A 457570-nucleotide genomic window follows, 5' to 3' on the forward strand; every position below is an offset into this window, starting at 1 on the left:
ATGAAAGAATTCTGGCAGACCTGCGTCAGTCGTCTAGAGCAGGAACTCCCCCCCCAACAGATCAGCGCCTGGATACGGCCGCTGGTGCCGCTTGCGTACGACGAGACGCAGGCCGTGTTACGCGTTGCCGCTCCCAATCGGTTCAAGCTCGACTGGGTGCGCAAGAACTTTTCCCACCAGATAGAGGCCCTGGCGGCGGAATGGTTCCAGCGCCCCGTGCAGGTGGCGTTCGAGCTGCCGGCCGGCGGCGCCGGGCCGCGCATGCCGGCGGTGCCGCGGACCCCCGCGGGGGCTCCGGCCCCGGTTTCCGCCGGCATGGCCGCCACGCCAGCCGGCGCGCCCGCCCAGGCGCCGGTGGCGCCTGCCGCCGTGGCGGCGGCAGTGCAGGCCGATGCCGCTGGGGTGGTGTACGAGCGCTCGCGCCTGAACACCGACCTGACCTTCGACAACTTCGTCACCGGCAAGGCCAACCAGTTGGCCCGCGCGGCGGCGCTGCAGGTGGCCGAGAACCCCGGCATTTCGTACAACCCGCTGTTCCTGTATGGCGGCGTGGGCCTGGGCAAGACGCACCTCATCCACGCCATCGGCAACGCCATGGTGGCGGCCGGCACGGGGGTGCGGGTGCGCTACGTGCACGCCGACCAATACGTGTCCGACGTGGTGAAGGCATACCAGCGCAAGGCGTTCGACGACTTCAAGCGCTACTACCATTCGCTGGACCTGCTGCTGATCGACGACATCCAGTTCTTTTCCGGAAAAAGCCGCACGCAGGAAGAATTCTTCTATGCGTTCGAGGCGATGGTCGCGCAGCGCAAGCAGATCATCATCACCAGCGACACATACCCGAAAGAGCTGGCCGGCATCGACAGCCGCCTGATCTCGCGCTTCGATTCCGGCCTGACCGTCGCCATCGAGCCGCCCGAGCTCGAAATGCGCGTGGCGATCCTGCTGCGCAAGGCCGAGTCCGAAGGCGTGCCCATGCCCGAAGAGGTGGCCTTCTTCATCGCCAAGCACTTGCGCAGCAACGTGCGCGAACTGGAAGGCGCGTTGCGCAAGGTGCTGGCCTATGCGCGTTTCCACGGGCGCGACGTGCTGTCGGTCGATGTCTGCAAAGAAGCGCTGAAAGACCTGCTGTCGGTCTCCAATGGCCAGATCACGGTCGAGAACATCCAGAAGACCGTGGCCGACTTCTACAAGATCAAGGTCGCCGACATGTATTCGAAACGGCGGCCCGCCAATATTGCCTTGCCGCGCCAGGTTGCCATGTACCTGGCCAAGGAGCTCACCCAGAAAAGCCTGCCGGAAATCGGCGACCTGTTCGGTGGCCGCGACCACACCACCGTACTGCATGCCGTACGCAAGATTTCCGACGCCCGCGCCAAGCAGGCCGAGCTGAACCATACCCTGCACGTGTTGGAACAAACTCTAAAAGGATGAACATGCAACTCGTACAAACCACGCGCGATGCATTGCTGAAACCGCTGTCGACCGTGGCGGGAATCGTCGAAAGACGCCATACCCTGCCCATCCTGGCGAACATCCTCATGCGCAAGGAAGGCAACAAGGTCGCCTTCATTGCCACCGACCTCGAAGTCCAGATCACCACCCATGCCGATTTCGGCGTGGGCCAGGACAACGAATCCACCACGGTAGCGGCCCGCAAGCTGCTCGATATCCTGAAGGCGCTACCCGACACCGGCGAGGTCAAGCTGGGCCTGGCCAACAACAAGCTGTCGGTGCAATCGGCAAAGAGCCGCTTCGCGCTGCAAACCCTGGCGGCCAGCGAGTTCCCCACCGTGGCGCAGCCCGAAAAATGGGACGTCTCGCTGTCGCTGCCGCAGCGCACGCTGCGCCACCTGCTCAACATGGTGCACTTCGCCATGGCGCAGCAAGATATCCGCTACTACCTGAACGGCATGCTGCTGGTGTTCGAGGCCGGCTGCGTGCGCGCCGTGGCAACCGATGGCCACCGCCTGGCGCATTGCGCCACGGCGGCCGACGGCATCACCGAACGCCATGAAGTCATCGTGCCGCGCAAGACCGTGCTGGAAATGCAACGCCTGCTCGAAGACTCCGACGAGCCCGTCGCCGTCGACGTGGCGCCGGGCCAGATTCGTTTCCGCTTCGGCGATGTCGAGCTGGTGTCCAAGCTGGTAGAGGGCAAGTTCCCCGATTTCACCCGCGTGATTCCCACCAACTACACCCGCCAGTTCGTGGTCAGCCGCGAGGCCCTGCAGGGCAGCCTGCAGCGCGCCGCCATTCTTACCACCGACAAGTTCAAGGGTGTGCGCCTGCAGCTCGCGCAGAACCAGATGAAGATTTCGTCTTCCAACGCCGAACAAGAAGAGGCGCAGGAAGAACTCGACATCGACTACGGCCACGAGCCCCTCGACGTGGGGTTCAACGTCAGCTATCTGCTCGACGTGCTGGCCAACGTCAAAACCGAGAACATCCAGTGGTCGGTCATGCCCGATGCGAACGCGTCGGCGCTGCTTACCCTGCCCGACGACGACCAGTTCAAGTACGTCGTCATGCCCATGCGGATCTGATCCGCGCCCGTGGGTTTATGCCGCGCGGGCGCATGCCGCCCGCCGCGGTCCGGCCGCCAGGCCGTCTTTTGAAGTCTTAGCGATACCAACATGTCAGATCAGCAGAACAGCAATCCCGAGAACAGCGGCTACGGCGCCGATTCGATCAAGATGCTCAAAGGGCTGGAGGCCGTGCGCAAGCGCCCAGGCATGTACATCGGCGACACTTCCGACGGCACGGGCTTGCACCACATGGTTTTTGAAGTGGTCGACAACGCCATCGACGAGGCGCTGGCCGGTTACTGCGACGACATCGTGGTCACCATCCACACCGACAACTCGATTTCCGTTTCCGACAACGGCCGCGGCATCCCCACCGCCATCCACAAAGACGATGAATTCGGCCGCAGCGCAGCCGAAATCGTCATGACCGAACTGCACGCCGGCGGCAAGTTCGACCAGAACTCGTACAAGGTATCGGGGGGTCTGCACGGGGTGGGCGTGTCGTGCGTGAACGCGCTGTCGGAATGGCTGCGTCTGACCATCCGCCGCAACGGCGAAGTACACCAGATGGAGTTCCGCCAGGGCGAGCGCGTAGCCCCGCTGGCGGTCACCGGCACCACCGACAAGCGCGGCACCGAAGTGCGCTTCCTGGCCGACCCCATCATCTTCAACAACATCGAGTACCACTACGACGTCCTATCCAAGCGGCTGCGCGAGCTGTCGTTCCTGAACAATGGCGTGAAGATCCGCCTGATCGACCAACGCCAGGGCAAGGAAGAGAACTTCGCGTTTTCGGGCGGGGTGCGCGGTTTCGTGGAGTACATCAACCGTTCCAAGACCGTGCTGCACCCCAACGTGTTCGCGGTGTCGGCCGAGTCCAACGCCGGCGGTGTGCCGGTGGGCGTGGAAGTGGCCATGCAATGGAACGACACGTACAGCGAAACGGTGCTGTGCTTCACCAACAACATTCCGCAGCGCGATGGCGGCACCCACATGACCGGCCTGCGCGCGGCCATGACCCGTGTCATCAACAAGTACATCGCCGACAACGAGCTGGCCAAGAAGGCCAAGGTCGAGACTTCGGGCGACGACATGCGCGAAGGCCTGGCCTGCGTGCTGTCGGTGAAGGTGCCCGAGCCCAAGTTCAGCAGCCAGACCAAAGACAAGCTGGTGTCCAGCGAAGTGCGGCCGGCGGTTGAAGAAGCCGTGGCGCGCACGCTGGAAACCTGGCTGCTGGAGCACCCCAACGACGCCAAGGCGCTGTGCGGCAAGATCGTCGAAGCGGCGCGCGCGCGCGAAGCCGCCCGCAAGGCGCGCGAAATGACGCGCCGCAAGAGCGTGCTGGAAGGCGCCGGCCTGCCCGGCAAGCTGGCCGACTGCCAGGAAAAAGACCCGGCGCTGTGCGAGCTGTATATCGTCGAGGGCGATTCCGCCGGCGGCTCGGCCAAGCAAGGCCGCGACCGCAAGTTCCAGGCCATTCTGCCGCTGCGCGGCAAGGTGCTCAACGTCGAGAAGGCGCGCTTCGACCGCCTGATCGCCAGCGAACAGATCGCCACCCTGATCACCGCGCTGGGCACCAGCATCGGGCCCGATTTCAATATCGACAAGCTGCGCTACCACCGCCTGATCATCATGACCGACGCCGACGTGGACGGCGCGCACATCCGCACGCTGTTGCTGACGCTGCTGTACCGCCAGATGCCCGAGCTGATCGAGCGTGGCTACGTATATATTGCGCAGCCGCCGCTGTACAAGGTGAAGGTGGGCCGCGAAGAGCGCTATCTGAAAGACGACCAGGAAGAAGCGCAGTTCATGCTGCAGCTGGCGCTGAAAGATGCCGAGCTGGTGCCCGCGCAGGGCGCGGCGCCCATCACGGGCGAGGCGCTGGCCGAACTGGCGCGCCAGTACGTGCTGGCCGATGCCGTCATCGCCCGCCTGACCCGCTTGTTCGACGTGGATGCCCTGTCGGCCATGGCCGAAGGGGTCGAGATCGACCTGTCCTCGGGCGAGGCCGCCGCGGCTTCGGCCCAGCGCCTGTCCGACGCCATGCATGAAGCGGTGGCGGGCAATGGCGTCGAGGTGGTGGCCGAGTTCGACGAGACCCACGAACAACATCGCCTGCTGGTGCGCCGCATGCACCATGGCAATGTGCGCGTCAGCGTCATCGACGCCGATTTCGTGCAGGGTGCCGACTACGCCGTGCTGGCCAAGTCGGCCAGGACCTTCCTGGGCCTGATCGGCGCCGGCGCGTTCGTGGCGCGCGGCGAAGGCGACAAGCGCAAAGAGCAGTTCGTGGCCGATTTCCGCGAAGCCATGCAATGGCTTCGCAGCGAGGCCGAGCGCGGCATCTCGAAGCAGCGCTACAAGGGCCTGGGCGAAATGAACCCCGAGCAGCTGTGGGAAACCACCATGGACCCCACCGTGCGCCGCCTGCTACGCGTGAAGATCGAAGACGCCATCGCGGCCGACGAGATCTTCACCACCCTGATGGGCGACGACGTCGAACCGCGCCGCGCGTTCATCGAAACGCACGCGCTGTCGGCGTCGAATATCGACGCGTGATGCAACTCAGCGTAGAGCGGGCGGTTAGTTCGCACATATCAGGAATTATGAGATGCCAAACGCTTTGCATTGAATAATTCGCGTATGTAAGGAATAATTGGGGCGACTACGGCATTCGCCCTTTTTATTCCTGAAATGTGAGAATTATGGCGCGGACGCTTACCAAACCCCTCGAGCAAAGTCCGCTGGCTCTGGATCTGCAAGCGCTTGGGCAGTTGATCCGAAACCGGCGCGCGCATTCGCTGCTGCGTATCGACGATGCGGCGGCGCTGCTCGGCGTTTCCAAAGACACGCTGTCGCGCCTGGAAAACGGCCGGGCAGTCGGCACCGACAAGATGATGGCCGTGCTGCAGGGGCTGGGCCTGGCCATCATCATCACGGACAAGGCATTGGCCAGCACCGCCTTGCAGGCGATCGAGGGCGAACCTCGAGTAAAGGACGCTGGCTGATGGCTCGTCACGCATTGAGCGTCATCGCGCCACAAGGGCGCGTTGGAACCTTGGTTTTCGAGTCCACCGAAGACCGGTACGAATTTATCTACGATCCGGCCTGGCCAGGCATCGCGCAGGCGTTTCCGTTGTCGCCACATATTCCGCTAGCCGGGCCGCCCGCCGCTTCCGGCGTGGTTGCCCGATTTTTGCAAAACCTGTTGCCGGAAGGCCGCGCGCTCGATGTGGCGTCGAGTTTTCATCGCGTGTCCAAGGGCAATATTTTCGGGCTGATCAACCTGCTGGGCCGCGAGCCTGTGGGGGCGCTGAGTTTCCTGGCCGAGGACGCCGACGCGAGCCAAGCGGCGGCCGAACCGCGCCGGCCGATTTCCGACGCCGAACTGAGCGAGCGCATCCGCGCGCGCGACAGCGTGCCCTTTCCGGTTTGGGATGGCAAGGTTCGGCTGTCGGTAGCGGGGTTCCAGGACAAGCTTCAGGTGCTGCTGGAAGGCGATCAGGTCAGCCTGGTGGAGGCGCCCCTGGCCTCTACGCATATCCTCAAGCCGGAATCGCCCAACCCCGCCACGCCGTTCATGGTGGCCAACGAACATTTCTGCATGACGCTGGCCTTGCACATGGGCCTGCCGGTGGCACCGGTGCGCATTCGCCGCATTCCGGAACCGGTGCTGCTTATCGAGCGGTTCGACCGGACGGTGGAATGGGCGCAAGACGGGCCAACCGCGGTTGCGGTACACCGCCGGCATGTCATTGACGCCTGCCAGGCGTTGGACATGCCCGTCGCGCTTAAATATGAGCGCAATATGGGCAGCGCCGAGCATGTCCGGCATATCCGGGATGGCGTGAGCTTCGAAAGGCTGTTCGCGCTGGCAGACGATTTCGAAAACCCGGCAGTCGCGCGCCAGTTCTTGCTGCGCTGGGCGATCCTGCAGTTGCTCATCGGCAACAGCGACGCTCATGGGAAGAATGTGTCGTTTTTCTTGAGCGGCGCGGGGCTTGCTCCCGCGAATCTGTATGACTTGGTCTGCGTGCATGCCTATGGCCAAGCCATCGAGCAGGAGATGGCCATGGGGTATGGCGACGAGTTTCGCTGTAACGCCGTCACGGCATTCGACCTGGCCGACTTCGCGCATCGGGCCGGTTTGCCCGCGACACTGGTTGCCCGCGAGCTGGCTTCGATGGCGAAACAGGCTCAAAAACGGGTGGCAGCCCTGGCCCAGCACGAGGTGTACACCCCGAATGAGCGCCAGCATGTGCAGGGCATTGCCGCGTTCGTTCTTGCCCAGGCCGAGCGGCTTCTCCGGATCGCGCCGCAGGTGCCCAAAGTCGACCCGGAATTGTTGTGACCGGCCAGGCCGATCCGGCGGTGTCGAACACCTGAACATCGCGGCGTACGCGGCGCGGCCTTGACCGGCGTGGCCCCGGCAAGGGGAACCGTCCCGGGCCACGCCGCCGCCACTTACTTCTTCTGTGTCAGCGTGGTGTAGCTGGTGATCAGGTTGCGGTAGTCGGGGATGTGGTTGGAGAACAGCGTGCCCAGGCCCTCGATGTCATTGCGCCAGTCGCGATGCAGTTCGCAGGCTGCGCCGAACCAGGTCATGAGCTGGGCGCCGGCCTTGCTCATGCGGTCCCAGGCGGCGTCGCGGGTCAGTTCGTTGAAGGTGCCCGAGGCGTCGGTCACGACGAACACTTCGAAGCCTTCTTCCAGGGCCGACAACGCCGGGAACGCGACGCACACTTCGGTGACCACGCCGGCGATGATCAGCTGCTTCTTGCCGGTGGCCTTGACGGCCTTGACGAAGTCCTCGTTGTCCCAGGCGTTGATCTGGCCGGGACGCGGAATGAAAGGGGCGTCCGGAAACAGGGTTTTCAGTTCGGGCACCAGCGGGCCGTTGGGGCCGTCTTCGAAGCTGGTGGTCAAGATGGTGGGCAGCTTGAAATACTTGGCCAGGTCGGCCAGCGCCAGCACGTTGTTCTTGAACTTGTCCGGATCGATGTCGCGCACCAGCGAAAGGAGGCCCGCCTGGTGGTCTACCAACAGTACAGCGGCGTTGTCTTTGTCCAGGCGGACGTAGGGCTTGCTCATGGAAATCTCCAGGTATATGCAAAGGAAAATGCCCGGGATGGGCGGGTAGGCCGCGCGCGCCGCCGCTGCCGGCGGCGCGCGCGGAATCAGGGAGCCATCTGGCCGAAGCGGCCGTGGTTGAAATCGTCGATGGCCTGGCGGATCTCGGCCTGGCTGTTCATCACGAAGGGGCCGTAGCCGACGATGGGCTCGTCGATCGGCTCGCCGCTCAAGAGCAGCAGCGTGACGTCGTTGTTGGCCTCGATCTGCACCCGGGTGCCCTCGCGGGCCAGATGCGCCAACTGGCCTTCGCGCACGATCTCGTCGCCGTTGATCTGCACCGTGCCATGCAGCACCGCCAGCGCCAGCGTGCGGCCTTCGGGCAAATCGAAGGTGGCCGTGCCTTGCTGGCGCAGCCGCACGTCCCACACGTCCAGCGGCGTGTGCGTGCGCGCTGGGCCGCGCCGGCCATTGAATTTGCCCGCGATGACGCGCACCTGGCCCGCGTTGCCGGGCAGCCCGACGACCGGGATGTCGCGACTCAGCAGGGTCTGGTAACCCGGCTGGGACATCTTGTCGCGAGCCGGCAGATTCACCCACAGCTGCACCATTTCCAGGGCCCCGCCCTGGCGGGTGAAGGCTTCGGAATGGAATTCCTCGTGCAGGATGCCGCCGGCCGCCGTCATCCACTGCACGTCGCCGGGTCCGATGTGGCCGCCCGCGCCGGTGGAGTCGCGATGGTCGACTTCGCCCTGGTACACGATGGTGACGGTTTCAAAGCCGCGGTGCGGATGCTGGCCGACGCCACGGGGCTTGACCGCCGGGGCGAACTGGGCCGGGCCGGCGTGGTCCAGCAAGAGAAACGGGCTGAGGTGCCGGCCATGGCTGTCGTAGCTGAACATTGAGCGCACCGGGAAGCCGTCGCCCACCCAATGGGGGCGAGGAGCGCTGTATACGCCAAGAACCTTTTTCATGAGTTTTCTCCACTGCGGGTTGCGACCCTGCCGCAACCACCATGAAGAAACTATAGATTCAGGACAATGCCGGCGGTAGACCGTAAAATTGGCGCTTACCGTTCTATTTGATGAACGATATTTGAGCCGAATCTGGTGAGCGCTATGCCCGACTTGATGCCCGACTTGAACGACCTGTATTACTTCGTACAGGTGGTGGACCACGGCGGTTTCGCGCCGGCCGGCCGGGCCCTGGGCATACCCAAGTCCAAACTCAGCCGCCGCATCGCCCTGCTGGAGGCGCGCCTGGGAGCTCGCCTGCTGATGCGCACCACGCGCCAGTTCGCGGTAACCGACATCGGCCAGACTTACTACGCGCACTGCAAAGCCATGCTGGTCGAAGCCGACGCCGCCGAAGAGGCTGTGGCGCTAACCCGCGCCGAGCCGCGCGGCACGGTACGGGTGACTTGCCCGGTGGCGCTGCTGGACGCGCGGGTGGCCGACATGCTGGCCGCCTTCATGGTGCAGTACCCGCTGGTGCAACTGCACCTGGAAGAAACCAACCGGCGGGTGGACGTGGTGGCCGAGGGCGTCGATGTGGCGATTCGCGTGCGGCCGCCGCCATTGGAAGACAGCGACCTGGTGATGCGGGTGCTGGCCGATCGCGGCCAGTGCCTGGTGGCCAGCCCGGCCTTGTTGCAGCACACCGGCGTGCCCCGGGCGCCCGCCGACCTGAGCGGTCTGCCCAGCCTGGGGCTGGGCTTGCCGCAAGGCGAGCATGTGTGGAACCTGCTGGGCCCTGACGGCGCTCACGCGGCGGTTCGCCATCAGCCGCGCCTGGTCACGCGCGGCATGCTGGCGTTGCGCGCCGCCGCCGTGGCGGGCGTGGGCATCGTGCAACTGCCCACCATGTTGCTGCGTGAACAGTTCAAGCGCGGCGAGCTGGTAACGGTACTGCCCGACTGGGCGCCGCGCCGCGAGATCATTCATGTGGTGTTCGCGTCGCGTCGTGGCCAATTGCCGTCGGTCAGGGCGCTGATCGATTTCCTGGCAGACCGCTTCGAGGCGCTGGACGAGGACTGAGCGGCACAACCGGATAAAGCACGGACAGGTCCAGATGGCGGGCCGCCGCGGCAGGATCGGCGTGCGCCAGGTAAGGCACGCAGCCGGCCAGGGGCGCTGGCAGGCGTTGCGCCAAGGCCTGCACATTGGCCTGCGCATGCGGCATGGCGGGGTCGACATGGTTGGCCACCCAGCCTGCCAGGCGCAGCCCACGGGCGGCGATCGCTTCGGCGGTCAGCAAGGCATGGCTGATGCACCCCAGCCGGATGCCCACCACCAGGATCACCGGCAACCCCAGCTGTTGCGCGAGGTCGGCGGTGTCGCGGTTGTCGTCGAGCGGCACGCGAAAGCCGCCCACTCCTTCCACGACCACGGCGTCCGCGTGAGCCGCGGCCTGCCGGTAAGCATGGCGGATGGCGGCCAGCTGCAGTGTCACCCCTTCGGCCGCCGCCGCGATGTGCGGCGCCACCGCCTGCCGCAGCACATAAGGGCAGCGCACGGCTTCGGGCAGGGTCACATTGCTGGCCTGACGCAGTTGTTCGACGTCCTGGTTGACCCACCCGCCGTTGACCAGGTCGGCGCCCGCGGCCACCGCCTTCATGCCGGCGGCACGCCACCCCTGGCGTGCGGCGCCATGCAGCAACGCGCACGAGACCAGCGTCTTGCCGATCTCGGTGTCGGTGCCGGTCACGAAATAGTCGGTGTGGCGAGCACTGGCGTGCCCAGGCGTGGGCGCGGGTGCATCAAGCATGGCAGGCCTCGTTGTCGAGCTGGTTCAGGGCGTCGGCCAGCCGGTCCACGTGCGCCGGAATGTGCGAGGCCGACAGCGTCACGCGCAGGCGCGCGGTGCCGGGTGGCACGGTGGGCGGGCGAATGGCGGGCACCCACAGTCCCTGGCTTTCCAGGCCGGCGGCAGCGCGCAGCGCGTGTGCGTTGGCGCCCAGCACGATGGGCTGGATGGCGGTGGGCGTGGGTTGGTGGCGCCACTGGCGCAGGCTGAGCCGCGCTTGCAGCTGTTGCGCCAGCGCCTGCAGGCGCGCGCGCCGCTGCCGGCCTTCGGAGCCTTCGATCAGGTTGAGGCTGGCCATCAGCGCATGCGCCTGTGCGGGCGCGGCGGCGGTGCTGAAGATGTACGGCCGGGCCCGGTTGACCAGCCAGTCGATGACGGTGGCATGGGCGGCCACGAAGGCTCCCGCCACGCCGGCGGCCTTGCCCAGCGTGCCCATCAGCACCAGATGGGGCGAGCGCAGGCCCGCATGTTCGAGCACGCCGCGGCCGTGCTCGCCCAGTACGCCGAAGCCGTGCGCGTCATCGACCACCAGCCACGCGCCATGGCGTTCGGCCAGCGCCAGCAGGTCGCGCAGCGGGGCGATGTCGCCGTCCATGGAAAACACGCCGTCGGACACGATCAGGCGAGTCTGTGCCCGGCTGGCCGCCAGCATATCCGCCAGCGCGTCCAGGTCGGCGTGGGGATAGACCTGGACGCGGGCGCGCGACAGGCGCGCGCCGTCGATCAGCGAGGCGTGGTTCAGGGCCTCGGAGAAGATGTCGGCATCGCGGCCGGCCAGGGCGCCCAGCACTGCCAGGTTGGCCATGTAGCCGGTGCAGAAATACAGTGCGCGGGGCTGTTCCAGGTGCGGCGCCAGCATGTTGGCAAGCCGTTCTTCCAGTTGCGCGTGGGCGTGGCTGTGGCCGCTGATCAGGTGCGAGGCGCCGCTACCCGCGCCGTAGCGCGCCGCGCCTTCGGCCAGCGCGGCCACGATGACGGGATGGGCGGCTAGCCCCAGGTAGTCGTTGCTGCAAAAAGCCAGCATGTCGCGCCCGTCGACGCGCACATGGGGCGCGCACGGCGATTCGGCGGTGCGCCGGCGGCGGCGCAGATGCTGCGCATCGAGCTTGCGCAGGGCGGCATCCAGGTTGTCCAGCAGTTGCATATCAATGTTCCTCCAGCGCGTCGTCCAGCGCGGCCAGGGTTTCGCGGGCCAGCCAGGTGGCAGTGTCGTTGTCCAGTACGTAGGGCGGCATCAGGTAGACCGTATGGCCGATGGGGCGCAGCAGCAGCCCGCGCGCCAGGGCGGCGGCGGCATAGCGCTGCCCGAAGCCGGGGCCGGCCTCGACATCGAAGGCCCAGATCATTCCCGTGCGGCGGAAATGGCGCACGGCGTGGTGCGCCTGCAGCGGCGCCAGCGCCGCGTCCAGCCGCGCGGCGCGCCGGCGGTTGCGCGCCAGCACGTCGTCCGCCTCGAAGATGTCCAGGGTGGCCAGCGCGGCGCGGCAGGCCAGTGGGTTACCGGTGTACGAATGCGAGTGCAGGAAGCCGCGCGCCACGTCGTCGTCATAGAACGTGGCGTGAATGGCGTCGGTGGCGAGCACCAGCGACAGCGGCAAGTAGCCGCCTGTGATGCCCTTGGACAGCGTCAGCAGGTCGGGCCAGATGCCGGCCTGCTCGCTGGCGAAGAAGGTGCCGGTGCGGCCGCAGCCCACCGCGATTTCGTCGGCGATCAAGTGCGCCTGGTAACGGTCGCACAGCTCGCGCACTTGCCGCAGGTACGAGGGCGCGTGCATGGCCATGCCGGCGGCGCATTGCACCAGCGGTTCGATGATCACCGCGGCGATATGGGCGTGGCGCGCGTCGAGCAGGGTCTGCAGTTCGGCCGCGGCGCGGCGCGCGACGGCGTCCGCATCTTCGCCCGGCAGCGCGGCGCGGGCATCGGGCGAAGCCACGACGTGGGCCTGGCGCAGCAGCGGGCCGTAGGCGTCGCGGAACACGGCCACGTCGGTCACCCCCAGCGCGCCCAGGGTCTCGCCATGGTAGCCATGGCGCAGGCAGACGAATTCGCGCTTGGCCGGGTGGCCCTGGTTGCGCCAGGCGTGAAAGCTCATCTTCAGGGCGATTTCCACCGCGGACGCGCCATCGGATGCGTAAAAGCAGTGATCCAGCGCCGCGCCTGTCAGGGCCGACAGGCGTTCGGCCAGCTCGACCGCGGGCGCATGCGTGCAGCCGGCCAGCATGGCGTGCGGCAGCCGGGCCAACTGGTCGTTCAGGGCGGCGTTGATGCGCGCATTGGCGTGGCCGAACAGGTTGACCCACCAGGAGCTGATGCCGTCCAGATAACGGCGGCCATCCATGTCGACCAGCCACGGCCCTTCGCCGTGCGACAGCGCCAGCAGCGGCATCGAGGCCTGCCGCTTCATCTGCGTGCAGGGGTGCCACACGTGGCGCAGGCTGCGGGTCCGCCATTCGGCGGTTTTCGATGTGGGGGCGTGGTGAGGCATCCGCGACTCCTGGGGCGATGGCCGGCCGGCGGCCGCGGTGTCGCGGCATGGGCTCGATGAGCCGGCGGACGGTGGAGCGGCGGATAGTAGGAAAGCCGTGGCGACGCTTGCAATCCCCTGGAATTTGCGGGATTTGAATGGATGAAGCGCGACGATGTGTGAAATTGGCGGTGCGTTGACGAATTCGCGTCGGCAACAGGCGCTTATTCGCCAAGAATTCGCGAGGCGGCTGAAATGAAACGTTTTGTGACTTGGACGGCGAATGCCTGGACGTCGGTGTCTGACACCCTGCGGGAGTCAGACACCTGGCTGTCGTGGCAGGGGTCAGGTTCCGAAGGTGCCTGACAAGGTTGTGTGCGGCGGCGGCTACCGGCACGCGGTGTCCGACACCCTGCGGGAGTTAGACACCTGGCTGTCGTGGCAGGGGTCAGGCTCCGAAGGTGCCTGACAACGTTGTGTGCGGCGGCGGCTACCGGCGAGCGGTGTCTGACACCCTGTGGGAGTCAGACACCTGGGTTTCCCGGGGTTCAGGCGCGCCGTGCCAGCGTCAGGCGCGTGACGTGGCGTTCGGGCAGCGGTGCCGCCGCATGCGCCTGGGCGGCGGCTTGTAGCGACTGCACGAGCGTGTCGGGAAAGGCCTGGCTGCGCCGGGTGTCGAGGTTCACGTGCACCGACAGCTGTTCCATGGTGGCGGCCAGGTAGTTGTCGCGCGTCTGGAAGAGCTCCATCAGGCACAGCAGGCGCTTCTGGTCGGCGCCCAGCACCCGCAGGCGCAGTTCGAGCGGATCGCCGGCCAGCAGTTCACGGCGGTAGTTGACGGCGATGTCGACGGTGTAGATGCCGCAGCGCGTGGCCTGCGTATAGCTTTCGCCTACCCCCAGGGGCTCCAGCAATTGGAAGCCGATATGGTCGAACACGCGCACGTAGCGGGCGGCGTTCATGTGGCCGTACAGGTCGGTCCAGTCGGGCTGGACGATGAGCTGGGTGCGGGGCAGGTCGGGGTGATCAGGCATAGGGGTTTCCATCGTGAAAAACTACAGCTGTTCGAAGCGCGCATAGCGCTTGTCGGTGTATTCGCGCTGGGTGGCGAGGTCGCGCACGACGGCGGCCGGGGGGCCGCGGCGCAGCCATTCCAGCATGTGGTCGACCTGGTCGGGAGTGCCCTGCACCATGGCCTGCACGGTGCCGTCTTCCATGTTCTGCACCCAGCCGGTGACGCCCAGCATGTGGGCGCGCCGCACGGTGGCGTGCCGGTAGCCCACGCCTTGTACGACGCCCTTGACGATGACGTGCACGGTTTCGAGTTGGGAGACTTGCATGCTGCGATTCCTTGTGCGTAGGGCGCGCGTATACTTGCTACGCCCCTTTTGGCCTCTATTTTTCCAACAATAGTGTCCCATGAACAACGCGAACCTTGCCAAGATCACCTGCATTGAAGACCTGCGCATCCTCGCGCAGAAGCGCGTGCCCCGCATGTTCTACGACTACGCCGATTCGGGCGCCTGGACCGAAGGCACGTACCGCGCCAACGAAACGGACTTCCAGGCCATCAAGCTGCGCCAGCGCGTGGCGGTGGACATGGAAGGGCGATCGCTGCGCACCACCATGGCCGGCGCCGACGCGGTCATGCCCGTGGCCATCGCGCCCACCGGGCTGACCGGCATGCAGCATGCCGACGGCGAGATGGTGGCCGCGCAGGCGGCGGCCGAGTTCGGCGTGCCCTTCACGCTGTCCACCATGAGCATCTGCTCGATCGAAGACGTGGCGCGCGCCACCGGCAAGCCGTTCTGGTTCCAGCTGTACGTGATGCGCGACCGCGAATTCGTGGCCAACCTGATCGACCGCGCCAAGGCGGCCGGCTGCTCGGCGCTGGTGCTGACACTCGACCTGCAAATTCTCGGCCAGCGCCACAAAGACATTCGCAACGGCCTGTCGGCGCCGCCCAAGCCCACGCTGGCCAACCTGATCAACCTGGCCACCAAGCCGCGCTGGTGCCTGGGCATGCTGGGCACGCCGCGCCGCACGTTCGGCAATATCGTCGGCCACGCCAAGGGAGTGACCGACCTGTCGTCGCTGTCGTCCTGGACCGCCGAGCAGTTCGACCCGCGCCTGAGCTGGGCCGATGTCGAATGGATCAAGCAGCGCTGGGGCGGCAAACTGATCCTCAAGGGCATCCTGGACGTGGAGGACGCGCGGCTGGCGGCCGATAGCGGCGCCGACGCGCTGATCGTCAGCAACCATGGCGGGCGCCAGCTCGACGGCGCAATGTCGTCGATTGCCGCCCTGCCCGCCATTGCCGACGCCGTGGGCTCGCGCATCGAGGTATGGATGGACGGCGGCATTCGCTCGGGCCAGGACGTGCTGAAGGCGGTGGCTTTGGGCGCGCGCGGCACCATGATCGGCCGCGCGTTCCTGTATGGTTTGGGCGCGTATGGCAAGGCGGGCGTGACCCGCGCGCTCGAGATCCTGTACAAGGAAATGGACGTCACCATGGCGCTGTGCGGACGCAAGTCCCTGACGCCGGGCGATCGCAGCGTGTTGTTGCCGGGCACGTATCCGACCTAGGAGGCCGGCGCCTTGGCCAGCTTCAAGATCCGCGACGCCATCGGCCCGGCGCCGGGTCCGCTGGGCGATTGGGTATACCAGTGCGCGCTCAGCCTGCTGAAGTACCCGATCGACGAGGCAATTTCCCAAGTGCTGGCCCTCATGGGCGAGACAACGGATGTCGACCGGTCCTGGATGCTGGAGTACCGGCCGGACATGCTGCGTTTTCGCAATACCCATGAGTGGTGCCGCGGGCAAACCAGGCCGTACGTGACGGAGCTGCAGGATGTTCCCACCACCTTGATTGCCTGGCTGCACAAATACATGGTGCAAGGCCGGGCGGTGGCGATCTACGATGTTCACAAACTGCCGCGCGTCGCTCGAACCCTGCAGGTGGAGTTCATCCGCCAGGGCGACAAGAGCGTGCTGAGCGTGCCCGTCTTGAACGAGGGCAAGCTGTACGGCGTTATCGGCTTTGACACCACGGTGAAGCACCGGGAATGGCCGGATGCCGAGGTCGAAGCGCTGTTCCAGTGCGCCGGCCTGATCGGCCAGGCCAAGTATGGCAATGGCCGGGGCCAGCAGCAGATGCCGTACGACAGCCCGGCTGCCCTGGTGTATTTGAGAATGCGCGGCGTGGTCCAGGGCGTGCAGCCCGAAACCATCGCGGGCGTGCGGTCGGCGGGCAACTACAGCGAAATCTGGCTGGCGAACGGGTCGATGGTGCTGGACTCGCGCTCGCTGGGCATGTGGCTGACCCTGCTGCCAGAAAAAATCTTCTTCCGGGTGCATCGCACCGCCATCGTGAATGCCCTGCATGTCGTGGACATCGACCGGCGCGCCGAGCGGTGGCAGATTCGCATGCGCGCCGCCGAGCGCGCCTGGCCCGTGTCGCGCTCGTATCGCAAATTGTTGCGCGAGCGGATGGGCATCTGAAAGACGGCCGGCGGCCGGCAGGCAATTCATCAAACCGGCATGTCGTTTCGTCCCGAGACGGTAGCGATTCTTGCGGTTTTTGGGATCATCACGCTTGCAGCGGATTTCCCAATTTCCTGGACTAGAGAGAATCGGCATGTTGGCGTCCCGCATTGTTTCGCGCGCGTGTACTTTGACCCTGGCCATGGCTTGCGCGCTTGGCTTTCACCCGGCCCGGGCGGCCGACCTGGCGCTTACCGACGCCGTGTCGATGGCCGGCATGCAGCTTTACCTGAACGCTGGCGCGCCGGCCTTGCTGATTGCCGTGGTGCGTGGCGATGACACGGTCATCCAGGCCTATGGCGAAACCGCGCCGGGCAGTGGCATTGAGCCCGACGAGCATTCGATTTTCCGGCTGGCGTCGGTGTCCAAGGTGTTCGCCGCGGACGTGCTGGCGGCGCTTGCCGTCAAGGGCAAGCTTGGCCTGACGGACCCCTTGTCCCAGTACGCGCCGGATGGCGTGCAGGTGCAATCCAATGGCCGGCCGATCACCCTGCTGGACCTGGCCACGCATTCGGCCGCGTTGCCGCGCGAGTTGCCGGACCCCGACGCCAAGCCGTCCGAAAATCCGTTCGCCGCGTTCGACCGGGCTTACTACTGGAAGTGGCTTGGCAGCAACACGCCGCCGTATGCGCCGGGTACGACCACGTTGTATTCCAATGCGGGTTATGGCCTGCTGGGCGACGCCCTGGCAAAAGCCGGTGGCGCCGACTATTCCACCGTGCTGGCCAATGAAGTGCTGGCGCCGGCGGGCCTGTCCGACACGACCAACGTGCTTAACGACGAGCAGCAAAAGCGCCTGATGACGGGCCTGGACCCGCTGAACCAGCCCGACCCCAATGCCCTCGTGCCGGACGTCATGTATGCCAGCGCTGGCGTGTATTCGACGGCGGCGGACATGGCGCGCTGGATGAAATGGCATCTGGACGGGGCCCGGCGACAAACGCCGCAAGCCCTGCTGGCACATCAGATGTGGTTGCCCTATGACGGGCTGAAGTCGGTGGTGGGCACCGAGGTGACCGACGCCGACGGCATGGGCCTGGGCTGGGTCGTGAGCTTGCCGCGCAACGGCACCCCCCTGCTGCTGGGCAAGAGCGGCGGCCTGGGCGGCTTCATGAGCTATGTGGCGTTGTCGCCCAACCGGGGCCTGGGAATTCTGGTCGTGGCCAGCCGCGTGAATTTCGCCATGTTCGACGGCATCCATGCGCAGGTGCGCGAACTGGCGGCCGAGCTGGCCCGGTGAACTGATTTCGTGAGCTCGTCCGTGCAAAGCATTGCAATGAGCGGCCTGCGCAGGCTGGCCGCGGCGGGCATGACCGCGCTGGCGATCAGCGCGCCACCCGCCGGCGCTCAGGAGGCAAGGGACGTTTTCAAGACGGAAATCTTCCTCAGCCCCTACAGCGAATTGGGCGATGCCACCGACCAGTACCCCCGGCTCAACGGCCGGATATTGGCGCTGACCGGATATACCAATTACTTCGGCATCCGCGATGACAACGGGCAGATCCCGCGCTCGCACTGGACCAGCACGCAGCCACAGGTAGAAAGCGCCTTCGTGCTTCAACTGACGAACCGTTTTTCAATACGCGCCAAGGCCACACTGGATTCCGCCACGGACGAAACCAAAGACAATGCCTTTTCCGACCTGGGTGCGCAGCTGAACAACTTGTTCGCCGCCTACACGGCCGACCATTATGCGTTGTACGGCGGCAAGATGGACCTGGGGTATGGCGACGCCTGGCACGTGATCGACGGCTTGTATTCCGGTTTCACCGAAGGCTCGGAATACCGCGGCGCGATAGGCGTGGGCGGCCGGTATACGTTGGATACGGCGGCGGCCGGCTCGCACTCGTTTGCCGCCGTGCTATTCAAGCGCGACGATGGCGGCCTGAGCCAGCGTCTGAGTTTCGACGACGGCCTGCTGAAGGCCGATGCGCCGCCCACCTTCAGCGACCGCATGCAGTCTTTCATCGTGTCCTATGACTTCCGCCGGCTGCCGGGGCTGGAAGGCATTTCGGGCGGCGTAGACGCTGGCCGGCTGCATGCCCAGCCCGGATACGGCGACAGCAGCAACATCGTGTCCGCGCGCCTGCGCTACGACGCGCCGTTGGGCCGCCGCTGGAATTTGGGTTGGTACAACGAGGCCACTTACGCCAGCGCGTTTCGCGGCGCCCCGGTGTCCAACGGCAATGGCGTGACGTCGGTGGCGCTATCGCGCGACCGCTGGCAGTTCGTGGTAACTGCCGCGGCGCGCAAGCTGTCGGGCAGCGACGAAAAGCTGGCGCGCTACGGCCTGCGCGGCGGCTGGGACTGGGCCTTTTCCGGCGCGGCCACCTACGTGCTGCCAGCCGGTTTTATCGTCCAGGCGGGGCTGACGCGCCAGCGCGACCAGTCGCTCATCATCAATCAGGGCGTGTTCCGCATCGCCTATCAAGCCGAGTTCTGAGGTGACCATGAACAGCAAGCCAATACGCATTGCCGCTGCCGCCGTGCTGGGCGCGGGTTTGGCCATGGGTGGCGCCATGCCCGCCGCATCGCAGGCGTTGACGATAGAGCGCGGCGCCAGCCCGCCAGCCGACGCCGTGGCGATTCCGAACGGCAGCCGGGAACGGGCCGTTCAGGAATTGCCTCATATCATCGAACGCATCATGCGGCGCAGCCATGTGCCGGGCATGGCCGCCGCCGTGGTCATCGACGGCAAGACCGTGTTTGCCCAGGGATACGGCAAGCGCGAGGCGGGCAAGCCTGGCGCGGTCGATGCGCAGACGGTGTTCCAGATCGCGTCGATTTCCAAGTCGATCTCGGCCACGGTGACGGCGATCCAGGTGACCCGGGGCACGGTGGCATGGACGGACCCAGTATCGCGCTATTTGCCAGGCTTCAAGTTGAGCGATGCCTATGTGGCCTCGCACGGCACGATCGGCGATTTCTTCGCGCACCGCACCGGCTTGCCGGGCACGGCTGGCGACGATCTCGAAGACCTCGGATTCACGCGCGACGAGATCATCGCGCGCCTGAGGCTGCTGCCGCTCGACCCTTTTCGCATTTCTTATCACTACGCCAACTTCAGCACGACGATCGCCGCCGAGGCCGTGGCCGCGGCCGCCCAAGCGCGCTGGGAAGACCTGGCCGATGCATCGCTGTTCAAGCCGCTGGGCATGGCTTCGACCAGCTATCGCTATCGCGACTACGAAGCGCGCGGCAACCGCGCCGCATTGCATGCGTACCGGAACGGATCGTTCCAGGCCCTGGGCCAGCGTAATGCCGACGAGCAGGCGCCGGCGGGCGGCGTTTCGTCCAATGTGGTCGATCTGGCCGAATGGTTGAAACTGCTGCTGGCGAATGGCCAGCGCCAGGGCAAGCCGCTGATTGCGCCGCAGGCCCTGCTGCCGGCGCTGTCACCGCAGTCGTTCAGCGCGCCGCCGCATGCCGTGGATGCGCGGCCGGGGTTTTATGGCTATGGCTTCAACGTGAACACCGAGGTGGGCGGCCGCCCGGCCATGGGACATTCGGGGGCCTTTCTGCTGGGCGCCGGCACGGCGTTCAAGATCGTGCCGTCGGCCGGGATCGGCATTGTGGTGCTGACCAATGGCGCGCCGATCGGCGCGGCGGAGTCGGTCGTGGCGGAGTTCACCGACGTGGCGCTCTACGGCAAGCCAAGCCGGGATTGGTTCGCCGCCTACAACGGGGTCATGCGAGGCTACTTCGTTCCGCAAGCGGACCTTTCATCGCAGAGCCGCCCGGCCCGGCCCCGGGCAAGCCAGCCGCTGGACAGCTATGTCGGCCGCTATGAAAACGCGTACTTCGGCATGGCCGATATACAGGAAGCCAATGGCGCCATGACGCTTACGCTGGGCCCGAAGGCCATGGCGTTCCAGTTGCGCCACTGGGACGGCGACACCTTCGCGTTCAGCCCGGCGGGCGAGGCGGAACTGGTGGATTCGCTGGCGTCGCTGCGGTTCAAGATGGAAAACGGCCGCGCCAGCGGCTTCGCCATCGATTTCTACGACGAAAACGGCCTGGGAACCTGGGTAAGAAAGTAAGATGCGCCAGGGGCGGGCGGCGCTGTTTTGCCCATATCTTTGCCGGTATCTTTGCCCATATCGTTGCCCATATAAAACCGCAATATCTGCAAAGCCTCCATCGCTACAGTGGAAGCCCTGGAGGACGCATGAAAGCCACGACCCGCATCCACTACGCCAACCGGCTGGAACCCGTGCTGCACTGGCTGGCCTCGCATCCCGACGCGGCGCCCGACCTGTATCACCTGGCTGACCTGGCATGCCTGTCGCCCTATCACTTCCATCGCGTGTACCGCGCGCTGATGGGCGAGACGGTCAACGCCACGATGCAGCGCATGCGCATGCACCGGGCGTCGGTGGATTTGGCCGGCAGCCGGCCCATGCCGCAGGTGGCGCGGCGCGCCGGGTATACCTCGCAAGCCGCGTTCAACCGGGCTTTCGGCGCGGCGTTCGGCATGCCGCCGGGCCGCTACCGCCATGCGCGCTCCAGGCCTTTCAACCCTCAGGAGCTTGGCATGTACCCTGTCACCATCGAGCAGTTCGCCGGCGCGTCGCTGGCCACCCTGGCCCATCAGGGCGACTATCAAAACATCGGCGCCACGTTCGACCGCCTGTTCATGCTGGCCGCCGGCCGCGATCTGGTCGGGCCTGCCACGCGCTCGTTCGGCGTGTACTACGACGACCCGGCGCAGGTGCCCGCCGACCGGCTGCGTTCGCGCGCCGGCCTGACGCTGCCCGACGGCGCGTCGGCCGACCCGGTATTCGAGCCGTTCGCGCTGCCGGCCGCGCGCTGCGCCGTGCTGGAATACACCGGTCCGTACAGCGAAATAGAAGCCGCCTATAACTGGCTGTTTGCGCAATGGCTGCCGGCCAGCGGCCACGAGACGCTGGATTTTCCGATGTGGGAAGAATACGTGAACGATCCCAAGACCACGCCCGCGGCCGAGCTGAAGACGCGCATTTACCTGCCGTTGGCCTGACGCGGCGGGCGGCCCGGGCGCATTGCCCGGGCTGCTTCTATGGCGTGCTGGACTGCGGCGGGTTGTCGTTGATCTTGACGCTGAAGCTGCCGTCCAGAATGGCCTTCTGGCGGGCCTCGACGCTGGCGACCAGCCCGCCGGGCAGCTTGCCCTCGAACGCGCCCAGCGGGGCCAGCATCGATCCCTGGTAGCGCATCTGCGAATACTTGCCGTAGTCGTCGGCCTTGAAGGTGCCGCGCTTGACCATGGTGAGCGCCCGTTCGATGGTGGGTTCCATGTTCCAGAGCGCCGAGGTGACGACCGTGTCCGGGTACTGCGGCTGGGTGTCGATGACGTTGCCGATAGCCAGCTTGCCGCGCTGTTGCGCGGCCTCGGCTACGCCGAAGCGTTCGGCATACAGCATGTCGACGCCCTGGTCGATCATGTCGAAGGCGGCCTGCCTGGCCTTGGGCGGGTCGAACCACGATCCGATGAAGGCCACGTAGAACCGCGCGTCGGGGTTGATTTCGCGTACGCCGTCCATGAAGGCGTGCATCAGGCGGTTGACTTCGGGGATGGGGTAGCCGCCCACCAGGCCGATCTTGCCGCTTTCGCTCAGGCCGCCGGCGACCATGCCCGACAGGTAGGCCGCTTCCTGGATGTAGTTGTCGAACACCGAGAAATTGGGCTGCTGGGGGCGCCCCGACGAGCCCATGAGGAAGGCGGTTTGCGGGTAGTCGCGGGCCACCGCGCGCGCGGCGGCCTCGGCCCGGAAGGCTTCGCCCACGATCAGGTGCACGCCTTTTTCGGCGTACTGACGCAGCACGCGTTCGTACGAACCGTGCGAAACGTTTTCGGTGTATGCGTAGTCGATGTCGCCGCGCGTGCGGGCCAGGATAAGGGCCCGGTGCACGCGCGACACCCATTGCTGGCCGATAGGCACGGTGTACACCCCGGCCACCTTGACCGGACCGATTATCTGGCCGTACGCCCTGCCCGCCGCCAGCCAGGCGAGCCCCGCCCCGAGCCGCAGTATGGTGCTGCGCCGCAGCTGTCCGGCGGCCGACAGGGAAGTGCGGAATGGCATGGACGAGGGCTCCTGCGCAACGCGCTGAAGGTTGGGCGATGACGGCGCGGCGCAATGCATGCCGCGCGAAAGGATTATAGGCAAGCTTGTCCCGCGTCGGGCGCATTTGCGGGTGCATAATCTTGCGTAGTGTGCGCCGCCGTGTTGCGTGGCGCGGAATTCGGAGACTTCGATGCGATTGCTGTTTCTTGGCGCCGGCGGCACGGGCGGCTACTTTGGCGGACGGGCGGCCCAGGCGGGCGCCGACGTGACCTTTCTGGTGCGCGAAGCGCGTGCGCAAAAATTGCGCGCGCAGGGCCTGCGCATCGAAAGCCCGCGCGGCGACGCGGTGGTGGCCGCCCAGGTGGTGACCGAAGGCGAGCTGGAAGGCGCCTACGACGTGGTGGTGATCAGCTGCAAGGCCTATGACCTGCCCAGCGCCATCGCGGCCATCCGTCCCGCGGTGGGCCCGGATACGGCGATCCTGCCCATCATGAACGGCGTGCTGCAGTACGACACCCTCGACGCCGAGTTCGGCGCGGCCCGGGTGCTGGGCGGGCTATGCCAGATCAACGCCACGCTTGGCCCCGAGGGGCAGGTGCGGCACCTGGGCCAGCATGCGGTGTTCGTCTACGGCGAGCGGGCCGGCGATCCGCGCAGTGCGCGTTGCGTGGCGCTGGAGGCCGCGCTGGCGGGGGCGGATTTCACCAACCGCCTGAGCAGCGACATCCAGCAGGATGTCTGGGAAAAATACGTGTTCCTGACCACACTGGCCGCCGCGACCTGCCTGATGCGCGGGCCGGTCGGGCAGATCGTGTCTACCGACGACGGCGAAGCCATCGTGCGCGATCTGCTGCGCGAATGCCAGCAGGTGGCGGCGGCTTCGGGCCATGCCGTGCGCAGCGAAGCCGATGCCGCGGCGCTGAAGGTGCTGACCGACCGTCAGTCGCCCATGACCGCATCCATGTTCCGTGACCTGAGCCAGGGCGCGCGGGTCGAGGCCGACCACATTGTGGGCGACATGGTGCACCGTGGGCGTACCCTGGGCCTGGACACGCCGGCCTTGCGCATGGCCTACGCCCACCTGCAGGTGTACCAGGCCCGGCGCGCCATTGGTGCATGATGTGCAATTGACTATCGCGCGCGGCGGTGTTTGCGCGCGCGGTCCGCGGGGCTAGCATGGAGCATCCTCATTGCTTCCGGAGCACTTCATGAACATCGCACTAATTGGCATCACGGGCCGCGCGGGATCGCGTATTGCCGACGAATTGTTGCGCCGCGGACACCAGGTCACCGGCATTGCCCGCAACCCCGCCGAGGTGGTGGCGCGGCCCGGCCTGACCGCCAGACAGGGCGACGTCACCGATCCCGCCGCGCTGGCGCCGTTGCTGGCCGGCCACGACGCGGTAATCAGCGCGGCCCGCTTCGTTTCCACTGACGCCAAGCCGCTGCTCGAAGCAGTACGCAGCGCAGGCGTGCCCCGGCTGCTGGTGGTGGGCGGCGCGGGCAGCCTGCGGGTCGCGCCCGGGGTCATGTTGATCGATACCGCCGATTTTCCCGACGCGTACAAGCCCGAGGCTCGCGCCGGCGTGGTGTTCCTGGACGCCCTGCGCCGCGAGACGGCGCTGGACTGGACCTTCCTGTCGCCGTCGGCGCTGTTCGCGCCGGGCGAGCGCACCGGCACGTTCCGCATCGGCAGCGATGAGCTGCTGGCCGACGACGAGGGCAAGAGCTGGATCTCCATGGAAGACTACGCCATCGCGCTGGTCGATGAGCTTGAATCGCCGCGCCACCCGCGGCGGCGCTTCACGGTCGGCTACTGACGCCGGCCGCCCCGCCATGAAAACCGTCTACCTGGCTGGCTTCGATGTGTTCCGCGCGGACGCGCTGGCGCATGGCGCCTGGTTGAAGCTGCAATGCCGCAACCATGGTTTCGAGGGCCTGTATCCGCTGGATAACCAGGCGCCGGCAGGCTTGCCGGGCCGTGCGCTGGCGCAGTGGATCTATGAAGCCAACACGGCGCTGATTCGCCAGGCCGACGCGGTGATGGCCAACCTGAATGCCTTCCGCGGCGCCGAGCCCGACTCGGGCACGGCGTTCGAGGTGGGTTATGCGGTGGCCCTGGGCAAGCCGGTGTGGGCGTATACCGACCACGCCGACTCGCTGGTGCAGCGCCTGGCCGTGGCCCAGGCCGACGACCCGCCGCGCCACGTCGACGCGCAGGGCTATACGGTGGAAGACTTCGGGCTGAGCCTGAACCTGATGCTGGCCTGCAGCGCCACGGTGATTAGCGGGGACGCCACGCAATGCCTGGCACACATGAAGCAGGCGCTGGGCACCGGCGCACCAGGCGCGCGCGAACCCTGACGCCGGGCCGGCTGGCGGCCGGTGTCTGACACCGAAGTGTGTAGGGGTTTTTCAATAGTGCGGTGTCTGACACCTTCGGAGTCAGACACCTGGTCTGAGACTGCCACGCTCATCCCTCGGGAATCAGGCACCTGAATGCCAGACCAGGACGGGTCTCGCCAGGTGTCTGACTCCCGCAGGGTGTCCGACACCGAAGTGTGTAGCGGTTCTTCAATAGTGCGGTGTCTGACACCTTCGGAGTCAGACACTTGGTCTGAGGCAGCCAGGCTCATCCCTCGGGAATCAGGCACCCGAATGCCGAACCAGGACGGGTCTCGCCAGGTGTCTGACTCCCGCAGGGTGTCTGACACCGAAGTGTGTGGTGGTTTTTCAATAGTGCGGTGTCTGACACCTTCGGAGTCAGACACCTGGTTTGAGGCAGCCAGGCTCATCCCTCGGGAATCAGGCACCCGAATGCCGAACCAGGACGGGTCTCGGCAGGTGTCTGACTCCCGCAGGGTGTCTGACACCGAAGTGTGTGGCGGTTCTTCAATAGTGCGGTGTCTGACACCGAAGCGTGTAGGGGTTTTTCAATAGTGCGGTGTCTGACACCTTCGGAGTCAGACACCTGGTCTGAGACAGCCAAGTTCATCGTTCGGGAAATCAGACACCTGGTCTGAGACAGCCGGACTCAGGCCTCAGCCAGGGCTGGCTGCGCCGGGGCCTGGGCGGCCAGGCGTTGGCGGTGCATGGCGAGTTCGGCGATGGTCAGCGCCACCAGGCCGTGCTCGGCGGCGTAGCGGGCAATGCTGGGCCCGCGCGCCATGGTGCCGTCGGCGTTCATCAGTTCGCACAGCACGGCGGCCGGGCGCAGGCCGGCCAGTACGGCCAGGTCGACCGAGCCTTCGGTGTGGCCGCGCCGCGCCAGGACGCCGCCCGGCTGGGCCCGTAACGGAAACACATGGCCGGGGCTGACAATGTCGGCGGCCTGCGCGCCCGGGGCGATGGCCGCGCGGATGGTGGTGACGCGATCCGCGGCAGACACGCCCGTGGACACGCCGTGGCGGGCTTCGATAGACACCGTGAACGCCGTGCTGTAGCGGCTTTCGTTGCGGGCCACCATGGGCGGCAGCTGCAACTGCTCGAGCGTGTCGTCGGTCAGGCACAGGCAGACGATGCCGCTGCAGTCGCGGATCAGCTGGGCCATGACGGGCACGGTGAGTTTGTCGGCGGCGACGATCAGATCGGCTTCGTTCTCGCGGTCGAAGTCGTCCATCAGGATGACCGGGCGGCCCAGACGCATGTGGTGCAGCGCGCGCGCCAAGCGGGCCTCGAACGGCTGTGCGGTGAGGTCGGGGGGAAGATAAGGTACAGAAGAAATGACGGAGGACATTGAAACGCTCTCGCAAGTGATAGTTGGCGAAAAACGTTTCAGGGCTTGTGACAGCCAGGCCCACGCCCCGCATGCACAGGGGGCGCCCCGGCAGGCCGCCGCGGCGCGCACCCCGCCTGCTGGCGGGAATGGGCAGGCACATCTTCTTTCATCCGGACTATGACCGTCGGCCCTGGCATCGCACCAGATCTGCTGACCCCGGCCAAGGCTGGCCGGGCGCTCGCGGGCTTGCCGCATTGCGGCTTACCGCCGGTGGGGAATTTCGCCCCGCCCTGAAGACGTACTGCTATGGCCGCGCGGATGGCACGGCCATGGCTATTGTACGCCCGGCGCGACGGCGCCCTATTTCTTCTTTTTCTTCAGGGCCAGCATGGTGCCCCGGCAGGACGGCGTGCCGCACAGGCACTGGTAGGCAGCCTTGAGCTTCTTGGTGATCTTGCCGTCGAGCACCAGCCCGTAGTCGTAGAAGAGTTCTTCGCCGCGGGCGATGTCGCGCAGCGCCGTGATGTAGACGCGCTTGCCATGGCGGCCTTCCTGGGCTTCGCAGTTGGGCTCGCAGGAATGGTTGATCCAGCGCGCGTCGTTGCCGTCGTCGCCGCCGTCGATCACGCGGCCCGAACTGAGCGAGAAGAAGAAGGTGTGGAACGGATCGTCGGGGTTGGTGGGGTGGCGGCGGTCGGCTTCCTTGGCGCTGATGCGCTTGCCGCTGTATTCGATGATGCGCGTGCCGGCGGGGATTTTGCGCGCGGCGAACACGCCGTTGCCATGCAGCTTGGAGCGGCGCACGACGTGCCAGGGCTTGGAGGGATCAGCAGCAGTGGTCATGAATGAGGGCTGGAAGGCATATGGCAAGGCAGCGGCGATTATATCGGTGCGGGGCGCGCGCCGTGATGACAGGCGGCGGATTCATTCGGCGGGTGGTGGGCTCAGCGGCAGCTGGGTTTCTTTCAGGCGGCGCAGCACGAAGCAGGACTTGCTGTGGCGGATGCCCGGGATGCGGTAGAGCTGCTCGCGCAGCAGCCGCTCGTAGTCGCGGGTATCGCGCACCGCGATGCGGATGTAGTAGTCGTAATCGCCCGAAACCAGGAAGGCTTCCAGCACTTCGGGAATCTGCGCCAGCGCGCGGCCGAACTCGTACAGCGTTTCTTCGCTGTGGCTTTCCAGCGTGATGTGCACGATGACCGTGTCCATGAAGCCCAGCGAGGCGGGGTCGATGTCGACGGTATAGCCGCGAATGACGCCGGCCGACTCCATGCGCTTGATGCGGTTCCAGCAGGGCGTGGACGACAGCCCGACCTCGGCGCCGATTTCGTTGAGGCTGGCCCGGGAGTTCTGTTGCAGCGCCTTGAGAATGGCCAGGTCGAACTTGTCCAGTTTCATTTTCTTGGTTTCCGGGTAAAGAAAGACAAATTTACTGGAAAACCGGGGAAAACGTAGAAAAGAAGAGAAATCTTCTTTGTAGAAGGGCATACCATATTCAGTATGAATGACCGCCTGCACGCCTCCGCCCTCGCCGCCTTGCGCCACGACACTCCTTCTGCCCGCAATGGCGCCGAGATTCTGCTCGATACGCTGATCGAACGCGGGGTCGACACGGTGTTCGGCTATCCGGGCGGCGCGGTGCTGCCGCTGTACGACGCGCTGTACGCCGAACCGCGCCTGCGCCATGTGCTGGTGCGCCACGAACAGGCAGCGGTGCATGCGGCCGAAGGCTACGCGCGCACGACCGGGCGGCCGGGCGTGGTGTTCGTGACCTCGGGGCCGGGCATGGCCAACACGACCTCGGGCCTGCTCGACGCCATGTGCGACTCGATTCCGGTGCTGTGCATCAGCGGCCAGGTGGCAACCTCGGCCATCGGCACCGATGCATTCCAGGAATGCGACGCCATGGGGATTTCGCGCTCGGTCACCAAGTGGAACACGCAGGTTCGCGCCGCCGAAGACGTGGCTACCGTGGTGGGCCGGGCCTTCGACCTGACCCGCCAGGGCCGGCCCGGGCCGGTGTTGGTGGATTTTCCGAAAGACGTGCAGCTGGCCCGGCCGCTGCAGGCCGAAGCGCCGCAGGCGCTGGAAAACCAGCGGCTGGCGGCGCTGCGCGCGCGCCGGCAGGCCGGCAAGGCGCCGCTGAAATTGCCGCAGACCGCCGTGCGCCGCGCCGCGGCGCTGATCGCGCAGGCGCGCCGGCCGGTGTTCTATGGCGGCGGCGGCCTGGTCAATTCCGGCCCGCAGGCCTGCCAGGCCTTTACTGAACTGGTGCGCCACACGGGCGCGCCCTGCACGCTGACGCTGATGGGCCTGGGCGCCTTCCCGGCTTCGGACCCGCAGTTCGTGGGCATGCTGGGCATGCACGGCACGCTGGAAGCCAACATGGCCATGCACCATGCCGACCTGGTGGTGTGCATCGGCGCGCGCTTCGATGACCGCATCACGGGCAAACTGGCCGAGTTCTGCCCGCATGCGCGCAAGATCCACATCGATATCGATCCGGCTTCCATCAACAAGGTGGTGCGCGTCGACGTGGCGCTGGTGGGCGACTGCCTGCCGCTGATCGAGGCCCTGCGCGGCGCGCTGGAGGCCCTGCCATTGCCCGACGGACGCCTGGCCGGCTGGTGGCGGCGCATCGACGCCTGGCGCGCCAAAGACTGCCTGGCCTGCCCGCCGGCGCAAGACGCCATTCTGCCGCAGCACCTGATGCAGCGTTTGAACGCCGCGCTGGCCGGCCGCGATGCCATCGTGTCCACCGATGTGGGCCAGCACCAGATGTGGGCCGCGCAGTACCTGCGTTTCGATCGCCCCAACCGCTGGCTGACGTCGGGCGGCGCGGGCACCATGGGCTACGGCGTGCCGGCGGCCATCGGCGCCCAGGTGGCGCATCCGGACAAGACCGTGGTGTGCGTCAGCGGCGATGCTTCGGTGCTGATGAACATCCAGGAACTATCGACCGCCATGCAGCACGAAACACCGGTCAAGGTGGTGTTGTGCAACAACGGCTACATGGGCATGGTGCGGCAATGGCAAGAGCTGATCCACGGCGGACGCTACAGCCACAGCTACAACGCGTCGCTGCCCGATTTCGTGGCGCTGGCCAAGGCGTTCGGCTGGGGCGCCGCGCGGGTCGACGATCCGGCGCGGCTGGATGAGGCGCTGGCGCAATGCCTGGCGCACCCGGGGCCGTATTTCCTGGACGTGGCAGTGGCGGCGCAGGAAAACTGCTTCCCCATGATGCCGGCCGGTGAAGGGCATCACCGCATGATGCTGGCCGATGGCGTCTGGTACGAGGACGATACGGCCTGATTTCCCGGCTTAGAGCGTTTCGAACGCTGCCTTAGAACATTTGAACTGGACGCGCCGAGGGGCGCTTCCTAGACTCCCGGTCACGCAATGACGATGACCGAGGAGACAATGTGCTGAGCCGGGCGCTGGACAATATTCGCGTGCTGGATCTGTCGCGCATCCTGGCCGGGCCATGGTGCACGCAGAACCTGGCCGACCTGGGCGCCGACGTAATCAAGGTCGAACGCCCCGGGCAGGGCGACGACACGCGCAAGTGGGGGCCGCCGTATCTGCAGTCTCGCGATGGCCAAGAGGCACTGTCGGCCTATTTCACGTGCTGTAACCGCAACAAGCGCTCGATCTGCCTGGACTTCTCGCAGCCGCAGGGGCAGCGCGCGCTGCTGAAACTGCTGGCCACCTGCGATGTGCTGGTCGAGAACTACAAGAGCGGCACGCTCAAGCGGTATGGGCTGGACTACGACAGCCTGAAGGCGCTGCGGCCCGACCTGGTGTATGTGTCGATCACCGGCTACGGACAAGATGGCCCGCGCGCGGCGCAACCCGGATACGACTACATTTTCCAGGGCATGGGCGGCCTCATGAGCCACACCGGCATCGCTGACGGCGAACCCGGCGCGGGGCCCTTGCGCGCGGGTATTCCCGTGGTGGACATCTCCACGGGCATGTACGCCACGTCGGCCGTGCTGGCCGCGCTGCTGCAGCGCACCCGCACCGGCCAGGGAGCGCACCTGGATATCGCGCTGCTGGACGTCGCGGTGGCCATCAATGCCAACCAGGGGGCGAATTTCCTGGTGTCCGGCCGCAACCCCAAGCGCAGCGGCAACGCGCATCCCAATCTGGCGCCTTACGAGGTGTTTGCGGCGCGCGATGGGTTTTTCATCCTGGCGGTGGGCAACGACAGCCAGTTCGCCAAGTTCTGCGCACTGTGCGACGAGCCCGCCCTGGCGCAAGACCCGCGCTTTGCCACCAATGCGGCGCGCGTGCAGAACATGCCCGCGCTGCGCGAGACGCTCAGCCGGATCATCGCCACGCAAGACCGCGCCTATTGGGCCAGCGGCCTGGAGGCGGCCGGTATTGCATGGGGCCCCGTCAACGGGCTGGACGAAGTTTTCGCCGATGAGCAGGTGCGGCATCGCGCAATGCTCAAGCACGCGTCGCATCCCCGCTTCGGCGATATTCCGCTGGTGCGCAACCCCATGCTGGGCCGCGAAGATACCTCGCCGATGCGCGCTCCGCCCCTGATGGGCGAGCACACGCGCGAGATATTGGGCGAGCCTTGAACCGGCGGCCATGGCAGCCATGGCCGCCGCGGCATCGTTTTTTTTCACAACTCGACTTGCAGCACGATACAGGAGACAAGAAATGAAGATGACCTTCCGCGGGGTCGCCGCTACCGCCGCAGCGCTGGCGCTTTGTGCCGCCGGCGCTACGGCCCGCGCCGCCTATCCGGACCGCCCCGTTACGCTGATCGTGCCGTACGCGCCGGGCGGCACCACCGATCTCATGGCCCGGGTGGTCGCCCCCAAGCTCGGCGAACTGCTGGGGCAGACCGTAGTGGTGGTGAACAAGCCCGGCGCGGGCGGCGCGGTCGGCAGCGGCTACGCGGCGCGCGAGCGGCCGGACGGCTACACCCTGGTCATGGCGGTGGAAAGCTCGCACGCGGTGAACCCCAGCGTGCACGCCAAGCCCCAGTACGATCCGGTCAAGGATTTCGCGCCCATCAGCAACCTGGCCAATGTGCTCGGCGTGCTGGACGTGCCCGGCGATTCTGACATCAAGACTTTTGACCAGCTCATCGCCCGCCTGAAGGCCAACCCCGACCACTATTCGTTCGGCTCGTCGGGCAGCGGCGGCTACAGCCATTTGTTTGGCGAACTGTTCCTGAGCTCGACCGGCACGAAGATGCTGCACGTGCCGTACAAGGGACTGGGCCCCGCGCTGGTGGGTCTGATGGCCGATCAGGTGCAGGTGGTGTTCGACAACCTGCCTTCGTCGGCCGGCTTTCTGGCTTCGGGCAAACTGCGCGCGCTGGCGGTGGCCTCGCCCAAGCGGATCGAGAGCATGCCCGATGTTCCCACTTACGCCGAGGCCGGCTATCCTCAACTCAACACGCCTTCGTGGTTCGGCCTGGCTGCGCCGGCAGGCACCCCCGACGCCGTGCTCGACCAATTGAACCAGGCTGTGAAGCAGACCCTGGCCGACCCGAAAGTGGCCGCCGACATCGAACGCCTGGGCGCCGTGCCCGACTACACCTCGCGCGAGCAGTTTGCCGGCATGATCAAGCGGTCCAACGCCGTGTGGCAGAAAGTCGTGAACGACATCGGTTTCGAAAAACTCTAGGTACACCATGGCCATCGAAATTCCCACTCTTGCCCACGCCGCTTTTTCGCTGCGGGACGACGGCGTCGGCACGCTGGAGATCCGCGACGCGGGCAAACTGAACATTCTGAGCGCTGCCGTCGTGGAAAGCCTGATCGCCATGCTGGCGCACATCGATCAGCGCGACGACGTGAAGGTGCTGGTGCTGCGCGCCGAGCAAGAGAAGGCCTTCGTGGCGGGTTCCGACATCAAGGAGATGGCGTTCTTCGACCACGCCAGCGCCATTGCGTACATCGACCGCCTGCGGCAATTGTGCGACGGGGTGCGGCTGTTGCGCGCGCCGGTGATCGCGCGCATTCCTGGCTGGTGCCTGGGGGGCGGCATGGAGCTGGCGCTGTCGTGCGACCTGCGCATCGCCTCTGACCAGGCCCGCATGGGCATGCCCGAAGTGAAGGTCGGCGTGCCGTCCATCATTCATGCCGCGCTGTTGCCGCGGCTGGTCGGCAAGGCACGCGCGAACTGGATGCTGCTGACCGGGGAAATCGCCGACGCGCGGCAGGCCGAGGCCTGGGGCCTGCTGGACCGCGTGGTGCCGGCGGCCGGGCTGGACGCCGAAGTCGAGCGCGTAGCGAGTATGCTTGCCGGGCTGGGCCAGCGTGCGCTGGCCCAGCAGAAGCGCCTGCTGCGCGAGTGGGAAGACGAGCCGCTGGACGTTTCGTTGCAGAACGGCGTGCTGGAGTTCGGTGCGGCGTTCGACACGGGCGAGCCGGGGCGCTATATGCGTGCATTCCTGGACGAGAAGGCGCGCAAGACGGGCGCCTGATCCGGCATGGCGGGGCCGCCGCGCGGCGGCCCCGGACGGCTGTTCCGCCCTGCCCGCAACCCGGCGCACACGGAGGAATCGATGTCGTATGAGCTGAAAGACCTGCGCCTGTTCAAGGCCATTTTGCAGGCGGGCAATTTGTCCGCCGGCGCGGCCATGATGCACATGACGGCGCCTTCGGCCAGCTACCGCCTGAAGAACCTGGAGTATGCGGCTGGCAGCCCGCTGTTCGTGCGATCCGCCCGGGGCATGAGCCTGACGCCGGCCGGCGAGGCGTTGGCGCGCCATGTCGACATCGTGCTGGACGACTTGCAGGCAATGCAGACCGAAGTCAGCGCCTATGCGCGCAACCTGAAGGGCAGCGTGCGTCTGCTGGCCAACAGTAGTTCGCTCAATGGCTTCATCATTCCCAGCCTGGCGCGCTTCCTGATTTCAAACGCGCATATCGACGTCAACCTGAAAGAGCAGGACAGCCTGTCCATCGCGGGCAAGATCCAGCGCGGCGAGGCTGATATCGGTATCTGCGCGGGCAAGGTCGACGACGCAGACCTGCGTTGCGAGCTCTATGCCATCGACCGCCTCGTCTGCGCGGCTCCCGCCGACCATGCATTGGCGCAGCGCGCCAGCGTCGCCTACGCGGAGGTGCTGGCGCACGGGCAGGTGTGCATGGACCGGGCCAGCAGCAATTTCCATTTCGTGCAGACGCAGGCCGAGCGGCTGGGCAAGTCTGTCAGTGTGCGCGTGCATGCGCACGATTTCAGTTCGGTGCTGTACCTGGTGAGCGCCGGCGTGGGGGTGGCGGTCGTGCCGGCCAGCGTTGCCGAACCGCTGGCGCGCGAGGGCGCGATTATGGCCATTGCCTTGCAGGATGGCTGGGCCTTGCGCGACCTGCACCTGGTCACGCGGCAGGATGCCGAACCTTCGGGCCTGGTGCGCCAGTTCGCCGAAGTGCTGCTGCACGACCCGCAAGTGGTCGCGGCCCGCACCGGGAAGAACTGGCGGGAGTGAGATAACCGTGGGTCCGCATCGGTGCCTGACACCGAGGTTGAGGGCAGTCGTTGCCCACGTCGGTGTCTGACACCCTTCGGGAGTCAGACACCTGATCGGGCGGAGTCAGATGCCTGGTCTGTCAAAGTCAGATGCCTGGTCTCTGGGAGTCGGGCGCTTGGCGTGCGAAGATCAGGGGCTTGGCCAGGGGTCAGGCTCCGCAGGTGCCTGACCCCGAGGTGGTGAGGCAGCCGTTGCCTGCTTCGGTGTCTGACACCCTTCGGGAGTCAGACACCTGATCGGTCAGAGTCAGACACCTGATCGGGCGGAGTCAGATGCCTGGTCTGTGAGAGTCGGGCACTTGGCGTGCGAAGATCAGGTGCTTGGCCAGGGGTCAGGCTCCGCAGGTGCCTGACCCCGTGGTGGTGAGGCAGCCGTTGCCTGCTTCGGTGTCTGACACCCTTCGGGAGTCAGACACCTGATCGGTCAGAGTCAGATGCCTGGTCTGTGGAAATCAGGCACCTGGCGTGGCTGCTCAGTCGTGCTTGATCGAGATGGTCTTGAGCACGGTGAAACCGTACAGCGCTTCGAAGCCCTTCTCGCGGCCGTGGCCGCTGGCCTTGACGCCGCCGAACGGCAGTTCGATGCCGCCGCCCGCGCCGTAGTTGTTGATGAACACCTGGCCGCTGCGCACCTTGCGCGCGATGCGCAGCTGGCGGGCGCCGTCGCGCGTCCAGACGCTGGCGGCCAGGCCGTATTCGGTGGCGTTGGCAATGCGCACCGCGTCGGCTTCGTCGTCGAACGGGATGGCCGCCAGCACCGGACCGAACACTTCTTCCTGGGCCAGGCGGTGGTCGACCGGCACGTTGTCGAGCAGCGTGGGCGCCTGGTAGTAGCCTTCAGCGGGCGCGCCGTCGGCGATCTTGCCTTGCGCGGCGGTGGCGATGCCGTCTTGTGCGGCGGCTTTCAGGAAGTTCTGCACGCGTTCTTGCTGCGTCTTGCGGATCAGCGGCCCGCAGTCCAGGTCCATGGTGGCGGGGCCGGCGCGCAGGGCCGAGAAGGCCTGCGACAGGCGCTCAAGCACGCGGTCGTAGGCGCTGCGTTCGACCAGCAGGCGGCTGCCGGCCGAGCAGGTCTGGCCGGCGTTCTGTACGATGGCGTTGACGGCCACCGGCACCAGCGCGTCCAGGTCGGCGTCGCCGAACACGATCTGCGGCGACTTGCCGCCCAGTTCCAGCGTGACCGGCACGTGGCGCTCGGCCGCCACCTGGGTGACCAGCACACCGATGCGCGGCGAGCCGGTGAACGAGATGTGGTCGATGCCCGGGTGCCGCGTCAGCGCGTCGCCGGCCTCGTGGCCGTAGCCAGTGACGATATTGATGGCGCCCGGTGGGAAACCCACTTCGGCCGCCAATTCGGCCAGCCGCAGCAGCGACAGGCAGGCGTCTTCGGCCGGCTTGACCACGCAGGCGTTGCCGGCGGCCAGCGCGCCGCCCACGCTGCGCCCGAAGATCTGCAGTGGGTAGTTCCAGGGCACGACGTGCCCGGTGACGCCGTGCGGCTCGCGCAGCGTCAGCACGGTGTAGCCATTCTGGTAAGGCAGCGTTTCGCCGTGCAGCTTGTCGGCCGCGCCGCCGTAGTATTCGAAGTACCGCGCCACCGCCGTGACGTCGGCGCGGGCCTGCTTGGTGGGCTTGCCGCAGTCGCGCGATTCGATGTCGGTGAGTTCGTCGGCGCAATCCAGGATCTTGACCGACAGCTTCAGCATCAGGCGGCCGCGCTCGGCCGCGGTCAGCCGGCCCCAGGCGCCTTCGTCGTAGGCGCGCCGCGCGGCTTGCACGGCCAGGTCGATATCGGTCGCGTTGCCGCGCGCAATACTGTCGTACTGCTGTCCGGTGGACGGGTCCAGCACCGGAATGGATTCGCCCGAGGAACCGGGAACTGCGCGATTGTCGATGAAATGCTGCTTCATGCCGATGAACCTCTGGAGTGTCGTTGCATCATGGTAGGCAGGCTGTTCGGCCCGGCGTCTGGGCCCGGCGCTAGAACAGGATGGACAGGCCTCCGTCTACGGCCAGCACCTGGCCATTGACATACGAGGCTGCCGGCGAGGCCAGGAATACGGCGGCGCCGGCGATTTCTTCGGGCCGGCCCCAGCGGCCCATGGGGTTGCGGGCCGCCATCGGGTCGTGCACCGCGGGGTCGGCCACGTAGGCCGCGTTGGTTTCGGTGGCGAAAGTGCCGGGCGCGATGGCATTGCTGGTAATGCCCAAGGGGCCGAATTCGGCCGCCAGCGCGCGCATCATGCCGGTAAGGCCCTGTTTGGCGGCCGGGTAGACGGCGTCGCCCGCCCGCGCCAGCTCGCCGGCCACCGACGTGATGGCGATCAGGCGGCCCGAGCCCTGGCGCACCATGCGCTCGGCGGCCAGCTTGGCCAGCAGCATGCCGGCCACCAGGTCGGTGTCGATGAGCGCGCGGATCTCGGCCGGCGAAATGGCCTGCAGGGTTTTGCGATTGCGCGCCCCGACGTTGTTGACCAGGACGTCCAGGCGGCCGTGCTCGGCGTCAATGCGCGCGTAGGCGCGGCTCATGGCCTCGTCGTCGCTGACGTCGAAGGCCAGGGCCGAGGCCGCCAACCCGTCGTTGCGCAGCATGGCGACGGTGCTCTGCACCGACTCGGCATTGCGGCCATTGATGAGCACATGCGCGCCGCAACCGGCCAGCGCCCGCGCGATGCACAGCCCCAGGCCGCGCGCCGAGCCGGTGACCAGCGCCACCTGGCCCGCCAGCGAGAACTGCTGCAGGTAGGCTTGGGTGGGCGGGACGGCGGTCATGGCGAGCGGCTTCAGGCGCTTTTCTTGGCGGGCGCCTTCTTCGCGGCGGTTTTCCTGGGCGCGGCCTTCTTGGCCGCGGTTTTGGATGCCGCTTTGGTTGCCGTCTTGGTGGCGGTTTTGGTGGCGGTCTTGGATGCTGTCTTGGCGGGCGCGCGGCCCGTCTTGGCGGCGCGCGGCTCGAACTCGAAGCCCACCTTGCCGTCCGGCTGGCGCACCAGGAAGGCCTTGAACTTGCGGTTGGTGCGGCTGGAGACGAAACCGTCGAGCAGGTCGGTGCGGCCGTCGGTGAGCAGCTTGTGCATCTGCTCGCGCGAGATTTCCTGCTGCAGGATGATCTTGCCTGAGCGGAAGTCGCAGGTCTTGTCGGGGCCGACCGATTTTTCGCAGACGTAGCTCAGGCCATGCTCGAACACGCGCGAGCTGCACTTGGGGCAGGCGCCCACCGGCGTGTGGCCGGAAAAATCGACCGGTTCGCTGTCGTCATCGTCGTTCTGGCCGAAATCGAATTCCAGCTTGTATTCGTCGCTGATCCGCAGAATGGCGGCGAACGGCCGGCCCATCTTGCTGATGAAGCCCTGCAGGGGGCCGATTTCGCGCTTGGCCAGCAGTTCTTCGACTTCAGGCAGTTCGAAGGTGCGCCCGCCCGGATGCTTGCCGATGGAGAAGTCGCACTGGGTGCAGGCATAGCGCCGGTAGTTTTCCTTGACCACCCCGCCGCACTTGGGGCAGGGCGTTTGCAGGGTGGCGTAGTCGCCGGGCACCGTGTCGCGCTCGTATTCTTTCGCGCGCTTGACGATGACCTGGGTCATCTGGGCGATCTCGCGCATGAAGGCTTCGCGGTCCAGCCCTCCTTGCTCGATCTGCTTGAGCTTGTGTTCCCATTCGCCGGTGAGTTCGGGCGAAGTGAGTTCGGTGACGTCCAGGCCCGACAGCAGTGTCATGAGCTGGCGCGCCTTGGCGGTGGGCACCAGGTCGCGCCCTTCGCGGCGCAGGTAGCCTTCGCCCAGCAGGCCCTCGATGATGCCGGCGCGGGTGGCCGGCGTGCCCAGGCCGCGCTCGGACATGGCTTCGCGCAGTTCTTCGTCGTCGACCAGCTTGCCGGCGCCTTCCATGGCGGACAGCAGCGTGGCTTCGTTGTAGCGGGCCGGCGGCTTGGTGGACAGGCCCACGGCCTCGACGTCTTCGGTGCGCACGGTTTCGTTGTCGGCCACCGGCACCAGGTTGGCGTCTTCGCCCTGGGCTTCCTTGCCATAAACGGCCAGCCAGCCCGGCGCTACCAGCACCTTGCCGTCGGTCTTGAAGCGGTGCCCCTGCACTTCGGTGATGCGGGTGGTGACGCGGTATTCGGCGGCCGGGAAAAACACCGCCAGGAAGCGCTTGAGCACCAGGTCGTACAGCTTGGCCTCGGCTTCGCTCAGGTCGTGCGGGATCTGCAGGGTGGGAATGATGGCGAAGTGGTCCGACACCTTCTTGTTGTCGAAGATGCGGCGGTTGGGCTTGACCCAGCTCTGCGCCACAATGGTGTCGGCATGGCGCGAGAGCTGTCCCACGGCATTGGAGCCGCCCTTGGCCAGGGCCTGCATGGTGTCGCGCACGGTGCCCAGGTAGTCTTCGGGCAGGTAGCGCGAATCGGTACGCGGATAGGTCAGCGCCTTGTGGCGTTCGTACAGGGTCTGGGCCAGCGCCAGGGTGGTCTTGGCCGAGAAACCGAAGCGGCCGTTGGCGTCGCGCTGCAGCGAGGTGAGGTCGTACAGGGCCGGCGACATCTGGGTCGACGGCTTGGATTCTTCGGTGACGCTGCCCGGCTGTTCGCGGCAGGCGGCCACCACGCTTTGCGCAGCCGCCTGCGACCAAAGGCGCGATTCGCGCTTTTCGGGGTCGCGCTCGTCTTTCTTGAAGTCGGGGTCGATCCAGCGGCCCTGGTACAGGCCCGCGGCGGCCACGAACGTGGCGTGCACTTCCCAGTAGTCGCGCGGCACGAAGGCGCGGATGCGTTCTTCGCGCTCGAACACGATGGCCAGCGTGGGCGTCTGCACGCGGCCCACGGGGGTCTTGAAGAAGCCGCCGTCTTTGCTGTTGAAGGCGGTCATGGCGCGCGTGCCGTTGATGCCCACCAGCCAGTCGGCCTCGGCGCGCGAGCGGGCCGCGGCTTCCAGGGGCTTGAGCTGGGCGTCGTCGCGCAGGTTCGAGAAGGCTTCGCGGATGGCGGCCTGCGTCATGGATTGCAGCCACAGGCGCTTGATGGGTTTCTTCACGCCCGCGTACTGGATGATGTAGCGGAAGATCAGTTCGCCTTCGCGTCCGGCGTCACAGGCATTGATGAGCGCGTCGACGTCTTTGCGCTTGGCCAGCTTGACCAGCAGCTTCAGGCGTTCGGCCGAGCGCTTGTCGGCGGGGCCGAGCGCGAATTCGGGCGGAATGACCGGCAGGTGCGCGAAGCTCCATTTGCCCTTGACGGGATCGTTGGGCGCGACAAGACCGAGCAAATGCCCGATACTGGAAGCGAGCACGTAACGTTCGCTTTCAAAATAGTCGCCCTCGCGCGCGAAGCCTCCGAGGGCGCGTGATATATCAAGGGCTACCGAGGGCTTCTCGGCAATAATCAGCGTTTTGCTCATGGGTATCCAGTGGCGGTAGACCCGCCGGTGTAGCGCGGATGATACGAGGGGAGATTCGCCGCATGCAAGTCGGGCCTACAGGACACGCGGGATCGGAACTGCACGCTTGGCGGCAATTTCTGGCCCGCGGCACCCTATGGTTGGGCGTCTGGCTGCTGGGCAGCGCCGTCATCTGCTGGGTGGCCGCCAACTGGCAAGACATGTCCAAGTTCCAGCGCTTCGCCGGGGCGCAGGCGCTGCTGGCGGTGTGCGTGCTGGCTGCCGCATGGGCCGGCTGGCGCCTGCGCGCGGCCACCGGGGCGCGCCGCCATGCCCCGGGGGCGTTGCTGGCGCTGGCCGGGTTGCTGCTGGGCGCCCTGCTCGCCCTGCTGGGCCAAACATACCAGACCGGCGCCGATACCTGGGAACTGTTCGCCTGGTGGGCAGCGCTGCTGCTGCCGTGGGCGCTGGTGGCGGCCAGCCAGGCGGTGTGGCTGCTGTGGGTGGTGGTTGTCAATGTGGCGGCGCTGCTCTATCTAGGAGCCTTCGGGGGCCTGTTCTGGTGGGCCATCGGCCCCGGCCTGCCCACCTTGCTGCTGGCGGCCCTGAACCTGTTGCTGCTGGCCGCCTGGGAATGCGCCGCCTGGCGCTGGCGGGCCGGCACCCGGGTCGGGCCGCGCGTACTGGCGGCCCTGATCATCGGCACCTTGGTGCTGGCGCTGACGTTCGGCGATTCCGTGTTGCGCGGGCTGGGTTCGATCACCGGCGCGGCCTGGGTGGCGGTAACGCTGGGCCTGGGGTACTACTATCAACGCGCCCGCCGCGACCTGCTCATCCTGGCCATGCTGGCCGCCGGCGCCATTTGCGTGTCGATGCGTCTGGCGGGCGAATGGCTGCTTAACCTTGAGCCCGGCGTGTGGGCCATTTTGCCGCTGGCCGGCCTGCTCATGGCCGAGGCGGTCTGGGCCGCGCGCTGGCTGCGCAGGCTGGCGGCCGAGCTGCCCGCGGGCCGCGCGCTGGCCGATGCCGAGCCGGCCGGCGCGTCGGCCGGCAACGCCGTGGCGCCGGCCGATCCCGGCACGCCCGTGGCCGGCTTGGCCGACCCCGACGCCGAGCCGCAATTGGGCCCGGCCTGGTATGTGCAGGGCCTGCTGGGCCTGAGCGCCTGGCTGGCCACTTTGTTGCTGCTGTTGTTCCTGGCGGTGTCGGGCCTGGTCCAGACCCAGCAGGGGGCCATGGTGATGGGCCTGGTGCTGTGCGCGGCGGCGGTGGCCGTGCTGCGCACCGACGCCGGGCCGTTCTGGCGGCAATGCGCCACGGCCATGGGTTTCGCCGGGCAGATACTGGTGGCGTTCGGCTTGTCGCAGTCGGCGTCGTTGTCCAGCGCCTGCGCCTTTGTGCTGCTGCTGGGCGTGGCGGTGTACGCCCTGGCGCCCGACGCGCTGCTGCGCTTCCTGAGCGCCTGGATGATCGCCCTGGCGCTGGCTGGGCTCATCTGGCTGGGCCTGGTGCCTGGGCTGATGAACGACGGCCTGCTCGACATGTGGCTCGATTTCGACACGGTGCGCGCTACGTTCGTCTGGTTGCCGGTGGCGGTGGCCGGCGCCTGGACGGCCGCCGCGGCGTTCTGCGTGGGCCACCGGCTGGCCCGCACTCGGCCCAATGTGCTGCTGCCCCTGGCCTGGGCCTTCGTGCTGGCCGTGCAGGGCATGGTCTGGATGGCGGGCGGCGTGTCGCTGACGCAGTTGCCGGTGATCTGGCAGCTGAACCCGGTAACGGCCCTGCTGACCGTCGCGGCGGTGCTGTTGCCGGTTGCCTGCGCCCTGGCGGTGTTGTGGCCGCGCCGGCGGCTGCTGACTGCCGGCGTGCTGTGGGGCGTTCCGTTGGGCCTGCTGGCCCTGGCGCTGTGCTGGCTGCCCAGCCCGGGCATCGCTTTTGCGCTGGCCTGGATGCTGCTGGGCTTTGGCCTGAACCGCTCGCGCCTGACGATATTTGGCGGCCTGAGCCTGCTGGCGTACCTGGTGGTTTATTACTATCAATTGCAGGTGCCGCTGCTCGACAAGGCCCTGTGGCTGGGCGGCGCCGCGTTGCTGATGTTCTTCCTGCGCGCCCTGGTGTGGCTGGTGCCGCGCCTGATGCGCACCGCCGAACAGCCATCCGCCGCCATGACGGGCCCGGCGCCGGCGGCGCTGCGCTGGCGCACGGCGGTGGTGCTGGGCGGGCTGGCGCTGGTGCTGGCCGTGGTCAATGGCGCCATCTGGCAGCGCGAGGCGGTGCTGGCCAATGGGCGTATCGCCATCCTGGAGCTGGCGCCGGTCGATCCGCGTTCGCTGATGCAGGGCGATTACATGGCCCTGCGGTTCGCCGCCGGCAACGAGGTCATGCAGCGCCTGGCGGCCGACCCCGAGGCCGCGCCGGTGCCCGATGGCTACGTGGTGCTGGTGCCCGACGGCGACGGCGTGGCGCGGGTTGCGCGCATCCAGGCCAGCGCGCAGCCGCATGCCAGCCAGGAAATTGCCCTGCGCTACCGCATGCGGTCCGGCCAGGTGCGTATTGTCACCAACGCGTATTTCTTCCCGGAGGGGCAGGCGGACCGCTATGCAGCGGCGCGCTATGGCGAAGTGCGGGTCGGCGAAGACGGCACGGGGCTGCTGGTGCGCATGCTGGGTGCTGACCGGCAGCCGTTGTAGCGGGGCGAGCGGCGTCCCTACTAGGGGGGGCGTGTTTTGATTTTGCAGGGGGTGGATACGGCTGTGCCGTTTAGTGCGCGGTCTGGCGGCATCCGGCTGGGCGGGACGGGTGAATGCATATGTCGTTTACGGCCGAAGCGCGTCAAGCCCGAGCAAGTCAGGTGTCTGATTTCGCAGGCGTCAGACACCGTTGCGTGCTGCGGCTGCTGCCCTCGGGCGGTGTCAGGCACCCTGGCGGGAGCCTGACACCTGTGCGAGAGGCTCACTTATGCCAGGTGCCTGACTCCGCAGATACCGTCTTGGCAGTCAAGCGGGTAACGCGTAATCGCTGCGATAAGGGGTGCGGTTTTTAAGCACGCCGAAGCATAAGTGAGCGAGCTTGCGCATGGCGGCGCCGAGAGCAGCCATCTTGCTCTTGCCGGCGGCCAGCAGGCGGGCATAGAGCGCCTGTATGTGGGGGTTATGGCGCACAGCCACGACCGCGGCCATGTACAGGGTGGCCCGCACCCGAGCCGGCCCGGTCTTGGACAGCCGAGGCCGGCCGTTCAGGCTGGTGCCGGACTGGCGCTGTACGGGCACCAGGCCCAGATAGGCCGCCAACGCCTGCGGCGATTCAATGCGCCGGTTATGCATGATCGACAGCAACGCGTTGCCGGTCTGTGGGCCGACCGCCGGGATGCTGGTCAGCAGGTCCCGGTCCTCTTTCAGGTCGGGATGGCGGTCGATATGGTCGTTGATCGCGCGCTCCAGACGCTTGATCTGCTCGGTCAGGAACGCCACGCTTTTGTCGATCGAGCCGGTGACCGGCTCGGGCGACTGGCCGAACTGGGCCTTCTCCTGCCGGTTGAGCTCACGCTGCAGATCCTTGGCCAGCGCCTCGTGCCGGGCCAGCAGCGCGCGCAGTTGCCGCGCGTGCAGCGGCGCCGGCTGCCAGGCCGGCGGGCACAGCGCCTGGCCATAGCGGGCCAGCACGTAGCTGTCGAGCTCATCGTTCTTGGTGCGCACCGCCAGCGCACCGGCAAAATCGCGCGCCTGCGCCGGATTGATCATCGAGACCGTGGCCCCCGCCTCATGCAACGCGGTGCCCGCCTGCTCGTGGTACGGCCCGGTCGGCTCGAGCACCACGTGCAACTGCTCGGGCTGCGCGCCTTGCTTGGCGCACCAGCCTAACAGCGCCTGAATCCCGGCCACCGTATTAGCCACCACCTTGGTCTTGCGCTTATCGCCCTCGGCGCCGACCAGCGCGCAGTTGAGCTTGGCCTTTGAGACGTCAATTCCCAGAAAAAACATCGACTTGGACTCCTAGTAAAATGGCCCCCAAGCCCACTGCGCCCACTTGCCTTGTTCATGCAGGGTCACTATGCCCTAGGCTACCGTCCAGCATCCAGTCGGCTCTCAGAGGCGCGAATCCGGGGCCTAATCTGCGTCACAAAGTCCAGGCTTTCCGTGTCAGAACAAACTCACCGGATCCGCTAGTAGCGATAGCTAATCACTACCGCGCTCAAGATACAAGGGTGTCAGACACCGCGGCGTGGTGCGGCAGGCGAGATCGGAGAGGGTGAATGCAATACGCCGCCTACGGCCCGAAGCGGGTGGCCCAGCGGGCGGTGGCCTGGGTCAGGAAGGCGGCGGGCGTGTCGGCGGGACACGGCGGGAATTCCAGGGCCTGCCAGGCCTGCGCCAGCATGGCCAGGGGCTGGGTGGTGTCCAGCGGCGGCGCGCTGTTCTGCTTCGACAGTTTCAGGCCGGTGGCGGGGTCGGTGATCAGTGGCACGTGCATGACGCGCGGCGCGGGAAAACCCAGCAGCCGCGCCAGCACGCGCTGGCGCGCGGTGGAGCTGAGCAGGTCGGCGCCGCGCACGATGTCGGTGACGCCCTGTTCGGCGTCGTCTACCACGACGGCCAACTGGTACGCCCACAGGCCGTCGGCGCGGCGTAGCGCGAAGTCGCCCACCGCTTGGGCCACGTCTTGCTGCTGGGGGCCCAACCAGCGATCGGTGAAGGTTTCCATGCCGGCCGGCACGCGCAGGCGCCATGCGCGCGCCTGGCGGCCCGGCGGCAGACCATGGCGGCAGGTGCCTGGGTATGGCCGCTCGCCGTCGGCGCCGGGGGCCGCGCCGCGCAACGACGAATCGGCGATCTCGCGCCGGGTACAGCCGCAGCCATATACCAGCCCGCGCGCGGCCAGCGCGTCGAAGGCGCGCTGGTAGGCCGGGCCGCGCTGCGATTGCCACAGGATGTCGCCATCCCAGTGCAGTTGCAGCGCGCGCAGTTGATCCATGATGATGCCGGCCGCGCCGGGCACGGTGCGCGGGGTGTCGACGTCCTCGATGCGCAGCAGCCAGCGTCCGCCATGCGCGCGGGCGTCGAGCCAGCTGGCCAGGGCGGCTACTAATGAGCCCAGGTGCAGTGGCCCGCTAGGGCTGGGGGCAAAACGGCCGACGTAGCTCACGGCTCAGTGGAGCCGGCGCGCACCGTCGTCGTCGAGCAGTTCTTCGAGAACCAGGTTGTCGATCTCGGCTTCCTGGCTCCAGAGGACCATCAGGGCGATGATCTTGGTCTTGGCCAGCGACACCGGGGTTTCGGGGGCGGCCAGGGCACGGTCGATGACGATTTCGCGCAGGGGCGCGGGCAGTACGCCAGCTGATTCGAGGAAGGCGATGAAACCGATGGATTCGGTGCCGAGCTGCTGGTATTCGGAGTCGGTGTAGATGCGGATGCCGGAACTGGGCGCCTGGGCGAGATCGACGCAGCGTTCGGTGGTTTCGGCCAGGCCGTAGAGCCAGCCCAGCGCGTCGTCGATGTCTTCGTGCTCGAAGCCTGCCGCCGCGAGGCGCTTGGCGAGAACGTCAGCCGCGGGACAGGCTTGCGGCGTATAGTAGTTTTCGAACAGATAAACGAGGATGTCGAACATATGGCGCAGTGATTGTGCCAGTTTGCCCAGTCGGCCCGCAGATCGGCAAACCAGCAAACATGCATTTAACTGTACGCTGAATCGTCATCCGGGGCAAACGAGGTTGCCCCGGGTTGGCGATATACAACGGATCGCGCCACGGCTTGCCGGCGTGGCGCGGTGATCCGTCCCCATAGGGGTGAGGCGCCCCCTTTTTCAGGCCGCCGGCAGGGTTTTTTCCGCCTTGAATTGCGTTAGTTGGCGGATGAACACGGGAATGCAGACTGCCAGGCCGACCAGGCCGGAGCCCAGCCCGGGGATGATGGTCAGCAGCGCCCCCACCACGCACACCCACCGTTCCCAGGGTTTCAGCGTGACCAGCAGGTAGCGCGACAGTGCCGCCGACAGCAGCACCAGGCCGATCATGCAGCCCAGCAGGGTGAGGAAGAAGGCGTACCACGAGAAGCCCTGCACCGAGATCAGCAGCGATGGCGAGAACACGAATACAAACGGCACGATCAGCTTGGTGATGCCCAGCCGGAAGGCCGTGTTGCCGGTCTTGAACGGGTCGCTGCCCGCCATGCCGGCGGCGGCATAGGCCGCCAGCGCGACCGGTGGCGTGATGTCGGCCAGGATGCCGAAATAGAACACGAAGAAGTGCGCCGCGATCGGCTGCACGCCCAGCTGCACCAGCGTGGGCGCCGCCACGGCCACCATGATCAGGTAGTTGGCGGTGGTGGGAATGCCGCAGCCCATCAGAATGCACACGATGCCGGTCATGACCAGCGCCGCGATCAGGGTCAGGGTCTGCGTGTTGGCGATGATGTCCGGTATGACGGCGCCCACGCCGCCGGCAATGGCCTGCGCCGCGCTGATGACGATATACGAGACCTTGAAGCCCACGCCGGTCAGCGTGACCACGCCGATCACCAGGCCTACGGTGCCGGCCGCCGCGCCCACGGCCAGCGCATACTTGGCGCCGGTTTCGAACGAGTCGTACAGGTCGCGCAGCTTCAGGCGCTGGTACGGGTTGAGCAGGCCCACCAGGATGCAGCCGGTGATGCCGGTGAACGCCGCCAGGTAGGGGGTGCGGCCGCTGGCCAGCACGGCGATCAGTCCCACCAGCGGCAGCAGCGTGGGCCAGCGGCGCTTGAACGAGTCGCGCAGGTTGGGCATTTCGTCGGCGCGCAGGCCGCGCAGCCCTTCGCGCTTGGCCTCGAAGTGCACCTGCATGAACATGCCGAAGAAATACAGGAAGGCCGGGAAGATGCCCGCCACGATGATCTGCTGGTACGGGATGTCCAGGAATTCGATCATGAGGAAGGCGGCGGCGCCCATGATGGGCGGGGTGATCTGGCCGCCGGTGCTCGATGCGGCTTCGACGCCGGCCGCGAAGTGGCGCGGGTAGCCGATGCGGATCATGGCGGGAATGGTCAGCGATCCGACCGTGACCGCGTTGGCCACCGACGAGCCCGACAGCATGCCGAACATGGCCGAGCCGAACACCGACACCTTGGCGGGGCCGCCCGCGTACCGGCCAGCCAGGGTCGAGGCCACATCCAGGAACAGTTGCCCCAGACCGATGCGGCTGGCCAGCACGCCGAACAGCACGAAGTGGAATACATAGGTGGCCACCACGCCCACGGCCACCCCGTAGATGCCCTGGCTGGTCAGGTACATGTGGTTGACGATCTGCGGCCAGCTGTTGCCTGCGTGCTTGAGCAGGCCCGGGAAGATGGGGCCGAAGGCGGCGTAGGCCAGGAACACCAACGCGATGATGGGCAGCGGCCAGCCCATGGCGCGCCGCGTACCTTCCAGCAGGCCCACGATCAGGATCGTGCCCATGAACACGTCAAGCGGCAGGGGGTTGCCGACACGGAAGGCCAGGTCTTCGAAAATGTACGGGATATACAGCACGCTGAAGGCCAGCGCGATGGCGATGATCCAGTCGTACAGCGGCACGCCGCCCGGCGCCAGGAAGGTGGAGCGCGGCTCGCGCTGGTAATGCGCCTTGCTGAAGCCGAACACCAGGAAGATCAGGCTAAGCACGAATGCCAGGTGCACGCCGCGGTGCGTGGCCTCGCGCAGCAGGCCGAAGCCCGCGGTGTAGTAGTGAAATAGCGACAGCGACACCAGCAGGATCGAAACGATCCAGGTGGCGGTCTTGGCCAGGGGGCGGAAGCGGATTTCGGAATCGAATTTTTCCGCCAGTTTCTGGGTTTGTTCGTGATCGATTTCCATTGCTGGCCTTATCGGAAATACAGTGCGCGGAAATGCAGTGCGCCGGGCAGTGCCCGGCGCGTCGTGCGCATGCGGCGCGTGGTTCGTGTCATTGGTTCATGTCGCGCCGCGGGGAACGCTTCCATGGAACCGCCGCGCCGAATGAAGCAGGTGCTGCTCAATCGGGGACGCCGCGGATCCGGCCTCGCCGGTCCGCCAGCGTCGCCCTCTTGAGGGCCAAGCGCGTGGCGCTTCGGGGGCGGGTCACAGCAACCCGGCTTCTTTGTAGAATTTCTCGGCGCCCGGGTGGAACGGGATGCCGGCGCCCTTGACGGCGTTTTCTTTGGTGATCAGCTTGCCCTTGGCGTGGCCGTTGTCCAGCACCTTGCGGGTGGCGTCGCTGTACAGCGCCTTGGTGATGTCATAGACCGTCTGTTCCGACAGCTTGGTGGATGTGACCATTTGCGCGTTCACCGAGATGGTCTTCACTTCGCCGATGCCTTGGTACATGCCGGCGGCAATGGTGTCGGGCGTGAAGAACTCCTGCTGGCTGCGCAGCTTGTCGATTTCGGGGCCCACGATGGGCACCAGCTCGATGCCCGCGCCGCTGGAAGCCAGTTCGGCAATGGCGCCGGCCGGGGCGCCGCCCACGAAGAAGAAGGCGTCCAGGCCGCCATCTTTGAGCTTGTCGCCAGCCTGGTTGGGCTTCAGGTATTCGGCGTCGATGTCTTTGTCGGTCATGCCGAAGGCGCCCAGGATCAGGCGCACGTCGACCAGGGTGCCCGAACCGGGTTCGTCCATGGACACGCGCTTGCCGCGCAGGTCGGCCACCGACTTGATGCCCGCCCCCTTGCGCGCCACCAGGTGAATGCTTTCCGGGTACAGGGTGGCGATCAGGCGCAGGTTTTCGGCCTTGGGCTTGCCGTCGAAGGTGCCGGTGCCGGTAAAGGCCCAGTACGCCACGTCGGATTGCGTGAAGCCGGCTTCCAGCGAACCGCCCAGAATGCCGTTGATGTTGGCCACCGAGCCGTTCGAGGCGACCGCCGTGGCGATGAGCTTGCCGGGCTGCGAGATGGCGTTGGCGATCATGCCGCCCACCGGGTAATAGGTGCCGGCCGTGCCGCCGGTGCCGATGCGGAAGAATTGCTGTGCGTGGGCGGGGCCGACAGCGCCGGCCACGGCCAGCGCCACGGTCAGGGTCTTGATCCAGTTCTTGAAGGACATGAGAGCTTCTCCAGGTACGGCGCTGTTGGTTTATTTACGCCGCTTGCGAACCCTGAATTTTGTCACGCGCCGACATCGCCGCCTGCCTAGGGTTTGCCTGGGGATACACTACGTTTTTCCGTGTGCCGCCCCGGCCCCTGGCGGCCGGCATGTTCGTACGAAAAGGAAGCGCGCATCCATGGCCAACCCCCCCGCCGCATCGGTTCCGGCCCTGCCTCCCGCAGCCGCGCCCGGCGATCCGCTAGCGCGGGTCGATACACCCAGCCTGGTGCTGGATCTGGACGCGTTCGAATCGAACCTGCGCCAGATGCAGGCCTGGGCCGACCGGCACGGCGTGGCCTTGCGTCCGCACGCCAAGGCGCACAAGTGTCCCGAGATCGCGCGCCGCCAGCTGGCGCTGGGCGCGCGCGGCATCTGCTGCCAGAAAGTCAGCGAGGCGCTGCCGTTCGTGGCGGCCGGCATTGACGACGTGCACATCAGCAACGAAGTGGTCGGCGCCGCCAAGCTGGCGCTGCTGGCGCAACTGGCCCGCGCGGCGCGCGTCAGCGTCTGCGTGGACGACGCCGGTAACCTGGCCGACATCTCGGCCGCCATGGCGCGGGCGCAGGCCCAGGTCGAGGTGCTGGTCGAGCTGGATGTGGGCCAGGGCCGCTGCGGCGTGCCCGATGCGGCGGCGGCCGTGGCCCTGGCGCGCCAGGCGCAGGCGCTGCCCGGCGTGACCTTCGGCGGGCTGCAGGCCTATCACGGGTCGGTGCAGCACGTGCGCGGCCATGCCGAACGCGCCGCGGTGGCGGCCCGCGCGGCGCAGGCGGCGGCCGAGTGCGCGCGCCAGCTGCGCGCCGCGGGCATTCCCTGCGACCGCATTACCGGCGCGGGCACGGGCAGCGCCGAGTTCGATGCCGCCAGCGGCGTGTATACCGAAATGCAGGCCGGTTCGTACGCGTTCATGGACGGCGATTACGGGGCCAACGCCTGGTCCGGTCCGTTGGCTTTCCGCCACAGCCTGTTCTTGCTGGCCACGGTCATGAGCATGCCGGCCCCCGGGCGGGCCGTGGTCGACGCCGGCCTGAAATCCACCACGATCGAATGCGGGCTGCCGCAAGTGGCCGGCGGCGCCGGGCTGCAGTATGCCGCTGCCAACGATGAGCACGGCGTGCTGAAAGTGGCCGCCGACGCGGCGCTGCGCCTGGGCGACACGCTGCTGCTGATTCCCGCGCATGTCGACCCGACCTTCAACCTGCACGACAGCCTGGTGGCCTACCGCGACGGCGTGGTCGAGGGCGTGTGGGATATCTCTGCCCGCGGGCTCAGCCGATGACCGGGCCGGCGCGCCGCGCCGGCCCGCCAGCCGCACCGATACGGTGCTAAATTCTTTGTTTTCCTCCCCTTGTTTTTCCCATTCCGTAGGAACCGCCATGGAATTCAGCCAGTTCAACGTCAACGCCCTGATGGAGATCACCTCCCGCCCGGACCTGGTGTTCGTGCGAGGCCAGGGCTCCTGGCTGGAAGACCATGCCGGCAAGCGATATCTCGACTTCGTGCAAGGCTGGGCCGTGAACACGCTGGGCCATTGCGCGCCCGAAATGAAGCGCGCCTTGGTGGAACAGGCCGACAAGCTGATGAACCCCTCGCCGGCGTTCTATAACCAGCCGTCTATCGACCTGTCGCTGCGCCTGACCGGCGCGTCGTGCTTTGACCGGGTGTTCTTCGCCAATAGCGGGGCCGAGGCCAACGAAGGCGCCATCAAGCTGGCGCGCAAGTGGGGCCGGGTCAAGCGCAACGGCGCCTACAAGATCATCACCATGAACCACGGCTTTCACGGCCGCACCCTGGCCACCATGTCAGCCTCGGGCAAGCCGGGCTGGGACACGATGTACGCGCCGCAGGTCGAGGGCTTTCCCAAGGCCGAGCTCAACGATCTGGATTCGGTGCGCGCGCTCATCGACGCCCAGACCGTGGCCATCATGCTCGAACCCGTGCAAGGCGAATCCGGCGTGATTCCGGCCACCCCGGAATTCATGAAGGGCCTGCGCCAACTGGCCGACGAGCACCAACTGCTGCTGATCGTCGACGAAGTGCAGACCGGCATGGGCCGCACCGGCTCGCTGTTCGCTTACCAGCAGTTCGACGTTGTGCCCGACATCATGACGCTGGCCAAGGGCATCGGCGGCGGCGTGCCGCTGGCCGCGCTGCTGGCGCGCCAGGAAGTCTGCGTGTTCGCCCATGGCGACCAGGGCGGCACCTACAACGGCAACCCCCTGATGACCGCGGTGGGCGTGGCGGTATTCGACACCTTGGCCGCGCCCGGCTTTATGGACACGGTGCGCGCCCGCGCACAGCAGCTGTCCGAAGGCCTGCTGGCGCTGTCGGCCAAATGGGGCATGGGCGGCGAGCGCGGCATGGGCTTGCTGCGCGCGCTGATCCTCGACCGCGAAGACGGTCCGGCCGTCGTCGAGGCCGCCCGCAAGCTCGAGCCTCAGGGCCTGCTGCTGAACGCGCCGCGCGGCAACCTGCTGCGCTTCATGCCGGCGCTGAACGTCAGCGAACAGGAAATCGCACAAATGCTGTCGCAGCTCGACGGCGTGATCGGCGCGCTGCGCAAGAGCTGAGCCACAGGTGGCCGGGTGTCAGGCTCCGAAGGCGCCTGACGTCGAAGAACGCACACACTTGCGCGGGTCGTGCGGTGTCTGACACCCTCCGGGAGTCAGACACCTGGTCAGTTCGTCGCGGGAACCAGGCTCTTGGTCAGATCTTTGCGGGAATCAACGCTTGGTCGGGTGTCAGGCTCCGGCAGGTGCCTGACACCGGAGAGAGCAGACACTCGCTCCGAGCAAGTACGGTGCCTGACACCCTGCGGGAGTCAGGCACCTGACTGCGGGTCCGTATTCGCCCGGCTGCCCAGGGCCGCTGCCTGGCCGCGCAGTACGAATTTCTGGATTTTGCCGGTGGCGGTCTTGGGTAGCGGGCCGAACACCACGGTGCGCGGCACCTTGAAGCGCGCCAGGTGCTCGCGGCAATGCCGCAGCACATCGTCGGCCGTGCAATGCGCGCCGTCTTTCAGCGTAACGAAGGCGCATGGCGTTTCGCCCCAGGTGGGGTCGGGCCGCGCCACCACCGCGGCTTCCAGGATGTCGGGGTGCCGGTACAGCACGCTTTCGACTTCCACCGTGGAAATGTTCTCGCCGCCCGAGATGATGATGTCCTTGGCGCGGTCCTTGATCTCGATGTAGCCGTCGGGGTGTACCACGCCCAGGTCGCCCGAATGGAACCAGCCGCCGGCGAAGGCCTCGGCCGTGGCGCCGGGGTTGTGCAGATAGCCCTTCATCAGCGTATTGCCGCGCAGCACGATCTCGCCCAGGGTGGCGCCGTCGGCCGGCACCGGCTGCAGGCGGTCGTCGACCACCTGCACATGCTCGACGTTGAGTTTGCGCACGCCGATACGCGCCTTCAGCGCCGCGCGCTCGGCCAGGGGCAGCTCATCCCATTCGTCGTGCCAGGCGCAGCTGACCGACGGCCCGTAGGTTTCGGTCAGGCCATACAGGTGCGTGACGCCGACGCCGAGCTGTTCCATGGCCTCGATGACGGCGGCCGGCGGCGCGGCGCCGCCGGTCAGGGCCTGCACGCGATGCGTGGCGCGATGCTGCACCTGGGACGGCGCATTGATCAGCATGTTCAGCACCACCGGCGCCGCGCAGAAGTAGCCGACGCGATAGCGGCGGATGGCGTCGAAGATGGCCGCGGGCTCGACGCGCCGCAGACAGACATTGGTGCCCGCCAGGGCGGCCAGGGTCCAGGGAAAGCACCAGCCGTTGCAGTGGAACATGGGCAGTGTCCACAGGTATACGGCGTGGGGCGGCATGCCGCAGGCCAGTACATTGCCGGTGGCGTTCAGGTAGGCGCCGCGATGGTGGTAGACCACCCCTTTGGGATTGCCGGTGGTGCCCGAGGTGTAGTTCAGGCAGATGCTTTGCCATTCGTCGGCGGGCCAGTCCCATGCGGCGTCGGGCGGCTGCGCGGCCAGCCAGGTTTCGTATTCGGCGTCGCCCAGCGTGCCGTGTTCGCCCGTGTACTCCGCGTCTTCGATGCGCACCGTGCGGGGCGGCGCGGCCAGCCGGCCCAGCACGTCTTGCACCAGGCTGGCGTATTCGCTGTCGAACAGCAGTACCGTGGCGCGGCCGTGTTCCAGGATGAACGCCAGCGTGGCGGCGTCGAGCCGGGTGTTCAAGGCATTGAGCACGGCGCCAGCCATGGGCACGCCGAAATGCGCTTCGTACAGGGCGGGAATATTGGGCGCCAGCACCGCCACCACGTCGCCGCGCTGCACGCCCCAGGCCCGCAGCGCCGCCGCCATCTGCCGGCATCGCTGCTGCGTGGCGCGCCAGCTCTGGCTGCGGTTGCCATGCACCAGCGCCGGCCGTTGCGGATACACCTCGGCCGCCCATTGCAGGAAACCCAGCGGGGTCAGCGGAACATGGTTGGCGGCATTGCGCGGCAGTTCATCATCGAAGGGGGTCGTCATCGGGATGGCTCCGGCCAGGGGGCGGATTCGCGGCGGGCGGCCTGCCAGCCCAGTTCGGCCAGCGGCGCTACCCGCGCGCCCATTTCGCGCGCGTCGGCGGCGGCGGCGTTGCCGGCCTGGGCGCGCGCGTATACGCCTTGCAGAATGGCTGCAATGCGGAAGAAGCTGTAGGCCAGGTAGAAGTCCCAGTTGGCCGGCGCGGCGATGCCGCGCGCGCGACAGTACGCCGCCACGAACGCCGCTTCATCGGGAATGCCCAGCGCCGGCAGGTCCAGGCCGGCGATGCCGCGCCACAGGCTGGGCGGAATGCGCCAGCACATGCAGTGATAGGCCAGGTCGGCCAACGGATGGCCCAGCGTGGACAGCTCCCAGTCCAGCAGCGCAATGGCGCGCGGCGCATCGGCGGCGAACACCAGGTTGTCGATGCGGTAGTCGCCGTGCACCAGGCAGACCTGGCCGTCGTCGGCTGGCAGGTGCCGCGGCAGCCAGTCGATCAACGCGTCCATGGCGGGGATGGCGCCGGTCGAGGTGTCGCGATACTGCCGGGTCCAGCGCGCGACCTGCCGCGCGAAGTAGTCGCCGGCGCGACCGTAGTCGCCCAGCCCGATCTCGCCGGGCGCCACCGCGTGCAGCGCGGCCAGCACCCGTCCGGCCTCGGCGTAGATGGCGCCGCGCTCGGCCGGGGCCAGTCCCGGCAGCGCCGGGTCCATGAACACGCGGCCTTGCGCATAGCTCATCAGGTAGAACGGCGTGCCGATCACGGCGCGGTCTTCGCAGTAATGCAGCATGCGCGGCACCGGCACGGCCGTGTCGGCCAGGGCGGACATCACGCGGTATTCGCGATCGACCGCATGGGCCGAGGGCAGCAGCGTGCCCGGCGGCTGCTTGCGCAGCACGCGCAGCCCGTGGGCATCCTCCAGCAGAAAAGTGGGGTTGGACTGCCCCCCGGCCAGCGGCCGCGCGCGCAGGCCGGTCGAGTCTGCCAGCCCACGCGCCGCCAGGTAGGCCGTCAGCGCGGGCAGCCACTCGGGCTGCGCGCCGGGCTGCGTTTCTGGTCGATGGCCGGGCGCATTCATACCAGGGCCTTGCGCGGCGCGTCGGCGTCGTCCCAGCGCCAGTAGGCGTCGCCCTCGTCCATCAGGTAGCGAGCCAGCACCATCTTGTGCACTTCCGATGCGCCGTCAACCAGGCGCGCCTGGCGCGCGTAGCGGTAAATCCATTCCAGCGGCGTGTCTTTTGAATAGCCGCGCGCGCCGTTGAGCTGCAGCGCGGTATCTACCACTTTGTGCAGGGTTTCCGACACGACGATCTTGGCCATGGAGATTTCTTTGCGCGCGTAGTCGCCCTGGTCCAGCCGCGCCGCGGCGCGCATGGTCAGCAGGCGGCCGATCTCGATCTGCATGGCGGCATCGCCCAGCAGCCACTGCACGCCCTCGCGCTCGGCCAGCTTCAGGCCGAAGCTGCTGCGCTGCCCCACGTAATCGACCGCCACCGCCATGGCGCGGCGCGCCAGCCCCAGCCAGCGCATGCAGTGCGTCAGCCGCGCCGGGCCCAGGCGGATCTGGGTCAGCTTCAGGCCGTCGCCGACTTCCATCAGGCGGTTCTCGTCGGGAATTTCCAGGCCGTCGAAAATGAGTTCGCAGTGCCCGCCGTGTTCTTCCGGCCCCATGATGGGAATGCGCCGCTCGATGCGCCAGCCAGGCTGGGCGGCATCGAACAGGAAGGCGCTGAGGCCTTTGCGCGCGTCGTCCGAGGTGCGGGCGATGAGGATGAAGTGGCGGGCCACGCCGGCCCCGGTAATGAACCATTTGCGGCCGTTGACGATCCACTTGTCGCCCTGGCGGGTCGCCGTCGTGCGCATCATGGACGGGTCGGAGCCGCTGCCCGGGCTGGGTTCGGTCATCACGAACGACGAGCGGACCTTGCCATCGATAATGGGCTGCAGCCAGCGGTCTTTCTGGTCCGGGCGCGCCACCTGGGCCAGCACGCGCATGTTGCCGTCGTCGGGGGCCGCCGCATTGAAGCACACCGGCCCGAATATCGAGCGGTTCATTTCTTCGTAGCAGGCGGCCAGGCCGACCATGGGCAGGCCCTGGCCGCCGCGCTCGCGCGGCATCTGCAGGGCCCACAGGCCCGCTTCGCGCACCTTGGCGCGGGCGCGCGCAAGCACCGGTTCGGCAATGTTCTCGTGGTCATCGAAATTGCCTGGGTCGGCTTCGAGCGGAATCAGTTCTTCATCGACGAAGCGGCGCACGCGGCTCCGGTAGTCCTCCAGTTCGGGGGGCAGAGAAAAGTCCATGCAGCATCTCCATGCAATGTGCCGCCATCGGGCGACTATAAGGCGGTGTTCAAAGCGAGCTGGCCAGGTGGCCGCCGTCGACGTCGATGACCGAGCCCGTCATGAACGCCGATGCGTCCGACGCCAGCAACAGCAGCGGTCCGTCCAGGTCTTGCGGCTGTCCCAGGCGGCGCTGCGGCACGCGCTTGATCAGCGCTTCGCCCGCGGGGGACGCAAAGAACTCGCGATTCAGATCGGTGGCGATATAGCCCGGCGCCAGCGCGTTGACCCGGATGCCGTGGCGCGCCCATTCCAGCGCCAGGGCGCGCGTCAGGTGCAGCAGGCCGGCCTTGGCCGCCGCGTAGGGCGCAACGTGCGAGGCCACGCGCTGGCCCAGGATCGAGGCGATGTTGACGATGCTTCCGGGCCGCCCTTGCGCGCGGAAGTGGCGCGCGCTGGCCTGGGCCACGCGCCACGCGCCGTTGAGATTGACGTCGATAAGCCCGGTCCAGGCCTGCTCGGAAATATCCAGTGCAGGCTCGCTGAGCGCGACGCCGGCATTGTTGATCACGATGTCCAGCGGACCGAGTTCGCTGGCGGCCGCGTCGATGGCGGCCTGCACGCTGTCGGGCCGGGTGACGTCCATGGGTACGACGCAGGCCTGGCCGCCTTGTTGGCGGATGGCCTCGGCCACTTCATGGCCCAGTTCGGTGCGGCGGCCGCACAGCGCCACGCGCGCGCCGGCGCCCGCCAGCAGGCCGGCGAAGTGCCGGCCCAACCCGCTATAGGCGCCGGTGACCAGCGCCGTCTTGGACTTCAGGTCTTCGAACATCCGCTCTCTCCTCGCTGCTCACTGGCCTTGGTCTGTTTTTGGTCCGCGCAAGAGCGGCGCCAGTGTGTCGGGCACTTCGAGTTCTAAACGTAACACAGCGCTGGCCAGGGCCTTGCCATAGTTGTCGATTGCCAGGCTGCGCGAAACGCCGCCGCCCAGCGCGCCTTCCAGCACGAAGTTCAGCACGCCCAGTCCGTCGACTTCGTAGCGCGTGATGGCGCCGCGCACCGCGGTTTCGTTGTAGATCGTGCGCAGGGCGTCGACCGTGACGGCCTGCTTGATGTACGGGTAGAACGCCGGCTCGTAGGCAATCACGGCGATGTTCGACGTATTGCCTTTGTCGCCTGACCGGGTATGCGCAACGCGCCGCAGGCTCACGTGCATGATGTCTCTCCTTTTCTTGCCGGGCCGCCGGGCCTCTAGACGAACTCGATCGTGCAATCGACCGAGGCGCGCGGCACCAGCGTCGACCACAGGCCGATGACTTCGCGCACACGGTCTTGATGGGGCACGCGCTTGCCGGTGCAAGCCAGCCCGCAGACTGCCATGCCATCGACTTCGCGGCCGATTTTCTCGGCCTGGGCACGGGTGGCGCAGCGTGCGGCGATGCGCACGGCAATTTCCACGGGCTCGCAGGCCGGCGCCGCCGACGCCGCCCCATGTACCGCGTTGGCGCCGATGAAATCAATGCGCAGGTCATCGGCCTGCAGCCCGGCCAGGCGAAGGCGTTCCCGCAGTATGGTCTCGGCCAGCCGTGCCTTGTCCAGGCAGCCGGGGCCGGCGAAGAAGAACATGTCTTCGCCGATATAGCCCTCGGTGCAGCCCATGGATACTTTCAGCGTGTCGGTGCGCGGCCGGCCCGATATGCCGCCGACGCGCACCCGGTCGGGCCCTGCCTGCTCCAGGCGCGCGGTAGTGAAGTCCACCACCACGTCGGGCGTGATGTAGCGGGCCGGGTCGTGCACTTCATAGAACATCTGTTCCTTCACTGTGCGCAGGTCGATGCAGCCGCCGGTGCCGTCGACCTTGCCGATCTCGGCCGTGCCGTCCGCCTCGACGTCGGCATACGGGAAGGCCAGGTTCCAGGGATCGGGCACGTCTTTGTAGCCGGGGTCGCCAAAATAGCCGCCGGTAACCTGCGCGCCGCATTCGAGCAAATGACCGATGCCGCTGCCCTGGCCGAGCCGCGCCCAGTCGTCGGCGCGCCAGCCAAAGTGGTGCATCATCGGCGCCAGGAACAGCGACGGGTCGGCCACGCGGCCGGTAATGACGATGTCGGCGCCCTGGTCCAGTGCCCGCACAATGGCTTCGGCGCCGGCGTAGGGTTCAGCCGAGATCAGCGTGTCGGCCACCGACGCCACGGGCGCGCCGCTTTCCATGATGGCCAGCCCGCTCGTGCCGATGCTGCCGCTGAGGTCGGTGGCGCTGACGGCAGCGACCCTGGCGTGTTTCCAGCCGGCTTCGGCGCACAGCTCGGCCACGCGCCGGGCCGCCGCCAGCGGGTGAATCCAGCCCTGGTTCGAGACGATGCGCGTGCCGTTGGCCATGCAGTGCGGCAGCACCGCGCGCATGCGATCGTCCAGCCAGGTGTCGTAGCCCGGAAAGGCCGGATCGCGGCGCTTGCGCACCTGGGCCGCCGATACGGTGGCTTCGGCCATGGTCTCGAAGCACAGGAAGTCGAGCGCGCCGCGTTCGGCGTTCCAGCGCGCCGGGTCGATGCGGTCGCCCCACCACCCGGCGCCCGAGCCGATGCGCAGCGTGCCTGTCTTGTGAGTCATGTCGGTCTCCTTCGCGATGCCATGGCCGCCTATTGCGGTTGGATGCCTGCGCGGCTGATGACCTGCCGCCATTTTTCGGTGTCGGCGCGAATAGTGTCGCTGAAGGCCTGCGGCGTGCCGGCCACCGGAATCGCGCCCAGGTTTTCCACCTGGCGGCGCGTGTCCGGCTCGGCCAGCGCCTCGGCCACGGCCGACTGAGTGCGCGCCACCACGGCCGCCGGCGTGCCGGCCGGCGCCAGCAAGCCGAACCATGCATTGACTTCATAGCCCGGCAGGCCGGCCTCGGCTACGGTCGGCACGTCCGGCAGCAAGGGCACGCGGGTGCTGGTGGTGACCGCCAGCGCGCGCACGGCGCCCGCGCGAATCTGCCCCATGGCCGAGGGCAGGTTGTCGTACATGATCTGTACCTGGCCGCCCAGCAGGCCCGTCATGGCCGGCGCCGACCCCTTGTAGGGCACGTGCCGGATGTCCACCTTGGCCAGGCCGTTGAACAGCTCGCCCGACAGGTGCGGCGAGCCTCCGAGGCTGGTCGAGGCGAAATTCAGCTGGCCGGGCTCGCGGCGCGCCCGCTCGATAAGCTGGGCCACCGTGCCGATGCCCAGTTGGGGATTGGCCAACAGTACATTCGGCGAGTTAGCCACCAGCGTCACCGGCGCGAAATCGCGCGCGGGGTCGTACGGCACCTGCTTATAGATGAACTGGTTGGTGACCTGGGTGCCCAGGGTTCCCATGACGAGCGTATAGCCATCGGGCTGCGCCCGCGCCACCGCGGCCGCGCCGATGCCGCCGCCCGCGCCGGGGCGGTTCTCTACCACCACGTTCTGGCCCAGTCGGCTGCCGGCCGCGTGCGCGACCAGGCGCGCCAGCAGGTCGGTGGTGCCGCCGGGCGGGAACGGCACCACCAGCGTGATGGGGCGGGCGGGCCATGCCGGCGCCGGCTCTGCGTGCGCCATAGAGGCCAGCGGCAGCGCCAGGGCGGTGGCAAGAAGAAGGGGGTATCCACGCATGGGTCTCTCCTGGTGAACGGGGGTATCAGGGGGCGGCGGGCGCGGCCAGTTCCACCAGGGCGTCAACCGCCACGGCGCCCTGCCCCCGCGCGCCTACCAGCACCGGGTTGATGTCTATGGAGGCCAGGCTGCCCCTGGCCGCCAGCGCGCAGCGGCCCAGCAACACCGCCTGTTCGGCCAGCGCCCGCATATCGGCGGGCGGGTCGCCGCGCACGCCGGCCAGCAGCTTGCCGATGCGCAGGTCCTGCAGCTTGCCGATCACCTCGTCCACGCTGAAGGGCGGCAACAGCAGCGCCACGTCTTGCATGGCCTCGACATACTTGCCGCCGCTGCCCACCATGACCACGGGGCCGAACACCGGGTCGTGGCGCACGCCCAGGGCGCACTCGTGCAGGCCGGCGTGCATGCGCGCCACGATCCACTCCGCGTCGTCTATGCGCAGCTTGCCCAGCGTCTGCGCCTGGCGCGCCAGCGCGGCGCGCAGCGCCTGTTCGTCGTCCAGCCCCAGCGCCACCAGGCCGTGCTCGGATTTATGCGGCAGGCGCGCCGAGCACGCTTTCAACGCCACCGGCGCGCCGATGGCGCGCCAGGCGGCCACGGCGGCGTCGGCATCGGTACAGCGGGCATGTTCAGCCACCGCCAGACCCTGGCCGGCCAGCAGCGCCAGGCTTTGCGCTTCAGACAAGAACGGCTGCCGGGCGGACGGCAAGCTGAACGGCGCCGCGTCGGGCCAGCACACGGGCGCGCGGCTGCGCCAGCGATGCAGGCGGTACAAGGCGGCCATTGCGTCGGCCGCCTGCTGTTCGTCGGCATAGACGGCCACGCCGCGCGCGCGAAACGCTGCCGCCACATCGTCCTGCCATGCCACCACCGCGACGGGGCGGGCGGCCGCGGCGGCAAAACCGGCCGTATCGGCCGCGAAGGTGGCTACGTCGTAGCCGCGCCCCGCCACCGGGATATCGATGAGGAACATATCAGCGGCCGGGTCCGACGCGATGACCGGCAGCACCTGGCCGAACAAGCCATTGTTCGAGAGCAGCGCGGCGGTAATGTCCACCGGATTGGCCGTAGAGGCGAAGCCGGGCAGCAGGCCGTCCAGCTGCTGCCGCGTGGTCTCGGCCAGCGGGGCGATCTGCAGGCCACGTTCGACGGCGGCGTCCGAGGCCAGCACGCAGCTGGCGCCCGAATTGCTCACCGCCACCATGCGCGGCCCCCGCGGCAAAGGGCCGCGCAGCGCCAGTTCGGCGAAGCGCACCAGTTCTTGCGGGTCGCGCGCGCGCAAGATGGCATGGCGCTCGAAATAGGCGTCTACCGCCCGGTCTTCGCTGGCCATGGCGCCGGTGTGCGACGCGGCCGCGCGCGCGCCGGCCTCGGAGCGGCCCGACTTCACCGCAATCAGCGGCACGCCGCGCGCGCTGGCCATGGCCGCGGCCTCGGCCAGCGCGCCCGCATCCTGTAGCGACTCGAGGTACAGCAGCACGATGCGTACTTCGGGGTCGCGCAGCACTGCGCAGGCAAGTTCGGCCACGGTGACGTCGGCTTCGTTGCCAGTGGCGTGCACATGGCGCACGCCCAGGCCGCGCTGGCGCAGCAGGCCGTACACCATCGCCCCCATGCCGCCGCTCTGGCTCAGTACCGCTACCGGGCCATCCGCTGGCGCGACTTCCAGGAACATGGTCGAGAAACTGGCGATCGCCCCGTTGCCGAAATTGGCCAGGCCCTGCGAGTTCGGACCCACGATGCGCATGCCGGCCGCACGGGCGCGCGCCATCATGGCGTCCTGCAGCGCCCGGCCCGCATCGCCGGTCTCGGCAAACCCGGCCGAGATCACGATGGCCGCCGCCACGCCCAGCTCGGCGCAGCGGTCCACCGCCTGCACCGCCTGTTCGCCCGCCACGGCCACGATGGCCAGATCGGGCGCCGCGGGCAGCGCGTCCAGGGTGGGCCACGCGCGCTGGCCCTGCACTTCGGCGCGTTGCGGGTTGATGGGGTACAGCGTGCCCGCGTAGCCCTGCTGTCGCATGTAGTAAATGGGCCGCCCGCCGATCTTGTCGGGATTGTCGGACGCGCCCACAATGGCGATCGATGCGGGGTCGAGCAAGCGGTCCAGGCTGTTGCGCCGGGGCTGTGCTAATGCCATGAAAACTCCTGTGGCTTCGGGGGCAGCAAACGCTGCGGATCAGTTGACGGTGGCGCCGGATACCTTGACGACCTCGGCCCACTTGCGGATTTCATCGTCCAGAAACTGTCCGTATTCGGCGGGCGTCATCCAGTCGGCATCGAAGCCCTGTTGCGCGAACTGCTTCTGCAGATCGGGACGGCCCAGCACTTTCTGCAGCGCCGCGCTCAGCTTCTGCACCACGGCGTCGGGCGTGCCGGCCGGGGCCATCAGGCCGTTCCAGGCCGTGGCCTCGTAGCCGTCCAGGCCCGACTCGGCCACGGTGGGCACGTCCGGGGCAGCCGGCGAGCGCGCGGCGCTGGTGACGGCCAGGGCGCGCAGCTTGCCGTCTTTTACATAGGGCATGGACGACAGCATGGTGTTGAACATGATGTCTGCCTGGCCGCCCATGACATCGGTCATCGCCGGCGCGCTGCCGCGGTAGGGCACGTGCACCATGCGAGTGCCGGCCATAGTGTTGAACAATTCGGCCGACAGGTGGGTGGATTGCCCGTTGCCCGACGAGGCGAAGGTCAGTTTGCCGGGCGAGGCCTTGGCCAGCGCGATCAGCTCGCGGACATTCTGCGCGGGCAGGTCCGGGCGCGTCACGATAACCAGCGGGCCCTTGGTCAGCAGCGAGATCGGCGCGAAGCTCTTGCGCGTGTCGTAGCCCAGGTTTTTGAACAGCGACATATTGATGGCGTGCGCCGTGGTGGCCAGCAGCAGCGTGTAGCCATCGGGCGCGCTCTTGGCCACCATGTCGGCGCCGATGTTGCCGCCCGCGCCCGAGCGGTTGTCGACGATGACCGTCTGGCCGAGTTCGTCGCCCAGTCCTTGCGCCACCGTGCGGGCCACGATGTCGGTGGGGCCGCCCGGCGGATAGGGCACGACCAGGGTGACGGGCTTGTCGGGCCACGTCGCGGCGGCGGCCGCGGTATTGGCCGCCAGGACGATGGCGGCCAGGGCGGCGCGCCAGACAGGAATTGCAGGCATGAGTCTCTCCTCCGTCCTCGCGGGACGTTATTGTTGGTGGGGGAAATAAGGCCGCCGTCGCGGCCGCGCATCAAGGCGGGCGGCACGCCTCGAACGTGAGCAGCACGTGGCCGTTCAACTCGGCCGCGCGGCCGCTGACCGCCTGTCCAATGGCGATGCCTGCATCGGCATGCCCCATCAGCGTCACGTTTTCGCGCAGCCGCACCAGCACCAGCACATAGGGCGCCAGCGCGCGCCACCGGGCATCGGGCGCGCGGTGTACTTCGCTGCGGGCGATGACTGTGCCTGCGCCCTCGGCGCGGCGCCAGCGCAATGCCGTGCCGCCGCAAGACGCGCAGGCGTATGGGCGCAAGGCCCACCAGGCGCCGCAGTCGTCACAGCGCTGCAAGTCAAGCGGGTGGCGATCGCGCTCGGGGTGGTTGATCGGGTTCGTGCTCATGCCGCGCCCTCTGCCTGCAGCACCAGGCTGACATGCGCCGACAGCACGCCGCCGTCGGCGTGCACCAGCGCGCGGCGGCGCGGCGCGATCTGGCGTTCGCCGGCGCGGCCCGCCAGCTGGGTGCAGGCCTCGACCACATGAGCCAGGCCGCCCGCCACGCCGGAATGGCCGAACGACAGCAGGCCGCCATGCGTGTTCAGCGGCAGCGGGCCCGTGGCGGCGAAATCGCCGCGCTGCAGGCGCGCCCCCGCGCCGCCGCGCGGCGCATAGCCCAGTTCTTCCAGCAGCATGATCAGGGTGATGGTGAACGAGTCATAGATCGCCAGGTAGTCGATCTGGCTGGCGTCTACCCGCGCTTCGGCCAGGGCGCGGGCGCACGCGCGCGCGGCGCCGGTATCCAGCACGTCGCGCATGGCCGACAGGTGCTGGTGGCGGTGGGCCTGGCCCCCGCCCGTTACCTGCACCGGGCCTTCGTCCACGCTGAGCACCAGGGCCGCCGCGCCATCCGAGATGGGGCAGCAGTCCAGCAAGTGCAGCGGCGTGGCGATGGGGCGCGAGGCCAGCACCTGTTCCACGGTGATGGGTTCGCGCAGGTGCGCATGCGGATGGCCGGCGGCGTTGTGCCGCATCAGCGCGGCGAAGCCCGCCATGGCGTCGCGGCGGGTGCCTGTGTGGTGCATGTAGGCCGACGCCAGCAGGGCGTAATACGCGGGCACCGAGGCGCCGTTGGGCACTTCGGTATCCGCCTCGCCCACCTGCGCCAGCGTCTGGATAGAGGTATCGACGGCCTGGCCGGTCAGGCGGTTTTCGCCGGCCACCACCAGGATGCGCCGGCAGGTGCCGGCGCGCAACAGTTCGCGCGCCAGCATGACCATGGCCGCGCCAGTGGCCCCGCCCATCTGCATGCCGTGCGCATAGCACGGGTCCAGGCCCAGCTTTTCACTGAGCAGCGTGCCCAGCATCAAGTGCGGAAACGTGGTGGCATAGCCGCACAGCACGCCGTCGATATCGGCGCGCGCCAGGCCCGATTGCGCCAGCGCGCGGTTGGCCGCCTCGGCCATCAGGTCCAGCGCGCTCATGCCTTCATGGCGGCCGAAGCGCGTGGTGGCGGCAGCCTGCACATAGGCGCGCCGGCAATCGCCGTTACGCATGGGGCAGCCACGCGCGTTCGATTTCGCGTGCCTCGTGTGACAGTGCCTGCGCCAACTCCTGTTCGCGCGATTCAATGCGTTCGTTCAGCGCGGCCACGCTCAGCGCCGCGATCGCCCGTCCGCTGGGCCCGCGCACCGCCACGCCCAGGCCGCCCATCTTTTCCACTACCACGTCCAGCAGCATGGCGTGCCCCAGCGCGCGGGCGCGCTGCGTGGCCAGATCCAGGTCGCGCTCGGGATAGCGCGGGTACTTGATCGCCAGTCGCTGGCGCACCATGGGCAGCACCGCGCGGGACTCGGATTCGTCCAGCGTCGACAGCAAGGCCAGGCTGCCGGCCCCCACGCCCAGCGGCCGGCGGCTGCCCACCTCGAGGTAGTTGGCGCGGATCGGGTAGTCGCCGAAGCACAGGTCCAGGCAGACGGATTCCCAGCCCATCGGCAGCGACAGGATGACCGTGTCGCCGAAGCGGCGCGCCAGCCGGATCAGGGCGGGCCGCGCCAGCGCCCGCACGTCCAGCCCATCGACCATGGCATGGTGCATGGCGTACACCTGCGGGCCCAGCATGTAATGCTTGCTGACCGGGTCGCGCTCGACAAAGCCCTCGGCTTCCAGGTCTTTCAGGATGCGCCGCGCCGTGGAAATATCCAGCGCGGCGCTCTGCGCGATGTCGGTCAGCCGGTGCACGCGCCGGTCGGACAGGCTGGCCAGCACGCGGCAAGTCTTCTTCGTGGCGGAAACAGTGGTGACGTCTGGCGTTGGCATGGAAGTGGCCGGGCCCGGTTTTGAGAACACGGCCACAAGATAGAAAGGTGGGGCGGCGGCGGTAAAGTTGCAGCGCAACAAATTTTCGCCCAGCGACAATGCGCGGGCGCTGCGGGCCGCGCCAGCCTCGTTTGCCGGGCTGGCGCGCCCTCCGCGAGGGGCGCTAGGCGCCGATCGCCACCAGCTCGGCCCCTTCGGCCACCTGGTCGCCCACCGCGTAGAACACTTCCTGCACCTTGCCGTCGGCGGGCGCGGAAATGGTGTGTTCCATCTTCATGGCTTCCATGACCAGCAGCGGCTGGCCCCGAGAAACGCTGTCGCCGGCCCGCACCGCGATGGAGATGATCTTGCCCGGCATGGGGGCGGTCAGCCCGCCAGCGTGGTCGGCCTGGTCGTCCTGCGCATGGGCCAGCGCGTCGTGCAGGACCAGCACTTGGGTGCGGCCTTCGCGGAACACGTAGGCCTTGTCGTCGTGCAGCACGACGGTGCCGGCGCTTTCGCGGCCGTCCAGCACGATGCGCAGGCCGTAGGCCAGGTTCGGGTTGGCGCTGGCGTTCGACCGCCACGAAAAGGCCTGGGGCGCGCCGGCGCAGGCCAGCGTCCAGGCCTTTCCGTCGCGCGCTACCGTCACGTCGCGCAGGGTGTCGCCATCCTGCCATTGCACGGCCTGCGCATAGCGCTCGCCCAGTCGCCAGCCATCGCGCACGTCCCAGGGATCGGTGGCCGGCTTGGCGGCCTGGCTGCCGGACTGCGCCAGGCCCTGGCGCACCAGCACCGCCGCCGTGGCCAGCGCCAGCGCGGTCGTATCGGCGGCGGCCGGCGGCGGCAGCAGGGTCTGGCGGCGGCGCTCGATCAGCCCGGTATCGAGGTCGGCCGCGGCGAACGCGTCATCTTGCATCAGCCGGGTCAGGAAGGCCACGTTGGTCTGTACGCCCACCGCATGGGTGTGCGCCAATGCCTGGATCATGCGCGCGCGGGCCTGGTCGCGGTCGGCGCCGTGCACGATCAGCTTGGCGATCATGGGGTCGTAGTAGGGCGTGATGGCGTCGCCCATGCGCACGCCGCCGTCGACGCGCACCTCGCCGTTGGCGAAGGCCGCGTGGGGCGGCAGTTCCAGGTAGGCCAGGCGGCCGATCGACGGCAGGAAGCCCTTGTCGGGGTTCTCGGCGTAGATGCGCGCCTCGATGGCATGGCCGTGAATACGCAGGTCTTGCTGGGCGGCCGGCAGCGGCTGCCCGGCCGCCACGCGCAGCTGCCATTCCACCAGGTCGTGGCCGGTGATCATTTCCGTGACCGGGTGTTCGACCTGCAGGCGCGTGTTCATTTCCATGAAATAGAAGCGGCCATCGGGCTCGGCAATGAATTCCACCGTGCCGGCGCCCACGTAGCCGACCGCGCGCGCCGCCGCCACGGCGGCTTCGCCCATGGCCTGGCGCCGTTCGGGGGTCATGCCGGGAGCCGGCGCTTCTTCAATGACCTTCTGGTGGCGCCGCTGCACCGAGCAGTCGCGCTCGAACAGGTACACGCAATTGCCGTGCGTGTCGGCGAATACCTGGATCTCAATGTGGCGCGGCTTTTGCAGATAGCGTTCGATCAGCACGCGGTCGTCGCCGAAACTGGACGCGGCCTCGCGCTGGCACGAGGCCAGCGCTTCCAGGAAAGCATCGGCCGACTCCACCACCCGCATGCCTTTGCCGCCGCCGCCCGCGCTGGCCTTGATGAGCACCGGGTAACCGATGGCATCGGCCTGGGTCTTCAGGAACTGCGGATCCTGGTTGTCGCCGTGGTAGCCCGGCACCAGCGGCACGCCGGCTTTTTCCATCAGCGCCTTGGCCGCCGACTTGCTGCCCATGGCGGCAATGGCCGAGGCCGGCGGCCCCACGAAGGCGATGCCGGCATCGGCGGCGGCCTGCGCGAAGGCTTCGTTTTCGGACAGGAAACCGTAGCCCGGGTGGATCGCCTGCGCACCGGTGTCGCGCGCGGCCTGCAGGATGGCGTCGGCGCGCAGGTAGCTGGCGCGCGGCTCGGGGCCGCCGATGTGCACGGCCACGTCGCAGGCCGCGACATGGCGCGCGCCCGCATCGGCGTCGGAATACACGGCCACCGTACGGATGCCCAGGCGGCGGGCTGTGGCGGCGACGCGGCAGGCGATTTCACCGCGGTTGGCGATCAGCAGAGTATCGAACATGTGTGTCATCCAGAGAGGGGCCGCCGGCCCCTACATGCGGAACACGCCGAAGCGCGTGTCTTCGATGGGCGCATTGAGCGCGGCCGACAGCGCCAGGCCCAGCACGCGGCGCGTGTCGGCCGGCACGATGATGCCGTCGTCCCACAGGCGCGCCGTGGCGTAGTACGGGTGGCCCTCGTGCTCGTACTGGGCGCGGATGGGCGCCTTGAAGGCTTCTTCTTCTTCGGCCGACCACTGCCCGCCCTTGGCCTGGATGCCGTCGCGCCGCACGGTGGCCAGCACGCTGGCGGCCTGTTCGCCGCCCATGACGGAAATGCGGGCGTTGGGCCACATGAACAGCAGGCGCGGCGAGTACGCGCGCCCGCACATGCCGTAGTTGCCGGCGCCGAACGAGCCGCCGATCAGCACGGTGAACTTGGGCACGTTGGCGGTAGCCACCGCGGTCACCATCTTGGCGCCGTGGCGGGCGATGCCTTCGTTTTCGTACTTGCGGCCCACCATGAAGCCGGTAATGTTCTGCAGGAAAACCAGCGGAATCTTGCGCTGCGCGCACAGCTCGATGAAGTGCGCGCCTTTCTGCGCCGATTCCGAAAACAGGATGCCGTTGTTGGCCACGATGCCCACCGGCATGCCGTGGATGTGCGCGAAGCCGGTGACCAGGGTGGTGCCGAAGCGCGCCTTGAATTCATCGAAATCCGAGCCGTCGACGATGCGGGCGATGATCTCGCGCACGTCGTACGGCTTGCGCGTGTCGGCGGGAATGATGCCGTTGAGCTCGGCCGGGTCGTAGCGCGGTTCGCGCACCGGCGCCAGCGCCAGTTGCGCGGGCTTGCGCAGGTTCAGGCGCGCCACCGCGTTGCGCGCCAGCTGCAGCGCGTGCAGGTCATTGGCGGCCAGGTGATCGGCCACGCCGGACAGGCGCGTGTGCACGTCGCCGCCGCCCAGGTCTTCGGCGCTGACTTCCTCGCCGGTGGCGGCCTTCACCAGCGGCGGGCCGCCCAGAAAGATGGTGCCCTGGTTGCGCACGATGATGGACTCATCGCTCATGGCCGGCACATACGCGCCGCCGGCCGTGCACGAACCCATTACCACCGCGATCTGCGCGATGCCTTGCGCCGACATGACGGCCTGGTTGTAGAAGATGCGGCCGAAGTGGTCGCGGTCGGGAAAAACCTCGTCTTGCTGCGGCAGGTTGGCGCCGCCCGAATCCACCAGGTACACGCACGGCAGGCGGTTCTGCGCGGCGATTTCCTGCGCCCGCAAGTGTTTCTTGACGGTCATGGGGTAGTAGGTGCCCCCCTTGACCGTGGCATCGTTGCAGACGATGACGCATTCGGTGCCCGAGATGCGCCCGATGCCGGTGATCACGCCCGCCCCCGGCGCCGCGCCGTCGTACATGCCGTGAGCCGCCATGGGCGACAGTTCCAGGAACGGGCTGCCCGGATCGATCAGCCGCTCGACACGGTCGCGGGGCAGCAGTTTGCCGCGCGCCACATGTTTGGCGCGGGCGGACTCGCTGCCGCCCAGGGCGGTTTGCGCCAGTTGCCGCGCCAGGTCGTCCAGCTGCGCCTGCATGGCGCGTGCATTGTCGGCGTAGTCTTGCGAACGCGGGTTGATGCGGGATTCGATGGTGGGCATGAAGCTTTTCCTATGCGTGTCTGACTCCCGAAGGGGGTCTGACGCCATCTGACTTTGTTGGGTTTTTCTTGCAGGTGTCAGGCTCCCGAAGGGGGCCTGACACCGAAGTGTGCTTAATACCGTACAGATCGGATTCGGTGGGTGTCTGACACCCGCTGCGCGGGAGTCAGACACGCCAGGGGGTTACATCATCTCGATGGCCATCGCCACGGCTTCGCCGCCGCCGATGCACAGGGTGGCCACGCCGCGCTTGCCGCCCTTCTGGCGCAGCGCGCCCACCAGGGTGGCGACCAGGCGGGCGCCGGACGCGCCAATGGGGTGGCCCAGCGCGGTGGCGCCGCCGTGCACGTTGACTTTCTCGTGCGGCAGCTTGAAGTCGTGCATGGCGGCCATGGCCACCACGGCGAAGGCTTCGTTGATTTCGTACAGGTCCACGTCTTCGGCCTTCCAGCCGGTCTTGGTGAACAGGTTCTTCAGCGCGCCGACCGGCGCGGTGGTGAACCAGCCCGGCTCTTGCGAATGCTGGCTGTGGGCCACGATGCGGGCCAGCGGCTTGAGGCCCAGTTCTTCGGCGGTGGACGCGCGCATCAGCACCATGGCGGCCGCGCCGTCGGAAATCGACGAGGAATTGGCGGCGGTGACCGTGCCGTCTTTCTTGAAGGCGGGCTTCAGGGTGGGGATTTTTTCCGGCATGGCCTTGGTGGGCGCTTCGTCGGTGTCCACCACCGTATCGCCCTTGCGGCCGGCCACGGTGACGGGTGTGATTTCCCACTTGAAGCTGCCGTCTTCGGTGGCGGCGCGCGCGCGGCGCAGCGATTCGAGCGAATACTCGTCCTGCTGCTCGCGCGTGAAGCTGTATTTGGCGGCGCAGTCTTCGGCGAACACGCCCATGGCCTTGCCGCGGTCGTAGGCGTCTTCCAGGCCGTCGAGCGCCATGTGGTCGTACACGGTGGCGTGGCCGTAGCGGTAGCCCTGGCGGCCCTTGAGCATCAGGTAGGGCGCATTGCTCATGCTTTCCTGGCCGCCGGCCACCACCACGCGCGCCGAGCCGGCCACCAGCAGGTCATGGCCGAACATGGCGGCCTTCAGGCCCGACCCGCACACTTTGTGAATTGTGGTGCATCCCACGCCCAGCGGCAGGCCCGCGCCCAGCGCCGCCTGGCGGGCCGGCGCCTGGCCCTGGCCCGCCTGCAGCACGTTGCCCATGATGACTTCATCGACCTGCTCCGGCTTCAGGCCGGCGCGTTCGACGGCGGCCTTGATGGCGACCGAGCCCAGTTCGTGAGCGGCCAGGCTGGACAGGCTGCCCAGCATGCCTCCCATGGGGGTGCGGGCAACAGAAACGATGACAACGGGATCAGACATGATTGACTCCTGGAAAGCGAATGGGGACTGGCGTCACGATGCGGCGACGCGATGCGGGGCGCTGCCGGGGCGCAGCCGCCTGTCGGTATCGTACGGGAAAAATTCTTCGATCCGGCCCTGCGCCACATGGGCGCGGCAGGCCTGCCACCACTCGGGTTCAAGCAGGTCGGCGTGGTGCCGCAGGAAGGCCCGCCGCACGCGCGGGTCGCCCAGCAGGAAGCGGTCGAACTCTTCGGGAAATACGTCGTTGGGCCCAACGGCGTACCAAGGCTCGCTGGCCATTTCGGCCTCTTCGTTGGGGGCCGGCGGTATGCGCCGGAACTGCATTTCGGTCATGCGCTGGATTTCGTCGTAGTCGTAGAACACGACACGGCCCAGCCGCGTGACGCCGAAGTTCTTGTACAGCATGTCGCCGGGAAAAATATTGGCCGTGGCCAGTTGCCGGATGGCGTCGCCGTACTCGCGCACCGCCTGGTCCAGCAGCGGCTCGGGCGCGCGTTGCAGATACAGGTTCAGGGGCGTCATGCGGCGTTCGATGTACACGTGACGGATCACCACCGTATCGCCGTTTTCCTCCAGCAGGCTGGGCACGCGCTGGCGCAGTTCGTCGAGCAGCGCCGGGGCGAAGCGCGCGCGCGGCAGCGCCACTTGCGAGTATTCCCAGGTGTCGGCCATGCGGCCCACGCGGTCGTGCAGCTTCACCATCTGGTACTTGCGGCGCACCGTGGCATGGTCGATGCCGTCTTTGTCGATGCGGTCTTTGATCAGCTTGAACACATACGGGTACGACGGCAGGGTGAACACGCACATCACCATGCCCTTGATGCCGGGCGCGATGTCGAAGGCATCGCGCGAATGCGCCAGGTGGTGCAGGAAGTCGCGATAGAACAGCGTCTTGCCCTGTTTCTGCAGCCCGATCATGGTGTACAGCTCGGCCTTGGGCTTGCGCGGCAGCAGGCTTGACAGGAAGCTCACCACCGCCGCCGGGGTTTCCATGTCAACCAGGAAATACGCGCGGGTGAAGCTGAACAGCGTGCTCAGGTCGTCGGCCCCCAGCAATAGCGCATCCAGCTCGATCTGGCCGGCCGCGTTGCGCGCGAGGGCCACCGCGAACGGGTGCACGGTGCTCTGGTTGATCAGGCGGCCGACGATGTACGCGCCCTTGTTGCGAAAGAACAGCGAGCCCAGCACCTGCACCTGGCAGTCGGACGCCACCCGCTGGCCCGGCTGGCGCGGCCATTGGGCGCGCAGCTGGCGCACTGCGGCGCGCGCCAGCAAGCGGGTGTCGCGCGGCAGATCGGCGAACGGCGCAGCCAGCCCGAAGTCGGCCACCATGCGGATCAGGCTTTTGCGCAGGCCTTCGGTCAACGGGTAGTAGACGCGGTACGAGGGAATGCGGCTGTCCAGGTAGTCGGTCGCCACCGCCGGCCGCACGAACAGGAAATCGTTATGGAAGTAGTCGCGGTGCAGAATGCGGCACGACACCGAATTGAAGAAGGTCTCGGCGCATTCGGGCTGGCGGTGGCCCGCCAGCAGGCCCACGAACTGCTGTTTTACGTCTTGCCAGAAAGCGGTCTGGGCCGGCGTCAGGCTGACGGCCGCTTCGGGCGCTGCCGAGTCGCGCAGTACCTGGCGCAACTGCGCCGCGCATTCGCGCACGCGCATGTCGTAGTACTCGATGCGCTCGCGCGACAGCCGCTGTATGCCGTGCCAGTCGCCCGATTCGAACAGCGCCTTGGCGCGCTGCGCGCTATAACGGAACAACGCATAGTGGCGGTCGAAGCCGGCCAGGATCTGGCGCGCGACCTCCTGCGGCTGCGGCGGGGGCGCCGGAGCCTGTTCAATGCGCTGGACGTCGCCGCTGTAGATCATGGCACGGGTCAATAGGTGTGGTCAGGCCGTTTCGGCGAACAGCTCGCGGCCGATCAGCATGCGGCGGATCTCGCTGGTGCCCGCGCCGATTTCATACAGCTTGGCGTCGCGCCACAGGCGGCCGGTGGGGTATTCGTTGATATAGCCGTTGCCGCCCAGGATCTGCACGCCTTCGCCGGCCATCCAGGTGGCTTTCTCGGCCGTGTACAGAATCAGCGCGGCGCAGTCTTTGCGCACCTGGCGCACGTGTTCGGCGCCGAGCTGGTCCAGGTTCTTGCCGACCGCATAGCAGAAGGCGCGGCTGGCCTGCAGGGTGGTGTACAGGTCGGCAACCTTGCCCTGGATGAGCTGGAATTCGCCGATGGCCTGGCCGAACTGCTTGCGGTCGTGAATGTAGGGCACCACCACGTCCATGACGGCCTGCATGATGCCCAGCGGGCCGCCGGACAGCACGGCGCGCTCGTAGTCGAGCCCACTCATCAGCACCCGGACCCCGCCGTTGACCTGGCCCAGCACGTTTTCTTCGGGAATTTCGCAGTCCTGGAACACCAGCTCGCCGGTGTGGCTGCCGCGCATGCCGAGTTTGTCGAGCTTCTGCGCCACCGAGAAGCCCTTGAAGTTCTTTTCCACCAGAAATGCGGTAATACCACGCTGGTGCGCAGCCGGGTCGGTCTTGGCGTACACCACCAGCGTGTCGGCGTCGGGGCCGTTGGTGATCCACATTTTGGTGCCGTTCAGCACGTAGCGGTCGCCTTTCTTGTCGGCGCGCAGCTTCATACTGACCACGTCCGACCCGGCGCCCGGCTCGCTCATGGCCAGCGCGCCCACGTGTTCGCCCGAAATCAGCTTGGGCAGGTAGCGGGCCTTTTGCTCGGCAGTGCCGTTGCGGTGGATCTGGTTGACGCACAGGTTCGAATGGGCGCCGTACGACAGGCCCACCGAGGCGCTGGCGCGCGAGATTTCTTCCATGACCACCATGTGCGCCAGGTAGCCCAGGTTGGCGCCGCCGTACTCTTCGCTGGCAGTCATGCCCAGCACACCCAGCTCGCCGAACTTGCGCCACAAATCCATGGGGAACTGGTCGCTGCGGTCGACTTCGGCGGCCCGGGGCGCGATTTCGGCCTGCGCGAAAGTGCGTACGGCATCGCGCAGCATGTCCAGGTCTTCGCCTAAGTCGAAATTCAAACCGGGAAGATTCATCGAAGTCTCCGTGAGAGTAGGTGCTTACATTCGGGCGCCTGGTACAGGCTGGGCCGGCAGCCGCATCCATGATGCGCTGCAAAAGGGCGCACAGGCAATGCGGGACTTCAATATTACGTTTACGTAAACGTAAAGTAGACTCGGGTTTTCCCCTAATCAAAAATCGTCCGGCCATTTGTTTGACCATGCAAGAATCTGAGGGCTAATTGTCTGACAGGCGCTGCCTAGCGGGCCTGCCGCCCCCGGAGGAAACCATCGTGATCGAGCTCGCCGACCTGGACGAAATTGTTGCACTGCGGCGCGACATCCATGCCCACCCCGAACTGGCCTATGACGAACACCGTACCGCCGGCCTGGTGGCCGAGCGGCTGCGCGCCTGGGGCATAGAAACCCACACGGGCATCGGACGCACGGGCGTGGTGGGTGTGCTCAAGGCAGGCAGCGGCGACCGCGCCATTCTGTTGCGCGCCGACATGGACGCTCTGCCCATCCAGGAAGCCAACGAATTCGGTCACCGCTCGCGCCATGACGGCAAGATGCACGGCTGTGGCCACGACGGCCACACGGCCATGCTGTTGGCGGCCGCGCGGCACCTGCAGCAGGCGGGCGGCTTCAACGGCACGGTTTATGTGGCGTTCCAGCCAGCCGAAGAAAACGGCGGCGCCGGCGCCCGCGCCATGATCGAAGACGGGCTATTCGAACGTTTTCCGTGCGAGGCGGTATTCGGCATGCACAACTGGCCGGGCCTGCCCGCGGGCAGCTTCGGCGTGTGCAGCGGCCCGATGATGTCCGCCGCCAATGCGTTCAAGATCACGGTCACCGGCCGCGGCGGCCATGCGGCGGCGCCCCACGATTGCGACGATCCCGTGCCGGCCGTGCTGGCCATCGGTCAGGCGCTGCAAACTATCCTGACTCGCAGCAAGCGCCCCCTGGATGCCGCCGTGATCTCGATCACGCAGCTGCAGGCGGGCAACGACGTCACCAATATTATTCCGGGCACGGCCTGGCTGGGCGGCTCGGTGCGCGCCTACAGCGACGCGGTCGTCGATCTTATCGAGCGCCGCATGAACGAGCTGGCGGAGCCCATCGCCGCGGCCCATGGCTGCCAGGCCGAGGTGTATTTCGAGCGGCGCTATCCGGCGCTTGTGAACACGCCCGACGAAACCGCGTTCTGCCTGGACGTGATGCGCGACGTGGCGGGCGCCAGCCGGGCCAGCGTCATCGAGCCGGCCATGGCTTCAGAAGACTTCGCTTTCATGCTGCAGGCCAAGCCCGGCTGCTATGTTTTCCTGGGCAATGGCGACGGCGGGCACCGCCTGGCCGGCCACGGCCTGGGGCCGTGTTCGTTGCACAACGCCAGTTATGACTTCAACGACAGCCTGATCCCCGTGGGGGCCTCCTACTGGGTGCGGCTGGCGCAGCGGTACCTGGCTTGATCGGGCGTCCGATACGTCCGGCACCACGCCGTCAGCGTTCGCTTGTCTGTTTACTGCTTTTCCAACCGGAGCTGCCATGACCAGAACCGCCGTGCTGTCGAGATTCGCCCGCGCCTTGGCCTTTGCCGCCATTGCCACGGGCGCCGCCCCCGCCGCCGTCGCCCAGGAACCTGCCTGGCCGGGCAAGACCCTGACCCTGGTGGTGCCCTATACCGCCGGCGGCACCAACGACATGCTGGGCCGCACGCTGGGCGAGGTGCTGCGCGCCCGGCACGGCACCGCCACCATCATCGAGAACAAGCCCGGCGCGGGCGGCAGCGTGGGCGCGGACGCCGTGGCGCGCGCCAAGCCCGACGGCGCGACCCTGCTGCTGGCTTCGACCAGCCCGCTGACCATCTTTCCCAACCTCGTGAAGACGCCGTACGACCCCATGACAGATCTGGTGCCGGTGGCCAGCGTGGCGGTGGGTCCGGTGGCCATCCTGGCAACCAAGGCGTTGCCGGTGCGCAGCTTCGCCGAACTGGTCGACTATGCCAAAAAGCATCCGGGCAAGGTCACTTTCGGCGTGCCGGGCGTGGGCACCGTGGCGCACATCGGCATGGCCGACCTGAACAAGCAAGTGGGTATCGACATGCTGCAGGTACCCTACCGGGGCGGCAGCCAGGCGGTTTCCGACGGGCTGGGCGGGCAGGTCGACCTGCTGGTGGTCAATACCGACATCACGTTGCCGCACGTGCAGGCCGGCAGCCTGACGCCGCTGGCCGTGATGGCGCCGCAGCGGCTGGCGCCGTGGCCGCAGGTGCCCACCATGGCCGAACTGAAGCTGCCCGGCATCCGCTATTTTTCGAACTTCGCGCTGTTCGCGCCGGCCGGCGTGCCGCCGGAGGTCATGCACGCCATGCTCGACGAAATCGGCAAGGCCCTGGCAAGCCCGCAATTCCAGCAGATGCTGGACAAGGCCTTCATGCAGCCCGGCACGGGAATGGGCCAGGATTTCATCGAACAGGTGCGCGCCGACTACGCCAACAACCAGCGCGTCATCCGCGACAACAACATCCGCGTGCAGTAGCGCCGCGTTTTCAGCCGTGGCGCGGGCCGGCCATGATCAGCGCCATGCCGGCCAGGCACAGGCCCACGCCGGCCCAGTCGGTCGTCGCCGGGCGCACGCCGTCCACGGCCCATAGCCACAGCAGCGCCATGCTGACGTACACGCCGCCGTAGGCCGCGTAGACGCGGCCCGAGGCTGTGGGATGCAGGGTGAGCAGCCAGGCGAACACCGCCAGGCTGAGCGCTGCCGGCACCAGCAGCCACGCCGAATGGCCCTGTTTGAGCCACAGGTAGGGCAGATAGCAGCCGACGATCTCGGCCACGGCGGTCAGGGCAAACAGGCCCAGGGTATGCAGCAGGGGCATGGTTCGTCAGGCGGCCGGGCAGCCGGCCGCCGCGTTCAGGGTTTCTGCGCGAGCAGCAATTGGCATTGCCGCTCTTGTTCGGCGATTTCCGCCAGCGTGTCGTCGATGTCGCGGCGCTGCTGTTCCAGGGCGGCGCGATGCTGGGCCAGCACATCGAGATATTGCCGCAGTTGCAGCGTGCTGTCGCCCGGCCCGTCGTACATGTCGATGAGGGCGCGGATTTCGGATAGCTGCAGGCCCAGCCGCTTGCCCCGCAGCGCCAGTTTCAGGCGGGTGCGGTCGCGCGCGCTGTACACGCGGTTGCGCCCATCGCGCCCCGGGCTGACGATGCCCTGGTCTTCGTAGAAGCGGATGGTGCGCGGCGTGATGTCGAACTCGCGCGAGAGCTCGGAGATCGTCCAGGTAGGCGGCATGCGAGGTTTGGCAGTTTACGTAAACGTAAATTATGATGGCCTGGAACAATCGTCAAGCCTATCCGAGAGTATTCATGAATCCCAACGAGCACCAATTGCAGTATCCCTGGGGCGACGAACAGCCCGCGCCCGGCCGCGCCCAGCAGGTGGCCGATGGCGTCAAATGGATCCGCATGCCGCTGCCTTTCGCGCTGGACCACATCAACCTCTGGCTGCTGCGCGACGAGATCGACGGCCGTCAGGGCTGGACGGTGGTCGACTGCGGCATCAGCCGCGACGAGGTCAAGGCGCTCTGGGAAGAGGTTTTCGCCAACGAACTCGAAGGCCTGCCCGTGCTGCGCGTGCTGGTCACCCATATGCACCCCGACCACGTCGGTCTGGCGCATTGGCTGTGCGAACGCTGGAACGCCCCGCTGTGGATGAGCATGACCGACTTCATGGTGGGCTCGCTGTGGTCGTCGCGCCAGGGCGGCTCGGGCCCCAATGGGCACGCGGCGGTCGAGCACTTTGCCCGCCACGGGCTTACCGACCCGGACGCGCAAGACCAGATCCGCCGCCGCGCCGGCTATTACCCCAACCTGGTGCCCGCCATGCCGCCGCGCTACACGCGCCTGCTGCACGGCGACCGGGTCGCCATCGGCGGGCGCGACTGGCGCGTGATCGTCGGCTACGGGCACGCCCCCGAGCATGTGTCGCTGTTCAGTCCCGACCTGTCCACGCTGATTTCCGGCGACATGGTGCTGCCGCGCATTTCCACCAACATCAGCGTGTTCGACTACGAACCGGAATCCAACCCCCTGCCCCTGTACCTGGATTCGCTGGACCGCTATGCCGATTTGCCGGCCGATACGCTGGTGCTGCCCTCGCACGGGCGTCCATTCAAGGGCCTGCACCAACGCATCGCCCAGCAGCACCAGCACCATGCCGAGCGCCTGGCGGAAGTGCTTGAGGCCTGTGCGCAGCCGCAGTCCACGTCCGACATCGTGCCGGTGCTGTTCAAGCGCAAGCTCGACCTGCACCAGCTGACCTTCGCCATGGGCGAGGCGCTGGCGCACCTGCATGCGCTGTACTTTGCCGGCAAGGTCGCGCGCCAGACAGGCGCCGATGGCATCGTGCGCTTTACCGCGCGCTGACCGCGCCGGCGGGCCGGCGCCTTCAGCGGCTGGCGGTGGCCAGCCGCACGGCCAGCCCCAGGAACACCACGCCCGCCACGCGATTGAGCCAGCGCGATGCCGCCGGCGAGCGTTGCAGCAATTGGCCGAAGGTGCCGGAGAAAAAAGCAATGGCGCCGAACACCAGCAAGGTAGCCGCCATGAACACCGCCCCCAGCTCGACGATCTGCAGGCCCACCGGTCCGTGGGCGTGCGAGGTGAACTGCGGCAGGAACGCGAAGAAGAACAGCAACACCTTGGGATTGGTCAGGTTCATGATGATGCCGCGCCGGTACAGCGCGCCGCGCGCCAGGGGCGCGGGCCGCTCGGCCTGGGCGGGTCCGCCGCGCGCGCGCAGCGCCTGCCAGGCCAGGTACGCCAGGTAGGCGGCTCCCGCCAGCTTCAGAGCGATGAACGCGTGGGGCGACGCCGCGAATACCGCCGCCAGGCCGGCTGCCACGGCCGCCGTGTGCCCCAGCAGCCCGGTGCACAGCCCCAGCACCACGAACATGCCGGCCGAACGGCCCCATATGGCTGACTGCATCAGCACGAACAGGTTGTCGGGGCCGGGTGTCAGGGCCAGCAGGACGGCGATGCCGGAGAAGGCAAGCAGCGTGTCGAAAGGCAGCATGGCAAAAAGGCGGCCGCGCGCCGGGCGCATGCCATCCGGGGAAACACAAAGGGCTTCAAGCGTACTGCGCGCGGGCCGCGCGTGGCAATCGGCGCGGCCGGCGTTTCCGCGGATGCGGCGAATCTCCTAATATCGGGGTTCCGATCTTCTAGCCGTTTCCCGTTGCACCCGCCATGGACAAATCCCAAGCCCCGCATATCGACACGCTGCTGCAGCACACCGCCACCGCGCCGTTCAACCCGCAGACCGGCTCGGCGCCGGTCAACCTGCCGTCGATGCGCGCCAGCACCGTGCGCTTCCAAAGCCTGGACGCCCTGGAAGCCACGCAGCGCCGCAAGGCCGGCGGCGAGCGGGCCGCCACATACGGGCGCATGGGCATGGACACGCACGCCGCCCTGGAACAGGTGTTTTGCGAGCTTGAAGGCGGCACTCATGCTTACCTGGCGTCGTCGGGCATGGCCGGCATCACCATGGTGATGACTTCGCTGCTGTCTGCCGGCGACCACGCCCTGGTGGCCGACTGCGTCTACGGGCCGGTGTACGAGCTGGATGCCGCGCTGCTCAAGCGCATGAACATCGAACTCACGTATTTTTCCGCTGGCGACGACCTGGAAACCCTGGTGCGGCCCAATACCCGCCTGGTGTATGTGGAATCGCCTGGATCGCTGCTGTTCCAGATGCTCGACCTGCCGGCCCTGGCCGCCTTTGCGCGCCGCCACGACCTGGTGCTGGCCTGCGACAACACCTGGGGCTCGGGCTATGTGTACCAGCCGCTGCAGCTGGGGGCGCACGTATCAGTCGTGGCCGGCACCAAATATGTGGGCGGGCATTCCGACCTGATGCTGGGCGCGGTGATTACCAATGACGCGGACGTGGCCAAGCGCCTGAACCGCACGCAATATGCCATGGGTTACTCGGTTAGCGCCGACGACGCCTGGCTGGCGCTGCGCGGCGTGCGTACCCTGCCCATCCGCATGGCGCAGCATGCGCGTAATGCTCTGCAAGTGTGCGAGTTCCTGGCCACGCGCCCGGAAGTGGCGCGTATCTACCATCCGGCCTGGCCGGCCGACCCGGGGCATGCCTTGTGGCAGCGCGACTGCACGGGTTCGAACGGCATGCTGGCCGTCGAGCTGCGCCTGTCGCCCGAGGCGTCGCGCCGTTTTGTCGACGCGCTGCGCCTGTTCGGCATCGGTTTTTCGTGGGGAGGCTTTGAAAGCCTGGTGCAGTGGGTAACGCGCGGAGAACTGGCGCGCCACCGGTACTGGACCGGGGGCGACCATGCCCTGGTGCGGCTGCACATCGGGCTGGAAAACCCTCGCGACCTGATCGCCGACCTGGCGCAGGCCCTGCAAGCGGCTGCCTGAACGGGGAGCCGCTTGCTGGCCCCTACGAGGGGCCCGCCGCTACTCGCGGCTGAAGCCGCGCCTTACTGGCGTGCCAGGGGAATGAGCCGGTCGACTTCTTTCAGCGCGCCTTCGTAGCTGTTGCCGGCCAGCGCGGGCGAGGTCAGAAACTTGCCGCCCACGCCGAACGACGGCGTGCCGTCGATGTTGTAGGCCTGGGCCAGCTGGTCGGCGCGCTGCACCTGGGTTTGCACGCTGAAGGAATCGAAGATCGAGTCGAACTTGGCGCGGTCCACGCCCTGCTCGGCCGCCCAGTCGCCCATGGCCTTTTTGTTGAACAGGCGCTTGTGTTCGACGTGCATTGCGGTGAACACCTTGGAGTGCAGGTCGGGGCGGTTCAGCGTTTGCAGCGTGTAGTACAGCTGCTGCAGCGGTTTCATGCTGGCGTTGAAGGCCACCGGCACCTGCTTGACCACCACGTCCGACGGTGCCGTCTTGGCCCAGGCTTCGACCAGGGGTTCCATGGTGGCGCAGTGCGGGCAGGTGTAGGCGAAGAATTCCAGCACCTCGATCTTGCCCGGGGTGTCGGACGGCAACGGCGGATTGATGGCGACGTACTGCTGGGCGCCCTGGGCCTGGCTGGCCGGCGCGAACAGAGTGGATGCGGCCAGCGCCGCGGCGGCTACGAGGCGGGTGAACAGGGAGGACTGCATCGGGCGTGTTCCTGAGTGAAAGTTACGGGTACAGACCAGCGGTGTTGCGCATTAGTTCAATCGGCGGGCGGCGGCCTATTGCCGTACCACCGCCGATTCGATCTTGTTTTCGCCCAGCAGGCTGCGGGCGCGATTCATGTCGTCCAGGCGGGCGAACGGTCCGACGCGCACGCGGTTGACTTGCATGCCGTTGACTTCGGCGCGCTGCACGGCCACGGGCAGCCCCAGCAGCAGGATGCGCGCCTTCAGGCCTTCGGCATCTTCCAGCACCCGGTAGGCGCCAGCCTGCAGGAAATATTTGCCCGAGGCCGGGGCGGGCGCACGGGCCGCCGGCGCCTCGGGGGGCGTGCCCGGCGGCAGCGTGGCGATCAGGGCGCCCAGCTCGTCGGACTGCCCCTTGGACGGCGCAGGCGCGGCGGGCTGCACGCCCGGCAGCGGCGCGGGCGCCGTGGCGGTAGGGCCACTGGGCGGCGTGCCGGCCGCGCCGTCGCGCCCATACAAGCCCTGGTTGGGATCGGGCGCCTGGCGCGGATCGGGCAGCTTGGTGCGATCGGCGTCGCGGGTGGCGCGATCGACGAACGGCATGGGCGCCTTGGTGACATAGAACGCCACGACGGCCGCGATGATCAGGCCGACCAGGAGGCCGGCCAGGGCGCCGTACATGGTGCTGCCGCTTTGCTTGGGTTGTCGGGACGATTTGCGTTTGGTGGCCATGGGGACAGCTTACATCCGTTGCGGGGCAGACACGCCCAGCAGCGCCAGGCCGTTGGCCAGCACCTGCCGCGTCGTGGCGGCCAGGCGCAAGCGGGCCAGCTTCAGGGGCTCGTCGTCGACCAGCACGCGTTCGGCGTTGTACCAGGCGTGGAAGTCGGAGGCGCAGTCGCGCAGCCAGAAAGCGATGTGGTGCGGCGCCAGTTCTTGCGCGGCCTGCGCCACGATCTGCGGGAAGCTGGCCAGCCGCTGCATCAGGGCGAATTCGGTGGGCGCCGTCAGCAGCGCGGTGTCGGCCTGCGCGATGCGGGCGTCGTCGGCGCCCGCGTTGGCGATCATCGAGCAGATGCGGGCATGCGCGTACTGGATGTAGTACACCGGGTTCTCGTCGCTTTTCGACAGCGCGAGGTCGATGTCGAACACGAATTCGGTGTCGGCGCGGCGTTGGATCAGGAAGTAGCGCACCGCGTCGCGGCCCACCCAGTCGATCAGGTCGCGCAGGGTGACGTAGCTGCCGGCGCGCTTGGAGATCTTGACCTCTTCGCCGCCGCGCATCACCTTCACCATCTTGTGCAGCACGTACGCGGGGTAGTCTTTGGGTATGCCTTCTTCCAGCGCCTGCAGGCCGGCGCGCACCCGCGCCACGGTGCCGTGGTGGTCGCTGCCCTGGATGTTCACGGCGTGACGGAAGCCCCGCTCCCATTTGGCCTTGTGGTAGGCCACGTCGGGCACGAAGTACGTGTAGCCGCCTTCGCTCTTGCGCATGACGCGGTCTTTGTCGTCGCCGGTGCCCAGCTCGGTGGTGCGCAGCCACAGCGCGCCGTCTTGTTCGTAAGTGTGGCCCTTGGCCACCAGCGCCTGCACGGTCTGCTCGACCCGGCCCGAGGTGTACAGTGAGCTTTCCAGGTAATAGTTGTCGAACGCCAGGCCGAAGGCCTGCAGGTCCAGGTCTTGCTCGCGGCGCAGGTAAGCCACGGCGAACACCCGGATGTCGTCCAGGTTGTCGACGTCGCCACTGGCCGTGACGGCCGCGCCGTCGGCTGCCTGCAGGGTCTTGCGGGCGATGAAATCTTGCGCAATATCAACGATGTAGTCGCCCTTGTAGCCATCGGCCGGGTAGTCCGGCGAGTCGGGGGCGATGCCGCGCGCGCGCGCCTGCACGCTGACAGCCAGGTTCTGGATCTGGTTGCCGGCGTCGTTGTAATAGAACTCGCGGGTGACGTCACGGCCAGTGGCCGCGTACAGGCGGCAGATGGCGTCGCCCAGCGCCGCCTGGCGGGCATGGCCCACGTGCAGCGGGCCGGTGGGGTTGGCCGACACGAACTCGACCAGTACCTTTTCGCCGGTGGCGGGGGCGTGGCCGTAAGCCTCGCCCTGCTCGGCCACGGCCTGGATGACGGCTTGGCGGGCGGCGGCGGTAATGCGGAAATTGATGAAGCCCGGGCCGGCGATCTCGGCGTTTTCGACCAGGGCGCGCGCCGCGGTTTCGGCCATAAGGGCATCGACGATACCCTGGGCCAGTTCGCGCGGATTGCGGCGCGCCGGCTTGGCCAGCTGCATGGCGATGTTGGTGGCCACGTCGCCGTGGGCGGCGACCTTGGGCCGTTCGAGCAGCACCTGGGCCTGGGCATCGGGAAGGACGCTGGCGACGGCGGCCTGGATCAGCGAAATAAGTTGTTGTTGTTGCTCGGGGAGCATGGAGGAATCAGCAGAAAGTTTCGGGTATCAGCGAGAGCATGCCTGCCAGCACGAAGCCCGTCATCCATTTCGGCCGCACGACATCGGCGGGGACCGCGGTCAGGGCGTCTTGGGTGGCCAGGGGCACTGGCGCGCACCAGGTCATTCTTGGTGATGCGTCTCGAAAACCATGGTATTGGCGGGAATATCCTAGATCATAGCGTGATTTGGCGTGTTTTCCCCTGCCGGCGCGGTATTGGGCGGCGCGCGCCGCGGGGCTGCCCCTGGCGGGGCGCTATGCTCGTAACCTGCCATTGGCGTCTGCGCGTGCATTGCGGTAGTGTATGGAACTGACCACTGAGGGAGCCCGCAACATGCTCATCAAGTTCCATTCCAAGGCAGTCGCCGAAGTCCTGATGCTGTCGCAGAACGCCGCCCCGCTGCTGCGCGCGGCCGGCAAGTCATTTGGCGACGATGTTCCCGAACGCGGCGTGTTCACGTGCGAGCAGCTGCAGGCCGCCATCGACGGCATCGAGGCCGCCGTGGCGGCCGATGACCGCGCCCACGCCGGCCAGGAAGACGACGCCGATCGCCACGACAAGCCGGTACACCCCATGGCGCAGGCCGTCGACCTGCACCAGCGGGCGTTTCCGCTGCTCGACATGATGCGCCGCTCGCTGGCCGAAGGCGCCGACGTCACCTGGGAAGCCACCAAGGGCTGGTAGCCGGCAATGTCGCAAGTGCGACAGTTTGCGGCGCTGCGGCGCGGCATACTGGCGCCGCGTTTTCTTACCTGGTTTTCTTACCTATTACGGAGGCCTGCCATGCGCAGCGACGTGACCGTCATATTCGACGCCCGCCGGACGGTCGACCTGTCCGTGGACGTGGCGCCTTCCCCGCAGGCCGCCAGCGATGCGCGCGACTGGTTCGAGGCCGCCTGGGACACCCTGGGCTGCGAGCCGCTGCGGCCCAGCGGCAAGGTGCTGCTGCTGGACAAGATCATGGGCGTGGCCGACGCGCTGGGCTACGACGTGCTGTCTTCCGACGCCAAAGAAAGCCGCGAGTTTGCCCAGCACGCCGCCCTGGCCCTGGACAAGCCGCGCATCATCGTCGACCTGCCGGGGTTGTCCGTCGGGTATTGAGCCGGCAGGGGCTCGCCCAGGCGGCGCGGTGCCGCCCTAGCGTATGCCCGCGCGCATGAACGACTGCACGAACTGCCGCTGGAACAGCAGGAACCCCACCAGCAGCGGCGCGGCCGACAATAGCGTGGCTGCCGTGATGACCGACCAGTCTATGCCCTGGTCGGTGGCCGCGAACACCTGCAGGCCCACGGTAAGAGGCCGCGACTCCACCGAATTGGTGATGATCAACGGCCACAGGAAGTTGTTCCAGTGGTGGCTGACCGATACCAGCCCGTAGGCCACATAAATGGGCTTGGCCAGCGGCACGTACACTTTCATCAGCACCTGCAGCGGTCCGGCGCCTTCGACGCGCGCGGCCTCTTCCAGTTCGCGCGGCACGGTCTTGAAGGTTTGCCGCAGCAGGAAAATGCCGAAAGCCGACGCAAAGTACGGCAGGCCCACCGCAAACACCGTGTCGCGCACGCCCAGCAGGCTCATCGAGCGGTAGTTTTCCACCAGCAGCACGTCGGGCATGATCATCAGCTGCAGCAGCACCAGCATGAAGACCAGGTCGCGGCCGCGGAACTCGAACCGCGCGAAGGCATAGCCGGCCAGGGTCGACAGCACCAATTGCGCTGCCAGCACCATGGTGACCAGCATGAAGGTGTTCAGGAAATAGCGCGGGAACGGCGCGGCGTGCCAGGCGCGGCTGAAGTTCTCGAGCGTCAGGGGTGCCAGCAGGTCGAAGCGGGTGGCGTACGCGGGCGGGTGGAACGCGGCCCACAGCGCATAGGCCAGCGGCAGTATCCACAGCAGGCCGAGCAGCCAGGCGCCCAGGGTGTCGAGCTTGCGGGTCATTGATAGTGTGTCCTGCGGTCGAGCCAGCGGAACTTCACCAGCGCGGTGATGGCCAGGATCAGCAGCAGCACCACGGTCAGGGTGGCCGCGTATGAGGTGTCCCAGAAACTGAAGCCCACCTGGTAGATGTAGAACAGCAGCAGCGTGCTGGCGTTGTCGGGTCCGCCGCGCGTCATGACCACCACGTGGTCGACCAGCCGGAAGGCATTGATCAGCGCATTGACCAGCACGAACAGCGTGGTGGGCATCAGCAGCGGCCACAGTACGCGCCGGAAATACTGCCAGCGCGACGCGCCCTCGAGCAGCGCCGCTTCGCGCAGCGACGGCGATACGGTCTGCAGCGCGGCCAGGTAGAAAATCATGAAGAAGCCGGCTTCTTTCCAGATGGTGACCACCATCAGCGCCGGCAGCGCGGTGTCGCGGGTGCCCAGCCAGTTCGGGCCGGCCGCGCCGAACCAGTGCATGACTTGCGCGATCAGACCGTACTGCGGCGTATAGAAGAACAGCCAGATGTTGGCCACGGCCACCATGGGCAGCACGGTGGGCGTGAAGTACGCCATGCGCAGGAAGCCGCGTCCGGCCAGGTTGCGGTTGACCCACAGGGCCATGACCAGCGCAATGGCGATAGACAGGGGAATGGTGCCCAGCGCGAACCACAGGTTGTTCCATAGCGCCTGCCAGAACACCGGGTCGTCGCCCATCACGGCATAGTTTTCCAGCCCCACGAAGCGTGCCGGCCGGCTGCCTCGCGGGGTGGAAAAAAAGCTGTGCCACAGCGTGGCCAGCGCCGGATAGTGCGTGAACGCGGCCAGCAGCACCAGGGCTGGCAACAGCAGCAGCCAGCCGTACACCGCTTGCAAGGACCGGTTCATGGGGTTGCGGCCTTAGCGGTAGGAGCGCAGCACGCGGTCGGCCTCGCGCTGCGCGTCGCCCATGGCCTGCTGCGGCGTCTTCGAGCCGGTCAGCATGGCTTGCAGGGCGTCGTTCAGCGTCTTGGTCACGCGCTGGTTCTCATGCGTGGAAAACTCGGCCACGCTTACCGACAGCTGGTCGCGCGCCACGGTGGCGGCGGGCACTTCGGCGGCGTACTTCTTCATCTTGTCGGTTTCCCACGCTGCCGGCGTGACAGCCACGTAACCGGTGGCGATGCTCCAGTCGGCCGCGCGCTCGGGCGTGGTGGCCCATTGCGCGAACTTCAGCGCCGCCGCCTGCTGTTCCGGAGTGCCGCTCTTGAAGATGTAGAAGTTGCCGCCGCCGGTGGGGCTGCCGCCGCGCTTGGCCTTGGGCATCATGGCCACGCCGAACGGGAAATCGGCGTTCTTGCGAATGTTGGTCAGGTTGCCGGTGGTGGTCCAGACAATGGCCGCCTTCTTTTCCAGGAAGTCCTTGGGCGTGGTGCCCCAGTCGACCGTGCCGCGCGGCATGACGCCATGCTTGGCCGACAGGTCGTTCCAGAACTGCGCGGCCTCGATCACGGCGGGCTTGTCCAGGTACACCTGGTTGCCCTCTTCGTTCATCAGGATGGCGTCGTTGGGCGTGGTAAGCGCCTGGAACAGCCAGTATGCGAACGCGCCGCCCGACGGGATCTTCACGCCCCACTGCGTGACATTGCCGGATGCGTCTTTCTTCGTGAGCTTCTTGCCGTAGTCGACCAGTTCATCCCAGGTGGCGGGCGGATGTTCCGGGTCGAGGCCGGCCTCTTTGAACAGGTCTTTGTTGTAGTACATCACGATGGTCGAGCGCTGGAACGGCACGCCCCATACGTGGCCCCCGGTGCGGCTGTTCTGCATGAAGGCGTCATAGAACCCGCCAAGCCATTTTTTGTCAGTCTCGGATTTGGCCAGGCTGTCGATCGGCACGATGGCGTCTTCGTCGATGAGCGTGAACATGTCGGTCGACAGCAGCACGGCCAGCTGCGGCGGCGTGCCGCCCTTCAGCGCGGTCAGGGCCTTGGCGATGGAATCCTGGTACGAGCCGGCGTAGATGGGCTTGATGTCGATGCCGGGGTTGTCTTTCTCGAATGCGGCGACCATGTCGTCGACGATCTTGGTGATGGGGCCGCCGACGGCCACCGGGTAATAAAACTCGACTTCTACGGGTTTGTCCTGCGCATACAGCGGCAGCGAGACAAAGGCGCCGGCCAGGGCGGCTGCCAGGGCTTTGAGGGCGGTGCGTCGCATGATGGCTTTTCCTAGAGGGAGCTGGCGCCGGAGCGCCCGGGGGTGGAGATGACCGCCGTGTCGGCGGCGAAGAAATGCTGGTGCTCGGGTTGCCACGACAGGCCCAGCGCGTCGCCGGCGGCCGCGCGCAGGTGGCCCGCCACGCGCACCGCCACGCCGCTGCTGTTGCCCAGGCGGCACACCACGATGGAATCGGCGCCAAAGTACTCCACGCTTTCCACGGTGGCGGGGCGACCATCGGCATCGATGCGTATGTGCTCGGGGCGCACGCCCAGGCGCGCCGCGCCCGAGGGCGCATGCGCCACAGGCGCGCCCGCTAGGCCGTCGATGACATGCGCGCCATCTTGCGCGGCCAGGCCGATCAGGTTCATGGGGGGCGTGCCGATGAAGCGCGCCGCGAACTCGGTGGCGGGACGCGCATACAGCCCGTCGGGCGTGTCCAGTTGTTCGATGCGGCCATTGCGCAGCAGCACCACCTGGTCGGCCATGCTCATGGCTTCGGTCTGGTCGTGCGTGACATACACCATGGTGATGCCCAGCGCCTGCTGCAGGGCGCGGATCTCGCGCCGCATGTCGTGGCGCAATTGCGCATCCAGGTTGGACAGCGGTTCGTCCATCAGGCATACCGGCGCTTCGGAAATGACCGCGCGGCCCAGCGCCACGCGTTGCTGCTGACCGCCGGACAGTTGCGAAGGCTTGCGGTCCAGCAGCGGCGACAAACCCAGCAGGTCGGCCACCCGTTGCAGGCGGCGCGGGTAATCGGCGGCCGGCTCTTTGCGGACCTTCAGGCCGAACAGGATGTTCTCGCGCACCGACAAATGCGGAAACAGCGCATACGACTGGAACACCATCGAGATGCGGCGCTGCGATGGCGGCAGGTGGGTGACGTCCCGGTCGCCGATGCGGATGCGGCCCGAGGTGGGCGTGTCCAGCCCCGCGATCATGCGTAGCGTGGTCGACTTGCCGCAGCCCGACGGCCCCAGCAGCACGGTGAAGCTGCCAGCGGGCGCGGTGAAGCCGACGCCCTGGATTGCGGCGGCCTCGCCATACTGTTTGGTCAGGTCTTCCAGGATGAGCGTGGACATAGTTGTTGGATGTGTCGTGTCAGGCTGTCATTCTGGCGGCAAATGAAATCCTTTTCATTCTGCGGTGCAAACATGACGCCGCAATGTCAGGGCCGCCGCCTCGTTTATTCGTCGATCAGGGCGCCGCCCTCGTGAAACGGATACGGGCCCGGATAGGCGCCGATATAGGCGTGGTGCGTCACCAGCGCGTGGTCGCGCCATTCATGCAGGTGGAAACCCGGAGGCTCCATGACGAACGCCGACGGCCCCTCGGGCCGCAGGTCCAGCGCCACCTGGTGTGCCGGACTGGGGCATGTCGAGGCCACGGTGCCGCCAAAACGCCGGAAAATGGTGCGGTGCAAATGGCCGCACAGGATTCTTTCGACGTTCGGATGGGCCGCCACGATCTGTTCCAGCTCCGCGGCGCCTTCCAGCAGGCCGATGGCGTCCATGTGCGCGATGCCAGTCAAGAACGGCGGGTGGTGCATGGCGATGACGGTGGGGCGGCCGGGCTGTTCGGCCAGGCGCTCGCGCAGCCATTGCAGCCGCTGCGCGCACAGCGCGCCATGGCTTTGCATGGGCACGACAGTGTCCAGCATCAGCAGGCGCAGCGGATGGTCTTCCACGGTGTACTGCACGTAACCGTCCTCCCCGTGCAGGTATCGGTGTTCCGGGAAGGCCTGCACCAGCGCCTCGCGCGCATCGTGGTTGCCCGGCATCAGGAAGTACGGCGCATTCAGGCCGTCCAGCATGTTTTTCAGATGGGCGTATTCCTGCGGGCGCCCGAAGTCGGTCAGGTCGCCGCTGACGATCGTCAGCGTGGGGGCGGGGTCCAGCCGGTTCAGTGCGTCGACGGCCGGCGGCAGGTAGCGGTCGGTCTCGACCACGCGGTAGGCCTTCTGGCCCGGCATGCGAATGTGCAGGTCAGTGATTTGTGCGATAAGCATGATGAGAGTGGATCCAAATCAACAAGTCGCGTTACGGCATCGTGCCGCGGGCCGGGGCGGGTTCATGCGCGGTTCTCGCGGGCGGCGGCCCCCGGCGCCACCATGACGCTGACGGTGTCGCCGGCCGCGTGGCCGCTGTGGGCGGGCGCTACCACGGGAAAGCGCTGGCCGTCGTCCAGCCCGATTTCATAGCGCACCGAGCCGCCCAGGAAAAAGCGCGCCAGCACGCGCGCGGGCAATGCGCCGGAGCGCGCAGGCTCCAGCCGCGCCTCGTGCGGGCGGAAGGCCAGGCTGTCGGCGCCCGCCACCAGCATGCCGCTTTGCAGGCCGGCGCGCACGCGGCACAGGGTGCCCAGGAACTCGGCCACGAAATCGCTGGCAGGCTCGCGGTAAAGGGTTTCGGCCGTACCCACCTGTTCCAGGTGGCCGGCCGACATGACGGCAATGCGGTCGCCCAGCATCATGGCCTCGTCCTGGTCGTGTGTGACGATGACCGTGGTGACGCGCAACTGGCGCAGCATCTGCGCAAGCTCCACGCGCAGGTGTTCGCGCAGTTTGGCGTCCAGCGCGGTCAGCGGTTCGTCCAGTAGCAGTACGCGCGGCTCGATGGCCAGGGCGCGCGCCAGCGCCACGCGCTGCCGCTGGCCGCCCGACAGCTGGTCGACCCGGCGATCGGCAAAACCGTCGAGCCGCACCAGCGCGAGCAGTTCGCGCGCGCGCCGCTCGCGTTCGGCCGCGGCGATGTCGCGCACGCGCAGGCCATACGCCACGTTCTGCACGACCGACATATTGGGAAACAGCGCATAGCTCTGGAACACCACGCCCACGCCGCGCGCCTCGGGCGGCAGGGTCGTGACCTCGTCCTCGCCAAAGCGGATCGACGCGCCCGCGTCGGCCTGCTCCAGTCCGCAGATCAGCCGCAACAAGGTGGTCTTGCCGCAACCCGAAGGGCCCAGCAGCGCCAGCGTTTCTCCGCCCTGCACGTGCAGGTCGATGGGCTGCAGCGCGCGCGAACCGTCGGGCCAGGTCTTGGCGCAATGCTTCAGGGTGATGGCAACAGGATCGGTCATGGTGACGAGGTCCGGGTAGATGCGATACGAGAAGGCCGGTCGCCGCGCGCGGCCAGCCATTGCAACCCCACCAGCAGTGGCACCAGCATCAGCAGGAACACCAGCGTATAGGCCGAGGCGATCTCCAGCCGCATCGAGGCATAGCTGTCGGCCAGGCCGACTGGCAGGGTCTTGGTCAGCGGCGTGTGCAGCAGCCAGGTCAGGTTGAATTCGCCGATCGACAGCGTCAGCACCGTAAGCGCGCCGGTGACGATGCCGGAGGCGGCGTTGGGCACGACGATCTGCAGAAAGCGCTGCGCGCGCGAAGCGCCCAGCGTGGCGGCGGCTTCGTCCAGCGTGGCCAGGTCGGCGCCGTGCATGCTGGCGCGCGCGGCCCGCACCATGAACGGCAGGGTGAACAGCACGTGGCCGATCACAATGAACCAGATGCTGCCACGCAGGCCGCGCACGGTGCCCCACGACACGATCAACGCCAGCGCCGAGGCCAGGCCGGGCACGGCCACCGGCAGTGTCAGCAATTCTTCGAGCGCGCGCGCGAGCCGGCCGCGGTACAGCGTCAGCACCCAGGCCGCCGGCACGCCCACCACGGTGCAGATGGCCAGCGTCAGCAAGGCCACCGCGAACGAGCGCCAGATGGTGTCGGCGTACAGCGACCACACCTGCTCGATCCAGCGCAGGGTCAACCCGCTGGACAGGCCCACGAAGTAGTTCTTCGTAAGCCCGGCCAGTACTGACAGCACTACCGGCCCGATCAGGAAGGCCGCGACCGCCAGCGTGATGGCCAGGCCCAGGCGGGTGTCGGTCTTGGAAGCGTTCATGCCGGCATCCTCCTCAGCCCGCCGCGCCCAGGCGCGCGCCCGCCAGGCTGTGCGCCACGTACAACACGGCCCAGGTAGCCAGGCCCAGCACAATGGACAGGGCCGCCGCCACCGGGATGTTGGCGTAGTTGGTGAACTCGTTGTAGATGGTGATGGGCAGCACGTCGATCTGAGTGGCCAGGGTGAACGCGGTGCCGAAGGCGCCCATGCTGGTGGCGAAGCTCATCGCGCCCGCGCCGATCAGCGCGGGCGTCAGGGCCGGCAGTTCGATGTCGACGAACCGCCGCCACGGGCTGGCGCCCAGCGTGCGCGCGGCTTCGAGCAGGCTGGCGTCGATCTGTTCGGCCGCGGCCGCCAGCACGCCGATGCAGCGCGGCAGCGAAAAGTACAGATATCCCAGGAACAGCCCGCCCATGCCATACGCGAACACCATGCGCTCGCCCGTCAGCCAGCTGGTGATGTTGCCGATGACGCCCTGTCGCCCCGCCAGCAGGATGATCAGGAACCCCACCACGACGCCGGGAAACGCCAGCGGAAACATCAACAGCGACATCAGCAGCCGCCGCCCCGGGAAATCGCGGTGCCAGGCCAGGAATCGGCCAACGGGCAGCGCCAGCAGCAGCGTGGCCAGCGTGGCGGCCAGCGACAGGGCCACCGTGTTGAACAGGCTGATCCAGTACTGCGGCCGGGTCAGCACTGTCAGGTAGGCCGACTGGCCGTCCTTGATCTCGGCGCCGATCAGCGCCAGGCCCGCCATCGGCAGCAGCCAGAATGCCAGGAACAGCGTCGCCGCCGGCACGGCGAACCAGATCCATCCGCGGCGCGCCATGTCAGCGCTCCGCGGCCTGTGCCGGCGCCATCAGTTCACCTCTTGCGCATAGCGCTGCGAGAACGCGCGCTGGCCGGCCGCCATCTTGGCGTAGTCCACCGTGCCGACGCGGGCGTACTCGGCGGCGGGCAGGAACTTCTTCTGCGCCTCGGCCGACATGGCTTCCGGCCGTACCGGGCGCAGGAAGGCATTGGCCCAGATCGCCTGGCCCTGGTCGGACAGGGTGAAGTCCAGCACCTTCTTGCCGTTGTCGGCGTGCGGCGCCCCGGCCACCAGGCTCATCACGTAAGGCACGGCAATGGTGCCTTCGGAGGGAATAACGAATTCGACATTGCCGCCGTCCTTGTACTTGGCGCGGTAGGCGTTGAAATCGTAGTCGATCAGGATCGGAATCTCGCCCGACAGCACCCGCGCGTAGGCGGTCTGCTTGGGCACGATGGGATCGTTGCCCGACATTTTCTTGAACCAGGCCAGCGCCGGGCCGAAGTCGTCCAGCGTGCCGCCCATGGCGCGATTGATGGCCACCGCGCCAGCGTAGCCCACGAACGCCGAGGCCGGGTCCAGGTAGCCCACCATGCCGCGGTACTCGGGTTTGAGCAAGTCGGCCCACGAGCGCGGCACGGGCTTGCCGCCCAGCGCGTCGACGTTGACCATCAGGCCCAGCGCGCCCGAGTGGATGGCGAACCATTTGCCGTCGGGATCTTTCATGCCGTCGGGAATCTGGTCCCAGTGTTGCGGCCGGTAGGCTTGCACCAGCCCGTCGTTCGCGGCCTGGATGCCGAAGGTGACGCCGTAGTACACCACGTCGGCCACCGGATTGTTCTTCTCGGCGGCGATCGAGGCCAGCGACTGGCCCGAGTTTTTATTGTCGGCCGGCACATTGATGCCGGTGGCCTGTTTGATGGCCTTCAGTTGGGTGCCCCAGTCGGCCCATTCGGGCGGACAGTTGTAGCAGATGGCGTTTTGCGCCTGCGCCGCGGCCCCGGTCAGGGCCATGGCCAGCGCGGCCGCGCGCAGCGCGGTGCGGATGAGCGGTTTCATGATGAGCGTTTCCTTGTCGGGGTGATAGAAGGGGCGACGGTGGCGGCGGTGCCGCCGTCGACGATGCGGTGCGGCAAGCGCACCGATGCGGGGAATTCGCCGCCGTCCAGGCGCGCCAGCAACATGGCGCACGCGGTGGCGCCGATTTCCCGGCTGGGTTGTTGCACGGTGCTCAGGGGCGGCACCATCAGCGCGCCGATGCTGACGCCGTCGAAGCCGCACACGGCGATGTCGTCGGGCACGCGCACGCGCAGCGCGGCCAGTTGCGCGATGACCGAAGCCGCCAGCAAGTCGTTGGAGCAGAACAGGGCGGTGGGTGCGTCGGCGCGCGCCAGCAGCTTGCGCAGCATCGGCGCGCTGGATTCGGTATGGGCCGCCACCGCCAGGTGCGCCACTGCGGGCAGGCCCAGTTCGCGCGCGCATGCGCGCGCGCCCAGCAGGCGCCGGCGCGCCCGGTCGGAGGCGGGTAGCGGCCCGCTGACGAAGGCGATGCGGCGGTGTCCCAGCGCGGCCAGCCGCGCCACCATTTCATGGGCGGCGGCCTTGTTATCGACCGACACGAATGGATGCGAGCCGGACTCGTTGTAGGCCAGGATGTGCGGCATGCCGGCCGCGTCCAGCGCCTGCAGCGTGGTGTTGCGAGCCGGGTTGCCCACGGTGAGGATCAGGCCGTCGATTTGATGGTCGATGAGCGCCTGCACCGATTCGGCTTCGACGGAAGGGTCGTAGCCGGTAATGCCCATCATCACGCTGTAGCCCGCCGTGCGCGCATGCTGCTCGGCGCCTTCGAAGCAATCGGCGAACACCGGGTTGGCCAAGGTGGGCAGCAGCAGCCCGATGGTGCGTGTGCGGCCGGCGCGCAGGCTGCGGCCGACGCGGTTGGGGCGAAAGCCGCTGCGCTGCGCCACGGCCTCGATGCGCGCCCGCGTCTCGGGACGTAGCAGCCCAGGCTGGTTGAAGGCGCGCGACACGGTGGCGGGCGATACGCCGGCCTTGCGGGCGATTTCCAGAATCGACGGTCGATGCGGCGGTTTGTCGGGCACGGCAGGTTCACCCATGAAAACGATTTCATTCTAGGGGTAAAGCATGACAGCCAGATGTCACGAGATACGGTATCGTGATTTTGTCGCTCAGCCAATTAAAACAGGTGGTGCGGCGCCGCAAGCCGCGCCCGCGGCACGCGGCTTGCGGGCGCTGCCAGGCGGCGCGTCGCGCTTGTGGCAACGCAATAACGGTCATGGGCGCGCGCTATACCGTCATAGAACAACGATGCTGTACAAGGGTATGGGGCAATGGCTGTAGAACTGAACTGCTTGAGCGCGACGCGAGCCGCTCAATTGCTGGCGCGCCGTGAACTGAGCGCCGAACAACTGTTGCGCGCGTGCTTTGCGCGCATCGAGCAGCGCGACGGCGTCGTGCATGCCTGGGCCGCGCTCGACAAGGCCCAGGCGCTCGCCCAGGCGCGCGCGCTCGACCAGTCCGCCACGCGCGGCGTCCTGCACGGGCTGCCGTTCGGCGTGAAAGACATGTTCGCCACCTTCGACCTGCCCACGTCTTACGGCTCGCCCATCTACGAAGGCCATCGCCCGCCCATGGACGCAGCCGCCGTGGCGCTGTGCCGCGAGGCCGGCGCGCTGGTGGCGGGCAAGACCGTCACTACCGAATTCGCCACTTACCAGCCGGGGCCCACGCGCAACCCGCACAACCCGGCCTATACGCCGGGCGGCTCGTCCAGCGGCTCGGCGGCGGCCGTGGGCGATTGCATGGTGCCCTTCGCGCTTGGCACCCAGACGGCCGGCTCCATCATCCGGCCGGCGGCGTATTGCGGCGTGGTGGGCTTTAAGCCGTCGTTCGGCCGCGTGGCGCGCGCTGGCCTGAAAAGCCTGGCCGAATCGCTGGACACGATTGGCGGTTTTGCCCGCAGTGTCGACGATGTTGCGCTGTTTGCCTCGGTGCTGATGCGCGATCCGGGCCTGCGCGAGCTCGACTACGACTCCCGCCCGCGCATTGGTATGTACCGCACTCTGCAATGGCGTCACACCCTGCCTGAAACCCGCAAGGCCTATGAGTTCGCCGCTGGCTTGCTGTCGCGCGCCGGCGCGCAGGTCTGCGAGCTGGAGCTGCCGCCCGATCTATGCGCGCTGGTGCAGGTGCATGCCGACATCATGAGCTTCGAGGCCGCGCAGTCACTGGCGTTCGAGCACGTCCACCACGCCGGCAGGCTGAGCAGTTCGCTGCTGGCGTTGCTTGAGGCCGGCAGCCAGATCAGCGCCGACGAGCACCGCGTCAACCTGGAGCGAGCCGCGCAGGGGCGCGCCCAGGCAGAGCCCTGGTTCGAAGACTACGACCTTCTGCTGGCGCCCAGCGCCAGCGGCGAAGCGCCCTTCATCGAGCAAGGCACCGGCGATCCGCAGTTCTGCCGTGTGTGGACGCTGTTCGGCTGTCCTTGCGTGCACCTGCCCTTCGACACCGGCCCGCAAGGCCTGCCGGTAGGCCTGCAGGCCGTGGGCCGGCCCGGCGACGACCGCCGCACCCTGGCGATAGCGCGCTGGGTGCTGAATGTGCTGCGTCCCGAAGGCGACGCCTGAGCGCGAGCGCGGACATTCCGGCGCGGAAAAGCCCCGCAATGTCGTAGAGTGTCAGATGCGGCAAGTCTCGCCCCCCGTACGGTGTCAGGCATCGCCGCGCGCCTCAGCCGTCTCGTCTGTGCGGCGCCAGGCACCTGCGCAGCCCGACACCATCCATACCCTTCGCCGCGTGCAACCAGGTGTCTGACTCCGCAGGTGTCGGACACCGCCGTGTGCCTCAGCCGTCTCGTCTGTGCGGCGCCAGGCACTTGCGCAGCCCAGCCCCATCCACTGCGCGCGGCCTGCGCCGCAAAAAGAAAAGCCCGCCGGGTAAGGCGGGCTTTTCGTGCCTGGGAACGCGGATCACGCGGCCTGGGCAGTCTCGCTTTCAGTGACGGTCACGCCGTTGGCCAGGTGCCGGTTCACGGCGCTGAGCACAGCCTGGAACGACGCCGTGACGATGTCGCGGTCGATGCCCACCCCGAAGCCGGTGGCCGAATCGCCCACCCGCAGTTCAACGTAGCTGGCCGCGCGCGTGTCGGTGCCGGTGCCGATGGCGTGCTCGTGGTAGTCCATGATGCGCACGGGGATGCCCAGCGCCGCGACGAAGGCCGAGATCGCGCCGTCGCCCGAGCCGGTGACCACGCGGCGCTCGCCGTTGTAGTCCAGCTCGACCTGGATGCTGAATTGCTTGCCCTGCCCGCCCGCCGGGTCGCCGTCGATGCGATGGCGCACCAGCTTCCAGGGGCTATGCTGCTCCAGGTACTCGCGGTTGAAAATGGTGTGCACATCGTCGGCCGTGACTTCACGGCCGGTCTCGTCGGTAACGCGCTGGATGGCGCGGCTGAATTCGATTTGCAGGCGGCGCGGCAGCACCAGGCCGTGTTCTTGCTCGAGCAGGTACGACACCCCGCCCTTGCCCGACTGGCTGTTGACGCGAATGACGGCGTCGTAGCTGCGGCCCAGGTCGGCCGGGTCGATGGGCAGGTAGGGCACTTCCCAGACGGCATCGGGTTTTTGCTGCGCGAAACCCTTCTTGATGGCGTCCTGGTGCGAGCCAGAGAACGCGGTAAAGACCAGGTCGCCGGCGTACGGATGGCGTGGGTGCACCGGCAACTGGTTGCAGTATTCGGCGCAGCGGCGCACTTCGTCGATGTCGGAGAAATCCAGCCCCGGATGCACGCCCTGCGTGTACAGGTTCAGCGCCAGCGTGACCAGGTCGACGTTGCCGGTGCGCTCGCCGCTGCCGAACAGGCAGCCTTCGATGCGGTCGGCGCCGGCCATGACGGCGAATTCGGCGGCGGCCACGGCGGTGCCGCGGTCATTGTGCGGGTGCACGCTCAGCACGATGCTGTCGCGGCGCGCCAGGTTCTTGTGCATCCACTCGATCTGGTCGGCGTACAGGTTGGGCGTGGTGGCTTCGATGGTGGCCGGCAGGTTCAGCACCATTTTGCACTCGGGCGTGGGTTGCCAGACGTCGGCCACGGCGTTGGAGACTTCCAGCGCGAATTCGGGTTCGGTGGTGCTGAAGACTTCGGGCGAGTATTCGTAGCGCCATTGCGTTTCGGGGTGCTGGGCCATGTACTGCTTGACCCACTGCGTGCCCGAGATGGCAATTTGCTTGATCTCGTCTTTGCTCATGTTGAACACCACCTTGCGGAACGCCGGAGCGCAGGCGTTGTACAGGTGCACGATGGCTTGCTTGGCGCCCGCCGCGGCTTCGACGGTGCGGCTGATGAGATCTTCGCGCGACTGGGTCAGCACGATGATGGTGACGTCGTCGGGAATGCGTTTTTCATCGACCAGCTTGCGCACGAAGTCGAAGTCGGTTTGCGAGGCCGACGGGAAGCCGACTTCGATTTCCTTGAAGCCGATCTTGACCAGCTGCTCGAAGAAACGCAGTTTGCGCTCGACGCTCATGGGCTCGATCAGCGACTGGTTGCCGTCGCGCAGGTCGGTGCTCATCCAGATGGGCGGCTGGGTGATGCGGCGGCTGGGCCAGGTGCGTTCGGAGAAATCACGCGCGAACGGCGCAAACGGTACGTATTTGGTGGCGGGGTTGGCAAGCATCAGTACACCTCGATCAATATTCCCGATGTGTGGCGGGAGGAATTCCGGTTTCGGTTCCGGGGAACCCTGTTCGGCAGGCCGGGATAGTGGTCCGGGGCATCAGCGGGCCATGAGTGGGCCGGCTGGAGGCAAGCGATGAACAGGGAACAGGCTTGTGGCGGAGCGTGGCTGCCGAGCTACCACGGGCGCTAGGCCCGGCAACCGATCGGTAGGTATAGCGATAGCGCGAAGGGGGAAATTTGCGCGCGCAGGCCGGCGACCGGGGCGCTGAGGCGTCCGGAGGCAATCGCGAGGGGGAATCGGATATCGGCCATAAGCCGTAAGTCAAACACATTTTTGGCCCCGGCGCAATGGCCAGGGCCGGAAGACCTACAGATTGGGTTCGATGCGGGCCCCCGCCGGGCGGGCCTCGGGCTGCGGCAAATTGGCGGCGGGCCGCGCCGTTGCGGGGCTGCCGGGGTTGCCCATTGGTTGCCGGGCTGCCCGGCCATCGAGAATATCGGCCTGCTGGCGGACCAGATCGAGTTTGCCGATGCGGCTGTGGCGCAGTTCGGCCAGCGCCTGGCGCAGGTCGCCCACGGTGAAGGGTTCGTCGCGGCTGCCCCACACCCAGCGCAGCACGGCCACGACTTCGTCGGACAACTGCGGCACCAGGTCGGCCAGGTCGTCCGAGGGCACGGGGCGGGCCCGCGCCGCGGCCATGTCGGAAGCCACCCAGGCGCGCGCAATGAAGAATATGATCAGCGTCCAGATGACCACCACGCCCCACCGCGCGTAGGGAAGCGCCCTTTGCAGGAAATTGCTGCCGTCCTGGCCGACGATCGGTAGATTTTCGAAGTTCAGGCCCTGACCGAGGCTGAGCAGCCACGAGGCTACGAGCAGCCACACGATGGCGGCAACGACCAGCACCACGGCCCTGATCAGCAGCCGGGGGAGCGCCAATTTGAGCAGCGTCTGACCGATCAGGCGGCAGTCTTGGCGGACGCGTTCGGGCGAGGTGGCATTCATCATGCAAAATATTGTACCTATGACCCGGCCCGCGTTAGAACTTCGTACCGGTCAACACCTGACGTTGACCCCCCAGCTGCAACAATCTATACGATTGCTGCAGCTTTCCACGCTGGACCTGCAGGCCGAGATCTCGCAGGCCCTGGCCGACAACCCCATGCTGGAACGCAACGACGAACGGTCCGAAGCCGAGGTCGACGCGCCCACCGAGCGCGAAGCCGACATCGACGCCGAGCCCGCACGCGAGGCCGAGACCCGCATCGACGAAATGCCCGGCGCGGGCGGCGTATACCCCGACGACCGCCCCGACGGGCCCGATACGGCGCGCAGCGATACGCTGCGCGAGCACCTGCTGGCCCAGTTGGGGCTGACCCGGGCCGGACGGCGCGATGCCGCGCTGGTAAGCCTGCTGATCGACGAACTGGACGAAAACGGCTATCTGGCCTCGCCGCTGGAGGAAATCCTGGAGTGGCTGCCGCCCGAAGCCGAAGCCGACCTCGACGAGTTGCGCGCGGCCCTGTGCTTGCTGCAGTCGTTCGATCCGCCCGGCATCGGCGCGCGGGACATGGCGGAATGCCTGGTGTTGCAATTGCGCAACCCCGACCCGTCGCGCCTGCCCGAAGCGGCTGATCCCACCGTGCTGGCCTGCGCGCGCCGGTTGTGCGCCGACCACCTGCCGCTGCTGGCGGGCGGCAACGCGGCGCGCCTGCGCGACGCCTTGCAATGCGACGACGCTACCGCCCGGGCCGCGCACGCCCTGATCCGCCGGCTTGACCCCCGCCCCGGTCGCGCCTGGACGGTGCCGGCCGCCGATTACGCGGTGCCGGACGTCATCGTGCGCAAAACCCGGCAAGGCTGGCAGGCAGTGCTGAACAGCGCCGCGGTGCCGCGCCTGCAGGTCAACACGCTGTATGCGCAACTGCTCGGCAACCAGCGCGAAGCCAGCCATGCGGGCCTGCACGCGCAACTGCAGCAGGCCCGCTGGATGATCCGCAATGTCGAGCAGCGCTTTGACACCATCCTGCGCGTGGCGCAGGCCATCGTTGCGCACCAGTCGGCGTTTTTCAGCGAAGGTCCGGCCGCCATGCGGCCGCTCATCTTGAAAGACATTGCCGGCGAGCTGGGGCTGCACGAGTCCACCATTTCCCGCGCCACCACCCAGAAATACATGCTGACGCCGTTCGGCACGCTGGAACTCAAGCATTTCTTCGGCAGCGGGGTGGCTACCGATGCCGGCGACGTCGCGTCGGCCACGGCCGTGCAGGCGGTCATCCGCCAGATGGTAGCGGGCGAAGACCGGGCCAAGCCGCTATCCGACAACCAGATCACCCAGCGGCTGGCCGACCAGGGCATCGTGATCGCCCGCCGCACGGTTGCCAAGTACCGCGAAGCGTTGCGCATCGCGCCCGCCAGCCTGCGCAAGGCGCACGCCGGCCGTTAGCCTCCGGTGTAATTCGTCCCTGTTTTCAAGCGCTTGCGCGCAGGGCCGCGCACGCCGCCGGCTTGCGTTTATGAGAATAAATCACGATAATTATTCTCATGTACATTTGCGTATGTAACGCCATCACCGAACGCCAGGTCCGCGCCTCTGTGGACGCGGGCGCCACCACGCTGTCGGACTTGCAGTTCGAACTGGGCGTGGCGACGTGCTGCGGCTGCTGCGCCGCCACGGCGCAGGAATACCTGCCGGGTGGGCGCTGCTCCAGCGTCTGCAACGTGAATTCGGTGGCCATGGACGTCGCCCCGGCCGCCGCCGGCGCCGTCGTCGAAACCGATGCCCCGGCGGCCAACGGTTTTCCGGTTCGCCTGGTCGCGGCTGCCTGAGCCGCGCTGCCGCGCCATTTTCTCGTTGTAGTTCGCCAACATCGCCGGGCCGCCGCCGGCGGCACAATTTACCTATTCATCCGAGGGTCACGGCGCCAGATGTAGCCGCTTGCCGGATGCCATTCGCGAGTGCAGTGCGTCGCAAAGCCAGCCATGGCTGAACGCCGGGTGCGGGCCGTCCAACACGCATACTCATTCTCATTCGATTGTCGTTTTCGCGTCGCGATTGCAAAGCCATTTACCAAATGGGGCGCCACCCTAGCCGCGGCGCCCCATGCGGTGTTAGCCTGCCAGCGTTGCATGCGCGATTTGGGCGCACGCAGGGGCGCGGGCGCCGCGTTCCGGGATCAAGGAGTTCATCATGAAAGGCGACAAGACGGTCATCCAGTTCCTGAACAAACAACTGACCAATGAACTGACGGCCATCAACCAGTATTTTCTGCATGCCCGCATCCTGCGGCACTGGGGCCTGCAGAAACTCGGCAAGCACGAATACGAAGAATCCATCGGCGAAATGAAACACGCCGACCGCCTGATCGAGCGCATTCTGATGCTCGACGGCCTGCCCAACCTGCAAGACCTGCACAAGCTGCTGATAGGCGAAGACGTGCCTGAAATGCTGTCCTGTGACCTGAAGCTCGAGCAAGGCGCGCAGGCCACCGTAAAAGAAGCCATCGCCCATTGCGAATCGGTGCGCGATTACGTGTCGCGCGACCTCTTCCAGGACATCCTGGACGACACCGAAGAGCACATCGACTACCTGGAAACCCAGATCGAACTGATCGGCAAGGTCGGCCTGCAGAACTACCTGCAAAGCCAGATGGAAGCCGAAGGCTGATCGTCGCGTTCGTGGCCATTGCCACACAAAAGCCGCACAAAAAAAACCCGCCAATGGCGGGTTTTTTCATGTGCGCATCAGCCGGCTATTCGGGCCGCCGCGGGCATTCGGCGATGGTGCCCCAGGCGCGGTTGGGGCCGCAGTACTTGTTGCGGGCATTCCAGGAACACGTGGGGCGCTCGAAAAAGCCCTTGTCGGCGCAGCGTGCCAGCTCTTGCTGCAGCGCCTGCTTCCAGGCGCCGTTATTGGCCGCCGGCGGCGTGGGCGCGGTGGGCATGGTAACCGGCGGGTTCAGGGCGTAGGCCTGCTGGTTGGGCGGCGGCGCCGTGGTGGTGGGCGGCAGCGATTGCAGGTCGAGCGTGGTGACGTCGGAAGGGCCCGACGGCAGCGGCACGGGCGATGCCGCGGCGAGCTCGCGGGCTTCGTCCATGCTGATGTTGTCGCGCGAGATGTGCACCGACGGGTCGGTGGTGGTGTCGAACAACGACACCGTGGACACCGTCCAGCTTTCGCCGCTGGGCTTGTCGGGTACGCCCAAGGTGCCATCGACGCGCGGCTGGGGCGGTTGCGCCACGTATGGCCTGCCGTTGGCATCCAGTACCGGTTCCTGGGACACCAGGCTTTCCTGGCCGGGCGCGGCCGTTGCCTTGGGCGCGTGCGCCACCAGCCAATCGCCCAGTTGGATTCCGCCCCATGCCGCCGCGCCCAGCGCCAGCAGGAGCGTTGCGAACAATACTCGCCAAGACATTGCTACCCTCTTCTTTGCGGCGACCTGCCCGCCTATGCGTGGCTTCCGAAGACCTGGCCGCCATGCTCGCGCATGGCGTGGAATTTCACATCCGGATACAGGTCTTCTGCCACGCGCAGTTGCGCAGGCGAACCAATCAAAAAAGCCGCCGCATCTACGACATCATAGGCGATGTGTGCCGCGTTGGCATCCATGAACTTGCGCAGCGCGCGCGGGTTCTCGGAGGTGATCCAGCGGGCCATGGTGTAGCGCGACGGCAACATCCGTGCTTCGACCCCATATTCGGTTTTCAGGCGGTGCGCCACGACTTCGAACTGCAGCTGCCCGACCGCGCCCAGCAGCAGCGTGCCGCCGGCCGCTTCGGGGCGGAAAACCTGGATGGCGCCTTCTTCGCCCAATTGCGTCAGGCCGATGCGCAACTGCTTGGTGCGCAGAGGATCTTTGACTTCGACGGCCTGGAAGAGTTCAGGGGCGAAGAACGGCAGCCCGGTGAAGCGCAGGCTTTCGCCTTCGGTCAGCACGTCGCCCAGCTGCAGCACGCCGTGGTTGGGAATGCCGATGACGTCGCCCGCATAGGCTTCGTCGAGCAATTCGCGGCGTTGCGACAGGAACGACACTACGTTGTTGGGCCGCATTTCCTTGTTGGTGCGGGCTACCTTCAGGCGCATGCCGCGCTCGAAGCGGCCCGAGCTGACACGCACGAACGCCACGCGGTCGCGGTGGGCCGGGTCCATGTTGGCCTGCACCTTGAACACCACCCCGGTGAACTTGGGTTCCTGCGGCTCGACCAGGCGTTCGAGCGCCTGGCGCGGGCCCGGGGGCGGCGCCTGTTCCACCAGGGCGTCCAGCACTTCCTGCACGCCGAAGTTGTTGATGGCCGAGCCGAAGAACACCGGCGTCTGCCGGCCGGCCAGGAAGGCCTCGCGGTCGAAGGCCGGGGCGGCCTCCTGGATGAGCTCGATTTCGCCGTTGGCCTGCTCGAAGGCCGAGCCGAAGCGGCTGGCGATTTCGGGATTGTCCAGGCCGTCGATGATGTCGTCGTCGTCGGAGCGGCGTTCCTGCCCCGGGCGGAACACGCGCATGCGGTCGCGGCGGATGTCGAACACGCCGCCGAACGATTTGCCCATGCCCACGGGCCATGAGAACGGCACCGCGTCCATGCCCAGGTGGCCTTCGATCTCGGACAACAGGTCGAGCGGTTCGCGCACTTCGCGGTCCATCTTGTTGATGAACGTGATGATGGGCGTGTTGCGCGCGCGGCAGACCTGCAACAGGCGGATGGTCTGCGGCTCGACGCCGTTGGCCGCGTCGATGACCATCAGCGCGGCGTCCACGGCGGTAAGCACGCGATACGTGTCTTCGGAGAAGTCCTGGTGGCCCGGGGTATCGAGCAGGTTGATGACGCAGTCGCGGTATTCCATCTGCATCACCGACGAGGCCACCGAAATGCCGCGTTGCTTTTCGATTTCCATCCAGTCGGACGAGGCGTGGCGCGACGCTTTGCGCGCCTTGACGCTGCCGGCGATCTGGATGGCGCCCGCGAACAGCAGCAGCTTTTCGGTAAGCGTGGTCTTGCCGGCGTCGGGGTGGGAAATGATGGCGAACGTGCGTCGCCGGGCGACTTCTTGGGAAATATTCATGGTTGATGCGATTTTACCGGCGCGCGCCCGCGCACCGGCATCGAAGCCATTACGCCTGGCGGCGGAAGGTGGCCAGGAAAACGCCCGCCACGATGAACAGCGAGCCGAAAATGCGGTTCATCCAGCGGATGTGCCGGGCGTCGCGCAGTAGCCGCAGCACCTTGGCGGCCAGCAGTGTATACACGCCCATGGCGACCATGTCGGTGAACACCAGGGTGCCCGCCAGCGCGGCGTATTGCGGCGTGAGCGCATGGGCCGTATCGACGAACTGCGGCACGACCGCCAGCAGGAACACCGTGCCCTTGGGGTTCATGACGTTGACCAGCACGCCGCGCACCACCAGTTCGCGCACCGAGAAGCGGGCGGGGTCGCCGGTATCGACGGCCACGGGCGCCGCGTCGGTGCGGATCTGGCGCACGCCCAGGTACACCAGGTAGGCCACGCCCAGGTACTTGACCACCGAGAAGGCGATCTCGGAGGTGGCCAGCACGGCGCCCAGCCCCACCGCCACGATCACAAACTGGACCAGGATGCCCATGATCAGGCCGGCCGTGTTCCAGTAGCCGCGCGCGAAACCGTACTTCAGCCCCGAGGTCATGGCCGAAATGGCGCCCGCCCCCGGTGAGAAAGAGATGGCCCAGGAGGCCACGAAAAAGGTCAGCCAGGTCGAGAGCGTCATACGGGTTTCCTGTGGCGGCGGGCCGCCGGTGCGTGGGACAGGATACGGATATTACTTGCCCAGCAGTGCCGCGCGCGGTGCCCCCGTGCGATGGCCGGCCGGCCGCCCGCTTTCCGCCTGGCGCGGGGCCTGCGGCGCAGTGCGGTTGTCGGCCCGGTGGCCGCCGCCGGAAGGACGGTCGCCGCGCGGAGCCGGCGCCTGGCGCTGGCCGCCCGGGCGGCCCTGGGCGGCGGCGCGGCCGCCATTGCCCTGGCGGGGCGCCTGGCCGGGCCGGCCGGCGCGGTCGCCGCCGTTGCCGCGCGCGCCCTGGCGGCGCGGCTGACGGTTGTCTTCGTCGCGTTCCTGGCGCTCGTAGGCCGCGGCGCTGCTGCCGGCCGGCGGCGTCCAGCCCTGCACGGGCAGGCGTTCGATGGTCTTGCCGATCAGGCGCTCGATGCCCTTGAGCAGCTTGATTTCGCTGTTGTCGACCAGCGACACGGCCGCGCCCGTGGCGCCCGCGCGGCCGGTGCGGCCGATGCGGTGGACGTAGTCTTCGGGCACGTTGGGCAGTTCGAAGTTCACCACCTGCGGCAGCTGGTCGATGTCGAGTCCGCGCGCGGCGATGTCGGTGGCCACCAGCACGGCCACGTTGCCGTCCTTGAAGCCCGACAGGCGCGGGTGCGCGCCGCCTGGCTCTTGTTGCCGTGGATCGCCGCGGCGCTCAGGCCGTCTTTCACCAGCTTCTCGGCCAGGCGGTTGGCGCCGTGCTTGGTGCGCGTGAACACCAGCACCTGGTGCCAGCCGCTTTCGCGGATGATGTGGCTGATGAGGTCGCGCTTGTGGTGCTGCTCGACCAGGTGCACGGTTTGCGTGACCAGTTCGGTGGCGGTGTTGCGCGGGGTAACCGACACTTCGCCCGGGTTGTTCAGCACGCCGCGCGCCAGGCTGCGGATTTCATCGGAGAACGTGGCCGAGAACAGCAGGTTCTGGCGCTGCTTGGGCAGCAGGGCCAGCACTTTGCGAATATCGCGGATGAAGCCCATGTCGAGCATGCGGTCGGCTTCGTCCAGCACCAGGATCTCGACGCCGGACAGGTCGACGGTTTTCTGGCCGCAGTGGTCCAGCAGGCGGCCGGGCGTGGCCACCAGGATATCCAGCGGCTTTTTCAGCGCGCTGATCTGCGGATTGATGTTGACCCCGCCGAACATCACCATCGAGGTCAGCGGGGTATGCTTGCCGTAGGTGCGCACCGATTCGGCGACCTGGGCGGTCAGTTCGCGGGTCGGAGTCAGGATCAGGCAGCGCGGGCGGCCGGGCTTTTTCAGCGCGGGCTTTTGCTGCATCAGCAGGTGCAGGATGGGCAGCGTGAAGCCGGCGGTCTTGCCGGTCCCGGTCTGGGCGGCGGCAAGCAGGTCGCCGCCTTTCAGCACTTGCGGGATGGCCTGGGCCTGAATGGGGGTGGGCGCGGTGTAGCCGGTTTCGGCGATGGCACGCAAAAGGGGATCGGCCAGACCGAGGTCGGCGAAAGAAACAGTGGCAGTCAAAACAACTCCAGCGGCAGCCTGTCGCTCAAGTTGAGAGACTCCAATCCAGGCGGTCGAATGAGGAGAAAAGGAAGGCTCGCGCAATTGCGCGAAGGCCGGGCGTGGCGGCTAGGCGCCAGCGTATGTGTGCCGATTGGCTAGACACACCGGGGGGCATTGTAGCCTAAGCGCATGGTTATGCACGCGGTGGGTGTGGGGCAGGCTCGGTTTCTTGCGGCGCCCCGCGCCGTCCGCTCAGGCGAGGGCGGCGCCCGTCCGTCGGGCTCGGGCGCATCCAGGCGCCCGAGGCCTGCTGCGCAGGCTGCCCCGCCGGCCAACGCGCCGCCCTTGCCTGAGCGGACGACGCGGGGCTGTGTCAATGCGAATTCGGCGCGCTGTATTCAAGGCGAATTTGGATCGCTGTAGCCGGGACCGGGTTGTCGTGTCACGTAACAATAAATAGATGGCGTTACACGGTGGCCTGGGCAAACTGGGGGGTGACCTGCTGTAATGGCGGCACCTCGCGCGTCGCCCGCTGGGGCGCGACGCATGTACCGGAAAGGAATACGACATCATGAGAATATCCCGCTGGCTGGGTCTTTCCCTGATCGCGCTGGCCGCCGCCGTACTGTCGGGTTGCGGCTACAACAGCATCCAGGCGGCCGACGAGCAGGTCAAGGCGGCCTGGTCGGAAGTGTTGAACCAGTATCAGCGGCGCGCCGACCTGGTGCCCCAGCTGGTGAAATCGGTTGACGCCTACATGACGCACGAGCGCGAGGTGCTCACGCAAGTGACCGAGGCGCGCAGCAAAGTGGGCAGCGTGCAGATCACCGCCGACCAGCTGGATGACCCGGCCGCCGTGCAGCGCTTCCAGCAGGCGCAGGGCCAGCTTACCTCGGCGCTGTCGCGGCTGATTGCCGTGTCCGAGAACTACCCGCAGCTCAAGGCCGACGGCCTGTTCCGCGACCTGCAGGCGCAGCTGGAAGGCACCGAGAACCGCATTTCGGTGGCGCGCGGCCGCTACGTGCAGTCGGTGCAGGCGTACAACGTGCTGGTGCGCCAGTTTCCCGGCGTAATTACGGCCAAGATCTTCGGTTATGCGCCCAAGGCCAACTTCGGCGTGGACGACGAGGCAGCCATTTCCCGGCCGCCGGAAATCCGCTTCAGCAATGATGCCAGCGCGCCCAAACCGGCCCAATAAGCATCTGGCCGCCAGGCAGCGCGGCCCGGCCATCTGGCTGGCTGTCCTGCTGGCGCTATGGGCGCTGTTGCTGGCCGGCGTGCCAACCATGGCCCAGCCGGCCGCCCCGGCCGCGGTCCCGGCCTTGCATGCGCGCGTTACCGATTCCACGGGCACGCTCGACAGCGCCCGGCGCCAGGCGCTGGAGCAGCGGCTGGCGGCCCTGGAGCAGCGCAAGGGCGCCCAGGTCGCGGTGCTGGTGGTGCCCAGTACGGCGCCCGACACCATCGAGCAATACGCCACGCGCGTATTCGAGCAATGGAAGCTGGGGCGCAAGAATACGGACGACGGCGTGTTGCTGGTGGTGGCCAAGGAAGACCGCACCCTGCGCATCGAGGTCGGCTACGGGCTGGAGGGCGCCATTCCCGACGCCCTGGCCAGCCGCATCATCCGCGAACAGATCGTGCCGCGCTTTCAGTCGGGTGACTTCGGCGGCGGCATCGAGGCGGGCGTGGCCGCTATCGAAAAACTGATAGACGGCGAGCCCCTGCCGGCACCCGCGCCGCGGGCCGCGGAGGGCGGCCCCGAGCAGGACTGGCCGTTCTTCCTGCTGCTGGGAGCGTTCATGCTGGGGCTGCCGGCCATTGTGGCCGGCCTGGCTGCTGCTGCGGCGTCGTGGATGATATTCGGCACCTGGTGGGCGGCGGTGCTGGGCGGCGTCGGCGGTTTCGCGGTCAGCGGATTGCTGGGGCTGCTGGGCATCAAGCGCCGCCTGCTGAACGCGTCGCGCCGCGGCGGCCGCGGCGGTGGTGGCTTCGGCGGCGGGTTTGGCGGAGGCGGCGGCTTTGGCGGCGGCGGCGGTTTTGGCGGCGGCGGCGGCCGCAGCGGCGGTGGCGGCGCCTCGGGGCGCTGGTAACGCGTCAGGCGGCGGGCAGCAACAAGGTGATGCGCAGCCCGCCCAGAGGCGAGGCGCCTGCCTGCACGTCGCCGCCGTAGGTGCAGGCCAGGTCCCGCACGATGTCCAATCCCAGGCCGGAACCGGGGCGTTGTTCGTCCATGCGCACGCCTCTTTGGAAAATGCGCTCGCGCTCGGTGGCGGCGATGCCGGCGCCATCGTCATCGACATGGATCGCCAGGCGGCCGGCGCCGTCGCTGTCGCGTTCGGCGGTGACCAGGACGCGCCGGTTGGCCCATTTGCAGGCGTTGTCCAGCAGGTTGCCCACCATTTCCTGCAAGTCGTGCGGTTCGCCACGGAAGCAGAGTTCGGGCGGATGCGGGGCCAGCGCGATGTCCAGTTTGCGTTCGGCGTAAAGCTGCCGCATGGCGCGCACCAGGCCCTGCATGGGCTCATGCAGCGGGGTCCGTAAATCGGCCGCGCCCGACGACGCCGCCGCGCGGGCGCGCGCCAGGTGGTGGTCGATTTGCCGGCGGGCGATTTCGACTTGTTCCCGGGTCAGTTCCGCCAGCGGGCTCTGCTCGGCGGCCGCGGCGTTGGCCAGGATGGCCAGGGGGGTTTTGACGGCGTGCGCCAGGTTGCCGGCCTGGGTACGGGCGCGCTGGATGATTTCGTCGTTGACCGTGAGCATCCGGTTGAAATCGTCGACCAGCGGTTGAACTTCGCTAGGGTAGCGCCCTTCTATGCGCACGCTGCTGCCCGCCGGTTGCTGCGACAGTTGCCGGCGCAGCCGCGCAAGGGGGCGCAGTCCGATCAGCACCTGCATGACCGCGGCCAGGACCAGACCGGCGGCCAGGGCGCCCAGCGAGATGGCCAGCATGTGATTGAAGCGTTCGATAGGTTCTGCCAGTACGCCGCGGTCGGCGGCCACCACCAGCCGCAGCCGGGGCGTATCGGGTTCGGCCGGCGTGAGCAGGCGTGCCACGGCATACAACTGGCGATTTTCGGGGCCGTTGATCAGGTAGCCCTCCTGGGGGTCCGCCGTAACCACGGGCAGGGTCTGGTCCCATAGCGAGCGGGACCGGGCAAGGCCTTCGGGCGCGGCGGCGCCGTTGCCGGCGCGGTCGATCTGCCAGTACAGGCCCGATAGCGGCTGGTCGAACCGGGGATCACTGAGGGGGGGAAATACGTTGACCTTTCCGTCAGGCCCGATGTTGACCGCCGCTGTCAGCTGATTCAGGTGCAGCATCAGCTCGGCGTGCAGTTGCTGCGTGACGTGCTGGCGAAACAGGCTGGCCAGCCCCCAGCCCGCGACGGCCACCGACAGGGATATCCATGCCAGGGTGCCCACCAGCAGGCGCCAGCGCAGCGACCCGGCCCGTCGCGGCGGGGCCATGGACACGGAGCCGTTCATGAATTGCCCGCCAGCCGGTAGCCCAACCCGCGCACGGTTTCGATGGTGTCCGGCGGCAGCTTCTTGCGCAGGCGGCCGATGAACACATCGATGGTGTTGGAATCGCGGTCGAAGTCCTGGGCATAGAGATGTTCGACCAATTGCTGGCGCGATACGACCTCGCCGGCATGCTGCATAAGCATGGCCAGCACCTTGAACTCGTGGCTGGTCAGGGTAATGGGGGCGCCGTCCAGCGTCACCCTGGCCTGGCGGGTATCCAGCATGAGCGGGCCGCAGCGCCATTCGGCGCTGGCATGCACGCTGTTGCGCCGGATCAGGGCGCGCACGCGCGCCAGTAGCTCTTCCATGTGGAACGGCTTGGCCAGGTAGTCGTCGGCGCCGGCGTCGATGCCGGCGACTTTTTCATGCCAGCTATCGCGCGCCGTCAGGATCAGCACCGGCATGTTGCGCCCCGCCGCCCGCCAGCGCCTGAGAACGGTCAGGCCATCCAGCACCGGCAGGCCCAGGTCGAGCACCACCGCGTCGAAAGCTTCCACGTCGCCCAGGTAGTGCGCGGTCTGGCCGTCGGCGGCGCGGTCTACGGTGTATCCGGCAGCGCGCAGCGCCTGTTCCAGCTGCGCGGCCAGCGTGGGTTCGTCTTCGATGAGCAGGACTCGCATCAGTGGTCGCCCCGGAAGCGTACGTTCTTGCCCTTGACGGCAAGCACCCGGCCGTCGCGCGCGTCGATCTTCAGCTTGAGCAGATTGCCGCTGTCTTGGAGCAGGCGGATTTCGTACAGGTACTCGCCATCGTCTTCTTCGAATTCCACCTTGACCACCTGGCCTGGGTAGGACTGCTCGACGATGTCGAGCACGCTGCGCAGCGGCAATATCTTGCCCTCTTGCAGCGCCTGGCGGGCGCGGTCATGGTCGCGTTCGCCGGCCGATGCGGGCGGCAGCCCGAGCAGCGTCGCGCAGCACAGGAAGACGGCGAGGCAGGCGCGCAGCGGCGCGGCGAGTGGGGAAACGGAACGGCTCATGGGAATGGCGTGCGGGCGACATGGCGGCACAGGGAATCTTGCCACAGAGGTTATACCCCCGCGTTGATGAATGAAAGGTGAACGGCCGCTTCAGATCGAGTTCATGGGCGCCTGCTGATAATGCCTTCCATGGCCTTGCAAGACCTGCCCCTACCCTCATTCGTACTGCAAAGGAACTTCATCATGAACACCACGATCCGAACCCTGCTTGCTGGCGTTGCCCTGGGCGCCGCCGCGCTGGCCGTCCAGGCGCAGACGCCGACGCCGGCGCCGGCCGCCGCGTCCGGCCCGGCCGCAAGCGCCCCGAAGGCGGCGATATGGTCGATACGGCAGGTCTACGATTCGCTCGAGGCGGCGGGCTACCGCGACATCACCGAAATCGAGCTGGAACGCGACCGCTACGAAGTGAAGGCGCGCGATGCTCAGGCGCGCCGGGTCAAGCTCTATATAAATGCGCACAACGGCGCCATCGAGCGCACCAAGCTGCACGATTGATCGGCCGCATCCCGCGGCCCGCGCGCCGCCGCGCCCGGGCCGGCTCAGTGCCGGACCTGGGCGGCATCACAAGAGTTTCATCATGCATACCCGTACCGTCATCGGCCTGTTCCTGGGCGTTCTAGCCCTGGCCTGGGGGCTGGATGTTGTCGTTTTGCAGGCGCCCTTGCAGGGCGACTGGCCGTGGCTGCTGCGGCAGCAGTCCCTCTACCTTACCGGTATCTGGTCCATCGGGCTGATGTCCCTGGTCATGATCCTGGCGCTGCGACCCGCCTGGCTGGAACGCCCATTGGGCGGCATGGACCGGGTTTATCGCCTGCACAAATGGGCGGGCATTCTGGCCGTGGCCTTCGGGCTGGCGCATTGGCTGGCCAAGCTTGCCAGCGGCCCGCTGAAAACACTGATCGGCGTCGCGGGCCGCGCGCCCCGCCCGGCAGCGCTGCCATGGTTCGAAAACGCGCGCGACTTCGCCAAAGATGTCGGTGAATGGGGCCTGTACGTGCTGCTGGCGATGTTGCTCATTACCCTGTGGCGCCGCGTTCCCTATCATGCATGGCGCTGGGTGCATCGCGCCATGCCGCTGCTGTACCTGGCCCTGGTGGCGCACGCCGTGGCGCTGTTGCCGCGCCAGCACTGGCTGGGCGCAACCGGCGTGTTGCTGGCGCCCCTGATGGCCGGGGGCGTGCTGGCGGCGTGGCGCGTACTGCGCGGCCGCGTGGGCCAGCGCCGCAAGGTTGGCGGCAAGGTGGTGGCGCTGAGCCAGCCTGCACTGGGCGGGCAAACCGCCGGCGTGCTGGAACTGGTCTGTGAGCTGGACACCGGCTGGCCGGGCCATCGTCCGGGCCAGTTCGCGTTCCTGACACTGGACCGCGCCGAAGGCGCACATCCCTACACCATTGCCAGCGCGCCCGGGCCCGACCGTCGCGTGACGTTCCAGATTAAAGAGCTGGGCGACTATACCCGGGGCCTGGCCGCCCGTGTCCGCCCCGGACAGCGTGTCACCGTCGAAGGTCCGTACGGCTGTTTCCAGCCGGCGCCCCGCCAGCCCGAGGCGATGCAGATCTGGGTGGCGGGCGGCATCGGTATCACGCCGTTCCTGTCGTGGCTGCAGGCCATGCAGGCCGACCCGGACGCCGCGCCGCGCGCGCACCTGCATTACTGTGTGCGCGATGCCGGGGCTGACCCCTTCGTGGCCCGGTTGCGCGCCATGTGCGATGCTCTGCCGTCCATTACGCTTACGGTGTACGACGGCCGCGGCGGGCAAGGCCTGACCGCCGCGCAACTGGTCTCGCCCGATGTCGCCGCGCAAGCCGAGGGCGTGTGGTTCTGTGGTCCCGCCGGCCTGGCCGCGCTGGTGCGCCGCGAATTGCGCCGCGCCGGCCTGCCCGGCCTGCGCGTGCATCAAGAAGCGTTCGAAATGCGCTAAGCCGGCGGCAGCGCGCCGGCGGCCAGCCGGCCCTGCTTCAGCACCGCCACGTGGTGCTGCGTGTCGGCCGCGCAGGCGATGTCCTGGGTGGGGTCTCCGCGCACCAGCAGCAGGTCGGCCACGGCGCCTTCGCTGACGATGCCATGGCCCGGCAGGCCCAGCAATTCGTGGGCGCGCGAGGTGCCGGCCACCAGGGCATCGGCGGGCGTCATGCCAAAGGCCACCATATACGCCAGCTCTTCGGCGTTGCGGCCGTGGCGGTTGAACGGCGTGCCCGCGTCGGTGCCCATGGCAATGCGCCCACCGGCGCGGTAGTACATCTGGAACGATTCGCGGTGGCGCTGCTCGACGGCCCGCGCCTTGTCCACCACGTAGGCGGGAATGCCCCGGTCGGCGTTGTCGAGAATGTTGCGCAGCGCGGCGATGGTGGGCACCAGGAAAGTCTGCCTGGCGAGCATTTCGTCCAGGCATTGCTGGTCCATGAAAATGCCGTGCTCGATCGAATCGATGCCCGCGCGCACGGCATTCAGAATGCCTTCGGTGCCCTGCGCGTGGCTGGCCGTGCTTTTGCTGAAGCGCTTGGCCTCGCGCACGCCGGCGTGCATCTCGTCGTAGCTGTAGTGCGCATCCATGGGGTTGACGCCGGGCGTCATGACGCCGCCGGTGGCCATGATTTTCACCAGGTCGCAGCCCGCATGCACTTGTTCGCGCACTGCCTTGACGACTTCGTCACAACCATCGGCCACGCGGCCGGTGCGGTTGCCGTGGCCGCCGGTCATGCAGATCATGCGGCCGGCCGCCTTGATGGTGGGCCCGGCGAACACGCCACGCGCAATGGCGTCGCGCACGCCGAATTCCAGGTAATCCTTGCCGCCGCAGTCGCGCACCGCGGTGATGCCGCCGCGCAGCGCCGCCTGGGCGTTTTCCAGCGCCGTCAGCGTGATCTGCGCCGGGCCCTGGCGGCTCATTTGCGCGTGCGGGTCGGCGCTGCCGGTGAACACCAGGTGTACGTGGCAATCGGCCAGGCCGGGCAGCAGGGTCATGCCCGTGGTATCTACCCGCTGGCCGGCGTAACCCTCGAACTGGCCGGCCGGCGCCACCCGGGCGATGCGCCCGTCTTCCACCAGCACCGCTTGGCCGGCCAGGAGGCCGCCCTGGCCATCGAACACATTGCCGCCGGTAAACAGCAGCGGGCCGGTATTGCCTGTCGATGCGCTTTCGTGCGCCGCGCTCATGATTCCACCTCCAGCCCCTTGCGGGACATGACTTGCAGCTGCGGCATCAGGCCCAGCAGGTGCTGGGTGTACTCGTGCTGCGGGGCATTGAACAGGGTTTCCGTCTCGGCCACTTCCAGCAGTTCGCCGTGCCGCATGACGCCCACGCGGTCGCACATCTGGCGGATGACAGGCAGGTCGTGGCTGATGAACAGCATGGTCAGGCCCAGCTGCTCTTGCAGGTCTTTCAGCAGATTGAGAATTTGCGCCTGGATGGACACGTCCAGCGCCGAGGTCGGCTCGTCGCAGATCAGAAAGCGCGGCCGGGTGGCCAGCGCGCGCGCGATGCAGATGCGCTGGCGCTGTCCGCCCGAGAACTCGTGCGGATAGCGGCGGGCCGCGGCCGCGCCCAGGCCCACGATGTCGAGCAGATCGGACACGACCTGGCGCGTTTCGGTTTCGGTGGCCGCCAGCTTGTGAAAGCGTATCGGTTCGGCCACGATGTCCAGCACCCGCATGCGCGGGTTGAGCGACGAGAACGGGTCCTGGAACACCATCTGGATCTGGCGCCGGAAGGCGTTGAGCTGTTTTTCGTCTTTCAGGGCGGTCAGGTTGGTGCCGTTGAACAACACCGCGCCGCCGCTGGGTGTGTACAGGCCCGATATCAGGCGCGCCACGGTGGATTTGCCCGATCCGGACTCGCCCACCAGGCCGAATACTTCGCCCTGCGCGATCGACAGGCTGACCTGCTTGACCGCATCGAGCGTGCGGCGATTGCGCGCCAGGAAGGCGTTCTTCAGCACGAAGCGCATGCCCAGGTCTTGCGTCTGTACCAGCGGTCCGCTGGCGTCCTGGCCAAAATCGCGGCGCTGCCCCAGCCAGTGCGTGCTGATGTCCAGCGGCTTGGCGGGCGTCTTCACGTCTTCGATGTAGGTCACCAGCGGGAAGCGGCGCAGCTTCACGTCGGGGCGCGGCACGGCCGAGATCAGGCTGCGCGTATAGGGGTGGTCGGGGTCGCCCAGGATCTTTGCGGTGGGGCCTTGTTCAACCAGCTTGCCGCGGTACAGCACTGCGACGCGGTCGGTGACGTCGGCGATCACCCCCATGTCGTGCGTAATGATGATCATGCCGACTTGCTTTTCCTTGCACAGCTTGCGCAGCAGGTCCAGGATCTGCGCCTGGATCGATACGTCCAGCGCCGTGGTGGGCTCGTCGGCGATGATGATTTCGGGCTCGCAGCACAAGGCCAGTGCGATGACCACGCGCTGGCGCATGCCGCCCGAGAACTGATGGGGGTACTGTTTGACGCGCAGCTCGGGCGAGTCGATGCCCACCTGCCGCAGCAGGTCCACGGCACGCTGTTCGGCCTGGGCTACGCTCAGGTCCAGGTGCACCAGCATGGTTTCCACCAACTGACGCTCCACGGTCTGCAGCGGGTCAAGCGAGGTCAGCGGGTCCTGGAAGATCATGCCGATGCGGCGGCCGCGCACCTTGCGTTTTTCGGCTTCCGGCAGGGCGTCGATGCGGTGCCCATCCAGGTGCACCTCGCCGCCCGCCAGGCGACCGGGGAACTCCAGCAGGCCCATCACGGCGTTGCCGATGGTGGATTTGCCGGCGCCGGATTCTCCCACCACGCCCAGTATCTCGCCGCGCTCCAGCGCCAGCGAAACGCCGTCTACCGCCACCAGCGTGCCGCGCCGGCTGGCGAACTCGATGCGCATCTTTTCAATGTCGAGCAATGCCATGGCGGTCCTTCAGCGCAGCTTGGGGTTGAGCGCGTCGCGCAGCCAGTCGCCCAGCAGGTTTACCGACAGCACTAATGCAACGAGCGCAATGCCCGGAAAAATCGAGATCCACCACATGCCCGAAAACAGGTAGCTATTGCCGATGCGGATCAGCGTGCCCAGCGACGGCGCGGTGGGCGGCACGCCCACCCCCAGGAACGACAAGGTGGCTTCGGTGATAATGGCGATGGCCAGGTGAATGGTGGCGATCACGAGCACGGGCCCCATGACGTTGGGCAGGATGTGCCGGCGCAGGATGGTCAGCGGGCCGATGCCGATCAGCCGCGCCGCCTGCACGTATTCTTTGTTGCGCTCGACCATGGTCGAGCCGCGTACGGTGCGCGCATACTGCACCCAGCCCGAGATGCCGATGGCGAAAATCAGCACGTACAGGGCCAGTTCGTTATGCATGTCGCGCGGCAATATGCCGCGCGCCACGCCGTCGATAAGCAGCGCGATCAAGATGGCCGGGAACGACAACTGCACGTCGGCGATGCGCATGATGATGCTGTCGACGCGGCCGCCCACGTAGCCGCTGATCAGGCCCAGCGACACGCCCAGCACCATCGAGAACAGCACCGAGGCAAATCCCACCAGCAGCGACACGCGCGAGCCGTACAAAATCGCCGAAAGAATGTCGCGGCCCTGGTCGTCGGTGCCCAGCAGGAATTCGGCGCTGCCATCGGGGTTCCAGGCAGGCGGCGTGTTGGCATCCATGATGTTCAGCGATGCCAGGTCGAACGGGTTGTGCGGCGCGATGATGGGGGCGCACAGCGCGCCAACCAGGATGGCCAGCGTGACGATGGCCGAAATCACGGCGCTAGGCGAGGTTCTGAAGCTGTACCAGAGGTCGCTGTCGGCCGCGCGGGCGAACCAGGGTGCGATGCGGGCAGTCATGGTGATTCCTTTATTTGCTCTGCACGCGCAGGCGCGGGTCGACCACCACATACAGGATGTCGACAATAAGATTGATCACGACGAAGAAAAACGCGATCAGCACCAGGTACGCCGCCATCACCGGAATGTCGACGGTGCTGATGGCCTGGATGAACAGCAGCCCCATGCCTGGCCACTGGAAGACGGTTTCGGTGATGATGGCGAAGGCGATGATCGAGCCCAGCTGCAAGCCCGTAATCGTGATGACCGGCACCATGGTGTTCTTGAGCGCATGGCGGAAATTGATCAGCCGTTCGGGCAGGCCGCGGGCGCGCGCGAACTTGATGAAATCCGAACGCAGAATCTCCAGCATTTCGGCCCGCACCAGCCGCATGATCAGCGTCATCTGGAACAGCGCCAGGGTAATGGCCGGCAGGATTAGCGCGGCCAGGCCGGAACGCGTCAACAGGCCGGTGGTCCAGCCGCCGATGGCGATGACTTCGCCGCGACCGAAGCTGGGCAACCAGCGCAATTGCACGCTGAATACCAGGATCAACAAGATGCCGATCAGGAAGGTAGGCAGCGATATGCCGGCCAGCGACAGGGCCATGAAAGCCCGTGACAACGCGCCGTGGCGCCGCAGGGCCGTATAGATGCCCATGGGTATGCCGAAGGCCAGGGCCATCAGGGCCGAGACGAACGACAGTTCCAGCGTGGCCGGCAGGCGCTGCTCGATCAGGTCGCTGACCGGCTGGCGCTGGCGGTACGAAATTCCGAAATTGCCCTGCGCGGCGTCGCGCACGAAGCGCGCGTACTGCACCACGAACGGGTCGTTAAGCCCCAGGCGTTCGCGCAGTTCTGCGCGCTGGGCTTCAGTGGTGTCCTGGCCGACCATGCTGACGATAGGGTCGCCCACATAGCGGAACATGGCAAACGCGATCAGCGCGACGGTCAGCATGACCAGCACAGATTGCAGCAGGCGTTGCCCGATGAAAAAAAGCATGAATCAGCGTCCTGTTGTCTGGCCGGCCGTGAAGCCGGCAAGGCGGAAACGTCCGGCGGGCGGCCAGGTGTCTGACACCTACGGAGTCAGACACCTGCAAGCGATGGCGCCGCCCCGCGTCGGGGCGGGCACCTTAAGGCATGACGACGTTGCGCAGGTCGAGCACGTCGTCGGCGCGCTGCACGACTTGCAGCTTGTCTTTAATGCCCCACGACATGGGCTGCTGGTGCAGCGGCAGGTAGCCGTAGTCGTTGCGCACGATGTCGAAGGCTTCCTTGATCATGGCGTTGCGCTTGGCCTGGTCGGTTTCCACGCCGATCTTGTTGGTCAGTTCGTCGACCTTCGGGTTGCAGTAGCCGCCCAGGTTGAACTGGCCCGCCGCCGTCTTGCTGTCGCGGCACGCGGCCAGGTTCAGCAGCACGTTGTGCGCGTCGGTGGAGCTCGGCGTCCAACCCAGCATGTACATGCTGGTCTGGTTGCCGGCCTGCAGCAGGATCTTGCCGAAGTACTTGGACTTGGTCTGGGCGAGCAGGTTGATCTTGATGCCTACGCGCGCCAGCATGCCCGCTACCGCCTGGCAGATTTTCTCGTCGTTGACGTAGCGGTCGTTCGGGCAGTCGAGCGTGACCTCGAAGCCGTCAGGGTAGCCGGCATCGGCCAGCAGCTTCTTGGCCTTGGCCGGATCGGGCTTGTAGGGCTTGCCGAACGAGTCGTCGTAGCCGTTCACCGAGGTGGCCACCAGCGACCCGAGCGGCTTGGCGGCGCCGCGCATGATCTTCTTGTTGATGGCTTCGATGTCCACCGCCAGCACCACGGCCTCGCGCACGCGCGCGTCCTTGAACGGGTTCTTGCCCTTGATGTTCGAGAACAGCAGCTCGTCGCGGTGCTGATCCATGCCGATGAAGATGGCGCGCGCCTCGGGTTCGGTCAGCGGCTTGACGCCCGGAGCGTCTTCCAGACGCTGCCAGTCCTGCACCGGCACCGGCTGCACGATGTCCATTTCACCCGAGATCAGGGCCGCCACGCGGGTGGCTTCCTGCGAGATGGGCTGGAACACCACTTCGTCGATATTGGTCTTGATGTTCTTGTCCCAGTAGCCGTCGTAGCGCTTGAGCACGGTCTTCACGTCGGGCTGGCGCTCGACCAGCATGAACGGACCGGTGCCGTTGGCGTGCAGGTTGGCGTAGTTGCCCTGGTTGTCGCCCTTGACGTTGGTGGCTTCGGTGGTCTTGTTCTTCTCGGACCACGACTTGCTCATGATGTACAGGAAGGTCCACTCACGCGGCAGGATAGGGTTGGGCGTGGGCGTGGTGACTTCGATGGTGTAGTCGTCGATTTTCTTGACGTCGGACGCCTTGGCGCCGTAGCCCTTCATGTCGGAGCCCGGCGTCAGGCTGCGCTTCCACGAGAAGATCACGTCGTCGGCGGTGAAGGGCGAGCCGTCGTGGAACTTGACGCCCTTGCGCAGCTTGAACACCCATTTGGTGGGCTCGGTGTTTTCCCAGTTTTCGGCCAGCAGCGGCGTGAGCTTCATGTCGCCGTCATAGCCCGCCAGGGTTTCGTAGATGTTGCCCTGAAAGCCCAGTGTGAACGTCTCGTTCAGGGCCATCGGGTCCATCGAGGTGGCGTCGCCCTGGTAGGCCCAATGCAGGGTCTTGGCATGCGCGGGGCTCGCCAGCATGGCGCCGCAAACGGCGAGCGCCAGCGCCGATTTCTTGATGAATGGTGTGATACGCATAGCCCTTTTTGCTCCGTGTGATGCGCGGGATCGCGCGACAGAAGTGACAGGGCCCCCGCCCCTATTCAGATCAGGCCGGGGGCACGGCGTACTGCTTTACGACAATGCGAGGTCTTGCGGATGAAGGCGGGCGGCCGCGCGCGCAGACGCGGGCGTAGCGGTGGCGATCACTGCATAGGGCTTCGGATTCACGATAAACCTGACCTCGGTGATTCTTTTTGGCCCGGACTGACCGCGCCAATGTAGGACGAATCTTATAGAGGCATTGATTTAAGCGTCAATCGTTTTGACTTGGGGTTAGTACTTGGTTGCGGGGCGTGGAAAACACTGCCTTCCCGCGCGAATTCTCATGGCCGCGTCGGTGTCTGACACCCTGCGGGAGTCAGACACCTGGCACAAGCATGACGCGCGCGCCTGAATCCGCAGTGTGCCGGACACCTGGCACAAGCATGGTGCGGGTGCCTGAATCCGCAGTGTGCCGGACACCTGGCACAAGCATGGTGCGGGTGCCTGAATCCGCAGTGTGCCGGACACCTGGCACAGGCATGGGGCGGGCGCTTGAGTCTCCGGTGTGCCGGGCATCTGGCACACGCACGGCACAGGTGTCTGACTCCCGCAGATACCGTCTTGGCAGTCAAGCGGGTAACGCGTAATCGCTGCGATAAGGGGTGCGGTTTTTAAGCACGCCGAAGCATAAGTGAGCGAGCTTGCGCATGGCGGCGCCGAGAGCAGCCATCTTGCTCTTGCCGGCGGCCAGCAGGCGGGCATAGAGCGCCTGTATGTGGGGGTTATGGCGCACAGCCACGACCGCGGCCATGTACAGGGTGGCCCGCACCCGAGCCGGCCCGGTCTTGGACAGCCGAGGCCGGCCGTTCAGGCTGGTGCCGGACTGGCGCTGTACGGGCACCAGGCCCAGATAGGCCGCCAACGCCTGCGGCGATTCAATGCGCCGGTTATGCATGATCGACAGCAACGCGTTGCCGGTCTGTGGGCCGACCGCCGGGATGCTGGTCAGCAGGTCCCGGTCCTCTTTCAGGTCGGGATGGCGGTCGATATGGTCGTTGATCGCGCGCTCCAGACGCTTGATCTGCTCGGTCAGGAACGCCACGCTTTTGTCGATCGAGCCGGTGACCGGCTCGGGCGACTGGCCGAACTGGGCCTTCTCCTGCCGGTTGAGCTCACGCTGCAGATCCTTGGCCAGCGCCTCGTGCCGGGCCAGCAGCGCGCGCAGTTGCCGCGCGTGCAGCGGCGCCGGCTGCCAGGCCGGCGGGCACAGCGCCTGGCCATAGCGGGCCAGCACGTAGCTGTCGAGCTCATCGTTCTTGGTGCGCACCGCCAGCGCACCGGCAAAATCGCGCGCCTGCGCCGGATTGATCATCGAGACCGTGGCCCCCGCCTCATGCAACGCGGTGCCCGCCTGCTCGTGGTACGGCCCGGTCGGCTCGAGCACCACGTGCAACTGCTCGGGCTGCGCGCCTTGCTTGGCGCACCAGCCTAACAGCGCCTGAATCCCGGCCACCGTATTAGCCACCACCTTGGTCTTGCGCTTATCGCCCTCGGCGCCGACCAGCGCGCAGTTGAGCTTGGCCTTTGAGACGTCAATTCCCAGAAAAAACATCGACTTGGACTCCTAGTAAAATGGCCCCCAAGCCCACTGCGCCCACTTGCCTTGTTCATGCAGGGTCACTATGCCCTAGGCTACCGTCCAGCATCCAGTCGGCTCTCAGAGGCGCGAATCCGGGGCCTAATCTGCGTCACAAAGTCCAGGCTTTCCGTGTCAGAACAAACTCACCGGATCCGCTAGTAGCGATAGCTAATCACTACCGCGCTCAAGATACAAGGGTGTCAGACACCGATACCGCCTTTCAGGCTTCTGGCGCCGCTGCCGCGCCCGTGTCTTCGGCCAATCTGCGCGCCAGGTCGGCTACCACGCGCTTGCGGCGCTCATCGTCTTCGTGTCCCTTGCCCAGGGCCGACCATTCCGGGCGGCTGCGCGCTTCTTTCAGGGCGTCGGGCAGGCGGCCGGCGCGCCATGCCTGGTCGGCCGGCTGGTCCAGCCGCAACGGGTCGCGGGCGGCATGGCCGCGACGTTCCAGGGCATGAACCAACTGTCGCTGGCGCAACGCCAGCAGGCGCAGCACGGCGTCATCGACAGTGATTTCGCGGTATCCGCGCAGTTTGCCCAGGATGCGGCCGCCGAAGCGTTCCACGCCCTGCCACAACCCGCCGGCCGCGGCGCCGATCAGCATGCCCGTGCCCAGGCTCAGGCCGGCGCTGAACAGGTCCACCGCCGCGCCGGCCATGGCGCCCGCCGCCATGCCGGCGCCGAGCTGAATGCCCATGTCTTTCAGGGCTTGCGGGTGGAACAGGTCCATGCCCCAGCGGGTGCCCGCCAGCGGCAAATCGTCTTCGGCGTAATCGCTGCGGCGGAAGTTGTACAGCGCCAGCAGCGCATCCACGCAGGCCTGTTCGCGACGCCGCACCTGGTCGCGCAGCGTGGCGGCATGAGCCTGCAGGGCCTCGTCATCGGCGGGGCTGGCCACGCGCAGCGCAGCCACGTCGATCAGCAGGTCGGCGGCCAGTTGCCAGGCGGCCAGGCTGCGTTCGCGGCGCTGGCGCTCCAGTTCGTCGGACAGGCGGTTCAGGGTGACGGCATGGCGGTCCAGCAGTACGGCCAGCTTGGCGTACAACTGGCGTTCGCCATCCAGCGGCGGCGCCACCGTGTCGAATTCCAGCGCGGCATGCAGGCCCAGCCGGGCCATGGCGTCGCGCCATTCGGCGGCGCGGTGGGCGGGCGCGTTGACGAAGTTCAGCACCGGCAGCAGCGGGCGGCCGCAAGCCGCGAGCAGAGTCAGTTCGTCGCGATGCTTGCTCAGCACCGGATCTCGGGCGTCGATGACATACAGCGCCGCGTCGCAATCGAGCATCTTGGCCAGCACGCGCGCTTCCTGTTCGTAGCGTCGGTGCGCCTCGGGAGAATCCAGGAAGCGGCGGATGCGCGACGGCCCGTCGCGGCGCGCGCCGGGCTCATCCAGGCGTTCCAGGTACTCGAGCAGCGCGATGCTGTCTTCCATGCCGGGCGTGTCGAACCATTCAAGCACCGGCCGGCCGTCCAGCCGCAGCCGCGCGCCCTCGACGTGGCGCGTGGTGCCGGGGCTGTCGGCCACGTCGCCGAAACCGCTGTCGCGCGTCAGCGTGCGCAGCAGCGAGGTCTTGCCGGTGTTGGTATGGCCCACTACGGCGATCTTGAGCATGTCAGCGACTGTCATGATCGGTCTCCAGCCAGCGCAGCGGCTGGTCGGCATCGCTCAGGATAGCGTCGGCCGCCATGCCGGCGGCGGTCAGGCGATCGCGCCAGGCATCCAGCCGGGCCGGTCCCCCGGCCGCCGGCGCACCGAACGTTGACAGCCAGACGCGCGTCTGGCCCGCTTTGCCGGCCAAGGCGGCGATCAGGCCCAGCGTGCCGCGATCGGGCGTCTGCCGCATGTCGCAGGCGATCAGCAGGCGCCGCGCGCCGGCCTGGGCCAGGGCGTCCAGCAGGCGATTGCGCTGCTCGCGGGAATCGAGGTTGCCGGCATCCAGCACCTGCGCGGGCAAACCGGCCGGCGGCCACTGCACGTCGGCGGGTAGTTCCAACCCGGCCAGCACCGGCTGGTCGCCCAGGTCTGCCAGCCGCCCGGGGCCGACCTGGGGCTGGTGCAGCGGGTCGGCGGGGCGGTCGATGCCGGTGGACTGTACGGGCGGCAGCAGGCGGTCGCGCAGCGTGGCATAGCCGGGCAACGCGGTGTCGATGCGCAGCCGGCGCCGCGCCCGGGCGGCGCGGGCCAGGCACAGCGCTGCGGCCAGCAGGCGCGGCAGCACGCCATATATGGCTACCACGCCGATCAGCCACACCGACCATTGGGCCTGCGCCGCGGCAGGCAGCGCCTGCAGGCCGTCGCTGGCGCGCACGATGGCATCGGCCGGGGCGGCGAAGCCGAACTGGGCCGGCAGCCAGCCCAGCAGGCGTGTCAGGGCGACGAAGGTATCGGGTTGCAGCAGCGTGGTGGCCCAGACAAAACGGTAGCTGGCGGTAGACAGCATGATCAGCAGGGTGGCCAGGGCCGCGGCCAGGCCGGCCAGCCACAGCGCGTGGCTGACTGCGCCGAACACCCAGCGCAGCGCGCCGGCGCGTCCCAGCAGGTTCATCAGGGCCTGCGGCACCAGCGCCGCATCGGGGCCGCGCGCCAGTTTGCGGGTGGCCCACAGCCACAACCGCCCCAGGCCGGTGGCCGCGCCCGGCCGCAACAAGAACGAGGCCAGCCACAGCAGGAAGGTCAACGCATGCACGCCCAGCAACGCGCCTACTGCCCACAGCACATTGACCGGCCGCGTACCGTCGCCCAACGCGCCGGCCGCCGAGGCAATGCCGGCTGCCACCGCGGCCAGTAACAAGATAGCCAGGCTCAGCATGGCGCCCTGGCGCCAGCGGGCCACCAGGCTGTCCAGCCCTTCGCGCCGACCCAGCAGGCGCGCGCGCAGCAAGATGCGGTCTTCCAGGGTATCGGGCGCCAGGCGCGCCTGGCGCACGGCCTCGGCGTCTTCGAGCGGGCCCCAATGCTCTTCGCGCAGCCGGATGGCCTCGGCGAGCCAGTGTGTCTGCCAGGCCCCGGACGGCTCGGGCGCCGGCGCGGCGCCGAGGGCATGAGTGGCCATTCAGCCGGCGCGGGTCGTGGTGGAAGCGGAAGCGCCGAACCAGTCGTGCAGCTTGGCGCTGGCCTGGTGCTTGACGTCGTCGTTGATGTAGAACGCCACGGTGGCCAGTGCGGCCGTCATGACGCCCAGGTCGTCGGTATAGCCGACCAGCGGCGCCAGATCGGGAATGGCGTCCAGCGGCAGCACGAAATAGCCCAGCGCGCCGTAGATGACCCGGCGCGCCCACTTGGGCGTGCCCGGGTTCTGCACCGCGTAGTACAGCCACAGGGCTTTTTCCAGCGCCTGCCGGCCCGCCGCCGACGCATGGCGCGTTGCCTTGCGCCAGAAGCGCTGGTCGGAATAGGCCTTTTCGTAGGTGGGATTGGCGATTGGCATGGCGGGTCGGGCGCGGCGGCCCGGTCTTCATGGTCAATGGCCCATTGTAGACCGGCGCGGCGCGCCCTAGCGGCCTGCGCGCACGGCGGCCCGGTACTGGCCGGGCGTGATTCCGGCAGCCTGCACGAATGCCCGGCTGAGGTGGCTGGCGTTGCCGAATCCGCAGGCCCGCGCCACGGCGGCCAGGTCGTGGGCGGTGGACGACAGTAGCGCGCGAGCCCGCGCCAGGCGGCGGCCGAGCACCCAGGCGTGCGGGGGTTCGCCGAACGAGGCATGGAACATGCGCGCGAAATGATACGTGGACAGCGCGGCCACGCCCGCCAGCACGTCCAGCGTCAGGGGGTCGGCCAGGTGGGCCTCGATATAGTCGCGCACGCGCCGCCGTACGACGGGCGCCAGGCCGCCCAGCGGGGCGGCGCGGCCCGCCGGCCGCCCGGTGCCATGGGCCAGCAGGTGGTGCAGCACGGCCTCGGCGGCGCTGCTGGCGGCCAGGCGCGCCGCCGGTACGTTCCAGTCGGCGGCCAGCAGCGCCCGGCAGGAGTCGGCCAGAGAAGGATCCTGGATGTATGTGCGATCGCGCAGCTCCAGCTCGCGCGGCTCGCGGTCGAGCCGCACGACGGCCTCGCGCGCCAGGCGCTGCGGGGCGATGTACAGGTGCAGGAAGCGCACGTCTTCATTCATGGCCCAGCGCGAATGATGCTGGTCGGGCAGTACGCAGAACTTGCCGGCGCCGCCGCGCAGGTCGTGCAGGCCGAGCCGGAAACAGGTTTCGCCGCCCCGCAGGTAGAGCGACAGCGTGTGGTGGCCGGGGGTATCGTAGTCCATCAGCGCGCGGCCGGCGCGCTGGTCGCGGTTCCACTGGGCCACCGCCAGGCCGGTCCCAAGCGACGCGGCGCGGTCGAGATGGACGCCGGCGTCGCGCAGGGTATGGAACAGGGTGAAATCGGACGGCGCCGATGCGAGCTTGTTCATGGCTGGTTAATCGTACGCCAGCTTGCCCCGCGCGCGTGCGCGCGCCGGCCGGCCCGGCGGCAAAAAACGCAAGAACCGGCAATCGCGCCGGCGGCGGCGGGCCTAGACTGCAGTCGGGGCGGCGCCGTGCCCGCCCCGCCCCGGCGCCTGCCGCCGATTGCCCTTTTTTCTACGGCCTACATCGTGAATCTGTTCCTGTACCTGCTCACCGTGCTTATCTGGGGTTCGACCTGGATGGCCATCAAGCTGCAATTGGGGGTGGTCGCCATTCCCGTATCGATTCTCTATCGTTTCGCGCTGGCGTCGGTGGTAATGCTGGCCGGCCTGGTGGCGCTGGGCCGCCTGCAACGCCTCAGCCGCCACGGGCACTTGCTGTGCCTGGGTCAGGGCCTGTGTCTGTTCTGCCTGAATTTCCTGTGCTTCTACAGCGCCACCCAGTGGATTTCCAGCGGCCTGGTATCGGTGGTGTTTTCCGCCTCCACCCTGTGGAACGCCTTGAATGCACGCCTGTGGTTTGGCACGCGCATCGCGCCGCGCGTCATGCTGGGCGGCGCATTTGGCCTGGCCGGCCTGGTGCTGCTTTTCTGGCCCGAGGTGGCCGGCCAGCAGGCCAGCCACGAAACGATGCTGGGCCTGGGGCTGGCCTTGCTGGGCACGCTGTGTTTTTCCACCGGCAACATGCTGTCTTCGGCGCAGCAGCGTGCCGGCATCGGTCCGCTGACGGGCAATGCTTACAGCATGCTGTACGGCTCGCTCGTCCTGCTGGCGGGGTGCGTGGTCACGGGCCAGTCGTTCGATTTCGACCCTTCGCCGGTCTACGTGGGCGCCTTGCTGTACCTGGCGTTCTTCGGTTCTGTCGTGGCGTTTACCTCGTACCTGACCCTGGTCGGCCGTCTTGGGCCGGCCCGCGCGGCCTACTGCACGGTGCTGTTTCCAGTGGTGGCGCTCAGCATTTCCACCGTGGCGGAAGGGTATCGATGGACGCTGCCCGCGGTGGCGGGGTTGGCGCTGGTAATGCTGGGCAACGTGCTGGTGTTCGCACGGCGCGCGAGGTAAGCCCGGCGCAACCCGGGAAGGCGCCGCCGGCTACGGAGTGCGGAACCCCGCAGCCGGCCTGGCCGCTACCTGAACGACACGTCGATGGTGGCCGTGGCGTGAAAAGGCCCGATGCGCGGCGTGTCGCTCAGCCACTTGAGCGACGCAATGAAATCGTGCTGCACCGTCGTGCTGTTGACCACTCCCAATGGCACCGCCGTGTTCATGGCGATGGGGATCGTGGGGGTGTCGGCGTCAGACAGCACGATGCCGAAGCCGCTGTCGTTGCGGGGCAGTATCGTCGTGCCTTCCTGCAGGGGTTGCGAGGTGCTGAAGCTGCCCACCAGCGCGCGGCCGCTGCACTGGTTGCCCGAGTTCGGACCGCTCATGTTCACCTCCACGACGAACGGTATCGAACGCTGGATGGCGCCGGCGCGCGCCTGGCTCGACGGGATACGGCCGAAATCGATGGCGTTGCCGGCGTTGGCCCGCACCCGGATGTCGGGGTTGCACGAGATGAAGTGAATGCGGCCCAGGCCCGAGATCGCGGCGCGGTAGTTCGAGTTGGGGCGGTCGTTCAGCCCCCCTACGCCGTCGATCTGGAACAAGTCGTAGGTGCCCAGGCTGTTGACCTGGCCGCTGGCCGGGGGCGGCGCGCCCGTGGCGACGATGTACACGGAAAACGTCACGGTTACTTGTTGCGAGGTCGCGCAGCGCGGCGCCGACGAGTTGTTCCAGTACATCGTGCAGTTGGCGCGGGTGGCGGGCGGGCTGGTGCCCGGGCCGGCCAGTTCGTGCTGGCCCTTGATGAGCTGGTAGTTCACCGACTTCAAGGTGATGCCTACCGCGATCGCGGGGTCGATCTGACTCATCGTGTCGGCCGGGTCCCAGTAGAAATAGCTGCTTTCTCCGCCCGGGTAGTTGTGGTCGTCCACGCAGCGGAAGCTGACCGTGAAGTTCTCCGACCGCCACAGCAGCTTGCCGGGTGTGATGTCGCCCGTCGACACATAAATGTCCTCGGTCAGTGAGATGACTCGCCGCACCGATTCGGTTTGCGCGTCCTTGCACGACAGCGCCAGCGCGGCCTGCGGCAGCGACAGCAGGGCCCCCAGCACGACGAGCAGCTTGATCCAATGCTGATACATGACTAGCTTCCTTGTGGCCGCCCGTCGGGGCGGCATTGCAGATCGACGCGCCGGTAACCCGCGGCGGGCGCATCATCCTGGGTGGCGGGCAGTTGGCCCAGGTCCAGCAGGCAGCGGTCGCCGGGCGCGTCGCCCCATTGCACCGACAGCACTTCCCGCGGCTGCACGCCGCTGACGAAGATCTGGCCCTGCGGACCCGCCACGCCGCGATTGAGCCCTTCGGCGTTGAACACGTTGGCGCCCAGGGGAATCTGCTTGCCGTCAGGCCGGCTGCTGCTGATCAGCAAGCTGTCGCCGCGGCGGGTGTCGAAATCCACCTGCACGATGGCTCCGCGAGTGGGCACCACGTTGGCGCTGACCTTGCTGGCATCGATATCGCCGCCCAGGTCGTCGGTGCGCAACGCCACGCGATTGAAGCGGTAGGGGCTCATGCCCGAGACCACCGCGTAGCCGTTGTCGTCGACGCGCACGCCGGACTGGTTCTCGACGCCGATACCGGCGCCGTCGGGCGCATGCACCAGCACGGCGGTGCGTTGCAGCGGCTGGCTCAGCGTCACGCCGCCGCCGTGCGCCAGCACGCCACCGCGCAGGCCCCAGTTGAACTGGCTGTACTGTTCCGAGGACGTGACGCCGGCGCTCACGGCGGCTTTGCTGCCCTGGTAGTCCACATTGGCGGCTCCGGACGTGCCGGCTCCATCTGAATGGCCCACGTTCACGCCGTAGGCCAGACGGTTGTCGTCCAGCGCCACGCCGCTGACGCCGGTGCGGTAGCTGCTGCCCGATTCGCGCGAATGCGTGTACGACGAGTTGGAGCTGATGCGCGAGCTTTCCGGGCGGCCCAGCGGAATCGATATGTTCAGGCCCACCATGCGGTCGCTGTAGCCGTACTGGCTGCGCGTATCGCGCACGAACAGGCCATAGCTCACCGACTTCACGCGGCCGTTCAGGCCAATCTGGATGTTGCGTTCCTTGTCTTTCGAGCCCCAGTACGTCTGGTTGTTGTAGCTGGCGTACAGCGACATGTTGCCCGGCAATTGCTGGTTGACGGCCACTTCCAGGCGGTTGCGCTTGTTGTAGTAGGTGTTGCTGATGGCGTGCCGTTCGCGCGACGACGCCCAGCCCGGCGTGCCGTCGAAGGTTTCGCGCGGGTCCCAGTAGGTGGCGTCGTAATAGCCATTGCGCCAGCGGTCGCGCTCGGCGGCGGCATCGCTGAAGTCGTAGTATCCCGAAGTCGAATAGCGGTGGCCCACCAGTCGGAACTCCGTGCCCCACTCGTTGAGCGACTTGGCATACAGAAAACGGTAGCTCTGACCGGTCTTGGTGTCGCCGCTGGCCAATTTGGTGCGCGCGGCCGTCACGTCGACCGACACAGAACCGAATTCGCCCAGGCTCTGCGCCACCCCCACCGAGGCCGCCGCGTAGTGCTCGGCCAGCAGCAGGCCGCCGTACGGCGTGGTGTTGCTTTCCAGGCCGCGCGCAACGGTGCCCTGCAGAAAGACTGGGCGGTAGCTTAAGTTGCCGTTGCGTAGCTCGCCGGCATTCAGTTCGTAGCGCCACAGGCCGGGACGCAGCATGGTTTCCACGGCCGAGAACGCCTGTCGGTAGCGCTGCACCGTGCCGTCGGCCTCGATCACCGAGACTTCCAGGTCGCCGCTCAAGCGGTTGGGCACGATGTCGTTGATGAGAAACGGGCCGGGCGCCACATTGACCGCGTAGATCAGGTTGCCGTCCTGGCGGATTTCGACCCGCGCGTTGCTGGCCGCCACCCCGCGCACCACCGGCGCGTAGCTGCGCTGGCTGTAGGGCAGCATTTCGTCGTCGCTGGCCAGCTGCGCGCCGCGGAACTGCACGCTGTCGAAGACGTTGTTGCTGGTGTAGCCGTCGCCAAGCAGCACGCGGCTGCGAATGGACTGCAGATCGCGTTCCAGCCAGGTGTTCTGGTTTTGCCAGTGCGTGCCGTCGCCACGGCTTTCATGGCTGACGGTCGCGTTGTGGCGCAGGCGCCAGGCTCCCAGGTTGAGGCCGCTGTTGAACGACGCAAAGAAGTAATCTGAATTGCCGTACTGCTTCTGGTGGTTGTGCGTGCCGCTCAGGTTGTAGTTCAGGAATGCTGCGGTAATGCCCTGGTCGCGCAGCGACGGCGCGATATAGCCGCGCGGCACCGCCACCAGGTAGCGCTGCGGCACGCTCAGGTCCAGGCGCTGCTGGTTGCCGTTATAGCTGGCATGCGCATCGGGGATCGCGGCCGCCAGATCCACGCAGGCGGCCGGCGCGCCGTCGTCCTGCGCGTCGGGCAGCAACACGCCCCAGGCGGTCAGCTGCGAGCGGCTCAGGCAAGGCTCGACCCGCCCCGTCGCCGCCTTGGTGAACACGATATCTTCACGCGCGGTCTCGATGCCGTTCAGGTATACGCTGAACGGGTAGGTGCCGGGCAGAATGGCTCCGGGGCTGGCCAGGGCCGAGACGTCCGCCTCGCGTGCGCTGCCGCGCAGGAAGTCCAGGTTGAACTCCGGCTGGGCAACGGCGGGCAGGCTGCCGCACAGGGCGTACAGGGCGGCGGCCAGCGGCGCCAGCCGCGGCAAAGCAGCCCCTCGCCGCGTCGCTGCGCGGAATCGGTTCAGCAAGGTGTTCATGGTATTCGCCCCTTCGGGGCCCGTCAGTGCTGCAACGGCGCGCTCGCGACTTCCGAGATGCCGCCGTAGTCATTGATGTAGCCAAAGCGCAGTGACGCGGCGCCGCTGGCCAGGTTCAGTTGCCGAAGCGGCACGTTCAGGGTCTGCCCCGGCGCGATCATGTCGGCGTCGATATTCTTCGCGCCGCCGCCGGCATCGCGGCCCTGGATATGGGAAAACGTGATGTGCAGCGGACTGGGGTTGGTCACCTGCAGCGTCTGGCCGCTGATGCGCCACTGCAGTGCACGGGCCGCCTCGTCCAGGGTGGTCTTGAGCTGCGCCGGCCGGTAGAACAGCTTGATGCGCGTGCGGATCGCCACCTGCAGGGCATTGGAAGCTTCGGCGCTGGGCGGAATTTCCTGGATGTTGATCCAGAACAGCGATTCACGGTCGGCCGGCAGCCCCTGGCCGGCGTAGATGGTGCGCACCAGGGCCTCTTCACCCGGGGACAATCGCATCAACGGCGGCGTAATCGCCATGGGCAGGTTGTCCGGCATGGCCGTCGGATCGCCCTTGTCCAGCCACGTCTGCACCATATAAGGCAAGGTGCTGTTGTTCGAGATGGCCACGGAAGCCGAAGCCGACTTGCCGTTGTAGATCACCCGGGTGGCCTGCACGTGAATGGCCGCCTGCGCGCCGCCATGGGCCGCCAGGCCAAGCGCGATGCCAGCAGCCAGCCGCTTGAACCACGCAGCGCCGCGGCGAAGGGGATGCGAGTAGATATTCATGACAAAGCTTTTTCTTGTAAGGCCCGCCGTGCGGCGGCGCGGGGTCGCCGCGCGGCGGGCCGGGCATGCCGGCCAGATGCTGCGCTGGCCGGTGTTGCTGCCCATGGATCAGCGATACTCGATCGAGAAGGTCGAGGTGGCGTTGGCTTCGCCTGCGCCGACGGTCTGCTCGAACGACTTGTAGCGGGCCTTCAGGTTGACCGTGGCGGTGCCGTCGGCGGCGACGCTGACGATGGCCGGGTCGGTGATGTCCTGGTTCAACGGGAACACCTTGTCGTTGTTGTCCAGGATTTCGATACCCACGCCTGTGGCCACGTTGACGGCAAGCAGTTCCGGCTGGCCGGCGGGGGCCTGGCCGTCGAAGCGGATGGTGTAGTCGCCGGGAACGCAGTTTTCCAGGCCGATGGTGAAGCCCTTCGAGGCGGAAACATCGCCCACGTTCTTGAACAGCGTGGTCGGATAGGTACCGATCACGACGGTCTGGTCTTTGGTCGCGGTGGTCACGTCGCAAGTCGACTGGATGATTTCGCCTTGGAATTCAACCGTGCCGGAGGCCGCCTGCGCCGCCATCGGCAGCGCACCCGCCAGAGCCAGACCCAGGGCGGTCCGCTTCAAAATAAAAGCCATGCTCGAGTTCATAAAGAATTTCCTGAATAAATAAACAGAAGCGGGCAATGGAGGGATGGCGGTAGGCGTCGTAATATCGGCAAATATTCGTATAAATCGAAATGAGCCTTGCAAATTAATGCCCTACTTCAAATGAACAATGCCGAATCAAACCGCGCATGACAGGCTCGCGCACAGAATATCTGCGCTAAAACAAATAGCTACGTTTTTTCCCGTCAAGAAAAGTCAATTTTCATTCGTTATATTTCTTCTGACGTAGAGATTATTAAAAATGATAAATATCGATTAATAATGAATATTTATTTGGAATAAGCCATCCGTATTTCAAAACAGAAAATAATTCGAGGAGTGAAATGGTTTATCAAGAGTCTTAATGTGAGATCGCGTGAAATCACGGGCGCAAAAAAACCCCGGATGACTGCCTGGCGGCAGCCGTCCGGGGCGCGGCGAAGAACTTAGGCTAAGTCAGGCCAAACGCCGATCAGCGCTCGGCGTAGCGTTTCTCTAGTTCGTCGTACAGGGGTTTGTCGACCAGCCGTTGGCGCTCGTTGAAGGGGGCCAGCAGCGCGGGGTCTTCATCTAGCTTGCCGTCGCGCTTGAGGGTGGACAGGGCTTTCTGCATGCCCAGCACCGCGCTTGCAGCGCCGCGTTGGCATACAGCACCAGGCTGTAGCCCATGTCGCCCAGTTCCCGGGCGGTAAGCGTGGGTGTTTTGCCCCCGACCACGATATTGATCAGCAAGGGGTGTTTCAGCAACTGGGGAATCTGGCGGATTTCGTCCAGCGAGGTCATGGCTTCGACGAACAGGACGTCGGCCCCAGCTTCGGCGAATTGCCGGGCGCGCTCGATGGTTGCGTCGAAACCTTCCACCGCGCGGGCATCCGTGCGCGCGATGATCTGGAAGTCAGGGTCGGTGCGCGCGTCGGTGGCCGCGCGGATCTTGTCGAGCATTTCCGACAGCGGCGCCACGGCCTTGCCGGCGAAGTGGCCGCAGCGCTTCGGGAACACCTGGTCTTCGATCTGGACAGCGTCAGCGCCCGCGCGCTCCAGGGCGCGCACGGTGTGCCAGGCGTTGACCGCGTTGCCGAACCCCGTGTCGATGTCGACGATCAGCGGCAGCTCGGGCACCGCCTCGCGAATGCGCAGGGTGGCGTCGGCCACGTCGCGCAGCCCGATGATGCCCAGGTCTGGCACGCCGTAATGCATATTGGTGAGCCCGGCTCCGGTCAGGTATACGGCCTCGAACCCCTGGTCGGCGACCACCTTGGCGCTCATGGCATTGAATGCCCCGGCCACGATCAGGCCGTCGCGCCGGGCCACTTTTTCACGCAATACTTGCTTTGTCGATTTGCCCATCGGGGCCTCCTTCATAGAATGCGTTGATGCCGCGTCATTCGAGTCGGATCTTGGCGGCGGTAATCAGCTTGTGCCAGCGGGCGGCCTCGCTCATCAGCAATTCGCCAGCCTGTGCGGGGCCCTCGTTGATCGTCGTGACGCCGACATTCTGCAGTTTTTCGCGCAAATCGGGTTGGCGCAAGGCACCGGGCTCGATCCCGGCGATGAAGGCTGCCAACTCCTGGGTCACGCTGCGATGCTCGCGCGCCGGCTTCTTCTAAGTTTCCAGATCGTCCACCCTTGCTGGTCCTTCGCTAAGGCCTACGGGGCTGCCTGCCGGCTGCCGGTCCCGACGCATCGATGATAGGAGTGATGCATCCAGGCATCTATCGGCCGCGGATCAGATCACTTAGGAACGAAATTCAGCAGTGCCCCGACCCGGCCGCGCTACACTGCCGTCCGTTCATCCGAGAGCACCATGTCCTTCGTTCCGCCCGATATCACGACCGTTTTTGCCGCCGTTCTGGTGATCACCAGCTTTCTGACCTCGGCGCTGACGGCCGCCATGGGCCTGGGTGGAGGCGTGGCCATGCTGGCGGTGCTGAGCCTGGGCCTGCCGGTGACCAGCGTGCTGCCGGTGCATGGCGTGGTGCAAATGGGCTCGAACAGCGGGCGCGTCATCATCCAGCGCCGCCACCTGGTGACGCCGGTGCTGCTGTGGTTCGCGCTGGGCAGCCTCGCGGGCATCGCGCTGGGCGCCTCGGTGGTGATCAGCATTCCCGACGCCCTGGCCAAGGGAACGCTGGCGCTGTTCATTTTGTGGTCGGTGTATCGCAAGAAGCCCAGCGCCACGGCACAACGCCATGGCAAGACCTATTTCGTGCTGGGCGGGGCCATCTCCAGCTTCTGCACCATGCTGGTGGGCGCCACCGGCCCGCTTGTTGCCGCGCTGCTGGCCCGCACGGGCCTGATCAAGCAGCCGCTGGTGGCCACGCACGCGGCGTGCATGGTGATCCAGCACGGCATGAAGATCCTGGTTTTCGGCACGCTGGGCTTCGCCTATGCGCAGTGGGCCCCACTGATCGCGGCCATGATCGCCAGCGGCCTGGCAGGCACCTGGGTAGGCACGCGCACCCTGGACAACCTGCCCGAGGCTACCTTCCGGCTAGGCTTTAAGATCGTGATGACCGCCGTCAGCCTGCATATGCTTTGGCAGGCTTTTGCGCGTTGATGGTGCCGGTGAAAGGAATCGAACCCTCGACCTTCTCATTACAAGTGAGCTGCTCTACCAACTGAGCTACACCGGCGAATGCGCCGCCACGGCAAGGCGTGGCGGGCGGGGGACTGTATTGTAAATAAAAGCGGGCGCCTGCCCGGCCCTTACTTGACGATGGTCAGGTGCGGGCGCTTGGGTTCGTCGTCGCCGCCATCGTCAGAGGGCGTGGAGGCTTCGCCAGCGGTTTCGGCGGCGGACGGATCGACGGCGGCGTCTTCGCGACGGGGGGCTTCGTAGGGCTGGACTTCGAAACCCATGCCGGCGCCGGTTTCACGCGCGTAGATGGCGCTGACCGCTGCCACCGGCACCGACACGTTTTCGGTGACGCCGCTGAAACGGGCCTGGAATTCGATGAATTCGTTGCCCAGCACCAGCTTGTTGGTGGCCAGCGTGCCCACGTTCAGGGTGATCTGGCCGTCGCGCACATGGGCGACGGGCACCAGGGTGTGCTCGTCGACCTGCACGGTGATGTACGGCGTATAGCCGTTATCGGTGCACCATTCGTGCAGTGCGCGCAGCAGATACGGCTTGGTGGAAGTTTCACCCATATTGGACAACCCTCGCGCTTAGCGACGCATCACTTTTTCGGACGGCGTCAGGGCCTCGATGTAGGCGGGACGCGAGAAGATGCGTTCGGCGTACTTTTGCAGCGGCGCGGCGTTCTTGGGCAGTTCGATGCCGTAGTGGTCCAGGCGCCACAGCAGCGGGGCCACGGCCACGTCAAGCATCGAGAATTCGTCGCCCAGCATGTATTTGTTCTTGAGCAGCAGCGGCGCCAGTTGGGCCAGCCGGTCGCGAATGTTCTGGCGAGCGGTGGCCAGCTTCTTTTCGTCGGGTTTGGCGCTGCGGTCTTCCAGCGTGGAAACGTGGACGAACAGCTCTTTTTCGAAGTTGTACAGGAACAGGCGGGTGCGGGCGCGCATGACCGGGTCGGCCGGCATCAGTTGGGGATGCGGGAAGCGCTCGTCGATGTATTCGTTGATGATGTTCGATTCGTACAGCACCAGGTCGCGCTCGACCAGGATGGGCACCTGACCGTACGGGTTCATCACCGAGATGTCTTCGGGCTTGTTGTACAGGTCGATGTCGCGGATTTCGAAATCCATGCCTTTTTCGAACAGCACGAAGCGGCAGCGTTGCGAAAAGGGGCAGGTGGTTCCGGAATAGAGCACCATCATGGCGGTAAGTCCTTGTATGAAAAGCGAAAGGCCAGCGCTGCTAATCTAGCAAACGCTGGCCCCGATTGCCAGGGTGGGGCAGGCGTGCCGCCCTATCGGGTTGATGTTGCCGGCCGGGGCCGGCAACCTGGCGGGGCGGAAAATCAGCGCACGTGCTTCCAGAAAGAGGCATTCAGGCGCCAGGCCACGACCAGGAACAGGCCCAGGAACAGCAGCACCCACACGCCGAGTTGCTTGCGGAACAATTGGCCGGGCTCGGCCATCCAGGCCAGGAACGCCGTCAGGTCGGCCACGTCGTTATCGTAGGCCGCCGCCTTGGCCGGGTCCAGGGCCTTGAACTTGGCTTCGAGCGAGGCGTGGCCGTGGAAATCGGCGACCGGTTCGGTCTTGACGGCGGCATAGCCCTGCGGGTCGTACGTGGTGGTGACGCGTTCCCAGCTCGTGGCGCCGTCTTTGCCTTCGACCTGGTGCATGGCGACCGTGGTGAGCTCACGCGGGCCTTGCAGTTCCCACAGCACGTGCGGCATGCCGACGTTGGGGAACACCAGGTTGTTCCAGCCGGTGGCGCGCGCCGTGTCACGGTAGAACGTGCGCAGGTAGGTGTAGATGTAGTCGGCGCCCGAAGGGCCGGCGTTGATGGACTTGGCGCGGGCGATCACGGACAGGTCGGGCGGGGTGGTGCCGAACCAGCGCTTGGCGTCTTCGGGACGCATGGCCACGTGCATCAGGTCGCCCACCTTTTCGCCGGTGAACAACAGGTTTTCCTTGATTTGCTCGTCGGTCAGGCCGATGTCCTGCAGCTTGTTGTAGCGCATGGCGGACGCGCTATGGCAGTTCAGGCAGTAGTTGACGAACAGTTTGGCGCCGTTCTGCAGGGCGGCGACGTCGTTGACGCGGTTGGGGGCGGCGTCCAGGGGGTAGCCGCCCTCGGAGGCGTACGCGGCCGTACACGCAAGGGTGAACGCGACGGCGCCAATCAGCTTCTTGATCATGGTCATTCCGATATGGGTACGTGGCTCAGTGGGCATGGAACGTTACGCGGTCGGGGACCGGCTTGAACGTTCCCAGGCGGCTCCAGACGGGCATCAGGAAGAAGAAGCCCAGGTAGATCAGCGTGCCGATTTGCGACATGAGGTTGTACGCGTCGTTGGGCGGCTGCGTGCCCAGGAAGCCCAGCACCAGGAAGTTGACGATGAAGATGCCGTAGAACCACTTGTGCCACGACGGACGGTAGCGGATCGACTTGACCGGCGAGTGGTCGAGCCACGGCAGGAAGAACAGGATGACGACCGCGCCGCCCATGGCCACCACGCCCCAGAACTTGGCGTCGATGACGCGCAGCAGCACGGCGACCACGATCAGCAGGCCCGGCACCGCGATGCGCAGGAAGCCTTTCAGGTTGCTCTTGACCAGCAGCGCGATGGCGCCCAGGACGGCAGCACCGGCCAGCACCCACGTGAATTCGTTGGTGGTGGCGCGCAGCATGGAATAGAACGGCGTGAAGTACCACACCGGTGCGATGTGCGGAGGCGTCTTGAGGGGGTCGGCCGGAATGAAGTTGTTGTATTCCAGGAAGTACCCACCCATTTCCGGGCCAAAGAACACGATGGCCGCGAAAACGATCAGGAAGCCCGCCACGCCCATGATGTCGTGCACGGTGTAGAACGGGTGGAACGGAATGCCGTCTATCGGGCGGCCGTGCTTGTCTTTCGGGCCTTGCTTGATCTCGACGCCGTCGGGGTTGTTCGAGCCGACTTCGTGCAGCGCCACGATGTGGGCGGCCACCAGGCCGATCAGGACCAGCGGGATGGCGATGACGTGGAACGAGAAGAAGCGGTTCAGCGTGGCATCGGACACGACGTAGTCGCCGCGGATCCAGATGGACAGCTCGGGGCCGATGAACGGAATGGCCGAGAACAGGTTCACGATGACCTGGGCGCCCCAGTAGGACATCTGACCCCAGGGCAGCAGGTAGCCGAAGAAGGCTTCGCCCATCAGGCACAGGAAGATGGCCACGCCGAAGATCCAGACCAGCTCGCGCGGCTTGCGGTACGAGCCGTAGAACAGGCCGCGCAGCATGTGCAGGTAGACCACCACGAAGAACATCGAGGCGCCGGTGGAGTGCATGTAGCGCACCAGCCAGCCCCACGGCACTTCACGCATGATGTACTCGACCGACAGGAACGCGCGTTCGGCGTCGGGCTTGTAGTGCATGACCAGGAAGATGCCGGTAACGATCTGGATGACCAGCACCAGCAGGGCCAGGGATCCGAAGAAGTACCAGAAGTTGAAATTCTTGGGCGCGTAGTACTCGGACAGGTGCGCCTTCCAGGTAGAGGTTACCGGGAAGCGCCGGTCCAGCCAGCCCAGCAGGCCTGTTGTCTCGACGGTTTTTTCGCCAGCCATCAATGGCTCCTTCTATACGAGGCGTATTTTGCTAAGGTCGGGGAAAGGTGACGCGTTGCGCGCGTCAGGCCTTGTTGTCTTCGTCAACCCCGACGATGATGCGGGTGTCGCTCAGGTATTGGTACGGCGGGACTTCGAGGTTGTCGGGCGCGGGCTTGTTCTTGTACACGCGACCGGCCAGGTCGAAGGTGGAGCCGTGGCAGGGGCACAGGAAGCCGCCTTCCCAGGAAGACGGCAGACCGCCGCCGCCGCCGCTTTCGAAGTGCGCGGTGGGCGAGCAGCCCAGGTGCGTGCAGATACCCACGCACACGAACAGCTCGGGTTTGCGCGAGCGGTATTCGTTCTTGGCGTATTCGGGGGTGAAGCCGGGGCGGTCGGAGTTGGGGTCGGCCAGGTACGGATCCTGGCTCTTGATGCCGGCCAGTTGGTCTTGCGACCGATGAATGATCCAGACCGGCTTGCCGCGCCATTCGACGGTGCGCATCTGGCCGGGAGCCAGGTCGGCGACGTCGACTTCGACGGGGGCGCCGGCGGCGCGGGCCTTTTCAGAGGGGGCGAAAGTGCTGACAAACGGGACGGCAGTGGCCACACCGGCGACACCGCCCACCGCACAGGCGGTCGTTACCCAGAAACGGCGCGAAGGATCCGGCGGGAGGTTGGGATCAACCGCACCGTCATCGTCATGCACCAGCGTATCCTGACTCATCTTCCTATCCTTGTTGATGCGCCCGCACTACCGTAGCATCAGGCTTGCTGCATCCGTTTTGCGGAGATATGTAACAACATAGCAACCGCGTATTATAGCGCCTGCCCAGTTCGGGCGAACGACGTAGGGAGCATTCATGAGCAAAGCATCTGGTTTTCTCAAGGAATTTCGCGATTTCGCCGTTAAGGGCAACGCGATAGACCTGGCTGTTGGCGTGATCATCGGGGCCGCGTTCGGCAAGATCGTGGATTCCGTCGTGAAAGACCTCATCATGCCACTTGTGAATTACATCCTCGGGGGCTCGGTGGATTTCTCCAACAAGTTCCTGGTGCTGTCGGCGCCCGACGGCTACGCCGGCCCCATGACCTACGCTGACCTGACCAAGGCGGGCGCGATCGTGCTGGCGTGGGGCAATTTCCTGACTATTCTTATCAACTTTATCTTGCTGGCCCTGGTGGTGTTCATCATCGTCAAGGCCATCAATGCGGCGCGCCGCAAAGAAGAGGAAGCGCCGGCCGAGCCCGCCGCCCCGCCCGAAGACGTGGTGGTGCTGCGCGAAATCCGCGACCTGCTCAAGAAATAGCGCGCCGCGCGCGGTGCCGGGCCTACACCGGGTTGTCGATGTCGACGAACTCGACCCGTATGCCGAACTGCTGCGCCACGGCCTGGCCCAGCGCCTGCACGCCGTAGCGTTCGGTGGCGTGGTGCCCGGCGCCGATGAAGCCGGTGCCGGTTTCGCGGGCCAGGTGCACGGTGGGTTCGGACGCTTCGCCGGTAATGTAGGCGTCGGCGCCCGCCTGCACGGCGTCGGCCAGCATGCCCTGCGCCGCGCCGGTACACCAGGCCACTCGTGCCAACGGGCGGCCCGGCTCGCCCACGACCAGCGGCGCGCGCCCCAGGCGCTGCCGCACGCGCTCGGCCAATGCGTCGAGGGTATCCAGGCCCGGGGCCGTGCCCAGCCAGATCAGGTTGTCGGGGCCGCAGGTCAGGGGCGCGCCGGTCGCGTCGAATTCGGGTTCCAGGCCCAGCACGCGCGCCAGCTGGGCGTTGTTGCCCCATTGCGGGTGGGCGTCCAGCGGCAAGTGATAGGCGAACAGGTTCAGGTCGTGCGCCAGCGTCACGGCAAGGCGGGTGCGGCGCGGGCCGCGCACGCGCGGGTCTTCGTTTTTCCAGAACCAGCCGTGGTGCACCAGCACGGCGTCGGCGCCGCGTTCGATGGCCGCGCGCAGCAGCGCCTCGGATGCGGTGACGCCGGTGATAATGTGGCCTACACGCGGCTTGCCCTCTACTTGCAGGCCGTTGGGACAGTAATCTTTGAATCGCGGCGCTTGCAGCGTGGCGTCCAGCCAGGCCGCCAGTTCGCGGGTGTCGATCGTTTTCATTGCCTACCTTGTCAGGATCATGCGTCGCTATTGGCTGATATTCGCTCAGGCCGTCACGGTGTGTCTGGCCATTTTATTCGTGGTGACTACCCTGCGGCCGGACTGGCTGCGCCTGTCGGCCTCGGCGCCGGGCGCGGCCCCCGTGCCGGGCGGCGCGCGGGTGCCCGGCGAGTCGTCGTATGCGGCGGCGGTGGCGAAGGCGGCGCCGGCGGTGGTCAACGTTTTCACGTCCAAGCACGTCAATGTGCCGTTGGTGCCACTGCCCGACGACCCGGTGCTGCGCCAGCTGTTCGGCCAGGTGCCGGGCCTGAGCCGGCGTGAATCGTCCACCAGCCTGGGTTCGGGGGTCATCGTCAGCGGCGAAGGCTATGTGCTGACCAATTACCACGTGGTCGAGGCGGCTGACGCCATCGAGGTCGCCCTGGCGGACGGCCGGCGCGGCAGCGCCAAGGTGGTGGGGGCCGACCCCGACACCGATCTGGCGGTGCTGAAGCTGGATGCCGGCACCCGGCCGCTGCCCGTGGCGGCGCTGGCGGCCGATCGCAACCTGCGCGTGGGCGACGTGGTGCTGGCTATCGGCAACCCGTTCGGCGTGGGGCAGACCACCACGCAAGGCATTGTTTCGGCGCTGGGCCGCAACGGGCTGGGCATCAATACCTACGAGAACTTCATCCAGACCGACGCGGCCATCAATCCGGGCAATTCCGGGGGCGCGCTGATCGACGCACAGGGCAACCTGGTGGGCATCAACACCGCCATTTATTCCGAGTCGGGCGGCTCGCTCGGCATTGGGTTCGCCATTCCGATCGATGCCGCGCGCAAGGTCATGGACGACATCGTCAAGACCGGCTCGGTGCGGCGCGGCTGGCTGGGCATCGAGCCGCAGGACATTACGCCGGAACTGGCGCGGGCCTTCGGGCTGCCGGCCGACACGCACGGCGTGGTGATCGCCGGCGTGATGCGCGACGGTCCGGCCGGCAAGGCCGGCCTGCGCGTGGGCGACATCGTGCAAACCGTGAACGGCGCGCCGGTGCTGGATACGGTGTCGATGCTGCGGCTGACCGCGGCACTGCCGCCCGGCGAAAAGGCCTCGTTGGGCATCCTGCGCGGCGGCAAGGCGCGCGATGTGACGGTAGTGGCGGGCACGCGGCCGGCTCGGCCGCGCTAATCGGATCCCGCAGCGCATGGCGCTTCGGGGTGGATTTTTTGTTCAGGCGTCGTTGGCGATGAGGCGGACGACGGCCACGATTTTTTTTCGGGTGTCGGTGGGCAGCTTGCTCATCAGGGCCTGTAGTTCGGCGGTGTAGCCGTCTGAAGGCGCGGCGCGCGCAGGCACGGCGCCGGGCGCGGCGCCCTCGATGCCGTCGGTCAGCCAGGGTACCGTGGTGTCGAGCGCCATGGCCAGCCGCTGCAGGGTGCTGCGGGTAGGCGAATAGGTTTCATCGCGGGTCAGGATGCGATGAATGGAAGATTGCGGCACCCCCGATATGCGTGCCAGTTGATTCTGGCTTTTGATGCCACGCCACTGCATACGGGCGCGCAGGCGGTGTGCGAGTGTCATGCCGACAATTTACGGGCACCGGCCAGCGCCCGGCAAGAGTCGCCGGGCGGGGTTCATTGCGCTTGATCATGCCGGCCCGGGGGGCGGTGCGGCCGTGTCAGTGGTGCTCGGTCAGGCCGCTGGCCGCGTCGGCGTCATGGTCTTTCTTTTCGGGGGTGACCATGCGCGCGCAGATCAGGCCCACTTCGTACAGCAGCACCAGCGGCACGGCCAGCATGAACTGGCTGACCACGTCGGGCGGCGTGACCACCGCCGCGATGATGAAGGCGCCCACCACCACGTAGCCGCGCGCGCTGCGTAGCTTGGAAAGCTCGACGATGCCGGTCTTGACGAGCAGCACCACCGCGACCGGGACTTCGAAGGTGATGCCGAAAGCCATGAACATGGTCATGACGAAGCTGAGATAGGCTTCGATGTCGGGCGCCGGCGTGATGGATTGCGGCGCGAAGGTCGCAATGAAGTGGAAAACGGTGCGGAACACGAAGAAATAGCAGAACGCCATGCCCAGGATGAACAGCAGCGTGCTGGACACGATGAGCGGCAGGGCCAGGCGTTTTTCGTGCCGGTAGAGGCCTGGCGCCACGAACGCCCACGCCTGGTACAGCACGACCGGCAGCGCAACCACGAAGGCGGCCATCAGGGTGACCTTGACCGGCACCATGAACGGCGTGATGACGCCGGTGGCGATCATGCGGGTGCCTTCAGGCAGCGAGGCGAGCATCGGCTGGGCCAGGACGTCGTAGATGACCGAAGCGCCGGGATAGATGAACAGCACCACGAAAATGCCGAGCACGGCCACGGCGGCCTTCATGAGGCGGCTGCGCAGCTCGACCAGGTGCGAAATGAAGGTTTCTTGCGGCTGTTCCTGGTCCAGCTCGTCGGGCTTGGCGTCCTGGGTCACGGGGTGGCACCGGTTTTCGGTTGGTCGGCGGGCTGTGCCGGCGCGGCGGGGGCCTCGGGAGCTTGCACGGCCTGCGGCGCATCGGCCACAGGCGGGGCGGGCTCGGCCGGCTCGGCGGCCGGGCTGCCCGAGACGGCCTGCCGGGCTTCGCGGGCCGTGTCGTTCAGATCGTTGCGCAGCGTGTTTTCGGTGTCGCGCAGCGACGATTGCACGCTGTTGGCGGCTTCGTCCATTTCGCTTTTGAACTTGCGCAGTTCGTCGATCTCGATTTCGCGTTGGATGTCGCTTTTGACGTCGTTGACGTAGCGCTGCGCGCGGCCGAGCAGGTGCCCGACGGTGCGCGCGACCTTGGGCAGCCGTTCGGGCCCGATGACGATCAGCGCGATGACGCCGATTACCATCAGCTCAGTGAAACTGACATCAAACATGCGACATCTGCTCGCTCAAAAAGGCACGCAAGCAATGCCCGGCGGCATTGCTGCGGGAGGGGGGCACGCCGGAAAAATCAGGAGTTGGTTTTTTCTTTGGCCTGGACGTCGATGGTGTCGTCGGCGACTTTCTGTTGCGTGACCTGTTCGGCCGGCTTGTCGCTGTTGGCGTCTTTCATGCCTTCTTTGAAGCCTTTGACGGCGCCGCCGAGATCGCTGCCGATGTTGCGCAGTTTCTTGGTGCCGAATACCAAGGCAACGATGACCAGGACGATCAACCAGTGCCAAATGCTGAAGCTACCCATGATGACGGTTCTCCGTGATTATGCGTTGGGAGCCATGCGCCCTTTCCAGGGACGCTGACCGCCGATGATATGGAAATGCAGGTGGGGGACTTCCTGGCCGCCTTCGACGCCGGAATTGGCCATCAGGCGAAAGCCCCCTTCCGGTCCCGGACGGCAACCGTTGTCGGCCGCCAGGCGGGATGCCAAAGTAACCATTCTACCCAACCAGCCGGCGTCTTCGGGGCCGATGTCTTGCAGCGAGACAACGTGGCGCCGCGGAATCAGCAGCAAGTGCACCGGCGCGGCCGGGTTGATGTCGTGGAAGGCCACGAATTCTTCGTCTTCGTGGACCTTTTTCGAGGGAATTTCGCCGCGGGCGATCTTGCAGAAGATACAGTTGTCGCTCATAGGGGTTCCGTGCTCAGGATGCGGGGCGCCGTGCTTTTTCTTCCAGGCCCGACAGGCCTTCCCGGCGTGCCAGTTCGGCCAGCACGTCTTCGGGCCGCAGATTGTAGTGAGTCAAGGTGACGAGGCAATGAAACCATAGGTCGGCGGTTTCGCTGACGATGCGTTCGGGCACGCCGTCTTTGGCGGCCATGACCAGCTCGGTGGCTTCTTCGCCGATCTTTTTCAGGAATGCGTCGGGTCCCTTGGCCAGCAGCCTGGCCGTGTACGAGCTTTGCGGGTCGCCGCCGCGGTCGGGGCGGCGGGTGGCCAGGGTGTCGGCCAGGCGGGCCAGCGTATCGGTGGTGGAAGGGGCGGCGGTGCTCATTTGTAGATGTGTTCCGGGTCTTTCAGCACGGGGTCGACGGTGACCCACGACGCGCTGCCGGCCGGACCTTCGAGGCGCCGGAAGAAGCAGCTGGCGCGGCCGGTGTGGCAGGCGATGCCGCCTTCCTGGTGCACCTTGAGCAGCACGACGTCGCCGTCGCAGTCCAGGCGCAGGTCGTGCACGGTTTGCGTGTGACCCGATTCTTCGCCCTTGCGCCACAGGCGCTGGCGCGAGCGCGACCAATACACCGCGCGGCCGGTGGCGGCGGTTTCGGCCAGGGCTTCGCGGTTCATCCAGGCAACCATCAGGATCTGGCCGTTTTCGGCGTCTTGCGCGATGGCGGGTATCAGGCCGTTGTCGTCGAAGGCGACGTCGGCCATCCAGGCGGGGTCGGTATTCATGGGAACAGTCTAATCCAGTCTGACGGCGATGCCTTGCTTTGCCATGAACGCCTTGCATTCGCGCACGGTATGCTGGCCGAAGTGGAAGATGCTGGCGGCCAGCACGGCGCTGGCGCGCCCGGTGGTAACCCCGTCGGCCAGGTGCTGCAGGCTGCCCACGCCGCCCGAGGCGATGACCGGCACCGGCACGGCGTCGGATACCGCGCGGGTGAGTTCGAGGTCGAAGCCGGCCTTGGTGCCGTCGCGGTCCATGCTGGTGAGCAGGATTTCGCCGGCGCCGTAGGCGGCCATGCGGCTGGCCCATTGCACGGCGTCAAGGCCGGTGGGCTTGCGTCCGCCATGGGTGAAGACTTCCCAGCGCGCCGGCTCGTCCGGCTGTGACACGCGGCGCGCGTCGATGGCCACCACGATGCATTGCGAGCCGTGATAGTCGGCGGCCGCGCGCACCAGTTCGGGGTTGGCCACGGCGGCGCTGTTGATGCTGATTTTGTCGGCGCCGGCGTTGAGCAGGCGCTGGATGTCGGACACCTGGCGCACCCCGCCGCCCACGGTAAGGGGAATGAATACCTGCGAGGCCACCTGCTCGATGATGGGCAGGATCAGGTCGCGGCCGTCGCTGGTGGCGGTGATGTCGAGGAAGGTGAGCTCGTCGGCGCCCTGTTCATCGTAGCGGCGGGCGATTTCGACCGGATCGCCGGCATCGGCCAGGTTGACGAAGTTGACGCCCTTGACCACCCGGCCGGCCGTGACGTCGAGACAGGGAATGATGCGGCGGGTGAGCGCCGTGGCGGCGCCTGTGCCCTGCTCCGCGGCGCCTTGCGTGGTGGCGGCGTTCATTGGGTGAGTTCGTCGGCGCGGGCCTGGGCGGCTTGGAAGTCGAGCGCGCCTTCGTAGATGCTGCGGCCCAGGATGGCGCCTTCGACGCCTTCTTCTTCGACCGCGCACAGCGCTTCGATGTCGGACAGGCCGGCGATGCCGCCGGAGGCGTATACGGGGATGCGCACGTGCTGCGCCAGCCGCACGGTGGCGTCGACATTCACGCCCGACAGCATGCCGTCGCGGCTGATGTCGGTGTAGATGATGGCCTCGCAGCCGTAGTCTTCGAACTTCTTGGCCAGGTCGAGCACGTCGTGGCGGGTGAGCTTGCTCCAGCCGTCGGTGGCGATCTTGCCGTCGCGCGCGTCCAGGCCGACGATGATGTGGCCGGGAAAGGCGCCGCAGGCATCTTGCAGGAAGCCGGGGTTCTTGACCGCGGCCGTGCCGATGATGACGTACGAGATGCCGGCGTCGAGATAGGACTCGATGGTGTCGAGATCGCGGATGCCACCGCCGATCTGGACCGGAATGTCGTCGCCGACGGCGTCGAGGATGGCCTTGATGGGCGCGTCGTTCTTGGGCTTGCCCGCCACGGCGCCGTTCAGGTCGACCAGGTGCAGGCGGCGCGCGCCCAGGTCGAGCCAGTGGGTGGCCATGGCGGCGGGGTCTTCAGAGAATACCGTTGCCTCGTCGAGGTCTCCCTGGCGCAGGCGTACGCAGCGCCCGTCTTTGAGATCGATGGCGGGGATCAGCAGCATGGTGGATAGCGAGCGTTGAAAAAATCGGTTGAGAAAATGCCGGCCGAAGCTCGTACGGGGGCGGCTATGGGTTCCAGTCTACAAAATTGCGGTACAGGCGCAAACCGTGGGCCGCGCTTTTCTCGGGGTGGAACTGCACCGCGAAAATGTTAGCGGCTGCCACGGCGCACGTAAATGTAACGCCGTAGTCGGTTTCCCCTACGGTAAGGGCGGGATCGGCCGGCGCGGCATAGTAGCTGTGCACGAAATAAAAATGCGTATGGTCGGGAATGCCGTCCCACAAGGCATGAGAGCGCGTCTGGCGGACTTGGTTCCAGCCCATGTGGGGCACCTTGAGCCGTTCGGCCCCGTTCTGGGCGAGGTCGTCGCCGGCGAACTGGGCGCCCGCGAAGCGGCGCACCTTGCCGGGGAACAGGCCCAGGCAGGGGGTGTCGCCCTCTTCGCTGGCCTCGAACAGCATTTGTTCGCCCACGCACACGCCCAGCAGCGGCTTGGCGCGCGCGGCGCGCACTACGGCTTCGCGCAGGCCGGATTCGTTCAGGGTGCGCATGCAGTCGGGCATGGCGCCCTGACCGGGAAATACGACGCGGTCGGCCGCGTCGATGTCGGCGGCGCGGTTGCAGATGCGGATGTCGGCATCGGGCGCGGCAAAGCGCAGCGCCCGGGCCACGGAATGGAAATTGCCCATTCCGTAGTCGACGATGGCGATAGTGGTCACGGGAATCTGCCTGGCGGGGTGTTACAGGACGCCTTTGGTGGACGGCACCGCGCCGCCCATGCGGGGATCGAGCTCCAGGGCCATGCGCAGCGCGCGGCCGAAGGCCTTGAAGACCGTTTCGCATTGGTGGTGGGCGTTGACGCCGCGCAGATTGTCGATGTGCAGGGTGACCAGGGCATGGTTGACCAGGCCCTGGAAGAATTCACGGGTGAGGTCGACATCGAAGTCGCCAATGCGCGCGCGCGTGAACGGGATGTGATATTCGAGGCCGGGGCGGCCGGAGAAATCGATGACCACGCGCGACAGGGCTTCGTCGAGCGGCACGTAGGCGTGCCCGTAGCGGCGCAGGCCGGCCTTGTCGCCGACTGCCTTGGCGATGGCCATGCCCAGCGTGATGCCGACGTCTTCCACCGTGTGGTGGGCGTCGATGTGCAGGTCGCCCTCGGCCTTGATGTCGAGGTCGATGAGGCCATGCCGCGCGATCTGGTCGAGCATGTGGTCGAGGAACGGCACGCCGGTGTCGAGCGTCTGCTTGCCGGTGCCGTCGAGATTGACGGCCACGCGGATGCGCGTTTCGTTGGTGTTGCGGGTGATTTCGGCGGTACGCATAAAAGGAAGGCGAGCCTAATTGGAGCTGAGGATATCTTGCAGGGCGCTTAGCAGCGCGCGGTTTTCGTCGGGCGTGCCCACCGAGATGCGCAGGCAATCGGCCAGCAGGGGGTGCGCGCCGGCAACGTTCTTGACCAGTATTTTGCGCGTTTTCAGCGCAAGATGCACGGCGTTGCCGCCCGGCTTGCCGGAAAAGCGCGCAAGTACGAAGTTGGCGGCGCTGCGGTACACCGTGACCCCCGGCAGGGCTGCCAGGCTGTCGGCCAGGGGTTCGCGGTCGGCGCGCAGCCGCGCGGCCTGGCCGTCGAGCACCGGCTTGTGGCGCAGCACGGCGCGCAGCGCGGCCTGCGTCAGTACGTTCAGGTTGTATGGCGGGCGCACCTTGTCGAACTCGGCGATCCAGTCGGGGTGGCCCGCCAGATAGCCGAAGCGCAGGCCGGCCAGGCCTATTTTGGACACGGTGCGCAGCACCACGGCGTGGGGCAGTTCGGGCAGGCGCGGCATCCAGGAGTGCCCGGCAAAGGGCTGGTAGGCCTCGTCCAGCACCACCAGGCCCGGGGCCGCGTCCAGTATGGCCTGCACGGCGGCGTCGGGCCACAGCCCCCCGGTGGGATTGTTGGGCAGCGCCAGGAACACCACCTTGGGGCGATGTTGCGCAATGGCCTGCAGCATGGCGGGCAAGTCGAGTTGCAGGTCGGCCGTGAGCGGCACGCCCACGAAGCGGGCGTGGTCGAAGCGCGCCGCCATGTCGAAATACACAAACGACGGCCACGGCGACAGCACCGTGTCGCCCGGCTGGCAACAGGCCTGCACGATCAGGTGGATGAGCTCGTCCGACCCGTTGCCGAACAGCAGGCCGGCCTGCGGCGGAATGCCGAAAGCCTGCCGGACCTCATTGGCCAGGGCGGTGGGGTCGCCCGGAGGGTAGCGGTTGAGCGCCGTTTCGCGCACTGCGCGGGCGATGTCGTCGCGCACGGCATCGGGCAGCGCGTAGGGGCATTCCATGGCATCGAGCTTGATGCCGTCCGCCGCCGGCGGCACCGGGTAGGCGGTCAGTACGCGGATGTCGGCCCGGACGGTCGCGGTGATGCGGTCGGCCGGGTTGGCGGCGTTCATTGAGTGTCCAGCCGGTATTGCGCGCTGGCGGCGTGTGCCGGCAAGCCTTCGCCCAGGGCCAGTTCGGCGGCAATGCGGCCGAGCGTCTGCGCGCCCTGGCGCGACACCTGGATCAGGCTGGAGCGCTTCTGGAAGTCGTAGACGCCCAAGGGCGACGAGAACCGCGCCGTGCGCGACGTGGGCAGCACGTGGTTGGGGCCGGCACAGTAGTCGCCCAGCGATTCGGAACTGAAGCGGCCCATGAAGATGGCGCCCGCGTGGCGGATGCGGGCAGTCCAGTGTTCGGGCTGCTCGGTGGAGATTTCCAGGTGCTCGGGGGCGATGTCGTTGGCGATGGCGCAGGCTTCTTCGAGGTCGCGCACCAGGATCAGGGCGCCACGGTTGGCCAGGCTGACGCGCAGGATGTCGGCGCGCGGCATGGTGGGCAGCAGGCGGGCGATGGCGGCCTCGACTTCATCGATGAAGGCGGCGTCGGGGCACAGCAGGATGGACTGCGCCAGCTCGTCGTGCTCGGCCTGGGAGAACAGGTCCATGGCGATCCAGTCGGCCGGCGTCTTGCCGTCGCAGATGACCAGGATTTCGCTGGGGCCGGCGATCATGTCGATGCCCACGGTGCCGAATACGCGGCGCTTGGCCGCGGCCACGTAGGCGTTGCCCGGCCCGACGATTTTGTCCACCGCCGGCACGGTGGCCGTGCCATAGGCCAGCGCGCCGATGGCCTGCGCCCCGCCGATGGCGAAGGCGCGGTCGACCCCGGCAATGGCGGCGGCCGCCAGCACGATGGGGTTGCGCGCGCCGTCGGGCGTGGGCGTGACCATGACCAGTTCCGGCACCCCGGCCACCTTGGCCGGAATGGCGTTCATCAGCACCGACGACGGATAGGCTGCCTTGCCGCCGGGCACGTACAGGCCCACCCGGTCGAGCGGCGTGATCTGCTGGCCCAGCAGGTTGCCTTCGGAGTCGGTGTAGGTCCAGGTTTCGCCGCGCTGGTGCTCGTGGTAGGCGCGCACGCGGTCGGCGGCGGTTTCCAGCGCGTTGCGCTGCGCGGCCGGCAAGGCGGCCAGGGCGGCATGCCAGTCGGCCTTGGGGATTTCGAGCGCTTCGGCGGTGGCGGCGGCCACGCGGTCGAAGCGTTGGGTGTATTCGAGCAGCGCGGCGTCGCCGCGGCTACGCACGTCGGCCAGGATGCCGGCGGCGGCGCGGTCGATGGATTCGTCTTCGGCGGCCTCGAAGGCCAGCAGTTTGGACAGCGCGGAAGCAAAATCCGGCTGGCGGGAGTCGAGGCGGTTGATCAGGGCGGCCATGGCGTCACGGAAGAGCGGAAAACACACCCGCGACGGCGTTATTGCGGGTGGCCGCCGCCGCAGGCAAAGACATAGTGTAGCGGGCGCGGCCCGCCGGTGGCCGCGTCAGCTGGCGGCGGTTCCTTGGGCGGCCCGCTGGAACGCCTGCAGCAGGGGCTGCAGGCGCGCGCCGCGGGTCTTGAGCGAGGCCTGGTTGACGATCAGGCGCGACGAGATGGCCATGATGTCTTCTACGGCGACCAGGTCGTTGGCGCGTAGCGTGCCACCCGACGACACCAGGTCGACGATGCAGTCGGCCAGCCCGACCAGCGGGGCCAGTTCCATCGAGCCGTACAGCTTGATGATGTCGACGTACACGCCCTTGGCGGCGAAGTGCTCGCGGGCGGACTGGACGTACTTGGTGGCCACGCGCAGGCGCGCGCCCTGGTGCACCGCGGCCTGGTAATCGAAGCCGTTGCGCACGGCCACGCACAGCCGGCACTTGGCGATGTCGAGGTCGATGGGCTGGTACAGGCCGCCCGGATGCTGGGCGGCGTGCTCGATCAGGACGTCTTTGCCGGCGATGCCCAGGTCGGCCGCGCCGTACTGCACATAGGTGGGCACGTCGGAGGCGCGCACGATGATCAGCCGCAGGGCCGGATCGCTGGTGGGCAGGATCAGCTTGCGCGACTTTTCGGGGTTCTCGGCGACTTCGATGCCGGCTTCGGCCAACAGCGGCAGGGTTTCTTCGAAAATGCGGCCCTTGGACAACGCCAGGGTGATGGGCGCGGCAGGTGTGGAGCTCATGCGGGTTCCTTGCCGGTCAGGCGCTGGATGTTGGCGCCCAGGGCGCGCAGCTTGACTTCCATTCGGTCGTAGCCGCGGTCGAGGTGATAGATGCGGTCGACCTGGGTCTGGCCTTCGGCGGCCAGGCCGGCGATGACCAGGCTGGCCGAGGCGCGCAGGTCGGTGGCCATGACCGCGGCGCCCGACAAGCGCGGCACGCCGCGCACCACGGCGGTATGGCCGTCGATGTCGATGTCGGCGCCCATGCGGCGCAGTTCCTGCACGTGCATGTAGCGGTTCTCGAAGATGTTCTCGACGATGACCGCGGTGCCCTGCGCCACGGTGTCGAGCGCCATCAGCTGGGCTTGCATGTCGGTGGCGAAGCCCGGATATTCGTGCGTGCGGGCGCCCACGGCGCGAGGCCGGCCCTGCATGGCGCCGCGAATCCAGTCGGGGCCGGTTTCGATGGTGAGGCCGGCCTCGATCAGCTTGTCGAGCGTGGCGCCCAGGGTGTCGGGGGCGGCGTTGCGCAGCGTGATGTCGCCGCCGGCCGCGCCGACGGCGCAAAGGAACGTGCCGGCCTCGATGCGGTCGGGTATGACGCTGTGCTCGGCGCCGTGCAGGCTGGCCACGCCGTCGATGACGATGCGGTCGGTGCCATGGCCCTGGATGCGGGCGCCCATCTTGATGAGCAGTTCGGCCAGGTCGACGATTTCAGGTTCGCGCGCGGCGTTTTCGAGCACCGTCTGGCCCTCGGCCAGCACGGCGGCCATGAGTAGGTTTTCGGTGCCCGTGACCGTGACCATGTCGGTGCGGATGGAGGCGCCCTTCAGGCGCGCGGCCTGCGCCACCACGAAGCCATGCTCGATGCGGATGTCCGCGCCCAGCGCCGCCATGCCCTTGATGTGCTGGTCGACCGGGCGCTGGCCGATGGTGCAGCCGCCCGGCAGGCTGACGCGAGCCTGGCCGAAGCGCGCCAGCAGCGGCCCCAGCACCAGGATGGACGCGCGCATGGTCTTGACCAGATCGTAGGGGGCTTCGAGATTGTCGACCTGGCTGGCCTGCACGGTGACGATGCCGTCGGCCCCGCGCTCGGCGCGCACGCCCATGCGGCCCAGCAGGCGCAGCATGGTAGAGGTGTCGTTCAGGTCGGGCACGTTGGCCAGGACCAGCGGGTCGGCGGTGAGCAGGCCGGCGCACAGGATGGGCAGGGCCGAGTTCTTGGCCCCCGAGATGGTGACTTCGCCGCGCAACTGCGCGCCGCCGGTAATGCGTAGCTTGTCCATCAGTTGCCTGCCTTGGCGTATTCTTCGGGGGTCATCGTGCGCATGGACAGCGCGTGGATTTCAGCCTTCATGCGTTCGCCCAGCGCGGCGTACACCAGCTGGTGCCGCGCGATCAGGCGCTTGCCCTCGAAGGCGGGGCTGACGATCACCGCGTCGAAGTGCGAGCCGTCGCCCTGCACGTCCAGATGTTCGCAGGGCAGGTTGTCGGCGATGTATTGGCGGACCTGCTCGGGGGTGGGTAGCATGGACGTCAGTTCCTGAGTTTGTAGCCGCTGGCCAGCAGCCGCATCGCGAAGATCGCCAGCACGGCGAATACCCCCGATACCACGGCCAGGCTGTGCCACGGCGAGACATCCGATACCGAGAAAAACCCGTAGCGGAAGCCGTCGATAGTGTAGAAGATGGGGTTCCAGTGCGACACCGCCTGCCAGAAGGGCGGCAGCGTGTGAATGGAATAGAACACGCCCGACAAGAACGTGGCCGGCATGATCAGGAAGTTCTGGAATACCGCCAGTTGGTCGAATTTTTCGGACCACAGGCCGGCGACCAGGCCCAGCGTGCCCATGATGCCGCTGGCGAGAACGGCGAAGATCACGATCCAGAGCGGGTGGGCCGGCGGCAGCGGCGTGAAGCACACGGCCACCAGCCACACACAGGCCCCCACCGCCAGGCCGCGCGCCATGGCGGCCAGCAGGTAGGCCGAGAAAATCTCGCGGTGCGACAGCGGCGGCAGCAGCACGAACACCAGGTTGCCCGTGATGCGGCTCTGGATCAGCGACGACGACGGGTTGGCGAAGGCATTCTGCAGCATGCTCATCATCATCAGCCCGGGGATCAGGAACGAGGTGTACGGCACGGTGCCATACACCATGACGCGCCCCTCCAGCACGTGGGCGAACACCAGCAGGTACAGCAGCGCCGTGACCACTGGCGCGGCGATGGTCTGGAAGGCGACTTTCCAGAAGCGCAGCAGTTCCTTGCGCAGCAGGGTGGGAAAGCCCGAGCCGGCATCCAGGCGGGGCTGCACCAGCGGGGCGGCGGGAGTAAGAGGCGGAGTCACGAGGCGATCTCTTCGGGTTCGAGGTCGGCCACGGGGGCGTCGTCGCGGTGCATGATGCGCACGAAGGCGTCTTCGAGGTCGACGCCGCCCACGCGGGCCAGCAGCGCCTGGGTGGTGTCCAGCGCCACGATGCGGCCGGCCTTGAGCATGGCGATGCGGCCGCACAGGGCTTCCGCTTCTTCCAGGTAGTGCGTGGTCAGCATGATGGTGTGGCCGGCTTTGTTCAGGCGCGAGATGAATTCCCACAGGGTGCGGCGCAGGTCGACGTCGACGCCCGCGGTGGGTTCGTCCAGCACGATGACGGGCGGCCGGTGCACCAGCGCCTGGGCCACCAGCACGCGCCGCTTCATGCCGCCCGACAGGGCGCGCATGTTGGCGTTGGCCTTGTCGGCCAGCCCCAGGTTGAACAGGATTTCGTCGATCCAGTCGTCGTTCTTGCGCAGGCCGAAATAGCCGGACTGGATGCGCAGGGTTTCGCGCACAGTGAAGAACGGATCGTAGACGAGTTCTTGCGGCACCACGCCCAGCGCGCGGCGGGCCGATTTGTAGTCGGTGGCGACATCGTAGCCGCACACGCTGGCGCGGCCGCTGGTGGCGCGGGCCAGGCCGGCCAGGATGGAAATCAGGGTGGTCTTGCCGGCGCCGTTGGGGCCCAGCAGGCCGAAGAATTCACCCGGCTCGATGGTCAGGCTGACGTCGTTCAGGGCCTGGAAGCCCGGGCCAGCGGTGTGCCCAAGCAGCCGTTTCCAGCCAGGCGAGCGCGGCGGGTAGATCTTGGAGACGTGATCGAGACTGACGGCGGACATGACAGCGGCGAGAAAGCCCTGGAAAGAGCGAATCGCCCATTATAAATGGCAGCCCGCGGCCGGGCCGCGGGCCAGCGCGCGGGGGTTACTGGTTGCGCTGGTTCAGGGCCTTGATCAGGCCGTCGATGCCGGACTGGTTGATTTCCTGGGCGAACTGGTTACGGTAGTTCTGGATCAGCCAGATGCCTTCGACGTTCATGTCGTAGATGCGCCAGCCCTGCTGGGGGTCTTTTTCCAGGCGGTAGTCCACGCCCACCGGCTGGCCGTTGGCCTGGGTGATCAGGCTGCGCACCACCACATCATCGGCGTTGGGGTCGCCGCGAAACGGCAGCAGCTTGATGGTGGTGGCCTGCGTGACGCCCGTGAGCGCGCCGCTGTAGGTGCGGATCAGGGTGCCCCGGAAGGCGTCGGCCAGCGCTGTTTTCTGCTCGGCAGTGGCCTGGCGCCAGTAGCGGCCGGCCGCCAGCTGGGTGGTCTTGCGGAAATTGACGTAGGGCAGGATGTAGGTGTCGACCGCCTGGTTCACGCGGGCCAGGTCGCCCGAGCGCAGCTGGCCGTCGGCCTTGAGCGCGGCCAGGGCTTCGTTGGCCGCGTCCAGCACGAACTGGTCGGGCGCGCCGTGGGGGTCGGGTTTGGCCTGGGCGGCGGCGGTGGCCGTCAGCAGGCCGAGCACGCCGGCGAAGAACAGACGCTGCAACAGGGAATAGACAGGAAACCGCATGAGAACTCCTCGCTGTTAGGGGCGCCCGCGCCGTTACGGTTTGGGCGCGGCCGGCGGCTGGGCCGGGGCGGAGGCCGGAGCCGCCTTGTCGTCGCCATCGTCGCTGTAATCGGGCAGGTCGCCGCCGTCGTCGCTGTAGTCGGGCAGGTTGCCCTCGCCGGTGGCGGTGCCCCGCACCATGGCGGCCCGGCGCTGCAGGTAGGCGTCGCGCACGAAGCTGTACGGATCGAGCGCGACCCGGTCGACCATGTCGGTGGTGTCGAGCAGGCTGGCGCGCGTGTCGACGATGTCGAGGCCCCACAGCGAATTGCGCCAGCGCGTGTTTTCGATGGCGCCCGGGTTGGAATAGGTGATCATGCCGCCCTGCCAGTCGCCGATCAGGCCCACGCCGTCGCGCACCGTGCTGGCGCCCAGGATGGGCAGCACCAGGTACGGGCCCTGGCCAAAGCCCCACACGCCAAGCGTGGTGCCGAAATCGTTGGGGATCTTGCGGGCGCCATTGGCCGACGCGACGTCGAAACAGCCGCCGATGCCCATGGTGGTGTTGAACAGGAAGCGGCCCAGGGTATTGACGAAGTCGTGGCCGCGGCCCTGCAGGAAGCTGTTGGTGGCGCCCCACAGGTCGCCCACGTTGCTGAACATGTTGTGGATGCAGCTGCGTACCGGCTGCGGGGTGACGTAGGTATAGGCCTGCGCCACCGGCTTGAGCAGGGCGCGGTCGACCGTGTCGTTGAACTTGTACACGCCGCGGTTGAAGCCTTCCCAGGGATCGCGCGGGTCGGGGTTGCCAGGCGTGGCGCAGCCCGCCGTGAGGGCGCAGGCTGCCAGGACGGAGGCAAGACGGGCGTAAGTAGGCATATTCATGGTCGGACGGCCCCCGGGGGCAAGTTCGGGTCGGTTTTCAGTGTGCCGGCGTGACGGGCGTGCGCGGCTCAAAACGGGCAATTATGTACGGCGTGTCGGGAAAAGGGGTTAATTCCCCGGTGTCGAGCCCTGTTTTTCGGCGCTGCCGTACAGGAACTTGCTGATCAACTGTTCGAGCACGACGGCGCTCTGGGTGTAGCGGATCTTGCCGCCGTCGGCGAAGTTCTCTTCTTCGCTGCCTGCCGACAGCCCGACGTATTGTTCGCCCAGCAGACCCGACGTGAGGATGGACGCGGAGGAATCTTTGGGAAACTGGTAGCCCTCTTCGAGGTCGAGCGTGACCACGGCCTGGAAGACCTTGTCGTCGAAGCTGATCTTGCCGACCCGGCCCACCACCACGCCGGCGCTCTTGACCGGGGCGCGGACTTTCAGGCCGCCGATGTTGTCGAAGTTGGCGGTCAGGGTATAGGTGGGGGTGAATGAAAAGCTGCTGAGATTGCCTGCCCGCAGGGCCAGGAACACCAGCGCGGCGGCGCCCAGCAGCACGAAGAGCCCCACCCAGAAATCGGTTTTTTCGCGTGACATGATGAATCCGTATCAGTTGCCAAACATCAGGGCGGTAAGGAGGAAGTCGAGGCCCAGCACCGCCAGCGAGCCCACCACCACGGTACGCGTCGTGGCGCGCGCCACGCCTTCGGGCGTGGGCCGCGCCTGCCAGCCTTCGTACAGGGCAACCAGAGTGACGGTAACGCCGAACACCAGGCTTTTCAGTACGCCGTTGGCCACGTCGTCCCAGACGTCGACGCCGCTTTGCATCTGCGACCAGAACGCGCCGGCGTCGACGCCGATGAGCAGCACGCCCACCACCCAGCCGCCCAGGATGCCCACCATGGAAAACACGGCGGCCAGCACCGGCATGGCGATGATGCCGCCCCACAAGCGCGGCACCAGCACCCGACGCATCGGGTCGACCGCCATGACTTCCATCGCGGCGAGCTGCTCGCCGGCCTTCATGAGGCCGATTTCAGCGGTAAGCGAGGTGCCGGCGCGCCCGGCGAACAGCAGCGCCGTGACGACCGGGCCCAGTTCGCGCACCAGCGACAGCGCCACCAGCAGGCCCAGCGCTTCTTCGGAGCCATAGCGGTTCAGGGTGTAGTAGCCCTGCAACCCGAGCACGAAGCCGACGAACATGCCGGAGACGATAATGATCAGCAGCGAATAGTTGCCGATGAAATGAACCTGCTGCGACACCAGGCGCGGGCGCGATACGGCGATGCCGCTGCGCGCCAGCAAGGCGCCCAGGAAACGGGTAAAGAACCCCACGCCACTGACCTGGGCGCGCACCCAACCGCCCAGCGCTTGCACCGGCCCGCTCATGGTTTGCGCCCCTCTTGTTGCGCCAGCCAGGCCTGGAAGGCCGGCGTGTCGGGATACTGGAAGGCCACCGGGCCGTCGGGCTCGCCGCGCAGGAACTGCCTGACGTACGGGTCTTGCGAGTCGGACAGGGTTTGCGGCGTGCCGGCGGCTACCAGCCGGCCCTGCCCCACCAGATAAACCTGGTCGGCGATGGCGAACGATTCTTGTACGTCGTGCGTGATCAGCACCGAGGCACAGTGCAGGCGGTCGGCCAGGTCGCGGATCAGGCGCGCGGTGATGCCCATGGAAATCGGGTCCAGGCCGGCGAAGGGTTCGTCGTAAAGAATGAGCTCGGGTTCGAGCACCACGGCGCGCGCCAGCGCGACGCGCCGCGACATGCCGCCGGAAATCTCGGCCACCCGCAGGTGCGCGGCGGCGCGCAGGCCGACTGCGTCGAGCTTGTCGAGCACCCGCGCCGTGACTTCAGGTTCGGGCAGGCGGGTGTGCTCGCGCAGGGGGAAGGCCACGTTTTCGAAGACGTTCAGGTCGGTGAACAGCGCGCCCTGCTGGAACAACACGCCCATGCGCTTGCGCAGCGCTTGCACCGTGTCGCCGTTGGCCTGGCCGATGTCGGTGCCGAATACCCGCACCTGGCCGCGCAGCGCCGGCAACTGGCCGGTGGCCGCGCGCAGCAGCGTGGTCTTGCCGGAACCCGAGCCGCCCATGACGGCCACCACCTGGCCTGCCTGGACGGCCATGTTGATGTCTTGCAATACCGTGAAGTCGCCATAGCCGAGCGCCACCCCGTCGAGCGACAGGGCGAGATCCGGGCTATCGGGAATGTGATCGGGCATAGGCAATGGCAAGTGGGCCGGAGCTGGCAAAGGTGAGCCCGGCAGCGGCGATCATTGTAACGTGCCCTCGCGCTGCCGCTGATGTGCCTGATGGTGACCTTATTGCACCCTTATGTTGCCATTTTTGAGCACTTGCGGCCATTTGCAGAGATCGCGGGCGGCGCTGGCCGGCCTGTCCTCGCAGTGCCGCCCGCCGCCTGCCCGACCGGACGCTTGCCGCCGTGGCTAAGCGCGTTGCGGCAGCGCCAGCGCTCCGGCGGCCAGCAGCGCGGCGCTGGCCGCCAGCACTGCCGGCAGCCCGATGCCGTGGCGAGCCGCCCACGCCGCTGCCAACGGGCCCAGGATCTGGCCCAGGGCGAAGGCGGCTGTCATGGCGGCCGCGGCACGGGCGGCATTGCCGCCCGCGCTGCGGCGCGCGGCCTGCATGCCGGCCTGGGTGATGACCACGAACGTGCCTCCTACCAGCAGCGCCGCCAGGGCTGTGGCGCCCAGCGAATCCAGCAGGGCCGGTGCCGCCATGCCCGCGGCCATGAGCAACTGGGCGGCGCGCCAGATGTGCCTTTCGTTGCGGCCGCGCGCCAGGCGCGGCGCGAGCAGGCAAGAGACCGCGGCGGCTGCGCCGAAGCACGGCCACACCCAGCCGAATACGGCCGGGTCCGACACCTGGGCCTTGGCCATGGCGGGCAGGAACGTGGCCGGCACGATATAGCCCATGCCGAACAGGCCATAGTGCAGCACCAGCCAGCGCGCGCCGCGCTCGCCGCCGGGGCTGGCCTGCGAGATGCCATGGGCCGCGTGCTTGGCTGGCGTGGCGCGCGCCGCGGGGGCAGGAGCGGGTGCGCGGACCAGGGCGGCCGCGACCATGGCGCTGGCAGCCAATGCCAGCACGCCGAGCGCCCGCCAGCTGGCATCGGCGCTCGCGCCCTGCTGCATCAAGACCAGGCAGGCCAGGCCGCTGGCCGCGATGCCGATGCCCACGCCGGCGTAGGTCCAGTTCATGACCGGCCCTTCGCGCGGATCGCCGGCCGGCACGGGCCGCCAGGCAGCAACGCAGATAAACGTATAGGCGCTGGCATAGCCGGCCGCCAGGCGCAGCGCCAGCCAGGCCGCCATGCCGTCGAGCTGGCCCATGGCCAGCGTCAGCAAGCCGGCGGCGGCCAGGCTGCCCAGCAGCCCGGCGCGCAGGCGGCGAATGGGGAACGCCACGGCGGCCAGCGCGCCCAGCAGGTAGCCCGCATAGTTGGCCGAAGCCAGCCAGCCGCCTTGCGCCAGGCTCAGGCCGGCGTCCTGGGCCATGAGGGGCCATAGCGGGGTGAACGCGAACCGGCCTATGCCCATGGCCACCGCCAGGGCAAGCAGGCCGGGCCAGGCCAGAAGCAGGGGAAAAGACGAGCGGGGGATCGAGGCGGCTGGCATGCTGCCAGTCTAGGCGAGTATGATTATCATGAAAAGTGAATAATTAAGAACATAAGTTCTTGAAATGAGAAATCTCGATCTCGACGCACTGCAGATATTCAAAGCCGTGGCCGAGCGCGGCGGGGTGGCGCGCGCGGCCGCGCACCTGAACCGTGTGCAATCCAATGTGTCGACCCGGTTGCGCCAGTTGGAAGCCGCCCTGGGCGCCACGCTGTTTCAGCGCCAGAACCGCCGCCTGGTGCTGTCGGCGCAGGGCCGGCTGCTGCTCGACTACGCCGACCGTCTGCTGCAACTGTCCGACGAAGCCCAGGCCGCCTTGCGCGCGGGCACGCCTGGCGGCCTGCTGCGGGTGGGCACCATGGAAAGCACGGCGGCGGCGCGGTTGCCGCCCATTCTGGCGGCCTATCATCAGACTTGGCCCCAGGTGCGCATCGAGCTGGTATCGGGCACCAGCGGCGCGCTGGTGAACCAGGTGCATCGCGGCGATATCGAAGCCGCGTTCGTGGCCCGCCCCTATGCCGAAGACGGCCTGGACGCCGCACCGGCTTTCACTGAAGAGCTGGCGCTGATTTCCCCACTGGCCCGCCCGCCCGTCGAGCGGGCGCAAGACCTGCGCGGCGCCACGCTCATTGCCTTCAGCACTGGCTGTTCGTACCGCCGCATCCTGGAAACCTGGCTGGCCCAGGAAAACGTGGCGCCCGGCAGCATCATGGAATTCGCTTCGTACCATGCCATCGTGGCCTGCGTGGCTGCCGGCACGGGCGTGGCCATTGTGCCCCGCTCGGTGCTGGGCGTTCTGCAGGCCGAGGCCTCGCTGCGGGTGTGCGCCCTGCCGCAGCCGTTTGCGCAGGCGCCCACCATGCTGGTGTGGCGGCGCGGGCACCAGTCGCCGGCGCTCGACGCGCTGCGCGCCGGGCTGCCCGGCGCTGCGGCCGCCTAGAAGCGGTACCCTACGGCAACCGTGGCCACCCAGGGGTCGATGCGCGCCGTGCCGATACGCTGGCCGTCCAGCTTGACCTTCGACGAGATGTCGATATAGCGCAGGTCGGCATTCAGGAACCAGCGGTCATCGAGCTTGACGTCCACGCCGACCTGGCCGGCCAGGCCCCACGAATCGCCCAATTTCAGGTCCGAGCCGGATAGCGCGCCGCGAGTCTGGGTGTCGAAGAAGTGGGTGTAGTTCAGGCCCACGCCGACATAGGGCTGCACCGTGCTGTCGGGCAGGAAATGCCATTGCAGGCTGAGCGTGGGCGGCAGGTGCTTGGTGGTGCCGATCTTGCCCAGGCCGCCGCTGCCGCGGATGTCGTGCTGGAACGGCCAGGCGCCCAGCAGTTCGATGCCGATATGCCGCGTGGCCATGTAGGCAACGGTGAAACTGGGGCGCACATTGCTGCTGACATCCAGGTCGACGGCGCCGTTCAACACGCTGCCATTGTTGGATTTGGGGCTGACTTGCGTCACGCCCAGCCTGAACAGCCAGTCGCCTGCTTCGTGAGCGTGCGCGAGGGGGGCGGTCAGGCCGGCCGTGCACAGGGCGGCGGCCAGAAGGGTGCGTAATGACATGAAGCTCTCCGTAAGAAGCCGATATTTCTCGGCAATAGAGAGATTCGCAGGCCGCCACGAAAGACGGCTTGATCCATGTCAGCAGTAGGGTTATTAATTGGGGTCGCAATAAAGCTGTCTGATTCCCGACGCACGCCAGCGCGCCGGAAACCAGACTTCACCCCCCTTCAGCGCGGCAGCTCGGTGGCGCCCATCAGGTATTCGTCGACCGCCCGGGCGCACTGTCGCCCTTCGCGGATGGCCCATACCACCAGCGACTGGCCGCGGCGCATGTCACCGGCCGCGAAGACCTTGTCGACGCTGGTGCGGTAGTCGTCGGTGTTGGCGCGGACGTTGCCGCGCGCGTCGCGGTCTACGCCGAACGCGTCCAGCACGTTCTGCACGGGCGACACGAAGCCCATGGCCAGCAACACCAGGTCGGCCTGAATCTCGAATTCGGAGCCTTCGACCTCGCGCATTTTCATCTGGCCGGTGGCTTCGTCCTTGAACCACTCGACCCGCGCGCCCACCAGCTTCTCGACCTTGCCGTTGCTGCCCTTGAACAGCTTGGTGGTTACCGACCAGTCGCGTTCGCAGCCTTCTTCGTGCGACGACGAGGTGCGCAGCTTCAGGGGCCAGTACGGCCACACCAGCGGCTTGTTCTCGGACTCGGGGGGCTGGGGCATCAGTTCGAACTGGGTGACCGAGGCCGCGCCCTGGCGGTTGCTGGTGCCCACGCAGTCAGAGCCGGTGTCGCCGCCGCCAATTACCACCACATGCTTGCCCTTGGCCAGGGTCTGGCCAGTAAGGCGGTCGCCCGCCACGGCCTTGTTCTGCTGGCGCAGGAAATCCATGGCGAAATACACGCCGTCGAGCTCGCGGCCCGGCACCGGCAGGTCGCGCGGGGTTTCCGAACCGCCGCTCATGACCACGGCATCGAATTCGGCCAGCAGCGAATCGGGCGTGCGCACGGTCAGGCCGTCGGCGATCGGGTCGGCCGGATTGCCCACATAGGTGGACGGCGCGAACTCCACGCCTTCGGCTTCCATCTGGGCAATGCGGCGGTCGATCTGGGCTTTTTCCAGCTTGAAGTCGGGAATGCCGTAGCGCAGCAGGCCGCCGATGCGATCGCTTTTGTCGAATACCGTGACCGAATGGCCAGCGCGCGCCAGTTGCTGGGCGCAGGCCAGGCCGGCCGGGCCAGAGCCCACCACGGCGACTTTCTTGCCCGTTTTGCGCGCCGGCACCTGCGGCACCACCCAGCCTTCGGCCCAGCCCTTGTCGATGATGGCGTGCTCGATGGACTTGATGCCGACGGCGTCGCTGTTGATATTGAGCGTACAGGCGGCTTCGCACGGCGCCGGGCAGATGCGCCCGGTGAACTCGGGGAAGTTGTTGGTGGAATGCAGCACGTCGAGCGCGCGGCGCCACTCTTGCCGGTACACCAGGTCGTTCCAGTCGGGAATGATGTTGTTGACCGGGCAGCCGTTATTGCAGAACGGGATGCCGCAGTCCATGCAGCGCGCCGCCTGTTGCTTGGACTGCTCGTCGTTCAGGTGCAGGACGAATTCGCGCCAGTTCTTCAGGCGCTTCTGCGGGGCTTCGGCGGCTTCCTGCAGCCGCTGAAATTCCATAAAGCCAGTGATTTTTCCCATGGTTGATCCTCAGGGGCTCAGGCAGCCAGTTGTTCGGGGTTGGCTGCGCGCCACATTTCGCCCAATGCGCGGCGGTAATCGGTTGGCATCACCTTGATGAACTTGCCGCGCGACGCTTCCCAGTCGCCCAGGATTTCGCGGGCGCGGAAGCTGCCGGTGTAGCGGAAGTGGTCTTCGATGAGGCGGCGCAGGATGGCCTCGTCGGTTTCACGCTCGCCGCCGCGCTGCGCGCTGTGCCAATCTTCGCGGTTGTCTTGCGCCTGTTGCTCGGCATGCGGGACGACCGCTTCGAGTTCGACCATGGACAGGTTGCAGCGATCCTTGAAGCTGCGGTCCGGGTCCCAGACGTAGGCCACGCCGCCCGACATGCCGGCCGCGAAGTTGCGGCCCGTGGAGCCCAGCACCACTACCGTGCCGCCGGTCATGTATTCGCAGCCGTGGTCGCCGGTGCCTTCCACCACCGCGGCCGCGCCCGAGTTGCGCACGGCGAAGCGTTCGCCGGCCACCCCGTTGAAGAAGGCCTCGCCGGCCAGCGCGCCGTACAGCACGGTATTGCCGACGATGATGTGGTCGGGGCCGAAGCCGCGGAAGTCGTTGGGCGAGCGCACGATGATGCGACCGCCCGACAGGCCCTTGCCGACGTAGTCGTTGCCTTCGCCCACCAGATCGAGCGTGATGCCATGCGCCAGGAAGGCGCCGAAGCTCTGCCCGGCGGTGCCGTTGCACTGGATGTGGATGGTGTCGTCGGGCAGCCCTTCGTGGCCGTAGCGTGCCGCCAGCGCGCCCGACAGCATGGCGCCCACGGTGCGGTTGCGGTTGCGCACCGGGGTAATGAACGACACTTTTTCGCCGCGCTCGAGCGCGGGCTTGCTGCGCTCGATGAGCAGGTGGTCCAGCGCGCCGGCCAGGCCGTGGTCTTGCGATTCGGTCTGGCGCTTTTCGGTGTCGACTTGAGGCTGGTAGAACACGCGGCTGAAGTCCAGGCCTTGCGCCTTCCAGTGGTCGATGCTGGCGCGCATGTCGAGCAGGTCGGCGCGGCCGATCAGGTCGTCGAACTTGCGAATGCCCAGCTGGGCCATGATTTCGCGCACTTCTTCGGCAATGAAGAAGAAGAAGTTCACCACATGCTCGGGCTTGCCCTGGAACTTGCGGCGCAGCACCGGGTCTTGCGTGGCCACGCCCACCGGGCAGGTGTTCAGGTGGCACTTGCGCATCATGATGCAGCCTTCGACCACCAGCGGCGCGGTGGCGAAGCCGAACTCATCGGCGCCCAGCAGCGCGCCGATGACGACGTCGCGGCCGGTTTTCATCTGGCCGTCGGCCTGCACGCGGATGCGGCTGCGCAGGCGGTTCAGCACCAGCGTCTGCTGGGTTTCGGCCAGGCCGAGTTCCCAGGGCGTGCCCACATGTTTGATCGACGACACGGGAGACGCGCCAGTGCCGCCGTCATGGCCGGCGATCACCACGTGGTCGGCCTTGGCCTTGGCCACGCCGGCCGCCACGGTGCCCACGCCCACTTCGGACACCAGCTTGACCGAGATCGAGGCCTTGCTGTTGACGTTCTTCAGGTCGTGGATGAGCTGGGCCAGGTCTTCGATGGAATAGATGTCATGGTGCGGCGGGGGCGAGATCAGGCCCACGCCCGGCACCGAATAGCGCAGCTTGGCGATGTACTCGGACACCTTGTGGCCGGGCAACTGGCCGCCTTCGCCGGGCTTGGCGCCCTGCGCCATCTTGATCTGGATCTGGTCGGCGCTGGCCAGGTATTCGGCGGTGACGCCGAAGCGGCCCGAGGCAACCTGCTTGATGCGCGAGCGCAACGAGTCGCCGGCCTTCAGGGCCACGTCGGCTTCGATGCGTTCGCCGCCCAGCAGCGACGCCAGGGTGTCGCCGTCTTTGATGTTGCTCTTGCCGTCGCGCATTTCGGCGCGGTAGCGCAGTTCGTCTTCGCCGCCCTCGCCCGTGTTCGACTTGCCGCCGATGCGGTTCATGGCCACGGCCAGCACCGTGTGGGCTTCGGTGGAAATGGAGCCCAGCGACATGGCGCCGGTGGCAAAGCGCTTGACGATTTCCTTGGCCGGCTCGACTTCGTCGAGCGGAATGGCGCGCGCCGGATCGAAGCGGAATTCGAACAGGCCGCGCAGCGTCATGTGGCGGCGGCTCTGGTCGTTGATGATCTGGGCGTACTCTTTGTACGTGCGGTAGTTGTTGGCGCGCGAGGCGTGCTGCAGCTTGGCGATGGAGTCGGGCGTCCACATGTGCTCTTCGCCGCGCACGCGGAACGCGTATTCGCCGCCCGCGTCGAGATCGTTGGCCAGTACCGGGTCGGTGCTGAAGGCGGCGCGATGCTGGCGCAGCGCTTCTTCGGCCACCTGGAAGATGCCAATGCCCTCGACGTTCGAGGCCGTGCCGGTGAAGTACTTGTCGACCAGGGCGCGCTGCAGGCCCACGGCTTCGAAGATCTGCGCGCCGGTGTACGACATGTAGGTCGAGATGCCCATCTTGGACATGACCTTGTTCAGCCCCTTGCCGATCGCTTTGATGAAGTTCTTGACGGCTTTTTCGGGGTTGGGCATGCGGCTCAGCGATTCCAGCGCCAGGTACGGGTGGATGGCCTCGGCCCCGTAGCCGCCCAGTAGCGCGAAATGGTGCACTTCGCGGGCCGAGCCGGTTTCCACCACCAGGCCGGTGGCGGTGCGCAAGCCGGCGCGGATCAGGTGCTGGTGCACCGCCGAGGTGGCCAGCAGGGCCGGAATGGCGACGCGTTCGCTGTCGACCAGGCGGTCGGACACGATCAGGATGTTGTACCCGCTTTGCACCGCATCGACGGCGCGCGCGCACAGCGCGGCCACGCGCGCTTCGATGCCTTCGGAGCCCCAGGCCACCGGATAGGTGATGTCGAGCTCATAGCTGCGGAACTTCTTGCCCGTGGCCTGCTCGATGTCGCGGATCTGCGCCATGGCGGCGAAGTCGAGCACCGGCTGCGAGACTTCCAGGCGCAGCGGCGGGTTGACGTTGTTGATGTCCAGCAGGTTGGGCTTGGGGCCGATGAACGACACCAGCGACATCACCATCTGTTCGCGGATGGGATCGATGGGCGGGTTGGTGACCTGCGCGAACAGCTGGCGGAAATAGTTGTAGAACGGCTTGGCGCGGTTCGACAGCACGGCCAGCGGCGCGTCGTTGCCCATGGAGCCGATGACTTCCTCGCCGGTGGCGGCCATGGGTTCGAGAATGAACTTGTAGTCTTCCTGGGTCCAGCCGAAGGCCTGCTGGCGGTCGAGCAGCGACACGGCGGACTGGGCGGCCGGCGCGGCCGGCTTGGGCGCCGGCAGCGATTCCAGCTTGATCTGCAGGCGCTCGATCCATTGGCGGTACGGGCGGCTGTTGGCCAGCTGCAGCTTGATTTCGGCATCGTCGATGATGCGCCCCTGCTCCAGGTCGATGAGGAACATCTTGCCCGGTTGCAGGCGCCACTTCTTGATGATGCGGTTTTCGGGAATGGACAGCGTGCCGGCCTCGGACGCCATGATGACCATGTCGTCGTCGGTGATCAGGTAGCGCGCCGGGCGCAGACCGTTGCGGTCGAGCGTGGCGCCGATCTGGCGGCCGTCGGTGAACGCCACGGCCGCGGGGCCGTCCCAGGGTTCCATCATGGCCGCGTGGTACTCGTAGAACGCGCGGCGGCTTTCGTCCATGTGGGGATGCTGTTCCCAGGCTTCCGGGATCATCATCATCATGGCGTGGGCCAGCGAATAGCCCGAGTTCACCAGCAGTTCGAGGCAGTTGTCGAACGTGGCGGTATCGGACTGGCCTTCATAGACGATGGGGTACAGCTTTTTCAGGTCGTCGCCCAGCACGGCCGATTGCATCATGCCTTCGCGGGCACGCAGCCAGTTGAAGTTGCCCTTGACGGTGTTGATCTCGCCATTGTGCGCGATCATGCGGTAGGGGTGCGCCAGCGGCCAGGCCGGGAAAGTGTTGGTCGAGAAGCGCTGGTGCACCAGCGCCAGGGCCGACACGGTGCGCGGGTCGGCCAGGTCGCGGTAGTAGCGGCCCACCTGGTCGGCCAGCAGCAGGCCCTTGTAGACCACAGTGCGCACCGAGGCCGAGGGCACGAAATACTCTTTGCCGTGCGCCAGGCGCATGGCCTGGATGGCGTGGCTGGCCGTCTTGCGAATGACGTACAGCTTGCGTTCGAGCGCGTCGGGCACCATGACGTCGGCGCCGCGGCCGATGAACAGTTGGCGGATCACCGGCTCGACCGAGCGCACCGTGGGCGACATGGGCATGTCGACATCCACGGGCACGTCGCGCCAGCCCAGCACGGTCTGCCCTTCGGCCCGCACCGCGCGTTCGAGTTCCTGTTCGCAGGCCAGGCGCGAAGCCGTTTCCTTGGGCAGGAACACCATGGCCACGCCGTATTCGCCGGGCGGCGGCAGCACCACGCCCTGCTGGCCCATTTCGTCGCGGTACAGCGCGTCGGGAATCTGAATCAGGATGCCCGCGCCATCGCCCATGAGCTTGTCGGCGCCCACGGCGCCGCGGTGATCCAGGTTTTCCAGGATCTTCAGGCCCTGCTGGATGATGGCGTGGCTCTTGCGCCCCTTGATATGGGCGACGAAGCCGACGCCACAGGCGTCATGTTCGTGTTCGGGGTTGTACAGGCCCTGCCGTGCCGGAATGCCGATGCGGCGGGCATCGATGGGCGTTTCCGCCGGACGACAGGAAGTATCTTTTGAAGTAGGTGACATGGCGCGCTCCGCAGTGACCTGCGTCGGAATGTTGCAGTGCAAGGGCACGACGATACTGCGGCACAGCGGGCGGTGCAATAAGAATAAATAGGGTGTGTCCCTATATAAAAAATATCAACAATGCGACCTAAAAATATGGGGACGCAATAAAATTGCTTGAAAATCAAAGGGTTATCTTTATTGATGAAATGGCGTCAGTGCATTCCACTAGCGCCTCCACATGAAAATCGGTGATTTGTCCCCATAAATTTGTGGTGCGCCTGCACGAGCGGCGTGAACCCGACGGCCATACACCAGGCGGTGGGGCTATGGTGCGTTGCGGAACTAAGACACAAAACTAAGGCACCCCCGGGGGCCGGCTTGCGCCGCTGCCCGGCGCCGAAGCCGGGACGGAAGCCGGGACGGAAGCCGTCCGGGTGATGGGCGCGCCCCGCCCGGGTCAGGCGCCCGGGCCGCCGTTGCCGTCGGAGGCGGCCGGTGTGTCGGCGGGTTTCTTGCGGGGGCGGCCGCGCTGGCCGGGCGCCACGCGGCGGCTGGCGGTGTGGGCCAGACTGGCGATGAAGTCGGGACCGCCCAAGGCCCATTGGCCGGAAACGGCCTGGTCGATGCGCTGGCTTTGCTCGCGCGACAGGCCTTCTTGCAGGCGGCGCCGGTAATTGGCCTGCCGGTCGAACGGCGTGTTGCCGCAGGCCCAGTAGTCGGCGTGGTCGGACTGCCAAGGCGACGGTGGCGTGGCCGCGGCGGTGTTGCCGGTATGGCTGCCGGCCGATGACCAGGGCCAGGAATCGGGGTCGTGGGCGCTGCCGCTGCGCACCGGGTAGGTTTCAAGCCAGACCAGCGCGGGCAGCACCCAGACGCCTGGTTCGAGCAAGGCCGAGCGGTAGCGTCCGGCGAACACGCGGCCGCCGCGCAGGCGGGCGGCCAGGTTGCGTCCCAGCGTCTGCATCAGGCGCGGCAGGCCTTCTTCGTCGGCGGGCGTAGCCAGCAGCAGGATGCGGTCGTTGGCCAGCACCCAGCCGTGCACCGCGACGCGATGCCGTTGGGCGGAATCGCCCAGCCAGGCTGCCAACTGGTTCAAGACGTCTTGCGGCGCCGGCTGCGACGGGGCGGCCAGCGGCTGGACGAAGTTGGCCTGCACCAGCTGGGGCAGCCCGGGGGCGTACAAACGGGGCAGACGGGCCATAGGGTCGGGGGCGTGGGCAGCCGAAAGAACACGGGAGTCGATCAACTATATATAAATAGTGCCATAACCGTCGAGGGGTCAAGCACCGGTGACAAGCATTTGCATCAAACCCGCAAGTCCGTATATCTGAGCGGGTTAACATCGGGCGTTGCAACGCAGCCTTACCGACACACTGCACAGGAGCCTCGCATGAAGACCAAAGCCGCCGTCGCCTGGAAAGCCGGAGCCCCGCTCACCATCGAAGAAGTCGATCTGGAAGGCCCGCGCGCCGGTGAGGTGCTGATCGAAGTGAAAGCCACCGGCATCTGCCACACCGACTACTACACCCTGTCGGGCGCCGACCCCGAAGGCTTGTTTCCGGCCATACTGGGTCACGAGGGCGCGGGCATTGTGGTGGACGTGGGCGCGGGCGTTACGTCCCTGAAAAAAGGCGACCACGTCATTCCGCTGTACACCCCCGAATGTCGCCAGTGCAAGTTCTGTCTGTCGCGCAAGACCAACCTGTGCCAGGCCATTCGCGCCACCCAGGGCAAGGGCCTGATGCCCGACGCCACCTCGCGCTTCTCGCTGAACGGCAAGCCGCTGCTTCATTACATGGGCACGTCGACCTTCGCCAATCACATCGTGGTGCCGGAAATCGCCGTGGCGAAAGTGCGCGAAGACGCGCCCTTCGACAAAATCTGCTACATCGGCTGCGGGGTGACCACCGGCGTGGGCGCCGTGGTGTACACCGCCAAGGTCGAGGCAGGGGCCAATGTCGTGGTGTTCGGCCTGGGCGGCATCGGCCTGAACGTGATCCAGGGCGCCCGGATGGTGGGGGCCGACAAGATCATCGGGGTCGACCTGAATCCCGGGCGCGAAGCCATGGCCCGCAAATTCGGCATGACGCACTTCGTCAACCCCAAAGACGTAGACAATGTCGTTGACCATATTGTCCAGCTGACGGACGGTGGGGCCGATTACTCGTTCGAATGCATTGGTAATACGCAGGTCATGCGCCAGGCGCTGGAGTGCTGCCACAAGGGCTGGGGCCAGTCGATCATCATCGGCGTGGCCGAGGCGGGCGCCGAGATCAGCACCCGGCCGTTCCAGCTGGTGACGGGCCGCCAATGGAAGGGTTCGGCCTTCGGCGGCGCGCGCGGCCGCACCGACGTGCCCAAGATCGTCGACTGGTACATGGAAGGCAAGATCAACATCGACGACCTCATCACGCACACGCTGCCGCTAGAACGCATTAATGAAGGCTTCGACCTGATGAAGCGCGGCGAGTCGATCCGCTCGGTGGTGCTGTACTAGGCGCGGCGCATTCAAGGAAGCAAGCATGGCAGACCTGGAACTGATTTCTCAGCATCGCTGTTTCGGCGGCTGGCAGCGCTATTACCGCCATGCGTCGGCGCAGATCGGGCTGCCGATGCGGTTTTCGGTGTATGTGCCGCCGCAGGCCGAACATGGCCGCGTGCCGGTGTTGTTCTACCTGGCCGGCCTGACCTGCACCGAGGAAACGTTCATGATCAAGGGCGGCGCGCAGCGGCTGGCCGCCGAATACGGCCTGATGCTGGTGGCGCCCGATACCAGCCCGCGCGGCGCGGGCGTTGCCGGCGAAGACCAGGACTGGGATTTCGGCACCGGCGCGGGCTTTTACCTGGATGCCACCGCCGAGCCGTGGCGCACCCATTACCGCATGGAAAGCTACGTCGTCGACGAACTGCATGGCCTCGTCACCGGCCAGTTGCCCGGCGATGCCGGGCGCGCCGGGATCTTCGGCCACTCCATGGGCGGCCACGGCGCGCTGGTGCTGGCGCTGCGTCATCCCCAGAAATTCCGCTCGGTGTCGGCCTTCGCCCCCATTGCCGCGCCCACGCGCTGCCCATGGGGGCGCAAGGCGTTCAGCGGCTACCTGGGGCCCGATACCGAGGCCTGGAAAGCGCACGATGCCAGCGAACTCATGGCCCGCGCACACCAGCCGTTTCCGCGCGGCATCCTGGTCGACCAGGGGCTGGCCGATGGATTCCTGGCCGAACAGCTGTATCCCGAAGCCTTCGAGCAGGCCTGCCAGCAGGCCGGCCAGCCGCTGACGCTGCGCCGCCACGCCGACTACGACCACGGCTACTATTTCATTGCCACGTTCATGCAAGACCACATCCGGTTCCACGCCGACCGGCTCTAGGCTCGCCCGCGGCATTGCGCCGGCGCTTCCCTCAGCGAGGTTCACCCATTGATAAACGGCTTCGCCCCTTTTGTCTGGATGGCCCTGGCGGCCCTGGTAGTGGTGCTGCCTGGCCTGGCCCTCCTGTTCGGTCGCGGTGGCCCGCGCGATGCCAGCGGGCGGCGCGTGTTCCGCCTGCGGCCCGTGCGGCGCCTGTTCGGCGCCTTGCTGATTGCCCTGGCGGGCGTGTCGGCGATGCTGGCGCTGACCCTGGTGCAGTTCCTGCGCCTGACCACCGACACGCCGGTGGCAAGCGTGCAGATTCACGAACAGGCGCCCGGCCGTTTCCTGCTCACGGCTCAGGCCCCGCCGGACGCGGCGCCGCGCACGTACCCCATGTCGGGAGACCAGTGGCAGATCGACGCCAAGGTGGTGCGCTGGCGCCTGCCGGCGCTGCTGGCCGGGGCGCCGCCGCTGTATGCGTTTGAACGGATATCGGGCCGCTACAGCGATGTGGCGCGCGAGCGTAGCGAGCCGCGCAGCGTGCACGCGCTGGGCGACTGGCCGGTGCCCGACCTGGCGGTGCTGAAGCGGGTGTTCCCCAATTGGTTGCCCTTTGTCGACGTGCAATATGGCAGCGCGGCCTACATGCCCATGCTGGACGGCGCACGCTACACCGTATTCATGGACGCGCGCGGCGCCGTGGTGATCCGGCCCGACGGGCAGGCCACCGAAGAGGCGCTGCAGCGCGCCGGCTGGTAGCGCGCTATGCGTCGTCGAAGTCGCCGGCGCCCAGCTTGATGGGGCCGTCCGACGGCACCCATTGCATCTTTTTTGCAAGCGCCCGGATTTTTTCCTCGGCGCCCTCGAAGGCGCGCAACAGCTCGCTGCCCGTGCCGTCGGCGGCACCGAAATAGCGGCGCAACGCGTCTCCGGAAATTTCGAACGGGCGGGTGACGCCGCCGGTCTCCAGCTCGAAGACCACGTCGTCGCCCTGGGCGCGGGCGCGGGTGGCTTTGGCAAATGCACTCATGAAGGCTCCTTGCAAGGCGGGGGCGCGCGGCCCGGAACGCGCCCTGCGGCAAATGTCATGCCGGGCAGGGCGTCTGGCCCGGCACGCCGCTTGCCGCGTACCTCTATCGGCATTAATTAGGGACGTATGTACCGCGCCGGGTTTGGCCGTCTTTCGACGCCGGTTTCCCGCCCGCTGGGCGGGAACTCTGATGCGCCGCAACAGTCGAATTAGCACTCGCACATAGAGAGTGCTAACATCAATCTGATACAGTCGTTTCCCCTTCCCTGGAGACCGCCGCTATGAAACAACCCAGCAGCTCGTTGGCCTTGTCCGGCAACGCCCTGGCGTTGGCCATCGCCAATCCAGGCTCGCTTGGCACCATCGAAGCCTACATCTCGGCCGTCAACCGCCTGCCGGTGCTCACGGCCGAGCGCGAAACCGAACTCGGCCGTCGTCTGCGCGACCGCGACGATCTCGACGCCGCCCGCGAACTGGTGCTGTCGCACCTGCGCCTGGTGGTCTCGGTGGCCCGTCAATACCTGGGCTACGGCCTGCCCCACGCCGACCTCATCCAGGAAGGCAATGTCGGCCTGATGAAGGCCGTCAAGCGTTTCGACCCCGAGCGCGGCGTGCGCCTGGTGTCGTTCGCCGTGCACTGGATCAAGGCCGAAATCCACGAATTCATCATTCGCAACTGGCGCATGGTCAAGGTGGCCACCACCAAGGCGCAGCGCAAACTGTTCTTCAACCTGCGCAGCATGCGGCCCGACGGCCAGACGCTCGATCCCGAACAGGTCGATCGCATTGCCCAGGAACTGAACGTGCGGCGCGAAGACGTCAGCGAAATGGAAGTGCGCCTGTCCGGCCGCGACCTGTCGCTGGAAAAACAAGACGACGACGAAGAAGCCTTTGCGCCCATTTCGTACCTGTCTGACGAAGGCCGCCAGGAACCCACTCGCGTCCTCGACCGCCGCGACCACGACGAGCTGCAAGGCGCCGGGCTGGCGCATGCCCTGCAGGCGCTCGACGCGCGCTCGCGTCGCATTATCGAAGCCCGCTGGCTGCAAGACGACGGTGGCGTCACGCTGCAGGAACTTGCCCAGGAATTCGGCGTGTCCGCCGAGCGTATCCGCCAGATCGAGTCCGCCGCACTGAAGAAAATGCGCGGCGCCCTGGCCCCCGCCTGACACGGCTTTGGGGGCGTGAGTAACATTTTGATGCAACTTCACGCCGCCCAATTTCATCGGCCTGGAAACTAAATCTTCATCGGGGCGCCTAAACGAATGTAGACCGCATGACCGGTATCCGGTACGCAGTCTTGTCATCCGTTTCGGCTTCTCCTCTTTCCCCTCCCCTATGAAACGGATGCTTGCGGGGCACCTAGCATATCGGTGCCCCTTTTTTTTGCCTGCCGCTTTTGTGCGCCGGCCAGCGGGCCTTCAGGCGGCTTGCGCCTCGCGCCATGTGGCGGCATCGATGCGCCGCACGCCGGTGGCCAACGATCCGTCGCGGTACAGCTTCAGCCATCGGTAGCCCGGCGCGGCGTCGTCCAGTACGTGCCGGCCGTCGCGAATGGCGAACTGGAAACAAGTCGACGGCGTGGCCAGCATGCGCAAGTGATGGCGGCGGCGGTCGAACGCCTGGTGCACATGGCCCCACAGCAGTACGCGCGTGCGCGGCAGGCTGGCCAGTTGCTGGAACAGCGCCTGGGCATTGTCGACCATCATGTCGTCGTGCCACTTGCTGTCCATCTGCACCGGGTTGTGGTGCAGCGCCACCAGAATATGGCGATCGCCCGCCAGGGCGGCGGCGCGCTCCAGCAGGTCGAACTGCGTGTCGTCGATATGGCCGCCATTCGAGCCCGGCACACTGGAATCCAGCAAAATGATGCGCCATGCGCCGATATCGGTGACCGGCTGCGTCCATAGCCCCAGGGCGTGGCGCAAGGCATGCGGGTCGTCGTGGTTGCCGGGCAGGCAGCGCACCGGCCAGTCGGTCTGTTCCAGCAGGGCGCGCAGGCGGCGGTATGCGGCCGGCGAGCCGTCCTGCGCCAGGTCGCCCGTGGCCAGCAGCAGGTCGGGCCGGTGGCCATTGGCGCGCACCAGGTCCAGCACGGCGCGCAGGCTGGCATCGGTATTCACCTGGCACATCACGCTTTCGGGTTCGGCCAGCAAATGAGTATCGGTGAGCTGAACCAACAGGGTCGGTGCGTCGGCGCGGCCGGCGCTGGAATTCGAGGCCGGCAAAGGCGCTCTCCTGCATCAGTGAAACGTCAGTACCTTAAGCCAAAAACCGCCCGCCCCGGGCATCTCTGCGCCGGCGACCCGTAACGAAACGTGGAGACCGCGGCTCGCGGGTAAAAAACGCTATTCTTGGCGTTCCGTACTCGCGTGCTTCATCTGATCGCACTTCATGGATATTGGTTTCATCGTATTTGGCCTGTCCGGGCTGCTGACGCTGGTGTGCTTCATGCCGCCACTTGCTGGACGCGTCAAGCTTCCTTATTCAGTGCTGCTGGCCATTGTGGGCTGCCTGTTGGGCATCGGCCTGCACCTGCATGGCTGGGCGCCGCCCGTGCTGGGCGATCTGTTCGACACGATCGAGCGCTTCGAGATTTCGTCGGAAACCTTCCTGATGGTGTTCCTGCCGGTGCTGTTGTTCGAAACGGCGCTGGCCATGAACGTGCGGCGGTTGATGGACGACATTGGCCCCATCTTGATGATGGCCATCGTGGCCGTCGTGGTGTGCACGGTGGTGGTGGGTTTCGCCGTCAACGCCGTGTCGTCGTACGGGCTGGTGGCCTGCCTGCTGCTGGGCGCCATTGTGGCTACCACCGACCCGGTGGCGGTGGTGGGCATTTTCCGCGAAGTGGGGGCGCCGCGCCGCCTGACCACACTTGTCGAAGGCGAAAGCCTGTTCAACGACGCGGCCTCGATCGCCTTGTATTCGGTGCTGCTGGCGGTGCTGGGCGGCAAGGGCTCATTGTCGGTCAGCGGCGTGTTCAACGATTTTGTCTTCCACTTCGTGGGGGGCGGCATCGCGGGCTATGTAATGGGGCGCGGCGCCTGCCTGCTGTTCGCCTGGCTGCGCGGTTTTCCCACTGCCGAGATCACGCTGACGCTGACGCTGGCCTACCTGTCTTTCTTCACCTCGGAACACTACCTGGGCGTGTCGGGCGTGGTGGCAACCGTGATTGCCGGCCTGGTGGTGGGGTCGGCGGGGCGCACCCGCATGTCGCCCGTCACGTTCGAGCACCTGGCCAGTTCGTGGGAGCAGTTCGGCTTCTGGGCCAATTCGTTGATCTTCCTGTTCGCGGCCATGCTGATCCCGAAGCTGATGGCGGCCGCGGATCTCGAAGAACTGCTGCTGGTGGGCGTGGTGTTCGTGGTGACGCTGGTGGCCCGCGCCATCGTGGTGTTCGGCCTGCTGCCGCTGTTGGGGATGACGCCCCTGGGCACCAAGGTCAGCACCCCTTACAAAACCGTGATGCTGTGGGGTGGCCTGCGGGGCGCGGTGTCGCTGGCGCTGGCGCTGGCCGTCACCGAGCAGACCGCCGTGCCGGAAGCGGCGCGCCAGTTCATCGCCGTGGTCACGACCGGCTATGTGCTGGCGACGCTGTTCGTCAACGGCATCACCCTGCGCCCGCTGATCCGCATGCTGGGCCTGAACCAGTTGTCGCCCGTGGAGCGCACCATCCGCAACCAGGCGCTGGTGGTGGCGTTGGAAGACCTGCAGGGCAAGACCGATGAAGTCGCCAAGACCGACCACATCAGTGGCGAGGCCAGCGAGCGCATCCACGCCGTGTTCGACGCCAGCCTCGCCAGCGTGCACGATGGCCAGCTCAGCCAGATGACCGACGAGCAGCGCGTGGCGGTGGGCCTGGCCATCGTGGCGCAGCGCGAGCAGGAGATGTTTTTCGACATCCTGAAGGCGCAGATCGTCGATTGGCGCATGGCCGAATCGCTGCTGGCGCGCTCCGAGCGGCTGGAAGACGCTATACGCACTGGCGGGCTGGCGGGCTTCGAGCGTGGCATTGAAGCCGATGTGCGCCACTCGAAGGCATTCCGGCTCGCGCTGCGCATGCACTATATGTTTGGATTCCAGGGCTGGCTGGCGCGCGAGCTGGGGCAGCGTTTCGCCAACCTGATGACCAAGCGCTCGGTGGCCCAGCGCCTGATGGCATTCGCGCGCGAGCAGATCGCCCCGCTGCTGGGCGAGGCCGCGGCCCAGCAGATCGTGGCCGCGCACCAGCGTCGCCTGGATCTCATCGAACACGCGCTGCAGGCGCTCAACTTGCAGTACCCGTCGTATTCGCTGTGGCTGCAGGAAAGCCACCTGGGCCGCACCGCGCGCGAGCTCGAACGCATCCGCTACCACGACATGCTTGAGCAGTCCCTGATCAGCGGCGAGGTGTACGCCGACCTGATGGGCCAACTGAAAAGCCGCTGGCGCCACATCGACCGCCACCCGCCGCTGGACATGGAACTGGGCGCGGCCGAGCTGATCACGCGCGTGCCGCTGTTCGAGGGCCTGAGCGCCGATTCGCTGCGCGCCATCAGCAAGCTGCTCAGGCCGCGCCTGGCGTTGCCCGACCAGCCCGTGCTGACGCGCGGCCGGCATGGCCAGGAAATGTGCTTCGTGGCCTCGGGCGCCGTGTCGGTGCAATTGCCCGACGGCACCGCCATCGAGCTGGGCAGCGGCGAATTCTTCGGCGAGCTGGCGCTGCTGGGCAAGCAAAACATCAACCCGGACGTGCATTCGTTGGGCTACAGCAAGCTGCTGATGCTGTCGCTGCGCGACTTCGAGGCGTTGCTGGCGCGCGATCCGGACCTGCGCGAGCGGATCCAGGTCGTGGCCAAGCAGCGGCTGCGCGCCATCGAGGTTTGGAAGCAGTTTTCGCAGACCGGCACGACCACGCCCCCCGAGCCGCCGGCGCCGCCCCGTCCGCCGGCCGAGCCGGCCGATGCCTGATCACGCCAGGACGTGCGCGTGGCCACGCCAGGTGTCTGACTCCCGCAGGGTGTCAGACACCTGCATTGCACTTCAGGCATAAACCGCCCGAACGCGCGGCATCTGCCCGCGCCTAGGTGGTTTCCCGCTGCACCAGGCTGAATCCCAGGTCGACGTGGCGCTGCGCCGGTGGTTGGCCGGCCATTTGCTGCAACAGCAGCGTGGCCGCCGTCAGGCCGATCTGGTAGCGCGGGGTGGCAATGGTGGACAGCGGCGGCGTGGTCCAGGCCGTTCCGGCGAAATCGTGAAATCCCACCAGCCCCATGCGCGCCGGCACGGCGATACCGCGCCGCGCGCACTGGAATACTGCTCCCTGCGCCAGGTCGTCATTGCAGAAAAAGAGCCCGTCGCAATCGGGGTGGCGATCGAGCACCAAATCCAGCAATTCGGCGCCCAGGCCGATGGATGATTTCTGCGGCGTCATGATTTCCAGCGCCGGGTCGTACAGCCCGGCTTCGCGCAAGGCCGCGCGGCCGCCTTCGCAGCGCCGCAGCGAGCGGGGGTCGAGCTGCGCGCCCACGATGCCGATGCGCCGGTAGCCGCGTTCGGCCAGGTGGCGGCAGGCAGCCAGCCCCGAGTCGAACTGCGAGAAGCCCACGCTCAGGTCGGTAGCATCGGCCGGCAGGGTTTCGATGGTGTGCACGGCCGGAATGGCGGCCGTGCGCAGCAACTGCCATACCCCCGGGTTGTGGTCGATGCCGGTCAGGATGACGCCGTCGGGCGAGTGCTGCAGGTAGGTGCGCAGCTGAGCCTCTTCGGCGTCCAGCGAGTATCCCGTCACGCCCACCAGCAGGTGGTAGCCCTGGGCGTCGAGGGTTTCCTTGATGCCGGCGATGATGTCCACGAACACCACATTGCTCAACGAGGGAATCAGCGCCACCACGATGCGCGAGCGCGACGAGGCGAGGGCGCTGGCGGCGTGGTTGGGCACGTAGCCGAGTTCCTGGCAGATGCGCAGGATACGTTCGCGCAGCGCCGGCGCGACTTTGTCGGGCGACCGCAAGGTGCGCGACACGGTAATGGCGCTGACGCCGGCGCGGCGCGCCACCTGCTGCATGGTGATGCGGCCGTCGCGGGTACTGCGGGGCTTGCGTGCCGACATGTCGGAAGGAACCTGGAAAATTGGGTAGTCTGCCGTAAGGGCTTTACAGCCGCCATATGTTAGCGCTAACATCGCACAACATTTAAAAAAGATCAAACGGAGACAAGAAATATGCAGCCTGCTCCCCAGCGCCCGGTCCAGGGCGCGCGTGCATGGCTGGCGCGTGCCGCCGACGCCTGCAGCTGGCTTCAGACCTGGCTGATGGTGGTCTGCCTGGCAGTGATGGTGGTCCTGTTGTTCGGCAACGTCGCGCTGCGCTACCTGTTCAATTCCGGCATCAACGTATCCGACGAGCTGTCGCGGCTGGCCTTTGTGTGGCTGATCTTCCTGGGCGCGGTGCTGGCCCTGCGCGAGCATCAGCACATCGGCGTCACCATGCTGGTGCAGCGCTTCGGGCGCGCGGGCCGCAAGCTTACCCACGTCGCCTGTCAGTTGCTGACGTTGTGGGTGCTGTGGCTGATGGCCGACGGCAGTTGGAAACAGACCGTGATCGGCATGGATACGCGCCTGCCTGTCACCGGGCTGCCCGTGGCCGTGTTCGACGCGGCCGTGCTGTATGCCGCCGTGGCCATGGGCCTGCTGGTGCTCGTCGACCTGGCCCGCGTGCTGGCCGGCGGCGAGCCGCCGCTGGATTCCAGCCCCGAAGACCCGCTCACCTGAGCGTCCGATCTGCTTCCTACGCCTGCCTGACCATGACCCTGACCCTATTCCTGGCGGTGCTGCTGGGGCTGATCGCCCTGGGCATGCCTATCGCGTTCGCGTTGCTGCTCAGCGCGGTCGCGCTGATGTTCCAGCTGAACTTTTTCGATTCACAGATCCTGGCGCAGAACATGCTGTCGGGCGCCAACAGTTTCACGCTGATGGCGGTGCCGCTGTTCATGCTGGCCGGCGAAATCATGAACGCCGGCGGCCTGTCGCGCCGCATCGTCAACATGGCCAGCACGTTCGTCGGCCATATTCCGGGCGGCCTGGGCTATGTGGCCATTTTCGCCAGCGTGCTGCTGGCGGCGCTGTCGGGCTCGGCCGTGGCTGATGCGGCCGCGCTGGGCACGCTGCTGATTCCCATGCTGCGCGACAAGGGCTACAGCGCCGAACAGGCCTCGGGCCTGATCGCCGCGGGCGGCATCGTGGCGCCCATCATTCCGCCGTCTATCTCGTTCATTATCTTTGGGGTGGCCACCAATGTGTCCATTACCAAGCTGTTCTTTGCCGGCATCGCGCCCGGCCTGCTGATGGGCCTGACCCTGGTGGCCGTGTGGACCTGGGTGGCGCGCAGGCATGGCTCTCTGACGCCCACGCCGCGTGAATCCTGGCCGGTTCGCCTGCGCGCGCTGCGCCAGGCGGCCTGGGCATTGATGCTGCCGGTGATCATTATCGGCGGCCTGCGCGGCGGCATCTTCACGCCCACGGAGGCCGCCGTGGTGGCCGCCGTGTACGCGCTGGCGGTCAGCCTGTTCATCTATCGCGAGATCACTGTGCGCGACCTTGGCCGCCTGTTCATCAGCGCGGCCCGCACCACGGCCGTGGTCATGTTCCTGGTGGCCGCGGCCATGGTGTCGTCGTACATGATTACCCTGGCCGACATGCCGCAGGACCTGATCAACCTGCTCACCCCGGTGCTGGACCAGCCCAAGTTGCTGATGTTCTCGCTGATGGTGCTGCTGACCCTGGTCGGCACGGTCATGGACCTGACGCCCACCATCCTGATCCTGGCGCCGGTGCTGATGCCGGTGATTACCAAGGCGGGGATCGACCCTATCTATTTCGGCGTGATGTTCGTGCTGGTGGGCTGCGTGGGGCTGCTGACGCCGCCCGTGGGCACCGTGCTGAACGTGGTGTGCGGCGTGGCGCGCATCAATATGGAAACCATTTGCCGGGGCGTGTGGCGCTACGTAGCCGCCTACACGACCCTGATCGTCATCCTGGTGATCTTCCCGGAGCTGATCACCGTACCCGCGCGCTGGCTCTATTAAAACGGCAGCGACCGCCGCCAGCGCCATCCAGCAACCAAGGAGGAGCAACACCATGTTCAAGACCTGCAAGTACACCCTATTGGCCATGACCCTGGCCGTATCCTGCGCGGCAGCCGGCGCCGCCAGCGCGCAGGACATCAAGCCGCGCTTGATTCGTTTCGGCTACGGCCTGAACGAGGACAGCGTGCAGGGCCGCGCGGCGCGGCACCTGGCGCAAGAGCTGGAAAAACTTAGCGGCGGCAAGCTGAAGATGAAGACGTTCGGTTCGGCCAGCCTGGGCCCGGACGAACAAATGCAAAGCGCGCTGGTGGGCGGCGTGCAGGAAATGATGGTCGGCTCGACCGCGCCGCTGGCTACCATGGTGAAGGAATTCGGCGTATTCGACCTGCCGTTCCTGTTCAACAGCGACAAAGAAGCCGACGCGGTGCTTGACGGCCAGCTGGGCGAAAGCCTGCTGAAGAAGCTGGAAGCCAAGGGCCTGGTCGGCCTGGTGTACTGGGAGAACGGTTTCCGCAACCTGACCAACTCCCGGCACCCCGTGGTGAAGGCCGAGGATCTCGACGGCATCAAGCTGCGCGTGATGCAGAACCAGGTCGCCCTGGGCGTGTTCAATGCCTTGGGTGCGAATGCCGTGCCCATGCCGTTCTCCGAACTGTTCACGGCGCTGGAAACCCGCACGGTGGATGGCCAGGAAAACCCCGTGACCACCATCCAGAGCAGCAAATTCTATGAAGTGCAGCCCTACCTGACCATTACGCGCCACGTGTACACCCCCTGGGTGGTGCTGGCGTCCAAGAAATGGTGGGACACGCTCTCGCCCGACGAGCAGAAGCTGATCCGCCAGGCCGCCGTGGCCTCGCGCGACTTCGAGCGCAAGGACAGCCGCGCCGATTCCACGAAGGCGATGGAAACCCTCAAAGAGCACGGCATGAAGATCAACGTCGTGTCCGAAGAAGAAATCGCCCGCATGCGTGAAAAGGTGCAGCCTGTTGTGGACAAGTACACCCAGGAACTGGGTCCGGACCTGGTCAAAGAGCTGCAAGACGAAATCCGCAAAGCGCGCGGCTGATCGCGCGCCGTGCCGGGCCCGCGCGGGCCCGGCCCCATCGCCCACCGTTGCATCGTAGTGACCGCCATGCCCCAGACGCCCCGCAGACTGCGCAGCCAGAAATGGTTCGACGACCCCTCCCATGCCGACATGACCGCCATCTATGTCGAGCGCTACCTGAATTCCGGCATTACCCGCGCCGAGCTGCAATCGGGCCGGCCGATCATCGGCATCGCCCAGACCGGCAATGACCTGACGCCCTGCAATCGGCATCACCTGCAGCTGGCTGACCGGATCAAGGCCGGCATCCGCGACGCGGGCGGCATTCCCATGGAATTCCCGGTGCATCCGCTGGCCGAGCAGGGGCGCCGGCCCACCGCGGCCCTGGATCGCAACCTGGCCTACCTGGGCCTGGTCGAGATCCTGCATGGCTATCCCCTGGACGGCGTGGTGCTGACCACCGGTTGCGACAAGACCACGCCGGCTTGCCTGATGGCGGCGGCCACGGTCGACATTCCCGCCATCGTGCTGTCGGGTGGCCCCATGCTCGATGGCTGGCACGAAGGCAAGCGGGTGGGGTCGGGCACCGTGATCTGGCATGCCCGCAACCTGATGGCCGCGGGCAAGATCGACTATGAAGGTTTCATGACGCTGGCGACTGCCTCGTCTCCGTCCGTGGGCCACTGCAACACCATGGGCACCGCGCTGTCGATGAACTCGCTGGCCGAGGCGCTGGGCATGTCGCTGCCGGGCTGCGCCAGCATTCCCGCGCCATACCGCGAGCGCGGGCAGATGGCGTATGCCACCGGCATGCGCATATGCGACATGGTGCGCGAGGACATCCGCCCGTCGCACATCCTGACCCGCCAGGCCTTCGAGAACGCCATCGTGGTGGCCTCGGCACTGGGCGCGTCCAGCAACTGCCCGCCGCACCTGATCGCCATTGCGCGCCATGCGGGGGTGGATCTGTCGCTGGACGATTGGCAGCGCCTGGGCGAAGACGTGCCGCTGCTGGTGAACTGTGTGCCGGCCGGCGAATACTTGGGCGAGAGCTTTCACCGGGCCGGCGGCGTGCCGGCCGTGCAACACGAGCTGCATGCGGCCGGCCGGCTGCATGGCGGCTGCCTGACGGTATCGGGCCGCACCGTAAGCGACATTGCGGCGGCCGCGGCCACCCACGACCGCGACGTGATCCGCAGCTATCAGGCGCCGCTGCGGCACCGCGCGGGGTTCATCGTGCTGTCGGGCAACTTCTTCGACAGCGCCATCATGAAAATGTCGGTGGTGGGCGAGGCGTTCCGGCGTTCGTACCTGGAAACGCCGGGCGACGAGAATGCCTTCGAGGCGCGCGCCATTGTTTTCGATGGCCCGGAGGATTACCACGCCCGCATCGAAGACCCGTCCTTGAACATCGACGAGCACTGCATCCTGGTGATCCGCGGTTGCGGCGCCGTAGGCTACCCCGGCAGCGCCGAGGTGGTGAACATGGCGCCGCCGTCGCACCTGCTCAAGCGCGGCATCGATTCGCTGCCCTGCCTGGGCGACGGCCGCCAGAGCGGCACCTCGGCCAGTCCGTCCATCCTGAACATGTCGCCCGAGGCGGCGGTGGGCGGCGGCCTGAACCTGCTGCAGACCGACGACCGCCTGCGCATCGACCTGAATCAGCGTTCGGTCACGCTATTAGTGGATGCCGACGAGATGGCTCGTCGCAAGGCCAACGCCAAGCCCGTGCCGGTTCCGCCGCCGCAGACGCCCTGGCAGGAAATCTACCGCCAGATGGTGGGGCAGCTGTCTACCGGCGGCTGCCTGGAGCCCGCCACGCTGTACCTGCGGGTGGTCGAGACGCGCGGCGACCCGCGCCATTCGCACTGAGAGGGCGACCTTGGTCAGGGGTCTGGCTCCGCAGGTGCCAGACCCCGTGCTGCCGAGACGGCTGTCGCCCACCTCGGTGTCTGGCACCTGCGGCCACTCGCACTGAGAGGGCGGGCGACCTTGGTCAGGGGTCTGGCTCCGCAGGTGCCAGACCCCGTGCTGCTGAGACGGCTGTCGCCCACCTCGGTGTCTGGCACCTGCGGCCACTCGCACTGAGAGGGCGGGCGACCTTGGTCAGGGGTCTGGCTCCGCAGGTGCCAGACCCCGTGCTGCCGAGACGGCCGTCGCCCACTTCGGTGTCTGGCACCTGCGGAGCCAGACCCCTGGAGAAGGCCTGTCGCTGACACCCGCGTAACCAGGCCCCCTGGTCCCGGCCCGCGCCGTCAGATCTCGCCCCGCGCCCGCCGTTGCATGATGTCTTCCAGGATCACCAGCGAGGCTTCTACGGTGAACTCTCCGTCGGCGATGCGGCGCGAGGCTTCGTTGACGGACACGTGCGCGATTTCCATGACTTCGCCGTCGCGGTTGGCCGGCTGCGTGCCGGCCGGCAGCACGCAGGTGCTGGTCAGCAGGTCTTCTACTTGGTAGCCCTCGGGCAGGCGGCGATGCATGCGCAATATCGTGCGCAGCGGCGAACGGCCGCCCAGTTGCGCTGATTCCAGCCCCGCTTCTTCGCCGCATTCGCGCAGCAGCGCCTGTTCCAAGTCTTCGCGGCTGCCGGCCAGGCCGCCCACCAGCGTGTCCCACATGCCTGGATCGGTCGATTTGCTAAGGGCCCGGCGGGCGATCCACAGCCGGCCGTCGGGCGTCCACGCGTTCAGGTGCACCGCCCGGGTCAGCAGCCCCAGCGGGCGCATCGCGGCGCGCTCGATGACGCCAAGGTGTTCGTCGGCGGCCGTCACGTCCAGCAGTTCGTCGCGCCAGCCGCGCAGGCAATCGGCCTCGCGCAGCGTCTGCGCCACGCTGGCCAGCAGCGCATCCAGTTCCGGTCCGGCCGCCAGCCCCGAGCCGATGCGCAACGCGTCGGCCTGCACGCGCGCTGCGGGCAGGCGCCCCAGCGCGTCGCAGGCCGCATGGGTGGCCCAGCCGCAGCAGCGGTCGGCCACGTACAGCGGCCGGGCGAGCTCGGGCGGGTGTTCCTGCACGCGTCGGGCCAATTGCGTGTACAGCGCGGACAGGCGCGCCGGATCGTCATGGGAAAGGGGGTTCGACATGGCGGCGATTTTAGTGCAGCGCCCCGCGGGGCGCCGCCAAATGGGGGCGCTGGAGCACGATTCAAGGGGGCTAAATTACATTGGGTTGCGCGTCCGCTATAATTCTGCGGTTTCTTTGTGATTCGAGTGGGATAGACCGGCCACGGGCCGGCCTTGAACCTGCCGTCTAATAAATTGCGTGTATTCCGCACCTGCCGTCAGGCAGGCGTGGAAACGCCCGCGCCGTGTTTCGAGGTAAGCATGAAGAAGTGGAGAGGGATACTGGGCGCCTGTGCATTGCTTTCGGGCAGTGCCGTCAACGCGCAGGTACAAGACATGCCCGGCGGCCCGAAAGTCGATCAGCTCAACCTGCACGAAGGCGTGACCCAGATCGCGCACGACGTCATGTGGCTGCACTGGCTGCTGCTGATCATCTGTGGCGTGATCTTCATTGGCGTGTTCGGCGTCATGTTCTATTCCATCTGGGCGCACCGGAAGTCGCGCGGGCACAAGGCCGCCACCTTCCACGAGCACCTGGGAGTGGAAGTCGCCTGGACGGTCATCCCCTTCATCATCGTCATCGCCATGGCGCTGCCGGCCACCAAGACCGTGGTCGCCATGAAAGACACCTCCAGTGCCGACCTCACCGTGAAGGTCACCGGCTACCAGTGGAAGTGGGGCTACGAATACCTCGACGGCCCGGCCGCCGGCGTGAAGTTCCTGTCGACGCTGGCCACGCCGCGCGCCCAGATCGAAGGCCGCGAGCCCAAGGGCGAGTTCTACCTGATGGAAGTCGACAACCACCTGGTGGTGCCGGTCGACAAGAAAGTCCGCATCGTGCTTACCGCGGCCGACGTCATCCACTCGTGGATGGTGCCCGACTTCGGCGTCAAGCAGGACGCCATCCCCGGCTTCCTGCGCGACACCTGGTTCCGTGCCGAGAAAACCGGCACCTATCGTGGCCAGTGCGCCGAGCTGTGCGGCAAAGACCACGCTTTCATGCCCATCGTGGTTGAAGTCAAGTCGCAGGCAGACTACGACAAGTGGGTCGAAGAACAGAAAAAGAAAATGGCGGCCAACGCCGACGATCCCAACAAGGAATGGACCAAGGAAGAACTGCTCGCCCGTGGCGAAAAGGTCTTCGGCGCCAATTGCGTGGCCTGTCACCAGGCCAATGGCAAGGGCGTGCCTGGCTCGTTCCCGGCCCTCGACGGCGACAAGACCGTGCTGGGTCCGAAAGACGCGCAAATCCAGACTGTGCTGCACGGCCGGCCGGGTACGGCCATGGCGGCCTTCGGCGGCCAGCTCAACGATGTCGAGATCGCCTCGGTCATCACGTACACGCGCCACGCCTGGAGCAACGCGGGCAAGGGCCAAGATCCCGTGGTACAGCCCAAGGATGTCGTGGCCGCGCGCTGATTCGCGCCGCCCGCTCCGCTAACCGCAACCCGCAACGTCGAGACACACCTGCCGGCCTCCTGGACCGAGGCCGGCAAACAGCAGGAAGGAGTCCATCATGAGCAGCGTCACTGTAGACCACGTGTCGCCCGGCCACGGTCACGAGCACGACGACCACCACCACGCCACGCCCACCGGCTGGCGCCGCTGGCTGTTTGCCACCAACCACAAAGACATCGGGACGATGTACCTCATCTTCTCGTTCGTCATGCTGCTGGAAGGCGGCACGCTGGCCCTGCTGCTGCGCACCGAGCTGTTCGAGCCCGGCCTGCAGTTCTTCCAGCCTGAGCTGTTCAACCAGTTCACCACCATGCACGGCCTGATCATGGTGTTCGGCGCGATCATGCCGTCGTTCGTGGGCTTCGCCAACTGGATGATCCCCATGCAGATCGGCGCGTCCGACATGGCCTTCGCCCGCATGAACAACTTCAGCTTCTGGCTGCTGCCCGTGGCCGCCATCATGCTGACGACCTCGTTCTTCGTGCCCGGCGGCGCCACCGCCGCCGGCTGGACCCTGTACGCGCCGCTGTCGGCGCAAATGGGCCCCGGCATGGACCTGGCCATCTTCGCCATCCACATCATGGGCGCCTCGTCCATCATGGGCGCCATCAACGTCATCGTCACCATCCTGAACATGCGCGCGCCCGGCATGACGCTGATGAAGATGCCGATGTTCTGCTGGACCTGGCTGATCACCGCTTTCCTGCTGATTGCCGTGATGCCCGTGCTGGCCGCCGCCATTACCATGGTGCTGACCGACCGCCACTTCGGCACCGGCTTCTTCAACGCCGCCGCCGGCGGCGATCCGGTGCTGTACCAGCACGTGTTCTGGTTCTTCGGGCACCCCGAGGTCTACATCATGATCCTGCCGGCCTTCGGCATCGTGTCGGCCATCGTGCCGGCCTTTGCCCGCAAGAAGCTGTTCGGCTACGCGTCCATGGTGTATGCCACCTCGGCCATCGCCGTGCTGTCGTTCATTGTGTGGGCGCACCACATGTTCACCACCGGCATGCCCGTCACCGGCCAGCTGTACTTCATGTACGCCACCATGCTGATCTCCATCCCCACCGGGGTGAAGGTGTTCAACTGGATCGCCACCATGTGGCGCGGCTCGATGACCTTCGAAACCCCCATGCTGTTCGCGGTGGGCTTCATCTTCGTGTTCACCATGGGCGGCTTCACCGGGCTGATCCTGTCGGTGGCGCCCATCGACATTCAGGTGCACGACACCTACTACGTGGTGGCGCACTTCCACTACGTGCTGGTGGCCGGCTCGCTGTTTGCCCTGTTCGCGGGCGCCTACTACTGGGTGCCCAAATGGACGGGCCGCATGTACAACGAAAAGCTGGGCAAGCTGCACTTCTGGTCCACGCTGATCTCGTTCAACGTCACGTTCTTCCCGATGCACTTCCTGGGCCTGGCAGGCATGCCGCGCCGCTACGCCGACTACGCCGCGCAGTTCACCACCTTTCACCAGGTGGCCACCATCGGCGCGTTCTGGTTCGGCCTGTCGCAGTTGCTGTTCCTGTACGTCATCGTGCAGTGCTACCGCGGCAAGGGCGCAACGGCGGCCGCCAAACCCTGGGAAGGGGCCGAAGGGCTGGAATGGACCGTGCCGTCGCCGGCGCCGTTCCATACCTTCACCACGCCGCCGGAAGTAAAGTAACCCGTATACCGGATAGAGCAGTCGCGAGTCATGACCCCTGAACAACGCCGCCGCAACAAGACCGTCGGGCTGATCCTGCTGGCAATCGTCATTGCCCTGTTCGCCTGGACATTCTTCCGCGGCTCGGCCATCCTGACCGGCACAGCCGTCAAGTAGGCGGGCATGACTCACGACATCCGCGACGCCTCGCGCCGCAAGCTGAACTTCCTGCAGACGCTCAAGGCGGTGCTGTGGGGCATGTTCGGCGTGCGCCGGGGCGCTGGCTACGAAGAAGACGCCGGCAAGCTCAACCCCGTGCACCTCATCGTGGCGGGCGTGCTGGCCGGAGTCATTTTCGTGACGGTGCTGGTGCTCATCGTGCGCTGGGCCGTGGCCAGCCTGACGTAAGCAGCAAGCATTTCAACAAATCAGTACCAGGGAGAAGACCATGAGTGCAAGCCACTCGGTTCAAGGTAAAGAGGCACCGTACTACTATGTGCCGGCCGACTCGGGCCACCCCGTGCGCACTGCCGTGGCCCTGCTGGCCATGGGCCTGGGCGCGGCCGCCTGGGTCAACGACGTCAGCTGGGGCAAGTGGCTGGTGCTGGTCGGCGTGCTCGGCCTGATCACCGTGCTGTATTTCTGGTTCGGCGATGCCATCCACGAATCCGAAACCGGCCTGAACAGCAAGCGCATCGACCTGTCGTACCGCTGGGGCATGAGCTGGTTCATCTTTTCCGAAGTCATGTTCTTCGCCGGCTTCTTCGGCGCGCTGTGGTACGTACGCACCATCACCACGCCGTGGCTGGGCGATCTCGACCACCAGCTGCTGCTGTGGCCCGACTTCCAGGCCGTGTGGCCCAACTTCGGTCCGGCAGGCGTCGTCGAGCACTTCCAGACTGTCGGCCCGTTCTGGTTGCCCACCATCAACACCGCGCTGCTGCTGTCGTCGGGCGTGACCCTCACCATCGCCCACCATGCGCTGCGCGAGAACCATCGCGGCAAGACTATGTTCTGGCTGGCGGCCACCGTTTTGCTGGGCTTCATCTTCGTGGCCTGCCAGGCCTACGAATACCACCACGCCATCACCGAACTGAACCTGAAGTTCAGCTCGGGCGTGTACGGCTCGCTGTTCTACATGCTGACCGGCTTCCATGGCTTCCACGTCATCATGGGCGCCACCATGCTGACGGTCATCCTGATTCGCCTGGCGCGCGGCCACTTCACCGCCGACCATCACTTCGGCTTCGAAGGCGCCGCCTGGTACTGGCACTTCGTCGACGTTGTGTGGCTGGGCCTGTACCTGTTCGTGTACTGGTTCTGAATAAGTCCCCGCCCCCGAAGCGCTGGCGCGCTTCCCCTCAAGGGGGCGACGCTGCGGACCGGCCAAGCCGGCTCCGCGCGTCCCGGCTTAGGGCAGGCCGGCGCTGATACCGAAAGCGTCTGCGAAGGGCTCGCAAGCTGGCAGATGCGCTCAGCGGCCACGGAACCGGCCGGTCCGGTTCCTATCTAATGCCTGTACTTTCTATCCAGCCCAGGTGATGGGCCAGCAGAACGAACAGGAACAGGGCTACCGATAGCCCGATACGCACGGTCAGGGCATTGACCGTCCGGTTGGTAGAGCCTTTGTCTCTCATCAGGTAGACCAGGGCGGATGCCAGGCTGGCCAGAATGCCGATGAAAGCCAGGCCGACGATTACGCGCATTTTTGGCCTCCGGTTAAAACGGAATTATTGCAGACATGGCTCATTCAGTTCGCCGTACCCTGGCAGCCCTGGTGCTGCTGGGCGTGGCCGTCGCGATCCTGGCTTCGCTGGGCGCGTGGCAGCTGCGGCGCGCTGACGAGCGGCGCGCCCTTCTCGCTGCCATCCAGGCCGGGCGGGCCCAGCCCCCGCTCGCGCTTACGCCCGCCACCGCGCCCGGTGAGCTGAGCGCCTGGCGCCCGGCGCAGGCCCAGGGACAATGGCTGAATCAATACAGCGTACTGCTGGACAATCGCAACCAGGACGGCAGGCCAGGCTATTGGCTGGCCACGCCATTGCTGCTGGAGCCGGCCAGCCGTGGCGCGGTGCTGGTGCTGCGCGGCTGGCTGCCGCGCGCCCTGCCCGGCCAGCCCGCCCCGACGCCGCCCGCGGCGCCGGCCGGGCAGCATAGCGTTATCGGCGAACTCTCGCCACGCGTGCCGCGCCTGTTCGAACTGTGGTCGTTCGGCGGGTCGGCGCAAGGCCAGTTGCCCGCTACACTGCCGGTGCCCGGCGGCGCCCTGCCCCAGGTGCAGAACCTTGAACTGCCGGCCTACGCCCATGCCACCGGACTGGCGCTGCTGCCGGCAGTGCTGATGCAGACGCAGGGCGACGACACCCTGGTGCGCGACTGGCCGCAACCTTCGGTGGACTACAACCAGAACCAGGGCTATGCCCTGCAGTGGTTCTCGTTCGCCGCCATCGCCGCCGCCGCGTGGCTGGCGGTGGCCTGGCGCGGCCTGCGCCGCGGCCGCGGCGCGGTCCGGCCTTGAATTTCACATAACACTCAGGAAACAACTGTGGCTCGCGAAACCTCCACTCCCGCCCCCGCCAAGAAGCGGTCGTTGACGCCGCTGGTGCTGGTATTCCTGTGCACCCTGGCTCCCATCCTGGCCGCCTGGGTGCTGTACAACAACCCGCAGTGGTGGCCCGACGAATCCAGCAACTATGGCACCCTGGTCGATCCGCAGCGCCCCATGCCGGCCGCCAGCGAGCTGCAGCTCACTACCCTCGACGGCCAGCCCTTCGACCTGCAAAGCCTGAAGGGCAAGTGGCTGCTGCTGAGCGTGGGCGAGGCCGCCTGCCCCGAATCGTGCGCGCGCAAGCTGTACATCACGCGCAACTCGCACGCCAGCCAGGGCAAGAATGTCGATCGCCTGGCGCGCGTGTGGTTCATTACGGACGACGCCGAGGTCCCCGCCAAGGTGCTCGAAGCCTACCAGGGCACTGTCATGGTGCGCGCGCGGCCCGAGCAACTGGCGCGCTTCCTGCTGGCGCGCGATACCGTGGCCGGCCAGCCCGGGCTGCTCGATCCCATCTGGGTCATCGACCCGCTGGGCAACCTGATGCTGCAGTTCCCCGCCAACGCCGATGGCGTCAAGGTGCGCAAAGACATCAGCAAGCTGGTCTACAACTCGCGCATAGGCTAGGCGCGCATTCATCATGGAACGCATCAAGCAACGCTACCGCAAGCTGGTCTTTTTCACCTGGTTTTTGACGCTCGACCTCATCATGTTCGGCGCCTTCGTGCGCCTGACCGATTCCGGGCTGGGCTGCCCCGACTGGCCGGGTTGTTATGGCAACGTGACGCCGCTGGGCGCCATGACCGACATCCACCAGGCCTCGCAGGCCATGCCTTTCGGGCCGGTGACCCTGTCGAAGGCCTGGATCGAAATGATCCACCGCTATGTGGGCGCCTTGCTGGGCATGCTGATCATCGCCATCGTGTTCATGGCCTGGCGCTACCGCCGCGAATTGGGCCGCTCGCCCGCGCTGGCGATTACCGCGCTGGTGGCCGTGTGCGTGCAGGGCGCGTTCGGCGCCTGGACGGTCACCCACCGGCTGATGCCCGCCGTGGTCACCGCGCACCTGGTGTTCGGCCTGTCGGTGCTGGCGCTGATGACCTGGCTGTCGGCGCGCGAGCGCCCCCACCTGGCGTTGCCGGCCCATGCGGCGCGCTGGCGGCCGTGGCTGGTGGTGGGCATGGCGCTGCTGCTGGTGCAGATCACGCTGGGCGGTTGGGTAAGCACCAACTATGCCGCGCTGGCCTGCCTGGATTTCCCCACCTGCCACGGGCAATGGCTGCCCGACATGGACTTCCACGGCGGTTTTTCCGTGATTCGCGGGCTGGGCGAGCTGCCCTCCGGCGAAATGATCTCGCAGAACGCCCTGACGGCCATCCACTGGGTGCATCGCAATTTTGCGTTCATTGTGCTGGCCTACCTGGGCGTGCTGGCCTCGCGCCTGCGCGCCGAGCCCGGGCTGCGCGGGCCGGCTACCCTGGCGCTGGCTCTACTGGCCGCGCAGTTGTTCACCGGCCTGACCACCATTTTCTTCCAGTGGCCGCTGCTGATCGCCGTGCTGCACAACGGCGGCGCGGCCGGCCTGACGCTCGCCTGCGTCGTCATGTTGGTGCGCCTGTCCACCGCCGGGCGCGCGCCGGCGTCGGCCACCTGATCGCCAGCGCGTTTAAAATAGCCTTATGACCAGCCTTGCCGCCCCCCAAACCGGACTACTGCGCCAGTACCTCGTGCTGACCAAGCCGCGCGTCACGCAGCTAGCCGTTTTCTGCGCCATCATCGGCATGTTCCTGGCCGTGCCGGGCCTGCCCGACCCGGGCCGGGTGGTGTTCGGCACGCTGGGCATCTGGCTGCTGGCGGCCGCCGCGTTCGCCATCAATTGCCTCATCGAACAGGAAATCGACGCGCGCATGCTGCGCACGGCGCGCCGCGCCACCGCGCGCGGCACCATTTCCGCCGCCCAGGTCATTTCGCTGTCGGGCCTGCTGGGCGGGGCGGGCATGCTGGTGCTGTATCACCTGGTCAACCCCCTGACCATGTGGCTGACCTTCGCCACGTTCGTGGGCTACGCCATCATCTATACCGTCATTCTCAAGCCGCGCACGCCACAGAACATCGTCATCGGCGGTCTGTCGGGCGCCATGCCGCCGGCCCTGGGCTGGGCCGCCGTGGCCGACGCCGTGCCGGCCGAGGCCTGGGTGCTGGTGCTCATCATCTTCATCTGGACCCCGCCGCACTTCTGGGCGCTGGCGCTATACCGCAACCACGACTACGCCAAGGCCGGCCTGCCCATGCTTCCGGTCACGCACGGCCAGCGCTTCACCCGCCTGCACATTCTGCTCTACAGCCTGGCGCTGGTGGCCACCACCACGCTGCCATACATCATCCGCATGAGCGGGCTGCTGTACCTGGCAAGCGCGCTGGCGCTGGGCGGCATGTTCGTGGCCTATGCCTGGCGCCTGTATCGCGAGTACAGCGATGCGCTGGCCCGCCGCCTGTTCCGCTTTTCCATCCTGTACCTGGCGCTGCTGTTCGCGGCCCTGCTGATGGACCACTGGGCCGGCCTGCTGGCCTGATCTCGGAGACCCTGCTTCATGTCCGCGTTTTCCTTCTCCCGCCGCGCGCTGCTGCGCGGCGCGGCGGCGTTCGCCCTGGCCGGCGCCCTGGCCGCCTGCGGTGATCCCGCCCCCAGCTTCAAGGGCAATGACATCAGCGGCACCCAGTTGGGCAAGGGTCTGGCCCTTACCGACCACAACGGCCAGGCGCGCACCCTGCAAGACTTTGCCGGCAAGGTCACGGTGGTTTTCTTCGGCTTCACCCAGTGCCCAGACGTGTGCCCCACCTCGCTGGCCGAACTCTCGCAGGTCATGGAAAAACTCGGCCCGGATGCCGACCGTGTGCAGGTACTAATGATCACGGTCGACCCCGAGCGCGATACGGCCGAAATTCTCAAGCAATATGTAACGACGTTCGATCCACGCTTCCTGGGCCTGACCGGCACTGCCGAACAGATCAAGCAGGCGGCCGCCTCGTTCAAGGCCTACTACGCCAAGGTGCCCACCGAGAACGGCAAGAACTACACCATGGATCACACCGCGGCGTTCTACCTGCTCGACGGCAAGGGCGATTCGCGCGTGCTGGCCAACAACACCATTGGCGTCGACGCCCTGGCCCACGACATCAAGGCCCTGCTGGGGTCGTAGCGTATGCGGCAGGCCCCTTGGCCCTCCGGCCAGGTGTCTGACTCCGAAGGTGTCAGACACCGTACGGTGGAAACAGCAGCCGCCCACCTCGGTGTCTGACACCTTCGAAGTCAGACACCTGGCGCTGCGCCCGCGTGGCTGTGCGCCCACCTGGCGCTGCACCCTCCTGGGCCTGTTCTGCTATTTGGCCCCGTGGGCGGCGCGCCAGCCCCGGTACGCCGCCAAGGCGGCCGGGCTGAGTTCGGCCGGGGCGATTTCGCGCCGGTGGCCGATGATCATCAGCGCGTATGGCGTGGCCAGGGCAGCCGCCTCTGCGCACAGCCGCGATTCTTCACCTTGCGACGGCAGGCGGTTGCGCCAATAATTAATGGCCTGTTCGAGCTCGGGCAGGGGAATCGGCTTGTCCATGCGGACATTGTCCCAGAACCCGGCCCGATCGTCCGGACAGGTCTTGCAAAGGGTCACTATCGCAACACGCCGATACTGCGGCCAGATGCTATACAACGGGCCGTACTGTCGATGGAGAACCATCATGAATACTCCCGTACCCGGCCAGAATGCGCGCCGTGGCCTGCACCCCCTGGTGGCGACCGCCGCGGTGTCAGTCATCCTGCTGTGCGCGGTGGCGGTGGCGGCCCTGGTGGGGTGGCTGCCCACCCCGTGGGCCGAATCCTCCGGCGAGACGCCCGTGCACGAAGCCCAGGCCCAGGCCGAACAGCAGGCTGGGCAGGCCCAGCCCCCGGCACCCGAAGCGCCGGCCAAGGTCGCCGCCGGGCCTCAAGCCGCTGCCCGGCCCGCTGCCAAACCCGCTCCCAAGCCGGCCGCCTGCGCCGATTGCGGCGTGGTCGAGACCGTCCGCCAGGTCCAGGTGCCGGCGCAGAACAATGGCTATAACGTCGTGGGCACGGTAGCCGGTGGCGTGGTGGGTGGCGTGGTCGGCCACCAGTTCGGCGGCGGCCACGGCAAAGACGCGCTGACCGTGCTGGGCGCCGTGGGCGGCGCTTTGGCAGGCCATGAAATCGAGCGTAATATCAGGCAGCAACAGACTGTGACGCACTACGAGATGATCGTGCGCATGGACAACGGCACCACCCGCAGCTTCAAGAGCTCGCAACCGTTTGCCTATGCGTCGGGCGATCACGTGCGGGTCGAAAACGGCCAAGTGCTGCCGCGCTAGGCATACGCCGCGCGTTCTTGGAGACTGAATGTCCGATCCCAACACCAACCCGTTCGTGCTGCCCGGCCTGGGGCAGGGCGGCGACCTTGCTGGCAATCCGTTGCTGGCCAGCATGGAAATGATGCGCAAGGCCTGGGCGGGCCTGGCGGGTCCGGGCGGCCTGGCGCAGACATTGCCCATGGCCGCGCCCATGAACCTCGAAGACCTCGAGCGCCGCATCGCCGACCTGCGCACGGTCGAGAACTGGCTGCGCATGAACCTGTCAATGCTGACCAGCACCATCCAGGGGCTGGAAGTACAGCGCGCCACCATTGCCACCCTGCGTTCCTTCGTGGGCGGCGCCGCCGCGGGCGGCGAAGCCTCACCCCTGGAGGAGGTCCTGGGCCTGAAGCCGGCCGCCGCGGCCGCGTCGCCCTCCGTGCCACCCGTCAGCGAACCTGCCAACGAACCCGCCCGCGAGCCGGGCAGCCCCGACGCCAGCGCCGCCGACCAGATCAACCAGGCCGCGCAATCGGCCTCGCAGGCATGGTGGAACCTGCTGCAGCAGCAATTCAACCAGCTGGCCACGGCTACTGCGGCCAGCATGCCCGACGCCGCGGCGCCAGGCGCCACGGCGTCCTCGGCGGCAAGCTCGGCCGCGCCTGCCAACGCCGCCCCGCGCAAGCGCGCACCCCGCAAAACGGCCGCCAAGCGCGCGCCGGCATCACGCAAGTCATAAACTTCCGCTTCAATCGTGCGGCGGGCATTTGCCCGTCGTCTTACGCCGCTTTCAACTCTATGCTCAATGTCGTAATTCTCGCCGCCGGACTAGGCAAACGCATGCAGTCCGATCTTCCCAAAGTGCTGCACTCCCTGGCTGGCAAGCCCATGCTCGAGCATGTGCTTGACAGCGCCAGCCAGCTCGAGCCCGGCCGTATCGTGGTCGTGGTGGGCCACGGCGCCGACCGCGTGCGCGGCGCCTACGAGGGCCGCGCCGGCCTCAGTTTCGCGCTGCAGCAGCCGCAGCAGGGCACCGGCCATGCCGTGCAGCAGGCCGTGCCCCTGCTGCAAGAAGACGGCAAGGACGACGTCACCCTGGTGCTGTACGGCGACGTGCCGCTGGTGCAGCCCGATACGCTGCGCCGGTTGCTGCAGGCGCGCGGCCAGGGCGCCGCCGTGCTCACCGAACTGCTCGACGACGCCACCGGCTATGGCCGCATCGTGCGCAACGAGCAGGGCCAGGTGCAGCGCATTGTCGAACACAAAGACGCCAGCGAGGCCGAGCGCGCCATCCGCGAAGTCAATACCGGCATCCTGGCCGCGCCCACCGGGCGGCTTAAAGACTGGCTGAGCCGTATCGACAACAACAATGCCCAGGGCGAGTACTACCTGACCGACGTGGTGGGCCTGGCCGTTGCCGATGGCGTGCCCGTTGGCGCGGCGCAGCCCTCGGCCGGCTGGGAAACCCTGGGCGTGAACAGCCGCGTGCAACAGGCCGAGCTCGAGCGCCGCTGGCAGCAGGAACAGGCGCGCCGCCAGCTCGAGGCCGGCGTCACGCTGGCCGACCCCGCGCGCTTCGACGTGCGAGGCACGCTGACCTGCGGGCGCGATGTGTTCATCGACGTGGGTTGCGTTTTCGAAGGCAAGGTCGAGCTCGCGGATGGCGTGCGCGTGGGCCCGCATTGCGTGCTGCGCGATGTATCGGTTGGCGCCGGCACCCACATCGACGCCTACAGCCATGTACAGCAGGCAACGGTGGGCCGCGACGCGCGCATCGGCCCGTATGCCCGCCTGCGGCCAGGCGCCAGCCTGGGCGACCGCACCCACGTCGGCAACTTCGTCGAAATCAAGAACAGCGTGCTGGATGCGGACAGCAAGGCCAACCACCTGGCCTACATAGGCGATGCCGACATTGGCGCACGCGTCAATGTGGGCGCGGGCACCATTACCTGCAACTACGATGGCGCCAACAAGCACCGCACCATTATCGAAGACGACGCCTTCATCGGCTCGGACACGCAACTGGTCGCGCCGGTGCGGGTCGGCCGCGGCGCCACCCTGGGCGCGGGCACCACGCTCACTCGCGATGCGCCGGCTGGCCAGCTGACCGTCTCGCGCGCGCGGCAGACCACGATCGAGGGCTGGCAGCGTCCCCAGAAGAAATCGTGAGCGCCGACCCAAAGGCCTCGTCAGCGGCTTGCGCCCGCCCGTCGCTGCCCGATGGCCTGCCCACGCCGCGCCGGTACTGGGCGGCGGCCACCGTACTTACCGGCATCAGCCTGTCGGTGCTGGACACCACCATCGCCAACGTGGCGTTGCCCACCATCGCCACCGACCTGCACGCCTTGCCGTCGCAGGCCGTGTGGATCGTCAATGCCTACAACCTGGCCGTGGTCGCGCTGCTGCTGCCCTTGTCGGCTCTGGCCGAGCGCATTGGCTTCAAGCGCATGTTCTCGTTCGGCCTGGCGCTGTTCGCGCTGGCCTCGCTGTTCGGCGCCGTGTCGCAGACCCTTTGGCAATTGACGCTGGCCCGCGTGGTGCAGGGCATAGGAGCCGCTACGCTGATGTGCATGTTCGGCGGGCTGGTGCGCAACATCTACCCGCTGCGCCTGCTGGGGCGCGGCATCAGTCTTAACGCCACCACCGTGGCGGTAATGTCGGTGGTGGGCCCGACGCTTGGCTCGGTCATTCTTGAAATTGCCCACTGGCGCTGGATTTTCGCCATCAACCTGCCCGTGTGCGCGGCGGTGATGCTGGGCCTGCGCCACCTGCCCGTGGTGCCGCGCACCAACGTCCGGCTCGACTGGCTGAGCGCGCTGCTGTGCATGGCGACGCTGGCGGTATTCATATCCGGCGTCGATACGCTGGGCCAGAACCTGGTTCGGGGCGCTGTCATGATCGTGGCGGCTATCCTGGTGGGGTGGGTGCTGGTGCGCCGCGCCAATAACCAGCCAGCGCCGCTGGTGCCCGTGGACTTGCTGCGGATCCGCTCGGTCGGTTTCGCGGTAGCGGCTTCGGCCTGTACCTTCGCGGCACAGATGGCATCGTACGTATCGCTGCCGTTCTACTTCCAGCAGGTGCTGGGCCGCTCGTACCTGGAAGTAGGCATGCTGATGGGCGCGTGGCCGGTGGGCACGGCCATCGTCGCGCCACTGGCGGGTCGCATGTCGGACCGCTACTCGGCCGCCACGCTCAGCGGCGCGGGCGCGGGCGCCATGGTGATCGGACTGGCCACGCTGGCGTTTCTGCCGCTGGATGCCACCAACACCTGGATCATGGTGGCCATGTTCATCACGGGCACGGGCTTCGGATTCTTCCAGACCCCCAACAACCGCGCCATGCTGTCGTCATCGCCGCGCCAGCGCAGCGGCGCGGCCGGCGGGCTGCAGGCCACCACGCGCGTGTTCGGCCAAAGCTTCGGCACCGCGCTGGTGGCCATTGCCTTTGGCATCAGTGGGGCCGCGGGCCCCGCTTCGGCGTTGATCCTGGCCATGCTCTGCGCGGCCGTGGCCGTAGCGGTGAACGTGGTGCGGGTGAACAAGCTGCGGCCCAGCTGACACGGCTTCAGGCGGGTCCCGGCGCCGCGTCACTCTATAATGCGGCCGTATGGATTCCTATAGGCATTGCGCATGAAAATCACGGTTATCGGCACGGGCTACGTCGGACTTGTCTCGGGCGCCTGCCTGGCCGACATGGGCAACGAAGTCTTGTGCCTGGATGTCGATGCGGCCAAGATCCAGACCCTGCAACAGGGGGGCATTCCCATCTACGAGCCGGGCCTGGACGACCTGGTCAAACGCAATGCCCAGGCCGGCCGCCTGAAGTTCACCGACGACGTCGCCGCCAGCGTGGCTTTCGGCGATGTGCAGTTCATTGCCGTGGGCACGCCGCCCGGCGAAGACGGCTCGGCCGACCTGCAGCATGTGCTGGCCGCGGCCCGCAACATCGCGCGGCACATGACCACCCGCAAGGTGGTGGTCGACAAATCCACCGTGCCCGTAGGCACGGCCGACAAAGTGCGCCAGGCCATGGCCGGCGTGCTGGCCGAGCGTGGCGTCGACGTGCCCTTCAGCGTAGCCTCGAATCCCGAGTTCCTGAAAGAAGGCGCCGCAATCAAAGACTTCATGAGCCCCGATCGCATCATCGTCGGGGCCGACGACGACTACACCGTTGACGTGATGCGGCGGCTGTATGCGCCGTTCCAGCGCACCCACGAACGCCTGATGGTCATGGATGTGCGCTCGGCAGAACTCACCAAGTATGCCGCCAACGCCATGCTGGCTACCCGCATCTCGTTCATGAACGAGATGGCCAACCTGGCCGAGGCCCTGGGCGCCGACGTCGAGCAAGTGCGGCGCGGCATCGGCGCCGACCCGCGCATCGGCTACCATTTCCTGTATCCCGGCGTGGGCTACGGCGGCTCGTGCTTTCCAAAAGATGTGCAGGCGCTGGTGCAAACTGCCGCCGAACACGGCCTGCCCATGCGCGTAGTGGCCGCCGCCGAAGCCGCCAACGACGCGCAAAAGCTGCGGCTGTCGCAGAAAATCGTGGCGCGTTTCGGCGAAGACCTGTCCGGCCGCACCTTTGCCTTGTGGGGCCTGGCCTTCAAGCCCAACACGGACGACATGCGCGAGGCGCCCAGCCTCACAGCCATTGCCGAACTCACGCGCCGCGGCGCCCTCGTGCGCGCTTACGACCCTATCGCCATGCCGCATTCCCGCCAGATCCTGGCGCACAATCCGGCGGTGGCGTTCGCCGACGACATGTACCAGGCGCTGGACGGCGCCGATGCCTTGCTGATCGCCACTGAGTGGAAAGTGTTCCGCGCGCCCGACCTGGACCGCATGCGCGCGCTGCTGAAAACACCGCTGGTCATCGACGGCCGCAACCTGTATGTGCCCGCCGAAATACGCGCGCAGGGTTTCGAATACCTAGGTATCGGACGTGCATGAATATTCTGCAGCTCAACTTTGAGAAAGGCTGGCGCGGCGGCGAGCGCCAGACGCTGTACTGCATGCGCGCGTTCCGCGCGGCGGGGCATCAGGTCGAGCTGCTGTGCCGGGCCGGTGGCCCCCTGGAAGCCCGCGCCGGCGAAGAGGGCTTCACGGCTCACGGCGTGCGCAACGTGCCGGGCCAACTGGGCTTTCTGGCCCGCGCCGGACGCAACTACGACATCATCCACGCCCAAACCGCCAACACCGTTACCTGGGCGGTGCTCACCAAAGGCCTGCATCGCCGGCCCGTGGTGTTCTCGCGCCGCACCTCGTTCGTAGTCGAGCCCAACGAAGAATGGAAAACCGGCGCCAAGTGGCGCCGCGTGGACGGCTTCGTGGCCATCAGCGAGATGGCGGCCGCCGAGCCGCGCCGGCTGGGCATCGACCCCATCATTATCCGCAGCGCCGTCGAGCCGCATGACATCGACCGCGCCAACGTCGAACGCCTGGCCGACGAACTGGGATTGCGCGGCAAAAAGGTGCTGGCCACGTCCGCCGCCCTGATTCGCGACAAAGATCCCCTGACCCTGGTTCGCGCTGTGGGCGAGCTGGCGCGCACGCGCAACGATTTCGTCTTTGTGCACTTTGGCGCCGGCGGCGACCGCGAAGCCGAGGCGCGCGCCGAAGTGCAGGCCCTGGGGCTGCAACAGGTGTACCTGTTCGCCGGTTTTCGCAAGGGCATCGAAGACTTCTACAGCATCTTCGACGTGTTCGTCATGAGCTCGCAAGAAGAAGCGCTGGGCAGCAGTGTGCTGGATGCCTTCCTGCAGCATGTTCCGGTCGTATCCACCGATGCCGGGGGCCTGAAAGAAAGCCTGGCCGATGGCCGCGGCGTCTTGTGTCCCGTGGGCGACGCGCACGCCATGGCGAAAGGCATGGCCCGCTGCCTGGACGACGCCGCATTTCGCGCCGACTGCACCCAGCGCGCCTACGATTACGTGCGCACCGAGCACGACGTCACTGAAATGGGCCGCCGCTACCTGGCCCTGTTCGACCGCCTGTTGGCAGCGCGGCGGGCCTAGCTGGCCGACACATCGATCCGCGTTTCGAACTTTGCCCGGTGCACCGAAAAGAATGTGCGCACGTTGCGCACATTGGCCTGCGCGGTGAACGCCCGGTGCGCCAGCGCATGGTAGGCCGGCATGTCGCGCACCTGCGCCACCACCAGGAAATCGGGCCCCGGCGACACGCGGTAGCACTGCAGCACGGCTGGCTCGTCCATCAACGTGCGCTCGAATGCATCCAGGCTTTCCGCCGCCTGCACATCCAGCGTGATTTCCACGATGGCCGTCAGCGTGCTGCCCAGTTTTTCAGGCGCCACGATCGCGACTTGCCGTGCAATGACGCCCGTATCCACCAGCCGCCGCACCCGCCGCAGGCAGGTTGGCGGCGAAGCATGCACCCGTGTGGCGAGCTCCTGGTTGGTGAGTGCGCAGTCGTGTTGAAGCTGGTCCAGGATGCGGCGGTCGAGTTCGTCCAGTTCGACAGGAGGGGGCGCCTGTTCTTGCATTTTTATTTCATCAACCTGATTATATTGAAATTATATTTAATCACGTTTATGTAAGAAAATCAGCTTTCATAAGTGGCTAAATAAAGAAATCAAATTTCAAGCCAGCAAGCGCACAATGCGCCGATACGTAAAATCATCGGAGAGTTCTCTATGTGCGGCATTGTTGGCGCCGTCGCTCAGCGCGACATCACCCCCGTCCTGGTCGAAGGCCTGAAGCGGCTGGAATACCGCGGCTACGACTCGTGCGGCGTGGCGCTGTATGTGGACGGGCACCTGCGCCGCACCCGCAGTACGCAGCGCGTGGCCGAATTGGGCGAGCAGATCGCGCAAGACAAGCTGGCCGGCTTCACCGGCATCGCCCACACTCGCTGGGCCACCCATGGCGTGCCCGCCACCCACAATGCCCACCCGCATTTCTCGCGCCTGGGCAAAGACGAGCCGCGCATCGCGCTGGTGCACAACGGCATCATCGAAAACCACGACGATCTGCGCGCTGAGTTGGAAGCCGCCGGCTATGTCTTTGAAAGCCAGACCGACACCGAAGTCATCGCCCATCTGGTCAACCACCTGTACAACGGCGACTTGCTCGATGCTGTGCAGCAGGCGGTGCGCCGCCTGCATGGCGCTTACGCCATCGCCGTATTCTGCCGCGACGAGCCGCATCGCGTGGTGGGCGCCCGCCAGGGCTCGCCGCTGGTTGTGGGCGTGGGCCAGAACGAGAACTTCCTGGCGTCCGACGCCCTGGCGCTGGCCGGCACCACCGACCAGATCATCTACCTGGAAGACGGTGACGTCGTCGACCTGCAGCTGTCGCGGGTGTGGATTACCGACACCGAGGGCAAACCGGTCGAGCGCAAGGTGCACTCCGTGCAGGTGCACACCGGCGCGGCCGAGCTGGGCCCGTACCGCCACTACATGCAGAAAGAAATCTTCGAGCAGCCGCGCGCCGTGGGCGATACGTTGCAAGATATCGAAACCATCACGGCCGAGCTGTTCGGCGACGGCGCCCACAAGATCTTCAAAGACATCGATTCGCTGCTCATCCTGGCCTGCGGCACCAGCTACTACGCCGGCCTCACCGCCAAGTACTGGATCGAATCCATCGCCAAGATTCCCGTGGCGGTCGAAATCGCCAGTGAATACCGCTACCGCGACAGCGTGCCCAACCCGCGCACGCTGGTGGTCACCATTTCGCAGTCCGGCGAAACGGCCGATACTTTGGCCGCGCTGAAGCACGCCCGCTCGCTCGGCATGGAGCAGACGCTGACCATCTGCAACGTGGCCACCAGCGCCATGGTGCGCGAATGCAAGCTGGCGTACATTACGCGCGCCGGCGTCGAAATTGGCGTGGCGTCCACCAAGGCCTTCACCACCCAACTGACGGCGCTGTTCCTGCTGACGCTGGCCCTGGCGCAGACGCGCGGCCACCTGACCGACGAGCAAGAGGTCGAACACCTGAAAGCGTTGCGCCACCTGCCGGTCGCCATCGGCGCGGTGCTGGCGTTGGAGCCGCAGATCATGGCCTGGGCCGACCGCTTCGCCAGCAAGGAGAATGCGCTGTTCCTGGGCCGTGGCATGCATTACCCCATTGCGCTCGAAGGCGCGCTGAAGCTGAAGGAAATCAGCTACATCCACGCCGAGGCGTATCCGGCCGGCGAACTCAAGCACGGCCCGCTGGCCCTGGTCACCGAGCACATGCCCGTGGTGACCATCGCTCCGAAAGATTCGCTGCTGGAAAAACTCAAGTCCAACATGCAAGAAGTGCGCGCGCGCGGCGGCGAGCTGTATGTGTTCGCCGATGCCGACAGCCGCATCGCCAGCGGCGACGGCATGCACGTCATCCGCATGCCCGAGCACTACGGCATGCTGTCGCCCATCCTGCACACGATTCCGTTGCAACTGTTGTCGTACCACACGGCATGCGCGCGGGGCACCGACGTGGACAAGCCGCGCAACCTGGCCAAGAGCGTGACGGTGGAGTAGGGGGCGCAGGCGTGCTTCACCTTTGAAGAGAGAGAATAAAGTCTGTCGGAGAATAATAAAGTCAGTCGTCGCTAATTGCGGCTAACTTCTCCTATTTTCTGCAAAATTACGGAAATGTCGGTTTTGCGCAGTCTTCGGTCACTAGTTACGGGTTGGCATTCTCACTCGCGTGTCGCGTTCTATAGGTTTTGGCTCAGTCCCGCAGCGACCAGTGGAAATAGGAGATCGCATTCCGGTCTCATCACGTCATGTCCTGACGCTTCAGAAAGTCTCTCGGGTCGAATTCAGAAATCGAACTTTGGGCCCGAGCTCTCTTTCGTATCAGACGGACGTAACGTTCAATTCGGTTGCGGCGAGCACTGGCACGGCCTGGAGAGGTCGCCGAATTCGCTTCGGATCGTGCGAAAGTAGCCGTTGCCGCTGCTCTAGAAGACAGGGGGTGCAATGCGCCGCCGCAGCTGTGGCCATACGCGGCGAATGCAGCAACTGCGTGGGTTGGACATGCAAGTCGTCGCGATAGCACCTTAAGCTTAGGCGACGGATCTTCGCGTGTGTCCGGACTTGGCATTCGACTACGGCGGCTTTCGACCCAAAGCTGCGGGCGTAGCTCCGTCAGCCCCTTAAGCCAGCGGCTGCTGCAGATCAACGCCTGCCAGTTCCACTATTAGTGGCCACGTTCCAAAACCGCCGCTCGTCGCCTACGACTGTTCGCTGGTAGTCCGATTCTCAGCGAACTCGATGTGGAGGATGAGAGTTCGCGCCGCTGTCGATGCATCTGGTGTCGCCGAGCATTGACGCCTAGCGGTCCGCGGTGTCGCTTTTGCGCTGCCGGTTCAATGGGTCGCGAGTCGGTAAGGGGCATGCTTCAACAGGCCATTCTTTGCTGAGGAGCATTCTGAACGCCGCAAGCAGCTCCGACGCAGGCACAGGCCAAGGACGATCTGAAGAAGCGGCTCAAAACCAAAGCAAGTGAAGGACGTTGACCCTACCATTATTTACTGGATGCGCGACACTGTCTTCACCTGTGCCTGCAGTCTTTCAGGTAATACGAAATCGCTAAGGGCACTTCTCAACCAGTGCACCTCTACGTCCCACAGCACCGCCTAAAAAATCTAGCGACAGCAAAATCGCGCACATAAACACAAGTGTGTTTATGTGCGAAAATTCAACAACAAGTGTGTATAAGGCACTTTAAAGCAACCGCCCCGTTTTTACGCGACGGACAGACCGGCAACAATGGCTCGCTGTACTTAAACCTCGGCTTCCAAGCTCCAGCAGTACCAGCCCATCAATTCAGCCGGGCGCTCGGCCTCCGGACCACCAAATCTGCGGGCCGGTTTTCCTTCTATTGTATTTTGCGGACTCGCAAACCATTTTCTAAATCTAGACAAATCAACATGCCGAACTCCAACTTGGACTATCTCCTCGAAAACTTCAATTACTCCGTGGCCCGTGCCGCGGAACAGACCGATGATCCAAGAATGCTACGCCACCTTGGCGCCGTCAAGAATGCCGCTAAGCAATTAGCAGACGCTTGCCGGCCCATGCAGCCCAGTTTGCTCACACCGCCAATCAAAATCGCCAGCGGCTCTGCCCGTCCGATCCCAACCGGCACGAAGGGTTAGCACGTTAAAATCCCACAGATTCCAGAGACGAATGGAGAAGTTCCCTCGCGCATGGGACGTTTATGGTGGACGTGGTCCATACAGTTGCAATCGGAGCCTCCAAGCATGGGAAGTGGTCGACGAGGTGCACCGGAAAAAATACTTGGCGATAGAAATTGCGACATCAGCAGTCCCTCCGATTCGAAGTAAACATGATTTCAACACCGTCTTGATGCTTGGAGTCCGCTTCTCCTCCCAAGGACGGTGCTACCATCTAAAGTTGCTAAGCATAGAGGCAACGCCATAGTGCGCATGGAGCGTCGAGATGGTTGCGCTAACATGACGCCCAGTAGAAACCAGAAAGGCTGAAAATACACCATGGAACTGGGCGCTATTCCGGCAATTCCGACCACCAGCAGGCAGGTCCGTCCCAGCCAGTCCAACCGCCACAGCAGCCAAAGCATGAACAGCGGCCAGGCGACGCCCAAGTAGAACAGCATCTCGAACCAGAAGAAATGCGGCGATCCCCAAGGCTTCAGCTCTCCACGGGTAAGCGACATTACATTTAACTGGCCTGCACCCATGCCGGCGAGCCATTGCCACCAAGGCATGTACCGGGCCTGGTTGATCATGTCCATGAGCAAGGCTTTCCGTGAATTTGTAGATTGATCACCCTCGGCCGCGACCAACTCCCATTCACCATCATTGAGAGTGATACGCGGCAAATCGCGGGTGATGGGGCCGACGGACTGCTGCCATAGCAGGCCGGCGCCGCTGAGGGCCGCCCAGGCCAGCGCCATGGCCGCCTTGCGCCGCCACGAACCCTGCATCAGGCACAGCAGGTAAGCCGCGCCCAACACCCCCATGCCCAGCAGGTCGGCGCGCCGGTTCAAGACCAGGCAGTACAGCCAGGCAATGGCGAACAGGGCGCTGGACAGACGCCGCCGGGCCAGCAGCCACAGCAGATTGGCCACCACCAGCGCGGTGGCCATATTGTTGATGTTGTCCCAAGGGCCGCCGGTCAGGGGGTAGCGCGCGCGAAAGCGCTCGGAGTGCGTCAGCAGGTCGAACCACGGCACCAGCGCCATCAGCAGCCACAAGGCTACCAGCCAGGGCAGCCAGCGCAGGTAGGCGTTGCCCTGGCGGGCCAGGTGTTCGCCCAGCAGGGCGTAAGACAGGCTGATCGCCAGGATGACCGCGTACTGCGCATAGCGGGGCTGGTTGTCGGCCCATGCCGCCTGGACGCAGACCAGCAGCATGACCGCCACGGCGGCCGGCAGGGCGCGGCTGTGCAGGAAGCTGCGCCGCGTTGGCGCATCCAGGCAGAAGGCCAGTGCGATCAGGGCCAGCCCCCAATGGAACGGCCGCAGGGGCGGCGGCAGGTAGAGCGACGACCCCAGCAGCATCAGCATGCACGCTGCGGTCAGTAGCCGCGGCGCCAGCGCGCTGGACTGAAAATCAGAAGAAAGCGGAGCAGATGACATAGAAGGTCGCGGGCGCGGCGATGCCGACGGCCAGTAGCCGGCCCAGCAGCATGCGCTGCACGGCGGCGTACACGCGGCCGGGGGCGTGGCTGTCGACAATGCGCGCGATGCGCGGTTCCAGGATGAAAGTCAGCAGCACCGTGGCGGCGCCATTGATGATGCCCGAAAGCTGCGAGATCGTGCTGCGATAGTCGTGGAACACCAGCGCGAAGTAATACGACAACAGCACGCCCAAGGCGTAGCAAAAGAACACGGCCGCGGCCAGGGGCATGATGCTGGCGGGGGCGTGATGCTGCCCGCGATCGAGTTCACCGCGCAGGTCGGCCAGCGTCAGGCGCGGGCGGCCTTCGTTACGGGTGATGAAGTTGGCCAGCAGTACGATCCAGCGCCGGCGCAGGCTGTACGCCAGCAGCGACAGGGCGGTGGCGCCGAACAGCGCGCCCAGTCCCATGTACAAGTAGTGCTGCCGGGGCAGGCTGCGGTCGATCAGGAAGCCCAGCATGGGCATCAGCGCCAGGTAGAAGAAGCGCGTGACGGTGGTGGTGGCGTTCTGGATGGCATAGCCCGTCACCGCCTTGCCGGCCAGGCTGCCGGCCACCCGCGCGTAGTAGCTCAGGAACTCGAGCAGGTGTATGGCGGAAAAGCTGGCGACCACCAGCAGCATCAGCAAGGTCATGGCGAGTGGGAACGCGTGCCGGAATGCGCCAAGCATAGCGTTTTTCTATAAGCCTCCAGCATGATGTCGAGGCTGTGGTCCCAGGTGTAGTGCTGCAGCACATGCTCGCGGCCGCGCGCGCTCATCTGCGCGCGCAACTCAGGGTTGAGTACCAGGTCGACGATGCGCGCGGCGGCAAAACCCGGGTCATCCACGGGCACGATGAACCCGGATTCATTGTCGGCCACCACTTCGGCCGGGCCGTCGGCATCGGACACCACCACCGGCACGCCACAGGACGAGGCCTCCAGGATGGCCACGCCGAAGCTGTCCTGGCGACTCAGCGCCACATAGATATCCAGGTTGGCCAGCGCTTCGGGCACCTTGGCATGCGGAATGAAGCCTGCGAATACCACGCGTTCGTCAAGCTGCAGGTCACAGGCCAGTTTCTTCAGTTTTTTCTTCTGGCTGCCCTTGCCGTAGATGCGCAGCTCCAGGCGGCGGGCAATCTCGGGGTGCGAGCGGTCTAGTTGCGATACTACGATCTGAAACGCGCGTAGCAGCGTATCAATGCCGTATTGAGGTTCCAGGCCTTTGATGGTGCCGACCACAATCGCTTGTCCGTCATCATGGGCTTGTCCGTCATCACGGTGTCGCGGACAGAATTGCGTGTGATCGATGCCAAACGGCGTGATTGTCACCGGCAAAGGTTCGATCGCCGCGATCCGTCTGGCCATGGCACGGCTGGTAGACGCCACCAAGGTGGCAAAGCGCAAATTGTCAGTCAACAGTCGGCGATGCAGCGCGCTTTTATGAGGGAATTTATAGATATCCGTGCCCCATGCCGAAAGCAGCAAAGGCTGGAACTTGGCCAAGCGAGCGAGCAGCCCATACCCGCTGGCGTAGTGGGCATTGAGCAGCTCGGGCTGGATCTCGGCCAGCAAGCGGCGCACGCGCTTGGCCGCCAACGCGTAGCCCAGCGGAGCACGGCAGCGCAGCCTGTGCAGGTGCACCTGCGGCGACAGCTCGCGCCCGGGGGCGTGCAGCGTCAGGACATGGACTTCGATACCACGCTCGGCCAGGCCATTGGCCCAGCGTACGGTATGGATACTGTTGGCGGCGCCGAGGAGTGCTACGCGGGTGGGAATGCGCAAAGTTCTCTGTACAACTCTGCACTGCTCCATCCCGTAAGTCCTGCGGTGATTCAGACCCAGACTTATGATTTGCTTAGAGGCCGCCACCGGGTATGTGCCCCTTAATTCTTCAATATTGGATATGGCCACTAGCTTCCTTCTTGGCAATTCGTTGCGGCCCATGCCGTGACTAAAGGACCTGCTGTAATGTGCTCCGCTTTTCTTGCAGTGTCCTAAATAGCGCCCAGTTTCTGGCGAATCTCGGGACCATCGGTCCGCTCAACCGCCTTCGCCATGGCATGTAATGGATGCACGCGTCCTCAGGCGCTAGGCCTGAGGACATTTCTCATGACGGAATGAGAATCCACTTGTACGTGGGGTTTGCTTAGAAACCTATGTTGAGATAAAGCGAACCGTTATTGTCCGTCTGGCCATCGCCGAACTGGCCGTTGTAGCTGACGCCCATGGTGGCGCGCTTGCCAAGCGCCACCCCCAGCCCCAGATTCACCGCGGCGGCATCCTTTGCAATCGGCGCTCCCGCCACACTGAACGAGCTGCCCGCGCCCGTGATGAAGGCGACAGTGCGCCGAGTGTCGACATCGCCATTGGCGTGGCGCCAACCCAGCCCCCCATTCAAATAGGCTTGCGTGCCAGCCAGCTCGAAGGAAGTCTTGCCGCGCACCCCGAGCGTGGTCGTGACCGTCGTATCAGTGCGGCTGTCGCCTCGCAATGCGGCGTCGCCGCCGGATTCGCTGAAACCGTCGGTGTGCTGATTCAGCCAGGCAACCCCCAGATAAGGCCCGATCTGCGAGTCCGGTCCCACCGAAAAGGCATATCCGAGTTCGGTGAACGCCTGGAAACTTTGGGCGTCATAATCCGCCTTCAACGTCTGGTTGCCACCGAGATTCACATTGCGGCGCGTGTCGATACTGTGGTGGGTGTATGCCGCTCCAGCCAGGAATTCCACTTTTCCATTGGACCGGGCCCAGCTCTTGCCACCGTACAGCGCGGCCGTGTAGCTATCGACATCCGCCTTGGAAGAGGCGCGGTCTTTGACCTTGGTGCTGCTGTCGGTGTAGCCCAGGGCGGCTCCGATACGCCATCCTTTGCCCACTTCGGCGTCTCCGCCCAGGAACAGGCCGCCCGAGGTGGTCCTGGCCTTGGCGGCATTGCCATCTGAGTCCAGCGAGAACTCGCCGCCCGTGACTTGCGCCCACAAGGGGTAAGTGCCCTGGGCGGAGCCGGCCCCGAGATTGGCCAGCAGCCTGTCGGACAGTGTCTGGCGCACCAAGTTGCCTGAATACAGCAAAGCCGACTGCGTGCTTGCGTGGATTTCGCCGGACAACTGGTTCAGGGCAGCTTGGCTATCGGTGGAAGTCAGCGCCGCATCCGCCGCCGAATTACGCCCCGCAACGGAAATCACGCCGTCCAGCGTATGGTTCTGGTTGGAGCTCAGGTTTTCCCGCTTGCCTGCGACCTTGGCCTGGTCGACCGACAGGCTGACTTTGACATCTTTGGCGGCGTACTTGACCGGGTCCAGGCTGACCAGCGTGTTGGCGAAACTGTCGTCCAGCCCCGCATCGGCAAATTGCCCGATGACCTCGCCATCGATCGTCTGGACGATGGTGTAGTCATGATTGACCAGGTATCCGCCGTTACCGTTTTCCTGCCTGACCGCCAGCGTCGTGCCCGCGAGGTCGACGTCGCCCGTTTGCGCAATCACCAGATCCGAGTTGCCTGCCGCGTTGATCTCGGCCACATAGGCGCTTCCGAAGTTCGAGATCGAGGCGTAGGTCTGCGTTCCTACTGAGTTTCCAGGGCTGATCGTGCCGCCCGAAGCATTCAGCGAGCCGTTGACGGTGAGGTTGCCGCCAAGCGTTGCGCCGCCGGTGACGTCCACATTGCCTTCGATCAGGATCGGCGCCGCCAGGCTGCCGCCTTTCAGGGTGGCATTGTTGTCCAGCCCGACGTTGCCGCTGATCCGGGAGGCCACATCGTCTCGCTGGCTGAACGCAAAGCTTGCATTGTTGCCGCTGAGGTTGCCACTGATGGTCGCGGCGTCGCTGAATGCAAGGGCCGACCCCGAGCCTCCGGCCAAGTCTTTATTGATCTGAGTGGGCCCGCCAAAGGCCACTGACGACGAGGCAAAGCTGGCGTTTTCTCCGATGGTTGCCGGTCCGGAGAAGGTCACGGTCGAGCCGGTGGCCTCGACGTTGCCCTCGATGGAAGCATTGCCGTTGAAGCTTGCCTGGCTGCCGCTCTCAACCGAGAAACCACCGCCGATGTCCGCGCCATTCTGGAAGACGATGGTGGAATCCTGGCCGCCCGTGACATTGCCCGCAATGGGCTCGCCTCCCACATTGATGATTTCGCCGCCGTCTTCCGCCGCAAGGTCATTGATTCCCCGGACAATGCCGATCCAGCTTGCGCCCTGGGCAACCGTGAAGTTGGTCTTGCCTCCGCCGTCGCGCAACCCGGAATCTTGATCCAGTCCGTCGAGGTCGACAACGTCGCCGCTTGAACTCGAACCCGCCGCGAGCGTCAGGTTGACGATGCCGTCCATCCCTTCCTGGCCGCGGTTGACTTGCAGCAGGGTGCCATTGTTCTGGGTCAGGTTCGAACCGCTGCCCACGGTAATGTTCTGGGTCTGGCCTGCAGCGTTCAGATTGGATACCAGAGATGCGCCGGCAGCCTCGACCCGTGTCGAAGCCAGGCTCACGCTGGCATTGTCATTCAAGACGATGCCATCGCCTTGCTCGGAGACCAGGGTCGAGTCGGTTGCGGTCAGGGTGCTGCCATAGTTGATTTCGGCCGCCACCGCCGCCTGGCCCTGGACAGTGATGGTCGAGCGCTCCAGGTTGATCACGCCATAGGTATTGTCCGTGTCCACGGTGGCGCCGGCCTTGGCGCCGGCGCTGTTCGCGCCGCGCGTCACGATACTGAGGTCCGAGGCATTGATGGTCCCGGCCGCGGCAGAGCCGGTGCCGCCCACGGCGACCAGGCCGTTTGCCGTTTCGTGCGGGCTGTTCGCATTGGGCTCGCCATTGACAGTGACGCTGCCGCCATTGAGATTGACGGTGCCGCCCTGGTAGGCCCACACGCCATCGCCCACCCCGCCGGAAGTGGTGATGTCGACGCCGTTGGCATCGACCGTCGAGCCGTTTCCGCTGGCATACAGGCCATAGGCCATGAATCCCTGGGTGGTGACGGAACCGCCGCCGAGTTCGATATGGCCGCCATTCGTGGCATAGGCGCCATACGCCCGCTGCCCCTTTGTGCTGATGACCACGCCGTCCTGGGCGGAAATGCTCGAGTTTGCGCCATCCGCGGACAAGGCATAGGCGCGCGAGCCGTCTCCATCCTGGGTGCCTTGCCCTGTTGCGTTGTCGGTCGAGATCGAGCCGCCCTTCAAGGTAATGGCGCCGCCGTTTTCGGCTCGCGCCCCGAAACCGTACAGCCCTTCGGTGTTCACGGTGACGTTTGTCGCGTCGATGGCCGAGCCAGGGTCTTTGGCATACATCCCGTAGGCATGGTTGCCGCCAGCCGACAGGGAATCCCCGTTCAGCACGATGGTTCCGCCGTCATGGGCATAAGCGCCATGCGACCCTTCGCCGGACGTCTGCACAGACGAGCCCGTGCTGTTCAGCGTGCTTCCGTACGACGACTCCAGGCCGGAGGATGCCGCGCCCCGGGTCTCGATGGAGGCATTGTCGATTTCAGCCGTACCGCTGGTTCGTTCTACCATGTCGGCCGCGACGACGCCGGCGGCACTGTCTCCGGTTGTCAGGATCTGCGTGCCGTCAACGTGTATCGTTCCCGCGCCGAGTTCCCCGCCATAGACGCGGACCGCGGCGGCGCCCGCCCCGCTGGTGGTGATAGAACCGCCCGTATAGTCAATGGCGGCGCCATTGAAGGATTCCAGGCCGAAGCTTCCGACGCCGTCGGTGACGATCTGGCTATTGCGGGCGGTTACGTGGGCGCCCTTGTTGGCGGACTGGATGCCCACGGAATAGTTTTCGCCATGCGTCGTTATCGAAACATCGTCAAGATCGATCTCGGTAGCCAGTTCTTCAGCTGCAGGTGTGCGATACGCAACAACGCCATGCCCAAAATGGTTGTTGGTGACGATTTCGACATCCGTCGCATTGATCGAGCCTCCATCGTTTGCCTGGATCCCGACGGTCCGTTTGCTGCCGGACGCGGTGACGGTTCCGCCATTGAGCGTGACGTTGCCGCCACCCGTTGCGCCGGCGCCCGCTGTGAACGCATGGGCATAATCGGCTCCGGGATTGGTCGAATGCGCGCTGATCGAGATGGTGGCATTGTTCAATGTCGCCGTCGCGCCATTTCCGCTGGCCGTGATGGTGCGGCCGTTGCTGCCACTGGGGCTGTCCAGATCGTTGCTCAGCTCGACATTGTCCAGGGCAAGCTGTCCGCCGGTGTTGACCAGGATGAGGTCGTAGGCGCTGCCGCTGACGCTGGCGCCATCACCGGTGAGTATGCCGCCGTTGTTGACCGTGATCGTGCTGTTGGACATATTCGAGTCACCCAGGTCGTAGGGCGTCTCGACCGTCAGGTTGATCGCCATCGTGTCCGACGCGTGGCCGAATGCCGCGAGCAAGGCCAGCGCCAAGACCGTGTGCTGCATTCTGTTGTTGCGTACATTCCTTTTCATAGCAAGTGTCCTCCGGCATTGAAAAACGAACATGGGCCAGTCTGAAAGTGGCCTTCAATCTCTGAGAAAAATTTCGCCAAGCCGCTCGAGCTGGTCCAGGGCTTGTCCACAACCCCTGACCACGCAGGTCAGGGATTCTTCGGCCACCACCACCGGCAGGCCGGTTTCTTCCTGGAGCAGGCGGTCCAGGTCGCGCAACAGCGCGCCGCCGCCGGTCAGGGCGATGCCCTTGTCGGTGATGTCGGCGCCCAGTTCGGGGGGCGTCTGTTCCAGCGCGATCTTGACGGCCGACACGATCTGGTTGAGCGGATCGGTGAGCGATTCCAGGATTTCGTTGGACGACACCGTGAAGCTGCGCGGCACGCCTTCGGCCAGGTTGCGCCCCTTGACTTCGATCTCGCGCACTTCGGACCCCGGGAACGCCGAGCCGATTTCTTTCTTGATGAGTTCGGCGGTGGGCTCGCCGATGAGCATGCCGTAATTCCGGCGGATATAGTTGACGATGGCCTCGTCGAACTTGTCGCCGCCGACCCTTACCGAGCCCTTGTACACCATGCCGCCCAGCGAGATCACGGCCACTTCGGTCGTGCCGCCGCCGATGTCGACCACCATCGAGCCGCTGGCGTCGGACACGGCCAGCCCTGCGCCGATGGCCGCCGCCATGGGTTCTTCGATCAGGTACACATGCGAGGCGCCCGCGCCCAGCGCAGACTCGCGGATGGCCCGGCGCTCGACCTGGGTGGAGCCGCAGGGTACGCACACGATGATGCGCGGACTGGGCGCCAGCATGTTGCGCGGATGGACCATGCGGATGAACTGCTTGAGCATCTGCTCGGTAACCGTGAAGTCGGCAATGACGCCGTCTTTCATGGGCCGGATGGCCTCGATGTTGCCGGGCACCCGGCCCAGCATCTGCTTGGCCTCGTGGCCAACGGCCTGGATGATTTTCTTGCCGTTGGGACCGCCTTCGTGGCGGATGGCGACCACCGATGGCTCGTCGAGCACGATGCCCTTGCCCCGGACGTAGATCAGCGTGTTGGCGGTGCCGAGGTCGATCGCCAGGTCCGTGGAGAAGTAGCTGCGCATGAAGCCTATCATCGGCTGCACCTGCTCAGGGCGCGGCCACGGATAGATGCAGAACACCTGGATAGAATGTCGTGAGGGTGAGCATGTCAGAAATGAATGCTACTTCCATCAGTATCAGAACCAGAGGGATGATGTAGTTCGACAGAGTGGATACCAACAGCAAGGCGCGAAGCAGCACGCGCTTGCCCGGCCACATGGGAAAATCCTCGTTCATTTCGACGCGCGCCAGCAGGTAGTCGGAACGCGAGTGGGATTCCTTGCCCGACGTCAGCGAGGCGTATTCGTGGTGATAGTCTTCGAGGCGGATGCTTGCGTTTGCCGCAAGGTACCGGGTCAGGCGGCGGCTGATCTCCTTCAGCGCATCTCCCTCCTGGTTGAGACGATCGGCCCGTATCTCAAATCCGGCCTTGCCCGCAATGACCGTGAATACGAGAATTCCCACAGCAAGCAGGACCTGCGCCATGGCCATGACCGAGGCGCTGAAACCCAGTTGTATAGGGGAGTTCTGCAGTAGGGGGATGATCATGAGCCCTACGGCGAACATCATGGACGTGAACAGCCGGAAGCGATAAGAGCGGCGCAATCGCACCGACGCGTTGTAGCGACACTTCTGGGATATGCGCATTCTGAGCAATAGCTTTTCGGCCTCCGTCCGGGGACGAGCCCCCTCTGGCAGGGGAACCATTTCGTCCATTGCGAGGGTCGAGTCCTGGTTGTCTTTCATGAGCTTCCGTTTGAGTATTCGCAGGATTGCCGAGCGTTTGGGGGCCGTCGGGCCTTCGAAGAATTCGGCCAAACCCGTGGCGCACGACGGCATGAGTCGTTCAGAAGTGCAAGAGCGAGCGAAGCGAGGAGAGAGCATCGTTACGCACGGTTTGAGCGGCGCTGGGCATGGCATTCGCCAACACCCAGCGCACATGGCAGGCCAGGTTTCCTAGAAGCGCACTTTCATGAAAAGCGATCCGGCATTGTCGGCATTGCCCGAGCCGAACTCGCCGTCATAGCTGAGGCCCATGGCGAAGTTGCTGTCCAGGCTGACTTCGCCGCTGAGGCCGACCAGGAGGCTGTTCTTGGCAATGGGCGCACCGGCTATCGAGAATGCACTGCCGGCCCCTTCGATGAACTGCATCGACCGGGTGGGGGAACGATCGCCGCCCGCATGGCGCCAACCGAGGTTGGTGCGTACGGTGAACGCATTGGTCTTGCCAGGGAAGACCAGTGCCGAGCGCAGGCCGAGGGTGTAGCTCGACAACTTGGCCGTGCTGGCGCTCGAGCTGAGTGCCGCATCGCCACCTGATTCGCTGAACCCGCTCATGCGCTGGTTGAACCAGCTGACATTCACGTAGGGCTCGACATGATGCGTCTCGCCCCAGGGAATGGCATAACCGAGGTCGCCAAAGAGCTGCCAGGTCGATCCGTGATAATCGGCGCTCAACTCTTGGCCCGCCCCGAGGCTAACATTGCGGTCGGTGTCGATATTGTGGCGGGTGTAACCGCCGCCCAACAGCAGGTTCAACTTGCCCGGCCCGAGGATCCAGCTATTGCCGCCGTACAGGGCGAAGGTATAGTTGTTGATGGTTCCATCGGAACTGCGGTCTTTGACGTTGAAGTCGCCGGTGCTGGCACCGCCGGCCGCGCCCAGGCGCCATCCGCCGCCGATACCCGCGTCCGCGCCCACCAGGAGCCGGGTCGTCGAATAATGGGCCGATGCGGTGTTGCCGTCGCCATCGTTGTTGATGCTTGCCGCGTTGAAGCGTACCCAGAGAGGGTAGCTGGCGGATTTGGGCTGGGCGCCCGCGGGCGTGCCGTCGCTTGCCGCCATCGGTTGGCCGGGCAGCAACGTTGCGCCAAGGTTGGCGCGCATCTGAGACTGCAGCGCGGCGTTGGTGGACAGCATGTCCGCGAACACCAGAGACCTGGCGGTTGCATGCACTTCACCCGAGAGCTGGTCGAACGCCTGCGCGGGGTCCGATGAGAAAAAGGCCTCATCAACCGTTGCGTTTGCGCCCGCCACCGAGGCCGCGCCAAAGCCGGTGGCGCGCTGATTGGAGGTGAAGTCCATCGTGCTCAAGGCTTGACGGTTGACGCCCATGCGAACGGCGACGGCGTTGTCCGAGTAGAGCGTGTCCATTGCGATCAGGGGATACGCGGTTCCCGTCCAATCGGCGCTGACAAACTCGCCCTGCACCCCGCCGGCCGCGGTCAAGACCGTGTAGTCCTGGTTCAGGCGGAAGCGGCCCGCGCCGTTCTCTTCCGAGACGACTAGGCTGCTATTGGCAATGTCGGCGGAGTCAGGGCCGGTGACCTCGACCAGGTCGGACTGGCCGGCTTCATTGATTTCGGCCTGGTAGACTGTGCCTGCCTGCCAATCGATGCCCGCGGTGCTGACGGTACCGACAGAATTGCCCGGCTTGACGATCCCGCCATTCTTGCTGGTCAGTTTTCCATCGATTTTCCAGTTGCCGCCCAAGGTGGCATCGTCGATGGTGACGTCGCCTTCCGCAAGAATGCGCTGCGCGGTGGTGCCGCCGCTGGTCACGGCCTTGTTGTCGATGGACAGATTGCCGATCGTGCTGCCACCCTCGAAGTTGATCTTCTGGTTTCCGCCTTCCGTGGTGACTTCACGTACGCCGATCATCTTGCCGTCATAGGTGGCCAGCGCACCCAGCTTGACGTAGGTGCCGCCGTTGCCGGAAAGAGGGACTGCCAGGTCGTCGACAATGTTTCCGGCCGTGACGGAGCCATCCTGCAGGTCGAGATTGACCTTGCTGCTGCCGCTGTCGCCGCTACGGTTGACCTGCAGCAAGGTGCCGTTGTTCTCAACGAGATTGGCGCCGTTGCCGACCGTGATGTTCTGAGTCTGGCCTCGCTGGCTGAGCGTGGAGACCAGGCTTGCGCCTGTGGCGCTTACCGTGCTTTCCTGAAGATAGACATTGGCACTGTTATCCAACTCGATGCCGGCCGAGTTTTCGCCGGTGGCTGCCAGTGTGGTGCCGTTGATATAAAGTTCAGAGACACTGCGATGGTAGCGGGACACCTCGGACTGCACCCGGGCCGCCGCGGTCTGTTCACCCGACACTTGTACCGTACTGTCAACCAGGGCGACTTTCCCGCCGTCCTGAACCACGACGCCATGGCTACCCTGGCCAGCGGTGTTCACCGCCGACTTCGCCACAAGGATCTCGCTGCGTTTGCCGTCGGCTTTCACGGCAGCAGCTTCAGCGCCGGTTGTCGAAACCGTCGAGCCGATCACGGCGATTCGTGACGATGTGGCGTGCCAGTCCCTGCCGCGCTTGCCGTCTTGTTCCGGCTGTTGTGCCAGCACGGCCGTGGCGTTCGTTCCCGAAGTGCCGATCTTCGTCCCCGCGATCAGCATGTCCCCGCTGGTTGCCTGGGCTGCCACGCTGTTGTCGCCCAGGGCCGTCACGTCGCCGCCGATCAAGATGACGGTGGCGCCGGTGTCGGACGCCACGCCCACAGCGGGCTCTGAATAAGCCCGGCCAACGGGTACGATTTCAGTGCCAGCGGTGATGCTGCTGCCGACGCTGACGACAGAGGCGTCTTTGCCTTCGGCCCGCAGGCCTACCGCCCGTGCGTTCAAGCTGGAGTCGATCAGGTAGGCCCGGCCAGCGTCGCGCACCTCGACGGCGACACCGTCCTGGCCATCGGCCGTCAGATTCGTGCCGATCGTGGCGGCGACGCTATCGCGACCGCTTACGGACAATGCAACGCCACGCGCGTCGGTGGCCGTGACGGTTCCGCCGACCGTTCCCGCCTGGCCGCCCTTGGTGATGTCGAGGCCTTTGCCCCCGCCCTGGATATCGCTGCCGACCAGGATGGCGCGGGCATCGCGGCTTACCCGCATGCCGGTGGAATCGTCTCCCGTGGCGCGGATATCCGTGCCTGCGGCAAAGACCAACGAACCACTGCCACCGACCGATACGCCGGTTGCCTGGTCACCCTTGGCCTGAATGCTTCCACCCACCAGTAGCGCTTTTGCCTGGTCTTCTACGCGAAGGCCGAGCGCGGGTTCCCGGCTTTGACGATAGCGAGCTTCGGATTCGGCATCGATATCCACATCCAGCCCGATCAATTGGCTGCCCTTGCCTTGGACCTGAACCCCAAGCCCATCGGCCACAATCGTCGAGCCTGCAATCAGCGCGTCGGCGCCGTCTTCGATCAGCACGGCCTGGCCGCTCCGGCCACTGCTTTGCAGCCGGGAGCCGATAACGATCGCCTGGCTGTCCTTGTCGTCGACGTGAAGCGCGATGCCGCGATCGCCGCTGGCGGATACTTTGCTGCCTACGATAACCGCGCGGCCGCCATCATCGATGGCCACGCCCCTTCCATCTTTGCCCTTCGACTCGACATCGCCGCGGCTCAGCAGCAGCGTGCCGCCGTCTTCCACATCCACACCATGGGAGTTTTCGCCTTTGGTCGAAATCTTGAGGGAATCGCCAACGACCAGCGAGCGTTCGCCGGAAACGCTTATGCCATCTGCGGAACGTCCGCTGGTCTGGATGCTGGACTTGCTGACGACGGCAATGCCACCATGCTTCACGCTCACCCCGTCGGCATCCCGGCCGCGTGTCAAAATGCGCGACCTGTCGACGCTGGCCGAAGCGCCGCGGCCGTAGACTTTCACACCATCGGAATCCCGGCCTTCGCTCGCGATCTCGGTGCCGCGCAGAAAGACCTGTCCGCCATCGAGCGCCTGGACCACGTCGCTGCCGGTGCCGCGCGTGCGCAGTTCCGTGCCATCGGCATAGATTTTCCCGCCTTGCTGGCTTGCCCGCAGAGCAGGGGAATTGTTGTTGTGGGTCGTGACCTTGCCGTCTTCGAGCTTTACCACGCTATCGTGGCCGCGATGGCCGTGCTGATGGCTTCCCGTTGCGCTGACTGCCGGGCCCTGTTCCTTGTCGTGCAAACGGGACGCGCGGCTGGCCTCGATGTTGGCGTCCTTCAGCTTGATTTCGCCCCCGCTGTTGGCGTTGACCAATTCGCCGGCCTGGCCCTTCACGTTGTTTTTTCGCCCACTGATCTCACCGCCGCGCTTGGCCTCCAGGTACTCATAGGAGCGGCCATGGCGAAGGTTTACATCCTCCCTGTTGCTGGCTACAACTTTCCTTGATACGGAGTCGGCATGGGCTGTCGGGAAGGCGATCAGCAATGCGGCTGCCAAGGCTGATATGGCGAATACGGGTGTGGCTCTTGGTACGTTGAGCTTGCCCGCAAAAAATGGATCCCTTGCTGAGTGTGTAAAACTCACGCAAGGAGGGAGGAAAGATGGGTAATCCGAGAGCTCGATATACGCAGGAATTCATGCTGGAAGCCGTGCGCATGGTCCGCGGCGGCCAGAGCATGGCGGCGGTGGCGAAGATACTGGGCATCAGCCCGAAGACGCTGCACAACTGGGTGAAGGCCGATGCCGCTGGGAAGCTGAACGGCGCAGGCAAACAGGTTTCTCCAGAACAGATGGAGATTGCCCGGCTGCGCGCGGAGTTGGCACGCGTGAAGATGGAGCGCGACATATTGGGAAAAGCCACGGCGTACTTTGCGAAGGTGTCGGCATGAAGTACGCCTGGATCGAGCTTCACAGCCGACAATGGCCGGTGTCCCTGAGCTGCCAGGTGCTGGGTGTCAGCCCCAGCGGTTACCACGCGCGCAAGGTGCGGGATGTCGATACTGACCGACCGCGCCGACGCATCAGCAACGACGCTCTGCTGGTGCACATCAAGGCCGTGCACGCTGAATCCAAAGGCGAGTACGGCTGGCCGCGCGTGTGGAAGCAACTGCTGGTCCAGGGCATTCGCGTCAGCAAGGATCGTGTCCAGCGGCTCATGAAGCTGCACGGCATCAAGGCGAAGACCAAACGCCGGTTCAAGGTCACGACCGACAGCAAACACAGCCTGCCGGTCGCACCGGACCTGCTGCAACGAGACTTCTCTCCCGCGCGTCCCGACCAGGTCTGGACTACGGACATCACGTACATCTGGACGGACGAGGGTTGGCTGTTTCTGACCGTCATTCTCGACCTGTTCAGCCGTCAGGTGGTGGGCTGGTCGATGCAGCCGCACATGCGCACGGAGCTGGTGTCTGATGCGCTGCGTATGGCGTGGTTTCGCCGCCGTCCGCAAGCGGGCCTGATCCTCCACAGTGACCGTGGCAGCCAGTATTGCAGTCATGACTTCCAGGACCTGCTCAAGGGCTACGGCATGCGCAGTTCGATGAGCCGTCGAGGCAATTGCTGGGACAACGCACCGACCGAGAGCCTGTGGGGATCGCTCAAGCGTGCACGCATCCTCGGCCAGCGCTTTGCAACGCGTCGCGAAGCGATGGACGAGGTAATCGACTGGTTGAGCTTCTACAATCATTCGCGCTTGCACTCGACGTTGGGCTACGTCAGCCCGATGCAATTCGAGCGGGACTGGTACGCCGCCCAGAACCAACGGGTGGCATAATCTCGCTCAGTTAAGGGATCCGAAATTCGCGGGCAACGTCACGTTAAGGCCTGACATCAAGTGCTCCTGTGCGTGCGCAGCAATTTTTAACTTAGCAAATGTGTTTAATCGTCAGCCGAAATCCAGACAAATAAATATTTTTATCTTATTTATCAGCGAGTTATGCAAACTCTCTTGTCGCAACTGGTTTCGGTATGCTTAAATTATAAACACGATTGTGTTTAACAGGAGAGAGTGTTGCGATGGAGCCACGCGCCGTGGAGAGTGATATGAGCACAGCCCGCGAAGGATGCTCCTCGATGGACACCTCAGTGCAAAAGAGGTCGAAGAATCTATGCCCTGGAGGAGACAGCCTGGTCAACACTGAGGCGCTTGCACGTTCAGTTTTGCAGCCTGCAGATCTCAAAGTCGTGTATCTGACGCTTAGTTCGGACAGTACCGCTCGACATTCAGACGACCTTCGAGCTTTTGGGTTTGAGGTTTCTGTTTATTCCAGCGTAGCTGCTATGCGCTCTGCCATTTCTGTTCACGCGCCTGCCATTGTTGCGCTTGAGGCAGAGCCGACCACAGTTCATCTCGCTGTTGCTCAACTACGGCTTGTGCTTCGCCGCGCCAGCATAGTCGTGGTCTCACGTTTTCCGGATCGGTTGTCGCGCGTTGGGGCAATGCTGTCTGGGGCGGACGCTTGTGTTGACGCTATGCCTGACTCTCTTGAGCTAATGGCGGCACTCTTGGCCTCCAAGCGCCGCCTGCAAATCGAAGAGGAGCTTCAGAGCGGTGTTTCCTCCCTTATTAACGCATCAGCCAAGCCAGATGCCCCTGAAGGGAAATCAGACGTTACAGTCGAATTTGGCCCAAACGCGCAGTGGCATTTAGCCGAGAACGGCTGGATCCTGGTGGCGCCAAACGGTACCAGGATAGATCTGAATCATTCGGAGCGGAAGATCATGACCTGGCTTCTCAGCAACCCAAAGCAGCCATTGACACGCGTCAGCCAAGGTGCGTCATATGACTTGCATAACGGCAGAATTACTCGGCGTCTTGATGTGGCGATTAGCAGACTGAGAAGGAAGGCCACGGCCCATTCGCTCCGCCTGCCCATACGCAGCATTAGAGGCGAGGGTTACGTTTTCGAGTAAAACCCGGAGGAACGGGGGTAATCCCCCCGCAAAAGCGTTGAGGTCAGAAGTAGAATTTTCTCGTTGAGGAGTTCTACAGCATGAAGAAGTCACGATTCACGGACAGCCAGATCATCGAAGCCATCAAACGGGTGGAAGCCGGCCTTGCGGTACCCGAACTGTGCCGGGAGCTGGGCATCAGCTCGGCGACGTTCTACAAGTGGCGATCGAAGTACGGTGGCATGGACGTGTCGCTGATGGCACGGATGAAGGAGCTGGAAGCCGAGAACGCGCGCCTGCGCAAGATGTACGTCGAGGAGAAGCTCAAGGCCGAGATCGTGACGGAGGCGCTCGAAAAAAAGTGGTGAGGCCATCTCGCCGCCGCGAGATGGCCCGACGTGCCGTGCAAGATCACGGCGTATCAATCCGGATGGCTTGCGAGGCGTTCAGCATTAGCCAGACCTGCTATCGGTACATCGCCAAGACCGACGCCGAGAACGAGGAGATCGCAAACTGGCTGCTTCGCCTGACGGACAACCACCGCAATTGGGGCTTTGGGTTGTGCTTTCTGTACCTGCGTAATGTCCGCGGCTTGCGGTGGAACCACAAGCGCGTGTACCGGATCTACCGCGAGCTCGAGTTGAACTTGCGGATCAAACCGCGCAAACGGCTGGTTCGGCAGGCGCCCGAGCCGTTGACGGTACCTACCCAGGTCAACCAGGTGTGGTCGATGGACTTCATGCACGACCAACTTGCCGACGGACGTAGCATCCGAGTGCTGAACGTGATCTACGACTTTAACCGCGAGGCGCTGGGCATCGAGGTCGACTTCTCGTTGCCTTCAGAGCGTGTGATTCGCACGCTCAAGCAGATCATTGGCTGGCGAGGAAAACCCTCGGCGATTCGTTGCGACAACGGTCCGGAGTACCTGAGTGCGGCCATTGTGCAGTGGGCAAGCACATGGGGCATCAAGCTCGAATATATTCAACCGGGCCGACCCCAGCAGAACGCCTACGTCGAGCGATTCAACCGGACCGTTCGCTACGAATGGCTGTCCCAATATCATTGGGACGATCTGGATCACGTTCAGCGTGTCGCTACGCAGTGGATGTGGTCCTACAATCACGAGCGCCCGAACATGGCACTGGGCGGATTTACCCCGAAACAGCGGCTCGCCATGGCCGCATAGCGTTCCTACTTCTGGCAAACGCTAAAAATGGGGGGATTACCCGGGCAGCAACGCTTATTTCAGTCCGTAACTTGTTCCGAATGTCTTGTGCAAAGCTGGTCTGCCAAGACTTCTATTTTAGTGTTCAACAAGGTCATAGATTCAATGCATAGCGAGATTAGGTCGTCGGTATGGATGTGATCAATTAGTTTCACTTCATCGCTTCCGTCTTCGGTTAGCGCATGATCACGTAACACGTGCAGTAATGAAGCCACTCCGCATGCGAGAGTGCGTGAAGACTCGAGTGCGGACAATAAAGGTGTCGCGTCCACTTCGCGTCGGCGAGCGGCCTCGTATATTGTCTTATCAAACCGTCGGCCAAAAAAATATGATGAATGCTTCGAAAGTTCCATTTTGATTCATGAGAAAGTGAGCTGCGTGACGTTGTATGAGTCATTCAGTGCTAGTAGCGTTTTGACTCAGCTACTTCTGAATTTACGCGCGCCCCACTCGTGAAACCGGCTAGAACAGTTTGAAGTAGGACTGTAGGCGCTGGGAGCGATGCTATCCGAAAACTCGTAAAAAATAAACACGTTTGTGATTATTTTTTACGATTAGATAGGGTAGATGCCTTTACTTTTGTGCAAGGCACGACCGAACAAACGCTGCGACCATGGTCCCGAGCATGCGCTTCTCAGCCAACGAAAGCGCCATGAACTCGTCGAAGCCCACCTCATGGAAAGGCCATCCCGCTGCCAGCCCCTTTTGCTGCCGTGCTTTAGGCATGTAAGACAAAGACTTCTTGGAGGGCCCATCCTTGGCCTCCTTGCCTTGCCTTAGCCATTCTGGCGTTACATCGAGCGCCTGCGCCAGCTTGATAAGAGCCGCACTTGTAGGTTCTGTGCGCTGCCCACTTTCATAGTTACCAATAGCGCTCTGCGTTAGCCCGCTTACTGACGCCAGCTCTTTTTGCGTCCAGCCAAAGCGCAATCTGGCACCACGCACTCGTTGGCCAAATGTTTCCATTCTTCTTATAGTTCCCATCCATTGTGCATCGGAAGTTTTGCAATGCTACCAATGAATCGTTTGCATATTTTTTGAACCATACTCAACCAGATCGATTAGCCGCCTGCGGCTGAAAGCATATCCTATATGTTTCACAAAAAAATGCAAATAAGTAAACATACGTAACGCGCTAGGGCGCGAGCACGGCTTCCAAGGTGACTCCAATCTAGAGATGAAGTCGCAGGCATGACCTTAGCTCCTAGGCGCGACAGCGATAGACCGACCATTCAACATCTGTGGAGATCCGGTAATCCCCACAAAACTGGCGCGGTCAGAAGTAGAATTTTCTCATTGAGGAGTTCTACAGCATGAAGCGATCGAGATTCACGGACAGCCAGATCATGGACGCACTGAAGCGGGCCGAGGCTGGCTTGGCAGTGCCGGAATTGTGTCGAGAGTTGGGTATCAGCTCGGCGACGTTCTACAAGTGGCGTTCGAAGTACGGCGGCATGGACATGTCGATGATGGCGCGCATGAAGGGACTAGAGGCCGAGAACGCCCGGCTGCGCAAGATGTACGTCGAAGAGAAGCTCAAGGCCGAGATCGTGACGGAGACGCTTGAAAAAAAGTGGTGAGGCCATCTCGCCGCCGCGAGATGGCCGAGCGTGCCGTGCAGACGCGCGGTGTATCGATTCGGCTGGCCTGCCAGGCGTTTAGCGTGAGCCAAACGTGTTATCGCTATGTGGCCAAGACTGATGCCGAGAACGAGCAGATAGCCGACTGGCTGCTGCGGCTGACGGATAACCATCGAAACTGGGGTTTCGGACTGTGTTTCCTGTACCTGCGCAACGTCAGAGGCTTCACGTGGAATCACAAGCGCGTGTACCGGATCTACCGCGAACTCGAGTTGAACTTGCGAATCAAGCCACGCAAAAGGCTGGTTCGGCAGTCGCCTGAGCCGCTGACCGTGCCAGCCGCCGCTAACGAGGTCTGGTCGATGGATTTCATGCATGACCAACTCGCCGACGGTCGCAGCATCCGGGGCCTGAACGTGATCGACGACTTCAATCGCGAAGCGCTGGGTATCGAAGTGGACTTCTCGTTGCCCTCCGAGCGTGTGATCCGTGCGCTCAAGCAGATCATCGGCTGGCGAGGCAAGCCCATGGCAATACGTTGTGATAATGGCCCGGAATATCTGAGTTCGGCAATCGTCGAGTGGGCAGCCAAGTGGGGCATCAAGCTCGAGTATATCCAGCCGGGCAAGCCGCAGCAGAATGCGTATGTCGAGCGGTTCAACCGTACGGTACGTTATGAATGGCTGTCTCAGTATCACTGGGACGACTTGGACCATGTGCAGCGCGTCGCCACCGAGTGGATGTGGACCTACAATCACGAGCGCCCGAATATGGCCCTGGGCGGCTTTACCTCTAAGCAGCAGTTGGCCATGACCGCATAGCAGTCCTACTTCTGCGCGCCGCTAAAAATGGGTGGATTACCATCCCACCCTTGCCTCCGATGACTCATAAAGACATCCTGTGTGTCTTCTGGCGAGACGTTACTCTCCTTGCGGAACGGCCAGAATCCTCAAAAGGAACGTGAATAGCGAGTTCTTGAGCAACTCACGGGATGTCGTGCGCGTCCACGATGAGTCGAACTGCCGCGCAGCAGACTCCTGCGGCTGCACTAGCTATCGCTGCAATACGCGTTCGGCATCCCGTCCATAGCGAGTCGCTATTATCTCGAGTGGTACACGAGCTTGCGCTGGGCGCTTGTCATCTTTTTCGGTTCGCGGGCATTCAACATGCGAGAAACAGAGCATGCTCCCGCACCGAGATCGCCGCCATGTTGTCAGATCTAGGCCTAAGCTGCAGTACTGATTTCAATCTCGCTTGCCTCTTCTCATATGCTAGGGCCTGAATAATGACGTCGCACCTGTCAGAACGTAAGCGGTTGAGGGCAGCTCGACCCGAAAGCCTGTAAATCGGGCTTTCGGTGGGAATTTCTTCCTCTAGCGGGAGTTCCAAGCTTGGCGAATTGAGGACCCATGATGATAGCCAATGTAAAGGGCCGCCGCTGTAGTCTCGAGATTGTTTTCGAGGCTTTGCTTTAGCAACTGGGGCATCCCTTCCTCAGCAATGTCATAAAAACCAGCACTCAAACCCTGCATATAAGCTTCCAGGACGAAGTCCGCCTGCCAGCAGCCGGCAGGGAGAGCGCGGATGATGCGGGAGGCTTGACTTGCGCACTCTGCCGCCTGCAACTCGGGCGACCAACCGCCACTCGCTGCAATGCGAGAAAGATCGTGCAGCAACCGATGCCTGACTCTAGCGGTTCTTAGGACGCGGAACATACGTACGACACAAGCAATCACTTTCAATCTGAACGGAACTAAGGTTGATGCTGCATTGTGACGATGCAGAAAATGCGGCTGTCAGGTCTGCCGTACACGGTGGCAAGGTGAGGGGCATGCCACCGTGTACGGTTCCCTGTGGGGTACGCATCTACAAATACACACGCGTGTTTATATTTAAACACATTCGTAGTGTTTTGTGGGGCTTCCAGGGATTGGATCTAGTCGATCACGCATTGTTCGAGGAGCGTATCGAGCAGCTTTGAAGCTGTGTAGCCCCACTCGCCGCATTGCGATGCAGGTCGAGCGTGGCCCTGCCACTATCAACTGGGGTCGCTAGGGATGATCGCGTTTGACGGTGGTTTGACCTGCTCCCCTAAGGTCGCGCTCGGCGTACTGGTTGAGGCTCTCGTGGCCTACGGTTTTTCTGAGCAGCTATTTGATCTTGCAGATCCCGAGCTAGATCTTGAGGGGCAAGCAAGAGACGCCGCCCGTCGGCCGATGCGCGGGCGAAAGTAGATCAGAGCATAGGCACTGCAAGGCAGTGGATGCCATTGCGTCCGTGACGGTGCCCCCGACAGGTCGACGGGATTGGTCATAACGCAACACCTTAGAGGGGTGTATCAGGAGGCGCCAGGGACTTGCTGACTTTTTTGACGGAGTGACCAAGCGTACTGCCGTTCAGAGTGGGGCGTGCATCCAACTCCGCTGCGTGATTCGGTTATGGCAGTGAGCCATGATCCATGCCGCTTGCCAGCGTTGGAAAAGTAGAATGTGGAGTTGCGAAGGTACATGGTCGGGGCGGCAAGTCGCGGGCAAGGGCCGATTTGCGAGGACCAAGTGAGCGAGCCTCTATAAGGGAGAGAGGGAGAAATGAAGAAGACCGCGGCCGCACTGATTGCCTCTATTGCCCTCGTAGGGTCTGCGGGGGCGACTGATGATGATGAGGCATTCAGGATACCGGCATCCGTTGGGAGGCTAATCCTTGCCTGCACACCGAATCCGATTGCAAACACGCCGGGTGCAGAGTGTTATGCGCTGATTGCGTTGGGAATCCAGGCCGGTGGGGGCATGGCGCGCCTGCACACATTGGATGGCATGGAGGGACTGACAAGCGCACAAAGAGAGCGGCTCAGCCACTTTGACGTCCGTCGGGGCTGTGCCGAGCGTGCAGACTACGCCACGATTGCCCGCGTTGCCTTGAAACGGATCAAGAGAATGGGCTACGACGACTCAGAGATCGCCCTGACAGCCCTTTACCGCGCGTTCCAGGAAGGCCCCATCTGTGGCGGAACCAAGGAATAGAACTCCTAGCTCGTAGAGAGGGCGTTAATGAAGAACGTCGCCGCTGCTGTGGTCGCTTTAGCCCCCCCTCATGGGGTCTGCGGGTGCCACCGAACAGGTCTCTTTCAACAAAGTGAACGACTACGTCAGGATGTGCGACCGTCCGTTGGCTGAGGGATGAGCGAAGCGTGCGTCGTCTACCGGGAAATGGCCACACAGGGGTCGATGATGGCGCTGCTCCACGAGTTCAATGCCGAAAAGGACGGTCTCGATCCTAACTCAATATCGCGTCGCATGCTGCGACGTTACTCCACGCCATTTTCGTGCCCCGACGGGGGCGACGCCAGCTACGGTGAAGTGCGAAAAGTGATGATTAAACGGATCAAAGCAAGGGGATACTCCGAGGAACACTTGGCGCTGCCCCGCATGATGGAGGCCCTTTCGAAGCTCCGATCTGCAAGGGCGCAACCAAATAACCAACCTGAAAGAGAGAGGTAGAGATGAGGAAGACCGTCGCCCTGATCGCTTCGTTTGCCCTTTCTGACAGGCGTACTGCTTATCATGCGTCGACAGAGTTTTGTTTAAAACAAAAACGGGAACACATCTGAAATGGATAGTTCGACAGAGTTCGAAGCACGTTTTAAAAACCCACCTCCGAACGCCGAGTTCGACGGACTTTATTCTTGATTTTCAGTTTGAAGAGTGAGAATAAAGTCTGTCGGAGGATAATAAAGTCAGTCGACGAAAATTGCGGCTAACTTCTCCTATTTCCTGCAAAATTACGGTAATGTCGGTTTTGTGCGGTTTGGTCACCAGTTGCGGATGGCAGTCTCGCTCGCGTGTCGCGTTCTATAGATTTTGGCTCAGTCCTGTAGCGGCCAGTGGAAATAGGAGATCGCATTTCGGCCTCATCACGTCATGTCCCGACGCTTCAGAAAAGTCGCTCGGGTTGAGTTCAGAAATCGAACTTTGGGCCCGAGCGCTCTCTCGTATCAGACGGACGTAACGCTCAATCCGGTTGCGGCGAGCACTGGCACGGCCTGGAGAGGTAGCCGAACTCGCTTCGGATCGTGCGAAAAGTAGCCGTTGCCGCTTCTCTAGAAGACGGGGTGCAATGCGCCGCCGCAGCTGTGGCCATACGCGGCGAATTGCAGTCACTGCGTGGGTGGGACATTGCAAGTCGTTGCGATAGGCGCCTTAAGCTTAGACGACGGATCTTCGCGTGTATCCGGACGTGGCCTTCGACTTCGGCCGCATTCGACCCAAAGCTGCGGGCGTAGCTCCGTCAGCCCCTTGAGCCAGCGGCTGCTGCAGATCAACGCCTGCCAGTTCCACTATTAGTGGCCACGTTCCAAAACCGCCGCTTGTCGCCTACGACAGTTCGCTGGTAGTCCGATTCTCAGCCAACTCGATGTGGAGGATGAGAGTTCGCGCCGCTGCCGATGCATCTGGTGTCGCCGAGCATTGACGCCTAGCAGTCCGCGGTGTCGCTTTTTCGCTGCTGGTTCAATGGGGTCGCGAGTCGGTAAGGGGCATGCTTCAACACGCAAGCCGAGGTTACGCATCGCTGAGTCATATCGTGTATAAACATGACACTATTTGACAGAACTGCGCTAGGGACTTATCAGGCAGGGAGCGGCTATGCACAAGATCGGGTTCATTGACATCGTAGGCCTTAGGGCGTGCCATCACGTCAGCATACCGTTGGAGTCTTTCACTCCGCTTGTTGGGCAGAACAACGCTGGAAAGTCGACCATTCTTTTTGCGCTCGCTTGGGTGCTGAAACCGAGTGCATTGGAAGCGTCAGACTTCGCGAAGGAAGGTGAGCCAATTGTCGTTACTGCGCGAATAGATGGGATCACTGCAGAAATTCTGGAATACGTGCCGGAACCGAAGCATCAAGCCGCGATCGCGCCGTTCTGCAATACAGGGTCTATGTGGATTCGCGTCGTCTGCACTGCTCCCGGTCCAAAAGGCTTCACCTGTGAGGTGTTCGACGTTGACCAATACGCCGGCGAAGGCATTCCAAAGTCCTGGAGAAGCTACCCAACCGGCTTATCGCAGGCGGTGTCGGCATTGTTGCCAGAACCGCTGCAAATCGATGCCATGGAAGATCTTGCGGAAGACCTCGGCAAGGCAAAAGCCGGCAGCACGTTGAAGTCGCTGCTCGACTTGATCATGGGCCCGATTATTGAAACCCATGACGAACTCGTCTCTGCGTTGCAGACCTTTAAGGACATTTTGAGTACCGACGGTGCATCCCGGTCGGAACACCTAAAGACGTTCGACGACGGGGCGACGAAGGCCCTCGGCGACTTCTTTCCGGGGCTCGCGATCGAGCTGGGTATGCAGACTATTGAAGTAAAGGAGTTCTTTAAGGCGGGCAATTTGCACGTCACCGACTTGGAAACTGGCGACCGCAGGACCTTCGATAAGCTGGGAACTGGCTGCCAGCGCGCCATCCAGATGGCATTAATCCGACATCTGGCTGACCTAAAGATCGGCTCTAAACCACTTGCTGCACGTCGACTATTGCTCATCGACGAGCCCGAGCTGTATTTACATCCACAGGGCGTCAAGCGTCTTCGCCAAGCGCTCGCAGCTTTGTCGCAGAAGGGCTTTCAGGTCGTGTATGCCACGCACTCTCCTCTCATGTTGAGCAGGGAGAACGCAGCCGACGCCGTCATCATTCGGAAAACTAAGACCGATGGGACGCTCGCCCGCTTACCTCTCAGGCATGCGGTTGCCAGTGCACTTCATGAGGCCCAGGCGCAGTCACGTACCTTATTCGAATTGGGCAACCTTGCCGAGATTTACTTCTGTGATCTTGTCGTGCTTTGTGAGGGTAAGACGGAGAAGCGCCTCCTTCCGCTCCTCTACGAGCGTCTACGCGGACGCCACCCAGAACTGGATCAGGTCGCCTTTGTTGCTGTGGGTGCCTGCTCCGATATTCCCAAAGCGCTCCCGGTGCTGGCCGCGATGGGCATCCAAGCGTGCGGAATCGCCGACCTGGATTTTGCGTTTACGGAAGCCAGAAAAGGGCAGCAACCAATGCTCCCGAAACACGATGAGACGCTGGTCCGAAGCAAGGATGTCCTCAAGAAACTGAAGCTTCAACACGAATTTCCACTTGGGGAAAACGGCCTTCCCGTGAAGGATAAGAAGACTGGATGGCAGGCGGCTGATACTTGGGCACTTTTTGCCCAACACCCTGAGGGAATACAACTCTCCGCTGGTTTGCACAATGCTCTGCTCGACCAGCGCGTTTGGATCTGGAGATCAGGCTGTTTGGAAAACGTCACAGGCTATGAGGAGAAGGGAGAAGACGCGATCTTGACGCAGGAGCTCGCTATCGGGGTGATGGAGGCCGCCGCGATCCAGAGGTCCATGCCAACAATCGTCGAATGCTTTGAATGGCTCGATAGGCAACGAGTGGTCAATCTGGAAGGTCGTAGGTGACTGTTTCTGGCCGGGAGCTGTCTTTGACGACAGACCGCTTCCGACCCAAAGCCGTCCATCGACTCCACTTGATCAAAAACCGTCCGGATGTGTGATTAATCGCAGTCGACACATCGCACTCCAAAAGCATTGCCAGTTGCTACGCGTCGAGAGGTGCAGTAATGTACATAAAGTTACTTAATGTATCTGAACAGAGCGAAAAATGGCAACTAAGCGATCCCAGAACAAGTGTCGAGACTGCAAGTACACGTGGTATCCGAAGGGAAAAAACTTGTCCCTCAAGTGTCCGGGCTGTGGAGGAACGAACGTTGGATATGCGGGCATGGGGCTGTTCGGGCAACTGGGCCTGGGCGCGCTCGTGATTGGTGGGTTCATGATTTTCTCGGGCGGCGAGAAATCAGTTTCGTCCCCAAGTCGAGATGTGAAGACACCGTCAGGACTCTCCACTTCAAATCCTCCGGTGTCGGCCAGTTCGATCACACCGCCAGCCCCTCCGAACCGCGAGGTTGAGCGTGCGCCCGATCTAACGCTGGGGCCGGTCGAGTACCGCAATCCGGCTGCGGGCGTTGTCGTACAGCCGGGTATGGCTATGTCTCAAGTACCGGCGGCCACATCAAGTTCCACCGGTCGTACGATTCGGGTTTATTCCTCAGAAGAGATCACATCGATGGAGCAGGCCAAGGGATACCAGGGCAATGACCCTATCGTGCGACGTCGTCTGGGCTTGCCCTCCCGGGAAACCGGGCAGCTTATTCCTTAAGCGTAGGCATAGAAGGATAGAACGCTCGCCACCCGTATTCGCCACGTGACCTCCTCCCACGAACTGGACAGATTCAGACTGGAGAATCCGACAGGTTTGGGGTAACTGCAAACTGCTTGGCAAAGAGCGCTGGTGGGGTATCGGCCAGCGCCGAGTGGGGTCGGAAATAATTGTAGTCCTGCCTCCAGTTTTCAAGCTTGTTGCGTGCATCTGCCAGCGACATGAACCAGGTCGTGTTCAGACATTCATCGCGTAGGCTGCCGTTGAAGGATTCGATGAATGGATTGTCCGTGGGCTTGCCTGGACGAGAATAATCCAGCGTCACACCGTTGTCGTAGGCCCACTTATCGAGCTGCAAGGAAACGAACTCCGGGCCGTTGTCGGCTTGAATGCGATGCGGTAAAGCACCGCGCTCGGTCGCAATGCGCATCAAGGCTTGCACCACGTCTTGGCCAGTCAAAGATTGGCCAGCTTCAATCGCAAGACATTCACGGGTGAAGTTGTCCACGACGGTCAACGCCCGGAATCGCTGCCCATTGAACAAGGCGTCCGAGACGAAGTCCATGCTCCAGCTCTGGTCCGGGGCGGTCAGCGTGGGCCGCTCTAATCGATGAGCGGCGGCGCGGCGGCGATGCGGCCGTTTACTGCGCAGATTCAAGCCTTCCTCCTTGTACAGGCGGTAAATGCGCTTGTGATTGACGTGCCAGCCGTCGCGGCGAATCAGCACGTAGATACGCCAGAAGCCGTATCGCACCCGGGTGCTGGCGATCTCGTGCATGCGCGCCTTAAGGGGTGCATCGAGTACTTTGGGCTTGAGCTTCTGGTACCAACCGGCCCGGCTCTGCTGACAGACATGGCAAGCCCGGTTCACACTCACGCGGTAGCGTTCGATCAGATGGCCGACGAGCTGCTTGCGCTGCGCCGGCCTTAGAGCTTTTTTTTCAGCACATCCTGCAGCATGACCTTGTCCAGCGATAAATCGGCGACCAGCTGCTTGAGCTTTTTATTCTCGTCCTCGAGCTGACGCAAACGTCGCAGCTCACTGACCCCCACGCCGGCGTACTTCTTCTTCCACGCGTAGAAGGTGGCCTGCGAGACGCCGACCTTGCGGCAAACCTCTTCGACCGAAACACCCGTGTCGGCCTGATGTAGCGCAAACGCAATCTGCTCTTCGGTGAACTTGGACTTTCTCATGGCGAATGCCCTCCTTGGGCATTAGTGTCGCCGGAATTCTCCAGTTCTGGACTGTCCAGTTTCTTGGGGTGAGGTCACCTAGGTAGCGCTCCCCGTGTTTTTGCAACTGCGCGATAGTGGGCCGACTCGATCGCCTTTGCCTTCTGACCGTGGACGTCCAACTGAGAGCCCTGATTTTTTAGATTCAAACCCCAGGCGAGCGTTCGAACGGCCGCTCCTGGCCGTAAACGGTCGTTCAGCGACCGTGCGTCTTGTACAGACCGGTCGGCTCATGGCCCGTTCCGTGTACTTTGTGGTGCTACGTATCGCCGGGCAAGACCACGCTGCTAGTAGAAGCAAAGTTGGCCTCAAACTTCGGGCGACAATCGTTGCGTAAACAAAGTCGTTGCGTGGCCTCTGTTCGCGTTCAGTGCCCTACCGTAATAGTCACATATGAGCCTGATCAGCGATTTCTGAAGCTGGCTGGATTTGTACCGCGATACTGAAAGGGAGGCAGATTAAACATTTCGCAATCGGTGTCGATAACCGATATATGCAGAATGTACCTCCTCTTCCTAACGAGCATGTCCTCGGTCACCTAGTCCGCGTTGCTGGAGCCAACGCGGTTAAGAACCTTAAGGCCCTGTTCCGAAGTACTCGTTCCGACGACGAAAATGAAGACATCCATCCGCTTCATTGGAAGCATCGGTACTATGGGCCATTGCGGTATGGAAACACGACCTCCTTAGAGGAATATAGGAAGCATCACACCCTCACTCTGTTCCTCACAAAGCCGACCCAAGCTACTCAATTGGCCAATCTCGGTGGCTTTTTGTCCGACGCGTTTGTACGGCATCACATTCCGCTAGGGTACTCCGCCGAGGAGTGCATAAGCCGTATCGCTTGGCGGTTTTGCAGCCAATGCAGGGACGTGGCTCGAAACAAGTTTGGAATCGGTTATTGGCATCGAGTTCATCAAGTACCAGGAATGGACATTTGCCCCTACCACGGCGTTGTGCTAACGAGGTGCAAGATCCAAGCGATGTTCGATGATCCGACCCTCTCCGATGCCGAGTCATTTGGGACTGGTGGTCCAGATGAAAACTTGGTTACTGCAAACATGACACCGGCGTTGCACCGTTACCGAACGGTTATCAAGGAGGTGCTCGACCATCCACTCCCTGAAGTCCGCCTTCGGCGGGCCGTTCTTTCGCTCCTGAGATCATCCCGAATGCGCACGGAGGAAGATCGGCGAACTATCCAAATGCCCCGCCTGGCTGCGGTCGTAAGTCGACGCGAGATTCCGGATGTATGGCTACTTGAACATATTCCGAGGGTTAGGGTCTGGTTCAATCAACATAGCCATCATGCCGAACCCTATTGGCGGGAAGAGTTTATCAAGACCTGCCATCACAGCACGAGCAAAGCTGGGTCGGATCTCTGGACACTTGGCTTGGAACTCTTAATGGTCTGCCTAACTATACGGAATGTGGCCGAGATCAAAGATGCTATCTGGCCTGGAGTTGGGCGTCGCCGCGTTGCCCGTAGGCTTAGGTGACACGATCGCATCAGCCATTCGCCTCAAGTCTTGGATGAACGGCGCTTGATATGACTATCTAGAATCGCTCTAGTGCGATTGAGCTTTTCCAGTTTTGGCATGTAGCGTGAAAGCTCCGGGACGGCCTTGTAGAGTATTTGTAGGCTCAATGGGTTGTGTCTAGCGCTCAATCGATGGATTGCCTGCATGAGTCGCCCAGAAAGGTCTCTGTCCCTGGCGAACCAGTCGACGCGGTCGCCTCTCGAAGTCGTTGAGGGGAGTTTGGACGGGCTATGGGTAAGCAGCCATTCCCTATCGTTGCGGTATAGCCAAGCGTAAGTGGCTTGTTGGCGTTGTCTAACTTGAGTGGTACTAAAGTTCGGATGGCGTGAGATCTCTCGTAGCCATGTCGAGCGAGCACTGTACCGGGCACGCGCATAGCACGCCTTATGCCAATGATCGGCCAGCCCAGGTTCTGATCTCAGTACGCGGGTGACTGTTTGAACGGAAACTCCAAAGTGTTCCGCAATCGCAATTTTCGAGTCCCCACGTTGAAGTGCTTTGACTACCTTTTGGCGCGTAGTCGTCCTTTGAATGGGTGCCTGCACACCGCACTTTGCCGCCCAAGTTTGCGCTGTACCAACGTCTATGCCTAGCGCGGCTGCGATCTGTCGACAAGACGCGCCTCTCCTGGCAAGAGTAGCGGCTTCTTCGACCTCTCCTATGGGAGCGCTTAGTCCTGTACAGAATGAGCGGGCCACAGGGCGAAACTGCGAAGGCGTAGTATAGGTACGCCAGAACTTCGCCCAATCACCAAATAGCCAAGACATGAAGAGAAGATGTGGCAAGGGATGGCGTGAGGGATGGGACGAATAGAGAACCCGGCGCAAATGTGAGGCGCATTCTTCCGTAGTGCATGGAAGTGCTCGCAGATCAGCGTTGCCCCGCAAATCCGCTAGATAGTCGAGATACTGACGGACAAGGTTAGGCCAGCTTATGGACTTCTTCCGCCTGACTAGAGACCGAACGGCTAGTTCATCCATGTACGCGTCATGTAGACGGCTATAGTCAAACTCAAACCCGACAGGTAGTTCCGCGCTGGACATGAGTAGGTGCTGAAAGGAGGCCGAATCGGGGATCGCGGAGATATCACGTTCGATTGCAACTTCGCAGTCCTCCGGCAAAAGCCACAGGTCACGCTTGTTGTAATGAACTTTCTCGTGGCACCACGCAAGCCCAGTGTGGTGGACTGGACATCTGGCCATGCCGGGATACTGATGTTTCAAGTGCCAGTAGCTTGTGCCAAACGTTGCTTTGTCTGCTACGACACAGCGGGGACATAGCTTTAGCGGATGACCCGCGCCCCAACGACTGGATGGAAGCCCTAGGACGGATTTCACCGACCCGCCCTGTTCTCCGGCGATGATCCGCAACACTAGTTGCACCTCCCGTCTCGATCGCCAGGGGAGGTACCAGCCCAGTACGCAATGCTCTCGGCAGATTTCTTCGAGGTCATTACCAAAACGGCCATTGGTTGCCACAATGAAATGGCGAAGTCGGGCGGGAACATCGTGGGCCGTGCCTAGCCGCTTGCTTGCGAAAAGGTGCTCGGTAGTGGCGCGAGAGAGCAATGCGCCGGAAAGCCGGTGTGACGTTGCCCGCGAATTTCGGATCCCTTAACTGAGCGAGATTATGCCACCCGTTGGTTCTGGGCGGCGTACCAGTCCCGCTCGAATTGCATCGGGCTGACGTAGCCCAACGTCGAGTGCAAGCGCGAATGATTGTAGAAGCTCAACCAGTCGATTACCTCGTCCATCGCTTCGCGACGCGTTGCAAAGCGCTGGCCGAGGATGCGTGCACGCTTGAGCGATCCCCACAGGCTCTCGGTCGGTGCGTTGTCCCAGCAATTGCCTCGACGGCTCATCGAACTGCGCATGCCGTAGCCCTTGAGCAGGTCCTGGAAGTCATGACTGCAATACTGGCTGCCACGGTCACTGTGGAGGATCAGGCCCGCTTGCGGACGGCGGCGAAACCACGCCATACGCAGCGCATCAGACACCAGCTCCGTGCGCATGTGCGGCTGCATCGACCAGCCCACCACCTGACGGCTGAACAGGTCGAGAATGACGGTCAGAAACAGCCAACCCTCGTCCGTCCAGATGTACGTGATGTCCGTAGTCCAGACCTGGTCGGGACGCGCGGGAGAGAAGTCTCGTTGCAGCAGGTCCGGTGCGACCGGCAGGCTGTGTTTGCTGTCGGTCGTGACCTTGAACCGGCGTTTGGTCTTCGCCTTGATGCCGTGCAGCTTCATGAGCCGCTGGACACGATCCTTGCTGACGCGAATGCCCTGGACCAGCAGTTGCTTCCACACGCGCGGCCAGCCGTACTCGCCTTTGGATTCAGCGTGCACGGCCTTGATGTGCACCAGCAGAGCGTCGTTGCTGATGCGTCGGCGCGGTCGGTCAGTATCGACATCCCGCACCTTGCGCGCGTGGTAACCGCTGGGGCTGACACCCAGCACCTGGCAGCTCAGGGACACCGGCCATTGTCGGCTGTGAAGCTCGATCCAGGCGTACTTCATGCCGACACCTTCGCAAAGTACGCCGTGGCTTTTCCCAATATGTCGCGCTCCATCTTCACGCGTGCCAACTCCGCGCGCAGCCGGGCAATCTCCATCTGTTCTGGAGAAACCTGTTTGCCTGCGCCGTTCAGCTTCCCAGCGGCATCGGCCTTCACCCAGTTGTGCAGCGTCTTCGGGCTGATGCCCAGTATCTTCGCCACCGCCGCCATGCTCTGGCCGCCGCGGACCATGCGCACGGCTTCCAGCATGAATTCCTGCGTATATCGAGCTCTCGGATTACCCATCTTTCCTCCCTCCTTGCGTGAGTTTTACACACTCAGCAAGGGATCCATTTTTTGCGGGCAAGCTCAGTGTTCTCGGCTACACAGACTGAAGAGCGTCTCGTCCGGCAGCCAGCCCTCGACGAAATGGGGAATTGGAGAAATCAATACGTATCACTCTAGCCGTCGCTGTGGCCCAGGCTCATTCGGGACGCCCGGGAGGAGGATATAGGCCCCGCCGCATTTGTCCGTTCTGCATTAGTTCTGCAGCGGTTAAAGGCTTGCGTCGATTCGCTTTCCTCGGTTTCGTCGATTTGATCGGATCAGTAATTTCAGCGGCCTTCGCTGCCAGCTCACGCTCATTTGGGGTACGGATATCATGCTGTATTGCCTGAGTAAGCTCTCGGTGACGTATGCTCTCCCGATACTCTTTCATTCGTGTCGATACGATCGGTGGAAGTGGGATGGGACACTGATACTGCGCTGATTGCTTTGTCGGATGAATAGTGAGCATTGCTGCCACTTGCCTCCGGCTTGAAGCGTACGAGACGCTGTCGTAGGAATTTGCCAGATCTTCGATCGTGACCTGGCGCCTTCCTTGTTTCCATACGCTGGAGTACGCCAGGCGTGTCAGCTGAATGAACAACCGCTTCAGGCCGGCGGTCAGCTGATAAATCGTGGAAGAGTGCGCTTGGATGTCTACGCTGAATGTGCCGTCCAGCAGATTTTCAACGCCGTTTAAGTAGCGATTCCAATCCTCGGAGCCTTTCTCTGACGGAAGCAGCACGATTGGTGACGTCAGAAGGCGTTGTGTATCCTGCTCTTGGCGCTTGAGTAAACTCCGCCACAATCCGTAGTTAGCCGCGAAAACGACTGGCACCCCGAGGTAGGAAAACTGATAAAGCGATTTAGTGATCAAGTTGGTTGCACCAGCGCTCTGAGTGAGAAACTGCATCTCGTCGAGCAGGATGAGCGAAGTCCCATCTGTGTGCGCTGCCTTCCGGCGTCTGTCAAGGCAGTTGGAACCTGATTCATGCGGCCTCTAATACTGGATCGGTGTCTTGCTCATGTTGATCCGGCTCGGGGTTGAGCCAGACGCTGCCGATGGGCTGCCAGTTGCGTAGTTTTCCCGACCATCGTGCTGGGTGGCGTTGCCTGGCTTGTTGGTACAGGCGCTGTCGGGCTTGCAGAATGGGGGCATCCAGGCCCGCGGCGTCTGTCAAGGCAGTTGGAACCTGATTCATGCGGCCTCTAATACTGGATCGGTGTCTTGCTCATGTTGATCCGGCTCGGGGTTGAGCCAGACGCTGCCGATGGGCTGCCAGTTGCGTAGTTTTCCCGACCATCGTGCTGGGTGGCGTTGCCTGGCTTGTTGGTACAGGCGCTGTCGGGCTTGCAGAATGGGGGCATCCAGGCCCGCATGACGCTGCGCCGGAGCCAAGTAGCGAATGGCGCTGTGGCGATGCTCATGGTTGTACCAGTGGATGAACTGATGCACCCACAGGCGTGCGGCCTGCACGCTTGCAAAGCCGTCGATCGGGTAACCGGGCCGGTACTTGCAGGTGCGGAACAGGGCCTCGGAATACGCGTTGTCGTTGGATACCTGGGGTCGGCTGTGCGAGGCGGTAATGCCCAGCTTCTCGAGCGTGACCTGCAAGGTCGAGCCTTTCATGGCGCTACCATTATCGGCATGCAATACCAGGGGTCGGTGCTGACACTGCTCGCGCAGCACGGCGCGCTGGATGATGGTGGCACTGTTGGCCATGTTCTCCGATTCAAACACCTCGGCCCCGACGATTTTCCGGCTGTAGATGTCCAGGATCAGATACAGGTAATAGAACCGGCCGCGGATACGCGTATGCAGGTACGTGACGTCCCAGCTCCAGAGCTGGTTGGGTGCGTCGGCACAGTGGCGCCGTGGTGCTCCAGCGTGACGTGGCGCGCGCGCCCGGCCACGGCGGTGCTGCTCATCGGCTTGGCGCAGCACGCGATAGAAGGTCGACTCCGACGCCAGGTACCGGCCCTCTTCATCGAGCAGCCGTACCACGATCTGCGCCGGCGGCAGGCTGGCGAACTCGGGACGGTGGCAGGCCTGCAGCACGGCCTGGCGCTCGGCGTCTGTCAGTGCATGCGATGGCGTGGCATGTATGGCGTGCGGGCGTCTGTCCTCATCGCCCGTCGCCCAGCGACGATAAGTGTTCAAGCCGATACCGAGTTCGATGCATGCGCTCTGCAAGCGTGCACCGGCCTGGCGAGCCTCATCGACCAACGCTACAGCTTGACGGCGATCCTGGGCATTGGTCATTCTTCCTCGTCCCCCCAGATCGCCCGGGCTTTTTTTCGCAAGGTCAGCAATGCTGCCGTCTCAGCCAGCGCGGCGTTCTTGCGGCGCAGCTCGCGCTCCAAATCGCGCGTGCGGCGACGTTCAGCCTTGAGCGCGTCGGCCTCCTGCCGGGCGGCGCTCTGGCTCTGCGCGTTGGCCTGCTCGCAACTCGTTCGCCAGCGGCGCAACTGCTCGGCATACAGTCCCCGGCGCCGGCAGTACTCGGCCAGCTCCACTTCGGACAGCGCAGCGCTTTCCAGCACGGCGTTGAACTTGTCCTGCGAGCTCCAGCCCTCGCTGTCCGACGCCTGGTCTGGCAACAAACGGCCCTGGCCGCGGGCCTGTTTGCGCCAGTTATAGATCGTGGCCTCGGAAATGCCTTCTTCGCGTGCCAGGTCGGAGACCGTGCGGTTGTGCGGGGCCAGTAACTTCTTCAGGATGGCTTCCCGGCGTTCTGCGGAATACTTCATCGGAACCTTCTCTTTGCCCCCAATGGTTTGGGACTCTAACAGCAACTGAGGTTCCAACTATTCTGACAGCGGGGGCTTCGTTGCTAATTCACTAAGGTCTGCGCTGCTGACACGCTTGGCGTTTCCGAGACGAGATTGAACAAAGGGATGAATCATGCTGGAAAAACTTGCTCGATCTCTTACTTGGATATGCCAAATGGGCTTGTATGCAACGGGGGCGTGGCCAGGCCCAATATCCAACGATTCGATGGGGAATAGAACCCGGGTTAGCGCTTTCATGAGACTGGACTTACCAACGCCGGCCGGACCTGAGAGTAGGGTGGGAGGTTGAAATTCCTTGTCGAGCGGGCTCTTGGCGCTATATAGAGCTTCAAGGAACCGTTGACGGCTTTCGTAGTATTTGCTGCTATGCGAGCGAGCAATGTCGATAAGTTGTCGGATGATGGCGATGTCATCATCGGTAGGCAAATAAAGGCTATTAAGAGTCTGCGTGATGACGTCTGAGATTCGATAGGTATCGACGGCCCGTAAGTTGTTTGGCTTGATGCCAGGCAAGGTGGCACGCCTACGGACCTCGATTTCGTCCAAGTCCTTGAACCGCGCCATCCAAAGGGAATCAGTGTTATTCATAACCGCCACCTTCGAATGCGTGGCGCGCTTCAATCGCGTCTTGTGAGATGCTCTTCTTAACCGATCGCGCGCTCACTCGCTTTGTTGAGTACCATCTCTGTTCTGTCTGTTGTTCCAGCTTCAACATGCTTTCGACCTGCGCGGCAGTACGGTTCTCTCGCTTTACCGATTCAAAGGCTCTGACGCTCTGAGCCTCGCTCTCCAGGTCGAGTAAGGTTCTGTTGAGCTGGGAATCGTCGTCGCGTATCGCCAGCTTTGCTTCCACTTCAACAAGCTGCCCCTCGACCTCAACCCATATATATCGAATAGAGAACGGAAATACATAAGCGTCTACATGTAGTGTTCCGCGTAGGGCAACTTGAGCGGGTAGGCCGGTGCTTCTCAGTGCGTCTGAGTCATATCTTTGTGTCCGAAAATGGACGCCGTCCCGAGCCACTCGGACCCGCTCCCGCTTCAGAAAGCGCCTCACGGCATCCTCGAAAGGAACTGACTCGGCGACGTTTCTAGCCCGTGCATCGAGATACTTCCATAAGCCTAGTGGGGTTGGCACTACACCTGCCCTTATCATCTCTGGAGTCAAGCGCTTTCTGGAATCGGCGCTTGAGTTCTCCATTAAGAGTCTATGGATCTCTCTTTGTACGATTTGATAGGCGGTCAGCTCGCTGAGCACCCGTGTGGCCGGTCCTTCAAGAGATCGCCTGCGGCGCTGCGCTGATTCAACTAGCGCTTTACTTTGGCCCTGCCCGGAGGGCGTGAGCTCCCGAATCGGTATGCTGTTTGCGGCGTCACTTGCGCCCGGCTCCCGCTTTATGCCTGGTCCTCTGTCCGTTATGTACCGTGCTGGAAGTCCGATGCTCGGCCAATCCGTTTCGCTGATCTCAATGCCAAACAAGGAACAGAATTTAACTTTCGAGATGGCGGCGCAGAAGAGCATGGCGTTATAGCCGTCTGAACTTTCCTTGCCGTAAGAAAACCCGATGCCGAGCCTCAGTCCGGAAACTGTGTCGACGCATCGAGTGACGACGATAGGACGGACTGCATCCCCATCCACGTACCCACGAGGAAGGTCTTCGCAATAGTACGCATCTGCTTCCACAACCTCGTAAAGGTTGGCCACATTGGCGGTGAATGCACCCTCATGTTCTGCGTATCGTCGACGGGCTCTTTCGGCACCATAGAGGTCGCGCTGCACACGGTGCATGCCGTGTTCCTTATACAAGCAGTATCTGTATTGGTGATAGGTCGGAATCGGTGTGACAGTTGGGATAAGTCGCTTGACTCCCTTTTCGTCCTTGTCTACCTTCGCTCTGAATGCGTAGCACATTGCCTCGGCGTACACGTCAGCAAGTGTCTTTCCGACCTGGGCATACCGCCGGAAGCTGGCGACCACCAATGCACCTATCTCGGCGTTCATGCGGCACCCCGCATGCCTTCCTCGTACGTTATTAGGGCGTCCCAGCTTCACGCCATTTCCGACGGTCATACGATCCCATCGGCCATTGCGATGGAACCCGGGCAGTAGCGTCCATATGTTGCGACCGAAGCAAACGTACAAGAAGAACCACGTTCTTACGCGCTGGCTGTTATATCCGTGCGTCACGCAGTACCTGTTAATTTCCCGCTCTGGGCAAGCCGCATCGAGGATCTCGCTCTCACGCTCGAGAAGTGGCGTAATGGTGTTCAGTCTGTGCTCAACATAGGATCGCAGGGTCCGCTTGGCGTTTGTACGTTTGCTGTCGACATGCTCGAAGTTGAAACCTTTGAAATCCTCTAGATGCGGTGGCATGCCAGATGCCGGTGTCGCCATGATGAGATTACGCACAAGGCCGCCTTCAAACTCGTGTCGGTCCAGCAATACCAATATCGCCACCATATTAGGGGGAGTCGTGAAGTAAACAAGAAGCACTCGGCTTCTGACGCGGCTGTTTCGTAAGAGATAGTAGGTAATGCCCCGTTCAAGGTTGAGATATCCTTCGGGTGCTTGTAAAGGTGTTCCGACTTGCATCTTTACCTCGCAAACCAATGCCGATAATCAGTCAGGACATCCGATCGTTCCCTTCTGAGCGGCCTGTCGGGCAGCACTGGGACGTACAGATCCACGCGGAGATCGCGGTTCCAGATCGCGCCGTATAGAAGGGTCAGGCAATCATTGCGCGAGCAATCTAGGATTCGCGTCATCTCAGCGATTACGGAGATAGGAGGCAGCCCCGACTCGAGAATCTCTTTGTACGCCTGTAGTGCCGTTTCTCGTATATGGCCAGCCATGCCACGGTACGCAGATTCCCGGCTGACCAGTAGCGTGAGATTTGCGATCAGGTTGGCATCGATTTCCTCGGCTGAGACTCGAACGGTGCGAATTCCCCCGTCAGCGAAGTATTGCTCTTCGAGTCGGTGGCGAGAATCATCCGAGCTCTTATTGAACCTAGTGTCACCTCGCCGCATAGAGGCGGCGGGCGTACCGAACTGTGCAGCATTTTTTTTAACTGTCCAGTTGACGCAGTACGCGCCTTGGGTGTCCGCAAGGAATAGAAGTAGGTCTCCAATGTAGGGAAATGGGATACGGTTCGAATCCTCGTTGCGGTGAGCCTCATCGGTATCCCAGACAGTGGGATGCTTTCCTATCATGTTCATTCGATCGGCGACCGCGATCGTTCCAGCGAGGCGAGGAAGCTGTTGTGATTTGGCCAACGTATGCCCGGCAAGGGGATGCTCCGTTGGGTACGGGCTGAGCATATGCTGCTCGTGTAAGTCGAAAAGCCTTGGGTTGTAGAGGGCCAGTAGGCACGCCGCTCGTTCCGGTAGCGACATAAGGTGAATGTCGCGGCCAATTTTGTCGCTATACACTGTCGAAGGTCGACTAATCTTCGGCGCTTCGTCCCGAGTGGCTCGCATTGATGGAACGTACTCAGAGCCCCATCCAGGGGGACATTGGCGCCGCTCGATAGCTTGTAGACGCGATAAGGAGCGAAGGGAAGATCTGGCCATCATTCGCCCCTCGATGTAAATAGGTACGGCAAAAGAAATAGAGGAGTGCTCTTCATGATTTGCTAAACGTTCGCGTTAATATGAGTGCAGCAAATTATGAAGACGCTAATACGCCAGTCAACCAAAAACGGACCACTTTTTGAAGACGCTTATATGAGTAGCGCCAAAGGGTAAAGGTCGACGTCGTGCAAATTGATTCAAAATCAATTTGCACGCTTAATGAGCATTGATATGCAATTCAACGTCTCGCATCAAGTCGCTAGACGCCGGGTGCGGCCGAACTCTCGAATCAGCACCGCACGAATCTTCGGACTATCCTGACACAAGCCTATGCATAGTGCGTTCGATTGTCTTAATGAGGAAGCCGGGTACGATTGCGTTATTTATTTTTGGTTTTGATGTACCGGATTCGTATTGTTTTTCGCTGGGTAGGGCCTTGTCCGGCTTAATCTCGTAGTTGATCTGACGAAACCAATCACACAAAATCTACTGACTACGAATCTGGGCTGCTGGGCATAGTTTTATCTCTGTGGCCTAAGTAGATGCGGTCAATCGCCCGCTGTCCCAAGCGATGTACCAACCTTGATAGAAACGGACGCCATCGATCTCTTCAAACCCTCTAACCATCATCGCCCGATCCGTGCAAAAGGTTAGTAGCTCCACGTCCATGAGCGTTGGTATCGGCGAAGGTAATGGCGCGCCGGCGTTGTTGCGCATCACCTTGAGGTAGTTCACGTAACGGCACATATCCTCCCCGGCGCAGCAGTACATGGATGCGCCGGTAGCCATAGCGCCGCTTGGCCGCCGCCATGTCCTTCATGCGTTCGGTCAGCGCGGTACCGCTCACCGCTTGCTCTCGTAGGCAAACAGCGACCGCGAGATTCCTACCAGCCCACAAGCTCTGGTCACACCCAGTTTGCGCTCGGCCATCAAGATACTGACCGCCTCGCGCCGAGCCTGTGGGCTTACCACCTTCGGCTCAGCAGATCCTTCAGCGCAGCGTTATCCAACACCGACTCGGCCAGTAGATTACTGAGCCGGTTGTTCTCCTGCTCCAGCGCCTTCAACCGCTGGGCATCTGACACCGTCATGCCGCCGTACTTCGCCTTCCAGCTGTAGTACGTCGCCTCAGATATCCCGTGCTTGCGGCACAGCTCGGCTGGCTTGGCGCCTGCCTCGGCCTCCTTGAGCACACCGATGATCCGTTCTTCCGTAAATCGCCTCTTCATTGCCGTTCCTCTTGGAACGGACTCTACATCGTTATCGTACTATTTACGGGGGTGGGTCAGAGAGCTCAGCGCCATTGCATTAGCTATAAATCTATAGGTCGGTCGAGATATGTTTTCTGGATGAGAGTGTCATGCTTACACCTAATGCGATAATGAGCTCCACTCTGTATATAGGAATTGGTCAAGCTCTAGCATCGTCGCAGGATATTGTAGAAGCAAGTCGGCTAAACCCGTTTGGTCTATAAGGACAACCTCGTTGAACGCGGCTTGTTCTTGCGCTTGGCTGTTGAAGAATTGGTTGGTGATGCAGACCTTTTGGAAGTCAACATTTTGGTGCTTCCGTTGATAGAAGGCAGCACCAGCAACGACTTCTTTAACGGCGTCCCAGCCCAGTCGCTTACCGTCGGAACTCGACGTTTTGGCTTGAATGAGTACCCCTTTTTCGGCGTGTGTGCCCACGACGTCTACGCCTTGGTCTCTGGACTGAGGTGTGCAATAGCACGCATAGCCTTGTTTCCCCCAAAGGACGGCGACGAGCCCTTCAAAGTGACGAGGCTCCATGCTAAGCGTATGGCTTAGGGTGATGCGCTCGTTGAAGGAGTCCCTGTCCGCGGGCGGGACTACGTCCTCCATGTTGAAGTCCCCCGGTCGAACGTCTCCCGAGCCATTGAGCATGTCGCCCGCGAGTTCACGTTTGCGTGTCAGGAGTTGGTCTAGTTTGACGTCGAACGTTGCAAAGTCATCTGCCTTAACGACTGGGTAGTAGACATAGACGTCTTTCTTTTGCCCAATGCGGTAGGCTCGGTCCGTTGCTTGGTCCTCCTTAGCGGGGTTCCACGTGCGGGTGTAGTGGATAACGTGATTCGCTGCTTGTATGTTCACGCCAAAGCCTACGGCGACAGGCGACAGAATGATGGCCCCAAATCCGGCCGCCTCCTGAAATTTCTTAATCTGACGTTGGCGGCTATCCGCATGACCGGCGGTCGCGCTCGTGTCACCATTTATTATGGGCGGAAAAATGTTGAACTGCTCTTCGATGTAATGCCTCAGCAACCGCTGGATATTACGAAATTCGCAGAAAATGATGACTTTTTCGTCTTTTTTCTGAATGAGTTTCAGCTGCTCGAGCAGCCAATCCAGTTTTGGAGATTTTTCTCGGTATTGCTTCAAAGGTTCTGGGTTCGGCGCGGTTAATCCGTGTCGACGAGGGTCCGTGCAGATTAGCCTCAGGTAGTGCAACAGCCCCAGCATGTTCTTGAAAGGGGAGATGGCGCCAGGGTCCTTCCTTGCTTTAAAGCTTTCGATGGCTGAGGCGTAGAGCTTGCGTTGCTCAGAAGACAGCGCCAGGTGACGACACGCCTCGACGATGATTTTTTGAGGGAGATCTTTTGCGACTTCGGCTTTCGTTCGGCGTAGGATTTGCGGCTTAATTCGGAGCCTAAGCTCTTCAACACGAGCCCGTTCTTCGTCAGTCTTGGCTTCGATGGGCTTGCTGTAGCGGGTACCGAAGTCATTGAGCGCGCCGAGCAGCCCAGGTTGCACAAAGTCAAAAAGACACCACAAATCGACCAAGCTATTTTCGACGGGCGTACCGGTACAAGCAATTTTGAAGTCCACGTTCTGCTTTTTCGCAGCCCGCGTCACCATGGCAGCGGGATTCTTGATGCGTTGCGCTTCATCACAGACCATCACGGACCAATGTTCCGCAGCAAATGAAAACTCTAAATCACGGAGGGTTTCATAGGTGGTCAAGACCACTTTGGCAGAACCAATCCAGCCTGGTTTGAGAAACCGAACAAGCCCATCTTCTGTTTTGAGTCGCTCTTCAATGTCTGCTCGCGGTACGCGCAGACCGGCCAGCGCATCACCGTAGGCGGTCAGAAGGGGCAAGACTCCAGGACGAATGAACTTTCCGGCTTCTTCTGCCCAGTTTTCCAGTAGCGATACGGGAGCCACAACGAGCATAGGAGCGACGCTTGGGTCGCGTTCAACCAGCCACGCCATCAGCGATAGCAGCTGGAACGTTTTCCCGAGCCCCATGTCATCGGCCAGGATGGCTCCTCTTACTTCACGCTCGACTCGCGACTTATGCAGATGTTGAAGCCATGCCAGCCCTTGCTCCTGGTGCGGCAGTAACGAAAATTCCCGGTTGAGAGCGTTTGGGATATCTGCCGCCGATGGCAGGGCGAGCAGGGCTTCTCGCCGGCTTTCTTCGTAGTCAACGGTTTCGATGTTAGGGCGAAGAATGAGTGTTTTACGGGGCGGTGCTGTCGGGGTTGAAGTTTTTTCGCGGGAGGTCGGGTCTTTACCTTGCTGGACATCCCTTAGCGCGCTGTCAATGGAGTCGACGATGTCCTGAGCCTGGTCGAGAGGAATATCGTTGGAAAGCCCACCAACTTTAACGGAAGGCCTCCCTTCAGCTTGAGCTTGCGCCACAGCCTCACGAAGTGTTTCAAGGACTTCCTTGGTAACAGGAATCCCCTCCAAAGCACCCTGTGGCCCCTTAGCGTTCGAGGCGATGAGAACCTGGACGTTCTCGGGAACCCAATCGCCACTGTCTTTCTTGGCGATGAAGGGGGAGTAGTAGGGCTCTTCGAACCCAATACCTTCGATACGAGAGGAGTAAGCACTCAGGTCATGTACCTGTTCGTACCTAACAAGAGCATTGTCCTGCTGGCGTTGCGCCAAAGCTACTTTTAATTCAGCAAGATAGTCCGGCGTTTCGCCAAGCAGCTCTAGGTCGAAGCCTCGCCAGCCGAGCAATTGAAAACTCTTATTAAATGCGGTTTCCAACCTAGCAATAAACTCAGCAAGTTCGGTGTCATCGAGCTCGATGCTTTCTGAGAAACTCAGTCCGGAGGCGTTCGCCGATTCAATTAATAGGCTAATTTTCCGGGGGTAGCCACCCGCGTCTCGCTCGATGACGGGGGTGAACCGGTCAAATTGAATGCCTGCCGCTTCTCTGGCTTGCTCAAATTGTTCTTCGTCAATGACCGCCTTAGCGTCCTCCCCAAGGGTGGCAAAGGGGTTCAACGAAAAGGCTTGGGCTCGCGACCCTGCGATACGTCGATACGGTAACCGCTTGACCTCCTGAAGAACGCTTTTGACTTGAGGGACAATTAGAACTTGGACGATGCCGTCAGGTGTTGGAATATCGTAGCGGTCAGGAATGCTCCGCAGCGCATCAAAGCGTTCGAGCCATCCTTCGGGTGCCCCTTCGAAGGATGGGGTGATTTCAATGACCTGGTCCTCTGCGATGGCGATTTTTCGAAGACCGATATCCAATCGCTCAGGAGTGAGCACCACCGTGCGGCGAAGAAAGTCATCCAGGCGCGCATTGGCTTCGAGCGCGAGCGCTCGAATTCTCCCCCAGGCTTGTCGGTGCTCTAGGTCGTGGCGAGCCTCAGGCGGGCGCTTAGAGAAGGCGAAAACCTCCTTGAGGAGCGGCCAATGCTCGGGGCGCACGAGCTCATCCGTCCCCGGGCTCGACAAAAGCGGGCCAACCAGCTTGCTATCGACGGTGCGCCCGCTTTCGTCCTGCCAGCCCGCTAGCAGAATGGAAAAATTCTCGTCCGTGAGGGCGTTGCGACTTTGCAGGACCGGACGCATGGTGGTCAGAGAAGGGAGCGCTAATACGCTGATTAAGTCTTCATAGTCCGGGCGTTGGAGCGCCGTAAAGATACCATCCCAAGGAATCGTCACCTCCTGCTCTGATTCTAGGGCAAGGCCATCATCAACGAGTTGCGCCAGGTAGCCGGCAAGTAGCGCAGAATCCAAGCGCATTGCACCCAGGGATTGATGGACGACGACGCCGTTCGCAGAGAGGGTGCGCTGCCAAGCTATCGAGGAGGAATTCTTTTTCTTAAAGAGCTTGAATACCATGGTTTACCTTACTTCCACCAGCCCTTTCCGGCCTTGTACTGGAACCCCCAAGATTGAAAGAGCTGGATTAATTCAGGGTCATTGCTTTGCGTATACGCCCAAATATTGCCGCCCTTGGTTCGAAGGTCTGCGATATCGAATCCTCTGTACTTCGATAGGGCCTTGAGTTTGTGTCCGGCAAAACTGCCATATTTGGAGATGAGCGAATTTGGCGAAGGCTCTGTGGGTAAGGAGATGCGTGAATTGGGTTCCGAACGGGAGGTATCGGAGGCTGCCCGGGTGGGCGAAGTCGCGCGAGGCGCGCGCGGTAAGGCATCATCTGGAAGAATGCCGAAGCTTTCCCTGAGGGTCGCTTCGTACATGTCCTCCCATCTGTTCCATCCGTGGATATTGTCTTTGTGCAGCAGCCAAATAACCGTTTGGTTTCTGTCTTTTAGCGTGTTAACCGCTCTACCAGAAAGGCGCAACGGCTCGGATGAGTCAAAGACAAATGGCAAGACTCCTTTCTGATACCCATAAAGAGCGTGTCCCGTGGCACTAAACTCGACAGCGACTAGATTTCCCAGCGTCATAATGAATGCGTTGTTCGCACTGCCAGAGTCTTTTAACTCTGTGTACAAGCCCTTCATTTTTTCCAACAACACTGCGAAGTCTCGACTGGGCGAATTCAGAGCGCGAGGTCCAAGGGCAAATTGCACATTCGTCATGGACTTTACGTATCGCAGCCAGAAGTTAGCGCGCCTACGGTCGCCGATGCCATCCTGGGCAAGTTTGGTGAAGAATGTCTCAATGAATTCGCCTCGAAGCCATTCCGAAACCATTTCTCTGGCTTGCGGCGATACACCGCCCCACTGGGCCGCGGTAGAAGGAAGCCATGGATTTCCCCACCAGTCTACGGATACGTCTCGCAGTTGCTCGAAGATGGCAGGGGTGCTGCCCTGAGCATAGGCGTCAAGGATGAGCGATAAGCCTCGATTGCGCACCTTGGTTCCGTGTCGAGCTAGACTCGCCAGCATCGTCAGTAGATTGGGGACTTGTACCTTAAATTCCTCATACGGCGAAGCCACCGCGTGACGGACTTGGGAGAGTACGAGCTCATTGGTGAACCAGGAGTCGTCTGTAATTCCCAACTGCTCTCGGATACGGTTAATGGAGGACATGTCCCCCGATAGCGCCGTCTTGGCATAAGGCAAACAGGGGTTCTCTGAAAATAAGCCTTTATTTTCAACGGCAGTGATGGCCCAGTCGGGGTTGATTCGTTCCGGGTCGATGATATTTGAAGACCTATCGTGCAGATACTCACGCAGTTTCTTCCAGTTTTTGCGGCCCTCATCTGGCGCCACTTTCCCCTTACGGTCGTCATAGCTGAAGTAGCTGCGGACTAAGCCCTGGTAACAGCGGCGAAACCATTGAGGTTTTTTGACCCACTGGTCAACGCCGGTGTCGCTGCTAAGCGCTGCATCAAACCGCTTGGAATCCTCCAGAAGACAGGGACCGTTCGGATGGCTGGGTAAACACATGCCGAAGGATACGAGTCTGGCTTCTTTAAGCGTGTCAAGTCGAGTCGTTTCCCAAAAACGACGTACCGCTTTGGCTTGAAGGTCTTCTGGCTCGTATGGGCTTGAGCCGGCTTTGACGTGCTGCTGTAGCGTAGCCAAGTGTTTATCAAGACCACCCTCTCTCATCGTCAGAGAGGCAGAGATATCAAAACTTCGAGAGAGCTTATTGGCTAGAAGCTGAAGGGCGCTATTCATCGCAGAGCACACTCCCCAAAGTTGTCATCGATATTGATTGCCGTAGGACGAGGCTCCTCCTTCAGTCCCCGAAACTCAAGGCGCATTTCGACGCGTCGGCTTTCGTCGTCGCTTTCCTTCGCAGCGTTGAATGAGTAGCCCCCAACAAAAAACAAGTTTCGCACATCGGCTTTCTGGGAGTCATCAAGCAAGTTTGGCCCAGAGGTTGCAAACATGGAGCACAGCACCTTTTGACTTCGCTGCAGACTGAGGTTCAGGTTCGTGAGGTAGGAGCCCGTTTTATCGGTATAGCCCTCGATGACCACCCGTTTTAGAATGTTTTTTCCTAACTCATCATTTGCGATGGTGAGAATTTCCGGGACAAACTGCCGTAGCACAGACTCTTGCTGAGCATTGAGTCGCCATGTGCCGAATGCGAATTGTGCCCGTTGACCAAAGTCGATGGCATGGCGGTCCCTGTGGATGGTAATCCCCTCGTAGGATGAAGCGGCAGATTCAAAACGGTCGAGTATGGCTTGAATATTGTTGCTGTGAATCTCTTCGTCGGTCTGAATGTCGGTGACGGTTTGCGTCACCGACAGTAGGGCAACGCCCATGACCACTAAGAACAGAACCACCAGAGCGCTCATGAGGTCAGCGAACGAAATCCAGAAAGGTTTTTCCGCTTCTTCCCGCCCCCCTCGCTTTACGATGATTTTTGCCCCAATCATGCTTATCGCCTATCGGGAGCCGCAATCGTGCCAAGGCTACCTTCGAGCTCTTGAACAGCGGTCGCAAGTAGGCCAACGGCAGAACTCAGTTTTTCATGGAATTCGTAGTTCACCTTTGATAGCGTGTTTACCACGGCGTCCCTGAAAGAATCCGAAGATTGTTCCAGAACCAGGCTGACCCCATCCAAATACTCGTCTGCCGCTTTTTGAGCTAAGCCGAGCTTAGTTGTCGAAACCTCAATGCGTTGTAGAGCATCTGCAGTGATATTAGCTTCCTTGCCGGCAAGCCCAATCATCTCTCTGACCTCAGCCAAGACATGCGCAAGGGCTTCTCGTTGTACTCTGTAGTCGCCAAGCGCCTCATGCAGCGAGGTCGAGCTCGTAGAAAGCGAGCTCGACACTTCCGTCAGCTTATTTCCAATCGAGGTGGTTTGAGTTATGACCTCGGCGACGCGCTCGCCTGCGTTAGCGAACGACGAAGCCGCTATCCCGAGGCGTTCCGCGCCTGCGTTCATCTTCTCGACCGACGTGCTTGTTGCAGAGGAAAGCGCGGAGACACTTTCAGTCATGGCTTTCGATGCGGCGCTGATTTCTTGGATAGCAGCCTCAACGCTGCCCGACATCTGGCTGACAGTGTGGGAGGCACGGTCGGCCATCGCTTGCTCTCGGGCCTGATTCTGGGCGAACACTTGGGCCTGGGACGTATTGAGCGTCTCTAAGATGGTTGTCATCTGTTGCCCGACAGATTCCAGGGTACCTTGAAGCTTTTGTTGCGTTTCTGATTGCGAGCTTTCGACCAGCTTGCGAATTTGATCAACAAAGTCTTGTGTCTGCGCATTGATGCTAGCTTGCCTTTCCTCCATCGCCTGAATCGAGGAGGCCATCTTCAACGCCATTTCTTCCGTAGCACGTTTTCCGCTATCTTCGACCTTTCCAAGTAGGGTATTGAGCGCGGTCACAGCGTCTTGCATACTTTGCGCCGTTTCCTTATTCAGTTCGTTGATACCGCTAATTTGTCCGCCAAAAAGGTCGTTCAGTCGTTGACTGAAGTGAACCATGACATCGTTGAGCATATCGATGGCAGCTTTGCTCTGGTCTCCAGACGCGCTTTTAACAGAGGAGGCGATTTCATCCAAAGGCGTTTTCAGGCTTTGGTCAATGCTTGAAGCAATTACCTCGCCCAAGGTCTTGTTACCTTCCTTGGCGGCAGCGAGTTGTTGCGTGTGCAGTGCCATCCCGGCTTCAATCTGAGATTGGGTGAGCTCTTGAAGCACCTGCTTCAAGTCGCTCACCAAGGAGTCCTTCAGAATCTTTGCTTGGCTAGCCGAAGCTTCAGAGGCATCCACCAACCTGGACAGGTATTCTTCGCCAGCGCCAGATTTGAAGTGCGCGTCGATAGTTTGGGAGATGTCTTCGGTTTTTCTATAGAGTGACGCGAGAAGGAGCTTTTCCAGTAGGGTGTAGAGCATCGCCAACGCAATGGCGCATGCTGAAACAAGGAAAGCGTGGCCCACCGACTGCATGAGGATTTCAAGACTATTGCGGACCACAGCGGTGTCTTCGCTGACTTGGAATTGCTTCAGGCCGTCAATGATGCCCCCGAAGGTGGCCACAATGCCAAGCCCCGTGAAGATGCCCGGCAAGTGTTTGAAGAACTCGGTTCTTAAGTGACTGTCAACGACGTATTGGTCGTTAAAGTACATCTCGGCGGGAATGGTGGAGCGTATGACGCCTATCTGGAGCTGACCGTCTCGCTCTTCATATTGAGCATGTAGGGTTTGATCGTATTCTTGCCATAGGTGACGAAGTCGTTTAGTGGGGAAGATGTGCTGAATCGCTTCGCGGTTAGCTTTGGCGTCCACCTTCCGCAGTTTCCTCAGCACGCCACCTAGGCGAGCCCGGTACCACAGGCCTCGCAGGAAGAAAAGGATGGAGAGAAGAGCTAACGCCCCTAGAACGTGAGGCATATAGGCAGCGAACAGCCGCAGGCTTGCAATTGTCCAGCCCCCGACCTGGTTCAAGTAGGCCAATAGGCCTTCAGTCATGTTGTCCATGTTTCAACGTTTATTCTTTGCAAAGGCTCTTGTTTTTCCTATTGAAATTCGATATTCAATAGAAGCAAACTTTATGAAAATGACACTATCCCAGGCTACGGTCTCAACTGAATTCTCACGATACAACGGTTTTCATGATGTTACAAACACTGTGGCGTACGCCGTCATAGAGCGCCATTTGAACAATGGAAGTGTGTCAATGAAGCTCTAAAGATAGGAAGTCGCTATACGCTATACGGTAGAGCACTCCCTCATAGGCGTTAGGCGCCTACTCCTTCAAAGGGGGTATTTCAGCTTGTGGGCGCGGACGGCGGTTATGGCCATTTTGACTTGTCCACGGCCTTAGTACGAAGTTGATTTAGAGTCCGGGGTTAAAAATACCTTCCGGCTGATAGCTCTTGGCGAATTGCTGCGGAGCCAGATAGCCCGGAGAGCTGTGGGGTCGTTCGGTGTTGTACTCGACACGCCATGCTTCTATCAACGATTTGGCCTGCCACAATGACAGGAACCAGTGTTTGTTCAAGCATTCCTCCCGGAGCTTGCCGTTGAAACTTTTGATATAGGCATTCTCCACAGGCTTGCCGGCCGGATGAACGACAACGTCACGCCCCGCCTGGTAAGCCTAGGCATCCAAGGCCTTGCCTGCGAACTCTGGCCCGTTGTCCACGGTGAAGGATCGGGGAAGCCCACGCATCGCGGCGATCCTGTCCAAATCATGGGCCACGCGCAGCCCAGGTAATGACGTATCAACCTCAATGGCGAGGCATTCCCGCGTGTAATCGTCCACCACATTCAGGCACCGGAATCGGCGACCATATGCCAGACCATCGGCGACAAATCCATCGACCAACTGATCCTTCAGCGCAGCGTTATCCAGCACCGACTCGGCCAGTAGATTACTGAGCCGGTTGTCCGCCCACTCCAGCGCCTTCAACCGCTGGGCATCTGACACCGTCATGCCGCCGTACTTCGCCTTCCAGTGTAGTACGTCGCCTCAGATATCCCGTGCTTGCGGCACAGCTCGGCTGCCTTGGCGCCTGCCTCGGCCTCCTTGAGCACACCTATGATCTGTTCTTCCGTAAATCGCTTCTTCATCGCCGTTCCTCTTGGCACGGACTCTACATCGTTTTCGTACTACTCACGGGGAGCAGGTCGCTAGGATACGAGCGATCTGTTACTACTGGGATCAATGAGGCTTCATCGTTTTCATCACTTTTTTAAAAACCGATGAAAAAGGTTCCAGGTAGTGCGCGTGGCCGAGGCCGAGTTGGGCGGTGTCGCATGGGTTGTTGTGCTGTCCTCCTCACTTTCAGCTTCGCTTCTGAAGTCCTTTTGTGCCGTCGCGCATTGTCACTGCGCCTATTGTCGGTGAATAACTGACGGAGTCCGTAGCGAACCTACAACCTCAATTTGGAAGAGCCCGGTGCCCGCCGAGTTCCAGTCGGAGGCTGGGGGAGGAGTTTGAGGGTGGAGAGCTGGAGACCCTGAGGCCTTCTGCCGATCATACGAGACTGTAAAATAAAAGATACGTTAATTTAGTTTGTGGAGTATAAATTGAACAAAATGGGGCCTGTCGCGCACGGGCCTTTAACGTCGTTTCCTGGTGAGCAAGCGCTGAAGCGGATGGGTCAAAACATACGCACGGCGAGACTGCGCCGAGGAGAATCAGAAGAACTTGCTGGCCAGCGCACGGGCGTGTCTCGACATACTTGGCGTCGCCTTGAGCAAGGCTCCCCTAAGGTCGCGCTCGGCGTACTGGTTGAGGCTCTCGTGGCCTACGGTTTTTCTGAGCAGCTATTTGATCTTGCAGATCCCGAGCTAGATCTTGAGGGGCAAGCAAGAGACGCCGCCCGTCGGCCGATGCGCGGGCGAAAGTAGATCAGAGCATAGGCACTGCAAGGCAGTGGATGCCATTGCGTCCGTGACGGTGCCCCCGACAGGTCGACGGGATTGGTCATAACGCAACACCTTAGAGGGGTGTATCAGGAGGCGCCAGGGACTTGCTGACTTTTTTGACGGAGTGACCAAGCGTACTGCCGTTCAGAGTGGGGCGTGCATCCAACTCCGCTGCGTGATTTGGTTATGGCAGTGAGCCATGATCCATGCCGCTTGCCAGCGTTGGAAAAGTAGAATGTGGAGTTGCGAAGGTACATGGTCGGGGCGGCAAGTCGCGGGCAAGGGCCGATTTGCGAGGACCACGTGAGCGAGCCTCTATAAGGGAGAGAGGGAGAAATGAAGAAGACCGCGGCCGCACTGATTGCCTCTATTGCCCTCGTAGGGTCTGCGGGGGCGACTGATGATGATGAGGCATTCAGGATACCGGCATCCGTTGGGAGGCTAATCCTTGCCTGCACACCGAATCCGATTGCAAACACGCCGGGTGCAGAGTGTTATGCGCTGATTGCGTTGGGAATCCAGGCCGGTGGGGGCATGGCGCGCCTGCACACATTGGATGGCATGGAGGGACTGACAAGCGCACAAAGAGAGCGGCTCAGCCACTTTGACGTCCGTCGGGGCTGTGCCGAGCGTGCAGACTACGCCACGATTGCCCGCGTTGCCTTGAAACGGATCAAGAGAATGGGCTACGACGACTCAGAGATCGCCCTGACAGCCCTTTACCGCGCGTTCCAGGAAGGCCCCATCTGTGGCGGAACCAAGGAATAGAACTCCTAGCTCGTAGAGAGGGCGTTAATGAAGAACGTCGCCGCTGCTGTGGTCGCTTTAGCCCCCCTCATGGGGTCTGCGGGTGCCACCGAACAGGTCTCTTTCAACAAAGTGAACGACTACGTCAGGATGTGCGACCGTCCGTTGGCTGAGGGATGAGCGAAGCGTGCGTCGTCTACCGGGAAATGGCCACACAGGGGTCGATGATGGCGCTGCTCCACGAGTTCAATGCCGAAAAGGACGGTCTCGATCCTAACTCAATATCGCGTCGCATGCTGCGACGTTACTCCACGCCATTTTCGTGCCCCGACGGGGGCGACGCCAGCTACGGTGAAGTGCGAAAAGTGATGATTAAACGGATCAACGCAAGGGGATACTCCGAGGAACACTTGGCGCTGCCCCGCATGATGGAGGCCCTTTCGAAGCTCCGATCTGCAAGGGCGCAACCAAATAACCAACCTGAAAGAGAGAGGTAGAGATGAGGAAGACCGTCGCCCTGATCGCTTCGTTTGCCCTTTCTGACAGGCGTACTGCTTATCATGCGTCGACAGAGTTTTGTTTAAAACAAAAACGGGAACACATCTGAAATGGATAGTTCGACAGAGTTCGAAGCACGTTTTAAAAACCCACCTCCGAACGCCGAGTTCGACGGACTTTATTCTTGATTTTCACCTTCGCCAGGGGATGAAGCTTGCTGGTTTATGCCCTGATCCTTGCAAGTTTGCGGATTTACGCGTGAGCAGGCTTAATCGCCAAGAAATCCGCACGGTTGTGCGGATTTCTTGCCAATCCGCTTGAGCTCAAGCATAATCCTCACAGTTGTGAGGATTATCTATGAAAATTCCCCTTGAAAGCCCGGGCGATATCGGCCGGGTAGTTCGAGCCAGCCGCAAGGCCCAGAAGGTACGCCAGGACGATGCTGCCGGCAGTATCGGTGTCAGCGAAAACTTCCTGGGCAAGATCGAGCGCGGAAGCGATTCCGTTCAATGGGGAAAGCTCTTCCAGGTGCTCGAAGGCCTGGGGGTGCGCGTCATCCTGGATGTGCCCGAAAGTGTCGCCAACTATTTGGCGGCCTCTGACCAGGGGCGCAACAAGCAATGAAGGGCCGGTCTCTACTTGCCTCTATCAATCAGACAGAGGTTGGCACGCTGCAAGAGGTTGGCGGTCTGTGGTCCTTCCGGTACGCCCCTGCGTGGCTGGACAATCCCCGGCGCTTCCCGCTCAGCCCTTATCTGCCGCTGGCCCCCGAAGCTCTGGTAGACGGCGCATCGCGGCGTCCTGTGCAGTGGTATTTCGATAACTTGCTGCCGGAAGAAGGTCAGCGCGTCCTGCTCGCCAAGGATGCCAAACTGGAAGCCGCGGACGCCTTTGCCCTGCTGGCCTGGTACGGGGCTGAGTCCGCGGGTTCGTTGACCTTGTTGGCCCCGGAGAACGCTCCGCAAGAGCCGGAACCGCTGCGGGAATTGCCGGATGATGTCCTGGATTCGCGCATTCGGAACTTGCCTAAAGCGCCCCTGACACACGGCGCAGTCAAGCGCATGTCACTGGCAGGCGCCCAGCATAAGCTGGCTGTGGTGCTTCGAGATGGTGTTTTATTTGAACCCGCCGGCTCGACCCCCTCGACCCATATTCTGAAACCCGACCATCCAGACGCTGATTACCCGCATTCGGTGGTCAATGAATGGTTCGTCATGCGTTTGGCCAAGCGCCTTGGACTTATCGTTCCCGAGGTGTATCGACGCTATGTGCCCGCGCCTGTTTACCTGATCGATCGGTTTGACCGGACCGCTGATCCGCAGGGCGCGTGGCAGCGTCGGCACGCGATCGACGCTTGTCAGCTGCTTGGGCTCGACCGGACTTTCAAATGCGCGCAAGGCAGCATGGAGAGCCTGTCGGCCCTGGCCCGGGCTTGTCGAGGCCCCGCCCTGGCACGGCCCCGGCTCTTTGGCTGGCTTGTATTCAATGTGCTCGTCGGAAACGCCGACGCACATCTGAAGAACCTGAGTTTCCTGGTTTCTCATGAGGGGATCGAGCTGGCTCCGTTCTATGACCTGCTCAGTGTTGCCGCCTACGAGACCCCGGCATTCGAAAAGAAGGGCTGGCCGGCCGACACGCAGCTGGCATGGCCGATTCTGGGGGCGCGAAACTTTTCTCAGGTGGATCGACAGCTATTGGTGGAAGCCGGCGCCGCACTGAATATCGCCAAGAGCACCGCCAACAGGCTTTTGCAAAGCCTGACCAGCCGGGTGATACCGGAAGCCGAGATGCTCTATGAGGAGATCGAGGCTGAAAACGCGCAAATTCTGGATGCGCGCCCTGATCTGGCCGCCACCATGGCAGGGGAATCTCGATGCCTGAAAACCATTATTCATTCTGTCATCAAAGAGATGGCAAGAAAGACGGCGTAGCTGCCGGCTGCCAGCGGTTTAACCGAAGCGCTGCTGTTCTCGCTGCCCTCGAAATCTCTGACGGATCATCTATTTGGCCCACCGCGCGCGGTGGGCTTTTTTGCTTATGCCTTTTCAGCTTGATTAAAGAAAAATAAGAAATACGCCTTTTAATATTAATTACAAATTCATCGGCCGGTTATGTTGCGGTTTATGTAATGGATGTAATTCTTTTCGGACGATTTCCGGAGTTTGTTGCGCCCACTCTGACTTACTTCTACAGCAATAAAAATTTTTAGAAAAAAATTTGCTGCACGTCCCATCTACCATTCGCTGGTTCGCCGCTCACCGCAGTCAATCGGGTGTCGAGTTGTAATTATTTTCAGCAATATGTCTGCCCAAACGAGGCAAACGTACTTCGATTTTTCTATCGAATTACCTGTCTCCGGGCGTCGCCTTCTAGTGTCCGCGACACGATGAAAACAGTGAGGTTCCCCGTGGTAAAGAAAATTGCAGTGTGTGGCCTTGGATATGTCGGCCTGCCCGTAGCCGTGGCATTTTCCAAGCGCTTTGATGTCATCGGCTTTGATGTAGACAAGCGGCGCATCGCACGGCTGAAAGAGGGGCATGACTGGACGGGCGAGATCGAACGCGACGTATTGCTTGCGTCCTCCATGAGGTTCACCGACCAGGTGACGGAACTGCAGGGCTGCGATTTTTTCGTCGTGGCCGTGCCGACTCCCGTTGACGAAAGAAATAATCCGGATTTCTCCCTGCTGGTCCGCGCTTGCCAATCGATCGGTCCCGTGCTGCGTCCGGGCTGCATCGTTGTTTTCGAGTCCACCGTTCACCCGGGCGCGACCGAGGAAATCTGCGGGCCGGAACTGGAGAAAGCATCGGGTCTGCGTTGCGGCGTTGATTTCAAACTGGGCTACAGCCCCGAACGGATTAATCCGGGAGACCGCCAGCACCCGCTCGAAAAGATCGTCAAGATCGTGTCCGGCCAGGATGAAGCGTCGCTCGAAATCATCGCGGGCGTCTACGAAAAAATCATCGACGCGGGTGTGCACCGCGCTTCCTCCATCAAAGTGGCCGAGGCTGCGAAGGTGCTTGAGAATACACAGCGCGATATCAATATCGCGCTGATGAACGAGATGTCGAAAATCTGCGACCTTGTCGGCATCCGCACCTCGGAGGTCTTGAGCGCCGCCGGAACCAAGTGGAACTTCCTCAACTTCACGCCCGGCCTGGTGGGCGGCCACTGCATCGGGGTCGATCCGTACTACTTGACGTCCAAGGCACAGGAGCTCGGGTATCACCCAGAGGTCATCCTGTCGGGCCGCCGGATCAACGACGGCATGGCCAGCCACGTTGCCGCGCGCGTGGTCCAGACCCTGGCCCGCAACGGCCGCCTCAACGCGTCGACCCGGGTCGGCATCCTGGGAATGACGTTCAAAGAGAACGTGCCGGACATCCGCAATTCGAAAGTGGTCGATCTGTATAACGCCCTGGGCGATTACGGCATTACCCCGGTCGCGTGCGATCCGATGGTCGACGCGGACCAGATGGAGCATGAGTACGGCATCAAGCTGGTAAAGCGCGACGAATTCCGGGACATGGATGTGCTGATTCTCGCGGTTCCGCACCGCGAGACCATGGACTCCATCTGGGACGACATGCCGAACCTGGTCAAGAGCGGGGGAATGGTGTGCGACTTGAAGTCCGTGCTTGACAGCAAGCGGCTTCAGTCCGACCTCGTGTACTGGACTCTCTGAGTTCAGGTTCGCCAACCACCACTAAGAAGAGGCCCCGCATGGCTGCTTTTACCGTCGCTCCGATTGGAACCTGCCGTATCCACACGCCGCTGCGCGATGCCGTAGGGCGCTACCCCATCAAGCTTCAGCTCGGGCGCAACTACGGTTTCGTGCATACCAGCGCCGAGGCGCTTCAGCAGGCGCGATTCATGTTCGGCGAGCGCGAGATTCCCGCCGATGTTCAACGCTTGATCTTTCGGCCGTCGAATGGCGAGCAGGCCCGCCAAGGCACGCACAAGCCGGCCGACTTGTACATGGTTGAACTGTCTTCGCGCAAGCTGCTGACCATCGACGGCTATCCCATACAGTCCAACTACGTGGTGCGGTATTTCAGCGAGTTCTTCGCCGACCGCGCGCGCACCCGGATGTTCTGGTCGCTGGCCAGCGCCGACCGGTTTGCCGAGCGGCGCGCACTGCTGGAACAGGATCCGGTCTTCAAGAGCCTCTCGCAGGATGACGGGGACTTACTGTCCCGTATCGTCAAGCGCGATCTGACGGATGACGAGATCGAGAACGAGATGCACCAGCTCGTCGGTTTGCTCGGCAAGGAAAAGGTGGTTTTCGTCACTCACGTCAACGCCTTGACACCGGACAATACGCCGATCGAACAGCGAGGGCAGCTGATTGCCGCGGTGAGTGCCATTGCGCAGCGAATCGACGTGCCTTGCTACGATCCGACGCCGCTGATGAACAAGATCGGGCAAGCCGACGCGATGGAAAACGGCGGGCTGGACCTGACCCACTACACGCCGGTTTTCGCGGAGCGTCTGTGCACAGAATGGTTCAAGAACTACATGCGTCCGAAGATGGACACGTCGACGTCGCAGCCGGCCGTGCCTAAGCTCGGAGCCGACGACAGCGCCGAGAGCATCGAAAAAGCCTGGGACGCGGGTGATCTGCGCGCGGCGTCGCGGCGGGTGCGCGATGTGCTGCGCCGTTATCCCGGTTTGCCCGACCACGTGCTGCTGTTTGCGCGAATTCAAGAGGAACTGGGCGATTATGAAGGATCGCTCGCGCTGTTGAGCGGCGCGGATGGCGCGCTGGCGTCTGGCAGCAAAGCCGAGCAGATTCTGATGCGGAACCAGTTCAAACTGGGGCGCCATGATGTGGCGTACTCGCTGGCGGCCGGCCTTCTTGGTGACGAGATAGAAACCCCGGAAATCGTAAGGATCGCGGCGGTTTCCGCGCGCCAGTTGGGGTACGTCGACGAGGCCCTGGTCAACTGGAAGCAACTGTTCCGCATTTCTTCTCCCGAAGATGCGGGGGCCGTAGAAGCGGCCGACACAGTGCTTTCCATGCTGCAGGCAAGCGATGACATGCAGGCCGCCATCCGCTGGGTCCACGAGGTCCGTGCGGCCATCCCTTCGTATGGCCGGGGTTTCGCGCTGCTGTGGCGCGACCGGCTGATGGCCGCAGACCGTGCGGGGTTGCGCGCCCTGGCGGCCGAGTCGCCCGCGCTTGACGATCCCGACACCCTGGAGCTCGTCAAGGAAGCTTCATGGCGGGGTTGCATTGTGGCCGCGGCGACATTGGCGGTTTCCTGCGGCCTGGTTGACAGCGGACAAGAAGACATTCGTGCGTGGCTGCTCGCGCAGTCGTCAGCCTGGGCCGAAGAAGGCGCCCGCGCAATGGAAGCAGGGCGCCTGCGCGACGCCGCCGAAAGAATCTGCGCACATCGCCTGCTCAATCCCAACGCCCTGGCCGGAGTGCGCGCGCAGAGAGCACTCGCACGCGCGATGCGTCTGGATGCGCGGGCCGCGCTTTTGGCGGGCAACTACAAAGAAGTGATCGACCTGACGGATATCGCAATCGATACCCACGTCGATTTTCCCGAGCTCGACACAATGCGGGGCCGGGCCGCCGACGCGCTTGGCGACAAGAAAACCGCGATGCAGCATCTCGAGCGGGCTGCCACCAGCGAATCCGCTCCTCTCAGCACGCAGTTGTACTTTGCGCGAGTGGCGTTCAATGGCGGCTGGTTTGGCGAAGCCATAGACGCCTACAAGATGGTTCTCGCCCATACGTCGGCCGATCAGAGCGCAAAAGACGAAGCGCAGCGTCAGCTCGGCAGGCTTGGACCGCGCGCGATACGCGGCGCCCGGGAGATACTGTCCGCCGGCGATCATCAGGCAGCCTGGAATCTGCTGGAGCGCGTCGCGAAGTCGTGGCCGCAGATGGCGGAGATCGACCACGAAAAACGGCGCGTTCTCGCTGTCCTGTATGCCGAAGCGCGCACGCTGGATCCTTCCAGCACCACCGAACGGCTTGCTCTCGGCGAAAGGATCCTGAAACTTGTTTCTGACGATCCCGTCGGCCTGCGCCTGGCCGCCGTCGGGGCCATGCGCCTGCATCGCTTCGAGCAGGCCTTGCCCTATTGGCGATTGCTCAAAGAGCGTTCCGACAATCCCGAGCAGTTCGACCACTACATCCAGCGCTGCCTTGCGTGGATCGAGAAGGCCAACCGCAGGAAGGCGGCATGAACCCGGCGCTGATGACCGGGCGGGATCACGTTGCGTCCGATCTCCAACGGGTTCACGCCCAGTTGGAGGAGATTGTCACGGCATCCGGACGGGTTCAGATCGCGCAGGAAAACCTGGCGCGCGCGCAAGCGCTGGCGCGCGATTACATGGAAGACTCAAAAGTCCGCTTTCTTCTGCTTCGGCTGAAAGAATCGGCAGGCTTGAACGAGGGCCTGTCCGAGCAGTGGTCGACGCTACTGCAGGAGTGCCCGGACGACCTCCAGATTGTGCGCTATTGCGCGACCCGTCTTGTGAAAGAACGGCACCTGGATGAAGCCTTGTCCTTGGTCGAACGCCATCTTCCGGCGTCGACGAAGAGCGCGGCCAAGCTGTTCGCCAGGGCCAAGTTGCTTGGCGACATCCGTGCGCATGAACAGTCGGACGAGCTGTTTCGTCGGCTGATTTCGCAGCACGCGGATCGTAATATGCGTGTCGAGTTCGCCAAGCGCCTGCGCAAGCGCGGCTTGCTGGCGGACGCGTTCGAGACCATCATGCCCGTTGCGGACCAGCTCGCTCCTGGCAGCAAGGCGGCGGAACTTGCCAGCGAGCTGGCGAGCGACTACGCCTTCTACCAGGACTTCGAACCGGAAGAAGAGTTGGCTGGAAAGGACATCAGGATCGTGTCGATGAAACATGCGATTCTGCACTTCCGAGACCGGCAGATTGTCGACCAGCCGCCGGAACGGCCCGTCTCGGTCGCGCTGGTGACGGGCAGCCTGGGGCCCGGTGGCGCCGAACGACAGCTGACGCGGCTTGCCGGCGAGCTGACTCGTATGGCGGAATCGCCCGATCACCGGCCGGCCGATGTGCTCATGAGGCCCGAGAAAGTCGAAGTGCTGGTCAAGCAGCACACCGAGCCTTCCGGAAACGGCAAAAAGCAGGGCCTGGATTTTTTCCTGCCGGTCCTGGCCGAGGCCCAGATTCCGGTCACGGAAATCAACAGGCTGCCCGCCGTTTCGGTATCGCATCAATCCGTTTCCGATGAAACTCTGGCGCGTTTGCTGGAGCAGTTGCCGCCGCCCGTTCACTATGGCGTCACGCGTCTTGCGCCGGTCTTGCGGGACAATCCGTTTGACGTGGTGAGCTTGTGGCAGGATGGCACGTGCCTGTTCGGAGCGCTGGCGGCGTTGCTCGCCGGTGCGCCGACCATTCATCTTGTGTTTCGCGGGTTGCCGCCGAATATCCGCAAGGATCGCTTTCGCGAAGAATACCCCGAGCTGTACCAGGCCCTGGCGCAAGTGCCGGGGGTATATTTCGTCAGCAACAGCGTCAAGGCAGCGCAAGCCTATGCGGAATGGCTGGGCATCCCGATCGTGCGCTTTCACGTGTTGTACAACGGCGTGCCGGACCTCGCGATCGACGCTTCGCCGGGCGATAAAAAAAAATGGCTGGCGTTCCGAAAAAGCACGGCCGACGCCACGGAAACGGTAGGCGGCGTGTTCCGCCTTGAGCCGGACAAACGGCCGCAACTCTGGATCAAGCTGGCGGCGCAGTACCTGAAGCGGCGCCCGAAAGCGCGCTTCGTCATCGTGGGTGACGGGCGCCTGCACGACAACATCGTGGCGCTGGCGCGCGAGTTGCGCGTGACAGACCGGCTGCTGCTCGTGGGCCTGTCGAATCATGTGGGCTACTGGTACTCGCAAATGGACGCCAGCGTTCTGCTTTCGCGGTACGAGGGTCTGCCGAATGTTCTGATAGAAGCACAGCTTCTGGGTGTGCCGGTAGTTTCGACGCCGGCCGGCGGCGCGGGGGAGTGCTTCGTGGAGAATGTGACGGGCCACCTGCTTGCGGATGTCGAGCACCCGGACTTGAACGAGGCCTGCGAAAAAGTCGCATCGATTGTTGATCAGGTGCGCACGAACGAAGCACTGCGAGAGCACAGCCGCCACCGGGCGCAGAAGCTGTTTTCGCTGGACGCGATGTTGGCGAAATTCCTGAGCCTGTGCGTGCCCGTCATGCCCATGTCGGAGAACGATGAGCGGATGGATATGCCGATGCGCCGGATGCTTGCCTGATCACCCGCTTATCTTTTCCAGATACTGAGAAAAAATCACGCTATGCATACGAACGTCCCGGCTTCGGGTCCGCGGCGCCACGCGGCCCTGACCATGGTATTGCTTGCCGCAATTTCACTAACAGGATGCCAGCTGCCGCGTTCCGGGCCGATGCTGAGCGAGATGACGGGGGCCAACGACGACAAGGACATCTTGGTGATGCCTGTTTCGCGCGAACTCGTGCAGGCGAGCAAGGTGCCCGATGTCGCCGATTTTCCCGCGTACTATCGCGATTTGACGCAGGCTGGATTCGACCGCCTGGTTCCAGGCGACGGCATAAACGTGAAAGTCTGGGAGCGCGATGGGCTGGGAGTGTTCGCCGTTGACCCTTCCGGCGTGAGCGACCTTGGAAATCAGCAGATAGACCGGACCGGGAACATCTATTTTCCCATTCTCGGAAAGTTCCATGCCGCAGGACTGACGCTGGCGCAGCTGCATGACGCCATCTCTGCACGCTTGAGCAAACTCGTCCTCGGTTCCGACGTCAGTGTGACGCGCGTCGCCGATACGCGAGGGCAAATGGTGACTGTCCAGGGCAATCTGACCCGGCCCGGCATGTATCCCATTACGCAGACGTCCCAGCGCTTGAGCAGTGCGCTGGCGCAGGCGGCGCCGGTGCAGACCAACCCCGAGCAGCTCGTCATCAGTCTGCGCCGCAATAGCCATGTTGCTTCGGTTCGGCTGTCGGATATCTACCGCAACCAGAAGAACGACATTCTATTGCGGCCGGGGGATGTCATTACCGCCTATGACGCACGAGAGTATCTGACCGTACTGGGCGCGGCCGGCGTTCAGGGGCGCGTAGCCATCAGCAAGCGCAACTACAGTGTGCTGGATGCCCTGGCCGATTCCAAGGGGCTGGACGACAAGACGGCCGACCCGCGTTCCGTGTTCCTGTTCACGCCCGCGAAGGCCGGTGTGAACGGAAAGCCGGACAGCGTGCCGGTTGTCTACCAGTTCGACCTCACTCGTCCGGAGCAGGTGGCGTTGGCGCGCGAATTTTCTGTACACGAGGGCCAGGCGATCTACATATCGGACGCGCCGTTCACCCAGGTGCAGAAAGTCTTGTCGGCCTTCCGGGTCACCATGAGCGCGGGCTTCAGCGCCACGCGGGCCATCGATAGTGATTCGGGCGCCAGTTCGACCAACGTAACCCAGTAGCGTATCGATGAGCAACGAGGACCGGATCAAGAGTTGGCGTACGCGCCGCAGCGGCGGCAATTACGCGGTGGGATCCGGCGTCGCGGCCTGGCGTCTGGATCCGGCCGCGCTGTTTGAGGAAAAGGCCGCGCCGGAAGTCCTGCTCAAGCCCTTGCTTGCGCGCCTGCAGGGCGAGCCGCATGATTCCGTGGCTGCGCGCAGGGCGGTGTACGAGGCTATACAGGCAGAGCTGGATGCGGAGATAGCGCGCAGCGGGGTCGATGAGACGCTTGCCGATTTCTCCCGCCGACGCCTTCGTATCATCGTGCGGCTGCTTGAACAGGATATTCGGGCAGGGGTCGACGTGTTCGCGCCCGGATACATGCCGGCCAGGCTGGTGGCGGACGACGAGCGTCTGGCCGCAGCGCATGCCAGGCGCGTGCAGCGGCGCAAACAAGACGAGGCGCGCGACGCGCGCCGCCATGCGTCGCGCAACGACATTGCGCTGGAAATCGAACTGCCTCCTGACGAGGCTTACGATCTCGCGATATTTCGGAGCCGTTTGCATGTGTTGCATGAACAGCATCATTCGCGCAGCGCCAGCAGGGGCCCGGCGACCGGGCGCACGCTGCTGGCGATGTTCGTCTATCAGCTGCGCGTGATACATGGCGAAAGCCGGATTGCCTTGCTATGGGCACTGGCCGGCCCCGTCGTGCTGCTTACGCTGATTTCGTCGCTGTATATCCTGATGGGCACGCATTACATCCTTGGCATGGACGTGCGCTCATTTTCGCTGTCGGGAGCAACGGTATGGATCATGTTCCGCCAGATTATTTTCAGAAGCAGTTCCGCATATGTATCGGCTCGCGGGCTGCTGAACTTCCAGGGCGTCACCCCCTTGATGTGCGCACTGGTGCAGGCGCTTATCTACCTGCTGGTGTATCTCGTGGCTTTCGCTGTGCTGATCTTCGCCGGCCACGCGCTGGATTTCATCACGCTGCCGCAAAGCTGGGCGGGAACCATTCTTTACGTCGTGCTAATGGGAGGCTGTGGCGCCGCGATGGGCGTGCTGTTCGGCGCGATTGCGACGTTCTGGCATTTTTATCTCAGGCTGGCGCCGGTGATCGAGCGATTTCTCCAGATATTCTCGGGTGTCTTCTTCGTGTCGGAACAGCTGCCGGAACAATTGCGCATCTGGATACTCTGGTCTCCGTTCGCGCATGGCATGCAGCTCTTGCGATCTGCCTACTTCAGTGCTTACACGTCGCAGGATGCAAGCTTGGGGTATTTCCTGACGTCGCTGGTTTTCCTGATGGTGCTTGCATTGGCGGCCGAGCGCCTTGCCCGCCCCAATATTCAGCCGATGTGAGAGAAGACGATGATCCATCTCAATGGCGTAACTGACGATCCCTATGCCTTCGGAAGCAGGCAACCGCTGCTCGCCAATGCCAATCTCGACATTCCCGTCGGGCGGTACGCTCTGCTTTCTTCCGCGCCGGAACTGCATCGCCAGATTGTCGACGTGCTGTGCTGCCTGCGTCCGCCGCGCCAGGGCTTCGTCAAGCATGACGGCAAGGTTTCCTGGGCCATAGGCCGGCAGGGCTTCATCCGTGGCAAGGCAACCGGCCTGAGCATGATCGAGTTCGTAAGCGATATGTACGAAGTCGACCCGGACGTCACGTATGAATTGGTCGCGGATCTTGTCAGCGACCCCAAGTGCCTGGCCAAGCCCATGGAACATTGGCCGATCTATGCGCGCCAGGAATTCTCTTTCGCCTTGGCGCTGGCGCCGGCTTTTGACGTGTACGTGATTGAAGGGGCCATTCCTTTCGAGCCCTGTCGTTTCACCCGGCTATGGCAGGCATTGTTCGAAGAGCGGCTGGTTGGCCGGACTCTCATTTTATCCAGTTATCGCCACAATCAGATGGCGGACTATTGCTTCAAAGGCTTGATTTATGAACGAAGCGTTCTCAACATCGAAGACGACCTCGACCAATGCATCCGCAGGTTCCCGCCGAGACGATCAAGGAGCGAAACCGGAGCAGGCGACGACGTCTTCGGAGGCGGCTTCGAAGACGGCCTCGGCCTCTGAAGTCGGCTCCGAGATCGAGCGCCGCCGCCGTGAACGGCAGGCATCGACGCGCGAGCGCCGTCGTCACCGCTGGGTTAATGCGCTGATCGTCCTGACGCCGGTCGCGCTCGCCATTGTTTACGTGTTCTGTATCGCGACGCCCCGCTACGAAGCAGAGTCACGATTTTTCGTCCAGTCCGGATCCGGCCAGCAGGGAGGAGGCGGGGCGGCGAGCCTTATCACGACAGGAAGCATGGGCGGCGCGCTTGGCGGTTTCGTGGACGGATGGGCGGTCAATGACTTTCTGAAATCGCGGGACTGCATGCGGCAGCTCGATGAGAAAGTCGGCCTGCGCCAGTATCTGACCCGCGCCGGAATCGACCCGCTCAATCACCTTTCCGCGGATTCCAGCGAAGACGAACTTTATCGCGCCTACCAGGCGTCGGTCGACGTCTCTTTCAATGCGCTGGAACAGATAGACGTACTGCGCGTGAGCGCGTTCTCTTCGGAAGATGCCGAGATCCTGTCGAAGGCGCTTATCGGCCTGGCGGAGAACTTCGTGAGTTCCATGAACGAAAAAGGCGTTGCCGACAAACTGAAGGTGAGCGAAGAATCAGTCAGGCTCGCAGAGAAAAAGGCCCTGGCCGCCCGGGAGGACCTGACGTCGTGGCGAACCGCCCACGGCAATATCGATCCGACCGCCACGGTGGCGATGCTGCTGAATCTGTCCAGTCAGCTCGAGGCAGAGCTTAGTACCGCGCAGATCAATCTGGACAAGATCCGCGCGCTTGGCAATAACGACCATTTCATGCTGAGGCCCGCCGAGTTGCAGGTCGTGGCGCTGAAGAAACGGATTACGGCGTTGCGGCATCGCTTGAGCGGCGAAGGCAATACGGAAGCGAAGCAGCTCAAAGAGTATGAGGCGCTGAGGAATGCCCAGGCCTTCGCGGATTCGAATCTGACCCTGGCGCAGCAGTCGTATCAGCAGGCTTTGACGGACGCCCTGCGCCTGCAGCGTTATTTGTCCATTATCGCGCAGCCGGTTCCCACCGACCGGCCCAGCAGCCCGCGCACGGTGATTCTGCTGTTGCAAGCCCTGGCGATAGGCTTTGCGCTGATGTTCATCACGCGCGTGACGATTGCTTTGTTGAGGGGGCTGCGCCATGGTTAACGCCGCAACTGAAAGTCATCGCCGCGAGGCCGACGCCGCTGCTGGCCTGCGCGATGTCATCAAGAAGATCCATGCGTCGGCGGATCCCGTGCCTGAAATGGCCGCGCTCGGGCCGGCGCTGGCGCAGGTGGCGGACGGCTGGCGTGATGTTCGCCGGTTGCTGGTTTCTCCGTTCGTGCGAGAGGGCAGGCTCGTTCCCGCGATTGCGGCGCTCGAGACGCTCGTCGCTGCCTACCCCGCGCGCGCCGAAGAGCGCCGCCTGCTTGCGAGTTTGTTGGGCCGCACGGGGCAATGGGCACGCGCTATTGCCGAAGCAGACGCTGCCGCCGGCATCGAGCCCGATGCAATGGCGCTGCATGCGGCCCGGATTCAACTGCGCATGCAGGCCGGACGGGTGGCCGATGCCGCCGAGATCGCCCGCGCCACCATGGGTATGGCGGCAAGCGAGCCTGGCGAAGCGCACTTCTGGCTGCTGGCGCTTGCGCGCAACGGCGATGTGGCCGAAGCGGCAGACATTGCCGCGGCCCTGGATGCGGATAATCTGCCGAACGAGCGCGTGGCGACGGCGGCCGTGCGCGCCTTGATCGACGATGGCAGGGCGGAGGCGGCAATCCGGCTGGGTGACGCGGCGTTGAGCGCGGGCCACGATTGCCCGGCGCTGCGCTCATCCCTTGGGGTGTCGCACCTTCGGCGCGGTACCGAAGAAGATCGGAAAGTGCACGCCCTGGCGCATTTCGAGGCGGGCCTGCGCGCGGCGCCGGCGGACGTGAGGCTGCTGTCGCTCTATGGCGAAACGCTATTGCGCGCCGGGCGCTATAAGGAAGCCGTGCCGCCACTGAAGCAGGCCATCGACCTGGCGCCGGATCTGGAGCAGACGCGGGGCCTTTATGCACGCGCGCTGCGTTATACGCTGCAATACGACGAGGCCGCCGACCAATTGGTGAAACTGGTCGAGAAATCGCCAGAGAAGCTGCTCTGGCAGCGTTCGGCCATCGGCGCGCTGTCCCAGGCGGGCCGCGCACAGGATGCCGAAGCGCTATTCAAGCAGTATCTCGCGAAGCGCAGCATGCATCTGCCGAAGACTTTCCAAGAGGCCATGGGCCGGCTGGAAGAGCGGTTGGATACGGCCCCGATACCGCAGGCGCGCCTGGACTGGGCCTGGTCGCTGCGCGGCGAAGCCGATACGGATCGCGCGCAATGGGAGCGCCGGGCGCGCTGGGGTCACCTGGTGGATCATCTTTTGCTCGATTGGCTCGAATGCCGTGAGGACAGCGCCGAAGAGGCCATGCACCTGCTTGGCGAGCTGGACACCGGCGAACGTTTTTTCGCGCCTTTGCTGGCGGCCGGCCGCGGCGTCGTGGTTGCCACGGCGCACGTCGGCCCGATGTATGCCGGACTCATGGCCTTGGAACTGCTGGGCATTCCGTCGCGCTGGCTGGCGACGGCGCCCAGCATCGCCCAGAGCAGCTACGCCGCGGCGTTGATCTCCACATCGGACCAGACCGAGGCGCAGGTCGCCAAGGCTTGCATCCGTGCGCTGGGGGCGGGCTATGTGCTGTGTCTGGCCGTAGACGGCGCGGCGAATCCGGCCGCGCCCCGAACGGCTTTTGAAGGGCAGGAGGTGACATATTCCAGCTTCGCTTCTCATCTGGCGCATCGCCTTGGCGTGCCTTCGGTGTTCTACGCGCCCCGCTGGGACAACGGCCGCGTGGCCTATACGCTGGAGATGCTGCCCGCGGCGACCCCCGGCGAAGACGCCGATGCGTATTCGCGGCGATGGCAGGCGGCCTATTTTGAACGGCTGAAAGAGCATCTGGCCGGCCCTCCGGAAAATCTGCGTCTAAGTGGAGGAATCTGGCGCCATGTGCAGCCCGTGGATCGATCCACGCAGCGATAAAGGGCGGCTTCGATGATCTCGGTGTTGAATGCGGTGCGTGGATTGTTTCTGCTGGCCGCGCTGCATGGCGGCGCGGCGGCCGCGGATGAACTGTGCAAAAGCCCGGATGAACACTGTCCGTTCGTTTCTTCGCTTCTCCAGCTACGCGAGGGCTATGGGGCCAAAGCCACTGGTGGGCTGGGCGGAAGGCTTGTGGTGGTCACGTCCGACCAGGACGCGGGGCCGGGAACGCTGCGCGCCGCCCTGGCGCAGGCCAGGAAGGGGCCTGCGTGGATCCGCTTTGCGTCGGATATGACTATTGTGCTGAATTCGCAGCTGCGCGTGCCGTCGAATATCACCATAGACGGGCGCGGCAAGCACGTTACCTTGATCGACGACGGGCTGGGCGTGTATGGCAGCAAAAACGTCATTCTTACGCATCTTACGATAGACGGGCGCTTGAACAGGCTTACGCAAGCGGTGAATGTCGCCAACGGCAGTCGAGACGTGTGGGTCAACCATCTCGATCTTTCACGGATGTCCGATCGGCTGCTCAATGTGAAGAACGGTTCGACCGACGTTACGATCTCATGGACGAAATTCCATGATTCGAACAAGGTCATGTTGCTCAATAACATTACCTCGAAGAATCTTTTCAAGAACTACGGGCGTGATTCGATCGCGAGGGTCACCCTGCACCACAATTATTTCTTCAATACCGTGCAGCGCAATCCAAGAGGGCAGTTCGGCACGTTTCATGTGTTCAACAACCTTCTCGAGAACTGGGATTTCTACGGCATGAGTTTCAGCCTTGAGGCCAAGGCTCTTGTAGAGGGGAACATATTCAGCAACGTTACGCAGCGCAAGTGCGTGGAGCCCGAGTTTTTCCCCACGGTAGAGGGCATCAACGTGAATTATTGCCGCTATATACCCGTTGCCTCCGGACGAAGTGCGCTGGAAAACGGCGCATCCGATCGAGGGGCCTACGAGAAACGCAAGGCTCAGTACGGCTACACGCGCGAGTACAAGGCCTTTCTGCGCGTGAAGGACAATTTATATCTCGGCGATGCGGAACCTGTATTGCAGGATTATCGTCCCGAGGCGGCGCCGGTGCCCCCGTATTGCTACGGTTATGAGCGGCCGACACCGGAACTGGCAGAGAGAATCCGCCAGTTTGCAGGGAATACGGCCGGCCGTACGCCACGGCCCGAGCCACGGGCCGGGACGGGGTGCCCCGGGTGAGATCTTCCTGAAGGCCGGGTAAATACCGCCGCCGCGCCGCCGGGCCTCAGGTTCTGCCCGCCTGTCCACCCGCGCTGCGCAAGGTGTAGTCGGCCATGATCGACCAGTCCCGCTCCGCGCCGCCGGCCTCGACGGCCTGGCGCATCTGCTCATGCACGGCGGCCAGCATGGGCAGCGGCGCGGCAAGGGCCTGCGCCGCTTCGCGCGCCAGCCGCAGGTCTTTCAGGCCCAGCGTGGCCTTGAAGCCGGGCTGGTACTCACCTTCGTTGATGAGGTTCGAATAGACCTGGTAAGAACGGCTGCCGAACAGCGTGCCCAGGATCAGTTCGAAGAAGTCCGCGCGCGGCACGCCGTTGGCGTCGGTCAGTGACGCCGCTTCGGCCATGGCTTCGATGGCCATGGCGATCATCATGTTGCAGGCAACTTTGGCCGCGTGCGCGCCGGCGGGCTGTTCGCCCAGCAGCCAGGTGCGTTTGCCAATGGCTTCCAGCATCGGCCGCACCCGCTCCAGCGCGGCGGGCGCGCCGGCCGCGAGGATGTTCAGCTCTCCTTTGGCCGCCACGTCCGGGCGTCCCAATACCGGCGCGGCCACGTAGGCGACGCCTGCCTGGCGATGATGTTCGGCTAGTTCCCGGGAGAACGCCACCGAGATGGTCGAGCTCACCACATGCACCACGCCGGGCCGGGCCTGCTTCAGCACGCCGGTATCGAGCAGGGCGCCGCGTATGGCGGCATCGTCGGACAGCATGGTCAGCACGGCATCGGCGGCAAAGGCGTCGGCCGGGGCGGCCACCATCGTGACGCCATCCACTTGGCCGCCGGAGCGGTTCCAGCATTTGACGCTGTGCCCGGCGGCCACCAAATTGGCCGCCATGGCGCGCCCCATGGCGCCCAGGCCGATCAGTCCAATTTCCATATCGTTTTCCTTACGGGTTGGTATCAGCCCTTGGCTGTGCCTGGTGCTGACTGTGCGCCTTTTATGGCGCTGCAGCAAGTCGCGGTTGAAAACAGGCCACGCCGCCGGCAGCGCACAGCCGAGCAGGCGTTACGGCCCGGGCGCCATCGAAGCCAACGGCACCGGCGGACCGATCACGGGGGTGTCCAGGGGTGCAGCCGCCTAGCCCCGCCAGTGCTTCACAATCGTCGCAAGAATGCGGATACCCCGCTCGATTTCCTGCGGCGCCAGCCCGGCGTAGCCCATGATCAGCCCCGCTGGCCGACCGCCCGGCGCCGGCGGCGGTTCGGTGAACAGCGGCGAAACCGGGTAGATGCCCACGCCCTGGCCATGGCAGGCCGCCACCAGCGCCGGTTCGTCTTCCGCAGCCAGGCCGCGCAGCCATAGCACCGCATGCAGGCCGGCGGCGGTGCCGGTGATGCGGGCGCAGTCGCCCAGGTGGCGCGCGACGGCGTCGAGCAGCGCCGCGCGGCGCTGGTCGTTTTCGCGCCGTACGCGCCGCACGTGGCGCTCGTAGGCGCCGCTGTCGATCAACGACGCCAGCACGCGCTGATCCAGCACCGGCGCGTGGCGGTCGGCCAATTGCTTGGCCTGCCGGAAAAACGCCACCAGCTCGGCGGGCAGAACCAGGTAGCCGAGCCGCAGCTGCGGCGACAGGGTTTTCGAGAAAGTGCCGATATAGATGACCCGGTCATTCACGTCGATGGATCGCAGCGCGTCGATGGGGCGCTGGCCGTAGCGGAACTCGCCGTCGTAGTCGTCTTCGATGATCCAGGCCTGGTGCCGCTGCGCCCATTGCAGCAGCGCCATCCGCCGGCCTACCGGCAGCACCCCGCCAAGCGGAAACTGGTGCGAGGGCGTCACATAGGCCAGCCGGGCGCGGCTGTCGCCGGGCAGGCTGGCAGTGTCCAGGCCGTGTTCGTCCACCGGCATGGCCAGCAGCCTGGCGCCCGTGGCTTCGAAGCAGCGCCTGGCCATCGGATAGCCCGGTTCCTCGAACACGAAAGTGTCCTGTGCTTCCAGCAGCAGCCGGGCGCACAGGTCGATGGCTTGCTGCGAACCATGCACCACCACGATCTGCGCCGCATCGCAGGACAACCCCCGGGCGCGTGCAAGGTAGCCCTGCACCGCGCGGCGCAGCGAGCCGTCGCCTTCCGGCGCGATATAGCTAAGACTGCGCGGCGGGCGCAGCAGTTCGGCCTGGTATGCGCGCCGCCAGGCCAGGGTGGGAAAGTCGCGCGATGCCACCGCGCCGTAGCGGAAGTCGATGGCCACCGGCGCCTGCGCGGACGGCAGCCTGGGCAGATCCAGCGCCGCCACGCGGCGGCCGAACTGGGACAGGCGCGGCGGCGGCCGGCTGCGCGACTTGCCGGCTGAAACCGATGGGGCCGCTGCCGCAAGCCGGGCCGCGACCCGCGCGGCGCGCCCCGGGGACGTCACCAGAAATCCTTCGGCCGCCAGTTGCTCGTAGGCGGCGGTGACGGTGGTGCGCGACACGCCGAGCTCGATGGCCAGCGCGCGCGTGGAAGGCATCCGCCCCTTGGCGGCAAGCGTGCCATCGGCGATTTGCGCGCGCAGCAGGTCATAGATGCGTCGCCCTGCCCCGGTGGGGCCCGGGCTGCGGCCAGGCGGCAATTTGATCTGGCCCATATTAAGTTGCAGAAACTGGTTCTTTTAATTGTGCCTGTTTTGCGCCATAGTGGCCACGTCCGGCGCTTGCGCCGTCAGCCCCGCATTGTTTTCAGCCATGTACATTCCCGAACACTTTGCCGAAACCCGGCCCGAGGTTCTGCATCGAATCATCCGCGAACATCCCTTGGGCGTGCTGGTCACGCATGGGCCCGATGGCCTGGACGCCAATCACCTGCCGTTCGAAATCGATCCCGACCAAGGGCCGCACGGCCTGCTTTCGGCCCATGTGGCCCGCGCCAATCCTGTGTGGCAAAGCTGTCCCACCGGCACGCCGGTCATGGTGGTTTTTCGCGGCGCCGAGGCATACATATCGCCCAACTGGTATCCCAGCAAGCACAAGGCGCATCGCCAGGTGCCCACCTGGAACTACGAGGTCGTGCATGCGCACGGCATCCTGACCATACGCGACGACGAGCGGTTTGTGCGCGGCATCGTCGCGCGCCTGACTCGCCGGCACGAGGCCGCCGAGCCCCGGCCCTGGAAAATGGGCGATGCGCCGCCCGATTTCATCGACGACATGCTGCGCCATATCGTGGGCATCGAAATTTCCATCACGTCGCTGGTGGGCAAGCTCAAGCTCAGCCAGAACAAAGACGCGCGCGACCGCCTGGGCGCGGTCCAGGCGCTGGATGCCCGCGGCAGCCACGAATTGGCTGCGTCCATGCGCGACGCGGGCCGGGAAAACGACTGAAACACCTTATACACACCGTATCCGAGCCTGCAGGACTGACACGGATGGGCGGTGCTAACTTGTTCTCCAGATAACCGATCTCGGGCTTCGGCCGGGGTATCGCACAGGCGAACCGCATCGCAGGGGCGGCCCGCCATAAGGAGAACAAACATGATCATCGCCAAACGATTCATCCAGGTTGTATTCGCCGGCGCGCTGGCATTGGGCGCAGGCGCCACCGCGCAGGCCGACGACCAGGCGCGCAACACCATCATCGGCGCTGGCCTGGGGGGCGTGGCGGGCGCGTTGCTGTCGGACGGCGATCCCCTGGTCACGCTGGGCGGCGCCGCTGCCGGCGGGGTGCTGGGCAACATCATTACCGATGACGACCGCGGGCGCCATCGCCATCATTGGGATCGCGACCGTTCTTACAAGCGGGCCAGCTACCGGGACCACGACCGGCATCACGGCAACAAGCACTGGCGCAAGCACCGGCGCCACTGATGGCCGCTGCCCTGCGCAGACGCGCGGGTTGTTTCAGGCGCGCTTGCGCGCGGCCGCTTCGTCGCGCGGCAGGCACGCCAGCACCAGCAGCGAGCATGCGCCGGTAAAAATGAACGCGTAATCGTAGTGCCCGCCAATGGCGACGTAGGCCGCGAATAGCGTGGGCGCCACCATGTTGGTCAGGTTGACCAGGATGCTGGAGCCGGCCGCGGTTTCGGAGATAAGGTGAGCCGGCGAGCGCCGCGCAACCTCTGCAATCTGCACGCCGTTCCAGCTGGCTGCCGAGGAGCCCGCTACAAATGCCAGTACCACAATGGCCCACAGGGGCCAGGCCGGGGTGGTCAGGCCCAGCAGTGCGGTGGTGGCGGCCGACAAGATCGCCGCGATCGACAGCGTTGCGGCGGCCGAGTGCAGGCGATCCGACAGCCAGCCCAACACAACGCGGCCAATCACGCCGCCTGCCTGCATGACGGCAAAGACGGCACCGGCCAGGCTCAGCGAAAACCCCAGGCGGTCTATCAGGTAGATGACCGTGAACGTGAACCAGCAGCTCTGCGATACGGCGAACAGGCTGCCCACCACCGACATTTTCATCAGGCCGGGGTTATGCGCCAGCGAGGCCAGCGGCACTGTCAGCGTGCGCAGCGAGTGCAGGGTAGGCGTGGCCAAGGCGCGGCGCTTGCGGGGCGGCGTCTCGTCCAGGTTGGCGCTCAGGCGCCAGGTCAGGGCGGTGGGCAGCACCACCGCAACTGCGCAGAAAAACAGCGCGATGCGCCAGCTTGTCAGCGTCACCAGCACGGGCACCAGCAGCCCCGCGATGACGCCGCCCAGGGGCACTCCGGCCTGCTTGATGGAAAAGATAAGGTTGCGCATGCCGGGCGGAGAAAAACGCTGCAGGACTTCGCTGCCCGCCGGGTTGGCCGCGCCGTTGCTCAGGCCCATGATGAAGCAGGCCGCCAGGGCGATGCCCACGCTCGGAAACAGCAGGAACGCCATGCCGGCCGCGCCCAGCACCAGGGTCAGCTGCAGGGTACGCATTCCGCCGATCTGCTTCAACAGGGCCGAGCCTGCCACCAGGATGGCGAGTCCGCCCAGCGAGTTGCTGGCGGTGAGAAAGCCGATGGAACTGCCGCTCCAGCCGAATTCATCGGACATGGCCGGGGCGACGATGGGGATGAGCCGGTTCAGGAATGAAGAAGTGGTCTGCAGGGTGAAAATGGCCACTACAGGCATGAGCCACGTTGGTGCTGCACGGGTCATCGCGTCTCTTGAGGGGTTCTTATGGTGCGGCGGCGGGGCGAACCGGCTCGTCCGGGGCCGTTTCCTGCCGTCATGATACGCCTGGCCCGGCGGGTGGCAGCGCGGCAGGCCATGATTTGTTGCGCCACATTCACGCTCGCCCCCGCAATGCTTCGCATCTTTTTGTCAACATCCAGTCGAATGGCCTTAAGCTGGGGTCTGCCGGTGTCGTAGACCAGATGTACAGATGCGTAGCCAGCGCATACGTGATTCCACCATACGCGAGGGGCAAGACATGAAAGTCATGCGAGCATTGTGGGTCGGTATGTTTGGGGCGGTGATTGCCACGCCGGCAATTGCCGCGGGTGGGAAGATATTCTTCACGGGCAGTATCGTGGTGCCGGCGGATTGCCGAACCGATCTGCAGGTTCAAGGCCGCCAGCCCACGGCCACGCTGGACTGCGGCGCGCGTGCCGGCGCGCCCGAGCGCCGGCCGCCGGCGATTCCGGTGGCCGAGGTGGCGGTGCGGCCGCTGCACGACGGGGCTGTGTCGCCGGACGGCATACGCCGGTATGTCGTCGACGTGACGTACCGCTAGGCCAGCGACGGGCCGTCAGGCCTGGGATTCGGCGGTCTCGTTGATGCGCCGCGACAGTTCGCGGGTAGACGGCACGCGCCGTTCGGCGTTTTCCATGGATGCTTCGTCGTCGGCCAGGTTGGCGATGATGGTCAGCAGCACCTTGCGCGCCGTCTTGATTTCGGCCGCGGTCAGGCCGCGGGTGCCGATGGCATTGATTTCTTCGGCCAGCGGAATCAGCTTTTTCTTCAGGGCGCGGCCATTGCGCGTCAGGAACACGTGGATGTTCTTGTTGTTGCCGGGCAGGTGCTTGCGCTCGATATAGCCCAGCGCTTCCATGGCTTTCATGGCTGCATAGGTGGTGGGTTCCATGACGCCGGCCTGCTCGCTGAGCTCGCGTTGCGTCAGGCCGTCCTGTTCCCACAGGATGCGAAGGAACGCCCAATGGCCGAACGAAACGTTGTGATCCGACAGGCGCATTTGCAGGCCTCGCACCAGGGCGCGGGTGGCATCCTTGATAAGGTGGGCCAGGCGGTCGTGCGGAACGGCCTCGCGCCAATGGGCAAGGACTTTTCTCGTTTCTTTGGAAGTCATGCGAAAACCGCGTGATGAAGTCGGAAAGTCGCCGAAAATGATACCGCAAAGCGCCGATGGCACTTTGGACCGGAGCGCCAGGCGTGGCGGGGATCAAGACGCTGCATCGATTTGACGGTGCAGGGTCGCGTCGGCGCCCGAATCGTTGGATTGCAGCATGGCCAGGCAGATTTCCAGCGTGGCCTTGGCCCAGCGGCCGTCATGCAGGGGGGCGCGATCCAGGTAAATGGCGTCATGCAATTCACCCACGACTTCCAGGCGCGGCGCGGCCGGCGGCGGCAAGGGCAGGAAGTCGCGGTTCGCGTCGCCGTAGACCATGATGCCGTGCGGCAGGGGGCGCAGGTCGGCGTGTTCGCACGACACCACGATCGCGCCGAAATGCTGGTGCCTGGCCGGCGGGGCGCCAGGCGCCGGGGCCGCCGGCGCGGTGTAGCTGGGCCCGCCATAGGTGCCGGCCGCCTTCAGCGCGGCCTCGTCGCGCGGGCTGCCCAGGCGTTCCAGCTTGCGCCTGGCCGCACCGTAATCGTCCGGGTTTTTCGCATGGCCCATTTCGCCGGTCCAGTCCATCCACTCGTCAGAGTCGAAATGCGCGTAGCCGTTGTAGTTCAGCGAGGCATAGGCGCCGCCCTCGAACCATAGCAAGGCGCTGTAGGCCCCTTCGGTGGGGCGTTGCGGATCCCAGTTGCCCAGCGCGCAGCGCAGCCGGGTGGGGCGCCGGCCCACCAGCATGCGCACGATGTCGACCTGGTGGGCAGCCTGGCTGAACACGGCGCCGCCGCCCTCGCGGGTGGCCAGTTCCTCGGGGCGGCGCGGGCGGTACAGGTAGTCGGTATAGTTCAGCGCGTGCACCATTCGCACTGAGCCGAACGTGCCTTGGGCGATGAGTTCGCGGCAGCGCAGGTAAGGGGTGTCGAAGCTGTGGCAGTGTCCGATCACCAGGTGCACCCCGGCTGCGTCGCAGGCCGAGATCATGGCGTCGCATTCTTCCAGGCTGAGCGCCATGGGTTTTTCCACCAGCACGTGCTTGCCGTGCGCGGCGGCGATGCGTGTGTGTTCGGCGTGGTGCTGGTGCGGGCTGGCGATGTACACGGCCTGCACGTCCGGGTTCCGGGCCAGCGCCTCGGCCGACTCGTAAACCGGGCATTGAAAATCGGAGGCGAACTGCGTGCGCGCTGCCGGGCGGGGATCGCAGGCGGCCACCAGCCGCACGCGCGCGTCGCCCAGGAACGACGGCAGCATCAGCGAAAACGCGCGACCCAGCCCGATGACGCCCAGATTCAGAACGGAAGTGCCCATGTGGCGGCTCCAGGTAGGTGGCTACAGGTCCAGCACCAGCTTGTCGCAAGTGGCGCGCGAGACGCACACCATGATCTGGCTGTCATGTTCGTCGGGCAGCAGCACCATGTCGCGGTGATCGGCGGTGCCGGCCAGCAAGCCGGTGCGGCACGAGCCGCAGGTGCCGCTTTCACAAGAATGGCCGACGCGCACGCCGGCCTGCAACAGCACCGAGAGAATCGACTTGCCCACGGGCACCACGAACTCGCCGCCCGAGCGCGCCAGTTCCACCGTGAAGGGCTGGTCGTCGGGTTGCTTGCCGCCGCCTTCGAGGAAGCTTTCGAAATGGATGCGCCCGGGCGACCAGTGGCCGGACATGTCGCGCACCGCTTCCATCAGGCCGCGCGGACCGCAACAGTACACATGGCCGCGGTTGGGTTTTTCGAGCACCGGCCACAGATCCAGCGACTGAGCGGGGTCGCCATGGTCGTGGTGAATGCGCACGCGGCCCTGCAACTCGGGACAGGCGAGTTCATCCAGGAAGGCGGTGGTGGCGGGAGACTGGCTCAGGTAGTACAGCTTCCAGCCAATTTCCGGCCGCTCGTCCAGCGAGCGGATCATGGACAGAATAGGCGTGATGCCGATGCCGCCCGCAATGAAAATCAGGCTGTCGGGGTTGTCCACCAGCGCGAAGGCATTGTCGGGCAGCGACGTGGGCAGCACGTCGCCCACGGCAGCCTGGTCCACCAGGCTGACCGAGCCCCCTCTGCCGTGTGCATCGCGCTTGACGGTGATGACATAGCGGTCGCGTTCGGCAGGGTTGTTGCACAGCGAATACTTGCGCATTTCCCCGTTGGGTACGCGCACTTTCACGTGCGAACCGGGAGTGAAGGGCGGCAGCTCGCCGCCGCCGGCATCGCGCAGCTCGAACGAGCGTATGCCGTCGGCGGCGTCGGCGATGCTGGCGATGCGCAGCGGCATCAGGGTCTCTGGGCCGGAGGTGGGCTCGGTCATGGCAATCTCGTGCTGCGGGGCGGCCCGCCTAGATCTTGTAGGTTTCGTAAGTGCCGGGATGGAACAGCTCGTCCACCGCGACATGCCGCGGCGACAGCCCCTGGGCATGGTGATGCCGCGTGAACGCTTCGAGCGTAGGCCGGTTGGCCTCGACGCCGTAGGCCCAGTAGTTTTCGCCCAGGGTCTCGCGCGCGGCTTTCAGCTGCTCTTCGACGAAGGGCAGGGTGACCTTGGTGGCGGACGTGTCTTCCAGCTTGGCCAGCGCCGCCGCCTTCGATTGCTCGAAGGCCTTCAGCAACGCGCCCGGCAGCCAGGGGTGTTGCTCGGCCAGGGTCTTGCGCAGGCCCACCACGTGCATGATGGGAAAGATGCCGGTGCGCTTGTAGTAGTCCTTCGCCACGGCGGTCGGATCGTCGAACAGCCAGCCGACATCGGGGTTGGCGCGCGCCGCGCCAAAGGGCGCCCGGGGCGCCATGAACCCTTCGATTTCGCCGCGGTCCAGCATGTCCGATATGGTGGTCGACGGCGCAGCGTCAATCATCTTCACGTCGGCCGGCAGCTGCAGCTTGATCTTCTCGGGGCGGCCCGGCTGGTCGATGCCGCCGCGCACCCAGGTCACATCCGACGGCTTGACGCCGTAGTCGTCTTCCAGCAGGGCGCGCGCCCACACGTTGGCGGTGAGCTGGTATTCGGGGATGCCAATGCGTTTTCCCTTCAAATCCTGTGGTGACCGGATACGGTCTTTGCGCACGTAAATGGAGGTATGGCGGAACGCGCGCGACAGGAAGATCGGCAGCGCAATGTAAGGGCAGTCGCCGCGGGCGTGCTTGACCAGGTAGCTGCTGAAAGACAGTTCGCTGATGTCGAAGTCCTGGAAACGGAACGCGCGGAAAAACATCTCTTCCGGGCTCAGCAGCATGTAAGTGGGGTTCACTCCGTCGATCTGCACGGCGCCGTCGTACAGCGCGCGGTTGCGGTCGTAGTCGCCCATGGCGATGGAAAGCGATAGCTTGGCCAACGTGATCTCCTGGATTCAAGCAGTGGTCTGGTAATTGCCGGCCAGTTCCGGATCGTTGCCAGGCTGCGCGCCGGCCGGATGCGCGGAGAACTCGCGCCAATCGGTGGTCTTGGGCACGATGGCCTGGAACGAGCAGACGCCGGCGGGAATGCGCAAGTCGCCGGTGCCGATCGCGGCCTCGCCTTTCTGGAATGCCTGCACGGCTTCGAGCATCTGGCGGCGGAACTCGACGATGGCCAGGTCGCTGGCGCCCAGCCGTTCTTCCGCGCGGTTTGCCAGCGGACCCATGGTGATCCACATGGCGATGTCCTGGTTCGGAAAGCCGCGTATGCCGGTGAAGTTGCCCGCCTTCATGGCCTGGCGGTCTTGCCAGAAGCGGTTTTCGGGATTGCGATGTGGCCGGTATCGCTCGTCCAGGTCGACGCCTACGCTGGTGCCCAGGAAGCGGCGCCAGGTCTCGGTGTCGGGCGTCGTGGCCTTCTCGCCCCAGGCAATGAAGTAGAACGCCGTGCTGGTGTCGTCCTGGGGCACATTCACATTGGCCACGTTGTACAGATTATTGGGCGGGATCAGCACGGTGCCCGGCGCCACGAACACGGTAGAGCGGACATAGTCGTTCTGCGCCGCGTTGGTGATCGGCCGGCGGATGGCGGCGTAGCGGAAACCAAAGGGGGTGCGCTGCACTTGCAGGCGCGGCGCCTTGTCGGTGGAAGGGCGCAGCCAGTTCTTGTCGGTGGCTTCGGCGCCGCCCACGCGGGCAGGCACGAAATCCGACGAGTGCAGGCTGGAGCTGTGCGCCGAATCGATCGCGCCTTCCAGAATCTGAGCCCAGTTGCAGGGAATGATCACCTTCGCGATGCTGACCTTGGTGTCGGCCGTGGGCGCCCATGGCGGCGGGGCGAAGGGCGGAATGTCGTCCTGCGCGCCCATGTAGGCCCAGATGACGCCGCCCCATTCCTGCACTTTGTAGGCTTTGTGCTTGACCTTCTGCGCCATGGTGCTGGCGGCCGGCTCGGACACCATTTCGATCACGGTGCCCTCCACGTCCATCTTCCACCCATGGTAAAGGCAGCGCAGGCCGCACTCTTCGTTGCGCCCGTATACCAGCGACACGCGGCGGTGCGGGCAGTACTCGTCCATGACGCCAACGCGGCCGTCGGTGTCGCGGAATACCACCAGGTCTTCGCCCAACACGCGCGCCTGCACCGGGTCGCAGTCCGGCTCGCTGACCTCTTCGCTCAGGCACACCGGCGTCCAGTGCCGGCGCATCAATTGGCCCATGGGCGCATCGCCGACCACCCGGCACAGCAGTTCATTTTCTTCAGTCGTCAACATAGGGTCTCCTTCATGTCGGGGTACGGCGCGCGATCGGGCCGCGGCGCGCGGACCGGCATACGCAGTCTTGCGCGCCGCCCCGGGAACAGGGCTAGTCGGCCTTGACTCCCGCTGCCTTGATCGCGCTTTGATAGCGTTTGGTTTCGTCGTCGATCGCGGCTTCGTACTCGGCGGGCGTGCCGCCGACCGGTTCGATGCCCAGCGTGTTGAACTGCTTGACGACCGCCGGAGCCTTGACGGCCTGGGCGATGGCGGCGCTGAGCTTTTGCACGGCGAAGTCGGGCGTGCCGGTAGGGGCCAGCGCGCCCACCGTGACCGCGAAATTGAAGCCGGGAATGACCTCGGAAATGGCTGGAATGTCGGGCGCCAGCGCCGAACGCTTGCCGGCGTTGGTGGCGAGAATCTTCGCCTGGCCTTTGTCGGCGAAGCCCGACAGCGAGGGCAGAGCGGCAAATACCACGTCGACCTGGTTGCCGATCATGGCGGGTACCGACTGGCCCGATCCGCGGAACGGCACATGGTTGATGTCCAGGCCCAGGTCGACCTTCATGGCCTCCATCGTGAGATGGTGCGAGCTGCCCACACCCGACGAGCCGTAGTTCATGACCCCCGGCTTGGCCTTCACGCGCTTGATGAAGTCTTGCAGCGAGGCGATGCCGGTCTGCGTGCTGGCGGCAAGAAAGAGCGGCGAGGTAGCGACCAGGGAAACCGGCACGAAGTCGCGCTTCGGGTCATACGGCAGGTCTTTGTAGAGCGATGGGTTGATGGACATCATCGAGCCGTCGGTGACCAGGTACGAATAGCCATCGGCGGGGCTGCTGGCCAGCGCCTGCGCGGCGACGACACCGTTGGCGCCAGGCTTGTTTTCCACGACCACGGGCTGGCCCATGCTGAGCGTGAGGCCCTGTGCCACCACGCGCGCCACGGTGTCGGGCAGGCCGCCCGCGGCGTAAGGAACGATGAAGCGGATCGGGCGCGACGGGTACTGCGAGGCCTGTTCCGCGTGTGCGGCGGCCGGCAGCGCAAGGCCCAGCGAGGCGCTGAGCAGCGATGCCAGGACGACGCTACAGCCCTGGCGGCGAAGTGCTGATCGAATGTGAATCATGAGTCTCTCTCCGTTTTTTCTTGGGCACGTTTTTTAATGGGATAAACCTGGGCTTCCTGCGAGCTTGCGCAGCCGGCGATGTCGTGACGTGCAGTCAAATAATATTAGATGGCTAAGAATAATTCAACGAATCGAATTGCAAGAAAGCGTTTTTTTTAAATGGGGATTTCCCTGGTCCTGGCGATGCGTGAGGCAACGCCAAAAGCCCGCTGCAGCCAAGCTGCGCGGGCGGGGGAGCCAGGCCAGTCGCGTCAGCGAGGTGCCTGTCTCCGCAGGTGCCAGACACCGTGGTGCGCTACGGCCATCTCAGTGATACGGCGCCTGTCACTCCTGACGGAGCCCGGCACCTGGAGAAGCGTTGCCTTCAAACATCGAAAAACACGGTCTCGTGCGGGCCTTGCAGGTGAATGTCGAACTGGTAGGCGGTGCGGCCTGCGTACGGCAGGCGGCGTGCGATGAGCGTGCCGCGTCGTTCCGGCGGCACGGCGGCCAGCACGGCATCCTGCGCGTGCGCTGCCGCATCGTCTTCAAAATAGATGCGGGTGTAGGCGTGCAGCAACATGCCACGCATCATGACGATGACCTCGATATGCGGCGCGGATGCCGGCCCCAGGGCGCCCGGCTTGATGGTCTCGACCACGAAGCGCGATTGCGGGTCGGCGCCGGTGCCCACTCGCGCAAAACCCTTAAAGCCGCTTGCGGCGATGCCTTCGAGCGAGCGCGCGTATTCGCCCGCTGCGTCGGCCTGCAGCATCTCAATGACGGCGTCGTCCACGGCCTGGCCGCTGCCATCGTAGACGCGGCCTTCTATCGTGATGGGTTCGCCCGCCGCGTGGCGTTCGGCCAGTACCGGCGTGAACAGACTCTTGAGGTCGAAGTTGTATTGCTCGGGACACAGCCCGTACGCGAAGAACGGGCCTATGGTCTGGGAAGGCGTCTGCTTCAGGACGGACATGGCTTACTCCGTGGGGGTCTGGCGCGCACCGCGCAGCACGATGTCGAATTCGTAGCCCAGGGCAAAGCCTTCCTGGGTGGCGTCGAGAGAAAACCGCGATATCAGGCGTTCGCGCGCGTGCGCGGGCGTGCCCTGGAAAATAGGATCGAGCTGCAGCAGCGGATCGCCGGGGAAGTACATCTGGGTGACCAGGCGTGATCCAAAGTAATCGCCGAACAGCGAGAAGTGAATATGGTTGGGCCGCCAGGCATTGCCGTGGTTGCCCCAGGGATAGGCGCCCGGCTTGACGGTCAGGAAGCGGTACCGCCCCTGCTCGTCGGTCAGGCAGCGGCCCGCGCCCAGGAAGTTGGGGTCGAGCGGCGCGTCGTGCTGGTCGCCCTTGTGGACATAACGTCCCGCGGCGTTGGCCTGCCAGATTTCCACCAGGGTATTGCGCACCGGCCTGCCGCCTTCATCGAGCACCCTGCCGGTAACCACGATGCGTTCGCCCAGCGGCGCGCCGTTCTTGGCGGCGTTGCGCGTAAGGTCGTGGTCGAGCGGCCCGAGACAGCTGGCGCCGTACACAGGCGCCTGGCGATTCTTCAGTGCTTCGTCCAGGGGAATCAAGGGCAGCGTCGGGCTGCGCAGGACCGACGATTTGTATTCAGGATGCCGGTAGGGGGGATGTGAGTCCCAATCCCTGGGGGTAAGAATCGTGTGGGGTGGCGTGGAACCGTCCATGGGGAACACTCCGGTTGCTCGGCGGGATGGATTGAGCTGCCACTGTAATAGGGCTATAAAGTTATGGTAAGTGACGTTTTATGCTCATGAATTGCATGAAAAGTTATGGAAAACCTATTTCAGAGCGGCCGCATCAAGTTGCGGCACATCCAGTGTTTCCTGGCGGTCGCGCAGTTGAACAACCTGCAGCGCGCCGCCGAGCGGCTATCTATCACCCAGCCGGCGGTATCCAAGACCCTGTCGGAGCTCGAATCCGTGCTGGGCGTGCGGCTGTTCGAGCGGGGGCGGCGCGGCGCGGAGCTGACGCGCGACGGCCGCATCTTCGCGCCGTACGCCCACAATTGCCTGGGCAGCCTGCGCGACGGCATCGGGCGGCTGGCGCAGGCCGACGATGGCGCGTCCGTGACGGTGGCGCTAGGAATCTTGCCCACAGTGGCCAGTGTGTTGCTGCCAGCAGCCTTGCATGCGTTCCGGCAAGCCTGGCCCATGGCCAGCTTGCGCATCCACACTGGCCGCAATGCTGAGCTGCTTGAAAGACTGAAGGCGGCCGATATCGAATTCGCCGTGGGGCGGCTGGGCGAGCCGGATGCAATGGCCGGCATGAGCTTCGAGCATCTGTTTCGGGAGCCGTTGACGGTGGTGGTGCGGGCCGGGCATGCCTTGCTTGGCGACGAGGCGCTGGCCCCGATGGCGATGGCGCGCCATTTGCTCATTGTGCCGCCCGAAGGCACGCTGATACGCCAGTCGGCCGAAAGCGTGATCAGCGCATTCGGGCTGCCGCGCCACGTGGCGCGCGTGGAAAGCCTGTCGGTGTCGCTGAGCCTGGAGCTGACGCTGCGCAATGACGCGGTATGGTTCGTGCCATCGAGCCTGGTCGAGCGGGGCGTGGCCGACAACACGCTGGCGCGCTTGCCCATGCCGTTTGGCGGCACCGACGAACCTATGGGTCTGCTGCGGCGCACCGACGTGGCGCCGTCGCCGGCCGCGCTGAGCCTGCTGGACGCCCTGCGCCGGGTCGGGCTGCAGCGCGAGCAGGCGCGGGTGGCGCCGGGCTAGGCGGCGGGTTCGCCGCTCCAGAAGTCGGCCTTGGGCGGGCTGCGGTCCAGTGCCGCCAGGACTTTCAGCACGATGGCCATGCCGGTGTTGCCGGCCGGCACGCCCGCGTACACCGCCGTCTGCAGCAGCACTTCGCGGATCGTGTCCAGGTCGAGCGCCGCCGCGTCGGGCGCGTCTGCCGGCGCCTGCAGACCGGTGCGGACATGCAGTTCGAATTCTTCCCACCGGCCCATCGACGCCGTGATGGCCAGCACCATGATGCGCCGCGTGCGCGGGTCGAGGCCCGGGCGGCTCCAGATGCTGTCCCACGCATAGCAGGTGATCAAGCGCTGGAACTCTACATTCAGGGTGTTGGCGTTGCCGACCGAGCGGTCTACCCACGCATCGCCCAGGATCTTGCGGCGGTTCGCCAGGCCGCGCTCGAGCGCATCGTCGGGAAGGGAGTCAGACATGATGGGGCTCCAGAGAGGAAGAAGGTTCTGACGCATCGAGCGCGCGCAACAGTTCATGGCAGCACGCGGCCGAAGCTTGTACGGCGCGCTGTGGGTCGGTGGCTGTAGCCAGGGCGTGGGCCGCGGCGCGCGCCGGTTCCGCACCGCGGGTGGTTGCGACCCAGTGCTGCAACAAGGCAGACAGCGGCTGGCGCTGCGCCAGCGCCTGCGGCGCCAGGTGTTCGATGGCCTGTTGCGCGGCCTCGCGGCCGGTAATGGGCGCCAGCGCGTCGGTGCAGGCTTCCGAGAAAATGACCTGGTACAAGGCATCGATGTGCGACTGCATGCGTGCCGCGTCGACCCGCAGCCCGTCGGCGGCCAGGCGCAGCGCCGCGGCGGCGCCGTGCACGCGTCGCCATAGCGGCGCCCAGACAGACAGCTCGGCCTGCCATTCGCCCATGGCCCGTTCGTGCGCCTGCGTCATGGCGCCGAGCAGCGACGCCGCCAGCCCGGGGACCGGCTGGGTCAGTGCGATGGCCTGCATGCAGTGCACAGAGTTCCGCTTGTGCGGCATGGCGCTGGACGTGCGGCCGCGCGGCGCCTCGGCCAGTTCCCCGACTTCGAACTGCGACATCAGCGACCAGTCGCGCGCCAGCTTCGACAGGCTGCCGGCGCACACGGACGCCTCCATCGCCAGCCGCATCCAGGCATCGCGCTGCGTATGCCAGCTTTGCCCGCTGGCCCACAGCCCCAACTCGGCGGCCAGCACGAGTTCTACCTGCGCGGCCCGATGACCCATGGCGGCGCGGTTGCCCACTGCGCCACCCAGTTGCACGCACAAGGCATGGGGCGCGAGCGTGCACAGTTGGCTGGCGCTGCGTTGCAGGGCCCCCGCCGATTGCGCGCACTTGAAACCGAAGCTGGTGACCTGGGCTGGCTGCAGCAGGCTGCGCGCCATCATCGGCGTGGCGGCGTGGGCATGGGCCAGGGCGCGCAAGGCGGCGGCCAGCTTCTGCAGTTCGTCCAGCAGGGCCGCCAGCGCGGTCTTGGTCAGCACGGCATGCGCGGTGTCGACGGCATCCTGGGTGGTCGTGCCCCAATGCAGGCATGGCAGGGCAGCGGGGTCATGGCTGGCCAGGAAGGCGCGGATGGGATCGACCAGGCCGATGCCGAACGCGCCCGTGCCGCGCGCCCGCTCGACGAAGTCGGCGCGGTTCAGCTCGATGCTTGCGCAGGCCCGGGCAATGGCCGCTGCCGCCGAGGCGGGCACCAGGCCGGCGGATGCCTGCGCCCGCGCCAGCGCGGCCTCGAAGCGCAGCAGCGCATCGAGCCATTGCTGGTCGGAGAAAAGTCCGATGTCGCCGGCCGGGTCCAGGCACTGGTCGATGAGCGATGCCGCCATGGCGGGCTTGTCCGTGCTCATGCCGATGCACCGGAAACCGCGATCACGTGGCCCCACTTGCGGCTTTCTTCCTGGATCCGGCGGGTGTACTCGGCGGTGTTGCCCAGCATGGGCTCGGCGCCTTCCACCGCCAGCCGCGATTGAAAGTCGGGCGTGGCGGCAACATCGAGTATGCGGGCTTGCAGCTGTTGCACGACTTGCGCGTCAACGGCCTTGGGAGCCAGGATGCCGTAGGTCAGCGTGCTTTCGAAATCGGCCAGCTCCGGCACGCCCGATTCGATCATGGTGGGCACGTCGGGCATCAGGTGCATGCGTTTGGCGCTGGTGACGGCCAGGGCGCGCAGCTTGCCCGACTTGACCAGCGCCATGGCGGCGGGAATGACGCTGAAGCTGAAGTCGACCTGCCCGCCGGCCACATCGGCCAAGGCGGGCGCGGTGCCCTTATAGGGCACGTGCACCGCCTGCGCGCCCAGGGTCTGCAGGAACATTTCGCCGGTCAGGTGGCCGCCGGTGCCCGTGCCGCTGGACGCATAGTCCATGTCAGACCCCTTGGCGCGCAGCGCCTCGGCCAGCTGCGCCACGCTTTGTATCGGCGACTCGGCCGGCACCACCAACAGCAGGGCCGAGGATGCAAACATGGCGACCGGCTGCAGGTCTTTCGAGGCATTGAACTTCAGGTTCTTGTACAGCGCGGGGTTGATGGAAACCGTGCCGGTATGCCCCAGCAGGAAGGTGTTGCTTTGCGCCGCGGCCCGCACCACCTGCTCGGTGCCAACGTTGCCGCCGGCTCCCGGCTTGTTTTCCACGATGACGTCCAGCTTGAACATGTCGTTCAGGCCGTGTGCCAGCTGGCGGGCCAGCACGTCGTTGCCGCCGCCCGGGGCGAACGGAACGATGATGCGCATGGCGGCGCCGGCGCCTTGCGCCCAGGCTGGCGTGATCGACACAGCGGCCAGCCCAAGCGCGGCGGCCAGCGCATGGCGGCGGGAAGGACAAGACGGGGCGGTGCGGCTCATGGGGTTTCCTTGTTCTGCGTATGAGGGCCGGCGAGGGCCGAACAGAATATTGTCGTCCGCCGCTGCCATAGCAATACAGTATGTGCGGCTTTCATTAAATGAAAGAAAATACAGGTAATGGATATCCGCTACCTGAATCACTTCCTGAAGGTCGTGGCCGTCGGCTCGATGTCCGAGGCTGCGCGCCAGCTCGGCCTGAGCCCGGCCGCCGTGGCCCAGCAGATGCGCGCGCTCGAGCGCGAACTGGACGTCTCCCTGCTGGTGCGCCAGGGGCGCAGCGTGAGGCCCACGGCGGCCGGGCAGCGGCTGGTCGAGCGCGGCCAGGCGCTGGTGCAGGATGCCGACGCGCTGCGCGACTGGGTGGCTACCGACGAAGACGAAGGCGAGCTGCGCCTGGGCACGGTCAATACGGCGCTGCATGGCTTCCTGCCCGACATCCTGCAGGCTTTCACCGAGCACTACCCCCGCGTGCGCATTGCCTTGCGCATTGGCATCACGCCGGCGCTGTACAGCGCATTGGTGCAATCAGAGCTCGATGCCGCGCTATGCCTGAAGCTGTCGTTCGACTTGCCCAAGACCGTATGCTGGACGCCGCTGCGGCACGAACCCCTGGTGGTGCTGGCGCACGCGCGCGACGCGGGCCGCGACCCGCTTGAACTGCTGCGCAACGAGCCGCTGGTGCGCTACGACCGGCAACTGGCGGGCGGCAGTCTGGCGCAGCGCTATCTGCAGGCCCATGGAATCCGTCCGCATGAGCGGATGGAGCTCAATTCCATCATGGCCATAGCCCTGCTGGTGGAGCGGGGCCTGGGCGTGGGGCTGGTACCCGACATTGGCCAGGGCCTGGCCGGTCAGCATTTGCGCAAGCTCGCCGTTCCGCCCATGCCGGCCGAAGGCGGCGACCTGACTCCGCCGCCGCGCGAGCTGGGCCTGCTGTGGCGCGACCAGTCCCAGCGCGGGCGCTGGGTGCGCACGCTGCTGCAGTGCGCCCAAGAGATCGTGCGGGCGCCGTAGCGCCGAGTCTGTTCGCGTGGCTCAGTCCGCCGCGCAGGTGGCCCAGCATGGCATCGCGCGCCGCGCCCGTTTCGTCGAGCGAACGGGCCTTTTCGTCGAAAAGGCCTTGTTTCGCCTGGCCCCAGACAACATAATCGGGGCGCGATGGCACTTCCGGATTCCCCTTCCGCCCTGTTCAGTTCTGCCAGCCAGGAGCTCAGCCGAGGCGAGTCGTCGGCGGGCTTCTGGCGGGCCCAGGTCGTGGGCTGGCTGTTCCTGGCGATAATCGGCTTCTGCATCCGCCTCGCCGTGTTCGGCAGCGCGCCGGCGGCATTCTGGCTGACCCTCACCCTGGAGCCGCTTGCCTTCCTGCTGACCAGCGCTGCGGCCGTGTGGCATGGGCGCCGCGCGTCCAGCAAGCATTCGCCCCTGTTGGTGCTGGCCTGCTCGGTGCTGCTGTGCGTGGCCGCGTCGGCCCTGCTGGCATCGATTGCCTATGCCATTCACCAGCTCTTCCCGCCCCAAAGCCTGCGGGTCATGCCCGAGAACCAGTATCGCCTGGGGTTTCTCTACTACATGGGCATACTGTCCATCTGGACGCTCGTCTACTTCGGGGTGGCCGCCGAGCTCGCTGCCCGCACCGAGCGCATTTCCAAGATGAAGGCCGAGACGCTTGCCCTGCGCCTGGAGCTGGAACACCTGCAGTCGCAGATAGAACCGCACTTCCTGTTCAACGCGCTTAACACTATCGTGGCCGAGATCGAGGCTCGTCCTGCCATTGCCGAGGAAATGACGCGCCGGCTGGCCGACTACCTGCGCTATTCGCTCGACCGCCGCGGGCAGGGGTTGTGCGGGCTGGACGAGGAAATCGAAGCCGCGCAAGACTATGTGCGCATACAAGCCCTGCGCTTTGACCGGCAGCTCGAATACCGCTGCCACATCGACCCGGCTTCGCTGGCATGGCAGATTCCGCACATGACTTTGCAGGGCCTGGTAGAAAACGCCATCAAGCACGGCATGCGTTCAGATAATGAGTCCTTCCGGATCAATCTGCGTACCCGAATCCAGGACGATGAACTGGTCGTCGCGGTGGACAACCCTGGCCAATTGCGCGCGCCCTACGACCTGGCGAAAGGCGGAGGCGGCCTGGGCAACCTTTGCCGGCGCCTGGCCCTGTGCTACCCGGGCCGCAACCGGTTTTCGTTGCACCAGCAAGACGACCGCATCGTGGCCGAGATCAGGCTGCGCGGCGACCCGGTGGCGCCCTAGTATTCAGCCCGGCCTCGCCCGGCCCGTGGGCGGCGCGGATATCTCGCCGGGCGTGCGTGAAAACCGCGGAGCCGGCGCGGGATGCAGCACATTATTAATCTGCTGAAAGCTAGACCGCGCCACGAAGTGCGGGTGCCGCGGCACTTCCGCCAGCGACAGCACCGGGGTGACGCACGCTTCGGTATCCTGGAACACGCCGGCCCAATGGTCCCGGGGATGCCGGGCGAAGATGCGCGCCAGCCTGGCGCGCATGTCGGGCCAGCTGGCCTGGTCGTGCTGGTCGGGCAGCGATCCGGCGTCCAGCCCCAGCCCGGTGAGCAGGGCGGCATAGAAGCGCGGTTCGATGGCGCCCACCGCAACGGCCTTGTCGTCGGAAGTGGCGTAGGTCGTATAGAAGGGCGCGCCGCCGTCCAGCAGGTTGCTGGCTCGGCGGTCCTGCCATTGCCCCCGCTGCCAGCGGCCCAGGATGGGCGCCAGCATCGATAGCGCGCCGTCGACCATGGCCGCGTCGACGACCTGGCCCTTGCCGCTTTGCCGGCTTTCCAGCAGCGCGGCCAGCACGCCCGTCAGCAGCAGCATGCCGCCCGCCCCAAAATCTCCAATCAGGTTCAGCGGAACCACGGGCGGGCCGGTTTCGGGTCCAATACTGTGCAGCACGCCGCTGGCGGCCAGATAGTTGATATCGTGGCCCACGGTCTGGGCCAAGGGGCCGGTCTGCCCCCACCCGGTGATGCGTCCGTAGACCAGGGCGGCGTTGCGCGCCCAGCAGGCATCCGGCCCCAGTCCCAGGCGCTCCATGACGCCCGGGCGCAAGCCTTCCAGCAGGACATCAGCCTCGGCCGCCAGGTCGAGCACCATCTGGCGGCCCGCTTCGGTCTTGAGGTCGGCGGCCACCGCCTGCTTGCCGCGCGCGGTCAGCTCGAAGCGCGCGTCGCGAGGGATGCCCATGTCGGCGGGCGCGGGCCTTTCGATGCGGATGACGGTGGCGCCCATGTCGGCCAGCATCATCCCGGCCCAGGGCACCGGGCCAGGCGCTTCCAGTTCCAGTACCCGCAATCCGGCCAGCGGGCCTTTCACGGCGTCTCGCCGAAATCCACGAGGGTCCGGCCGCTCGTGGCGCCTTGCAGCTGCCGATCGGCATGAGCGGGCAGTTCGGGCAGCGTGATCGCGTGAACGTGCGGCTCCAGCGCCTCGAAACCGGGTCTCCATTCGGCGGCAAGTTTCTGCCACAGGCGCTGGCGTTCGGGCCAGCCGGCATTGGCCACGATGCCGAACAGGTGCACCCGGCGCATGATGAATGGCAGCACGCTGCCTTCGTAGTGGTTTCCGCCGGCGTTGCCCACGGAAGCCACCAGGCCTTCGTCCTTCATCGAGCGCAGCAGCCACGCAAGCACGTTGCCGCCTACGTTGTCGATGGCCGCCGCATAGCGGGCGGATTCCAGCGGGCGTGTCGAGTCCAGCGCCGTCCGGACGTCCACGATCTCGGCGGCGCCCAGGCGCCGCAGCGTGTCGGCCTGTTCCGGCCGGCGCGTGATCGCGGCGATGTGATAGCCCGCCCTGGCAAGTATGGAGATGGCCAGCATGCCGACCGCGCCGTTGGCGCCGGACACGGCGACCGGGCCCTCGGCGGGGGCGAGGCCGTACGACTCGAACCTTGCCAGCGCCATGGCTGCCGTAAAGCCCGGCACGCCGAGGATGGCCGCTTCGCGTGCCGACAGCCCTGGTGGCAGCTTCTGCAGGTGCCGGGCGGGCACCTGCATCCATTCCGAGAATCCGCCGTCAAAGGCGATGCCGGTCTGGAAGCCGTGGACCAGCACTTCGTCGCCCGGCGCGAAGGCATCGTCGGCCGAGGCGGCCACGCGGCCCACCGCCTCGATGCCGGCGATGCGCGGATAATCGGTGATGATCTTCGCCTTGCCCCGGATGGACAGGCAGTCTTTATAGTTGATGCCGGCGTAGCGGGTACGCACCACGACCTCGCCGGCGGACAGCTGGGGCAGGGTTACGGTCTCGATGGCGGACTGCACGTTGCCATCGATGCGGCGAGTGACCAGTGCCTGGAACGAGTCGGGTTGCTGGAGCATGGACATGGCTGTGTGGCCTCATATCACGCGTTGTTCGCGCAGTTCCGCGAGTTGATCGGCCGTGATGCCGAACTCTGCGTAGACCTCGGCGTTGTGTTCGCCGACCGAAGGGCCCGAGCGCGGGGCGGGCATGTCGCGGCCGATGACGCGCGGCACGATGCAGGGTGCAGGCAGGCTGCCATGGTCGGGGTCGGGCAGCCGGATGATGGCGTTGCGCGCCTGGAAGTGTGGATCGGCCTTGATGTCCTCGATGTCGTACACCTTGGTGAAGGGAATCTCGTGCGGTTCGAGCTGGGCGCAGATGTCCGCGAAGGCATGCGACGCGAACCATTGCGCCAGCGCACCATCCAGCGCGTCCATGTTCTGCACCCGCTTGGGCAGCGTGTCGAAACGGGGGTCGGTGATCCATTCCGGCTTTCCGACAGCATTGCATAACCGCACATAGACCGCCTGCGACGATGCAACCAGCGAAAAATAGACGCCATCCTTGCTGCGATACATGTTCGAAGGCGAGGTGTACGTGGTTCGGTTGCCCGCGGCACGCCGCACCTGGCCCAGTTGTTCATGCTCCACAGGCAGCGGGTCCAGCATGCGGAACAGCGCTTCCGTGGCGGCAAGATCGACTTCCGCGCCCGGTAATTCCGGATTGCCGCGCAGGCGCGCCACTTCCGCCGCGATGGCGAACGCACAGAAAATGCCGGCAATGGAGTCGCCCAGCGGAAAGTTGCTGTGCAGCGGCGAGCCGCCCGCTTCACCCGTCAGGTTGGTGAAGCCGCTCATCGCCTCGAACACGCGCGCGAACCCGGCCCGCGAACGGTACGGCCCGGTCTGGCCGAAACCCGTCAGGCGCACCACGATCAGGCGGGGATTGGCCCGGTGCAAGGTCTCGATATCCAGGCCCCAGCGGTCCATGCTGCCACTGCGGAAATTCTCCACCAGCACGTCGAAGCTCGGCAGCATCGACAGCAGGATCTGCCGCCCCTGTTCTTTGCGCACATCCAGCGTGATGCCGCGCTTGCCGCGGTTCGCTACCTTCCACCACAGCGGCGAACCGTCCTTGATGGGCTGCATGTGGCGTAGCGCGTCGCTGCCGTCCGGAAGTTCCAGTTTCACGACGTCGGCGCCATGGTCGGCGCACAGGGTGGCCCCGCTGGGCGCGGCCAGCACCGTCGCCATATCGAGGATCCGGACGCCGGCAAGCGCGCCGGAAGAAGAGGGTGTCAGAGTCATACGGGCATGAAGCGAGGTTGTGTCAGACCCCCGTTATGCCCGAGCCCGGGGTGGCCAGCAACGATGTGTTTTGCACAGCGAAACAGTACTCTCGAATCGTTGACTGCTTATTTCGAAGGACCAATCATGCCTGCGCCGACACAACGAAATCGAAAAGTGAGTGCCATTTCCCTTCCCGGCCTGGTCAACCCGCACGACCTGTCTTCCGACCGCCAGTTCTCGATGAACCTGGCGCGAGGGCTGGAAGTGCTGCGCGCGTTCACGGCCTCGGCGCCTCTGCTGGGCAACCGCGAGATCGCCGACCGCACGGGCCTGCCCAAGCCGACGGTGTCGCGGCTGACTTACACGCTGACGTTGCTGGGCTACCTGAGCCGTGATCCGCAATTGCAGAAGTACCGGCTGGGGCCGGGCGTGCTGGCCTTGGGCCATCCGCTGCTTGCCAGCATGCACGTGCGCCAGCTTGCCAAACCCGTCATGGAGGCCTTGGCGCGCACCACGGGGTGCACCGTCAATCTCGGCATCCGGGACCGGGACAACGTGGTCTACATCGACTCGGTGCGCGCCGATTCGGCCAATCAGCACCTGCCCGACATCGGCACGTCTCGCCCGCTGCTGGCCAGTTCGATCGGCCGTGCGCTGATTCTGGCCTACCCGGCCGCGGAGCGGACTGCCATTCTCAATTATCTGAAAGTGCAGAATCGCGCCTATTTCGAGCAATACCGAGGCGTCTGGGAGGCCGACCTGAAGCGCTTTGCCGCGGGCGGGTATTGCCATTCCAAGGGCGATTGGCAAAAGGATATACACGCGGTCGCCGTGCCCATCCGCCGGCCCCATGGCGAGCCGCCGCTGGCGCTGAACTGCACGATCGCTGCCCACCGGGTGCAGAAAGACAAGCTGGTGCACGAGGTTGTGCCGCTGCTGAAAGAAGCGGTGCACAAGCTCGCGTTCGAGCAGGGCCTGAACTGAATTCATTCCATGTGGGGACATCCATGATCCGAGATCCGATCAAATTCGAGGCGATGCTCAACGAGGTACGCGAGTTTCTGCGCGCCGAATGCCTGCCGATCGAGCAGCAGGTGGACGAGAACGATGTCATTCCCGAGCCCGTGGTGCAGCGGATGCGCGACCTGGGGTTGTTCGGCCACAGCATTCCCCAGGAGTACGGGGGCGCCGGTCTTACTACCGAAGAACTGGCTCGGGTGAACATCGAAGTGTCACAGGTTGCCACGGCTTTCCGGGCGCGGTTTGGCGGCAACACAGGCATCGCGTCCGAATCGCTGGTGGCCGACGGCACGCCGGAGCAGAAGCGCCAGTATCTGCCGCTATTGGCAAGCGGCCAGATCACGGGATGCTTCGCCCTGACCGAACCCGAGGCCGGATCGGATGCCACCGCGCTGAAGACGCGGGCGGTGCGCGACGGCGCCTACTACGAAATAAGCGGCCGGAAGTGCTTTATTACCAACGCGCCCATCGCCGACCTGTTCACCGTTTTCGCACGCACTGATCCTGACAGCAGGGGCTCGGCCGGCATTTCCGCGTTTTTGGTGGAACGCGACACTCCCGGACTGGCCACGCCGCCAGCCTACCGCAAGCTGGGCCAGCATGGCTCGCCGGTGGGCGAGGTGGTGCTGGACCGGGTGCGCGTGCATGAAAGCGCGATTGTCGGCGGCACAGAAGGACGAGGGTTCCGCACCGCCATGAAAGCGCTCAACAAGCAGCGCATCAACCTGGCTGGCCTGTGCGTCGGCCCCGCCATTCGCCTGGTGCGCGAAATGGTGCGGCGGGCGCACGAGCGAAAGCAGTTCGGCCAGGCAATTGGCGAATTCCAACTGGTGCAGCAGATGATTGCGGAAAGCAATACGGCTGTCCATGCCGCCCGGGCCCTGGTGCTCGAAACGGCGCGCAAGCGCGACGACGGCGTGGACGTGACACTGGAGGCATCGATGTGCAAGTTGTTCGCTTCCGAAATGTGCGGCCAGGTCGCCGACCGCGCGGTGCAGGTTTTTGGCGGCGCCGGCTACATCGCCGGAAACGTGGTGGAACGCTTCTACCGCGATGTGCGGGTGTTCCGCCTGTACGAGGGAACCAGCCAGATCCACATTGCCAATATCGCAAAGCGGACCATGGCTGCCATGCCGGGGTGAATGCCCGGCCATATTCATAATAAGCAAGGAGACACCATGAAAATCACGCATCTGCTGGCGGCCTGCGCGCTTGCCATGCTTGTCCCGGCATCCGCCATGGCGCAGGGCGATTACCCCACCCGGACGATCAAGATCGTCGTGCCCTTCTCGGCGGGCGGCATCGTCGATTCCGTCGCGAGGCTGATCGGCGACAAGCTGGCCACCCGCTACGGCCAGGCGGTCGTCGTGGAAAACCGTACCGGGGCCGGCGGCGCCATTGGCACCGACTACGTCGCGCGCGCGCCCGCCGACGGATACACGTTGCTGTTGGTCAGCCCCAGCCATGCGGTGGCGCCCATACTGAAGAAGAACATTGCCTGGAATCCGGTGCGCGACTTCAAGGCGATTGCCGGGTTCGGCATTGTGCCCAATATCATCGTCGTGCACCCCAGCGTGCCCGCCAAAACCATGGCCGAATTGATTGCCCTGGCGAAGAAAAGCGACCCCCCGATGACTTATTCCACAGCCGGCGTGGGCACGTCGAACCATTTGTCCGGGGAATTGCTGGCGCAGGAAGCCCACATCAAGCTGACTCACGTGCCGTACAAGGGCCAGACGGATGCGTTGAACGACTTGCTGGCCGGACGGGTCGAGATGATGCCATTGACGGCGGCCCTGGCCATTCAGCAGGTCCAGGCGGGCAAACTGCGCGGCCTGGCGGTCACCACAGCCAAGCGCGCCAGCGCCGTGCCCGACTTGCCCACGGTGGCCGAAGCGGCCGACCTGCCTGATTATGCCGTGGGCACCTGGTTCGGACTGGTTGCTCCCGCCGCGACGCCGGCGGAGGTGCGCGAAAAGCTGGCGCGCGATGTAAGCGAAATCATCGCCATGCCGGATGTGCAGGCCAAGTTCGCCTCGCTGGGCATGGAGCTGGCGCCGCAGTCGCCGGCCGAGTTCGATGCGTTCGTGGCGGCCGAGTTCGACAAATGGGGCAAGGTGTTCAAGCAGGCCGGCATCGAGGCAAACTGAGATGTCGCGCATCCGCACGCCGATTTGCGATCTGCTGGAAATCCGCCACCCCATCTTCGGTTTTTCGCATGAACCGGATGTGGTGGTCGCCCTTGCGCAGGCCGGCGGCTTTCCCGTGCTGGGGTTGGGGCGCGACGAGCCCGCGCGCATTCCAGATATCGTGTCCGAAGTCGAAAGCCGGCTCAAGGGGCTACCCTATGGCATAGACCTGATGCTGCCGGCCAACGTGCCCGAACAGGCCGACCTGGCCGGCCTGCGTGCGTCGCTGCCGCAAGAGCATGTCGAGTTTGTCGATGGTTTGCGGCGCCGCTTCGGCATCAAGCCGCCGCTCAAGCCCAGCTTCTTCACATCGCATGCCCGGTCCGAGGCGCTGTTCGAGGCGCAGATCGACGCGGTGCTGCAGTCCAACGCGCGGGTCGTTGCCACGGCCATCGGGCTGCGGCCCGGGCTTCTCCAGGAAGCCCGCCGGCGCGGCAAGCTCAGCTTTTCCCTGGTCGGGTCGGTGCGGCATGCGCAGAAAGCCCTGGCGCTGGGCGTGGATGTGCTGGTGGCGCAGGGGTACGACGCCGGAGGGCACACCGGGCCGGTAGGCACGATGTCATTGCTGCCCCAGGTTATTGCGGCGGCGAACGGCAAGCCGGTGTTGGCGGCTGGCGGAATCGCCACGGGCGGGCAGGTGCTGGGCTGCGTCGGAATGGGCGCCCAGGGCGCGTGGCTGGGCACGCTGTGGATGGCCGCCCGCGAAAACCATACCCCGGCAGCGCTGCTGCAGCGCCTGGTGGCCAGCGGCAGCGAAGACACGCTGATTTCGCGCGCCCACAGCGGCAAGCCCTGCCGCGTGGTGCGCAGCGAATGGATAGACGCGTGGGAAGCCGACGGCTCGCCGGCGCCATTGAAGATGCCTTTGCAGCAGGTGCTGACTGGCGACGTGTTTGCGTCGTTGCATGAACACGGCGAACCGCGGCTTATTTATGAAGCGGCGGGCCAGAGCGTGTTCGGCATCGACGGCGAGACCTGCGTGGCTGACCAGATGCGCAAGCTGGTCCGGGAAATGGACGAGGCCTGGGATTGCCTGGCCGCGCTAAGCCAGCCCGCCGCGTCGTAAGCCGCGAGCCTTGATCCGCACGCCCGCTTGTCGCCGGAAGCGCCATTTCGCCGAACCCCTTGCCTGGACCAAGCCTATGAATACCCCGATCTTTCATGCCGCGTCGCTCGTCATCGAGAACGGAATTGCGGAGTTCACTCACAACCATCCGGCTTCGCGCAATGCGATGTCAACGGCTTTGCGCGCCGACTACGCCCGCATGCTGGACGCGGTCGCGGCAGACGGCTCGGTGCGTGCGCTGATCTTGCGGGGCGCCGGGGGCAGCTTTTGCGCCGGCGGTGACCTGCATGAAATGGCGGACCGGCTGCGCGATCCGGCCGAGGGTTCGCCCGCGGCCACTCGCCGGCGCATCGGGGCCAGTGCGCCTTGGCTGCGCCGGTTGCTGGAGCTCGACGCCATCGTCATCGCGGCCGTGGAAGGCCCGGCTGCCGGCGCCGGCTTCAGTCTGGCGCTGCATGCCGACCTGGTCATTGCGTCACAGGACGCCCGATTCAGCATGTCGTTCCCGCGGATCGGCGCGGTGGCCGATTTCGGCGCGCATTATCTGTTGCCGCGCATCGTGGGGCTTTCCGCCGCCCGGGGCATCCTGCTGACTGGCCGCACCCTCGATGCGCGTGAAGCCCGCGCGCTGGGAATCGTGCATGCCCTGCATCCGGCCGGGCGGCTGACGCAGGCGGCGCACGCGCTGGCGCAGCAGATCTGCCGTGGACCCGCAGACGCCCTGGCGATGAGCAAGCGCCTGCTCAACCTGAGTTTCGATACCGATTACGCCACGATGGCCAATATGGAAGCCCTGTCGCAGGCAGTCGCGATGGCCGCGCCAGTGCACCGCGACGCGGTGCGGCGCTTTGTAGAGAAGCAGGCGCAATCTTATGATTGGGACCGCGACGGCCAGGCAACGGGCCTGGGGCGGCGGGCTGGTGTGACGCCTAGCGTAACGCCTGGCGGGCGCTGATCTGCAAGCTCAGGCCGGAATCGGCAGCTTGCCTTGGTACAGAAAGCCCGATATCGGGTACGTGGCGACTTCGCGTCCGCCGGCCTGCTTGAAGGCGATGGTTTCGGCGCTTGCCTGGCACAGCCATGGGCTGGCGTCGCGCGGGCGCTTTTGCGCCATGGCGTCCAGCGTGAAGAGCCCAACGCAGCAGCCGCCCGCGGGGTCGCGCGCGGAGTAGTACTCGAAGGCCTGCACGCCCGCTTGGCGCATGTCGGTGCCCAGCTGCTGCGCGGCCTGGTAGCGCGCTGGATGCGCCAGCTCGGCCCGATAGGCGTCGAACGGCGGCGCTTGCAGGCGCACGCCTTGCGGCGTTTTGTATCCCACGGAAAACAGGGTGTGCTGGCTATGGATTTGCGCCTTGGGCGGGGGGGCATCCATCGAATGCCAGAACACGAATCGGTAATACGCCGATTCTGCCAGCGTCGTGCCGATGCTGCAGCCGCCATAGAAAATGCCCGGCTCGTGGGTGCGCCCGAAGCGCGAGCCCCATGGCAGCGGCGGATACCGGAAGGGCGTTTTCAGCAGATAGTGATAGCCGGCGTCAGCTTCCGGATAGGGCGGCTTGATGCTGTCGATCAGCGATTCCAGCACGGCCTGCTCTTCGAGCGTATCGACATAGCTCAGGGTGGCGATCTGTTCCTGGCTTTCGACCAGCCGGTAGAGCGTTCCGCCGACCGGGCCGATGTGTTGCGGTCCCTGGCAGACCTGCCAGATCATCAGACCTTGCCCCGGATGGCGTCGACGAAGCGCAGTACCGTCATCAGGCCCTGGATGGTTTCGATTTGCCGCGCCGGCACGCCGCCCGTGACCTTGTTGGGCGTGTGCATGAAATGGCGGATCCAGTCGGGGTCGCCGCCGGCCAGGGTGTACAGGGCGCGCGCCATGCGCACCAGCAACAGGGCCAGCTCGCCTTGCTTGGAGGTGGGTTCGAGCGAGAGATTCTGCTTCAGGCGGCTGACCGCGGTGCGGTGTATGCCCAGCACGGCGGCGAGGTCGGCCTGGCGCAGACCCAGTTGGTCGGCCGCCCGCAGCACGGCCTTGGCCAGGACGGCATCGGGAGACGGCGCGGTGCGGTGCAGGGCGGTCATTAGGCTGCCTTTATGTGCATATTGAACATATAATAGCTGAAGTGTGCAATATGAACAATTCCGTACGCCCGGCGCCCGGGCCACTACCGGCAGGCAACTATGTGGATACAGAAATCGCTGACGCTGGCCGCGCGCAGGCGCGGCTTCCATCTGGTGACAGACGAAATCCTGGCCCGGCTGCCCGAGCTGGGGCGCCTCAAGGTGGGCCTGTTGCACCTGTTCATCCAGCACACTTCGGCGTCGCTCACGATCAACGAAAACGCCGATCCCACCGTGCGGGCCGATTTCGAGCGTTATTTCAACCACGCGGTGCCCGAAAACGAACCGTATTACCGGCACACTGATGAAGGCAGCGACGACCTGCCCGCGCACCTGAAGGCCAGCCTGCTCGGGCCCAGCTTGAGCATTCCCATTAGCGATGGCCGGCTTTGTCTCGGCACATGGCAGGGCATTTACCTGTGCGAGCATCGCAACCATGGCGGCGCGCGCACCGTAGTGGCTACCGTGCAGGGCGAGTGAAGCGGCGGGCGCCTGGCCGGTGGTGTAAATTTTCCGCACATGCGCGCCGCGCCGGCATCGGCGCGTGCCTATCCTGAACCGGAGACCGCCCATGACTACCCCGCAAGACGCGTCTGCCTTCCAGGCGCTGGCTGGTGTCACCACCGCCACCCTTACCACCATCCTGCTGAAGAAAGGCCTGCGCAATGTGTGGATACGCGGTGCGTTTCCGCTGGCGCCCGGCCTGCCGCGCAAGGTGGGGCGCGCGTTTACGGTGCGGTTCATTCCGGCCCGTGAAGACCTGGCTACGCCCGAGTCCTGGAGTTCGCCCAAATCCACCCGGGCCGCCATCGAGCACATGCCCGAGGGCTGCATTGCCGTGGTCGACGCCAACGGCGTCAAAGACGCCGGCTTCTGGGGCGATATCCTGTGCGCCCGCATGGCCAAGCGGGGGGTGGCGGGCCTGGTCAGCGACGGCGCGGTGCGCGACCTGGCGGGTGTCCTGTCCACCGGCCTGCCCATCTGGGCCAGCGGCGCGGCCGCGCCGCCCTCGGTGGCCGGCCTGACGTTCGTCGACTGGCAGCAACCCATAGGCTGCGGAGGCGTGGCGGTGTTTCCGGACGACGTGATCGTGGCCGACCAGGACGGCGCGGTGGTAATTCCCGCCGCGCTGCTCGGCGAGGTGGTTGCCCTGGCGGTCGAACAAGAGCGCCTGGAGGGCTGGATCATGGACGAAGTGCGGGGCGGCGCGGCGCTGCCCGGGTTGTATCCGCCCAACGCCGAGAACAAGGCCCGCTACGAGGCAAGCAAGTAGCCAGGCCTGCCGGGCGGGTGTTCGCGCGCGTTCGCGTCATGTAGGATGTCGCGAACGCAAGGGCCGCAGGCTTGGCCAAGACCATCCTGCGGCCGCTTCATTTCAACTGGAGACGACAGTGCAATTCCTGGACACATTGGTCAATAGTCTCAATGGCCTGGTATGGGGGCCGCCCATGCTGGTGCTGATACTTGGCACCGGCTTGTTCCTGATGCTGCGCCTGGGGTTCATGCCCCTGACGAAAATCGCCGCCGGCTTTCGGCTGGCGTGGCGCAGCCGGACCCGCAAAGACGACGACTCGGGCGAGATCAGTCCTTTCCAGGCGCTGATGACCAGCCTGGCCGCCACCGTAGGAACGGGCAATATCGCGGGGGTTGCCACTGCCATCTTTCTGGGCGGGCCGGGCGCCCTGTTCTGGATGTGGGTCACCGCCCTGGTGGGCATGGCCACCAAGTACAGCGAAGTCTTGCTGGCCGTGCACTACCGCGAAAAAGACCCGCGCGGCGAATTCACCGGCGGCCCCATGTACGCCATACGCAACGGCCTGGGGCCGAAGTGGGCGTGGCTGGGCGTGCTGTTCGCGCTGTTCGGCGGCCTGGCCGGGTTTGGCATCGGCAATATGGTGCAAGTCAACAGCATGTCCGATGCCTTGCAGGCGTCGTTCGGCGTGCCCGACTGGGTGACGGGCGTGGTGACCATGGTGCTGATCGGCCTGGTGGTGCTGGGCGGCATCCGGCGCATCGGCGCGGTGGCCGAGGCGCTGGTGCCTTTCATGTGCATTGCCTATATCGTCGCTTCGGTTGCCGCCCTGGTGCTGATGGCCGACGCCATTCCGGCGGCGTTTCAACTGATCTTCACGCACGCGTTCTCGCCCGTGGCGGCCACCGGAGGCTTTGCCGGCGCGGCCGTCATGGCCGCCATGCGATACGGCGTGGCGCGCGGCATCTTTTCGAACGAAGCGGGGCTGGGCACCGCCGGCATCGTGCAGGCGGCGGGCGCCAGCAAGAGCGCCGTGCGTTCGGGCATGATCGGCATGATCGGCACGTTCATCGACACCATCATCATTTGCACGATGACCGGCTTGGTCATCGTGTGCTCGGGCCTGTGGACCAGCGGCGACAGCGGCGCGGTGCTGTCGTCGTCGGCCTACGAGGCGGCCTTGCCCGGCATTGGCAACTATGTGATCGCCATTGCGTTGGCCATCTTCGCCTTCACCACCATCCTGGGCTGGAGCTACCTGAGCGAGCGCTGCTGGGAGTTCCTGGTGGGCGTGCGTGCGATTCTGCCGTTTCGCATCGTATGGGTGATTGCCGTGCCGTTTGGCGCCATTGCGCAGCTGGATTTCGCCTGGCTGCTGGCCGACACCCTGAACGGCCTCATGGCCGTGCCCAACCTGATTGCGCTGGTCATGTTGTCGCCCGTGGTGGTGAAGCTGACGCGCGAGCATTTCGCCCGGCACCCGTCCGAGTAAGCGCTGGACGGGTTATTGATTCTTGCCCGGGCGCCTTGCCCGGGCATGAAGGCTGTTCAGGTGGTCGGCAAGCGAATTCAGCTCGCCGCAGACTTCCCACCATGCCCAGCGAATAACCTCTATCGCTTCCCTGTCCGCCGCGTCAAGCGTCTGCCGCTGCGCGGTCGCGTCGATGACCTCATCCAGGCGCCGCAGGGGCGCGCGCTGCCGGCCCGGCATCGTGGCCCGGCCGTCCTGGCGCAAGGCTTGCGCCAGGACGTCTATTTGCGAGCCGGCCGCCGCGGCGACTTTCTCCAGGGCAGGGGCCAGCTGCTCGCGAACCGGTTCTGACAGCGGCAGGCTGCCCGCGCGTTCCATCAGCGCGGCGGTGCGCCACAACCGCTCCACCCGGTCGTGCAATTGGTAGACCAGCGTGTGCCGATACAGCAGGTCCAGCGGAAAGGTGTGGGCCTGTGACGACATGTCCCGCGCGCGGCGGCGGGCTTGTTCCATGGTGGCCTTGCTGTACAGGCGAGGGCGCCGCCCGCCACGGCCGAATGCCGTGGCCCATTGCGCCAGCAAGTCGCCGTAGGCGTCGACCGAGGCGGCGAGATTCACGCACACATTGCGGTGCGCCGACAGCGGCAGCACGGCGGCGGCAGCCACGATGCCCGACGCCGAGCCGATGGCGATGGCAATGGTTTTATGCATGGCACCCGCAACGATGTCGTTGCCCGGCGTGACGGTCAGGATGGTTACGGTAACCAGGCTGTAGCTGAGCATCGGCCAGCGTATGGAAACGTAGCCCGCCAGGCCCACCCCGCAAGCGATGCCCCAGCCGGGCGCCAGCTGTGCGAAGTTTGTCAGCAACACAAGCGACACACCCAGCGCGATTCCGATCAGCGCGCCCAGTATGCGGCCGGTCGCCTCGCCTATCGTGCCCTCGACACTGGCTCTTACGACAAACAGCGCCGAGAACGCACCCCAGGCGATGTCGGGCAGATCCTGCCATTTCATGCAGGCATACGCGAGCAGCACCGCGGCCGCTGTTTGCAGGGGCAGCCGTACGTCATCCAGTGCCAAGGTCGCGCGGCAGGCGGCGGCCCGTTCTTTCAACAGCCGGAAAGCGGGCCTGGGAGTAGAGCGTGGAGGTGTCGCAGTCAAGGTCGTGGCCAGTACTCAATGAGCGCTTCCCGAAGCAAGCGTTGTGCCTGGCGCGGTAGAATTTCCCGCATGCCAAGAGCCGCCCTTGCCAGTGTTCCAATGCGCTACGCCCGCTGGGCGGGCGCGCTGCTGCTGGCGGTGCTGGCTGGCTGCGCCACCCAGGTTCCCGAAGAGCCTACCCGCGGCGCCAGCGTCATACGGGCCGACCTGCAGCGCTTGCTGCCCGCGCAGGTATCCGACCGCGAGGGCTGGGCGCGCGACATCGCCGTGGCTTTCACCGCGCAAGGCCTGGATTCCAGCCGCACCAACCTGTGCGCCGTGATCGCCGTCACCGAACAGGAATCCTCGTTTCGCGCCGATCCCGCGGTGCCAGGGCTGCCGGACATCGCCCGGCGCGAAATACAGCGCCGCACGCAGGCCATGCACGTGCCGACCTTTCTGGTGAACGCCGCCCTGAACCTGAAGTCGCCTACCGGCAAGACCTACAACCAGCGGCTGGATGCGGTGCGCACCGAAAGGCAGCTGAGCGAAATCTTCGAAGACTTCATCGGCATGGTGCCGATGGGCCGGCAATTGTTCGGCGGCCTGAACCCCGTTCGCACCGGCGGGCCCATGCAGGTCAGCATCGCCTTTGCGCAGGCCCATGCGCAAGACTACCCGTACGAGGTCGACGGTTCGATCCGCCACGAGGTGTTCACGCGGCGCGGTGGCATGTATTTCGGCATTGCGCACCTGCTCGGATATCCGGCCCGCTACGATTCGGTGCTGTACCGGTTCGCCGATTTCAACGCCGGCTGGTATGCCAGCCGCAATGCTGCCTTCCAGGCTGCCGTCAGCCGGTTGTCGGGCATCGAACTGGCGCTCGATGGCGACTTGCTGATACGCGGGTCGATCGACCCCAGCCGCACCGAGCGGGCGGTGCGAGCCATCCGGCGGCGGCTGGACATCAACGAAGCGCGCATCCGGCCCGACCTGGAAAAAGGCGATACGCTGGAATTCGAAAGCACGCGGCTCTACCGGCGCGTGTTCGAACTGGCCGACCGGGATGCCGGCCAGCGCGTGCCGCGCGCCGTGCTGCCAGGCATCAAGCTGTCCAGTCCGAAGATCACCCGCAACCTGACTACCGCGTGGTTTGCCAACCGGGTGCACGGGCGCTGGAAGCAGTGCATGGCCCGATAGGCCACGCGGGCGGGCACGCTATTTGCGTGCCGCGCGGGCAGCCGGCGAATCGAGGCGCCATTGCGCAACCCCGTCGATCTGCCGTATGTTGAAAACTGCGTCTGGCGGATTACGCGCCAGGCGGCTGGATGGAGTCTATGCACAGCAAGCAGGATGCGTTCTTGCCGCGGTCAGAAGCCTTGCCGCAGAGCGGGCAGGAACCCGCCGTGCCGCATCCGGGCCGCATTGCCCTGTTTCTGGATCTGGACGGCACGCTGGCCGCGATACAGCCCGACCCTGACCTGGTGATGGTGCCTCCCGCCACCATCGATGTGCTGCGCCGGGTCGAGCAGGCCCTGGACGGGGCGCTGGCTATCTTGTCGGGCAGGCCCGGCATCGACCTGGACCGCCTGCTGCACCCCCTGTTGCTGCCGCATGCCGCCGGGCACGGCGCGGAGCGCCGTGACCGCCATGGCGTGGTGGTGCAGGCGCCCGTGGCCCCGGGCCTGGGGGCTGCAAGGGCACAGCTGCGCCAGCGCGTGGCTGGCTGGCAAGGCGTCTGGATCGAGCCCAAGGGGCACGGGCTGGCGGTGCATTACCGCGCCGCGCCCGGCATGGCGGCGCGCGTGGAATCGGCCGTGCGCGAGACGGCGGCGCGCCATGCGCCGGCCTTCGACGTGCAGCCCGGCAAGATGGTGTTCGAGCTGCGGCCTCATGGCATCGACAAGGGCAGCGCATTGCGGGCCTTCATGCGCGAGGCGCCCTATGCCGGCCGCGTGCCGGTCATGGTGGGCGACGACCTGACCGACGAAGCGGGTTTCATCGCCGCCCGCCAGGCCGGCGGCTACGGCATCAAGATCGGCGCGGGGCCCAGTTCGGCCATGTGGCGCCTGCCCGGCCCCGAGGCGCTGGCCGACTGGCTGCGGCGCCTGGGCTCCGCTCCAACGCCATAGATGTCCGACAAAAAGGAGCAGGCATGGGCCGGCTGATTGTCATATCGAACCGAGTAGCCTTGCCCTCCGGCGCGCGGGCGCCGGGCGGGCTGGCCGTGGGCTTGTACGACGCGCTGCGCGACTCGGGTGGAATGTGGCTGGGCTGGAACGGCGAGATCGCCGGGCCGGACGCGGACGGCGCGTTGTCGACGGTGACGCGCGACAACATCACGTACGCCACTTTTCCGCTGGCGCAACACGACTACGACTGCTACTACCGTGGGTTTTCAAACGCGGTGCTGTGGCCGGTGTTTCATTACCGCCCCGACCTGGCGCGCTATCGCCGCGCCGACCACGAGGGTTACTTGCGGGTGAACCGCGAGTTCGCGCAACGGTTGGCGCCCATGCTCAGGCCCGACGATGTGGTCTGGGTGCACGATTACCACTTGCTGGCGCTGGGCCGCTATTGCCGCGACCTGGGCGTGCGCAATCGCATCGGGTTCTTCCTGCACATTCCCTTTCCGGCCGCCGAAGTATTCAGGACGATTCCGCCGCACCAGGCGCTGGCGCAGGCCATGTGCGCCTACGATGTCGTGGGGTTTCAAACCGACACCGATGCCGAGGCCTTCAGCGACTATTGCGAGAAGCACCTGCGGACCGGGCGGGAGGCAGGCGGCCTGCGCATGCCGGAACGCCGGTTGCGGGTGGGCACCTATCCCATCGGCATCGACGTCGACGACGTGGCGGCGATGGCGGGCAAGAAGGGCTCCAGCCAGGAAGTCGCGCTTAAGCTCGGCCTGGCCGACCGCAAGCTGATCATCAGCATCGACCGGCTGGATTACAGCAAGGGCTTGCTGGAACGCTTTGCTGCCTTCGAGCAACTGCTGGAGATCGAGCCTGACCATGGCAGCCATGTGTCGTTCGTTCAGCTGGCGCAGTCGTCGCGGTCGGACGTGCAGGGGTACCGCGAAATACGCCGCGAGCTGGACCGCGCCGCCGGCCGCATCAACGGCAAATGGGGCGAGCTGGGCTGGGCGCCGCTACGCTACATCAACCGCTCTTATGCCCGCGCGACGCTCATGCCGCTGATGCGAGCCTCGCAGGTTGGCCTGGTGACGCCGCTGCGCGACGGCATGAACCTGGTGGCCAAGGAGTACGTGGCGGCGCAGCCGCCGGACGACCCCGGCGTGCTGGTGCTGTCGCAATTTGCCGGCGCCGCGCGCGAAATGCGGGACGCCGCGCTGATCGTGAATCCGTACGATACCGAGGGCATGGCGCTCGCGCTCGACCAGGCGCTGCGCATGCCGCTGGCCGAACGCGTCGAACGCCACCGCAGCCTGCTGCAGGGTCTTCGCACGCACGACCTGGCAGCCTGGAAGAACCGGTTTCTGGCCGACCTGCGCGCCCCGGCCAAACGGTAGCCGGGCCGTTGCGCGACCCGGGGTTTCGCCGTACCGTATGCGGGCCGGGCCGCGCGCATGGGCACGCGGCGCCGCGCACCGGGGAGACAGAAATCATGAAGAATTCCGCAAGCCGCCGCGCCGCGGCATGGTTGGCGTGCCTGGCGCTGGGAGCGGCCGGCATGGCTCGCGCCAACGACGCCGACGGCGTCAAGATCGGCGTGCTGACCGACATGGCCGGGGTTACGGCCGATGCCACCGGCAAAGGCTCGGTCGAGGCCGCGCGCATGGCTATCGAGGAAATGGGCGGCAAGGTGCTGGGCAAGCCTGTCGCCCTGGTGGTGGGCGATCACCAGCACAAGCCCGACATCGGCAGCAGCATGGCGCGCCAATGGTACGACGCCGACGGCGTCGATGTGATCGTGGATGTGCCCAATTCGTCGGTCGCGCTGGCCGTGCAGGCTGTGGCGCGCGAAAAGAAGAAGCTGGTGATGTTCTCCAGCCCGGGCACGACGGCGCTGACGCAGGCGCAGTGCTCGCCCTATGGCGTGCAATGGACATACACCACCTATGCCCTGTCGCGCGGCACGGCCAACGCCGTGGTGCAAGAGGGCAACAAGACCTGGTTCATCCTGGCTTCCGATTATGCGTTCGGCAAGCAGTTGGCCGCGGACACGTCGGCGGTGGTGGCGGCCAACGGCGGCAAGGTGGTGGACACGGTGTACCACCCGCTGAACGCATCGGATTTTGCATCGTTCCTGCTGCAGGCCCAGGCCTCGAAGGCGCAGATCGTGGCCGTGGCCAACGCCGGCGGCGACACCATCATGGCCATCAAGCAGGCCGCCGAGTTCGGCATCGGGCAGGGCGGGCAGAAGCTGGCGGCCATGTTGCTGCTGCTGACCGACGTGCACAGCCTGGGCCTGCAGGCGGCGCAGTCCACGTACCTGACCGTGCCGTCTTACTGGGACATGAATGACGGCACGCGCGCCTTCAGCAAGCAGTTCCAGGCCCGGGTGGGCCATCCCCCCACTTTCCTGCAGGCCGGGGTATATGGCGCCGTGCGCCATTACCTGAAGTCTGTGCGGGCCGCGGGCACCACCGACAGCGAGGCGGTCATGGCCAAGATGAAATCGCTGCCCATCGACGATGCCTTCAGCCTGAACGCCCATATCCGGGCCGACGGCCTGGTGGTGCGCGACATGCTGCTGGCGCAGGTCAAGGCGCCGGGGCAGTCGAGCCAGCCTTGGGACTATTACCGGGTGGTGCGCACCATTGCGGGCCAGGCGCTGGCCTGGCCGCTGCCGGAAAGCCAGTGTCCATTGGTCAAGCCATGACGCGGCCGCTGGAACTGGCCGATTTCGGCAGTTTCTTTGCAGGCGGCAGGCCCGTGCGCATCACGGGCGAGCCTGTGCGTGATGTGGCTTTCACGCGCACGGCGTCGCTGCAGTACGACCCTAACGGCCACTACCATTTCGAGCAGGCGTACGTGCAGTATTTCGTGCCCGCGCGGCGCCGCCAGCCCTTGCCTCTGGTGCTGCTGCATGGCGGCGGCATGACCGGCGCCATGTGGGAAACCACGCCCGATGGGCGTCCGGGCTGGCTGCAGCACTTGCTGGGGCTGGGGCATGCGGTGTACGTGGTGGATAACGTCGAGCGCGGCCGCGCTGGCTGGGCGCCGTTTGGCAGCGTGTGGCCCGATGCGCCCATCATCCGCAATGCCGAGGAAAGCTGGTCGCTGTTCCGTTTTGGTGCGCCGGCGGCCTACGCGCAACGGCGCGGCTTCGATGGATTGCGCTTTCCGCTGGCTGCCTTCGATACGTTCATCCAGCACGCCGTGCCGCGCTGGCTGGGCAACAACGACGCAGCGCTGCGGGCCCTGTGCGCGGTCATCGATCGCGTCGGCCCCTGCGTGGTAGTGGCGCACAGCCATGGCGGCGAGGTGGCGTTTCGCGCATTGCACGAGCGCCCCGCGCAGGTGCGCGGGGTAGTGGCTATCGAGCCCTCGGGTTTCGCTGAACCGGTGCGGGCGCCGGCCGTAGCCGGCAAGCCGTTCTTGTTCGTCTACGGCGACTACCTGGACGCCACGCCGCTGTGGCAACGCCTGGCAGCCGCGGGCCGCCAGTATGCCGATGCGCTGGCGGCCCAAGGAGGCCATGTGGAAATGTGGCGGCTGGCCGACATGGGCATACGAGGCAATTCCCACATGCTGATGATGGACGACAACAGCGATGAGATCGCGCGGCGCGTGTCCGGCTGGCTGTGCGAGGCGGCGGCGCGCGGCGGCTTCAATCCAGCGCCACCAGGAACGAGCGGTCGAGCTCCTGGAGACGGGTGATGCCCAGCATGCCCATGTTGCGGGCGATCTCGTCGCGCATCAATTGCAGGGCATGACGCACGCCGTCTTCACCGGCCACCGATGCGGCGTAATTAAAGGGCCGGCCCACGAACACGGCGTGCGCGCCTAGCGCCAGGGCCTTCATCGCGTCGGTGCCGCGGCGCACGCCGCTGTCCAGCATCACCGTCATGCCGCCGGCCTGCTCCAGGATTTCGGGCAGCACGCGCAGCGGCGACACCGCGCCGTCGAGCTGCCGGCCGCCGTGGTTGGACACAATGATGCCGTCCATGCCCTGTTCGCGCGCGCGTCGCGCGTCGTCGGTGCCGAGGATGCCCTTGATCACCATCGGCCCTTGCCAGCGTCGGCGGATCTGCGCCGCGTGGGTCCAGTTGAGATAGCCGCGGTCGGAAAAGTCGCGCAGCACGCGCTTGGACAAAATCGGGGCGCCGCGTGTGGCGTAGTTGTTCTCGAAATGCGGCATGCCGTGGCGCACCAGTGTGCGCAGGAAGGTGCCCAGCAGCCAGCGTGGATGCGACAGGCCCTGGTAGGCCAGCCCCAGGCCCGGCTTGAGCGGGGTACTGAAGCCGGCCCGCACGTTGTTTTCGCGGTTGGCCTGCACGGGCGTATCTACCGTGAGCACTAGCGTCTGCACCCCCGCGGCGGCCACGCGGTCGATCAGCGCGCCGATGTGCGAGTCGTCGCCGGGCAGATAAGCCTGGAACCACGTGCCGGGGGCCGCGTCCATGACTTCTTCCAGGCGGATCAGCGACGAGCCGCTCATGATGCAGGGCACGTTGGCCGCCTGCGCCGCGCGCGCCAGCACGATGTCGCCACGGTAGGCGGTCAGGGCGGCGATGCCCATGGGGGCGATGCCCACAGGCGAGGCGTAGCGCTGGCCGAACAACTCGACGTCCTGGCGGCGGGACGACACGTCCACCAGCACGCGGGTGCGAAAACCGTAGCGGGAAAACGCCTGGCGGTTGTCTCGTTCGGCCTGCCGGTCTTCGACCGAGCCGGCCACATATTCAAAGATGGGACGCGGCAGGCGGCGCCGGGCCGCGGCCTCGAAATCGTGCAGCGACAGGAACCGGCGCAGCGGACGCGGAGGCGCATAGGCGGAGCGGGGCGAGGCGGACGGCGGGCTCGGTTCGGCGGGCAGGGTCATGGCAGCTTCCAGCGGGCATGCCCGGCCAACGCCGGGCGGGGATGCTCGGACTATAGCGGCCTGAAAAGTTAGAATAAAGCGAATTTATTCTTCTGAATTTATTCGATTTTATTCAACTGTCATGACGCTCAAGCAACTCGAGGCGTTCTACTGGGCAGCCACCTGCAAGAATTTTTCGGTGGCGGCCGGCCGCCTGAATATCTCGGTGTCGTCGTTGTCCAAGCGCATCGGCGAACTGGAAGCCGCCATCGGCGCCGATCTGTTCAACCGCGACAACCGCAGCGCGGTGCTGACCCCATTGGGCGACCGCCTGCTGGCCCATGCCCGCGACGTGCTGCGCAGCGCTGAACATTTCATGCGCCGGGCCAGCGACGCCCGGGCGCTGTCGGGACGTTGCCGATTCGGCGTGGGCGAGCTGACCTCGCTGACCTGGATGCCGCGCCTGATTTCGCTGATCCAGCGTACCCACCCCAATCTGTCGGTCGAGCCTCATGCCAACCTGGGCCAGGTGCTGGAGCCGAGGCTGGAAGACGGTGAACTGGATTTCGCCATTATTGCCGGGCCGTCGACGCGCACCGCCATTGCGTCGCACAGTATCGGCCAGGTGCAGTTCGTGTGGGTGGCCGCGCCGGGGCTGTATCGGGGCGCCCAACCGCTGCGCGCGCAAGATGTGGCTGGACAGACGTTGGTAACCTTGCCCAACAGCGCCGGCACGGTGCGCATCCTGGACGAATGGCTGGTCGAACACCAGGTGACCGCGGGCCGGCGCATGACATGCGAAAACCTCGGCGCGGTGGCGGGCATGCTGAAGGAAGGGTTGGGCATCGGTTTCCTGCCGCGCGCCTGGGCGGCCGAACTGGTGCGGCGCGGCCACCTGGCTGAACTTGGCCGGTTGCCCCCGCTGCGACCCCTGGCCTATACCTACCAATGGCGGCGCGACGACACGCGTCCCATGGTGCAGCAGTTGCGCGAACTGGCCGCGCAGGCGGCCGATTTCGAGATGCTGCCCTGCCTGATGTAGTCCCGTGGCGGCCGCATGGCGGGGCCATGCCCAAAGGTTATGAGTACTGCTGCGTTTGCTATTTGTGCCGCGTCAGGGCACGATTGCATGATAAGCGCTGCATCGGCCCGTTCATGCGGGACGATGACAATAACGCGACCGCCGCGACACGCAGGCGGGACTCTTCCCGATTGAACAACAATCCCAGGGGGAAAACATCGTTCAGGCCCGTGCCGTATTGCGGCATGGCATGCAGCCGCGCGGGTTCGCGCCGGCTGACGCGTCCTGGGCCGCATGTTCTTCTCCCGTTTGCCGAGGACGATCATGCGAGTATTCAGTGCCGGTCTGGGAACAGAAACCAATACTTTCGCGCCGATGCCCACCAGCCTGGCATCGTTTCGCGATCGCGATTACTACCCGGCCGGCACTCATCCCGACAGCGTCACCTTCGCGGGCGCGCCCCTGTATGTGGCGCGCCTGCGCGGCAAGCCGCTGGGCTGGGAACTGCATGAAGGCATGGTCTCGTCGGCTCAGCCGGGCGGCATTACCACCCGCGCGGCATACGAGACCCTGCGCGACGAGCTACTGGCCGACCTGCGGCGCGCCTTGCCGGTCGATATCGTGCTGTTGGGTCTGCACGGCGCGATGGTGGCCGATGGCTACGACGATTGCGAGGGCGACATCCTGGCGCGCGTGCGCGAGATGGTCGGGCCCGGCGTGGTGGTGGGCGCGGAACTGGATCCGCATGCGCACCTGACGCCCCTGATGGTAGAGCAGGCCGATGTGCTGGTGCTGTTCAAGGAATACCCGCACACCGATATCCGCGAGCGCGCCGAAGAGCTGGTCACGCTGTGCGTGGCGGCCCACGAAGGCCGCATCGCGCCCAAGGCCGCGCTGGTCGACTGCGAAATGATCGTGCCCATGCATACCTCGCGCGATCCTGCGCGCGGCTTCGTGCGGCGCATCCAGGAAATGGAAGGCCGCGACGGAATTCTGTCCATCTCGGTGGCACAGGGCTTTGCGACTGGCGACGTGCCCGAGATGGGCACCAAGGTGCTGGTGTACAGCGATGGCGATGCCAGGGCCGCGGCCCGGCTGGCGCGCCAGCTGGCCGACGAACTCATCGGCCTGCGCGAGCAGCTGATGGTGCCGTACCGCACCATTGACGAGGCGCTGGACGAGGCCCTGGCGTTCGAGGGCGGGCCGGTGGTGCTGGCCGACCGCCCCGACAACCCCGGCAGCGGCGCGCCCGGCGATTCCACCTTCGTGTTGCGCCGGCTGCTCGAGCGCGGCATCGATAATGTGGCGCTGGGCCCGCTCTGGGACCCGGTGGCCGTGCGCATTGCCTTCGACGCCCAGCCGGGCGCCACGCTGCCGATGCGGCTGGGCGGCAAGATCGGTCCGTTGTCGGGCGACCCCGTAGACACGACCTGCACCGTCAAGGCGCTCAAGCGCGACCTGGTCATGACGGGCCTGTCGGGGGCACCCGCGCCCATGGGCGATTGCGCGTTGGTGGAAACGCAGGGAATCGAGATCGTGCTGACCTCGATCCGTAACCAGGCCATCAACGTGGATCTGTTCGCGCAGTTGGACTGCGACCTGCCGGCCAAGAAAATCGTGGTGGTGAAATCGGCGCAGCATTTCTATGCGTCGTTCTCGACCGTGGCGCGGCACGTCATCTACGTGGGCGGGCGCGGGGTCGCCACGCCAGACTGGAAAACCTTGCCGTACAAGAAGATCCGCCTGCCCAAGTGGCCGCTGTAGCCGGCGCGCCCATCCAGCAGTATTCGACATACCTAAAGAAGTATTCGACTTGCCAGGAGAATGACTCTATGAAGAAGAACCGACTGCTGACCGCTTTTGCCGCCACCGCCCTGGCGGCGGCCTGCGTGATCGCGCCGGCCGCCGCCCAGGCTGAGGGCAAGACGCTGCGCATCGTGCCGCACGCGGACCTGAAGGTGCTGGACCCCACCTTCACCACGGCCTATATCACGCGCAACTTCGGCTACATGGTGTACGACACCCTGTTCGCCATGGACGCCAAGGGCGAACCGCAGCCGCAGATGGTCGACAGCTACAAGGCTTCGGAAGACAAGAAAACCTGGACCTTCGTGCTGCGCGACGGCTTGAAGTTCAGCGACGGCCAGCCGGTGAAGGCGGCCGACTGCGTGGCGTCACTGCAGCGCTGGACGGCGCGGGACAACATCGGCCGGGCCCTGACCGCGGCCGGCGGCAAGTGGCAGGCGGTGGACGACAAGACCTTCACGCTGACGCTCGAACGCCCCTTCGGCCTGGTGCTGGACGGTCTGGCCAAGGTGTCCAGCTACCCCGCGTTCATCCTGCCCGAACGGCTGGCCAAGATGCCGGCCGACCGCCCGCTGACCGAAGTCGTAGGCTCGGGCCCCTACCTGTTCAAGCGCGACGAATGGCTGCCGGGCAGCAAGGTGGTATTCGTGCGCAACCCCGACTACGTTGCCCGCAGCGAGGCGCCGTCGGGGCTGGCCGGCAGCAAGCGCTCGCACGTCGATCGCGTCGAATGGGTGGTGCTGCCCGACTCCAACAGCGCCGTGGCCGCGCTGAAGAATAAGGAAGTCGACATGATCGAGCAGACGCCGCCCGACTATATCGAGCCTTTGCGCGCCGAGGCCGGCATCAAAGTGGGCGTCATCGAGCAGAACCAGGCCTATATGGTGCTGAACCAGGCGCTGCCGCCGTTCAACAATATCAAGGCGCGGCAGGCCGTGGCGCACATGATCGACCAGGCCAAGTTCGTGGCGGCCATGGGGTATCCGCCCGACCTGCGCCGCGATTACTGCGCCACTTTCTTCATTTGCGGCTCGACCAACGATACCGATGCCGGCTCCAAGCCGTACGCCAAGCCCGACCTGGCCGCGGCCAAGCAGGCATTGGGCGAATCGGGCTACAAGGGCGAGAAGATCGTCGTGATGCTGCCCACCACGCCCACCTACCTGAACTCGGCCACGCTGGTTGCCGTGCAGGCCTTGCAGGAGCTGGGCATGAACCTCGATATCCAGTCGATGGACTGGGCCTCGATGACGGCGCGCCGCAGCAAGAAGTCGCCGCTGGACCAGGGCGGCTGGAACGTGTTCCTTTCATCGGCGTCCGAATTCAACGTGAATTCACCGCTTAACAACACGTACCTGGCCGCCACCTGCGGCAATACGCTGCCGGGCTGGCCTTGCGACAAAGAGCTCGACGAACTGCGCGTGCAATGGATCGCCGCGGTGGACCCGGCCGAACGCAAACAGCTGCTCGACCGCTTCCAGGAACGCGCCTACCAGGCATTTCCGAATATCCCGGTGGGCCAGTTCTCGCGCACGTACTCGGCCGACAAGTCGCTGAAGAATCTCGACCTGGCCTGGAGCGTGCCGAACGTCTGGGTGCTGGACAAGTGAGCCGCGCACCCGTTCTCGTCCTGTCGAGGCCGTCATGGGATACCTGATACGTCGCGTGCTGTCGGTGGTGCCGGTCATGCTGGTGGTGGCCGTCATCGCCTTCCTGCTCATCCACCTGTCGCCCGGCGACCCGGCGGCGCTCATCGCCGGCGACTTCGCCACCGCCGAAGACATTGCCCGCCTGCACACGGCGCTGGGCCTGGACGAGCCGCTATGGCGCCAGTTCGCGCTGTGGGCCGGCCGGCTGCTGCAGGGCGACCTGGGCACCTCGATCTTCACCCATGTGCCGGTGACCCAGTTGCTGGCGCAGCGCGTCGAGCCCACGCTGTCGATTGCGGCGTTGACCATGACGTTGTCCATCCTGGTGGCTATCCCGCTGGGCGTGCTGGCCGCCTACCGCGCCGGCTCGTGGGTGGACCGCCTGGTGATGGTGTTCGCGGTGCTGGCGTTCTCGGTGCCGGTGTTCCTGGTGGGGTACCTGCTGATCTACGGTTTCGCGGTCAAGCTGCAGTGGCTGCCGGTGCAGGGCTACACCAGCCTGTCGCACGGCGTATGGCCGTGGCTGCGCAACCTGATCCTGCCTTGCGTGAACCTGGCCCTGGTGTACATCGCCCTGATCACGCGCATGACGCGCGCCACGGTGCTGGAAGTGCTGCACGAAGACTACATCCGCACCGCCCGCGCCAAGGGGCTGGCCGTGCTGCCGGTGCTCGAACACGCGCTTCGCAACGCGGCCATACCCATCGCCACCACGGTGGGGGTGGGCATTGCCTTGCTGATCGGCGGCGTGGTGGTCACCGAGACGGTGTTTGCCATTCCCGGCCTGGGGCGCCTGGTCATCGACGCTGTCGAGCACCACGACTACCCGGTGATTCAGAGCGTGCTGCTGATCTCGGCGGGCACCTACGTGCTGATCAACCTGCTGATCGACCTGAGCTACCGGTTGTTCGATCCGCGCATCCGTTACTGACCTGCTTTCCGGAAGACCCGAATGTCCGACAGTACGATTTCTTCGGTGAACAGCCCGGTCGTGGTGCACCAGGCGCTGTCGGCCGGCGCGCTGCGCTGGCGCTGGATACGCAAGCACCCCACCTTGCTGCTGGGCCTGCTGCTGCTGTTGCTGGTGGCGGCCATCTCGCTGGCCGCACCCTGGATCGCCACTCACGATCCGCTGGCCATCAATCCGCTGCAACGCCTGAAACCGCCGTCGGCCGAGCATTATTTCGGCACCGATGCGCTGGGCCGCGACATCTATAGCCGCGCGGTCTGGGGCGGGCGGGTGTCGCTGGTGGTGGCGATCTGCGTGGCGGCGCTGGCCAGCGTGCTCGGCGTGGTGCTGGGGCTGCTGGCCGGATTCGTGCGCTGGGCCGACGCGGTGATCATGCGCATCATGGACGGCATGATGGCCATTCCCGACATCCTGCTGGCCATCGCGCTGATGGCGGTGATCCGCGCCAGCCTGACCACGGTGATCATCGCCATCACGGTGCCGCAGATTCCGCGCGTGGTGCGCCTGGTGCGCTCTTTGGCGCTGACCTTGCGCGAGCAGCTGTTCGTCGAAGCCGCCCACGCCATCGGCACGCGGCTGCCCGTCATTCTGTGGCGTCACGTGCTGCCCAACACCATTACGCCGCTGATCGTGCAGGCCACCTTCATCGCCGCCACCGCGGTGCTGACCGAAGCCGTGCTGTCGTTCCTGGGCGTGGGCGTGCCCGCGCAGGTGCCGAGCTGGGGCAACATGATGGCCGAGGGCCGCAATTTCGTGGCCGTGGCGTTCCATACCATTCTGTACCCGGGCATTCTGCTGGCCGTGACGGTGCTGGCTATCAACCTGATGGGCGACGGCCTGCGCGATGCGCTGGACCCGCGCCTGGCGAACCGCTTGTAGGAGACCGCGATGGCCGTATCTTCAGCGCCGCCCGCCGCAGCCGGCACGCCCTTGCTCGAAGTCGACAACCTGTCGACCTATTTCGACACCGTGTCCGGCACGGTGCGTTCGGTGGACGGGGTGTCGTACCGGGTCGAAGCCGGCCGCACCCTGGGCGTGGTGGGCGAATCCGGTTGCGGCAAGAGCGTCACCGCCTTGTCCATTCTGCGCCTGGTGCCCACCCCGCCCGGCCGCTATGCCGGCGGCCAGGTGCGCTACCGCGGCACCAACCTGCTTGCCCTGACCGAAAAGCAGATGCGCCAGATTCGTGGCAACCGCATCTCGATGATTTTCCAGGAGCCCATGACCTCGCTGAATCCGGTGCTGACTGTGGGCCGGCAAATCGCCGAGACCGTCATGGTGCATCAGGGCGCCAGCCGGCGCGATGCATACCGGCGCGCCGAGGAAATGCTGCGGCTGGTGCAGATCGCCGAGCCCGAGCGGCGCGTGCACGAGTACCCGCACCAACTGTCGGGCGGCATGCGCCAGCGCGTCATGATCGCCCTGGCGCTCGCCTGCAACCCGGAAGTGCTGATCGCCGACGAGCCCACCACCGCGCTCGACGTGACGATACAGGCGCAGATCATCGATCTGCTGCGCTCGCTGCAGCAGAAGCTCGGCATGGGCATCGTGATGATCACGCACGACCTGGGCGTGGTGGCCGAGTGCTGCGATCGCGTGGTGGTGATGTACGCCGGCCGCAAAGTCGAGGAAGCGCCGGTGGCCGAGCTGTTCGACCGGCCATTGCACCCGTATACCCGCGCGTTGATGGCGTCGATGCCGTCGATGAACACGTCGGCCGAGCGCCTGGCCGAGATTCCCGGCATGGTGCCCGCGCCCAGCGAGCTGGGCCAGGGCTGCAGCTTCGCGCCTCGCTGCGCCTATGCCACCGAGCGCTGCCGGCGCGAAACGCCCGGCCTGGACGCGCACGGCGCGGACCATGTGGTGGCCTGTTTCGAGGCGGGCCGGATTGCTGTCGAACTGCAAGGAGCCGCCGTATGAACCCGCTGGATCATTCCATGGCCGAGCCGCAGGCCGCGTCGGACGGCGCGCCGCTGCTCGAGGTGCGCGACTTGAAAATGCACTTCGCGGGCCGCCGCGGCCTGCTGCGCCGGCCCGAGCGTGTCATTCAGGCGGTGGACGGCGTGTCGTTTTCGGTGGCGCGCGGCGAGACGCTGGCCCTGGTGGGCGAGTCCGGCTGCGGCAAGACGACCACCGGCAAGTCGGTGCTGCGTCTGATCCAACCCACCAGCGGATCGGTGAAACTCGATGGCGAAGAAATCCTGTCGTTGCCGCCCGAGCAGTTGCGCCAGCGCCGCCGCGACATGCAGATTATTTTCCAGGACCCTTACGCGTCGTTGAGCCCGCGCATGTCGGCCGGGCAGATCGTGGCCGAGCCCATGCGCAACTTCCCGGACCTGCAGCGCGCCCGCTCGCGGCGGGACGAACTGGCCTGGCTGTTCTCCAAGGTGGGGCTGCGCCCCGAAGCCATGGACAAGTTCCCCCACGAGTTTTCCGGGGGGCAGCGCCAGCGCCTGGGCATCGCGCGTGCGCTGGCCCTGCGGCCCAAGCTGATCGTGTGCGACGAGCCTGTGTCGGCGCTGGACGTCTCGGTGCAGGCGCAGGTCATCAACTTGCTGATGGACTTGCAGCGCGAACTGGGTATAGCCTATCTGTTCGTGGCGCATGACCTGGCGGTGGTGCGGCATATCAGCCACCGGGTGGCCGTGATGTACCTGGGGCGCATTGTCGAGGTGGCCGATCGCGACACGCTGTTTTCGCGTCCGCTGCACCCTTACACAGAGATCCTGCTGTCGGCGGTGCCGGTGCCCGATCCACACCGGCCGGCGCAGCGCCGCCTGCTGCCAGGCGACCCGCCCAGCCCGGCCAACCCGCCCTCGGGCTGTCGGTTCCACACGCGCTGCCCGCTGGCGCAGCCGGTATGTCGCGAACAGCAGCCAGCGCTGACGCCGCGCCCGGCCGGCGCGCCGCAGCCGGTGCAATGGGTGGCGTGCCATTTCCGCTGAACGCCGTTGCCAGGAGTTTTCCCATGTTATTCATTTCCGATGACCAGGTGGCCCAGTCGATCACCATGCGTGACGCGGTGGCCGCCATGCGCGCGCTGTTCGAAGACCTGGGCCGCCATGCCGGCGTGATCCAGGAACGCGTGCGCGTGCACGACGCCGGGGTGTCGCTGTCGATGATGGGCGGCATCCACACCAGCGCGGGCGTCATGGGCGCCAAGGTGTATCCCACCGTGAAGGGCCAGTTCAACTTCATTATTCCGCTGTTTTCCTGCGACGACGGGCGCCTGCTGTGCACGGTGGCGGGCAATGCCCTGACGCGCCTGCGCACGGCGGCGGTCACGCGCGTGGCGGCCGATTGCCTGCGGCCCGGGCCGGGCCGGCGCGTGGCGGTGTACGGCAGCGGCGTGCAGGCCGAGGCCCATGTGGAAGCCTTCGCGCTGGATGGCTACGCCACCGAGTTCCGCCTGTGCTCGCGCGGCGACGCAACGGCGCTGGCCGAGCAATGGCAGCAACGCTACGGGGTGCCTGTGACATGCGCCGACGCTGCCGACGCGGCAGCCTGGGCCGACGTGATCATCACCGCCACGCGCGCGGCCGAACCCCTGTTCGATGGCAAGTTGCCCCGCCCGGGCACGCTGGTGGCAGCGATCGGATCGTCGAAGCCCGTGACACGCGAAGTCGACGACGAGGTGTTGCGGCGCGCTTCGATGATCGTGGTCGAGGCGGCCGGCCAGGCCGCGCGCGAAGGCGGCGAGCTGGTCATGGCCGGGCCGGATACTGGCGCCCGCGACAAGCTGGTTGAACTGGGCGCGTTGCTGCCGCGCGCCGATACGGCCCGGGCCGCGGGCGACCTGCTGGTGTACAAGTCGGTGGGCATCGGCCTGGAAGACGTGGCGCTGGCCAACCATATCTATCAACGCGTTGCCGCAGCCTGACGGCGCAGCGGAATTTCAGCATGCGCGATGCCCCTGTTGCGCCCGCCGGCATCGCCGATGCCGACCAGGCGGTGGTCGAATCCGACATCGCGACCCTGCAGGCGTTGATGACCCAGGGCGTCCTGAGTTCGCAGGCGCTGGTGCGTGCCTACCTGCGCCGCGTCGCCGCATACGACCAGCAGGGTCCCGCGCTCAATGCGATCGCGGCGCTGCACCCGGACGCCTTGCGGCAGGCCCGCGAACTGGACGCTGAGCGTGCTGCCGGGCGTCTGCGCGGCCCGTTGCACGGTATTCCCGTGCTGGTCAAAGACAATTTCCACGTGGCGGGCTTGCCCACCAGCGCCGGCACACTGGCCCTGGCGGACTGGGGGCCGGGCCCCGAGGCCGGCGTGGTGCGGCGGCTGCGCGCGGCGGGTGCGGTAATTCTGGGCAAGACCACGCTGCACGAGCTGGCGTGCGGCATCATCAATATTTCGTCGTTGACCGGACAGACGCGCAATCCGTATGCGCCCGGGCGGGCGCCGGGCGGCTCCAGCGGCGGCACGGCGGCGGCCGTGGCGGGCAGTTTCGCCGCGGCCGGACTGGGCAGCGACACCAGCGGCTCGATACGCGTGCCCGCCGCGGCCAACAACCTGGTGGGCCTGCGTCCGACGCGCGGCCTGGCCAGCCGTGCCGGCATCGTGCCGCTGTCGGAAACCCAGGACACTCCCGGGCCGCTGGCACGTTCGGTGCCGGACCTGGCGCTGCTGCTGGACGCCATCGTGGGCGTCGATGCCGACGACCCCGCTACCGCGCGCGCGGCGCGCAGCCTGCCGCGGTCTTTCCATGATGCGCTGCGGCCGGATGGGCTGGCCGGCCTGCGCATCGGTGTTCTCGACGCGCTGTTCGGGACGCTGCCCGGCGAAGAAGATGTTTCCAGGGTGGCGTACGAGGCGCTGGCTGCCATGGAGCGGCTGGGGGCAAGCCTGGCGGGCGTGGATATTCCCATGCTCGCGGCCTTGTTGCCCGGCAGCAGCCTGACGCCCTACGAGTTCCGCCACGCGTTCGCCAACCACCTGGCGGCTCAGGGCGGCGCGCCGGTAAGCGGGCTGGCCGATATCCTGCGGCAAGGGCTGCATCATGAACAGCTGGACGCCGTGCTGCGCCAGCGCGAGGCGCTGCGCGATGACGATGGTTCCGGCCGCGCGGCCGTGCTGCGCGTGCGCAACCGCTTGCGGCGCGCCGTGCTGGCGTGCATGAAGCGCCACGGGGTCGATGTGCTGGCGTACCCCGCGTTGCGCTGCCGGCCGGCCTCGATCGGCGATGTGCAGGCCGGGGCCAACAGCCAGCTGGCTGCCGCTACCGGCATGCCGGCGTTGAGCCTGCCGGCGGGGTTCACGCGCGACGGCCTGCCGGTGGGGCTGGAATTGCTGGCGCGCGATCATGCCGAGCAGCAATTGCTGGACTGCGCCCGGCATTGGGAGCTAGCCATGCAGCCGCGCCGTGCGCCCTTCACGACGCCAGCCTTGCGGCGTGGCCGCGCGCCGGCAGCCCACCGCGGCACACTGCGCCTGCAGGCCGCGGGGCAGGGCAGCGCGCGGGTGCGCTACGAAATCGACCTGCCTGGCGCCGTGTTGCGTTTCGACGCGGCGGCTGATGTGCAGGCGGACGATGCCGTCATTGCCCTGGCGCTGCACGCCCCGCCATCGGGCCAGGCCGTGCGCGGCCCGATCGTAGCGCATTTGCTGCGCGGCCAAGGCAGAGCGCGGGGGACGCTGCCCTTGCGGGCAGACCTGGTACAGGCGTTGCAGGGACCAGGGCTGGAGTTGCGGCTGTACACCCGTCGGTTCCCGCTGGGGGCGGCGCAGGGCGCGCTGACGTTGTAGCGCCGGACTTTATCCCAGTTCTTTATCCCAGCTCCGCGGCGTGGCTGGCGTAGACCGACAGGGCCGTCCGGCCGTTCCACCAGTACACTCGCACCACCGGAACCCGGCGGGCGATTTCAAGCGCCTGGGCCATGTCGCTTTCAATGAAATGCGTGTGGCAGCCGGCCACGATGGCCTGTGCTTTATGCTCGGCGGTTTGCGCGGCCTGATGGCGGGTTTCGTCGCGCATGATGAGCTTGCCGTGAAATCCGTGGCGATGCAGCCACGCCTGGGTGCGGGCGCGGTCTTGCTCGGGGCGGCCGGTGATGATGGTAAGCCGGCTCAGGTCGCGCGCCGGCAGCAATTCACAAGGCAGCAGCATGTCGCGCTGCGCCAGCGTGCCGGCCAGGTCGGTAACGTAGAGATCGGGCGACAGGTCGGGCAGCAGGATGCCATCGAGGTCGATGGCCCACGATGAATAGGCGTCGGCGGGCAGGCGCGGCAGGTTGCGGGTGGCGTCGTAGGCCGGGGTGATCGATTCACGCTCCCAGGGGAACCAGGCGCGCAGTCCTGGCGGAATCTCGACCCCGAAGTCGGGCCGCACTCGCGATTCGGTGTCGTAGGCCAGCGTGAAAACCTTGAATTCGTAGCCCGACACGGCCAGGAAATCGATGCTGTCGGATAGCGTGGTGCCGCGTCCGGCGATATCTTCGACCAGCAGCACGCGCGCGCCGGCGGGAGGAATCTGCGCGGTGAACCACGACACCCGCCGGGTCGGCCGATGGTACGACAGGGCATGCAAGGGCAGGTCGAGCGCGGTGCAGGCAATGAGCGCCGCCGGCAGACCGCCACGCGCGATAGCTACGACGGCGTCGAACCGCATGCCGCGCCAGCGCGGCACATACTCGGCCACCACCTGCTCCACGCGGGCGTAGTCGTACGGAAAAGCGGCGCGTGGGGCGGACATGGCATCGAAGCGTGGACGGGGCGGGGAAATTTTGCCACATGGCGCGCAGCGCGGGTATTGGGTATTGCAGGTGTCTGGCTCCCGCCAGGGTGCCAGACACCGTATTGCTGAGCAGCCGCGGCACGGTTAGGTGTCAGGCACCTGCGAAGCCAGACACCTGTGTGGCATCTGGCCGTTCGCCTGACGCCCCGCGCGACGCGCGGCCTGTCCAGGACGTGGCGCGCCGGGGCCGGGCCGGCCTCACGCTCGCACTTCCTGGCGCTGGAACACCACGTACGTCAGCGCGAACAACAAGATGACGCCGGCGATCAGGCCCACGGCCTGGGCCCAGACGATCTGGATGCTCTGGCCGAGCGCCAGCGGCGCCCCCATGACCGCGCCTTCGAGCTGATCCAGGAAGATCGGGCCGATGGCGCGCGTCATGGGGCTGAGCACGGCGATGATGGACTCGTTGAACAACTGGGCCGGCGACAGGCGTTGCAGGGCGTGCTGCCATTCCAGCGTGGGCAGGCTGGGCTGGCCCAGCAACTGCGAGGCCAGGTCCGGCGGCGCGATGGCCTGCGCCAGCGCCGAGGACAGCAACGGCCACAGCAGGGCCAGGAACAGCCACAGACCCAGCGAGACCAGGGCGGACGTGGCCGCCGAACGGAACAGCACCGAGAACAGCATCGACAGCGCCAGCCACACGCCCGCGTACGCCAGGGCCATCAGCAGGAACAGCAGTGAACGCGCGACTTCCTGGCCGCTGGGCGGCACGCCCAGCGCCAGCAGTCCCACGCCGATGACGATGAGCCACAGGCACAGCAGGCTGATGGCCAGGGTGGCCAGGCCTGCCAGGAACTTGCCCAGCAGCAGCGCATCGCGGTAGATGGGCTGCGACAGCAGCCGGCTCATGGTGCGCCGCGAGTACTCGCCGTTGATGGCGTCGAACCCCAGGCCGATCGCCATCAGGGGGATCAGGAATCCCAGCAGCGAGGCGAACGAGGGCATGGGCGCCCGCGCCGTGGTGAACACCCGCAGGAACACGAACGGGTCTTCGGCCGTGGTGCTGCGGATCTGCTGCAGGGCGCCATACAGCGCGGCCGCCGCCGTCAGCACGATCAGCCATTCCAGCACCCGCATGCGGGCGCTGCTGAGATGGTCGGCGAACTCTTTCAGCGTGACTGCGCCCAGCCCTTTCCAGGGCGAACCTTTACGCTTTTGCATGGTGGTTCTCCTTGGCGCCGGCTTCGGCGTCGTGGAAGTAGCGGTTGTAGATGGCGTCCAGGCTGGGCAGGTCGACCGACAGGCGATGCAGGTCGCCGCCCGCCTGCACGACCGCGCGCGCGGCATCGGCGCGCACGTCGTCTTCGGCCAGCAGGCGATAGTGGCCCGGCGCCACCACATTGACATCATGCACGCCGCGTACCTGACGCAGGTGCGCTTCCAGCCCACTGCCATCGGCTTGCACGTCGACCGAAAAACCCGTGCCCAGTACCTGCCGCGCGAGCTCGGGCACGCTGCCCATTAGCGCGATGCGGCCGCGCCGGAACAACGCCACGCGGTCGCAGATGCGCTGCATGTGGTCCAGCAGGTGCGAAGACAGCAGCACGGTGACGCCGTCGGCCTTCAGGGCGCGGATCAGGTCCAGGAATTCCTCGGTGGACTGGGGATCCAGGCCCGACGTGGGCTCGTCCAGGATGGCTACACGCGCGTCTTTCATGATGATTTCGGCCAGCCCCAGCCGTTGCCGCATGCCGCGCGAGTACGTGGCCACGCGCCGGTCCGCGACTTCCGACAGGCGCATGCGCGCCAGGGCTTCGTCGATGCGGGCGGCGCGGGCGCTGGCGTCCAGCCCGAGCAGGCGCGCCGTATAGGCAAGGTTGTCGCGCGCCGTCAGGTAGTCGTAGAAGCCGACAGCATCGGGCAGGTAGCCCAGCTGGCGCTTCACGCCCAGCGGGTCGCGCTGAGGGTCGTGGCCCATGACGCGCACCGAGCCCGCGCTGACGTCGGTAAGGCCCAGCAACATCAGAATGGTGGTGGTCTTGCCCGCGCCGTTCGGGCCGAGCAGGCCGAAGATTTCGCCGCGCCCGACCTGGAACGACACGTCGTCGACGGCGCGCAGGCTGCCGTACCGCTTGGTTACGCCCTGCGCTTCAATCAGGTAGTCGTTCATCGGCGTCCGAACCTCGCAACGGCGCCCACCAGGATCAGCGCGGCGATGGCCAGGATGATGACGCCGACGATGCCCCACAGGCTGGACGTGGAAACAGTGATGCGGAAATCGCCGCTGGCCGATTGACCGTTGGCGGAGGCGCTGAGGTGAGTCATGTAGTCGCCCGCCAGCGAGCGCTCCGACGGCGTGATGCTGGCTTGCGCTTCGACCTGCTGGCCCGGGGCCAGGTGTTCGATGGTCTTGGGCTCGAACTCTACTTTCCAGCCCGACGGACCGCTGCCCGACAGCGCGACGTTGTCGGCGGCGGCGCCGCCGTCGTTGCGGATCACGACCGGTATGGTCGACGCCTTGCCGGCTTGCGCATCGCCGCTCATCAGGCCGTCGCGGCCGGCCAGTTGCAGGCGAGGCTGGCCCACGATGTCCAGCTTGAGCTGGCTGGACGCCTCGATGCCGTCGGCGCTGGCCACCACCTGCACCGGATAGCTGCCGGGCTCGGTGCTGCTGGGCGGGCGCACGGTGAGCTTGATGTCTTTCGATTCGCCGGCCTTGATCGGCAGCGCGCTGATCTGCTGGCTGCCGTAGCCCTCGGTGAAGCGCGTGTCGAAGTACTGCGGCGCCTTGGCCGCGAAGCTGACGGTAAGGTCTTTGCCGCTGTCGTTCTTCACGGTCAGCGAGTAGTCGAACGAAGACTGCGCGCCGCCCTTGATGGCCGGCAGCTTTGTATCGAGCGTGAGCTTGGTGGGCAGCTCCTTGGCCAGCATGATGTGCACGGGCAGCTCGATGCGCTGGCCGTCGCCCGAGGCCACCACGGTCAGCGTGCGCGGCTGCGTGCCCGCGTCGGCGGGAACTTTCAATTGCAGCTGCAGCGAGACGCTGTCGTCGGTGCTGGGCATGGCCGCGGCCACGGGCTGCCCGCCTCCCAGCAGGGTCGCGGTCCAGCCGTCGGGTACGCCGTCGATTGCGAGGCCGAGCCGTTCGGGAGGCAGGCCATAGTTGCGCAGTTGCAGCCTGACCGTCGAGGTGGTGCCGGGCTGCGCCGTAACGGCGGGATAGTCGGTGACAAGGTACAGGCCCTTGATGTTGCCGCCTTGTGCAAGCACAGGGGTCGACAGGAGCATTGCCGCTGCAAGGGCCAGGAAGGAAAGCGCTTTTCGCATGATGTTTTTCGGTCTCCTCGGATGCCGGGCAGGCGCAGTCGCGCATCGGCGCGTTGCGCTGCGGGTCGGCGATGGAACGGATAGCCCGGGCGTGGACGTGCCGCGCGCGGCGGCACGCGCGCCCTGCTGCGATATATGAGCGAAGCTATGCGAGTTTTGTTCCCGCCGAAATGCCTGTGCCCGTGATTGGCCGGCTTAACTTAAAAGCCGCTTAAACAGGTGCGCATGCCGCGGCGCGAAACATGACGGCGCGCTGAATGGCGCGGCGCCGCGGCGGCCGTTATCGCAAGCCTTCCGCGCGGGCCAGCTGCAGCCGATGCAGGGTGATCTGGCGCACCTCGGCCTTGCTGATTTCGATGTGCGACTTGAGCATGCGCGTGGCTTCATCGGCGCGCCGGGCAAGAACGGCGCGCAGGATCGCCGCGTGTTCCATATACGTGGCATCGACCCGGTAGTCTTTGGTGAAGTCCAATTGGCGGATGATGCGGATTTTCTCGGTGATGTCGCGATGGATCTGGGCCATTTCCGGGTTTCCCGCAGCCGCCACCAGGCCGCAATGAAAGGCTTCGTCGAGCTCGGCCACCTGCTTGCCGCTGCGCAGGCGCTCCGCTGGCGGCACCAGCCAGATGCGCTTGAGGGCGGGCAGGTCGCCCGACGCGTTCATGTCGGGCAAGCCGCAAAGGCGCGTCACCGAAGCCTGTTCCAACACAATGCGCACGTCATACAGGGCTTCGAAACGCTCGAAATCAAATGGCCGCACGCGCCAGCCGCTGCGCTGGCGCAGCAGCACGAAGCCTTCGCGCTCCAGCCGGTACAGGGCCTGGCGCACCGGGGTGCGGCTGACGCCGAAGCGGGCGACCAGTTCGCCTTCGGTAAAGTCGTCGCCCGGCAGCAGGCGGAACTCGAAAAGATCGCGCTTGATCAATTCGTAGGCCTGCCCGGCCAGCGTTACGGCGGGGCCGGTCTGCACGATCCTGCCGGGCAAAGGGGCCAGGGCGAGGCGCATGTCAGGCTACCGGGCAATCGGCTTCTGCATCGATGACCACCAGGGCGTCGCCGCTGTTGACGGCCTTGCCCTGTGCGCAGCGGATGGCGGTGACGGTACCGGGGAACGCCGCCTTGATGGACAGTTCCATTTTCATGGCCTCGACGATGACCAGCGTGTCGCCGGCCTGCACGCGCTGGCCCACGCTGACGGGGATTTTCCACACGTTGCCGCACAGGTCGGCGCACACGGCGCGCTCGGTGGCCGACAACTGCAGCGCGGCTTCTTCTTGCGGCGGCGGCTCGATGGCCGCGGATTCTTCGGCCTGCCACAAGGCGACTTCGGCTTCGAAGGCCGCCTGCTGGTTTGCCTTGAACGCCTCGATATCGGCCGCGTGTTCGGCCAGGAAGCGCCGATGCTCGGCGAAATCGAAATCCTCGTGCTCGATGCGCAGCGTGGCGCGGCCTTCCCGGAAGTCTTCGCGCAGCACGGCGAGTTCGGCTTCGGAAACCGGATAGAAGCGCACCTGGTCGAAGAAGCGCAGCAGCCAGGGCTCGCCATTCTGGAACACCGGATTCTTCAGGAACTTGTTCCATATAGGCAGCGTACGGCCCACCAATTGGTAGCCGCCCGGCGAGTCCATGCCATAGATGCACATGTATACCCCGCCGATGCCGACCGTGCCTTCGGCGGTAAACGTGCGCGCGGGGTTGTATTTCGACGTCAGCAGGCGATGGCGCGGATCGATCGGCACGGCGCATGGCGCGCCCAGATAGACGTCGCCCAGGCCCAGCACCAGGTAGCTCGCGTCGAACACGATGCGCCGCACATCGTCGCGCGTGGCGAGCCCATTGATGCGCTGAATGAAGTCCACGTTGTTGGGCAGCCATGGCGCATGGGCGCGCACAGTCTCCTGGTATCGCTGCACCGCGCCCAGGGTGGCGCTGTCCTCGAACGCCATGGGCAGGTACACCACGCGGGTGGGGATTTTCAGCGAAGCGACGTCGGGCAGGGTTTCCTCGATCTGCAGCAGGCGCGCCACCAGCGCGTCCTGGCTGATGACGCGGCTGTCGTACTGGACTTGCAGCGAGCGCACGCCGGGCGAGAACTCCAGCACGCCGGCGACCGGCGCGGCGGACAGGGCCTGCATCAGCAGGTGCACCCGCATGCGCAGCGCCAGGTCCAGCACGTTGTCGCCGTATTCCAGCAGCAGGTAGCTGTCGCCCGCCTGGCGGTAAGTGACCAGCGGCCGCGCCGCGGTGGCGGGCAGGCTGGCCACGATGGGCGAAAGCGCTTGTGGCGCGGCGGCCGGCAAGGCGCCCGAAGACGGCGCGCGCAGCGTGGCCACCGCGGCGTCCTGCCGCGCTTGCAAGTCCGCGGCGTCGGCCACGCTCAGCGGCACGAAGCGGATACGGTCGCCGGGGCGCACCTGGCCGACCTTCCATAGCTCTGCCTTGGCAATCGTGGCCGGGCAGACGAAGCCGCCCAGACTGGGGCCGTCGCGCGTCAGGATGACAGGGCTGTCGCCCGTGAAATTGATGCTGCCGATGGCGTACTCGCAATCGTGGATATTGGACGGGTGCAGCCCCGCCTCGCCGCCATCCTGGCGCGCCCAGGCGGGCTTGGGGCCCAGCAGCCGCACGCCCAGGCGGTTCGAGTTGTAGTGCACCTCCCAGTCGGTGGAGAAAAATTGCGCCATCGACTCGGTGGTAAAGAAATCCGGCGCGCCGTGCGGGCCGACCAGCACGCCGATCTGCCAGTCATTGGAGTACTCGGGCACCAGCGCCGCATCGACGGCGGCGGGCGGCGCTTCGGGCGGCGGCGTCAGGCTGGCCGGCAGGCCGGGCTGCGCCAGCGGCAGCATGTCGCCCGCGCGCAGGCAGCGCCCGGCATGCCCGCCGAACTGGCCCAGCGCGAAGGTGGCGCGGCTGCCCAGGTAACTAGGCACGTCCAGGCCATTGCGCACGGCCAGGTAACTGCGGCATCCCGTCGCCGCGCGTCCGGTGGCCAGCACCTGGCCGCGCCGCACCGCCACGGGTTGCCACATGGCGATCGGCTGGCCGTCCAGCAACGCGTCCATGCGCGCGCCCGTCAGCGCAATGATGGCGTCGCTGTGGAACTTCAGGGTGGGGCCGATAAGCGTGCATTCCAGGCCGGCAGCCTGGGGCGCGTTGCCCACGATGCGGTTGGCCAGGCGGAACGCATAGTCGTCCATCGGGCCCGACGGCGGCACGCCGATGTTCCAGTAGCCGACCCGCCCCGGGTAGTCCTGTACGCTGGTGTAGGTGCCGGCCTCCAGCACCTCCAGCGCCGTTGGCTGATACTCGAAGCCATCCAGGAAGCGGGTGGACAGCGCCGCGGCCTGGAAGCGCGGGTCGGCCACCACCTGGCGCAGGAAGTCGAGGTTGGTGGCGATGCCGTGCAGTTGGGTGCGGGCCAGCGCGTCGCCCAGCTTGCGCAGGGCGTCGCCGCGATCGGCGCCGTGCACGATCAGCTTGGCCAGCATCGGGTCGTAGAAGGGCGGCACTTCGGTACCGGTATCCATCCAGCCATCCACGCGCGCCTCTGCGGGGAACTGCACGCAGGTCAGCACGCCGGGCGAAGGCTGGAAGTCGCGCGCGGGATCTTCGGCATAGAGCCGCACTTCGATCGCGGCGCCCTCGGGCGCCCGCCGCAGGGAGGCCCAATCCAGAGGATCGCCCGCCGCCACGCGCAGCATGCATTCGATGAGGTCCAGGCCGGTGACGGCTTCGGTAACCGGATGCTCGACCTGCAGGCGCGTGTTGACCTCCAAAAAGTAGAACTCGTCGCGCGCGCCATCGTAGATGAACTCCACCGTGCCGGCCGAGCGGTACGCCACCGATTCGCCCAGCATGACAGCCGCGCGCAGCAGGGCCGCGCGTGTCGCGGGCGGCAGCCCGGGAGCGGGCGTTTCTTCTATGACCTTCTGGTTGCGCCGCTGGACCGAGCAGTCGCGCTCGCCCAGCGCCACCACCTGGCCGTTGCCGTCGCCGAAGATCTGCACTTCGACGTGGCGGGCCTGGTCGACATAGCGTTCCAGAAAGGCGCCGCTGTCGCGAAAAAAGGTTTCTCCCTGGTGCTGCACGGCTGCGTAGGCGGCCTTGAGCGCGTCCGCATCGGCGCATCGCGCCAGCCCGATGCCGCCCCCGCCGGCCGTGCTCTTGAGCATGACGGGATAGCCGATGCGGTCGGCTTGCGCCAGCGCGTCGTCCGCGTCGCGCAGCAGGCCGGTGCCGGGCGTCATCGGCACCCCGGCCGCGGCGGCCAGTTCGCGCGCCCGGTGCTTCAGGCCGAACTCGCGCAGCTGTAGCGGGGTGGGGCCGATGAATGCGATGCCAGCCGCCGCGCACGCTTCGGCGAACTCCGCGCTTTCCGACAGAAAGCCGTAGCCGGGAAAAATTGCCTGCGCGCCCGTGGCCTGCGCGGCCGCCAGGATACTGTCGATGCGCAGGTAGCTTTCGGCGGCGGTGTTGCCGCCCAGCGCGACGGCGGCGTCGGCCTGGCGCACATGCGCCGCATTGCGGTCGGCATCGGAATACACCGCGACGCTCTTGATGCCCAGGCGCTTGAGGCTGCGGATGGCCCGCACGGCGATTTCGCCGCGATTGGCGATGAGTACGGTATGGAACATTACGATTTTTCCCCTTGGTGGGCCGCGGCGTCTTGCAGATGGCGCAGGTAGGCGCGCCAGCCGCCGAACTCGGTGATGTCGCGCGCGCCGGCGATGCCGCGCGGCTCGCAGATAAAGCCCTTCACGGTTCGGCCGTCGATCAGTTCCAGCGTGCCGATGCCCAGCGGCGCGGGAATTTCGGCCACGAACTCGCCGAAGGCGGCTGGCGCCAGCTCCCATACTTCCAGCGCGATGGCCGCGCCGTCGCCGGTATGCACCAGCCCGGGCTTGGGCGGCGTGCTGCCGGCCAGCGCATACAGGCGATAGGCCGCGGCGCTCTGGGTGGCTTCCAGAAAGCGCGCCCCGCGCGACGTCAGCTGGTGGTTCAGCGGCATGCCTTGCAGGTGCGCGCCCACCACGGCGACTTGCACGGGCGTGCCGGCCGAGGCGGCCGGCACGGTGTTGGCCGCCTCGGCGATGGCGGCACGCCGATCGCGGCCGGTGGCGCCCAGCGTGCCGCCTTGCGCGGCCTCCCAGCGGCGGCCGAATTCGGCCAGCGCGCGGTCATGCCACGCCGGCCCGATCAGCGTGATGCCGCTTGGCAAACCGTCGGCCCGCAGGCCGCCGGGCAAGGCCAGCGCAGACAGGTCCGCCAGGTTGGCGAAGTTGGTGTAGGTGCCCAACCGGGTATTCAGCGCTACCGGATCGGCCCGCAGCTGTGCAATGGTGTAGATGGATGGCGCCGTGGGAACCACCATCGCGTCGAACCCGGCCAGGCACTGCTGGATCCGCCGCGCCAATTCGGCGCGCTGATACTCGGCCTCGAACGCGTCCACCGCGTTGTATTGCGCCGCCTGTTCGATAATGCCGCGCACCACGGGATCGATTTCGCCAGGCGCGCGCTCATACAGGCTGCGCACGGCGGCGTAGCGCTCGGCCACCCACGGCCCCTGGTACAGCAGGTCGGCCAGCTCGCGGAAAACGGAAAAATCCACGGCCTGTAGCGTCGCTCCCATGTTGCGCAAGACCTGCAGCGAGGCGTCGTAAGCCGCCTGTGCCTGTGCGTCGCCGAAGAATTCGGGTTGCGCGGGGATGGCCAGCTTCGGCTGGCGGGGCAGCCCGCCTGGCATGGCGGGCGCCGCGCGCGAATACGGGTCTTGCGGGTCCAGGCCGCCTGCCGCCATTGCCACGGCATCGGCATCGTTAACCGTCAGCGCGAAGATCGACACGCAATCCAGCGTGCGGCACGCCGGTACGACGCCGCGCGTGCTGAGCCAACCCTTCGTGGGCTTGAGTCCGACGATATTGTTGAAGCCCGCCGGCACGCGCCCGGAGCCGGCGGTATCGGTGCCCAGCGCGAACGCCGCGAGCCCGCGCGCCACGACGCTGGCTGATCCCGAGCTCGAACCGCCGCTGATGTAGGCGGGATCGAAAGTGTTGGGCACGGCGCCGTGCGGTGAGCGCGTGCCCACGAGACCGGTGGCGAACTGATCCAGGTTGGTCTTGCCAATCAGGATGGCGCCGGCAGCGCGCAGCCGGCGCACAACATCGGCATCTTGTTGCGCCAGGTACGAGAAGGCCGGGCAGGCGGCGGTGGTGGGCCAGCCCGCCGCGTCGATGTTGTCTTTGATGGCGAACGGCACGCCGTATAGCGGCAGGCGCGCCACGTCGCCGCCCGCGCTGTCCAGCAACCGGGCCAGGTCACTCAGCTGGGTTTGCAGTCGCGGCGCGTCGGCGCGGCAGATCCAGGCCGGGTCGCCAGGGTCCAGGCTATCGATCAGCCGGCCAAGCAGGTCGGCCGGCTGCGCGCCGCGGCGATAGGCCGCCTGCCATTCGGCCAGCGTCCAGCCCTGGGGTTGTGAGATGACATCGTTGGCCTTCATGCCTGGGATCCTCGCTTGTATACAAGTCATCCAGTCAAAGCAATCGACATGCCAACTCTTTGAAAGACCGCCGAAAAGCCTGCTGGCATGCGGGTTTGCGGGCGGCAGCGCACGATGCGGACGCGCTTTGCGTGATTGACGGCGGCTGTGTCGGATGCCGGCGCGCGCACCGGCTTCGCGCATCGACGCACCGATAACGTGCACATGCACCAACATCGATAGCGCATTGGCTAGTCGTGCCGGTGTCTCATGTAGCGGTCCCGATATGCCGCGCCGGCCGCGCGCCATGGAGCCTTGCGCCATATCGGCCTATCACGCCGCCAAGTTGGCATAGGAATTGCTTTGACCCTGGTGCACGCGTTGCCGTGACGTTCGCGATGCGGGCGGCATGCTTTCGATGCACAGGCAGATCATCACGCCGGCTCGCCGGCCTATTCCAGAAAAGGATCCAAGCGATGAAGCGCAGACTCGTACTGAAGCAGTTGACCGCCGCCAGCCTGATGGCGCTGGCTGGCTGGGCGCCGGGCGTAATGGCGGCCGACACGATCAAGGTGGGCATCCTGCACTCCTTGTCCGGCACCATGGCCATCTCGGAAACCTCGCTCAAGGATGTGGCGTTGATGACCATCGAAGAGATCAACGCGCAGGGCGGCGTCATGGGCAAGAAGCTGGAGCCCGTGGTGGTGGACCCGGCGTCGAACTGGCCGCTGTTTGCCGAGAAGGCGCGCCAGCTGATCACGCAGGACAAGGTGGCCGTGGTGTTCGGATGCTGGACCTCGGTGTCGCGCAAGTCGGTCCTGCCGGTGTTCAAGGAATTGAACGGCCTGCTGTTCTACCCGGTGCAGTACGAGGGCGAGGAACTTGAGAAGAACGTGTTCTACACGGGCGCCGCGCCCAACCAGCAGGCCATCCCGGCGGTGGAGTACCTGATGAGCGAAGACGGTGGCGGCGCGCGGCGTTTCGTGCTGCTGGGCACCGACTACGTGTATCCGCGCACCACCAACAAAATCCTGCGCGCCTTCCTGCATTCGAAGGGCGTGAAAGACGACGACATCCAGGAGGTCTATACGCCGTTCGGGCATTCCGACTACCAGACCATCGTTGCCAATATCAAGCGCTTTGCCGCTGGCGGACGCACTGCGGTGGTGTCTACCATCAACGGCGACTCGAACGTGCCCTTTTATAAAGAGCTGGGCAACGCCGGCCTGAAGGCTACCGACGTGCCCGTGGTGGCGTTCTCGGTGGGCGAAGAAGAACTGCGTGGCGTCGACACGAAGCCCCTGGTGGGTCATCTGGCCGCGTGGAACTACTTCCAGTCGATCAAGAATCCGGTCAACACCGCTTTCATCGAAAAATGGAAGGCATACGCCAAGGCCCACAACTTGCCCAACGCCGCCACCGCGGTCACCAATGACCCGATGGAAGCCACCTACATCGGCATCCATATGTGGAAGCAGGCTGTCGAGAAGGCCGGCACGACGGACGTGGATGCCGTCATCGGCGCCGTGGGCGGGCAGACCCTCCAGGCGCCGGACGGATTCACTGTGGAGATGGACAAGACCAACCACCACCTGCACAAGCCGGTCTACATCGGCGAGATCAAGGCCGACGGCCAGTTCAACGTGGTGTGGAAGAGCAAGGGGCCGATCCGCGCCCAACCCTGGAGTCCGTATATCCCGGGCAACGAAGGCAAGCAGGGCTTGTAGCCCCACGCGGACGAGGCGACGATGCGCAGCGCGTTTCTTGCACGGCTTCTGCTACGCCTGGCATTAGCCTGGCTGGCCGGCGCCTGGATGCCGGCCGCCACGGCGGCCGGCCTGGACCCGGCGCTGCTGGCGCCCCTGGCCGATGACGACACTGGCGTCAGGCTGGAGGCCATCGCGCGCCTGGGGCTCGAGCCCACGCCCCAGGCGGCGGCGGTACTCGAAGCCCTGGGAAGCGACCGGTTGTACGCAGCGCCCGACGGCCGACTGCTGATAGACACAGGAGCGGGCGCCGTCGATGCCGCCACCGGGCAGCCTGCCGCCTTGCCGCCAGAGGCCGGCACGGTGTCGGTGAACAACCGGTTGCGCCGGGCCATTGCCGCGGCGCTGGCGGCCTCGCGCCTGCATGCGCCCGATGCCGCGCAGCGCCTGGCGGCCGCGAAGCGGCTCCAGCGCGGCACGGATGCCACGGCGCTGCCCATGCTGGAAAAGGCGCTGTCCGAGGAGCGCGACGGCGAGGTCCGGGCCGCGCTGGAAATCGCCGTCGCCACGCTGCAGTTGCAAAGCGATGACCCGGGCGTGCGGCGCCAGGCCGCGAAAACGCTCGGGCATAGCGGCAACGCGGCCTTCCGGCCGGTGCTCGAAGCCATGCTGCAGCAAGATGCGCAGGGCCGCTATGCCGAACCCGACGCCCAGGTGCGCGCCGCGGCCGGCGCCGCGCTGCACAGCATCGAGCGCCACCTGGCCACGGTGGCATGGGTGGGCAACTTGTTCTATGGCGTCAGCCTGGGCAGCGTGCTGCTACTGGCCGCGCTGGGCCTGGCTATCACGTTCGGCCTGATGGGCGTGATCAACATGGCCCACGGCGAACTGCTGATGATAGGCGCGTATGTCACCTACGCGGTACAGGCGCTGTTCCGGCTGTGGTTCCCGCAATGGCTGGATGCGTACGTGATCGCCGCGCTGCCCGCGGCCTTCGTGGTGACGGCGCTGGTCGGCATGGCGCTCGAGCGCACGGTCATCCGCTGGCTGTACGGTCGGCCCCTGGAAACCCTGCTGGCCACCTGGGGCATCAGCCTGATGCTGATGCAGGCGGTGCGGACGCTGTTCGGCGCGCAGAATGTCGAAGTGGGCAACCCGTCGTGGATGAGCGGGGGCATCACGGTGCTGGGCAACCTGGTGCTTTCCTACAACCGCATTGCCATCGTCGCGTTCGCGGTGCTGGTGGTGGTGTTTGTATGGCTGCTGCTGAACCATACCCGGCTGGGCCTGTTCGTGCGCGCCATCACTCAGAACCGCCGCATGGCCGACTGCGTGGGCGTGCCCACCGGCCGGATCGACATGCTGGCGTTCGGACTGGGTTCGGGAATCGCCGGCCTGGCGGGCGTGGCGCTGTCCCAGCTGGGCAACGTGGGGCCCGACCTGGGCCGCGCCTACATCGTCGATTCGTTCATGGTGGTGGTACTGGGCGGGGTAGGGCAGCTTGCCGGCACGGTCGTGGCCGCGCTGGGCCTGGGCGCTGTCACCAAGTTTCTCGAACCTTATTCCGGAGCCGTGATGGCCAAGATCACCATCCTGGCGTTGATAGTGCTGTTCGTGCAGAAGCGGCCCCAGGGCCTGTTCGCGCCGCGCGGCAGGAGCGCCGAATGAACGCCGCCGACCTGAATCCCGCGCTTGCCCGCCGCCCGCTGTTCAGCGCGCGCGCCTGGGCCGGGCTGGCCATCGCCACGGCGCTGCTGGCGGCGCTGCCCTGCCTGAACCTGGTGTTTCCGCCGGGACATGCGCTGCATGTGTCGGCCTATGCCGTGGCCTTGCTGGGCAAGTTCATGTGCTACGCGCTGGCCGCGCTGGCGCTGGACCTGGTGTGGGGCTATGCCGGCATTCTCTCATTGGGGCACGGGTTGTTCTTCGCGCTGGGCGGGTATGCGCACGGCATGTACCTGATGCGCGCCATCGGGCGCGACGGCGTCTACCAGAGCGACGTGCCCGATTTCATGGTGTTTCTGAACTGGAAGGCGTACCCCTGGTACTGGGCATTTACCGACCACTTCTGGTACGCCATGCTGCTGGTGGTGCTGGTGCCCGGCGGGCTGGCGTTTCTGTTCGGATACTTCGCCTTCCGTTCGCGCATCAAGGGCGTGTACTTTTCCATCATCACACAGGCGCTGACGTTCGCGGCCATGCTGCTGTTCTTCCGCAACGATACGGGCTTTGGCGGCAACAACGGCTTTACCGATTTCAAGCGCATCCTGGGCTTCGACATCACCGCGCCCGCGACGCGCGCGGGGTTGTACTGGGTGACGCTGGCGGTGCTGTTCGGCGCGCTGGTGCTGGCCCGCGCGGTTACGCAGTCCAAGCTGGGCCGGGTGCTGACCGCGGTGCGCGACGCTGAAAGCCGGTTGCGCTTCATCGGCTACGAGCCGCTGGGCTTCAAGCTGTTCGTCTGGACCCTGTCGGCCGTCATGTGCGGCGTGGCCGGCGCCTTGTACGTGCCGCAGGTCGGCATTATCAACCCCGGCGAAATGTCTACCGAGAATTCGATTGAAATGGTCATCTGGGTGGCTACGGGCGGGCGTGGCACGCTGATCGGCCCGATCATCGGGGCAGGCGCGGTCAACGGCCTGAAAACCTGGTTCACCAGCGTGTTTCCGGAATTCTGGCTGTATGCGCTGGGCCTGATTTTCGTGTTGGTGACCTTGCTGCTGCCGCAGGGCATCGTGGGTCTGGTGCGGCGCTGGATGGCGCGCCGCGAGGAGCATGCCGCATGAGTACCGAATCGCGCAATAGGGCGGCTGCCGCCTTGGACGACGATGGCGGCCCGAGCGGGCAGGCGTCGTATGGCCGCGTCAATCCGCCGGGCGTCGATACGACCCATGGCGCCATCTTGTACCTGGACGGCATCACGGTCAGCTTCAATGGCTTCAAGGCCCTGAACGACCTGACGCTGGACATTGGCGTGGGCGAGCTGCGCTGCATTATCGGCCCCAATGGCGCGGGTAAGACCACCATGATGGACGTCATTACCGGCAAGACGCGTCCCACTGCCGGCACGGCTTTTTTCGGGCAGAACATCGACCTGACCACGCTGAACGAGGCGCAAATCGCGCATGCCGGCATTGGCCGCAAGTTCCAGCGCCCTACCGTGTTCGAGCAGCACACGGTGTTCGAGAACCTGGAACTGGCCATGAAGACCGACAAGCGCGTGCGGCCCACTCTGTTTGCCCGGCTGACGAGCGAGCAGGCCGATCGCATTGCCGAGACGCTGGCGCTGATCCGGCTGGGCGACGCGGCGCAACGCCCGGCCGGGTTGTTGTCGCATGGCCAGAAGCAGTGGCTCGAGATCGGCATGCTGCTGATGCAGGAGCCGCAGTTGCTGCTGCTGGACGAGCCGGTGGCCGGCATGACGGATGCCGAAACCGAGCGCACTGGCGAATTGCTCAACGAACTGCGCGGCCGCCACTCGCTGATGGTGGTGGAGCACGATATGGATTTCGTTTCGCGTATCGCCGACGGCGGCAAGGTGACCGTGCTGCATGAAGGCTCGGTGCTGGCCGAAGGCACCATGGCGCAGGTGCAGGCCGACCCGCGTGTCGTTGAAGTCTATCTGGGGCGCTGAAATGCTGGAAGTGCAAGCCATCGATCAATACTATGGCGGCAGCCATACGCTGCGTGGCGTGTCGGTGTCGCTGCGGCAGGGCGAGTGCCTGGGGCTGCTGGGCCGCAACGGCGTGGGCAAGACCACGTTGCTGAAATGCCTGATGGGCGTGCTGCCCGTGGCGGGCGGCAAGGTGATGTTCGACGGGCACGACATCTCGCGTCTGCCGCCGCACCGGCGCGCGGCGCTGGGCATCGCCTATGTGCCGCAGGGGCGCGATATTTTCGCGCGGCTGACGGTGGAAGAGAACATCGTCATGGGCATGGCGCGCTTTCCCGGCGCGCGTGCGCGCCGCATCAAGGAAGAAGTGTTCGAGCTGTTTCCGGTGCTGCGCAGCATGCTGGCCCGCCGGGGCGGTGACCTGTCGGGCGGCCAGCAACAACAGCTGGCCATTGCGCGGGCATTGGTGGCCGAGCCCAGGCTGATCATTCTGGACGAACCCACTGAAGGCATCCAGCCATCGATCATCAAGGACATCGGCCGCGTTATCCGCCTGCTGCGCCAGCGCGGCGACATCGGTATTCTGCTGTGCGAACAGTACTTCGATTTCGCGCGCGAACTGGCCGACCATTTCGTGGTGCTGTCGCGCGGCGAGGTCGTCGCTCGCGGGTCGCGGGCCGAAATGGACGGCGAAGAAGTGCGGCGGCATTTGTCGGTGTAGCGGCCGGCGGGCCTGATTCAAATGCACAAGCCTGTTACAGCGTTTCTTGTTACCCTTCTGGGCGAGGGATGTTCCCGGTTCTTGTCATTTACGCCCATACGTTGTCAGTGCCTGTTATCTCGACCCTATCTGTTTCGCCCGCGGCGCCGCGCCGCCCCCGCGCCGCGGCCGCATGGCGCCATGCCGGCGCCGCGCTGTGCGCCGGCTTGTTGATGCTGCTGGCGGCGTGCAGCTCTACCAAGGTCGGCCCCGGGTATTACCGCGTGCAGTCCGGCGACACGCTCAGCAAGATCGCGCGCGAGCACAACACCAGCGTGGCGGAGCTGATGCGCCTGAACAATCTGTCCAATCCCAATCGCATCAGCAAGGGGCAGATGTTGCGCGTGAGCGCCAAGGGGCGTGCGGCCGCGGCCTCCAGCGCAAGCAGCCCGCCGCCTTCGGCGGCGGCGTCGGCCGCTGCCGTGCGCGGCATCAAGCTGGTCTGGCCTGCCGACGGCACCATCACGCACCGCTACAACGGCAATTCCTCGAAGGGCATCACTATCGTCAACAAAACCGGCACGCCGGTGCGGGCCGCCGCCGCGGGTAGCGTGGTGTATGCCGGCAACCGCCTGCGCGGCTACGGCAACCTGGTCATCGTGCAGCACGCCGGCGACTTTCTCAGCATCTACGCGCACAACAACCGGATGCTGGTGAAAGAAGGGCAGAAGGTCTCGCAAGGCCAGCAGATCGCCGAAATGGGCAATACCGACCGCAGCGGCCCGGCGCTGTACTTCGAGCTGCGCTATCGCGGTAAGCCGGTAAATCCCGCAGGGGCCTTGCCGCCGCGCTGAAGCCCGCGCTAAGCAGCGGTGAAACCAGGCAGCGTGGCCAGACGCCGCGCCACGAACTCCATGAACAGGCGTGTGCCCACCCCGGCGGCCTTTACCCCTCTCTTCCCACGTGAGCAATCACCCGATCGAGCATGGCGCCCAGCTGCGCTTGTTCCTGCTCGCTGAGGCAGCCGAATATCTCGTCATTGCGGCGCGCGATCAGCGCCACGACCCGCTCGTAAAGCGCCTGGCCGGCGCGCGTGGGCGCCAGCAACACGCCCCGCGCATCGTTCTCGCAGGCTGCTTTGTTGACCAGTCCCCGATCCACCAGGGCCTGCGCCGAGCGGCTGGCCTGGCCCTTGTTCAGGTTGGCGGCGCGGGCCAGGTCGTTCACCGACAGCGGCGCATAGCGCCCGATTGCCGCCAGGCACCGCGCCTCGCCCAGCGGCAGGCCGCAGGTTTCCTGGTACGCGCGGTTGGAGTCGCGGTCGGAAACCTTGTTGACCACGTGCATCCTGTAGGTCAGGAAGCGTTCAAGCGCGGGCAGGGTGTCGGATGAACGAGTGGGCATAGGTGTGGCGGGCGCGGCCCGCCATCGGCTCAGTTGACGGTGATCTTGCTGTCGCGGATGACCTTGCCCCATTTTTCGCGTTCGGACGCGGCATAGGCGGTCATTTCCTGAGGCGTGCTGGGAATCGCTTCCAGCCCCATGGACTTGAACTTCTCGCGCACCTCGGCCGAGTCCAGCGCGCCGCGCAGGGCGGTGTTCAGGCGGTCGACGATGGCGTCGGAAGTGCCCTTGGGCACCAGCAGCCCTTGCCAGGCATACGCTTCAAAATCCTTCAGCCCCAGTTCCATCAGCGTGGGCGTGTCGGGCATCGAGTCCAGGCGCTTGGCGCTGGCGACGGCAATGGCGCGCAGCCGGCCCGATGCGATGTACTGCTGGCCGGTGGCCGAATCGACGAACATCATGGGCACCTGGCCGCCTATGACATCCTGCACGGCGGGGGCCGCGCCGCGATAGGGCACGTGCACCAGGTTCAGCCCCGTGCGCAGGCGGAACAGTTCGGTAGCCAGGTGGTGCGGGCTGCCCGAGCCGGGCGTGGCGTAGTCGACGCCGTTGGCTTGCGACTTGATCCAGGCCTCGAGTTCGCCCAGCGTCTTGGCCGGCACCGACGGGTTCACCACCAGGATCATCGCGAAGCGCGCCATCAGGCCCACCGATTTCAGGTCGGTGGCGGGGTTGTACGAGAGCTGCGGATACAGCGCCGGATTGGCGGCCAGAGTGGCGGTGTCGCCGGACAGCATGGTGTAGCCGTCGGGCTGCGCGCGCGCCACGTAGTCGGCGCCGATCGCGGTGGCCGCGCCAGGTTTGTTGGCGATGACCAGCGGTTGCCCGAGCGATGTCGTCATTTTCTCGGCCAGGGTGCGGGCCACGATATCCGTGCCGCCGCCGGCCGGGTAGGGCACGACCCATTCAATGGCGCGGGCAGGGTAGTCGGCAGCCTGCGCTTGCAGCGCGCCAGCGGCCAGCAGCAGCGTCGCCGCGGCCTTCAGGTAACGGTTCATGGATTGTCTCTCCGTGTTGTGGGTACAGCGTTTGGTAATGGGTACTGCTTTCTTGGTAGTGGGTACTGACTTATGGGTACAACGAATAAGGGTACGACAAATGCCGGCTCGATCAGGCTCTTGTGGCGTGTTCGGCCTGCTCGATCAGGGCCAGCACCGGCGCGGCGTCCTCTTGCCGGCTGATTAGCGACAGGCACAGCGCCGACAGGAACAACGGAGCCTGGGCCGCGCCGACGCGGGTAAGGGCTTGCGCCAACTGCGTATAGGCCTGGTCCAGGTCGGATTCAGTCATGGCGGATCTCCGTAACGGGATGATAAGGCGTAAGCGCGCGCCGGACAGCCGGCATGTCGTCTTGCCGCCAGCGGCCCAGCACATAGCCGTCCGGGCGGATAGCGTACAGGGCGCCAGCGCTCGCGCCGTAGCGCTGGCGCGCCTGGCCATTGGCATCGTGCAGCGCCGCATTCGCCCCCTGGCCGATGTGCAGCACGCGCAGCGGCGTGGCTGCGCGCGCCAGGTCGTCCAGCTGCGCCAGGGCGGCCGGGTCGCACTCGAACGCCAGCAGCGTGAACGCGCCGCCGAAGCACGAGGTCAGGTGGCGGGGCGCGCCCGCCTGCCGCAGCAGCGCTTCGGGCGCCGGCTCTCCGGGCGCGGCCAGTGGGCCGGCTTCGGGCAGGCCGTCGGCGGCGTTCAGGGCCGAGCCCTGGTACGAAATAGGCGACGATTGGCGCGGGTTGATCAGCGAACGCACCGTCGCGTCGGTCAGCGACAGGCGCAGGGTGGCTTCGCGCAGCAGGCGAAAACCGTAGTCCGGGGGCGCCATGAATTCGGTGCTTTTCGCGCCGTAGCTGAGGTTCTGCCGGGTGGCATGCACGCGTTCCTGGCTATACGTGTCCAGCAACGCTTCGCTGGCGTGGCCGCGCAGCACCCAGGCGAGCTTCCAGGCCAGGTTGCCGGCGTCGTCCAGACCGGAATTCAGGCCGCGCACGCCAAAAATCGGCACCAGGTGGCCGGCGTCGCCGGCGAACAGCACGCGCCCGTGGCGGTAGCTGTCCAGCGTCAGGCACTTGGCGTTGTACATCGAGATCCAGAGCGGTTTCCATGGCGCCGTCTCGCCGATCATGTCCAGGTGGCTCTGCACGCGCGGCAGCACGTTCTCGGGCAGCACGGCGGCTTGCGCATCTTCGTCGTCGCGGATCTGGTAGTCGATGCGCCATACATTGTCGGGCTGCCGGTGCATCAGCAGGGTAGAACCGGGGTTCGAGGGCGGGTCGAACCACGCCAGGCGTTCGGTGGGCCGGGACGATGCCTGTTCGATGTCGACGATGACATAACGGCCTTCGTACTGCATGCCCTGCAAGGCCAGCCCCAGCTGCTCGCGCACCGTGCTGCGCCCGCCGTCGCAGGCCACCACCCAGTCGGCCCGCACCCTGTGCGAGCCGGCGGCGTTTTCAATGTGCACCGTGACGCCGGCGTCGTCGGGCCGCACCCGCGCCACCCGGCTGGCCCACGCCACCTGTGCGGTCGCGCGGCCGCGTTGCAGCGCCTGATGGGCATATTCCTCAATATAGAACTGCTGAATATTGACCATGGGCGCGTAGCGCTGGGTCGGGTCGCCGGGCATTTCGAACCGCAGCACTTCCTGGTTGCGGTAGTAGCTGCGCCCGCTGCTCCAGGGCAGCCCCTTTTCCACCAGCGGCCGGTCGGCGCCGATCCAGGCCAGTATTTCTTGCGAACGGCGCGATATGCAGATGGCCCGGCTGCCTGTGCAGTAGCCGTCATCGGCCTCGACGGTCAGCGAGGCAATGCCGTATTCGGCCAGCAGCGCCGCCAGGGTCAGCCCGACAGGGCCGCCGCCCGCGATCAGCACGGGCACGTGTCCGGGCAGTGGGGCAGGGTGCGTCACGCCGGTCTCCTCGTATTGGTTGTGAGCGCAACTATATCGCCAGTTGGTTGCGCACACAACTATTTTCTGCGATTAGTCAAAGCAAAATCCGCAGCAATGTGGTTGTGCGCGTTCTTGCCGGAGCCGGTCCGGCGCACAAAAAAAATGCCAGACACCGAGGCGTCTGGCACAGGTAACGCAAAATACGGTCTTGCCGGCGCCCGGGGCGCCGGCAAGGGGTCAGTCTTCTTCGACGAAGGTTTCCTGGCGCTTCTTGCGGATCGACGGCAGGGCCACCAGCACCACCAGCACCGCCGCGGCGGCCAGCAGCGAGGCCGACAGCGGACGCTCGACGAAGGTGAAGAAGTCGCCGCGCGACAGCAGCAGGGCGCGCCGGAAGTTCTCTTCCATCATGGGGCCCAGCACCAGGCCCAGCAGCAGCGGGGCGCCTTCGCACTTGAGCTTGGCCCAGAAGTAGCCCACCACGCCGAACACCGCCGTCGTGTAGATATCGAAGGTGTTGTAGTTCAACGAATACACGCCGATCGTGCAGAACACCAGAATGGCCGGGAACAGGATGCGGTAGGGCACCTTCAGCAGCTTGACCCACAGCCCGATCAGCGGCAGGTTCAGCACCACCAGCATCAGGTTGCCGATCCACATCGAGGCGATCAGGCCCCAGAACAGGTCCGGGTGGCTGGTCATGACCTGCGGGCCGGGCTGAATGTTGTGGATGGTCATGGCGCCGACCATCAGCGCCATCACGGCGTTGCCCGGAATGCCCAGGGTCAGCAGCGGAATGAACGAAGCCTGCGCGCCAGCGTTGTTGGCCGATTCAGGGCCGGCCAGGCCGGCCGGGTGGCCCTTGCCGAAGCGCTCGGGTTCTTTCGACAGCTTCTTTTCGAGCGTGTACGACGCGAAGGCCGACAGCACCGAGCCGCCGCCCGGCAGAATGCCCAGCATCGAACCCAGCGCCGTGCCACGCACGATGGCGGGCGTGGCTTCGCGGATTTCTTGGCGGTTGGGGTACAGCGAACCGATCTTGTCCTGCAGTTCGACGCGGTTTTCTTTCTGTTCGAGGTTCGAGAGGATTTCAGCGAAGCCGAACACGCCCATGGCCACGATGGCGAAGTCGATGCCGTCTTGCAGTTCGGGGATGCCGAAGTCGTAGCGGGCCACGCCCGAGTTGACGTCGGTGCCCACCATGCCCAGCAGCAGGCCCAGCAGAATCATGCAGATGGCCTTGGGCAGCGAACCCGAGGCCAGCACCACGGCGCCGATCAGGCCCAGGGTCATCAGCGAGAAGTACTCGGCCGGGCCAAACTTGAACGCCACTTCGGCCAGCGGGGGCGCGAAGGCGGCGATCAGCATGGTGGTGACGCTGCCCGCGAAGAACGAACCGACGGCAGCCAGCGACAAGGCCGCGCCGGCTCGGCCGTTACGCGCCATCTGGTGCCCGTCCAGCACGGTCACCACGGCGGATGTCTCGCCTGGCAGGTTGACCAGGATGGCGGTGGTGGAGCCGCCGTATTGCGTGCCGTAGTAAATGCCCGCCAGCATGATCAGGCCGGCCACCGGAGGCAGCACGTACGTGATGGGCAGCAGCATTGCGATGGTAGGCACGGGCCCCAGGCCCGGCAGCACCCCGACCAGCGTGCCCAGGATGCAACCCAGCAGGGCGTACAGCAGGTTTTCGGGAGTGAACGCGACGGAGAACCCGAGCGCGAGGTGTTCCAGCAATTCCATGATCTTGTCTTCCCCTTGTGTTTAATTCATGCCCAGAAACGACGGCCACAGCGGGAAGATCAATCCCAGACCCTTGATAAACGCCAGCCAGCAGAACACCACCAGGAAAATCGCGTTGACGACGGCGACTTTCCAGCTGAACTCATAGCTGGCGATACTGCTGAGCAAGACCAGCAGGAACAGCGACACGTAGAGACCCAGCGGGCGCAGCAGCAGCCCGAACAGGACGACGGAACCGATGATGATGAACAGGATCTTGAAATCGAATTTCTCGACCGTGGTTTCGGTGGCCTTGGGGGACATCGCGCCGAGGGCCACGGTGGCGCCCAGTATGGCCAGGCAGATGCCGAGCCAGAAGGGGAAATAGCCGGGGCCCATGCGGGCGGAAGTGCCCATGTTGTATTGGGTGGCCCCAAGCGCAAATCCCAGGCCGATAAGGGTGAACATCACCCCTGACCAGAAATCCTGCTTGTTCCTTAGCTGCATAGAAGGTCTCCGTATTGTGCCGTGCCGGGTTGCTGGAACCCGAAAGGCGGAGACGCAGTGCCGATGGACGCATGAGGCTTGGACATGAAACATATAAAAAAATATGGCACGGCGGCGCCAGCCATATCGGGTTCTGCAAGCGTCCGGACACTCAGCGCACCGCCAGCACGCATAGTCCAAGTCGGGTGGATCGTAGCACGATGTAGTTTAGAATTCTGTCGGTAAATCCTCTAACCATCCGGAGAGGTGATATCGAAACCCGGGAATTGCAACCGGCCGATTTTGCAACCCTGGCCGAGTTCCGCTACGCGCTGCGGCGCTTCACTGTTTTCAGTGAAGCCGAGGCCCATGGCCAAGGGTTGTCGCCGCAACAGCATCAAGCCTTGCTTACCATCAAAGGTAGCGGAGCGCAGGCGCTCACCGTGGGCGAGTTGGCCGAAAAACTCTGCGTCAAGCACCATAGCGCCGTCGAACTCATCAGCCGGCTGGCGCGCATGGGCATGGTTGCGCGTTCCGTCGACCCGGCCGATGGCCGCCGCGTGCGCGTTGCGCTCACGCCCCTGGCCGAGGCCAAGCTGCAGGCCTTATCTGCCGTCCATCTCGAACAATTGCGCCGCATCCGGCCGCTTTTGATCAAGTTGCTCGATAAATTCGGCCCTGCAACTCGCTAAAAAAACGTACATCAGATGGACACTCGCCCTAGGCGGGGGACGCGTGGCGCGTCCGACCTCGGGCCCGGAGCGTCGCATCGCCTCCTTCGTTACACAGAGCTGAATACACGCACTAGGGAAAGTCCCGAGGTGATGGTGGCCAGGTTCGTTGCGAAGCTGCAACAACCGTGCCTGTGTGCCTTCAGGCGACCGGATCGGCCGAGGGGTCCTGCACCCGTTGCTTGATGTCGTGATGGTGCTTTTCCATGGCCTGGCGCAGTTCGCGGCGTTCGCGCGCCGCTTCATACCGCTGCCTGTCTTCCAGCGTGCGCAACTCGCGTTGCGGCACGGCCGTGGGCTGGCCGTTGTCGTCCACCGCCACCATGGTGAAGTAGCAACTGTTGGCGTGCCGAACGACTTGGCGGCGGATGTCTTCCGTAATGACCTTGATGCCGATTTCCATCGACGTGCGGCCGGTGTAGTTCACCGACGCCAGGAAAGTGACCAGTTCGCCCACGTGGATGGGCTGGCGGAAAACCACCTGGTCGACCGACAGGGTCACGACGTAGTGGCCGGCGTAGCGGCTTGCGCACGCATAGGCAACTTGGTCCAGATACTTCAGAATGGTTCCGCCGTGGACATTGCCTGCGAAGTTGGCCATGTCCGGCGTCATCAGGATGGTCATCGACAGTTGGTGGCTGGCTGGTTCTTGCATGGCGTCAAGGTGAAATGGAAAACGCCATGGTAATCGCTGCGCACACTGTCCAGGCATGCTGAATTGGCGTCATGGCGCTGTGCTCTTTGCAAAGCTTCACTTTAGGGTTGATGTGGTTGCGATACGCTCACTGCGGTTTTTACCTGGAGAAAGCATCATGTCTTCGTTGTCCAAGCGTTGCACGGCCGAGCTCATTGGCACCTTCTGGTTGGTTCTTGGCGGGTGCGGGACCGCGGTCCTGGCCGCCGGCTTTCCCGAACTGGGCGTCGGTTTCGTGGGGGTCGCGCTGGCGTTCGGCCTGACGGTCCTGACCATGGCGTACGCCGTAGGCCATATATCCGGTGGGCATTTCAACCCCGCCGTCACGGTGGGGCTGGCCGTGGGTGGGCGCTTCCCCATGCGCGAGGTGGTTCCCTATGCCGTGGCGCAGGTCATCGGCGCCGTGATCGGGGCCGCGGTGCTGGCCTGGATCGCCAGCGGCAAGCCGGGCTTCGACCTGGTGGCCAGTGGTTTCGCGGCCAACGGCTACGGCGAGCATTCTCCCGGCAACTATGCATTGAGCGCCGCGCTGGTGTGCGAGGTCGTGCTGACCTTCGGCTTCCTGTTCGTGATCCTGGGCGCGACCGACAAGCGCGCGCCGGCAGGGTTCGCCCCCATCCCGATCGGCCTGGCGCTGACGCTCATCCACCTAATCAGCATTCCGGTCACCAATACCTCGGTGAACCCGGCCCGCTCCACCGGCCCCGCGCTGTTCGTGGGGGGGTGGGCGCTCGAACAGCTTTGGCTGTTCTGGGTCGCGCCGATCGCCGGCGCCATCATTGCGGGGCTGGCCTACCGCTGCCTGGGACGCGAAGACAGGTAAATAAAACGGCAAGACGGGACTCGCGGCCGGATGCATAATGGTTTCCGGCCGCGCGCGGGCGGCCCCTCAAGGAGACCTGCCATGTCCCGAGATTCGCAGTTCGACAGCCTGCTGCCGCCCTTGCGGCTGGACAGGCGCGCATTCGTGGCCACTGCTCTGGCCACGGGTTTCACCGCCGCCACCGGCCATGCGGCCGCGGCCACCGCCATCACCACGCCATCGGCCGGCCTCGATGCCGGGCCGGTACAGATCCCTGTGGCGGGCGGCAGCATGCCGGCCTATCGCGCCGCGCCGCAGGGCGCCAAGGCGCTGCCCACCGTGCTGGTCGTGAACGAAATCTTCGGCGTGCACGAATACATACAGGACGTGTGCCGCCGGCTGGCCAAGGCGGGCTACCTGGCCGTGGCGCCCGAGCTCTTCGCGCGCCAGGGCGACGCGTCCAAGTACACCGAGGTCGCCAAGCTGGTGGCCGAGGTGGTCAACAAGGTGCCCGACGATCAGGTCATGGCCGATCTCGACGCCACCGCAGCCTGGGCCGCCCAGCATGGCGGCGACCCGAAGCGGCTGATGGTCACTGGTTTCTGCTGGGGCGGGCGCATTGTGTGGCTGTACGCGGCGCACAATCCGCATCTACGCGCCGGCGCCGCCTGGTACGGGCACGTGCGCAACACGACCAGCCCCATCAAGCCGGCGGATCCGATCCAGCTGGTCGACCGGCTGGCCGCGCCGGTACTCGGCCTTTATGGCGCGGCGGACGCCGGCATCTCGGTGGCCGACGTCGAGCAAATGCGCGAAGCGCTGGGCAAGGGCCCGGAAGCCGCCCGGAAGTCGGAAATTCGCCTGTACAAAGACGCGCCCCACGGCTTTCATGCCGACTACCGGCCCAGCTACCGCAAAGAGGCTGCCGAAGACGCCTGGCGCCGCATGCTCGACTGGTTCGAGCGCTACGGCGGATAAACCGGCCCGCGGCTAGGGCCGGGCAGGACGCTGCCGCAGCGGCGCGTATTCCGCCGGCACCCAGGCGTAACCCTGGCCATCGGCGCGCACATGGCCCAGGCCCGGGAACGGCAGGTGCGCGCCGGCCACCCACAACCCGTCGCGCGCGGTGTCTGCGAAGACTTTCTTGCGGCTGGCAATGGCCTGGGCGCTGTCCACGTCGAACTCTATGGCGACTTCCGGCCGGGCGAATTGCACGGCGTGGCTGTGCACGATGTCGCCCCAGACCAGCAGGCGTTGCTTGCCCGAGGTGAACAGGTACGAGGTATGGCCTGGCGTGTGGCCGTGCGTGGGCACGGCCTGCACGCCCGGCAGCAGCGTGTCGTCGGGTTGGTAGGTAAGGAATTTGCCGGCAGCCTGGTATGGCGCGGCCGCGTCGCGCGACATCTTGAACATGGGCTGCACGTCGGCCGGCGCCTGCGCCGCCACGGTGGTGCTCAGCCAGAAATCAGCCTCGGCGCGGGCGGCGTACACATCGGCATTGGGAAACAGCGCCGCGCCTTCGGGCGTGAGCAGCCCGCAGGCGTGGTCGGGATGCAGGTGCGTGAGCAGCACCGCGTCGACCTGTTCGGGCTGGAAGCCCGCGGCGCGCAGGTTGCCCGCCAGGCCGCCGGCCGTGGGCCCCAGGCACGGGCCGGCGCCCGTATCCACCAGCACCACCTGTTTGCCGTTTTGCACGACGTAGCCATTGACCGCGGTTTGCACGCCGGGATCGACGGGCACGAACATGGCGGCCAGCAGGGTTTGAATATCCTGGGCGCTGGCCCCGCTGAGAATGGACGGGTCCAGGTCGACATAGCCGTCGTACAGCGCGGTGACGACGAAATCGCCCAGCGCCATGCGGTAGAAGCCGGGCGCCTGGGCGGCCTGGATAGGGGCGGCGGCCAGTGCCGGGCCGCCGGCCAGCAGGGTCGCGGCGGACAGGACTAGCGCGCCCAGTGTGCGGCGTGGCGGGAAACAGGCCGGAAAGCGCATGAGAAAGTGCTCCGTGTAGGCTGGCGGGAAGTGGCTCGAGAATAGCGCGAATCAATCCAGCACGCGCGCCGTGGCGCGCGCCTGGGCGGCCAGCCAGTCGGCCACGATGTCCACCTCGGCCGAGCGTGGCTGCGTGCCGCGGATCATCCAGTACGCATGGCGGGCAGCGCTTTGCAGCGCGTCGCCCACGGCGACCAGCCGTTGCTGCGCCAGCAGCGGCTCGACCAGCGCGCGCCGCCCCAGCGCGACGCCATGGCCGGCCAGCGCCGCATGCACGACCTGGTCGTACTGGTTAAAGCGCAGCATGCCCTTGGGCCGCGCGTTGCCCAGTTCGCATACTTGCAGCCATTCTGCCCATTGCAGCCAGGGGCGGGTGGGGTCGTCGAATTCCAGTAGCACCAGGCCGGGCAGGGTGCCGGCATCCAGCCTGGCAATACCCAACGAGGGATGCGCCACGGGCACGACAGCTTCGCCGAACAGCCACAACGCGCCGTCGGGCGCGGCTTCGCGCGGGCTATAGCGAATGGCGATGTCGACGCCGTCGCGGTCAATGTCCAGCACCCGGTTGTCGGCGGCCACGCGCACATCGACGGCGGGGTGCGCCGCCTGGAACTCGCCCAGCCGGGGCAGCAGCCACAGCGATGCCACCCCGATGGTGGTGGTGACCGTGACCGGTGTGCGACGCTCGGGCGCCCGCCATTGCCCGGCCAGCTCGCCCAGCTGCGTCAGCCAGGGGTCGGCCATGCGGAATAACTGCGCGCCTTCCGCGGTGAACGACACCGAGCGGAAGCCGCGCGACAGCAGCGTGACGCCCAGGTGTGCCTCAAGGGCGCGGATCTGGCGGCTGACCGCGGACTGCGTTACATGCAGGTCTTGAGCCGCGGCGGTAATGCTCATGCGCCGCCCGACGGCCACGAAGCCGCGGACCAGGTCCAGCGAAGGCAGTTTCGATAAAGGGTATGGCATTCTGTAGACGCATGCGAATGAGGCGTGAAAATCGGTTGAACAATCATACGCTTCAACGTTCAATGGGGCTGGACGAGTCATTTTCTTTGTGCGCGGCTTGCGGGCCGCGCGGCGCCCAGGAACCGCCATGGCCACTGCCCCGATCCGCCTGTATTGCATAATGGGAATGTCACTGGCCCTCTCGGGTCGGACGGCCGTGCGCTTGAGGCAAGCCCGCGGCCTGCGTATTCTGTGCGAGTCCGGCACGGTGTGGGTGTCGCAAGACCGTTGCCGCGAAGATCATGTGCTCGGCGCCGGCGAAACCGTGCGGCTGCGCGGCAATCGCGATATTGTTCTGAGCGGCCTGCCCGATGCGCGGGTCGCCTTCATCCTGGAGCCCCCTGCATGAATGCCCCTGCCTTGCCTTGCGAAATGTGGTTCGACTTTGCCAGCCCCTACAGCTACCTGGCCATTGAACGGGTCGGGCCGCTGGCGCGCCAGGCGGGCGTCAGCGTGGCGCTGCGGCCGTTCCTGCTGGGTCCGATTTTCCAGGCGCAGGGCTGGAACGACTCGCCGTTCCGGCTGTTCCCCGGCAAGGGGGCCTACATGATGCGCGACATCGCGCGCCTGGCCGACAAGTACGGCCTGGCCTACCGGCGGCCCAGCCAGTTTCCGCGCATGAGCGTGCTGTCGGCGCGCGTGGCCCTGCTGGGGCAAGACCAGCCATGGGGGCGCGACTTCTGCCTGGCGGTGTTTCGCGCCAATTTCGTCGACGACCAGGATATCCAGGACGAGGCCGTGGTGGGCGCCATACTCGACCGCCTGTCGCTGGACCGGCCAGCGCTGCTTGCGCAGGCGCGCCAGGAAAGCACCAAGGAAGCCCTGCGCCGGCAGGTCGACCGTGCGCGCGAACTGGGTATTTTCGGCGCGCCCAGCCTGATGGTGGGGCGCGAAATGTTCTGGGGCAACGATCGCCTCGAAGATGCGCTGCAGTGGGCAGCGCGCGGGCCTGCCGCGCAAGCGTAGCGTGCTGTCCGCCACTCAAGACCCAAGGAGCCAGGCAATGCCGGATAAAGTCATGATCGTTACGGGCGCCAGCCGCGGCATAGGGGCGGCGGTGGCCTTGCTGGCCGCGCGGCGCGGCTATGCGGTCTGCGTCAACTATCGCCAGCGCCGCGATGCCGCCGATGCGGTCGTGGCGGCCATCCAGGCCGAAGGCGGCCGCGCGGTCGCCATGGCGGGCGATGTGGCAGACGAAGCGCAGGTGGTGCGGCTGTTCCAGGCCGTCGATCGCGAGCTGGGCCGGGTCGATGCGCTGGTGAACAATGCCGGCGTGCTGGACACCCAGATGCGCCTCGAAGACATGGACGCCGCGCGAGTCTCGCGCATCCTGGCTACCAATGTGGTGGGCGCGCTGGTCTGCTGCCGCGAGGCGGTGCGCCGCATGGCGCCGCGCCATGGCGGCCGCGGGGGCGCCATCGTCAACGTGTCGTCAATGGCGGCGCGGCTGGGTTCGCCGGGTGAATACATCGATTACGCCGCGTCCAAGGGGGCGCTCGACACCCTGACCATCGGGCTGTCAAAAGAAGTGGCGGCCGACGGCATCCGCGTCAACGCGGTGCGGCCGGGCGCCATCTATACCGAGATGCACGCCAGCGGCGGCGAACCCGGCCGGGTCGACCGCGTGGCCGGCTCCATCCCGATGCAGCGCGGCGGCACCCCGCAGGAAGTCGCCAATGTCGTGATGTGGTTCGTCTCGGACGAAGCCAGCTACACCACCGGGTCGTTCATCGACGTCTCGGGCGGCAGGTAACGAAGGCACGCAGCCCGCAGCGAAACATTCACGCCGGGCAGCCTGCCCCGGCGCTTATCGGCCGGTGTTGGGGTAGTTTGGCCCGGCGTCATGGAACCCGCCATTGCTGTACGGGTTGACGGCGCCCGGGTGGGGCGGGCCGGGCTGGTGGTCGCCGCTGGCGCAGCCGGCCGCCAGCAGCACGGCGGCGAGCAGCGGCAGCAAGAATAGACGTGGCTTCATGGTGAACCTCCTGTCAGCAATCCACCGCACGGCGATCCGGGGTGGAGTTTCACCTTAGCCCATCAACCGGGCCAGTTCCACGCCCGGGTCTTCCGCGCGCATGAAGGCTTCGCCCACCAGGAAGGCGTGAACCTGGTGGCTGCGCATGAGCTTGACGTCCTCGGGCGACAGAATGCCGCTTTCGGTAATGACCCGCTTGCCGGCGGGAATCTGCGGCAGCAGGTTCAGCGTGTTCTGCAGGCTGGTCTCGAAGGTGCGCAGGTTGCGGTTGTTGATGCCCAGCAAGGGCGTTTTCAGGCTCAGGGCAATGTCCAGCTCCTTAGCGTCATGCACCTCGACCAGCACATCCATGCCCAGTTCCATGGCCAGGGTTTCCAGTTCGCGCAGTTGCGACGGCGCCAGGGCCGCCACGATAAGCAGCACGCAGTCGGCTCCCATGGCCCGCGCCGAGATCACCTGGTAGGGGTCGATGACGAAGTCTTTGCGCAGCACGGGCAGCGGGCAGGCAGCGCGGGCGCGCCGCAGGTTGTCGTGCGAACCCTGGAAGAACTGCACGTCGGTCAGCACCGACAGGCAGGCCGCCCCGTGCACCGCATAGGTGGCGGCAATGGCGGCGGGGTCGAAGTTCTCGCGCAGCACGCCCTTGGACGGCGAGGCTTTCTTGATTTCGGCAATGACGCCGGCCTTGCCCTGGGCGATCTTGTCTTCGATGGCCTGAGCAAAGCCGCGTACGTCCTGCCGGGCCTGCGCCTCGCGCAGCAGCTCGGCTTCGCTGCGCATTTGGCGAGCAGTCGCGACTTCCTCGGCCTTCACGGCGAGGATCTTCGCAAGAATATCGTTCATTTCTGGAATTTCCGGGTATATGCGCAGAACTCTTCCAGCTTGGCGCGGGCCGAGCCGTTAGAAATCGTTTCAAAAGCTAGCGACAACGCCTGCCCGATGGTGTCGGTCTTGTTGCCGGCGTAGATGGCCAGCCCGGCATTCAGCGCGACAATGTCGCGGGCGACGCCTTCGACATTGTCCAGCGCCTGAATGACAAGCTCACGCGACTCTTCGCGGTTGGCCACCTTGATGCCCCGATTAGACACCATCGAGAGGCCGTAGTCTTCAGGGTGGATTTCATATTCGCGGATTTCGCCGTCCTTCAGTTCGCCCACCAGGGTGGCGCTGCCCAGCGAGGCTTCGTCCATGCCGTCCTTGCCGTGCACGATCAGCACATGGCGCGAGCCCAGCCGCTGCAGCACGCGCACCTGGATGCCGACCAGGTCGGGGTGGAACACCCCCATCAACTGGTTGGCGGCGTTGGCCGGGTTGGTCAGCGGCCCCAGGATGTTGAAAATCGTGCGCACGCCCAGTTCCTTGCGTACCGGCGCCACGTTTTTCATGGCGCTGTGGTGGGCCGGCGCGAACATGAAGCCGATGCCGGTGGCCTGGATGCATTCGGCCACCTGCTCGGGGCTGAGCGTCAGGTTGGCGCCCAGGGCTTCCAGCACGTCGGCGCTGCCCGACGACGACGACGCGCTGCGCCCGCCGTGCTTGGCGATCGGCACTCCGGCGGCGGCGGCCACGAACATGGCGGTGGTGGATATGTTGAACGTGTGGCTGCCGTCGCCGCCCGTGCCGCACATGTCGAGCAGATCTTGCGGGTTGGGCGTGACCACCGGCGTGGCGAACTCGCGCATGACTTGCGCCGCCGCGGTGATTTCGCCGACGGTTTCTTTTTTGACGCGCAGCCCCATCAGCAGCGCGCTGGCGATCTGCGGCGACATCTCGCCGCGCATCAGCATGCGCATCAAATGCAGCATTTCGTCGTGGAAAATCTCGCGGTGTTCGATGCAGCGCGTCAGGGCTTCGGCGGGCGTGATGGTCATGGTGGTGTCCCCTTCTTATCGGATGTTCAGGAAATTGCGCAGCAAGTCGTGGCCGTGTTCGCTCAGCACGGATTCGGGGTGGAACTGTACTCCGTACAAGGGCAGCGTCTTGTGTCGCACGCCCATGATGTCGCCGTCGGGCGCCGTGGCGGTGACTTCCAGGCAGTCGGGCAAGGTGTCGGGCGCGATGGTCAGCGAGTTGTAGCGGATTGCCGTGTAGGGCGAGGGCAGGCCGGCGAACACGTCGGTGCCCTGGTGGGTGATCTGCACGGTCTTGCCGTGCATGATCTGCTGGGCCCGCACGATGTCGCCGCCGTAGGCGGCGCCAATGGCCTGGTGGCCCAGGCACACGCCCAGGATGGGCACCTGCCCGGCAAAGCGCTGGATCAGCGCCACCGAGACGCCGGCTTCGGCCGGCGAGCACGGGCCGGGCGATACGCAGATGCGGTCGGGTTTCAGGGCGGCGATCTCGTCGAGCGTGATCTGGTCGTTGCGAGCCACTCGTACGTCTTCGCCGAGTTCGCCGAAGTACTGCACCAGGTTGTAGGTAAAAGAATCGTAGTTATCGAGCATCAGAAGCATGGGGCACCTGCGGAATAAGTTGCGCGGTCGGTAGGGGTGGGGCGGCGGGCCTCAGATGGGTTCGTCCAGGCCGTGCTGCACCTGTTCGGCCGCGCGCAGCACGGCGCGCGCCTTGGCTTCGGTCTCGGCCCATTCGAGTTCGGGGTTCGAGTCGGCCACGATGCCGGCGGCCGCCTGCACATACAGCATGCCGTTCTTGATGACGCCAGTGCGAATGGCGATGGCCACGTCCATTTCGCCCCCGTAGCTCAGGTAGCCGGCCGCGCCGCCGTAGATGCCGCGGCGCACCGGCTCGAGCTCGTCGATGATCTCCATGGCCCGGACCTTGGGCGCGCCCGTCAACGTGCCCGCCGGGAACGCCGCGCGCAGCACGTCCATGCTGCTCATGCCGGGGTTCAGGTTGCCGGCCACGTTCGACACCAGGTGCATGACGTGCGAATAGCGTTCGATGGTCATGGTGTCGGTAACCTTCACCGAGCCCACCTCGGCTACCCGGCCCACGTCGTTGCGCGCCAGGTCGATCAGCATGACGTGCTCGGCGATTTCCTTGGGGTCGGCGCGCAGTTCCTCGGCCAGCGCCAGGTCTTGCTCGGGCGTGGAGCCGCGTTTGCGCGTGCCGGCCAGGGGGCGGATGGTGACCTGGGACTTGGCCTCGCCGTTGTCATGAACCTGTTCCTGGCGCACCAGGATCTCGGGCGACGAGCCCACCACCTGGAAGTCGCCGAAGTTCCAGAAATACATGTAGGGCGACGGGTTCAGCGAGCGCAGCGCGCGGTACAGCGACAGCGGGGCGTCGCGGAACGGCTTGGAGATCACCTGCCCCACCTGCACCTGCATCAGGTCGCCGGCGGCGATGTATTCCTTGGCGCGGCGCACTGCCGCCAGGTAGTCTTCTTTCTTGAAATCGCGCTGTTCCTCGGTCTGCATGCTGGCGTGGCTGTACGGAATCTCGACCGGGCGGCGCAGCCGGCCCCGCAGGTCCAGCAGGCGGCGCTGGGCGCGGCTGTAGGCCTCGGGCTGGGTGGGGTCGGCGTACACCATCAGGTAGGTGCGGCCGGCCAGGTTGTCGACGATGACCAGTTCGTCGACGTGCATCAGCATGATGTCGGGCGTGCCGCCGTCCATGCCGGCCGGGAAAGGCTTGACCGCCGGGCCCAGGCGGGGCTCGATGTGCCGCACGGTGTCGTAGCCGAAGTAGCCGGCCAGGCCGCCGCAGAAGCGCGGCATGCCGGGGCGCAGGGCCACCTTGAAGCGGGCCTGGTACTGCTCGATGAAGGCCAGCGGGTCGCCCTGGTGGGTTTCGACCACCTGGCCGTCGCGCAGCACTTCGGTGGTGGTGCCGCTGGCGCGGATCACCACACGGGCCGGCAGGCCAATGAACGAATAGCGGCCGAAGCGTTCGCCGCCCACCACGGACTCCATCAGGCAGCTCATGCGGCCGCCTTGCGGGCCGCTGTGCGCCAGCTTCAGGTAAATGGCCAACGGGGTGTCGAGATCGGCGTAGGTTTCGGCCACCAGCGGAATGCGGTTGTATCCCTGGGCGGCCAGCGCGTTGAATTCGATTTCGGTCATGTGGGTCTCGTGGGTTTTCAGGTTCTACGGACCAGGCACACAACAAAAAAGCCCGGTCCAGTTGCGGTTCCGGGCTTTGGCGCTGTTTTCATACAGCTTCGGCACTAGGCGGCGGATGCGTCCAGGGCCGGGAAGGGAATTATCGCCACCCGGAAGACAAACGCCACCAACGCCACGAGGCGTTGCGCATTTGGTTCGAGGGGCGAGCGTTCATTTGGCGGGTTTCTGCAATAAATTTTGCCGGTCGGCGTTCCAGAGGGCGATCCACTGGGCGGCTTCGGCAATGTTGGCAACTATACCATCGACATCCAGTCCGTGCACGTCCTGGCCTTCGTTGTAACCGTAAGGGACGGCCAGCACCTGCATGCCGGCGGCGCGGCCCGCCTGGGCATCGTTGATGGAGTCGCCGATGGCCACTGCCTGGCCCGGCGTCACGCCCAGGCGCTCGCAGGCGTACAGCATCTGGTCGGGGTCGGGCTTGCGGCGCGCGCAGGTGTCGCCGCACACCACTTCCTGGAAGAAACCGGCCAGGCCGGTGCGTTGCAGCAAGGGCAGGGTGAATTCGGTGGGCTTGTTGGTGACCACGGCCAGCTTCAGGCCTTGGTCGCGCATGGCTTTCAGGCCGTCGATCACCCCGTCGAACACCGTGGCCTTGTCGCCGTTGACCAGGTGGTAGTGCCGGTAGAAAGACTCGCGCGCCTGCGCGAACAGGGCCGGATCGGGGTCGGCATCGTGCAGCGAGCCGGCCAGGGCGCGCCGTACCAGGTTGTCGACCCCCTTGCCTACGAACGTGGCCACGACCTCTTCGCGCAGGGCCGGCATGCCCAGTTCGATGCGCATGGCGTTGGCTGCGTGGGCCAGGTCGGGGATGGAGTCGAGCAGGGTGCCGTCCAGGTCGAGCAGCACGGCGTGGAAAACGGTCATGGCGGCCTCAGGCGGACAGGGTTCCGGCCTTGGCGATTTCACCGCGCAAGGACTGGATGACGGCCGCGTAGTCGGGGTGGCCGAAAATGGCCGAGCCCGCCACGAAGGTGTCGGCGCCGGCCGCGCGGATTTGCGCGATATTGTCGACTTTGACGCCGCCGTCGACCTCGAGCAGGATGGGCTGGCCCCCCGCCTGCATCCAGCGGTCGATGCGGGCGCGGGCGTCGCGCAGCTTGTGCAGCGTGGCAGGAATGAAGCTCTGGCCGCCGAAGCCCGGGTTCACCGACATCAGCAGCACCACGTCGAGCAGATTCATGACGTGATCCATGGCGTCCAGCGAACTGGCCGGGTTGAACACCAGCCCGGCCTTGCAGCCGTGGTCGCGGATCAGCGACAGGGTGCGGTGCACGTGGCGCGAGGCGTCGGGGTGGAAGGTGATGATGTCGGCGCCCGCCTTGGCAAACTGCGGCACCAGCTCGTCCACCGGCTCGACCATCAGGTGCACGTCGATGGGCACCTGAACGTGCGGCCGGATCGCGGCGCACACCATCGGCCCGATGGTCAGGTTGGGCACGTAATGGTTGTCCATGACGTCGAAGTGGATCCAGTCGGCGCCTGCGGCGACGACGTTGCGCACCTCTTCGCCCAGGCGGGCGAAGTCGGCGGACAGGATGCTGGGGGCGATGCGGGTGGCGGCCGGGGATACAGAGGGCATGATGTTCGGGGTTTCCGCGGGCATAATGTGCCATTATTGTAGTTTGCCGCAGCTGAATGCCGCCTGGCCCGGCCTTGCCCGCCGCCCGGCATGCCGCTCAACCGCCCAGCGCCCACCGGGAAAGGCCCTTGAAACCGTACGACCTCACCGTCACCGTTGTTCCCCGCTTCGTGCCCGAGCAATCCGACCCCGCCGAACAGCAGTACGTGTTCGCCTATACCGTGCGCATTACCAATACGGGCGAGCACCCCGCGCAGGTAATCAGCCGCCACTGGATCATCACCGACGGCAACCAGCGCGTGCAAGAAGTGCGCGGCCTGGGCGTGGTGGGCCAGCAGCCGCTACTGGCGCCGGGCGAAACCTTCGAATACACCAGCGGCTGTCCGCTGAACACGCCGGTGGGCACCATGCGCGGCACCTACCATTGCGTGGGCGAGAACGGCATTCCGTTCGAAGTGCCCATTACCGAATTCCTGCTGGCCATGCCGCGTACCCTGCACTGACGCCCGCATGCCGTCTTTTTCCTGTCTAGGTTATGAAGCGTTTCCTTAGCCTGTTGTGCCTGCCGCCGCTGCTGGCGGCCTGCAGCCTGTCGGAAGTCCCCCCCGAATCCGGCCTGCCTGGCCAGCCCGGCGCTGCCGCGCCCGCGCCGGCCGGCCCGCTGGTGGTGCCGCCGCTGTCGGCCTTGCGCGATACCCCTGCGCGCGCGCTGGGCGGGCGGTTTCAGCGCGTAGGCTGGGCTGACCTGCCGGGTTGGTCCAACGATGACTTGTCGCAGTTCTGGCCACTGTTCATCCGCAACTGCAAGGGCCTGATGCGGCCCACCAGCGGCAATCTGGCGGCGCCGGCGCGCGCCACGCCGCGCGCCTGGCAGCCGGTTTGCGCGGCCGCCGCCGACCCTGCCCGCGCCCCCGGCGACGCCGCCGCCATGCGCCAGTTCCTGCAGACGTACCTGCAGCCGTGGCGCCTGAATGGCGCCGACAACCGCCCGGCCGCGAACACGGTCACGGGCTATTACGAACCTCTGGTGCGCGGCTCGCGACGCCAGGGCGGGCCTTACCAGTGGCCGCTGTACGCCGTGCCCGACGACCTGCTCACCATCGACCTGGGCGCCGTGTACCCCGAACTGGCGGGCAAGCGGGTGCGCGGCAAGCTGGTGGGCAAGCGGGTGGTGCCGTACGACACCCGCGCGGCCATCGAATCTTCTGGCAAACGGCCGCCGGCCATTGTCTGGATCGACGACCCGGTCGACAATTTCTTTTTGCAGGTGCAGGGCTCCGGCCGCGTACTGCTCACCGATGGTCCCGACGCCGGCACCACCATCCGGGTCGCCTACGCCGACCACAACGGCCAGCCGTATGCCTCCATCGGTCGCTGGCTGATCGCACAGGGCGAACTGCGCGCCGACCAGGCTTCGATGCAAAACATCCGGGCCTGGGCGCAGCGCAACCCCGACCGGGTGCCTGAAATGCTCAATGCCAATCCGGCCGTGGTGTTCTTCCGCGAAGAAGCCGTGGTCGACCCCGAACTGGGGCCCAAGGGGGCCTACGGCATCCCGCTCGCGCCGCGCCGCTCCATTGCGGTAGATACCGGTTTCGTGCCGTTGGGCACGCCCGTATACCTGGCCACCACCTGGCCGGCCTCCGATCGGCCGCTGCAGCGCCTGGTGTTCGCTCAGGATACGGGGGCGGCCATTCGCGGGGCCGCGCGCGCCGATTTCTATTGGGGCTATGGCGAAGAGGCCGGCGCCCAGGCCGGCCGCATGAAGCAGCGCGGCCAGATGTGGGTGCTTTGGCCCAAGCAGGCCGGGGAGCCCAGCGCGCGATGACTCACCAGATCATTGTCTGCGGGGCCGGCATCGTCGGGCTGGCCAGCGCGCTGGCCCTGGCGCGGCGCGGGCAGCGAGTTGCCCTACTGGCGCCCGCCGCCACTGTGCCGGCCGCCGACCCCGACGCCTATCACCCGCGCGTCTATGCCATTTCGCCGGCCAGCCAGCGCTTCCTGGCCGAGTTGGGCGTCTGGGATGCCATGCCCGCGGCGCGCATCATGCCCGTGCAGGCCATGGAAATCCACGGCGATGCCGACGGCCGGGTGGACCTGAGCGCCTGGCAGGCCGCGCAGCCGCAACTGGCCTGGATCGTCGAGTCCGGCGAAATCGAGCGCGTGCTCATGCAGGCCGTGCGCATGTTCGGCATTCCGTGGCTGCCCGAGCGCTGCGTGGGCTACCGCGACGGCGCGATCGAGACCAGCTCGGGCGAATGGCTGCGGGCCGAATTGTTCGTCGGCGCCGATGGCGCGGCTTCGCCGCTGCGTACGGCTGCCGGCATGCCGCACACGTCTACGCCTTATCAAGACACTGGCCTGGTGGCGCATTTCGATGCCGAGCGTGCGCACCATGGCACGGCCTTCCAATGGTTCCGAGACGACGGCGTGCTGGCCCTGCTGCCTTTGCCCGACACATCCGCCGGCCCGCAAGTGTCGATGGTCTGGTCCATGCGCAACGCGCAGGCCCAGCCGCTGCAGTCGCTGGCGCCCGATGCGCAGGCGGCGCAGCTTGAACAGATGCTGGCGCATGCCTCACATGGACGCCTGGGCCGGCTGCGCATGCGCAGCAAGCTGCATGGTTTCCCGCTGACGCTCGAACAGGCCCGCATGACAGCCCCCGGCATCGCGCTGGCTGGCGATGCCGCGCATCGCGTGCATCCGCTGGCCGGGCAGGGCCTGAACCTGGGGCTGGGCGATGTCGAGGCCCTGGCCCGCGTGGTGGCTGGCCGCGAACCGTATCGCGCGGCCGGCGATGCCCGCGTGCTGCGGCGCTATCAGCGGGCCCGCGCCGAATCGGTCTTCGCCATGCGCCTGGCCACCGACGGCCTGTACCGTCTGTTCGGCGCGCGCGCCGCGCCGCTGGCCTGGCTGCGCAACGCCGGCATGCAATGGGTCGACGCTTCCCCCTTCCTGAAGCGCCACTTGATCGACGGGGCCTCGCGCAACTAGCCCGCCCCAAGGAGTACTGATGAATTCCCGCTTTCCCGCCCTGTTGGCCCGCGCGCTGTGCGCGGCGGGACTTATCCTGGCATCGGGCGCCTGGGCCGGGCAGGACCCCGCCACGAAAGACCAGGTCTATTCCACCGTGCCCGGCGCCAGCGCTCCGGCCGGCAAATCGTATTCCACCGAATCGGTGTCCGATCCGGTGGCGCAGGCCGTCAAGGAACGCTTCGCGCAGCGCTTTTCCGAGCTCAGCGTGACAGCGGTGCGCCGCACCCCCTACGGCATTTTTGAGGTCCAGCTGGGCGGCGACCTGGTCTACACCGACGAAAAGGTCACGTGGGTCATGGAAGGCCCGCTCATCGACGCCATGACGCGCCGCGACGTCACTCGAGAGCGCCAGGAAAAGCTCGGCTCGGTCGCTTTCGACGAATTGCCGCTCGATCTCGCCGTCAAGCTGGTGCGCGGCGACGGCTCGCGCAAGATTGCCATCTTCGAAGACCCCAACTGCGGCTACTGCAAGCAACTGCACAAGACACTGCAGAACGAAGACAACCTCACCATCTACACCTTCCTGTTTCCCATCCTGGCTCCCGATTCAAAGACGAAGTCGCGCGATGTCTGGTGCGCCAAGAACCCCGCGCAAGCCTGGGAAGACTGGATGCTGCGCGGCAAGACGCCCGCCACCGCCGAGTGCGAGGCGCCTATCCAGCAGGTGCTGGCCCTGGGGCAGAAGCTGATGGTACGAGGCACCCCCGCGATTTTCTTCCAGGACGGCACCCGTCTGAATGGCGCGGCCCCTCTCGAAATGATCCAGGCCCGCCTGGGTAAATGACCGGAGACTCCGCATGAACACCGATGTCATCAAGGTTGCGCTGCTCGACGACTACCACGGCGTGGCCGAACGCTACGCCGACTGGACCACGCTGGGTCCGCAGGTCCAGGTGCAGTCGTTTCGCGATTACTTGCCCGAAGGCGAGCGCGCCGCGGCGCTGCAATCGTTCGATGTCATCGTGGCCATGCGAGAGCGCACGCCGTTTCCGGCGCAACTGGTCGAAGCGCTGCCCAGGCTGCGCCTGCTGGTCACCACCGGCCTGCGCAACCTGGCCATCGACCTGGACGCCTGCTCGCGCCAGGGCATCGTGGTATGCGGCGCGCCGGGCAGTTCCGATGCCAATACCGCCACGGCCGAACTGGCCTGGGCGCATATCCTGGCGCTGTTCAAGAACCTGACCGTCGAAGACGCCAACATGCGCCGCGGGCTGTGGCAAACCGGCATGCCGCGGCCGCTGGCGGGCAAGTGCCTGGGCGTGCTGGGCCTGGGCAAGCTGGGCACGGCGGTCGCCCAGGTGGGCAAGGCCTTCGGCATGCAGGTGCAGGCCTGGAGCCCCAACCTGACGGCCGAGCGGGCCGAGGCCGCTGGCGCCCAGTTCGTGTCCAAGCATGAATTGTTCGCCAACGCCGACGTCATCAGCGTGCACCTGATTCTCAGCGAGCGCACCCGCAACGTGGTGGACGCCGCGGCGCTGGCCGCCATGAAGCCCACGGCTTTCCTGGTGAATACGTCGCGCGCCGGACTGGTGGACCAGGCCGCGCTGCTGGATGCGCTGCGCAAGGGACGCATCGCCGGCGCGGGGCTGGATGTTTTCGCCGAAGAACCGCTGCCGCCCACCGACACCCTGCGCGCCCTCGACAACGTGGTGCTGACGCCGCACTTGGGCTACGTCAGCCCCGAGAACTTCACCGCGTTCTACCGCAGCGCGCTCGAAGCCGTGCAAGCCTGGATGGCCGGCAAGCCGGTGCGGGTGCTCAACGCGTAACGGCCGCGGCGCCATTTGCCAGGGGCCGGTGATTGCCAGGTGTCAGACTCCGAAGGTGTCTGACACCGTTCGATTGAGACGGCCTACGCATGCTTCGGTGTCAGACACCTTCGGAGTCTGACACCTGGCAGTAGCGACACCTGGCAGTAGCGACACCTGGCAGTAGCGACACCTGGCTGTAGCGACACCCGGCCGTAGCGCAACGCTCATCCGCCGCCGCGAGGCGGCCAATCACAGGCTTACAGCCTGGCAAACACCACTTTCTGTTCCGCCATCGCGGCATCGCCATCAGCCGGGCTGCTGGCACACGCGTCGCCAGCGTCCTCCCGCGGGTCTTCCGGATCTATCGGGTCGAACGCCGTATCGCCGTTGGCGTCGGGCCTGCCGGTGGGCTTGAGCCCCGCGAAGTCGAACAGGCCGCGATCCATCAGGTGCGGGTGCTCAACGCGTAACGGCCGCGGCGCCATTTGCCAGGGGCCGGTGATTGCCAGGTGTCAGACTCCGAAGGTGTCTGACACCGTTCGATTGAGACGGCCTACGCATGCTTCGGTGTCAGACACCTTCGGAGTCTGACACCTGGCTGTAGCGACACCTGTCGGTAGCGACACCTGGCCGTAGCGCAACGCTCATCCGCCGCCGCGAGGCGGCCAATCACAGGCTTACAGCCTGGCAAACACCACCTTCTGTTCCGCCATCGCGGCATCGCCATCAGCCGGGCTGCTGGCACACGCGTCGCCAGCGTCCTCCCGCGGGTCTTCCGGATCTATCGGGTCGAACGCCGTATCGCCGTTGGCGTCGGGCCTGCCGGTGGGCTTGAGCCCCGCGAAGTCGAACAGGTCGCGATCCATCAGGTGCGAGGGCACGATGCGAGACAGGGCGTTGAACACATTCCAGGAACGGCCGGGATGCCGGCGATCCCATTCCTGGATCATGCGCGACACTTCCTGGCGCTTCAGGTTTTCCTGCGAGCCGCACAGGTTGCACGGAATGATCGGGAACTGCTTGAATTTCGCGTAGGCCACCAGGTCGTGTTCGGGCACATAGGCCAGCGGCCGGATCACGGTGTGGCGGCCGTCGTCGGAAACCAGCTTGGGCGGCATGGCCTTGGCCTTGCCGCCGTAGAACAGATTCAGGAAGAACGTGGCCAGGATGTCGTCGCGATGGTGGCCCAGCGCGATCTTGGTGGCGCCCAGTTCGCCCGCCACGCGGTACAGAATGCCGCGCCGCAGCCGCGAGCATAGCGAGCACATGGTCTTGCCCTCGGGAATCACCCGGGTCACGATCGAATACGTATCCTGCGTCTCGATGTGGAACGGCACGCCCAGCGAGGTCAGGTAGTTGGGCAGCACCTCGGGCGGGAAGCCCGGCTGTTTCTGGTCCAGGTTGACCGCCACGATGTCGAACGAAAACGGCGCGCGCTTGCGCAGGCTGAGCAGGATGTCCAGTAGTGCGTAGGAGTCTTTGCCGCCCGACAGGCACACCATGACGCGGTCGCCCGCTTCGATCATGTTGTAGTCGGCTATGGCGCGCGTGGTTTCGCGCGCCAGCCGCTTGGACAGCTTGTTGCCTTCGTGGCGGATTTTTTCTTCAGCCGGCGTGCGCGCGGCGGTGGGTGAGTCGATGAGGTCTTGCATGGTCAGAGTCAGCCGGCCTGGCGATTGAGCTGGATTTCCACTCCCACGGCGGCGCAGTCCGAGAACGCCATGGGCTTGCTGATGCGTAGCCGTAGCGCGCGCACCTCGTCGAAGTCGCGCAGCAGGCGCGCCGCGACCCGTTCGGTCAGCGTTTCGATCAGGTTGACGTGCGCCTGGGTGCATTCTTCGACGATGGCTTCGCGCAGCCGCCGGTAATCGAGCACGCTGTGAATGTCGTGGTCGTCGACGCTGCGGGTGATGTCCACGTCGAACTCGGCATCGATGTGCAGCGGCTGGGTGGCCCGGCGTTCGTGTTCGAGAATGCCGATGCGGGCATCCAGCGCCAGCCCGGAAAGAATGATGCGGCGTGTAGGCATGATGAATACCTGGAAGGGAGAACCGGAATTGTAAGGCGGGCGGGGCCCCTGGCTACAATTCGCCTGGTGCGCCCGCGCGGCGCATGGCATTGCCATATGGAATACAACAAACTATGCAGCAATACGACGCAGTGATCGTGGGCGGCGGCCCGGCCGGGGCCTCGTGCGCCATCTGGCTGGCCCGGCTGGGCCTGGCGCCGCTGCTGGTCGAGGCCGGGCCGCGCCTGGGTGGCCTGGCTACCGACAACCCTTTTGCCGACGACTGGATCGCCGTGCTGCCCGGCGTGACCGGCCAGCAGGTGGCCGCCAATATCGCCGCCAGCGTGCAGGCCGCCGGCGTGCCCGCGCGCCTGGGCACCGCCGTTCGGCAGGCCAGGCGCGTGAGCGGCGGCTTCGATGTCGAACTGGACGCCGGCGGCGTGGCCGCCACGGTGCGAGGGCGGGCCCTGGTGATCGCCTCGGGCGTGCGCGCGCGCGGCCTGCCCGACTATCCCGCCGATGCCGCCTGGCCCGGCGTATTCGTGGGGCCGGGTTCGTCCATCATGGCGCACAATTACACAGGCTTGTCGGTGGCCGTGCTGGGCGGTGGCGACAACGCGTTTGAGAACTTCGTTTATGTGCGCAACCGGGGCGCGCGCAGCGTGCATCTGTATGCGCGCAGCGTGCGCGCCCAGCAGCAGTGGGTGTCGCGCGCCGGCCGCGAAGGCGTCCATGTCGGCCCCTATCGGGTCGACCCTGCTGCGCGCACCGTCGACGGGCAGGCCTACGACCTGATCCTGGTGTTCTATGGCTGGGAGCCGCAGGCCGCGTTTGCCGACGGCCTGGGCCTGCGGCGCGACCAGCGGGGGTACATCTGCACCGACACCGCCACCGCCGAGGCCAGCGTGCCCGATGTCTACGCCATCGGCGAGGTGGCGCACCGCATGCATCCCTGCGTGGTGACTTCGCTGGCCGACGGCGTGGTGGCCGCCAAGGCGATCCAGCGCCGCTGGGAACGCGGCGCCGGCTAAGCCGACCGGGTTCGTGTCCGGCGCGGTCCGCTACTTCACCGACAGTATGCAATCCAGCGCCGCCGGCGGCGCCAGCCGCACGGTGAAGGCGCGCAGCTCGTCGCGCCGGAACACGTGCACCGTGACACGGTCGCCGGGGCGGTATTGCGCCAGCAGCAGATCCAGGCCGGCCGGCGCGTCCACGCGCAGGCCATCAATGGCCACCAGCACGTCGCCCGCCGACAGGCCGCCCTTGTGGCCCGCGCCGCCTTCCAGCACTGTGGCCAGCCCCAGCGCTTCACCCTGCTTGCGCGTGCGCACGTCGAGCGACGGAATGTTGACCGTGGGTTTCCATTGCAGGCCCACGCCATGCGGCGCCAGCAGTTCCGCCAGCGGTACGTCGGCCGTGCCATAGGCATGGCGCGCCACGAAGCGCCGCACATCCACCCCGGTGGCTTCACGGACCAGCGCGGGCAGCGCGTCTTCGGGCAGGCCCTGCGCCTTGCCGCGATAGAAATCGCGGCCATAGCGCTGCCAGAGCAGCCGCATGACATCGTCGAGCGAGCGCGCGCCCCGGGATTCGCGCCGGATAGTCAGGTCCAGCCCCAGCGCCACCAGCGCGCCCTTGGTGTAATAGCTGACCAGCGCATTGGGCGAGTTTTCGTCTTGCTTGTAGTAGCGGGTCCAGGCGTCGAACGAGCTTTCTGCCACCGATTGCTTGCGGCGGCCCGGCGTGCGGGCCACGCTGGTAATGGTCTTGCCCAGCAGGCGCAGGTAGTCGGTCAGGCCGATGGCGCCCGAGCGCAGCAGCATCAGGTCGTCGTAGTAGGACGTGAAGCCTTCGAACACCCACAACAGCCGCGTCAGGTCGGGCTTCTGCAGGTTGTAAGGCGCGAAGGCCGCCGGCTTGATGCGCTTGACGTTCCAGGTATGGAAATACTCATGGCTGACCAGCCCCAGAAAGCCACGATACCCTTCGCCCTGGCCCTGCTGGCCCAGCACCGGCAGGTCTTTGCGCGAGGCCATCAGCGCGGTGCTGGCGCGATGCTCCAGGCCGCCATGCCCGTCGCCCACCACCATGGTCATGAACACATAGCGGTCGCTGCTGTCCAGGAAAGGCGCGCGCTTGCTGCGCGGCTCGAAGAATGCGATCTGAGTCTCGCAGATGCGCCGCGCGTCGGCCGCGATGCGGTCCAGGTCCAGGCGCGGCGCCACGCCAGTGAAAACCAGTTCGTGCTCGGCGCCGTGCGCGCTGAAGCGGGCCACTTGCGGGGTGCCCATTTCCACGGGGTGGTCGATCAGGGCATCGTAGTCGGGGGCCAGGTACAGGCCGAAGCCGTGCCGGCGCGCCGCGCCGGCGTGGCCGCGCGCCTCGGGCAGGCTGGTGTACACCTTCCAGCCGGCAATGCCGCGCGGCGGCGCCAGGTCCAGCAGGCAGGGGGCGTCCTCGCGGCCTTCCACCCGCAGAAACACACTGGTGCCATTGAAAAAACCATGGGATTCGTCCAGGTGCGCGCCGCGCACGGACAGGTCCCAGGCATAGACGGTGTAGTCCACCTGCAGCGGGCCCGCGCAGGGCGCGGCCTGCCAGGTATGGTTGTCGAGCTTGGTTATGGCGACCGGGCGGCCGGCCGCCCGGGCCTGCAAGGTCTCGACCTGGCGCGAGAAATCGCGGATCAGGTAGCTGCCGGGAATCCAGGCCGGCAAGGCCAGCCGCTGGCCGGCCGGGTCCGGGTGCGGCACGGTCAGGGTGATGCGATAGCGATGGCCGGCGGGGTCGCTGGGCTCTAGGCGGTAAATTACGGGGGTGTCCATTGCGCTATCTTACTTACCTGCATTCATTTTTTCAGGAGACATCCCCATGAGCGAATCGTTTGTGCTGGTCGAAACCCGTGGCCGCGTCGGGTTGCTGACGCTGAATCGTCCCAAGGCGCTCAATGCGCTCAACGACCAGCTCATGAATGAGCTGGGGGCCGCGCTGCTGGCCTTCGAGGCCGACGACGGCATCGGGGCGGTGGTCATCACGGGCAGCGAAAAGGCATTCGCCGCCGGCGCAGACATCGGCGCCATGAAAGACTGGTCGTACATGGATGTCTATGGCAGCGAGTACATCACTCGCAACTGGGAAACCCTCAAGCGGATCCGCAAGCCCGTCATCGCGGCCGTGTCGGGCTACGCCCTGGGCGGCGGCTGCGAACTCGCGATGATGTGTGACATCATCATCGCCGCCGACACCGCCAAGTTCGGCCAACCCGAAATCAAGCTGGGCGTCATCCCCGGCGCTGGCGGCACGCAGCGCCTGCCGCGCGCGGTAGGCAAGGCCAAGGCCATGGACCTGGCCCTGACCGCACGCATGATGGGCGCCGAAGAGGCCGAACGCGCCGGCCTGGTGTCGCGCGTGGTGCCGGCCGACAAGTTGATGGACGAAGCCATCGAGGCCGCCACCGTCATTGCCTCGATGTCGCTGCCTTCGGTCATGATGGCCAAGGAATGCGTCAACCGCGCTTTCGAGTCGTCGCTCAACGAAGGGCTGCTGTTCGAACGCCGCGTGTTCCATTCGCTGTTCGCCACCGAAGACCAGAAAGAAGGCATGGCCGCCTTCGTGGAAAAGCGGCCGCCGGTCTTCCGCCACAAATAAGCCTCGCTGCGCGGGCCTAGCGGGAGCAGTGGGCGCACAGGGAAACCAGCCGGCGTGCGCATGGCTGGTTTCGGGTTGTAACCTTTGAATCTCACCTTGTTGCAGGTTCCGCGCCTATCCTGAAACAGCGTCATGCCAAGAAGGCCATCCCGCTTCGGGCGGGGTGGCTGGCTCGTTTGCCAACAACGAACAAGGAGCCCCCATGCATAGCCGTCTGTTTCCCCCTTCCCGCCGCTGGCCTCGCGCCGTGCTGGCCGGCGCGCTCAGCGCGGGTTTTGCCTGCGCCTCCCTCGCCCAGCCGCAGCCCTCGATGCGGTTGGTGTCCGAAACCCCCACCGCCGCTTCCAGCCCGGCCATGACGGCCGAAGAATTGCGGGATATTGCGGTCGATGCCTACCTCTACGCCTATCCGCTGGTGCTGATGGAGGCGACGCGCCGGGCCGCGACCCAGGTGCAGACGCCGCTGGCGGGCAAGGCGCCCATGAACCAGTTCGGCCACCGCACGGTCTATCCGGACCCGGGCGCTACCGATATCGCCTGGCCCAGCACCGACATGCTGTATTCCAGCCTCTGGTTCGACGTTTCGCGCCAGCCGCTCATCGTGCGCGTGCCGGCGTCGGGCGGCCGCTACTATGCGCTGTCGCTGCTGGACATGTGGACCGACGAATTCGCCTCGCGCGGCACCCGCACCACCGGCAATGGCGAGCAGACCTTTGCCATCGTCGGCCCGCACTGGCAGGGCACCGCCCCGGTCGGCGTGGACATCGTGCGCAGCCCCACCGGTTCGGGGTGGCTGATCGCCCGCATCCAGACCGGCGGGCCCAACGAATACGGCGCGGTCAACCAGTTCCAGGCGGGCATGACCGCCTCGCCGATGGCGGCGCCGCCGGTGCCTCTGGTCACCCCACCGCGACGCGGCGCGGCCAAGCCCGCTACCTGGCCGCAAAGCCCGGCCAGCCCGGGCTATGTGCCGGTCGGCGCGGCCCCCATGATGCCGCCGCCCGTGCCGTCGGTCACCTGGGATACCCAGGGTTCGCCCGGCCAGCAGGTGGCCGGCATGGACCCGGCCACGTTCTTCACCGTGTTTTCCGATCTGCTGGCCGCCAATCCGCCGCACGCCAACGACAACGCGATTTTGACGCGCATGCGGCGCATCGGCCTGGCGGGTCCGCAGCCGTTTTCGTACAGCCGCCTCGACCCGGCCGTGCAGCAGGCGCTGGCCGAGGCCCGCCCGGTGGCTGGCCGCCGCATCGCCGATGCGGTTGCCCGGCTGGGCAAGCCCATGAACGGCTGGAATACCGTGCTGCACGGCATTGGCACGTACGGCACCGACTACACCCGCCGCGCCGCCATTGCATATGCCGGCCTGGGGGCCAACACGCCGCAGGACGCGCTGTACCCCGTAACCACCATCGACGACGACGGCGAACCGTTGCGTAGCGATGAAGAATACGTGCTGCACATCGACAAGGGGCAATTGCCGCCGGTCAATGCGTCGTGGTCCCTGATCCTGTACAACGACAACCAGGGGCTGGCTCCCAACCCCATCGGCCGCTATGCCGTGCGCAGCACCGATCCCCTGCGTTACAACGCCGATGGCTCGCTCGACATCTACATCCAGCGCGGCGATCCCGGCCCCAACAAGTCCGCCAACTGGCTGCCCGCGCCCCACCAGGGCAATTTCATGCTCAACATGCGGCTCTACTGGCCCAAAGATCTCGCCCTCGACGGCCACTGGGCCCCGCCGCCGGTCCGGGAAAACTAACCGGCTCGGCCGATTTTCCCGTCAGGTTGCAGAACCGGCGCCGGACTCATCCGCCGCCGGTTTCTTCATTTGCCCGACCAAAACGAATCACGCTATACTCTACGGGTTTGACGCTTGCGGGATAAAAACACGCGGTAAGCCTGCCGCGCCTGTCTTTGACGCAAGAGCGGGGAAGCCTGATGCAAAGCCTGGTGGAACAGAATCCGGTGCTTACCGATGCCGATCGCGCGGCACTCGATGCCCAGGCTTGCCGGGGGCTCTTGTGGGTATTGGCGGCGCAGGGCGCCATGGGGCTCGCGGCGGCAACGATTGCAGGGATCATTGCGGGTGCGGCGGCAGGGTTGTCGGCGTTGGCTGGGGCGGGGGCGTATTTCATACCCAATGCATTGTTTGCATTGCGCCTGCTTGTCAACGTGCTCAAGTCGGGCCGAACCAGCCCCGTTACTTTTTTCCTCGGCGAGATGGTCAAGCTGCTCATGACGGCACTGCTGTTGTGGCTGCTGTCGCGTGTGGCGCAAAACTGGCTGGTATGGCCGGCCGTGCTGCTCGGGCTGATCTTCACGCTGAAGGGCTATCTCCTGCTGTTGATGTTCCGCAAGTTGTCATAGCTGCTTAAAAATCATGCAAACGGCCGGTCCGCAAGGTTCGGCCTCACAGCAAACAGGGTAGGGTTCAAATGGCTGCTGCCAGCGACGTATCGCCTCAGTCCGCGTACATTCAGCACCACCTGGTGCACTTGAACAATATTGGCGAAAAGCAGTCCGTTATCGCCCAGTTCAATGTCATCAACTATGACTCGGTGTTCTGGTCCGCTCTCACCGGCCTGGTCGTGGTGTTGTTTCTCTGGCTGGCCGCGCGCCGCGCCTCGGCCGGCGTGCCGGGCCGTTTCCAGGCCTTCGTCGAAATGATCGTCGACATGGTCGACGAACAGGCCAAGGGCATCGTCACCAACGCCAAGAGCCGCCTGTTCGTGGCGCCCCTGGCCCTGACCGTGTTCCTCTGGATCATCCTGATGAACGCGCTCGACCTGATCCCCGTCGACCTGATGCCCACCGTCTGGCGCTGGACCGGCCTGGGCGCGCACCATGGCGACCCGCTCTACTACCACCGCATTCTGCCCACCGCCGACCTGAACGTGCCGATGGGCATGTCGCTGGGCGTGCTGCTGCTGATGTTCTACTACGGCATCAAGATCAAGCACCCGGGCGGCTTCGTCAAAGAACTCTTCACCGCGCCCTTCCACGCCCATGGTATCGCCGCGCTGTTCCTGGCTCCCGCGAACCTGCTGCTCAACCTGATCGAATACGCGGCCAAGTCGGTGTCGCTGGGCATGCGGTTGTTCGGCAACATGTTCGCCGGCGAACTCGTGTTCATGCTCATCGCCCTGCTGGGCGGCGCCTGGACCGGCCTGAACGCCGCCAGCGTCGGGCTGGGCATCGGCCATGTGCTGGCCGGTTCGGTGTGGGCCATCTTCCACATCCTGATCGTGCTGTTGCAGGCCTTCATCTTCATGATGCTGACGCTGGTGTACATCGGCCAGGCTCACGAAGGGCACTGACCCCAATTCCTGGCGCGGGCAAGCCGCCCGCGTCCGGCGCAAGGTTTTCTTGCATTCCTAGCAGTTCCGTTTTCTTACAATTTGACTTCAGATTTCTAACCAAGGAGTTGTCATGACCAACGTCGCTTTCGTTGCCCTCGCTTGCGGTCTTATCATCGGTCTGGGCGCTATCGGCGCTTGCATCGGCATCGCACTGATGGGCGGCAAATACCTGGAAGCTTCGGCTCGTCAGCCTGAACTGATGAATGCGCTGCAAACCAAGATGTTCCTGCTGGCTGGCCTGATCGACGCGGCATTCCTGATCGGCGTGGGTATCGCCATGCTGTTCGCCTTCGCCAACCCGTTCGTGGGCTGAGCCCGGCGAATCATGGCAACGCCCGCCTATGCAATGGCGGGCTTGACGCCGGCGGCAGCGGAAGCCTTTCGCTGCATGTCGGCCAAGTATCGAGTGCTCCGCGGCGCCTTTGACGCGCCCGGGGCCGCAAGGTGTTAAAGGAACGACCGTGAATCTGAACGCGACGATCTTTTTCCAGATGCTCGTGTTCTTCGTTCTGGGCTGGTTCACGATGAAATTCGTGTGGCCGCCCCTGACGAAGGCGATGGACGAGCGCCGCCAAAAAATCGCCGACGGCCTGGCCGCCGCCGAGAAGGGCAAGGCCGACCTGGCCCAAGCCCAAGCGCGCGTCAGTCTGATCGAGGCTTCTGCCAAATCCGAGAACCACGCCCGCATCATCGAGGCCGAAAAGCAGGCCGCCTCGCTGATCGAGCAGGCTCGCCGCGAAGCCGAGGCCGAACGCGCCCGCATCGTCGCCCAGGCGGCACAGGATGCCGCGCAGGAAGTCCAGCGTGCCCGCGATGCGCTGCGCGACGACGTCGCCGCGTTGGCGGTCAAGGGCGCTGAACAGATCCTCAAGCGCGAGGTCGACGCCCGCGCCCACGCCGAGCTGCTCAACCAGCTCAAGGCGCAGCTTTAATCCGGGAACGCCATGGCTGAACTTTCCACTGTTGCCCGGCCCTATGCCGAGGCGCTCTTCAGCGCGGCACGCGACGACAAGGCCGGCTTGCCGGCCTGGGCCGACCTGATCGGCGAGCTGGCTCAGGTGGCCGGCAACCCCGACGTGCGCGAAGCGATGACCGACCCGCGCCTGGGCGACGCCCAGCGCATCGAGCTGTTTACCGGCCTGGTCAAGACCCAGCTGCCCCAGGCCGTTCGCAATTTCATCGAGCTGCTGGTGGCCAACGACCGCCTGCTGCTGCTGCCCGTCATCGCCAAGCAATTCGTCGCACTGAAGAACCGCCACGAAGGCACGGCGCAGGCGGAAATCACCAGCGCGTTCGAACTCAGCGACGCCCAGGTCAAAGAACTGATCGAGGCGCTCGAAACCAAGTTCGGCCTCAAGCTCAAGCCCAGCGTCACTGTCGACAAGTCGCTCATCGGCGGCGTGCGCGTGGCGGTCGGCGACCAGGTGCTCGATACTTCCGTACAAGCCCAATTGGCCCGCTTGCGGGATACGCTGGCCGCCTGACGCGCGCACGGCCAGACAAACAGGATTCCAGGAGTCAACATGCAACTCAATCCCTCCGAGATCAGCGAACTGCTCAAGAGCCGCATCGAGGGCCTGGGCGCTTCGGCTGATATTCGCACCCAGGGCACCGTCGTGTCCGTTACCGACGGCATTACCCGCATCCACGGTCTGTCCGACGTGATGCAGGGCGAAATGCTCGAATTCCCCAACAACGTCTTCGGCGTGGCGCTGAACCTCGAGCGCGACTCCGTCGGCGCCGTGATTCTGGGCGACTACACCGGCGTGTCGGAAGGCGACCAGGTCAAGACCACCGGCCGCATCCTCGAAGTGCCGGTCGGCCCCGAGCTGAAGGGCCGCGTGGTCAACACGCTGGGCGTGCCCATCGACGGCAAGGGCCCCATCGACACCAAAGAAACCGACATCATCGAAAAAGTGGCGCCTGGCGTGATCGCCCGCCGCTCGGTGTCGCAGCCGCTGCAAACCGGCATCAAGGCCATCGACTCCATGGTCCCCATCGGCCGTGGCCAGCGCGAGCTGATCATCGGCGACCGCCAGACCGGCAAGACCGCCGTGGCCGTCGACACCATCATCAGCCAGAAGGGCAAGGGCGTCACCTGCGTGTACGTCGCCATCGGCCAGAAGGCGTCGACCATCAACAACGTGGTGCGCAAGCTCGAAGAGCACGGCGCCATGGAATACACCATCGTCGTGGCCGCCTCGGCCTCCGACTCGGCCGCCATGCAATACCTGGCCGCCTACGCCGGCTGCACCATGGGCGAATACTTCCGCGACCGCGGCGAAGACGCCCTGATCATTTACGACGACCTCACCAAGCAAGCCTGGGCCTATCGCCAGGTGTCGCTGCTGCTGCGCCGTCCGCCGGGCCGCGAAGCCTACCCGGGCGACGTCTTCTACCTGCACTCGCGCCTGCTCGAACGCGCCGCGCGCGTCAACGAAGAATACGTCGAGAAGTTCACCAACGGCGCCGTCAAGGGCAAGACCGGCTCGCTGACCGCGCTGCCGATCATCGAAACCCAGGCGGGCGACGTGTCGGCCTTCGTGCCGACCAACGTGATCTCCATCACCGACGGCCAGATCTTCCTGGAAACCGACCTGTTCAACGCAGGTGTGCGTCCCGCCATCAACGCCGGTATTTCGGTGTCGCGCGTGGGTGGCGCCGCCCAGACCAAGGTCATCAAGAAGCTGTCGGGCGGTATCCGTACCGACCTGGCGCAGTACCGTGAACTGGCCGCCTTCGCGCAATTCGCCTCCGACCTCGACGACGCCACCCGTCGCCAGCTCGAGCGCGGCAAGCGCGTGGTCGAACTGCTCAAGCAGCCGCAATACCAGCCGCTGCAGGTGTGGGAACTAGCCGTCACGCTGTACACGGTCAACAACGGCTACCTGGACGACGTGGACGTGGCGCAGGTTCTGGCCTTCGAAAAATCGCTGAAAGACCAGCTCAAGGCAAAGCATGCCGCCCTGATCCAGCGCATCGAAGACACCAAGGAACTGTCCAAGGACGACGAAGCCGAATTGGCTGCCGCCATCCAGGATTTCAAGAAGCACGGTGCTTTTTAAGGCAATGTCTGGCGTAGCGGCGGGCCTCGCGCCCGCCCTACGGTAGGGCGGGGCAAGCCCCGGCCGCATCCCGCCAAGCCGTTACAACAGGAAAGCGCAATGCCCGGAATCAAGGAAATCCGAACCAAGATCAAGAGCGTGCAAAACACGCGCAAGATCACCAAGGCGATGGAAATGGTCGCTGCATCCAAAATGCGCAAGGCGCAGGACCGGATGCGCGCGGGTCGTCCGTACGCCACCAAGGTACGCGAAATTGCCGCGCACCTGATGCAGGCCAACCCCGAATACAGCCATCCGTACCTGGTCGAACGCGAGATCAAGGCGGTGGGCGTGGTGCTGGTTACCACCGACAAGGGTCTGTGCGGCGGCCTGAACACCAACATCAGCCGCGTCACGCTGGCCAAGCTGAAAGAATTCGATCAGCGCGGCATCCGCGTGCAGGCGACGGCGTTCGGCAACAAGGGCCTGGGCCTGCTGACCCGCATCGGCGCGAACCTGGTCTCGCACGAAGTGCAGCTGGGCGACAAGCCCGACCTCGACCGCCTGCTGGGCGCCATCAAGGTCCAGCTCGACGCCTATCTCAGCGGCGAAATCGACGCGTTGTACGTGGCGGCCACCCGCTTCGTCAACACCATGAAGCAAGAGCCGGTGTTCCTGCGCCTGCTGCCGCTTGCCAGCGGTTTGGACGATCCCTTCCAGACGGGCGCCGAGACCCTGGCCGATGGCGCCGAGGTCAAGTCGAACTACAGCTGGGACTACATCTACGAGCCTGACGCCAAGAGCGTGATCGACGACCTGTTGCAGCGTTATGTCGAAGGTCTGCTGTACCAGGCCGTGGCCGAGAACATGGCCTCTGAGCAGTCGGCCCGGATGGTCGCCATGAAGGCGGCATCGGATAACGCCAAGAAGGTCATCGGCGACCTGCAGCTGGTCTACAACAAGACCCGCCAGGCGGCGATCACCAAGGAAATTTCGGAAATCGTAGGGGGCGCGGCCGCCGTTTGAGCTGCCTGCATCCCGTCAAAAAGCTATCAAGCAAGGAATCGACATGAGCAACGGAACCATCGTTCAGTGCATCGGCGCCGTGGTGGATATTCAGTTCCCCCGCGATCAAATGCCCAAGATCTACGAAGCGCTTACCCTGGCCGACGACACCTCGCAGTTCGCCGAAAAGGGCCTGACGCTGGAAGTGCAGCAGCAGCTGGGCGACGGCGTGGTGCGCACCATCGCGCTGGGCTCCAGCGACGGCCTGCGCCGCGGCATGAAAGTCGTCGGCACCGGCGCGCCGATCTCGGTGCCCGTGGGCCACGGCACGCTGGGCCGCATCATGGACGTGCTGGGTCGTCCCATCGACGAAGCCGGCCCCATCGAGTCCGATGAAAAGCGCGCCATCCACCAGACCGCTCCCCGTTTCGACGAGCTGTCGCCGTCGGTGGAACTGCTGGAAACCGGCATCAAGGTTATCGACTTGGTCTGCCCGTTCGCCAAGGGCGGCAAGGTGGGTCTGTTCGGCGGCGCCGGCGTGGGCAAGACCGTCAACATGATGGAACTCATCAACAACATCGCCAAGCAGCACAGCGGCCTGTCGGTGTTCGCCGGCGTGGGCGAGCGTACCCGTGAAGGCAACGACTTCTACCACGAAATGGAAGAGTCGAAGGTGCTGGACAAGGTCGCCATGGTGTTCGGCCAGATGAACGAACCCCCGGGCAACCGCCTGCGCGTGGCCCTGACCGGCCTGACCATGGCCGAGAAGTTCCGCGACGAAGGCCGCGACATCCTGTTCTTCGTCGACAACATCTACCGCTACACCCTGGCCGGTACCGAAGTGTCGGCGCTGTTGGGCCGCATGCCGTCGGCCGTGGGCTACCAGCCGACGCTGGCCGAAGAAATGGGCGTGCTGCAAGAGCGCATCACCTCCACCAAGACCGGCTCCATCACGTCGATCCAGGCCGTGTACGTGCCCGCCGACGACTTGACCGACCCGTCGCCCGCCACCACCTTCCAGCATCTGGACTCCACCGTGGTGCTGTCGCGTGACATCGCCGCGCTGGGTATCTACCCGGCCGTGGACCCGCTGGATTCCTCCAGCCGCCAGCTCGACCCGCAAGTTGTGGGCGAAGAGCACTACGCGGTGGCCCGTGGCGTGCAGCAAACGCTGCAGCGCTACAAAGAACTGCGCGACATCATCGCCATTCTGGGCATGGACGAACTGTCGCCCGACGACAAGCAGGCCGTGGCCCGCGCGCGCAAGATCCAGCGCTTCCTGTCGCAGCCGTTCCACGTGGCCGAAGTGTTCACCGGTTCGCCCGGCAAGTACGTGCCGCTGGCCGAAACCATTCGCGGTTTCAAGATGATCGTCGACGGCGAATGCGACGCGCTGCCCGAGCAGGCCTTCTACATGGTCGGCACCATCGACGAAGCCTTCGAGAAGGCCAAGAAACTGCAATAAGGAGCTCACATGGCTACCCTGCAAGTGGATGTCGTCAGCGCGGAAGAAGCGATCTTCGCCGGTGAGGCGAAGTTCGTGACGCTGCCTGGCGAAGCGGGTGAGCTGGGCATCCTGCCCGGGCACACCCCGCTGATTTCGCGCATACGCCCCGGTACCGTCAAGATCGTCCGTGCCGATGGAGGCGAGGAAAACATCTTCGTCGCCGGGGGCATTCTGGAAGTGCAGCCGGGCATGGTCACGGTGCTGGCCGACACGGCCATCCGTGCCGCCGACCTGGACGAAGCCCGTGCCGTGGCAGCGCGCGAAAAGGCCGAAGAGGCCCTGCGCAATGCCAAGGACAAGGCCGACATCGCGGTCGTCGAAGCCGAGCTGGCCATGCTGGCCGCGCAGGCCGTGGCGGCTCGCAAGCTGCGCCAGACGCGCAACACGCATTAAGGCAACACCGGCCAGCCGCGTACCGCGCGGCGAGGCCCTGGCAAAGAAGGCGGCCCTGGGGCCGCCTTTTTTGTTGCCTGCACGCCCGCGCCTGCGGAGAGCGCTGGCCGGACCGGGTTGCGGCGGGGCCGCCAGCGGCAGTGCGGGGTGGCCGCCGCCAAGCGTCGCGTATTTTTGCGAGCGCCTAAAGGGCACTATGTCAATCGTTTCAAACGGGCTTTACGTATAACCCGCAATGTGGCAACTGCGAATATCGCCGTGCTGCCTCGACGCGTACGCTTGCATTTCTTGCGTATGTTTCAAGGAGCCTGTCTTGCGTGAAACACTCGATTGCGCCGTATTAATGACGCCTGGCCATGAGGCCTGGGTGCAAGACTGGGCCGGTCGTCAAAATGACCAGCAAGGTCGATTGCGGTTGTATCCCCAGGCATTGTCCGAACTGGCGCCAGGTGCGCCCGACACCCGCCTGTTGGCGCGCGCCCGGTTGGCCTTGCGGCGGTTCGACGGCTGCCTGGTGCCGGTGGCGCCAGCATCGCTGTCGTGGGTGCGCACCGTGCTGGCCAATGCCGGCAGCGAACCGCGCACGCCCCTGGTGGCGCTGGTGTTCGACATTACCGCGCCCGCCATTCTCGATCTGCTGGCGCTGGGCGTGGCCGATTTCATCCGCGCCCCGGCCTGTCCCGACGAACTGCGGGCCCGACTGCTGCGCCTGCGGCGCACCGCGCGGTCAGCGGCCGCGCCCGCGCCCTCGGGCACGCAAGGCGGCGCGGCGGGCGCGCTCTATGCCTTGCGCGAACCCGTGGCGCTTTATGGCGCCCGCACCGGCACGCGCCGGGCCGCCACGCGGGCTCGCCTGGAATCCGCCCTGGCTGCCTTGCACGCCCAAGAGGCCGCCCAGGCCGACGAACCCTTCCGCCAGGCCAAGGCGCGCGTGGTCGAAGGCTTCGAACGCGAATACCTGCGCCGTGCGCTGTCGCGCCATGCGGGCAACGTGGCCCAGGCGGCCAGGGCGGCCAGCAAGCACCGGCGCGCGTTCTGGGCCTTGATGCGCAAGCATCGCATCGACGCGGCGCCGTATCGCAGCGCCGCCGACTCTTCCTAGGGCCTGCCGAAACCGGCCGGCGCCGGGCAACGCGAGGGCGTGTCGCCTAGGCTTCGCTCATGCCGGCCGCGGGTTCGGGGGCCTGCCCCTTGCGCACCTTTTCTTCGATACGCTTGCCTACATCGGCGTCGATGTTCTTCCAGTACTCGAAGGCACGCTCCAGCACCGGGCTGCGTACGCCACCCAGCAGGCTGCCCGCCACGGTTTCGACCAGGCGCTCGCGTTGCGCATCGTCGAACACCTTGCGTACCAGGGTGCCGGCCTGGCCGAAGTCATCATCTTCGGCACGCAGCGTATAGGCGCTGCGCACCATCTCGCCGTCGGCTTCCCAGCCATCGTCCACCTTGCCGGACGGGTCCGACCACGGCCGCCCCCCCGAGTTGGGCGCATACACAGGTTGATTGCCGCTGTGCTCGTAGGCCATTTGGCCATCGAACATATACGTGTTGGTGGGTACCTTGGGCTTGTTGACCGGCAATTGATGAAAGTTGGCGCCTATGCGGTTGCGTTGCGCATCGTTGTAGGCAAATGCGCGGCCCAGCAGCATTTTGTCGGGGGAAAGTCCGATGCCGGGCACCGTGTTGCCGGGCGAGAACGCCGCCTGTTCGATCTGGGCGAAAAAGTTCTCGGGGTTGCGGTTCAGCGTCATGGTGCCCACTTCGACCAGCGGGTAATCCTTGTGGGACCAGGTCTTGGTGAGGTCGAACGGGTTGATGCGGTACGTCTTGGCGTCTTCGTACGGCATGATCTGCACCGACAGCGTCCATACGGGGTAATCGCCCCGGGCGATGGCATCGAACAGGTCGCGGCGGTGGAAGTCGGCGTCGCTGCCCGCCATGTTCTTGGCCTGTTCATTATTAAAGAACTGCATGCCCTGCCGGGTGTGAAAGTGATACTTCACCCAAAAACGGTCGCCCTGGGCATTTACCCACATGTAGGTATGCGAGCCGTAGCCGTTCATGTGGCGCCAGGTGCGCGGCAGGCCGCGATCGCCCATGACGTAGGTCACCTGATGGGCCGATTCGGGGTTGCTGGTCCAGAAGTCCCACTGCATGTGGTTGTCGCGCAGGCCGGAATCGGGCAGGCGTTTCTGGCTGCGGATGAAGTGTGGAAACTTCATCGGATCGCGCACAAAAAAGACGGGCGTGTTGTTGCCGACCAGATCGTAGTTGCCCTCGTCGGTATAGAACTTGAGCGAAAAACCGCGCACGTCGCGCCAGGTGTCGGGGCTGCCGGCTTCGCCGGCCACCGTCGAGAAACGCGCCAGCATTTCGGTTTTACAGCCTTTCTGGAACAGCGCGGCCCTGGTGTAGGCCGAGACATCAGCCGTGGTCTCGAAGACCCCGAACGCGCCCGCGCCCTTGGCGTGCGGCTGGCGCTCGGGCACTTTCTCGCGGTTGAAGTGCGCCATTTGCTCCAGGAAATGGACATCGTGCAGCAGAATGGGTCCATTGGCGCCGATCGTCAGCGAATGGCGGTCGCTGGGCGAGGGGGCTCCAGCCCCGGTGGTGGACGGCGGGGTGGCGGGTTTCTTCGTGGTCATGGCGGCTCCTTTGGGCAACAGCGGGCGGGCGAAAATCGTTAAACGATGGTCTCGCACCAGTCCAATTTACACCCCTATGGTGGCGGCGGACGGCGGCGCGCATGAGAATGGTCATGGAAACGGAAGATGCCGCGACGGCGCCGGCGAGGGCGCGGGGCGGCTTGCGGCCGCCCATCGTTGATGGAGCGCTCGAAGGTTAAAATCACGGCTTCCGTTATTGAAGGATAGTCGTGTCCGCTGCCGCCTTGAAGAACGACGTGTTCCTGCGCGCCCTGTTGCGCCAGCCCGTCCCTTATACCCCCATCTGGCTGATGCGCCAGGCGGGACGTTATCTGCCCGAATACAACGCCACGCGCGCGCGCGCCGGCTCGTTCATGGGGCTGGCGCAAAACCCCGACTACGCCGCCGAAGTCACGCTGCAGCCGCTGGCGCGCTACGACCTGGATGCGGCGATCCTGTTTTCCGACATTCTGACCGTGCCGCACGCCATGGGCCTGGGGCTGGATTTCGCGCCTGGCGAGGGTCCGCGCTTTGCGCGGCCGTTGCGCACCGAAGACGACGTGGCCCGCCTGGCGGTGCCCGACATGGAATCGTTGCGCTACGTCTTTGACGCCGTGGCCGTCATCCGCCGCGAGCTCGACGGCAAGGTGCCGCTCATCGGTTTTGCCGGCAGCCCCTGGACCATTGCCTGCTACATGGTCGAAGGCCGCGGCAGCGACGACTACCGGCTTATCAAAACCATGCTGTATGCGCGCCCCGATCTGCTGCACCGCATCCTCGAGGTCAACGCGCAGGCCACGCTGCAATACTTGAACGCGCAAATACAGGCGGGCGCCCAGGCGGTCATGCTGTTCGACAGCTGGGGCGGCGTATTGGCAGATGGCTTGTTCCAGCAGTTTTCCCTGGCCTACACGCGCAAGGTGGTGGCCGGCCTGATCCGCGAACACCAGGGCCGGCGCGTGCCCGCCATTGTGTTCACCAAGGGTGGCGGCCAATGGCTTGAAGCCATCGCCGCCTGCGGCTGCGATGCCATCGGCCTGGACTGGACGGTGAATCTGGGCCAGGCCCGGCAGCGCACCGGCGACGCCGTGGCCTTGCAGGGCAACCTCGACCCCATGACGCTGTTCGGCGGCAGCGAGGCCATACGCGCCGAGGCGCGCCGTACGCTGGATGCCTTCGGTCCGGTGGGCACGGGCGGCCACGTGTTCAACCTGGGGCATGGTATTTCGCAATACACCCCCCCCGAAGCGGTGGCGGAGCTGGTCGACGAAGTGCACACATACAGCCGCGCCTTGCACGCCAAGTAAGTGGCCGCTTACGCGCTTAAAGCCGCTGCCAGCACGTTCCTCGTTGACACTTGTGCACAGCAACGAGGCAACTCGGGATAACCCCCAATAGCTGGCAGCGATTCTGGAAAAAGTTTATAAGTGTATGAATATAAAAAGAAAATAATCGTGTTGTGGCGTGCCAGGCTATGCTGTTGCACGATTCATATTGACATGATGCAAGGTTGTTGGCTGTTTTTCCCCAAAGTTATCCACAGGCTGTTGTGAATTCTGCGTTTCACTCCAGCCTGACAATCTGTTAGCTGCAAAACCAAGAATTCACTTTAACTTGCAAATATCCGTGGTCGTGCTCTCTGTTTTCGTTTCCCATGCCTGAGGCGCCCGACGGCGACGGTTCGCACGCGAACGCCTGGGTGCGCGTGGCGCTCGACGTGCCGCTGGCCGGCCTGTTCGACTACCGCGCTCAAGGTGCGGTGCCCGCGGGCACGCGCGTGATCGTGCCGTTCGGCCGGCGCAAGCTGGTGGGCGTGGTGGTCGACAACCCCGCGCAGCCATCGGTCGATGCCGCGCAGGTGCGCGACGTCGAGCATGTGCTGCAAGACCTGCCGCCTTTGCCGGCCGACTGGCTGCGCCTGGCGCGCTTCGCGGCCGACTACTACCAGCGGCCGCTGGGCGAAGTCATGCTGCCGGCCATGCCGCCGCCGTTGCGCAAGCCGTCGGCTTATCTGGGAAAGCGGTCGGGGCAGGGGCCGGTGGCGCGGCAGGATGCGCGCAAAGCCCGGCCCGCGGCTGCGCCCACACCCCCCGACCAGGCCCCAGAACTCAACGCCGACCAGCAAGCGGCGGTCGAGGCCGTGGCGGCCCTGGCAGGTTTCAAGCCGGTGCTGCTGCATGGGGTCACCGGCAGCGGCAAGACCGAGGTCTACCTGCGCGCCGCGCAGCGCGTGCTGGCGGCGGGGCGCCAGGTGCTGTTGCTGGTGCCCGAGATCAACCTGACGCCACAGCTCGAAGGCGCGTTGCGCGCCCGCCTGGAATCGGTGCTGGGCGCCGAGGGCCTGGCCGTCATGCACAGCGGGCTGTCCGATGGCGAGCGGTTGCAGGCATGGGTGCGCGCGCAGCGCGGCCAGGCGCGCATGCTGCTGGGCACGCGCATGGCCATCTTCGCGCCGCTGTCCGAGCTGGGCCTGATCATCATCGACGAAGAACACGACGCTTCGTACAAGCAGCAAGACGGCCTGCGCTATTCGGCGCGCGACCTGGCGGTGTGGCGCGCGCGCGACCTGGATATTCCGGTGGTGCTGGGCTCGGCCACGCCATCGCTGGAAAGCTGGCACCATGCCTTGCGCGGGCACTACCTGCGGCTGGGGCTGCCGGGCCGCGCGCGGGCCAGCAGCCTGCCGACGGTGCGGCTTATCGATACGCGACGCCTGGCCATGCGCCAGGGCATGTCGCCGCAACTGACCGATGCCATCGGCCAGCGGCTGGAGCGCGGCGAGCAGTCGCTGGTGTTCCTGAACCGCCGCGGTTACGCGCCGGTGCTGCATTGCGCGTCGTGCGCGTGGGTCAGCCACTGCCCGCGGTGTTCGGCCTTCACGGTGCTGCATCGGGCCGCCGGACGCGGCCATCGGCTGCACTGCCACCATTGCGGCTACCAGGCGCCGGTGCCGCGCGCCTGCCCCGAATGCGGCGACCAGGACCTGGAGCCCATGGGCCGAGGCACGCAGCGCGTCGAAGAGCACCTGGCCGAGCTGTTTCCCCAGGCGCGCATCTCGCGCATCGATGCCGACAGCACGCGCCTGAAGGGCAGCGCGCAAACCTTGTTCGCGGCCGTGCACGCAGGCGAGGTCGACATCCTGGTCGGCACCCAGATGGTGGCCAAGGGGCACGATTTCGCGCGCCTGGGCCTGGTGGGCGTGCTTAACGCCGACTCGATGCTGTTCGCGCACGATTTCCGCGCGCCCGAACGCCTGTTCGCCCAGCTGATGCAGGTGGCGGGCCGGGCCGGGCGCCATAACGGCGGCGGCGAGGTGCTGATCCAGACCGGCTACCCTGAACAGCCTGTCTACCAGGCTTTGCTGCGCCACGATTACGCGGGCTTCGCCCGCCATGCGCTCGAAGAGCGTGAAACCACCGGCTTGCCGCCGTTCGCCTACCAGGCGCTGCTGACTGCCGAGGCGCGCGAACTGGCCCAGGCGCTGGCGTTCCTGCAGCAGGCGCGCGCGCTGGCGGCCGACAGCGATTTTCCCGGCATCGCCGCGCTGACGCTGTACGACCCCGTGCCGTTGCGCGTGGTGCGCGTGGCCAATATCGAGCGCGCGCAGCTGCTGCTGGAAAGCGCCAGCCGGCCCGCGCTGCAGGCGTTCCTGGCCGCATGGTCGGCATATCTGCCCGCGATGGCGGCCGAGGCGCGCGTGCGCTGGCAGCTGGAAGTCGACCCCCTCGAAATCTGATCATGTCCGACAGTGCACCCATAGGCCACGGCCTGAACCCCGCCCAGAAAGAAGCCGTGCTGTACCTGGACGGCCCTTGCCTGGTGCTGGCCGGAGCGGGCAGCGGCAAGACGCGCGTCATTACGCAGAAAATCGCCTACCTGCTGCGCGAATGCGGCTACATGGGCCGCAACGTGGTGGCGCTGACTTTCACCAACAAGGCGGCGCGCGAGATGGACGAGCGCGTCAAGACGCTGGTCGACCGCAAGCTGGCTAAGGGCCTGACCATCAGCACGTTCCATTCGCTGGGCGTCAGGATGCTGCGCGAAGAGGCGCGCCATGCGGGGCTGAAGCCGCAGTTTTCCATTCTGGACGCGGACGACGCCATGGCGATCATCCAGGAACTGCTGGCCACCACAGACCGTGGCCGGCTGCGCGCGGTGCAGTCGATTATTTCGCTGTGGAAGAACGCATTGCTCGGCCCCGACGACGCGGCGCGCACGGCCGCAACGCCCGGCGAGGTCGAGGCGGCCAATGTGTATCGCAACTACAGCGCCACGCTGGCGGCCTACCAGGCCGTGGATTTCGACGACCTGATACGCATTCCCGCGCAGCTGCTGGAAAACAACGAAGAGGTGCGCACCCGCTGGCAGAACCGCGTGCGCTACCTGCTGGTGGACGAATACCAGGACACCAACGTGTGTCAGTACCGGCTGGTGCAGCTGTTGTGCGGCGACCGCGCAATGTTTACCGCGGTAGGCGACGACGACCAGGCCATCTACGCCTGGCGCGGCGCCACCATCGAGAACCTTGCCAAGCTCACCACCGACTATCCTCAGCTCAAGCTGATCAAGCTGGAACAGAATTACCGCTCGGTGCAGCGCATTCTGGCGGCGGCGAATACGGTTATTGAAAAGAACCCCAAGCTGTTTGAGAAAAAGCTGTGGTCGGACCTGGGCGTGGGCGAGCCCATCGTGGTGTCGCCCATGGAAAACGACGAGCACGAGGCCCAGTCGATCGCCATGAAAATATCGGCGGCCCGCTTCGAGCGGCAGGCGCAATGGAGAGATTTCGCCATTCTGTATCGCGGCAACCATCAGTCGCGCATTCTGGAACAGGCGCTGCGCAACCTGAAGATTCCGTACACCATCGCGGGCGGGCAGAGCTTCTTCGACAAGGCCGAGGTGCGCGACATTCTGGCTTATCTGCGCCTGATCGCCAATGACGACGACGATCCGGCTTTCATTCGCGCAGCCACCACGCCCAGGCGCGGCATCGGCCAGGCTACGCTGCAGGTGCTGGGGCAGTACGCGGCCCAGCGCGAGGTCTCGTTGCTGGCCGCAGTGGCCGAAAGCGGCCTGGAAAGCCTGCTGCAGCCGCGCCAGCTGGATTCGCTGCGCACCTTCGCCGAGTTCATCCGCCGCATCCAGTGGCGCGCCGGGCGGGGCCGCACCGACGGCGCCGGCTCGGCCGAGCCGGCCGGGGCCATTCTTGACGACATGCTGGGGGCGATCCAGTACGAGCGCTACCTGTATGACACGCTCGAAGAAAAACCGGCCCAGACGCGCTGGGAGAACGTGTTGGAGCTCACCGGCTGGCTCAAGCGCAAGGCCGATGAAGACGGCATGTCGTTGTTCGACCTGGTGCAGCATGTGGCACTGATCACTATGCTCGAGCGCGGCGAAGAAGAAGAGCCCGATGCGGTCAAGCTGTCGACGCTGCACGCGTCCAAGGGGCTGGAGTACCCGCACGTGTATCTGGCGGGCGTGGAAGAAGGCCTGTTGCCGCACCTGGGCAAAGACGACGAAGACGGCGACCCGGCGCGCGCCGCCGAGAGCCTGGCCACTCGCATCCAGGAAGAGCGGCGGCTGATGTACGTGGGCATTACGCGCGCCCAGCGCAGCTTGAACCTGAGCTGGTGCAAGAAGCGGCGCCGCGCCCGCGAAGACATGGTGCGCGAGCCTTCGCGCTTTATCGAAGAAATGGGCCTGGGCGACGTCGCCATACAAGAAGACGAAGCCACCAAGGCCATGAGCCCCAAAGAGCGCCTGGGCATGCTGAAGGCGCTGCTGAAGAAATAGCGCTGTGTGCGGGGCTGGTGGCGGGCTTCGCAGGGGCTTCTGATATGGGCGGCGATATCGCTTGCATCGGTGTCTGACACCCTTGTATCTTGAGCGCGGTAGTGATTAGCTATCGCTACTAGCGGATCCGGTGAGTTTGTTCTGACACGGAAAGCCTGGACTTTGTGACGCAGATTAGGCCCCGGATTCGCGCCTCTGAGAGCCGACTGGATGCTGGACGGTAGCCTAGGGCATAGTGACCCTGCATGAACAAGGCAAGTGGGCGCAGTGGGCTTGGGGGCCATTTTACTAGGAGTCCAAGTCGATGTTTTTTCTGGGAATTGACGTCTCAAAGGCCAAGCTCAACTGCGCGCTGGTCGGCGCCGAGGGCGATAAGCGCAAGACCAAGGTGGTGGCTAATACGGTGGCCGGGATTCAGGCGCTGTTAGGCTGGTGCGCCAAGCAAGGCGCGCAGCCCGAGCAGTTGCACGTGGTGCTCGAGCCGACCGGGCCGTACCACGAGCAGGCGGGCACCGCGTTGCATGAGGCGGGGGCCACGGTCTCGATGATCAATCCGGCGCAGGCGCGCGATTTTGCCGGTGCGCTGGCGGTGCGCACCAAGAACGATGAGCTCGACAGCTACGTGCTGGCCCGCTATGGCCAGGCGCTGTGCCCGCCGGCCTGGCAGCCGGCGCCGCTGCACGCGCGGCAACTGCGCGCGCTGCTGGCCCGGCACGAGGCGCTGGCCAAGGATCTGCAGCGTGAGCTCAACCGGCAGGAGAAGGCCCAGTTCGGCCAGTCGCCCGAGCCGGTCACCGGCTCGATCGACAAAAGCGTGGCGTTCCTGACCGAGCAGATCAAGCGTCTGGAGCGCGCGATCAACGACCATATCGACCGCCATCCCGACCTGAAAGAGGACCGGGACCTGCTGACCAGCATCCCGGCGGTCGGCCCACAGACCGGCAACGCGTTGCTGTCGATCATGCATAACCGGCGCATTGAATCGCCGCAGGCGTTGGCGGCCTATCTGGGCCTGGTGCCCGTACAGCGCCAGTCCGGCACCAGCCTGAACGGCCGGCCTCGGCTGTCCAAGACCGGGCCGGCTCGGGTGCGGGCCACCCTGTACATGGCCGCGGTCGTGGCTGTGCGCCATAACCCCCACATACAGGCGCTCTATGCCCGCCTGCTGGCCGCCGGCAAGAGCAAGATGGCTGCTCTCGGCGCCGCCATGCGCAAGCTCGCTCACTTATGCTTCGGCGTGCTTAAAAACCGCACCCCTTATCGCAGCGATTACGCGTTACCCGCTTGACTGCCAAGACGGTATCTGCGGGAGTCAGACACCTGACAACGCCGAACGGCTGACACAGCCGAACACCTGACAACGCCGAGCGGCTGACACAGCCGAATACCTGACAACGCCGAGCGGCTGACACAGCCGAATACCTGACAACGCCGAGCGGCTGACACAGCCGAATACCTGACAACGTCGAGCGGCTGACACAGTCGTGCACCTGACACAACCGAACACCTGATACAGCGAATACGGCTGGCAGAGCCAAGGCCGTGGCAGGTGTCAGGCTCCCGAAGGGTGCCTGACACCGTCCTGTGGCCGAATGGTGCCTGACAACTCCCGGCAAGCCGCGCGGTGGATCTGCCTTACGCCAGTTCGCGCAGCAGCAGTTGCCAGAATTTCGCGCGGGTCTGCAGGGTGGAAACCAGGATGTACTCGTGCAGGGTGTGGGCCCCATCGCCATCCGCCCCCAGGCCGTCGAGCGTGGGCACGCCCATGGCCGAGGTGAAGTTGGCGTCGCTGCCGCCCCCTGTCATGGGGGCTTCTTCCAGGTCGAAGCCCGCTTCGCGCGCGTAGCCTTGCGCCAGTTCCAGCAACGCCGCGGCGGCATCGGTGCGTACCATGGGCGGCCGGTTGAGTTCGACGTCGATGTCCAGCTCCACGTCGGGCCCCACCGCGCACAGGTTGCGCATGCGGCGCAGCACGTCTTCGGCCGCGCCCATGTCGGGCACGCGGAAATCGACCACGCAGCGGCATTGGGCCGGCACCGTATTGGTGACCGTGCCGCCGGCAATGGTGCCTACGCTGACCGTCACGCCGCGTTCGTAGTCGGTCATGGATTCCAGCGCCAGCACCTGGTGCGCCATTTCCCGGATGGCGCTGCGGCCCTTTTCGTGTTGCATGCCGGCGTGGGCCGGCCGGCCCTTGACGTTAAGGCGCAGCATGCCGGTGCCCTTGCGGGCCGTGACGCACTTGCCGCCGTTGGGGCGGGCCGGCTCGCAGACCAGTCCGTACTTGGCGTTGGCGGCGTAGCGCTCGATCGAGGCGCGCGAGGCATGGCTGCCGATTTCTTCATCGGGCACCATCAGGAAATCCACCGGCAGGCGTGTGCTGTCAGGCTGCGCCAGCGTGGACAACGCGGCCAGCGCCAGGTAGATGCCGCCTTTCATGTCGTAGCTGCCGGGGCCGTACAGGCGGTCGCCTTCGATGCGGCAGGGGTTGTCCTGCAACGTGCCGATGGGGTGTACGGTGTCCAGGTGCGCCAGCACCAGGATGCCGGGGCGCGTATCGCCGGCCGCGCGGTTGGTGGCATACAGCAGCGGGCCCGTATCCGCGCCCAGCGGCGTGACCTCGACCGTCAGGCCGGCGGCGCGCGCCTGCGCTTCGACCAGGGAGGCCATGGCGGCCACGCCTTGCGGCGAGTTCGATGGCGATTCGCATTGCACCCACGATTGGATGCCGGCGACGAGTGCTTCGGTAGAGGGCAATGACATGCTGCGCGTTCCTGGTGGGCGGTGGAAGAAAGGATCAGGCAACCTGCTGGCCAGCCAGCCGGGCCAGTTCGGCGTCGCTGGGCAGTTTGCCTTCGAACCAGAGACTGGCGCAAGCAGCCGACATGGCGCGCCCGTCGTGGCCGATGCCGGGCACGGTCTGCAGCTTCCAGCCGAACGGCACGCCGCGGCGCTGCGCCTCGCGCTGGCCCGCTTCGAAATAATGATGGGCGCGCGCATAGCGGTGCGGACCCTGGCGCAGCGCGGCAGGGTCGGACGGCAGGTTGGGGTCGTCGGTGGCGATGTCCTGGTCGCCTGCCAGGATGGTCATGGGGTAGGCCAGCAGGCGCACCAGGTGTTCTTCAGTCAGGCCCACGCCGTCCAGGCCTTCGGGATAGCGGTGATCGAAGGTGGGCAGGGTGTACCAGCCCGGGTTGGCGGCGGTGACGGCGCAGAAGGGCGCGTGCGGCTGGCTGCTCATCAGGCGGTGCACGAACTGGCCACCGGCCGAATGGCCGAACAGGTGGGCCTGCTCGACTTCGGTGATGCCGGCCGCGCGCAGGTCGGCGAAAACCTTGGCCACCAGCGCGTACGTCCAGCCGTCGATGTGGCGGGGATTGCCGCCGGCGCTGAAGACGCGGCCATTGTTGTAGCTATCGACACCGGGCCAGATGTCGTTCGAAAACGTCGGCGCGACGATCAGCACGTTGTGCTTGTCGGCGGCCGGGATCCAGAAGTCGCGGTAGTCGTCGCCGTTGCGCAGCACGCCGTGCTGCACCATGACCACCGGGCGGTCGGGCGTGTAGCCGTAGGGGCGATAGGTCTGCAGCGTGAACGGGCGGTCGGCATTGCGGTCGTCGTCGACATAGGCAATGGCGTTGCGGCCGGCATGGCCCAGTTCCCGGGCGATGCGGTCGGCGTTGGACATCTCTGCTTTCATGGAGGGCGGCGAAACTAGGGGTTGAGGTGACAGGCCGACCAGTGGCCGGGCGCGATTTCTTTCAGGGCGGGCGCCTGCTCGCGGCAGCGCGGCATGGCGTGCGGGCAGCGGGGATGGAACGTGCAGCCCGGCGGCGGGTTCAGCGGCGACGGGATCTCGCCCTGGATGGGCGTGAACTTGCGGCCGCGCCGGCTGACGTCGGGTACTTCGGCCAGCAGGGCCTGGGTATAGGGGTGATTGGCGCGGGTAAAGATCTCGGCGGCCGGCGCCCGCTCGACGATCTTGCCCAGGTACATGATGGCCACGCGGTCGGATATATGTTTGACCACCCCCAGGTCATGGCTGATGAACAGGTACGTAAAGCCGTGCTGTTCGCGCAGGTCCATGAACAGGTTGATCACCTGCGCCTGGATCGATACGTCGAGCGCGGCCACCGGCTCGTCGCACACCAGGAACTTGGGCGACACCATCAGCGCGCGGGCGATGCCAATGCGCTGGCGCTGGCCTCCGGATATCTGGTGCGGAAAGCGGTCGCGGTATTCGCGGTCGAGCCCCACTTCGGACAAGGCGCGGTCGATGCGCGCGGGAATTTCGGCCGGCGGGGCCAGTTTATGCACTTTCAGGGCCTCGCCCAGGATCTGGCGCAGGCGCTGGCGCGGGTTCAGCGAGGCCTGCGGGTCCTGGAAGATCATCTGCACGCCCAGCGTGTAGGCGAGCAGGTCGGCGCCGCGCAGGCTGGCGGTAGAGCGGCCCTGGTACAGCAGTTCGCCTTCGGTCTGGCGATGCAGGCCGGCCACCACGCGTCCCAGCGTGGACTTGCCGCAGCCCGATTCGCCGACCAGGCCCAGCACCTCGCCGCGCTGGATGGCCAGGTCTACGCCATTGACGGCGTGCACCGTGCGGCGGTCGATGGGTTTGCCGGCCAGCGCCAGCATGCGCTGGGCCAGGTCGGGATGGTGCTCGAAACGCTTGTGGACGTTGCGCAGTTCGATGACGGGAGTTTCTTGCGGGGTCATGCGGTGGCGGCCTCGCGGGCGATCGGTACGTAGCAGCGGAAACTGCGCGGGCCTTCCTGCACGGCGGCGGGAGCCTGTTCGGCGCAGCGGGTGATGGCGTTGGGGCAGCGCGGGCGGAACGCACAGCCGGCGGGCCGGCCCGCCAGGCTGGGGGCCATGCCCTCGATCTGGTGCAGCCGCGCGCCGGGCGCGGCGTTGGCCGGCATCGAGTCGAGCAGGCCACGGGTATACGGATGGCGCGGCGCGTCAAGCACCTGCTCGACCGGGCCGGCCTCGACAATGCGCCCGGCATACATCACGGCCACATGGTCGGCCAGCTCGGCCACCACGCCCAGGTCGTGGGTGATCCAGATGAGGGCGGTGTCGTTCTTGCGGCAGATTTCCTGCATGCGATACAGAATCTGACCCTGGATGGTGACGTCCAGCGCGGTGGTGGGCTCGTCGCAGATGATCAGGTCGGGGTTGTTCAGCATGGCGATGGCGATGGCCACCCGCTGCCGCATGCCGCCCGAGAACTCGTGCGGATAACTGTCCAGGCGTTTCTCGGGGGCGGGAATGCCCACCATGGCGAGGGCCTCGCGGCAGCGCTCGCGGGCCTGGGCGGCAGGCACGGCCTCGTGCGTGAGGATGGCTTCCATCATCTGCTCGCCGATGCGCAGCACCGGGTTCAGCGTCATGAGCGGATCCTGGAAGATCATGGCGATGCGGTTGCCGCGCAGGCGGCGCATGCCTTCTTCATCGAGCATGCGCAGGTCCTGGCCCTTGAACAGCACTTCGCCGGACACCACTTCGCCCGGCGGGTCGATCAGGCCCAGCAGCGAAAAGCCGGTGACCGATTTGCCCGAGCCGGACTCGCCGACCAGGCCCAGGATTTCGCCGCGGCGCACGGTCAGGTCGACGCCATCGACCGCCGGCCAGGCGCCGGCTTCGGTATGAAAAGCGGTGCGCAGCCCGCGCACCTGAAGAATCACGTCGCTCATGCTCGTCGCGGGTCCAGGGCTTCGCGCAGGCGGTCGCCCACGATGTTGATGGTAAGAATCAGCAGCAGCAGGGCCACGCCCGGGAACATGCTGATCCAGTAGTCGCCCGACAGGAGGTACTGGAAGCCGTTGGCGATCAGTAGGCCCAGCGATGGCTCGGTAATGGGCACGCCCACTCCCAGGAACGACAGCGTGGCTTCCAGCGCGATGGCGGTGGCGATCTGGATGGTGGCGAACACCATCACCGGCCCCAGGCAATTGGGCAACAGGTGGAACACCATGATGCGCCAGGCCGGAAAGCCCAGGTTGGCGGCGGCTTCCACGTATTCTTTGCGGCGTTCCTGCAGGGCGCGCCCGCGCATGATGCGCGCGTAGTGCGCCCATTGCACCACTACCAGCGCCAGGATCACCTTGTCGACGCCGCGGCCCATCATGGCCAGCAGCACCAGCGCCACCAGGATGGTGGGAAAGCCCAGGATGAAGTCGACGATGCGCATCAGCATGGTGTCGACGAAGCCGCCTACGTAGGCAGCCACCAGCCCGGCCATGCTGCCGATGGCGGTGGCCAGGCCTACCGCCGACAGGCCCACCATCAGGCTGATGCGCAGGCCGTACAGAATGGCGCTGAGCATGTCGCGGCCCTGGTCGTCGGTGCCCAACAGGTAAATCTTGCCGTCCATCGAGGCGGCGCCTGGAGGCAGGCGGCCGTCGAGCAGGTTCAGGTTGGCGAGGTCGTAGGGGTTTTGCGGCGCGAAGAACGGCGCGGCCAGCACCACCACCATCAGGATGATCAGCGCGATGGCCGAGCCGGTGACGGTGGGGCGGCCGCGCAGTTTTTTCAGGATGGCGGCGCGGCGCGGGGTCTCGGCCAGAGGCTGGATGGTGCGCGTGCGGCCGGGGGAAGATGAATGTGCCATGGCGTTACTGTGCGGGAGCGACGAGCTGCACGCGCGGGTCGAGCGCGGCATAGAGAATATCGACGATGAAGTTGACTATCACGAAGATCAGCGTCACCAGCATGACGTAGGCCACCACCACCGGGCGGTCGAGCTGGTAGACGCTGTCGATCAGCAGCTTGCCCATGCCGGGCCAGGCGAACACGGTTTCAGTGATAGTGGAATACGCGATCAGGCTGCCGAACTCCATGCCCACCACCGTGACGACCGGAATCAGGATGTTGCGCAGGATGTGCCGACGCACGATGCGTCCGGGGCGCACGCCCTTGGCGCGCGCGAATTTCACGTATTCCTGCGATTGGGCCTCGGCCACGCCGGTGGCCGTCAGGCGCAGCACCAGCGCGATATTGGCCAGCGCCAGGTTGACGGCCGGCATGATGACGTGCGACCAGCCGTTGGCCGTCAGGATGGACAGCGGCACGCCCAGCACGCTGACCGTCTCGCCGCGCCCGGAGGCGGGCAGCCAGCCCAGCCACACGGCGAACAGCAGGATGAGCATCATGCCTTGCCAGAAGTTGGGCAGCGAAAAGCCCAGCACCGAGGTCGCCATGATGCCGCGGCCCAGCGGGCGGTCGCGGTACAGGCCGGCCACCAGCCCGAGCGGGATGCCGATCAGACAGGTCAGGGTGATGGCCACCACCACCAGTTCGAAGGTGGCGGGGATACGCTGCACGATCAGCTCGATGGCAGGGATGCCGTGCACGAACGACGTGCCCAGGTCGCCGTGCAGGGCACGCCACAGGAAGGTGAAATACTGCTGCCAGATGGGCTGGTCGAGCCCCAGGCGGGCGATGGTGGCCGCGCGGGCCTCCACCGTGGCCTCGGGGCTGACCAGCAGCTCGATCGGGTCGCCCACGGCATACACCGCGAAAAACACCACGACCGAGACGGCCAGCATCACGAATAGGCTTTGCAGCAGCCTGCGCAGGGTAAACAAAACCACGTTATGCGTTCCTTGGGGTCTTGCGAAAACTACCGGCCGGCCCTATTGGGCCGCTTTGACCGGCTTGACTGATGTGGCCAGAGTGTACTGGTCCGCGCGCCCTTCGTAGGTCAGCCCCTTGCGGAACGCCCAGATGCTGCTTTCGAAATGCAGCGGGATGCTGGGCAGGTCGGCCAGGGCGATGGTCAGGGCCTGCTGCAGCAGTTTTTCGCGCTTGGCGTCGTCCACGGTAGTGACGGCCTGGCGGAATACCTTGTCGAGTTCGGGATTCGAATAGCGGCCGTAGTTGCTGGTGCCCATGCCCAGGTCCGGCGCGTACGAGGTTACCCAGTACTGCAGGAACGACGAGGCTTCGCCGGTTTCCGACGACCAGCCGCCCATGGCGAAGCTGAACTCGCGCTTGGCGCGCTTGGGGAAGTACACCGAGCGGGTCATGGCGTCGACGTGCGCCTTGATGCCCACGCGCGACAGATATTGCGCCACGGCCTGGGTGATCTGGCCGTCGTTGATGTAGCGGTCGTTGGTGGACGACAGCGTCATTTCGAAGCCATCGGGGTAGCCGGCTTCGGCCAGCAGCTTCTTGGCGCCCTCGGGGTCGTATTTCAGTTCGGGCGGATGCGGCAGCGTGCCGAACATGCCGTCGGGCAGGAACTGGTTGGCCGGGGTGGCCATGCCGTCCATGATGCGCGCCACGATGGTCTTGCGGTCGATGGCCATGCTGATGGCGCGCCGCACGCGCACGTCCTGCAGCGGGTTCTTGCCGTTGGGCGCCTTGACCAGCGGGCTGGCATCGCGGCCGACGTCGAACTGGAAGTACACCACGCGCACCGAAGGCGTGACCACGTAGCCGAAGCCCGGCGTGCTCTTGATGCGCTGCACGTCGCGGGCGGCCGGGCTTTCGATCACGTCGAAGTCGCCGGCCAGCAGGCCGGTCAGGCGCGAGCCGGCATTGGGCACCGGCACGAAGGTGACGCTGCGCCATTCGGGCTTGTCGCCCCAGTAGCCGTCGTTGCGTTCGAGCTCGATGCCGGCGCCCTTCACGTACGACTTCATTTTGTACGGGCCGGTGCCGATGGCGTCCTTGCCGCTGTTGAAGTCGGCGACCTTGGGCCAGGGGCCGGTCACGCCGCACTTGTTTTCCAGGTCGAAGGTGATGGGGCCGTGCTCGACGATGCCGCTCCAGAGGATGCCGGTGCGGGTCAGGTCGTTGGCAAGCAGGGGATAGGGCTTGAGCGTCTTGATGCGCAGCGTGTGGGCGTCGGTGGCCTGCACGTCGGCGAACTTCTTCACCACCGCCGCATACGAGCCGGCGATGGATTCTTCATTGTTCATCGCCCTGCAGAAGGTGAAGATCACATCCTGCGGGGTGAGCGGCTGGCCGTTCGAGAACTGCACGCCTTCGCGCAGCTTGAATTCCCAGGTCGTGTCGTCCAGCGCCTTCCACGACGTGGCCAGGCCGGGAACCAGGCTCATCTTGGCGTCCTGCGCCACCAGGGTTTCGAAGATTTGCGAGGCCATCGCATTGTTCGGCGTGGCCTGGTGGTAGTGCGGGTCCATGGCCGTGGGCTCGGAAGCCAGTGCGATCTTCAGCGACTGGGCTTGCGCGCCGGCGGCCAGGCCGAACAGCGCGGCCATGGCCGCCGCGCGGATGCAGGAAGCGTGCATGGGTGTTTTCTCCTGGGCGTAGGGCTTTCGTTGTCGGTACCGCGAAATCAGGCAGGCCGGCCAGGGGCCTGGGTGATGGGTTGGGCCAGGCGCAGCACGGTCACGCCCGGGCGCACGTTGGCCAGCGAAGGCATGATCAGCACGCAGTTATCGTACGGCGTGACGAAGGGTTCGCCGTCATTCCAGCCCAGCAGCGTGCCGGCCTGCGGCAGCTGCTCAAGTCCGCGCCACGGTTGCGCGAAGCGCACGTCGGCGCTGCGCGCGGCGATGGCATGCGTGACGCGCAGCGCCTGCTGGCGAGGCGCATCGGGCGCGAACCAGGCGGCCGGCAGGTCGCCGCGCGCGAAGGCGCCGGCGGCCACCAGGAAGCGGGCCATCTGGTCGATTGCCACGTCGCGCGCCTGCGGCGCTCCATGAAAACCGCATTCGATCAGTAGCGAGCGCGTGTCGTCGCCGTCGGCGCCGAAGCGGCCGTAGTCGCGCATGCGTACCCCGGCGGCATGGCCGGCATCGGCAATGATGTTGGCCGGAGTGCCCAGTTGCAGCGCCAGTTCGATGTTGCGCGGCTGCAGTCCGGTAAGCTGCAGCGGCACTTCCGAATTGCTCATCGAATGGAAGTCCATCAGCCAGTCGGCCTGGGCGACCCAGGGCTGCAGCGCAGCGGCGCGGCGGCGTTCCTGGGAGGACGGGTCGGCCAGCTTGTCGTCGCTCCAGACCCGGTTCATGTCTTCGTCGACAAAGCGGGCCGGCAGGTAATTGGCGGGGTCGAAGCGGTCGAAGGCCGCCAGATTGCAGAACGCCAGCGTCAGTGTGCCGTGGCGCGGCTGCAGCCCGCTGGCCAGGAATGTTTTCAGCGCCCAGGCGCCGCACAGTTCGTTGCCGTGGATCAGCGCCGTCAGCATCACGCGCCGGCCGGGCGCCCCCGAATCGAAGTGCCATACGCCCGGCGTGCCGGTATTGCCCAGGCGCTCGGCCGACAGGTCCGGGCAGGCGAGTTCAAACGGGCGCAGCGAGGCTGCGGCATCAGGAGTGGACATGGGCGCTCCGCAAACAGGGGACACATCGACACCGCCAGCGGCGCGAGCCGGGCGGCACGCGGCGCAGCGCGCGCGCAGGAGGCGATGCCGATACCGCCTGGCAAAGGCGGGCCGGAGAGGCAGCCAGGAACACTTTTCCCCCTGAGCGAGCAGCCAGCCGCGGGCTGGCGCGATGCCGATTCTTATCTTGAGGCAGATTCTAGGAGCGGCTCTGCTTTCTCGACAATTAGAATATTTGCGAAACTATTTGCTTTTTTGGCAAAGCAACCCTGGAGACCCACCCCGGTCTCATCACATCGGTACCACACCATGCATGGAATTGCCCTGAAGTACTTCGTGGCGGTGGCTCAGGCCGGCAGCCTGAGCGCCGCGTCCAAGCAACTGCACGTGGCCGTATCGGCCATCAGCCGCCAGATCGCCCGCCTGGAAGAAGAAGTGGGCGCGCCATTGTTCGAGCGGGCGCCGCGCGGCATGGCCTTGAGCGAGGCCGGGCGGCTGCTGCTGGCGCATGCGCGGCGCACCCAGATGGAGTCGGATGAAGTGCTGCGGCAGATCGCCGGACTGCAAGGCACGCCGCACGACGAGATCCGCGTGGGCGCTTCGGAAGGGCCTGCGCAGGGATTCCTGCCGGTGGCCATGGTCGATTTCCGGCGACGCTATCCGCGCACGCGCTTCTCCCTGCACGTGCTGACGCCGCCTGAATCCATGCGCCAGCTCGCCAACGGCGATATCGATGTGGCGGTGTCGTTCAATGTCGAGCCGGCGCAGGGCGTGGCGGTGGCGCATTCCTGGCGCGCGCCCGTCTATGCCGTGATGGCGGCCACTCACCCGCTGGCCGGGCGCAGCCGGCTGCGGCTGGAAGACGTGCTGGCGTACCCGCTGGCGCTGACCGACGACAAGAGCACCGCCCGGCGCCTGCTCAACCGCACTTGCGCGCTGGAAGACATGCAGTTGCAGGCGGCGTTGATCTCGAACTATTCGCCGGCGTTGCACGGCTTTGTGCGGCATTCCAACGCGGTGATGTTCGCCGGGTACATTTCGGTGGCGTGGCGCCTGAAGCAGGACGGCTTGGTGGCGCTGCCCGTGGTCAGCGCCGAGCTGCAATCGCGCAACTTGCAGATCCAGACCATGGAAGGGCGGCTGCTGCCGCCCGGTGTCGCGCGCTTCATCGAACACCTGAAGGCGCGTATTGATGAGGTCGAGGCAACGGTGTCTGACACCCTTCGGGAGTCAGACACCTGACCGGTGCACGCGACGCGGTGCGTTCTGGGCAGGTGTCAGGCGGCGCGGCATATTTGGGGCAGGTGTCAGGCTCCCGCAGGGTGCCTGACACCGATGTGCATAGATGACTCAGATCGCGGTGTCTGACACCCTTCGGGAGTCAGACACCTGACCGGTGCACGCGGCGCGTGCATTCTGGCAGGTGTCAGGCGGCGCGGCACATTTGGGGCAGGTGTCAGGCTCCCGCAGGGTGCCTGACACCGATGTGCATAGATGACTCAGATCGCGGTGTCTGACACCCTTCGGGAGTCAGACACCTGACCGGTGCACGCGGCGCGGTGCGTTCTGGGCAGGTGTCAGGCGGCGCGGTGCATTCTGGGCAGGTGTCAGGCGGCGCGGCACATTTGGGTCAGGTGTCAGGCTCCCGCAGGGTGCCTGACACCGATGTGCATGGATGACTCAGATCGCGGTGTCTGACACCCTTCGGGAGTCAGACACCTGACCTGTTCAAGCGGCTCGGCGCATTTGGGGCAGGTGTCAAACACCTGGCTGGCGCCGGTGTGGCGCGATTACTTGGAATGCACCGACATGGCCAGGGTGTACTGGTCGCGGCGGCCTTCGTAGGTGAGGCCCTTGCGGAACGCCCAGATGCTGCTTTCGAAGTGCAGCGGGATCAGCGGCAGGTTATCCAGCGCGATCTGCGTGGATTGCTGCAGCAGCTTTTCGCGCTTTTCCGGGTCGACCGTCACGATGGCCTGCTCGTACACCTTGTCGAAGTCGGCGTTCGAGAAGCCGCCGTAGTTGCTGGTGCCCAGGCTGCGGGCCGAGTCGGTCGAGGCCACCCACAGCTGGAACAGCGCCGACGCTTCGCCGGTCTCGGCCGGCCAGCCGCCCATGGCGAAGCTGAACTCGCGCTTGGCGCGCTTGGGGAAGTAGATCGAGGCGGTCATGGCGTCGACGTGGGTCTTGATGCCGATGCGCGACAGGTACTGCGCCACCGCCTGCGTCACCTGGCCGTCGTTCACATAACGGTTGTTGGTGGACGACAGGGTCAGCTCGAAGCCATCGGGGTAGCCGGCTTCGGCCAGCAGCTTCTTGGCGCCTTCCGGGTCGTACTTGATCTCGGGAGCCTTGGGCAGCGCGCCGAACATGCCGTCAGGCATGTACTGGTAGGCCGGGGTCGACAGGCCGTCCATGATGCGTGCGTTGATGGTCTTGCGGTCGATGGCCATGTTGATGGCGCGACGCACGCGCAGGTCCTGCAGCGGGTTCTTGCCGTCGGGGCTCTTGACAAACGGACTGGGGTTGCGGCCCACGTCGGGCTGGAAGAAGATCAGGCGGGTCGACGGCGTGGCCACGTAGCCGAAGTTGCCGTTTTCCTTCAGGCGCGGCAGGTCGCGCGCGGCCGGGTTTTCGATGACGTCGAAGTCGCCCGACAGCAGGCCGGTCAGGCGCGGGCCGGCATTGGGCACGGGCACGAACTTCACCGTTTTCCACTGCGGCTTGTCGCCCCAGTAGCCTTCGTTGCGCTCGAGCTCGATGCCGGTGCCCTTCACGTACGACTTCAGCTTGTACGGACCGGTGCCGATGGCGTCTTTGCCGCTGTTGAAGTCGGCCACGGTGGGCCAGGGACCGGTGACGCCGCAGCCTTCCTTGGGCGTGAACTTCAGCGCGCCGTGCTCGACGATGCCGTTCCAGATGATGGGCAATTGCCGCGCCAGTTCGGCCGGCATCAGCGGGAAGGGCTCGGCAGTCTTCAGGATGACCGTATGCGCGTCAGGCGTTTGCACGTCGGTCAGCAGCTTGGTGACCGTCATGTACGACTGCGAGATGTTGGTCTTGTTGTTCAGGGTGCGGCACACCGAGAACAGCACGTCTTGCGAGGTGAACGGCTCGCCGTTCGAGAACTTCACGCCTTCGCGCAGCTTCAGTTCCCAGGTCAGGTCATCCAGGTTTTTCCACGACGTGGCCAGGCCGGGCTTGAGCTTCATGTCGGCGCTGCGGTAGATCAGCGAGTCGTAGACATGGGCGGCGAACGCGTCGTTCTGCGTCTGCTTGTGATAGTGGGGATCGGCGGACGTCGGTTCGGACGACAGGGCGATGGTCAGGGTCTGGGCCAGGGCGGCGGGGGCGGCGGCCAGGCCGGCGCTGGCCGCTAGCAAGGCCAGGGAAGTACGCAGTTTCATGAAGGCTCCAGGTCGACGGGACCGATTGCGCCACTGCCGGCAGGGTGCCGCCAGATGCAATCAATCGTGACAAGGGGGCGATTATCGGAAGCTGCTTCCCGCGTTGTCAATCACACATATCGATATTGCGTCACAACAAATGCAACCCACAAGCCAGAAACGACAAGGCGCCGCTCCCCGCTTCGGGGTGCGGCGCCTTGGACACGCGCAAGACGCGTACAGTTTTGCCGCCCGGCCCTTTTCAGGGGCGGGCGGCAAACCGGAGGGCAATTACCACTGCGAACCGGCGTAGCGGGCGCTGGCGGCGCGGGCGCGATTCATGGCGTCGTTCACTTCGGCGACGTAGTCGACAAAGGCGACGACGCCGCGGGCGATCGCGTTACCGGCCTGCTTCAGCAGCACCAGCGGGTGGGCATTCGGTTGGCTTTCCATTGCGCCGCGAAGCAGGTCGCGTTCCAGCGCATCGGTCAGGCGGGCATTGGGGTTCAGGGTCAGTTCGCTCATGGTCTTTCTCCAGTCCGTTTCGTCATGGGGTAAACCATTATAGGGATAACCCTAAGTGCAATGCAACATGAATCTGTGGATAAGTTGTAACGGTGGCTAACCGTGGCCATTGCGCAACTGTCGGGCGGCATCCGCCAGTTCGCCGGCCGTCAGCCCAATGGGGCCGATGCGTGCCGCCACCAGGGCATCGGCGGCGGCTCCGTGCAGCCAGACGGCGCCCGGCACGGCCTGGTCGAGCGCGATGCCCTGGGCCACCAGGCTGCCCAGCATGCCGGCCAGGACATCGCCCGTGCCGGCCGTGGCCAGGCCGGCGTTGCCGGTGATATTGCGTAGACACAGGCCGTCGGACCGGCATACCAGTGTGCCCGCGCCCTTGAGCACTACCCACGCGCCGTGGCGGCTGGCCAGGGCGCGGGCGGCCGACGGGCGGTCGGCCTGTACCGCCCCGGTGTCCGTGCCCAGCAGCCGAGCGGCTTCGGCGGGATGCGGCGTCAGGATGACCGGCCCCGTTCCCCAGGCAGGCAATGCGCCGCCGGCCAGCAAGTTCAGGCCGTCGGCGTCCAGCACCAGCGGCGCGTCGCCGCGCTGCGCGAACAGGGCGTCCAGGGTGGCCCGCGCCTGGGCATCGGTGCCCAGGCCGCAGCCGGCCACCCAGGCGTCGACCGGCAGGCCCGCCTGGAACAGGCTGGCGGCATCGCGCAGCATCAGTTCAGGTTGCAGCGGATCGCAGGCCAGTGGGCAGGACGCCTGGGCAAAGCCCGCCAGCACCTTGCCGGCGCCGGTTTTCAACGCCGCCCGCGCGGCCAGCAGCACGGCTCCGGCCATGCCGGCGCCGCCGCCCACTACCGCCACCGTGCCGCACGTGCCCTTGTGGGCGTCGGCGGGGCGCGGCGCGAACAAGGCGGGTAGATTTTGCCGGAGGATGGGGGCGGGCATCGTGGCGGGAGCGGCGGACATGGGTGGCTTTCGGGCTGCGGGTTGGCGAGGCTATCCACTATAGTGCCCGGAAAGCCTGAGCATCACATCCGGAGGAGACCATGTCCGAACCATCGCTCGATCACTATGCGCGCTATCAAGCCCTGAAGCTGCGCCGTCACCCCCAGGGCATTCTGGAAATCGTCATGGGCGCGCGTGGCGGCGTGCCGGGCAAGCTGTCCACCGCCGACGAAGGGCTGCACCGCGAACTGGCCGACATTTGGCGCGACGTGGACACCGATCCGGATACGCGGGTGGTGGTGATTCGCGGCGAGGGCAAGGGTTTCTCGGGCGGCGGCGACCTGGAGCTGGTGCAGCAGATGGCCGACGATTTCGAGGTGCGCGCCCGCGTGTGGCGCGAGGCGCGCGACCTGGTCTACAACGTGATCAACTGCAACAAGCCCATTGTGTCGGCCATGCATGGCGCCGCCGTGGGGGCGGGGCTGGTGGCCGGCCTGCTGGCCGACGTGTCGATTGCCGCGCGCGATGCCCGCATTATCGATGGCCACACCCGCCTGGGCGTGGCCGCGGGCGACCATGCGGCCATCGTTTGGCCGCTGCTGTGCGGCATGGCCAAGGCCAAGTATTACTTGCTGCTGTGTGAAGCCGTCAGCGGTGAAGAGGCCGAGCGCATCGGCCTGGTGTCGTTGTGCGTGGACGAGGCCGAACTGATCGGCAAGGCATTCGAGGTGGCCGGCAAGCTGGCCAGCGGGTCGCAGACGGCGATCCGTTGGACCAAGTACGCGCTGAACAATTGGCTGCGACTGGCGGGGCCCAGCTTCGACGCCTCGCTGGCATTGGAATTCATGGGCTTCGCCGGGCCGGACGTGCGGGAAGGCATCCAGTCGCTGCGCGAACGCCGCCCGCCCGCATTCAAGCCAGACGCGCCGTTCTGACGGAGGTGGCTGCGGAGCAGGCTGCTTGCACGGCGTGGCCCGCAAAGGTGCCAGGCTCGGCAGACGCCTCAGCTGTAGCCGACCCTACACAGGTGTCAGGCTCCCGCAGGGTGCCTGACACCGTACGAATGAACCGGCCGTGGCACGCAGCGGTGTCAGGCTCCCGCAGGGCGCTTGACACCAGGCCTTGCCAAGTGCCCAAGCCAACATCCGCGGCATTTCTTGATGGAAGCCGCTATTTGTTCAGGAACCGTGCGAAGGCTTCCTGGGCTTCCTGGGTGTGCAGGCGGGCGCGGAATTGCGTGGCTTCGAAGTCCAGGGTTTCGTTGATGGCGTCGCGATCGGCCCGCTTCAGCATGGCCTTGGTCAGGCGCAGCGCGCTGCGGGGCTGTGCCGCCAGATCGGCAGCCGTGGCGCGCGCCGCGGCCAGCGCCTGGCCGGGTTCGGTGACGGCGGTGACCAGCCCGGCCTGCATGGCTTCATCGGCGCCGAAGGCCTTGCCCTGCAGCAGCCACTGGGCCGCCTTGCGTGCGCCAGCCAGCCGCGGCAGCAGCAGGCTGGACGCGCCTTCGGGGCATAGTCCCAGCGCCACGAACGGAATGCGCAATGTGGCCGTGCGACCCGCGTATACGAAATCGCAATGCTGCAACAGCGTGACGCCGATGCCGATGGCGTAGCCCTCGACGGCGGCAATTACCGGCAGGTCGGTGGCGATGAGGGCGCGCAGGAAGGTCATGCCGGCGCTGTCGCCCGCGGGCCGGCCGCCCTGGAAATCGTGCAGGTCGTTGCCGGCGGTGAAATGCTCGCCGGCGCCGGTCAGGATCACCGCCGACAGGGAGGCGTCTGCAGTGGCCTGGCGTAGTTGCTCCGCCAGCGCCAAGTAGGTGGCGACGTCGAGCGCATTGCGCCGCTGCGGCCGGTTGATGGTCAGCGTCAGGATAGACCCGTCGCGTTCGACACGCAGGCTGTCGGGCGGGGCGCTTGCCGCCTGGCTTGCGCCATGGGAGGTGTCCGGCGCGCTCATGCGAATGCCCTGCCGGCCAGCCGTGCCTGCGCCTGGGCGTATTCCTGGCGCAGCGTGGCGATGATGTCGGCCGCCGGGCGCACGCTGTCGATGCCGCCCACGCCCTGTCCGGCGCCCCAGATGTCTTTCCAGGGCTTGACGCGCGTGGAGCCGAAATTTGACGCGGCCGCCTCGGGGGCGGGCAGGTTGGCCGGATCGAGTCCGGCCGCGACGATGCTGGCTTTCAGGTAGTTGCCCGGGATGCCGGTGAAGAACGGCGTGTACAGGATATCGGACGCGCTGGCGTCGACGATGGCCTGTTTGTAGCCGTCGGAGGCGTTGGCCTCGGCGCTGGCGATGAAGCGCGTACCCATGTAGGCGAAATCGGCGCCCAGGGCCAGCGCCGCCAGAATGCCCTGGCCCGACGTGATGGCGCCCGACAGGATCAGCGGGCCGTCGTAGAAGCGCCGCACCTCGGACACCAGCGCGAAGGGGCTGAGCGTGCCCGCATGGCCGCCCGCCCCGGCGCACACCAGGATCAGGCCGTCCACGCCGGCTTCCAGGGCCTTTTCGGCGTGGCGCACCGTGGTCACGTCGTGGAACACCTTGCCGCCCCACGCATGGATGCCGGCGACCAGGTCGCCGGGGGCGCGCAGGCTGGTAATGATGAACGGCACGCGGTGCTTGCCGCACAGGTCGAGGTCGTGTTCGAGCCGGTCGTTCGACTTGTGGATGATCTGGTTCACCGCGAACGGGGCCACTACCGCCGCCGGATCGGCCTGGCGGCGGGCGGCCAGGCCTTCCTGCACTTCGGCCAGCCATTCGTCCAGCAGCGTCTGCGGACGGGCATTCAGGGCGGGAAACGAGCCCATGACCCCGCTGGCGCACTGCGCCACCACCAGCTTGGGGTTGGACACGATGAACATGGGCGAGCAAATGACCGGCAGCGTCATTTGCGCATAGAGCTGGTTGACCAGGACTTGGGGCTGGGTAGCGTCGCGTGCGTTCATGAAAAGGCGGAAGGTTGAAAGTGAGCGAAAGGCGTGCGTATAATTACCTACCGGATGTCCGGTAATTAATTGTCTACCATTTAACGGCATGCCCCGCCGCCCTGTCAATGCGGGCCGCCATGCATGCCCGCCAGGCCTCGCACCCACCCATGCCCGATAGCCCAGTTCCCGCCAAGCGGCCCCGCGCCGGACGCCCGCCCACGCTGCAGGCGCCCCGCGAACGCATCCTGGAAGAAGCGGCGCGCCTGTTCGCCCGCAGCGGCTACGAAAACAGTTCGGTGGCCGACCTGGCCGCGGCCCTGGGGGTGTCCAAGGCGGCCATCTACCATTACTACACCACCAAGCAAGACATCTACGACGCCATCATTCTCGAAGTGGTGGGCGGCCTTACCGTCGCCGTGTCGCAAGCGGTGGCGCAGGCTGATACGGCGTCCGGGCGCTTGCGCCAGTTCATGCTGGCCCACGCCCGCTATTTTGAAGAGCACCACCCGGAGTTCGTCACCATGCTGGTGGGCTATTCCGGCATGGCCATTCCCGAACGCGACGACGCTGCCCGTCTGCGCGACGGCTACGAGCGCATGCTGCGCGGCATTCTGGCCGATGGCATGGCCAGCGGCGAGTTCCGGGCGATGGACGTCGCGTCCACCGGGCGCGCGGTGCTGTCCATGCTGAACTGGATGGCGCGCTGGTACCAGCCCGGCGGCGCCCAGACGGCCGAGTCCATCGCGGCCGGCTATTTCGACCTGTTGCGCGGTGGCCTGGCCACTTAGCAGCGGGCATTTTTTCTTATTTCGTTCCACAGGTTCCCATCATGGCTCTTGATACCGAAACCCTGACCCTGCTGCTGGATGCGGTGCGCCGCTTCGTCACCGACCGGCTGGTGCCCGCCGAAGAGGCGCTGGCCCATACCGGCGAAATTCCGCCGGACATCGTGGCCGAGATGCGCGAACTGGGGCTGTTCGGGCTGTCGATCTCGCCCGACTACGGCGGCCTGGGCCTGACCATGGAAGAAGAGGTGCGGGTGGTGTTCGAGCTGGGCCAGACCTCGCCGGCTTTCCGCTCGCTGGCGGGCACCAACATCGGCATTGGCTCGCAATCCATCGTGCTGGCCGGCACTGACGAGCAGCGCAGCCACTACTTGCCGAAACTGGCCAGCGGCGAGCTGATCGGTTCGTTCGCCCTGACCGAACCCGACGCGGGCTCGGATGCCATGTCGCTGCGCACCAGCGCCGTGCGCGACGGCGACCACTACGTGCTCAACGGCACCAAGCGCTTCATCACCAATGCGCCGGTGGCGGGACTGTTCTCGGTCATGGCGCGCACCGCGCCCGAACGCAAGGCGAGTTCGATTTCGTGCTTCCTGGTCGATGCCGGCACCCCGGGCCTGACGCTGGGCAAGCCCGACAAGAAAATGGGCCAGGCAGGCGCGCTGACCTGCGACGTGGTGTTCGACAATTGCCGCGTGCCGGCCACGGCGCTGCTGGGCGGCGAAGAGGGCACCGGCTTTCGCACCGCGATGCGCGTGCTCGACAAGGGCCGGCTGCACATCTCGGCACTGTGCGTTGGCATCGCCGAACGGCTGGTGCGCGACGCGGTCAAGTACGCCACCGAGCGCAAGCAGTTTGGCCAGCCGATCGCCGAATTCCAGCTGGTGCAGGCCATGATCGCCGACAGCCAGGCTGAACTGTATGCCGCGCGCTCGATGGTGCTGGACGCCGCCCGCAAACGCGACCGCGGCGAGAACACCACCCTCGAGGCGGCCTGCTGCAAGCTGTACGCCACCGAGATGGTGGGGCGCGTGGCCGACCGCGCGGTGCAAATCCATGGCGGCGCCGGATACATATCCGAATACGCGGTCGAGCGCTTCTACCGCGACGTGCGCCTGTTCCGCATTTACGAAGGCACTTCGCAGATCCAGCAACTGGTGATCGCGCGCGAAACCATCAAGGCTTATTCGTAGTCGCAGCGCCGTGCCACGCAGTGCGCCGCGTTGTGCGCGGCGTGCACAAGAACGTTCGGAAAACGGAATACGCCATTGCGGCGGCAGGGACTAATATCGAGAGTTCCCTGTCGCCATTGCATTCACTTATTTCCCACTATGTCGCAACGACCCGCCCCCCTGACCGGCATTCGCGTGCTGGACCTGACCCGCGTGCTGGCCGGCCCCTGGTGTACCCAGAACCTGGCCGACCTGGGCGCTGAAGTCATCAAGATCGAACGCCCCGGCGCAGGCGACGACACGCGCGCCTGGGGACCTCCCTACCTGAAAGACGCCGCCGGGGCCGATACCACCGAGGCCGCCTACTACCTGAGCGCCAACCGCAACAAATATTCCGTGGCGCTGGACATCGCCTCGCCGCGCGGCGCAGAGCTGGTGCGCGAACTGGCGCGCCAGAGCGACATTCTGGTGGAGAACTTCAAGGTCGGCGGCTTGCGCAAGTACGGCCTGGACTACGACACTCTGAAGGCCGACAACCCCGGCCTGATCTACTGCTCGATCACCGGCTTCGGCCAAACCGGCCCCTACGCCAGCCGCCCGGGCTACGACTTCATGATCCAGGGCATGGGCGGGCTCATGAGCATCACCGGCGAACGCGACGATCTGCCCGGCGGCGGGCCGCAGAAAGCCGGCGTGGCGGTGGCCGACCTGATGACCGGCATGTATTCCACCGTGGGCATCCTGGCGGCTTTGCACGAACGCGGCCGCAGCGGGCTGGGCCAGCACATCGACATGGCGCTGCTCGACTGCCAGGTGGCCATGATGGCCAACCAGAACCTCAACTACATGACCTCGGGTCAGGCGCCGCGCCGGGCCGGCAACGCGCACCAGAACCTGGTGCCGTACCAGGTATTCGCCGCCAGCGACGGCCACCTGATCGTGGCCGTGGGCAACGACAGCCAGTTCCGCAACTATTGCCGCGTCATTGGCCTGCCCGAACTGTCCGCCGACCCGCGCTTTGCCACCAACCCGCAGCGCGTGCAGAACCGCGACGCCCTGGTGCCGCTGCTGGCCGAGCGCATGGCCACCGGCGAACGCGACCACTGGCTGGCGGAACTGGAATCGGCCGGCGTGCCGGCCGGCCCCATCAATACGCTGGACCAGGTCTACCAAGACCCGCAAGTGCAGGCGCGCGAGATGAGACGCGAGTTGCCGCACCCCACGGCCGGCACCGTGCCCATCGCGGCCAGCCCGTTGAAGTTGTCGGGCAGCCCGGTGCAGTATCGCCGTCCCGCGCCCCTGTTGGGTGAACACACCCGCCAGGTGCTGGCCGAACGGCTGGGCCTGTCGGACGAAGAAATCCAGGCGCTGGCGCAGCCGCGCGCATAAGTTGGCAAAAGACATGAACCGGAAGGAGCACATTCGATGACAGACATCCAGACCATCGCGGTGGTGGGTGCGGGCGCCATGGGGCGTGGCATTGCGCAGATCGCCGCCCAGGCCGGCGTGCAGGTACGGCTTTACGACACCAGCGCCGATGCCATCGCCTCGGCCCGTGAATCGCTGCGCCAGCTGTGGGACAAGCTGTCCCAGAAAGGCAAGCTCAGCGCGGCCGACGCCCAGGCCGCGCTTGAACGTGTGCAGCCCGCCGCCACGCTGGAAGCTCTGGCGGGTTGCCAACTGGTTGTCGAAGCTATTGTCGAGCGCCTGGACGTCAAGCGCGACCTGTTCGCCAAGCTCGAGCCCATCGTCGGCCCCGACTGCATCCTGGCGTCGAACACCTCGTCGCTGTCCATTACCGCCATTGCCGCGGCCTGCGAACGCCCGCAGCGCGTGGCCGGCTTTCACTTCTTCAATCCGGTGGCCCTGATGAAGGTCGTGGAGGTCATCGACGGCCTGCGCAGCGACCCGGCCGCCGGCGATGCGCTGGCCGCGCTGGCGCGCCGCATGGGCCACACGCCCGTGCGCGCCAAGGACATGCCCGGGTTCATCGTCAACCACGCGGGTCGCGGCATGAATATCGAAGGCCTGCGGGTGGCGCAGGAATCGGTGGCCTCGTTCGCCCAGATCGACGCCATCATGCGCGAACAGGCGGGCTTTCGCATGGGCCCGTTCGAGCTCATGGACCTGACCGCGCTCGACGTGTCCCATCCGGTCATGGAATCGATTTACCGTCAGTTCTTTGACGAGCCGCGCTTTCGTCCGTCGCCCATCACCACGGTGCGGCTGGCTGGAGGGCTGATCGGCCGCAAGGCGGGCGCGGGGTTCTATGCCTATCCCGATGGCCAGAAGCAGGCGCCGGCCGAGCCGGCCGTGCCTGCGGCACAGACCGGCCTGCGGGTCTGGATCAGCCCCGCACACGAAGAGGGGCATGCGCGTGCGCAGGCCTTGCTGGAATCGCTGGACGCCAACATCGCCGACACCGCCGAGCCGCCCGAGCAGGCGCTGATCGTAGTGACGCCCTATGGCGAAGACGTGTCTACCTGCGCCTACCAGCAGGGGCTGGATGCGGCCCGCACTGTGGGCCTCGATACGCTGCATGGCCTGTCAGCCGGCAAGCGCCGCACGTTGATGCTGTCGCCCGCTACGCAGGCGACCTGGCGCGATGCCGCCCATGCGCTGCTGGCGGCCGACGGCGCGCCGGTCAGCGTCATCCAGGATTCGCCGGGATTCGTCGCGCAGCGCATCGTGGCCGCCATCGTCAACGTGGCCAGCGAGATCGCGCAGCAAGGCATTGCCACCCCCGCCGACATCGATCGCGCCGTCACCCTGGGCCTGGGCTATCCCATGGGGCCGCTGGCCATGGGCGACGCGCTGGGTGGCGCCCGCATCCTGGAGATTCTGCGCAATCTGCAGCGCGTGACGGGCGATATGCGCTACCGTCCCAGCCTGTGGCTGCAACGCCGCGTGCAACTGGGGCTGTCGCTGCTGGCCGAGCCGGCCGCCTGAACAAGGCAGCGGGCGGCTCGCGCCGCCCAAGAAAAAACCCGTGCGGCCCAGGGCCGCACGGGTTTTTTTATGCGCCGGTACGTGGCTTACTGGGCCGCGTTGACCATGTATTCAACCGCGGCGCGAATGTCTTCTTCAGACGCATTGGCCGCGCCGCCCTTGGGCGGCATGGCGCCCTTGCCCGTGAGAGCGACCTTCACCATGGCGTCGATGCCGGTCTTGATATAGGGCTCCCACGCGGCCTTGTCGCCGAACTTCGGAGCGCCGGCTACGCCAGTGCCGTGGCAGGCGAAGCAGGTGGATTTGTAGAGTTTTTCGCCGGCCGGGTTGACGGCGGCTTCAGCCTTTGGGGCGGCGGCGGGCGCGGGCGCTTCGGCCTTGGGCGCCTCGGCCGCAGCCGCAGCGGGGGCCGCTGCCGGAGCCGGCGCGGCTGCCGCTGCCTGCTTGGGAGCTTCGGCCTTGACGCCTTCGCCTTCCTGGGCGGGGGCGGCGGGTTCGTCGAACGAACCGCCCGACTGGTTGGCCATATAGACCACCGCGCGCGCCACTTCGTAGTCGCTGAGAGCGGGGTTGCCGCCCTTGGCGGGCATGGCGCCCTTGCCGTGCAGCGCCACGTTGAGCATGGATTCAAAGCCGCTCTTGATGAACGGCGCCCAGGCGGCCTTGTCGCCAACCTTGGGCGCGCCTGCCACACCCGCGGTATGGCAGGCCGTACAGACAGCCTGGAAGACTTGTTCGCCGGTCTTGAAGACCTTGGGCGCGTTGGCGTCGACCAGCTCGAAACCGGCCACCGGGGCGATGCGCCGCGCCACGGCTTCTTCGGTCAGCGTGTCGGAGCCCGCGCCGACCTTCGTGCCGGAGCTGACCATGTTCACCAGCATGATGATGACGATGATCGGGACCAGGAAGGCCAGCACGACCGTGACGATCAGCTGTTTGGGGGTCTTGATGGGCGAGGCGTGTTCTTCGTTGTGTTCCTGCTCGTTGCTCATAACCAAATCCTGCAAATCGGGTACCGGGGCGCCTGGCGGCGGCAACAGACGAATAACTACAGCGCAAGGCTCGGCCCGAAAAGTGGCCCCGCCCCGCATGCAAACGATGGATTATATAACGGCCTGTAAGACAGGGATGACGGTAGTCATCTGATTTGTACGTGGCGGCGGCGCATCGGCTCGAAACTTAGGTACAATACCGCCTCTTTGCGCCCGTAGTTCAATGGATAGAATGAGAGTTTCCGAAGCTCTTGATACAGGTTCGATTCCTGTCGGGCGCGCCAGAATCATTTCCATCATGGTGCCGAGCCGGCAATAAGCATCCCAGCCCGGCCTGCCAAAGCCTTCAAGCGCAAAAAGGCATCGAATGGAAGTCGACCAAATAATCGCAACCCTGGGTATGGAGCGCCATCCGGAAGGTGGCTGGTTTGTCGAGACCTTCCGCGACACCCGGGGCGACGCACGCGCGTGCTCAACGGCAATTTATTACCTGCTCGAGGCGGGCGACAGCTCGCACTGGCACCGTGTCCGCGACGCGGCGGAAGTCTGGCACTTTTATGCCGGCGACCCCTTGCTTCTCACGCTTTCCGATGGCGACACGACCACGCGCATTACGCTGGGCACCGATTTCGCGCAGGGTGAGCGGCCGCAAGCGGTGGTGCCGGCCAATGTCTGGCAGGCTGCGCGCCCGCTTGGGCGTTTCACGCTGGTAGGTTGCACGGTCGCGCCCGGGTTCGAGTTCAGCAGCTTCGAACTGGCTCCGTCCGGCTGGAGCCCCCGGAGCGATTAGCCCGGGAGCTGCTCGCGAATTTGCGATGCATAGACGTAGAAAAAAGCCACGCGGTGGTGCGTGGCTTCCGTCAGCGAACGACTATTCGCGCACGACTATTCGGTAGACAGATTCAGCTTGTGGATCAGGTCGCCGAAGCGCTTGATTTCCGACTGGTAGAACGCTTCCAGCTGCTCCGGCGTGCGATAGGTGCTTTCCGCCGATTGGGCGTCCAGGCTTTTCTGCACTTCGGGGTTGGCCAAGGCCGCTTTGTTGGCCGTGTTCAGTTGCGCCACTACGGCTTTGGGCGTGCCAGCCGGCGCGAACAGCGCATACCACTGCGAGAATTCCAGTCCCGGAAAACCCGCCTCGGCCATGGTGGGCACGTCGGGCAGCGCGCGCGAGCGAGTGGGGTGGGCCACGGCCAGGATCTTGATCCGGCCCGACGATTGCTGGGCGGTGGCCGAAGCCGTGCCGACAAATGCCAGGTCGACCTGGCCGCCCATGGCGTCCGTAACGGCGGGGCTGTCGCCTTTGTAAGGAACATGCACCATGTCCAGCCCGGTCGCGGCCTTGAAGGCTTCGCCCGTCAGGTGGCCGGTGCCGCCCACGCCACTGCTGCCGAACGACAGCCGGTGCGTCTTGCCGTATTGCAGCAGTTCCTTCACGTTGTCGATGCCCAGGCTGGCATTGACGACCATCACAATGGGCACGGACGCCACCATGGCCACCGGCGTGAAATCTTTATTGGCATCGTACGACTGCTGCTTCTGATACAGCGTCGGGTTGGTGCCGTGCGTGGCGCTATTGCCCATCAGCAGGGTATAGCCATCCGGCTTGGCCTTGGCGACATAAGCCGCGCCGATCATGCCATTGGCGCCGCTCTTGTTGTCCACCACGATGTTGGCCTTCATTTCTTCGCCCATGTAGCGGGCCATGAGGCGTGTCAGGAAGTCATTGGCCCCGCCGGCGGCGTAGGGCGAGATGAACTGGACGGGCCGGTCGGTGGGGTATTCGGCCATCGCCGGCAGGGCGAAGCCGGCGGCCAGCAGGGCCACTGCGGCGCGACGGATGAGTCGGGTTCTGAAAAGTCGCGAGTTCAGCATGGGGGTCTCCTCAAACAGTGCGGACATCGTTGGATTTTTTCGACCGGGCTGCCGTCCGGTTGTGATTGTCCGCAGTCTAAGGCGCGCGTCCTGGCGTCTTGCCCAGTTCGACCATGCGTCGCGCAGATACAAGTCCACTTTATGGAATTCCTGGCAGTTCATTGGATTTTCAGCTGGCACCGCGAGGAGTTTCCCCGGAAAATAGTCCATATCATGGACTTTGGAGATGCGCCTGGCGACTCAGGCCAGCGCCAGGCTGGGCATGGCGTAGGGTACGCGGTCGCGGTCGACGTGGTTGCGCAACTCTGCCTCGATGGCCGTGACCGTATCGCCCAGGCAGCGCACCACCATTTCAAGACGGTCCTGTCCCAGGCGTGACGCCAGCGTCGACACACTGACGCCGGCCGCGGGCGTGCCGTCGGGCGAGCGGATCACCATGCCCACCGAATGCACTGGCGGCTCGTCCATTACCTTGTTGGTGGCGTAGCCGCGCCGCCGCGTGCTGTCGATGCTGGCGCGCAGCGCGGCCTCGGTGAAACGGGGATTCTTGCGGCGCGTGCGCTCGACGTTGATGCGGCAGATTCGATCGATTTCCTCGTCGGGCAGCGCGCTGATCAGGGCCAGGCCGCTGGCGCCCACGTTAAGCGGGCGGTGGCGACCCACGTCGTGCACGAACATCTTGATGGGAAAAGAGCCGTCGGCGCGCGCCACGCAGATTCCGTCGAAGCCCGAACGCACCGTCAGGAACACCGTGTCGCCGGTGTGCTCCGCGACTGCCTCCAGATAGGGCAGGCAGATGTCGCGCATGGCGACTTTCGGCGCGGCGGCCAGTCCCAGCTCGTAAGCCAGGCTGCCCAGGTGGTAGCGCTTAGTGGCGGAGTCCTGGCGGATCAGTTTCTCGGCGACCATGCCTTGCAGCAGCCGGTGTACCGTGGGCCGTTCCAGTCCGGTGCGGCGATACAGGTCGACCAGCCGGCTGCCGGCGCGGTTATTGGCGCCGATGATGCGTAGCAGCGCGACCGCGCGCTGCAGGGATTGTGTGCCGGGAGCCGCCTTGCCGGCCGCGGCGCTGGGGGTGGTCATGAGGTCTCCTTGGCAGCAGGTTATTGCGCGCATGCAGATATCGATAGTCTGCATAGTGGACGCCGCCATGGCTCGCATTGTGCCCCCATCCCTAGGGAGAGCCTACTGCAAGTTCACAATGTGGACGTGTTTTCGCCGTGGGTGGGCCGGCCGGCGCCCGGAAGGCGGACAAAAGCCGGCAACATACAAACCCTCTCAGCTCGCACTTGGAAGGTCATGGCGCACGAACAGGAACTGATCACACAGGTCGAGGCCGGCGTGCTGTGGTTGACCCTCAATCGCCCCGAACGCCGTAACGCGCTCAGCCCGACGCTGTACGAGGCGCTGCTCGAATCGCTGGCGTGCGCCGCAAACGATGCCGCCGTCGGCGCGGTCGTGCTGACGGGGGCCGGCGCCAGCTTCTGCGCCGGGGGCGACGTGGCGCGCATGAACCGGCAATCGCAGGCGCAAGCCGCCCCGGCGGCGCCGGCCGAACGGGTAGCCGCCATGCGCCGCCGCACCCGCATCGTGGAGTGCCTGCATGGCATGCCCAAGCCCACCATCGCGATGATCCGGGGCGCTGCCGTTGGCGCGGGCCTGTCGCTGGCGCTGGCATGCGACCTGCGCTATGGCGATTCGTCCGCCAAATTGCGCACCGGGTTTGCCAACGTGGGCTTGCCCGGCGATTTTGGCGGCCATTATTTCCTGCCGCGCATTGTCGGCCCCGCCAAGGCGCGCGAGCTGTACCTGCGCTCGCCGATGCTGTCGGCGGCCCAGGCGCTGGAGCTGGGGCTGCTGAATGAAGTGTTCAGCCCCGAGCAGCTGGAGAGCGAAGTCACCGGCATTGCCCGCGGCCTGGCCGCGGGTCCGCAGCCTGCCATCGCGCATACCAAGGCCAACCTGAACGATGCCCTCGTGCTGGAACTGGCCGAAGTGCTCGACCGTGAATGCGCGCGCCATGTGGAATGCGCCGACAGCCCCGACCACAAGGAAGCCGTGCGCGCCTTCATGGAAAAACGCGCGCCTGTATTCCAGCGTCCGTCCGCCGCCATTGCCGGCGGGGGGAAGCACTGATCCTACGCCCATTTGGAGGAAGTCCATGTCCAGACTATGTGAAGGCCGTGTCGTCATCGTGACCGGCGCAGGCCGCGGCATCGGCCGCGAATACGCGTTGCAGCTGGCCCGCGAGGGCGCCCGTGTGGTCGTCAATGACCTGAGCGTTTCGCGCTCGGGAGAAGGCACCGAGGAAAGCACCGCCGAAGCGGTCGCGAGCGAGATTGTCGCCGCGGGCGGCCAGGCCATTGCCAACCATGAAAACGTGGCCGATTTCGCCGGCGCCAAGCGCATGATCGACGCCGCGGTGGAGCACTTCGGCGCCTTGCACGTCCTGATCAACAATGCGGGCATTCTGCGTGATCGCACGCTGTGCAATATGACCGAGCAGGAGTGGGACGCCGTCATCAATGTGCACCTGAAGGGCTCGTTCGCGCCCTGCCACCATGCCGCCGCCTACTGGCGCGACCTGTATAAGCAGACCGGCACGCCGGTCAATGCCCGCATCATCAATACGTCGTCGTCGTCCGGCCTGTACGGCAATATCGGCCAGATCAACTACGGGGCAGCCAAGGCCGGCATCGCCGCGATGACGATCATTGCCGCCCGGGAACTCAAGCGCTATGGCGTCACCGTCAACGCCATCAACCCGCATGCCCAGACCCGCATGACCGAAGGCATACGCGAGCGTTCCGCCGAGGAAATCGCCTCGCGCCATCCGCGCTGGATCGCCCCGGCCGTCGTCTGGCTGGCCAGCGCCGATAGCCAGGATGTGACCGGACGCATCTTCGAACTGGGCGGCGGCCATCTGGCGGCGATGGAAGGATGGCGGCGCGGCCCCGCGGCCGAGCCCATTGACGATGCGGCGCGTATTGGCCCTGTGATGCGCGATCTGGCGCAGCGGGCGCGGCGCAACGTCGACATGAAAGGCCATGAGCTTGATTGACCCGGGAGCAGGCTGTGATTGACAAGCGTGTAAGTTCATTAGCCGAGGCGGTGGCCGGCATCGAGGATGGCGCGGTCATCCTGGTGGGCGGCTTCGGTTCTTCGGGCCGGCCGGCCGACCTGATGGAGGCGCTGCTGGATCTTGGCGTCCGGGACCTGACCATCGTGGCCAACAACGCCACCGTGGGCGACGACATCGTCGCGGAACTCATGAGCGCCGGCCGGATCCGCAAGGTGGTGTGCTCGTTTCCGCGCGGCCTGAAGGGCCGCACGATTTTCGACGAGCTGTATGCCACTGGCAAGATCGAACTCGAACTGGTCCCCCAGGGCACGCTGGCCGAGCGCATTCGCGCCGGCGCGGCGGGCATTGGCGGTTTTTTCACGCGCACCGCGGCGGGCACGCGCCTGGCGCAAGGCAAGGAAACCCGCGTCATCGACGGGCAGACCTATGTGCTGGAAGCGCCCATCAAGGGCGACGTGGCGCTGCTCAAGGGCCTGCGCGGCGATCGCTGGGGCAACCTGGTCTATCACCGCGGCGCGCGCATCAACAACCCGGTAATGGCCGGCGCGGCCCGGCTGGTTATCGCGCAGGTGCGCGAAATCGTGCCGCTGGGCACGCTCGACCCGGAACACATCATTACACCGGGCGTTTTTGTGGATCGTCTAGTAGAGGTGCCCAATGAGCGCAAAGCTTAGCCGCCAGGACATTGCACGTGTTGCCGCCGACGACATTCCGGACGGCGCCTGCGTGAATCTGGGCATCGGCCTGCCCACCCTGATCGCCGACTACGTGCCGGAAGGCCGCGAACTCATGCTGCAAAGCGAGCAGGGCCTGCTTGGCCTGGGGCCAGCCCCGGCGCCGGGCGAAGAAGACTACGACGTCATCAACGCCGGCAAGTTTCCAGTCACGCTGCTGCCCGGCGCGTCGGTCTTCAGCCACAGCGAATCGTTCCTGATGATTCGTGGCGGGCACATCCAGATTGCCTGCCTGGGCGCTTTCCAGGTGGCGGCCAACGGCGACCTGGCCAACTGGACCGTGGATGCGCCCAACCAGATTCCCGGGGTGGGCGGCGCCATGGACCTGGCCGCCGGCGCCGAAAAGGTGTGGGTGTTGATGGAGCACTGCACGAAAGACGGGCAGCCTCGCATCCTGGAGCAGTGCACCTATCCATTGACCGCGCCGCATTGCGTCGACCGCATTTACACCGACCTGGCCGTGATCGACGTGACCGACACCGGGCTGGTCGTCAGGCGCCTGGCGCCGGGATGGACGCTGCCGGCGCTGCAAGCGCTCACCGGCGCCGCGTTGACGCTGGCGCCGGACTGGTCGGTGTACGGCCAATCCGCAACACAAGGAGAATAAGTTGCAAACCGCAGTTACCCGCATGCTCGGCATCGAGCATCCCATCGTGCAAGGCGGTATGCAGTGGGTGGCCCGCGCCGAGCTGGTCGCCGCCGTCTCGAACGCCGGCGCCCTGGGCGTGCTGACCGCGCTGACGCAACCCAGCCCGGAAGACCTCAGGCGAGAAATTCTTCGCGTGCGGGAGATGACCGACCGTCCCTTCGGCGTGAACCTCACTTTTCTGCCGACGCTCAAGCCGGTGCCGTACGTCGAGTATCGGGATGCCATCATCGAATCGGGCGTCAAGATCGTCGAGACGGCAGGTAACAACCCGCACGAACACATGCCGGCGCTGAAGGCGGCGGGGGTGCGGGTGATTCACAAATGCACCACGCCGCGCCATGCGCGCAAGGCGCAGGACATTGGCGTGGATATCGTATCCATCGACGGTTTCGAGTGCGCCGGCCACGTCGGCGAAAACGATATCCCCGGCCTTATCCTGATCCCGGCCACCGTTGCCCAGGTGTCGATTCCGGTCATCGCCTCGGGTGGCTTTGGCGATGCCAGGGGGCTGGTGGCCGCGCTGGCCCTGGGGGCCGAGGGCATCAATATGGGCACGCGTTTCATGTGCACCCAGGAGTCGCCCGTGCATCCCGCCATCAAAGAGGCCATCACGCGCTCGAGCGAGACCGATACGCGGCTGATCCTGCGCAGTCTGCGCAACACCAGCCGTGTCTGGCGCAACGGCTTGTCCGGCCAGGTGGTCAGCCTGGAAAAAGAAGGGGCCGGCATCGACCAGATAGGCCCGCTGGTGGCTGGCGCCAAGGGCCGCGGGGTTTATGAAAGCGGCGACGTCGAAGGCGGGATCTGGACCGTGGGCATGATCCAGGGCCTGATCGACGACGTGCCCACTTGCGGCGACCTGGTGCGCCGCATTGTCGACCAGGCGCATGCGCTCGTGTCCGGGCGCCTGGCGTCTCTTACTCTTTCCGGGACTGAATGATGCTGACTGTTGATACTCCGTATGATCTCGAGGCCTATGTGGGCCAGGTGCTGGGCCAGACCGGCTGGATCGAAATCACCCAGCAGATGATCGACGACTTCGCCCGCATCTCGGGCGACAACAACTGGATTCATGTGGACACCGAGCGCGCCGCGCGCGAACTGCCTGACGGCAAGACCATTGCCCACGGCATGCTGACGTTCTCGCTGATGTCGGGCATGGGGGGCGAGATCGTGCAGGTGCGTGAACGCGGCCGTGGCATCAATTACGGTTCCAACAAGGTCCGGTTCACCTCGCCCGTGCAGGTGGGGTCGCGCATTCGCCTGGAGCGCAGCCTGGTGGCGTTCGAGCGCATGGAAGGCGGCGTGCGCCTGACCTACGGCAACGTCATGCGCCGGGAAGGACAGGAGCGGCCGGTCATGGTCGCCGAGACCCTGAACCTGATGTACGAAAAGGGCAAATGATGCACACCGACGAAAAACCCGGAAATGGCGCGCCCTACGCGCGCTACGTACAGCACCTGAGGGCCGGCGAGCTGGCGTATCAGTTCAGCCCGGTGGCCGGGCGCGCGGTGTTCTTCCCGCGGGTGCGCTGCCCCTGGTCGGGCCAGGACTGCCTGGAATGGCGCATCAGCGCCGGCATCGGCACGGTCTATAGCACTTCGGTGGTCTACCCGCGCAAGGGCGACCCCTACAACGTGGCCTTGATCGACCTGGACGAAGGCTTTCGCATGATGAGCCGTGTTGACGGCGCCGACCCGCTGCAGGTTGCCATCGGCCAGCGTGTCCGGTTCCAGGCCGTGACCGACGAGGGCCTGGATGACCCCATTCCCGTGTTCACGCTGCTGGAGGCCGAACAATGAGCATCGATTTTCGACCCGGCCGCGCGGTGATCGTGGGCGCCGCGGAATCCGACCTGGGCGCCGTGGGCGACGCTTTTTCGGCGATCGACCTGATGGCGCAGGGCGTATACCGCGCGCTGGACGACTGCGGGCTGTCCATTGGCGACGTGGACGGGCTGTTCTGCGCCACCTCCCAGAGCCGCCTGGCCGGCCTGGCGCTGGCTGAATACCTGAACCTGCCCGAAGCCTATATCGACTCTACCTCCACCGGCGGATCGTCGTTCATGGGCCACCTGGCGCGGGCCGAGGCCGCGGTGGCGGCGGGCCTGTGCAAAGTGGCCGTCGTGGCCTATGGCAGCACCCAACGCTCGCTGGGCCGCAAGAACACCAGCCGCCCCGAATGGAATCCGTACGAATCGCCGTTCAAGCCGTTCCTGCCGCCCACCGCCTATGCCCTGGCCGCGGCGCGCCACATGCACGAGTTTGGCACGACCCGCGAGCAGCTGGCCGAAGTGGCGGTGGCCGCCCGCCAGTGGGCGTTGCTCAATCCGGTTGCCTGGGAAAAAGACCCGCTCACCGTCGAGGAAGTGCTGGCCTCGCGCATGGTCAGCTACCCGTTGACGATTCGCGATTGCTGCCTGGTGTCTGACGGCGGCGGCGCCGTGGTGGTGACCACGCCGGCCCGGGCCCGCAGCCTGGCCAAGCCGCCGGTGTACTTGCTTGGCTCGGGGCATTGCACCACGCACCTGACCATTTCCAACATGCCGGACCTGGTCAACACCGGCGCCCGCGTATCCGGGGAGATGGCCTATGCCCAGGCCGGCCTGACCTCGTCGGACATCGATGTCGTGGGCTTGTACGACGCGTTCACGATCAATCCGATTCTGTTCCTGGAAGACCTGGGATTCTGTGCCAAGGGCGAGGGCGGTGCGTTTGTCAGCGGCGGCCGCATCGCGCCAGGCGGGACGCTGCCGGTGAACACCAATGGCGGGGGACTGTCGTATTGCCATCCCGGCATGTACGGCATTTTCTTGTTGATCGAGGCGGTGCGCCAACTGCGCGGCGAGTGCGGCCGGCGCCAGGTGGATGGCGCCGAGGTCGCGCTGGCGCACGGCAACGGCGGCGTGCTGTCGTCGCAGTACACGGTGATACTGGGAGGGGCGTCTACCTGCTAGCCGCGGCGTTGCGATACCTGGCGGCCACGACAAGCGCCACGACCGCCAGGGCCAGCGGCGCGAACGACACCCACAGCACCGTGTTCCAGTCGTACGCCGCCAGCAGGCTGCCGGACGCGAAAGATCCCACCGCCATCGTGCCGAAGACGATGAAGTCGTTCAGCGACTGCACGCGGGTTTTTTCTTCGGGCCGGTGGCATTCCAGCACGAGCGCCGAGGCGCCCACGAAACCGAAATTCCAGCCCAGGCCCAGCAGGATGAGCGTGAGCCAGAAATGCGCCACGTCGATGCCTGTAAGGCCCACCGTTGCCGATATGCCGGTAAGCAGCAGGCCGGCGGAAACGATTTTTCCGGCGCCAAAGCGGGTGATGAGCCGCCCGGTGAAGAAGCTGGGGGCATACATGGCGATGACGTGCCACTGCAGGCCCAGGTTGGCGCTTTCCTGGGAATGGCCGCACAAATGCATGGCCAGCGGGGCCGCGGTCATCAGGAAGTTCATCAGCATGTACGACACCGCCCCGCAGATGACGGCGGTGATGAACAGCGGCTGCCGGGCGATGACGCCGATAGGCCGGCCTCCGGCCACCTGGGCGGCGGTGAGCGTGGGCAGCCGCACGCCCGCCAGCACGGCCGCGGATATTGCCGCGACCAGGGCCTGCACGAGAAACGTGGCGGCGAACAGGTGCGGCGACCAGAGGTACATGGTGTAGGTCACGAGCGTGGGCCCCACAATGCCCGCGACTACGCCGCCGCCCATCACGAATGACAGGGCGCGGGCGCGCAGCGAAGGCGCCACGCCGTCGGCCGCGGCGAAGCGGAACGACAGCACCACGGCCGCGTAGGCGCCGCCGAAGAAGGTGGCCAGGCAGAACAGCCAGAACGAACCCATGACCACCGCCGCGGCCGCCAGCAGCCCCACCAGCACGCCGCATACGGTGCCCGCCAGGAACGCCGTGCGCCGGCCGTAGCGGCGGGCGATGGCGCCCATGGGCAGGATGCACGCCGCCATGCCGACCACGAAGATCGAAATGGGCAGGGTGGCAAGGGTTTTATTCGGGGCGAGCATGTCGCCGATGATGGCCCCGGTGGCGTAGACCACCACCGAGTTCGCGCCGGCCAGTGCCTGGGCGATGGTGAGGCGGGCGATGTTGCCGCGCTGTTCGCGCCGCGACAGTTCTGTTGCTGGGTCGTTCAAGGATGCTGCGGCGTTCGACAAGAGATACCTCGGCAGGAAGATGCGCGCGACGGGCCGGGCTGCCCGGGGCTCGCCCGCGAGATTACACCTCCATGGTCATTTCATGCCACGACATTCCACCGTGATCCGACGCGGAAGGCCGGACATAGCGATAGCCCAGGCGCCGGTACAGCTCGATGTGGCGCTGTTTGCACATCAGGTGGATGGAGGTCTTGCCCATGCCGCGCATGCGTTGCACGAACTCGCGCATCAGCAGGGTGGAATACCCTTTGCCCTGGAACGCCGGGTCCAGCACTACCGACATGATTACGACATTCGGCGCGCTGGCATCGTGGCCAACGAGTTCCTTGAAGGCTTCGTCCGACATGACGACTTCGCGCGCGCAGCCGCTGTTGATGAAACCCGCCACCTGTCCGTCTAGTTCCATGACCAGGAACCCTTCGGGGTATTGGGCGATCCGCAGGGCGATTTTCTCGCGCGTTGCCGCCTCGTCGCCTTCGTAGGCCGAGATTTCGATCTGGTAGCAGCGGTCGGTGTCGGAGGGGATGGCTTGCCTGAAGCGGGGCGTGGTTGAAGGCATGTGTTTACTTCGGTACGGAAAGGTCGGGCGTTTCGTGCGCCATCCGCGCCCAGGCGTCGTATCCCCCCTGCAGCGCCCAGATGCCGGAATACCCTGCCGCACGCAGGCGGGCTGCCAGGCGCGCGGCCGAGATCTCGTTGGGGCAGGCGCAATAGACCACGATTTCGCCCGCTTGCCCGGCCAGCGGCAGGTCGGTCAGCGGCGCGGCCAGGTCGACGGCGATCGCGCCGGGAATGCGCGGCAGCGTGGCGTCGATGCCGGGCCGCACATCCAGCACGATGGGCGCGCGCCCCGCTGCCTGCCAGCGCAGCAGTTCTTCGGGATGCAGGCGCGGAATGCGGCGCAGGCGGCGCACCAGTACCCAGCGCCGCAGCCCGCGCGTCAGCACATAGACCAGCAGCACGAATGCGAGCAACGCCAGGCCGAGCGGGCCGTAGGTGTTCAGCAGGGCCAGCACGTCGCCCACGACGTCGCGGAACAGCGCGCCCAACAGCAGCGCTGAACTGACCCAGATCAGCGAACCGGCCAGGTCGTAAGCCAGGAAGCGGCGGTACGGCGTGCCGGTAAGGCCGGCCATGGCGGTGGACAGCGCGCCCGCGCCCGGCATGAACTTGCACACCAGCAGCGAGCGCACGCCCACACGCAGATACAGTTTCTGCGTCTGGCGGATGCAGGAGTCCTGCGACAGCGAAACCTTGCACACGAGCTCCAGCAGCCGCCCGCCGTAGCGGCGGCCGGCCACGTACCAGGCGGTGTCGGCCAGCACACAGGCCAGCGCCGCCACCAGGCAGACGAGCAGCCAGCCGCCCGTGCCGCCGGCCAGTGCGCCCGCGGCGATCAGCATCGGGTAGGCGGGTACGGGCAGTCCGGCTTGCTCGACCAGCACATTCAGGAAAACGAGCCACCCGCCATAGAGCGCCAGCAGGGTCTGGATGTCATGCATCGGAAAGGGCGTGTGCGTGAGAAACCCGCATTCTAGGCCCGCCCCGGCCGCGCGCCCGACCGCGCGCCGCCGGACCTGGCCCGTGCGGCCGCCGGGAGAGACCGAATTGTATTTTGTTTGTTTTTAAAACCACGGGATAACCCGCATAACTAATGGTGGGATTTGCATGGTTATATATGCATTCTGTATTTTTTGTGTATTTTTAACCATGAAGATAGCCCTACTTGGCTGCGGCGAGGTCGGCCATTGCTACGCGCAGGCCTGGCTGGCAGCGGGTTTTAGCGTGCCGGCCATTTGTGAATTGCGCCAGGATCCCGACATGCAGGCGCGGGCGCGCGCCCACGGCGCGGCGTTGCACGCGGCGCCGGGCCCCTGGCTGGCCGAGGCCGACCTGGTGGTGTCCGCGGTATACGGGCATGCGGCCCTGGCCGTGGCGGAGCAGGCCATTCCCCATATGTGGGGCGATGCGCTGTACGCCGATTTCACCACCGCCGGCGCGGCCGACATGCGGGCCGCGGCGGCAGTGGCAAGCCGCCATGGCGTGCCATTCGCGGATGTGGCCATCATGGGCGCCATTGCCTTGCTGGGCGCGCGCACGCCGCTGCTGTGCGCCGGCACCGCCGCGCCGGCCATCGTCGAGTTCGCGCAGGGCTGCGGCATTCCGGCCCAGGCCATCGCCGGGCAGGCAGGCGACGCGGTGCAGCTCAAGCTGCTGCGCAGCATCCTTACCAAGGGCATGGAAAGCCTGGCGGTGGAATGCCTGGTGGCGGCCGAACAGCTGGGCCTGCGCGAGGCGTTGTACGGCGTGCTGGGCGACATGGACCGCACACCGCTGACGACGTTCCTGGACTCGTTCGTGTGTTCGCATGTGCTGCATGCGCCGCGTCGCCTGGCCGAAGTACGCGAGGCGCGTGAGCAACTGGCGCTGGCGGGCCTGCAGCCACTAGTGCTCGATGGGGTCGAGCGCCTGTTCGCGCGCACGACGCAAGGCATCGAGGCAGAGCGCGCCGCACACGGCGGGGCGCCGCTCGATGTGCCCGACACCGTGCAGGCGCGGCTGGCGTGGCTGACGCCGCTGGCCAGGCAAGACTAGATTCCTGCCGCGACGTTGCGGCACCTTATTCTTATATGCGAGGCAGACAATGCAAGTGTTGAAGAAAATAATGGCGGCCGCCATGCTGGCGTCGTGCGCGGCAGCCGCCGGGGCGTCCGGCCTGGGCGCGGCGCCCATCACCTTCATTTCGCCGTTCCCGCCCGGCGGCGGCACCGATACGCTGACGCGCATGATGGCCACCGCCATCGGCCAGGACACGGGCTGGAATATCGTGGTCGAGAACAAGCCCGGGGCCGGCGGCAACCTGGCGCTGGACGCTACTGCGCGGGCCAAGCCCGACGGCCGCACGCTGGTCATGGCGCAGACCGACAACATTGTGCTCAACCCCTGGCTGTACAAGAAGTTGAGCTATGACACGTTCAAGGATTTCAAGCCAGTGGGGCTGGTGGCGTCTTCGCCCAGCGTGTTCGTGGTGCTGCCGGATTCGCCCTTCAAGACAGTGGACGACGTCGTGCAGGCGGCAAAGTCCAAGCCCGGGCAGGTGTCGCTGGGCATTCCCGGCATCGGCGGCAGCGGCGATCTCATCGGCCACCTGTGGCGCAAGGCCGCCGGCATGGAGTTGATGCACGTGCCGTATCGCGGCTGGTCGCAGGCGTTTCCAGACCTGATGAGCGGGCGCATCGATATTTACACCGGCTCGGTGGCCTCGCTGTTGCCGCAGATCCGCAGCGGCAAGGTGCGCGCTCTGGCGGTGGTGGCCGACGCGCGCGCGCCGGCCTTGCCCGATGTGCCTACGTTTGTGGAAAGCGGCTTCAAGACGATCAACCAGACCATCTGGTGGGGCTTGATGGCGCCCGGGCAGACGCCGGATGACGTCGTCGCCACGTTGAACGCCGCCGTGAACCACGCCCTGGGCCGGCCCGAACTGGCGCAGAAGCTGCAGCAGGCCGGCTACAGCGTCATGAAGGGATCGCCGCAAGACCTGAACAGGCGCCACCGCATCGATCACGACGTATTCGGCAAGGTCGTGCAGGAAGCCGGCATTCCCCGGCAGTAACCCAATTTCTTATCGCTCAGGAGCACTGTCATGATCGGCTTCGCGATTCACTCCCGCCAGCGCGCGGTAAGCGCAGAACTGGTCGAACAATTTCGCCGCATTCCGGTGGCCAATGTCAGCGACTGCATGTCGCGCATGGCGGCCGGGGGCGCCCGGCTGCGGCCCATGCACGATGGCACGCTGATGGCCGGCCCCGCGTTGACGGTGCGGTGCCGGCCGGGCGACAACCTGCTGGTGCACAAGGCGCTGGACCTGGCCGCGCCTGGAGACGTGATCGTGGTGGACGCGGGCGGCGATCTCACCAATGCCATCATCGGCGAGATCATGACCTCGTACGCTGCCACGCGTGGCATCGCAGGCATTGTCATCAACGGCGCCATACGCGATTCCGGCGCCATCAGGCGCAACGCGTTCCCGGTGTATGCCGCCGGGGTCACGCACCGCGGCCCTTACAAAGACGGGCCGGGCGAAATCAATCGCACCGTGGCGCTGGACGGCATGACCATCGAGCCCGGCGACCTGATCCTGGGCGATGAAGACGGCTTGCTGTGCGTGCCCTACGACCAGGCCCAGGAACTGTACCAGCAGGCCGCGGCCAAGCACGCGGCCGAGGAGCAGACCCTGGCGCAGATTGCCGCGGGCAAGCTGGATACGTCGTGGGTGGATGCCCGCCTGCGCGCACAGGGTTGCGACCCGGCCGCCGCCTGAAGAGTCAGGCGCGGGTTTCGGGCGCCGGCTTGCGCTGGTCGCGGAACAGCCGGCGCGTGGCCGACAGATGGAAACGCATGGCGGTCTCGGCGAAGTCGGGATCGCGCGCGCGCAGGGCGGCGATGATCTGCCGATGCTGTTCGACGCTGCGCAACATGTCGTCGCGGCTGTAGAAATAGAACGAGCCGATGATGATGGGCATGTCGAGCAGGTTTTCCACCAGCGACCGCACCCGCGCCGACTGCGCCGCCGCCAGCAGGGCATGGTGGAAGCGGTTGTTGTAGTGCTGCACTTGCGCGACATGGTCGGGGTCGCCCGATTGCACCGCGCGCAGCATGTGTTCGTTGATTTGTTCGAGTTCGTCGATCTGGTCGGCGCTGGCGCGGCTGGCGGCGGCGCGCGCGGCGTAGGGTTCGAGCAGCAGGCGCAGGTCGAAGGCTTCGTTGATGTCGCGGTCGAGCCAACCCATGGCCACCGCGCCGCGCCGCCCCTCGCGCGCCACCAGGCCGTCTTCGACCAGGCGCTCGATGGCGCTGCGCACGGGCGTGCGGCTGACGGCCAGCTCGCTGGCGATGTGTTCTTCGCGCAGCCGTTCGCCGGGCAAAAAGGCGCCCGACATCAGGCGCCGGCGCAGTTCCGCGTATACCAGGTCACGCGCGCTAGCCATGAGTGCAAAATCCCGCGTCAGGTTCATTATCGATGCGGCGATTATGACGTGAGCGGGCCGTCTGCTCAATGGCCGCGTAGCGGGCAGGCGCTAAGTGGGCCACGCCGTCAGGGCCTGCCTGAGCGGGCCGCCCGAAAGTCGCCGCCGGGATTGCTGCTCAGGCTATCAAGCGGCGTAACGACATATTCATCTTCGTGTCTCCTTGCGAGCTGGTTCGAGCCCGGCGGAAGGCGCGGGCGTCGTCTGCACTCGAAAAAATCTTGCAGCAACCCGAAACCGAACCCCGGTTGTAGGGGGACGCGTCAGGGTCTAAGCTGAAGTCTGGCTATCGACAGGCGGCGCCTTCGGAGCCTTGCCTGCAGCATTGCCCCGCGCGCCGCAAGGAGAGCAGCGTGCGGCATGTGGCAGATTTGTCAGGGCGAGTGGCGGTGGTTACGGGGGCCAATTCGGGTATCGGGCGCGGCGTCGCGCTGGAGCTGGCGGCGGCGGGCGCCCGGGTAGTGGTGAACCATCGCCCGGAAGAAGATTCCAGGCGGCGCGCGGCCGAAGTGGTGGACGCCATCGCGCAGGCCGGCGGAGCCGCGGTTGCCGCGGCTGCCGACATCAGCCGCGAAGACGACGTGGAGCAGCTGTTTCGCGTCGCCCGGGACCACTTTCAGGGCGTGGATATCCTGGTCAACAACGCCGGCATCGAACAGCCGGCCGCCATCCAGGACATGACGCTGGCGCAGTGGCAGCGGGTCATCGACGTGAACCTGACCGGGCAATTCCTGTGTTCGCGGGCCGCGGTGCGCGCGTTTCTCGGCCGCCAGCCCAAGCCGCCGCCGGACGCGGCGGCGGGCAAAATCATCTTCATCAGTTCGGTGCATGAGGTTATTCCCTGGGCATTCCAGGCCAATTACGCCGCGTCGAAAGGCGGCGTGTCGTTGTTGATGCAGTCATTGGCTCAAGAGCTGGCGCCGATGAAGATCCGCGTCAATTCGGTGGCGCCCGGGGCGATACGCACACCCATCAATGCGCCGGCCTGGAACACCCCGGAAAGCCTGGCGGCGCTGCTCAAGCTGATTCCGTATGGGCGCATCGGCGAACCCGAAGACGTGGCGCGCGCCGTGGCCTGGCTGGCCAGCGACGATTCTGACTACGTCACGGGCTCGACCTTGTTCGTCGACGGCGGAATGACGCTGTATCCGGCATTCCGCGGCGCGGGCTGATCGCGATGTCCAAGCCCATTGAAGACTACGGCTTGATCGGCAATATGCTGTCGGCCGCGCTGGTGGCGCGCGACGGCTCGATCGACTGGCTGTGCCTGCCGCACTTCGATTCTCCCGCGTGTTTCGCCGCCCTGCTGGGCGACGAGAGCCATGGCCGCTGGCTGCTGGCGCCAGGGCAGCCGGGTGCGCAGACCACGCGCCGCTACCTGCCCGACACCGCGGTGCTGGAAACGCGCCACACTACCGCTACGGGCGCGGTGCGCGTGTACGACTTCATGCCGCTGAGCGACAGCGACGAGCGCGCCGACGTGGTGCGCATCGTGCGTGGCGAATCGGGCAGCGTCGAGATGCAGATGGAGCTGACGCTGCGCTTCAATTATGGGCAGGCGGTGCCCTGGGTGCGGCGCCGCGATTACGGGTTGAGCGCCATCGCCGGGCCGGACGCGGTCGAACTGCATACGGCCGTGCCGCTGGAAGGGCGCGATATGAAAAGCGTTGCCTGTTTCACGGTGCAAGAAGGCCAGACCGTGCCTTTTACGCTGTCATACCACCGTTCGCACCGCACGCCGCATTTCGTGCCCGACCGCATGGAAAGCATGGACCGCACCATTGCGTGGTGGCAGGAATGGGCCAAGCGCTGCCGCTGGGAAAACGGCTCGGCCATGCGGCGCGATGCCGTGGTGCGGTCGCTGATTACGCTGAAGCTGCTGACGTTCCAGCCCACCGGCGGCATCGTGGCCGCGCCCACGACCTCGTTGCCGGAACAACTGGGCGGCAGCCGCAACTGGGACTACCGGCATTGCTGGCTGCGCGATTCGGCGCTGACGCTGTACGCGCTGTTGAACGCCGGCTACCGCGAAGAGGCCGAGGCCTGGCGGCAGTGGCTGCTGCGCGCGGCGGCCGGCCACCCCAGCCAGATTCAGATCATGTACGGCATCGCCGGAGAACGTTGGCTGCCCGAGCACGAGATCGGCTGGCTGCCGGGGTACGAGGGCAGCGCGCCGGTGCGTATTGGCAACGGGGCGGCAGGGCAAATGCAGCTGGATGTGTACGGCGAGCTGGTCGAGACGCTGCACGCCGGCCGCATGGCGGACCTGGCGCCGCTGGCGGAAGCCTGGCGCATGCAGAAAGTGCTGCTCAAGCCGTTGGAGCAGCTATGGAACCAGCCCGACCATGGCATTTGGGAAATGCGCGGCGCGCGCCGGGCCTTTACGCATTCCAGGCTGATGTGCTGGGTGGCGTTGGACCGCACCATCAAGTCGTGCGAGCGCTTCGGACTGGAGGGGCCGGTGGAGTGCTGGCGCAAACTGAGCGAAACCATCCGCCGCGACATCTGCACGCATGGCTATGACGCCCACCGCAACACGTTCGTGCAGTATTACGGCGGCACGGCGCTGGACGCCAGCCTGCTGCTGATTCCGCAGGTGGGCTTTCTGCCGCCCGGCGACGCGCGCGTGGCGGGCACGATAGCAGCCATCGAGCGGGACTTGCTGCGCGACGGCCTGCTGCTGCGCTACAGCACCGAGCATAGCGACGACGGTTTGCCGGGCGACGAAGGAGTATTCCTGGCCTGCAGTTTCTGGTTGGCCGATGCCTACATCATGCAGGGCCGGATCGACGACGCCGAGCGCTTGTTCGAGCACCTGCTGGCGCTGCGCAACGACCTGGGACTGCTGGCAGAAGAATACGACGTGGTGCGCAAGCGGCTGGTGGGTAATTTTCCGCAAGGGTTCTCGCACATCGGGCTGGTGAACACGGCCTACAACCTGAGCGCGGCGGGCGGCCCGGCGAACCAGCGTTCGTCGAGCGACGCGCCGCGCGAATGAGCCCGGCAAGCAGGCGTTATTGCGGCTGAATCTGCGCGGCGTCGACGATGTCGCGCCACTTCTTGCCTTCGGTTTCGGTAAAGCGCGCGAAGGTCTGCGGATCGGAGCCCACCGGCTTGGCGCCCAGGCTGGCGTACTGGCGCACCAGATCCGGTTGCTGGAGCGCGCGGGCTGCATGCTGCGACAGCTTGGCCACGATCTCGGGCGGCGTGCCGGCCGGCGCCCACAGGCCATACCAGGTGCTGATGTCGAAGCCCGGGTAGCCCGCTTCGACCATGGTGGGCACATCGGGCAGTTCGTCGACGCGCCGCGTGGTGGTGACCGCCACGGCGCGCAGCTTGCCCGACTTGATGAACGGCATGGCCGAGGGCATGGAATCGAACATCAGCTGGATCTGCCCGCCCACCAGGTCGGTCAGGGCCGGCGCGCTGCCCTTGTAGGGCACGTGCTGCATGGCCAGGCCGCTGCGCACCTTGAACGATTCGCCGGCCAGTTGCTGAGCCGACGCCGTCCCCGCCGAGCCGAAGTTCAGCGGGCGCGTCTTGCCCAGCTTCACCAGGTCTTGCACGGTATGCACGCTGGAGCTTTCGGGCACCACCAGCACCAGCGGCACGTCGGCCAGCTGGGTGATGGGTGCGAAGTCTTTGAATGCGTCGTAGCGCATCGACTTGTACAGGTATGGGTTGATGACGTGCAGTGAGGCATTGGCCAGGAAGGTGTAGCCGTCGGGGTCGGCGCGTGCGACCAGATCGGCGCCGATCATGCCACTGGCTCCGGGCTTGTTCTCGACCACCACGTTCTGCCCGATGGTCTTGGACATTTCGGCGGCCACCAGGCGCGACACGGTGTCGGTGGGGCCGCCGGGAGGGTAGGGCACGACCATGGTGATCGCGCGGGTGGGGAAGTCGCCCGCGGCGGTGGCGGCCAGCGGCGCGGCGGCCAAGCAGGCCACGGCGAAGGCGGCCGCGGGGCGGCGCAAGAGGTACGGCAAGGCAAGCATGGGGATGTCTCCTATTCTATTTTGAGCGCCACCTTGCCGATGACGCGCCGGGTTTCCAGCGCGGCCAGGGCGGCGGCGAGATCGGCGGCCGGATACACCGCCGTGACAGCAGGCCGGATCCGCCCGTCGCGGGTCCAGTCCAGCAAGGTGCGCATGGCGCGTTGCAACGCTGGCGCGTGCGCGATGCGTTCGTCGGCCGGGGTCCAGCCCAGGTAGCGGCCGTAGAAAAAGCCATGCAAGGCGATGTTCTTGACCAGCAGCAGGTTCAGCGGCACGGCGGGAACCTGGCCGCTGGCGAAGCCGATGGACAGCATGCGGGCGTTGGCGGCGGCCGCGCGCACGCTGCGCTCGAACGCCGCGCCGCCCACGGCGTCGAAGACGATGTCGGCGCCCAGTCCGCCGGTGCGCGACTTGACCTGCGCAGCCAGGTCGTCGTCGGCCGCCAGCGCGTGGGCGGCGCCGGCATCGAGCGCGGCCTGGCGCTTGGCGGCCGTACTGGCGCAGGCGATCACGGTGGCGCCCAGCAGGGCGGCGATTTCCACCGCGGCCAACCCCACCCCCGAGCCCGCGCCCAGCACCAGCACCGTGTCGCCGGGCTGTAGCGCGGCGCGCCACAGCAGCGCGGTGTAGGCCGTGCCGTAAGAAATAGGCACGGGCAGCGCCGCCAGCGGCTCCACGCCGTCCGGCAACGGATATACGGTGTATTCGGGCAGGGTCAGGCGCTGGGCGTAGCAACCCCAGCGCGATACGGCGACCACGCGGTCTCCGACTGCCAACCGCGTGACCGCCGAACCGCGGGCGAGCACGCGGCCGACGGCCTCGGTGCCCGGCACGAACGGCAAGGGAGGCCGGCTCTGGTAGCTGCCTTCGATCAGCAGGCGGGTGGCGTGGCTGACGCTGGCATGGTCGATGCCGATGGTGACTTCGTGCGGACCGGGTGCGGGAGCATCGTCGATGTCGCGCAGCGTCACATCCTGCACGGGCCCGTGGCGTTCGCAGAGCAGGGCGCGCATCATGCCGGCTGCTCGGCCTGGCGCACGACGCCGGCGCGCAGCAGTGCGTCGATATCGGCTGCCGGCACGCCCCAGTCGGCCAGCACCTGGGTGGAGTGTTCGCCAATGCCCGGAGCCGCGGTCAGCGGACGGGGGTGCGCCACGCCGGGGAGGCGCGAATAGGGCAGCGGGGCGCCGCCCGCTTGCGCCAGCGGTTCCAGCAGGCCTACATGGCGCGCCTGCGGGTGTGCGGCCAGGTCATCGTAGTTGCGCACGCGCGCATGCAGCACGTCTTCGCGCGCCAGCCGTTCGGTCCAGTAATCGGTGGGGTGTTGCCGCAGTTGGGCGGCCAGTTCGGCGTGCAGCGCATCGCGCCGCGCCATGCGGCTGGCGTTGTCGGCATACGCGGGGTCTGCCAGCCATTGCGGGCGGTCGAGGGCGCGGCACAGCCGCGCGAACTGGTCGTTGTTCAGGGCCAGCACCGACAGGCGCCCGTCGGCGGTGTCGAACACGCCGTTGGGGGCGCTGACCGGCCCGGCCACGCGCTCGCCGGCCATGCCGTGGGCCACGATGTCGTTGACCTGTAGCGCCGCGCAGGCCTGGAACAGGCTCAGTTCGACGTGGCTGCCGCCGCCGCCGCGCGCCTGGCGGTACAGCGCGGCGCTGACGGCCTGGGCGGCGTACAGCGCGGTGGCGATGTCGGCCATCAGCAGGCCGATGCGGCGTGGCTCGCCGTCGGGCGACTGGTTGGCAGCCATCAGGCCGCTGTCGGCCTGCATGACGGAATCCGACGCGGGCGCGTTGGCATACGGGCCGGTGGGGCCGTAGCCGCTGATCGACACATACACCAGTCCGGGGCGCTCGGCAGCCAGTTCGGCGTAGTCGACGCCAATGCGCGCGGCCACGCCGGGCCGGAAGTTCTGGATCACGACGTCGGCCCGGCGGGCCAGCTGCCCCAGCAACGCCTTGCCGCGCGGCGCGCGGGCATCCAGGCACAGGCCGCGCTTGCCGGCGTTGTAGGCGATCGAAAGGGCGCTATGCGCGCCCCGCACCACGCCCACGTGCCGTCCCCAGTCGCCATCGGGCGGTTCGACCTTGACCACGTCGGCGCCTTGCTGCCACAGGATCTGTGCGCAATAGGGGCCCGCGATGCCCTGGCTGATGTCCAGAACGCGCAGGCCGGCGAAAGGCAGTGACGGGATGGCGGACGGAGATGCGGACATGGGCTGCAACAGAAAGGTGGGTGTATCCACCGATGGTAGGCAGCCGCGCCCGGTTCGACAATGTATGGACTTGTGCCTTGAATGGTGAACAATGTTTGACAATCTTCCCGACCTGAACCTGGTCCGGCTGTTCGTGGCCATGGTCGAATCGCGCAACCTCAGCGCGGCCGCGCAGCGCTGCGGCATGACACGATCGAACATGTCGCACCGGCTCAAGCGCCTGGAGCTGGCGCTGGGGGCGCAGCTGTTGCGTCGCACCACCAGGCATGTCGAGCTGACCCAGGCGGGCCGCCTGCTGTACCAGCATGGCGTGCGGCTGCTCGATGAAATGCGCGCGGCCCAATCGAACATCGACAGCCTGGGCGGCACGGTGCGAGGCGACGTGCGCGTGCGCCTGCCCACCGGACTTGGGCATCTGTACCTGGCGCCGGTGTTGCTGGAATTCACGCGCCGCTATCCCGACATTGCGCTGCGCGTGCACATCAATGACAACATCGGCGACCTGGTATCGGCCGAGGTCGACCTGGCCTTGAAGATCACTTCGGCGCCGCCGGAAGACCACGTTGCGCGGCGCTTGTGCGCGATCCAGTGGAGCCTGTGCGCGGCGCCCGAATTCCTGCTGGACGGGCGGCCCGTGCAGACGCTCGAGCAACTGGGGCGCTGCTCGATGATCGCGCCGCAGTCGCTGGGCCGCCGCTTCGACCTGCGGCTCAAGCACGCCCATGGCGACCCGCTGATCCTGCGCGTGGCGCCGCGCTTGCAGTCGGGCGACTATCCTTTTCTGCGCGAGGCGGTGCTGGCCGGGCTGGGCGTGGCGTTATTGCCGCGCTATGCGGTGTGGACCCAGCTGCGCGACGGGCAGTTGCGCGAAGTGCTGCCCGAGTTCGAGCCCGAGGGCGTGGGCAACGCCATTTATTTGTTGACCGCGCCCAACCGCTTTCCGTCGATGGCTACCCGCGCCCTGGCGGGCTTTGTGCAAGAGCACATCGAGCGGCGCCACCGCGACTGGCTGCGGCCGGCCCCGTCGGCATGAGCCGCGGGCACGGCCGGCCTACCGCTGCGGCGTATAGCGCAGTTCATCGAGCCTATAGCCTTGTGCGCGCGCGGCCTGTCGGGCCTGCTCGAGCAGGCTGGCCGGCAGTTGCGGCGTGCGGGACAGAATCCACAGGGTCTTGCGATCGGGGCTGCCCACCACGGCCCAGCGATACTCGCTATCCAGGCCGATGATCCAGTAATCCGGCGTGGGTTGCAGGAATTCGGCGCGGTATTGCGCGCCAGCCGCCTGTTCGCGTGGCACCGCCAGCCCCGACATGGCGGCAACGTCGCCGTGTTTGGTGCGGCAGCGGTTGTCGATGTGCAGCGCGCTTTGTGGGGCCACGGTGTATTCCACCGTGACGTCGCCCACGCAGCGCCGCTGCAGCGGCGTGGGCAGGCGGGCGATTTCGTACCATTTGCCGGCGTAGCGTTGGGGATCGATGGCGACGGCCTTGGGCGGCGGCGCGGCATGCGCCAGGCCCGCCAGGCCGAGCGCGGCCAGCAGGGTGCAGACGAAATGGCGTGGCATGGGCGGCCTCCTGGGCGGCCCGTCGCGGGCGCCGCGCGGCGGGCGGAAACCTCAACGATACGCCATTGCGCCGCCCGCGTGTCGCGGGGGACGCGCGGGCGGGTCATGCGGATGGCTTTACCTGGAGCCGGGCGCTTTCAAGGCGGCCTGGTAGCGCGCCACGTAGGTGTCGAAATCGACGTCGTCGGATTGTTCCAGGCGGGCTTGCTCGGCGTGCGACTGGCGCGCCGCCTCGGCGTAGCCGGCAGCCACGTCGGCCGGCAGGGGTTGGGCGCGCAACGCATCGGCGTGCCGGCGGCTGAGCTGCAGCGAGTACTCGTGGAACGGGACGCCCTGGTCGCGCAGTTCGGCCAGCAGGCGCGCCGACGGGGTATCGTCGGCGTGGCCCAGCTTGGCATGCTGGGCCTGCAGCGCGCGGGCGTAGGCGTCGCCGCCCAGGGCCTGGTCGTACAGCGCCGCGTACGGCGCGATGTGATCGAGCAGTTCGCGGCCCCAGTCGGGCAGGCTGATGGCCACTCCGTCGCGGTCGAGCATCAGGCCCGGCTTGCGGCCCTCTTTGACCACTACCGAGAAGTTGTCGGCGCTGCGCTGGCAGTAGCCGTTTTGTGGGAAATACGGGCTGTCGGACACGGCACAGAACAGCAGGAAGGCATCTACGAAGCGCGCGGTGTCGGCCGCGATGCCGACCGGTTGCTGCGGGTCGATGTCGAGGCAGCGCACTTCGACGTATTGCACGCCGCGCTCGGCCAGCGCCGTGACCGGGCGTTCGCAGCGGCCGGTGGCGCGCTTGGGGCGGATGCTGGAGTAGTACTCGTTTTCGATCTGCAGCACGTTGGTGTTGAGCTGGATCCATTGGCCGTCGCGGTGGGTGCCGATGGCCTGGTATTCGGGCCAGGGCTGCGTGACCGCGCCATACAGGCGGGCCAGGAAGGTGTCCAGATCGTTGTAGCAAAGCTTGAGCTGCGCCTGCGCCTTGTTGTTCTGGTAGCCCAGGTCGCTCATGCGCAGGCTGGTGGCGTGCGGCAGGTACAGGGTGTCGGCGTCGAGCGCCTGCAAGGGATGCGGCCGGTCGCCCATGAAGCTGCGCGACAGGGCCGGCGCGGCGCCGAACAGGTACATCAGCAGCCAGGAGTAGCGCGTGAAATTGCGGATCAGGCCGATGTAGCCGCGCGACCGCCGCGTTTGCGGATCGGCGGCGCCGGGGTCGAGGATTTCCCACAGCGCGTCGGGCAGCGAGAAGTTGTAATGCACGCCGGCGATGCACTGCATGGCCTTGCCGTAGCGCTCGGCCAGCCCGCGCCGGTACACGTGCTTGAGCATGCCGGTATTCGAGCGGCCATACCAGGCGATGGGAATGTCGGCCTCGGGCGGTAGCGTGGCCGGCATGGATTGATTCCAGATGTATTCGCCGTCGAGCACGCTGTAGACGAAGCGATGGGTGTTTTCGAGTTCGGCCAGCAGGGGCTCGACCCGCCCGTGGGTGCCGGTGATGAGTTCGAGCAGCGCTTCGGAGTAATCGGTGGTGACGTGTTCGTTGGTGAGCGCCGAACCCAGGCCGGAAGGGTGCGGGGTGACCGCGAGTTTGCCCTGGGCGTCTACCCGCAGGCCCTCTTTTTCGATGCCGCGCAGGGACTGCGCGAGCAGGTCGGCATGAGCCTTCAGGCGGGACAGGCGGCTGGCAGCAGTATCGGTCACGGTCATATCGATATTCGGTGATTGAGCGCGGATTTTACGAGGTGTGGGGGTTTCTTGCCGAGGGAGCCTGCACCGCCGCCAGGGACAATTGATCAGGCGCAGGCCCACGCCGGGATCGGCGACAATCGGGGGCGTGACCTGATGCCTACCGGAGACCGCAACATCATGATTTCCAAGCTGTTTCGCCTGTTGTCCGCACGGCTGCCCCATGTGCTGGGCGCGGCTCTGCTGCTGGCGGCCTGCACCCCCAGTTACAACTGGCGCGAAATCGAGGTGGCCGATGGCCATGCGCGCGCCGCGTTTCCGGACCGCGTGCATACCCAGGCGCGCGATATTTCCCTGGGCGGCCACACCCTGCGGTTCACGCTGGCCATGTCCGAGGTGGACGGCGCGATGTTTGCCGTGGGCCATGCGCCGCTGCCGCCTGCGCTGGCGGCTGATCCGGCCGGGCGCGACGCGCTGGGCCGCGCCCTGATGCAGTCGTTGTATGCCAACCTGGGCGTGCAGCCCGCGCAAGTGCTGCCCGCCTATGGCGACGAAATCGAGGTGCATGGCCAGGCGGGGCACAAGCCCGGCTGGCTGCTGGCCAGGGTGTGGGTAACTGACACCATGCTGATCGACGCGGTGGCCGCCGGCACGCCGGACAGCCTGCCCAAGGAGCGTGCGCAGGAATTCGTCCGCGCGGTGAAGCTCAACCGTTGAGGGCAGGCAGCAGGCCCTGGCTGAGCGCGATGGCCACCGCGGCGCGGCGGTTGTAGACCCCCAGCTTGCTGCAGGCGTTGCCGATATGGAAATTGACCGTGCGTTCGCTGACACCCAGAATGACGGCGATTTCCCAGCTGGTCTTGCCCATTGCCGACCAGTGCAGGCACTCGTGTTCGCGGTTGGAAAGGGGTTTTGCTGGCATGGGGAATAGAAAGCCGGGCCGGCTTTGAAAGTAGGGGCGGCTGGAGCGGCTGATTTTCCATGCGCGCAGGATTTCCGTCAGCGCATTGCTGCGCCCGGCGGCCAGATATCGGACTGGTCTGAAGCGATTGCCCCGCCGCGACCGGGGGCCGTTACGGCGCGGCCTGGGCGAACACGCCCCGTAGGGTCTGCGTGATGGCTTGTTTGCCGTGGCGGCGTCGTTCCAGCATGCCGACCCGCCGCATGATGGCTGGGCCGGGCAGCGGCTTGACCGCCAACTGCTTGCTGGCGCGCCAATTGGCGTTGGCCAGCAGCGGCACCACTGCCACGCCGTAGTCCTGGCGCACCAGTTCGGCGATAGCCTCGATGGAGTTCAGTTCCAGGATGGTGTTGGGCGCCGCGCCGTGACGCGACAGGGCCTCGGTGATCAGGTGTCCGGTCCAGAGCGAACGGTCGAATTGCAGGAAGGGTTCGGTGGCCAGCAGTGAGGCCACCGATTTGTGGCGCAGCCGCGCGGCCGCGATCAGCACCAAGGGCTCTTGGTACAGCGGCGCCCACACCAGCGCGGGCTCGACGCCGTGCGGCGGCTCGGTGACCACCGCCGCGTCCAGTTCGCCGGCGGCCACGCGCGCGGCGAAGTCGGCCGACTGCCCCGCCAGCAGCGTGATGTGCAGGTCGGGGTAGTCGTGCTTGACGCGCGCCAGCACTGTGCCGAAGGTGCCCATCAACGACGACACCAGGGTGCCGATGCGCAGGCTGCCGCGCAGTGTGTCGCCGCTTTGCGCCTGCAGTTGCTCGTAGCGCGCCACCAGTTCTTCCAGTTCGGCCAGCATGCGGCGGCCCTGCGGGGTGGGCACCGCGGCCTGCGCGCGGCGCTCGAACAGCTGTGTATGCAGCTCGCTTTCCAGGTTCTTGATCTGCAGGCTGACGGCGGCCTGGGTCAGTCCGACGTGGCGGCCGGCCGCCACGAAGCTGCCCAGCCGGGCAGCGGCCAGCGCAGTGCGGAATTGGCGGATCGACGACATGGCGCATATATAAGAAAAACTTGGCCTGCTGAAAATAATTAATAGTTTTACTTTTGTCAAAGCGCGCGGCACCATGAAGAGCATTGCGTAGGGGGCTGAACAGGCATGCCACGACAAGATCCGACTTCCGGCGTTTTGCAGGTCAGTGTGTGGCGCGGCGGCGCCGACGGCGGCTTTCAGGTGTTCGAGGTGCCGCGCCGCGATAACCAGACCGTGCTGGACGTGGCCACGCACATTCAGCGGCACCTGGATTCCACCCTGTCGTACCGCTATGCGTGCCGCGTGGGCATGTGCGGGTCGTGCGCCATGACGGTCAATGGGGTGGCGCGCTGGACCTGCCGAACTCATGTCTCGCGCGTGGCGCGCAATGGCCGCATCGAGCTGGCGCCCTTGTCCAACCTGCCTATCGTCAAAGACCTGGTCACCGACATGGCGCCGTTCTTCGACAAATGGCAGCGCGCGCAAGGCCGCTACACCGGGCCTGCCGGCCGCCATGATCCGGTGGCGCGCGTCGACCCGTCTTCGCCGCGGCGGCGCGCGGCCGATGCGGGCATCGAGTGCATTGGCTGCGGGGTTTGTTATGCCTCGTGCGATGTGGTGAGCTGGAAGCCGCAGTTTCTCGGGCCAGCCGCCCTGAATCGAGCCTGGACCCTGGTGAACGACGAGCGCGACACAGGCGGCGCGCGGCGCCTGGCCGCTGTGGCGGGCGATGCGGGCTGCCACAGTTGCCATACCCAGGGCTCCTGTACGGTGCGATGCCCCAAGGGCATCGCGCCCACCGCCGCGATAGCCGGGCTGAAGCGCATGGCCGCCCGGGCCGCGTTGCGCGGCGAGCTGCCAGAGGCCGACGAGGCCGAAGGCCCGGCCGCCCATGCCGACGGCCTGACCGGAGTTGCGCCATGAGCGCGGCGGGCGCCGCGCGGCGCTGGTACTGGCAACGCGTCAGCGCCATGGCCATGGCGCTGTTCGTGCTGGCCCACCTGGTAATCATCACGCTGGCGGTGCGCGGCGGACTCAGCGCGGCCGAGATCCTGGGCCGCACGCGCGGCAGCCTGGCATGGATGACGTTCTATGGCATTTTCGTGGCGCTGGTGGCGCTGCATGCCGCCATCGGGCTGCGCAATGTGCTGGATGAATGGGCGCCCGCGCGCAAAGCCGCTGGCCCGCTGGCAATGGCGGCCGGCGTGCTGCTGCTGGCGCTGGGCTGGCGTGCCGTGGCCGCCGTGACGTTCGGAGGTTGATATGCGCCGCAATGATCGTCGCGCCCGTACCCATGCGAGCTGGCTGGCGTTCGCGGCGCACCGGATTTCGGGCCTGTTGCTGCTGGCGTTCCTGCCGGTGCATTTCTGGACGCTGGGGCTGGCCTTGCAGGGCGAGGCCGCGCTGGACGGCGCGCTGCGCTGGTACGAGGCGCCTGTCTTCAAGTTTGGCGAATGGGCCCTGGTGCTGTGCCTCGCGGTGCACCTGGCCGGTGGGCTGCGCCTGTTGTGGATCGAGTTCGCGCCATGGGGCGGCTTGCGGCGGGGCTGGATCGCCGCCGGCACGGCCGCGTCGCTGGCGGTGTCTTTGCTGTTCGTTGCCAACATGTTGGGTTGAACCATGTCCGAGATCGACTACGCGCAAGTGGAAGACGCCGCGCGCGAACTTTACATACGGGCGCTCAAGCGGCTGCCCGATGACATCAAACAGGGCTTCGAGCGCCTGCGCGGCGCCGAATCGTCCGACCGGGCGCGCTCCATCCTGGACACCATGACCACCAACATCGCGGTGGCCGAGGCGCACGACAACCTGCTGTGCCAGGACACGGGCATTCCCATTTACAACGTGCTGGTGGGCCGCCGCGTGGCGCTGGACGGCTGGCGCCTGAAGCAGGCTATCCGCGCCGGCTGCGAGCGCGCCACGCGCGAGCATCCGCTGCGCTCGAGCGTGGTGCATCCCATCAGCCGCAAGAACGCGCACACCTCGTGCGGGCCGGGCGTGCCGGTCATACATGTCGATTTCTGCGAGGACGACGAGCGCTTCGAGATCGAGATGATTCCCAAGGGCAGCGGGTCCGAGAACAATTCGTTTCTGCGCATGGCGATTCCTGCCGAAGGGCTGGATGCCGTCAAGACCTTCGTGATCGACTGCGTGATGCAGGCCGGCGGCAAGACCTGTCCCCCCACTATCGTGGGCGTGGGGGTGGGGGGCACGTCGGACCTGTGCGTGCATCTGGCCAAGCAGGCCGCCACGCGTCCGCTCGGCTCGCGCTGCGACGATCCGCTGGGTGCGCAGCTCGAACAGGAACTGTCGGCGGCGGTCAACCAGTTGGGCGTGGGGCCGCAGGGGCTGGGCGGCGACGCCACCGCCTTCGCGGTGCACGTGGAACTTGCCGCCACCCACATCACCATGAACCCGGTCGCCGTGAACATGCAATGCCATTCGGCGCGCCGGGCGCGGGCCACGCTCACGCCGAACGGCGTGCAGTACGGATTCTGAGCACACCAGGAATCGCAACCATGACTCACCATAACCTGGACATGCCGATTACCGAGACGCAGGCGCGCGCGCTGCGCGTGGGCGACACCGTAACCTTGCAGCACACGTTGTTCGGCATCCGCGATGCCAGCTATATCGCCCTGTTCGACCAGGGACGCGCCACCCGCTTTGACATGAACGGCCACGCCGTCATCCATACCGCGCCGAACGTGCGCAAGGTGGCGGTGTCGGCGCGCAATCCCGCCGGTTATGAGTCGGTGTGCATCGGCACCACGACCTCGGCGCGCATGGAGCGTTTCACGGGCCAGTTGATGCGGCAGTGCGGCGTGCGCCTGATTGTTGGCAAGGGCGGCATGCAGCAGGGGTCGCGCCAGGCATTCATGGAGCAGGGCGGCGCCTACCTGGCCATTGTGGGCGGCACGGCGGCGCTGGAGACCACCTGGATCGAAAGCATCGAGGATGTCGACCTGGACGACCTGAACCCAGAATCGCTGTGGAAATTCCGCATTCGCGATTTCGGGCCGTTGCTGGTGGCAATGGACAGCCATGGGGGCTCGCTGTACGACCAGGTGGCCGAGGATGTCGCCGCGCGGCGCCAGGCGGTCCTGGCCAGCCTGGGAGTGGCGCGATGAGCACGAACGACCTGCAGCAGCGCCAGACCGACGTGCTGATCCTGGGCTCGGGCGGCGCCGGGCTGTTCGCGGCCCTGCATGCGCACGATGCGGCGCCGGGCCTGGACATCACGGTGGCGGTGAAGGGGTTGCTGGGCAAGTGCGGTTGCACGCGCATGGTGCAGGGCGGCTACAACGTGGCCCTGGCCGAAGGCGATTCGCCCGAGCGGCATTTCATGGACACCATCGAGGGCGGCAAGTGGCTGCCCGACCAGGAGCTGGCCTGGACGCTGGTGAACACGGCGGTGGAGCGCGTGCACGAGCTGGAAAACGAGCTGGGCTGCTTTTTCGACCGCAATGCCGACGGCACACTGCACCAGAAAGCCTTCGCCGGCCAGACCTTCGACCGCACGGTGCACAAGGGCGACCTGACCGGCATCGAGATCATCAACCGGCTGGCCGAGCAGGTGTGGGCGCGCCGCATCCACCGCATGGAAGAACATCGCGCGGTGGCGCTGGTGCCGGCGCGCGACGGCCGGCGCATCGCGGGCGTGCTGATGATAGACATCCGCACCGGCGGATTCGTGCTGGTGCGCGCCAAGGCCGTGCTGCTTGCCACTGGCGGCGGCCCGACCATGTACCGCTTTCATACGCCGTCGGGCGACAAAAGCTGCGACGGCCTGTCGATGGCGCTGCACGCCGGCCTGGGCCTGCGCGACATGGAAATGGTGCAGTTTCATCCCACCGGCCTGCTGGCGGGCGCCGACACCCGCATGACCGGCACGGTGCTGGAAGAGGGGCTGCGCGGCGCGGGCGGATACCTGCTCAATGGCGCCGGCGAACGTTTCATGCAGGCGGTGGATCCGCGCGGCGAGCGCGCTACCCGCGACATCGTGTCGCGCGGCATTTATGCCGAAATGCGCGCCGGCCGCACGTCGCCCAACGGCGGCGTGTACATCGAAATGGCGCACCTGGGGCCGGACAAGGTGCGCCGCCAGTTCAAGGGCATGGTAGAGCGCTGCGCCGATTGCGGGTTCGACCTGGCGGGGGGCAGGGTCGAGGTGGTGCCCACGGCGCACTACATGATGGGGGGCGTGGTGTTCCAGCCCGATTGCCGCACGGCACTGGAAGGGCTGTATGCCGCGGGTGAAGATACGGGCGGCGTGCATGGCGCCAACCGGTTGGGCGGCAATGGCGTGGCCAATTCCACGGTGTTCGGCGGCATTGCCGGCGACGCCATGGCGCGCTGGACGCCCGGGCAGGATTGGGCCGAACCCGATCCCGCGGCGTTGCAGGCGGCGCTGGCTCGCGCGCAGGCGCCGCTGGCGCGGCGCGGGGGCGACCTGAACGCGTTGCGCGAGCGGTTGTCCAGCGTGATGTGGGACGACGCCGGCATTGTGCGCGACGCGGCCGGCCTGAACCGCGCGCTGGCCGCCCTGCGCGAGCTGCGCGGCGAGCTTGACCGGATCGGCGTCACTGAGGCCACGCGGGCCTACAACATGGCCTGGCACGACTGGCTGAACCTGGACAGCCTGGTGCATGTCAGCGAAGCCATCGTGCGCGCCGCGCTGGCCCGCGAAGACTCGCGCGGCGCGCACTTCCGCGCCGATTTCCCGGAAGTGCGCGACCTGGAGCATTCCTGGTTTTCCGTGGTGGCGCAACAGGACGGCGTCATGCAGGTGAGCCGGCGGCCCGTGGAATTCACGCGCGTGCAGCCGGGGCAGACTTTGCTGCAGCAGGCAGCGGCTTGAGGCCGGCCGGCGGCCGGCATCCAAGGGGGGAGACATCCATGGCGATACGAGCAACTCTGTGGCGGCTGCTGGTGGCCGCGGCATGGCTGGCGGGCAGCATGGCGTTGGCTGGCAGCGGCGCGGCGCAACCCTATCCCGAGCGGGCGGTGACGCTGGTGACGCCGTTCAGCGTGGGCGGAGACGCCGATCTGGCCGCCCGCAACCTGGCGGCCGCGGCGCAGCGCTACCTGGGCCAGCCCCTGGTGGTGCTGAACCGCGCCGGCGCCAACGGCGCCATCGGCTCGCAGTATGTGAAGGAAGCCGCTCCTGACGGCTACACGCTATTGATGGCGCGCGTAGGGTCGCAGGCCATTCTGCCGGCCCTGCAGCAAAGCTTGTCGTACCGTTGGGACGACTTCACTTTCCTGGGGCTGCTGGAACTGAACCCCTATGTATGCGCCGTGCCGAAGAGCTCGCCTTATCGATCGCTGGCCGACCTGGCGGCGGCCATCAAGGCCAAGCCAGGCGTGCTGAACTACGCCAACAGCGGCCCCGCCACCGTGCTCAACCTGGGCCCGCAATTGCTATTCAGTGTGCTGGGGCTACCGCCCACCGCGGCCATGCCGATTACCTACAAGGGGTCCGGCGATGCCGTGGTGGCCACCTTGTCGGAGCAGGTGGATTTTGTCTGCACCAACTACGCGCCCATCGCCGGACCATTGAACGACGGCCGGCTGCGCGCCCTGGTGACGACCACGCCGGCGCGCCTGCCGACGCTGCCCGACGTGCCCACAGCGCGCGAAGCGGGCTTTCCGCAACTGGAAGTCATCACGGGATGGAGCGCGTTGTACGGGCCGCCCGGCATGGACCCGGCGGCGGCGCGCAAATGGGCCGAGGTGCTGCGCGGTGTATCGTCGGATCGTGGCTGGAACGACGGCACCCGGCAGCTGGGCAGCGTGCCGGACGTGCGTTCGGCGGCGGCCACGCGCGAGTTCGTGCAGGCCCAGGTGCAGGCGTACCAGAAACTGGGGCGCGCCACGGGCATTTCACTGAAGTAGCGCGATCCCGGCAATCATCCCGCTGCGCGGCGTCACGCGCGGCCTTGCAGGACAAGGAGTTTCATTGATGGCAGTTTCCGCTCGCGGCGCCGACAGCCTGGCCCGCTCGATCAAGGCGGCAGGCATCAACCGCCTGTTCACGCTTTCCGGCAATCACATCATGCCTGTGTTCGATGCGGCCTTGTCGGCCGGCATCGAACTGGTGCACGTGCGCCACGAGGCCAGCGCGGTGCATATGGCCGACGCCTGGGCGCGCCTGACCGGGGAGCCAGGCGTTGCCCTGGTGACGGGCGGCCCCGGCCATGCCAATGCGGTGTCCGCGTTGTACACGGCGCAGATGTCGGAATCGCCGGTGGTGCTGCTGTCGGGCCACGCGCCGAACCGCCAGGCGGGCTGGGGCGCCTTTCAGGAAATGGACCAGGCCGCCATGGCGGCGCCGGTTACCAAGGCGTCGTGGGCGGCCGGATCGGCGGCCGGGTTGGCGGCCGACTTCGTGCGCGCCTGCCGGGTGGCGCGCAGCGGCCGGCCCGGCCCGGTGCACTTGAGCCTGCCTATCGATGCGCTGGAACAGCCCGCCGATGGGCCGCTGCCGGCGGCGCGCGATTACGCCCAGTTGCCGATGCCGCTGGATGGCGGGCAGGCCGCCGCGCTGGCGGCCCGCCTGGCGCGCGCCGAGCGGCCGCTGGTGCTGGTGGGCCCGCGCGGGCTGACCGACGCGGGCCGCGTGCGCGTGGCTGCGTTGCGGCAGGCCTGGGGCCTGCCCGTCGTGGCTACCGAGAGCCCGCGCGGCGCCAACGACCCGGCGCTGGGGGCGTTCGCCCCGGTGCTGGCGCGTGCCGACTGCGTGCTGCTCGTGGGCAAGCGCCTGGATTTCACCTTGCAGTTCGGCCAGGCCTTCGATTCCGCCTGCGTGTTCATGCAGATCGACGCCGACGAGCGCGAGTGGGCCCGCACCCGGCGCGCCGTGGGAGAACGCCTGCACGACACCTTGCTGGCCGACACGCATGCCGCGCTGGACGGTCTGGCGCAACTCGTGGTGCGCGGCCAGCCAGACTGGCTGGCCGAGGTCGAGGCCGCGCTGGCCTACCGGCCGCCGGCCTGGAACGATGCCCGTGGCACGGACGCCGGCCTGCATCCCGCCGAGCTGTGCCGGGCGGTGCAGCAGGTGCTGGACTCGCACCCAGATTCTGTGCTGGTCTGCGACGGCGGCGAATTCGGCCAATGGGCGCAGGCCTGCCTGCGCGCGCCGCATCGCGTCATCAATGGCGCGGCGGGGGCCATTGGCAGCGCCTTGCCCATGGCGCTGGCGGGGCGGCTGGCGCATCGCGGCGCGCCGGTGGTGGCGATGATGGGCGACGGCACCTTCGGCTTTCATTGCGCCGAACTGGATACGGCCGTGCGCTACGGATTGCCCTTCATCTGCGTGGTGGGCAACGATGCGCGCTGGAATGCCGAATACCAGATCCAGCTGAACAACTATGGGGCCGAACGCCTGGTGGGCTGCGAACTGCTGCCTACCCGCTATGACCGCGTGGCCGAAGGGTTCGGCGCGCACGGCGCCTGGGTCGCCAAGGCAGGCGAACTGGCGCCGGCGCTGCAGGCCGCCGTGCGGGCCACGCTGCCCACCTGCGTGAACGTGTCGCTGGCGGGACTGCCGGCGCCCGTGGTGCGGCAGCACTGACGCCGCGCCGCCAACATGGAAACCTGGCTGCTGCTGGCCTTGGGCGCGTGCGTGGCCGCTTTCGTGCAAGGCCTGGCCGGTTTCGGCTTCGGCCTGGTGTCGATGGCGTTCTGGTCCTGGACGCTGCCGCCGGTCCTGGCGGCGCCGGCCGTGGTGTTCGGCTCGCTGATCGGCCAGTTGCTGGCCGTGCGTTCGCTGCGCCACGGCATCGACTGGCGCCGGCTGACGCCGTTCCTGCTGGGCGGACTGGCGGGCGTGCCGGTGGGCGTGGCGCTGCTGCGGTATGTCGATCCCGCCGCTTTCCGACTGGGCGTGGGCGTGGTGCTGCTGGTGTATTGCCCCGCCATGCTGCTGGCCGCCGAGCTGCCGCGCATCAAGCATGGCGGGCGCGTGGCCGACGCGGCGGTGGGCTGGCTGGGTGGCGCCATGGGCGGCTTCGGCGGCCTGCCCGGGCCGGCGACCACGCTGTGGTGCGTGCTGCGCGGCTGGCCGCGCGACCAGCAGCGCGCCGTATTCCAGAGCTTCAACCTTGCCATGCACGCCATTACGTTCGCGGGCTACGCCGCCGCTGGCGTGCTTACTGCGCAGACCGTGCCGGTGTTCGCTATTGTGGGCGCTGCCGTGCTGGGCCCGACCCTGGCAGGCGTGCATCTGTATCGCCGCTTCAGCGATGCCACCTTCCGCCGCCTGGTATTGGGCCTGCTCACCGTGTCGGGCGTGGCCCTGGTGGTGGCCGGCGCGCGCGGTTTCTGGTCTTAGGCCTGGCCGGCCAGATCGCGCAGCTGCGCCAGCAGGGCATCGGGAATCTCGACCCCTTCTTCGCCTGCCCGCCGTTGCAGCGCGGCGCGCCGCGCGCCGGGCAAGCGCACGTCGCTGTCGACCAGCATGGCGGCGATCAGCGTTTCTACGCGTTCCAGATACACGTCGCGCCCGGCCAGGGCGTCCGGGTCGATGGCCAGGAAGGCCTGGCCGATGCGCGCCTGATTGCCTGCTTCGGTGAAGAACGAATCGGCCTCGAAGCCGAAGTGCGCGCCGGTCAGCGCGCAGGCCAGCAGTTCGACGATCAGCGCCAGCATGGCGCCCTTGACGCCACCCATGGGCAGCATGCTGCCGGCCAGCCCGGCCTTGGGGTCGGTGGTGGGATTGCCCTGGGCGTCCAGCGCCCAACCCGGCGGGATCTCGCGGCCTTCGCGCGCCGCCACCATCAGCTTGCCGCGCGCCACTTCCGACAATGACAGGTCGATGACCAGCGGGTCGCCATCGCGGCGGGGAAAGGCCGCCGCGATAGGGTTGGTGCCGAACAGCGCGCGCTTGCCGCCCCAGGCCGGCATGGCCGCCGGTGAATTACCCAGGGCCAGCCCGACCAAGCCTTGCCGCGCCAGGCCGTCGAGATGATAGGCCGCCACGCCGAAATGGTGGCTGTTGGTCACGCCGGCGAACGCCACGCCGTGTGACCGTGCGCGCGTCGCGGTTTCGCGTACGGCCAGGGCGCAGGCGGGAAAGGCCAGCCCGGCGCCCGCGTCGACCAGCACCGCGCCGCCGCGTTCGCGGGCGATGCGGGGCACCGCGTTGCCCAGGGCGCGGCCATTGCGCACGTGCGCGGCGTACGACGGCACGCGCGATACGCCATGCGAGGCCAGGCCCTGCGAGTCGGCATAGACCAGCGCGTGCGCGGTGCTGTCGGCCATGTCGGGGTTGGCGCCAGCGCCGCGCAGCGCGGCGGCGGCCAGTTCATGCAAGGATTTCAGGTCTACGGTTGCCATGGAAGGGCTCGGTTGCGGGGGGGGGGCAGGTGTCTGAGTTCGCCGGTGTCAGTGGTTCACCGCGCGTTGCGCGACCCGCCCGGGATGAAAGCGGGTGCGCCTGGATCGGGGGCGCTGCGGAGCTGGCTTTGCCAGTCCGTCAGCGTCGCCCCTTTGAGGGGGAAGCGCGCAGCGCTTCGGGGGTGAGGCCTTCATTTCAGCGCTTGCGCCACGCGCTGCGCCACCATGCTCGAGACGCGCGTGTTGGCTTCCTGCGTCAGGCCTGCGATGTGCGGCGTCAGCACGAGATTTGGGGCGTCGGCCAGCGGGCTGCCGGCTGGCAGCGGCTCGTCCTGGAACACGTCGATGGCCGCGCCGCGCAACTGGCCGCTGCGCAGCGCCGCGGCCAGGGCGGCTTCGTCCAGGATGCCGCCGCGCGCGGTATTGACCAGCACCGCGCCGGGCTTCATGGCGGCCAGCCGCGCGGCGTCCATCAGGTTGCGCGTGGCATCGGTCAGGGGAATGTGCAAGGTCAGCACGTCGGCGCATGCCAGCAGGGCATCCAGCGGCAGCGCTTGCACGCCGGTGTCGCGCCAGGCGGGGTCGTCGTCGCGCAGCAGCGGGTCGTGGGCGGCGACCCGCATGCCCAGGCCTTGCGCCAGGCGGGCCGTCAGTCGGCCGATGCCGCCGAAACCCACGATGCCCAGCGTGCGCGCCTCGGCCTCCAGGCCGTTCGAGAGGTCGGTGCGGGGCCAGGCGCCGGCGGCGACCTGCGCGCTGCTGAGATAGGCGCCGCGCAGCAGCATCAAGGCCGCGGCGATGACGTATTCGGCCACGGCGCGCGCGTTGGCGCCGGTGGCGGGCAGTACGGCAATGCCCCTGGCTTCGCAGGCGGGCACGTCGATGTTGTCCAGTCCCACGCCCAGGCGGCCCACCGCCTTGAGTTGCGGGCCGGCGGCCAACAGCGCGGCGTCGACGCGGGTGCGGTTGCGCACGATCAGGGCGTCGGCCTGGGGCAGGGCGGCCAGCAGCGCGTCGCGCCGGTCGACCAGATCGGGTTCGTAGCGCACGTCGAAATCGGCGCGCAGCGCGGCAACGGCCGCTTCATCCATGAATTCGGAAATGACGATGTGCATCGGTGATCTTCAAGTGGTGATGGGCCGGGCCGGCAGGCGCCGGCCCGGAGAGCAGCGGCCGGCTAGCCGACCTGGATCTTCGCTTCGCGGATAATTTTGCCCCAGCGGTCGACCTCGCTGTCCAGATACTGCTTGAACGCCACCGGGCCGCGCGGCCGCGGGATGAAGCCCAGGCGTTGCAGCGACTGCTGCATGGCGGGCTGCGACACTTGTTTTTCGATGGCGCCGCCGATGCGCAGCACCAGTTCATCGGGCATGCCGGCCGGGCCCAGCACGCCGGTGAAGTTCTCGACGATCAGGTCGGGCAGGCCGGCCTCGCCGACGGTGGGCACGTCGGGCAGGTCGGGGCTGCGTTCCTTGGTGCTGATGGCCAGCGCGCGCAGCGCGCCGCTCTTGACGTGCGGCAGCGACTCCGGATAGTTGGAAAAAATCACGTCCAACTGCCCGCCGATCAGGTCGGTAAGCGACGGCGCGCCGCCCTTGTAGGGCACGTGCAGCAACGAGGTGCCGGTCAGTTTCTGGTATAGCGCCAGGGTCAGGTGGGGCGGCGTGCCGTTGCCGCTGGAGCCGGCCGACAGCGACTTGGCCTTGGCCGCCGCGGTCAGCTCGGCCAGGCTGCGGATGGGGCTCTTGGCATTGACCACCACCATCATGGCCGACGAGGCCAGGCCGGCCAGCGGCACCAGGTCTTTCTTCAGGTCGTAGCCCGCCTTGCCGGCGAACAGCGTGGCGTTGGCGGCGTGCGTCATGGTAATGGCCAGCCAGCTGTAGCCGTCGGCATTGGCGCGGGCCACCAGCGAGGCCCCGATGTTGGCGCTGCCGCCGGGCTTGTTCTCGACCACCACGTTCCACCCTTCGCCCGTTGCCAGGGCCTGGCTGACCTGGCGGGCCGCCACGTCGGTCAGGCCGCCTGGCGAAAACGGGACAATGTAGCTGATGGGCCGCTGCGGCCACCCTTGCGTGGCGGCCAGGCCGCGCGTCAAGGGAGCCAGGGCCAGGGCGCCGGCGCCGAGCAGCCCCAGCGTCTTGCGCCGCTGGGCATCGGGACAGGCGTGACGGTCGTTGCGCATTGCATGTTCTCCTTTGGTCTTAGGTTGCCGCCGAACGCGCGGCCGGTCAGTGCTGCATTCCCCACTTGCGTATGGTGTGGATTTCCACCGTACGGAAGATCACGTTCTCGACCAGCAGGCCGATCAAAATGACGGTAAACAGGCCGGCGAAGACGTTGGGAATCTCCAGCAGGTTCTTGTTCTCGTAGATGAACCAACCCAGCCCGCCCGAGCCAGAACTCACGCCGAACACCAGCTCGGCGGCGATCAGGGTGCGCCACGCGAAGGCCCAGCCGATCTTCAGGCCGGTCAGGATGCTGGGGAACGCCGCCGGGATCAGGATGCGCCGGACGTAGCCGAAGCCTGACAGCCCGTAGTTGCGACCCACCATCCGCAGCGTCATCGACACCGACAGAAAACCCGAGTGGGTGTTCAGCGCCACCGCCCAGAGCACCGAGTGGATCAGCACGAACACCACGCTGCCCTCGCCCAGGCCGAACCAGATCAGCGCGAGCGGCAGCAGGGCGATGGCCGGCAGCGGGTTGAACATCGAGGTCAGGGTCTCGAGCAGGTCGGTGCCCAGCCGGGTGGTAATGGCCAGCACGGTCAGCAGCGCCGCCAGTGAGATGCCGGCCGCATAGCCCACCAGCAGCACGCGGATCGAGGTCCAGGCCTTGAGCAGCAGCGTGCCGTGCACCAGGCCGTCGTACAGCGCGCCCACGGTGGCCCCGAAGGTGGGGAACAGCAGCGGGTTGTTGATGCTGCGGGCGTACAGTTCCCAGGCCAGCGCCAGCAGGGCCAGCAGGAACAGCTTGCGCAGCGCGCCGATGTTATAGAGCCGCTCCCAGGCGGACAGCGGCTTCTGCACCACGCCGAAGGCTTCGTCGGCCACCGGTTCCAGGTAGCGTTCGGCGCGGCCGGCGGCGGGGTTGACGTCCAGGTCAGCCATGATGCTGTCCCTCCTCTTCGATGCGGTCCGAGAACAGCATTGCGTTGATCTTGTCTTCCAGTTCCTGATGCCGGGCGGCATCGTGCTCGCCGCGCGGCACGCTGTTGATCTCGGCCTTGACCTGACCGGGGTGGGGCGACAGCAGCAGGATGCGGTTGCCGATCTTGATGGCTTCGGGAATGGAGTGGGTGACGAACAGCACGGTGAAGTGCGTGTCGTCCCACAGCTGCAGCAGCTCGTCCTGCATCTTGCGGCGGGTCAGGGCGTCCAGCGCGGCGAAGGGTTCGTCCATCAGCAGGATGTCGGGCTCCATCGCCATGCCGCGCGCGATGGCCACACGCTGTTTCATGCCGCCGGACAGCATATGCGGGTAGTTGTCGGCGAACTTGGCCAGGTTCACTTTCTCGATGTAGTGCATGGCGCGCTCGTCCGCTTCGCGCGCGCCCAGGCGGCCGCTGGCCACCAGCGCGAACGCCACGTTCTGGCGCACCGTCTTCCAGGGCAGCAGCTGGTCGAATTCCTGGAACACCATCATGCGGTCGGGGCCGGGCCGCGTGACCACTTCCGATTTCAGGCGTATCTCGCCTTCCACCGGCGGCAGGTATCCACCCACGGCCTTCAGCAAGGTCGACTTGCCGCAACCCGACGGGCCCAGCAAGATGAAGCGGTCGCCCTGCAATACCTGGAAGTCCACGCGATAGGTGGCCGTGATCAGGTATTCAGGGGTCTTGTACTGCAGGGTCACGCCGCGTACGTCGAGCAGCGGCGCGGCGGTTCTTGCATCGGTCATGCGTACCCTCCTGTGTGCGGCCCCGGCCGGCGGCCGGGGCAGGGTTCGACACGGCGTTCAGCTGCCTTGCAATGTCTGGGCGTTGGGGAAGAACAGGTCTTTCCAGGAGTCGGGCATGACTTTGATCGACCCCACCTTGTGCATGAAATTCACGTATTTCATGATGTTGTTCGGCGTCAGCGTGTACGAGATGTCCGGGTTGTTCAGGATCTCGACCACATCTTCCAGCTTGGTGCGCTGGTCATTGGCCAGGCGCAGGTAAGCCTTGGCGGCCCAAGTCTTGTCTTTGTTGATCTTGTCGGTGGCTTCTTGCAGCGCCGCCACGAACGCGGCGTAGACCTTGGGATTCTCTTTGTGGAACTTTTCGGTGGTCCACACCAGGTTGAAGGTGGCCGGGCCGCCCAGCACCTCATAGGAACTGAGGATGCGATGGATGCCGGGCTGTTTCAGCTCGAAATCCTGGAAGGGCGGCGACGTGAAATGCGCGGTGATCTCGCTGGAACCGGACAGCAACGCGGTCATCCCGTCGGGGTGCGACAGCGACACGGTCAGCTTGTCCAGCCGGTTCTGCTGGCCTTCGCCAAACGCCTGCTCGGCCGCCATTTGCAGGGTGACGGCCTGGATCGACACGCGCACGGCGGGCAGGGCGATGCGGTCCTTGTCGGTGAGGTCCTTGATGCTCTTGACATTGGGATCGCGCGAATTCAGGTACAGCGGCATGGCGTTGATGGCCGACACCGCTTTCACGTTCAGGTTGCCGCGCGTGCGGGCCCACATGGTCACCAGTGGCCCGACGCCGCCCGAGGCAAAGTGCAGGCTGCCCGACAACACGGCCTCGTTCATGACATTGCCGCCTGCAAACCGCGACCATTTCACGGTCAGGTCATCGATGCCGGCTGCCTTGGCATGTTTCTCTATCAGCTTTTCGTCCTGCATGACCATCAGCGACAAGTAGCTGATGCCCGGTTGCACGGCCACCGTCAGTTCCGATACTTCGGCGTGGGCCGTCGCGCCCAGCAGCATGCCGGCCGACAGACAGGCGGCCGAGGCAATACGCGTAAATCGCTTCATGTCTTCCTCCTTGGGGGTTGCGCCTGGACAGGCGTGTGGCGGCGCGCGCCGCCCGGCATTCTGCGAGCCGGTGCGGCGCGTGCCACGTATCGCTTCAGGGCCCGGCAACCAGCCGGGCGGGATTCATGCGGCCTGCGTACATCGTGGGAAAACCTCGCTCAGGCGCTTTCGTACAGGCGCGTCAGCACGAACTCGCGGTGGCCCAGCGCTTCGGCCGAAGTCCAGCGGCCGTTGGCGGTGGCCAGCATGCACTCGAGCAGCTTGTCGCCGGCCTGGTCCAGGTCGATTTCACGCTGCAGCAGGCCCGACGTATCGACGTCTATGTGCTCGCTCATGGTGCGTACCGTGCGCGGGTTGGCGCAGATCTTGATGACCGGCAGGATGGGGTTGCCGATGACGTTGCCCTGGCCGGTGGGGAAGAAGTGCACAGCGTAGCCCGAAGCGGCGCACAGTGTCACCATCTCGGCGGCGGCCGACGACGAATCCATGAACCACAGCCCCTTGCCGGTGGGAACCTCGGCCTTGTCCAGCACTCCGTCGATGCGGCATTTCTTGCCGATTTTCTGGATGTTGCCCAGCGCCTTTTCCTCGATGGTGGTCAGGCCGCCGGCGATGTTGCCCTTGGTGGGCTGCGATTCGGACAGGTCGCTGGTTTTCCAGCGGTCGATCACTTCCTGGTAGCGGTTGAACATGAACATGAAGCGTTCGCGCACCGCATCATTGGCGCAGCGCTCGGCCACGATATGCTCGCCGCCGGTCAGTTCGGTGGTTTCGCCAAATACCAGCGTGCTGCCCAGGGCATACAGCTTGTCGAAGGCGTTGCCCACGGTGGGGTTGGCGCCACAGCCCGAGGTGGTGTCCGACTCACCGCATTTGGTGGACACCCATAGATCAGAAATGAGGCATTCGGTGCGCTGCAACCCGGTGGCGTAATGCACGAATTCCTTGGCCTGGCGCGAGGCGCGCATGATGGTGTCGTGATCGCCGTGCAGTTCGATGCTGAAGCCGGCCACGGGCTTGCCGGTGGCGGCAATGCCGTCGACCACGCGCTTGGTCCAGCCTTCTTCGATGCCGATGACGATCACGGCGGCCACGTTGGGGTTGCTGCCGGTGCCGATCAGGGTGCGGAAGTGCAGTTCGAGGTCTTCGCCGAACTGCAACCGGCCATAAGGGTGGGGCAGGGCCAGAGTGCCCTTGATGTTGTTGGCGACGGCTTCGGCGGCAGCATTCGAGATATCGTCCACCGGCAGGACGATGACGTGGTTGCGCACGCCGACCCGCCCGTTGTCGCGGCGATATCCCCGGAAAGTGGTCGAAGCATTGACGATGGCCATGGCGTTTCCTATGTATGTAATCGGTGATGAAAAGCGCGGCCGCTTACCAGCGCTTGGTCTTGATGTTGTGGACGTGGGCGTGCTGCCCCGCCTTGATGGGCTCGACCACCTTGCCGATGTCGGTGCCGTACTTGAACACGGTGTCGCCGACCGCCATGTCTTTCAGGGCCACCTTGTGGCCGATGGGAATATCCTGCAGCGCTTTCAGATGGATGATCTTGTCTTCATCCATGATCCAGGCGTTCAGTTCCGTGCCTGCCTTCAGGCCCTCCACGACGGCGACCGCCACCGTGTCTTTCGCATCGTGCAATACGGCGTGAATCATTGTTGTCCTCTCTGGTGTGATGGCCGCCCGGGTAGCTCGGTCCCGGGCCGGTTCGTTGCATCTTAGGCGCGGCTCGATTTCAAGTCAACTAAATCATATATATGAGTTGTATGATTATGCCAGCGGCGCATCGCGCCGCTACAATCCGGCCACCTCAATCTGGTTACGCCATGAAAAACACCTCGACCACGACCGTTCCCCTTGGCAGCCCCCTGTATGCCCAGGTCAAGCAGGCAGTGCTTGCGGCGCTGGCGCGCGGAGAATGGAAGCAGGGCGAGGCCGTGCCTCCCGAGAAAACCCTGGCCGAGCGCTTCGGCGTTTCTATCGGCACGCTGCGCAAGGCCATCGACGAGTTGGCCGCCGAGAACATCCTGGTGCGGCACCAGGGGCGCGGCACCTATGTGGCGGTGCATACCCGCAACAATCATTTCTTCAAGTTTTTCCGCATCCTGCGCCAGGACGGCCACAAGTCGTACCCCAGCACCGAACTGCTGCGCTTTCGCCGCGCGCGCGCCAACGCCGCCACGCGCGAACACCTGGGGCTGGCCACCGGCGCCTACGTGTACGAGTTCACCAACGTGCTGTCGCTGAACGGCGACGTGGTGATGGTGGACGACATCTGCTTGCCCGAGTCGCGCTTTCCCGGCATGGCCGAGCAGCACCTGCGCGAGCGGCCCAGCACGCTGTACGCGCTGTACCAGGACGTGTTCGGCGTGAATGTAATCGCCACCGACGAACGCCTGCGCGTTTGTCTGGCCGACGCCGCCCACGCCGGCTGGCTGGACGTGGCAGAGGGCGCCCCCCTGCTGGAAATTCGCCGGGTGGCGTATTCGTACAACCGTCAGCCGGTGGAATGGCGGATATCACGGGTGAACACCGAGGCTTACGAGTACCTGGGCCAGGAACCGGGGGCGGCGGTTACGTCGTAGGTGCCGTTATAAGCCCCCCGAAGCTCAAGAACCCAGCCCACCCCCCAGCCTCGGCGCCACAAGCAAGCAAACAACCCCCCGGGGCAATGCTAAACTCCTGAACACTTAACCGGCGCCGATTTGCCTGATCCGCTTGCGGGCGCCTCTATAAATCCAGCTAAAGAGGTCCGTATGACCACTCCCGTGCCTGTTCCAAACGGGGGGCCCGCCCCCGCCGCTGTTCCTGCCGCCGCCGAACCCGGTTCGGTGGGCATCGTTACCCCCCAGCTCATCCGCTTCGACACGCCGCTGCCACTGGCCAGCGGGCAATCACTGCAGTCGTACGAACTCGCGGTCGAGACCTACGGCACCCTGAATGCCGGACGCACCAATGCCGTGCTGGTCTGCCATGCCTTGAACGCCTCGCACCACGTCGCCGGCCTGGCCGCCGACGACCCCAACGACGTGGGCTGGTGGGACAACATGGTTGGCCCGGGCAAGCCATTGGATACCAATCGCTTTTTCGTGATCGGTGTCAATAACCTGGGCTCGTGCTTTGGCTCAACCGGCCCGGCCAGCATCAATCCGGCCACCGGCCACCCCTGGGGCGCCGCCTTTCCGGTGCTGACGGTCGAAGACTGGGTGCATGCCCAGGCCCGCCTGGCGGACCACTTCGGCATCGAGCGCTTCGCGGCGGTCATGGGCGGGTCGCTGGGCGGCATGCAGGCGCTCAGCTGGGCCATCACCTGCCCCGAGCGGGTAGCCCACTGCATCGTCATCGCCAGCACGCCGCGCCTGTCGGCGCAGAATATCGGCTTTAACGAGGTGGCGCGGCGCGCCATCATTACCGACCCTGACTTCCATGGCGGCGACTACTACGCGCACAACACCGTGCCGCGCCGCGGCCTGTCGGTGGCGCGCATGATCGGTCACATCACGTATCTGTCGGATGACGACATGGCCGAGAAATTCGGCCGCACCCAGCGCGAGCCGGCCGAAGGCGGCGCCTATCGGTACGGCTACGACGTCGAGTTCGAGGTCGAGTCGTACTTGCGCTACCAGGGCGAGAAGTTCTCGCGCTATTTCGATGCCAACACTTATTTGCTGATCACGCGCGCGCTCGATTACTTCGACCCCGCGCGCGGCACCGGCGGCGATCTGGCGCGCGCCTTGAAGCCGGCCCAGGCCGACTTCCTGCTGGTGTCGTTTTCCACTGACTGGCGCTTTCCGCCCGAGCGCTCGCGCGAGATCGTGCGGGCGCTGCTGAAGAACGGCAGCCCGGTCACCTATGCCGAGATCGACGCCCCGCACGGTCACGATGCGTTCTTGCTCGACGACGCGCGCTACCACGCGGTGGTGCGCGGCTACTACGAGCGCATCGCGCGCGAGCTGGGCCTGGACGAACCCGCCGCCGGGGCCGCGCCAGCGGCCGCCGAGCCGGCCTGCGCCGAAGGATGTGCCGCATGAATCCCGTCACTGCCCGAGCCGGCCGCACGGCCGGCATGCGCCCCGACCTGGTCCGCATCGCGAGTTGGATCGAACCCGGCAGCCGCGCGCTCGACCTGGGCTGCGGCGACGGCGCGCTGCTGGCCTACCTGCGCGACCAGCGCCAGGTGCGCGGCGCCGGCGTCGAGATCGACGACAACCACGTTATTGCCTGTGTCGGGCGTGGCGTGGAAGTCATCCAGCAAAACCTGGAAGACGGCCTGGCCCTGTTCGACGACAAGCAGTTCGACACCGTGGTGCTGTCGCAGACGCTGCAGTCGATGCACCGCACCGAGCACATTCTGCGCGAAATGGCGCGGGTGGCGCGCTACGGCATCGTGTCGTTTCCCAATTTCGGCTACTGGCCGCACGGCTGGTCGATCCTGCGCGGGCGCATGCCCGTGACGGGGCAGATGCCCTACCAGTGGTACAACACGCCCAACATCCACCTGTGCACGCTGCGCGATTTCGAGCGGCTGGCCCAGGATCTGGGGCTGCGCATCCTCGAACGCGCCACCTTCCACGAAGGCCGCGAAATCACCGTGTTGCCGGGCTGGCGCAGCACGCTGGCGGTGTACCGCTACGCGGCCGATTGAAGCTGCTTCTGGCGGCCATTGGTTAATATGCCGTGTCCGGCGCCGCGGCGCCTTTGTTGCCAGGAGCTTCTTATTTCCGCCGCATCCCATGTCTATTTCAGCCGCCGGGTCGCGCCCCTGCTGGTGCTGGGGTTTGCCAGCGGGCTGCCGCTGGCGCTGACGGGCGGCACGCTGCAGGCGTGGGCCACGGTCGACGGCGTATCGCTGGAAGAAATCGGTTTCCTGACCCTGGTGGGAACGGCCTACACGCTGAAGTTCCTATGGGCGCCGCTGGTCGACCGGTACGTGCCGCCGTTGCTCGGACGCCGGCGCGGCTGGATGCTGGTGACGCAGGTGCTGCTGGCGGCTTCCATCATGCTCATGGGCACGCTGTCGCCGGCCTCGGCCCTGTTGCCGCTGGCCCTGCTGGCCGTGGCGGTGGCGTTTTTCTCGGCTACTCAGGACATTGCCTTCGACGCCTATTGCACCGACGTGCTGCACCGAGAAGAACGAGGCGCCGGCGCGGCCATCAAAGTGCTGGGCTATCGGCTGGCCATGATCGTGTCGGGCGGGCTGGCGCTTATCTTGGCTGACCAATGGCTGGGCTGGGGCGCCACCTATGTATTAATGGGCGGCCTGATGCTGGCCTGCGCCTTGGCCACCTTGTGGGCGCCCGAGCCCGAGCGGCCCGCCGCCGCGCCTCGCAACCTGGGCCTGGCCGTGGTCGAGCCGTTTCGCGAATTCTTCAGCCGGCGCGGCGCCTATACCGTGCTGGCCCTGATCGTGCTGTACAAGCTGGGCGACGCGTTTGCCGGCGCGCTGTCCACCACGTTCCTGATCCGTGGCGCGGGTTTCGACCCCACCGAAGTGGGCACGGTGAACAAAGTGCTGGGGCTGGCCGCCACTATCGTCGGCGCGCTGGCCGGCGGTTCGCTGATGGCGCGCTGGGGGCTGTATCGCTCATTGATGGCGTTCGGCGTCTTGCAGGCCATATCCAACCTGGGCTACTGGGTCATCGCCGTCAGCCCCAAGAACATCTGGCTGATGGCCGCCGCGGTGGGCATCGAGAATCTCTGCGGGGGGCTGGGCACGGCATCGTTCGTGGCCTTGCTGATGGCCTTGTGCCAGCAGCGCTTTTCGGCCACGCAATTCGCGTTGCTGTCGGCCCTGTCGGCCGTGGGCCGGACCTACCTGGCCGGCCCGCTGACGCCGCCGCTGGTGCACTGGCTGGGTTGGCCGGGCTTCTTCATGCTGACGGTCGCCATCGCGGTGCCCGGCTTGTTGCTGCTGTGGAGCCAGCGCCGCACCATCGATGCGCTGGAGCCGCAGGCCTGACGCGCGGAGTTCGCGAGGTTGCCATGCATGCTGAAACGTCTACCTTGTTGCTGCACGCCCTGTATCTGGTGGCCATCGTCGCCGAGGCCATGACCGCCGCGCTGGCCGCCGGCCGGCGCGACATGGATTGGATGGGCGTGTGCATCATCGCCTGCGTGACGGCGCTGGGCGGCGGCTCGCTGCGCGACGTGCTGCTGGGGCACTATCCGCTGACCTGGGTGGTGCATCCCGAATACCTGGGTATGACGGCAGGCGCGGCGCTGCTTACCGCGCTGGGGGCGCCGCTGATGCGGCGCCTGCGCAGTCTGTTCTTGCTGCTGGACGCCGTGGGCCTGGTGGCCTTCACCATCATCGGCTGCAAGGTGGCCCAGCAAATGGAGCTGCCGGTGAGTATTGCGCTGATCAGCGGCATGATCACGGGTTGCGCCGGCGGGGTGCTGCGCGACGTGCTGTGCAACGACGTGCCGCTGTTGTTCCGCAAAGAACTCTATGCCAGCGTGTCCATTGTGACCGGCGGCCTGTACATGGGGCTGCTGGCGGCCGGGCTGTCGGCCAATGCGGCGGTGCCGGCGGCGCTGGCGGTGGGCCTGGCGTTTCGCCTGCTGGCGCTGCGCTTCAATTGGCAGATGCCGCGCTTCGTATATCGCGACGACTGGCACTGAGCGCCGGGCGCTGGCGAGCGGCTTTGTCATGCTTCGGTGTCTGACACCCTGCGGGAGTCAGACACCTGGCTATAACGGTCTGCGGAGACGGCTCTGTCATGCTTCGGTGTCTGACATCCTGCGGGAGTCAGACACCTGGCTATAACGGTCTGCGGAGACGGCTTTGTCATGCTTCGGTGTCTGACACCCTGCGGGAGTCAGACACCTGGCTATAACGGTCTGCGGAGACGGCTCTGTCGTGCTTCGGTGTCTGACACCCTGCGGGAGTCGGACAGCTGGCTATAACGGTCTGCGGAGACGGCTCTGTCATGCTTCGGTGTCTGACACCCTGCGGGAGTCAGACACCTGGCTATAACGGTTTGCGGAGACGGCTTTGTCATGCTTCGGTGTCTGACACCCTGCGGGAGTCAGACACCTGGCTATAACGGTCTGCGGAGACGGCTCTGTCGTGCTTCGGTGTCTGACACCCTGCGGGAGTCAGACACCTGGCTTATAGCGGTCTTCGCAGTTGTGCTTTATGCCGGTTTCCGCGGGCCTGCATTATCTGCAGGTGTCTGACTCCCGCAGGGTGTCAGACACCGTTGTTTTGAGACAGCCCAGGCGCGCAGCGGTGTCAGGCACCAGACCCCGTGCTGACGTTCAGTACAGCCCTTGCTGGCGCATCGCGTCGGCTACTTTCACGAAACCGGCGATGTTGGCGCCATCCAGGTAGTTCACCGTGTTGCCGCGGCCCTGGCCGTGGCGCACGCAGCTTTCGTGGATGTCGCGCATGATGGCGTGCAGGCGCTGGTCGACTTCGTCGCGGGTCCAGGCCAGGCGAATGGCGTTCTGGCTCATTTCCAGGCCCGACACCGCCACGCCGCCGGCATTACTGGCCTTGCCCGGCGCGTACAGCACGCCGGCCTCGATGAAGGTCTTGGCGGCTTCCAGGGTGGACGGCATGTTGGCGCCTTCGGCCACGCACTTGACGCCGTTGGCGATCAGGGTGCGGGCGTCGTCGATTTCCAGCTCGTTCTGGGTGGCGCAGGGCAGGGCCACGTCCACCGGCACGTGCCAGGGGCGCTTGCCCGCGGCATAAGTCAGCTTGAACTGCCCGGCATATTCGGCCAGGCGGCCGCGCAGGTCGTTCTTCAGGTGCATCAGGGCGGCCAGCTTTTCATGGGTGAAGCCGGCCTCGTCGATTACCGTGC

The 457570-nt window shown here is 65.6% G+C and carries 410 protein-coding genes, 2 tRNA genes, 5 pseudogenes and 2 riboswitches (1 of these 419 cut by a window edge); of the genes and pseudogenes, 188 read left to right on the forward strand and 229 right to left on the reverse strand.

Annotated elements, in window-relative coordinates; translation table 11 throughout:
* The 5 genes from dnaA to BPET_RS00025 all read left to right on the forward strand — a co-directional run bounded on the left by dnaA (position 1) and on the right by BPET_RS00025 (position 6885).
* Entirely contained in the window at positions 1-1437 is a 1437-nt protein-coding gene (gene dnaA / locus BPET_RS00005) for a chromosomal replication initiator protein DnaA (protein WP_012247030.1), read from the forward strand.
* Between the two features lie 2 nt (positions 1438-1439).
* A complete protein-coding gene (gene dnaN, locus BPET_RS00010) occupies positions 1440-2549 on the forward strand; it encodes a DNA polymerase III subunit beta (RefSeq protein ID WP_012247031.1) in 1110 nt (369 codons plus the stop codon).
* Positions 2550-2639: 90 nt separating this feature from the next.
* Positions 2640-5093 (forward strand): DNA topoisomerase (ATP-hydrolyzing) subunit B, encoded by a 2454-nt coding sequence (gyrB, locus tag BPET_RS00015; RefSeq protein WP_012247032.1) that lies wholly within the window; start codon positions 2640-2642, stop codon positions 5091-5093.
* A gap of 146 nt (positions 5094-5239) precedes the next feature.
* Positions 5240-5542, forward strand: a complete 303-nt coding sequence (locus BPET_RS25385; RefSeq protein ID WP_012247033.1) for a helix-turn-helix domain-containing protein — start codon at positions 5240-5242, stop codon at positions 5540-5542.
* Complete coding sequence (locus BPET_RS00025; protein WP_012247034.1) at positions 5542-6885, forward strand: HipA domain-containing protein; 1344 nt, start codon at positions 5542-5544, stop codon at positions 6883-6885. Before BPET_RS25385 ends, BPET_RS00025 begins: the two co-directional genes overlap by 1 nt.
* Positions 6886-6998: 113 nt before the next feature.
* On the opposite strand, the gene ycaC is transcribed toward BPET_RS00025, so the two are convergent.
* Together ycaC and BPET_RS00035 are read right to left on the reverse strand one after the other, a co-directional pair.
* The gene (gene ycaC, locus BPET_RS00030) at positions 6999-7625 is read right to left on the reverse strand and encodes an isochorismate family cysteine hydrolase YcaC (protein ID WP_012247035.1); all 627 of its coding nucleotides are present in this window, start codon (positions 7623-7625) and stop codon (positions 6999-7001) included.
* An 86-nt stretch (positions 7626-7711) separates the two neighbouring features.
* The gene (locus tag BPET_RS00035) at positions 7712-8578 is read right to left on the reverse strand and encodes a pirin family protein (protein WP_041862580.1); all 867 of its coding nucleotides are present in this window, start codon (positions 8576-8578) and stop codon (positions 7712-7714) included.
* A gap of 156 nt (positions 8579-8734) precedes the next feature.
* On the opposite strand from BPET_RS00035, the gene BPET_RS00040 reads away from it, so the two are divergent.
* On the forward strand, positions 8735-9640 hold the full coding sequence (locus BPET_RS00040) for a LysR family transcriptional regulator (RefSeq protein WP_041863325.1): 906 nt from the start codon (positions 8735-8737) through the stop codon (positions 9638-9640).
* On the opposite strand, the gene bioD is transcribed toward BPET_RS00040, so the two are convergent.
* The 5 genes from bioD to BPET_RS00065 all read right to left on the reverse strand — a co-directional run bounded on the left by bioD (position 9585) and on the right by BPET_RS00065 (position 14214).
* Entirely contained in the window at positions 9585-10370 is a 786-nt protein-coding gene (gene bioD / locus BPET_RS00045; RefSeq protein WP_012247038.1) for a dethiobiotin synthase, read from the reverse strand. The genes BPET_RS00040 and bioD overlap by 56 nt on opposite strands.
* Entirely contained in the window at positions 10363-11553 is a 1191-nt protein-coding gene (gene bioF / locus BPET_RS00050; protein ID WP_012247039.1) for an 8-amino-7-oxononanoate synthase, read from the reverse strand. Before bioF ends, bioD begins: the two co-directional genes overlap by 8 nt.
* A gap of 1 nt (position 11554) precedes the next feature.
* Positions 11555-12895: an adenosylmethionine--8-amino-7-oxononanoate transaminase gene (gene bioA, locus BPET_RS00055; RefSeq protein ID WP_012247040.1), complete on the reverse strand. Its 1341-nt coding sequence runs from the start codon at positions 12893-12895 to the stop codon at positions 11555-11557.
* A 527-nt stretch (positions 12896-13422) separates the two neighbouring features.
* Positions 13423-13908 carry a thioesterase family protein gene (locus tag BPET_RS00060; RefSeq protein WP_041862581.1) on the reverse strand — a complete coding sequence of 162 codons (486 nt, stop codon included), beginning with the start codon at positions 13906-13908 and terminating at the stop codon, positions 13423-13425.
* Positions 13909-13929: 21 nt separating this feature from the next.
* A complete protein-coding gene (locus tag BPET_RS00065) occupies positions 13930-14214 on the reverse strand; it encodes an acylphosphatase (protein WP_012247042.1) in 285 nt (94 codons plus the stop codon).
* A 79-nt stretch (positions 14215-14293) separates the two neighbouring features.
* On the opposite strand from BPET_RS00065, the gene BPET_RS00070 reads away from it, so the two are divergent.
* The 6 genes from BPET_RS00070 to BPET_RS00095 all read left to right on the forward strand — a co-directional run bounded on the left by BPET_RS00070 (position 14294) and on the right by BPET_RS00095 (position 21416).
* Positions 14294-15460 (forward strand): alpha-hydroxy acid oxidase, encoded by a 1167-nt coding sequence (locus BPET_RS00070; protein ID WP_012247043.1) that lies wholly within the window; start codon positions 14294-14296, stop codon positions 15458-15460.
* Between the two features lie 12 nt (positions 15461-15472).
* On the forward strand, positions 15473-16375 hold the full coding sequence (locus BPET_RS00075) for a LytTR family transcriptional regulator DNA-binding domain-containing protein (protein ID WP_081482945.1): 903 nt from the start codon (positions 15473-15475) through the stop codon (positions 16373-16375).
* Between the two features lie 184 nt (positions 16376-16559).
* Positions 16560-17657 (forward strand): D-alanyl-D-alanine-carboxypeptidase/endopeptidase AmpH, encoded by a 1098-nt coding sequence (gene ampH / locus BPET_RS00080; RefSeq protein WP_231852642.1) that lies wholly within the window; start codon positions 16560-16562, stop codon positions 17655-17657.
* Positions 17658-17678: 21 nt separating this feature from the next.
* Positions 17679-18860, forward strand: a complete 1182-nt coding sequence (locus tag BPET_RS00085) for a hypothetical protein (RefSeq protein ID WP_231852643.1) — start codon at positions 17679-17681, stop codon at positions 18858-18860.
* Positions 18861-18867: 7 nt separating this feature from the next.
* Positions 18868-20457, forward strand: coding sequence for a serine hydrolase (locus BPET_RS00090; RefSeq protein WP_012247047.1), 1590 nt, complete (start codon positions 18868-18870; stop codon positions 20455-20457).
* Positions 20458-20585: 128 nt separating this feature from the next.
* On the forward strand, positions 20586-21416 hold the full coding sequence (locus tag BPET_RS00095) for an AraC family transcriptional regulator (RefSeq protein WP_012247048.1): 831 nt from the start codon (positions 20586-20588) through the stop codon (positions 21414-21416).
* Between the two features lie 37 nt (positions 21417-21453).
* Here the strand turns inward: BPET_RS00095 and BPET_RS00100 are convergent, their stop codons facing one another.
* Positions 21454-22482: a BMP family protein gene (locus BPET_RS00100; RefSeq protein ID WP_012247049.1), complete on the reverse strand. Its 1029-nt coding sequence runs from the start codon at positions 22480-22482 to the stop codon at positions 21454-21456.
* Between the two features lie 172 nt (positions 22483-22654).
* Here BPET_RS00100 and panE point away from each other — a divergent pair, with 172 nt between their 5' ends.
* The 3 genes from panE to BPET_RS00115 all read left to right on the forward strand — a co-directional run bounded on the left by panE (position 22655) and on the right by BPET_RS00115 (position 24828).
* On the forward strand, positions 22655-23584 hold the full coding sequence (panE, locus tag BPET_RS00105; RefSeq protein WP_012247050.1) for a 2-dehydropantoate 2-reductase: 930 nt from the start codon (positions 22655-22657) through the stop codon (positions 23582-23584).
* Between the two features lie 88 nt (positions 23585-23672).
* Entirely contained in the window at positions 23673-24284 is a 612-nt protein-coding gene (locus BPET_RS00110; protein ID WP_012247051.1) for an NAD(P)-dependent oxidoreductase, read from the forward strand.
* A gap of 16 nt (positions 24285-24300) precedes the next feature.
* The gene (locus BPET_RS00115; RefSeq protein ID WP_012247052.1) at positions 24301-24828 is read left to right on the forward strand and encodes a nucleoside 2-deoxyribosyltransferase; all 528 of its coding nucleotides are present in this window, start codon (positions 24301-24303) and stop codon (positions 24826-24828) included.
* 670 nt (positions 24829-25498) lie between these two features.
* On the opposite strand, the gene ribB is transcribed toward BPET_RS00115, so the two are convergent.
* From ribB to BPET_RS00130, 3 genes are all read right to left on the reverse strand, one after another.
* Positions 25499-26200, reverse strand: a complete 702-nt coding sequence (ribB, locus tag BPET_RS00120) for a 3,4-dihydroxy-2-butanone-4-phosphate synthase (RefSeq protein ID WP_012247053.1) — start codon at positions 26198-26200, stop codon at positions 25499-25501.
* Between the two features lie 136 nt (positions 26201-26336).
* Positions 26337-26484, reverse strand: a riboswitch (FMN riboswitch).
* 58 nt (positions 26485-26542) lie between these two features.
* Positions 26543-27025 (reverse strand): SET domain-containing protein, encoded by a 483-nt coding sequence (locus BPET_RS00125; RefSeq protein WP_012247054.1) that lies wholly within the window; start codon positions 27023-27025, stop codon positions 26543-26545.
* 81 nt (positions 27026-27106) lie between these two features.
* Positions 27107-27580, reverse strand: coding sequence for an Lrp/AsnC family transcriptional regulator (locus BPET_RS00130; protein ID WP_041862583.1), 474 nt, complete (start codon positions 27578-27580; stop codon positions 27107-27109).
* A gap of 93 nt (positions 27581-27673) precedes the next feature.
* Between BPET_RS00130 and ilvB the strand changes: the two genes are divergently transcribed.
* The 5 genes from ilvB to BPET_RS00155 all read left to right on the forward strand — a co-directional run bounded on the left by ilvB (position 27674) and on the right by BPET_RS00155 (position 33644).
* Positions 27674-29494: a biosynthetic-type acetolactate synthase large subunit gene (gene ilvB / locus BPET_RS00135; RefSeq protein ID WP_085970188.1), complete on the forward strand. Its 1821-nt coding sequence runs from the start codon at positions 27674-27676 to the stop codon at positions 29492-29494.
* Between the two features lie 110 nt (positions 29495-29604).
* Positions 29605-30774: a CaiB/BaiF CoA transferase family protein gene (locus BPET_RS00140; protein WP_012247057.1), complete on the forward strand. Its 1170-nt coding sequence runs from the start codon at positions 29605-29607 to the stop codon at positions 30772-30774.
* A gap of 82 nt (positions 30775-30856) precedes the next feature.
* Positions 30857-31834: a Bug family tripartite tricarboxylate transporter substrate binding protein gene (locus BPET_RS00145; protein ID WP_012247058.1), complete on the forward strand. Its 978-nt coding sequence runs from the start codon at positions 30857-30859 to the stop codon at positions 31832-31834.
* A 7-nt stretch (positions 31835-31841) separates the two neighbouring features.
* Positions 31842-32636 carry an enoyl-CoA hydratase gene (locus tag BPET_RS00150; RefSeq protein WP_012247059.1) on the forward strand — a complete coding sequence of 265 codons (795 nt, stop codon included), beginning with the start codon at positions 31842-31844 and terminating at the stop codon, positions 32634-32636.
* A gap of 81 nt (positions 32637-32717) precedes the next feature.
* Positions 32718-33644 carry a LysR family transcriptional regulator gene (locus tag BPET_RS00155; RefSeq protein WP_041863328.1) on the forward strand — a complete coding sequence of 309 codons (927 nt, stop codon included), beginning with the start codon at positions 32718-32720 and terminating at the stop codon, positions 33642-33644.
* Positions 33645-34158: 514 nt separating this feature from the next.
* Here BPET_RS00155 and BPET_RS00160 read toward each other — a convergent pair.
* The 3 genes from BPET_RS00160 to BPET_RS00170 form a co-directional block, all read right to left on the reverse strand.
* A complete protein-coding gene (locus tag BPET_RS00160) occupies positions 34159-35595 on the reverse strand; it encodes an aldehyde dehydrogenase family protein (RefSeq protein ID WP_012247061.1) in 1437 nt (478 codons plus the stop codon).
* Positions 35596-35665: 70 nt separating this feature from the next.
* Positions 35666-36457, reverse strand: coding sequence for an SDR family oxidoreductase (locus BPET_RS00165; protein ID WP_012247062.1), 792 nt, complete (start codon positions 36455-36457; stop codon positions 35666-35668).
* An 11-nt stretch (positions 36458-36468) separates the two neighbouring features.
* Positions 36469-39075: a DNA topoisomerase III gene (locus tag BPET_RS00170; protein WP_012247063.1), complete on the reverse strand. Its 2607-nt coding sequence runs from the start codon at positions 39073-39075 to the stop codon at positions 36469-36471.
* Between the two features lie 62 nt (positions 39076-39137).
* On the opposite strand from BPET_RS00170, the gene BPET_RS00175 reads away from it, so the two are divergent.
* Positions 39138-41744: a GDYXXLXY domain-containing protein gene (locus BPET_RS00175; protein WP_012247064.1), complete on the forward strand. Its 2607-nt coding sequence runs from the start codon at positions 39138-39140 to the stop codon at positions 41742-41744.
* 306 nt (positions 41745-42050) lie between these two features.
* Here BPET_RS00175 and BPET_RS00180 read toward each other — a convergent pair whose 3' ends face one another.
* The 5 genes from BPET_RS00180 to BPET_RS00200 form a co-directional block, all read right to left on the reverse strand.
* Positions 42051-43034 carry an IS110 family RNA-guided transposase gene (locus tag BPET_RS00180; protein WP_012247065.1) on the reverse strand — a complete coding sequence of 328 codons (984 nt, stop codon included), beginning with the start codon at positions 43032-43034 and terminating at the stop codon, positions 42051-42053.
* 286 nt (positions 43035-43320) lie between these two features.
* A complete protein-coding gene (gene gluQRS, locus BPET_RS00185; protein WP_012247066.1) occupies positions 43321-44196 on the reverse strand; it encodes a tRNA glutamyl-Q(34) synthetase GluQRS in 876 nt (291 codons plus the stop codon).
* Positions 44197-44199: 3 nt separating this feature from the next.
* Positions 44200-44658 carry a DUF494 family protein gene (locus BPET_RS00190; RefSeq protein WP_012247067.1) on the reverse strand — a complete coding sequence of 153 codons (459 nt, stop codon included), beginning with the start codon at positions 44656-44658 and terminating at the stop codon, positions 44200-44202.
* 195 nt (positions 44659-44853) lie between these two features.
* Complete coding sequence (locus BPET_RS00195; protein WP_012247068.1) at positions 44854-46878, reverse strand: TRAP transporter permease; 2025 nt, start codon at positions 46876-46878, stop codon at positions 44854-44856.
* Positions 46879-47121: 243 nt separating this feature from the next.
* A complete protein-coding gene (locus BPET_RS00200; protein WP_012247069.1) occupies positions 47122-48081 on the reverse strand; it encodes a TAXI family TRAP transporter solute-binding subunit in 960 nt (319 codons plus the stop codon).
* Between the two features lie 178 nt (positions 48082-48259).
* Between BPET_RS00200 and BPET_RS00205 the strand changes: the two genes are divergently transcribed.
* Both BPET_RS00205 and BPET_RS00210 read left to right on the forward strand, forming a co-directional pair.
* Positions 48260-49399: a DSD1 family PLP-dependent enzyme gene (locus BPET_RS00205; protein WP_012247070.1), complete on the forward strand. Its 1140-nt coding sequence runs from the start codon at positions 48260-48262 to the stop codon at positions 49397-49399.
* 97 nt (positions 49400-49496) lie between these two features.
* Positions 49497-50690 (forward strand): acetylornithine transaminase, encoded by a 1194-nt coding sequence (locus BPET_RS00210; RefSeq protein ID WP_012247071.1) that lies wholly within the window; start codon positions 49497-49499, stop codon positions 50688-50690.
* Between the two features lie 251 nt (positions 50691-50941).
* Here the strand turns inward: BPET_RS00210 and BPET_RS00215 are convergent, their stop codons facing one another.
* The 17 genes from BPET_RS00215 to BPET_RS00295 all read right to left on the reverse strand — a co-directional run bounded on the left by BPET_RS00215 (position 50942) and on the right by BPET_RS00295 (position 72262).
* A complete protein-coding gene (locus BPET_RS00215; RefSeq protein WP_012247072.1) occupies positions 50942-52600 on the reverse strand; it encodes an acyl-CoA synthetase in 1659 nt (552 codons plus the stop codon).
* On the reverse strand, positions 52597-53676 hold the full coding sequence (locus tag BPET_RS00220; RefSeq protein WP_012247073.1) for a phosphotransferase family protein: 1080 nt from the start codon (positions 53674-53676) through the stop codon (positions 52597-52599). Before BPET_RS00220 ends, BPET_RS00215 begins: the two co-directional genes overlap by 4 nt.
* The gene (locus BPET_RS00225) at positions 53673-54899 is read right to left on the reverse strand and encodes an acyl-CoA dehydrogenase family protein (protein WP_012247074.1); all 1227 of its coding nucleotides are present in this window, start codon (positions 54897-54899) and stop codon (positions 53673-53675) included. The genes BPET_RS00220 and BPET_RS00225 overlap by 4 nt, the downstream gene beginning before the upstream one ends.
* 49 nt (positions 54900-54948) lie before the next feature.
* Positions 54949-55710, reverse strand: coding sequence for an SDR family NAD(P)-dependent oxidoreductase (locus BPET_RS00230; protein ID WP_012247075.1), 762 nt, complete (start codon positions 55708-55710; stop codon positions 54949-54951).
* A gap of 18 nt (positions 55711-55728) precedes the next feature.
* Positions 55729-56094, reverse strand: a complete 366-nt coding sequence (locus tag BPET_RS00235; RefSeq protein WP_012247076.1) for an AtuA-related protein — start codon at positions 56092-56094, stop codon at positions 55729-55731.
* A gap of 35 nt (positions 56095-56129) precedes the next feature.
* Positions 56130-57488, reverse strand: a complete 1359-nt coding sequence (locus BPET_RS00240) for an acyclic terpene utilization AtuA family protein (protein WP_012247077.1) — start codon at positions 57486-57488, stop codon at positions 56130-56132.
* A gap of 29 nt (positions 57489-57517) precedes the next feature.
* The gene (locus BPET_RS00245; RefSeq protein WP_012247078.1) at positions 57518-58495 is read right to left on the reverse strand and encodes a Bug family tripartite tricarboxylate transporter substrate binding protein; all 978 of its coding nucleotides are present in this window, start codon (positions 58493-58495) and stop codon (positions 57518-57520) included.
* Between the two features lie 25 nt (positions 58496-58520).
* Positions 58521-60635: an acetate--CoA ligase family protein gene (locus tag BPET_RS00250; RefSeq protein ID WP_012247079.1), complete on the reverse strand. Its 2115-nt coding sequence runs from the start codon at positions 60633-60635 to the stop codon at positions 58521-58523.
* Between the two features lie 39 nt (positions 60636-60674).
* The gene (locus BPET_RS00255; RefSeq protein WP_012247080.1) at positions 60675-61646 is read right to left on the reverse strand and encodes a tripartite tricarboxylate transporter substrate binding protein; all 972 of its coding nucleotides are present in this window, start codon (positions 61644-61646) and stop codon (positions 60675-60677) included.
* Positions 61647-61716: 70 nt separating this feature from the next.
* Positions 61717-62085: a Zn-ribbon domain-containing OB-fold protein gene (locus BPET_RS00260; protein ID WP_012247081.1), complete on the reverse strand. Its 369-nt coding sequence runs from the start codon at positions 62083-62085 to the stop codon at positions 61717-61719.
* Positions 62082-63236 (reverse strand): thiolase family protein, encoded by a 1155-nt coding sequence (locus BPET_RS00265; RefSeq protein ID WP_012247082.1) that lies wholly within the window; start codon positions 63234-63236, stop codon positions 62082-62084. The genes BPET_RS00260 and BPET_RS00265 overlap by 4 nt, the downstream gene beginning before the upstream one ends.
* Positions 63229-63999: an IclR family transcriptional regulator gene (locus BPET_RS00270; RefSeq protein WP_012247083.1), complete on the reverse strand. Its 771-nt coding sequence runs from the start codon at positions 63997-63999 to the stop codon at positions 63229-63231. Before BPET_RS00270 ends, BPET_RS00265 begins: the two co-directional genes overlap by 8 nt.
* A gap of 163 nt (positions 64000-64162) precedes the next feature.
* Positions 64163-66187 (reverse strand): acetyl/propionyl/methylcrotonyl-CoA carboxylase subunit alpha, encoded by a 2025-nt coding sequence (locus tag BPET_RS00275; RefSeq protein ID WP_041862584.1) that lies wholly within the window; start codon positions 66185-66187, stop codon positions 64163-64165.
* Positions 66188-66217: 30 nt separating this feature from the next.
* Positions 66218-67825: a carboxyl transferase domain-containing protein gene (locus BPET_RS00280; RefSeq protein ID WP_012247085.1), complete on the reverse strand. Its 1608-nt coding sequence runs from the start codon at positions 67823-67825 to the stop codon at positions 66218-66220.
* Positions 67826-68008: 183 nt separating this feature from the next.
* Positions 68009-69190 (reverse strand): acetyl-CoA C-acetyltransferase, encoded by a 1182-nt coding sequence (locus BPET_RS00285; RefSeq protein ID WP_012247086.1) that lies wholly within the window; start codon positions 69188-69190, stop codon positions 68009-68011.
* A gap of 33 nt (positions 69191-69223) precedes the next feature.
* Complete coding sequence (gene aceK / locus BPET_RS00290) at positions 69224-71062, reverse strand: bifunctional isocitrate dehydrogenase kinase/phosphatase (RefSeq protein ID WP_012247087.1); 1839 nt, start codon at positions 71060-71062, stop codon at positions 69224-69226.
* Between the two features lie 21 nt (positions 71063-71083).
* Positions 71084-72262: an isovaleryl-CoA dehydrogenase gene (locus tag BPET_RS00295; RefSeq protein WP_012247088.1), complete on the reverse strand. Its 1179-nt coding sequence runs from the start codon at positions 72260-72262 to the stop codon at positions 71084-71086.
* Positions 72263-72519: 257 nt separating this feature from the next.
* Between BPET_RS00295 and BPET_RS00300 the strand changes: the two genes are divergently transcribed.
* Complete coding sequence (locus BPET_RS00300; protein ID WP_012247089.1) at positions 72520-73698, forward strand: M20 aminoacylase family protein; 1179 nt, start codon at positions 72520-72522, stop codon at positions 73696-73698.
* Between the two features lie 76 nt (positions 73699-73774).
* Positions 73775-74767: a tripartite tricarboxylate transporter substrate binding protein gene (locus BPET_RS00305; RefSeq protein ID WP_012247090.1), complete on the forward strand. Its 993-nt coding sequence runs from the start codon at positions 73775-73777 to the stop codon at positions 74765-74767.
* Between the two features lie 10 nt (positions 74768-74777).
* Here the strand turns inward: BPET_RS00305 and BPET_RS00310 are convergent, their stop codons facing one another.
* Positions 74778-75110: a YnfA family protein gene (locus BPET_RS00310; RefSeq protein ID WP_012247091.1), complete on the reverse strand. Its 333-nt coding sequence runs from the start codon at positions 75108-75110 to the stop codon at positions 74778-74780.
* 35 nt (positions 75111-75145) lie between these two features.
* Positions 75146-75523, reverse strand: coding sequence for a MerR family transcriptional regulator (locus BPET_RS00315; protein ID WP_012247092.1), 378 nt, complete (start codon positions 75521-75523; stop codon positions 75146-75148).
* A gap of 74 nt (positions 75524-75597) precedes the next feature.
* Here BPET_RS00315 and BPET_RS00320 point away from each other — a divergent pair, with 74 nt between their 5' ends.
* The gene (locus BPET_RS00320; protein ID WP_041862585.1) at positions 75598-76656 is read left to right on the forward strand and encodes an MBL fold metallo-hydrolase; all 1059 of its coding nucleotides are present in this window, start codon (positions 75598-75600) and stop codon (positions 76654-76656) included.
* A gap of 22 nt (positions 76657-76678) precedes the next feature.
* Here BPET_RS00320 and BPET_RS00325 read toward each other — a convergent pair whose 3' ends face one another.
* Positions 76679-77305, reverse strand: a complete 627-nt coding sequence (locus tag BPET_RS00325) for a LysE family translocator (protein ID WP_041863334.1) — start codon at positions 77303-77305, stop codon at positions 76679-76681.
* 173 nt (positions 77306-77478) lie between these two features.
* On the opposite strand from BPET_RS00325, the gene metC reads away from it, so the two are divergent.
* Positions 77479-78669: a cystathionine beta-lyase gene (metC, locus tag BPET_RS00330; RefSeq protein WP_012247095.1), complete on the forward strand. Its 1191-nt coding sequence runs from the start codon at positions 77479-77481 to the stop codon at positions 78667-78669.
* 62 nt (positions 78670-78731) lie between these two features.
* Here the strand turns inward: metC and BPET_RS00335 are convergent, their stop codons facing one another.
* The 3 genes from BPET_RS00335 to argS all read right to left on the reverse strand — a co-directional run bounded on the left by BPET_RS00335 (position 78732) and on the right by argS (position 81770).
* Positions 78732-79361: a thiol:disulfide interchange protein DsbA/DsbL gene (locus tag BPET_RS00335; RefSeq protein ID WP_012247096.1), complete on the reverse strand. Its 630-nt coding sequence runs from the start codon at positions 79359-79361 to the stop codon at positions 78732-78734.
* A gap of 75 nt (positions 79362-79436) precedes the next feature.
* Positions 79437-80075, reverse strand: coding sequence for an SPOR domain-containing protein (locus BPET_RS00340; protein WP_012247097.1), 639 nt, complete (start codon positions 80073-80075; stop codon positions 79437-79439).
* Between the two features lie 9 nt (positions 80076-80084).
* The gene (gene argS / locus BPET_RS00345; RefSeq protein ID WP_012247098.1) at positions 80085-81770 is read right to left on the reverse strand and encodes an arginine--tRNA ligase; all 1686 of its coding nucleotides are present in this window, start codon (positions 81768-81770) and stop codon (positions 80085-80087) included.
* Between the two features lie 353 nt (positions 81771-82123).
* On the opposite strand from argS, the gene BPET_RS00350 reads away from it, so the two are divergent.
* Entirely contained in the window at positions 82124-82474 is a 351-nt protein-coding gene (locus BPET_RS00350; protein ID WP_041863336.1) for a DUF1840 domain-containing protein, read from the forward strand.
* A 99-nt stretch (positions 82475-82573) separates the two neighbouring features.
* Positions 82574-82891, forward strand: a complete 318-nt coding sequence (locus BPET_RS00355; RefSeq protein WP_012247100.1) for a hypothetical protein — start codon at positions 82574-82576, stop codon at positions 82889-82891.
* A 36-nt stretch (positions 82892-82927) separates the two neighbouring features.
* On the opposite strand, the gene BPET_RS00360 is transcribed toward BPET_RS00355, so the two are convergent.
* The 10 genes from BPET_RS00360 to BPET_RS00405 form a co-directional block, all read right to left on the reverse strand.
* Positions 82928-83728, reverse strand: a complete 801-nt coding sequence (locus tag BPET_RS00360; protein WP_012247101.1) for a carbohydrate ABC transporter permease — start codon at positions 83726-83728, stop codon at positions 82928-82930.
* Positions 83725-84600, reverse strand: a complete 876-nt coding sequence (locus BPET_RS00365; RefSeq protein WP_012247102.1) for a carbohydrate ABC transporter permease — start codon at positions 84598-84600, stop codon at positions 83725-83727. The genes BPET_RS00360 and BPET_RS00365 overlap by 4 nt, the downstream gene beginning before the upstream one ends.
* Positions 84601-84612: 12 nt before the next feature.
* Entirely contained in the window at positions 84613-85908 is a 1296-nt protein-coding gene (locus BPET_RS00370) for an ABC transporter substrate-binding protein (protein ID WP_012247103.1), read from the reverse strand.
* 11 nt (positions 85909-85919) lie between these two features.
* Positions 85920-86993, reverse strand: a complete 1074-nt coding sequence (locus BPET_RS00375) for an ABC transporter ATP-binding protein (RefSeq protein ID WP_012247104.1) — start codon at positions 86991-86993, stop codon at positions 85920-85922.
* A gap of 104 nt (positions 86994-87097) precedes the next feature.
* Positions 87098-87919, reverse strand: coding sequence for a phosphodiesterase (locus BPET_RS00380; RefSeq protein ID WP_012247105.1), 822 nt, complete (start codon positions 87917-87919; stop codon positions 87098-87100).
* A gap of 62 nt (positions 87920-87981) precedes the next feature.
* Positions 87982-88989 (reverse strand): ABC transporter ATP-binding protein, encoded by a 1008-nt coding sequence (locus BPET_RS00385; RefSeq protein WP_041862586.1) that lies wholly within the window; start codon positions 88987-88989, stop codon positions 87982-87984.
* The gene (locus tag BPET_RS00390; RefSeq protein ID WP_012247107.1) at positions 88986-89807 is read right to left on the reverse strand and encodes an ABC transporter permease; all 822 of its coding nucleotides are present in this window, start codon (positions 89805-89807) and stop codon (positions 88986-88988) included. The genes BPET_RS00385 and BPET_RS00390 overlap by 4 nt, the downstream gene beginning before the upstream one ends.
* 13 nt (positions 89808-89820) lie before the next feature.
* Entirely contained in the window at positions 89821-90636 is an 816-nt protein-coding gene (locus BPET_RS00395) for an ABC transporter permease (RefSeq protein ID WP_012247108.1), read from the reverse strand.
* A 30-nt stretch (positions 90637-90666) separates the two neighbouring features.
* Positions 90667-91677, reverse strand: a complete 1011-nt coding sequence (locus BPET_RS00400; protein ID WP_012247109.1) for an ABC transporter substrate-binding protein — start codon at positions 91675-91677, stop codon at positions 90667-90669.
* Positions 91674-92720 (reverse strand): LacI family DNA-binding transcriptional regulator, encoded by a 1047-nt coding sequence (locus BPET_RS00405; RefSeq protein WP_012247110.1) that lies wholly within the window; start codon positions 92718-92720, stop codon positions 91674-91676. The genes BPET_RS00400 and BPET_RS00405 overlap by 4 nt, the downstream gene beginning before the upstream one ends.
* Positions 92721-92969: 249 nt before the next feature.
* Between BPET_RS00405 and BPET_RS00410 the strand changes: the two genes are divergently transcribed.
* Complete coding sequence (locus tag BPET_RS00410) at positions 92970-94265, forward strand: amidase (RefSeq protein ID WP_012247111.1); 1296 nt, start codon at positions 92970-92972, stop codon at positions 94263-94265.
* Between the two features lie 342 nt (positions 94266-94607).
* Here BPET_RS00410 and leuA read toward each other — a convergent pair whose 3' ends face one another.
* Positions 94608-96317, reverse strand: coding sequence for a 2-isopropylmalate synthase (gene leuA / locus BPET_RS00415; protein ID WP_085970189.1), 1710 nt, complete (start codon positions 96315-96317; stop codon positions 94608-94610).
* A gap of 366 nt (positions 96318-96683) precedes the next feature.
* Positions 96684-97325, reverse strand: coding sequence for a hypothetical protein (locus BPET_RS00420; protein ID WP_012247114.1), 642 nt, complete (start codon positions 97323-97325; stop codon positions 96684-96686).
* A gap of 16 nt (positions 97326-97341) precedes the next feature.
* Between BPET_RS00420 and rpoN the strand changes: the two genes are divergently transcribed.
* The 3 genes from rpoN (at position 97342) to bfr (ending at position 99984) form a co-directional block, all read left to right on the forward strand.
* A complete protein-coding gene (rpoN, locus tag BPET_RS00425; RefSeq protein ID WP_456236340.1) occupies positions 97342-98763 on the forward strand; it encodes an RNA polymerase factor sigma-54 in 1422 nt (473 codons plus the stop codon).
* A gap of 98 nt (positions 98764-98861) precedes the next feature.
* Positions 98862-99146 carry a (2Fe-2S)-binding protein gene (locus BPET_RS00430; protein ID WP_012247115.1) on the forward strand — a complete coding sequence of 95 codons (285 nt, stop codon included), beginning with the start codon at positions 98862-98864 and terminating at the stop codon, positions 99144-99146.
* 361 nt (positions 99147-99507) lie between these two features.
* On the forward strand, positions 99508-99984 hold the full coding sequence (bfr, locus tag BPET_RS00435; protein WP_012247116.1) for a bacterioferritin: 477 nt from the start codon (positions 99508-99510) through the stop codon (positions 99982-99984).
* An 85-nt stretch (positions 99985-100069) separates the two neighbouring features.
* Here bfr and BPET_RS00440 read toward each other — a convergent pair whose 3' ends face one another.
* The 4 genes and pseudogenes from BPET_RS00440 to BPET_RS00455 form a co-directional block, all read right to left on the reverse strand.
* Positions 100070-100732 carry a hypothetical protein gene (locus BPET_RS00440; protein ID WP_012247117.1) on the reverse strand — a complete coding sequence of 221 codons (663 nt, stop codon included), beginning with the start codon at positions 100730-100732 and terminating at the stop codon, positions 100070-100072.
* Between the two features lie 32 nt (positions 100733-100764).
* A complete protein-coding gene (locus BPET_RS00445; protein ID WP_012247118.1) occupies positions 100765-102372 on the reverse strand; it encodes a peptide chain release factor 3 in 1608 nt (535 codons plus the stop codon).
* 49 nt (positions 102373-102421) lie between these two features.
* On the reverse strand, positions 102422-103051 hold the full coding sequence (locus BPET_RS00450) for a LysE family transporter (protein WP_012247119.1): 630 nt from the start codon (positions 103049-103051) through the stop codon (positions 102422-102424).
* Between the two features lie 51 nt (positions 103052-103102).
* Positions 103103-104574 (reverse strand): annotated as a pseudogene (locus tag BPET_RS00455) (DEAD/DEAH box helicase).
* Between the two features lie 553 nt (positions 104575-105127).
* Between BPET_RS00455 and BPET_RS00460 the strand changes: the two are divergent.
* A complete protein-coding gene (locus BPET_RS00460) occupies positions 105128-105754 on the forward strand; it encodes a LemA family protein (RefSeq protein ID WP_012247122.1) in 627 nt (208 codons plus the stop codon).
* Positions 105726-106649 carry a TPM domain-containing protein gene (locus BPET_RS00465; protein ID WP_407921177.1) on the forward strand — a complete coding sequence of 308 codons (924 nt, stop codon included), beginning with the start codon at positions 105726-105728 and terminating at the stop codon, positions 106647-106649. The genes BPET_RS00460 and BPET_RS00465 overlap by 29 nt, the downstream gene beginning before the upstream one ends.
* A 4-nt stretch (positions 106650-106653) precedes the next feature.
* On the opposite strand, the gene BPET_RS00470 is transcribed toward BPET_RS00465, so the two are convergent.
* The 3 genes from BPET_RS00470 to BPET_RS00480 are packed head-to-tail and all read right to left on the reverse strand — an operon-like array spanning position 106654 to position 109060.
* Complete coding sequence (locus BPET_RS00470; protein WP_012247124.1) at positions 106654-108042, reverse strand: sensor histidine kinase; 1389 nt, start codon at positions 108040-108042, stop codon at positions 106654-106656.
* Positions 108039-108701 (reverse strand): response regulator transcription factor, encoded by a 663-nt coding sequence (locus BPET_RS00475; protein ID WP_012247125.1) that lies wholly within the window; start codon positions 108699-108701, stop codon positions 108039-108041. The genes BPET_RS00470 and BPET_RS00475 overlap by 4 nt, the downstream gene beginning before the upstream one ends.
* Positions 108701-109060, reverse strand: coding sequence for a PepSY domain-containing protein (locus BPET_RS00480; RefSeq protein ID WP_081482946.1), 360 nt, complete (start codon positions 109058-109060; stop codon positions 108701-108703). The genes BPET_RS00475 and BPET_RS00480 overlap by 1 nt, the downstream gene beginning before the upstream one ends.
* 183 nt (positions 109061-109243) lie before the next feature.
* On the opposite strand from BPET_RS00480, the gene BPET_RS00485 reads away from it, so the two are divergent.
* The gene (locus BPET_RS00485; RefSeq protein WP_012247127.1) at positions 109244-109555 is read left to right on the forward strand and encodes a PepSY domain-containing protein; all 312 of its coding nucleotides are present in this window, start codon (positions 109244-109246) and stop codon (positions 109553-109555) included.
* Between the two features lie 82 nt (positions 109556-109637).
* Positions 109638-110981 (forward strand): ferredoxin reductase family protein, encoded by a 1344-nt coding sequence (locus tag BPET_RS00490; protein WP_041862587.1) that lies wholly within the window; start codon positions 109638-109640, stop codon positions 110979-110981.
* On the opposite strand, the gene BPET_RS00495 is transcribed toward BPET_RS00490, so the two are convergent.
* From BPET_RS00495 to BPET_RS00540, 10 genes are all read right to left on the reverse strand, one after another.
* Entirely contained in the window at positions 110978-112216 is a 1239-nt protein-coding gene (locus BPET_RS00495) for a metal-dependent hydrolase family protein (RefSeq protein WP_012247129.1), read from the reverse strand. The two genes, BPET_RS00490 and BPET_RS00495, sit on opposite strands and share 4 nt — an antisense overlap.
* Complete coding sequence (locus BPET_RS00500) at positions 112213-113940, reverse strand: ABC transporter ATP-binding protein (RefSeq protein ID WP_012247130.1); 1728 nt, start codon at positions 113938-113940, stop codon at positions 112213-112215. The genes BPET_RS00495 and BPET_RS00500 overlap by 4 nt, the downstream gene beginning before the upstream one ends.
* A gap of 9 nt (positions 113941-113949) precedes the next feature.
* Positions 113950-114876 (reverse strand): ABC transporter permease, encoded by a 927-nt coding sequence (locus BPET_RS00505; protein ID WP_012247131.1) that lies wholly within the window; start codon positions 114874-114876, stop codon positions 113950-113952.
* A 10-nt stretch (positions 114877-114886) separates the two neighbouring features.
* Positions 114887-115858: an ABC transporter permease gene (locus tag BPET_RS00510; RefSeq protein WP_012247132.1), complete on the reverse strand. Its 972-nt coding sequence runs from the start codon at positions 115856-115858 to the stop codon at positions 114887-114889.
* 133 nt (positions 115859-115991) lie between these two features.
* Positions 115992-117596 (reverse strand): ABC transporter substrate-binding protein, encoded by a 1605-nt coding sequence (locus tag BPET_RS00515; protein ID WP_012247133.1) that lies wholly within the window; start codon positions 117594-117596, stop codon positions 115992-115994.
* A gap of 634 nt (positions 117597-118230) precedes the next feature.
* Positions 118231-119214 carry an IS110 family RNA-guided transposase gene (locus BPET_RS00520; RefSeq protein ID WP_012247065.1) on the reverse strand — a complete coding sequence of 328 codons (984 nt, stop codon included), beginning with the start codon at positions 119212-119214 and terminating at the stop codon, positions 118231-118233.
* Positions 119215-119461: 247 nt separating this feature from the next.
* Complete coding sequence (locus BPET_RS00525; RefSeq protein ID WP_012247134.1) at positions 119462-120865, reverse strand: GTPase/DUF3482 domain-containing protein; 1404 nt, start codon at positions 120863-120865, stop codon at positions 119462-119464.
* Positions 120852-122291 carry a DUF2868 domain-containing protein gene (locus BPET_RS00530; protein WP_012247135.1) on the reverse strand — a complete coding sequence of 480 codons (1440 nt, stop codon included), beginning with the start codon at positions 122289-122291 and terminating at the stop codon, positions 120852-120854. Before BPET_RS00530 ends, BPET_RS00525 begins: the two co-directional genes overlap by 14 nt.
* Positions 122292-122666 carry a YkvA family protein gene (locus BPET_RS00535; protein WP_012247136.1) on the reverse strand — a complete coding sequence of 125 codons (375 nt, stop codon included), beginning with the start codon at positions 122664-122666 and terminating at the stop codon, positions 122292-122294.
* A gap of 66 nt (positions 122667-122732) precedes the next feature.
* The gene (locus BPET_RS00540) at positions 122733-123638 is read right to left on the reverse strand and encodes an AraC family transcriptional regulator (protein WP_012247137.1); all 906 of its coding nucleotides are present in this window, start codon (positions 123636-123638) and stop codon (positions 122733-122735) included.
* Between the two features lie 183 nt (positions 123639-123821).
* Here BPET_RS00540 and BPET_RS00545 point away from each other — a divergent pair, with 183 nt between their 5' ends.
* The gene (locus tag BPET_RS00545; protein WP_012247138.1) at positions 123822-124694 is read left to right on the forward strand and encodes a DMT family transporter; all 873 of its coding nucleotides are present in this window, start codon (positions 123822-123824) and stop codon (positions 124692-124694) included.
* A 65-nt stretch (positions 124695-124759) separates the two neighbouring features.
* On the opposite strand, the gene BPET_RS00550 is transcribed toward BPET_RS00545, so the two are convergent.
* The 6 genes and pseudogenes from BPET_RS00550 to BPET_RS00575 all read right to left on the reverse strand — a co-directional run bounded on the left by BPET_RS00550 (position 124760) and on the right by BPET_RS00575 (position 131430).
* The gene (locus tag BPET_RS00550) at positions 124760-125818 is read right to left on the reverse strand and encodes a fimbrial protein (protein ID WP_012247139.1); all 1059 of its coding nucleotides are present in this window, start codon (positions 125816-125818) and stop codon (positions 124760-124762) included.
* Positions 125819-125820: 2 nt separating this feature from the next.
* Positions 125821-128451 (reverse strand): fimbria/pilus outer membrane usher protein, encoded by a 2631-nt coding sequence (locus BPET_RS00555; RefSeq protein WP_012247140.1) that lies wholly within the window; start codon positions 128449-128451, stop codon positions 125821-125823.
* A gap of 23 nt (positions 128452-128474) precedes the next feature.
* The gene (locus tag BPET_RS00560; protein ID WP_012247141.1) at positions 128475-129218 is read right to left on the reverse strand and encodes a fimbrial biogenesis chaperone; all 744 of its coding nucleotides are present in this window, start codon (positions 129216-129218) and stop codon (positions 128475-128477) included.
* Between the two features lie 108 nt (positions 129219-129326).
* Positions 129327-129845, reverse strand: a complete 519-nt coding sequence (locus BPET_RS00565) for a fimbrial protein (protein WP_151208923.1) — start codon at positions 129843-129845, stop codon at positions 129327-129329.
* Between the two features lie 481 nt (positions 129846-130326).
* A pseudogene (locus BPET_RS00570) lies at positions 130327-131201 on the reverse strand (isocitrate lyase/PEP mutase family protein).
* A 34-nt stretch (positions 131202-131235) separates the two neighbouring features.
* Positions 131236-131430, reverse strand: a complete 195-nt coding sequence (locus BPET_RS00575; RefSeq protein ID WP_012247144.1) for a hypothetical protein — start codon at positions 131428-131430, stop codon at positions 131236-131238.
* A 228-nt stretch (positions 131431-131658) separates the two neighbouring features.
* Between BPET_RS00575 and BPET_RS00580 the strand changes: the two genes are divergently transcribed.
* Positions 131659-132411 (forward strand): sulfite exporter TauE/SafE family protein, encoded by a 753-nt coding sequence (locus BPET_RS00580; RefSeq protein ID WP_012247145.1) that lies wholly within the window; start codon positions 131659-131661, stop codon positions 132409-132411.
* Here BPET_RS00580 and BPET_RS00585 read toward each other — a convergent pair.
* The 6 genes from BPET_RS00585 to petA form a co-directional block, all read right to left on the reverse strand.
* Positions 132412-132487, reverse strand: a tRNA-Thr gene (locus BPET_RS00585).
* A gap of 73 nt (positions 132488-132560) precedes the next feature.
* Positions 132561-133004: a ClpXP protease specificity-enhancing factor gene (locus BPET_RS00590; RefSeq protein WP_012247146.1), complete on the reverse strand. Its 444-nt coding sequence runs from the start codon at positions 133002-133004 to the stop codon at positions 132561-132563.
* Between the two features lie 18 nt (positions 133005-133022).
* Positions 133023-133634 (reverse strand): glutathione S-transferase N-terminal domain-containing protein, encoded by a 612-nt coding sequence (locus BPET_RS00595; protein WP_012247147.1) that lies wholly within the window; start codon positions 133632-133634, stop codon positions 133023-133025.
* 143 nt (positions 133635-133777) lie between these two features.
* Entirely contained in the window at positions 133778-134632 is an 855-nt protein-coding gene (locus BPET_RS00600; protein WP_012247148.1) for a cytochrome c1, read from the reverse strand.
* Positions 134633-134651: 19 nt separating this feature from the next.
* Positions 134652-136040, reverse strand: coding sequence for a cytochrome b (locus tag BPET_RS00605; protein ID WP_012247149.1), 1389 nt, complete (start codon positions 136038-136040; stop codon positions 134652-134654).
* A 64-nt stretch (positions 136041-136104) separates the two neighbouring features.
* On the reverse strand, positions 136105-136746 hold the full coding sequence (gene petA / locus BPET_RS00610) for a ubiquinol-cytochrome c reductase iron-sulfur subunit (protein ID WP_012247150.1): 642 nt from the start codon (positions 136744-136746) through the stop codon (positions 136105-136107).
* Between the two features lie 136 nt (positions 136747-136882).
* Between petA and mscL the strand changes: the two genes are divergently transcribed.
* A complete protein-coding gene (gene mscL, locus BPET_RS00615; RefSeq protein ID WP_012247151.1) occupies positions 136883-137329 on the forward strand; it encodes a large conductance mechanosensitive channel protein MscL in 447 nt (148 codons plus the stop codon).
* Positions 137330-137351: 22 nt separating this feature from the next.
* Here the strand turns inward: mscL and BPET_RS00620 are convergent, their stop codons facing one another.
* On the reverse strand, positions 137352-138128 hold the full coding sequence (locus tag BPET_RS00620; protein WP_012247152.1) for a Nif3-like dinuclear metal center hexameric protein: 777 nt from the start codon (positions 138126-138128) through the stop codon (positions 137352-137354).
* 19 nt (positions 138129-138147) lie between these two features.
* Between BPET_RS00620 and BPET_RS00625 the strand changes: the two genes are divergently transcribed.
* A complete protein-coding gene (locus BPET_RS00625; protein WP_012247153.1) occupies positions 138148-139296 on the forward strand; it encodes a S1C family serine protease in 1149 nt (382 codons plus the stop codon).
* A 42-nt stretch (positions 139297-139338) separates the two neighbouring features.
* On the opposite strand, the gene BPET_RS00630 is transcribed toward BPET_RS00625, so the two are convergent.
* The 24 genes from BPET_RS00630 to BPET_RS00745 form a co-directional block, all read right to left on the reverse strand.
* A complete protein-coding gene (locus tag BPET_RS00630) occupies positions 139339-139689 on the reverse strand; it encodes a helix-turn-helix domain-containing protein (protein WP_012247154.1) in 351 nt (116 codons plus the stop codon).
* Between the two features lie 97 nt (positions 139690-139786).
* Entirely contained in the window at positions 139787-140590 is an 804-nt protein-coding gene (gene tatC / locus BPET_RS00635) for a twin-arginine translocase subunit TatC (RefSeq protein ID WP_012247155.1), read from the reverse strand.
* On the reverse strand, positions 140587-141018 hold the full coding sequence (gene tatB / locus BPET_RS00640; RefSeq protein ID WP_012247156.1) for a Sec-independent protein translocase protein TatB: 432 nt from the start codon (positions 141016-141018) through the stop codon (positions 140587-140589). The genes tatC and tatB overlap by 4 nt, the downstream gene beginning before the upstream one ends.
* A 77-nt stretch (positions 141019-141095) precedes the next feature.
* Positions 141096-141323 carry a Sec-independent protein translocase subunit TatA gene (tatA, locus tag BPET_RS00645; protein ID WP_012247157.1) on the reverse strand — a complete coding sequence of 76 codons (228 nt, stop codon included), beginning with the start codon at positions 141321-141323 and terminating at the stop codon, positions 141096-141098.
* A gap of 18 nt (positions 141324-141341) precedes the next feature.
* Positions 141342-141710 (reverse strand): histidine triad nucleotide-binding protein, encoded by a 369-nt coding sequence (locus BPET_RS00650; RefSeq protein WP_012247158.1) that lies wholly within the window; start codon positions 141708-141710, stop codon positions 141342-141344.
* A 13-nt stretch (positions 141711-141723) separates the two neighbouring features.
* Positions 141724-142074: a phosphoribosyl-ATP diphosphatase gene (locus BPET_RS00655; protein ID WP_012247159.1), complete on the reverse strand. Its 351-nt coding sequence runs from the start codon at positions 142072-142074 to the stop codon at positions 141724-141726.
* Positions 142071-142475: a phosphoribosyl-AMP cyclohydrolase gene (gene hisI, locus BPET_RS00660; RefSeq protein ID WP_012247160.1), complete on the reverse strand. Its 405-nt coding sequence runs from the start codon at positions 142473-142475 to the stop codon at positions 142071-142073. Before hisI ends, BPET_RS00655 begins: the two co-directional genes overlap by 4 nt.
* Before the next feature lie 9 nt (positions 142476-142484).
* Positions 142485-143312 (reverse strand): imidazole glycerol phosphate synthase subunit HisF, encoded by an 828-nt coding sequence (gene hisF / locus BPET_RS00665; RefSeq protein WP_012247161.1) that lies wholly within the window; start codon positions 143310-143312, stop codon positions 142485-142487.
* Positions 143309-144049, reverse strand: coding sequence for a 1-(5-phosphoribosyl)-5-[(5-phosphoribosylamino)methylideneamino]imidazole-4-carboxamide isomerase (hisA, locus tag BPET_RS00670; protein ID WP_012247162.1), 741 nt, complete (start codon positions 144047-144049; stop codon positions 143309-143311). Before hisA ends, hisF begins: the two co-directional genes overlap by 4 nt.
* Positions 144050-144113: 64 nt before the next feature.
* Positions 144114-144767: an imidazole glycerol phosphate synthase subunit HisH gene (gene hisH, locus BPET_RS00675; RefSeq protein ID WP_012247163.1), complete on the reverse strand. Its 654-nt coding sequence runs from the start codon at positions 144765-144767 to the stop codon at positions 144114-144116.
* Between the two features lie 21 nt (positions 144768-144788).
* Entirely contained in the window at positions 144789-145376 is a 588-nt protein-coding gene (gene hisB, locus BPET_RS00680) for an imidazoleglycerol-phosphate dehydratase HisB (RefSeq protein ID WP_012247164.1), read from the reverse strand.
* Between the two features lie 15 nt (positions 145377-145391).
* The gene (gene hisC, locus BPET_RS00685; protein ID WP_012247165.1) at positions 145392-146492 is read right to left on the reverse strand and encodes a histidinol-phosphate transaminase; all 1101 of its coding nucleotides are present in this window, start codon (positions 146490-146492) and stop codon (positions 145392-145394) included.
* Positions 146489-147796: a histidinol dehydrogenase gene (gene hisD / locus BPET_RS00690; RefSeq protein WP_012247166.1), complete on the reverse strand. Its 1308-nt coding sequence runs from the start codon at positions 147794-147796 to the stop codon at positions 146489-146491. The genes hisC and hisD overlap by 4 nt, the downstream gene beginning before the upstream one ends.
* Before the next feature lie 105 nt (positions 147797-147901).
* Entirely contained in the window at positions 147902-148582 is a 681-nt protein-coding gene (hisG, locus tag BPET_RS00695) for an ATP phosphoribosyltransferase (protein ID WP_012247167.1), read from the reverse strand.
* The gene (gene murA, locus BPET_RS00700) at positions 148579-149847 is read right to left on the reverse strand and encodes a UDP-N-acetylglucosamine 1-carboxyvinyltransferase (protein ID WP_012247168.1); all 1269 of its coding nucleotides are present in this window, start codon (positions 149845-149847) and stop codon (positions 148579-148581) included. Before murA ends, hisG begins: the two co-directional genes overlap by 4 nt.
* Positions 149847-150092 carry a BolA family protein gene (locus BPET_RS00705; protein ID WP_012247169.1) on the reverse strand — a complete coding sequence of 82 codons (246 nt, stop codon included), beginning with the start codon at positions 150090-150092 and terminating at the stop codon, positions 149847-149849. The genes murA and BPET_RS00705 overlap by 1 nt, the downstream gene beginning before the upstream one ends.
* Before the next feature lie 5 nt (positions 150093-150097).
* Positions 150098-150907, reverse strand: a complete 810-nt coding sequence (locus BPET_RS00710) for an ABC transporter permease (RefSeq protein WP_012247170.1) — start codon at positions 150905-150907, stop codon at positions 150098-150100.
* Positions 150904-151713 carry an ABC transporter ATP-binding protein gene (locus tag BPET_RS00715; protein WP_012247171.1) on the reverse strand — a complete coding sequence of 270 codons (810 nt, stop codon included), beginning with the start codon at positions 151711-151713 and terminating at the stop codon, positions 150904-150906. The genes BPET_RS00710 and BPET_RS00715 overlap by 4 nt, the downstream gene beginning before the upstream one ends.
* 85 nt (positions 151714-151798) lie before the next feature.
* Positions 151799-152434, reverse strand: a complete 636-nt coding sequence (locus BPET_RS00720; RefSeq protein ID WP_012247172.1) for an MlaC/ttg2D family ABC transporter substrate-binding protein — start codon at positions 152432-152434, stop codon at positions 151799-151801.
* A 33-nt stretch (positions 152435-152467) separates the two neighbouring features.
* Complete coding sequence (locus BPET_RS00725; RefSeq protein ID WP_012247173.1) at positions 152468-153298, reverse strand: MlaA family lipoprotein; 831 nt, start codon at positions 153296-153298, stop codon at positions 152468-152470.
* A 108-nt stretch (positions 153299-153406) separates the two neighbouring features.
* Entirely contained in the window at positions 153407-153883 is a 477-nt protein-coding gene (mlaD, locus tag BPET_RS00730) for an outer membrane lipid asymmetry maintenance protein MlaD (protein WP_012247174.1), read from the reverse strand.
* Between the two features lie 12 nt (positions 153884-153895).
* Positions 153896-154675, reverse strand: coding sequence for a lipid asymmetry maintenance ABC transporter permease subunit MlaE (mlaE, locus tag BPET_RS00735; RefSeq protein WP_012247175.1), 780 nt, complete (start codon positions 154673-154675; stop codon positions 153896-153898).
* Positions 154672-155508, reverse strand: a complete 837-nt coding sequence (locus BPET_RS00740; RefSeq protein WP_012247176.1) for an ABC transporter ATP-binding protein — start codon at positions 155506-155508, stop codon at positions 154672-154674. The genes mlaE and BPET_RS00740 overlap by 4 nt, the downstream gene beginning before the upstream one ends.
* A 225-nt stretch (positions 155509-155733) precedes the next feature.
* Complete coding sequence (locus BPET_RS00745) at positions 155734-156924, reverse strand: YbfB/YjiJ family MFS transporter (protein WP_012247177.1); 1191 nt, start codon at positions 156922-156924, stop codon at positions 155734-155736.
* Positions 156925-156988: 64 nt separating this feature from the next.
* Between BPET_RS00745 and BPET_RS00750 the strand changes: the two genes are divergently transcribed.
* A complete protein-coding gene (locus BPET_RS00750) occupies positions 156989-157864 on the forward strand; it encodes a LysR family transcriptional regulator (protein WP_012247178.1) in 876 nt (291 codons plus the stop codon).
* Here BPET_RS00750 and BPET_RS00755 read toward each other — a convergent pair.
* The 4 genes from BPET_RS00755 to BPET_RS00770 all read right to left on the reverse strand — a co-directional run bounded on the left by BPET_RS00755 (position 157861) and on the right by BPET_RS00770 (position 166058).
* Positions 157861-158487, reverse strand: coding sequence for an OmpW/AlkL family protein (locus BPET_RS00755; RefSeq protein ID WP_012247179.1), 627 nt, complete (start codon positions 158485-158487; stop codon positions 157861-157863). The two genes, BPET_RS00750 and BPET_RS00755, sit on opposite strands and share 4 nt — an antisense overlap.
* A gap of 167 nt (positions 158488-158654) precedes the next feature.
* Positions 158655-160121 carry a glutamate synthase subunit beta gene (locus BPET_RS00760; RefSeq protein ID WP_012247180.1) on the reverse strand — a complete coding sequence of 489 codons (1467 nt, stop codon included), beginning with the start codon at positions 160119-160121 and terminating at the stop codon, positions 158655-158657.
* A gap of 17 nt (positions 160122-160138) precedes the next feature.
* Positions 160139-164875 carry a glutamate synthase-related protein gene (locus tag BPET_RS00765; RefSeq protein WP_012247181.1) on the reverse strand — a complete coding sequence of 1579 codons (4737 nt, stop codon included), beginning with the start codon at positions 164873-164875 and terminating at the stop codon, positions 160139-160141.
* Between the two features lie 439 nt (positions 164876-165314).
* The gene (locus tag BPET_RS00770; RefSeq protein ID WP_012247182.1) at positions 165315-166058 is read right to left on the reverse strand and encodes a hypothetical protein; all 744 of its coding nucleotides are present in this window, start codon (positions 166056-166058) and stop codon (positions 165315-165317) included.
* A 189-nt stretch (positions 166059-166247) separates the two neighbouring features.
* On the opposite strand from BPET_RS00770, the gene BPET_RS00775 reads away from it, so the two are divergent.
* From BPET_RS00775 to BPET_RS00785, 3 genes are read left to right on the forward strand one after another with little or no spacing between them, the layout of a single operon-like run.
* Positions 166248-167354, forward strand: a complete 1107-nt coding sequence (locus tag BPET_RS00775; RefSeq protein ID WP_012247183.1) for an S-(hydroxymethyl)glutathione dehydrogenase/class III alcohol dehydrogenase — start codon at positions 166248-166250, stop codon at positions 167352-167354.
* A 25-nt stretch (positions 167355-167379) separates the two neighbouring features.
* Positions 167380-168225 (forward strand): S-formylglutathione hydrolase, encoded by an 846-nt coding sequence (fghA, locus tag BPET_RS00780; RefSeq protein ID WP_012247184.1) that lies wholly within the window; start codon positions 167380-167382, stop codon positions 168223-168225.
* Between the two features lie 48 nt (positions 168226-168273).
* Positions 168274-168966, forward strand: coding sequence for a hypothetical protein (locus tag BPET_RS00785; protein WP_041862589.1), 693 nt, complete (start codon positions 168274-168276; stop codon positions 168964-168966).
* Positions 168967-168970: 4 nt separating this feature from the next.
* On the opposite strand, the gene BPET_RS00790 is transcribed toward BPET_RS00785, so the two are convergent.
* Positions 168971-169237 carry a DUF1488 family protein gene (locus BPET_RS00790; protein WP_012247186.1) on the reverse strand — a complete coding sequence of 89 codons (267 nt, stop codon included), beginning with the start codon at positions 169235-169237 and terminating at the stop codon, positions 168971-168973.
* A gap of 281 nt (positions 169238-169518) precedes the next feature.
* On the opposite strand from BPET_RS00790, the gene rpoH reads away from it, so the two are divergent.
* On the forward strand, positions 169519-170406 hold the full coding sequence (gene rpoH / locus BPET_RS00795; RefSeq protein ID WP_012247187.1) for an RNA polymerase sigma factor RpoH: 888 nt from the start codon (positions 169519-169521) through the stop codon (positions 170404-170406).
* 252 nt (positions 170407-170658) lie between these two features.
* Here the strand turns inward: rpoH and BPET_RS00800 are convergent, their stop codons facing one another.
* On the reverse strand, positions 170659-171465 hold the full coding sequence (locus tag BPET_RS00800; RefSeq protein ID WP_012247188.1) for a phosphodiesterase: 807 nt from the start codon (positions 171463-171465) through the stop codon (positions 170659-170661).
* A gap of 166 nt (positions 171466-171631) precedes the next feature.
* Here BPET_RS00800 and BPET_RS00805 point away from each other — a divergent pair, with 166 nt between their 5' ends.
* Positions 171632-174190 (forward strand): cation:proton antiporter, encoded by a 2559-nt coding sequence (locus tag BPET_RS00805; protein WP_012247189.1) that lies wholly within the window; start codon positions 171632-171634, stop codon positions 174188-174190.
* Between the two features lie 112 nt (positions 174191-174302).
* On the opposite strand, the gene gntR is transcribed toward BPET_RS00805, so the two are convergent.
* On the reverse strand, positions 174303-175331 hold the full coding sequence (gntR, locus tag BPET_RS00810) for an HTH-type transcriptional regulator GntR (protein WP_012247190.1): 1029 nt from the start codon (positions 175329-175331) through the stop codon (positions 174303-174305).
* Positions 175332-175442: 111 nt separating this feature from the next.
* Between gntR and BPET_RS00815 the strand changes: the two genes are divergently transcribed.
* From BPET_RS00815 to BPET_RS00830, 4 genes are all read left to right on the forward strand, one after another.
* Positions 175443-175991 (forward strand): TRAP transporter small permease, encoded by a 549-nt coding sequence (locus BPET_RS00815; RefSeq protein WP_041862590.1) that lies wholly within the window; start codon positions 175443-175445, stop codon positions 175989-175991.
* Between the two features lie 32 nt (positions 175992-176023).
* Positions 176024-177304 carry a TRAP transporter large permease gene (locus BPET_RS00820; RefSeq protein WP_012247192.1) on the forward strand — a complete coding sequence of 427 codons (1281 nt, stop codon included), beginning with the start codon at positions 176024-176026 and terminating at the stop codon, positions 177302-177304.
* A 52-nt stretch (positions 177305-177356) separates the two neighbouring features.
* On the forward strand, positions 177357-178373 hold the full coding sequence (locus BPET_RS00825) for a TRAP transporter substrate-binding protein (RefSeq protein ID WP_012247193.1): 1017 nt from the start codon (positions 177357-177359) through the stop codon (positions 178371-178373).
* Between the two features lie 66 nt (positions 178374-178439).
* On the forward strand, positions 178440-180224 hold the full coding sequence (locus tag BPET_RS00830; protein ID WP_012247194.1) for an IlvD/Edd family dehydratase: 1785 nt from the start codon (positions 178440-178442) through the stop codon (positions 180222-180224).
* 383 nt (positions 180225-180607) lie between these two features.
* Here the strand turns inward: BPET_RS00830 and BPET_RS00835 are convergent, their stop codons facing one another.
* Positions 180608-181438 (reverse strand): NUDIX hydrolase, encoded by an 831-nt coding sequence (locus BPET_RS00835; RefSeq protein WP_081482948.1) that lies wholly within the window; start codon positions 181436-181438, stop codon positions 180608-180610.
* A gap of 240 nt (positions 181439-181678) precedes the next feature.
* On the opposite strand from BPET_RS00835, the gene coxB reads away from it, so the two are divergent.
* The 5 genes from coxB (at position 181679) to BPET_RS00860 (ending at position 185844) form a co-directional block, all read left to right on the forward strand.
* Positions 181679-182836, forward strand: a complete 1158-nt coding sequence (gene coxB, locus BPET_RS00840) for a cytochrome c oxidase subunit II (RefSeq protein WP_012247196.1) — start codon at positions 181679-181681, stop codon at positions 182834-182836.
* Between the two features lie 97 nt (positions 182837-182933).
* The gene (gene ctaD, locus BPET_RS00845; RefSeq protein WP_012247197.1) at positions 182934-184541 is read left to right on the forward strand and encodes a cytochrome c oxidase subunit I; all 1608 of its coding nucleotides are present in this window, start codon (positions 182934-182936) and stop codon (positions 184539-184541) included.
* Positions 184542-184571: 30 nt separating this feature from the next.
* Positions 184572-184697 carry a cytochrome oxidase small assembly protein gene (locus BPET_RS27240; protein WP_012247198.1) on the forward strand — a complete coding sequence of 42 codons (126 nt, stop codon included), beginning with the start codon at positions 184572-184574 and terminating at the stop codon, positions 184695-184697.
* Positions 184698-184703: 6 nt separating this feature from the next.
* Positions 184704-184928, forward strand: coding sequence for a DUF2970 domain-containing protein (locus tag BPET_RS00855; RefSeq protein ID WP_012247199.1), 225 nt, complete (start codon positions 184704-184706; stop codon positions 184926-184928).
* A 40-nt stretch (positions 184929-184968) separates the two neighbouring features.
* Positions 184969-185844 carry a cytochrome c oxidase subunit 3 gene (locus BPET_RS00860; protein WP_012247200.1) on the forward strand — a complete coding sequence of 292 codons (876 nt, stop codon included), beginning with the start codon at positions 184969-184971 and terminating at the stop codon, positions 185842-185844.
* 181 nt (positions 185845-186025) lie between these two features.
* On the opposite strand, the gene BPET_RS00865 is transcribed toward BPET_RS00860, so the two are convergent.
* On the reverse strand, positions 186026-186226 hold the full coding sequence (locus BPET_RS00865; RefSeq protein ID WP_012247201.1) for a twin transmembrane helix small protein: 201 nt from the start codon (positions 186224-186226) through the stop codon (positions 186026-186028).
* Positions 186227-186261: 35 nt separating this feature from the next.
* On the opposite strand from BPET_RS00865, the gene BPET_RS00870 reads away from it, so the two are divergent.
* The 5 genes from BPET_RS00870 to BPET_RS00890 are packed head-to-tail and all read left to right on the forward strand — an operon-like array spanning position 186262 to position 190265.
* On the forward strand, positions 186262-187035 hold the full coding sequence (locus tag BPET_RS00870) for an SURF1 family protein (protein ID WP_012247202.1): 774 nt from the start codon (positions 186262-186264) through the stop codon (positions 187033-187035).
* Positions 187036-187062: 27 nt separating this feature from the next.
* Positions 187063-187692: an SCO family protein gene (locus BPET_RS00875; RefSeq protein WP_012247203.1), complete on the forward strand. Its 630-nt coding sequence runs from the start codon at positions 187063-187065 to the stop codon at positions 187690-187692.
* Positions 187693-187705: 13 nt separating this feature from the next.
* Positions 187706-188719: a COX15/CtaA family protein gene (locus BPET_RS00880; RefSeq protein ID WP_012247204.1), complete on the forward strand. Its 1014-nt coding sequence runs from the start codon at positions 187706-187708 to the stop codon at positions 188717-188719.
* Positions 188720-188744: 25 nt separating this feature from the next.
* Positions 188745-189638 (forward strand): heme o synthase, encoded by an 894-nt coding sequence (gene cyoE / locus BPET_RS00885; RefSeq protein WP_012247205.1) that lies wholly within the window; start codon positions 188745-188747, stop codon positions 189636-189638.
* An 18-nt stretch (positions 189639-189656) separates the two neighbouring features.
* Entirely contained in the window at positions 189657-190265 is a 609-nt protein-coding gene (locus BPET_RS00890; protein ID WP_012247206.1) for an SCO family protein, read from the forward strand.
* A gap of 180 nt (positions 190266-190445) precedes the next feature.
* Here the strand turns inward: BPET_RS00890 and BPET_RS00895 are convergent, their stop codons facing one another.
* Positions 190446-190673 carry a DUF3717 domain-containing protein gene (locus tag BPET_RS00895; protein WP_041862591.1) on the reverse strand — a complete coding sequence of 76 codons (228 nt, stop codon included), beginning with the start codon at positions 190671-190673 and terminating at the stop codon, positions 190446-190448.
* A gap of 124 nt (positions 190674-190797) precedes the next feature.
* On the opposite strand from BPET_RS00895, the gene BPET_RS00900 reads away from it, so the two are divergent.
* From BPET_RS00900 to BPET_RS00925, 6 genes are all read left to right on the forward strand, one after another.
* Positions 190798-191442 carry a glycine zipper 2TM domain-containing protein gene (locus BPET_RS00900; protein ID WP_041862593.1) on the forward strand — a complete coding sequence of 215 codons (645 nt, stop codon included), beginning with the start codon at positions 190798-190800 and terminating at the stop codon, positions 191440-191442.
* A 28-nt stretch (positions 191443-191470) separates the two neighbouring features.
* Complete coding sequence (locus BPET_RS00905; RefSeq protein WP_012247208.1) at positions 191471-192160, forward strand: PhaM family polyhydroxyalkanoate granule multifunctional regulatory protein; 690 nt, start codon at positions 191471-191473, stop codon at positions 192158-192160.
* A 59-nt stretch (positions 192161-192219) separates the two neighbouring features.
* On the forward strand, positions 192220-193590 hold the full coding sequence (gene glmU / locus BPET_RS00910) for a bifunctional UDP-N-acetylglucosamine diphosphorylase/glucosamine-1-phosphate N-acetyltransferase GlmU (protein ID WP_012247209.1): 1371 nt from the start codon (positions 192220-192222) through the stop codon (positions 193588-193590).
* Complete coding sequence (locus tag BPET_RS00915) at positions 193587-194978, forward strand: MFS transporter (protein WP_012247210.1); 1392 nt, start codon at positions 193587-193589, stop codon at positions 194976-194978. Before glmU ends, BPET_RS00915 begins: the two co-directional genes overlap by 4 nt.
* Positions 194979-195050: 72 nt before the next feature.
* A complete protein-coding gene (locus BPET_RS00920) occupies positions 195051-196373 on the forward strand; it encodes a UDP-glucose dehydrogenase family protein (RefSeq protein ID WP_012247211.1) in 1323 nt (440 codons plus the stop codon).
* The gene (locus tag BPET_RS00925) at positions 196370-197437 is read left to right on the forward strand and encodes a glycosyltransferase family 4 protein (RefSeq protein ID WP_012247212.1); all 1068 of its coding nucleotides are present in this window, start codon (positions 196370-196372) and stop codon (positions 197435-197437) included. The genes BPET_RS00920 and BPET_RS00925 overlap by 4 nt, the downstream gene beginning before the upstream one ends.
* On the opposite strand, the gene BPET_RS00930 is transcribed toward BPET_RS00925, so the two are convergent.
* A complete protein-coding gene (locus BPET_RS00930) occupies positions 197434-197925 on the reverse strand; it encodes an Lrp/AsnC family transcriptional regulator (RefSeq protein WP_012247213.1) in 492 nt (163 codons plus the stop codon). The two genes, BPET_RS00925 and BPET_RS00930, sit on opposite strands and share 4 nt — an antisense overlap.
* Before the next feature lie 150 nt (positions 197926-198075).
* On the opposite strand from BPET_RS00930, the gene glmS reads away from it, so the two are divergent.
* Entirely contained in the window at positions 198076-199908 is a 1833-nt protein-coding gene (gene glmS / locus BPET_RS00935; RefSeq protein ID WP_012247214.1) for a glutamine--fructose-6-phosphate transaminase (isomerizing), read from the forward strand.
* Positions 199909-201730: 1822 nt separating this feature from the next.
* Here glmS and BPET_RS00940 read toward each other — a convergent pair.
* From BPET_RS00940 to BPET_RS00970, 7 genes are all read right to left on the reverse strand, one after another.
* Complete coding sequence (locus BPET_RS00940; RefSeq protein ID WP_197535835.1) at positions 201731-202924, reverse strand: hypothetical protein; 1194 nt, start codon at positions 202922-202924, stop codon at positions 201731-201733.
* 46 nt (positions 202925-202970) lie between these two features.
* Positions 202971-203708 (reverse strand): lipid II flippase family protein, encoded by a 738-nt coding sequence (locus BPET_RS00945; RefSeq protein WP_012247216.1) that lies wholly within the window; start codon positions 203706-203708, stop codon positions 202971-202973.
* On the reverse strand, positions 203669-204967 hold the full coding sequence (locus BPET_RS00950) for a glycosyltransferase (RefSeq protein ID WP_012247217.1): 1299 nt from the start codon (positions 204965-204967) through the stop codon (positions 203669-203671). Before BPET_RS00950 ends, BPET_RS00945 begins: the two co-directional genes overlap by 40 nt.
* Positions 204968-205169: 202 nt before the next feature.
* On the reverse strand, positions 205170-209459 hold the full coding sequence (locus BPET_RS00955) for an autotransporter domain-containing protein (RefSeq protein ID WP_012247218.1): 4290 nt from the start codon (positions 209457-209459) through the stop codon (positions 205170-205172).
* A 54-nt stretch (positions 209460-209513) separates the two neighbouring features.
* A complete protein-coding gene (locus BPET_RS00960) occupies positions 209514-210557 on the reverse strand; it encodes a rod shape-determining protein (RefSeq protein ID WP_012247219.1) in 1044 nt (347 codons plus the stop codon).
* Between the two features lie 13 nt (positions 210558-210570).
* Entirely contained in the window at positions 210571-211269 is a 699-nt protein-coding gene (locus BPET_RS00965) for an SLATT domain-containing protein (protein ID WP_158310062.1), read from the reverse strand.
* A gap of 210 nt (positions 211270-211479) precedes the next feature.
* Positions 211480-215715, reverse strand: a complete 4236-nt coding sequence (locus tag BPET_RS00970; RefSeq protein ID WP_151208925.1) for an autotransporter outer membrane beta-barrel domain-containing protein — start codon at positions 215713-215715, stop codon at positions 211480-211482.
* 116 nt (positions 215716-215831) lie between these two features.
* Here BPET_RS00970 and BPET_RS00980 point away from each other — a divergent pair.
* The 3 genes from BPET_RS00980 to BPET_RS00995 all read left to right on the forward strand — a co-directional run bounded on the left by BPET_RS00980 (position 215832) and on the right by BPET_RS00995 (position 219313).
* Positions 215832-217006, forward strand: a protein-coding gene (locus BPET_RS00980; protein ID WP_085970191.1) for an IS3 family transposase whose coding sequence is annotated in 2 segments (ribosomal slippage) — positions 215832-216081 and positions 216081-217006 — 1176 coding nt in all. Because the reading frame shifts where the segments join, the coding sequence is not laid out codon by codon here.
* Positions 217007-217275: 269 nt separating this feature from the next.
* Positions 217276-218145, forward strand: a complete 870-nt coding sequence (locus tag BPET_RS25640; protein WP_158310063.1) for a winged helix-turn-helix domain-containing protein — start codon at positions 217276-217278, stop codon at positions 218143-218145.
* A gap of 80 nt (positions 218146-218225) precedes the next feature.
* A protein-coding gene (locus BPET_RS00995; protein ID WP_085970192.1) for an IS3 family transposase occupies positions 218226-219313 on the forward strand; the annotation gives its coding sequence in 2 pieces (ribosomal slippage) (positions 218226-218478 and positions 218478-219313; 1089 coding nt in all).
* Positions 219314-219925: 612 nt separating this feature from the next.
* Here BPET_RS00995 and BPET_RS01000 read toward each other — a convergent pair.
* On the reverse strand, positions 219926-220318 hold the full coding sequence (locus BPET_RS01000) for a helix-turn-helix domain-containing protein (RefSeq protein WP_158310064.1): 393 nt from the start codon (positions 220316-220318) through the stop codon (positions 219926-219928).
* A gap of 347 nt (positions 220319-220665) precedes the next feature.
* Between BPET_RS01000 and BPET_RS01010 the strand changes: the two genes are divergently transcribed.
* From BPET_RS01010 to BPET_RS26445, 4 genes are all read left to right on the forward strand, one after another.
* A protein-coding gene (locus tag BPET_RS01010; protein ID WP_085970193.1) for an IS3 family transposase occupies positions 220666-221753 on the forward strand; the annotation gives its coding sequence in 2 pieces (ribosomal slippage) (positions 220666-220918 and positions 220918-221753; 1089 coding nt in all).
* A 1767-nt stretch (positions 221754-223520) separates the two neighbouring features.
* A complete protein-coding gene (locus tag BPET_RS01020; protein ID WP_012247231.1) occupies positions 223521-223952 on the forward strand; it encodes a hypothetical protein in 432 nt (143 codons plus the stop codon).
* A 1620-nt stretch (positions 223953-225572) separates the two neighbouring features.
* Positions 225573-227390, forward strand: coding sequence for an ATP-dependent nuclease (locus BPET_RS01030; RefSeq protein ID WP_012247232.1), 1818 nt, complete (start codon positions 225573-225575; stop codon positions 227388-227390).
* A 322-nt stretch (positions 227391-227712) separates the two neighbouring features.
* Positions 227713-228150, forward strand: coding sequence for a hypothetical protein (locus BPET_RS26445; protein WP_151208926.1), 438 nt, complete (start codon positions 227713-227715; stop codon positions 228148-228150).
* Between the two features lie 73 nt (positions 228151-228223).
* Here the strand turns inward: BPET_RS26445 and BPET_RS01035 are convergent.
* A protein-coding gene (locus BPET_RS01035; RefSeq protein ID WP_407921175.1) for an IS3 family transposase occupies positions 228224-229344 on the reverse strand; the annotation gives its coding sequence in 2 pieces (ribosomal slippage) (positions 228224-229083 and positions 229083-229344; 1122 coding nt in all).
* Between the two features lie 532 nt (positions 229345-229876).
* Here BPET_RS01035 and BPET_RS27505 point away from each other — a divergent pair.
* Positions 229877-230881 (forward strand): TniQ family protein, encoded by a 1005-nt coding sequence (locus BPET_RS27505; RefSeq protein WP_012247236.1) that lies wholly within the window; start codon positions 229877-229879, stop codon positions 230879-230881.
* Positions 230882-230904: 23 nt separating this feature from the next.
* Here the strand turns inward: BPET_RS27505 and BPET_RS27510 are convergent, their stop codons facing one another.
* From BPET_RS27510 to BPET_RS27615, 16 genes and pseudogenes are all read right to left on the reverse strand, one after another.
* On the reverse strand, positions 230905-232401 hold the full coding sequence (locus tag BPET_RS27510; protein WP_012247237.1) for a TnsD family Tn7-like transposition protein: 1497 nt from the start codon (positions 232399-232401) through the stop codon (positions 230905-230907).
* Positions 232402-232550: 149 nt separating this feature from the next.
* Positions 232551-233725, reverse strand: a protein-coding gene (locus BPET_RS01045) for an IS3 family transposase (RefSeq protein WP_085970191.1) whose coding sequence is annotated in 2 segments (ribosomal slippage) — positions 232551-233476 and positions 233476-233725 — 1176 coding nt in all. Because the reading frame shifts where the segments join, the coding sequence is not laid out codon by codon here.
* Positions 233726-233903: 178 nt separating this feature from the next.
* Positions 233904-234620 carry a hypothetical protein gene (locus BPET_RS26460; RefSeq protein ID WP_151208928.1) on the reverse strand — a complete coding sequence of 239 codons (717 nt, stop codon included), beginning with the start codon at positions 234618-234620 and terminating at the stop codon, positions 233904-233906.
* Positions 234621-234732: 112 nt separating this feature from the next.
* Positions 234733-234945, reverse strand: a complete 213-nt coding sequence (locus BPET_RS26465; protein WP_012247239.1) for a hypothetical protein — start codon at positions 234943-234945, stop codon at positions 234733-234735.
* A pseudogene (locus BPET_RS01055) lies at positions 234942-236494 on the reverse strand (IS3 family transposase). Before BPET_RS01055 ends, BPET_RS26465 begins: the two are co-directional and overlap by 4 nt.
* Before the next feature lie 57 nt (positions 236495-236551).
* The gene (locus tag BPET_RS01065; protein ID WP_012247242.1) at positions 236552-237124 is read right to left on the reverse strand and encodes an ATP-binding cassette domain-containing protein; all 573 of its coding nucleotides are present in this window, start codon (positions 237122-237124) and stop codon (positions 236552-236554) included.
* On the reverse strand, positions 237117-239129 hold the full coding sequence (locus tag BPET_RS26470; RefSeq protein WP_012247243.1) for a hypothetical protein: 2013 nt from the start codon (positions 239127-239129) through the stop codon (positions 237117-237119). Before BPET_RS26470 ends, BPET_RS01065 begins: the two co-directional genes overlap by 8 nt.
* A 2-nt stretch (positions 239130-239131) precedes the next feature.
* Positions 239132-239857: a PDDEXK family nuclease gene (locus tag BPET_RS25395; RefSeq protein WP_151208929.1), complete on the reverse strand. Its 726-nt coding sequence runs from the start codon at positions 239855-239857 to the stop codon at positions 239132-239134.
* Between the two features lie 1000 nt (positions 239858-240857).
* Positions 240858-241338, reverse strand: a pseudogene (locus BPET_RS27515) (transposase); the annotation flags it as partial.
* A gap of 141 nt (positions 241339-241479) precedes the next feature.
* Positions 241480-245220, reverse strand: a complete 3741-nt coding sequence (locus BPET_RS01095) for an SNF2-related protein (RefSeq protein ID WP_012247247.1) — start codon at positions 245218-245220, stop codon at positions 241480-241482.
* Positions 245221-245228: 8 nt separating this feature from the next.
* Positions 245229-246974, reverse strand: a complete 1746-nt coding sequence (locus BPET_RS01100) for an EH signature domain-containing protein (RefSeq protein WP_081482952.1) — start codon at positions 246972-246974, stop codon at positions 245229-245231.
* Positions 246971-247684, reverse strand: a complete 714-nt coding sequence (locus BPET_RS01105) for an OmpA family protein (protein WP_012247249.1) — start codon at positions 247682-247684, stop codon at positions 246971-246973. Before BPET_RS01105 ends, BPET_RS01100 begins: the two co-directional genes overlap by 4 nt.
* A 2-nt stretch (positions 247685-247686) precedes the next feature.
* On the reverse strand, positions 247687-249738 hold the full coding sequence (gene zorA / locus BPET_RS01110) for an anti-phage ZorAB system protein ZorA (protein WP_231852644.1): 2052 nt from the start codon (positions 249736-249738) through the stop codon (positions 247687-247689).
* Positions 249739-250096: 358 nt separating this feature from the next.
* The gene (locus BPET_RS27605; protein WP_012247251.1) at positions 250097-250312 is read right to left on the reverse strand and encodes an integrase core domain-containing protein; all 216 of its coding nucleotides are present in this window, start codon (positions 250310-250312) and stop codon (positions 250097-250099) included.
* 48 nt (positions 250313-250360) lie between these two features.
* Positions 250361-250528: an integrase catalytic domain-containing protein gene (locus BPET_RS27610; protein WP_456236341.1), complete on the reverse strand. Its 168-nt coding sequence runs from the start codon at positions 250526-250528 to the stop codon at positions 250361-250363.
* Between the two features lie 57 nt (positions 250529-250585).
* Positions 250586-250833: pseudogene (locus BPET_RS27615) on the reverse strand (transposase); the annotation flags it as partial.
* Between the two features lie 528 nt (positions 250834-251361).
* Here BPET_RS27615 and BPET_RS25660 point away from each other — a divergent pair.
* The 13 genes from BPET_RS25660 to BPET_RS01190 all read left to right on the forward strand — a co-directional run bounded on the left by BPET_RS25660 (position 251362) and on the right by BPET_RS01190 (position 268676).
* Positions 251362-251616: a helix-turn-helix domain-containing protein gene (locus BPET_RS25660; RefSeq protein WP_231852689.1), complete on the forward strand. Its 255-nt coding sequence runs from the start codon at positions 251362-251364 to the stop codon at positions 251614-251616.
* Between the two features lie 354 nt (positions 251617-251970).
* On the forward strand, positions 251971-252402 hold the full coding sequence (locus tag BPET_RS01130; protein WP_012247231.1) for a hypothetical protein: 432 nt from the start codon (positions 251971-251973) through the stop codon (positions 252400-252402).
* Positions 252403-253236: 834 nt separating this feature from the next.
* Positions 253237-253503 (forward strand): helix-turn-helix domain-containing protein, encoded by a 267-nt coding sequence (locus BPET_RS01140; protein ID WP_012247255.1) that lies wholly within the window; start codon positions 253237-253239, stop codon positions 253501-253503.
* Complete coding sequence (locus tag BPET_RS01145) at positions 253500-254810, forward strand: HipA domain-containing protein (protein ID WP_012247256.1); 1311 nt, start codon at positions 253500-253502, stop codon at positions 254808-254810. The genes BPET_RS01140 and BPET_RS01145 overlap by 4 nt, the downstream gene beginning before the upstream one ends.
* 494 nt (positions 254811-255304) lie before the next feature.
* Positions 255305-256564, forward strand: coding sequence for a nucleotide sugar dehydrogenase (locus BPET_RS01150; protein ID WP_081482954.1), 1260 nt, complete (start codon positions 255305-255307; stop codon positions 256562-256564).
* A gap of 38 nt (positions 256565-256602) precedes the next feature.
* On the forward strand, positions 256603-259083 hold the full coding sequence (locus BPET_RS01155; RefSeq protein ID WP_012247258.1) for a hypothetical protein: 2481 nt from the start codon (positions 256603-256605) through the stop codon (positions 259081-259083).
* Positions 259080-261137 carry a glycosyltransferase gene (locus BPET_RS01160; RefSeq protein WP_012247259.1) on the forward strand — a complete coding sequence of 686 codons (2058 nt, stop codon included), beginning with the start codon at positions 259080-259082 and terminating at the stop codon, positions 261135-261137. Before BPET_RS01155 ends, BPET_RS01160 begins: the two co-directional genes overlap by 4 nt.
* 42 nt (positions 261138-261179) lie before the next feature.
* Entirely contained in the window at positions 261180-262337 is a 1158-nt protein-coding gene (locus BPET_RS01165; protein WP_012247260.1) for a polysaccharide biosynthesis/export family protein, read from the forward strand.
* A 7-nt stretch (positions 262338-262344) separates the two neighbouring features.
* On the forward strand, positions 262345-263685 hold the full coding sequence (locus tag BPET_RS01170) for an ABC transporter permease (RefSeq protein ID WP_012247261.1): 1341 nt from the start codon (positions 262345-262347) through the stop codon (positions 263683-263685).
* Positions 263686-263694: 9 nt separating this feature from the next.
* Positions 263695-264408 (forward strand): P-loop NTPase family protein, encoded by a 714-nt coding sequence (locus BPET_RS01175; protein ID WP_012247262.1) that lies wholly within the window; start codon positions 263695-263697, stop codon positions 264406-264408.
* A 121-nt stretch (positions 264409-264529) separates the two neighbouring features.
* Positions 264530-265558, forward strand: a complete 1029-nt coding sequence (locus BPET_RS01180; RefSeq protein ID WP_012247263.1) for a sugar ABC transporter — start codon at positions 264530-264532, stop codon at positions 265556-265558.
* 97 nt (positions 265559-265655) lie between these two features.
* On the forward strand, positions 265656-267455 hold the full coding sequence (locus BPET_RS01185) for a tetratricopeptide repeat protein (RefSeq protein WP_269446940.1): 1800 nt from the start codon (positions 265656-265658) through the stop codon (positions 267453-267455).
* A gap of 12 nt (positions 267456-267467) precedes the next feature.
* Positions 267468-268676, forward strand: coding sequence for a pectate lyase family protein (locus BPET_RS01190; protein WP_012247265.1), 1209 nt, complete (start codon positions 267468-267470; stop codon positions 268674-268676).
* 46 nt (positions 268677-268722) lie between these two features.
* Here the strand turns inward: BPET_RS01190 and BPET_RS01195 are convergent, their stop codons facing one another.
* The gene (locus BPET_RS01195) at positions 268723-269592 is read right to left on the reverse strand and encodes an NAD(P)-dependent oxidoreductase (RefSeq protein WP_012247266.1); all 870 of its coding nucleotides are present in this window, start codon (positions 269590-269592) and stop codon (positions 268723-268725) included.
* A 201-nt stretch (positions 269593-269793) separates the two neighbouring features.
* The gene (pdxR, locus tag BPET_RS01200) at positions 269794-271281 is read right to left on the reverse strand and encodes a MocR-like pyridoxine biosynthesis transcription factor PdxR (RefSeq protein WP_012247267.1); all 1488 of its coding nucleotides are present in this window, start codon (positions 271279-271281) and stop codon (positions 269794-269796) included.
* Positions 271282-271378: 97 nt separating this feature from the next.
* Between pdxR and BPET_RS01205 the strand changes: the two genes are divergently transcribed.
* Together BPET_RS01205 and BPET_RS01210 are read left to right on the forward strand one after the other, a co-directional pair.
* Positions 271379-272014, forward strand: coding sequence for an FMN-binding negative transcriptional regulator (locus BPET_RS01205; RefSeq protein ID WP_012247268.1), 636 nt, complete (start codon positions 271379-271381; stop codon positions 272012-272014).
* A 150-nt stretch (positions 272015-272164) separates the two neighbouring features.
* Complete coding sequence (locus BPET_RS01210; protein WP_012247269.1) at positions 272165-272497, forward strand: glycine zipper 2TM domain-containing protein; 333 nt, start codon at positions 272165-272167, stop codon at positions 272495-272497.
* A 33-nt stretch (positions 272498-272530) separates the two neighbouring features.
* Here BPET_RS01210 and BPET_RS01215 read toward each other — a convergent pair whose 3' ends face one another.
* On the reverse strand, positions 272531-273730 hold the full coding sequence (locus BPET_RS01215; protein WP_231852645.1) for an MFS transporter: 1200 nt from the start codon (positions 273728-273730) through the stop codon (positions 272531-272533).
* 301 nt (positions 273731-274031) lie between these two features.
* Between BPET_RS01215 and BPET_RS01220 the strand changes: the two genes are divergently transcribed.
* The gene (locus BPET_RS01220; RefSeq protein WP_012247271.1) at positions 274032-274334 is read left to right on the forward strand and encodes a hypothetical protein; all 303 of its coding nucleotides are present in this window, start codon (positions 274032-274034) and stop codon (positions 274332-274334) included.
* 15 nt (positions 274335-274349) lie between these two features.
* On the opposite strand, the gene BPET_RS01225 is transcribed toward BPET_RS01220, so the two are convergent.
* The 8 genes from BPET_RS01225 to pcaH form a co-directional block, all read right to left on the reverse strand.
* Positions 274350-274907 (reverse strand): MarR family winged helix-turn-helix transcriptional regulator, encoded by a 558-nt coding sequence (locus tag BPET_RS01225; protein WP_012247272.1) that lies wholly within the window; start codon positions 274905-274907, stop codon positions 274350-274352.
* 93 nt (positions 274908-275000) lie between these two features.
* Positions 275001-276203 (reverse strand): Gfo/Idh/MocA family protein, encoded by a 1203-nt coding sequence (locus tag BPET_RS01230; RefSeq protein ID WP_012247273.1) that lies wholly within the window; start codon positions 276201-276203, stop codon positions 275001-275003.
* A 21-nt stretch (positions 276204-276224) separates the two neighbouring features.
* A complete protein-coding gene (locus BPET_RS01235; protein WP_012247274.1) occupies positions 276225-277196 on the reverse strand; it encodes a PDR/VanB family oxidoreductase in 972 nt (323 codons plus the stop codon).
* Positions 277197-277224: 28 nt separating this feature from the next.
* Positions 277225-278214 carry an ABC transporter substrate-binding protein gene (locus BPET_RS01240; protein WP_041862606.1) on the reverse strand — a complete coding sequence of 330 codons (990 nt, stop codon included), beginning with the start codon at positions 278212-278214 and terminating at the stop codon, positions 277225-277227.
* Positions 278215-278229: 15 nt separating this feature from the next.
* Positions 278230-279549: a Rieske 2Fe-2S domain-containing protein gene (locus BPET_RS01245; RefSeq protein ID WP_012247276.1), complete on the reverse strand. Its 1320-nt coding sequence runs from the start codon at positions 279547-279549 to the stop codon at positions 278230-278232.
* A 91-nt stretch (positions 279550-279640) separates the two neighbouring features.
* Positions 279641-280654, reverse strand: coding sequence for a Bug family tripartite tricarboxylate transporter substrate binding protein (locus BPET_RS01250; RefSeq protein ID WP_012247277.1), 1014 nt, complete (start codon positions 280652-280654; stop codon positions 279641-279643).
* A gap of 364 nt (positions 280655-281018) precedes the next feature.
* The gene (pcaG, locus tag BPET_RS01255; RefSeq protein WP_012247278.1) at positions 281019-281609 is read right to left on the reverse strand and encodes a protocatechuate 3,4-dioxygenase subunit alpha; all 591 of its coding nucleotides are present in this window, start codon (positions 281607-281609) and stop codon (positions 281019-281021) included.
* Positions 281610-281612: 3 nt separating this feature from the next.
* A complete protein-coding gene (gene pcaH / locus BPET_RS01260) occupies positions 281613-282329 on the reverse strand; it encodes a protocatechuate 3,4-dioxygenase subunit beta (protein WP_012247279.1) in 717 nt (238 codons plus the stop codon).
* Positions 282330-282434: 105 nt separating this feature from the next.
* Here pcaH and pcaQ point away from each other — a divergent pair, with 105 nt between their 5' ends.
* On the forward strand, positions 282435-283385 hold the full coding sequence (pcaQ, locus tag BPET_RS01265) for a pca operon transcription factor PcaQ (protein WP_012247280.1): 951 nt from the start codon (positions 282435-282437) through the stop codon (positions 283383-283385).
* Here the strand turns inward: pcaQ and BPET_RS01270 are convergent.
* From BPET_RS01270 to BPET_RS01280, 3 genes are read right to left on the reverse strand one after another with little or no spacing between them, the layout of a single operon-like run.
* Positions 283382-283837, reverse strand: coding sequence for a carboxymuconolactone decarboxylase family protein (locus BPET_RS01270; RefSeq protein WP_012247281.1), 456 nt, complete (start codon positions 283835-283837; stop codon positions 283382-283384). The genes pcaQ and BPET_RS01270 overlap by 4 nt on opposite strands.
* A complete protein-coding gene (locus BPET_RS01275) occupies positions 283830-285239 on the reverse strand; it encodes a lyase family protein (protein WP_012247282.1) in 1410 nt (469 codons plus the stop codon). Before BPET_RS01275 ends, BPET_RS01270 begins: the two co-directional genes overlap by 8 nt.
* Positions 285236-286234 carry a Bug family tripartite tricarboxylate transporter substrate binding protein gene (locus tag BPET_RS01280; protein WP_012247283.1) on the reverse strand — a complete coding sequence of 333 codons (999 nt, stop codon included), beginning with the start codon at positions 286232-286234 and terminating at the stop codon, positions 285236-285238. Before BPET_RS01280 ends, BPET_RS01275 begins: the two co-directional genes overlap by 4 nt.
* Before the next feature lie 117 nt (positions 286235-286351).
* Here BPET_RS01280 and BPET_RS01285 point away from each other — a divergent pair, with 117 nt between their 5' ends.
* The gene (locus BPET_RS01285) at positions 286352-287248 is read left to right on the forward strand and encodes a LysR family transcriptional regulator (RefSeq protein WP_012247284.1); all 897 of its coding nucleotides are present in this window, start codon (positions 286352-286354) and stop codon (positions 287246-287248) included.
* 144 nt (positions 287249-287392) lie between these two features.
* A complete protein-coding gene (locus tag BPET_RS01290; RefSeq protein ID WP_012247285.1) occupies positions 287393-288496 on the forward strand; it encodes a sensor histidine kinase in 1104 nt (367 codons plus the stop codon).
* Positions 288497-288499: 3 nt separating this feature from the next.
* On the opposite strand, the gene BPET_RS01295 is transcribed toward BPET_RS01290, so the two are convergent.
* From BPET_RS01295 to BPET_RS01305, 3 genes are read right to left on the reverse strand one after another with little or no spacing between them, the layout of a single operon-like run.
* On the reverse strand, positions 288500-289573 hold the full coding sequence (locus BPET_RS01295; RefSeq protein WP_012247286.1) for a CaiB/BaiF CoA transferase family protein: 1074 nt from the start codon (positions 289571-289573) through the stop codon (positions 288500-288502).
* Positions 289570-290586 carry a YhdH/YhfP family quinone oxidoreductase gene (locus tag BPET_RS01300; RefSeq protein ID WP_012247287.1) on the reverse strand — a complete coding sequence of 339 codons (1017 nt, stop codon included), beginning with the start codon at positions 290584-290586 and terminating at the stop codon, positions 289570-289572. The genes BPET_RS01295 and BPET_RS01300 overlap by 4 nt, the downstream gene beginning before the upstream one ends.
* A 12-nt stretch (positions 290587-290598) precedes the next feature.
* Positions 290599-291810 (reverse strand): CaiB/BaiF CoA transferase family protein, encoded by a 1212-nt coding sequence (locus BPET_RS01305; protein ID WP_012247288.1) that lies wholly within the window; start codon positions 291808-291810, stop codon positions 290599-290601.
* A gap of 156 nt (positions 291811-291966) precedes the next feature.
* On the opposite strand from BPET_RS01305, the gene BPET_RS01310 reads away from it, so the two are divergent.
* From BPET_RS01310 to BPET_RS01330, 5 genes are all read left to right on the forward strand, one after another.
* Positions 291967-292776 (forward strand): IclR family transcriptional regulator, encoded by an 810-nt coding sequence (locus tag BPET_RS01310; RefSeq protein WP_041862608.1) that lies wholly within the window; start codon positions 291967-291969, stop codon positions 292774-292776.
* Positions 292777-292799: 23 nt separating this feature from the next.
* Positions 292800-293954 carry an acyl-CoA dehydrogenase family protein gene (locus tag BPET_RS01315; protein WP_012247290.1) on the forward strand — a complete coding sequence of 385 codons (1155 nt, stop codon included), beginning with the start codon at positions 292800-292802 and terminating at the stop codon, positions 293952-293954.
* A gap of 36 nt (positions 293955-293990) precedes the next feature.
* Positions 293991-294962 (forward strand): tripartite tricarboxylate transporter substrate binding protein, encoded by a 972-nt coding sequence (locus BPET_RS01320; RefSeq protein ID WP_012247291.1) that lies wholly within the window; start codon positions 293991-293993, stop codon positions 294960-294962.
* 1 nt (position 294963) lies between these two features.
* On the forward strand, positions 294964-296067 hold the full coding sequence (locus BPET_RS01325; RefSeq protein WP_012247292.1) for an NAD(P)H-dependent flavin oxidoreductase: 1104 nt from the start codon (positions 294964-294966) through the stop codon (positions 296065-296067).
* Positions 296068-296143: 76 nt separating this feature from the next.
* Complete coding sequence (locus BPET_RS01330) at positions 296144-297022, forward strand: enoyl-CoA hydratase/isomerase family protein (RefSeq protein WP_012247293.1); 879 nt, start codon at positions 296144-296146, stop codon at positions 297020-297022.
* 9 nt (positions 297023-297031) lie between these two features.
* On the opposite strand, the gene BPET_RS01335 is transcribed toward BPET_RS01330, so the two are convergent.
* Both BPET_RS01335 and BPET_RS01340 read right to left on the reverse strand, forming a co-directional pair.
* Positions 297032-297778 (reverse strand): RES family NAD+ phosphorylase, encoded by a 747-nt coding sequence (locus tag BPET_RS01335; protein WP_012247294.1) that lies wholly within the window; start codon positions 297776-297778, stop codon positions 297032-297034.
* Entirely contained in the window at positions 297778-298149 is a 372-nt protein-coding gene (locus BPET_RS01340; protein ID WP_041862610.1) for an MbcA/ParS/Xre antitoxin family protein, read from the reverse strand. Before BPET_RS01340 ends, BPET_RS01335 begins: the two co-directional genes overlap by 1 nt.
* A 99-nt stretch (positions 298150-298248) precedes the next feature.
* Between BPET_RS01340 and BPET_RS01345 the strand changes: the two genes are divergently transcribed.
* From BPET_RS01345 to BPET_RS01355, 3 genes are all read left to right on the forward strand, one after another.
* Positions 298249-298668, forward strand: a complete 420-nt coding sequence (locus tag BPET_RS01345) for a secondary thiamine-phosphate synthase enzyme YjbQ (protein ID WP_041862611.1) — start codon at positions 298249-298251, stop codon at positions 298666-298668.
* Positions 298669-298759: 91 nt separating this feature from the next.
* The gene (locus BPET_RS01350) at positions 298760-299461 is read left to right on the forward strand and encodes a ribonuclease activity regulator RraA (RefSeq protein ID WP_012247295.1); all 702 of its coding nucleotides are present in this window, start codon (positions 298760-298762) and stop codon (positions 299459-299461) included.
* Positions 299462-299579: 118 nt separating this feature from the next.
* The gene (locus BPET_RS01355) at positions 299580-300932 is read left to right on the forward strand and encodes an alanine/glycine:cation symporter family protein (protein ID WP_012247297.1); all 1353 of its coding nucleotides are present in this window, start codon (positions 299580-299582) and stop codon (positions 300930-300932) included.
* 12 nt (positions 300933-300944) lie between these two features.
* Here the strand turns inward: BPET_RS01355 and BPET_RS01360 are convergent, their stop codons facing one another.
* A complete protein-coding gene (locus BPET_RS01360) occupies positions 300945-301994 on the reverse strand; it encodes an FUSC family protein (RefSeq protein WP_050978190.1) in 1050 nt (349 codons plus the stop codon).
* 150 nt (positions 301995-302144) lie between these two features.
* Here BPET_RS01360 and BPET_RS01365 point away from each other — a divergent pair, with 150 nt between their 5' ends.
* The 5 genes from BPET_RS01365 (at position 302145) to BPET_RS01385 (ending at position 307900) form a co-directional block, all read left to right on the forward strand.
* Positions 302145-303254, forward strand: a complete 1110-nt coding sequence (locus tag BPET_RS01365; RefSeq protein ID WP_173376817.1) for a DUF1615 domain-containing protein — start codon at positions 302145-302147, stop codon at positions 303252-303254.
* Positions 303255-303391: 137 nt separating this feature from the next.
* Positions 303392-304186: a trehalose-phosphatase gene (gene otsB / locus BPET_RS01370; protein WP_158310066.1), complete on the forward strand. Its 795-nt coding sequence runs from the start codon at positions 303392-303394 to the stop codon at positions 304184-304186.
* 23 nt (positions 304187-304209) lie between these two features.
* Positions 304210-305586: an alpha,alpha-trehalose-phosphate synthase (UDP-forming) gene (gene otsA / locus BPET_RS01375; protein ID WP_012247301.1), complete on the forward strand. Its 1377-nt coding sequence runs from the start codon at positions 304210-304212 to the stop codon at positions 305584-305586.
* Between the two features lie 95 nt (positions 305587-305681).
* Positions 305682-306899: an ABC transporter substrate-binding protein gene (locus BPET_RS01380; RefSeq protein WP_012247302.1), complete on the forward strand. Its 1218-nt coding sequence runs from the start codon at positions 305682-305684 to the stop codon at positions 306897-306899.
* Positions 306896-307900: an alpha/beta hydrolase family protein gene (locus BPET_RS01385; RefSeq protein ID WP_012247303.1), complete on the forward strand. Its 1005-nt coding sequence runs from the start codon at positions 306896-306898 to the stop codon at positions 307898-307900. The genes BPET_RS01380 and BPET_RS01385 overlap by 4 nt, the downstream gene beginning before the upstream one ends.
* Here the strand turns inward: BPET_RS01385 and BPET_RS01390 are convergent.
* Positions 307851-309065 (reverse strand): alpha-hydroxy acid oxidase, encoded by a 1215-nt coding sequence (locus BPET_RS01390; RefSeq protein ID WP_012247304.1) that lies wholly within the window; start codon positions 309063-309065, stop codon positions 307851-307853. The two genes, BPET_RS01385 and BPET_RS01390, sit on opposite strands and share 50 nt — an antisense overlap.
* 121 nt (positions 309066-309186) lie before the next feature.
* On the opposite strand from BPET_RS01390, the gene BPET_RS01395 reads away from it, so the two are divergent.
* The 9 genes from BPET_RS01395 to BPET_RS01435 all read left to right on the forward strand — a co-directional run bounded on the left by BPET_RS01395 (position 309187) and on the right by BPET_RS01435 (position 320235).
* Entirely contained in the window at positions 309187-310086 is a 900-nt protein-coding gene (locus BPET_RS01395; RefSeq protein WP_012247305.1) for a LysR family transcriptional regulator, read from the forward strand.
* A gap of 303 nt (positions 310087-310389) precedes the next feature.
* Entirely contained in the window at positions 310390-311829 is a 1440-nt protein-coding gene (locus tag BPET_RS01400) for a M81 family metallopeptidase (protein WP_012247306.1), read from the forward strand.
* Between the two features lie 68 nt (positions 311830-311897).
* A complete protein-coding gene (locus BPET_RS01405) occupies positions 311898-313481 on the forward strand; it encodes an ABC transporter substrate-binding protein (RefSeq protein ID WP_012247307.1) in 1584 nt (527 codons plus the stop codon).
* 34 nt (positions 313482-313515) lie between these two features.
* On the forward strand, positions 313516-314451 hold the full coding sequence (locus BPET_RS01410; RefSeq protein ID WP_012247308.1) for an ABC transporter permease: 936 nt from the start codon (positions 313516-313518) through the stop codon (positions 314449-314451).
* 21 nt (positions 314452-314472) lie between these two features.
* Positions 314473-315369 (forward strand): ABC transporter permease, encoded by an 897-nt coding sequence (locus BPET_RS01415; protein WP_012247309.1) that lies wholly within the window; start codon positions 314473-314475, stop codon positions 315367-315369.
* 9 nt (positions 315370-315378) lie between these two features.
* Positions 315379-316410, forward strand: a complete 1032-nt coding sequence (locus BPET_RS01420) for an ABC transporter ATP-binding protein (RefSeq protein ID WP_012247310.1) — start codon at positions 315379-315381, stop codon at positions 316408-316410.
* Positions 316407-317435 carry an ABC transporter ATP-binding protein gene (locus BPET_RS01425; protein WP_085970196.1) on the forward strand — a complete coding sequence of 343 codons (1029 nt, stop codon included), beginning with the start codon at positions 316407-316409 and terminating at the stop codon, positions 317433-317435. Before BPET_RS01420 ends, BPET_RS01425 begins: the two co-directional genes overlap by 4 nt.
* A 23-nt stretch (positions 317436-317458) precedes the next feature.
* Complete coding sequence (locus BPET_RS01430; RefSeq protein ID WP_012247312.1) at positions 317459-318370, forward strand: ornithine cyclodeaminase family protein; 912 nt, start codon at positions 317459-317461, stop codon at positions 318368-318370.
* Between the two features lie 20 nt (positions 318371-318390).
* On the forward strand, positions 318391-320235 hold the full coding sequence (locus BPET_RS01435) for an amidase (RefSeq protein WP_197535836.1): 1845 nt from the start codon (positions 318391-318393) through the stop codon (positions 320233-320235).
* 22 nt (positions 320236-320257) lie between these two features.
* Here the strand turns inward: BPET_RS01435 and BPET_RS01440 are convergent, their stop codons facing one another.
* The 7 genes from BPET_RS01440 to atzF form a co-directional block, all read right to left on the reverse strand.
* Positions 320258-321181 (reverse strand): phosphoribosyltransferase family protein, encoded by a 924-nt coding sequence (locus BPET_RS01440; protein WP_012247314.1) that lies wholly within the window; start codon positions 321179-321181, stop codon positions 320258-320260.
* A 240-nt stretch (positions 321182-321421) separates the two neighbouring features.
* A complete protein-coding gene (locus tag BPET_RS01445) occupies positions 321422-322387 on the reverse strand; it encodes an ABC transporter permease (protein ID WP_041862615.1) in 966 nt (321 codons plus the stop codon).
* Positions 322374-323336, reverse strand: a complete 963-nt coding sequence (locus BPET_RS25665) for an ABC transporter ATP-binding protein (RefSeq protein WP_041862616.1) — start codon at positions 323334-323336, stop codon at positions 322374-322376. Before BPET_RS25665 ends, BPET_RS01445 begins: the two co-directional genes overlap by 14 nt.
* The gene (locus tag BPET_RS01455; RefSeq protein WP_231852647.1) at positions 323333-324454 is read right to left on the reverse strand and encodes a COG1470 family protein; all 1122 of its coding nucleotides are present in this window, start codon (positions 324452-324454) and stop codon (positions 323333-323335) included. Before BPET_RS01455 ends, BPET_RS25665 begins: the two co-directional genes overlap by 4 nt.
* Before the next feature lie 319 nt (positions 324455-324773).
* Positions 324774-325499: a GntR family transcriptional regulator gene (locus tag BPET_RS01460; RefSeq protein ID WP_012247317.1), complete on the reverse strand. Its 726-nt coding sequence runs from the start codon at positions 325497-325499 to the stop codon at positions 324774-324776.
* 1 nt (position 325500) lies between these two features.
* Positions 325501-329130 (reverse strand): urea carboxylase, encoded by a 3630-nt coding sequence (uca, locus tag BPET_RS01465; protein ID WP_012247318.1) that lies wholly within the window; start codon positions 329128-329130, stop codon positions 325501-325503.
* Positions 329130-330992, reverse strand: a complete 1863-nt coding sequence (atzF, locus tag BPET_RS01470; RefSeq protein WP_012247319.1) for an allophanate hydrolase — start codon at positions 330990-330992, stop codon at positions 329130-329132. Before atzF ends, uca begins: the two co-directional genes overlap by 1 nt.
* Positions 330993-331447: 455 nt before the next feature.
* On the opposite strand from atzF, the gene urtA reads away from it, so the two are divergent.
* From urtA to BPET_RS01500, 6 genes are all read left to right on the forward strand, one after another.
* Positions 331448-332698 carry an urea ABC transporter substrate-binding protein gene (urtA, locus tag BPET_RS01475; protein ID WP_012247320.1) on the forward strand — a complete coding sequence of 417 codons (1251 nt, stop codon included), beginning with the start codon at positions 331448-331450 and terminating at the stop codon, positions 332696-332698.
* Positions 332699-332719: 21 nt separating this feature from the next.
* Positions 332720-334345, forward strand: coding sequence for an urea ABC transporter permease subunit UrtB (gene urtB / locus BPET_RS01480; protein WP_012247321.1), 1626 nt, complete (start codon positions 332720-332722; stop codon positions 334343-334345).
* Complete coding sequence (urtC, locus tag BPET_RS01485; RefSeq protein ID WP_012247322.1) at positions 334342-335463, forward strand: urea ABC transporter permease subunit UrtC; 1122 nt, start codon at positions 334342-334344, stop codon at positions 335461-335463. Before urtB ends, urtC begins: the two co-directional genes overlap by 4 nt.
* Positions 335460-336311, forward strand: a complete 852-nt coding sequence (gene urtD / locus BPET_RS01490; RefSeq protein ID WP_012247323.1) for an urea ABC transporter ATP-binding protein UrtD — start codon at positions 335460-335462, stop codon at positions 336309-336311. The genes urtC and urtD overlap by 4 nt, the downstream gene beginning before the upstream one ends.
* A gap of 1 nt (position 336312) precedes the next feature.
* On the forward strand, positions 336313-337011 hold the full coding sequence (gene urtE / locus BPET_RS01495; protein ID WP_012247324.1) for an urea ABC transporter ATP-binding subunit UrtE: 699 nt from the start codon (positions 336313-336315) through the stop codon (positions 337009-337011).
* 68 nt (positions 337012-337079) lie between these two features.
* The gene (locus BPET_RS01500; protein WP_012247325.1) at positions 337080-337844 is read left to right on the forward strand and encodes a M23 family metallopeptidase; all 765 of its coding nucleotides are present in this window, start codon (positions 337080-337082) and stop codon (positions 337842-337844) included.
* A 91-nt stretch (positions 337845-337935) separates the two neighbouring features.
* Here BPET_RS01500 and BPET_RS01505 read toward each other — a convergent pair whose 3' ends face one another.
* The 6 genes from BPET_RS01505 to BPET_RS01530 all read right to left on the reverse strand — a co-directional run bounded on the left by BPET_RS01505 (position 337936) and on the right by BPET_RS01530 (position 343507).
* Entirely contained in the window at positions 337936-338394 is a 459-nt protein-coding gene (locus BPET_RS01505; RefSeq protein ID WP_041862617.1) for a MarR family winged helix-turn-helix transcriptional regulator, read from the reverse strand.
* Between the two features lie 29 nt (positions 338395-338423).
* Entirely contained in the window at positions 338424-339392 is a 969-nt protein-coding gene (locus tag BPET_RS01510; RefSeq protein ID WP_012247327.1) for a Bug family tripartite tricarboxylate transporter substrate binding protein, read from the reverse strand.
* 112 nt (positions 339393-339504) lie between these two features.
* A complete protein-coding gene (locus BPET_RS01515; RefSeq protein ID WP_012247328.1) occupies positions 339505-339684 on the reverse strand; it encodes a hypothetical protein in 180 nt (59 codons plus the stop codon).
* Positions 339677-341296: an FAD-dependent oxidoreductase gene (locus BPET_RS01520; protein ID WP_012247329.1), complete on the reverse strand. Its 1620-nt coding sequence runs from the start codon at positions 341294-341296 to the stop codon at positions 339677-339679. Before BPET_RS01520 ends, BPET_RS01515 begins: the two co-directional genes overlap by 8 nt.
* Positions 341297-341515: 219 nt before the next feature.
* Positions 341516-343021: a tripartite tricarboxylate transporter permease gene (locus BPET_RS01525; protein WP_012247330.1), complete on the reverse strand. Its 1506-nt coding sequence runs from the start codon at positions 343019-343021 to the stop codon at positions 341516-341518.
* 21 nt (positions 343022-343042) lie between these two features.
* Positions 343043-343507 carry a tripartite tricarboxylate transporter TctB family protein gene (locus tag BPET_RS01530; protein ID WP_012247331.1) on the reverse strand — a complete coding sequence of 155 codons (465 nt, stop codon included), beginning with the start codon at positions 343505-343507 and terminating at the stop codon, positions 343043-343045.
* A 266-nt stretch (positions 343508-343773) separates the two neighbouring features.
* On the opposite strand from BPET_RS01530, the gene BPET_RS01535 reads away from it, so the two are divergent.
* Positions 343774-344178, forward strand: a complete 405-nt coding sequence (locus BPET_RS01535; RefSeq protein WP_012247332.1) for a MarR family winged helix-turn-helix transcriptional regulator — start codon at positions 343774-343776, stop codon at positions 344176-344178.
* 181 nt (positions 344179-344359) lie between these two features.
* Here BPET_RS01535 and BPET_RS01540 read toward each other — a convergent pair whose 3' ends face one another.
* Positions 344360-344872 carry an acyl-CoA thioesterase gene (locus BPET_RS01540; protein ID WP_012247333.1) on the reverse strand — a complete coding sequence of 171 codons (513 nt, stop codon included), beginning with the start codon at positions 344870-344872 and terminating at the stop codon, positions 344360-344362.
* Positions 344873-345029: 157 nt separating this feature from the next.
* Between BPET_RS01540 and aqpZ the strand changes: the two genes are divergently transcribed.
* Together aqpZ and BPET_RS01550 are read left to right on the forward strand one after the other, a co-directional pair.
* Positions 345030-345734 carry an aquaporin Z gene (aqpZ, locus tag BPET_RS01545; RefSeq protein WP_012247334.1) on the forward strand — a complete coding sequence of 235 codons (705 nt, stop codon included), beginning with the start codon at positions 345030-345032 and terminating at the stop codon, positions 345732-345734.
* 81 nt (positions 345735-345815) lie between these two features.
* A complete protein-coding gene (locus BPET_RS01550; RefSeq protein WP_041862620.1) occupies positions 345816-346691 on the forward strand; it encodes a dienelactone hydrolase family protein in 876 nt (291 codons plus the stop codon).
* A 12-nt stretch (positions 346692-346703) separates the two neighbouring features.
* On the opposite strand, the gene BPET_RS01555 is transcribed toward BPET_RS01550, so the two are convergent.
* Positions 346704-347705, reverse strand: a complete 1002-nt coding sequence (locus BPET_RS01555) for an MBL fold metallo-hydrolase (RefSeq protein ID WP_012247336.1) — start codon at positions 347703-347705, stop codon at positions 346704-346706.
* A gap of 51 nt (positions 347706-347756) precedes the next feature.
* Positions 347757-348671: a LysR substrate-binding domain-containing protein gene (locus tag BPET_RS01560; protein ID WP_041862622.1), complete on the reverse strand. Its 915-nt coding sequence runs from the start codon at positions 348669-348671 to the stop codon at positions 347757-347759.
* 127 nt (positions 348672-348798) lie between these two features.
* Here BPET_RS01560 and BPET_RS01565 point away from each other — a divergent pair, with 127 nt between their 5' ends.
* From BPET_RS01565 to BPET_RS01575, 3 genes are read left to right on the forward strand one after another with little or no spacing between them, the layout of a single operon-like run.
* Entirely contained in the window at positions 348799-349059 is a 261-nt protein-coding gene (locus BPET_RS01565; protein WP_012247337.1) for a DUF2917 domain-containing protein, read from the forward strand.
* Entirely contained in the window at positions 349056-349676 is a 621-nt protein-coding gene (locus BPET_RS01570) for a 2-hydroxychromene-2-carboxylate isomerase (protein ID WP_012247339.1), read from the forward strand. The genes BPET_RS01565 and BPET_RS01570 overlap by 4 nt, the downstream gene beginning before the upstream one ends.
* 37 nt (positions 349677-349713) lie before the next feature.
* Positions 349714-350463: an SDR family oxidoreductase gene (locus BPET_RS01575; protein ID WP_012247340.1), complete on the forward strand. Its 750-nt coding sequence runs from the start codon at positions 349714-349716 to the stop codon at positions 350461-350463.
* Positions 350464-350517: 54 nt separating this feature from the next.
* Here the strand turns inward: BPET_RS01575 and BPET_RS27035 are convergent, their stop codons facing one another.
* The 7 genes from BPET_RS27035 to rpe all read right to left on the reverse strand — a co-directional run bounded on the left by BPET_RS27035 (position 350518) and on the right by rpe (position 356373).
* Positions 350518-350685 (reverse strand): hypothetical protein, encoded by a 168-nt coding sequence (locus tag BPET_RS27035; RefSeq protein WP_085970197.1) that lies wholly within the window; start codon positions 350683-350685, stop codon positions 350518-350520.
* A 54-nt stretch (positions 350686-350739) separates the two neighbouring features.
* Positions 350740-351528 carry an indole-3-glycerol phosphate synthase TrpC gene (gene trpC / locus BPET_RS01580; protein WP_012247342.1) on the reverse strand — a complete coding sequence of 263 codons (789 nt, stop codon included), beginning with the start codon at positions 351526-351528 and terminating at the stop codon, positions 350740-350742.
* A complete protein-coding gene (trpD, locus tag BPET_RS01585) occupies positions 351525-352556 on the reverse strand; it encodes an anthranilate phosphoribosyltransferase (protein ID WP_012247343.1) in 1032 nt (343 codons plus the stop codon). Before trpD ends, trpC begins: the two co-directional genes overlap by 4 nt.
* 15 nt (positions 352557-352571) lie before the next feature.
* Positions 352572-353138, reverse strand: a complete 567-nt coding sequence (locus tag BPET_RS01590; protein WP_012247344.1) for an aminodeoxychorismate/anthranilate synthase component II — start codon at positions 353136-353138, stop codon at positions 352572-352574.
* 51 nt (positions 353139-353189) lie between these two features.
* Positions 353190-354710, reverse strand: coding sequence for an anthranilate synthase component I (gene trpE / locus BPET_RS01595; RefSeq protein WP_012247345.1), 1521 nt, complete (start codon positions 354708-354710; stop codon positions 353190-353192).
* Between the two features lie 210 nt (positions 354711-354920).
* Positions 354921-355634 (reverse strand): phosphoglycolate phosphatase, encoded by a 714-nt coding sequence (locus tag BPET_RS01600; protein WP_012247346.1) that lies wholly within the window; start codon positions 355632-355634, stop codon positions 354921-354923.
* Positions 355635-355641: 7 nt separating this feature from the next.
* On the reverse strand, positions 355642-356373 hold the full coding sequence (gene rpe, locus BPET_RS01605; protein ID WP_012247347.1) for a ribulose-phosphate 3-epimerase: 732 nt from the start codon (positions 356371-356373) through the stop codon (positions 355642-355644).
* 104 nt (positions 356374-356477) lie between these two features.
* Here rpe and apaG point away from each other — a divergent pair, with 104 nt between their 5' ends.
* From apaG to BPET_RS01630, 5 genes are read left to right on the forward strand one after another with little or no spacing between them, the layout of a single operon-like run.
* Positions 356478-356852: a Co2+/Mg2+ efflux protein ApaG gene (gene apaG / locus BPET_RS01610; protein ID WP_041862624.1), complete on the forward strand. Its 375-nt coding sequence runs from the start codon at positions 356478-356480 to the stop codon at positions 356850-356852.
* 32 nt (positions 356853-356884) lie between these two features.
* The gene (mltA, locus tag BPET_RS01615; RefSeq protein WP_012247349.1) at positions 356885-358177 is read left to right on the forward strand and encodes a murein transglycosylase A; all 1293 of its coding nucleotides are present in this window, start codon (positions 356885-356887) and stop codon (positions 358175-358177) included.
* Positions 358174-359343, forward strand: a complete 1170-nt coding sequence (locus BPET_RS01620) for a UbiH/UbiF family hydroxylase (protein ID WP_012247350.1) — start codon at positions 358174-358176, stop codon at positions 359341-359343. Before mltA ends, BPET_RS01620 begins: the two co-directional genes overlap by 4 nt.
* Before the next feature lie 19 nt (positions 359344-359362).
* On the forward strand, positions 359363-360169 hold the full coding sequence (locus BPET_RS01625) for a DsbC family protein (RefSeq protein WP_012247351.1): 807 nt from the start codon (positions 359363-359365) through the stop codon (positions 360167-360169).
* A 28-nt stretch (positions 360170-360197) separates the two neighbouring features.
* Positions 360198-361154, forward strand: a complete 957-nt coding sequence (locus BPET_RS01630; RefSeq protein WP_041863387.1) for a D-2-hydroxyacid dehydrogenase family protein — start codon at positions 360198-360200, stop codon at positions 361152-361154.
* A 239-nt stretch (positions 361155-361393) separates the two neighbouring features.
* Here BPET_RS01630 and BPET_RS01635 read toward each other — a convergent pair whose 3' ends face one another.
* The 3 genes from BPET_RS01635 to folB form a co-directional block, all read right to left on the reverse strand.
* The gene (locus tag BPET_RS01635) at positions 361394-361582 is read right to left on the reverse strand and encodes a hypothetical protein (RefSeq protein ID WP_041862625.1); all 189 of its coding nucleotides are present in this window, start codon (positions 361580-361582) and stop codon (positions 361394-361396) included.
* 231 nt (positions 361583-361813) lie between these two features.
* The gene (ttcA, locus tag BPET_RS01640) at positions 361814-362788 is read right to left on the reverse strand and encodes a tRNA 2-thiocytidine(32) synthetase TtcA (RefSeq protein ID WP_012247354.1); all 975 of its coding nucleotides are present in this window, start codon (positions 362786-362788) and stop codon (positions 361814-361816) included.
* Positions 362789-362796: 8 nt separating this feature from the next.
* Positions 362797-363165 (reverse strand): dihydroneopterin aldolase, encoded by a 369-nt coding sequence (folB, locus tag BPET_RS01645; protein WP_012247355.1) that lies wholly within the window; start codon positions 363163-363165, stop codon positions 362797-362799.
* A 113-nt stretch (positions 363166-363278) separates the two neighbouring features.
* Here folB and BPET_RS01650 point away from each other — a divergent pair, with 113 nt between their 5' ends.
* Complete coding sequence (locus BPET_RS01650) at positions 363279-364175, forward strand: NAD(P)/FAD-dependent oxidoreductase (RefSeq protein WP_041862627.1); 897 nt, start codon at positions 363279-363281, stop codon at positions 364173-364175.
* A 30-nt stretch (positions 364176-364205) separates the two neighbouring features.
* Here the strand turns inward: BPET_RS01650 and BPET_RS01655 are convergent, their stop codons facing one another.
* Entirely contained in the window at positions 364206-365969 is a 1764-nt protein-coding gene (locus BPET_RS01655; RefSeq protein WP_012247357.1) for a M61 family metallopeptidase, read from the reverse strand.
* 46 nt (positions 365970-366015) lie between these two features.
* Between BPET_RS01655 and BPET_RS01660 the strand changes: the two genes are divergently transcribed.
* From BPET_RS01660 to BPET_RS01715, 12 genes are all read left to right on the forward strand, one after another.
* The gene (locus BPET_RS01660; protein ID WP_012247358.1) at positions 366016-366792 is read left to right on the forward strand and encodes an enoyl-CoA hydratase; all 777 of its coding nucleotides are present in this window, start codon (positions 366016-366018) and stop codon (positions 366790-366792) included.
* Between the two features lie 202 nt (positions 366793-366994).
* Positions 366995-368557 carry a DUF1254 domain-containing protein gene (locus BPET_RS01665; protein WP_012247359.1) on the forward strand — a complete coding sequence of 521 codons (1563 nt, stop codon included), beginning with the start codon at positions 366995-366997 and terminating at the stop codon, positions 368555-368557.
* A gap of 179 nt (positions 368558-368736) precedes the next feature.
* Complete coding sequence (locus tag BPET_RS01670) at positions 368737-369165, forward strand: ATP synthase subunit I (RefSeq protein ID WP_012247360.1); 429 nt, start codon at positions 368737-368739, stop codon at positions 369163-369165.
* Between the two features lie 68 nt (positions 369166-369233).
* The gene (atpB, locus tag BPET_RS01675; protein ID WP_012247361.1) at positions 369234-370115 is read left to right on the forward strand and encodes a F0F1 ATP synthase subunit A; all 882 of its coding nucleotides are present in this window, start codon (positions 369234-369236) and stop codon (positions 370113-370115) included.
* 112 nt (positions 370116-370227) lie between these two features.
* Positions 370228-370470, forward strand: coding sequence for a F0F1 ATP synthase subunit C (gene atpE, locus BPET_RS01680; protein ID WP_003815363.1), 243 nt, complete (start codon positions 370228-370230; stop codon positions 370468-370470).
* Between the two features lie 148 nt (positions 370471-370618).
* Entirely contained in the window at positions 370619-371089 is a 471-nt protein-coding gene (locus BPET_RS01685; RefSeq protein ID WP_012247362.1) for a F0F1 ATP synthase subunit B, read from the forward strand.
* A 12-nt stretch (positions 371090-371101) separates the two neighbouring features.
* Complete coding sequence (locus tag BPET_RS01690; protein WP_012247363.1) at positions 371102-371641, forward strand: F0F1 ATP synthase subunit delta; 540 nt, start codon at positions 371102-371104, stop codon at positions 371639-371641.
* A gap of 39 nt (positions 371642-371680) precedes the next feature.
* The gene (atpA, locus tag BPET_RS01695) at positions 371681-373222 is read left to right on the forward strand and encodes a F0F1 ATP synthase subunit alpha (RefSeq protein WP_012247364.1); all 1542 of its coding nucleotides are present in this window, start codon (positions 371681-371683) and stop codon (positions 373220-373222) included.
* 99 nt (positions 373223-373321) lie between these two features.
* A complete protein-coding gene (gene atpG / locus BPET_RS01700) occupies positions 373322-374227 on the forward strand; it encodes a F0F1 ATP synthase subunit gamma (protein ID WP_012247365.1) in 906 nt (301 codons plus the stop codon).
* A gap of 43 nt (positions 374228-374270) precedes the next feature.
* Positions 374271-375671, forward strand: a complete 1401-nt coding sequence (gene atpD, locus BPET_RS01705) for a F0F1 ATP synthase subunit beta (protein ID WP_012247366.1) — start codon at positions 374271-374273, stop codon at positions 375669-375671.
* A gap of 9 nt (positions 375672-375680) precedes the next feature.
* The gene (locus BPET_RS01710) at positions 375681-376106 is read left to right on the forward strand and encodes a F0F1 ATP synthase subunit epsilon (protein WP_012247367.1); all 426 of its coding nucleotides are present in this window, start codon (positions 375681-375683) and stop codon (positions 376104-376106) included.
* 409 nt (positions 376107-376515) lie between these two features.
* Positions 376516-377208, forward strand: coding sequence for a helix-turn-helix domain-containing protein (locus tag BPET_RS01715; RefSeq protein WP_231852648.1), 693 nt, complete (start codon positions 376516-376518; stop codon positions 377206-377208).
* A 46-nt stretch (positions 377209-377254) separates the two neighbouring features.
* Here the strand turns inward: BPET_RS01715 and BPET_RS01720 are convergent, their stop codons facing one another.
* On the reverse strand, positions 377255-378751 hold the full coding sequence (locus tag BPET_RS01720; RefSeq protein WP_012247369.1) for a catalase: 1497 nt from the start codon (positions 378749-378751) through the stop codon (positions 377255-377257).
* Between the two features lie 230 nt (positions 378752-378981).
* On the opposite strand from BPET_RS01720, the gene hemE reads away from it, so the two are divergent.
* The 4 genes from hemE (at position 378982) to BPET_RS01740 (ending at position 385835) form a co-directional block, all read left to right on the forward strand.
* Entirely contained in the window at positions 378982-380058 is a 1077-nt protein-coding gene (hemE, locus tag BPET_RS01725; RefSeq protein ID WP_012247370.1) for a uroporphyrinogen decarboxylase, read from the forward strand.
* Between the two features lie 347 nt (positions 380059-380405).
* Positions 380406-382487, forward strand: coding sequence for a primosomal protein N' (locus BPET_RS01730; RefSeq protein ID WP_012247371.1), 2082 nt, complete (start codon positions 380406-380408; stop codon positions 382485-382487).
* Between the two features lie 2 nt (positions 382488-382489).
* Positions 382490-384547, forward strand: coding sequence for a UvrD-helicase domain-containing protein (locus BPET_RS01735; RefSeq protein ID WP_012247372.1), 2058 nt, complete (start codon positions 382490-382492; stop codon positions 384545-384547).
* A gap of 304 nt (positions 384548-384851) precedes the next feature.
* Entirely contained in the window at positions 384852-385835 is a 984-nt protein-coding gene (locus tag BPET_RS01740) for an IS110 family RNA-guided transposase (protein ID WP_012247065.1), read from the forward strand.
* 347 nt (positions 385836-386182) lie between these two features.
* Here the strand turns inward: BPET_RS01740 and BPET_RS01745 are convergent, their stop codons facing one another.
* From BPET_RS01745 to BPET_RS01780, 8 genes are read right to left on the reverse strand one after another with little or no spacing between them, the layout of a single operon-like run.
* Complete coding sequence (locus BPET_RS01745) at positions 386183-387310, reverse strand: M20 family metallopeptidase (protein WP_012247373.1); 1128 nt, start codon at positions 387308-387310, stop codon at positions 386183-386185.
* A gap of 34 nt (positions 387311-387344) precedes the next feature.
* Positions 387345-388247: a hydrolase gene (locus tag BPET_RS01750; protein ID WP_012247374.1), complete on the reverse strand. Its 903-nt coding sequence runs from the start codon at positions 388245-388247 to the stop codon at positions 387345-387347.
* Between the two features lie 14 nt (positions 388248-388261).
* Positions 388262-389263, reverse strand: a complete 1002-nt coding sequence (locus BPET_RS01755) for an ABC transporter ATP-binding protein (protein ID WP_012247375.1) — start codon at positions 389261-389263, stop codon at positions 388262-388264.
* Positions 389260-390243, reverse strand: coding sequence for an ABC transporter ATP-binding protein (locus BPET_RS01760; RefSeq protein WP_012247376.1), 984 nt, complete (start codon positions 390241-390243; stop codon positions 389260-389262). The genes BPET_RS01755 and BPET_RS01760 overlap by 4 nt, the downstream gene beginning before the upstream one ends.
* Positions 390240-391160 carry an ABC transporter permease gene (locus BPET_RS01765; RefSeq protein ID WP_041862630.1) on the reverse strand — a complete coding sequence of 307 codons (921 nt, stop codon included), beginning with the start codon at positions 391158-391160 and terminating at the stop codon, positions 390240-390242. The genes BPET_RS01760 and BPET_RS01765 overlap by 4 nt, the downstream gene beginning before the upstream one ends.
* 4 nt (positions 391161-391164) lie before the next feature.
* Positions 391165-392142 carry an ABC transporter permease gene (locus BPET_RS01770; protein ID WP_012247378.1) on the reverse strand — a complete coding sequence of 326 codons (978 nt, stop codon included), beginning with the start codon at positions 392140-392142 and terminating at the stop codon, positions 391165-391167.
* Positions 392143-392184: 42 nt separating this feature from the next.
* Positions 392185-393807 (reverse strand): ABC transporter substrate-binding protein, encoded by a 1623-nt coding sequence (locus BPET_RS01775; protein WP_012247379.1) that lies wholly within the window; start codon positions 393805-393807, stop codon positions 392185-392187.
* Positions 393808-393854: 47 nt separating this feature from the next.
* The gene (locus BPET_RS01780; protein WP_012247380.1) at positions 393855-394844 is read right to left on the reverse strand and encodes a M14 family metallopeptidase; all 990 of its coding nucleotides are present in this window, start codon (positions 394842-394844) and stop codon (positions 393855-393857) included.
* Positions 394845-395153: 309 nt separating this feature from the next.
* Between BPET_RS01780 and BPET_RS01785 the strand changes: the two genes are divergently transcribed.
* A complete protein-coding gene (locus tag BPET_RS01785; RefSeq protein ID WP_041862631.1) occupies positions 395154-396086 on the forward strand; it encodes a LysR family transcriptional regulator in 933 nt (310 codons plus the stop codon).
* A gap of 548 nt (positions 396087-396634) precedes the next feature.
* Here the strand turns inward: BPET_RS01785 and BPET_RS01790 are convergent.
* From BPET_RS01790 to BPET_RS01800, 3 genes are all read right to left on the reverse strand, one after another.
* Positions 396635-398251 carry an ABC transporter substrate-binding protein gene (locus tag BPET_RS01790; protein WP_012247382.1) on the reverse strand — a complete coding sequence of 539 codons (1617 nt, stop codon included), beginning with the start codon at positions 398249-398251 and terminating at the stop codon, positions 396635-396637.
* A 270-nt stretch (positions 398252-398521) separates the two neighbouring features.
* Positions 398522-398755, reverse strand: a complete 234-nt coding sequence (locus tag BPET_RS01795; protein WP_012247383.1) for a hypothetical protein — start codon at positions 398753-398755, stop codon at positions 398522-398524.
* A 96-nt stretch (positions 398756-398851) separates the two neighbouring features.
* Positions 398852-399712: an NAD(P)H-hydrate dehydratase gene (locus BPET_RS01800; RefSeq protein WP_012247384.1), complete on the reverse strand. Its 861-nt coding sequence runs from the start codon at positions 399710-399712 to the stop codon at positions 398852-398854.
* Positions 399713-399792: 80 nt separating this feature from the next.
* On the opposite strand from BPET_RS01800, the gene BPET_RS01805 reads away from it, so the two are divergent.
* Positions 399793-400626 (forward strand): enoyl-CoA hydratase/isomerase family protein, encoded by an 834-nt coding sequence (locus BPET_RS01805; RefSeq protein WP_012247385.1) that lies wholly within the window; start codon positions 399793-399795, stop codon positions 400624-400626.
* 235 nt (positions 400627-400861) lie between these two features.
* Here BPET_RS01805 and BPET_RS01810 read toward each other — a convergent pair whose 3' ends face one another.
* A complete protein-coding gene (locus tag BPET_RS01810) occupies positions 400862-401650 on the reverse strand; it encodes an enoyl-CoA hydratase-related protein (protein ID WP_012247386.1) in 789 nt (262 codons plus the stop codon).
* Positions 401647-402639: an NAD(P)H-dependent flavin oxidoreductase gene (locus BPET_RS01815; RefSeq protein ID WP_041862632.1), complete on the reverse strand. Its 993-nt coding sequence runs from the start codon at positions 402637-402639 to the stop codon at positions 401647-401649. The genes BPET_RS01810 and BPET_RS01815 overlap by 4 nt, the downstream gene beginning before the upstream one ends.
* A 149-nt stretch (positions 402640-402788) precedes the next feature.
* Here BPET_RS01815 and BPET_RS01820 point away from each other — a divergent pair, with 149 nt between their 5' ends.
* The 4 genes from BPET_RS01820 (at position 402789) to BPET_RS01835 (ending at position 407527) form a co-directional block, all read left to right on the forward strand.
* A complete protein-coding gene (locus BPET_RS01820; RefSeq protein WP_041863391.1) occupies positions 402789-403409 on the forward strand; it encodes a TetR/AcrR family transcriptional regulator in 621 nt (206 codons plus the stop codon).
* 41 nt (positions 403410-403450) lie between these two features.
* On the forward strand, positions 403451-404599 hold the full coding sequence (locus BPET_RS01825; protein WP_012247389.1) for an acyl-CoA dehydrogenase family protein: 1149 nt from the start codon (positions 403451-403453) through the stop codon (positions 404597-404599).
* A gap of 138 nt (positions 404600-404737) precedes the next feature.
* On the forward strand, positions 404738-405967 hold the full coding sequence (locus tag BPET_RS01830; RefSeq protein ID WP_012247390.1) for a CaiB/BaiF CoA transferase family protein: 1230 nt from the start codon (positions 404738-404740) through the stop codon (positions 405965-405967).
* A 36-nt stretch (positions 405968-406003) separates the two neighbouring features.
* Positions 406004-407527 carry a 3-hydroxyacyl-CoA dehydrogenase gene (locus BPET_RS01835; protein ID WP_012247391.1) on the forward strand — a complete coding sequence of 508 codons (1524 nt, stop codon included), beginning with the start codon at positions 406004-406006 and terminating at the stop codon, positions 407525-407527.
* A gap of 86 nt (positions 407528-407613) precedes the next feature.
* Here BPET_RS01835 and BPET_RS01840 read toward each other — a convergent pair whose 3' ends face one another.
* A complete protein-coding gene (locus BPET_RS01840) occupies positions 407614-408519 on the reverse strand; it encodes a c-type cytochrome (RefSeq protein WP_012247392.1) in 906 nt (301 codons plus the stop codon).
* A 209-nt stretch (positions 408520-408728) separates the two neighbouring features.
* On the opposite strand from BPET_RS01840, the gene BPET_RS01845 reads away from it, so the two are divergent.
* Both BPET_RS01845 and BPET_RS01850 read left to right on the forward strand, forming a co-directional pair.
* Positions 408729-408803 (forward strand) — tRNA-Arg (locus tag BPET_RS01845).
* An 83-nt stretch (positions 408804-408886) separates the two neighbouring features.
* Positions 408887-409309 (forward strand): cupin domain-containing protein, encoded by a 423-nt coding sequence (locus tag BPET_RS01850; RefSeq protein ID WP_012247393.1) that lies wholly within the window; start codon positions 408887-408889, stop codon positions 409307-409309.
* A gap of 95 nt (positions 409310-409404) precedes the next feature.
* Here the strand turns inward: BPET_RS01850 and BPET_RS01855 are convergent, their stop codons facing one another.
* Together BPET_RS01855 and BPET_RS01860 are read right to left on the reverse strand one after the other, a co-directional pair.
* Complete coding sequence (locus tag BPET_RS01855) at positions 409405-410394, reverse strand: Bug family tripartite tricarboxylate transporter substrate binding protein (RefSeq protein WP_012247394.1); 990 nt, start codon at positions 410392-410394, stop codon at positions 409405-409407.
* A gap of 240 nt (positions 410395-410634) precedes the next feature.
* Positions 410635-411477: an IclR family transcriptional regulator gene (locus BPET_RS01860; RefSeq protein ID WP_151208930.1), complete on the reverse strand. Its 843-nt coding sequence runs from the start codon at positions 411475-411477 to the stop codon at positions 410635-410637.
* Between the two features lie 216 nt (positions 411478-411693).
* On the opposite strand from BPET_RS01860, the gene BPET_RS01865 reads away from it, so the two are divergent.
* The 8 genes from BPET_RS01865 to BPET_RS01900 are packed head-to-tail and all read left to right on the forward strand — an operon-like array spanning position 411694 to position 417815.
* A complete protein-coding gene (locus tag BPET_RS01865) occupies positions 411694-412530 on the forward strand; it encodes an enoyl-CoA hydratase (RefSeq protein WP_012247396.1) in 837 nt (278 codons plus the stop codon).
* A gap of 25 nt (positions 412531-412555) precedes the next feature.
* Entirely contained in the window at positions 412556-413455 is a 900-nt protein-coding gene (locus BPET_RS01870; protein ID WP_012247397.1) for an SDR family oxidoreductase, read from the forward strand.
* A 14-nt stretch (positions 413456-413469) separates the two neighbouring features.
* Positions 413470-414150: a 3-oxoacid CoA-transferase subunit A gene (locus BPET_RS01875; protein WP_012247398.1), complete on the forward strand. Its 681-nt coding sequence runs from the start codon at positions 413470-413472 to the stop codon at positions 414148-414150.
* Positions 414134-414817: a 3-oxoacid CoA-transferase subunit B gene (locus BPET_RS01880; RefSeq protein ID WP_012247399.1), complete on the forward strand. Its 684-nt coding sequence runs from the start codon at positions 414134-414136 to the stop codon at positions 414815-414817. Before BPET_RS01875 ends, BPET_RS01880 begins: the two co-directional genes overlap by 17 nt.
* Position 414818: 1 nt before the next feature.
* Positions 414819-415799 (forward strand): NAD(P)H-dependent flavin oxidoreductase, encoded by a 981-nt coding sequence (locus tag BPET_RS01885; RefSeq protein WP_151208931.1) that lies wholly within the window; start codon positions 414819-414821, stop codon positions 415797-415799.
* The gene (locus tag BPET_RS01890; protein ID WP_012247401.1) at positions 415796-416263 is read left to right on the forward strand and encodes a MaoC family dehydratase; all 468 of its coding nucleotides are present in this window, start codon (positions 415796-415798) and stop codon (positions 416261-416263) included. Before BPET_RS01885 ends, BPET_RS01890 begins: the two co-directional genes overlap by 4 nt.
* Entirely contained in the window at positions 416260-416661 is a 402-nt protein-coding gene (locus BPET_RS01895; protein WP_041862634.1) for a Zn-ribbon domain-containing OB-fold protein, read from the forward strand. The genes BPET_RS01890 and BPET_RS01895 overlap by 4 nt, the downstream gene beginning before the upstream one ends.
* Positions 416658-417815: a thiolase gene (locus tag BPET_RS01900; RefSeq protein WP_012247403.1), complete on the forward strand. Its 1158-nt coding sequence runs from the start codon at positions 416658-416660 to the stop codon at positions 417813-417815. Before BPET_RS01895 ends, BPET_RS01900 begins: the two co-directional genes overlap by 4 nt.
* Here the strand turns inward: BPET_RS01900 and BPET_RS01905 are convergent.
* The 3 genes from BPET_RS01905 to BPET_RS01915 all read right to left on the reverse strand — a co-directional run bounded on the left by BPET_RS01905 (position 417805) and on the right by BPET_RS01915 (position 420533).
* Positions 417805-419031 carry an MFS transporter gene (locus BPET_RS01905; RefSeq protein ID WP_012247404.1) on the reverse strand — a complete coding sequence of 409 codons (1227 nt, stop codon included), beginning with the start codon at positions 419029-419031 and terminating at the stop codon, positions 417805-417807. The two genes, BPET_RS01900 and BPET_RS01905, sit on opposite strands and share 11 nt — an antisense overlap.
* Positions 419032-419092: 61 nt before the next feature.
* Entirely contained in the window at positions 419093-419590 is a 498-nt protein-coding gene (locus tag BPET_RS01910) for a GNAT family N-acetyltransferase (protein WP_012247405.1), read from the reverse strand.
* Between the two features lie 4 nt (positions 419591-419594).
* Positions 419595-420533: a VTT domain-containing protein gene (locus tag BPET_RS01915; RefSeq protein WP_012247406.1), complete on the reverse strand. Its 939-nt coding sequence runs from the start codon at positions 420531-420533 to the stop codon at positions 419595-419597.
* 208 nt (positions 420534-420741) lie between these two features.
* On the opposite strand from BPET_RS01915, the gene BPET_RS01920 reads away from it, so the two are divergent.
* From BPET_RS01920 to BPET_RS01930, 3 genes are read left to right on the forward strand one after another with little or no spacing between them, the layout of a single operon-like run.
* Positions 420742-421626 (forward strand): NAD(P)-dependent oxidoreductase, encoded by an 885-nt coding sequence (locus BPET_RS01920; protein WP_041862636.1) that lies wholly within the window; start codon positions 420742-420744, stop codon positions 421624-421626.
* Positions 421627-421675: 49 nt separating this feature from the next.
* Positions 421676-422644: a Bug family tripartite tricarboxylate transporter substrate binding protein gene (locus tag BPET_RS01925; RefSeq protein WP_012247408.1), complete on the forward strand. Its 969-nt coding sequence runs from the start codon at positions 421676-421678 to the stop codon at positions 422642-422644.
* Between the two features lie 30 nt (positions 422645-422674).
* A complete protein-coding gene (locus BPET_RS01930; RefSeq protein ID WP_012247409.1) occupies positions 422675-423352 on the forward strand; it encodes an RraA family protein in 678 nt (225 codons plus the stop codon).
* 4 nt (positions 423353-423356) lie between these two features.
* Here the strand turns inward: BPET_RS01930 and BPET_RS01935 are convergent, their stop codons facing one another.
* Positions 423357-424019: a GntR family transcriptional regulator gene (locus BPET_RS01935; protein ID WP_012247410.1), complete on the reverse strand. Its 663-nt coding sequence runs from the start codon at positions 424017-424019 to the stop codon at positions 423357-423359.
* Between the two features lie 392 nt (positions 424020-424411).
* Between BPET_RS01935 and BPET_RS01940 the strand changes: the two genes are divergently transcribed.
* Positions 424412-425230, forward strand: coding sequence for a glucose 1-dehydrogenase (locus BPET_RS01940; RefSeq protein ID WP_012247411.1), 819 nt, complete (start codon positions 424412-424414; stop codon positions 425228-425230).
* Between the two features lie 5 nt (positions 425231-425235).
* Positions 425236-427056 (forward strand): glycoside hydrolase family 15 protein, encoded by a 1821-nt coding sequence (locus tag BPET_RS01945; RefSeq protein WP_012247412.1) that lies wholly within the window; start codon positions 425236-425238, stop codon positions 427054-427056.
* 16 nt (positions 427057-427072) lie between these two features.
* Here the strand turns inward: BPET_RS01945 and BPET_RS01950 are convergent, their stop codons facing one another.
* From BPET_RS01950 to BPET_RS01960, 3 genes are read right to left on the reverse strand one after another with little or no spacing between them, the layout of a single operon-like run.
* The gene (locus tag BPET_RS01950; RefSeq protein ID WP_012247413.1) at positions 427073-428056 is read right to left on the reverse strand and encodes a Bug family tripartite tricarboxylate transporter substrate binding protein; all 984 of its coding nucleotides are present in this window, start codon (positions 428054-428056) and stop codon (positions 427073-427075) included.
* Between the two features lie 11 nt (positions 428057-428067).
* The gene (locus BPET_RS01955; protein ID WP_041863398.1) at positions 428068-429069 is read right to left on the reverse strand and encodes an NADPH:quinone oxidoreductase family protein; all 1002 of its coding nucleotides are present in this window, start codon (positions 429067-429069) and stop codon (positions 428068-428070) included.
* Positions 429069-430271, reverse strand: coding sequence for a CaiB/BaiF CoA transferase family protein (locus BPET_RS01960; RefSeq protein WP_041862638.1), 1203 nt, complete (start codon positions 430269-430271; stop codon positions 429069-429071). The genes BPET_RS01955 and BPET_RS01960 overlap by 1 nt, the downstream gene beginning before the upstream one ends.
* A 91-nt stretch (positions 430272-430362) precedes the next feature.
* Between BPET_RS01960 and BPET_RS01965 the strand changes: the two genes are divergently transcribed.
* On the forward strand, positions 430363-431304 hold the full coding sequence (locus tag BPET_RS01965; protein WP_012247415.1) for a LysR family transcriptional regulator: 942 nt from the start codon (positions 430363-430365) through the stop codon (positions 431302-431304).
* Between the two features lie 18 nt (positions 431305-431322).
* Here BPET_RS01965 and BPET_RS01970 read toward each other — a convergent pair whose 3' ends face one another.
* Both BPET_RS01970 and gshA read right to left on the reverse strand, forming a co-directional pair.
* Positions 431323-431835: a lipocalin family protein gene (locus BPET_RS01970; RefSeq protein WP_012247417.1), complete on the reverse strand. Its 513-nt coding sequence runs from the start codon at positions 431833-431835 to the stop codon at positions 431323-431325.
* Between the two features lie 117 nt (positions 431836-431952).
* The gene (gshA, locus tag BPET_RS01975; protein WP_041863399.1) at positions 431953-433530 is read right to left on the reverse strand and encodes a glutamate--cysteine ligase; all 1578 of its coding nucleotides are present in this window, start codon (positions 433528-433530) and stop codon (positions 431953-431955) included.
* Positions 433531-433671: 141 nt separating this feature from the next.
* On the opposite strand from gshA, the gene BPET_RS01980 reads away from it, so the two are divergent.
* Complete coding sequence (locus BPET_RS01980) at positions 433672-434232, forward strand: hypothetical protein (protein WP_012247419.1); 561 nt, start codon at positions 433672-433674, stop codon at positions 434230-434232.
* Here BPET_RS01980 and BPET_RS01985 read toward each other — a convergent pair.
* Both BPET_RS01985 and BPET_RS01990 read right to left on the reverse strand, forming a co-directional pair.
* On the reverse strand, positions 434222-434437 hold the full coding sequence (locus BPET_RS01985) for a helix-turn-helix domain-containing protein (RefSeq protein WP_012247420.1): 216 nt from the start codon (positions 434435-434437) through the stop codon (positions 434222-434224). The two genes, BPET_RS01980 and BPET_RS01985, sit on opposite strands and share 11 nt — an antisense overlap.
* A gap of 151 nt (positions 434438-434588) precedes the next feature.
* Positions 434589-435461: a LysR family transcriptional regulator gene (locus BPET_RS01990; protein WP_041862640.1), complete on the reverse strand. Its 873-nt coding sequence runs from the start codon at positions 435459-435461 to the stop codon at positions 434589-434591.
* A gap of 105 nt (positions 435462-435566) precedes the next feature.
* Between BPET_RS01990 and BPET_RS01995 the strand changes: the two genes are divergently transcribed.
* From BPET_RS01995 to BPET_RS02035, 9 genes are all read left to right on the forward strand, one after another.
* Positions 435567-436364: a succinate dehydrogenase/fumarate reductase iron-sulfur subunit gene (locus BPET_RS01995; RefSeq protein WP_012247422.1), complete on the forward strand. Its 798-nt coding sequence runs from the start codon at positions 435567-435569 to the stop codon at positions 436362-436364.
* Entirely contained in the window at positions 436361-436702 is a 342-nt protein-coding gene (locus BPET_RS02000; protein WP_012247423.1) for a succinate dehydrogenase membrane anchor, read from the forward strand. Before BPET_RS01995 ends, BPET_RS02000 begins: the two co-directional genes overlap by 4 nt.
* 1 nt (position 436703) lies before the next feature.
* Positions 436704-437057, forward strand: a complete 354-nt coding sequence (locus tag BPET_RS02005) for a succinate dehydrogenase (RefSeq protein ID WP_012247424.1) — start codon at positions 436704-436706, stop codon at positions 437055-437057.
* A gap of 3 nt (positions 437058-437060) precedes the next feature.
* Entirely contained in the window at positions 437061-437939 is an 879-nt protein-coding gene (locus BPET_RS02010) for a fumarate hydratase (RefSeq protein WP_012247425.1), read from the forward strand.
* Between the two features lie 20 nt (positions 437940-437959).
* Positions 437960-438571 (forward strand): fumarate hydratase C-terminal domain-containing protein, encoded by a 612-nt coding sequence (locus BPET_RS02015; RefSeq protein ID WP_012247426.1) that lies wholly within the window; start codon positions 437960-437962, stop codon positions 438569-438571.
* On the forward strand, positions 438568-440301 hold the full coding sequence (locus BPET_RS02020; protein WP_012247427.1) for an L-aspartate oxidase: 1734 nt from the start codon (positions 438568-438570) through the stop codon (positions 440299-440301). Before BPET_RS02015 ends, BPET_RS02020 begins: the two co-directional genes overlap by 4 nt.
* A 38-nt stretch (positions 440302-440339) precedes the next feature.
* The gene (locus BPET_RS02025) at positions 440340-441338 is read left to right on the forward strand and encodes a Bug family tripartite tricarboxylate transporter substrate binding protein (protein WP_012247428.1); all 999 of its coding nucleotides are present in this window, start codon (positions 440340-440342) and stop codon (positions 441336-441338) included.
* A gap of 67 nt (positions 441339-441405) precedes the next feature.
* Positions 441406-443019 (forward strand): thiamine pyrophosphate-binding protein, encoded by a 1614-nt coding sequence (locus BPET_RS02030; RefSeq protein ID WP_012247429.1) that lies wholly within the window; start codon positions 441406-441408, stop codon positions 443017-443019.
* A gap of 15 nt (positions 443020-443034) precedes the next feature.
* Complete coding sequence (locus BPET_RS02035) at positions 443035-443778, forward strand: sulfite exporter TauE/SafE family protein (RefSeq protein WP_012247430.1); 744 nt, start codon at positions 443035-443037, stop codon at positions 443776-443778.
* Here the strand turns inward: BPET_RS02035 and BPET_RS02040 are convergent.
* The 8 genes from BPET_RS02040 to BPET_RS02075 form a co-directional block, all read right to left on the reverse strand.
* Complete coding sequence (locus BPET_RS02040) at positions 443775-444782, reverse strand: Ldh family oxidoreductase (RefSeq protein WP_012247431.1); 1008 nt, start codon at positions 444780-444782, stop codon at positions 443775-443777. The two genes, BPET_RS02035 and BPET_RS02040, sit on opposite strands and share 4 nt — an antisense overlap.
* A 191-nt stretch (positions 444783-444973) precedes the next feature.
* Positions 444974-445897 carry a hydroxyacid dehydrogenase gene (locus tag BPET_RS02045; RefSeq protein ID WP_012247432.1) on the reverse strand — a complete coding sequence of 308 codons (924 nt, stop codon included), beginning with the start codon at positions 445895-445897 and terminating at the stop codon, positions 444974-444976.
* Between the two features lie 62 nt (positions 445898-445959).
* Positions 445960-446967 (reverse strand): Bug family tripartite tricarboxylate transporter substrate binding protein, encoded by a 1008-nt coding sequence (locus tag BPET_RS02050; protein WP_012247433.1) that lies wholly within the window; start codon positions 446965-446967, stop codon positions 445960-445962.
* A gap of 46 nt (positions 446968-447013) precedes the next feature.
* Positions 447014-447895, reverse strand: a complete 882-nt coding sequence (locus tag BPET_RS02055) for an ABC transporter permease (RefSeq protein WP_012247434.1) — start codon at positions 447893-447895, stop codon at positions 447014-447016.
* A complete protein-coding gene (locus BPET_RS02060; RefSeq protein WP_012247435.1) occupies positions 447888-448685 on the reverse strand; it encodes an ABC transporter ATP-binding protein in 798 nt (265 codons plus the stop codon). Before BPET_RS02060 ends, BPET_RS02055 begins: the two co-directional genes overlap by 8 nt.
* 57 nt (positions 448686-448742) lie before the next feature.
* The gene (locus BPET_RS02065) at positions 448743-449756 is read right to left on the reverse strand and encodes an ABC transporter substrate-binding protein (RefSeq protein ID WP_012247436.1); all 1014 of its coding nucleotides are present in this window, start codon (positions 449754-449756) and stop codon (positions 448743-448745) included.
* Between the two features lie 158 nt (positions 449757-449914).
* The gene (locus BPET_RS02070; protein ID WP_012247437.1) at positions 449915-451090 is read right to left on the reverse strand and encodes a UxaA family hydrolase; all 1176 of its coding nucleotides are present in this window, start codon (positions 451088-451090) and stop codon (positions 449915-449917) included.
* Positions 451091-451133: 43 nt separating this feature from the next.
* Positions 451134-451415, reverse strand: coding sequence for a UxaA family hydrolase (locus tag BPET_RS02075; protein WP_012247438.1), 282 nt, complete (start codon positions 451413-451415; stop codon positions 451134-451136).
* 170 nt (positions 451416-451585) lie between these two features.
* Here BPET_RS02075 and BPET_RS02080 point away from each other — a divergent pair, with 170 nt between their 5' ends.
* The 5 genes from BPET_RS02080 (at position 451586) to BPET_RS02100 (ending at position 456380) form a co-directional block, all read left to right on the forward strand.
* A complete protein-coding gene (locus BPET_RS02080) occupies positions 451586-452344 on the forward strand; it encodes a GntR family transcriptional regulator (RefSeq protein WP_041862642.1) in 759 nt (252 codons plus the stop codon).
* A 102-nt stretch (positions 452345-452446) separates the two neighbouring features.
* Positions 452447-452526: riboswitch (SAM riboswitch) on the forward strand.
* A complete protein-coding gene (metX, locus tag BPET_RS02085) occupies positions 452516-453790 on the forward strand; it encodes a homoserine O-succinyltransferase MetX (protein WP_012247440.1) in 1275 nt (424 codons plus the stop codon). (Overlaps the previous riboswitch by 11 nt.)
* Complete coding sequence (gene metW / locus BPET_RS02090; RefSeq protein ID WP_012247441.1) at positions 453787-454404, forward strand: methionine biosynthesis protein MetW; 618 nt, start codon at positions 453787-453789, stop codon at positions 454402-454404. The genes metX and metW overlap by 4 nt, the downstream gene beginning before the upstream one ends.
* Positions 454405-454431: 27 nt before the next feature.
* Positions 454432-455718, forward strand: a complete 1287-nt coding sequence (locus tag BPET_RS02095; protein ID WP_012247442.1) for a muropeptide transporter — start codon at positions 454432-454434, stop codon at positions 455716-455718.
* Positions 455719-455807: 89 nt separating this feature from the next.
* The gene (locus BPET_RS02100; protein ID WP_231852691.1) at positions 455808-456380 is read left to right on the forward strand and encodes a trimeric intracellular cation channel family protein; all 573 of its coding nucleotides are present in this window, start codon (positions 455808-455810) and stop codon (positions 456378-456380) included.
* 639 nt (positions 456381-457019) lie between these two features.
* Here the strand turns inward: BPET_RS02100 and gdhA are convergent.
* Positions 457020-457570: the 3' portion of an NADP-specific glutamate dehydrogenase gene (gdhA, locus tag BPET_RS02105; RefSeq protein ID WP_012247444.1), read on the reverse strand. 793 nt of this gene lie beyond the right edge of the window; the window shows 551 of its 1344 coding nt (coding positions 794-1344); its start codon lies beyond the right edge, outside the window — the gene reads right to left on this strand; the stop codon is at positions 457020-457022.

The sequence above is a fragment of the Bordetella petrii genome (genome assembly GCF_000067205.1).
Taxonomy (GTDB): domain Bacteria; phylum Pseudomonadota; class Gammaproteobacteria; order Burkholderiales; family Burkholderiaceae_B; genus Bordetella_A; species Bordetella_A petrii.

Bases quoted from the DNA above. Each gene is read 5' to 3' on its own strand.
- dnaA (WP_012247030.1), top strand. From the start codon at position 1: ATGAAAGAATTCTGGCAGACCTGCGTCAGTCGTCTAGAGCAGGAACTC.
- BPET_RS00565 (WP_151208923.1), bottom strand. From the start codon at position 129,845: ATGGCTTTTATTTTGAAGCGGACCGCCCTGGGTCTGGCTCTGGCGGGT.
- BPET_RS01275 (WP_012247282.1), bottom strand. From the start codon at position 285,239: ATGAGCACGGACAAGCCCGCCATGGCGGCATCGCTCATCGACCAGTGC.
- BPET_RS01575 (WP_012247340.1), top strand. From the start codon at position 349,714: ATGCCGGATAAAGTCATGATCGTTACGGGCGCCAGCCGCGGCATAGGG.
- BPET_RS00380 (WP_012247105.1), bottom strand. From the start codon at position 87,919: ATGCTTATCGCACAAATCACTGACCTGCACATTCGCATGCCGGGCCAG.
- BPET_RS00025 (WP_012247034.1), top strand. From the start codon at position 5,542: ATGGCTCGTCACGCATTGAGCGTCATCGCGCCACAAGGGCGCGTTGGA.
- BPET_RS01165 (WP_012247260.1), top strand. From the start codon at position 261,180: ATGCATACGAACGTCCCGGCTTCGGGTCCGCGGCGCCACGCGGCCCTG.
- BPET_RS01235 (WP_012247274.1), bottom strand. From the start codon at position 277,196: ATGACCGAGCCCACCTCCGGCCCAGAGACCCTGATGCCGCTGCGCATC.
- BPET_RS01390 (WP_012247304.1), bottom strand. From the start codon at position 309,065: ATGACCCTGCCCGCCGAACCGAGCCCGCCGTCCGCCTCGCCCCGCTCC.
- BPET_RS01105 (WP_012247249.1), bottom strand. From the start codon at position 247,684: ATGATTGGGGCAAAAATCATCGTAAAGCGAGGGGGGCGGGAAGAAGCG.
- BPET_RS01340 (WP_041862610.1), bottom strand. From the start codon at position 298,149: ATGACCGCCCTGCACCGCACCGCGCCGTCTCCCGATGCCGTCCTGGCC.
- BPET_RS00340 (WP_012247097.1), bottom strand. From the start codon at position 80,075: ATGGCCACCAAACGCAAATCGTCCCGACAACCCAAGCAAAGCGGCAGC.
- BPET_RS01760 (WP_012247376.1), bottom strand. From the start codon at position 390,243: ATGAGCGACGTGATTCTTCAGGTGCGCGGGCTGCGCACCGCTTTTCAT.
- BPET_RS01210 (WP_012247269.1), top strand. From the start codon at position 272,165: ATGATCATCGCCAAACGATTCATCCAGGTTGTATTCGCCGGCGCGCTG.
- BPET_RS00130 (WP_041862583.1), bottom strand. From the start codon at position 27,580: ATGAAACTGGACAAGTTCGACCTGGCCATTCTCAAGGCGCTGCAACAG.
- pdxR (WP_012247267.1), bottom strand. From the start codon at position 271,281: ATGGGCCAGATCAAATTGCCGCCTGGCCGCAGCCCGGGCCCCACCGGG.
- BPET_RS01990 (WP_041862640.1), bottom strand. From the start codon at position 435,461: ATGTCGTCGATCCGCCAATTCCGCACTGCGCTGGCCGCTGCCCGGCTG.
- BPET_RS02000 (WP_012247423.1), top strand. From the start codon at position 436,361: ATGAGCGCGGCGGGCGCCGCGCGGCGCTGGTACTGGCAACGCGTCAGC.
- BPET_RS01995 (WP_012247422.1), top strand. From the start codon at position 435,567: ATGCCACGACAAGATCCGACTTCCGGCGTTTTGCAGGTCAGTGTGTGG.
- BPET_RS00925 (WP_012247212.1), top strand. From the start codon at position 196,370: ATGAATATTCTGCAGCTCAACTTTGAGAAAGGCTGGCGCGGCGGCGAG.
- BPET_RS00765 (WP_012247181.1), bottom strand. From the start codon at position 164,875: ATGTCACCTACTTCAAAAGATACTTCCTGTCGTCCGGCGGAAACGCCC.
- BPET_RS00430 (WP_012247115.1), top strand. From the start codon at position 98,862: ATGTACATTTGCGTATGTAACGCCATCACCGAACGCCAGGTCCGCGCC.
- BPET_RS00395 (WP_012247108.1), bottom strand. From the start codon at position 90,636: ATGGCGCGCCGCGGATGGATCTGGTTCGCCGTGCCGGCGGCGACGCTG.
- BPET_RS00835 (WP_081482948.1), bottom strand. From the start codon at position 181,438: ATGTCGAACCCCCTTTCCCATGACGATCCGGCGCGCCTGTCCGCGCTG.
- BPET_RS26445 (WP_151208926.1), top strand. From the start codon at position 227,713: ATGGGGCTGTTCGGGCAACTGGGCCTGGGCGCGCTCGTGATTGGTGGG.
- BPET_RS00715 (WP_012247171.1), bottom strand. From the start codon at position 151,713: ATGTCCGCCGTCAGTCTCGATCACGTCTCCAAGATCTACCCGCCGCGC.
- BPET_RS00250 (WP_012247079.1), bottom strand. From the start codon at position 60,635: ATGGCATTAGCACAGCCCCGGCGCAACAGCCTGGACCGCTTGCTCGAC.
- BPET_RS00600 (WP_012247148.1), bottom strand. From the start codon at position 134,632: ATGACCATGATCAAGAAGCTGATTGGCGCCGTCGCGTTCACCCTTGCG.
- BPET_RS00365 (WP_012247102.1), bottom strand. From the start codon at position 84,600: ATGAACCGGTCCTTGCAAGCGGTGTACGGCTGGCTGCTGCTGTTGCCA.
- BPET_RS01350 (WP_012247295.1), top strand. From the start codon at position 298,760: ATGACTACCCCGCAAGACGCGTCTGCCTTCCAGGCGCTGGCTGGTGTC.
- BPET_RS00870 (WP_012247202.1), top strand. From the start codon at position 186,262: ATGGCTCATTCAGTTCGCCGTACCCTGGCAGCCCTGGTGCTGCTGGGC.
- BPET_RS00630 (WP_012247154.1), bottom strand. From the start codon at position 139,689: ATGACACTCGCACACCGCCTGCGCGCCCGTATGCAGTGGCGTGGCATC.
- ribB (WP_012247053.1), bottom strand. From the start codon at position 26,200: ATGTCCTCCGTCATTTCTTCTGTACCTTATCTTCCCCCCGACCTCACC.
- BPET_RS01430 (WP_012247312.1), top strand. From the start codon at position 317,459: ATGTTATTCATTTCCGATGACCAGGTGGCCCAGTCGATCACCATGCGT.
- BPET_RS01185 (WP_269446940.1), top strand. From the start codon at position 265,656: ATGGCCGCGCTCGGGCCGGCGCTGGCGCAGGTGGCGGACGGCTGGCGT.
- coxB (WP_012247196.1), top strand. From the start codon at position 181,679: ATGAAGAAGTGGAGAGGGATACTGGGCGCCTGTGCATTGCTTTCGGGC.
- BPET_RS00490 (WP_041862587.1), top strand. From the start codon at position 109,638: ATGCATACCCGTACCGTCATCGGCCTGTTCCTGGGCGTTCTAGCCCTG.
- BPET_RS00505 (WP_012247131.1), bottom strand. From the start codon at position 114,876: ATGACTGCCCGCATCGCACCCTGGTTCGCCCGCGCGGCCGACAGCGAC.
- gntR (WP_012247190.1), bottom strand. From the start codon at position 175,331: ATGTCGGCACGCAAGCCCCGCAGTACCCGCGACGGCCGCATCACCATG.
- BPET_RS00230 (WP_012247075.1), bottom strand. From the start codon at position 55,710: ATGTTCGAAGACCTGAAGTCCAAGACGGCGCTGGTCACCGGCGCCTAT.
- rpoN (WP_456236340.1), top strand. From the start codon at position 97,342: ATGACCCGGCCCGCGTTAGAACTTCGTACCGGTCAACACCTGACGTTG.
- BPET_RS01530 (WP_012247331.1), bottom strand. From the start codon at position 343,507: ATGCAGCTAAGGAACAAGCAGGATTTCTGGTCAGGGGTGATGTTCACC.
- panE (WP_012247050.1), top strand. From the start codon at position 22,655: ATGCGATTGCTGTTTCTTGGCGCCGGCGGCACGGGCGGCTACTTTGGC.
- BPET_RS00450 (WP_012247119.1), bottom strand. From the start codon at position 103,051: ATGACGCTCTCGACCTGGCTGACCTTTTTCGTGGCCTCCTGGGCCATC.
- BPET_RS01020 (WP_012247231.1), top strand. From the start codon at position 223,521: ATGAAGAAGACCGCGGCCGCACTGATTGCCTCTATTGCCCTCGTAGGG.
- BPET_RS00540 (WP_012247137.1), bottom strand. From the start codon at position 123,638: ATGAACAAGCTCGCATCGGCGCCGTCCGATTTCACCCTGTTCCATACC.
- BPET_RS01540 (WP_012247333.1), bottom strand. From the start codon at position 344,872: ATGCAAGAACCAGCCAGCCACCAACTGTCGATGACCATCCTGATGACG.
- BPET_RS01215 (WP_231852645.1), bottom strand. From the start codon at position 273,730: ATGCCTGTAGTGGCCATTTTCACCCTGCAGACCACTTCTTCATTCCTG.
- BPET_RS01220 (WP_012247271.1), top strand. From the start codon at position 274,032: ATGAAAGTCATGCGAGCATTGTGGGTCGGTATGTTTGGGGCGGTGATT.
- BPET_RS00820 (WP_012247192.1), top strand. From the start codon at position 176,024: ATGACCCTGACCCTATTCCTGGCGGTGCTGCTGGGGCTGATCGCCCTG.
- BPET_RS01205 (WP_012247268.1), top strand. From the start codon at position 271,379: ATGTACATTCCCGAACACTTTGCCGAAACCCGGCCCGAGGTTCTGCAT.
- BPET_RS01305 (WP_012247288.1), bottom strand. From the start codon at position 291,810: ATGACTCTGACACCCTCTTCTTCCGGCGCGCTTGCCGGCGTCCGGATC.
- BPET_RS00880 (WP_012247204.1), top strand. From the start codon at position 187,706: ATGGAACGCATCAAGCAACGCTACCGCAAGCTGGTCTTTTTCACCTGG.
- atpE (WP_003815363.1), top strand. From the start codon at position 370,228: ATGACCAACGTCGCTTTCGTTGCCCTCGCTTGCGGTCTTATCATCGGT.
- ampH (WP_231852642.1), top strand. From the start codon at position 16,560: ATGGCTTGCGCGCTTGGCTTTCACCCGGCCCGGGCGGCCGACCTGGCG.
- BPET_RS01030 (WP_012247232.1), top strand. From the start codon at position 225,573: ATGCACAAGATCGGGTTCATTGACATCGTAGGCCTTAGGGCGTGCCAT.
- BPET_RS00530 (WP_012247135.1), bottom strand. From the start codon at position 122,291: ATGGCCACTCATGCCCTCGGCGCCGCGCCGGCGCCCGAGCCGTCCGGG.
- BPET_RS00895 (WP_041862591.1), bottom strand. From the start codon at position 190,673: ATGGACAAGCCGATTCCCCTGCCCGAGCTCGAACAGGCCATTAATTAT.
- BPET_RS01935 (WP_012247410.1), bottom strand. From the start codon at position 424,019: ATGGCTAGCGCGCGTGACCTGGTATACGCGGAACTGCGCCGGCGCCTG.
- BPET_RS00100 (WP_012247049.1), bottom strand. From the start codon at position 22,482: ATGCCATTCCGCACTTCCCTGTCGGCCGCCGGACAGCTGCGGCGCAGC.
- gyrB (WP_012247032.1), top strand. From the start codon at position 2,640: ATGTCAGATCAGCAGAACAGCAATCCCGAGAACAGCGGCTACGGCGCC.
- tatB (WP_012247156.1), bottom strand. From the start codon at position 141,018: ATGTTTGATGTCAGTTTCACTGAGCTGATGGTAATCGGCGTCATCGCG.
- BPET_RS01945 (WP_012247412.1), top strand. From the start codon at position 425,236: ATGTCCAAGCCCATTGAAGACTACGGCTTGATCGGCAATATGCTGTCG.
- mscL (WP_012247151.1), top strand. From the start codon at position 136,883: ATGAGCAAAGCATCTGGTTTTCTCAAGGAATTTCGCGATTTCGCCGTT.
- BPET_RS00115 (WP_012247052.1), top strand. From the start codon at position 24,301: ATGAAAACCGTCTACCTGGCTGGCTTCGATGTGTTCCGCGCGGACGCG.
- BPET_RS01710 (WP_012247367.1), top strand. From the start codon at position 375,681: ATGGCTACCCTGCAAGTGGATGTCGTCAGCGCGGAAGAAGCGATCTTC.
- metX (WP_012247440.1), top strand. From the start codon at position 452,516: ATGACCACTCCCGTGCCTGTTCCAAACGGGGGGCCCGCCCCCGCCGCT.
- BPET_RS00725 (WP_012247173.1), bottom strand. From the start codon at position 153,298: ATGAATATGCCTACTTACGCCCGTCTTGCCTCCGTCCTGGCAGCCTGC.
- BPET_RS01830 (WP_012247390.1), top strand. From the start codon at position 404,738: ATGTCGCAACGACCCGCCCCCCTGACCGGCATTCGCGTGCTGGACCTG.
- BPET_RS00595 (WP_012247147.1), bottom strand. From the start codon at position 133,634: ATGATGGTGCTCTATTCCGGAACCACCTGCCCCTTTTCGCAACGCTGC.
- BPET_RS01970 (WP_012247417.1), bottom strand. From the start codon at position 431,835: ATGCCACGCCATTTCGTCTGCACCCTGCTGGCCGCGCTCGGCCTGGCG.
- BPET_RS00890 (WP_012247206.1), top strand. From the start codon at position 189,657: ATGTCCGCGTTTTCCTTCTCCCGCCGCGCGCTGCTGCGCGGCGCGGCG.
- glmU (WP_012247209.1), top strand. From the start codon at position 192,220: ATGCTCAATGTCGTAATTCTCGCCGCCGGACTAGGCAAACGCATGCAG.
- BPET_RS00245 (WP_012247078.1), bottom strand. From the start codon at position 58,495: ATGCGTGGATACCCCCTTCTTCTTGCCACCGCCCTGGCGCTGCCGCTG.
- BPET_RS00110 (WP_012247051.1), top strand. From the start codon at position 23,673: ATGAACATCGCACTAATTGGCATCACGGGCCGCGCGGGATCGCGTATT.
- BPET_RS01900 (WP_012247403.1), top strand. From the start codon at position 416,658: ATGAGCATCGATTTTCGACCCGGCCGCGCGGTGATCGTGGGCGCCGCG.
- BPET_RS01930 (WP_012247409.1), top strand. From the start codon at position 422,675: ATGATCGGCTTCGCGATTCACTCCCGCCAGCGCGCGGTAAGCGCAGAA.
- ttcA (WP_012247354.1), bottom strand. From the start codon at position 362,788: ATGCAAGACCTCATCGACTCACCCACCGCCGCGCGCACGCCGGCTGAA.
- BPET_RS25660 (WP_231852689.1), top strand. From the start codon at position 251,362: ATGGGTCAAAACATACGCACGGCGAGACTGCGCCGAGGAGAATCAGAA.
- BPET_RS00955 (WP_012247218.1), bottom strand. From the start codon at position 209,459: ATGAAAAGGAATGTACGCAACAACAGAATGCAGCACACGGTCTTGGCG.
- BPET_RS00360 (WP_012247101.1), bottom strand. From the start codon at position 83,728: ATGACCCGCAAGCTCGACACCCTGGGCGCCTGGCTGCTCGGCCTGCTG.
- BPET_RS01225 (WP_012247272.1), bottom strand. From the start codon at position 274,907: ATGACTTCCAAAGAAACGAGAAAAGTCCTTGCCCATTGGCGCGAGGCC.
- BPET_RS00210 (WP_012247071.1), top strand. From the start codon at position 49,497: ATGGAATTCAGCCAGTTCAACGTCAACGCCCTGATGGAGATCACCTCC.
- BPET_RS00515 (WP_012247133.1), bottom strand. From the start codon at position 117,596: ATGCGTATCACACCATTCATCAAGAAATCGGCGCTGGCGCTCGCCGTT.
- BPET_RS00260 (WP_012247081.1), bottom strand. From the start codon at position 62,085: ATGAGCACGAACCCGATCAACCACCCCGAGCGCGATCGCCACCCGCTT.
- BPET_RS00350 (WP_041863336.1), top strand. From the start codon at position 82,124: ATGCTCATCAAGTTCCATTCCAAGGCAGTCGCCGAAGTCCTGATGCTG.
- BPET_RS00065 (WP_012247042.1), bottom strand. From the start codon at position 14,214: ATGCAAGTCTCCCAACTCGAAACCGTGCACGTCATCGTCAAGGGCGTC.
- metW (WP_012247441.1), top strand. From the start codon at position 453,787: ATGAATCCCGTCACTGCCCGAGCCGGCCGCACGGCCGGCATGCGCCCC.
- BPET_RS01980 (WP_012247419.1), top strand. From the start codon at position 433,672: ATGCCTACCGGAGACCGCAACATCATGATTTCCAAGCTGTTTCGCCTG.
- BPET_RS00590 (WP_012247146.1), bottom strand. From the start codon at position 133,004: ATGGGTGAAACTTCCACCAAGCCGTATCTGCTGCGCGCACTGCACGAA.
- BPET_RS00965 (WP_158310062.1), bottom strand. From the start codon at position 211,269: ATGAAAGACAACCAGGACTCGACCCTCGCAATGGACGAAATGGTTCCC.
- BPET_RS26465 (WP_012247239.1), bottom strand. From the start codon at position 234,945: ATGAATCAGGTTCCAACTGCCTTGACAGACGCCGCGGGCCTGGATGCC.
- BPET_RS00355 (WP_012247100.1), top strand. From the start codon at position 82,574: ATGCGCAGCGACGTGACCGTCATATTCGACGCCCGCCGGACGGTCGAC.
- ctaD (WP_012247197.1), top strand. From the start codon at position 182,934: ATGAGCAGCGTCACTGTAGACCACGTGTCGCCCGGCCACGGTCACGAG.
- BPET_RS01840 (WP_012247392.1), bottom strand. From the start codon at position 408,519: ATGAGCAACGAGCAGGAACACAACGAAGAACACGCCTCGCCCATCAAG.
- BPET_RS00165 (WP_012247062.1), bottom strand. From the start codon at position 36,457: ATGACCGCCGTCCCGCCCACCCAAGCCTACCTGCAGCAGTTCTCGCTG.
- BPET_RS01515 (WP_012247328.1), bottom strand. From the start codon at position 339,684: ATGACTGAATCCGACCTGGACCAGGCCTATACGCAGTTGGCGCAAGCC.
- BPET_RS01955 (WP_041863398.1), bottom strand. From the start codon at position 429,069: ATGCGCGCCCTGCTCTGCGAACGCCACGGGCCCGTGCAGGATGTGACG.
- BPET_RS01665 (WP_012247359.1), top strand. From the start codon at position 366,995: ATGCATAGCCGTCTGTTTCCCCCTTCCCGCCGCTGGCCTCGCGCCGTG.
- BPET_RS01895 (WP_041862634.1), top strand. From the start codon at position 416,260: ATGATGCACACCGACGAAAAACCCGGAAATGGCGCGCCCTACGCGCGC.
- BPET_RS01415 (WP_012247309.1), top strand. From the start codon at position 314,473: ATGTCCGACAGTACGATTTCTTCGGTGAACAGCCCGGTCGTGGTGCAC.
- BPET_RS00605 (WP_012247149.1), bottom strand. From the start codon at position 136,040: ATGGCTGGCGAAAAAACCGTCGAGACAACAGGCCTGCTGGGCTGGCTG.
- BPET_RS25385 (WP_012247033.1), top strand. From the start codon at position 5,240: ATGGCGCGGACGCTTACCAAACCCCTCGAGCAAAGTCCGCTGGCTCTG.
- BPET_RS00470 (WP_012247124.1), bottom strand. From the start codon at position 108,042: ATGAACGGCTCCGTGTCCATGGCCCCGCCGCGACGGGCCGGGTCGCTG.
- BPET_RS00525 (WP_012247134.1), bottom strand. From the start codon at position 120,865: ATGACAGTCGCTGACATGCTCAAGATCGCCGTAGTGGGCCATACCAAC.
- BPET_RS01230 (WP_012247273.1), bottom strand. From the start codon at position 276,203: ATGGGCACTTCCGTTCTGAATCTGGGCGTCATCGGGCTGGGTCGCGCG.
- BPET_RS00035 (WP_041862580.1), bottom strand. From the start codon at position 8,578: ATGAAAAAGGTTCTTGGCGTATACAGCGCTCCTCGCCCCCATTGGGTG.
- BPET_RS27505 (WP_012247236.1), top strand. From the start codon at position 229,877: ATGCAGAATGTACCTCCTCTTCCTAACGAGCATGTCCTCGGTCACCTA.
- BPET_RS02040 (WP_012247431.1), bottom strand. From the start codon at position 444,782: ATGGCAACCGTAGACCTGAAATCCTTGCATGAACTGGCCGCCGCCGCG.
- BPET_RS01825 (WP_012247389.1), top strand. From the start codon at position 403,451: ATGGCTCTTGATACCGAAACCCTGACCCTGCTGCTGGATGCGGTGCGC.
- BPET_RS02005 (WP_012247424.1), top strand. From the start codon at position 436,704: ATGCGCCGCAATGATCGTCGCGCCCGTACCCATGCGAGCTGGCTGGCG.
- BPET_RS00805 (WP_012247189.1), top strand. From the start codon at position 171,632: ATGGATATTGGTTTCATCGTATTTGGCCTGTCCGGGCTGCTGACGCTG.
- BPET_RS00070 (WP_012247043.1), top strand. From the start codon at position 14,294: ATGAACAACGCGAACCTTGCCAAGATCACCTGCATTGAAGACCTGCGC.
- hisC (WP_012247165.1), bottom strand. From the start codon at position 146,492: ATGAACGCCGCCAACCCGGCCGACCGCATCACCGCGACCGTCCGGGCC.
- BPET_RS00500 (WP_012247130.1), bottom strand. From the start codon at position 113,940: ATGGCATTGCTCGACATTGAAAAGATGCGCATCGAGTTCGCCAGCCGG.
- BPET_RS00320 (WP_041862585.1), top strand. From the start codon at position 75,598: ATGAATCCCAACGAGCACCAATTGCAGTATCCCTGGGGCGACGAACAG.
- BPET_RS00865 (WP_012247201.1), bottom strand. From the start codon at position 186,226: ATGCGCGTAATCGTCGGCCTGGCTTTCATCGGCATTCTGGCCAGCCTG.
- BPET_RS27035 (WP_085970197.1), bottom strand. From the start codon at position 350,685: ATGAAGCCACGTCTATTCTTGCTGCCGCTGCTCGCCGCCGTGCTGCTG.
- BPET_RS01570 (WP_012247339.1), top strand. From the start codon at position 349,056: ATGAATGCCCCTGCCTTGCCTTGCGAAATGTGGTTCGACTTTGCCAGC.
- BPET_RS00770 (WP_012247182.1), bottom strand. From the start codon at position 166,058: ATGGCCCGTCTGCCCCGTTTGTACGCCCCCGGGCTGCCCCAGCTGGTG.
- BPET_RS01325 (WP_012247292.1), top strand. From the start codon at position 294,964: ATGTCGCGCATCCGCACGCCGATTTGCGATCTGCTGGAAATCCGCCAC.
- BPET_RS00175 (WP_012247064.1), top strand. From the start codon at position 39,138: ATGCAAGTCGGGCCTACAGGACACGCGGGATCGGAACTGCACGCTTGG.
- BPET_RS00775 (WP_012247183.1), top strand. From the start codon at position 166,248: ATGAAGACCAAAGCCGCCGTCGCCTGGAAAGCCGGAGCCCCGCTCACC.
- BPET_RS00325 (WP_041863334.1), bottom strand. From the start codon at position 77,305: ATGCTGCCTTTCGACACGCTGCTTGCCTTCTCCGGCATCGCCGTCCTG.
- BPET_RS00385 (WP_041862586.1), bottom strand. From the start codon at position 88,989: ATGACCGATCCTGTTGCCATCACCCTGAAGCATTGCGCCAAGACCTGG.
- atpG (WP_012247365.1), top strand. From the start codon at position 373,322: ATGCCCGGAATCAAGGAAATCCGAACCAAGATCAAGAGCGTGCAAAAC.
- BPET_RS02045 (WP_012247432.1), bottom strand. From the start codon at position 445,897: ATGCACATCGTCATTTCCGAATTCATGGATGAAGCGGCCGTTGCCGCG.
- BPET_RS01865 (WP_012247396.1), top strand. From the start codon at position 411,694: ATGGCGCACGAACAGGAACTGATCACACAGGTCGAGGCCGGCGTGCTG.
- BPET_RS00485 (WP_012247127.1), top strand. From the start codon at position 109,244: ATGAACACCACGATCCGAACCCTGCTTGCTGGCGTTGCCCTGGGCGCC.
- BPET_RS01170 (WP_012247261.1), top strand. From the start codon at position 262,345: ATGAGCAACGAGGACCGGATCAAGAGTTGGCGTACGCGCCGCAGCGGC.
- BPET_RS00215 (WP_012247072.1), bottom strand. From the start codon at position 52,600: ATGACGACCCCCTTCGATGATGAACTGCCGCGCAATGCCGCCAACCAT.
- BPET_RS01690 (WP_012247363.1), top strand. From the start codon at position 371,102: ATGGCTGAACTTTCCACTGTTGCCCGGCCCTATGCCGAGGCGCTCTTC.
- zorA (WP_231852644.1), bottom strand. From the start codon at position 249,738: ATGGACAACATGACTGAAGGCCTATTGGCCTACTTGAACCAGGTCGGG.
- atzF (WP_012247319.1), bottom strand. From the start codon at position 330,992: ATGAAGGCCAACGATGTCATCTCACAACCCCAGGGCTGGACGCTGGCC.
- BPET_RS00560 (WP_012247141.1), bottom strand. From the start codon at position 129,218: ATGAATATCTACTCGCATCCCCTTCGCCGCGGCGCTGCGTGGTTCAAG.
- BPET_RS01850 (WP_012247393.1), top strand. From the start codon at position 408,887: ATGGAAGTCGACCAAATAATCGCAACCCTGGGTATGGAGCGCCATCCG.
- BPET_RS01635 (WP_041862625.1), bottom strand. From the start codon at position 361,582: ATGGATCGCGGCCTGTTCGACTTCGCGGGGCTCAAGCCCACCGGCAGG.
- pcaG (WP_012247278.1), bottom strand. From the start codon at position 281,609: ATGTCCGTCCTGAAGCAGACGCCTTCCCAGACCATAGGCCCGTTCTTC.
- aceK (WP_012247087.1), bottom strand. From the start codon at position 71,062: ATGATCTACAGCGGCGACGTCCAGCGCATTGAACAGGCTCCGGCGCCC.
- BPET_RS01720 (WP_012247369.1), bottom strand. From the start codon at position 378,751: ATGACCACGAAGAAACCCGCCACCCCGCCGTCCACCACCGGGGCTGGA.
- BPET_RS02095 (WP_012247442.1), top strand. From the start codon at position 454,432: ATGCCGTGTCCGGCGCCGCGGCGCCTTTGTTGCCAGGAGCTTCTTATT.
- BPET_RS01795 (WP_012247383.1), bottom strand. From the start codon at position 398,755: ATGAGCGAACTGACCCTGAACCCCAATGCCCGCCTGACCGATGCGCTG.
- BPET_RS00920 (WP_012247211.1), top strand. From the start codon at position 195,051: ATGAAAATCACGGTTATCGGCACGGGCTACGTCGGACTTGTCTCGGGC.
- BPET_RS01065 (WP_012247242.1), bottom strand. From the start codon at position 237,124: ATGAATAACACTGATTCCCTTTGGATGGCGCGGTTCAAGGACTTGGAC.
- BPET_RS00520 (WP_012247065.1), bottom strand. From the start codon at position 119,214: ATGTTTTTTCTGGGAATTGACGTCTCAAAGGCCAAGCTCAACTGCGCG.
- BPET_RS01730 (WP_012247371.1), top strand. From the start codon at position 380,406: ATGCCTGAGGCGCCCGACGGCGACGGTTCGCACGCGAACGCCTGGGTG.
- BPET_RS01655 (WP_012247357.1), bottom strand. From the start codon at position 365,969: ATGGACACCCCCGTAATTTACCGCCTAGAGCCCAGCGACCCCGCCGGC.
- BPET_RS25640 (WP_158310063.1), top strand. From the start codon at position 217,276: ATGAGCACAGCCCGCGAAGGATGCTCCTCGATGGACACCTCAGTGCAA.
- ycaC (WP_012247035.1), bottom strand. From the start codon at position 7,625: ATGAGCAAGCCCTACGTCCGCCTGGACAAAGACAACGCCGCTGTACTG.
- fghA (WP_012247184.1), top strand. From the start codon at position 167,380: ATGGCAGACCTGGAACTGATTTCTCAGCATCGCTGTTTCGGCGGCTGG.
- BPET_RS01880 (WP_012247399.1), top strand. From the start codon at position 414,134: ATGAGCGCAAAGCTTAGCCGCCAGGACATTGCACGTGTTGCCGCCGAC.
- BPET_RS01095 (WP_012247247.1), bottom strand. From the start codon at position 245,220: ATGGTATTCAAGCTCTTTAAGAAAAAGAATTCCTCCTCGATAGCTTGG.
- BPET_RS00160 (WP_012247061.1), bottom strand. From the start codon at position 35,595: ATGAAGCAGCATTTCATCGACAATCGCGCAGTTCCCGGTTCCTCGGGC.
- BPET_RS00200 (WP_012247069.1), bottom strand. From the start codon at position 48,081: ATGTCCTTCAAGAACTGGATCAAGACCCTGACCGTGGCGCTGGCCGTG.
- BPET_RS01560 (WP_041862622.1), bottom strand. From the start codon at position 348,671: ATGCCATACCCTTTATCGAAACTGCCTTCGCTGGACCTGGTCCGCGGC.
- BPET_RS01285 (WP_012247284.1), top strand. From the start codon at position 286,352: ATGGATATCCGCTACCTGAATCACTTCCTGAAGGTCGTGGCCGTCGGC.
- BPET_RS00550 (WP_012247139.1), bottom strand. From the start codon at position 125,818: ATGTATCAGCATTGGATCAAGCTGCTCGTCGTGCTGGGGGCCCTGCTG.
- BPET_RS00830 (WP_012247194.1), top strand. From the start codon at position 178,440: ATGCCCCAGACGCCCCGCAGACTGCGCAGCCAGAAATGGTTCGACGAC.
- BPET_RS00090 (WP_012247047.1), top strand. From the start codon at position 18,868: ATGAACAGCAAGCCAATACGCATTGCCGCTGCCGCCGTGCTGGGCGCG.
- BPET_RS01245 (WP_012247276.1), bottom strand. From the start codon at position 279,549: ATGTTGACGACTGAAGAAAATGAACTGCTGTGCCGGGTGGTCGGCGAT.
- BPET_RS01835 (WP_012247391.1), top strand. From the start codon at position 406,004: ATGACAGACATCCAGACCATCGCGGTGGTGGGTGCGGGCGCCATGGGG.
- mltA (WP_012247349.1), top strand. From the start codon at position 356,885: ATGAAGCGTTTCCTTAGCCTGTTGTGCCTGCCGCCGCTGCTGGCGGCC.
- tatA (WP_012247157.1), bottom strand. From the start codon at position 141,323: ATGGGTAGCTTCAGCATTTGGCACTGGTTGATCGTCCTGGTCATCGTT.
- BPET_RS01620 (WP_012247350.1), top strand. From the start codon at position 358,174: ATGACTCACCAGATCATTGTCTGCGGGGCCGGCATCGTCGGGCTGGCC.
- BPET_RS01815 (WP_041862632.1), bottom strand. From the start codon at position 402,639: ATGAACGCACGCGACGCTACCCAGCCCCAAGTCCTGGTCAACCAGCTC.
- BPET_RS02025 (WP_012247428.1), top strand. From the start codon at position 440,340: ATGGCGATACGAGCAACTCTGTGGCGGCTGCTGGTGGCCGCGGCATGG.
- BPET_RS01195 (WP_012247266.1), bottom strand. From the start codon at position 269,592: ATGGAAATTGGACTGATCGGCCTGGGCGCCATGGGGCGCGCCATGGCG.
- BPET_RS02020 (WP_012247427.1), top strand. From the start codon at position 438,568: ATGAGCACGAACGACCTGCAGCAGCGCCAGACCGACGTGCTGATCCTG.
- BPET_RS01550 (WP_041862620.1), top strand. From the start codon at position 345,816: ATGTCCCGAGATTCGCAGTTCGACAGCCTGCTGCCGCCCTTGCGGCTG.
- BPET_RS00335 (WP_012247096.1), bottom strand. From the start codon at position 79,361: ATGCAGTCCTCCCTGTTCACCCGCCTCGTAGCCGCCGCGGCGCTGGCC.
- BPET_RS01565 (WP_012247337.1), top strand. From the start codon at position 348,799: ATGGCCACTGCCCCGATCCGCCTGTATTGCATAATGGGAATGTCACTG.
- BPET_RS01525 (WP_012247330.1), bottom strand. From the start codon at position 343,021: ATGGAATTGCTGGAACACCTCGCGCTCGGGTTCTCCGTCGCGTTCACT.
- BPET_RS01155 (WP_012247258.1), top strand. From the start codon at position 256,603: ATGGCTGCTTTTACCGTCGCTCCGATTGGAACCTGCCGTATCCACACG.
- BPET_RS01250 (WP_012247277.1), bottom strand. From the start codon at position 280,654: ATGATTCACATTCGATCAGCACTTCGCCGCCAGGGCTGTAGCGTCGTC.
- BPET_RS00755 (WP_012247179.1), bottom strand. From the start codon at position 158,487: ATGTCATTACGCACCCTTCTGGCCGCCGCCCTGTGCACGGCCGGCCTG.
- BPET_RS00655 (WP_012247159.1), bottom strand. From the start codon at position 142,074: ATGAGCACCGCCGCCCCTTCCACCACCGATACGCTGGCCCGCCTGGCC.
- bioA (WP_012247040.1), bottom strand. From the start codon at position 12,895: ATGCCTCACCACGCCCCCACATCGAAAACCGCCGAATGGCGGACCCGC.
- BPET_RS01320 (WP_012247291.1), top strand. From the start codon at position 293,991: ATGAAAATCACGCATCTGCTGGCGGCCTGCGCGCTTGCCATGCTTGTC.
- BPET_RS00510 (WP_012247132.1), bottom strand. From the start codon at position 115,858: ATGCTTTTTTTCATCGGGCAACGCCTGCTGCAATCTGTGCTGGTCATG.
- BPET_RS00220 (WP_012247073.1), bottom strand. From the start codon at position 53,676: ATGAATGCGCCCGGCCATCGACCAGAAACGCAGCCCGGCGCGCAGCCC.
- BPET_RS01820 (WP_041863391.1), top strand. From the start codon at position 402,789: ATGCCCGATAGCCCAGTTCCCGCCAAGCGGCCCCGCGCCGGACGCCCG.
- BPET_RS01925 (WP_012247408.1), top strand. From the start codon at position 421,676: ATGCAAGTGTTGAAGAAAATAATGGCGGCCGCCATGCTGGCGTCGTGC.
- BPET_RS01755 (WP_012247375.1), bottom strand. From the start codon at position 389,263: ATGACCCCGCAAGAAACTCCCGTCATCGAACTGCGCAACGTCCACAAG.
- BPET_RS01735 (WP_012247372.1), top strand. From the start codon at position 382,490: ATGTCCGACAGTGCACCCATAGGCCACGGCCTGAACCCCGCCCAGAAA.
- BPET_RS25395 (WP_151208929.1), bottom strand. From the start codon at position 239,857: ATGCTCAGCCCGTACCCAACGGAGCATCCCCTTGCCGGGCATACGTTG.
- BPET_RS00555 (WP_012247140.1), bottom strand. From the start codon at position 128,451: ATGAACACCTTGCTGAACCGATTCCGCGCAGCGACGCGGCGAGGGGCT.
- urtA (WP_012247320.1), top strand. From the start codon at position 331,448: ATGAAGCGCAGACTCGTACTGAAGCAGTTGACCGCCGCCAGCCTGATG.
- hisA (WP_012247162.1), bottom strand. From the start codon at position 144,049: ATGCTGCTGATCCCCGCCATCGATCTCAAAGACGGGCGCTGCGTACGC.
- trpE (WP_012247345.1), bottom strand. From the start codon at position 354,710: ATGACCGAAATCGAATTCAACGCGCTGGCCGCCCAGGGATACAACCGC.
- pcaH (WP_012247279.1), bottom strand. From the start codon at position 282,329: ATGGACGGTTCCACGCCACCCCACACGATTCTTACCCCCAGGGATTGG.
- BPET_RS00180 (WP_012247065.1), bottom strand. From the start codon at position 43,034: ATGTTTTTTCTGGGAATTGACGTCTCAAAGGCCAAGCTCAACTGCGCG.
- BPET_RS01910 (WP_012247405.1), bottom strand. From the start codon at position 419,590: ATGCCTTCAACCACGCCCCGCTTCAGGCAAGCCATCCCCTCCGACACC.
- BPET_RS01000 (WP_158310064.1), bottom strand. From the start codon at position 220,318: ATGGAAACATTTGGCCAACGAGTGCGTGGTGCCAGATTGCGCTTTGGC.
- BPET_RS01140 (WP_012247255.1), top strand. From the start codon at position 253,237: ATGAAAATTCCCCTTGAAAGCCCGGGCGATATCGGCCGGGTAGTTCGA.
- BPET_RS01750 (WP_012247374.1), bottom strand. From the start codon at position 388,247: ATGAAAGCAGAGATGTCCAACGCCGACCGCATCGCCCGGGAACTGGGC.
- BPET_RS00145 (WP_012247058.1), top strand. From the start codon at position 30,857: ATGAAGATGACCTTCCGCGGGGTCGCCGCTACCGCCGCAGCGCTGGCG.
- BPET_RS01455 (WP_231852647.1), bottom strand. From the start codon at position 324,454: ATGCTCCTGTCGACCCCTGTGCTTGCACAAGGCGGCAACATCAAGGGC.
- BPET_RS00860 (WP_012247200.1), top strand. From the start codon at position 184,969: ATGAGTGCAAGCCACTCGGTTCAAGGTAAAGAGGCACCGTACTACTAT.
- BPET_RS01130 (WP_012247231.1), top strand. From the start codon at position 251,971: ATGAAGAAGACCGCGGCCGCACTGATTGCCTCTATTGCCCTCGTAGGG.
- glmS (WP_012247214.1), top strand. From the start codon at position 198,076: ATGTGCGGCATTGTTGGCGCCGTCGCTCAGCGCGACATCACCCCCGTC.
- urtD (WP_012247323.1), top strand. From the start codon at position 335,460: ATGAGTACCGAATCGCGCAATAGGGCGGCTGCCGCCTTGGACGACGAT.
- atpA (WP_012247364.1), top strand. From the start codon at position 371,681: ATGCAACTCAATCCCTCCGAGATCAGCGAACTGCTCAAGAGCCGCATC.
- BPET_RS01420 (WP_012247310.1), top strand. From the start codon at position 315,379: ATGGCCGTATCTTCAGCGCCGCCCGCCGCAGCCGGCACGCCCTTGCTC.
- hisD (WP_012247166.1), bottom strand. From the start codon at position 147,796: ATGGCCGCCCTGATCAACCGCCTCGACTCCCGCCAGCCGGATTTTGCT.
- trpC (WP_012247342.1), bottom strand. From the start codon at position 351,528: ATGAACGATATTCTTGCGAAGATCCTCGCCGTGAAGGCCGAGGAAGTC.
- BPET_RS01435 (WP_197535836.1), top strand. From the start codon at position 318,391: ATGCGCGATGCCCCTGTTGCGCCCGCCGGCATCGCCGATGCCGACCAG.
- atpB (WP_012247361.1), top strand. From the start codon at position 369,234: ATGGCTGCTGCCAGCGACGTATCGCCTCAGTCCGCGTACATTCAGCAC.
- BPET_RS00750 (WP_012247178.1), top strand. From the start codon at position 156,989: ATGAGAAATCTCGATCTCGACGCACTGCAGATATTCAAAGCCGTGGCC.
- BPET_RS00315 (WP_012247092.1), bottom strand. From the start codon at position 75,523: ATGCCGCCTACCTGGACGATCTCCGAGCTCTCGCGCGAGTTCGACATC.
- BPET_RS01330 (WP_012247293.1), top strand. From the start codon at position 296,144: ATGAATACCCCGATCTTTCATGCCGCGTCGCTCGTCATCGAGAACGGA.
- mlaD (WP_012247174.1), bottom strand. From the start codon at position 153,883: ATGTCACGCGAAAAAACCGATTTCTGGGTGGGGCTCTTCGTGCTGCTG.
- BPET_RS25665 (WP_041862616.1), bottom strand. From the start codon at position 323,336: ATGAACGACTACCTGATTGAAGCGCAGGGCGTAACCAAGCGGTACGGC.
- BPET_RS00310 (WP_012247091.1), bottom strand. From the start codon at position 75,110: ATGCCCCTGCTGCATACCCTGGGCCTGTTTGCCCTGACCGCCGTGGCC.
- BPET_RS01365 (WP_173376817.1), top strand. From the start codon at position 302,145: ATGCCAAGAGCCGCCCTTGCCAGTGTTCCAATGCGCTACGCCCGCTGG.
- BPET_RS01965 (WP_012247415.1), top strand. From the start codon at position 430,363: ATGTTTGACAATCTTCCCGACCTGAACCTGGTCCGGCTGTTCGTGGCC.
- BPET_RS00410 (WP_012247111.1), top strand. From the start codon at position 92,970: ATGGCTGTAGAACTGAACTGCTTGAGCGCGACGCGAGCCGCTCAATTG.
- BPET_RS01625 (WP_012247351.1), top strand. From the start codon at position 359,363: ATGAATTCCCGCTTTCCCGCCCTGTTGGCCCGCGCGCTGTGCGCGGCG.
- mlaE (WP_012247175.1), bottom strand. From the start codon at position 154,675: ATGAGCGGGCCGGTGCAAGCGCTGGGCGGTTGGGTGCGCGCCCAGGTC.
- BPET_RS00195 (WP_012247068.1), bottom strand. From the start codon at position 46,878: ATGGAAATCGATCACGAACAAACCCAGAAACTGGCGGAAAAATTCGAT.
- pcaQ (WP_012247280.1), top strand. From the start codon at position 282,435: ATGGAAAACCTATTTCAGAGCGGCCGCATCAAGTTGCGGCACATCCAG.
- BPET_RS01960 (WP_041862638.1), bottom strand. From the start codon at position 430,271: ATGTCCGCATCTCCGTCCGCCATCCCGTCACTGCCTTTCGCCGGCCTG.
- BPET_RS01555 (WP_012247336.1), bottom strand. From the start codon at position 347,705: ATGCGCTTTCCGGCCTGTTTCCCGCCACGCCGCACACTGGGCGCGCTA.
- BPET_RS01510 (WP_012247327.1), bottom strand. From the start codon at position 339,392: ATGAACCGTTACCTGAAGGCCGCGGCGACGCTGCTGCTGGCCGCTGGC.
- BPET_RS01600 (WP_012247346.1), bottom strand. From the start codon at position 355,634: ATGACCGTTTTCCACGCCGTGCTGCTCGACCTGGACGGCACCCTGCTC.
- BPET_RS00150 (WP_012247059.1), top strand. From the start codon at position 31,842: ATGGCCATCGAAATTCCCACTCTTGCCCACGCCGCTTTTTCGCTGCGG.
- BPET_RS01950 (WP_012247413.1), bottom strand. From the start codon at position 428,056: ATGCTTGCCTTGCCGTACCTCTTGCGCCGCCCCGCGGCCGCCTTCGCC.
- BPET_RS01890 (WP_012247401.1), top strand. From the start codon at position 415,796: ATGATGCTGACTGTTGATACTCCGTATGATCTCGAGGCCTATGTGGGC.
- BPET_RS00370 (WP_012247103.1), bottom strand. From the start codon at position 85,908: ATGCGACGCACCGCCCTCAAAGCCCTGGCAGCCGCCCTGGCCGGCGCC.
- BPET_RS00190 (WP_012247067.1), bottom strand. From the start codon at position 44,658: ATGTTCGACATCCTCGTTTATCTGTTCGAAAACTACTATACGCCGCAA.
- BPET_RS00650 (WP_012247158.1), bottom strand. From the start codon at position 141,710: ATGAGCGACAACTGTATCTTCTGCAAGATCGCCCGCGGCGAAATTCCC.
- BPET_RS01810 (WP_012247386.1), bottom strand. From the start codon at position 401,650: ATGAGCGCGCCGGACACCTCCCATGGCGCAAGCCAGGCGGCAAGCGCC.
- BPET_RS00465 (WP_407921177.1), top strand. From the start codon at position 105,726: ATGCCAGCGCGCCCAAACCGGCCCAATAAGCATCTGGCCGCCAGGCAG.
- bfr (WP_012247116.1), top strand. From the start codon at position 99,508: ATGAAAGGCGACAAGACGGTCATCCAGTTCCTGAACAAACAACTGACC.
- BPET_RS01440 (WP_012247314.1), bottom strand. From the start codon at position 321,181: ATGTCCGCCCCACGCGCCGCTTTTCCGTACGACTACGCCCGCGTGGAG.
- BPET_RS02080 (WP_041862642.1), top strand. From the start codon at position 451,586: ATGAAAAACACCTCGACCACGACCGTTCCCCTTGGCAGCCCCCTGTAT.
- BPET_RS02050 (WP_012247433.1), bottom strand. From the start codon at position 446,967: ATGCGCAACGACCGTCACGCCTGTCCCGATGCCCAGCGGCGCAAGACG.
- BPET_RS00825 (WP_012247193.1), top strand. From the start codon at position 177,357: ATGTTCAAGACCTGCAAGTACACCCTATTGGCCATGACCCTGGCCGTA.
- BPET_RS00580 (WP_012247145.1), top strand. From the start codon at position 131,659: ATGTCCTTCGTTCCGCCCGATATCACGACCGTTTTTGCCGCCGTTCTG.
- BPET_RS00240 (WP_012247077.1), bottom strand. From the start codon at position 57,488: ATGACTCACAAGACAGGCACGCTGCGCATCGGCTCGGGCGCCGGGTGG.
- BPET_RS00620 (WP_012247152.1), bottom strand. From the start codon at position 138,128: ATGAAAACGATCGACACCCGCGAACTGGCGGCCTGGCTGGACGCCACG.
- bioD (WP_012247038.1), bottom strand. From the start codon at position 10,370: ATGCTTGATGCACCCGCGCCCACGCCTGGGCACGCCAGTGCTCGCCAC.
- hisF (WP_012247161.1), bottom strand. From the start codon at position 143,312: ATGAACGCCGCCACCACGCAAGGCGCCGCGGAGCAGGGCACAGGCGCC.
- BPET_RS00950 (WP_012247217.1), bottom strand. From the start codon at position 204,967: ATGGGCCGCAACGAATTGCCAAGAAGGAAGCTAGTGGCCATATCCAAT.
- BPET_RS01190 (WP_012247265.1), top strand. From the start codon at position 267,468: ATGATCTCGGTGTTGAATGCGGTGCGTGGATTGTTTCTGCTGGCCGCG.
- aqpZ (WP_012247334.1), top strand. From the start codon at position 345,030: ATGTCTTCGTTGTCCAAGCGTTGCACGGCCGAGCTCATTGGCACCTTC.
- BPET_RS01380 (WP_012247302.1), top strand. From the start codon at position 305,682: ATGAAGAATTCCGCAAGCCGCCGCGCCGCGGCATGGTTGGCGTGCCTG.
- BPET_RS00855 (WP_012247199.1), top strand. From the start codon at position 184,704: ATGACTCACGACATCCGCGACGCCTCGCGCCGCAAGCTGAACTTCCTG.
- BPET_RS01785 (WP_041862631.1), top strand. From the start codon at position 395,154: ATGCATGGAATTGCCCTGAAGTACTTCGTGGCGGTGGCTCAGGCCGGC.
- BPET_RS00235 (WP_012247076.1), bottom strand. From the start codon at position 56,094: ATGCACGTGAGCCTGCGGCGCGTTGCGCATACCCGGTCAGGCGACAAA.
- BPET_RS00125 (WP_012247054.1), bottom strand. From the start codon at position 27,025: ATGACCACTGCTGCTGATCCCTCCAAGCCCTGGCACGTCGTGCGCCGC.
- BPET_RS00225 (WP_012247074.1), bottom strand. From the start codon at position 54,899: ATGGACTTTTCTCTGCCCCCCGAACTGGAGGACTACCGGAGCCGCGTG.
- BPET_RS00285 (WP_012247086.1), bottom strand. From the start codon at position 69,190: ATGTCTGATCCCGTTGTCATCGTTTCTGTTGCCCGCACCCCCATGGGA.
- BPET_RS26470 (WP_012247243.1), bottom strand. From the start codon at position 239,129: ATGCAAGTCGGAACACCTTTACAAGCACCCGAAGGATATCTCAACCTT.
- BPET_RS01400 (WP_012247306.1), top strand. From the start codon at position 310,390: ATGCGAGTATTCAGTGCCGGTCTGGGAACAGAAACCAATACTTTCGCG.
- argS (WP_012247098.1), bottom strand. From the start codon at position 81,770: ATGCTCCCCGAGCAACAACAACAACTTATTTCGCTGATCCAGGCCGCC.
- BPET_RS00495 (WP_012247129.1), bottom strand. From the start codon at position 112,216: ATGAGCGCGGCGCACGAAAGCGCATCGACAGGCAATACCGGCCCGCTG.
- BPET_RS01335 (WP_012247294.1), bottom strand. From the start codon at position 297,778: ATGATCTGGCAGGTCTGCCAGGGACCGCAACACATCGGCCCGGTCGGC.
- BPET_RS00790 (WP_012247186.1), bottom strand. From the start codon at position 169,237: ATGAGTGCATTTGCCAAAGCCACCCGCGCCCGCGCCCAGGGCGACGAC.
- BPET_RS02060 (WP_012247435.1), bottom strand. From the start codon at position 448,685: ATGACCGATGCAAGAACCGCCGCGCCGCTGCTCGACGTACGCGGCGTG.
- BPET_RS00930 (WP_012247213.1), bottom strand. From the start codon at position 197,925: ATGCAAGAACAGGCGCCCCCTCCTGTCGAACTGGACGAACTCGACCGC.
- BPET_RS00040 (WP_041863325.1), top strand. From the start codon at position 8,735: ATGCCCGACTTGAACGACCTGTATTACTTCGTACAGGTGGTGGACCAC.
- BPET_RS00270 (WP_012247083.1), bottom strand. From the start codon at position 63,999: ATGCCAACGCCAGACGTCACCACTGTTTCCGCCACGAAGAAGACTTGC.
- BPET_RS01270 (WP_012247281.1), bottom strand. From the start codon at position 283,837: ATGTCTGACTCCCTTCCCGACGATGCGCTCGAGCGCGGCCTGGCGAAC.
- BPET_RS00440 (WP_012247117.1), bottom strand. From the start codon at position 100,732: ATGTCTTGGCGAGTATTGTTCGCAACGCTCCTGCTGGCGCTGGGCGCG.
- BPET_RS00745 (WP_012247177.1), bottom strand. From the start codon at position 156,924: ATGCCAGCCGCCTCGATCCCCCGCTCGTCTTTTCCCCTGCTTCTGGCC.
- BPET_RS00535 (WP_012247136.1), bottom strand. From the start codon at position 122,666: ATGCCAATCGCCAATCCCACCTACGAAAAGGCCTATTCCGACCAGCGC.
- BPET_RS01395 (WP_012247305.1), top strand. From the start codon at position 309,187: ATGACGCTCAAGCAACTCGAGGCGTTCTACTGGGCAGCCACCTGCAAG.
- hisI (WP_012247160.1), bottom strand. From the start codon at position 142,475: ATGAATACCGACCCCGCCTGGATGGCCGACGTCGCCTTCGACGACAAC.
- murA (WP_012247168.1), bottom strand. From the start codon at position 149,847: ATGGACAAGCTACGCATTACCGGCGGCGCGCAGTTGCGCGGCGAAGTC.
- BPET_RS02035 (WP_012247430.1), top strand. From the start codon at position 443,035: ATGGAAACCTGGCTGCTGCTGGCCTTGGGCGCGTGCGTGGCCGCTTTC.
- rpe (WP_012247347.1), bottom strand. From the start codon at position 356,373: ATGCCCGCGGAAACCCCGAACATCATGCCCTCTGTATCCCCGGCCGCC.
- BPET_RS01280 (WP_012247283.1), bottom strand. From the start codon at position 286,234: ATGAGCCGCACCGCCCCGTCTTGTCCTTCCCGCCGCCATGCGCTGGCC.
- BPET_RS00940 (WP_197535835.1), bottom strand. From the start codon at position 202,924: ATGCTGATGCTGCTGGGGTCGTCGCTCTACCTGCCGCCGCCCCTGCGG.
- BPET_RS01160 (WP_012247259.1), top strand. From the start codon at position 259,080: ATGAACCCGGCGCTGATGACCGGGCGGGATCACGTTGCGTCCGATCTC.
- BPET_RS01855 (WP_012247394.1), bottom strand. From the start codon at position 410,394: ATGCTGAACTCGCGACTTTTCAGAACCCGACTCATCCGTCGCGCCGCA.
- otsB (WP_158310066.1), top strand. From the start codon at position 303,392: ATGCACAGCAAGCAGGATGCGTTCTTGCCGCGGTCAGAAGCCTTGCCG.
- BPET_RS00475 (WP_012247125.1), bottom strand. From the start codon at position 108,701: ATGCGAGTCCTGCTCATCGAAGACGAACCCACGCTGGCCGCGCAGCTG.
- BPET_RS01650 (WP_041862627.1), top strand. From the start codon at position 363,279: ATGCAGCAATACGACGCAGTGATCGTGGGCGGCGGCCCGGCCGGGGCC.
- BPET_RS01800 (WP_012247384.1), bottom strand. From the start codon at position 399,712: ATGTCCGCCGCTCCCGCCACGATGCCCGCCCCCATCCTCCGGCAAAAT.
- BPET_RS02030 (WP_012247429.1), top strand. From the start codon at position 441,406: ATGGCAGTTTCCGCTCGCGGCGCCGACAGCCTGGCCCGCTCGATCAAG.
- BPET_RS00170 (WP_012247063.1), bottom strand. From the start codon at position 39,075: ATGAGCAAAACGCTGATTATTGCCGAGAAGCCCTCGGTAGCCCTTGAT.
- BPET_RS00060 (WP_041862581.1), bottom strand. From the start codon at position 13,908: ATGCCTGATCACCCCGACCTGCCCCGCACCCAGCTCATCGTCCAGCCC.
- BPET_RS01405 (WP_012247307.1), top strand. From the start codon at position 311,898: ATGAAGAAGAACCGACTGCTGACCGCTTTTGCCGCCACCGCCCTGGCG.
- BPET_RS01290 (WP_012247285.1), top strand. From the start codon at position 287,393: ATGGCACTTCCGGATTCCCCTTCCGCCCTGTTCAGTTCTGCCAGCCAG.
- BPET_RS01505 (WP_041862617.1), bottom strand. From the start codon at position 338,394: ATGCCCACTCGTTCATCCGACACCCTGCCCGCGCTTGAACGCTTCCTG.
- BPET_RS01300 (WP_012247287.1), bottom strand. From the start codon at position 290,586: ATGTCCATGCTCCAGCAACCCGACTCGTTCCAGGCACTGGTCACTCGC.
- BPET_RS01175 (WP_012247262.1), top strand. From the start codon at position 263,695: ATGATCCATCTCAATGGCGTAACTGACGATCCCTATGCCTTCGGAAGC.
- BPET_RS00740 (WP_012247176.1), bottom strand. From the start codon at position 155,508: ATGCCCGATCACATTCCCGATAGCCCGGATCTCGCCCTGTCGCTCGAC.
- BPET_RS00155 (WP_041863328.1), top strand. From the start codon at position 32,718: ATGTCGTATGAGCTGAAAGACCTGCGCCTGTTCAAGGCCATTTTGCAG.
- BPET_RS00760 (WP_012247180.1), bottom strand. From the start codon at position 160,121: ATGGGAAAAATCACTGGCTTTATGGAATTTCAGCGGCTGCAGGAAGCC.
- BPET_RS01345 (WP_041862611.1), top strand. From the start codon at position 298,249: ATGTGGATACAGAAATCGCTGACGCTGGCCGCGCGCAGGCGCGGCTTC.
- BPET_RS01780 (WP_012247380.1), bottom strand. From the start codon at position 394,844: ATGTCCACTCCTGATGCCGCAGCCTCGCTGCGCCCGTTTGAACTCGCC.
- BPET_RS01985 (WP_012247420.1), bottom strand. From the start codon at position 434,437: ATGCCAGCAAAACCCCTTTCCAACCGCGAACACGAGTGCCTGCACTGG.
- urtB (WP_012247321.1), top strand. From the start codon at position 332,720: ATGCGCAGCGCGTTTCTTGCACGGCTTCTGCTACGCCTGGCATTAGCC.
- BPET_RS02055 (WP_012247434.1), bottom strand. From the start codon at position 447,895: ATGGCTGACCTGGACGTCAACCCCGCCGCCGGCCGCGCCGAACGCTAC.
- metC (WP_012247095.1), top strand. From the start codon at position 77,479: ATGGACAAATCCCAAGCCCCGCATATCGACACGCTGCTGCAGCACACC.
- BPET_RS02065 (WP_012247436.1), bottom strand. From the start codon at position 449,756: ATGAAGCGATTTACGCGTATTGCCTCGGCCGCCTGTCTGTCGGCCGGC.
- trpD (WP_012247343.1), bottom strand. From the start codon at position 352,556: ATGACCATCACGCCCGCCGAAGCCCTGACGCGCTGCATCGAACACCGC.
- BPET_RS00265 (WP_012247082.1), bottom strand. From the start codon at position 63,236: ATGCGTAACGGCGATTGCCGGCGCGCCTATGTGCAGGCTGCCGCCACC.
- BPET_RS02015 (WP_012247426.1), top strand. From the start codon at position 437,960: ATGACTCACCATAACCTGGACATGCCGATTACCGAGACGCAGGCGCGC.
- BPET_RS01500 (WP_012247325.1), top strand. From the start codon at position 337,080: ATGTTCCCGGTTCTTGTCATTTACGCCCATACGTTGTCAGTGCCTGTT.
- BPET_RS00375 (WP_012247104.1), bottom strand. From the start codon at position 86,993: ATGTCCACGCTCATCCTGGAAGACCTGACCAAACAGTATGGCGAGGCC.
- BPET_RS01805 (WP_012247385.1), top strand. From the start codon at position 399,793: ATGTCCGAACCATCGCTCGATCACTATGCGCGCTATCAAGCCCTGAAG.
- BPET_RS00460 (WP_012247122.1), top strand. From the start codon at position 105,128: ATGAGAATATCCCGCTGGCTGGGTCTTTCCCTGATCGCGCTGGCCGCC.
- BPET_RS01100 (WP_081482952.1), bottom strand. From the start codon at position 246,974: ATGAATAGCGCCCTTCAGCTTCTAGCCAATAAGCTCTCTCGAAGTTTT.
- uca (WP_012247318.1), bottom strand. From the start codon at position 329,130: ATGTTCCATACCGTACTCATCGCCAATCGCGGCGAAATCGCCGTGCGG.
- BPET_RS01660 (WP_012247358.1), top strand. From the start codon at position 366,016: ATGAGCGAATCGTTTGTGCTGGTCGAAACCCGTGGCCGCGTCGGGTTG.
- rpoH (WP_012247187.1), top strand. From the start codon at position 169,519: ATGAAACAACCCAGCAGCTCGTTGGCCTTGTCCGGCAACGCCCTGGCG.
- BPET_RS01425 (WP_085970196.1), top strand. From the start codon at position 316,407: ATGAACCCGCTGGATCATTCCATGGCCGAGCCGCAGGCCGCGTCGGAC.
- BPET_RS00945 (WP_012247216.1), bottom strand. From the start codon at position 203,708: ATGCTTGGCGCATTCCGGCACGCGTTCCCACTCGCCATGACCTTGCTG.
- hisG (WP_012247167.1), bottom strand. From the start codon at position 148,582: ATGAGCTCCACACCTGCCGCGCCCATCACCCTGGCGTTGTCCAAGGGC.
- BPET_RS01410 (WP_012247308.1), top strand. From the start codon at position 313,516: ATGGGATACCTGATACGTCGCGTGCTGTCGGTGGTGCCGGTCATGCTG.
- BPET_RS00295 (WP_012247088.1), bottom strand. From the start codon at position 72,262: ATGAATCTTCCCGGTTTGAATTTCGACTTAGGCGAAGACCTGGACATG.
- BPET_RS01445 (WP_041862615.1), bottom strand. From the start codon at position 322,387: ATGCAAAAGCGTAAAGGTTCGCCCTGGAAAGGGCTGGGCGCAGTCACG.
- BPET_RS02070 (WP_012247437.1), bottom strand. From the start codon at position 451,090: ATGGCCATCGTCAATGCTTCGACCACTTTCCGGGGATATCGCCGCGAC.
- BPET_RS00255 (WP_012247080.1), bottom strand. From the start codon at position 61,646: ATGCCTGCAATTCCTGTCTGGCGCGCCGCCCTGGCCGCCATCGTCCTG.
- BPET_RS00445 (WP_012247118.1), bottom strand. From the start codon at position 102,372: ATGAATATTTCCCAAGAAGTCGCCCGGCGACGCACGTTCGCCATCATT.
- BPET_RS00720 (WP_012247172.1), bottom strand. From the start codon at position 152,434: ATGCGGTTTCCTGTCTATTCCCTGTTGCAGCGTCTGTTCTTCGCCGGC.
- BPET_RS00960 (WP_012247219.1), bottom strand. From the start codon at position 210,557: ATGATAGGCTTCATGCGCAGCTACTTCTCCACGGACCTGGCGATCGAC.
- folB (WP_012247355.1), bottom strand. From the start codon at position 363,165: ATGCCTACACGCCGCATCATTCTTTCCGGGCTGGCGCTGGATGCCCGC.
- BPET_RS01315 (WP_012247290.1), top strand. From the start codon at position 292,800: ATGATCCGAGATCCGATCAAATTCGAGGCGATGCTCAACGAGGTACGC.
- BPET_RS27240 (WP_012247198.1), top strand. From the start codon at position 184,572: ATGACCCCTGAACAACGCCGCCGCAACAAGACCGTCGGGCTGATCCTG.
- BPET_RS00625 (WP_012247153.1), top strand. From the start codon at position 138,148: ATGCGTCGCTATTGGCTGATATTCGCTCAGGCCGTCACGGTGTGTCTG.
- BPET_RS00400 (WP_012247109.1), bottom strand. From the start codon at position 91,677: ATGAAACCGCTCATCCGCACCGCGCTGCGCGCGGCCGCGCTGGCCATG.
- BPET_RS00905 (WP_012247208.1), top strand. From the start codon at position 191,471: ATGTCCGATCCCAACACCAACCCGTTCGTGCTGCCCGGCCTGGGGCAG.
- urtE (WP_012247324.1), top strand. From the start codon at position 336,313: ATGCTGGAAGTGCAAGCCATCGATCAATACTATGGCGGCAGCCATACG.
- BPET_RS01775 (WP_012247379.1), bottom strand. From the start codon at position 393,807: ATGCACGCTTCCTGCATCCGCGCGGCGGCCATGGCCGCGCTGTTCGGC.
- BPET_RS02100 (WP_231852691.1), top strand. From the start codon at position 455,808: ATGACCGCCGCGCTGGCCGCCGGCCGGCGCGACATGGATTGGATGGGC.
- BPET_RS00480 (WP_081482946.1), bottom strand. From the start codon at position 109,060: ATGAGCCGTTCCGTTTCCCCACTCGCCGCGCCGCTGCGCGCCTGCCTC.
- BPET_RS00305 (WP_012247090.1), top strand. From the start codon at position 73,775: ATGACCAGAACCGCCGTGCTGTCGAGATTCGCCCGCGCCTTGGCCTTT.
- BPET_RS01590 (WP_012247344.1), bottom strand. From the start codon at position 353,138: ATGCTTCTGATGCTCGATAACTACGATTCTTTTACCTACAACCTGGTG.
- BPET_RS01740 (WP_012247065.1), top strand. From the start codon at position 384,852: ATGTTTTTTCTGGGAATTGACGTCTCAAAGGCCAAGCTCAACTGCGCG.
- BPET_RS01670 (WP_012247360.1), top strand. From the start codon at position 368,737: ATGCAAAGCCTGGTGGAACAGAATCCGGTGCTTACCGATGCCGATCGC.
- bioF (WP_012247039.1), bottom strand. From the start codon at position 11,553: ATGCAACTGCTGGACAACCTGGATGCCGCCCTGCGCAAGCTCGATGCG.
- BPET_RS01915 (WP_012247406.1), bottom strand. From the start codon at position 420,533: ATGCATGACATCCAGACCCTGCTGGCGCTCTATGGCGGGTGGCTCGTT.
- BPET_RS01790 (WP_012247382.1), bottom strand. From the start codon at position 398,251: ATGAAACTGCGTACTTCCCTGGCCTTGCTAGCGGCCAGCGCCGGCCTG.
- BPET_RS01745 (WP_012247373.1), bottom strand. From the start codon at position 387,310: ATGTCATTGCCCTCTACCGAAGCACTCGTCGCCGGCATCCAATCGTGG.
- BPET_RS01920 (WP_041862636.1), top strand. From the start codon at position 420,742: ATGAAGATAGCCCTACTTGGCTGCGGCGAGGTCGGCCATTGCTACGCG.
- urtC (WP_012247322.1), top strand. From the start codon at position 334,342: ATGAACGCCGCCGACCTGAATCCCGCGCTTGCCCGCCGCCCGCTGTTC.
- cyoE (WP_012247205.1), top strand. From the start codon at position 188,745: ATGACCAGCCTTGCCGCCCCCCAAACCGGACTACTGCGCCAGTACCTC.
- BPET_RS01765 (WP_041862630.1), bottom strand. From the start codon at position 391,160: ATGGCACATTCATCTTCCCCCGGCCGCACGCGCACCATCCAGCCTCTG.
- BPET_RS02075 (WP_012247438.1), bottom strand. From the start codon at position 451,415: ATGATTCACGCCGTATTGCACGATGCGAAAGACACGGTGGCGGTCGCC.
- BPET_RS02010 (WP_012247425.1), top strand. From the start codon at position 437,061: ATGTCCGAGATCGACTACGCGCAAGTGGAAGACGCCGCGCGCGAACTT.
- BPET_RS00900 (WP_041862593.1), top strand. From the start codon at position 190,798: ATGAATACTCCCGTACCCGGCCAGAATGCGCGCCGTGGCCTGCACCCC.
- hisB (WP_012247164.1), bottom strand. From the start codon at position 145,376: ATGCGTACCGCCGAAATCACCCGCAACACCAACGAAACGCGCATCCGC.
- BPET_RS01460 (WP_012247317.1), bottom strand. From the start codon at position 325,499: ATGCGCCTCGCCCTGGCCCCTTTGCCCGGCAGGATCGTGCAGACCGGC.
- BPET_RS00280 (WP_012247085.1), bottom strand. From the start codon at position 67,825: ATGCCCACCATCGAATCCCGCATCAACCCGCGTTCGCAAGACTACGCC.
- dnaN (WP_012247031.1), top strand. From the start codon at position 1,440: ATGCAACTCGTACAAACCACGCGCGATGCATTGCTGAAACCGCTGTCG.
- BPET_RS01385 (WP_012247303.1), top strand. From the start codon at position 306,896: ATGACGCGGCCGCTGGAACTGGCCGATTTCGGCAGTTTCTTTGCAGGC.
- BPET_RS00390 (WP_012247107.1), bottom strand. From the start codon at position 89,807: ATGAACGCTTCCAAGACCGACACCCGCCTGGGCCTGGCCATCACGCTG.
- BPET_RS00275 (WP_041862584.1), bottom strand. From the start codon at position 66,187: ATGTTCGATACTCTGCTGATCGCCAACCGCGGTGAAATCGCCTGCCGC.
- BPET_RS00205 (WP_012247070.1), top strand. From the start codon at position 48,260: ATGGCCAACCCCCCCGCCGCATCGGTTCCGGCCCTGCCTCCCGCAGCC.
- BPET_RS01870 (WP_012247397.1), top strand. From the start codon at position 412,556: ATGTCCAGACTATGTGAAGGCCGTGTCGTCATCGTGACCGGCGCAGGC.
- BPET_RS01145 (WP_012247256.1), top strand. From the start codon at position 253,500: ATGAAGGGCCGGTCTCTACTTGCCTCTATCAATCAGACAGAGGTTGGC.
- BPET_RS00095 (WP_012247048.1), top strand. From the start codon at position 20,586: ATGAAAGCCACGACCCGCATCCACTACGCCAACCGGCTGGAACCCGTG.
- otsA (WP_012247301.1), top strand. From the start codon at position 304,210: ATGGGCCGGCTGATTGTCATATCGAACCGAGTAGCCTTGCCCTCCGGC.
- BPET_RS01860 (WP_151208930.1), bottom strand. From the start codon at position 411,477: ATGACCACCCCCAGCGCCGCGGCCGGCAAGGCGGCTCCCGGCACACAA.
- petA (WP_012247150.1), bottom strand. From the start codon at position 136,746: ATGAGTCAGGATACGCTGGTGCATGACGATGACGGTGCGGTTGATCCC.
- atpD (WP_012247366.1), top strand. From the start codon at position 374,271: ATGAGCAACGGAACCATCGTTCAGTGCATCGGCGCCGTGGTGGATATT.
- BPET_RS00815 (WP_041862590.1), top strand. From the start codon at position 175,443: ATGCAGCCTGCTCCCCAGCGCCCGGTCCAGGGCGCGCGTGCATGGCTG.
- BPET_RS00420 (WP_012247114.1), bottom strand. From the start codon at position 97,325: ATGATGAATGCCACCTCGCCCGAACGCGTCCGCCAAGACTGCCGCCTG.
- BPET_RS00705 (WP_012247169.1), bottom strand. From the start codon at position 150,092: ATGCTACCCACCCCCGAGCAGGTCCGCCAATACATCGCCGACAACCTG.